Genomic DNA, 461373 nt, shown 5'->3' with positions numbered 1-461373 from the left:
AGCTTTATATGGCGGTGTACTGATTTCCTTATTTGCTGGAAGCAAGACCTTCGATTTCCTAATGGGATCGCTGGGATATACCGTATTATTTATCTGGTTAATCATAGCTATAGCTCATCTGAAATCACGTAAAAAAAATCCTGAAAAAACAAGTGCCTATTCGGTTAAATGGTTCCCTTATACAACTTGGGCTGCGATCATCGCTTTAATAACGATCCTGATTGGAATCATTTTCACTACATCCATCATCGTAACGATTATGACACTTAGCATCTACTTCTTTATTACCTTAACTTATGTATGGAAAAGACGCTTTAATAAAATCTAGAAGGAAGAGGGATGGATAACCCTTTTTCTCTTATAGGTACAGTTCCAGTTTCATATGGTCAAGAAAAGTATTATCGAACGAATGAGAGAGTTGGATTAAGCAACTTATTTAAGCCATGGTATATATTAACATACCATGGCTTTTTTTATCATGAGAAGGTCTATTATTAGAAAGAGTCAAAGATATCCATTTAATAGTTCCTGGGAATCATTAAATCTAGCATGTTATGAGTCCAATTGAGTGCTAAATGTTGTATAATAATCTTTGGAAAATAACTAATTTATTGAAAGTCGGAGCGAACTATGAAAAACAATACTCTTTTCTCTTTTCACCCATTATGTTATTTATTACTTTTGGTACTTACTAGTTCTATTTACTCGATCATCAATCAATCAACAGGTCATGCTGTCAATGTTACGACTATAATAGATGGAGAGATTCCCTTTATTAAAGAATTTGTCGTTCCTTATTTACTTTGGTATCCGTATATATATGGATTGATGATTTATTACTGTTTTGTTGACCGCAAGCATTATTTTGTTGCATTAGGTAGTTTGATTAGCGGAAAACTTCTCTGTTTTATTGTATATTGTTTTTGGCAAACGACCGTACCACGTCCAGAAGTGGTGGGGAACGATATCTTTGCCAATTTAGTTCGACTTGTTTATAGTCATGATCAACCTGTTAACTGTTTACCTAGTATTCATGTACTGACAACATTTATTATGATGATCGTTGTGTATAAACGGAAAGACCAGCATAAATGGGAGTTTGCTAGTGTCACTGCATTTGGAACACTGATTATCTTATCCACGCTATTTACGAAACAGCATGCTGTTTTAGATGTACTAGCAGGAATACTCCTTGCATGTGGGGTGTATGTTTCGATACAGTATATGTTCCAAGCACTATCAGCCTATCAGATCAATCATTATGCAGGGAGACAAATAAAAAAAGAAATAAAAAATACGGATCTATAGGTCTTTTGAGAAAATGCCTTGATCCGTTTACAAGAAAAATGCCACTGTAAGATACGTATATCTTACAGTGGCATTTTATATAGGCTTCTTAAGTAAAATCATTATACAGCCAATGAAAAAAGCACCAATCTTCAAGAAATAAGAAGATTGGTGCTTTTGCTTTTACATTTCAGCTTCTATTTTCAATGATGATTCTTCGCTGAATTTTTCCTTATCCAGGTCACCCGTTATTTTACTTGTTAGAATACCTGAAGTCATGCTTCCGCTGACATTCACAGCCGTTCTTCCCATATCGATCAATGGCTCAACGGAAATCAAAAGTCCTGCCAAGGCAATTGGCAAGTTCATTGCTGACAATACTAGAATAGCAGCAAAAGTTGCTCCTCCACCTACGCCAGCAACTCCGAAAGAGCTAATGGCTACAATGGCAATTAACATGGCAATAAAGGATGGTGTTAGAGGGTCAATACCCACTGTTGGAGCGATCATGACGGCTAACATGGCCGGATAGATGCCGGCACAGCCGTTTTGACCAATCGACAAACCGAAGGATCCAGCAAAGTTGGCAATTCCTTCAGACACTCCTAATTGTTTCTGTGTTTGGATGTTCAATGGCAGAGCACCCGCACTTGTTCTTGAAGTGAAGGCAAACGATAATACTGGGAAAGCTTTTCTCAAATATACAACTGGATTCAATCCGGCAAGCGTCAACAATAACAAATGAATCAAGAACATGACAATTAGGGCGACATAAGAGGCTCCCACGAATTTTCCTAATTTCAGGATAGCGTCCAGATCACTTGTCGCTACCGTCTTAGTCATGATAGCCAAGATTCCATAAGGCGTTAAACGTAGAATTAACGTTACCACGCGCATGATGATGCTGTGCAATGTATCTACTATTTTAGCAAAAAACTCAGCATGTTCAGGCTGCTTCCTTTTGACCCCTAAATAGGCAATCCCAAGAAATGCAGCAAAAATCACAACAGAAATAGTTGAAGTCGGACGGGCTCCCGTTAAATCCTGAAACGGATTTGACGGAATCAATTCAAGGATTTGTTGCGGCATCGTTTTATCTTGAATGGTACCGTATGTTTCCGTTATTTGATCCCCACGGCTTAACTCTGCATCTCCTTGCTCAATTTGAACGGCTTCTAAATTGAACACAGTTGCGGATGTAATCCCCACGGCTGCTGCAATCGCAGTCGTTCCAAGCAAGATCCCGATAATCAGGACACTGATCTTTCCAATATTGCTAGTTAGTTTCAACCTTGTAAAGGCTGACAAGATAGAGATGAAAACAAGCGGCATAACAATCATTTGCAGAAACTTAACATATCCAGAACCTACAATGTTAAACCAATCGACTGATTTAACAATCGCTTCTGACTGAGGTTCATAGAAATACTGCAAAAGAAGTCCGAATACAATCCCTAATCCAAGTCCAGTAAAGACCCTTTTTGTAAAAGAAACATGTTTCTTATTCATATAAAATAAAACGCCTAAAAGTACGAGCATAATAGCAAGATTTAAAAATACATAACCAATCATATATTTCCCTCCTCAATTCCGATTATCCAAATAAGATTAATTAATATCTGAAATTATAATACATCATTTTTTATTTATTTACCAGAAGAAAATTATTTATTTTTGACTTGGAGAGGAATTCATGTATTTATCCATATTCAAGAACTGAATAAGAAGGAACAATAAAAGAGAGGTATACATGAACCTTTCTCCACTCACGGATCAGGGTTTCAGTATACCTCTCATAGATACAATTATTACTTCTTCATATCAATCACGATATCATCCAATACCAACTCTTTGGGAGCACTTCCTGGTTTTGTTGGGAAGGATGACACCTTTTCTTTACCATCTTCCGTTATGGTTACTTCCCCATGATTCTCTGAAGTGAAATTACCTAAGGACAAATGAGGGGTTGCAATCAGTTTCGTAGCGTTCTGATCAATTTTTTGGAAGGTTTTACTCCAGCTCATATTATAAGAACCGAAACCTTTTCCTCCGTTGCCTTCACCAGCGTACACATTTCCTAAGTCATCTTTAATGGTCAATTCAACATAGACATCATCCCACTTGTTTTAAACCAAGTTGGAAACTTCTTGATTGTAATGAACGACAAATGACATCGGTGATATCGCGATTTTTTCAACGGACACCTTTACTCCATATTGATCTACACTTTTATTGATAACCTTTTCGTTGTTCTCAAAAAGATTTGGGAACTTGATAGGGAAGGTATTATCAGGAAGGATATGTAAATAGGTTTCTTGAATTATAGGGTATTGAAGTTATCAAACTTTGTAAAGATGAGCCAAGTGTTTTGGAAAGGGATGAGTAGTGATGGAAATATTTATTGATAGGCTAAATGAACGAGATGCGGAAGAGTTATTTACATTTGAATGCAATAATAGAAGGTTTTTTGAACAAACGGTCCCAAGTCGTGGAGATGATTATTATACCTTCGAAACGTTCAAAAATAGACATAGGGAATTATTAAAAGAACAAGAAGAAAATATCTCATATTTTTATCTCATTAAGAATGACTCAGGCTCAATTGTCGGAAGAATTAACTTGGTAGATATTGATAATACCAATGGCTCGGCACATGTGGGTTATAGAATTGGAGAGAAGTATACGCAAAGGGGAATAGCCAATAAAGCATTAAAGCTATTAGTAAACACAGCGGCAGAATTAAGTGTAAACCAGATACATGCGAAAACAACAAGTAACAATATTGCCTCTCAAAAAGTTTTAGAAAGAAACGGATTTATACGGATTTCTATTAATGAGGAAAAAAATGAACACGGTCAAAAGGAAACGTTTATCTATTATTGTAGGACAATATAAAAATTCGGACTGAAAAATAGGCGATCGAGATATTTAGGAGATGAACCAATGAAAAAAATGATAGAACATACAACATTCCCAAAATATGTTACCGGCATGAATGTTTCGCAAGAATAGTAAAAGCTTTCATTACTTAGAATGAGAACGGAGAATCTACTATGATAGAAGGTTTATATGAAGCCCATTTACCTGTTAAAGACTTAGCCATTTCAATGGAATTTTATAAGAAAATAGGCTTGAAAATGGCATGGATGGATGAAGATACTGCCTTCTTTTGGATCGAGGAAAACAAAAGTTGGGTAGGTCTGTGGGAGGGGGAAGAATATCAAACTCCATATCACCCTTCACTACGGCATATCGCTTTTCGAGTATCTTATGAAAACATGAAAAATGCTTTGACTTGGCTTCAATCCCTGAAAATTGAAGTTGTCCCTTTTGGAAAAAGAACGTCCATTGAACCTTTTGTTCGTCCTCATCAAGGAAACGCTTCCGTCTATTTTAATGATCCAGATGGTAATAGTTTGGAGCTTATGTGTTCAATAGAAGTACCTGATGCATATAAGCATATGACCAAAAAACTTTCACTTGAAGAATGGGATGAATTGCTTACTAAGTAACTCATTTATCTATTAATAAAGTCGTTTAGAAAATAATAAAGTGTTTTAAAATTAATAGTAGTTATATAAAAAGCTGATCGGCAATAACACCAATCAGCTTTTTCCTGATGCTTATTCTTCTCGAATGACAAAGATAACACCAATAAAGATTAATATAGTACCCATCCAAAAAGGCAGGCCAATTTGCTCACCTAGCAATAACCACCCTAAAAAGGTACCGACTATAGGCTGGAAGAAGAAAAATAATCCGCCACTTGAAGCATTAAGCATTTGTAATCCGCGATTCCATAGTAAAAAGGCACATGCTGTCGATATGACTCCCAAGTATAAAAGACCGCCCCAAATAGTTGGATGCATCATGGCTTGGAAGTCGAGTTTATCCAATCTATTAATTGTAAAAGGCGTAAGTAAGACAATTGAAACAAGAATAGCATAGGTTGTTACCACAATTTGTGAATATTGCCCGGGGACACGCTTAATAAGAACAGACATAAGCGACCATGTTAGTGCTGCAATAAGTAGCGATACCGCACCAAGTTGATTAGATGAATTGATATGCGCATTTCCGACTATAATACAGACACCAATTGTTGCTAAAATAATTGAAAGTGCTTTTTTAAACGTAATTTTTTCTTTTAAAATAATTCGCGCAAATAGCACCATGAATGCAGGTGTTGTTGAAGTAATAATAGCACCCATTTGTGCGGTAGAAAGCATCGTACCAATTTCTTGGGTTACAATGGAAATTGTATTTCCAATAAGCCCAATCATGAAAATTAACAACCAGTCTCGTTTTTCAATACGCCAGGATTGTTTTGTTACAACGCCAATAATTAGCAATGCAACAATAGCAATTACATAGCGGAACCATACTAATTCAAGTGGTGGAACAGAGTCTACCACAACCTTTACCACAACATACATCCCGCCCCAAATACTAGCAGCGAGTGATAAATATAAAGAACCTAATAAGGTGTTTTTCATTTTGCGCCCTCCGTTTTCTCTAGACAAATAATTCTGTCCTTAACGGAGTTGTAGTTTTCTACCGTTAAGGGAGAATAACTACAGGTACATCATTTTCAAATAGTGGTGAATACATCATCAGATTTCAGCTCACTTTCATAATGTTTTCCTAATCATACAATAATTTGGTTGAATTGAGTATATAACTGTTCAATGAATTGGGTTTTATTACGAATCAAAAATTTAATGAATCAATCATAAAAGGGACCAAAAAAACTGTAGACAAACTCGATGAAAATCGAGTTTGTCTACAGTTTTTTTGAGGGTTTTAAAAATTCGAACGTTGATTTCCATTCCAGGCACTCGCTTTCCGCGGGCGGTCCGGGAGCCTCCTCGGCGCCTTTGCGCCTGCGGGGTCTCCCTTGGACGCGCTTTTCCCGCAGGAGTCTCGCACCTTCCGTTCCAATCAACTTTGTTTTAACAATTAGATATAACCGCTTTTTCAACAAACTGAAGGGACCAAAAAAATGGTCCCTTTCCTAATGATGAAATTAACATAAGAGATCCTTTTCATTAATCCTTTAGCATGTTTACAATTTCTTTCGCTTTTTCTAATTGAACCCCTTCAATGAAACTGCTATTTTTTCTAACAGCTGTACCGAAATGATAGTAACCGGTATTTAGTTCGGAATGGATAGAAAGGATATTATCTTTATTTAAGCCGCTGCCGACTAAAATCGAGATGTCGCCGCAGGCTTTTTTCATTTGGTGAATGGTTTGCATACGGCTGGAGAAATCCCCATGTCCACCGGAGGTCAATATCGTTGTAATTTCCGGATACTGTGCTAGCATTTCAGCAGCTCGTACTGGGTCAGGCGTATCATCGATGGCTCGGTGGAATGTAATCTCCAAACCTTCACATGCTGTTAATAGTTCTTTGAGGTATATTTGATTGATTTCATTTTTTTCATTTAATACACCCAATACGACGCCGTTTGCCCCCAATGAGGAAATAATCTTTATATCATTTTTCATAATACTCAGATCATCAGGAGAATACTGAAATGATTGGCTATGAGGCCTTACCATCACGTTGACTGGAATGCTTACCGAACTGACGACAGCTTCTATCAGGGCATAACTGGGAGTTAAACCGCCCTCAGTTAAAGCACAAACGAGCTCGATACGGTCTGCACCTGATTTTTCAATTAAAAGGGCATCTTCTATGGTTGTGGCAATAAATTCAATGTACATTAGATTTTCCTTTCTTAACAAGTTCTTTGGTATCCTTCATAGGAATCACAATAATAAAAGTATATCATTTTGTTGCTGTTGTTTAATTTTTGGATAAAACAATTTAAGTGTCAGAAGAACAGTGACAATAAACTGGTTTATAAAAGAAAGTTTCATTACAAAAGAATAAGCATTTCATTTTCAAAAAAAGGGTGGTTTTTTAGAAACGAAATCAGCTTTCTTAAACCTATGTAACGTAACTACAGTCACAATCAATTTTATCATGAGGTCTGATTTTCTGTTAGATTGTTATCTCTACCTGATTTCCTTCAGGGTCACTTACTACGCTTTCATAATAACCATCCCCAGTGATACGTGGGCCGTTCAACACAGGGTATCCTGCTGCTTTTAACGTTTCTGTTAATTGATCGACATTCTCTTTACTGCCCACAGAAAAAGCGATATGAGCATATCCTGTTATTGGGGTAGTCATTTTATCTTGTATTCCTTTCTGTCGCATAACTTCTAGACGTGATCCAGTTTCGAAAGAAATAAAATAGGATTCAAATTGCTTTTCCGTATTACGGTATAAACGATTGGCTGTGCCCTTGAAGTACTGCGCGTAGAACGCACACATTGATTCCAGATCATTCACCCAAATAGCTACATGTTCAATTTTCATCATCTTCACCTTATTCGTTTGTATAATTAACGCTTTGCCTTATTATTTTTTACATAATCATTCAACATTGTCTCTTTATCAGTTTTTTTCATACTAAACAACTACTAATCTTTATTTACATTTATATAAAAATAAGCAACTTAGTTATCAATGCAGACTCTATATCACTAAAGTACTTTAGAATTCGTATTTTTCCCCTTAAAAATATCCTTCTTTTTCAATAAGACATTTAATTTTTCTGAACCCAATATCATTGCTACAACAAAAACAACAATAAAAAACGGGAAGATTCCTATTGTTGATTGAGATGCAATGAAACCAAGAAGAGGAGGCATAAACGTACTACCTGTATAGGCAACAGCCATTTGATAGCCCATAATTGTCTGAGAATGCTCCTTTCCAAAACGTGCTGGTGTTTCATGTAACATGCACGGAAATATCGGTGCTAATCCTAATCCAATCATGATAAAGCCTACAAGTGAGAAACTAGACGGCAATGGTAAGAATAGAAGTGCCGCACCAGCTAATGCTGTTATTTGGCCTACCCGAATGAGAGTACGGTTACTGACCTTTAAAGTAATAAAGCCCGTAATAAATCTGCCAATTGTTATTCCTGCGTAATATAGCGAAACCCATTGTGCAGCTACCGCTACGGGTAACTCCTTAACATTTACCAGAAAGCTACTTCCCCATAGGCCCATTGTTGCTTCAACACCACAATAAAACAAGAAAGATATCAGAGCTAGCTTAACTCCCCTAATCTTCAAAGGTTTTATATCTTTAGCATCTTCATCATAAAATACACTTTTTGAATCTTCCGGCTCTTCACTTAAAGTAACATTGCTGTTTCTTGCGACCCTATTCCATAAAGGCAAAGTGAAGAATAGGATTACAACTAATGCGAACTGAATTCCAGCAATAGCAAGATATCCTTGTCTCCAAGAATTTTGCTCTGAAATAAACTGAGACATAATGATTGGACCAAGTGTAGCCCCAACTCCCCAGAAACAATGTAGCCAACTCATGTGGTGTGCTTTGTAATGTGTAGCAACATAATTGTTTAATCCTGCATCAACAGATCCTGCACCTAATCCAAGTGGTATGGCACAAATAATTAACCAAACAAGCGATGGAGCAAAAGTGAAACCTAGCAAAGCCCCAGCAGTCATTAAGCAACTGACAAATGTAACATTCCCAGTTCCGAACCGTTTAAGTACAGTTCCGCTTGCTAAACTGGAAATAATTGTACCACCTGCTATCGTCATAAAAAGCAAGCCAGCAGTCTCAAGCCGTGCTCCATATTCCAATTGCATCACAGGCCATGCAACTCCCAACAATGAATCAGGTAAACCTAAGCTGATGAAAGCCAAATAGATGATTACTAAAAAGAATGTAGCCATGTATATAACCCGCCTTTAATTTTTTTTGCGGTGCTCCATTTTACTTCTGATTCGTTTTACCTGCTTGTTCCAGTGATCATGAGATCAAGTCCAAGATTTTGTAATCCATATAGATAGTCTTGTTTCCAATCACTCATTGTTATCTCTGGAAGATGTTCTACTGGGATATATTTTGAGCTCCCTATTACAATTTGGTCTATTATTAATTTGTTCACTTCATCATTGCAAAAAATGATCGTATGAGGGTTAATAATTGCTACAAACGTAGCTACTAAACGGCTAATTGCATCAATCTCATATTCCTCACGGATAGTTGCTTTATTAGGTCCACTTCCATTTTCTAAAGCTTGCAGAAAATTTCGGTTATCATACTGCGGGACGAATGAAACCTCTCCCGAGAAAAAAGTACTTCCTCGCACCACATCTCCATTTATCATAATTCCTGCACCTGGACCATTTTGACCGGAATACAAATATATAAGGGATTGATTGTCATTATTCCCCTTATTATTGTGATATCCAAGAACTGCAGCATTCATATCGTTCTCTACTACCACAGGGATAGAAAAACGATCCTCATAGTATCCTTTTAAATCAAAATTTTGAAAATGCTCGTAGCCTGGTATATAAAAAATCCGACCATTATCAACCGAACCAGGGACACCAATTGCCATAGAACTAATCTTTGAGTATTTAGCTATAATGTCTTCAATATACTTGGTTAATAATTTTAGATTATCATCTATTAATACACTTGACGTTTTTCCCTGTTCCTTCACTTCACCCAAACAATTAAAAATTGTATAATTTGTCTCTGTTCTCTCTAAAAATAGTGCTAAACCTAACATATGTTCAGGATTGTATGCATATCGTTTTGCTCTTCTTCCACCACTAGAATCATCGAGGCCGACTAAAATAAGTTCCCCATCCTTCTCCATCTGCGCTAGGAATTTACTTATTGTCGGGAAACTAATTCCTAATTTATCGCTGAGTTCAACTTTTGTTGCACTTCCAAGTTCTAAAAGAGTTGTACGAATACCATTAAGGATAACCTTCTTCATAGATTTTGGAGTAACGAATAACTCATTCATAATGTTCACCACCTAATATAAAAAACTTATTAAAGATCTTTAATAAGTTACGATGATACTATATCATATACAAGTTTGGGAAACAATGGAAAACCGATTTGAATATTTATTATTTATACAACTTACAAATACTAGCATTGCTCTTTCTAAGTCTGGCCCAAAACACGAGTAACAATGCCGTTATATGGCCCAATTGTGGAGGAGGATTGTACATTTGTTACCTATAAATCATCCTGTTTGGCTACTCTATTTTTCATCCCAGGTAACCTCAGTGGCTTATTGATTATGCTTTCACTATCAACTATTTTTTTATTTTCATTTATAATGAAACGAAATGTCCATTCAAACGTATAAAAAAAGAATATATTTAGAGAATGGTATATTGAAAGTAAAATGGTTGCCGGAAAAATTAAATGAGTATAATCATAACGGAGGTTATTTAATTGGATAAAGAAGGTAAGGAAGTAACGAAATCGAAGTTTTACAAAATAGGAATGGGTTTTCTAATAGTGTCTCTTCTCACTTGGATTATTCCTGTAATAGCTCCTTTTACGCCATTTCCAACTGCGGTAAAAGCGGGGGTCATAACAGGTGCAATAGTCTTTGCAGAAGTAATGTTCTGGGTAGGTGCACTTTTAGTCGGAAAAGAAGTAGCTGCTAAATTTAAAAGTTACTTAAACCCGAAAAATTGGAAAAAAGAAAAAGCAGGAAAATGAAAAATAAAAGTTTAGAAGGTAGTGTAAAAAAGAGTGAGGGTATGGAACCACATTAAATCTTGGCTCTTTTTCACCACCTATATCTAGCCTGCATCCCATATTGTCCTCTATGTCGCAGTTTCTTTTTAATGTTTGGAGACGAAAAGTAAAAAATAAAACGTAGGGAGAAGCGAAATATGGAAAATGAGATGTTGAAAGTATTTAATGCGGATCGTAAACAAATCGGCGTGGCTACGCGTGAAGAAGTACATAGAATAGGACATTGGCATGAGGTTTTCCATTGTTGGTTCGTTAGTAGAGAAGCGGGGGGAGATTATCTTTATCTTCAACATCGTTGTGCGATGAAAAAAGATTATCCGAACCTATTGGATATTACAGCTGCCGGACATTTGCTGGCTCATGAAACGATATACGACGGTGTAAGGGAGATTAAAGAAGAAATAGGCATCGATGTTTCATTCGCTGAGTTGGTCCCACTAGGTGTTATTGAATATCATGTAACAAAAGAAAATTTCATCGACAAAGAATTAGCTAACGTATTTCTATATGAAAGTACTCAGTGTTTCGATGACTTCACCTTACAAAAAGAAGAAGTTTCAGGGATGGTAAAAGTTGAATTGGATGATTTTGAAGACCTGTGGGACGGAACAAAAGAAGAAGTGAATATCCAGGGATTTGAAATCAATCAAGATGACCATAGAATGATGATAGATCAATATGTTGGCAGAGATAAATTTGTGCCGCATGAAGTTTCCTATTATAAAAGCATAATTAGGTTGATCAGAGAAAACTTATCATAGCATTCAGGTTCTGACCAAAGCTAACTAAAACTTAAGCCCCAACAAAACAATCCGAGTTTTGTTGGGGCTTAAGTTGTGTTCAAAAAGCTGAAAATCCCATTGTTATTGTGTTGTACCGTTACTTAGCATCATGAAAAATGATCCCCATCCCGTAGCGGGTGCCCGATTGCAGAGTGCTTACGCCATGACGCATCGTATTCTTGTAATATCCTTTTTTACCTTCTACTGGCCGGTGGTTCGTAGGGAAGAGGAGTGCTTCTCCTTGTTCTAGCGTGATGACATGCCCTCGGCTTTGGGCTCGGGGCCGCTGTTCCACAAGAATGGATTCGCCTCCGGTATAATCGACTCCCCGCTGATTTAGTGTAAACACAACTTGGAATGGGAAATAAACGTCTCCATATAGATCCTGATGCATACAATTATAGCCGCCTGCTTCATATTTAAGTATAAGAGGGGTTGAACGGGTTTGGTCTTTTTCATGGCACTCTTCTAAAAAAACATCTAACGAATCAGGATAAATGGCTTCTTTCCCTAACTGGTGCAACCATCGATTAGCAGCTATTGCGAGTTCAGGGTAAAATGCCGTACGTAGCTCCTGCAGTATAGCTGGCAAAGGATAATCGAAATATTTATACTCGCCTTCACCGAAGCGATAACGTCCCATGTTGATTGTGTTTCGATATAGTTCTTCTTGGTCATACAAATTGATAAAGTTTTGACATTGTTCAGGAGTAAGCAGGACAGGCAATTTTGCAAAGCCTTGGTCGTCCAATGTTTGATGAATTTGGCCCCAGTCAAGTGTGTAGATTGGTGAATTCAAATTCCTATTCATTTATCTCCCTCCATTTTGTGCTTCTAATTGAAGCAGATATTGTTTCATCTCCGTTCCTCCGCGGTACCCAGTTATGGCTCCATTTTTTCCAATTACCCGATGACAGGGCACTGTAATCAGAACTGGATTGGCACCGATAGCCGTTCCGACCGCGCGAACAGCTTTAGGTCTTTGAATGTGCTCGGCAATATCAGAATAGGAATAGGTTTTTCCATAGGGTATTTGATTCAATGCTGCCCAAATTTCTTGTTGAAATGGCGTTCCTTTAACATCTACGGGTAATGAGAAAGTTTGCCGATTTCCCTCGAAATATTCATACAGTTCTTTTAGATAGGGCTTTAAGGCTTCTTCATTTTCAACAAGGTTCGCCAAGGGGAAGCGTTTTTGTATCCAAGTTTTCAGCTCATCATACGATTGACCAGGTGAACCTACATAACAAAGTCCCTTTTCAGACTTGGCTACATAAAATTGCCACTTATCGTATTTTAAAATGGCCCAATCTATTGTTTGTTCTTTAACATTCATCATGTTGTTCACGCTCCTTTTTCAAGTCTTGATGGTAAGCTTTTCGATATCCTGATGGTGTATATCCCGTGTTCTTTTTGAATAACGTTATAAAATAGGGGGTGCTTGAAAATCCTACAGCCAATCCTATTTCGGTTACCGGCTGTTCGGAGCTTTCAAGCATTCTAATTGCTTTTTCAAGGCGAAGCTGTTGAATATATTCAGTAGGCGATAGACCTTTCACACGCTTAAACAATCTTTGTAAGTGGTAGGGACTGCCATGAGAAATATCCGCCAATGTGTTCAATGTGAGGGGCTCGCTGTAATGTTGCTCAATCCATTCAGTTATTTGCTCAATCCACTCATCTGTTGGCAGATTCAAGCCTTCGGGTTTACAGCGTTTACAAGGCCTGAAATTTTCTTCTAAAGCCATATTAGCATTTTTGAAAATCTGCACGTTTTCTTTGTTGGGCACCCTGGATTTACAAGAGGGCCGACAAAAGATGCCTGTTGTTTTTACGCCATATAAAAAATGATCATCATACGCTGCGTCACACACTACAATAGCTTTCCAGTAATCATTAGGAATGTCTGTTTTTTTCAAATTCATCACATTCACCTCTTCAATTAGTATACAAGAAAGTATTGATATACAAACATTTCGATAATATAAAAGCAAGATAACGTAATTTCTTTCAAATAGGAATAGGAAAAGACAGCCGAAGATGGCTGACCGGAAAAATAAGAAAAAAAGCCTTTCACTATATTAGTGATCGGCTTTTTTCTTGTTAAAATCTCCAAATAACCAATGGAAAAAGGTTATAAAGATTGTAAAATAAATCGAATAGCCTAAATTACCCAACCACTTTATCGGTTCACCATCGGAGTATTGTATGATAGAGGTAGCAAGGTACATCAAGATAATAGCTACTAAACAGCTAATAAAAAATCTTTTCTTTGATATTCTCATGGCTAAGATAAAACTCCCTTTACATTTTCAGTTTATCGTAATATACATAACTTCCATTATAATGAAAAAGAGATGTTCTTGATATTCAAGGGCTTAAGTCAAAAAAATAAAAAGGAAGGCCTAGCTTGAGGAGTAGGGGGAATATCTGGCTCACACTCTTTCACCATTTCACCATAATGCTAATTTAGTTGAAAGAGTTGCTCTAGTGAAAATTTGGAAGTGACTATAAATAGGTTGAATCTGTTAAAATAAGGAAGGTAGATAAAGCTCCAGGAGTATTTGCGGGAGAATAACTTAGTATAGATGTGAATCACAAAAGGGTCTATTTGTTGATGAAAGAGTTAGTTCACTTTTTTAAAATGAAATAACAAAGCAGTTCTAAATGATCTACGATTTAGACTGCTTTGTTATTAAAAGATATCCCTTAATTTAAATTAATGTGCGGTATAGCCCCCATCAACAAGAAGGGTTGTACCATTAACAAAACTAGCATCATCACTTGCTAAAAATAAGACAGCTTTTGCGATTTCTTCTGGTTTTCCAAGCCTGCCTTGTGGATGAAGAGAAACTAAATATTCTTTCGTTTGAGGATCAACACTTGCAAGTAAAGGAGTGTCAATATAACCTGGGCAAACCGCATTAATACGAATACCATCTTTTGCATAAGCAGTACATAAGTTTTGAGTTAGTAGCTTCACGCCACCTTTTGCAGAGGAATAGGCTGTTGGATTTGGTAATGAAACAAAACTATGAATAGAACCAGCGTTAACAATGACACCGCCTGTACCTTGTTTAAGAAACTGTTCAATCGAATATTTATCAGAAAGGAATACTCCTGACAAATTAATATCGATGGTTCGTTTCCATCTTTCATAGGACAATTCATGTGCTGGTGCATCATCAGCAACTCCAGCATTTGCATACATAATATCTAGCTTGCCGTATTTATTCACGGTTTCATTGATCATCTGTTTAATATCTTCTTCATTTGTTACATCTGTTTTAACAAATAACGTATTATATCCATTCGTATTCAATTCTACTGATATGTCTTTACCACGTTCTGAAAAGTCAGCAATGACCACTTTTGCTCCTTCTTCAGCAAAAAGGCGAACAGTCGCTTCACCAATTCCACTTGCGCCACCTGTTACGATTGCTACTTTGTCTTTTAATTTCATATCAATCTCTCCATTCTGCAATTAATTCAAGTCGATATCCTATTGTTAACATTGCTAAATCTTTTTATCTTGCTGTTGCTCCACCATCAATCACAAATTCTGCACCTGTCGTGTAAGCTGATTCATCAGAAGCAAGAAATAGTACTGTATTTGCTACATCTTTTACAGATCCTAGATGTCCTAAAGGAAATAAATTTGCACCTAATTGTTCTTTTGAATTTCCAGTTACCTCAGAAGCATAGTCTGCCATTCCAGTATCGATGTATCCAGGATGGATAGAGTTCACTCTAACCCCCGCAGAAGCATATTCCATCGCCGCATCTTTTGTCATAATACGTACTGCTCCTTTACTAGCACCATATAGAACATGTCCTGGAGATCCCATCAAACCTGCTATGGAGGAAGCATTAATCACTGAACCTTTATTTTGTTTGGCCATCAAAGGCATGATATGTTTCATTCCTAGGAATACGCCAGTCACATTAATAGACATTAAAAGATTCCATTCTTCTACTTCAATCTCTGCAAGAGGTTTTATTTTATAAATTCCAGCATTGTTGAAAAGAATATCAACTTTGCCAAAAGTCTTGATGGTTTCCTCTGCAACCATTTTCCAGTCTTCCTCTTTGCTGACATCATGACGGACGAAGAGTGCTTCTCCCCCGTTTGTTTGAATGTCTTTTACTGCTTGATTTCCAGATTCTTGATTTATGTCAGTGATAACAACTTTTGCTCCTTCTTTAGCAAATAATAAGGCTGTTTCTTTACCGATTCCTGTACCTCCACCGGTTATAATAGCTACTTTATTTTCAAGTCTCATTACAAACACGCATCCTTTCAAGATTAAAATCATGTGTAAAATTGTGTACAAAGAACCTTTTTACTATTCGAAATCGGATTCAAAAAGATTTACTAACTTGCTACACATTCATCTTACTACGTTCATTTTGAAATACTATCCTATAAGATGATGTATAATAATAGAGTGAATATCCTCCATTTATAGGGTTATTTTGTTTGAAGGAGAAGAATTTCTTATGACTCAGCCATTTCATCCATATGAAGAAATTACGTTTCAACAATTCGTATTGTTCATCAAAACTCATAGCAAACAGATTGAAGAAAATATAAATATCTACCTCAGTCTAGAACCTTCCATTTCCGAGTCAGATCGAAAAATAACTGATACGTTGCTGCATTCATTTTTTCAACTATTAACCCAATCGAATATTGTAGGTATCGATGAAGATTTAGCGAGCCACTTTGACAATTGGCTTCAATCTCAGCTATCGATATTAAATATGAAAAGTTTTAACCTGTTTCAATTGATTTTCCAAAAATCTTTGATTACACTCATGATCCAAATAAAACATAACCGAATCATTCCTATATTAATGTTTTCATTATCTATTTTTACTTACCTTGTCCATAGTTATAACAATTGGGTAGATGCAGATACTACAGATCTTACCAAGAAAAATCCCCATGAAAATAGGGAACTTAAAAGGCTACAATTATTAGACAAATTAAACAAACTCCTGATTCGCTCTTCAGGAGTTCATGATTTAGCCTATATATTAAAAAAATGTGAAGAGTATTTTCACTATAAACGATGTGTTTTTTACGCTTATATCCCATGGTCGAATCAATTCTATGGTGTCATTGGTGCAGAGCTTCCAAAGGTACAGAGCATGAAAGGACAGCTGAGTGAGCAGAATACAGTTTTAAGTTCCAAAAAGCCGATTTATTTAAAAAATCCAAAAAATTATGTGAAAGAGGAACATGTAAAATTATTTAATCTGTCTTCCGTTATCTTTATACCGATCACCCATCAAGATCAATTGTTTGGATGGCTTACTTTTGATCAATTAGGTGAAGAATTTGATTGTTCAAAAGGTGAACTAGATTTACTAGAACAAGTCGGGAACCGTCTTGGTTTATATTTTTCAAGAAAAGGTGAAGAAGTGGCAAAAACTTCCGATCTTCACTTAACAGAAAGAGAAACCACGATTCTTGATTTGCTTTCGGAAGGGTACGACAATAAAAAAATAGGTGAATTATTGTTCTTAAGCGAGCATACGGTGAGAGATTATGTGAGCAGTTTAATGACTAAACTAAAAGCCAAAAATAGGACGCAAGTCGTTGCCCTTGCTTTTCGATTAGGTTTATTAAATTAATTCCTCCCTTTTGCAAATCCGTCAACAATGAGAGGGTCTTAGGAAAACCTAATATATGGACGATGGACACTAAGAAGGACCAAAAATAATGGTCTTTTTTCTTTTGGTTTACTTATGATTTCTCAACTTTCAGCCTCTAGGATTCATTACTTTTTTTGTTTGTTTTCATACCCCGTCCAAATTTAGAAGGAAAGTGCAAGATAACGTAATTAATTTTTGGGAAATAGGATTAGAATAAAGAGAACGTGAAGAAGGAGGGGCAAAATGAAAGAGCCATATAAAATGAACAAAGAATTACTTGATAAAGAGAAGGATGAATTAATCATCCACCCCCCCAAAGAGTTTAGCTTTTCGGAAAACTTGAGCTACCTGTCACGATCCTCCAATGAATGTCTATTTGAAATTGTTGATCAAAAAATTTATCGTGCCTTATTCGTAGAAAACGAGACAATATTAGTGGAAATCCGAGCTGAGAACGATACGATGATTTTTGTTCGATTTTTAGGTCGTACTACTTCAATAGAAAAACATGTTCAAGAAGCCGTTTCCCAATACGTTCGACAATGGTTTGATCTGGACACAAATCTGCTTCCTTTTTATGAGTTAGCAAAAAATGATCCTATCTTGCAAAGGCCAGTAAGTCAATTTTATGGTCTGCGAAATATAGGTATCCCAGATTTATTTGAAGCTATTGCCTGGGGAATTCTTGGACAGCAAATCAACTTGACGTATGCTTATACATTGAAACGGAGACTTGTTGAGAGATTCGGTAAATCTGTTGAATATGAAGGAGAGAAATATTGGCTGTTCCCAACGCCTGAAGTGATCGCGAATTTAACCGTAGAAGATTTTGTAGAAATGAAGATGACCGTGAAGAAATGCGAATATTTAATTGGCGTGGCCCAACTGATGGTTCGAGGAGATCTCACAAAAGAAGAGTTGTTAAATGCTAAGGATGTTAAAGCGGCTGAAAAAATGCTGACCAAAATTCGTGGAATCGGTCCGTGGACAGCGAACTATGTATTGATGCGCTGTTTACGTTTTCCAGCAGCTTTTCCAATTGATGATGTCGGGTTGCATAATTCAATGAAATTGGTTATGGAAACTGAAGCAAAACCTACGAAAGAAGAAATTCTCAAATTATCAGGAGCGTGGGCCAATTGGGAGTCTTATGCGACGTTCTATTTATGGAGATTGCTATATTGAAAAGCCATGGTAAAGCTCTCTTGAATTGGGTTCAAGCGGGCTTTTGAATGTTCATTTTTCAATGTGGGAGACTAGTGGGCTCACAAGGTAATATACCAAAATTCACGGTCCGCTAAAACTAGATTATAAGGTGTTTTAATGTCAGTCCAACTAACGCTTCGATTAATTCCTATGGGCAAGTCTTCCTGGCCATTCAAACTAGTGAATACTCGATAACTCCGCTAGCGTGCAGTTCTTCCTCTATATATGAATACAATATATCTACATTGCTTTTGGATAGGTATTTTGGAGGTAAAAGGTTATGGTTAATGGCAACCTGATGTTTGAATGAAAAGTGGGAACTATATGAAAATCTTGTTTTTGATGCTCTATCGTAATTATCTTCAAAATGTAAATGTGTGAAATCCAATTTATCTTTGAAAACATTTGGTTGTTCAGGTGAGACTGGCTTAAGGCCAAACGAACCTTCAGGAAGTTTCATTGGCGAAGCGATATAGATGTATTGAGTCAAAAATGTTTTCCCCTTTCGCTTACAATAATGTTTTACAGAGCGTACTAAGTGAGAATCCCCCTAATAATTACAAAGTAGCCCAACCATCTCAAGCCTATTCACCATATCTTATTACATTCAATCATGTAGAGGTGAATGACTATGTATATGTTCCCAATGTATCATTATGAAGATCAAGATTATCTTGTACGACAGTTTCCAGGTCTACCCGGCTTTCCAAGTATACCTGGTTTACCAGGGCTTCCTAGTCAACCGGGATTTCCAGGTGCACCAGGATTTCCGGGCCAACCAGGATTTCCAGGTGCACCAGGATCTCCGGGTCAACCAGGATCACCACCAAGTTCACAAGCGCCAACGGCCCCTCCGCCATCGTTTATCCCTCTCCAACAATCGGCTTCAACATTTGCTGTAGATCCAGGAGCCATTTCATTTTGCTTATTCCGGAATACTTTTATATGGCTAAATAATGGTGCAAGTTTCTGGTATTATCCCATTTTTGTCGGTCCGCGATCTGTTGCAGGCTTCAGATGGAATGGCAGGTTCTGGACGGTTTTTGGCATTGATACAAGACAAATTAATTCATTTACATGTTTTTGAAAATAAAGTATTCAAAGGGGATGTTAGTCATAATATCCCCTTTGAACATTGGAGAAATTTGATAACCTAAGCTTTAAACTGCTTTGATTTCTTCCAATTAGAAAGGGTTTCAAAGCAAGATAGAAGCAGGACAAGCTAAAGAAAACCATTATTCACAAAATGCCTACTGTTGATTGTCCTCCTCTCTGGTTAAATTATCCCGTAGAAAAGGCTGATTCTAGTAAAACTCAACAAGTAGTTCCACAAGCTTTATAAGAAATAAATCAAGTAAAAGGAGCATTGAATAATAAAAATACCGTTTATTATTGAACAGGTTTTAGGCTTGGTTTGATAAATCTTTTTCAAAACAAGCTCTCTCTTTTTATCAGGGTTCATGTTCATTATTTATTAGAAATGGTAAAATCGTTATATTCCTATAAAATTTAAAAAGTGGAAATGAAAATAGAGGATGCTGTTGAATATGAAGAAAGTATCGCTAGAAACCAAGATTCTTGGGTTAGTCTTATCATTGAGCTTATTTTTGATTCTCCTATTAACGACCTCCTTTTCTTATATGGAAGGAAGACAAATAGCGAAGGATAAAGGTCAGTTAGCTTTGGAGTTATCAAGAACCATTAGTTTTATGCCTACCGTCACGGAGGCATTTGAATCCGAAAATCCTGCTAGGACGATCCAGCCGATTGCCGAAAAAATTCGCAAGGAAACGGGGGCTGAATTCATCGTTGTAGGAAATAAAGAGGGAATTCGTTATTCTCATCCGTTAGCCTCTGAAATAGGGAAGCGAATGAAAGGTGGGGATAACAACCGAGCTATAAAAAATGGTGAATATTACGTTTCTGAAGCGGCTGGTTCGCTTGGTCTTTCTATTCGAGGAAAGTCACCGATATTTGATAAGGATGGAAAAATAATTGGAATCGTTTCTGTCGGTTTTTTAGTGAACGATGTTCGTGCCCAAATTTTTAAGGATTTATCTAAAGAGATGATTGTGTCTTTAGTAGCCATTATGATATCAATCGTCGGGAGCTATATGCTGGCAAGAAGCATACGTAAAGATACATTAGGGTTAGAGCCATTTGAAATTGCTAATTTATATAAAGAGAAAAATGCTGTACTTCACTCGGTGAAAGAAGGTATTTTAGCCATTGATCAAAATGGTTTGATTACATCTATGAATCAGCCGGCAAAAAAGTTGCTGGATATAAAGGAACCTGTTCGCCATTTGAATGTAGATGGGTTGTTTCCTTCAACATATTTATATGAAGTGTTGAAATCAGGGGAACCGCAAGTGGATAAAGAAATTTCTTGGAAAGATAAATCTGTTATTGTGAATTGCACGCCGATCTTCGATAGTGAAGGTGTAAGCGGTGTAGTCGCTTCGTTCCGTGATCGAACAGAAATAGAGGAAATGGTTAACACATTATCGGAAGTGAAGATGCATTCAGAGGATTTAAGAGCACAAACCCATGAATTTACCAATAAATTATATGTTCTATCCGGATTGATACAGTTAGGGGAATATGATGAAGCAATAGATATGATTCAAAGCGAAACATCCGAATTGTACTCTCTGAACCGTGTTGTGTTCGAACAGATTAAAGATACAAAGGTACAAGCTCTGTTACTTGGGAAGATAGGAAAAGCATCAGAAAAGAAGATTCCCTTTGAAATAGACTCACAAAGTTACTTAGAGAAACTCCCGGACCATATAAAATTGTCCCAACTTACCTTGATTCTTGGCAATATAATCGATAATGCGCTGGAAGCGGTTTCTGGCATGGATGAGCCACTAGTGAAATTTTTCGCTACCGATATCGGAAATGATATGGTATTTGAAGTAAGTGACAATGGAAAGGGAATACCCGAGAATGATATCGCGTTTATTTTCGACCGGGGTTTCACTTCGAAAACAAGTGGAAATCCAAGTGGATATGGACTATCAAATGCTGATCATGTTGTAAAAGAGTTGGGTGGCATCATCGAAGTTCAAAGCGAGGAAGAAAACACCGTATTCACCGTGTATCTTCCTAAAGAGCAGACAGGAGGGAAAGAATGCTAAAAATAAGAGCGGTCATTGCAGAAGATGATTTTCGTGTAGCGGATATCCATGAGAAATTTTTAAAAAACTTTGAAGAAATAGAAGTGGTCGGGAAAGCAGTAAATGCAAAAAAAACTCTTCGGATCTTGGAACAAAAAAGCCCTGATCTGCTTCTGCTTGATGTCTATATGCCGGATCAGCTTGGTACAGACTTACTTCCAAGCATTCGTCAGAAATTCCCGAATGTGGATATTATCATGATTACGGCAGCCACAGAAAAAGAACAACTTGAAAAGGCCCTTCACTATGGTGTAGAGAATTATTTAATTAAACCGGTAGAAATGAAGCGCTTCAACCAAGTCATAGTGGAGTATCTTAAGAAAGCCCACCTGATGCAATCTAAACAAGATATAGACCAGGATTTTGTTGATCTTATTTTAAAAAAGGGATCGGCTACGCCGGAAATCAATGATGGACCTGCATTACCAAAAGGAGTCGACGAAATCACATTAACGAAAGTAATGGAAGTTCTTGAAATAAGCGACATTGGTTTGTCAGCTGAGCAAGTGAGCTCTCAAATCGGCGCTTCTAGAACAACAGCAAGGCGTTATCTGGAATACCTGATATCCGTAAAGAAATGTAAGGCAGAAGTAATATATGGAGTAGTGGGGAGACCAGAACGTAGATATTATAAGATTTGATTCAGAGAAAGATAACCTAGGAAATATAAAAACACCTTCGTAAATGGAGGTGTTTTTTGTATGGGAAAATCGGTGGGTAGAAAAGTGCTTTAGAGATTACCAATATTGTTAAAATCATTTAAAAACCAACCATTCAAACCCCGGGCATGGCATCCGGTATAGTCTGAAAATTGAAGATGAAAAGTACCTCCGTGAACACAATGAACACAATTAACAAAATAGTTTTAAAACACAATAAATTGAAAACGCTTACAGATTAAGCGTTTTCATATACAATTTACTTTATTAGAAGATAGGAGTGATAGATATGCTCGCTTTATTAGGATACTTGATGATTTTAGTGTTTATGATTTTAATTATGACAGGGCGACTTTCAGCCATGATAGCTTTGATTGTAGTACCTAGTGCCTTCGCACTTATTGGTGGTTTCGGTAGTCAAATGGGTGAAATGGCGCTAGAAGGAATCAAAAGTGTGGCGCCAACAGGAATCATGATTTTATTTGCAATCCTTTTCTTTGGTATTTTGATTGATGCTGGAGTTTTTGATCCAATCATTAATACGATCCTTAGACTTGTAAAAGGAGATCCTGTAAAAATTGCCATCGGTACGGCAGTTTTGGCTTTACTTATTTCGTTAGATGGAGATGGTACAACCACATATATGATCACTATTTCTGCCATGCTTCCGCTATATAAACGGATTGGAATGAAACCGCTTATATTAGCTGGTATCGCTGTTTCGTCATCTGGAGTCATGAATCTTCTTCCTTGGGGAGGCCCGACAGCAAGGGTGATGACTGCTTTGAAACTAGAAATGTCCGATGTTTTCACGCCTGTTATTCCTGCTATGATTGGCGGTGTGCTATTCGTTCTATTCATGGCATATTGTATGGGTAAAAAAGAAAGAAAAAGAATTGGGATAATAGAACTAGATTATCATGCTGTAGCTCAACATGCGGCTGCAACTGAAGATGCTTACATTAAGCGTCCTAAATTAATTGTCTTTAATTATGCGTTAACACTTACCCTGCTAGTGGCGCTGATTATGGAACTTATGCCTTCAGCGGTCCTATTTATGATAGGTTTTGCCATTGCGATTACGATTAATTACCCGAAAGTAAGTGATCAAAAAGAACGTGTAGCCAATTATGCTGACAATGCTTTATCAGTTGTTTCGATGATATTTGCAGCAGGTGTCTTTACCGGAATTCTTTCCGGAACGGAAATGGTAGATGCTATGGCAAACTCTATGATTCAGCACATTCCTGACCAAATGGGTGCACACTTTGCCGTTATCACAGCTATCATTAGCGCACCTTTTACTTTCTTCATGTCTAATGACGCCTTCTATTATGGCGTACTTCCATTACTTGCTAAGGCAGGTGCTGCTTATGGAATTGATCCTGCCATGATAGGAAGAGCTTCTCTTTTAGGGTTGCCAGTTCATCTATTAAGTCCGCTTGTTCCATCTACCTATCTATTGATTGGGATGGTAGGAGAAGATTTTGGAGCCCTGCAGCGTACTTTCTTGAAGTGGGCTTGCGGATCGACACTTGTCATGATTTTGGTATCTCTTGTATTAGGAATAATCCCACTATAAGAGATATAGCAAGTAGTTCCTCGATTTTTTAAAGTACCCTTTTATTGTAAAGAGCCCCATTCGTACTAGTACTAGTACGAATGGGGCTCTTTAATTTCGATTGAAAGGTGGCCCTATATCCTACTGCTCGCTTTCCTCACTAACACTCTTTCTATCAAAGTTCATAATGATATTTATTACTGGCTGATTGAACTACCCACCACTTATCGACTTTACGGTCTGATTGAAGTGGGGGATTCCTAAGAACATTAGCCTAACGGCCAATTTTTAATTAGGCTACTCCCGTAGTTCCTACGGTTAGAAGCCTTATGGCTTCATTCATTAGATTGAGTCCTGCGTTAATATCTCGATCGTGGTGAGTAGAACAAAAAGGACAATCCCATTCACGAAGATTCAGATGTTTAACGTCTTTATTTTGGTAACCGCAGCTAGAACACAATTGGCTAGAAGCAAACGTTTTAGATACGGTCACGATTTGTTTACCATACCATTTTGCTTTGTATTCCAACATTTTTTTGAATTGGTACCAAGATACTTCACTAATAGCTTTAGCTAGTTTGTGATTTTTCATCATATTCGACACTTGCAAGTCTTCCATTCCAATAACATCGTGGTTTTTGATGATTTCGGTAGAAACTTTATGTAAGTAATCCATTCGGGCATTTGAAATTTTTTCGTGTAGGATAGCCACTTTTCGTTTTTGTTTTTGATAGTTTTTGGCTTCAGCCAATGGTTTATTTTGATTCAAGGCTATTTCTTGTCGCCTTGAAAGAATCCGTTGTGCTTTGGCCAATTTCTTTTCGACCGTCCGGAAGAATTTTGGGTTTTGATAGACCGTACCATCTGAAAGAATAGCAAAGTTCTTCAAACCAACATCTACACCGCACGAACGATTCGTTTTAGGAAGTACTTGTACATTGGTTTCGGCTAAAACGGAAATGAAATATTTACCCGAAGGGTTCCGCCTGATTGTGGCATTGATGATTCGCCCTTCGACTTCGCGGCTTTTAGCAAAACGAACTAGACCGAGTTTTGGCAATTTGATTTTGTTTCCAACAATTCCAATATTCCCATTCGTATGTTTAGTCGTATAGGACTGGATAGGATTCTTTTTCGATTTGAAGCGTGGTGACTTGTTTTGCTTTTTATAATATCGACTATAGGAATCTGCTAAATTTTCCACCGATTTCTGTAAGGCAATACTGTCTACTTCTTTCAGGAAAGAATACTCTTTCTTTAAAGCTGGAAGTTCTTTGATTGTTGCGTATTTATTCAGAAAAGAACCTTTCCATTCATTAGAGGGTAATTGGCCGTTCTGCTTCATTTCTTCACAGATATACCAGTAGGCATCTTTCTCCTTTTGTTTGCCTAAAAAGAAGTTATAGACAAAACGGGAGCAGCCGATCGTTTTATTGATTAGAACTAGTTGTTCTTTAGTTGGATAGATTCGAAATTTATAAGCTTTGTTTACGACCATTGGTTTCACCCCCTTATAGTTATTATTAACCATCGAACGTATGTTTGTCAAAAGATTACTTTGGCTTATGCCAACCGCCATTCATCTCCCCCTTACCGTTGGGCTCTCGCCCTTCACACGCTTGAAGAGGGAGTATTCTGGCGGGAAATGATAAAACTAGAATTAAGAGAAACATTATGTTTGTCTTCTCTCTCGCGACAAAGTTAGCTTTTTCTTTTATTGAATGTGGATGTACCGTACCTTAACATTAGGTGAAACTATATTAAGAAGGGAAGAGAGCAAAATGGCTCACTTTAATATAAAGGTTGCTGTTCAAAAGTTCGGTAACTTTCTAAGTTCAATGGTCATGCCAAATATATCAGCTTTCATAGCTTGGGGGTTAATCACTGCACTATTCATTCCTTCTGGTTTCCTCCCAAATGAAAGCCTTGCCAAAATGGTTGGCCCAATGGTTACTTTCTTGCTTCCGCTTTTAATTGGGTATACAGGTGGTAAGTTAGTTCATGATCACCGAGGGGGCGTAGTTGGTGCTATTGCGACTATGGGTGTTATTGTTGGATCTGATATTCCAATGTTCCTTGGTGCAATGATCATGGGACCGTTTGGCGGTTATGTTATCAAGAAATTCGATCAATTTATTGAAGGAAAAATAAAAGCCGGTTTTGAAATGCTTGTTAACAATTTCTCAGCTGGGATTCTTGGCGGCTTGCTATCCATTCTATCTTTCTTAGCGATAGGTCCTGCTGTTAACGTGTTTACAGGATGGCTTGTAGCAGGTGTTGATTGGCTTGTAGGTACAGGTTTACTGCCATTAACAAGTATTCTAATCGAACCTGCCAAAGTATTGTTCTTAAACAATGCAATTAATCATGGCGTCCTTTCACCAATCGGTGTAGAGCAAGTTAAACAAACTGGATCTTCCATTCTGTTTCTGCTTGAAGCAAATCCTGGACCCGGTATTGGTATTCTGCTTGCTTATTGCTTCTTCGGAAAAGGTACTGCGAAGAGATCGGCGCCTGGAGCTGCCATCATTCATTTCTTCGGTGGTATCCATGAAATATATTTCCCTTATATTCTAATGAAGCCGATGTTATTTTTAGCGGTCATTCTTGGAGGCATGAGCGGAGTTTTCACTTTAGTTCTTTTAGGCGGCGGATTGTTCGCTCCCGCTTCGCCAGGCAGTATTCTTGCCATTACAGCGGTAACTCCGCATAATATGGGCGCATATATTGCTAACTTTGCAGGTGTGATCGTAGCTGCAATTGTATCATTCATCGTAGCTGCATTCGTCTTGAAAACAGGTAAACAGACGGAGGAAAATATCGAAGATGCTGCGAAAAAAATGCAAGAAATGAAAGGGAAGAAAAGCTCTGTTGCTGATGTATTTGCTTCAGATCCGGGTACTATGCCAACAAACGTCAGTAAAATTATTTTTGCTTGCGATGCTGGTATGGGTTCAAGTGCAATGGGTGCTTCCCTCCTGCGCAAAAAGGTAAAGGAAGCTGGTTTGAATATTGATGTTACAAATACAGCAATCAGCAACATTCCTTCTGACGCACAAATTGTTATTACACAGGAAGAGTTAACTCCAAGAGCACAAAATAAAGTGCCGAATGCTTTTCATGTATCTGTCGATAACTTCTTATCAAGTCCTGAATACGATTCATTGCTAGCACGGCTTCAGGATGATGGTACTGACGAGCTTCATGAGATTGTCGAAGATGCTGAAGAGGAAGTTCCAGGTGTTCGTGAGCATTCAATTGAACCTGGCATCGATGCAGGTGAAGAAGATGCACCGGATGATAATGATCTGCTTCGCGAAGAAAATGTCTTCCTTAATCAACATTTTGACAATAAGGAAGAAGCGATCCGCTTTGCGGGAAGAGCTTTGGTAAATGCAGGATACGTAAAGGAAAGCTACATTGAAGCGATGATTGCACGTGATGAAATGACTTCAACCTATATGGGAAATGATGTAGCCATTCCACACGGAACTGAGGAAGCTAAAAAAGATGTCCTTAAATCTGGATTTACCGTTTTACAGATACCAAACGGTGTCGATTTTGACGGGCAAAAGGCTCGGTTAATATTCGGAATAGCCGGCAAGGATGGCACACATCTTGAAATTCTATCTGGCATAGCGGTTACTTGCTCGGAGATGGAGAATATTGAAAAGATGGTTAAAGCCACATCAGCCAGGGAATTGATGGATATTATAAACGTTAAAAATAATTAAATACTCTTAACCAAGAATAGAAAAGCGTTTTACGCTTTTCTATTCAGTATTTTCTCGTGTTACTCCACCTGAAATGAGTTGGTAGCATGTATATTACTTCAAGGGAAAAATCAATCATAGAATTGATCATAAAAACTTCAGGAAAACATACGGCCATATCCATTGCAACACAACTGAATGTAAGTGTCCGGACGGTTCAACGTGATCTGAAGGCCATAGAAAAAATCCTGCAATCTTTTGAGTTGCATTTAACACGCAATACACATGAAGGGCTGTCCATCGATGGGAAGAATGAACAAGTCTTTAGGCTTGTACAGCACCTGATGGGTAATCATCCGATTGATCAAACACCACAAGAAAGAAAGTTGCATCTGCTTTTAGCTTTATTGCAGGAAGAATCATATAAAACTCAAGCTCTAGCGGGGGATCTCGGTATAAGCATAACCACTCTTTCAACCTATTTAGACGAACTGACTGAGTGGATAAGAAATTTTAATATCGTGATTACCAGAAAAAGGGGAGTCGGAATAGAGCTTACCGGCACTGAAGAAAATAAACGGAAAGCTCAGGCTGCCTATTTCTTGCACTTCTTTAATGAAGAGCTGATTGAAAGTTTATTTTTGTTGCAAGAAGGAAAATTCCCAGAAGGGAAAATCCTCGACTATTTCGATCCCGATTATCTTCTGGCTATTGATGGGGTGCTGAACTCGACCTTTAACAGTGTCCATTCGCGTTTGGCGGATAGCGGGTATATAGGGTTAATTGTGCATATTTATGTAACCCTGCAAAGGAATGAAAGCCAATTTTTTTTGGAGAAGGACTTCAAGAAAATAAGAGAACTTTCGGATGAGAATAATCTTATGAATAAAATAGGCAAGGAACTCAGCACCATGCTGGAAGTTTCTTTTACCATCGATGATATAAGCTACCTGGCCGCCATCCTTAAAGGTTCCAAGCTTCATGCGGCGGATGCAGTTCCATATGACAGTGTGGTGCTGGGCCAGCTGATAAGGAATTTGATAAAAGATGTTTCTGCTCAATTGCAAATCGATTTGACCAAGGATTTCCCATTGTATCAAGGGCTCCTTGCCCACATGGAACCATCGCTTTTCCGGATCAAACAGGAAATGGGATTATATAATCCCTTAACGGAAGATATTAAACGAAAGTATCCGGTTCTCTTTTTAGCAGTAAAGACCAGTCTGGAAAAGGGATTCAAAGAAATTAAAGATTTTCCTGAAGATGAAATAGCCTTCATCGTCCTTCATTTCGGATCTGCATTAGTGATGCGGGAGGAAGAAATATCAATAAGGGCACTCATCGTTTGTCCGACAGGTATAGGTACGTCGAAGATGCTTGCAAGCCGGATCAAAAAAGAAATCATAGAAATCCAGACTGTAGAAATCAAGACGATCAAAGATATCCAGCAGCAGGGCAGCCTGAAAAACTATGATGTAATCATTTCTACCGTTCGGCTTCCGTATATCGATATGGATTATATCCTCGTATCCCCTCTTTTGAGTGAAGAGAATATATTGAACATCAGGAATTATTTAAGGAAGAATATTGAAAACTTCACTAAGAATAAGCGTTATGGCAGTCATTCAGCCCAAAAGGATTCCCTGCCAAAAAAAGAGAATGGCGAATTGAAAGAAGTATTGCAGGAACTGAAAGACGTCCAACAAGCAATAGACGCTGTTATCAATAATTTCCGGTTTTATCGGCTGCCGCATCTGAAAGGACATCCGCGAATCATCGAAGAAATGGTTCGGATGGCTGAAAAGGAAGAGCTGCTAATGGATGCGGATGATGTGATTGGATCCCTTAACGAACGGGAAAAAAAAGGTGGTTTAGGTATTCCAGGCACTGGAATGGGCCTTTTTCATACCAGACATAAGAATGTGAAAGAGCTGATTTTCCAGGTGGCCCACTTAGATGAACTCTGTATGGTAAGAGGAATGGACGGAAAAGACGTGTATATGAAAAACCTATTGCTGATGCTTGCACCTGAAGAATTAAGTGCGAAGCAGCAGGAAATCGTCAGCTTAATCAGTTCAAGTTTAATTGAAAGCAATGAATCTATAATGATTTTTTCATCATCAGACGAAGAAGTAATTCGCAGTAGAATGGAAGCCATATTTTTGGATTATTTATATACTAACTTGATAAAGGGATGATAGAAATGAAACAAGTAGTACATTTCGGTGCAGGGAATATTGGAAGAGGATTTATTGGGGCACTCTTTTCACAATCTGGATATCATGTAACATTTGTAGATATAGCTGATCAAATCATCGACCAGTTAAATGATAAAAAGCAATACCAAGTCAAATTGGCGACTGATCAGCAAGAATCGGTCACAGTAGAAAATGTATCAGGTTTAAACAGCCTAAAGCAGGAAGAGGAAATCATCAAGGCAATTAAGGAAGCAACATACCTTACAACTGCAATCGGTCCGAATATTTTGCCTCACATCGCACCTTTAATTGCAAAAGGGTTAACTTCAAGAGTGAAGGAAACCGATGAAAAACTATATGTGATTGCTTGCGAAAACCAAATATCAGCAACAGATCTTTTAGAAGGATACATTCTAGAAAACTTAGATCAAGATACAAAGGCAAACTTAGCTGATAAAGTATTCTTCTTTAATTCAGCTGTTGATCGAATTGTTCCGATTCAAAATAACGAGGGTTCCCTCGATGTTTTGGTAGAACCTTATTATGAATGGGTCGTTGAAACGAATGAAAACATTCCCGCAGTTGAGGGGATGACCATTGTAAAAGAACTCGCTCCATTCATTGAAAGAAAACTTTTTACCGTTAATACAGGACATGCTGTCATTGCTTACTTGGGTTATCTTAAGGATAACAAATTGACGATTGACCAGTCATTGGAAGACGAAGGCATTGTAAAGCAAGTCAAGAAAACATTAGATGAAACTGGAGCCTATTTAATAAAGGAATACCAGTTGAACCCAGACGAGCATCAGCAATATATTAACAAGATTATTAACCGATTTAAAAATTCTTACTTAAATGACTCAGTAAATAGAGTAGGCCGTTCACCTCTGCGTAAGCTTGGACCAAACGACCGTCTTGTACGCCCTGCAGTAGAAGCGAAGAAAGCTAGACTTTCCTATACACATCTAGCGAAGGCAATAGCGGCAGCTTTACTCTTTAACTATAACGAAGATGAAGAAGCACTAAGGCTGCAAGCGATGGTGAAAGAAAACGGTGTACCTTCTGTTCTTAAAGAAGTTAGTGGTTTAGACGAAAATAGCGAAATTACCAAAGAAGTTGTCAGTTATTACAATGAGTTAAAGAAATAAATAGTTTATGACCAGAGCTCCTGAAATGAATTTTCAAGAGCTCTTTAACTTAGGGATATTGCTGAAGGGATGCAAAGTACTTACGTGATCAATTGCTTTATGCTATACAATGCTCAAAAGGATAAAACCTCAATACCAACTAAACCACTAAAGATAATTGACTACAGAACAGTAATTTTATATGATAATACTGACTGACTAATCAATCGGGAGGTGAGAAAGAATTTCTACAGAAAAGGTGGATAGAAGAGAGCAAATATTAGAGATTTCGCAACAACTTTTTGCTTCACTTGGTTATCATAAAACGAAGATCTCTGACATCGTTCGAGAAGCGGGTATTGCGCAGGGAACTTTTTATTGGCATTTTAAAAGTAAAGAAGCTATTGCTTTAGAAATTATTCAACAAGGGCGGAACGGACTTCTGGAAGTTGTAGCGCACGGACATCGAAAATCTCCTGGAACTGTTAAGGATGTTGTGAATTCCTCTGAAAAGTTATTTGAAGAGTTGTTTGATTTTTCCGCATCTAATCGATATATGATGGAAATGATATTCAAAGGAATTGACGGTGAAGAGTCACTTAAACAGGTGATTATTGAAACTCGATTGAAGGTGGAAGAAGCTTTTCAAAATAATATTAAAAGAGCGATGGAGCTAAACATTCTACCGGAAAGGGATCCTGGTTTACAAGCTGCATTATTAATGAGTTTATTTGAAGGAATCCTATCTAGGTGGTTATTCGGACCGGTCTCAGAGGGTTCGCATATACGAAACAAAACAACGGCGGAACTGGCTAAAGAAATAGTCAGATTCGAATTTTTTGGATTATTAGGAACATAAAAAGGAGACAGATTATTATGAAGAAAAAATATTCATACCTTACATTGGTTTTATTATTAGCATTTACTTTGATATTAAGTGCTTGTGGTTCGAAAGATGATAAGGCAAGCGAAAATAAAGAAAGCAGTGCAGATTTATTACAACAAATCAAAGATCGCGGAACACTTAAAGTAGGGCTTATGGGTACATATCAGCCATACAATTTCTTGAATGATAAGAAAGAGATGGATGGATTTGATGCTGATATCGCGAAAGAAATGGCCAAGCGTCTTGGAGTGGATGTTGAATTTGTTTCTCAAGAATTTTCAGGTATGGTGGCAGGATTACAAACAAAAAAATTTGATGCAGTTATTAGTCAAATGACCATTACTGATGAACGTAAAAAACAAATGGACTTTACGGAACCGTATATCACTAACCATGTGAAGGTAATCGTTCAAGAAGATAATAACTCGATTAAGTCTGTAAAAGATTTCAAAGGCAAGAACATTGGAGTGGGGCTAGGTACTAATGACGAAACATATCTTCGTACAGAGCTGCTTCCAGAGGTGGGAGATTTTACAATTAAAACATATGATGATGTTATTACATCATTAAAGGATTTGGACTCTGGCAGAATCGATGCAACCATTAATAATATGTATGCGTTGAAACCAGTTGTAGAGAGTAATGGATTTAAGATCAAAGCAGTTGGTGAACCGGTAAAATCTGATAAAGCAGGAATCGCGATTCGTAAAGGCAATGAATCATTATTGAAAGAATTGAATAAACATCTAGCTGATATGAAAGAAGACGGCACATATAATGAGATTTTTGTGAAATGGTTTGGGGAAGAGCCACAAGAATAAACCTTTAGTAGTAGAAAGGATACAAGCAAAGTTATGGATGTTATTTGGGTTAACCTACCATTTTTATTGAAGGGAGCGTATTATACGCTCCTTATCACCATTATTTCAATGTTTTTTGGATCGATTATTGCTGTGATTGTGGCGGTAGCTAGACTAAAAGGTAATAAGTTTATTAGGTGGATGGCTCGTGCATATGTTTCCATCATAAGAGGTACTCCCACTTTGGTCCAAATTATTATTGTGTATTATGGACTGGCTGATTACGGATTAAATCTTCAACCACTAACAGCGGCTTATATTGCGTTAAGTATTAGCATCGGGGCTTACTTGTCTGAAACATTACGCGGGGCGATTCAATCTATCCCTAAAGGGCAATATGAAGCGGCATATGCTTCTGGAATGTCGCCATATCAAACGATGCGCAGGATTATTTTCCCGCAAGCGATTCGGGTGGCCATCCCGCCAGCAGGCAATACATTTATTGGGATGTTAAAAGAGACATCACTTGTCTCCGTTATAACGGTTACCGAATTATTGCGTTCAGCCCAATTATTAATCGCTCAATACTATGTGTACATGCCATTTTATTTAGCAATTGCGCTAATGTATTGGATCATGAGTACAGGATTTTCCTTTGTCTTGGAAAGAATTGAAAAACGGTTATCAATATATGACTAAGTATGGTGAAGTAGAATGATAAACATCAACAACCTATCGAAGAGTTTTTCAACATTAGAAGTGTTGAAGGATATTAATTTACAAGTGAACAGCGGCGAAGTTGTTGTGATTCTTGGACCGAGTGGCTCAGGTAAAAGTACATTGCTTCGATGTATAAATGGTCTCGAAGAATTAACGAGTGGAACTATTGAAGTGAGCAACATTGTCGTTGATGCGAAAAAAAGTCATAAAGAGCGCAATAAACAAATTAAAAAAGTCCGTCTTCATACGGGAATGGTTTTTCAACAATTTAATTTATATCCGCATAAAACGGTATTGGAAAATGTTATCGAAGCACTGTTAATTGTGAAAAAATGGTCGAAAAATGATGCAGAGATAAAAGGGGAAACGCTGTTAAAAAGAGTAGGTTTGATTGATAAAAAAGATGTGTATCCTTCCCGATTATCTGGAGGTCAGCAACAAAGGGTTGCGATTGCAAGAGCACTTGCCATGGAACCGGATATCTTATTGTTCGATGAACCAACGTCTGCATTAGATCCAGAGTTGGTAGAAGAGGTGTTGGCTGTAATTAAAGAACTTGCTCAAGATGGAATGACCATGGCTATCGTTACACACGAGATGACTTTTGCTCAGGAAGTTGCTGATCGAATCGTCTTCATGTCAGATGGTGTCATTGTTGAAGAAGGTCCACCAGAGGAATTCTTTTCACAACCACAAACCGATCGAGCTAAGAAATTTTTGAAGAAAATGTAGTTAATATAAGGAGAGCTGGAGGAATTATTATGAAAGTGGTAACAAAATGGAATGGCCAGCGTGCTTTCACAGCTGTTGGAGATTCAGGTTATGAAGTAAGTATGGACGCAACTCCTGCATATGGAGGCGAAGGTAAAGGATCTACACCAACCGAAATGCTGCTGGCTTCTCTAGCTGGTTGCATTGGAATTGATGTCACGATGATACTGAAACCTTATTTGTCATCTGTGGACAAGCTTGAAATTGAAACAGATGGCACGAGAAAAGAAGAATTGCCAAAAGGATTCACATCCATTGTTGTGACTTTCATCATTGATGGGCAAGTGGACAGTAAACGAATCTGGAGGGCAATTAATCTGGGCAAAGAAAAATACTGTGCGGTATCAGATTCTTTGAAAGCCGATATCTCATTCCGGCTGATTTTAAATGGGGAAGAACAAGCAAAAATAGCTACTGATCAGAACCAAGGAGAATAAATACTTTTAACTTTTCAAAAGCACTGTGGAGAAATCTCTACGGTGCTTTTGTAGTTTTTAAGGTAAAAAGAAAAAGGATATTTCTTAGGAATATAAATTTAACACTTGTAAATAGTAATCATTACGTTTTATAATGGGAGACAGTCAAGAAAAGCGTTACATCTATAGTGATAATTCTTGAACAAAAAGGATTTTTTATAGTATAAATCGTAATTATTTTGATTTGTGTGATGAAGGGGTCTTTTTATGTTGAGAATATAGCTCTTACTTGAGTTTGGTGTAGTTACTCGTGAGTTTGGTGTAGTTACTCGTGAGTTTAGCGCTGTTACTCGTGAGTTTGGTGTAGTTACTCGTGAATTTGGTACTTTTACTCGTGAGTTTGGTGTAGTTACTCGTGAGTTTGGTGTAGTTACTCATGAATTTGGTACTTTTACTCGTGAGTTTGGTACTTTTACTCGTGAATTTGGCGCCTTTACTCGTGAGTTTGGTACTTTTACTCGTGAGTTTGGTACTTTTACTCGTGAATTTGGCGCCTTTACTCGTGAATTGAGTGCATTTACTCATGGGTTCGTTCTTTCACTCGAGTTTAGTCCTTTTACGAGTAAGTTTGGAGAAAGGAGAAGCAGGAAAGAAGGTAGAAGATTATCCAATCCATACATAGTAAGGAACCTATAAACAAGGGACAATTTGAATGATTTCTGATTGGAGAAATCTCTCACCAGTAATATCAGGAAATTATTGCCTGGCAAATCATGATAGTAAAACTGTGATTTAAATCGTAATTAATACGATTTATAACAACTGATATAAAACTAACAATATTAATGGAGGATTACCTTATGTTCAGGAAATACAAATCATTATTTATTCTATTTCTAACAGTCTTTCTTTTGGTAGCATGTTCTTCCGAGACTGCAAAAGAACAAGAGAAAAAGAAAAAAGAAGTGAATTTACTTTTTAATTTTGCCACTAGCTCGCTTGATCCTAATGTTGATACAAGTTATGTGTCACTTCGTGCAGGAATTACTGAAACTTTGGTACATCTCAATGATAAGGACTTGACTATTGAGCCTTGGCTGGCTGAAAGCTGGGATAGTAAAGATGGACAATTATGGGAGTTCAAGCTAAGGGAGGGAGTGACGTTTCAGAATGGAAAACCTATGGATGGCGAGGCGGTAAAGGCATCTTTAGAGAGGGCGATGAAAGATAGTCTGGCGATTAAGAATGCCTTGCGCATTGATTCGATAGAAGCAAAAGGAAATACCTTAATGATTAAAACAGAAGGTCCCTTTCCGGAGTTCCCATCTGAATTGGTTCATCCAAACACATCGATTATTGACGTAACGGAAAGTGACTTTATAAACAAACCAGTTGGGACAGGCCCATTTGCTGTGTCGAAATTCACACCAGGAACTGCAGTGGATCTTAAGCGGTACGATTCTTACTGGGGTGGAGCCGCGAAACTGGAGAAAGCCAGATTTTCGTTTAATGAAGATGCCAACGCGCGCTCTCTTGCACTTGAATCAGGAGATGCTGATATTGTCTTCCGTCCAGAAGTTGAAAGCCTAGCAAATTTAGAAGCTATAAATGGGGTAACTGTGGAGTCCACATCTACTTTCCGTGTACATCAAATGACGATGAACTTAGAACGGAAAGCGCTGCAAGATATACACGTTCGTAAGGCTATAGATGCTTTGATAGATCGTTCATCCATTGCGGATACGATTTTACAAGGTCATGCAGAAGTTGCCACAGGACCTTTTCCATCTACGTTCTCATTTGCTCCAGACTATCCAAAAAAAGAGAACGGAATGGAAGCGGCTAGAGAATATCTTGAAAAAGCAGGATATAAGAAAGTACATGATGTTATGCAAAAAGACGGCAAACCGCTTTCGTTTTCGCTTCTTACTTACAGTTCACGTGCCGATTTACCGTTAATCGCTCAAGTATTTCAATCGGATGCTGCTCAGTTAGGAATTGATGTGAAAATCAAACAGATTGAAATCCCGGAAGAGTATATGGCAGCCAATCGGGATTGGGATTTAACAACGTACAGTAATTTAACGGCACCGCGCGGAGATGCCGGTTACTATTTAAATGCAACGTATCATCCAAATGGCGCCTTAAACTTCAGTGGTGCGGATGACGATCACTTGACGGCACTTATTGACAAGTTAAACGTAACGGTTGGGCAGAAAAAACGTTCAGATTTAGCTGAAGAAATTGCGATGTATGTGGATGAACAAGTATATAACTCATTTATTTTACATCCCAACACACTTGTTGCATATAACTCCAATAAAGTTGAAAACTGGATCACTTCGCGAAGTGAATACTACATGCTGACGAATGAACTGGATGTGAAGTAAATGTTCCGCATTCTAGGCAGGCGATTTATCGAGGTTGTGATTTTTATCCTTGTTATTACATTTATCAGCTTTCTTTTTGTGCGGCTCGCTCCAGGTGATCCGGTACTATCAATTCTTCAAGTGGATGATGTATCGATCACAAACGAGCAAGTCTATGAGCTTCGTGAAGAATTGGGATTCAACGATCCGTTGCTTGTACAGTATGGTCATTGGTTTGCGGACTTTGTTCAATTAGATTTCGGAAATTCCTATATTACGAATCAGCCTGTGATGAAAATGATTATAAGCGGTCTGCCTGCGACACTTGAGCTGTCAATGGGTGCGTTACTTGTCATGCTTAGTATAGCCATTCCTTTAGGTTCGCTTGCTGCTCTTTATAGGGGGAGTTGGATTGACCAGATAAGTCGTGGAGTCTCACTATTAGGCGCAGCTATCCCTAGCTTTTGGCTGGGACTGCTTTTGATTGATTTATTTGCGGTGAGGTGGGGGGGATTTCCAACAATGGGGAGGGACGGATTCATTTCTTTGGTCCTGCCGTCAGTTACTTTGGGCCTTGCCATTACAAGTGTATACGTCCGCTTGCTGCGTTCGAGTTTGATTGACTCGCTTAGTCATGAATTTATCAGAGCCGCCCGGTCAAGGGGGATTTCAGAAATACGTATCTTCTTTGCCCATGCATTTCGCTATAGTTTACCGCCGGTCATTACCGTATTCGGTGTTAGCCTTGGCAGCTTGATTGGCGGGGTTGTCGTGGTTGAAGTGATTTTCGCCTATCCAGGTATTGGGAAGATGGTCGTTGACTCCATTCGGTCTCGTGATTACCCAGTCATCCAAGGATACATTTTGATCATGGCTATTATTGTATTTATGGTAAATAGCGCAGTGGATTTATCTTACAGATATTTAAACCCGGAGCTAAGACTAAAGGAAAGGAATAATAGTTGATGGAATTAGTGTTCAGAAAACAAATCAAAAGACGATGGAAAGCTGCCGCTATTTATACAACGATGGCTTTTGTGTTTGCTGTTGCAGCGTACACCTTTCTTGGCCTGAAGCATGATCCGCTACTAGTCAATCTGGCTGAAAGATTATTGCCAGCAAGCTTAGAACATCCGCTCGGCACGGACCACTTAGGGCGTGACGTATTAACGCGTCTGCTGCTTGGTACAAAGCTGACGGTTGGCTATGGGCTCTTATCCTTGTTAGTTGCTGTTATAATCGGCGTCCCGTTTGGGGTAATTTCTGGATTCAAAGGAGGTCTGATCGATCGAATTTTCATGCGTATTGCAGATGCTTTTTTATCGTTTCCAGATACGATCGTAGCTATTGTGTTGAGTGGTCTATTAGGTCCGGGAATAGAGAACCTGCTGTTGGCCATTGTTGTAGTGAAATGGGTGAACTATGCTCGGCTTGTGCGCAGTACGGTGATTACTGAGCGTCAGAAAGATTATGTGACGGTAGCTAAAATTAATGGAGTTAGTTCCTTCCGAATTATGCGAAAACATCTATTTCCGCACCTTATTGGGAATGTACTCGTACTGGCAAGTCTCGATTTAGGGAAAATCATCTTACTCATATCTTCCCTGTCTTATATTGGACTCGGTGCGCAGCCTCCAGCACCAGAATGGGGAGCAATGCTCAATGACGCCCGTCCTTACTTTCAATCCAATCTGTTTCTGATGATTTATCCCGGACTTGCTATTGGATTTGTCGTTCTTTTATCAAACTTATTCGGTGATTATTTGCGTGATAAATTTGATGTGAAAAAGGAGGTGGAATCGTGAGTATTTTAACCGTTAATCATCTATCTGTTATAGGAAAACAAAATAGGATTGTCAAAGATATTTCGTTAGACATCCATAAAGGAGAGTGGTTCGCACTTGTTGGTCAAAGTGGTAGCGGCAAAAGCATGACAGCAATGGCAATCGGACAGTTGCTAGCGCCAAATCTCCAAGCAAAGGGAGAAATATGGTACCAAGAAAAGAATTTATTAACGCTGTCTTCCTCTGAAATGCGGAAAATTCGCGGAAAGCACCTAGCTTATATTTTTCAAGATTACCAAGGGTCATTTACTCCGTTTCTTACCATTGGACAACACTTCGAGGAGTATCAGCGGACGCACCTTAAACTGTCTAAAAAAGCAAGACGGCAGCAAGCTGTGGAAGCGCTTATTTCCGTTGGCCTTTATGAAGATATCTATAGAAGATATCCGTTTCAATTAAGCGGGGGGCAGCTTCAACGTGTGTCCATTTCGATAGCCCTGCTGCTTAAACCAGATATATTGATAGCAGATGAACCGACTACTGCTTTGGATAGTGTATCTTCTTTTAAGGTTTTGCAATTGTTATCCCGGCTGCAAGTAGAAACCGGCTGTGCAATTTTGTTCATTACCCATGATTTGCGCCATGTGAAGAAATATGCGAACCGAATTGCTGTTATGAAAGAAGGAGTAATCATAGAAACCGGTGATAAAAATCAGGTGCTGAATCATCCGCAGCACGCTTATACAGATAAACTGATTCAATCATCGCCATCACTTAGAAGCAGGAGTCCATTAAAACTTGAAGGAGTGTCAGGATGAGTTTATTAGAAGTGAAAAATGTCCATAAAACGTACGATAACGGTGTGGAAGTTCTTAAGAACGTGAATTTTAGCCTGGAGAGGAAAGAGTGCCTAGGTTTAGTAGGAGAGAGTGGGTGTGGGAAGAGCACGCTTGCTCGCTGCATTTTACAGATTGAATCTATTAATAAAGGTATGATCATGTTCGAGGGGACGCCTCTGCAAAACAAAAGCGAGCGCAATTTAAAGCCGTACCGAAAAAACATCCAAGCGGTTTTACAAAACCCTGCTTCAGCGTTGAATCCAAAACTAAGGATAAAAGATTCGCTAATAGATCCTTACCTGCAATACAGCAGTCAAGCTAAGATGAAACAATTTCAGTATACAAGTGAAGAAAACTTTGTCGCACAGCTATTAGAAGCTGTAGAACTTCCAACGGGGCTTGCTGAACGATTTCCACATGAACTAAGTGGAGGACAGAAGCAGCGGGTGACCATTGCACGCGCTATTAGTATTGAACCAGCGCTTATAATTTTAGACGAACCGGCTTCAAGCCTTGATGTGCTATCACAAGCAGCCGTATTGCGTTTGTTAGATGAATTACGAGTGACGTTGGATATTTCCTATCTTTTTATTTCTCATGACCTGTCGGCTGTGCATGAGATGAGTCAAAAAATCATGGTGATGAAAGAGGGTGTCATTGTTGATTCATTCGAGAAGGAAAACCTCTTTTCTATGGACCGTCATTCATACACACAAGAATTATTAACAATGTTTGAATGATGAAGAACATCAGGAAAACCGCTCTATCTGTTTAAAATATAAATCGTAATGATGTTGATTAACGACAGATAAGGATTTGAACCATAAGGGGGGAAATGCGGTGAATCACAGATCATATCTAGCCTTAGCCATTCCTTTGACCATTTCGACGATAACGACACCTCTAATAGGTGCGGTGGACACGGCAGTAGTGGGTCAGTTACCCAATCCGGCTTATTTGGGAGGTGTAGCTGTAGGTACAATTATTTTTAATACCATGTATTGGCTGTTCGGCTTTTTGCGAGTGAGTACATCTGGATTTGCTGCACAAGCACTTGGTGCAAAGAATGAACAGCAAGGAATGTTAGCCTTTATCAGGCCGTTATTAATAGCGATTGCGGTAGGAATATTTTTTATACTGCTTCAAGGTCCGATTGAACATATTTCATTAACCTTGATAAACCCGGACACTGACGTTCACTTATATGCCTCTGAATACTTTAGCATTCGAATCTGGGGAATTCCATTTACTTTAATGAATTACGTTATCTTAGGATGGCTAATGGGAATGTCCAAAATCAAGATTTCGTTAGTGCTACAAGTGTTTATGAACCTCATGAACATTGTTCTGGATTTGTTGTTTGTCCATGTTTTCGCATGGGGTGTATCTGGAGTAGCTATAGCGACTCTTCTATCAGAGGTAACAGCCTTTTTCATTGGGCTATTTATTATTTGGAAAGCGACGCCCTATCGAATTAAAATGCCTCCCTTTAAAGAGATGATTGACCCGTTATCTTTTAAAAAAATGATGGCGGTGAATCGAGACTTATTTATCAGAACGCTCTGTTTGCTAACTGTTTTTAATATCTTTACGGCAAAGGGCGCGTCATATGGAACAGAGATATTGGCAGCCAATGCCGTCCTTATTCAAATTCACTATATAATGGCTTACTTCTTTGATGGGTTCGCAAATGCCTCTAGCATTCTTGTTGGAAAAGCCATTGGTTCGAAGGATAAGCACTTGTATAAGAAGACCCTTATGTTGTCCTGGCAGTGGGGGGGCCTATCCTCTCTAATGATTGCTGCCAGTTACTATCTATTTAGTGATTACATCATTTCACTTTTTACACGCATACCTAGTGTCATTGATTTGGCAAATGATTATGGAATCTGGCTTATTTTGTTTCCTCTTTTGGCAAGTGTAGGCATCGTATTCTACGGTGTTTTTACAGGGGCTACAGAAGCTGCGCCTATTCGGAACTCAATGATTTACTCCTTAATTGTTTTTTTAATAACCTTATATATCTTTGTGCCTTCGTTTCAAAACCATGCGTTATGGTTGGCCTTTACTGTATTTAGCTTAGGGCGTTCAGTATTTTTAGCACTGTATATACCACAGTTAAGTCATAAATTATTTCCTAAGAGGAGTGTTAGACATGAAGACAATCGAATTAGCTAGAAAACAAGAAAAAATCATTAATACATATACAGAAACATATAAAATCTTACTAGCAGAACAGGATTTATCACCAAATAATGAGATAATTAATCACGTTTTATCTGAACTAGTTTCCATTCTTTCTAAACCAATAGATCAATCCATAGCAGAAGATATTCTTAACGATAAGGAGATTAAATCAATTAGGGGAACCATGCTTGAAAAGCTGACGATTGCCGAAACCTTAATGGAGGATTACTATGCCAAATTATTTATTGGCAAGGTGAATTCCTTAGATGACTTTCGTTCATTTATTTATTGGGATAACTACAAAGAACTGATCAAAACAGAAATACATGAACTAAAAAAAGTAAAAAATGATTTTCATTCGTTCGCATTTATAGGAGCGGGTCCTTTACCTTTAAGCCCTTTACTGCTTAAACAAGAATTGGGTTCAAAAATGACCTGTCTCGATATTGATAAGCAGGCTTATACATATGGCCAGGGTTTCATACAAGATTTAGATATTGATAGGAACTCAAGCTATATTTTAAAAGATGGTGCTCTACATGATTATAGTGGATATGATCTTATCTGGATTGCCGGCCTTGTTCCTAATAAAGAGGATATTTTAAAACAAATATTTGAGACGAATCCAAAGGCTATAGTGGCCATTCGATCGGTGGATGGCATACATCAATTATTATATGAACCTGTCGATGCAACAAAGTTTCACAAAGTGGCATGTGAAGAAGTCGGCAGAACTATTGCAGATTCTTTCATCATTAATTCAACAATATTATACACATACAAACAGTAAAACCCATCAAACGAGTTGCTTCGGCAATTCGTTTTTTATATGAGTAAGTTATTAAACTAAAAGGTTTGGGTGGGAGTAGTTACCCCCAGTAGGTGTGAACAGCCAATAATATTGGAACTTTATTTGTGGATATTTGCATATAATTACAAACGGAATGGTGGCGGAGAGATGTTCTTGCTCCTCTAAGGTAGTTGTAATTGGAAAAGTTTTCTATTAATATGGAATATGAATAATGTAATAGGAGGTTGTACATTGGCTTTACAAATCAAAGAAATCACAAAGAAATTTGGAGATTTCACAGCTGTTAATAATCTAAATTTCACTATCCCCGAGAAAGAAATGTTTGGTTTTTTAGGAGGGAATGGTGCAGGGAAAACAACCACGTTTCGTATGATACTTGGCTTGCTTGACCCAACCGAAGGAGAAATATTTTGGGATGGTAAGAAAATCGATTATACGACCAGTTCATTAATTGGTTACCTTCCTGAGGAACGCGGACTATATCCAAAGCTGAAGGTGCGCGATCAGATTGTATATTTAGCTAGATTAAGAGGCATGAGAAAAGGAGATGCATTGAAAGAGTTAGAATATTGGCTTGACCGTTTTATGGTGCCAGAGTACATGGATAAGCGTGTTGAAGAGCTTTCAAAGGGAAATCAGCAAAAAATTCAGTTGATCGCTTCCATGATTCATAAACCGGAATTGCTTATTCTTGACGAACCCTTTAGCGGACTAGATCCTGTTAATGTGGAAATGCTGAAGAAGGCGGTCATCGACTTGAGGGACAGCGGCACGACGATTGTTTTCTCAAGTCATCGTATGGAGCATGTTGAAGAGATGTGTGAGCATCTTTGCATTATGCATAAAGGATCCCCCGTAGTGGCTGGGAAATTGAAAGAAATTAAGCGTTCTTTTGGCAAAAAGAATGTGTCAATTAAAGCTGATTTTGATTTATCTTTCTTGGATACTTATCCTGGTGTAACAAAAGTTAAGAACACAATGGAAGGGAAAATTCTTCAAGTCACTGGTGAAGATGTAGCTGAGAGCATGATTCGTGATCTTGTTCCAAAAGGGTTCGTTCGAAAATTCGAATTGGAAGAACCATCGCTGACGGATATTTTCATTGAAAAAGTAGGTGCAGTCTATGAATAAATTTTGGATTGTTCTTTCCCATACATATCTATCAAAATTAAAAACGAAATCCTTTATCATTTCTACAGTCATTATGATGGCATTGATTCTTGTTCTTACAAATATTTCGAAGCTTATTGATACATTCGATAGTGAGGATCAGGAAAAGGTTGCCGTTATCGATCTGACTGAAGATAGCTTATTTGATTCTTATAAGACTGCCGTAGCAGGTGTGAACGATGAGCTCTCGATAATAACCGCCCAAGATGAAAAGGAAGCGGATGAAATGGTTAGCGCAGAAGAAATCGTTGGGTATCTTTTAATCGAAAAGGATGACAGCCTAGGTTTTAAGGGAACGTATAAAGCGAATCAAATTTCAGATTCAATGGTGAGTAATGATTTGCTTCTCGCACTTACCCAATTGAAAAGCCAAATCACAGCGAATGAATTGAAATTGACAGAGCAGCAAATCACTCAATTGAATACGCCGCCAGCCTTTGAAACGATTGCACTTCAGGAAAATGCAAAAACAGAAGAAGACCTCAATCAAGCCCGTGGTCTCGTGTATGTGCTTTTATTCGTTATTTACTTCGGTGTGTTGATGTATGCAACGATGATTGCAATGGAAGTAGCCACTGAAAAAACATCAAGGGTCATGGAAATCCTGATTTCAAGTGTCCCGCCAGTCACGCAGATGTTTGCCAAAATAATGGGGGTAGCTTTGCTTAGTCTTACACAAATGATTTTATTTTTTGGATGGGGTTATTTATCAATTAAGCAAAACTTGACAGGCATGAATGAAGGGTTTTTTGCATTTTTTGGTTTCGGCAGCATCAATATCTCAACGATCATTTATGCGATCATCTTCGCATTGCTTGGTTATCTTCTGTACGCGACACTTGCGGCTTGTCTTGGGTCCGTTGTCAGCAAAATTGAAGATGTCCAGCAAATGATTTCACCGATGACCATGCTTGTTGTCATTGCCTTTATGATTGCGATGTTTGGACTAGGGAATCCTTCAGCTAGTTATATCACTATTACATCATTCATTCCATTTTTCACGCCAATGATTATGTTTTTGCGCGTAGGAATGCTTGATGTCCCTTTCTGGGAAATCGCAATAAGCATCGCTGTATTGATTTTAACAATTATTTTACTTGGTATTATCGGAGCGAAAATCTATCGTGGTGGAGTCCTGATGTATGGAAGCTCAAAATCACTAAAAAGCATCAAAAATGCATTGCAATTATCAAAGAAAAATTAACCTTAAAACCTGGATCCCTCACTTCTTTTTTGAGGTATTCAGGTTTTTTTATTTTTTTCACGATTTATGAGTTTAGCTCCTAAAAACCCTTATAGGTTTATTTACTTCTACTATTCCTTCAAATGTACTGATACTTATTATCTCCAATAAGATCCCAACTAATTCAGCTGTTCTAGACAAGATAGTCCTTCGAAATTCATTCGATATATTGAAAGATACATAGGGGGATTTGTTAAGCTTTATATAAGTCTATAAAACTTACTTGACATTATGAGCTTATGAAAATATAATTACTTACATAAAGTAACCAACAAAAAAGGAGAATAAATAACATGAATAGAAATGAAGCTGGTCAAGTTTTTTTACGGATAATTTTAGGTCTTACTTTTTTCATTCACGGAGTTTCAAAGTTTCAAGGCGGAATAGGTAACACGGCAGGCTTCTTTGATAGCCTCGGAATTCCTGGGTTCATGGCTTATGTGGTAGCATTTATCGAATTAGTCGGAGGTCTTGCATTAATAGTTGGCTTTGGAACACGAATCGTTTCTATCTTGTTTGTCGTTATTATGCTGGGTGCCATTTTCACGGCTAAATTACCTGCTGGATTTCTTGGCAATGGACAAATGGCAGGATACGAGCTGGACTTAGCACTGCTTGCTATGTCCGTTTATCTTGCATGTGCAAATCGCTCGCTTTTTTCTTTAGATAATAAACTCTTTAATAAAGAAGGGAAGTAACAATATGATGGGGGAATTTCATCAAAAGCCCGTTACGTTTGTTAGGGAAGTTAGTATTAATGTCATGCATTTGGATAATGCCATCAGGTTTTATCAAGATATCATAGGTCTCCAATTATTGAAAAAAACGGATCGTAAAGCTGTTTTAACAACAGATGGTAAAACCCCGTTGCTTACGCTTGAGCAGCCCGCTGATGTAATTCCAAAAGAAGGAAGAACAACAGGCTTATATCACTTTGCTCTTTTGCTACCAACCCGTGCTGACTTGTCGATCTTTTTACGCCATTTACTTCAAACAGAATACCGGTTTGGAGCTTCGGATCATGATGTAAGTGAAGCGCTGTACATTACTGATCCGGATGGAAATGGCATTGAAGTCTACTGGGACCGTCCATCTTCTGACTGGAAATGGTCAAATGGAGAAGTTGCGATGGGAACGGACCCGTTAGATGGAAACAGCCTTCTGGCAGAAAGTGACGCCGAGTGGAACGGACTGCCTGCTGGTACGTTAATGGGACACATTCATTTACATGTAGCGGATCTACGAAAAACAGAAGAGTTTTACATGTTGGGTCTTGGGTTTACTATTGTGAATCGATTCGGAGGGGCTCTCTTTACTTCAACCGGCGGATATCATCATCATATCGGATTAAACACATGGAATGGCGTTGGCGCTCCTGCTCCAAAGAAAAACAGTGTAGGGCTCAACTGGTATTCACTTGTTTTTGCAGATGAAGAAGCGAGAAACAAAGTGATTGAAAAACTAAACAAAATTGGGGCTGAAGCTACAAAAGAAGACGGCTTTTATGTCATCACAGATCCGTCAGGAAATGAGATTCATTTAGTTATCTAAAGCCTTTAGGGTTGGAACTATAGTATATTCAGAAAGCATTGGTGAGAAAAAATGGGATTTTTCAGTAAGTTATTTGGAAATAAAGATACAAGTGCAGAGGAGAATAAAAAAATGACAAAAGTATTATTTATCAAAGCAAACGATCGTCCAGCAGACCAGGCAATTAGCTCAAAAATGTATGATACATTTGTAAAAACTTATAAAGAAGCGAATGGTACGGATGAAGTGATCGAGTTAGATTTATTTAAAGAAGAGCTACCGTACTATGGCAATACAGCGATAACTGGGATGTATAAACGAAACCAAGGTTTTGAACTGACACCTGAAGAAGAAAAAGCAGCTAGTTTAGTTGATCAATATTTAAATCAATTCCTTGCTGTGGATAAAGTAGTATTTGCTTTTCCTTTATGGAATTCAACGGTACCTGCTCCGCTAATCACGTACCTTTCTTATTTGGCTCAAGCTGGTAAAATGTTTAATTATACAGCGGAAGGTCCTGTTGGATATGCTGGTGATAAAAAAGTCATGCTTTTAAACGCTCGTGGCTCAGATTATTCCTTAGAAGGAATGGCTTCTGCTGAAATGGCTGTAAACTTAGTAAAAACCATTATTAGCCTATGGGGCATCAAAAATCCAGAAGAAGTGGTTATTGAAGGACATAATCAGTATCCTGATCGCACACAAAAAATCATCGCGGATGGTTTGGAAAACGTTGCAAAAGCAGCTGAAACATTCTGATTGTGAAGTGAAAAGAATAGCAGGCAAAGGATGGCCCTCACTATCAATCGGGGCCTTCAGACTGTAGACAAATTCGTAGAAAGCGAGTTTGCCTGCAGTTTTTTTTATTGAAAAACGTTTCAGTTGATTTCAGAAATCCGCTCCCTTTCCGCCGACTGTCTGCCAAGCCTCCTCGCCGCAAGCGTCTGTGGGGTCTCGGCTAGCCAGTTATTCGTCAGGATTGTCGCAAATTTCTTCCATCCATTGAGGATTCCGTAAAGCAGAATTAAACCATTTTTAAAAATCACGGTTCGGGATGTGACCATTCCAAACTCCCTTTTGTCGATAAACAAAAGGCCCGCCATATTAATGGGGGCCTTCTTTGTGCGGGAATGATGTTATTTGACCTGATGCTTTTTCAAGCGGTATTGAAGACTTTGGCGACTTATATTCAAGGCTTTAGCTGCTTTAGAGATATTCATGCCATGCTCTTTTAATATCTTCTCCAAATAAATCTTTTCTGTATTAGCAATATAATCATCAAGAGATAGGGTTGTGTCTTGTAATTCTTCATTTTGAATAAGGTCATTTTTTATATCCAGTTGAGTTTCTTCCATATGAGCTTTCTTTTTAAATAAAGTTGGAAGATGCGGGATCTCAATTTTTGTATCCCCGGGTTCTAGTAAATTCATAGCCCCTTCAATAATATGCTCAAGTTCTCTTACATTTCCTGGCCATTCGTAATCATAAAAAAGAGAGTAGACCTCGTCGCTGATTCCTTCAATATCCAATTCAAACAACGCATTGAACTTTTCAATAAAGGATTGAGCCAGCAATGGTATATCTTCTTTCCGCTCACGAAGTGGAGGGATAAATAAGGATACAACGCTTAATCGATAATATAAATCCTTTCGTAAATGATCATTTGAAATCGCATCTATTGGATCTTCATTTATCGTTGCAATGACTCGAACATCAATTTTTTTGTCTTTTGTATCTCCTACTCGGCGAATCGTTCTTTCTTGAAGGGCCCGTAATAATTTTGCTTGCAAATTCGGGTTTAAAGAATTGATTTCATCAAGAAGGATGGTTCCGCCTTGTGCTTGTTCAAATAACCCAGGCCTTTCAATGGATCCTGTGAAAGCCCCTTTCTTCGTTCCAAAGAGAATTCCCTCAATTAAACTATCTGGCAGTGCAGCACAGTTTTGACTAATAAAAGGATGTGTCGAACGGTTACTTCCATTATGGATACTTTGGGCAAAGAGTTCTTTTCCGGTACCTGTTTCCCCGACAATCAAGATGGAGGATGTGGTTCTTGTGGAGCGCTTGCTCTTTTCAATGACGTCTAAGAAATTCTCACTAGTTCCAATGATACTGTCAAAGGTATATTTGGTATCGCCCTTATTTAAAATATTATCTTTTATAATTCTTTCAAGATTTGTTATATCCTTTGCTACTTCAATAGCACCGATAATATTTTGCTTCTGATCTAAAATTGGAAACGTATTATTGATTGTTGTAATTTCCTGTCCGAGATTATTAAAGTAGGTCTGTTTTGAGTTTTCAGTTGCTTTTCCGGAATGAAGAGCCCGTATTAGCGTACTCTCAGTTTCCTCTTGGAACTTAAAAATATCAGGGATCTTTTTCCCTAATACATCTTCTGAATCCATTCCTTCAATTTCAGCCATTTTCTTGTTATAAACAATGGTTAGACCTTCTGTATCTATTATATGTATCCCAATATCAATTACATCTACGAGTGAATATAGGATAGATTGAAAACCTTCTATTTTTATGATCTGATCTAAATTCATTAATGCCTCCTACTTTTATTCATTTCTTAGAGATTATTGTAGAGGATTTACAGAAAAGGCGCAATAAAAATTTGCACAGCAAGATTATTTTGCATTAAAGTGCAAATTTTCTTTGCACAAAAGATAAAAATTCCTTGTTTTTCGTGAAAAAACAAGTTGGCACAAATCTTGCATTAATAAAAACTATAGCGTTCAAGCCACAAATATAAGAATTAAAGCAAAAAATAATGGCACACTATGCTATTTTTCACCAAAAGTGCTGAATTTCTTTGCATTTCCATTAGAAAAGTCTATATTTTTCAAAAAAGTTGAAAAGTTGGCACGGAACTTGCTATTTATAAAGGGAGAAGTAAAAACATAAATCTTAGGGAGATGAGACATAATGGTCCAACCATACAAACACGAACCATTTACTGATTTTAATAATGAGGCAAACAATAAAGCATTTCAGGTAGCTTTGAATGATGTAGCTAAAGAATTAGGAATTAAATATCCGTTAGTTATTAACGGTGAAAAAATCTTTACAGATGAAGTCATTACCTCTGTAAACCCAGCAGACAAAAAAGAAGTAATCGGGATTGTGTCAAAAGCAAACAAAGACCTTGCAGAGCAAGCAATGCAAGCGGCAGATAAGACATTCCAAACTTGGAGAAAAACTAAAGCAGAAATGCGTGCAAATATATTATTCAGAGCAGCAGCCATTGTTCGCAGAAGAAAACACTATTTCTCGGCTTTATTGGTTAAAGAAGCAGGAAAGCCTTGGAATGAAGCGGATGCAGATACAGCGGAAGCGATCGACTTCATGGAATACTACGCACGTCAAATGCTGAAGCTTAAAGACGGCATGCCAGTGGAAAGCCGTCCGATTGAACACAATGCTTTCAACTATGTTCCACTTGGTGTCGGTGTCATCATCTCACCTTGGAATTTCCCGTTTGCGATCATGGCAGGCATGACGACAGCGGCTCTTGTTTCAGGAAATACCGTTTTATTGAAACCAGCAAGTACAACACCGGTCATTGCAGCTAAATTCATTGAAGTGTTGGAAGAAGCGGGCTTACCTGCAGGAGTTGTGAACTTCATTCCAGGAAGCGGTGCTGAAGTTGGCGATTATTTGGTAGATCATCCTCGTACACGTTTCATCAGCTTTACTGGATCTCGTGATGTTGGAATTCGTATTTATGAGCGTGCGTCAAAAGTTCATGAAGGCCAAATTTGGTTGAAACGTGTCATTGCTGAAATGGGCGGTAAAGATACGATCGTTGTTGATAAAGAGGCTGATTTGGAATTGGCGGCACAATCAATCGTCGCTTCTGCATTCGGATTCTCCGGTCAAAAATGTTCTGCTTGTTCACGTACCGTCGTAGTGGAAGATGTATATGACCAAGTCTTAAATCGTGTTATTGAATTAACAAAAGAAAAAACAGTTGGAGAACCAACAGATGTAAATAACTTTATGGGTCCAGTTATCGATCAAGCTGCTTACGACAAAGTCATGAGCTATGTAGAGATCGGTAAAACAGAAGGGAAGTTAGTTGCAGGAGGAGAAGGAGACAATTCAAAAGGTTTCTTTATCCAACCAACAATTATTGCAGATGTGGATGAAAATGCTCGTGTTATGAAGGAAGAAATTTTTGGACCAGTAGTAGCATTCTGTAAAGCAAAAGATTTCGATCATGCGATTGAGATTGCTAATAACACAGATTATGGATTAACAGGTGCGGTCATCTCGAACAATATTGAACATATCGAACAAGCGCGTGAAGATTTCCATGTTGGAAACTTGTATTTCAATCGTGGCTGTACAGGAGCCATCGTCGGATACCAACCATTTGGCGGATTCAATATGTCAGGTACAGATTCAAAAGCGGGCGGTCCTGATTATTTAGTTCTACATCTTCAAGGAAAAACAACATCTGAAACGCTATAAATTTTAGGGGGAATCAACATGACAACAATTACAGAAAAATTAATCGAGCAAACGGAACAATATGGTGCAAACAATTATAATCCACTTCCAATCGTCATTTCGAAGGCAGAAGGAGTTTGGGTGGAAGATCCTGAAGGCAACAAATATATGGATATGCTAAGTGCCTATTCAGCAGTGAACCAAGGCCACAGACATCCTAAAATTATTGATGAACTAAAAAAACAAGCAGATCGCGTAACATTAACGTCCCGTGCATTCCATAGTGATAAATTAGGCCCGTGGTATGAAATGGTTTCCCGCATTACGCAAAAAGACATGGCGCTGCCTATGAATACTGGTGCTGAAGCAGTTGAAACAGCTATCAAGGCTGTTAGACGCTGGGGCTACGACGTAAAAGGAATAGCAGAAAATCAAGCTGAAATCATTGCTTGTATTGGGAATTTCCATGGCCGTACAATGGCAGCCGTATCCTTGTCATCCGATGAAGAATATAGAAGGGGCTTTGGACCAATGTTACCAGGGATCAAGCTTATCCCTTATGGCGATCTTGATGCATTGAAAGAAGCGATTACTCCTCAAACAGCTGGATTTTTAATTGAACCGATCCAAGGTGAAGCGGGAATTATCATTCCTCCACAAGGATTCTTAAAAGAAGCTTACGAACTTTGTAAAGAAAATAATGTACTATTCGTTTCGGATGAAATTCAATCAGGACTTGGCCGTTCAGGAAAAATGTTTGCCTCCGATTGGGATGAAGTGATTCCTGATATGTATATTTTAGGAAAAGCACTTGGTGGTGGAGTATTTCCAATCTCATGTGTCGCAGCAAACCGTGAAATTCTTGGCGTATTTAATCCTGGTTCACATGGTTCTACATTCGGTGGTAATCCATTAGCATGTGCAGTTTCTATCGCTTCATTAGAAGTTCTTGAAGATGAAAAACTGGCAGAACGTTCATTAGAGCTAGGGAAATATTTCATGGATAGTTTAAAAGAAATCAATAATCCTATGATTAAAGATATTCGTGGAAGAGGCTTATTTATTGGATTGGAATTAACTGAAGCGGCAAGACCTTATTGTGAAAAACTAAAAGAAGAAAAATTACTGTGTAAAGAAACACATGATACAGTTATCCGCTTTGCTCCGCCGCTAGTGATCACTAAAGAAGAGCTAGATTGGGCAATTGAACGTATTAAAAGAGTTTTATCCTAATATCCCTATGAGGTGAATTCCATTGAGTACAACGATCAAAGAAAAAAAAGAAACTGCCAGCTTGCTTGAATCCACACAGGTCGTAATCAAGGAGGCGCTGGGTAAGCTTGGTTATTCGGAAGAAGTGTTTGAGCTTTTAAAGGAGCCTCTTCGTATGCTGACCGTCCGAATTCCAATTAAGATGGATGACAATTCAACAAAGATATTCACTGGATATCGTGCCCAGCACAACGATGCTGTTGGTCCTACAAAAGGTGGAATCCGTTTTCATCCTGAAGTCGATGAGGAAGAAGTAAAGGCACTTTCGATGTGGATGAGTTTAAAATGCGGGATTGTGAATCTGCCATACGGCGGAGGAAAAGGTGGCATTATCTGCGATCCACGCCAAATGTCTATGGGTGAATTAGAAAGGCTTAGCCGCGGATATGTTCGAGCGATTAGCCAAATAGTGGGGCCGACTAAAGATATTCCGGCCCCGGATGTTTATACAAATTCTCAAATCATGGCATGGATGATGGATGAATACAGTAGAATAAGAGAACACGATTCTCCTGGATTCATTACAGGTAAACCACTAGTGCTGGGCGGTTCACACGGTAGGGAAAAGGCAACTGCACAAGGTGTCACGATTTGTATCGAGGAAGCCGCAAAGCGTAAGGGCATAGAACTGAAAGGTGCACGCATTATTGTCCAAGGATTTGGGAATGCGGGAAGCTTTTTAGCAAAATTCATGCATGATGCAGGTGCGAAAGTGATTGGTATTTCTGACGCATATGGTGCCATATATAACCCAGATGGCCTCGATATCGATTACTTACTTGATAAAAGGGATAGCTTTGGAACGGTAACAACACTATTCGAAAATAAAATTACCAATCAAGAGCTTCTAGAACAAGATTGTGATATTTTAGTGCCAGCTGCTATTTCTAATCAAATCACAAAAGAAAATGCACATCTTATAAAAGCGCAAATTGTCGTAGAGGCAGCGAATGGTCCAACCACTTTGGAGGCAACTAAAATCTTAACAGAACGCAATGTGCTTCTTGTACCTGATGTATTAGCAAGTTCAGGCGGTGTAACTGTTTCTTACTTTGAATGGGTTCAAAATAATCAGGGTTACTACTGGGAAGATGAAGAAGTTCAAAGAAAATTAAAAGAGTTATTGGTCAACTCATTTAATCAAATATATGATATGGCTGAGACAAGAAAAGTGAATATGAGATTAGCTGCATATATGGTGGGTGTCAGAAAAATGGCAGAAGCCTCGATATTCCGGGGTTGGGTATAAGCTGAATATTATGATAGATAGTGGAGGGGTGATTCCTTGTTAAAACCGATTTACACAATTGAGTGTGCTCAGAATGGGACCATCGAACAAGTTTATGTTCAAAAGAATTCCTATGTTTATGAATGGGAAAGGCTCTTTTTAGTGAAAACAGAAGATGGGAAATTGATTGATGTTTCAATAGGTGCCAGTGGTCACATTACTGAAATTAATGTCACGGCAGGGGATCCTATTAATAGAAAGCTTCCTTTAGCTTTGCTCCAAGACGATTTTGTTATAACAGGCTCTGATTAATTATAGAAAAGAGAGTGTTCCAAAGGTGTCGGTAATTCGACTTTTGGGATGCTCTTTTTTGTTGTTGTTCAAACAGATATCATAGTTAAATTTGATATAGAGACTTCCTAAAGCAGTTTAAAAAGTGTCCATACAAATGATCTTTTATATCTTGGTGGTTTGAATCAGACAAGGACATTGGATGCATGAATATTGAACAGTGGATTCCTTGCATTATAAATAAAAACACTTTTGCTGCATGTACTTTTCTTCATTGTACATTCAACGAAGGTGTTTTTTATTTGAAAGGAATCATAGCACGCTTATCTGCGGAGTTCACATTATGTGAGCAATTGTTCTATTAAACACCATATGGCTTGCTGAAGTTCGAGGCTTTCATTGTGCCTTAAGTAATAGATGGAATATTGTTATATTCCCTTTCATAAACTGTATAAAATATGATGATAAAAGACAAGGCAGGAAATTTTAAAAAGAATTGTAATATACTTTTTGAGTGCAATTTGGGAGGTGATAAAGGATTATTCGAAACAGATTCTCTCTCTCTTTTTCTAGAAAAGTCGGGTTATTATCGTAGGGATATTTTTCTGAGAGAAGTTTATAGGAATTTAAGCCTATAGTTAGAAATATTATGTTAGAATACAACAGGAGATTTAAACATCAAATAAATAGTCGTTTTTCTGAATTTACCCATACTTGCTAAGTGAGTGTATTTTCAGATTTCTGCCATTTAAAAAGGGAGAGGTTAATTAACGTATGAGAATCTCAGAATTAAAAAGAGAAGCCCTACTTTCTTTGAAAGGTAAATGGGGAGTAGCCGTTTCACTTATGTTGCTCTTGTTCTTGATCCATGTCATTTTACCTTTAATTGTTGAAGTGATCGGAAGCGGTGGGTTTACACAGTGGTTTGCGCAAGAAGAAACACCGGTATGGTCGGATATCTTCGGAACCGTACTATCTATAGCTTTAATCCCGCTGACTATAGCAACAACTTGGTTTTACCTGAATATAGTCAGGAAAGGAAACCCTGATATTCCAGAGGTATTCGCTATCTACAAAGAAGGAAAAACCTCTTTCAAGCTGATTGGGGCATACTTTTTACAAGCTATTTTCCTATTTTTATGGTCATTATTATTACTCATTCCATTTTTCATCAAAAGCATCGCCTATTCGCAAACGTTTTTCTTATTGAAGGATCATCCAGAATACACCGTGCTTGAAGCCATTACAGAAAGCAGAAAAAGAATGAAGGGTTTGAAATGGAAGTATTTCCTAATGCACTTAAGCTTTATAGGATGGGGAATACTATGTATATTCACCTTAGGGATTGGACTTTTATGGTTGGTTCCTTATGCGGGAACAACAATGGCAGCATTCTATAATGAATTAATTGTACCTCAAGATGATTCTGACAACGATCAAATAGAAGCATAAACCCTTGGCCGATAGCAAAATTGCTATCGGTTTTTTTATTGTTAGTAATCATATAAGAGAACAATAATATTGTAGACTACTGCTTTGTTTTAATAAAAAATGGAACGAATCCAAGGGAGTCCTTTGGCTTTTTCTCATATCCTGCCGCAGATCTTATTTCACAGCCATTCATAACCATTCGGTTATGAAATGATGATTGAATTTCTATTATTTTCCTCACGAGAGCGGGAGTATAATGAGATTGAATCGAAAAATAATGGCTCTATGCGCTCAGGAGAGAAACGGAAAAATGAGAAAAACCATAGGAATCAAAGACAATAAAGCAAAGATCAGCACCATTTGGGTAATCAGCATTCTGTTCATAGCGGCCAATCTTCGTGCACCTATTACGTCAATAGGTCCATTAATTAGCCTGATTCGTGATGATACAGGAATCAATAATGCAGTCGCAGGGATGGTGACGACTATTCCGCTGATAGCCTTTACCTTGGTTTCCCCTGCGGCCCCATTGATTGCAAAGCGAATTGGAATGGAATGGACTTTACTATACTCATTACTGCTACTCATAGTGGGATTATTCCTTCGATCGATTTCATCAGTTACGGCTTTAATGACCGGAATGGCTTTTATGGGAATTGCCATTGCAGTTGGGAATGTTCTACTTCCAGGTATCATCAAACAGAAACATCCAGAGAAAGCAGGCATCTTGACTGGTGCCTATATAGCAAGCATGAACCTTTCATCAGCCATCGGTTTTGGAATCAGTATTCCATTAGCCAAAGAAGCAGGCTTAGGATGGCAAGGGTCTTTATTATGTTGGGCAATTCTAGCTATTGCCACATTGATTCTTTGGTTGCCCCAAGTGAAGGGAAAGCGGGGAGAAAGAAAGAATCGCGCTTCAAAATCAACAACATCGATTTTTTCTTTTGAAATGTGGAAATCGCCGACAGCTTGGAACATCACACTCTTCATGGGCTTACAATCATTACCGTTTTATATTTTGTCAGCATGGCTTCCTGATATGTTGATGGCTCAAGGCATGGATCAGGCTAAAAGCGGCTGGATGCTAAGCATTAATCAATTCACTTCGCTTCCGGCAACCATCATCACTCCGATTGTCGCGATGCGCATCTCAAACAGGAGCATTCTTGGAATCATATCAGGGATTTTAATGACCATCGGTATGGTGGGTGTGGGATTCGGTCAGCTTTCGCTGATACCAATTTGTATGGTTTTGATAGGTTTAGGGAACGGTATGGCCATCAGCTTTGCCATGATCACATTCGGATTACGTACGGAAAGTGCACAGCAAGCAGCTGATCTTTCAGGAATGGCACAATCTATTGGATACTTACTTGCCGCGATCGGACCAATCTTGATTGGCTTGATTCATGATCTTACTCATAGTTGGGCATTACCAAAACTGATCCTGATTTTCATTACTGTATTATTAATTATATCCGGTGCCTTTGTTGGTCAAAGGAAACCTGTTTTGAAGAAAATCCAAAAAAGTGATGAAAAGTCTTATAGTATATAATGGGTTTTTAAAATACGTAGAAAGAGGGCGTCCCCGATCGATCTTTTACAAATGAGATACTTTCAAATCGTTGCAAAACATCAACATTTAACAAAAGCAGCGGAAGCATTGAACATCACTCAGCCAGCCCTCAGTAAAATGATTAGTAAATTGGAAAATAGTCTTGGTTATGAATTATTTGATCGAAGAGGCAGGCAAATTCAATTAAATAAACTCGGTGAATCCTATTTGCGAACTGTCGAACAGGTCTTTTTACAATTAAAAGAAGGGGAAAAGGAATTAGCCTACCTGGCAGATAAGCAGGATAAATTAATCTCCATAGCTGTTACCATTCCGAGTATTCTGCCAGAGTTATTAGGCGGTTTTCTAAAGAAACATCCCAATGCCCGATTTAGGCAACATCAGGCTTCCTTCGAACGAATCAAAAAACAGATTGAAATAGGGGAAATAGACGTCGGTATCTCAACAGTACCTGTGATAGGGGAACATATTGAGTGGGTTCCCATCCTGGAAGAAGAAATACATCTGGCCGTGCCCCTTTCCCACCCATTGGCCAATAGAAAGAGCATCTATCTAAAAGAAGTGGAGAATGCTCCTTTCATCGTTATGCCATTAGGTTATGATTTTCGCGATATGACGGAACGATTTTGCAGAGAAGCAGGCTTCTATCCTGATTTTGCTTTTGAAGGAGACGAAACGGGAATCACTCATGAGCTCGTAGAAAAAGGCCTCGGCGTTGCCTTATTTCCATCATTGCTATCAAATGAAAGATTGCATGATTTACAAACGGCAAAATTGAAGATCATTGAGCCTCACTGCTCCAGAACAGTTGGGTTGGTATGGCATAAAAGCCGGCCATGTAATCATATTGTAAAGAGCTTCATTCAATATACGATGGAGTTTTTGGAAGATAAAAAAGATCAGGAAAGAAAAAATGGATTTTAATTCTTGATTCCCCTTTAAAGGTTAAATTGTTAATTTTAAGGTGTATAATAGAAAACTTAGAATGCTATTTAGGGGGATTACATAGTGAGTAGTTTTAATATGGCGGATATGATATACCAATTGTTTTGCCTTATATTTCTAATCCTGATCATAGTAGGTATCGTATCGCTTTTCCGTTCCGTCAAGCAACGCAAAACTAGACTGGATATCATGGAAAAGAAAATGGATGATTTATATGAACTAATTAAAAAGGACAGCGATTGACGGCTACATTCTGTGGCCGTTTTTTCTATGCAAAAGAGTCATTGGGTACAGTCCAATTACCGCTTTGATGGTTGTGAAGGTTAGTCAGGGAATCATCAATTAAAATAGCTAATGAAAAACCCCTGTCTCAGAATTTGAAAAGAAGATAGGTTTTTTTCATCTTTTGAAAGACATAACGAATCATAAAAAGAAATAGGATTTGTTAAAAATAAGCAGTTTTACATGGCGAGATGGTGGAATGCATGACATTTGTTGGGCAAATTGCATGTTAAGGAGTTGGTATAGATGATGCATGGTTTGTGATGGCTTCTTATCTTATAATGGAGTGGGTTAGATATTTAAGGGAAATAAAGAAAATACAAACAAACCATCAAAAATTTACGTACATGAATGATGACCCTATAACTAAGTGTCGGAGATGAAGAATGCTAAACATTCAATCCTTTTGTTAGGTATCTTTGAGAAGTAGGAGGAGTCGGTATCATGAAAGAAATTATTGCTATTAAAGAAGTCACTCAGTTTAAGTCCCGTGCAGAGGAATTTAGTCCATATGCCTGGTGTAAACAGATGTTAGAAAATGATCCTGTGAGCTATCACGAAGGAACAGATACGTGGAATGTCTTTAAATATGAAGATGTTAAGCGTGTTCTTAGTGATTATAAACATTTTTCGAGTGTGCGGGAACGGACTACCATATCGGTTGGAACGGATAGCAAGGAAGGTTCAGCACCTGAAAAGATCAAAATCACTGAAGCGGATCCACCTGTGCATAGAAATCGCCGTTCACTGTTGGCCGCAGCATTCACACCTAGAAGTCTCCAAAACTGGGAACCTCGCATTCAGGAAATTGCAGATGAATTAGTCGAACAGATGGGGGCAGACAAGGAAATTGATATTGTGCAATCATTGGCAAGTCCGCTTCCGATTATTGTCATGTCAGACTTAATGGGCGTTCCCTCAAAAGATCGTTTACTGTTTAAAAAATGGGTAGATATCTTATTCCTTCCCTTTGACAAAGAAAAACAAGAAAAAGTAAATGAAATGAAGCAAGTGGCAGCAAGAGAATATTATGAGTATTTATATCCAATTGTTGTACAGAAACGGTTACATCCAGCTGATGATATCATATCCGATCTATTGAAGGCCGAAGTAGATGGTGAAACCTTTACAGATGATGAAGTTGTGCGTACGACCATGTTGATTTTAGGTGCGGGAGTCGAGACAACCAGTCATTTACTTGCCAATACCTTTTATTCACTATTATATGATGACAATAAAGTCTATGAAGAGTTACGTAATAACCTGGATTTAGTTCCACAAGCCGTTGAGGAAATGCTGCGTTACCGATTCAATTTAACCAAATTAGATCGTACAGTAAAGGAAGATAACGATTTATTAGGAGTAGATTTGAAGAAAGGGGATGTCGTGGTTGCCTGGATGAGTGCAGCAAACATGGATGAGGAGATGTTTGAAGACGCATTCACTCTTAATATACACCGTCCTAATAATAAGAAACATCTAGCCTTTGGAAATGGGCCGCATTTCTGCTTAGGTGCTCCGCTAGCACGAATGGAAGCAAAAATTGCCCTTACCACATTTCTAGAGAAATACTCACATATTGAATCAGTGGATTCGTTTCAGTTGGAAGAGAATCTGACCGATTCAGCGACCGGTCAAACTCTAACTAGCTTACCACTTAAGGCATTCAGTAAACATTAAAAAGAAAAACCTTATGCCATTAACCAGCATAAGGTTTTTTTCGTTTTAAAATTACTACATTGCATACATGTTGAATGGTATGCTGAATGTTACCAAACTCTTTTACCAAATGTGAGTGGATTTCATCGAGGATTTGTACCCGCTTATCTTCGGAAAAACTTGAAAGCCAGGATAATGACCCCACTCTTCCACACCATTCTTCGTTTTTAAATGTCACATCGTAATAGAATTTATATGTATCTGTTAAATCAAATTGATGTTCCTGCCATTCTTTAAACCACTCAACCGGAAAGCCGTTAATAAATTGTTGGACATTCGCTTTAGATCCTGCAGAGGTTAGTTTGCCATCCGGCATATGACGTTTAATGATTTGAAGCGTTTCTTTTATTACGTTACTTTTAGAAACGAATCCTGAATCCATCACTATTAACGTGCCATTTTCTTTAATAATCCGCTTTATTTCATTCAAGGCTGCTTCTCGATCAAACCAGTGCCAAGCCCTTAAAACGGTTACAAAGTCAAAAGTATCACTTTCTAAAGTTGTATCCTCTGAATATCGATTAACATATTTTATTCTACTATTTTCTTGTCTATCAATATTATGCGCTTCTTCTATCAATTCCTTTGATGGTTCAACGCCAACCACCTTAGCTCTCTCCTTAAATAAAGCTCTACTCAAAACGCCAGTCCCAGAACCTAAGTCTGCAACCGGAACATTAGCAAAGTTTATTCCTCTGATTTTTAAGCTCTCTATTAATTCACCAGGTAAATCATTTCTCCATTTAGCATAATCTTTAGCTACTTTTCCGAAATTCACTTTCATTCATTTTCCACCTTCTATTTTTTTTTTGCTCAGACTCAGGTGATCTTTAGTGATAGGATTGAGCTATTAAGAAACAAGCAATTTTGTGTTTATCAAGCTTTATTAACCATACAAAAAGTCATATCAACAAATATTGCCAACCAGTAATAAGTAGAAAGCTAGAAAGAAAATCCCTCATAATAATTACCTTTCAAATACGGATGACAGAATATGTATATCTTTGATTGTATCATAATGGGTAATTATGTAAATGTAATAGGAGTATTTTAGATAGCACCAAAGCTAAAGAGGACGTTAAGTTGAAAAAAATACTTGAGATTTATTTATAATAATGGTTGTTACTGCTTGTTTATTTGGCGAGTCACTAATAGATTAGTAAATTTGATGTTATCGATATAGAAGGAAAGGTAGATGATCTCCAAATGAGCAATAACTTTTAGGAGAAAGGTATTTGTTTAAGTTAAGTGTCTCTAATTTTCACAAGACAAAAAGAGGCGTTGCTGCCTTATCGTACCTGAAATTTAGGAACCTTTTTAATTTGAAATACCTATATATAAAAATTCTTTAGCAAAATATATCCTTAACACATAAGGGTTATTTGATATAGATATTACTTTCATCATTAAGGTTAAGACCATGTTGGTGTAGAATCCAGCAAGTTGAAGTTGGATAAGGAGATATATTTACCGTAACCTTAAGTTGAGTTGGTTAAGCTGTATAGAGTAGTATTAAAAGATAGAATGATTTTAAATTATTTAGCGGGAGCAGTTTTGAATAAATTGTGGAACTAATTGAGGAAGATAACCGACCTGTTTATTTTTTTGTAGAAAGATTAGCAAATTTTAATGAAAATCTAATCAAAATCTTATTCCTTCTTCATTCAGTATGTATACTTTAATAATGGATACGTTGAAGATGCATCATATGTCCTTCCGATTCCACTGTTTATTATTAACAGAAATCTTTCTCTATTACAAAGATGGGGGGAAATCAAAAAGACGTTTTATAAAGCTTGCTACATACAATCATAAATGAGTTAACTAATGAATTATTAGTATATACACTGGATAAACAGAAAGAAATGCAAGTTCCTTTCATTCCTTGTTATGGTTTAGATCATATAGAATGAAGTTAAAACTCTATAATGAGATCTTACTTCAATCATGGAACACCGGTTTTAAAAAGTGAAAGGATGTTATTATGAAATTAAAGTTTCAATTGTCTATTGCCTTTGTAATAAGTGTAATTTTTTTAATTGGATTCAGTATAATGGCATTTACAATAAGTGCATATGAATTCTTGAATTTTGATAGAGCGGTGATTTCCTTCGTTCAAGGCTTAGAGTCTCCGTTTTTAACAACCATCATGAAGGTCTTTACGTTTATTGGTTCATCTAGTTCCATAATTATACTTTCCTTACTTGTATTATTTTACTTGTATAAGGTATTGAAACATCGTTTGGAGCTAGTCTTATTTAGTGCTGTCGTGGTTGGCTCACCTCTCCTCAATTTGATATTGAAACTTTTCTTTCAACGAGCCCGTCCTGATTTACATCGACTCATTGAGATAGGGGGATACAGTTTTCCAAGTGGACATGCGATGAATGCATTCACTTTATATGGTATTCTCACATTTCTACTATGGCGGCATATTTCGCCTATGTGGGGGAGAACTCTGTTGATTTTGTTCAGCGTGATGATGATCCTTACAATAGGAATAAGTAGAATATACTTGGGAGTCCATTATCCTAGTGATATTATTGGAGGATATTTAGCGGGTGGCTGTTGGCTTGCCATTTCTATTTGGGTTTTCCAAAAGCATAAAGAAAGCCAGAAAAACAAAGAGATTAACTAAAGTTAGGACAGGCAATTCAGTAAGAAAGCAGTTAGGGACTAAACTAGTTAGCTGCTGATTATATCAAATGATTGAAATAGTTAGGAGCTTTTAAATGGAAAACTGGATTACGGAATTTATGAATAATTTTGGGTATATTGGAATCTTTCTATTAATAGCATTGGAAAATATTTTTCCGCCTATTCCGTCAGAGGTCATTTTAACCTTTGGAGGTTTTATGACCACGGTATCAACAAATTTGACTATAGTCGGAGTCGTGATTGCATCAACTCTTGGATCAGTGGCAGGGGCTGTGGTACTTTACGGGATTGGTTTACTGATTGATGTGAAAAGGATAGAGAAGTTTGTGGGTAGATGGGGGCATATTTTTCGGTTAACAGTAACTGACGTCCATAAGGCAAATTCTTGGTTTGACAAATACGGAGCGTGGACTGTTTTTTTCTGTAGACTCGTTCCGTTGATTAGAAGCTTAATTTCCATTCCCGCAGGCATGTCTCATATGAGTTTTTGGCTTTTTTTACTATACACAACAACCGGAACATTGATTTGGAACGTGATTCTGGTGAATGTTGGAGCCGCTGTAGGATCTTCATGGGAAGACATCGTAGGGTATATGGACATCTATTCAAACATCGTTTATGCAATACTTGTATTACTGTTTATTCTTTTCGTTGTTTTAATTTTTAGAAGAAATAAGGGAAAAAGAAAGTGATTATAGTAGATTTAAAAAATGATAAAGGACCGTTCAAGTCCGAACTTTCATTACATAATCTTATATAAACATCAGAGGCTGTCATTATGACAGCCTTTTTCTTATGTCATTCGAACGGGAAAGCGGAGAGGATGAGCTTGAACGTAGAATAAAGGGAATGTGCATTGGACAAAATGAGTGAAACGAAAAAGGAATGAGGTTCGGCGCGATGGTTTCTTTTTTCAAAAATAAAGGACAAATGAAGAAACGTGAGAAGCAAAAGATAGATGATAAAGACCAATCTAAAAGTAAAGCACTTGAATATATAGATAGCTCTATTTCAGCCAATCTAGACCATATGAAAAAGAAAACGGGTAACAGCCCGGACATTATTATTCGAACGTTGAAAATCAGTCAAAATCCTGAGATGAAAACGACTATTTTGTATGTGCAGGGTTTGATTGATAATCCAAGCGTTACGGACTTTTTAATTGAATCAATCATGAAAAACCCTCATCTAAAAGAAAAACTACTTCCACAAGAAGCGCTGGACGTGATCTCTGAAGACGTGGTTTCTCTCGGTGGTGTAGAAACTGTTACGGACTGGGAAAAATTATTATTGTCATTATTATCAGGGGATAGCATCATTTTTGTTGACGGCGTAAACAAAGCCCTGGTTGCCAGTACAAGAGGGGGAGAACGGCGTTCCATTCAGGAACCAAGCACACATTTGACGGTTCGCGGTTCAAGAGAGGGGTTTACTGAATCGAATGCAACAAACATCGCCATGTTACGCCGCATTATTAACAGTCCCGATTTATGGATAGAGTCTATGAAAATAGGCACTGTGACAAAGACGGATGTTTCCATTATGTATATAAATGGGATTGCTAAAGAAGGAATCGTCGAGGAGGTCAAAGAGCGCTTAAAAGGAATAAATATAGATAGTATTCTTGAATCAGGATATATAGAACAATTGATAGAAGATCAGGTTATGACCCCATTCCCCACCCTTAATCATACAGAAAGACCTGATATGGTTGCGGGTAATCTTCTTGAAGGAAGAGTGGCGATATTTGTAAACGGAACGCCTTTTGTCTTGGTGGCCCCGGCCTTATTCGTACAGTTTTTCCAATCTGTCGAAGACTACTATAATCGCTTCGACATTGCCTCATTCACACGTTTTTTACGGATCTTGGTTTTTATAATCTCTATAGTGGGACCAGCTGTCTATGTTGCAGCCACAACTTTTCATCAGGAAATGATCCCAACGAAGTTGCTAGTCATTGTTGCAGCGCAAAGGGAAACGGTTCCTTTGCCGGGCGTTATTGAGGCACTAATCATGGAAATAACCTTTGAAATGTTAAGGGAAGCAAGCCTTAGGATGCCAAAGGCGGTTGGTTCGACCATGTCCATTGTTGGAGCATTGGTGATTGGGCAGGCAGCAGTCCAGGCTGGCATCGTATCGCCGGCAATGGTCATCATCGTCTCGATCACGGCGATTGCCAGTTTTGCAACCCCTTCTTATTCCATCGCCATTTCTGCCCGTTTAGTGCGGTTCGTATTTATCATTTGTGCTGGGGTATTAGGTTTTTATGGTATGATTTTAGCCTTTATCGTCCTCATCGTCCATTTATGCAGCCTTCGTTCATTCGGTGTTCCTTATATGTCACCGCTCGCCCCCCTGAACCCGGAAGGATTAGGTGACACATTCTTCAGAAGACCTATGTGGGCGTTCAAAGAAAGACCAAAATTATTAAGCTCCAATAATAATCTGATACGGGAAGGCGATAATCAAAGACCCCTGCCTCCTGCATCGCGGGGAATGAAAACATCTGACAAGAAAAAAGGTGAAGGCAATGAATCGTAAATGGCTAGTTCTGTTATTGATGATGATCGGTACCACGTTCACCTCTGGATGCTGGGATAAAAAAGAGTTAAACGAGATAGCCATCGTCTCGGCAATGGGAATCGATAAAGATAAAGAAGGAAAGTTAGTGGGAACGTTTCAAATCATTAACCCAGGCAATGTTGCGGGGGCTCTTCAGGGAGGAGGCGGGGAAAATCCCGCCATATCCGTTTATAGGGCCACTGGAAATAATGTGCTTGGACTAGATAGTATTGCTTCAACTAAAATTTCAAGAGATATGTATTTCGCTCATGCAAACCTGATCGTCATAGGTGAGGAAATAGCAAAAGAAGAGGGCATTAACGCTATTTTCGATGCCTTTGAGCGCTCCCCTGAATTTAGGGCAACTTCGAGGATCGTGATTGCCCGAGGTGTAAAAGCCAGGGATATAGTCGAAACATTAACGGCAATCGATAAAGTATCAGCTGAAAAAGTCATTAGGACGATTGAATCTTCGGAAAAACAGCAGGGGAGAAGTATCAGTGTCAATCTTCAAGAAGTGATTAAAAACCTTGTGAGTACCGGAAAAGAACCGATAATTAGTGGCTTTACCGTGAAGGGTAACACAGATAAAGAGGATAAAATGGAGAATACTCAGACCTCTGATATTGAGGCTAACCCAAATGCCGCTGGAATAGGTGTTTTTAAAGATGGAAAATTGATTGACTGGCTGGATGGTAATAAGGCAATAGGTTCGATGTGGGTTTTAGATAGGATTGAACATACCAATTTAAACATTGATTGGAATGATAAAAAAGACGCAATCACCTATCAAGTGCAACGCCAAAAAACCAACGTCGCGGCAAAAATGAAAAATGGCAAACCTAAAATGTTGATAAAGGTCCTTGTTGAAGGAGATATCCGCGAGGCAAATGTTCCCGTGAATCTAAACAGTCCGCACGTTCTGATAGACATTGAAAAGAAGTTAGCAAAAGACTTAAAGCAGGTGATGGAAGATGCGATCGTTCGTGCCCAAAAAAATAAATCCGATATTTTTGGCTTTGGTGAAATCATGCACGAATCCCATCCGAAAGAATGGAAAAAAATCGAAAAGGACTGGGACGATGTTTCTTTTGCTAAGCTGGAAGTAGATGTGCAGGTAGAGACTTTCATTCGCCGTACAGGATTACGTAATAAGCCGTATCTTTCAAATTTAAAAAAGAGCGATCAATAATGGAAAGGAAGTGGCATCCTCGTGGAAAAGGCAAAAATCAGCGGCTACCAGCTATTCGTCCTTATTTTCCTGTTTGAAATAGGCAGTGCACTTTTGGTTCCGCTTGCAGGTGAAGCCAAACAGGGCGCTTGGCTAGTCATTCTCATTGCGATGATAGGCGGTTTTTTGTTATTTTTCGTTTATTATGGCCTTTTTCAATACTACCCTGATCAGCTGCTAACTGAATATGTAAGACATATAATGGGGAATTTTTTAGGAAGGATAGTAGCTTTTCTATACATCCTATATTTCATGTATCTTGCAGCAAGAGTGTTGAGGGATTTCGGAGAGACACTGCTTACCTTTGCCTATCCTCATGTTCCGTTATTTTTTGCGAACGCAGCATTCATTTTGGTCGTGGTGTATACGGTTCGTAAAGGGATAGAGGTACTGGCAAGGTCAGGGGAACTATTCTTTGTTTTAGAGAATTTACTTTTCATGACATTCATTCTTCTGATTGTTGTTTCAGGTATGATTCATTTAAACAACTTAAAACCTGTTTTTGAAACCAGTGGGGTAGAGATGATGAAAATGGCCTTTACTGAAACCATATACTTTCCATTTGGCGAAATCATTGTCTTTTTAATGATTTTTCCTTATTTGAACGAACCTCAGAGACTAAAAAAAATAGGTATAGGTAGCTTGGCTGCAAGCGGTATTTTTCTCGCGTTTATTATGGCTTTGAATGTAGCTGTGCTTGGGGTGGACCTTACAACACGTTCGCAATATCCTTTTCTTACCCTCATACAGTCAATTGAGATCGCGGGCTTTTTGGAACGACTCGATGTTTATTTTTTGGTTAAACTCATGATTGGAGGGTTCATCAAGATAAGTGTGTTTACCTATGTAGCAGTAACGGGTACGGCGAATGTTTTCAACATTAAAGAACCTTCTCGGCTGGCTTATCCAGTTGGTTTTGTCATTTTACTAATATCCATTGTGATTTCAAGTAGCTATTCGGAACATATCCATGAAGGGATAGGTGCCGTGCCGATTTATATCCACCTTCCATTTCAAGTGATCATCCCATTGCTTCTCTTGATCCTTGCTTTTTTTAAGAATCGAAAAAAAAGCAAGGCTAACACCAAAATAAGTTCCTAAAAGGTGGAGTTGATGAAAAATGAAAATCTTCGGTATTACGGTTTTGATGCTGATTACTTTAGTGGCCTTTTCTTTAGGCATGGATATTCTTTTAGGGTTTGATTTGGATAATTCCATTAAACATGCCTTTAACCCTTTTCTGGTGAAGGACCCCGCTGAACTTATCCTTTTTCTCGTTCTTCTTTTCCTCCTTTTGTTTAGTTTCTTTTATCGAAAAAAAAAGAAAGGCAACAAAGCCAAAGGACAACAATAAAGATTTACATATTCCCGTTGCTGTACTATAGATGAACTCTATTTCAAATCTTGATTTGAATAAGGGGGTTTGTCTTTTTGCTTTTTTACCACCTCGGATTCCCATTTCATAGTATGATGATAAAATGAGCTTATTTTTCAAATAGAATGGAAAACCACCTTTACATAGATAACAATAGCACAGAGGTCCTCAGGAGGGAGAACGGCATTTTGAATATCAAATTAAATCAAAAAATCATTAAAGATATGTGCGGGACAGTCTCCTTCAAAAGAGGAGATGCTTTTTATCGTGCTAATAAAGTGACATTTGAAAGTTACTGTCCTGATGGTTGTGAAGCAACTGTTAAAGGAATAGAAGATTTCCATGTCTCTATTGAAGTGGATGCTGCCGGAGGCTTTCGCACGAAATGCAGCTGCCCAACGCTTGCTTCTTTTCAACGGGATTGTCAGCATATTGCGGCCGTATTACTGTCGGTATACGAACATCAGCGTCAAGGAACAATTCCTGAAGGTCTAAACGAACCTCAGTCTGACGCTTCAGCAAATATGAAGCTGACAGATGGTTTGCTTACGCTTTTCAATAATCAGCCTGTACGCTCAAGTGGCCATCAGCTCCACTTTGAAAACAGGCAGGTGCTTGATGCGGAGTTTACATGTAAGCCCATCACGATAGGCCAGAGCAGATACATGTTCGGAATTGAAGTGAAGATTGGTTCGGCAAATGTACCAAATCTCAGGGATTTTCTGAAGCAGGTAAAAGAAGGAAAACCTGCCCAAGTGTCCCTTTCATTTCTGTATGATCCTGATCTCCATTGTTTTCAGCGTGAAACAGATGCAGTGATTCAGCAGCTTATCCAAGTGACTTATGATGAACAGGTCTATCTTGACGCGCTTCCGTACAAATCTGACTATACAATGAGCAATCACCTGTTACTCATTCCGCCAACTTCTTTTGAAAGGCTTGTCCCTATCCTTACAATCGCGCCATTGGTGAAGCTTGCGTATGACGGGAATACGTTTGATAGTTTTCAGATATCCGGCGAACCGCTGCCTTTACAGTTTGAATTTGCCGAAAGTGAGGGCAAAGGATATAAACTGAATATTAAAGGGTTGAATGAAATAATTGTGATGAATGCATACAGATCTGTTTTATCTGAAGGAAAATTGGTTCCCCTCGAAAGTGAAGACTGCCAACGTCTCTCAGATTTAAAACAGATGTTGGAAGATTCAGGAATGAATCAAATTCCAATTCATCAGGAGCAATTAGAGTTATTCCTGAAAAAAGTGGTACCAGGTTTGAAAAAACTAGGTGATGTTCATTTCTCAGGGGCCATTTCTGAGCAGTTCGAGAAGACACCATTGATTGCTAAGCTATACTTAGATCGCGTGAAAAATAGGCTGCTTGCAGGGTTGGAGTTTCACTATGAAAATATTGTGATTAATCCTTTGGAAAATCAGGAACTCAAGTCAGTTTCCAAGCTTATAAGAGATATGGATAAAGAGGAAGAGATCCTGCAACTGATGGATGATAGCATGTTTGCCAAGACAGACGGTGGATATTTTTTACATAATGAAGAGTTGGAGTATGAGTTTTTGTACCATGTCGTTCCGAAACTTCAAAAGCTTGTTCAAATATATGCCACGACTGCTGTAAGAAATCGGATTTCCCGAGGGAATGCTGCTCCGCAAATTAGGGTGAAAATCAAAAAAGAACGGACTAATTGGCTGGAATTCAAATTTGAAATGGATGGCATTCCTGAAAAACAAATACGAGAAGTTCTAGAAGCTCTAGAGGAAAAAAGGAAGTATTATCGTTTGAGGAATGGATCGTTGCTTTCCCTTGAGACAAGGGAGTTTGAAGAAATCAATCGTTTTCTGAATGCACTTCCGGTCCAGAATGAAGATTTGGAAAGTCGCTTAAATGTACCAATCGTAAGAGGGCTTCAGCTTCTTGATTCTGTAAATGACAGCAATACATTTACAATAGAGGAGTCATTCCGGAAGTTCTTGGAAAACATCCGCAATCCAAGTAACCTGGAGTTCGCGGTGCCAAAGAGTTTAGAGCCAATATTACGGGACTATCAAAAAAGCGGCTACAAATGGATGAAAATACTTGCTGGCTATGGCTTTGGAGGAATTCTCGCAGATGATATGGGACTGGGTAAAACACTGCAAAGCATCGCATTCATTTTATCCGAGCTTCCAGACATCCGTAAGAAGAAGCTCCCCGCTCTTATTGTTTGTCCATCATCTTTGACATATAACTGGCTGAGTGAATTCATGAAATTTTCCCCGGATATACAAGCCATCGTCGTGGATGGCAATAAAACAGAAAGGTCAAAGATACAGAAGGAAATAACGGGCATAGATGTTGTCATTACCTCATATCCGTTATTACGTAAGGACATTATGTGGTTTGAGAAACAAGATTTTCACACGGTGTTTTTTGATGAGGCACAGGCATTTAAGAACCCAGGGACACAAACGGCACGAGCGGTGAAGAAGATACAAGCGAATCATCGCTTCGCCCTCACTGGTACCCCGGTTGAGAATTCACTAGAAGAGTTGTGGTCCCTTTTTCACGTTGTCTTTCCTGAACTATTCATGGGGTTAAAGGAATACAGTAACCTCTCAAGGAAAAAAATTGCTCGTAGGATCCGGCCATTTTTACTTCGGAGGTTGAAAGAGGATGTATTATCGGAGCTTCCAGAAAAAATCGAGTCTATGGAATCGATGGAACTGCTACCTGATCAGAAGAAACTGTATGCTGCTTATTTGGCAAAGCTGCGACAAGACACATTGAAACATCTGGATAAAAATACACTTCGGAAAAATCGTATTAGAATCCTCGCTGGCTTGACTCGGTTACGACAGATTTGTTGTCACCCCGCCTTATTTGTGGACGGTTATAAAGGAAGCTCAGCCAAATATGAGCAACTAATGCAGATTGTTGAGGAATCAAAGCTTTCTGGAAGAAGGGTACTGATTTTCTCACAGTTTACGAAAATGCTTCAGATCATGGGTAGAGATTTAGCGAATCAAGGGCAGCCCTTTTTCTACCTAGATGGACAAACACCATCAAAAGAACGCGTTGAAATCTGTAATCGATTTAATGCAGGTGAACGTGATATATTTCTCATTTCATTGAAAGCAGGCGGTACAGGTCTTAACCTGACGGGTGCCGATACTGTCATTTTATATGATCTTTGGTGGAATCCAGCAGTCGAGGAACAAGCAACAGACCGTGCTCATCGTATGGGACAGAAAAATGTTGTTCAGGTCATCAAACTTGTTGCCCGCGGCACAATCGAAGAAAAAATGAATGAACTGCAAGAGAAAAAGAGGCATCTGATTGAAGAAATCATCGACCCTGAGGAGAAATCGTCATCTGCTCTTACTGAAGAGGACATTCGGGAAATATTGATGATATAGAGAGCGAGGGCAATTACAGAATGTTTTTGTTTTTAACCAAGGAGCATCACAACCGAATTTTAGGGGCGTACTACCAGTTGTTTTAACTGCTTCTCTTTGTGATACAGTGCTTATTTTATTAGCAATATTAGGTGTTTCTGTTGTCGTATTAACCATTCCACCTTCTTTATTATAGGATCGGTATTTCTTCTATATATGGGGTGGGTTGTCTGGAAAAGTAAACCTTATAATTAGACAAAAAGGCAGAAGCATTAAGTTCTAAAAAACAGATTATGTTTGCTATGTCCGTTATTACTAAACCCCCACGCGATTATTGATACCGTTGGGGTTATTGGAATCAGTTCTCTTAGCTATACCGGGATAGAGAAAATGCGTTAACCGCTGCAACTATATTAATTTCTTGGATTTGGTTTTTCAGTCTGGCTATCGTGGGAAAAAAGGTAGGAGATATCGATACCGATGGGAGATTTATAAACGTAATCAACAAAGTATCTGCAATTATGATATGGATTGTCGCTCTATATATAGCATTCCAACTATACAAAATGTAGTAGGATTTTTAACGGCGTTCCTAGTCAATTATAGTGTTAGCCCAAGAAGGCCGCCCTCCAATTGGCGGCCTTTTATGTTTTACCTATTGAAGGGTAACATGAAATTAGAGAGGGCTCCGGGCGCCACTATGAAAGAAGAAAGCCGATTAAAAAGAAAACAATCAGATCAGGTCATACTGAGAACTGTCATAGACCATGATTCACTGAAGGAATACACTTACTGCTATAACCTTTTCTGATTTTGATCTCCGAAGAAAGGAAAGAGTATATGTGATAAATCCAAACGAACAAAAAGTAAAAAATAATAAAAACCCTATAACTATATAGGGTCAAATCGATTTCTTCATGCCGCACTCTCTGCATTTACGAATATATACATAGTTCTTAACCGAACTTTCAAATTGAGCTTTACCGCAATTGTCACAGCGACCACTAACGATGTCAGGATAATCTGCGTAGTCATAAATAATTGTGGTGTCATATTCCTTTTTTTCTTCTGGAATTTCTTCAGACAAAGTAAAATCACCTTCACTATTTTATTTAACTAATTTATCATACCAAATTTTTATAGCAGTAGGTAGGTAAGTGATAAAACCCAAATCGATTTGTTCTAAATTGATATAAGAACTTTTTATACAAAGAAGGAGTGAAAACTTCTTATGAAACTAGTTTTAAACCTATTGCTGCACCTAACACCATTGCAATAAAAACGACTCTTCTCCAGTCTTTTGATTCACCATATAAAAGCATGCCGATTATTGCTCCACCAGACGCACCAATTCCTGTCCAGATTGCATAAGCCGTCCCCATTGGTAGTGTTTTCATGGCATAAGCAAGAAATAGAAAACTTGCCCCAAATCCGAAAAACAACAGCGCCAAGGATTGCCAATTACGGTCTTTGTGCAATTTATTTATCATCGCAACACCAAACATTTCAAATAGCCCAGCTAAGATTAAAGAGACCCAAGCCATTAGGATTCATCTCCTTTTTCAACATTGTCCTTAGTCACTAGTTTCAAGCCGATTACCCCTGCTAATAACAGTAAAATCAAAAGTGTTTTACTTAATTTAAATGATTCTCCAAAGAATATGATTTCGGAAAAAACGGTTCCTGCTGTCCCCATTCCTACAAATACTGCATATACGGTTCCAACGGGAAGTTTTCGTCCAGCCATTATCATTAAATAGAAGCTGATGATGATAGAAATAACAGTTCCAGTCCAAGTCCAAAAGTCATTTGAGTGTTTTAAACCAATAACCCAAAAAACTTCAAAAAAAGCAGCAATAAATACTTTAATCCAGTTTGTACTCATTAAAAATAACACCTCCAATTTTATTCTTACCAAAAAACAAAAAAAGCCTAAGAGATAACTGTAAAACAGTTTCTCCCAGGCTTTTATCCTTCCGTGACACAGCAAAGCTGTGAGTTTTCTCTCGGACCAGACTAGCACAGACACTTGCTACGGAACCCTAGAAAACATTTAACATATACAATTAAATTATATTATACATACATTTTAAATTTACTCAAGGTTAAAGGGCTATTTACTTTTTCCAATGAATGATGAATCTATTCGAAAAAGGCATCCAAATCCTTTCCAGCCTTCTATAATTACGATAACAGGATGAGGTCAAATAAAATGCTCGAATGAAACCTCAATAAATTACCGCTAATTAAGATTGAAAATTACATACTATCTCAAGTGTTCCAATAAAAATGCACCTGATAAGTACCAACACGTTGGTCTTATCAGATGCATTTATAGTCCTGCCTTACTCTTATATTAGTCACTCACTGACTGATTTCGAGGATTGACTTCTTTTATATGAGAAACATAACTATGCAAAATCATCCCAATAATAACGATAAAGATGCCGAACCACGATAAAGGAGAAGGGGATTGTAAAGATAAAAATAGTAATTCCCCGGCAAGAGCAAAAAGGACTTCCATTGATTGTGTGGCTTCAACGGAAGCTAACTTCTGCATATTTCCCCTTACCAAATCGGTCGCTTTGAAAAAAAGGACCGTTGCAATAACTCCAGAAAATAGTGCTACCAAAAGGGATTGAAAACTCTGCATTTTCGTTGGTGCTCCTACCGTAAAAAAACCATACAACGAAAGTAAGAACCAGAATGGCATACTCGCTAAAGTCATCCCTAACACACGCTGATATGCATCTAAACGTCCTTGAGACACTTCCATCATTTTGCGGTTCCCTAAAGGGTATGCAAATGAGGCGATGACGATTGGGATTACGCCCAACCAGAGATTTGCCATAGAAATATGCTTAGTGTGTTCTAGTTGCATAAGTATGATCCCAAACAGAATGATAAGGGACATGAGAAGACCTTTCAAAGAAATCTCTCCTCTTTTCCTTACGAGTCCATCTTGTGTTTGAACATTTTCAAAAAATAACGGAGCAAGTAAAGCACCTGAGATAATCGTGATTTGCCAAGTGCCGGCGATTAGCCAGCCAGGTGAGTAGGCAGATGCAAAGCATAAGGGGGCATAGAACAATCCAAACCCTACAAAACTCCAAAGCAACCAAGGCCCTGGTCGTTCTCTCATCACCTGCAAGAGTGGTCGGAGGTTTTTTCTACTTAGGACGATACATACTAGAAAAGGAACCATAAAGATATATCGAAGCGAAGCACTCCATATCCAACTTCCACCAGATAATTCCATTGACTGATTTAACACAAACGTAAATGCAAAAAAGAAAGCAGAGCAAATACCTAATATAATTGGTCGCAATCGACTCACCTCAATCTGTTTTATGAGCCAATAATTAGCCAAGGCCTCTGAAGTATGGCAATCGTTTCGGCTTTCTTATGATTAGAAAAGAATTTAGAACATACCTTTTACGAGATTCAAACCATAAAAGTTTAGGGTTGGAGAAAGGAACCAGGTTGTCATGTTTTAACGTACTTTCCCTTCAAGAGCTAATGAGGAGCTTTGTTACGGAAAGATAAGGTGAATATTCTAAATATTAAATCTAACAATCATACTAAATTGTCCTTCAGTTATACAAAAAAATCAACTGCATTCTTTAAGACTGTGAATATGTCTTCTGCAATATTCGACATAAATTATATCTTTAAATAAGAGTATTGACGTTTGGATATGGAAAAAATTAATATGCCAATTTTATGTTTAGTATACAAAAAATGCCTTATTTAAACCTTTAAAATAGCATAATAGCGCTATTTATAGAGGATTTATTGAGATATAAGATAATAATCATATAGAGGTAGATAATATACGAAGATACGAGAATTGACGAATTTGGGAGGGAGTGGTATATTTATAGGAGTGCAAATTATGTCGAATGTTGACGAAAAGTATAGATGTAAAATTTGAAAGAAAATTAGTGAGGTAAATAAAAATGAAATCTACAGGTATTGTACGTAAAGTTGACGAATTAGGACGGGTAGTAATTCCTATCGAATTACGCCGTACTCTAGGAATTAAAGAGAAAGATGCTTTGGAAATCTACGTAGAACAAGAGCGTATAATCCTTCAAAAATACAAAGCAAACATGACTTGTCAGGTAACGGGCGATATATCTGATGACAATATGAAACTTGCAAACGGTAAATTAATACTTAGCCGTGAAGGTGCTGAACTTCTAATTAAAGAAATTCAAGCAAGCTATGAAACTGCTAAATAATTCATTTTAAATAAAAAGCATTCAAGTGTAGAGAAAATTTTATTTTCTCTACACTTTTTTCATTTTAAATGGAGAAGTAATAAAAATAATTAGATTCTCGAATAAAACCAATTTTTTCATAAAGTTTTTGTGCATGGCCGTTATCCTTATCTGTCTCAAGCGACACTCCTTTTGCACCAGTTTCTTTTGCAAAAGAAATAGCGGCTTTTAATAACTTCTCACCAAATCCCTTTTTGCGAGCATTTCCCTTCACAAATAAATCGTTTAACACCCATGAGCGCATCATGCTCACTGATGAAAATGAAGGATATAATTGAACAAAACCAATAGGGTTATCCCCATCAAAGGCCATAAAAATGACCGACTCTTCGTTCGTTAACCTTTCCTTTAAAAACTCCCTTGCACCCTCAAGATTTGACGTTTGCTCATAGAACACTCTGTATAAATCAAAAAGTTCTGTTAAGGAATCAAGCTCATTTAAAGTAGCTTTTTGAATACCCATGTAATGAACCTCCAGTGTTTATTTTATAGAATACTCTTAATTTACCATTTATTGATAAGTGGCTGTGAATAAACTTATCCGTTGAGGTCTTGTTGACCTATAAGAAAAAAGGGTCTGTGTTAATGGATATTTTGTTTTCGGTTTCTTCTTCCTATAGAAACAAGTGCGAAAATTAGAAACAACATACCTAAACTAACTCCTATTAACATGGCGTTTTCAAAAATGTTATTCAACGCCAATCCTCCAAAAATACTTGAAATGAATAACATTAAAAACATAACTGGATAATTCCTCAATGCATACAACTCCTTTCCAATATTATAATCCATATATAGGAATGAACGTTATATGTTTGAAAAAAAGCTTCTGCACCAAAGAACACGTGAAAAATCTTAAACACAACTAATAAGCTCTATTGTGATTCCTTGGTAATGTATATTTAGAAGTTTTTGTATGGTGAAGAGGGATTAAGTAAGGGGATTTAAATGTTTTTGATAGACAAATAAAATGACCAGAAGAATTTTCTGCTGGTCATTGTTGTTGGTGAAAATCATTCTAAACGATTCATCGCATAATGCTTCATAGATTGGATACTTCTTTTTTGACGTATGTTCGAAATTTCGTATCTGTTAGAAATTTAAGCTGAAACGCATTCATATTTTTGGATAGTTTTGCTTGTTCAATAGAGGTTAAATCGTTTGCAAAAAATGCAAGCTCTGTTTGGTTATTATCTTTATCCTTCGCATACATCGAAATCGTAAGAACAAAGGCAGTAGAGCCTCCCTTTTGACCTGCATGAACAAGCCACTCACGATTGCTTGGACTTTTCATTAACTGTTCTAATACCGGATCGAGATACACATAAACGTTTTTATCAAAGTGCGTCTTGCTATTTAGTTTTTTCATTATGGAGACATAGTCTTCTGTAGTTGCTCGGGGCAAACGATCAGACCAATTTTTTTGAAAATCACTACCCATCATTTTCATTGCTTGTTTCTTTTCCTTATCTGTTGGGGGGTGAGTCTGCCACTTATTGTGAATAGCAATCGCCCGATCACGGTATTCACCTTTGTCCATATTTTTCAGGGCCTTTAGGGTATCTTGTTTAGATAATTTTTTTTCTTTCATAAGTTGGTCAGGTATGAACAGCGAACTTACAATGGGATACATTGGCTCATGACTGGTAATGCCTAAGCTCTCTGGAACATGATTGATGTTTTGAAGGCTAAGCATAGTTATTAAGTAATCTGTATTCGCATTAGAACTGTAAGCAATCATTCCATCTACTACTTCACTTAAAGGAACTCTATCTATCTCTTTATCCTTTTTGACCTGAGTAATCCATGCCTCATGTGCTCCCCCGTCTGTTTTAGAAACATAAAATCTGTCTATGTCGGCTAATTTCACTTCTTGCTCTGGATTGATTTGCCCCACTGCCGCCTGTTGTGCATATTCAATGGCTACGATGATTTTGACGGTGCTTGCTAATGGAAGCAGGGTGTTGGCATTAACATTTACCCATTTCTCATCATTAAGATGGATGGATAAAGAAACGTTCTTATTCTCTGCATTCTCCTTGATAAACTGAACTATATATTCTGGATCCTCTTTGTTGATATCCTTCTTAAACATCCACATCCCAATTCCAAGAATCAAACATAGAGATAGTCCAATACCTCCGATTAAAAAGAGTAATATTTTCAAAATAACACCTGCCTTTTTACATATAAATACATATACGACTGCTCAATGATTAGGTTTCATTTTACTTATGAAGAACTTTTTAAGCATGTAAGCAGTGAGATAGAATAAATAAAATTGCCGGGTCTATGAAGTAGCTCTAAATAGTATACCTGCAATATCAAGGCTGCTGCGCCAGCCTTTTTGGTTTGGATTCGAAAAGAAAAGGTAGTCAGAGAAGATATGTAGGCATAAAGGATTTATTGGTAAGGATAAAGAATGTAATAAAGGTACTATTGTTAAGTTTTTTATGAAAACACCAGGAGGAAATAAAGATGGAAGCAAGATACCCAATAGGGAAGTTTCAGTTTGAAGGGGAGATAACGAAAAGTGTGACTGAGGGCTGGATAAAGGAGATTGAGGCTTTGCCTGGATTGTTGCGAGAGGCTGTACGAAACATGGATGAAGAACAGCTTGATACGGCTTATCGTACGGACGGATGGACTGTTCGCCAAGTCGTGCATCATCTTGCGGATAGCCATATGAATGCTTATATTCGCTTTAAATTGGCTCTTACGGAAGATAATCCTGTCATTAAGCCTTATGATGAGGGAAAATGGGCAGAGCTACCTGATAATAAATTGCCGGTTGATATTTCGCTATCCCTACTTGAAGCGTTACATATACGCTGGGCTAACCTTTTATATAGTATTAATTCAGCTGATCTAAAAAAAACATTTATCCATCCGGATTCAGGAGAAGTTTCAGTAGGTGAAAATATAGGTATTTACTCGTGGCATGGTCGACATCATCTTGCGCATATTACTTCTTTATCGAATCGTAAGGGATGGTAAATGGATCTGTTGGAAAGTAAAGAGTCATCAACTGTTTTCTGTGATAAAAACACATTGGGTAGAATCCAACCGCAAATATTGATCTGCATGCTTAAACAATTTGAATGAGGAGGAATTACATATGCTAGCAGTAATAGAAAAAGTTGAAGGTGGAAATATCGCTCGCTTTGAACGTCTACTAAAGCATTCAGTAGAACAGGTCTGGGCTGTTTTAACAGTAAATGATAAGTTGGAAAAATGGATGTCGAATCTTGAAATTGAGGAACTTCGTAAAGAAGGGACCATAAAATTTAATATGAATGATGGGACTGGCTCATTTATTGATATGAAGATAAGAGACTTCCAAGAACATTCCGTCCTAGAATTCGAATGGGGTGACGGTTGGGTTCGTTTCGAGTTATCCCCTAAAACTGAGGGTTGTTTATTAGTATTAAAAGAATCTATCCGCACAATAAGTGACCATACATCAAAAGATTTGGCAGGATGGCATGTATGCCTCGATATGCTGAGTACATTATTGAATGGTCATTATATGGACTTTCCTAAGGGTGAATGGGAAAAATGGCATGAGAAGTATATTATCGTAGTCAATCAGATTGAAGGATAAAAAGAATGTGATATCGAATTTGAAGTCATTCCTACAGTTGAAAAATATATGTAAAAGGAGAGGGTTTATGTATGTCACTTAAAGTGGAACTTACGAGATTTAAGGTTAAGCCTGGGAAAACGGCGGTTGTTGACCAATGGATGAAGCTATTAAATGATAATATGAGTAGTGTTTTATTAACACTTAATGATGAAAAAATGTATGTAGAGACTATTTTTCGAGAAGAGATTGAAGGGATTGAATATCTTTATTGGTACTCTGTCCAAGGTGATGTTGGAATCGAGGTTCAAGATTCGAATCACGAAATTGATAAGAAGCACTTAGAATACTGGGAAGAATGTATAGATAATGAATGTCGACCTGTTGATTTAAAAACCGAAGTGATAATGATACAGGAAAGTGTTCTTTCTACGATGAAGTAGACAGAGCTTTTAATAGAAACGGCTTTTTAGAAGTCGTAGTTCAGAAAAGGAAATATTCCAGGGGGGATTCTATGTGGGAGAAACAGTATGTGCAGTCCACTCAGTCCTCTAAATGCCAAATTGAAAGAGATTTTCTCCATTTTAAAGTCTTCTAACCCTACATATTATTTTATTTTTTAAACAACTTTCGGAAATATCCAATTTCATAGTGTTAAAAAAGACCGACACATATCTCAGTGTCGGTCTAATTTATGTAATTAAACGTACGCATTAATTGTTCTTATCATTTTCAGAATGCATTTCTTGTTTGATTTCATTCATCCTGTTTTTTCCCCACTCATACATCATTTCAACAATTGGCAGTAAAGTCATTCCAAGTTCAGTCATGGAATATTCAACTTTTGGAGGAACTTCAGGATAAACTTCTCGGTGAACAACACCATCTTCTATAAGTTCACGCAATTGATTCGTTAACATTTTATGAGATATTTTTGGGAAAAGTCTTTGTAAGTCACTGAATCGGTGTGTGCCTTCTACACCTAAATGCCATAGAATAACGATTTTCCATTTGCCGCTGAAAATTGATAAAGTAAGTTCTTTTTCGCAATTATAATAGCCATTTAAGATTTTTTCTTTGATTTCATCTCTTAATGTTTCTGACATGGATATTTAACTCCTTTTTTATTTTACCAGTAACTTTTAGGTAACCTCCGCACATAAAAGTGCGTTCTTCACAACGTTTATAACCAGCGCTACAATATGAGTAGTCAGACAGACAATCTATTTCAATTATTAGGAGGAAGACATATATGAGTAAAAAAGCATTACTTATTATACCACCAGAACGTTTTAATGAAGATGAATTATTTCAACCAAAAGAAGTATTAGAAAATGCAGGCGTTACAGTAACGATTGCAAGTACAAAGACAGGTGAGATTACTGGTGACTATCAAGGTAAGGCAAATGCTGAAGTGATCTTTTCTGACGTTTCAGCTAGTGATTTTGATGCTATAGCTGTAATTGGAGGATCTGGTACGAACGATCATCTATGGGGCAATCAAGAATTACAAAGCTACTTGAAACAAGCTCATGAGCAAAAGGTTCTTGTCACAGGAATTTGTGCAGGATCTATAACTGTGGCTAAAACAGGTTTACTTTCTGGACGAAAAGCAGCATGTTACCCAGTTGATGTCCAAATTGACGAATTGAAAGCTAATCATGTTGAATATGTGGAACAACATGTTGTTGCACATGATGATATTATCACAGGTGACGGCCCAGATGGAGCTAAAGAATTTGGTGAAAGCTTAGCTGCAGCATTACGCTAAATCTTTTGCTTACAACATAACTCGTATTATTCCCCATGTGAAACCCTTGGATTCTATAGAATTCAAGGGTTTTTCCATTAGGGGTAAGGATGATAGAAGAAATACTGTATCTCGGCAAACAACTGCTTCATCTGAAGAGATTGGCATCGTCGATGGAGGAACAAGCGGCTTCAGCCATTGAATTTGCTCAATATACGAATTAGCTTACACAATTAATAAATGACTTAGAGGATATGTTGGGAGAATTTTAGATGAAGAAATAGCAGATGGCCATATAGGTTTTAAAAAGGGGGAAACCACTATAGTGGTTTCTCCTTTTTCAAACCGGAATAGTGGAATCTATAGATCTTATTAGAAGATATGTGAAATGTAGTAGGTAACTAACCATGATTCAAAGGTCTAGACTTCTCTCTTTAGTGGACATTTTTACTAGAAGGACAAAGGTACAATTTAGAAGAAGTGGTCTACTATCTTGTGCTTTTTTAATAAGGGGGAATATATATATAGGAGTCGGACAAGTAGGGTTCCAATGGCTCAAGGCCCGAAAAGGGGAGAATAACATGCATATCGAAATTGGAATGACTATCTTTGTGTTCGTCATGACAATGATAGTCATATTATGGAGGCCAGGAGGTATAAATGAAGCTTGGCCAGCTTCAATCGGTGCAAGTATTATTTTACTAACTGGCATAGTATCACGTGGAGATATTTTGGATATTATCAATAAAATCGGGGGCGCATCGATCACCATCATGGCAACGATTGTCATGGCTGTCATACTAGAAAGTTTCGGTTTTTTTCATTGGGCGGCTGCAAAACTTGCTACCCTTGCTAGAGGTTCAGGATATCGCCTATATTGGTACATTCAATTATTATGTTTTTTAATGACCCTGTTATTTAATAACGATGGTAGCATCATGATTACGACACCCATATTGATATTGCTTCTGAAAAATCTTAGACTGAAACCGCATGAAGCCATTCCATATCTTTTGAGCGGAGCACTGATTGCAACTGCTTCTAGCGCTCCTATTGGGGTTAGTAACATTGTCAATTTAATCGCATTGCAAATTGTGCATATGACACTTTATATGCATACAGCCATGATGTTTGTACCTGCAACATTGGGTTTAATCTTTATGTCATGGTTGATGTTCGTAGTGGTAAAGAAAAAATTGCCCAAAAAGTTGCCAGATCTGTCTTATGACATTGAGGATAGTTTTTTCACTAAGAATTTCCATCCTTTAAAGGGAAAAATGTCGGTTAAAACAAAACGTCAACGTACTAAATTTATGTTAAAGGTATTGCTCTATGTCTTTGTGGTGCGCTGTTTGCTCTTTGTTGCTTCGTATCTTTCCATACCAATTGAATTGGTTGCTGTACTTGGGTCTTTATCTTTACTGGTGTGGAGATGGTATCATTTGCGAACAAATCCTGTTGATATCTTAAAAAAGACACCATGGCATATTCTAATATTTGCATTCTCTATGTATGTCATTATTTATGGTCTCCATAATGTAGGACTTACAGCAATACTCGTGCAAATATGTGAACCAATTGTAAACCAGGGGTTATTAAGTGCGAGTTTTGTCATGGGAGGATTAGTTTCGATTCTATCAAACATTTTTAATAATCATCCAGCCTTAATGATTGGTACCATTACCTTAACAGAAATGGGACTTGATCCAATCACGTTAAAAACGATCTATCTCGCGAATATAATTGGGAGTGACATGGGCTCATTGTTATTACCTATTGGTACGCTTGCCTCCCTTATCTGGATGCATATCTTGAAACAAAATAAAATGAAAATAAGTTGGAAAGATTATTTAAACGTATCCCTAATAGTCATACCCTTAGCTACCGTGGTGACGCTGCTTTTATTATACTTTTGGGTGCAAATGGTATTTAGCTAATAATACCCTAGGAGGAATTAGTAATTAGTGTTGAGGGCGCATTACTAGGTGAACAGATTGATGCTCAACTCTCAGGAAGTAAATCTTATAGAGGAATTCTTACTGATCTGAGTTCAGATATTCTTGTGTTATTTAATGGACAACAGTTTCTATATTTTCCGATGTTACATGTGCATAGATTTACTCAGGGTAGTGACATAGATTTAGAGAAAAGGGGGAAGCTACAAATGTGGTTCCCCCTTTTTCTTCTAATAGATTAATGGTGAAACTAACGGATTAGGGTTATTTATCAAGAAACCATCACCTTCATAATCAATTTCTGTTTGATCCGTAAATCGGGCATCAGATGGATCGATTAAAATTTTAATACCATGTAAAACTAGTTCTTCTTCTTGTTCTGTTTTAAATCTTGTCAAACTTAATGAATAGTTCATCTGGTTACAACATGCTCTACTTACACCAAATCTCAAAAATGTTTCCTCTTCCATACTTTGCTGCATGCCTTTAATTATTTCCTGGGCTTTAACTGTTATTGTTATCAAGATGTTCACTCCAATACATTAGGCTCACTTTATCATGATAAACATTACAATCGATACCATTTACTCTTTACTCAAACGATTTTTAGAACCTCTTAAAAAATTTGTATTTTTTGAGGATATAATCCATGACAATAATTCAATAAGTGGTATGCATTTTTTACTCCTTTGAAATTTTAAAATAAATGCGTTAGTAGTGATTTCTTTGGATATGGAATGTCTCTAATGTAACTTCGACCATATGATTTCACCAGTCTGTGCATCAATGTATGATATTCTCCTAGAGGATTGTTTATAGACAAGTTCATAATATTCATCGCTGTTCTCTTTGTAGTTATTATCCCAGAGTAGCTCGAGCTCGAAAGCCGAAATGAATCGTTTCCTGGCCTGTTCAGGGGAAATTGCAGGCAGCGTTTGGAGTTGCGACAGGGTAAGTGGATCAAGATCAGGTCCGAAGAAGGAATCAATGTTACCGGTTGTTTCATTAACTGATAGATAAGCGAGCCCAAAAGGTATTCCTTCATATATCAGCGTAAAGTGAAAAGCGACCTTATGATTCTCTGTATCCGATATAACCTCATTAATATAAAAGTAACGGTTAGCATCAGGATACAGCTTGTAAAGAAATTGGCTGGCGATTCTTTTACATTCTGTGATGGATAAGGAAAGGGGGCCCCTCGTGTCTTCAAAATTGGCAAACGATGATACTATGCCAGTTTCTTTGTTTGTCTTGATTTTGAAGGCCTGGTCATTCTGAGTAATGAAATAGCTGTCTACACTTAAATCTTGAACTTCTGGCGGTTCTCCTTGTCTCCAAACCGTAACAAGTTCATCACCTAAATCGACTTCCCGTACTTTCGTATAGGCATCGAGTTCAAAACCGATAGCTTTATTTATATCAGGTAATGGCATTTCCTGTTGAGGAAGCGGCAGTAATAATGAGTCCTCTTCATTTTCATCCTCTTGTTCATCCCTTTTCATTACAGATGAAGGGTCGGCAGGGTGGCTATAAAAGGGGAGAACCGGTTCATATACTAGACGAGGCAAGTCCTTGCCGTTTTCATGGACATCCGAGTTAATCATAGCAATAGAAAGCTTCATATCGAGATCTTTCAGGCATTTTTCCATCACATGCTCTTTAGCAAGAAGGTTTTCTGGCAGGGTGATTTCTTTTGCAGCTCCATAATAATGGAAGTGGATAACCTCGCCGTCTAGAGCAGTTTCCACGAAAAATCCAGTACGAGGAAGCGGTAAATTTAATTGCTGCTGAACATATGTAAATTGCATAGATTTCTTATCATTGTTCACGCTTATTTTTTCCAGGATAAAATTATCCTTTGCTTCGGGATAGTAGACCATGACATATTGTAAGGCTCTTTCATGAAGTGATTTTTCCGCTAATACCACTTTAGATACAGACTCCTTATCAAGATGAAAATCTAGCAGATTGCCGAATACATCCAGCTCTACGATTATCTCCTTATCTCCGCAAGCTGATTTCCAGGCGAACATCAATGTCCCACTTTTTTTATGAAAATCTTCAATTTCTAATGTATATCCACTATGTACCTTCCCTATTTCGATAGCCTTTTGTTTTAATGAATTTTTGTTCAACTAAATCCCTCCCCATTAAATTATATCCGTTTTTCATAAGAAGTGTTCTGATAAGGTAAGAGAAGGGGTCTCTTGAATTTCAGAAGAAGAGGCTCCTTTTTTATGTTTAATTAAAATCTTAGAATGGGAATTTTATCGACTAGATGTTGATTTATTATCATGTGATATGGGTATAAAAAACTATTAATGGTGTGGGAATTTGTTAAAAAACTAAACAAATATATATATATTTGTTGATAACAGGATAAAAGGCATAGGGTAATTACCGATATTATAAAAGTGGATGAGTATTAAGTTGTGATGTTGAAAAAGGTATTGAGATAAAAGTTATATATATACCTGATTTATTTTAAAAAAACATCTTTATAATCAAGTGTTTTGACTAGATAACTGCATGTTTTAATAAATATTTCTGGTTATAAAGGAAGGGTTAAAATGGGTAAAAGAACATTAGGCAGTATTTTGCTTGTATTACTAGTCATGTTTAGTTTTACTTTTTCCCCTGGTGTAAAAGTTGAAGCGGCTGATCGAGTTCATACTGTATCCTCTAAAGACACGGTAGAATCGATTGCATTGACTTATGATATGTCGGAAGAGCAATTAATGAAGACGAATGGTTTACCGGATGGTAAGTTATATGCGGGGCAGAAGATACGAATCATTAATACGGCTTATACTCCTACAAACTATCAATGGGCGGAGAGAGGAAAACAAATTGCAAACTACGCGAGAACTTTTACAGGATTTAAAAAAACAGCTGGAGAAGAGACGCCTAAAAAAGGATTTGACTCTAGCGGATTGATTCATTGGGTACTCTCCCAACAAAATGTGCCCATCGACCGTTTGACAGTAGAAGGTTATTATAAGCAAGGAATGGATACAGATACACCTAAGGCTGGAGATATTATATTTTTTCTTGAAAGAGGCAGTTCAAAAGTCGTGACCGCTGGAATCTATCAGGGGAAAGATCAGTTTGTCAATTCTGGATATGGAGCAGAAACAGTTCAGGTGAGATCGACCACAGAAGAATATTTTGCAAAATACCAAGCCGTTTATAAAACGTATACACCTAAGGGAGAGCATATCGTTCAAAATGGGGAAACACTTAATAGCATATCGGTTAATTACGGTATTTCGATTAAGACGATCAAAAAGCGTAACGCTTTACCAACTGATAGCTTGATGCAGGGGCAGTATCTTCAAATATACAGTAATGCCTTGTATCCATTTTATGAAAATCAAGAGGCTTCCTATGATAAAGCTTATGATGTCATTAAGTATGCATACACTCTGCGTGGATTTACCTATGTTTTCGGAGAAGATGATCCAATGATTGGAATGGATTGCAGCGGTTTCATCTATTGGGTCATGAAGGAGCAGGGCCTTTCAGTAAAACGCGGTTCCGCAGAGGACTACTTTTCCTTGTTGCCGAAAATCGAAAATCCAAAGGCAGGGGACTTAGTATTTTTTAGGGATACAGGTACAAGACTAGGCGTAACCCACGTAGGTATATATCTAGGGGATGGCCGTTTTATCCATACAACAGAGAAAGCTGGCGTTCATATCTCCAACCTTGAGTCAGATTATTTTGCCGAGAAGTTCGAAAGCTTTGGTCAAGTCGAAAACCTTATGAACTAATGATATATACGAGTGATCACAAGACTAACTTAGATGTTTCTGGGTAGTCTTTTTTTGAATTAATTTCACATAATAAAAGATGTTATGAATAAAAGTTTTGTTTATAACTTATAGTCGCCTTTTCTAATGCTCTGACAAATCGATTCAAAAGTTCCGATTGGTTTTTCCTGTTTTTTCTGGTGAAGTTATCTTCTTTGAAAAAACTTTTTCGTAGTTTAGTCGAGAGCTCTAATTGAACGCCTTCCCCAGTTTTACTTAAATTTGTGAGGTTCCTTTCACACATGCCTGAAAGGTGCCTAGGTGCGTCATCCGTTTGAAATCCGGCTTGATTTAGGGAATGTTCAATCAAGCTCTTGTAGGCTTCATCTCTCCCGCCAATATAGACTAGCGCATTATGAATGTCATAATGACCATGGATGGAGAGATTGGTCATTGCGTTAGATGCTATTCTAACACCGATTGGTTCATCGAATAAGTTGGATGTTATATGGAGGATTTGGTTATTTCTTTGTTTCAGACCTTCAAATAGATAGGTGCTAGCATTCAGTTTTTCTCCAAGAGCTACAGCAATTTCGCTTGTGCCTGGTTCGATATTTCCTCCATGTATGGCTAGGACTGCTATATCAGGATTTCTGTAATAAGCGGTGATGCTGTAATCAATTTTTTCTTGTTCTTTCTGTTGCAGTTCAGCAAAATTTGTATAGCTATTTTTCAGCATGATTTCCACTCCCAATTTGTAGATTATTACCCCTTGAAATCAAAAATAAAAAAAGCAGGGGAGAAATCCCGGCTTTTTCTATTCTTGGATATTAGTATATTGTTCTATTTTCTTTTGTTCATCCGGTGTTAATGTTTCCGACCGTTTAAACGTATTCATGGTTACAAGCAGGCCTGCTATAAGAATAACAGGGATAACCCAGCTTGTTACTTTTTTTACAATATTCATATTCTCGTCCCCTTATAGATCTTTAAAAATTTATATGTTTAAAGATGAACTGGTACGCTGGATGCTCTTTTTATTGCTGTGCTTTCCAGCTACCATTTCTTCTTTGATCTCCAGCTCCGGATAACCGGCCGTTCTTCTCGTTTTTAACTAGAACTTGAACTCCGCCATAATACATGGGGGAAACCTTTTGAACGACGTTATACCCTGAATCTTCTAATGATGAGATTATTTCATTTGAAAGCCGAGATTCCGTATAGATGGTCTTTCCATCAAAGACGAACCGATAGCGGTCAATAATATCCTGAAATGAGCCTTCATTCTGTGTATATGAATAAAGGACTTGCATCAGTACTTGAGGTATTCTGTCACCACCGGGTGAACCGATTCCAATCGTTTCTTCCCCTTGTTTTTTGAGAACCGTCGGTGCTGTAAAGGTTCTTGACCGTTTATACGCATCTTGAGAATTCAAACCGGATCGGAAATTTTTCAATTGATCGTTAAGGAAGAAACCATTCGTATAATCACCTGAACCGAAAAAGTTACTGAGCGTATTTGTTGCAGAAACGACAGTACCATATTTGTCCATAATCACAAAGTGAGTTGTACTTTCATGTTCTTCGGAATCTCCAGACTCTATATTTTTCCATTCTCCCTCTTGGATCTTATTTTTCAGATTGCTTAGGTGAATGGGGGATAGTAGTTGTTCAGCCTTAGAGGCACTGATTCCATCCCCAGTATGAGTAACTCGGTCTTGATAGGCAGTGTTTGTGATGGCCCCTAGCTCCTTCATGTAATCTGATTTGCCGGAAGAATCACCAAGGTTTGTTTTCTCAGCAAGCATTAACATTTCAAGAACTGTAATTCCAGAAAAGGGAGGAGGGGCTGACAAAATGTCATACCCGGCAAATGTTCCTTGAACCGGCTCCCGTTCTTTAACCTCATAGTGCTTTAAATCCATCAAGTCGATGTCTGTTTTTCTTTTTATATCGCGTGCGATGTCCTGTTTATAAAAACCGTCAGGGCCTTTCTGCTGTATCAGTTTCAATGTTTCAGCAAGTTTTTCTTGAGTAAGAGTTTTACCTGGTTTAATGGCATCACCATCAGGATAAAATATTTGAGTCTCTTCAGATGAAACTCTTGATTGGGATGCGATTAAGCGTGATGTTAACATTTCATTGACTGTAAATCCTTCTTCAGCCAGGTCAATCGCCGGCTGAAGAAGATCTTCCATCGGTACGCTTCCATACTTATCGTGAACAACCTGCATGCCGGCTACTAAGCCAGGGATGCCCGCATTGTGTTTTGAACTTGGGTCTTCAGGTGACGTTTCACGGTAATCGATAAAATTGGGATCTTCGGATTCGGGTACAATCAGCATACCGCCGCCGCCACCAATTCCAGATCCATAGGGTTCAGTTACACCTAATACATAAGATACGGCAATCGCGGCATCTGCAGCTGTTCCGCCGTTATCCAAAATCTCCATTCCAACATCTATTGCGATAGGGCTGGAAGAACTAACTCCATACGATTGATTGGCTGACTTACTGTCTATCGGTTTATTCGTGTCAGAAAGAGGGGATGGCTCCGAACATCCTGCTAAATATATAAGCAAACATAGGGAAAGAAGTACTTTCCTCGTCATACGATTAATCACTAATTGATCCCCTCTTTTCGGTGAGCATCTAAGTTGTGCGTCTCTAATAAGATTCTTATTCACGTGTTTGTTTATAGTTGTTTACTGTATTGGTTGGATATCTTGATGTACAGCAGTTTTCTCTGCTTGCGCTGCTTTCTTTTCTTGTTCAGCTTTTTTTTGTTGTGCAGCTTTCTTTTCTTGCGCTGCTTTTTCCTCTTGTTCACGATGTGTCTTATGGTCGATTACCTTCTTATGATTCATGGTAATCTCAATATGATTCTCTTTTTTAGACCATTGAACTTTTTCACTAGTTTCCTTCGTCAACTGACGGTAAACTCGTGATTGGTCGATCGAAGAGGTAGCTGGTCTTGGTGTTGCTTCCTCAATTTGCAGGGGAACGACATCAATGGTAGCTTGTCCGTCTTCTGCTAAATGGTATTGAACCATGGCTGAATCTTTTGTGCGTGTCCAACCTTGGTCAAATACAAAGTTTCCTAAACTATAAAAGATAATTCCGTCATTATATACATCAAACGATTGAAGGACATGGGGGTGATGGCCGATGATAACGTCCGCACCAGCATCAATGACTGCTTTAGCCAATTCTGTTTGACGTGATGTAGCAGATGTAGAGTATTCTTGTCCCCAGTGCATATTTACCACAACTAAGTCTGCATTTCCTTGCTTAGCATCTCTAGCTTTACCAATCATTTCAAATAATAAATCCGGATTAGAGTTTAATAAACCAGCTTGATTATTTTTGGATACTGCATCCTTGCCATAAACATCGGTGAAGCCAAGAGTAGCCACACGTACGCCATTAACATCTGAATAATTGATACTTGCTTTAGCATCTGTAGTATTTGATCCAACACCGACGTAATCCATATCCGCACTTTTGAATTCATCAATTGTATCAAGCAGGCCTTGTTCTTCAAAGTCCATCATATGGTTGTTGGCTAAGGTCATTACAGAGAAGCCAGCATTTTTTACAGCTTCTACACCACTTTGATGTGAGTTTAATCGAATCGCTGTGTCTGCTTCTTTGTATTTAGATACATCTTCTTTTAAAGCAGGGTGTTCATAGTTTCCGCTAACATAATCTGAAGCAGTAAAATAGGGCTTCATGTAACGGAAGAGGTAATCATACCCGTGTTTATCTGTCACTTTTTCAACATATCGTCCCATCATCACATCACCGACCATTGTCATCGTTAATGTTTGATCCGATTTTGAAGCGACTGTGTTCACTTCTTCAGCCCGTCCCATCCAAGTGGTAATGACTAATGTTATAAGTAAAATAGGGAGAATGATTCCAGCGTACTTAAGATTCTTTGTCTTCGTATGTTTAATAAAGATAAGTGTTTTTTCTTTTGCATTTAAAGTTCGTTTCATTTTATGCACCTCAGAATAGGTAGTACACGTTCATTAAGCCGAAAGTTAAACCGGATAATAGAAGCGTGCTGCCAAGAGTTAATGGCATTCCTTGTCTTTGAATGGTATTCGCTATTAAACCGGGCACGATTATACCGATTCCTCGAAACTCGAAAATTTCAAATGGCATGACAGGATAGACGAAATCTAATAGGAGCTTTAAACAAATTCCGGTTATCATCATAGCTGCGAATTTTCTTCTTCCATATAAAATCACCCATCTAGAAATCCCGTGAGTGACAATTAAATAAGTTACGACACTAATAGTTACAATAACTAGCATAATTTGCCATTGGTCAAAAACTAATGCCAAATAACCTGGCACAATAAGTCCTGCGGGCACGACACCCGTTTTTTCTGAAAAAATAAGGCTTAGTGTTACCCCTAGTACTAGGGCTACATATAAATCCGATCCAAACATTAAGGTTCCTCCTACTTAACTCGCTTTTTGCTTCGTTTTAGATTTCATAAATGCTTCAATTAATGGTTCTGCTGCACCATGAATGTTACCGACACCGTATACAATTCGGTTTTTCATTAATGGGCGGAGACGGGCTACGATTTCTTCAGTTGACCAGTTTTCTAAATCCCAATACTCTTTTGTATCTAATTTACCTTGCTCAAATACCCGGGTAATCGGTGATGTAGTTTCACCTATAGCAATGACGATTTCAGATTTTATGTAAGGTAATACATCTCTTGCAAATTGCTCTGTACGGTCCACTCGGTCAGGACGGCAGTTCATGATGACGATAGGATCTTCTGTGCTGTATCCGAACGTACTAACACGTTCCCAGATGTTTAACGTCGATGACGCGTCATTTGCGGCAAAGCCATTTACAAAGAAAGTTGGCTGGATTGGGTCTCCGAATTTAGTGATACGCATGGCACCTGGATCCGGGTGTGCATTTAACATGCCACGGAAAGCTGTTTTTTCATCAATGCCCAATGCTTCTGCAACGGCCAAAGCAAGGGATGCGTTATCCGGGAATACCATATAGTCGAATTCGCGTAAAAAGTCTTCCGAAATTCTTGAATTATCTGCAACAATTATTTTCGAATTACGTTCCTTTGCAATTTGTTTGAAAAATTCTAAATATTCACTTTCGATGGTTATTAAATGCCCGTTATAGGGAATAGTTGCTGTAAAGGCTTGTGCAACCTCATCCAATGTTGGTCCCATGACATCCATATGATCCTCTAGAACATTTACGATAACTCCGATGTTGGCTTGGATCATTTTATTTTGGAAGATTAGTTGATAGTCAGGCTGAACAGCCATACATTCACAAACTAATGCTTCTGTTCCTAAATCGGCAACTTCTTTAACTACACGGCGTTGCTCTCCAATATTCGGTCCCTCTGGACGACGTTTAATCGGTTTTTCTTTGTCCGTAAACCAATAGATCATTCTTGCTGATGTTCCGGTTGTTTTACCTACTGTTTTGTACTTAGCTTCCTGAATTACTCCTGTAATTAGACGCGTTACAGTCGATTTCCCTCGGATCCCATTCACATTTACACGTACTGGGATGGAGTCGAGACGCTTCTGATGGCGTTTTTGTTCGACTATGCCAAAGCAAAGCAAAAAGATTGCACATATAAATATTGGTGCCATTTTTTAACCTCTCTTTTTTCAAATATTTGATTTACTGAATACACACTACATGATTTTAAACTTAAGAAGCAAGGGTCAAAAATTCTATCGCAATATAGTTATTATCGTATTTTACAAATAAATGTATATATAAGTGTAATAGTATCTAAATGATTAAATGTTTTATGAGTACAAAGATATGGGTGAAAATCCAGTAAAACCTCGGTTCATTTACACTAAAATATGGAAATTGTAAATAAAAACTCATTTTGAATAGCATCAAAATAGTTTCGTGAGTATTTGAACCCAATTCTTAATGGCTATATTTGTATAATGAATTGTTTCTGAAAGTGAGGTTTATTACAGTTTAATAATTGTTTATACCCATTTGTTTGACTTCTACGTAACAATAATCATGCATTTGTCATTCAATGTAAGAGATTGCATCTATCGACTCAAATAGTTGGACTCTTTTGAATATGAACAAAGATGAGTAAAAGAACACCCCTCTTTTTTTTATGATTTTCGGTTTTTTAGATGAAAAATACCCATGGGGCTATAGCGTGACTTCTTTCTTTAAAATGAAATAAACTAAATTCAAGTCAATTTTTTTGGAAAAATGCCTAGTTTCTTCTATTAATATGGTGTTAATAGAAGAATGAAAAGAAAAAAAGCTCAGAAGGATATCTGAGCTTTCCGTTTGAATTTTTTAGAATAATAGAATGGGTAAGAAATCTCCGCTAGTTATGGAGTATTCGTAATTTGTGGGAAAGGAGCCACGACGAAAGTAGCTGATTCTGGAATAATTAAGGTTAACTGGATTTCTTTCTGTCAGAAATCTCAGGATTGGAGTCCTTTTTACCACCATCAATAACATAAAGCTTAGGAGCTAATCTCTTTTTTCCTTGTTTTTCAGAATTCATCTTCATATAATTTTCGTATTCTTTGCGAAAGAACTCGTCCGTTTCTCGTTCTAGGGCTTTCTTTTCGTTAAACTCTGCTATGAATTTGAAAAAACGTTTCATATGAATTCCTCCTTGTGGGGTTAAAAGGTCTTAGTTTAATAGTAACATAGGTTTGGTGAAACTTAACCCTTTTTTACAATAATGGAGAGAAAAGTACGTTTTATTAGTTATTTGGTTGTGTTTTATTCACTTTTGAAAGAATAATAACAAAAGACCCTTCTTGAGAAGAAGTTCCTATGCAATTGGTTAAAATGGGATGCTTGGATCATGAGCGTTTGATACTGGAACTTGCCAGCAAGTAGGTGAAGTAGAAGTAGATGATACTATTAATTTTAGTGGTAAAAAAATATTCTTGTAGTTATATGTATTATACACTAAATATTCTGAAAATAAATCAAAATGTTTGTTTGATACGTGCCTGGATCCATATGTTTTTTATTATTGTGTTTAGTAATATATTCCCTAAATTAACGAAAACGAAACACAATCTATAAAAGAGACATTAGGGAAATAGAAGGTAGAGGGGAGAAAGGAAAAGCAAAAAAAGCAATTTCCCTCGTGCAACACGCAGGAAATTGCTAGTATCATAATTGGAACTTTTTAACCTGGTCAGTTAGCTGTTCAGCAGCAGAGGCGAGCTCACGGGCATGATTAGTGATTTCATCCATCGAAGAGCTGGATTGCTGGGCGGAGGCGGAGACTTGTTCAATACCTGCCGCAGACTCTTCAGACACGGCTGCGATGTCTTCGATAGCTTGGTTGATTTTTATACTATTGGTAGTGATATAGTTTAAGTCATTTGTAATATGCTGTACTTTTGTACCCATGTTCCCGACTGAATTATTAATTGTTTCAAAGGTTTGGCCGGTGAGGGTAATCTGTCTCGTGCCTTCATCTACCTGTGTGTATCCATCTTCTAAAGAGTGGACGACGGTTTTTGAACCAGTTTGGATAGCTGTGACAATATTTGTGATATCCCCAACTGAATGTGTGACCTCTTCAGCGAGTTTTCGTACTTCTTCTGCAACGACGGCAAAGCCCTTTCCATGTTCGCCGGCGCGTGCAGCTTCTATAGCCGCATTTAAGGCCAATAAATTGGTTTGATTGGAAATATCCTTGATGACCTGTACAAGCTGTGAGATTTCCTTTGATTGTGAGTCAAGTCCTTTCACTTGTTCGACAGCATTTTTGACAATCTCATCAATCATTTTCATTTGTTGGACCGAGTTGCGCATTAATATGATTCCTTCCTTGGTCAAGGATAGAATCTCGGTGGAGCTTTGGGAAACTTCTTCCCCGCAAGAATAGGCCTGCTGGATCTTTCTGGTGAACTCTTCCATCATATGGACCATATCAGCTGCTCGGTTGGCTTGAGACTCTGAACCTTCCGATAGCTCGAACATGGTAGTCGCAATCTGTCTGCTGCCTTGTTGGACCTCATTTGCTGCTTGAGTTAAGTCTTCACTTTGGTTCGAAACAGATTCAGAGACAACTAGCATTTTTTCGATAGTATCACTAAGGTTTTTCTGCATCTGGTTGGAGGACAGCGTTAATTCTCCAATTTCATCATTTGACTTTTGCTCTAAAGGTTCATGGTTCAGCTCACCATTCGCCACTACTTTCATTCTGTCCCTAATTTTAAGGAGAGGTTTTGTAATAATATTGGCTGTTACAAGCGCAAGCAGAAGGCCTATGATGACAGCGGCAATGGATATAATGATACTAGTCGTTTTAACTGATTCTCCACTTGCGATGACGATTTCTCCGGAAGCGACAATCGATTTCTCGCGTTCGGAAGCTAGCTCCCTAAACCCATCCATCAATTCATTGCTTATTGGTGCAACTTCATCCTTTAGTATTTCTTTAGCGCGTTCTTCATTTCCTTGATCATATTGTGTAAATACGCGGTCAATAATAATCGTTCTCCAATCCACGCTTTTCTGAATCAATTCCTTCATTTTGTCAGAATCACTCAAGGCTAAAAGATTCTCCTGAATGACTTTGCTTTCTTCGGTATATTTTAAGAACCTCTCTTTATTACTTTCGTCGCCAAATAGAATATAGCCTCTTGCGAGTGCGCTTCTTTGTGCAAGATTATTGAGTAGTTGTTCTTCATCAATAAGAACCGGCAATTCATGTTTAATAATATCTTTGGAATGCACAAGTGACTTATTGCTACTATAGATATTAAATGCTCCTAAGATGATACACAAAGATATAATAAGTGAAAATGCCACCAATATCTTTCCTTTAATACTTTTCACGTTAATGGACCCCTTTTGCTATATTTTTTGTTTACCCTTTTTTATCGGAAAAATAATAGGATATTTAAGGAGGTAAGGGAAGATATGTTGTATAACAAACTTTACCATTCGGTCTAATAATCAGTTTGATATAAACTTCTTGATTTCTTTTCATATTAAAGTTACTATTAATTTGGAAAAATATAATATTCCGCTAGGCGGAAGAGGTTCTAGCTACCCTCTCAAAAAAACTAAGGAGAAACAGTACTCTATTCTTAGGGTGCTGTTTTTTTCCGTAAAAAGGAGTTTTATAGAAATGATGAAGAAGGAAAAGGCAGTGGTTGTGTTTAGCGGGGGACAGGATAGTACGACGTGTTTGTTCTGGGCAATGGAGCGATTTGAGAAAGTAGAAGCGGTTACGTTTGATTATAATCAGCGGCACAGCTTGGAAATCGAATGCGCGCAAAAGATTGCTAAGGAACTGGGCATTACCCATCATATTCTGGATATGTCGCTGTTGAACCAACTAGCGCCGAATGCGTTAACGCGAAGTGATATCGCAGTAGAGGACGGAGAAGACGGGGAACTGCCGTCAACGTTTGTACCAGGGCGGAATTTGCTGTTCCTTTCGTTTGCCGGTGTATTGGCAAGCCAAATTGGGGCTAAGCATATTGTCACTGGTGTCTGCGAGACGGATTTCAGCGGATATCCAGACTGTCGCGATGTATTCATTAAATCGTTGAACGTGACCTTGAATTTGTCGATGGACCAGTCATTTGTGATTGATACGCCGCTTATGTGGCTGAATAAAGAGGAAACATGGGAGCTTGCGGATCAGCTTGGCGCGTTTGATTTCGTCCGTGAGAAGACTCTGACTTGTTATAACGGGATTATATCCGACGGCTGTGGTGAGTGTCCGGCATGTAAGCTTCGGAAAAAAGGGTTGGATGACTATGTAAGCAGACGGCAGGTGCTTAAATAATGTACGGTTTTACTATCGTGGATAAGCTTCAAAAAATAGATAAAGATATTCAGCGGAATCAATTAAACTACTCAAGTAAGCGGGTCATGGTCAGCAAGGAATTCACCTTTGATGCCGCGCACCATCTTCATGACTATGAAGGCAAATGCAAGAACTTGCATGGCCACACGTATAGGGTCATTTTCGGATTGAGCGGATATACGGATTCACGCGGTTTGATGATAGATTTTGGTGACATCAAAGAAATTTGGAAAAATGAGATTGAAATCCACCTTGATCATCGTTATTTGAATGAAACACTGCCGCTCATGAATACAACAGCTGAAAATATGGTTGTCTGGATTTATGAAAAAATGGCCGAAGCCCTTTTAACCAAGAATTATGAGGGTGCTAGAGTCGAATTTGTTCGTCTATATGAAACGCCGACGAGTTATGCTGAAGCTAGACGGGAGTGGATGGAAAGTGAGTAAACTGCCTGTTATGGAAATCTTCGGCCCGACAATCCAAGGGGAGGGCATGGTCATCGGACAAAAGACCATGTTTGTTCGGACGGCAGGATGCGATTATTCTTGTGCCTGGTGTGATTCCGCGTTTACTTGGGACGGCACTGGTAAGGAAGATACAGTTCAAATGACTGCCGAAGATATATGGGATGAGCTGAAGCGAATTGGCGGTGAGGGCTTTTCCTTCGTTACAATATCAGGTGGAAATCCAGCACTGCTGAAAAATCTAGATGGCTTGATAGCAATTTTAAAAGATAATGGAATGAAAATCGGCGTGGAAACGCAGGGAAGCCGTTGGCAGGATTGGTTTCTCGATATTGATGAACTGACTATTTCACCTAAGCCGCCGAGTTCTAGGATGAACACGGACTTTGAGGTGCTTGATCGAATAATATCTAATCTTGCCAATCGAAATCCCGATAATCATGTCTCGTTGAAGGTTGTAGTCTTTGATGATGAAGATTATCAGTATGCCAAAAACGTACATTTCCGGTACCCGGATATTCCTTTTTATTTGCAGGTTGGCAATGATGACAGCAGGACGGCTAATGATCAGCAGCTGATTAGCGGACTTTTGAAAAAATATGAAGAGCTAATTGATAAAGTAATATCTGATGATGAACTTAGAAATGTGAAAGTGCTGCCGCAGCTGCATACGTATATATGGGGAAATAAGCGGGGAGTGTAAAGGAAGAGAGTAAGAAGCAGTGTGATGCGCAAGATCAATCACACTGCTTTTTTTATACGGAAAATAAACTAAATACCACTATTATACCTCCTGAATGTGCGTAGCCTTGAAAGCCGTTGTGTATTTAAGGCCATATCCTAAAAAACGATCCATTCCAATATGAGCCGTCCAAATTAAACCTACCATTAAAATTGTATCCTGGTTTAGAGAAACAGCTAGTAAAATGATGAGTATTGATATTGTATAAGTATGAAACAAGTTATAAACCTTGGCACCAATTTGATTATTGATTAGATAGGCTAACATAGATATGTCAGGTGTTAATAGTAATAAAAGGAAAATCCACCAGCTAAATTCATTTATTGAATAGATATAAATTATCGCTATAAGAACCATAAGCCCTTCAGAATGTATTAATTTTTTCACCATATTTAAGCCTCCTAATCTTTATTAACCATTGGTCAATTAATGTGAAAAAAATTATACAATACTCTTCATAATATTTTTAACGTGAAAATTAGCTAAGCTTTTTACATCTTGATATGAAAGTTGTGTATTAATATAAAAAGTTATAAAGCCGTGGAGCGAAAGGAAAATAGACCATATTGATGCGGGGTTTAGTTTATTTTCTGTAAGGTCAGTCAGAGAACTGATTAGTTTTTCATATGTTTTATTAGAATCAAGTTGAAGTAAATGTTGAATTTCTTTTTCTTTAGATAAAAACATGATTGCATAATGATTTTGCTGGGTTAACCCAAACTCTATAAAGCATAGTAATATCTTCTCTATTTTTTGAGAAGCATTATTTTCAGTTAGGATGATATCATCTATTTTATTATTCAATAGAGAAAAATCCGTTTTTACCAAACTATAAAATATTTCGGCTTTATTTTTAAAATGATAATAAATAGCGCCATGACTACAATCTAATGTTTTAGCTAATTGCCGCATTGAAACTTTTGAATACCCAACGGATGCAAAGAGTTTCCGGGCTTCATTCAATACCATTTCCTTAGATAATTCTTTTCCATCTGATTTCCTTGGTGACATAGTATCACCTCCATATTTATTGACCAGTGGTTAATAACATCATATAGCAGTGTTTTATAATTGTCAAATATTAGAATAAAATGATTTGACAGGAGCTACTCCAATCCACATATGTAGTAACAAAATTCGAAACATCAGCCATAAGTCTAATTATTAATAAAGTATTTACTGAATTCGTTTTATAAATAGGTAATGTGGAAACTTCTTGATTTCCATTCGTTTTCAAGCTACGATAAATTAGGAAAAAGATAATCCGCTCATGCGGAAGAGGTTCTAGCTACCCTCTCAAAAAAACTAAGAAGAGCAGTACTCTTTCTTAGGGTGCTGTTTTTTCTGTATAAGGAGAATGTAAGAAATGTTAAGAATTATATTGTATTTAGTGTCCATTGTCACCGCGAATGTGGTTACAGCAGCTTTTGAACCATTACATTTTGGTGTGTTTATTATACCGATGGGGACATTACTCATCGGGGGAACCTTTATCTTTCGGGATCTAGTTCAGAATAAATTTGGCAGAGTGAAGACGTATGTGTGCATTGTCACGGCACTAATTTTATCAGCATGCGTATCATTTTTATTAGGAGATACCCTATTAATTGTGTTTGCTTCTGCACTATCGTTCGTGGTGGCAGAAACAGCTGATACTGAGATATATACCCGGTTAAAACTTCCGATGAGTTGGAGAGTATTTTACAGCGGGATTGTCGGAGGATTTTTCGATTCGGTGATATTTGTTGTGATTGGACTTAGCCCACTGGGTGCCAACGTTCTGCCATGGGAAGCCGTACCCGCTGCGATTTTTGGCCAAATCATTGTTAAAACAGTCATTCAGTCAATCGGTGCCGCGCTGTTGGGCCGGATCAATGTAAGACTGGAGAAGCGCGTTATCTCCGGTTAAATAGTAGGAGGGAAGCACTCAATGGATGGACCCAAAAAGGAAGAAGATAGATGCTATTGCCTGGAAGCTTTTCGTGAAAAATATGGTCCGGATGTCCAAGGAGACTGTATGAAGCTCTCCTGCGCCAATTATCGGAAGCATAAGGGAATAGACAATCATGAGAAACGTAAACATTAATATAAATAGGAAACGATCTGTATAAGTCGAGAAGGAAGGACCAAATTTGGTTCTTTTTTTTGTGTGAATTATAGGTTCGCGAGTAAATCGTGAAAACTCACGAGTAAACCAGCCAAATTCACGAGTAAATCGTGATAATTCACGAGTAACACAGAAATTCACGAGTAAGTCGTGAAAACTCACGAGTAAACCGTGATAATTCACGAGTAAACCAGCCAAACTCACGAGTAAATCGTGATAATTCACGAGTAAATCGTGATAATTCACGAGTAAACCAGCCAAACTCACGAGTAAATCGTGATAATTCACGAGTAAATCAGCCAAATTCATGAGTAACCCCATAAAAAAAGCTTCCGGCACCGTCAATAATTGGTGTCGGAAGCTTTTTTATTAATTAGGTAACAAAATTTCTTCTGGGTTGTCTCCATCAATCCCCACTTTATATAGGTGATACTGTGGATCGCTTTTGCCGAATTTCTTATCTACCATAAAATAGACTGTTTTTGAATCGCTGCTGATGACTGGGCGATCTGTGTATTCTTGAAGATGGGTCAGCTGCTTTTCGGTCTTGGTTTTGAGGTCATAGCTATAAAGCTCATAAATATAGGTACTACCTGATTGCTCGTTGGAGATGGACTGGAAAATCATCGTTTTTTCATCCGGGGTAATTGTGAAATCAAAAATATCGACATCACGTTTAGAGTCTGTGACGGTTTCGATACCCGTTTGGTCAAATTTCACTTTGAAAATCCGTTGATGCGTTTCGAAAATCTCATCAGCCGTTTTAGCATCCGCATCATCATCGGTTTGATAATAAGCGGCTTTTCCATCAGTGTTGACATTTAGAGAACTAAGACCATATTTCTTAAAAGAGGTCAGTTGGGTGGACTCCTTTTTTTCTATATCAAATTCATAAATATCGAGATCGTGAGGGCGGGGACCCGTGATCGGCGAATAGTTTTTAAACGAACCGGCTCCAATATAAAAGAGAGAGCGGCCGCTTTTTGTGAAATCGAGTTCTGTGATCAGGAAGTCTGCTTTGAATAATTCACTGATTTTCTGTGATTTCATATCAAAAAGCTGAATGGAACTAGTTGAATCTTCTTCTTGGTTTTTTTTAGCTACAATAAATGCAAGCATATTTCCATCGTAGGAATAAGTCGGGTCGAGGATTTGTTCATCGTTGCTCAATTCAAGGACTTTTTTTTCAACGGATAATGTAGGATTATAGAGTTTTAATTGTGGTTTTCCCTTTAAGTGTGTGACGTATGCAATTGTACCTTGAGTGGATACGTCGTATTGATTGGTTAAGCCCTGCTGCTTTTCATTTTCTTCTTTTTTAAAGACCAAGCCGGCGATGACAAACAAGACAGTCACAATCGCAAGCGTGATCAGAATGAGATAGATGTGCTTCTTTTTCATTTGAAGGACTCCTTAACGGTAGAGTATCATCATCGTAAAAATAATTGCTAGAACAAGTAATACCTGTAGAACAGCACATATATTTGATGCCGTAGGATGCTTTTTTAACAGTTTAATCTGTAGGATATATAACGAAATCCATAAGACAGTCGGGATGAAAAATAATAGCATAAACGGCTGGACTTCACTTGAGAAGATTAAAAAAGCATATAAGAAAAATAAGGTAACTGACAAAATCAAGATGCCGAGTGTAATATTGGAAATGTGCAGAAGTTTTGCTTTTTTTAAATTCTTTCCACTATATCCTGGAAGAACCAAGGCTGTTTTGTAAATGAGGTAAAGGGATAGTAGGAGAATCGCTGCCATAATCAGGCTGAATAAAGGAAATAATGTAAAGTCAAGGGCGGACGCGATTCCCCATCCATATATATAGACAAGGGCATGGGTCACTAACACGATGTTGACCATGATTTTCCGGTTGATAGAGACTAGGAGGTTAAGTGTAAGTGAGAGTAAAGTTGCACTAGTCAGTATCGAAAAAAGAAGCCAGCCGATGTAAGCATCTCCTTCTTGGAATAGTTGCAACGCATACACCGAAAACGTAAAAAGAATTGAAACGATGGATAAAGTCAGCATAAGCTCTTTTCGGTATGGAAAAAGGGCCTGCTGAATTTGACTGCCGATTTCCCATTCGTCGCCAAAAAGGATTAATGCCATTTTCTCGGCTTCTTTTGGGGTCTTCCCCTGCTTTATTAAATCATCCCGGCTCAACTCCAGATGGAGAAGCAGTTCTTCAAACATATCTTCTTTTTCTTCCTTGGTACAATCGGTTTGGTTGACTATTTTTTTTACATACCTTTCAAATGTTGTTTTCATCAGAAATCCTCTGCGCTTTTCCGAACTAAATTTTCAAGGAAGGTAAAGCTGCTGCGTTTACGTTCAAGCTCGGTTTGGCCGCTGTCTGTGATACGATAATATTTCCTGCGCCCGGACTCGGACTCTTTCCAATACCCTTCTATAAATTCCTTTCTTTCTAAACGCTTAAGAGCCGGATATAGGGTGCCTTCACTGATTTCGTATTGCCCCTCGCTCATTTGCCTTAGAATCTTCGTCATTTCATAGCCATACAGCTCTTTTTGTGAAAGAAGTGAAAGCAGGAGGAGGTCAATACTTCCCTTCATCAATTCTTTATCCAAAAAATCACCTTCTTTTTTCATTTGCTTTAGTGTAATACGATGTACATCGTATTACAAGGTATATTTTACTTTTTTAAAAAAAAATGGTTAAATGACGATTGCTAAATAAAATCAATCATAGTAAAATGTGCTTCTGAACGGATGAGTTGTAAAGAGTGTGGTAAGGATACTATATACTTGATTTAACTGTTTTAATGAAAATACGGAATAGGATAGAAGAAATCCCACTCAAGGGGTATTAATTGATTTTTTTTTGAAAATCATTTAGATTCTATTTATCAACAAGAGCAGAAAGAAGGTCCTAGATAGATGAAAGTGAAAGCACCTGAGTCATTCACATACAGAGGTGGAAATAGAGCTGTTCTTTTACTTCACGGGTTTACCGGAAGTACAGGAGATATGAAAAAATTAGGGAAATACCTGAATGATCGCGACTATACCTGTCACGGGCCTCTTTATAGAGGGCACGGAGTATCGGCCGAGGAACTTGCTAAAACAGGTCCAAAGGAATGGTGGAAAGACGTAGTGGATGGTTATCAATTCCTTAAAGATGAAGGCTACGAGGAAATTGCTGTTGTAGGAATTTCTTTAGGAGGAGTGTTCTCATTAAAAGTAGGAATTGAACTTCCTGTGATAGGGGTGGTTTCAATGTGCGCTCCGACGCAAGGAAAAAGTATCGATCGACAAAAAAACCGCTTGCTCAATTATGCACAGGCTTATAAGAAGTTTGAAGGCAAAGATGCAGACCAAATTGCTGCCGAAGTGAAGCTGTTGGAAGAAGAGCCTATGACTTCACTGAAAGATGTGGTGAATATAATAAATGAGACTGGTGAAAATTTAGATTTAATCACATCACCAACTCTTGTTTTACAAGGGCGCTTGGATGATCCCGACTATACGAACAGTGCTACAGCGATTTTCAGTGAAGTCGATACGCAGCATAAACACTTGATATGGTACGAAAACTCTGGCCATATAATCACATTAGGCAAAGAACGTGAGCAGGTTTATGAAGATGTGTATAAGTTCTTAAATACACTACTTTGGTAGAAGCAGAGGGAAACTTTCTCTATGTATAAACAGGGGTAATCTTGTCCTAAGAAGGCCACCAATTTGGTGGCCTTTAACATATTCAGGGTATAAAACTACTCTCTCTTTAAGTAAAAGTAAATCGTATTAAATAGAGGCATAGCTAAGAGGACTTACTATATATGGTTTAGCTTCAAAATCTAGTTGTATAAAAAGATTTTCACTGTATCGTTATTATCAATGGTTGCTAATAAAATATCATATACGTCCTCACTGTATGCAGTTTTTATTCGGTTTTTAAGCCATTCTTCGTCTTTACCAATGCGGGTTAATTCACTAAAATCAATTTTTCCCTCTTTAATAATCGTTCTAGGAAAAGAAAAGGTTTTTGTTACTAGTTCTAAATCGGCAGGGGTTACGGCTTCATATTGAGGGTTTAAAAAAAATGAAATTGTACCATCTGGTTCCCATAATGCAAGAGCAACTTTTTGAATATCTTCAATTTTTTCTTTTCTTAATTCAGATAATAAAAAATCGATAGAGATTCTTGCTTTGGCTAAGCTTTTGTAAATAATTTGCCCATTTTCTATAAGGGGAAAGGGAGAGTTTTCAAAAAAACTTCGAAGTTTTCCCCACTTTAGGCTCAAAAAAACGCAAAAAATATATAAAAGTACTAATACGGCAGTCGTTATCAATGGTCCCTTTAAACCTAACTGTTCATCAGATAAAGGATGGGCAAGGATGTTTCCAATAATTAATGCTATTAAAAAATCAAGTAATCTTAACTGAGAAATAGCTCGTTGCCCCATTATTTTAGCTGCAAAAAGTAAAAAGAAGTAAGATACAATGGCCCTTAAGATCCACTGAATTATAGTAAGTGCTTCTTGGCCGTGAAAAAAGTCCATCCTAAACTCACATCCTTGTTTAATGGGGTTTAAGGTTTAGTATGGAGCTTTTGACCAATGATTATCACAAGAAAATAATATAGATGAAGTACAAATTAATTAGATTTTCAGATAAAAGATGGACTTCCATATGGAGTCCATCTTTTATTCGTTTTGAAATTATTATTCCTACAAACTAATCTTCCATTTGCGGCTGTAAATCTGTTTCGAAAGTATTATTCATTTGATGCTGTCTAATAAATTTTCTGACCTGTTCTTTTGTTATTCCGCTTTGTTTGGCTTCAATCATAAGTGCAATCCACATTCTTTCTAGCGGTTCCTGCTGCGATTGCTTTATAGAATTCATAATAATACTCCCTATCAACTATATTTTAAATTTCGCAGAGGAATAATAGTTAGAAACGTAAAAAGAATTATTAGGTCTTAACTAGCAATCCATCCAACAAAAGGTGTACAATTTCATTCGCTAATATTTCAGGTTGAATGTTTTCTTCAAAAATTTTGAGTTATGGTTAAACGTTCAATAATTCCGACCAGGCTTTCAGCTATAATCAACATGTTAGCATCTGGATGGAAATAGCCATTTTGTTGTTCATAAATCAGGTTTTCTTTTATTTGTGCCGCTAACTGCTTCTTTATTTCTTCAGCCTCTTGAGAGAGAAAAAAACCAATTCGAGTTAAACTTTGATTTTCAGCAAAGAAACGAAATATCGCGGCTAATCCTTGGGTGATTTTGAGGGGAATAGCGTTTAAATCAAGCCCAGTTTCAAGTCGGCTCTGTATAGTAAGATTAAATAATTCATATCGGAATTTCTTAACTAACTTCTTAAAAATGGCCTCTTTACTTTCAAAATACAGATAAAAAGTAGGCTGACTTAAATTTGCTCTATGAACGATTGTACTAACTTTTGTTTCAAAATAACCCTTCCGAGCAAACTCATCTGCCGCGATGAAGAGTAGTAAAGCTCGACTCTGTTCACCGTTGGCACCCTTTTTTCTACCTCTTTTAATCATAAATCGGTTACCCCAAAGTTTAATTTGTCATTATATTACTCTTAAGTATTATCTTATAGTGTTAAAGTTCCAGTCAATTAAAATAAACTGAATATTATAAAAAACAAAAAACAACTATAAAGTAAAGAAGATAACTCTAGGACAGTGTTGAGATTCTTTTAAAATCAGGAGGATAGAATCAAAAAAAGCCGTGCGGGATTTCTCCAGAAACGGCTTTTTGATATTACTTCGTTAAATAATTTTCTGTATAATACGGTTTTGCATTATCTTCAAAGGCGACGCCGACTCCGAGAGATTCAAAATCTTTTTGTAATTTATTTTCCCTGTGTCCGATGGAGTTCATTAACCCTTCATGAGCAAAGATACTGCTGTTCTGACCGGCTGCGAGGTTTTCCCCAGCCATTCGAAAAGTGATTTTGTCATCTTCCATTCGGTCAAAGGGGGATTCTCCTTCAAGGTTATTATGGTTGAAGTAATGATTCACTGCCATATCGGCACTGTGATCCTGAGCGGTCACTTTCACTTGTTTATCCCAAGAAAGGACCGAGAGATCATGGTTGACCCTTGATGCATTAGTCAGGTCAAATAGTTGATATTCAAAGCCGTTCTTTAACTCCGGACTGGCTTCTGCAAAATAGGCACTCTTTTGTTTTTCCAATTTTGCGTCGATAATTTGGATTGATGTAACTGTATTTTTCTCATGTTTGTCATAGAAGATAGTCACATAGCTTTTATCCATTTCAAACATATCGTATTCGCCATCGCTTCGAATCTGGTAATAGACGTTTCCTTTAAGGAGTTTTGTTACAGGATCTCCTAATTTTTCAGTCACTGCTTCTTTAGACGTGCCGCGTTTAATTCCTTGTTTTGAGGAGATTAAATCTTGGTTCGTATATAATCCAACAACTTTATCGTCAGTATCGTAGGCAACCATGAAGAAGTTTTGATAATTTTCGTGATAAGCGAACCAGTCTACGCCATATTCATTCCGGGTTTGCCGCTTTGCTTCACCAGCCAGTTTTTCAACAGCAGCCTTAGTGTCGCCAATTTCGATATTACGGACTGAAAAGGAGGCCTCAGCGGGTGCTTCCAATGTTGGTTTTTTCACTTGTTCCGTTTCAGGTTGTTCTTCTTTAGAAGCGTTATCCAACGTTTCTGTTAGCTCGTCTATCAGGTAGTTGACTCCGGTATTCAGCTTGTCCAGGGCAGTCGAAACCTCTGGTCCGTTTATAAGGGAGCGAACATCGGATACAAAGGATCTAACCCCGGCCTTAAACCCAGACTCCTGAATGTCTTTACCATATCCGTACCAAAATCCACCGAGTAGGAGTAAGAGAACAACAATATTAAACAGTTTCCGCAAATCGTTCACTCCTGCTCTATTTGAAATTCAGGAACTATTCTCCTGTTTATTGTTGGTTAAATAGATAAGCTTAAAAGGGGTGGTGAAACTAACAATAAGAGTGAACACAGGATCAGTACCTGTGAGACCTTTTTGGGCAGCTTTTCTCTCCCATTTCCAGTGTACCATCCACTGAACTGCAACTTGTTTCTATACCAAACAAATAATAAGATAAGTATCGCAATAGAACCTAGCCAGCCATACTGGTTCATGTTAACGCCTATGCTTGTATATATGGCGATTAGTACGGTGGAAATAATCGCTCCGCCTAATCCTAATATTAATAAAATACGTATCAACTCTAAAATGACCCTCATATTTCCTCCATAAGTTTATTTATGACTTTTAATTGATTTGGTTTTTAGACGATCATGCTATTATACCAAAAGAAAAAGAACTAATAAAAGCATGTTATGCAATCTCATGACCATGGAAAAATGGCAATCCAGTGTGTTGCAAAGTTTGTTTGATTCGATATGGGAATATGGAATAAGCTGATTCAATCTAGGGTGGCTTTATTTATTTGATTAAGAAGTGACTCATTTACTTGGCACTCATTTTTCCCTAACCAAAAACGAAATCCCCCTATAGTGGATTTCGTTTTTGGTGTTTTTAGATTCTAAATTAAGTACATTCACATTTAATTTAAGTGAATTACTTTAATCATTTAATATACTTTCCTCAAGAACGGCAAACTTATCCCCATATACTTTGGTTATATGATTTTCTCCCCACGTACATAGCGCGGTTAAAATACTTTCTAAACTCTGTCCATATTCACTAAGTTCATATTCAACTTTGGGCGGAACTTGGTTGTAAACGATCCGATTGATCACTCCGTCTTTTTCTAACTCACGTAATTGTTGGGTCAACATTTTTTGCGTAATGTTTGGCATAAGACGTTTTAATTCGCTTGTACGTTTTTTACCATGTGTTAGATGGCAAAGAATTACACATTTCCATTTTCCACCTAGTACCTCCAGTGTTGCTTCGACTGAAATATTGTACTTCTTTTTCTGCATAATTTTTTAACTCTCCTTACTTTATAGGCACTTAAAGGTGCCTATAACACTTTAAAGTACGTACTGTTTTTTATTTCTATTATAAATCATAATAACATTTGTCGACAGATTATCACTGTACATTTTATTGCTATAAGCAATTCCATGATAGAACAAATCAATTAGGAGGAGAAGATAATATGATTATAGATAAAAAAAGAAGTACGTTGGCATTGCTGGCTTTAGCAATCAGTGCCTTTGCAATTGGAACAACAGAGTTTATTAGTGTGGGACTGTTACCACTAATTTCAAAAGATCTACACATTACAGTGACAACTGCCGGATTAACAGTTTCCTTATATGCTTTAGGAGTAATGTTCGGAGCACCTATTCTGACATCTCTAACATCTAATATGTCTCGCAAATCTTTATTACTCTGGATTATGATTGTGTTTATTGCTGGAAATACGCTTGCGGCTAGTGCTACTGGCATCGGGGTATTACTGACAGCCCGTGTCATCTCTGCCTTAGCTCATGGTGTTTTCATGTCAATAGGTGCTACGATTGCAGCAGATTTAGTACCTGAAAATCGCAGAGCAAGTGCGATTGCCATTATGTTTACAGGGCTAACGGTAGCGACTGTGACAGGTGTTCCTTTTGGAACTTTTATAGGGCAACATTTTGGTTGGAGATTTGCCTTTATTATTATTGTGGCAATCGGCATAATTGCTTTCCTTGGGAACAGCATCCTTGTTCCGTCTGATTTACAAAAAGCTACTCGCACCACGTTCCGTGATCAAATCAAATTAGTAACAAATGGTCGCTTATTGCTTGTATTCATTATTACAGCATTAGGATATGGAGGTACATTCGTTGTCTTTACTTATTTATCTCCCTTACTACAGCAGGTGACAGGATTTAAAGAAGGAACAGTTGCCGTAATTTTGCTAGTATATGGAGTGGCCATTGCTATAGGGAACACAATTGGCGGAAAGCTAGCTAATCGCAATCCTATTAATGCCCTATTCTATATGTTTCTTATACAGGCTATTGTACTTGTGATTTTATCTTTCACGGCTCCGTTTAAGGTAGCTGGTTTAATTACTATTATTTTAATGGGGTTATTTGCCTTCATGAATGTGCCAGGACTTCAAGTCTATGTTGTGACGTTAGCTGAGCGTTTTGTCCCGAGTGCAGTTGACGTGGCGTCTGCTATCAATATTGCTGCCTTTAATGCAGGAATTGCTATTGGTGCCTACTTAGGTGGAATCATTACGGATTCTATCGGGCTCATCCATACAGCTTGGATAGGTGGAGTGATGGTGTTTGTAGCCGTAATATTAACAGGTTGGAGTCGCGCTCTAGAAAGTAAAGATAGAAAGTTGGAAGGAATGAAAGAAGGGAATAGTAAGAAAGGTGAAGCGTGTTAGGGTAAGAAACTTATTAATAATTTCCACGGTCAAATAATATGTCAAGGGATCATTGCATCCCTTCAGTGAATGCGGAAGATTCCTTGAAGGGATGTAATGATCCTTTAGGGCATTATATGATTTCAATTAATAGAAATTTGGAGGTAGATTGATTATGGTGAAAAATTTACAAGATACAACAACGTTGCACAACGGTGTTAAAATGCCTTGGTTCGGCTTGGGAGTATTTAAGGTAGAAGAAGGTCCTGAATTAGTAAATGCGGTCAAAGTGGCGATTAAACATGGCTATCGCAGCATTGATACGGCAGCAATTTACGAAAATGAAGAAGGAGTGGGGCAAGGAATCCGTGAGGGGCTAAAAGAAGCTGGAATCTCAAGAGAGGATTTATTTGTAACTTCAAAAGTTTGGAATGCAGATTTAGGATACGAATCCACAATCGCAGCATACGAAACAAGCTTAAAGAAACTGGGCTTAGAGTATTTAGATTTATATCTTATACATTGGCCTGTCGAAGGAAAATATAAAGAAGCTTGGAAAGCATTAGAGACTCTTTATAAAGAAGGAAAAGTAAAAGCAATCGGAGTAAGTAATTTCCAGATTCATCATCTTAAAGACGTAATAAAGGACGCAGAAGTGAAGCCTATGGTCAATCAAGTCGAATGTCATCCACGCTTGACTCAAAAAGAAGTACAAGCATTTTGTAAGGAACAAGGCATTCAACTAGAAGCTTGGTCTCCATTAATGCAAGGTGAATTACTGGATAATGAGGTATTACAAGAAATTGCGACTAAGTATGGCAAATCTGTTGCACAAGTCATTTTACGTTGGGATTTACAAAATGGGATTGTAACGATTCCAAAATCAACAAAAGAACACCGTATAGTAGAAAACTCATCAGTATTTGATTTCGAATTGACTGAAGAAGATATGAATCGAATCAGCGAATTGAATCAGAATCATCGGGTTGGTCCAGATCCTGACAATTTCGACTTTTAATTAATGTAGGGAGATAGACGAGAGTGTGCGTCTATCTCCTTTTCAATAACTGTTATCATTCTTCTCATAACCTTATTTAGGAAGTCGGACATAGGAAATAAGCCCGCATTCTGATGAATGGGGCGCAAAATTTTATGTAACCTATACAGCGTTATCAAGATGAGTCATTCATTCTCCTGAAGACTGTTCTTTACATTAATAAAGAATTTCAGTGCAGTGTCGATATCACTGGTCTTTAATGATTTTTCAAGTGTTTCATTAACCGTTGCTAGTATTTCTTGAAGTCGTAGCTCTCCCCGGTCTGTTATGGTTGCACATACACCACGGCGATCATCTTCATATCCAAGCCTTTGAATGACACCACAACTTTTATTTTCCATTCTTACAGAAAGTCTGGACATTGCACTTTGGCTTAAGCCTACTAACTGCTGCAATTCTAATAGCCTCAGTTTTTTTGCCGGTGTTTTCGATAAAAATAATAGAACATAAAACTCATTTAAAGTCGTTTGGTGTCTTGCTTGCAATATTCGATCTAGCTCATTTGAGAGCTCGGCATGAATACGTGTAAAGGATAGCCATGTATTTAAAAGGTTTTGTTCACTGGACAATTATTTTCGCCTACCTCTGCTTACTTATTTTAAATATAACATAAATAAAAATAAATGTACCAACAGAGGATAACGTTTACAACATCAGAATTAGGTGTTCAAGAGAATCTGATTAATTGACACAAAGTTATCAAGATGATATAAATGCATGTGCATGCATTAAAAAATAATCAGTAAGGGAGATATAAAAAATATGACTCATTTATTTTCACCTTATCGTATAAAAGAGCTTGAACTTAAAAATAGGGTTGTTATGCCACCAATGTGCCAATACTCTGTCGAAGCTGAGGATGGTATCCCTACAAATTGGCATCTTCATCATTATGTAAGCAGAGCAGTTGGCGGAGCTGGATTAATTATAGTGGAAATGACCGATGTAGAGCCGGACGGACGTATTTCGAATGGTGATCTTGGATTGTGGTCTGACGATCAAGTTGAAGCTTTCGCCAAAATTGTTAAAGAAGTTCATCAATACGGTGCAAAAATCGGTATCCAAATTGCTCATGCAGGGCGTAAAGCGCAGGATGCAGAAACGCCGGTAGCACCATCAGCCATCGCGTTTGACGAAACGTTTAAGACACCAAGAGCTTTGGAGACGGAAGAAGTTAGGGAAATGGTCGAAAAATTCCGTAACTCAGTTAGAAGAGCCGTTCAAGCAGGCTTTGACGTTATTGAATTGCATGGGGCACACGGATATTTAATTCACCAATTCACATCGCCACTTACGAATAAACGTGAAGATGAATACGGAAAAGACTTAACTAAATTTGGAGTAGAAGTAATTAAAGCAGTGAAAAGCGAAATGCCAGCTGATATGCCTTTAATTATGCGTATTTCTGCAAAAGAATACGTGGAAGGCGGATACGGTCTGGAAGAAAGTATTGAGTTTTCCAAAGTCTTTAAAGAAGCCGGTGTGGATATGTTCCATGTCAGCTCTGGCGGAGAAGGCCCGATTGGAGCAGACGGAAGACCGGGCACGCATGCTAGCTATCAAACGCCATTGGCTAGGGAAATTAAAAAAGCTTTGGATATTCCAGTGATTGCTGTAGGTAGATTAGATGATCCAATTCTTGCAAACTCAATCATTGGAAATGAAGAAGCAGACTTGGTGGCCGTAGGAAGAGGGATGTTGCGAAACCCTTACTGGTCTCTAGAAGCATCTAAAACTTTGAATAAACAAGTTGAGATTCCTAAACAATATGAGTTAGGTTTCAGACATTAAGAATGATTCATTAGTTCAAAATAAAACGCTAGCGAAAATGATATTCGCTGGCGTTTTATTTTTTTAATTAGCTGCCTTGTTAGGGGGCTTTTATCAGAATGGTTTATAGACATAATAAAAAGATGAGTGTTTTTTAAAATAGGGTTCAGTTCCTCACCATCTAAATGGATGGAGGACTGGACTTTTTTCATGTAGTATAAATATGGGAACATATTACAAATACGGCTGAACTTCCGAGGGTATATACCATACTATTAGACATGTACTTCGCGAAAGGACTTTAGTTAATGGAAGGAGGAGTAACATGGGGGAAAATAAAAAACAATTTCTAGGATTAGCATGTTTTTTAACATTTCTAATGATAATGTGCATGCTTTTTATTAATTCTTATTATAGTCATCGAGGTATAATGGATGCCAGTAATAAATGTTTTGATCATAATGGAATGCCTATGGTAGAAAAAAGTGAAAATGCATTTTCAATTAGCTGGTCGGTTGTATGTGAACCTTAAATGCCCATAATCCATAAAGTAATGTTTGGCTGGAATATTTGTTATAATAAATAAGAAAAATTAAACAATAATTTGAGGTGCTAAGTATGGAAGAAATCAAAATCGTTACAACAGAAGAAGTGGAAGCTAAGCTTGAGGCAGGCGAAGCTATGGAGCTTGTTGATGTACGTGAAGACGAAGAAGTGCAAGAAGGCATGATTGAAGGCGCTAAACATATTCGTATGAATGATATCCCAGCCAACCTTGACTATTTTGATAAAGAAAAAGAATATATTTTTATCTGCCGTTCAGGACGCCGCAGTGAAAATGTGTGCCATTATCTTCAGGAACAAGGCTATAAAGTGGCAAACATGGTTGGCGGAATGCTTGAATGGGACGGCGAAGTTATCGTTAAGTAATGGGTTTTTTCAAAAAAACTTGTTACTTTTGTAAGCGGAAATCTAAGAACGTAACGATTTATTACAATAAAGAAAGAAAAAAGATTACTGTTTGTTCACAATGCCGGGAATATGCGGAAAGACGCGCATATTTAAAGGCATGACGCAGGAGCCCTTTCACCATGAAAGGGCTCTTTTGTCTTTAGTCAATCCTATATCTATAGAACTTTTTATCATGGTTATAACTGGGGAATTCTTCGGCAAATCCTTAACGCAGATACTCTTAAGCCCATGCTTTTTCATAAAAATAGCGTAGTGGTTCCAGATAGATTTTTTTCTCTCACCCAACTCATGGCTGTTTCAAATAGAAGATTTGCGGCTTTATAGGTGAAGCAGCGGAAAACGGATATTTGGCTGAGTTTGAAAGAGGAAAATGGTGATTATATGTTAAAATTAGGATGTTGAAATCTGAAAATATAGATAAAGGAGCGTCCGCTGAATGAATGTTTATAAAATAGCGGTCATTGCGGGAGATGGAATTGGTCCCGAAGTGATCAATGAAGGCGTGAAAGTACTAAACAAGGTGGCTGAAATAGCTGGGGATTTTTCGTTCGAGTTTACATATTTTCCTTGGGGCTGCGAATATTATCTCGAGCATGGGAAGATGCTGCCCTACGATGGTATGGAGCAGTTGAAGAAGTTTGAAGCCGTGTATCTTGGGGCTGTCGGTTATCCTGGCGTTCCGGACCATATATCACTAAGGGAACTTCTGCTGAAAATCAGAAAGCAATTCGATCAATATGTGAATGTTCGTCCTGTTAAATTGCTTCAGGGAGCACCTTGTCCGTTAAAAGACGTGACGCGTGATCAAATCGATATGGTAGTCATCCGTGAGAACAGCGAAGGCGAATATGCAGGTGCTGGTGATTGGTTATTCAAAGGGAAGCCAGAAGAAGTCGTGCTGCAGACGGGGGTTTTTTCGCGAAAAGGAACGGAGAGGATCATCCGCTATGCGTATGAACTGGCGCGCAAAACAGGAAGAACACTAACTAGTATAAGTAAGGCTAACGCATTGAATTATTCAATGGTTTTTTGGGATCAGGTTTTTGAAGAAGTCGGACAGGAATATCCTGATGTAGAAACACACTCCTATTTGGTAGATGCGGCAAGCATGTTTTTTGTCAAACAGCCGGAACGGTTTCAAATCGTTGTCACATCCAATTTGTTTGGTGATATCATCACCGATTTAGGTGCAGCCATTGCAGGTGGGATGGGTCTGGCGGCCGGTGCTAATTTAAATCCGGAACGAGTCTATCCTTCGATGTTTGAGCCGATTCATGGTTCAGCGCCGGATATTGCTCATCAAGGCATTGCCAATCCACTTGCTGCTCTTTGGTCAGCGAGTCAGATTCTTGATTTCTTTGGGCATGAAAATTGGGGCGCAAAAGTATTAGATGTGATCGAACAGGTAATGGTTGATAAAAAGACCTTGACTCCTGATATGAGCGGGGTATCTTCTACAGAAGAAGTCGGCAATGAAGTAGTGGCTTTATTATCCGCTTTGAAAACCAGTCAGGTATAAATTTAAGGAAAAATGGGAATCCTGCTCAATAACTATCATTATAGTAAAAAGGGCAGGGGAGAGCCGATGATTCAAGTGAAATTATTTGATTATGAGCATGAACAGGACTTAGAAGATGAAATGAATGTCTTCCTTGAAGACATCCGTGATAATCAAATTGTCGATATCAAATACAATGTCGCCACTACAGGTGAAGAGGAAGAGAAACAGATTTACTGCTTTAGCGCGATGATTATTTATAAGAAAAGATAAAGGCTGAACTGCCCTATCATTTTAAGTCATATATATAAAACCATTATAGACTACCCTTTGCTTTTAACCGAGCGGACTGAGGTAGTCTAATTTTGTAGCTCTACAACCTTCAAAACCGAAAGCGATCTTGTAAGGATTCGCAAAAGACAAACTCCTAAGGTCCTAAAATAATTTTTAAGGAGTCACAGTCTTTAATCAATGAAAAATGGACATGTCGTCTAAGCTAAGGGTAAATCCTAGATTTATAGAGAGCCGTTAGGATGATGTCACTTCCCCGCCATTGACATGAAGTGTTTGTCCGGTAACAAAACGTGAATCATCGGAAGCGAGATAGACAAAGGTAGGGGCTAGTTCAAAGGGCTGGCCTTGGCGTTCCATTGGATTGTCAACTTGGGTAACTTCGTCTGCGGAGAAACTAGAGGGGATGAGGGGCGTCCATACCCGTCCAGGAGCAACAGCGTTTACCCGGATGCCTTTATCTACTAGACTGTTTGCCAGTGCACGAGTAAAACCAATGTTAGCCCCTTTAGTTGCTGTGTAATCAATCAATTGTTTATGCCCTTTAAAGGTCACAACGGAAGATGTATTAATGATAGAACTTCCTGCTTTTAAGTACGGAAGGGCTGCTCGAGTTGTGTAAAAGTGTGAATAGATGTTTACTTTAAAGGTATTATCGAACTGTTCATCCGTGATATCTAGCAAGCTTAATTGCTGAAATTGAATACCGACGTGGTTACAAAGAATATCTAGCTTTCCAAATGTTTCGATGGTTTCTTCCACGATATTGATACATTGCTGTTTTTCTCTTAAGTCACCAGGCAATAATAAGCAATGTTGTCCAAGCTCTTCAATTCTCGATTTTGTTCGATTGGCATCCTCATGTTCATCCAAATAAGCAATAGAAACATCTGCGCCTTCTTTTGCAAAAGCAATCGCTACTGCTGCACCAATCCCGCTGTCACCTCCTGTTATAAGTGCCACCTTTCCTGTTAATTTCCCGCTGCCGCAGTAATTAAGGTTTTCAATGATTGGTTGGGGCACCATTAGTTTTTCTACACCGGGTTGGCGATATTGGCGCTGTTCCGGAACCGTGATAGGAATGTCTTGGTAACGTGTGATCTTTCCATAGTTGGGATGTATGGGATAGTCTTGATCGGATGACTTCTTTTGATTGTCTTGTGACATGAGGAATCCTCCTAAAAAAGAATATAGTCGGTTTACCTTATGTCAAATAGGCTATTGCCGTGCATGATAAAATCGAATAAACCAGCTTAAGTACGTGCTCATTGCTGTGCAATTTGAATATGCTGAAGGGTAGAAAAAAAGACTTTGGAGGCCTCATTATGCAATATTATTTTAGCGAAGAAGTGAAGTTGCTCTTGGTCGGACAGTCGGATGAAAAAGTAGAGTTGTTATACGATTCTAATTCCTACACTTTTGAAATGCCCCTCATAGGACCTAGACCGCCTTATTATTGTAATCCACGTTATGTACCCTATTATCCTGTGATTTAAATTGTGATTATAGTGCACAGCCTAAATAAATTAGTAGTTTAAAGAGAGACGCTTAACATCGGAATTTGTACATTAAGCGATATATCATACTGAATTAGGCTACCTTTGCTTCGTAAACAAGCGGACAGAGGTAGTTCGCTATAATATTATATTGCAAATATTCACACTAGCTTCTACATAAATTTTGTATATTATTTAGTGAAAACAGATTATAGTATTCAATGAATTTTACAAACAAGCGAATAATAGGTAAAGTTAGACATAATACACTGTGGTGACTGATGTATTAAAAGGGGAGATCCATTTTGGATAACAATATGAAACAACTGATTAAAGATATACAGCAATCGAACGGGGCCCATATATTATACTGTTTTAATGAACTGGAAACCTACATGGAGAATGAGGCTATGTTCATTATTTCCGGTGTTGAGCAGGGGGATCATATCTTGGTCGTCGAAAATGATCGAATCTTTCCTTTCGTATATAAGAAATTGCAACTTCATTTAAATGAGGAGCAGTTGGCGAAAGTGCATCATATTAATAATTTTGATTTTTACTGTTTTCATGGCGATTTCCATCCTTCAACGATGGTTAATTATTTCTTGGAAAATATCGATACATATTCTGAAAGGAATATGTTCGTCAGAACCTGGGGCCATGTTGAATGGGGAAATGACGACCAAGCTATGGATGCAATAGGTGAATATGAAAAAGGTATTGATAAATTGATTACTGAACGAGGTTTGATTTCTGTATGTGCTTATGATGATTACAGAGTGCCTGCCGCGCTTAAATCAAACTTGATTAAATATCATAGAGTTCTCATAACCGATGAAAAAATTACGATTTTGGCTAACTGAAATTACTAATAAGGAGAGAGGGATTTGGAGAGTTTTACTGAACGAGTGATTACGATTATTCAACATATTCCCGCCGGAAAAGTGATGACATATGGGCAGATTGGACAGCTGGCTGGAAGTCCGCGCGGTGCAAGACAGGTTGTTAGGATTCTTCATTCTAGCAGCGAAAAATATAACCTTCCTTGGCATAGGGTGATTAATGCCAAAGGTGAGATTGGTATAAAAGCAGAAGGCGCCGCGTCCCACCAGAAATGGATGCTAGAAAGCGAAGGAGTCACATTCACAGATCGGGACACAATTGATTTAGAAGTATATCGCTATCATCCTGAGAGTTTTTAATGGTGGATTGAATGCTCTCATAATCCGGTTTGTGGTCGGAATAAATCAGCGAAGGTCGAATTACTCGACGTGAAGGACGAAATAAATCAGCGAAGGTCGAAATACTCGATGTGAAGGACGAAATAAATCAGCGAAGGTCGAATTACTCGATGTGAAGGACGAAATAATTCCGCGAAGGTCGAATTACTCGATGTGAAGGACGAATTAATTCCACGAAGGTCGAATTACTCGACATGAAGGACGAATTTCCTCAAAAAAGAAGAGGCTGATCCCAACGGATCGGCCTCTTCTTAAATTATGAACGAGCATATACGGCAGCATTCATGCCGGCTAGTCTTCCGGTTACTAATGCTGATGTGATGTTATAGCCGCCTGTGTATCCGTGTATATCCAAAATTTCACCGCAGAAATATAGTCCGTCCATTAGTTTGGAGGCCATTTCCTTTGGATGGATTTCTTTTACGGATACGCCGCCGCCTGTGACGAAGGCTTTTTCAAGCGGCTGGGTGCCATGTACTCCAAATTGGAAGTCCTTACATAGTTCGGCGAAGCGGCGAATTTTTTCATTGGATATCGTCGCTCCCTGTTCCTGAAGGTCGATGCCGCTCCGCTCAAGTAAGAAGTGTAGATAGCGTTCCGGAACCAGGCCTTTTAATGTATTCTTTATGGCCTTTTTCGGCTCAGCTTTGATTTCTTTCATGATGTCCTGGAAGACTTCTTCCTTGTTTCGATCCGGAAGGGCATCGAGTTTCATTGTAACTTCGGATAGATTCCATTTTTTCATCGCTTTCACGACAAATTGACTGCACCTTAGAACCGCTGGACCAGAGACACCAAAATGGGTGAATAGCATATCCATCTTGTGTGTAATCAGAGCCTTGCCTTTTGGGTTCAGCACACTCAATGAAACATCCCGAAGTGCGAGCCCTTGAAGCGTTCGATCTTTTATGAATGTTTCATGGCTAAGTACAGGTACCTCAGTCGGGAAGAGGTCGGTTATCGTATGGCCCGCCTTTTTTGCCCAAGCGTAGCCGTCGCCAGTTGAGCCGGTGTGAGGGACTGATTTTCCACCGACTGCAATCACGACCGCACTTGTGTCAAATGTCTGTCCATCTTTTAACCGAACTCCGCTTGTTTTTCCATTTTCATAGAGAACCTCAGCAACTGGAGAGTTCTTGTAAATGGTTACCTTCAAATTCGAAAGGCGTGTCAAAAGTGCATCTACGACACTTTGCGCCTTATCGTTGACCGGGAACATCCGGCCATGATCCTCTTCTTTTAGAGCCACACCTAATTTTTCAAAGAACTGAATAATGTCTTCGTTATTAAATTCTGAGAAAGCACTGTATAAAAATCGCCCGTTTCCAGGGATATGCTGAATGATTTCATCTATCGAGAGCCTGTTCGTCACGTTGCAGCGTCCGCCGCCAGAGATCGCAAGTTTCCTTCCAAGCTTCTCGCCTTTATCCACTAACAATACATGTGACCCTTTTTCTCCGGCTGCAATTGCTGCCATCAATCCGGAAGGACCGCCGCCAATTACCACTACATCATATTTCAAATTGATCACCACTTTATCATTTTCAGTCCCTTCATTATATAGCAAGAGCCCGTCAGATTGCGAATGTAGAAAAAAAGGAATTATTTGTTTGTGTATTATCTTCGAAAACGATAAACTTGAGTGTAGTTTTCTATAGAAAAAATACTTTAATATGATAAGATAAAGAGCGTGTGAAACGTAACTGACAGAGGCAGGAAGGGATTAGATGTCATCTAAGTTTTTAAAAGGGGCTTTTATATTAACGCTGGGAGCGATTATTTCCAAGATACTTGGTTTATTTTACGTCATCCCATTTGAACATATGGTTGGGAATAAAGGGGCTACCCTCTATCAATATGGGTACGTTCCATATACCATTTTCATTAGCTTTGCAACGGCAGGCATGCCGCTTGCTGTTTCTAAATTCATTTCGAAGTATAATGCGCTCGAGGAGTACGCCGTCGGTGAGAAGTTATTTAAATCGAGCCTGAAATTAATGGTTGTCACCGGTTTTCTCGCTTTTTTGATTCTCTATACGATGGCCCCGCTGTTTACTGGAGTCTTTGGGGTCAGGCAGGAAGATGTCAGGGATGTCACGGAGATCATACGGGCAGTCAGCTTCGCCTTGATTTTTGTACCGTTTATGAGCATCATCCGCGGCTTTTTTCAAGGTCATGAAGCGATGGAACCAACGGCCATATCTCAGGTTATCGAACAAATTGTCCGCATCGTGTTCCTTTTGGCTGGTGTGTATGTTGTTTTGAATGTCCTGGATGGAGAGTTAGTGAGAGCCATCCAAGTAGCTACGTTCGCGGCGACGGTAGGGGCTGTCGGCGGTTTAGTGGTGTTATTTTGGTATTGGAAAAAACAAAAACCCCATTTGGACAGCTTGATGAAGAAAGACCGGGGGACGATGGAAATTTCCCTGAAGGAGATCTATAAAGAAATATTTCTTTCGTCGATTCCTTTCATATTTGTCGGAATCGCGATGCCATTGTTTCAGTTTGCAGACTTGTTGTCTTTTAATAAAGCGATGGCATCCATCGGATTACAGCATGTCGCAGAAGATGCTCTTGGAGTTTTGAATGTATATGCCCAAAAGCTTGTCTTGATTCCGATGACGCTTGCAACCGGGTTTTCCATGGCGCTTCTTCCCTCGGTGACGAAGGCATATGTAAGTGAGGATTCGGAAGAGTTAAACCGCCAGTTGAACCAAGCCTTCCAAATTTTGTTGTTCATTACGATTCCAGCGGTCGTTGGCATGTCGGTGCTAGCCGATCCAATCTATAGTGCCTTTTACAGCCATGATCCACTTGGAATCAGTGTCCTGAAGGCATATGCGCCCGTTTCCATCTTATTTGCGCTTTTTTCCGTTTCGGCGGCCATTTTACAAGGCATCAATCAGCAAAAATATACGGTGCTCAGCCTGCTTGTTGGCTTTTTAATCAAATTGAGTTTGAATATCCCGATGATCAAGTTGTTTGAAACGGAAGGATCCGTTTATGCCACGGCATTCGGCTACTTGGCTGCTGTGTTGCTGAATTTGTATGTCATTACCTACTTTACTGGATATCGTTACGGCCTTACTATCAGAAGGACTGTGCTGATCACAGTGTTTTCAACGATAATGGGACTGGCTGCATGGGGCATGTTCAGTTTATTATCGCTGTGGCTTACAACGGAAGGGCGATTCCAGGCGATTTTGATTTGTGCGGTTAGTGCGATTTTTGGAGCCCTCATTTATGCGGCGCTTTCCTTGAAAAGCAAGCTAGCACATCGCTTATTCGGTAGTCGGATCGATAGGTTAAAGCAGAAATTGGGATTATAAGATAGAAGTTTATGGTGGAAAATAAAGGGTATTATGAATGGTGTAATCCCCTGATTAAAATATATTGGCCTTGCCTGTCATAAAAGTGGGCAAGGCTTTTTACTGAATAGGCTTTAGGAGGAAATAATGAGAATTGATAAGATATTATCCAATATTGGTTACGGAAGCAGAAAAGAAGTAAAAAAACTCTTGAAATCTGGAGCAGTTAAGGTCAATGAACGACTACTGAAGGATCCGAAGGAACAAGTGGATCCTGATACAGAAATCGTAACGGTTCATGGTGAACGGGTTGAATATAGAGAATTTATATATTTAATGATGAATAAGCCGCCAGGTGTGTTATCGGCTACTGAAGACAAACACCAGGAGACGGTCATTGACATCTTAGAGCCAGAGGATTCGGTATTCGAACCATTCCCAGTCGGGCGTTTGGATAAAGATACAGAAGGCCTATTGCTGATCACGAATGACGGAAAGCTTGCCCACCAACTACTTTCCCCGAAAAAACACGTCCCTAAAACGTATTTTGCTGTCATTGACGGCGAAGTAACGGAGCGAGACATTGCTGCATTCCGCAACGGCGTGACCCTAGATGATGGGTACGAAACAAAACCAGGTGAATTAAATATTTTAAAATCAGGGCTTACATCGGATATTGAGCTAACGATTATGGAAGGGAAGTTTCATCAAGTGAAACGGATGTTTGAGTCCGTAGGGAAACGGGTCGTGTATCTAAAGCGTCTCTCGATGGGAAGCCTGCAGCTTGATGAAGAACTTGAACTTGGCGAATACAGGGAGTTAACAGCAGAAGAGCTCGAACAACTGAAAGCTGGCCAGCCGACTGAATAATAAATAAGCAAGAAAAAATGAGGCGGACAATTATGTCCGCCTCAAACTTATTTTACATATCGATTTTCGTTCGGGTGGTCGTTCTTTTTAAGATGACATCTTTACCTTTTTACTTGTTGTCGTCCAAAGGCCACGGCTTGGGCTTTGAACAAGGTCATTGTATGCTAAGACATTTAAATCGCGCTGCACAGTTCGAGGAGTGATGCCAAATTCTTCTACAAGCTCTTGAGTAGAAACCGTACCGTTATTACTAATGAACATATAAACGGATTTAATACGGGTTAACATGCGATTTGTTGAAGGTTTCAAAAAATCACTCCTTATTCTTTTCATTGTTATTCTGAACAAATGAAAACAACCGATATGTCGGACAGCATTTCAGCTGTCACTATGTACTTGCTATACCCACCCTATAACTCCTCGGAAACATTTAGAAAAAACAAGATGTCATTAGCTATATTTTACCCCTTTACAAAACTAAATTCTATAAAAAAGTGACAATTGACTAAATATTACATTTATTATATCAAATTTTAACAAAAATATTACAGTAAATAATAATAGAGGTAATTATTTATTTCATACTCATATTTTTACATTAAACAAAACAAAATATGCATTCAGCTGATTTTTACTAAATTAATGAGCATAAAGCATGGTCAGCCAAGATATTTTTTACATACAAAGTCAAATCATTTAATCGATCTTAAAAAACCTTGCTCAGCTATAACCGTTGAGAGCCTTGACTAAGGGGAGTATACATGTTACTTTACATATAGAATTTAAATCGTAATTATTACGCTTTGTGTTTGAGGATAGGATTTGCTTGATGGGTAACGTTTACGATGTCATAATGAGGTGTTGAGCAGTATAGCTTTTTCATACATAATCTCAAGGAGTTTAAATATAATCAAATTCGAGGTAGAGTCATATGAACGAAAGATTAATGGAGTTTTTATTGCGTGACGAGGTGACCAAACTTTCTGGCGTGAAAAAACAAGTGTATGAATTCATCGTGAATGAAGAAGATTATCTCGCTTCAAAAGCGGACACGGTCGATCACTTTATGAGATTACTGGTAAAGCATTCCCCACCCCGGCTCGCTGCTCGTCATTTTAATATGCCGTATGGTGAAATCATTCGTTTCATGCATGAAATTGAAGAAGAACTGAATGAAAGATTAGAGGAAAGATGTAAAAAGGTGAAGTGGATGGACTATACGGAAAAGAGTCAACAAACGTTTGAGGAAAATCATAGGAAGTTATTTCTATTTGTTAATTAAATCTGATTGAGCGAATGCCCTTGGTAACAAGGGCATTTGCATTTTTTGGATAAAAATGAATGAATAACCCAAAAAATAGATGGCTGCCATTAGCCGGAACTTTCAAACGCAATCTATAGCTATATTCAGTAACGAAAGTTAAATCCATACGTCTAATTGAATGGAGGTGTATGATGAAGAAAAACATAGTGGTTTTCATGTTAATGGTATGCATTTTTTATTTGTCTGGTTGTTTTAATACAGAAATCAAAACCGTGACATCTAAAATTCCAGATGCAGAAGAAGTTTTAAAACTCGATAAAAATGCAGACATTCTCCAATGGGAAAAAATAATTTATAAAACGGATATTGAATGGGTGAATGAGCTTAAACTGACTAAGAACGAATCTGTTGGAGAAATTACAGAGGTATTCTCAAATGGTTTCAGTAAATCGTTAAAAGATGGTATGGCCAATCAATTACCCATAGGAGCAAAAATATACTCAACAAAAGAGCGGGATGACGTGCTAATCGTTGAATATAACGGGAAAGTAAAGTATTACTTAGCTCTTACCGAAGGTTAGCACACCGATTTAGGGATCCCCTTAGTCGTCTTCTTTAGTGGATGTGCAAACACAGATGATAAGTCCAATGCGGATCAAGAAAAAGCAATATCAGAACAAACAGATGTTAATAAAACAGAAAATTCCGATATAAGTACTACACCACATCTCCCTTATACACACAGATATTAAAGAGGGAGTAAATGCAGGAGTTTGGTCAGTTGGAGTCATTATTGGGAGCTCTGAGATGGGATTAAGTTTAGATGAGTTTACTAGTCTATCAGAATTTGATAAAGAAAATGTAATCTCTAAAACTGCAAACTCCTTTATGCAAAATGGGGCTGATTTTACGATTAAAACGATGAGTGAACTTCCCGATATTATCGAAAGAATTAATAGTCTTATTTCAGATGGTAAGAGACCTCGTACAAACTAAACATTAATTACAGTAAAAAAAGTGAAGCATATACTCTATTCTTGATGGGAATGAGATATGGCTGCACTTTTTTTGCTTTCTCTTCCTCTGGTGACAACAAAAGGTTGCTTTCTCTTAATTTTATCATAATAAGAGAAAGAGTAATTAAGCGCCAAGAAATCCTTTTCTACCACTGGATTTCCTCCAGAGAAGTTGTAGAGAACCGTAGTGCTCACCAACGTCAAAAACGGATTGGTTGGGAAGAACCGTGAGTGTAACAACAATCTCATTGATTGTTTCATATCCGCAATCACGAGAGCGTCTTTTTTATCACTTTTGGACTGAGTGTTATCTCGATTCTCTTTATTTCTTTTTACAAGGTGAGGATTGACTTACGACATCAGTCTTTTCGTTAGATAACCATTTCGATAGATTAATCCATCTGACCTGTAGGTCTCATAACGACAATAGTTGTGTCTAAGCCGTTTTACATCTTTCTTATAAACATCGTGACTTTATTTTAAATCTACACCATATTTTCTTCAATTTTCAATACTGGTGGCTGTTTTTTAAGTCCTTTTGTCAATACAAGTAAATAAATGAAGCCTATTATTAACCAACTTGCTCCAAGTACCTTTGAGTGCACATCAAGATTCACAAGTAGTAAAATATCAAGAGCAGCTCCAATAATAGGAATAAATAAATATAAGACAGTTCCTTTTACCGAACGTTCTCTATTTCTAATATAATAATGAGCAATTACGGCAATATTAACACAAGTATACGCAAGAAACGCCCCGAAATTAATAAATGATGCTACAAGATCTAAACTTAAAAATAAAGCAAGCAAAGAGACAAAACTAATGATCAGGATATTATTTACGGGTGTTCTATATCTCGGATGCAGGGTGCCAAAGAACTTTTCAGGAAACTGTCCATCTCGCCCCATCGTATAGAGGACTCGTGATGCACTTGCCTGGGACGACATAGCACTACCAAATACAGCTAAAGCGTAAAGCGCAAGATATATTGAGTACATCGCCTTTCCACCAACAAGTTTAATAATTTCGTAGGCAGCCGAATCAGGATTATTAAATGTATTATACTCTGGCCATACAAGATACGAGAAATATGAAACACTTGTAAAGATTAAACCACCACCAAGAGTAATTAATATAACAGCTCGGGGAATTGTTTTCTTAGGGTTCACTGTCTCTTCCGCAAACGCTGTAACTGATTCAAACCCAAGGAAACAAAAGCATAATAATGCTGCTCCAGCTATTGTATAAGAAAAGGGTTCTTTCGAATTATAGAATGGCTCAAGAGATAAAAGAGTTGCCGTGCTTTCTCCCATAAAAATTTCCTTAATAGAAAAACCTATAAAGATAAGGATAAAAAGAAAAGCAAAAATCGTTATGAATGCGTTTACATTTGTGGCAAACTTCAATCCTTTAATATTAATAAAAGTGACGAGCATCAGCATACCTGCAATCCATATGTAACTTGGAATTGTAGGAAAGGCTGCTGAGAAAAAAATACCAAATACTAAATAATTTACCATTGGCATAAATAAATAATCCATTAAGATCACCCATCCGACAAGAAATCCAACAGAGGGATTGATCGATTTTTGCGTATAAACATAAGCAGAACCGGAAGATGGAAACGCAATTGCCATTTTCCCATAACTGTAAGCAGTAAACATCATTACCACTAGAGCAACTATCATTGCCCCCGGAACCGTACCGTGGGAAATATTAGCCGCAATACCATACGTAGTAAAAGCTGTGGTTAACCCCATAAATGAAAAACCAAACAACACAACTGGAATGAGTGTAAGTGTTCTATCTGTTTTCCTTAAATTTGACATGTAAAATACTCTCCTCCTTTACCTGATTTAACCTTTTACAAGAAATGGGATCTATATTATTACTTCCATAGCTTTTTTAATACGTGGTTTTCTAGAAATCATAAAAAAGTCAGTAAGATGCTAGGGAGCATACTTTGAATTATCCATGAATTTGTTGTGTAGAACTTATCTCCCCATTCCTCGTAAAGAATTCCGTCTGCAGAATGGATAATTCATTGGAATGTATATTATATCTTATATAATTCCTTCAAAAATCTTCTCGCTGGCATCTTTACTGACTCCTGGAATTTCTTTAGTAGCGACTCGTTCAATAACTTGTATACTGATTTCTATTCATAGAAATGAAACGTAGAAATATGAGATGACTCTAAGGACGTTTTATTATTTGGACACTAGTAACTCTGTATTTATATCTGTATAAGGCATGTTATGATTGATCCCAACTTCGTGATGAACTATTTCACCGTTCAAAGTGCTGATACAATTTCTTACGATTACATCATTTACTATAACTTCCTTCAATCCATTATTCGCAATATTCATAATATATGGGCCGGTTGTCATCAACATCATGTTTGTCGAGGTTTGTGGACATAGAGCCGGCATATTAGGGACACAGTAATGTAGGACTTCTTGTTCATAATATACTGGTTCCTCTAAAGTCGTATAACGTGAGGTTTCAATTATACCCGTTCCTGCAATATCAATAATAATAGATTTAGGTTTCATCTTACTGACCATCTCTCGTGTTATGAGAGGTTCGGTTACCCCTGGCATCGGATAAATTGTATTAATTAAAACATCACTTTGAATAAGTTCTTCGAACATCGTATCTTTATCCCAACACAAAATGTCCACCTGTGGCAACTGATTGTTCAAATAATCAATGCGTTTCATTGATGCTTCCATGATTGTTACATTCAATCCGAGACCCACAGCAACTTGCGCAGTATTGAGTCCAGCATTGCCACCACCAAGTATGAATACTTTGCTCGAGGGCAATCCGGCCAGTTTCCGAAGAAGTATTCCTTTTCCGCCATAACCATATTGTGCATATTTGACTGCTTCAAGCATTGCTAATGTTCCTGCAATTTCACTCATTGGTTTAATCGTAGGTCTCGTCCCATCAGGTAAAACGATTAATTCCATTGATAATGAAATTGCTTTTGTATCTAGTAATGCCTGTGTCATTTCATGATTAACATCTTCCGCCAAATGAAACCATGCCATTATCATTTGATTTTCTCTAAGAAGGCCGTATTCATAGGGTTGAAGTTCCTTCACTTTAACAACAAATTCTGCCTTCTCATAAATGTCGTCAATCGTGTTTACTATTTTTGCTCCAGCCAAAACATATTCCTCGTCACAAAAACCACTAGCTTCACCTGCCATGCTTTGTATAAGTACTTCATGACCGAAAGTTGTTAATTTTTTTACCCATGTTGGATTTAATCCCACTCTAGTCTCTGCAGTTTTTAATTCTTTAGGAACTCCTACTATCATTATTCATTCTCCTTTTTAATTGCATTTAATTAATTGAACATTCTAAAATCTTACAGGAAAATGACAACCCTTACATTAGACACGAGGTTAAATTTATATTAGTTTTTTTTTAACCAAGCACGTTTATTTAAATCCCTTAGGACAGATTATCTGGACTTTCAAGAATACAGAATTGGTAAAAAGTGATAATTTTTCCATTGTTCATCTAATGTTTTGGTTGTTTTCAGTTTCAGTACTCCACTGTTATTCTATAGAATAGATTCATCCGCACCTATAATAGATGAAAAAAGGTATAAATGGATACTATTATGAAAGATTCTCAGGTTGATTAAGTTTTTTCATCAAAGCACGTAAAAGAACGCATTAATTGGGGGTAAACAGAGAAAGGGATCCATATTTTAGGGCTTAGACTTTCTAGTATAGTTATAATATGATACAGCTAACAATTATAAAATGAGGAGGTACATATGCTTACAGTACAAGATGTTCTTAAGCGCTCACTCTTTTCAAAGACGGAGGTAGTTGCAGGGGAAAACGGGTTGCACCGTCAAGTCAAATGGACACATGTCCTTGAAATTCCGTTTTTTGATGATACCATCTTTCAGGGAGGGGAACTGATACTCTCCACCGGATTTGGGTTTGAATGGAGAGACTCCTCTAATACTTCATTTTTGTTAAATCTTATCGAACGCAACGCCTCATGTTTATGTATAGAACTTGGACATTACTTCGAAAAGATTCCTAAAGAAATGATCGAGATGGCAAATGAGTATGACTTTCCGATTATTATTTTCAAAGAATTCATAAACTTCGTCGAAATAGCACAGGATCTACATTCGTTTTTCATTAATGCTCATCATGAGAAGTTGGTTACATTAGATTCGATTTCAAGAGAGTTCCATTCATTGTCACTCACTACTCATGGGTTATCAAATATTCTAAAGTTGTTGCAACAGAAGACAGAAGCACCAATAATCTATCTTCCTTTAGAAGGAACTCCTTTTTCGATTCCAGGATTGAAAAATGACTTTATGGAACAGCTACTCCAAACCATTTACGAAGATAAAGAACACTGGCACGACCGAATTACAAATGATTCGCCCGTTGAATGGAAGGCATTAAACCATACTATTCTTCTCCAACCGATCGGGGCAATGGATCAAATCTGGGCGTACCTTGTTATGGCTTTAGATCGTGAATCGGATGAATTTGATTTCCTAATCCTTGATCGCGCTTCCCTAGCGATCTCACAAGACTTATTGCGCAAACATTATTTGGATGAAAAACGATTGCGTTTAGAATCCACATGGTTAAATGATTTACTTTATAGACGCATCAATAATGAGGAACAAGCAAGGGGATTTATTTCGTTAAAATCTAAGCACTCTTCTATACGTTATCGAATTGCAATCATTGATATCGAAGATGTTTTTCATCCGTCTTCATTAAGTTTATCGGATGAAGAAAATGAATCTGCTATTTATCATTATTCTTTAAAAATTCGATCTGGGTTCGGAAAATATTCTTTTACACCCTATATCACTTCAATAAGAAATCAAATTATTGTATTAGCTATTGATCTGGGAACTGCCGATTCCTCTAAGGAACGCTTCTTGAAAGTGATCGATACCTTGCTATATGTTAGAGAAGGTGAATCTAGCCAAATCCGTATAGGTGTTGGGCGACAATACCAGTTACTTTTGGATGCTCATACTGGTTATCGAGAAGCGCAGTTAGCTTTAAATTATCGTACATTTTCAACAAGTGCCTTTTACGAAGACCTTGGCATATTTCGGCTAATTCAATTAATTCAGCATGATCAAGATACAGCACATTTTATTGAGGACTATCTCTCTCCTTTAATAAACTATGATAAGGAATATGGAACGGAATTGCTTCTGACTTTAACGAAATACTTTGAGTTTGATCGCTCAAAGAAGCTTACGGCTCAAAAATTGCATATTGTAAGACAAACACTCTATCATCGAATGGAAAAAATAAAAAAGATTCTTGATTTTGATTTTGATATGCCGGAGAACAGATTAAACGTTGAAATGGCTTTGAAAGCATTTCAACTTATACAACAAGTGGGAGTACCTACGAAGTAGTTATCAACCGCAAAGTAAATGATAGTAAATGTATAGATGGCTCTAAGAATGCTAACAAAGTGACCATCTTAAAATTGCTTGATATTGAAGATAAAACAACTTACTGTTACCGGAAAAAATATTAAAGAGGTAACGCTACATGCTCACCAAGCTAACAAGATGATTTTTATGTCTCATAGAGGGTGTAATTCTAAAACGAAGAAATCGATTTATTATGGAAGTAGAAGTTGAGGGGGGAGTTTATGATTGTCATTGTCCAACCAAGGGGCGAATAGGCAACATTGTGTTCCGCAATATCTCTTGTCTACTTTCTAAGAGTAATGATACGAATAGAGAGAGAGCTATCCTGTTAAACTGCTGTATCTATGAATATGGCAGGTTAACTTCAACATTACATCTACAGAAGTAAATCTAATACGTTATTTTGAGATAAAAGCTATATGCTTTAAAAGCATAATGATACTTACATGTAGGAGTATGTCGTAGCACCCATCACTTGCAAGTTTTATTTTCATATTATTAAAGTAAGATTTCGAACCTATTGGGAATACTATCTATAATAATATTAAGACTCCGAGGATTAAAAACAATTTAGCAATAATATTCATTGACGCCCCATACCTCCTACTCTATTGTTAACCTAATTTTTCATTTTAATGGTAATACGCCATTTATCATTCATACGTTCTTAATGAATGATGAGTTGCAGTAATTGGAAATAAACAACTCTGTTGATTTTTAAAATGAACAAAGTTATTTAACAAAGCCTTATTGTAAAAAGTAAGAAAAGAGTGTACCATTAAATGAGAATGATAATCAATTACAATTGGTTACCGAGGAGTGAGTGTAAATGGAACAGCAAGATTTATTCGATGTAACTGTTATTGGAGGAGGGCCAGCAGGCCTTTACTCCACTTTCTATAGTGGGTTAAGAGAAATGAAGACAAAGCTTATTGAATATCAACCACAATTAGGCGGGAAAATTCATGTATATCCAGAGAAAATGATTTGGGACGTGGGAGGGCTGACACCAATTACGGGAGCAAAATTAATTGAACAGCTAGTAGAGCAAGGCTTAACATTTAACCCAGAAGTAGTGTTGAATGAAAAAGTGGAGTCAATCACACGGAATGAAGAAGGTATTTTTGTATTACTTACTGCTTCAGGCCAAAAGCACTTTTCAAAAACAATAATTGTGGCTGTAGGCGGTGGAATATTGAATCCTCAAAAGCTAGAGATAGATGGGGCCGAAAGGTTTGAAGTCTCTAATTTGAACTACATAGTGAAGTCATTTAAACGATTTAAAGATAAAACAGTGATCATTTCCGGTGGTGGAAATTCTGCAATAGATTGGGCAAATGAATTAGAGCCTATCGCCAAAAAAGTTTATTTAACATACAGAAAAGATAGTTTAGCAGGTCATGAATCACAAGCAACACAATTAATGAACAGTTCCGCAGTTTGTATTTTGAATACTTCGATTACAAAACTAGTAGCCTGTGCTAATCATGAATTAATTGAACATGTTGAATTGACAAATCATGAAACTGGAGAGGTTTCGTACTTGCCCATTGATGAAGTGATTATAAATCATGGATATGAGCGTGATACTTCTCTACTTGAAAATAGTAAAGTGAGTATTGCTAAAGCAGATAATTACTTTATTGCAGGTAATGCTACTAGTGAATCTTCGATAGATGGAATTTACGCCGCTGGGGATATTCTAAAGCACGATGGGAAGTTAAATTTAATAGCAGGTACCTTCCAAGATGCAGCAAATGCTGTAAACAAGGCAAAACAATTTATCCAGCCTGACGCTAATGAAATTGGAATGGTCTCGTCACATAATGAAATCTTTAAAAAGCGCAATAGAGAATTAGTTAAACAAATGATGAAACCATCTAAAATTCTTTAACTGTTAATAAAAGCTCCAATGCCCTTTTTGGCATGGAGCTTTATTAACTTCTTTTTATAGTGATTCTTTAATAACCTTTTTGTAATGAAAAACGGATAGGATTCCGAAAATCGAATACAATGCCGTGTATAATGCCATGACGATGATCATCGGTGTCCAAACTTCGGTCCCGAATAAGAACCATCCTGATTGGACTGCGAAATAACTGTGAAGCAACCCGACGACTAAAGGAATACCGAAATTGAAAACTTGTTTTGCTTGGATTCCTCTTAGTAAGTCACCACGAGTGAATCCCAGTTTTCTTAAGATTGTATAATTGGATTTTTCGCCTTCACTTTCATCCATTTGTTTGAAATATAGGATACAACCGGATGTGACGAGGAAGGTTAATCCCAAGAAGCCGACTATGAACATGATAAGGCCCATATTCTTCTTCTGGGTGTTGAACATTTCTAATTGGGAATCATTTACATGTTCTTCTTTGAAACTCATTTTATTGAAAATATCATTCGCCTTTTCGAGTTCAGCTTCATCCTTCACATCAATCCCGATATTCACCGATGATACTTTTTGGATTTTCGGGTCGATATCCTTTTTCAAACGGTCGAATATCGTTTGGTCTACAATGGCAACGGGCAAACCGCCACTCGTAAAATAGTAGGACAAGAAGGTATCATCATTCAATCCCATATATGTTTGCGGAATGACTTCGTGTTTGCCTTTCAGTTCAATCTTTCCGGAATCCTTCAAGGACATGACCTTCTCCATCATATTACTGTATCCGCTGAAAAGGGTCTCATCTTCAGCAAGGTTGATTCCTTTAACGGATTCATCACTGATGACGGGGACAGTCATGATGTCTGGATCAAAGTTCACAGTTTCCAGGCTGGTCTCCATTATTTCCTTTACATTGACATCCACTTGAATGACATCAATCACCTTTTCGTTATAATCGATTTTACTGTCTGATAAAGCTTCTTTGAATGCATCCGCATCTTTCATATCCGTCATGGAAAAATCGGTAGGGATACTGCTTTGTGCACTCTTCTCTGCTGAGTAGTAGGAGATATAGCTTAATGATAATAATCCAATCGCCAAAGCGGAAACGGTCGTGATGATCGTCAATAATACCGCATTCGATTTCATCCGGAACATGATGGATGAAAGGGACAATACTTCATTGATGTTCAAATATCCATTTTTCTTTTTACGGACGATATTAAAAATAAAGCTTACGGATCCTTTATAAAATAGGTAGGTCCCGATGATGACGGATGCCAGAATGAAGACCATGGCCATAAAAAGCTCGGTCATCTCTGAAAAAGCTCCATCGAATAATTTGGATGAAACGACATAGCCAGCAATGATCAGGATGATCCCGAATATCCCGATGATCATTTCGAACATCGAAACCTTTTTCACTTTTCCTTCCGTCATTGAAGTCACTCTAAATAATGATAAAATGGTCTGCCTTTTAATGAAGGCATAATTCATTAACATGATGAAAAGATAGATGGCGCTAAAAACGAGCACGGTTTGAACAAGCGGCTGAAAAGAAAATTGAAGGGTCGCGATCGCCTGGACACCGGTAATTTTAAATAAAATCATGATGATTAATTTTGAAGCCGCAAACCCTACAAAGATTCCCAGGAATACGGAACAGAAATACAAGATTAGGTTTTCCACACTCAGGATACGGAATATCCTGTTCTTGGTCATGCCTATCAATTGGAATAAGCCAATTTCTTTACTGCGTCTTTTTATGAAAATGCTATTGGCATATAAAAGGAATATGGAAACAATCGCAACAAGCAGGATCGATGCAGCCTTGATGGAGGCGGCCCCTTTCACTGTACCCTCCGTTTTATCCATCGATGGGTCATATTGCAAGGTGACAAAGGCAAAATAAAGGGAAGCGCTGAAGACTAGGGCAAACACATACAGGTAATAGTTCTTCAGATTCTTTTTCAGGTTTCGAAAGATGAGTTGATTAATGCTCATTTTGAACCCCTCCCAAAACGCCTTGTGTTTTCATGATGTCCTTGAAGAAGGTTTGTCTGGATTCTTCACCTTTATTCAATTGCGTATAGATTTGTCCATCTTTAATGAAAATGACTCGGCTGCAATAACTGGCCGCCACTGGATCATGGGTTACCATGATGATCGTTGCTTTGCGCTTTTTATTCATTTCGCTCAGTTTGTTCAGTAAATCGGAAGCTGATTTGGAGTCTAGCGCCCCAGTCGGTTCATCCGCAAAAATGATGCTTGGATCATGGATGAAAGCCCGTGCTGCAGACGTACGCTGTTTTTGACCACCGGAAATTTCATTTGGGTATTTATCCTTCACTTCATATATGCCCAGTTCCTTCGCCACGGTATCAAACTTTTGTGCCGCTTCATTATTGGGTGTTTTTGTAATGGATAAGGGCAAAAGGATATTTTCTTTGACAGTCAGTGTGTCCAATAAGTTATATTCCTGGAAGATGAAGCCTAAATGGTTCTTTCGAAATTCGGCCAGTTTCTTTTCTTTCATACCGGAAATTTCTTTTCCATCGATTATAATGCTCCCGTTGCTAATCTTATCAATCGAGGAGAGAACATTGAGCAATGTCGTTTTCCCTGAACCTGATGCTCCCATGATACTCACGAATTCGCCTTCTTGGATGTTAATATCCAGTCCTTTTAATACTTCTTGTTTATTAAATTTATTACCATAGCTTTTATGGATTTTTTTCGCTTCTAATATATTCATTTGGATACACTCCTTTTTTTCTATATCCTCATTATAAAAGGCAATGTATTTCTTTTCCTTCGTTTGGACGAACAAAGAATAAAAGCATGTGACACTTTTGTCACATGCTTGTGATATTCACGAAATCATTTCTTTTTGGGAAGGTCAAGGTAACGGTCGTTCCGGTTCCAAGCTCTGATTTTACATCAATGGAGATGAATAGGGACTCAGCAGCATTCTTGGTTAAATATAACCCCATGCCTGTTGCCGCATTGTCACGATGATTTGTCGTGGATGTAAATCCTTTATCAAATATGCGGGATAAATCCTTTGGGTCGATGCCCCGTCCAGAATCCTTCACTTCAAGAATCGTTTGTTCAGCTTGTTCATGGCTATATATCGTGATATCTGAGTTTTCACTGTATTTGATGGAGTTGGTCAAGAGCTGCCTCATGATGAAGGCCAGCCATTTGGCATCACTAAGCACTTCGGTTACTTCTAAATGAATGTCAAAGCCAATCCCTTTTTGAATGCACCATGATTGCAGCGTTTTAATCTCATCAAAGATTATTGTTTCCAAATCGGTATTCTCAATATACAAATCATTTTCGATGAAAGGAATGCGCCTTTGATGGAGCTGCTGGTCAAGAAGAAGGTGAATGCGCAGCCACTCATAAGTCAAATGGGATTTCAGCAATTCATCATCCAAGCGGTCAATCATTAAATGCATCGCCGTCAATGGTGTCTTCACTTCATGAATCCAAGATAATAATTCATCCTTCTCCTGTTCTAAAGTCATTTGACCTTGCGAAGCAGACTGTTTCAAAAATTCGGTTTGATTCATGATGCTGTTTTCAATGATTCTTTCAAAAGGGCTGTCTGGATCGGCTATATTTGTTAAATCAAGATTGTCTTCCCGGTCTTCTAAACTTTTATAGAATTTCGTTTCTATTTTGTAACGGACAATTAAAAAGATACTGAACATGAGCAATGATAAAAAGACAATATACATAATTGGCTTTAACGGAATGGCCGAATCAAGATAAGCGACAAAGATAATGAATAGATGAAGAAGTATGTAGAATGTGATCCAGCTGAACCTTTCCACGAAATATTTTCTGATCATGCATTTGCCTCTTCTACTGCGATATAGCCCTGTCCGACCTTCGTTTCGATAAAATGCCCTAAACCCAGTTCATCCAACCTCTTTCGTAAACGGTTCACATTGACTGTAAGGGTGTTATCGCTTATGAAACGTTTGTCATCCCATAAGCTGTTGATTAATTCTTCCCGGCTTACGATCTTATTTTTCTGCTCAATGAGCTTTTTCAAGATGAAAATTTCATTTTTCGTCAATTCGATTGTGCCAGTCTCGGCCGATACCGTGTTCTTCTCGTAATCCACAGTTGCGCCGCACCAGGTTTTCAATTCGATCTTTTCGGTATTGTAATTATAGACACGGCGAAGGGTGGCCTGTATTTTTGCGATGAGTACATCGAAATGAAAGGGCTTTTGAATAAAGTCATCAGCTCCAAGCTGCATGGACATCACCATGTCGGTAGGATGATCACGTGAAGATAAAAAGATGATGGGAACATTGGAATGGGTCCGGATCATTCTGCACCAATGAAATCCATCAAACTTCGGTAACTGTATATCAATGATGACCAAATCAGGTTTTATGTCCGTGAATTCCTGAACCACTTTACTAAAATCGCCAATTCCATAAATATCATAAGACCATTGCGCCAATCTATCTTTAATTTCATTGAATAACGTCGTATCATCTTCTATTAATAGTAGTTTAAACAAAGGGTTCACCGCACTTTCCAGCTTTTTCTTAAAATTATATAGTAAAACCTTTAAAGGTTCTATAGGGGGGAGAAAAGGAGCTGTAATAGCCTGTTCATCGTTACCGGTTGTATGTAAACCACTATTATATTAGAATGGACCATAACGAATGGAGGAAATGAAATTATGTCTGATTTTCCAAATTGCCCAAAATGTAATTCAGAATACACGTACGAAGATGGAGGTCTTTTTGTTTGCCCGGAATGTGCTCATGAGTGGACTTTAGAATTAGAAACTGAAAATAGTGATAAAAAAATTATCAAAGATGCAAATGGAAATGTCTTAAACGATGGTGATTCTGTAACAGTAATTAAAGACCTTAAAGTAAAAGGGAGTTCATCAGTCCTGAAAATAGGTACAAAAGTAAAAAGTATACGTTTGGTTGATGGAGATCATGATATAGATTGCAAAATTGACGGATTTGGAGCTATGAAATTAAAATCTGAATTTGTTAAAAAGGTATAAAAGCAGTTTTTTTTTATGCAACTGAACCGAAAATATTTTCTATTATCAATTCTGGTAGATATTCAAATTCTACCAGGATTTTTTTAGTTTCTGAAAAGTTTCACTATTGGAGGAATAGTTGTAAAAAAATAGATGGAGAGTTTTCATGGCAGTCTATACGGCAAACGAGGCGTGATTATTTACGGAAGATTCTATCATTCTTCTCAGTTATAAGGTCTAGCGGGCAATCTTGTACTCGGCATTTTACAGAGGCTTTATCTTAACTTTTTGTATTGAAAATGCAGGATGAAAAGAGGGTCGAAGAGTTCGTGATTTCCAAAATAAAGAAAATCCAGATATATATTTAAACGTTCATTGTTTTCCTGTAAAATAACTTTATATGGCAGAAACTCTGTCAAATTTCTTGTCAAATTATTTAGGAAGCTTGAGGGAAACGTAAATTATGGCTTTTGAAAAAAATCTTGAGAAAAGTTGGAATAATCAACCAAACATAGGCTTAAAAGCTTATTTAAAGAAAATGAAGGGCGAAACTAGAGATAAAGACAGAATTGATTATATTGATTCCTTTGTTTCAGCTATAGGTGGACTCATTGCTATTATTATCATTAGTTTTGTAGCTGTCTATTTAGGATATCCTATGGCATTAGCTCCTCTAGGTGCAAGCTGTGTAATTGTATTTGGCGCCCATAAAGGTATCTTGTCTCAACCTCGTAACGTTATTGGAGGACATTTAATTTCTACCACTTCAGCACTTATTATTTGGAGCATATTTGGTAAGAGTCTATTCATTATTGGTCTAGTATTAGCTATTGTATTATTAATAATGACTCTTACAAAAACTGTTCATCCTCCCGCAGCAGCAAGTGCCCTTGTTGCTGTTAATTCTCAAGCTGGATGGGGATTCCTTATTTCGATTGCAATAGGTACTATATTATTAGTTTTTATATCAATGATCTATAATAACTTATTTCAAGCAAGACAGTATCCAAAACACTGGTTATGAGACTAATAATGTATATAAACTGAGATAACTAATATGATTAGTTATCAGATGATGTTTATTAAAAATTGCTCTTTTAGCTTAATTATCTGGATTTTACTAGTCTTGCAAGTTTAAAAAAATGATACGAATAAAAATAAAAAGCCATTTCCATATGCTAAAGGTTGGGACCTTTAGCATATGGAAATGGCTTAACCCTGTTTGTCTGATAAATTATTCATAAATCACGTTTGAGATATACAATAGGATTAAAGAGGTTACCAATTAAAAAAAGGAATTAATTAACAATATAAAGATGAGCAAGTACTTAATAAAGTATCTTGCTCACCAGGTTGTGAAATATAATAATCTTAATATACTTTGTCACCGTTAAAGATTGAATTTTTAACTACAACATAATCTACATTACGGATTGCTTCTAACTTGTTTCCTCCAGCATAAGAAATAGAGGACTGAAGATCTTGCTCCATTTCTTTCAATGTATCTTCTAAAGATCCTTTGTGCTCGACAAACATTTTTTTGCCTTCAACATTCTTCTTTTCACCTTTTTGGAATTCCGAAGCTGAACCAAAGTATTCTTTAAAGGCCTTTCCATCTTTCTCAATTGTTTCTCCTGGAGATTCTTCATGTCCAGCAAATAATGAACCAATCATAACCATAGAGGCACCGAATCTAATTGATTTAGCTATATCACCATGTGTGCGAATGCCTCCGTCAGCAATAATAGGTTTACTTGCTGCTTTTGCACACCAACGAAGTGCAGCTAATTGCCAGCCACCAGTTCCAAATCCAGTTTTAATTTTAGTGATACATACTTTCCCTGGTCCAATGCCTACTTTTGTAGCATCAGCACCAGCATGCTCTAATTCTCTTACTGCTTCTGGAGTTCCCACATTTCCTGCAATAACAAAAGTATCAGGTAAGTGTTTTTTAATATGCTGAATCATATTTATAACAGCAGTGGAATGACCATGTGCGATATCTATCGTAATGAATTCTGGTACAACATGTTCATTTGATAATTGTTGTATGAAACCATACTCTTCTTCTTTGACGCCCACACTAATAGATGCGATTAATTCACGTGAGTGCATATCTTTAATAAATGAGTGTCTCTTTTCTGGTTCGAAACGATGCATCACATAGAAGTAACCATTCTCCGCTAAGTAAATGGCAACCTTTTCGTCTATAATTGTTTGCATATTTGCAGGGACCACAGGTAACCTAAATGTATGTCTACCTAAGGTTACAGTTGTATCACACTCAGAACGGCTATTTACTATACATTTTGCAGGAATTAATTGAATATCTTCATAATCAAACACGTTTTCCATGATATGCACCTCTATATACGAATGTTATTATATTTTTATATTAAAATTGTTCGCCCACTAGGTAATGTACATCATTTTTCTCAGTAAGTCAAAATTTTTAATAGTTATATTGTGTGTCACTTCAGAAAAGTTATGACAAATTGATAGGCAGAGGGGTAACATAAACGTATATCATCGTATAATTAACATAGAGGAAACTGATATTTGGTCGTATATTGAATAGACAAAGAATCCAAAAAATTAGAATGTTAATACAGCTGATGAAGAGTCTAAGGTGACATTGCGATTGAAGGGATTACATAATATTGAATTTAATATCTTGTATCTGTTTGGTATGCCTTTGCTCATGTAAGGATAATAATTCAATCCATTGATCCAATGATAGGTCCCCGAACATGGGATGTTTGGCTTTCTTTTTATTTAAAACAATTTCTTTATCCATTTCATAAAGAACCTGCAATAATTGATCCCTTGATTCAGCCAGTAAATCTATAATTTTTGATAATTGAAAAGGTTTTTGTGAGGGTAAAACGATGTCAGGAGATTTGAATTTTTTTTTCATATCAGAAATTAAGTAAATATTTTTTTGAATGATATTTTTGTAATCCTTATCCCGAATACCTCTGGCTATAGCTTCAGTAATTGCCTGCTCAGAAAGATATAAGTGATGGCAAATTTGGGCGATGCTCCATATATCAGGAACAGGTTTGTGATTGAGTGTCTTGTCCTCCAATTCTGTAATTTCCTCTATTAGCTGGTTTCTCGATTCGAATAATAAATCATACTCTATAAAATTCATACGAACCTCCCCCTTTAATGACACCTCGTTTTTGAATGTATCACTCGAACACGTTTTTCATGATACGTATGACTGAATCCGAAAAGTATATTCTTTTTATATTAAAAATCGTTCGTCTATTAGGTGGTTTCCCTGATTTATTCTCAGGGAGTCAAAATTTCAAAAAAGTGTTCTTTATCCATTAATAATTTTAACAGATTTGAAGCATTTTTAGAAAAAAATGGATAGATTGACAGAAGCGTGATTAAACAGGATTGTCGCTTTACCAGGATACATTTATATCTTTGAATTTACAGGTAGCTATACATCAGTACTGGTTGCAATTGCTATTATGTTGACTATCAATTTACTATTGATTGTCCTAGCATTCAAAGGTAAAAAGAAACTCGAAGAAGCTGGGCTTTGGAACTAATTACCTCTAAATTATAACACCGTTAATATTCCTTAAAGCAATGATAATAGAAAAGGCGGGAGATTAATTCTCTCGTCTTTTTTTGACTCTTAAATAAATAATTTCAGTAGATAGATTTGAAAATAAAAGTATACTTTCATAATTTGAACAGGAAAAGTTGCGAATGAAATGGGGAACTTTTACACTAAAGATATACAATATTAAATTTGACGGGTGGATCTTGATGGCTAAAACAATAGTTGAAAAATTGAATTTACAAAAATATAAAAAGGTGGCAGTCTTGCATTTACCAGATGGTGCAGATTATTTAGCGGAGTTAGCGGAATATGAAACAGAGCTTTCTGAAAGTACGTATGATCTTATATTTGCTTTTGTATTAGATATGGAGTCTTTAAAAGGAATCGTAAACAAGGTAATTGAAAAAAATTATCTGAATAAAAGCGGCTATATCTTTTTGGCTTATCCCAAGAAGGGGAATAAAGTGTATCCAACGTATATTCATCGTGATGATTTATTAGCTGGGCTAGGTGCAGATGAAAATGGTTATATTGGATCGAGTAACATTAAGTTTGCACGTATGGTTGGATTAGATGATGTCTTTACGGTTGTCGGTCTTAAAGAAGATTCCCGAAACAAGAATCAACCATCTTCCAAAGCAAGTCAATGTGTAGATGATTATATCGCGATGATTCAGGATATAGAGAAAGATTTGCAGGATTCTCCGGATTTACTTGCGTACTATCAATCACTCACTCCAGGGTACCGTAAAGATTGGGCTCGTTATGTGTATAGTGCTAAACAAGAGGAGACTAAAGAAAAGCGACGCGAAGAAATGAAAGTGATTCTTGGAGAGGGTTACAAAAGTCGGGATTTATATAGAAGAGATAAATAAGTGTATTACGATGCCTTCTACTTTTCTTCTTCTGTAGTTCATCATGCATGAACTTAGCTAGAATCTGTAAACCTTACCATAAATAAAGAAAGCTCCAACCTGAAACAGAGAGACTAGTTCACTCTCTGTTTTTTGTCATGTTCACTCTATCAAACGCATATACTAGACCAAATTAAAATTTCAAATCGTAATAATTATGATTTGTAAAGGTGGTTGATAAAATGCTTTTGAAACGATACACGGGCAATCTGCTGTTATTGATTCTGCTGTTTTTGCTACTTGCATTCTTTTTTCTAGGCGATGTGTTTATTCCAAAAGCACTTGATTTCTCAGCCTACCCGATGCTTCATTCGGTGTTGGTTGTATTTTTGGGGTTGTTTTTAGAATCGATTCCTTTTCTGTTCTTGGGTGCAATTGCATCTTCGTTTATCCAGTTGTTTGTTAGTGAAGAAATCATTCAGCGGATGATTCCAAAAAGACCTCTTACGGCTATTTTTGCTGCGATTGCGGCGGCACTGATTATCCCGGTTTGCGAGTGTGCAATCATACCGGTCGTGCGAAGGTTAATTGTGAAGGGTGTCCCGGTTCATGCAGGTGTTGTTTTACTCGTTACCGCCCCAATCTTAAATGTCATCGTGTTCGGCTCAACTTATTATGCCTTTCAGAATAACCCGTCCATTCTATACGGAAGAATCATTCTCTGTGTTATTACGGCCGTTATTGTAGGTTTATTTATTTATATCTTCTGCAGTAAAGACGTGGTAAAAGAAGATAAGATAGAACTTGTTCATGAGCATGATCACGTTACTCCTGGGCCTAGTAAATGGACAAGCTTCATCGATCACACTTCACAGGAATTTTTTATGGTCGGCAGATACTTTATCATAGGCGCCTTGTTTGCCAGTGTATTTCAAGTTTTAATGGATCGGACTATTCTGGCCGATATCGGTCAGACTCCGATTCAAGGCACAGCACTGATGATGGGAATCGCATTTGTACTTTCGCTCTGTTCATCAGCAGATGCATTCGTTGCCGCTTCCTTTTCTCATAGTTTTCTACCGGGTTCTATCCTTGGTTTCCTTGTATTTGGTCCAATGCTGGATTTGAAAAATGTTCTGATTATGCTGTCCTGTTTTAAACGGAGATTTGTCGTCACATATGTACTGCTTGTTTTCGCAGTCGTCTTCAGTCTGTGTCTGCTCGCAGGTGTAATGATAAGTAAGGGGGACATCTAATGAAAAGTTTTTTTATCCAAAGACTTGAGGGACTGCTGCTACTTGGATTGGGTCTTATGATTTTTAAATTGTACGTTTCTGGTCATTTAACGAAATTAATTGCACCCAAAATGGTTCCATATGCGTTGGCTGCGCTTTTTGCTTTTTTAGTAATCAGTCTTCTGCGTATGAAAAAACAAAAACAGAGCCTGCATAATTGTGAGTGTGAATCCCATAGAGAGTCTTCTCCGGCCATGAAGGTCCTGAAATATAGTTTGTTCTTCATTCCGATTATGCTTGGCTTCATTTTGACGGACTTTACATTGAGCGGAGAAGTGCTGGCAAAAAGAGGGATGGCGCAGCAACAGACTCCCTTAGTAAGTTCATACGATGCAGGGAAACATGTGAACAGTGAAAAGATTTCTGTCACAGATGACAATTACTTTGAAGTATTGGATGATTTACTGAACAACCTCGATACAATCGAGGGGAAGGAAATAGAGCTTTCCGGGTTTATTTATCGTGAAGATTCATTTAAAGAAAAACAAATGGCAATCGCCCGCCTCTCCATGTCCTGCTGTGTGGTCGACGCGACGTTATACGGCTATATGGTCAATGGAAATGTGAAAAATATGAAGACGAATGATTGGTACACCATTACAGGCACATTAAAAAAAGGGAGTTACAAAGGTGAAGCGGTACCGGTTATTGATTTAAAAGAGTCGAAGAAAATAAAGGCACCGGAAGAAGCTTATTTGTATGAAAATGTGGAGATTATTCAATAGATTGCTATGGGATATTGTTCCTTTTTATGGAGTGTGTTAAAATACTTTGTAATTAGGAGTGGATGAAAATGGAAGAAGGAAAAACCTTTATGAATTCACAACTTCATCATCATACACAGTAGCTTTGCTATCCGATTGCTGAAAAATCGTGAATAGGAAAGCTATTTATCATGAACCGTATTTGATTAGTAAGTTAATCAGATGCGGTTTTTTATTTTTTCTAACAAAAGGAGGAGTTTTAATGAAGAAGATGGCTTATCAAAATGTAAAAGGTACACAGGATTATTTACCACAAGATGAGGCAATTCGTAATCAGGTTAAAAGGACTTTAGAGGATGTTTTCCTTCTTTATGGCTGTCAGTCAATTGAAACACCAATTTTGAATTATACAGAATTACTTGCTTCGAAATATGGAGGAGGAGCGGAAATATTAAAAGAAATGTACACACTGACTGATCAGGGCAAACGGGAATTAGCCCTTCGTTATGACTTAACCATTCCTTTTGCAAAGGTCGTCGCAATGAACCCAGGAATAAGGAAGCCGTTTAAGCGGTATGAAATCGGAAAAGTGTTTCGTGATGGACCAATTAAGGCAGGGAGGTTTCGTGAGTTCACCCAATGCGATGTTGATATAGTTGGCGTGGAATCACAGGCGGCGGAGGCAGAGCTAATGATGATGGCGATTGAGGCCTTTCAGAAGTTGGGTTTAGATGTGCGTATTCAATATAACAACCGGAAGCTATTAGCGGGTATGCTTGAAGTACTGGGTGTCCCTAAGTCTGAAATAGCTGATGTGACACTAACTTTGGATAAACTTGAAAAAATATCGATAGAGGGTGTTTCAAAAGAGTTAGAGAGAAAACAAGTGGCAGTTGAAACGATCAATGCAATTAGAAGTTGGCTAAATGAAGGGGAAACAATCGACTTGAATTTCTTCAAAGGCTTGGCGACAGATAATATTCTACTCCAAGAAGGAGTAAAGGAATTATCGGAGTTAAAAGGGTTATTGAAATACTTACAACTTGAGGATGTCTGCATCTTTAATCCGTTTTTAGCTAGAGGACTTGAGATATACACTGGAACGGTATATGAAATTTTTCTGGCAGACGGCGAATTAAAGTCGAGTATTGGAAGTGGAGGAAGATATGACAATGCAATCGGAGGGCTTGCAGGTACCAATGATAAAGTCTCGACTGTGGGCATTTCTTTTGGTCTGGATGTGATTTTAACTGCTATAAAAGGTAGAAACCAAACAAAAAATGTTTCTAATCTTGACTACTATATTATTCCAATTGGTATGGAAAAAGAAGCATTAGGTGTTGCCAAAGAATACCGCCAAAAGGGATATAAAGTGGAAGTCGAATTATCAAGCAAAAAGATAAGCAAGGCCTTGGATAGGGCAAACAAAGAAGGGATTCAGGCTGTCATAATAATCGGTGAAAATGAGGTGAATGCGAACATCATTAAAATAAAGGATTTGAAAACCGGGGAAGAGGCATCACTTCCATTTATGTTTTGACAACTTACAATGACATGTTTCTCAGTTTTTTCATAACATAATGGGAAAAGGAACAGGGAGGTTTTTATACATGTATGGGTACGAAACGTATGAAGATGATTGGAGTAGACAGCAGAATAAATTAGTCCGTCAGCTTGAAAAGGCGATAAATGGCGAGTACAGCGCCATCCAGTGTTACGAGAAATTAGCTGAATTAGCACCGGATGAGAAGCAGCGGAAGCGGATTATGGAAATTAGGGAAGATGAGGTCAAGCATTTTCAGAGATTTGCTCAGATTTATACCAGCTTGACGGGGGTGCAGCCACAGCCTAAAGTGACGGAATCGTGCCCTGAGTCCTATAGAGACGGGGTGGAATTTGCGTTCCAGGATGAGCAGGAAACCGTAGATTTTTATAGAGAAGTGGCAGATGGTGTGGCTGATCGATCCGTAAGCAAGGCATTCAATCGTGCTGCCGCCGATGAGCAAAATCATGCCGTGTGGTTTTTATATTACTTAGTCGGCTTAAAAGGATGATTAATTCGTATGAGGGTCGAATTATTTGCATGAAGGACGAATTATCCTTTTGAGGGACGAATTATTTGCGTGAAGGACGAATTATCCTGCCCAACGGACGAATTATCTTTTTGAAGGTCGAATTAATCCATTTACAGCTTATGCTGCGATCATACAAAAAAATAAGCTAGGAAAAATCCTAGCTTATTTATTGCTGCAAAATCCAACTCTGTAAAAGCGTCACTTTTTTGCAGACAACTTATGGTTCATAATAGCAGGACTCTTTGACGCTTTTGGCGAAATCGTCAGTGAAATTATCCCGCATAAGAGTAGTCCAACACCAAACCAAGACATTAGAGTCAAGCTCTCTCCGATGAGGAATACGCCTAGAAGCGCGGCTGTCAGCGGCTCAGCGAGTGACAGAGAAACGGCTGTTGATGATGGAACAGATAAAAGCCCTTTATTAAAAAGTAAGTAGGCAACTGCGGTAGCGAGAAGACCAAGATGGAGGCTGACGGCCAACCCGTTTGTGGTTCCTATCCAGCTGATATCAAATAAAAATAACATAGGTGCCAAAAGCAGGGCGCTGAAACAAAAGATGACCGCAGCGGTTGCTTCTGGAGGCTGTTTATCCAAAATCTTTTTACTTACCAGTGTGTATACTGTAAAGGAAGCCCCTGCACCAAGCGCAAGCAAGGCACCTACTGGATCAATGGTAACAGAACCTTGATTGGAAAAAAGAAGCAAACATCCGGCAATTGATAAACCTGTTGCCATCCACCATCTCGGTGACGGACGTTTTTTACCAAATAGCCATTCAAGGAAGCCGGCGATAATAGGGGCGCTGCTAAGTGTAATAATGGTTCCGATGGCGATTCCGGTCATGCTGACAGCTGTGAAAAATAGCGGTTGATAACAGGCCATACCTAGCGTCGCCAAAATGGTTTCTTTTATTGGCCAATTGTGTAGCGTTATTTTTTTTTGCCAGATTGCAATGAGCAATAAGGCAGTACCACCAACAGCCAGGCGGACGGAACCAATCGCAATTGGGTGGGCGCCATCAGGGGCGAAAGATTGAGCTGTTCCGGTTGTTCCCCAAAGCATAGCGCCAAGTATGACGAGTAAATATGGGTATTTACCATTCATGAACGTTCTCCTGTCATTAAAGATTTAAAATTCAGACTATAAAAGTATATCAATAATGCTCCCTTTATCAAATAGGAAAGAGGCTGGGGTCATTTGTTCGGAAGAACGGAACATAGTATAATGGCCTTACATATATCATGTAAAAAGTGGAGATAGGATTTGTAAGGGGGGATAAGCATGTCTTCAGGTAATCGAAATAATCAAATTGGGCCGCCGCGATTTGCTATTGCCATTCACTCACTGGTTTGGCTTGCTCAAAGCGGAAAGCTTTTGACGAGTTCAGCGATAGCTTCAAAGGTGAATTCACATGCGACGTTTTTACGCCGAGTGATGGCTCAGCTTGCTGTTGCAGGGATTGTCGAAACAAAGGAAGGGCGCGATGGTGGATATAGTTTGAAAGTGCCTGCCTCTCAGCTGACTTTAGCGGATGTGTATCAAGCCGTACGCCCAGAATGTCTTGTTTGTATGGAAACGAGTGAATGCGGCGAAGTTGGGAAGCAGTTGGATACGGCTTTGGAAGAAATCATGAATGAAGCAGAACAGGAAACATTGCGCCTATTAAAGGGGTATACGTTAGAAGAGTTTATGAAAAAAGTCGACTTTGCCAATTTTGAAAAAGAGTGTCTAGGGTAATATCCTTGCAAGAGGATACCCAAGATTATATAATGTGCTTAATGTGATTGCATTAAATGAAGGGGGTTTTTACATGAAGGTAGAAATTTGGTCGGATTATCAATGTCCGTTTTGTTATATAGGAAAGCGTCGGTTCGAGGAGGCCTTGAGCCAATTTGAAAATAAAGATCAGGTAGAGGTTTCGTTCCGCAGTTTTGAGTTGAACCCGGAGGCTGAACGTGATATTAAGATGACCTCGAATGAAATGCTTGCGAAGAAATATGGCATGTCGCAAGCGGAAGTAGAAGCGAGCAGCCAAAATCTGACCCAACAGGCTAAAGAATTGGGACTCGATTATCATTTTGACAAAGTGGTCTTAACGAATTCGTTTGATGCTCACCGCTTGATGCATTTTGCTGAATCAAAAGGTAAAGATAATGAAATGAATGAACGCCTTTTTAAAGCATACTTTACGGAAGGCAAACATATTGGTGATCATGCTACATTGGCTAGTTTGGCTGAAGAGGCCGGCCTTGAAAAGTCTGAGGCAGAAACCATGCTAGCAGGCACTGCATTCACGGCGGAGGTTAGAGGGAACGAGCAAGAAGGAAGCCTGCTTGGAATTACAGGTGTCCCATTCTTCGTCATTAATCGCAAGTATGGCATCTCAGGAGCTCAGCCAACAGAGGCGTTCCTGGATACGCTGAAAAAGGTATGGGCTGAGGAAAATCCGCTTCAAATGGTGAATGATCCAGCAACAGGTGAAGCTTGTACGGACGGTTCTTGTAACGTACCGGAAAAATAAAGCAGATATGAAGACAGAGACCCGAAATCAGGGTCTCTTTTTTACTTCTTTCAAAATGAATGTTAAGACCTTGGATTGATGGGATTGTGTATCTAATTATGGAAAGATAATGAAGAGTCTTTTGTTTTCTATAGTTTCATAGACTGAAAATTTGTATAATAGGTGAGATAGCTAAGAGGTTTCAAAATTGAATATACATATGGAGGGTTATGAATGAGTAAGCTTAATGGCAGAACCATTGCTCTATTGGGAGCGAGGAAAACGGAAGAAATAAGTAAAATTGTTCATAATCTTGGGGGCGTACCGCTAGTTCGTCCAGCACAGGGGACGGTCTTCCTTGATGATTCTCATCTAGAGGAGGATGTCACCCGTTTAATTGCAGGAGAGTTTGATTGGATCATTCTCACGACGGGAGTGGGAACGGAACTTCTATATAAAACCGCTGTGAAGATGGAAGCGGAGGCTCGTTTTATAGAAGCTTTGCAGTCTATGAAAATCGCAGCTAGGGGTTATAAAACGGCGAATATGCTGAAAAAACTAGGCCTGCAGCCATTAATCCGTGACGATGATGGAAGTACGGCAGGGCTCGTTCGCAATCTAGAGGGCCATTTGTTTGGAGATGTAAAGGTCGCATTGCAACTGCACGGGGACCCGGCACCTCTTTTAATGAATTGGTTGGATGAACAAAAGGTAGAGCATAAAGAAATTCTTCCATACGAACATATTCCGCCGGAAACAGAAACGATGCAGCAGCTGATCGAAGAAATTCTTGGAGGGAAAATAGATTCTGTCGTGTTCACGAGCGCACCGCAGCCTCGTAATTTGATGAAATTTGCCCGTGAACAAGGTGTGGAAGATAAAATAATCGACTGGTTTAAATCCGATGTGATTGCTCTTGCAGTTGGAAAAGTAACGGCGCAGGTCGTAATCGATGAAGGAATCAAACGGGTCATTTATCCAGAAGATCAAAGAATGGGTAGTGCATTAATCGAACTGGTGAAATATTATCATGCCATTTCAAGTAAGTAAGAAGATAGAGGTGAAGTGATGACCAAGGCCAAGGGGATAGTCTATTTTGTGGGGGCAGGTCCAGGCGATGAAGGTCTGATTACCGTCAAAGGGCAAAGAGCGATTGAAAAAGCGGATGTAATTTTATATGACCGGTTGCTCAATCCGAAGCTTTTGGAAGCTGCCCCTCCTCATTGTGAATTGATGTATTGTGGAAAGACGCCTTATACAAAGGGTATAAGGCAAGAGATAATCAATGAGCTGCTCGTTTCCAAAGCTCTGGCAGGACACAATGTCGTCCGTTTGAAAGGCGGCGATCCTGCCGTTTTCGGAAGAGTTGGGGAGGAAGCGGAATCGTTGAAAGAAAAAGACATTCCATTTGAAATCATTCCAGGAGTTACGTCGAGCATTGCCGCTTCCATGTATGCAGGCGTCCCCGTGACACATCGGGATTATGGACGTTCCTTTGCGATGGTGACAGGCCATGAACGTACCAAACAGGAAATAGATTGGACTGGGCTTGTACATAGTGTAGATACCGTTGCATTTTATATGGGAGTAGCCAACCTTCCGAATATCTGTGAAAACTTGATCAGTCATGGAAAATCAAAGAACACGCCGGTACTCGTCATTCAATGGGGCACCTATGGAAGACAAGAAACGGTGGAGGGGACCTTGGCCAATATAGTGGAAATGGTGAGTGAAAAGTCGCTTCAGAACCCGGCTATCACCTTGGTCGGGGATATCATTTTACTAAGAAAAAGGCTGCAATGGTTTGAAAAGAAACCACTATATGGGCAACAGTTTTTAGTAGCTCGAACGGGAACGACAAAAAGTTCCTTGGCGGAGAACCTTTATGAACTTGGGGGCGATGTCATCGAGTTTCCTAAATGGATTACGACAAAAGTAAAAGCTAAAAAAAGTCAGCTGCTATCTTTCCTTTTGTATGATCGGATGCTCTTTACCTCACCAGAGAGTGTTCATGGGTTTTTAGATTTACTCACAGAATATGCTATAGACTTCCGCCAAATTTCGGCCAAGCTTTATGTGGTATCGAGGAAATCGAAGAAAGTCTTACAGCAACGCGGGTTAATTGCAGCTCTCAAATCAGAGATGACGGAAGACGGAACTCTGTTGATTATAGGAGATCGGAAAAAGGAACACTTGGATCCAAATTATGGGGACGATGACTATTTTCAATCTATCGAAAAATATGTGGATGAAAGATTTCTTGAAATTCTTCCGAGAATGCTAGAAGAAAATGCTGTTGATACGGTTCTTTTTTCTAATCAGCATTCAGTGGATATGCTGATGGATTATGGGGACAAGGCAGGCGTTGATGTTAGCGGGATGTTAACTCAAGCTACCATCGGGGTAATCGGGAAAAGTACCGGCAGGAAACTTAAAGACTTTGGGTTTACGCCGGATATGATGCCGCATGAACCGTCTGTCGAGCATTTGGTGGCTTTGATTGTGAATAGGAATGTTTTTAGGCTCTGATACAGAGCCTTTTTTCCATTTTCCAGCCAAAAGAATGGTGATAAATGATATGCTTTTTCTTTGGAGGGGATTTGTTGCTGATAAAGGTTCAAATTTCGTTGGTGTTTAGTATAATAGCCCTATCATCTTATAGTTTGATCACTAGGAATGTAGACTACTCTTCATACACCTTATTTTTATCATTTCCCGTCAGAAGACTCCCTCTTCAAGCGTGAGAAGGGCGAGAGCCCAACGGTAAGGGGGAGATGAATGGCGGTTGGCATAAGCCAAAGTAATCTTTTGACAAACGTATGTTCGGTGATTAATAATAACTATAAGGGGGTGAAACCAATGGTCGTAAACAAAGCTTATAAATTTCGAATCTATCCAACTAAAGAACAACTAGTTCTAATCAATAAAACGATCGGCTGCTCCCGTTTTGTCTATAACTTCTTTTTAGGCAAACAAAAGGAGAAAGATGCCTACTGGTATATCTGTGAAGAAATGAAACAGAACGGCCAATTACCCTCTAATGAATGGAAGGGTTCTTTTCTGAATAAATACGCAACAATCAAAGAACTTCCAGCTTTAAAGAAAGAGTATTCTTTCCTGAAAGAAGCAGACAGTATTGCCTTACAGAAATCGGTGGAAAATTTAGCAGATTCTTATAGTCGATATTATAAAAAGCAAAACAAATCACCACGCTTCAAATCGAAAAAGAATCCTATCCAGTCCTACACGACTAAACATACGAATGGAAATATCGGAATAATTGGAAACAAAATCAAATTGCCAAAACTCGGTCTAGTTCGTTTTGCTAAAAGCCGCGAAGTCGAAGGGCGAATCATCAATGCCACAATCAGGCGGAACCCTTCGGGTAAATATTTCATTTCCGTTTTAGCCGAAACCCATGTACAAGTACTTCCTAAAACGAATCGTTCGTGCGGTGTAGATGTTGGTTTGAAGAACTTTGCTATTCTTTCAGATGGTACGGTCTATCAAAACCCAAAATTCTTCCGGACGGTCGAAAAGAAATTGGCCAAAGCACAACGGATTCTTTCAAGGCGACAAGAAATAGCCTTGAATCAAAATAAACCATTGGCTGAAGCCAAAAACTATCAAAAACAAAAACGAAAAGTGGCTATCCTACACGAAAAAATTTCAAATGCCCGAATGGATTACTTACATAAAGTTTCTACCGAAATCATCAAAAACCACGATGTTATTGGAATGGAAGACTTGCAAGTGTCGAATATGATGAAAAATCACAAACTAGCTAAAGCTATTAGTGAAGTATCTTGGTACCAATTCAAAAAAATGTTGGAATACAAAGCAAAATGGTATGGTAAACAAATCGTGACCGTATCTAAAACGTTTGCTTCTAGCCAATTGTGTTCTAGCTGCGGTTACCAAAATAAAGACGTTAAACATCTGAATCTTCGTGAATGGGATTGTCCTTTTTGTTCTACTCACCACGATCGAGATATTAACGCAGGACTCAATCTAATGAATGAAGCCATAAGGCTTCTAACCGTAGGAACTACGGGAGTAGCCTAATTAAAAATTGGCCGATAGGCTAATGTTCTTAGGAATCCCCCACTTCAATCAGACCGTAAGGTCGATAAGTGGTGGGTAGTTCAATAGGAGCTCTTGTGTTGTTTGTGGGAATAGAAAAACTTCGGAATGACCGAAAAGTTCGAGGGTATGTTTGTATCTTAGTGGCTTTATTTGTCCTTTTAGTTTCTTTACAAGGTTTTTGTAACTAAACGATTGTTAATCATTTAATTTCAGGTGGTGATATTATGTATAATATTGGTGATATATTATGGCAATTATTTTACCTCGCTCTTCTTGTACTTTTAGTCGTAATGGTTGTGAAGGTTTTCCGTTTCTTTATAAAACACATGACAAAAATGCATCATTTAGAAAATAAAGTAGATAAATTAAACAAACAGTTAAAAAAGAAGGATGATTAACGGCTCTATATCTGAGTCGTTTTTTTATTGCCTTTATGAGTCTTCTTCAATTCAATCCTGTAGCTTCGGAACTAGTCTTATGGAAGGGTGGGTGTTTTTCATTAATAGAGTATTAGTTAGTCTCGCAATAATCATATTTATATTAAATTTTTTCATATCACCTGTATTTTTTGGTGAAGAACCAAGTTCCAATGGTACGTTTATCGGATTAATTTTATTATGCATTTGTCTTATTAGCCTTATTGATGAAGTGAAGAAAAAATAATAATAGAATAGCAGAGCCGTGTTTATACTCTTAAAAAAAGCCTGAGGATGTTTAAGAAAAGTCTTTTATTCCTTCCCAGATTGGGTATTATATATAAGTAACTTTTCTAGGGAGGCGAATGAATTGAAACGGACATGGGAATTTGTATTAAGTATTATTGGCGTGAGTATCGCTGCGATTTCATTAATCGTGACGATTATAGCAGCGGTTTATATCAACAGTATCGATGTAACAGAAATAGTAGACTACTCATTAATGACAGAGTCAGAGTTTTCAACGTCTGATATGGATATGTCAATCAAGTTTTTTATTGGCTTATTATGGGCTGGGATTATATCCTTGTTTTTTGCATTGGCTGGCGGCCTGATTGCTATCTTTCTAGTAAAAAGCGGCAAAGTGAAGGCAGCCGGAATCTTATTCATCATTACAGGCATTCTGACCATCTTTCATGTATGGCCCCTTATCTTCTTCATCGTGCCGGGTATCATGTGTCTGGTGCGGAAACCGAGAGAACCGGTAGATGTGATTGTATAATAGAATAGCCACATAGCGCCGAAAAATCTAACCATAAGATAGGGGAAATTTTAACCATAATAAATACATATTCTTGTGATTGGAAAAGAAAGAAGCTGACTCGATAATGTGAGTCAGCTTCTTTTGTTCTAGGTAATAAACAAATTGTTTATCCTTTTTAGGAATTTCATTTCAAAAAACCAATTTTATTCCAGCAGTCGTTACAATTACTAGATTATCATGTTAGAATTATTATAAATTTAAATATAAATAGACTGGAGTTTGATTCATGAAGTTACCTTTAGTAAAGGCTGGAATAGTAACCTGTTTAACATTCAGTTTGTTCAATGGACAGGCTTTTGCAGCGTCTGAATTAACCAATGCATGCTCATCATTTGGTGAGATTCAACCGAATGTAAATCCTTCCTATCCACAGATTAACTGCTTACTCACTAACTCAGCATTAAAAGCTGAAATCCCCCCTGAAGTGGTAAAAGCCGTGGCTACGCAGGAAAACGGGGAATGGAGGCAATTTAATGATGCTGGCAAACCTATTAAATCCGACGATGGCGGTATCGGTCTTATGCAGCTTACCGATAAAGGTGGGTATGACCAGAAAAAGTTGGAAAATGATATAGTTTATAATATCGAAGCTGGCGTCGAGGTCCTGAGCAGTATGTATTCAAGAAAAGATTTGCCGAAAATCAAAGGTGCAGGGCGTAAAGTTATTGAAAATTGGTATTTCCCTGTCATGGCATACAATGGGACAAAACCTGTGAACAGTCCTCTTTACCAGGAAACTGGGAAAATAAATACGAATGCATATCAAGAAGAGGTTTTTGCTGAGATAGAAAAACAAAGTTATTTGAATGATACAAAACTAGCAAAATATCCATTCAGGACATCCGACTTTCAATATGATCGTGAAAGCACTGAAAATATAGTATTTAAAGAGTTGGGATACATACTGACTGATCAAACACATGACTCTGCTTATTGGTTCAAGGCAGGAGACAAAGTGGTGACGACACTAGATGTGAGAATACGGAAAGAAGCAAATACTTCGTCAGGTTCCAATACCGTGCCAAACGGTACAAACTTGGTCATCAGCGGGGATTTTGTCTATGACAGTTCTAAGATTAATAAATTTGTCTGGTACCCCGTACAAACTGAAGATCAAAAGGTGAAGGGCTATGTTTCATCAGCTTACATTGCGAAGAAACAATCAAGTCCTGGTGTGCCAATTAAGGATACGGTTAAACCTGTCATTTCAGGTGCAACCAGTAAATCCATTCCGTTCAACTCAACTTTTAACGCTAAATCGAGCGTAAAAGCTAAGGATGAATCTGATGGTGATTTAACAAGCGCCATACGTGTTGAAGGTACTGTAAATACTAAGAAAATTGGAACTTACAATTTAACATATACTGTAGCTGACAAAGCTGGAAATGTCGCAAAAGTTACTAGGAAAATAACAGTATATGATCATGTTAAGCCAGTGATTTCAGGTGCCGCGAACAAAACAATCAGACTTAATTCTTCATTTAATCCAAAAACAAACGTGAGTGCTAATGATAATGCAGACGGCAGTTTGACTAGTAAAATCAAGGTAACGGGTACGGTAAATACAAAGAAAAAAGGAACGTATACATTAAAGTATACAGTCACTGATCAATCAAAAAATGTTACGACAGTTACAAGAAAGATCACCATAGATAGCACCAAGCCAGTCATTTCCGGCGCCAAAAGTAAAACCGTTGTCTATAACTCAGCTTTTAATTCTAAATCAGGAGTAACTGCGAAAGATAATTTGGATGGCAGTTTGACTAGTAAAATCAAGGTAACGGGTACGGTAAATACAAAGAAAAAAGGAACGTATACATTAAAGTATACAGTCACTGATCAATCGAAGAATGTTACAACTGTTACGAGAAAGATCACCATAGATAGCACCAAGCCAGTCATTTCCGGAGCCAAAGATAAAACCATTAGCTATAACTCGGAATTTAACCCTAAATCAGGGGTAACGGCGAAAGATAATTTGGATGGCAGTTTAACAAGTAAGATCAAAATCACAGGGACCGTAAATACCAAGAAAAAGGGTACCTATACATTGACTTATACGGTTACGGATAAGTCCAAAAACAACGCATTAGTAAAAAGGAAAATCACAGTTAAATAGATAGAAAAAAGGGGATTCCGGAATATTGGAATTCCTTTTTGCTTGAATGCGGATGCATGCTGGAATGTTTTCGGCAGAACAATGTAATTATAATAGTAGAAAGAGCTTAATAAATGAAGTTATTGGTTGGTGTATATGAGCAAATATTGATTTAAATGTTATAATTGTAAATAGATGTAATATCAAAGTTGTCTGGGGGAGATAGTGTAATGGGCAAAGAAGAGGGTCATGTTAATTGGATGGATCAGATATTTCGGGACTATGAAAAGGACGGCGGTCTGAAGAATAATCCTGGCTTTGGAAAACCGCTTCCGAAGTCGGCATTATCGGGAAATATGTATGATAATTTCTTAACGAAGGCCAAAGACGCCGGTTTCCTTCCGCTTTGGATTAAATGGCAAAAAGAAATCCGGGGAGAGCTATCTGACGTGGTTCGATTAAAAAAAATGAATTCATCTGAATCAGAATTAACCAAACGAATTGAAGAAATTAATGAGAAAGTACGTACATATAATGGTATTTGTCCGACACAAATGCAACGTCGGGAAATCGAGTGGGGAAGCATCGAAGTTCAGTATGAAAAATGGAAGTGATAGATAAAGTGCAAAATGTGGGTATTTGTATGACGTGATTATGAATGGATTATGATATAATGGCATGAATAAAAAACAGAGAGTGGGACTTCGTTTGGAAAAAAGAAAAGAAGTTTTTTCATGGATAAAAGCGATCGGGATTGCAGTCATTCTGGCCTTTCTAATTCGAACATATATTTTTGCACCTATTGTCGTAGATGGAGAGTCAATGATGCCAACTCTACAAGACCACGAACGAATTGTACTTAATAAGTTTGGAACAAACATCGATAGTATTGACAGGTTTGATATTGTTGTTTTTCATGCAACGGTAGATAAAGATTATATAAAACGGGTTATCGGTCTGCCAGGTGACCATATAGAATATAAAGATGATACGCTTTATATTAATGGAAAAGCATATGAAGAACCCTACCTAGACAAATATAAGAATCAGATGGCAGGAGTGCCGCTGACCGATTCTTTCAAGCTCGAGGATATAACCGGCAGCATGACAGTGCCAGATGATCAGCTGTTCCTTATGGGGGACAATCGCCAAAATAGTTTGGATAGCCGTGAAATCGGCACGATTTCCGTCGACGAAATTGTCGGCAAAGCGAATCTAGTGTATTGGCCGATCAAGGAAATAAAAATTGTAAAATAAAAGGAAGCGGACTCGATTGTCGAGTCCGCTTTATTGTTGGAAAAACTTATATCGGTGAAGAGATGAACCGAATGTTCCCATTTTCATCTTGATGAATCGTTTTCCCAGGATCTACTTCGATTGTTAATGGGTGAATCTCTGCAGCCCGGTCTGAAAAGAACCAGCGCCGTCCCGGTTTGCTTAATAAAATGAACACACCATTGCTGCCCATGAAAGAAATGCCATTAGGATTCAAAGTGCCGTTATCCCGGGGGGAAATACCAAAGTCGATTAGTTGCTGGCCGATCGTATCGATTTTGGTAGTTGTTAAATTAATCTCACCAATGTTTAATAAAGAATCCATTGAGAAAGGCACTTCACATTCTGGTGCAATTGAATGCCTGGCAATAAACTCTACAATATTGCCGGTCGGATCGGTGAAATATAGCGAGTGTGCATTGAGGTGGCTGAAGTAAACTTCATCATCGCCATCTTCCGTATTTAAAGAAGTCCGTGCTTTGATCCACTGCTTCGCTTCTTGAAATTGATTGGACGGGATATTGAAGGCAAAATGATAAAAGGGTTTACTTCCGTTTTTTGTTTCTGTAAAAACCAATTCACTTGCCCCTGCTTTTATAGTAAAGCCATGATGACTCTCGTCTAGCAATTTGGCATTTAGCAATTCAACATAAAATTTCTTCATTTCAGCAATGTCACTCGCAATAAGACTCACTTTTTTAATCAGCATATTTATCACCTTTCTACATTCAGTTTCTATCATTGTAATTTAAATCTTCCTTAATAAACCAATTTGGAGTTTGTGTATTCTCTTTTTTTTTCTTTTTTCATTAAAACCAACTTATATGGGTTAAATTAGGTTATCCTATTATAAAGAAGTAATCACGTTAACCAGGCCCGTATCAGAAATTGGATTACTTTATTAAAAGGGTGTCTGAGATGGAGTACTAGAGATGGACATGGTAAAAGATTTAATATCAAACTATGGTTATTTTGCGATATATGGACTGCTGGCCCTCGGAATTATTGGTTTGCCGGTACCTGATGAGTTTATGATGACTTTTGTCGGCTATTTGTCGTCCATTGCTGTTTTAAATGTCCAAGGGGCATTCCTCGTCAGTTTTCTTGGGTCGATTTCTGGAATGCTGGTCAGTTACTTTATTGGTAAAAAGGTAGGCAAGCCTTTTTTGAGAAAGCACGGCAAGTGGATTAAGATGACTCCGACAAGGCTGGAAAAGCTGGAGAAATGGTTCAATAAATACGGTCCGTGGACCATTATTATTGCATATTTCATCCCAGGTGTCCGCCACTTCGCCAGTTATTTTTCTGGGATGAACGGGATGGGGAAACGAAAATATATTATTTTCGCAGGTGCAGGAGCTTTCAGCTGGTGTTTGGTATTTACAGCTTTTGGCTATTTTATTGGTGTCTTAACTTAAATTATTTGGGGGAGAACTGACTTCCTTAAGTGGGCCCGAGTTTTAAAATAATGAAACAAAAAAACCCCGTTTTTGAATTTCAGAAACGGGGTTGTCTATTGTTAACTTTTATTATTGAGCAGAATATCCGCCGTCGATAACTAGCTCAGCACCAGTAACGTATGAAGCTTCATCAGATGCTAGGTAAAGCACTGCATTTGCAATATCAGCTGGTTGACCTAAACGTTGTAATGGAGTCGCTTTAACCATTTGGTTCACAAGTTCTTTTGACTCTTCTAATTTTTGTGTCATTGGTGTTTCGATAATACCAGGGAATATGGCATTAACACGGACGCCCATGCGGCCATATTGTGTTGCAGCAGCCTTAGAAATAGCCCGAACAGCACCTTTAGAAGCTGAATAAGCGTTTAAACCCATACCGATTTGAGCTGTAAAGGAAGAAATATTTACAACAGCGCCTTTTCCTTCTTCAACCATGTAAGGAACAACATGTTTCATACCAAGGAAAGGTCCAAATCCGTTAACACTTAACATTAGTTGCCAATCAGCCAATGTTGTATCATTAATTTGTTTTTCTGTTGAGATTCCAGCATTGTTGACTAGGATGTCAACTCTACCAAATTTCTCAATAACAGTATCCATCATTTTTTTCCAGCTTTCGTCAGAAGATACATCAAGAAGTGTACCATAGACATTATCTAGCTCGTTCACTTTTGCAACAGCTTTTTCATTGATGTCAGCAGCAATAACTTGAGCTCCTTCTTTTGTGAATAGGTCTACCATTTCTCTACCCATACCGGATGCTCCTCCAGTAATAAGTGCCACTTTATTAGTTAATCTTCCCATCATAATCACTCCTAATAGATTTTTAAAAGCTGGACAATATGACCACGTATAGTGCAAAAGTTGTATGATCAACGAGCAATATTATTACTCCTTTATGAATCCGTCAAGCATTTTATTTTTCCGTTTACACATTGCCTTTTTCTTGCTGGGAAAAAAGATGTTGTAAATCTGGGAAAGTTGATATATTTAAATAGACTTCCCACTCCCTGGTTCAAAAACAAAACATACAGGTATAGTTGAAAGCGTTGTCAACCTTTTAAAATTCAAATTTTGATTACGTAAATTGTCAATATACAAAAATAGCTTAACCGTTCTATTTGATAATACTCACCAGCAACCTTGTAGATCCTTTCGCACGTTATCATGGTCCTCGTTTGAGAAAAGCACTATATAATTCCTAGCAACTTTTGTTGATGAGTACCATATGTTCAATTCTAGTGATTAAAATCGAATACTGCAAACTTTTTGTACTTTCAATACAAAAATTTATAACCTCATTCCATTTCTTGTTTTTCAGGCGTTTGAGAAGTCTTTTATGTAAAAAGGAGGTAATCTATTGATGAATCACAGAATGTATCTATCCTTGGCCATTCCTCTTACGATTTCGACAATGAGTACGCCTTTGCTTGGGGCGGTTGATACGGCTGTGGTTGGAAAGTTGAGTGATCCTGCTTATATCGGCGGGGTAGCTGTTGGAACCATTATTTTTAATACGATGTATTGGCTTTTTGGTTTTCTGCGAGTTAGTACATCTGCCTTCGCTGCACAAGCAGAGGGGGCTAGGGATGAGACACAAAGCCTGATGGCCTTGATTCGTCCTTTTATGATAGCGGCAATTATCGGTCTTCTTTTTATCGTAATTCAGAAGCCCATTTTAAATGTTTCCTTAGCTGCAATCACGCCGGAGTCGGATGTTGCCGCCTTTGCATCTGACTATTTCAGTATTCGGATCTGGGGTGCGCCTTTTGCGTTAATGAACTATGTCATTCTAGGCTGGTTAATTGGAAAATCCCGCATAAAAACATCTCTGTTCATTCAAGTTTTCATGAACCTGATCAATATTGTCCTGTGCTTGCTTTTTGTAAATAGGTTTTCCTGGTCTGTAACAGGAGTCGCTACGGCTTCATTGATTTCAGAGATTGCAGCTTTCTTCGTTGGTTTGTTGGTGATTAGGAAGGTAGTTTCCATACCTGAAACCTTTTCTTTACGAGCGGGATTCGATTATACTTCCTTGAAAAAAATGATGGTGGTGAACAGGGATTTATTTATCAGGACAATTTGTTTGATTACGGTTTTTAATCTTTTCACGGCCAAAGGAGCCACTTTTGGGACAGAGACTTTGGCAGCCAATGCTGTACTCATTCAAATTCACTATCTGATGGCATATTGCTTTGATGGTTTTGCAAATGCATCGAGTCTTCTGATTGGGAAAGCCATTGGTTCGAGAGATGTACACCTTTATAAAAAAACGCTAGCTCTTTCAGCGCAATGGGGCCTGTATGCCTCTCTCATACTTGCTGTTTTATACTGGTTATTTAGCGATAAAATTATTCTGCTCTTCACGAATATCTCAGGGGTCATTGAACTGACCCATGTATACGGACTTTGGATAGTCATATTCCCATTCACAGCCTTTATCGGACTCATTTTCTATGGAGTGTTTACGGGTGCTACTGAAGCTGTTCCTGTACGGAACTCCATGCTTCTTGCGCTGCTGGCCTTTCTGTTTGTCCAGTTTTTGGCCGTCCCGCAACATGGCAATCATGGATTATGGCTTGCCTTTCTTGTATTCAGTTTAGGTCGTTCCTTATTTTTAGCGTTATACATCCCGAGGTTAAACAGAAAAATAATGATTTTAATGGACGAAGAGAGTTTAGTGAAGGCACCCTCTTATAATTGAGAGAGGGTGTTTTTTAGTTGCAACGGTCATTTTGACAGTAGTTTGACGTTAGTGATAAAACGGGAATACTTAAAAAAGGTATCAACGCTTGGCGAATCAGATAATAAAAGTGATAAAATAAAAAATATATATAAAAGAGGAGTTGTCGTATTTTGAGTGAAATGAATTGGCGTGAAGAAGTTGAGAAACGGAAAATGGACATACTACTGGATACGCAAAATTTATTAAAAATAAAAAGCGTACTGGATGAAGAACATCCGACAGAAGAGGCTCCATTTGGTAAAGGGGTAAAGGAAGCGCTTGATTACATGCTTCAGTTAGCCGAAAAAGACGGTTTTACTGTGAAGAATGTCGATAATGTCGCCGGCCATATTGAAATGGGTGAAGGCGAGGAGTTGATCGGTATTTTATGTCATGTCGATGTTGTTCCTGAAGGAGATGGCTGGAGTTCGGATCCGTTTGGCGCTGAAATCCGTAATGGTCGTATTTATGCTCGTGGGGCAATCGATGATAAAGGGCCGACGATGGCTGCCTATCATGCGATGAAGCTTGTCAGGGAGATTGGTAAGCCTTTGAACAAACGTGTGCGGATGATTATCGGAACGGATGAGGAATCAAATTGGCGCTGTGTTGGCCGTTATTTTGAAGTGGAAGAAATGCCATCGATGGGCTTTGCGCCAGATGCTGACTTCCCAATCATCAGTGCGGAAAAGGGAATCTGGGATTTCTCAGTTATACATCCAGCCGATGCAGGCAATGGAACGAACTCCGAAGTGAATGTTATTGAATTTTCATCAGGCCGAAGAACGAATATGGTACCAGATTTCGCAACGGCCACAGTGGAAGCTGTAAATCCCGCTGAAGTTGTGACAAACTATCAAAATTATCTTCAAAAATATTCGTTGAAGGGGCAAGCCGTACCACAAAAAAATCAAGTGCTTCTAGAACTGAACGGCGTTTCAGCTCATGCAATGGAGCCGAAAAATGGAGTCAATGCAGGTATGCATCTAGCTGTATTTTTAGCAGACCTAACACTTGATCCGCATGCGAAATCCTACTTTACTTTCATTAAGAATTATTTGTTTGAAGATTCCCGTGGAAATAATTTAGGTGTGGCTTACACAGATGAGCAAACAGGTGAATTGACGGTTAATGCCGGAGTATTCAACTATTCCAAACAGGGTGACAGTTCCATTGGCTTCAGTATGCGCTACCCGGTAACATTTGAATGGGAACAGCAAAAAGCGGCATTAGAAGAAAGACTTGCAGCATATAATTTGCGTGTGAAGTCAAATTCGCATTCAACGCCTCACTATGTGAACAGCGAAAGTTTCCTGATTAAGACGCTGCAGCAAGTGTATGAAGCAGAGACCGGTGATAAAGCAGAGCTCCTTTCAATTGGCGGTGGCACATATGCCCGTTCATTGAAGGAAGGCGTCGCATTCGGGCCTCTATTCCCAGGCAGTGAAGATATTGCGCATCAAAAGGATGAATATATTGTTATTGAAGATATGCTTAAGGCAACGGCAATTTATGCACGTGCCATTCATGAATTAGCTAAATAAGAGGCTGAGAGGGAGAAAGAAAGACATGGGAAAAATCATTTATAACGGCGAACTTAAAACAAGGTCGGACGTAAAGGTTGATATTGAGGACCGAGGTTATCAATTTGGTGACGGGATATATGAAGTCATTCGAGTTTATAACGGCGAAGTATTTGCGAGTAATATGCATGTAAACCGTCTAATGGACAGTGCAAAAATGATTCAGCTGAAGGTCCCTTTAACTGTAGCGGAAATCGAAGCTCGAGTTAAAGAACTAATCGCTGAAGATAAACTACGGAACGGGATTGTCTACATGCAATTGACGAGGGGAGTGTGCTCGCGCACTCACGCTTTTCCAATTAATGAGGTGGAGCCGGTCTTTGTCGCCTATACGAAAGAAATGCCCTATACAGGAAAAGTGAAGCCTGGGGTCAAGGCCGTGACGACCGACGACATCCGCTGGTTGCGCTGTAATATTAAAAGCTTGAATCTACTAGGTAACATATTGGCTAAGCAACAAGCAGTGGAAGCTAGCTGTGACGAAGCAATTCAGCATCGTGATGGGACGGTAACGGAAGGAAGTTCATCTAACGTCGCTATCATGGTGAATGGGACATTGAAAACGCATCCGGCCACCAACTTGATTCTGAATGGGATTACCCGTCAGGTGATGCTAAAACTATGTGCCGATAATGATATTCCCTATGTCGAAGAAGCCTTCACAGTCGAGGAAATGATGGCAGCTGATGAGGTCCTCTACACGAGTACAAGTGTAGAAGTGACACCGATTATTAACATCGATGGACAACCGATTGCTAATGGAGAACCAGGACCGATTACCAAAAGTCTGCAAAAACTGTTTTCTGAAGAAATTGAGAGACAATGCGGTGCCGTTTAAAGAGAATTAATAAGTGCCCCCCTGCCACGCGGCAAGGGGGGTTTTACATTTCAAGCTCTTATATCCCCATTCGTTTTCCTCTTATTCGCTTTCGGAATTCAAGCATTTTAAAACGATTAAAACCTTTTGTGATTTTTTTGTATTCCAATCTGATAGTTAAAAAGCTGAGATATATAATATGTGTTAACTGAAAAAAAATGTGGTTTACAAAAATCTTTTCTACTATTATTATTTAAACAAGGCATGGAGGTCGACCGGTCTAAACCTTAATCAAATGTATGTATAAAAAAATTCAATCTATTTAGAATGTTTAGGAATTTAATATTTTTATAATGGTTACTATGCAAAATTGAAATGATTTAATTTGTATAGTGCAAATGGAGAGGGAAATTATATGACAACCAAAGAAATGGTTTATTCAGCATTGTTTGCAGCATTAATCGGAGTTTTAGGGCTAATCCCTCCAATTCCTTTAGGATTCATACCGGTACCAATTACTGCACAAACATTAGGCGTTATGCTTGCGGGATGCTTTTTAGGTAGAAAAATGGGCGGATTGAGTTTAATAGTTTTTATAGTATTGGTTGCAATTGGTGCGCCGTTATTAACAGGTGGCCGTGGTGGACTTGCTGTATTGGTGGGGCCTTCAGCAGGGTATATTTGGAGTTGGCCGCTAGCTGCTTTTATCATCGGTTACTTCACTGAAAAAGTCTGGTCCAACGTCAAAACATGGAAAGTCGTTATCGTTAACATATTTGGCGGGGTGCTTTTGATTAACTTAATTGGTGCACCTATTATGGCTCTTATTACAAATACATCGGTATGGGCAGGTTTAATGGCGAGTATTGCGTTTTTACCAGGGGATTTAATTAAAGCATTCATTGCAGCGATAATTGCTGTGCAATTAAAATCAGTGAGTCCAATTCAAGAACGACTGGCAGCAGCAGAAGAGGAATAATGACAACAAATGGTGGGACGGTTTTCTTCTTTATTTGGATTGCATAATGTGAATGAAAGGTAATAATAACATGAATATAACTGACCAAATAACGATGTACAAAGACATCTGTCCTGAAAAAGTGGCAGTGCAGCTTGGAATTCGACAACTAACATACAGTGCTTTAGTTGACTCGATGAATCAAATTGCAAATGGCTTGTCGAATGTGGAACATTCATCAAAATCGAATATAGCCATATTAATGTCTAATTGTGTTGAATTCATTCAAATCTTCGTTGGAGTAGTCAAAGCTGGTTTGATACCTGTACCACTTGATCCGAAATGGAGTGCATCTGAAATTCGATACGTATTGACAAAATGTGAGCCTGCTTTGTTGTTTATCGAAGGAAGTTTAGCGGATAAAGTGGAAGAGGAAGGTATTCCAACTATAATAGTTGAGCCAGATGGCACGGAGGACGATTTTTCAAACTGGCTTGCTTCTAATGCAGTGGAAGAACCTATAACCCCATTGATAAATGAAGTTTTATTTTTAGGTTTTACATCAGGAACAACAGGTACACCAAAAGGGTATATTCGTACACATTTATCTTGGCTAGAAAGCTTTTATTCAACGAATAAGGTATTTAATCTCAAGTTCTTTGACCATATATTAGCGCCGGGACCTCTTGTCCATTCATTGTCATTATTTGCAGCAATCCAAACATTGTTTATAGGTGCGACTTTTCATATTATTCGTAAATTTACACCAGCTGATGTACTGAAAGTTTGTCAGCAAGTAGAAGAGACAACTATTTTCCTTGTCCCGACTATGATTCAAGCAATAATGGATTACGCAGTGAGGACTCCGCATCCGTATTATGTGCCAAAAGCGGTTATTTCTTCAGGAGCAAAATGGTCAGCAGCCTCTAAAGAAGGGGTAATGGAGGTATTTCCGAATCTGGATATTTATGAATTTTATGGTTCTTCAGAGGCCAGTTATATTTCCTATTTAACGCCTCAAAATAATAGTTTAAAGCCAGATACAGTCGGTAAGCCATTTCCGCAAGTGAAAATTTCAATTAGAGATATGGATGGCAAGGAAGTGAAGACAGGGGAAGTGGGTCAGTTATTTGTTTCAAGTGAGATGATATTTTCGGGTTATTTTCAGCAAGAGGATGAAACAAATAATGTTTTGAAAGACAATTGGTTAAAGTTAGGTGATTACGCAAGGCGGGATGAAGAGGGTTATCTTTACATAGAAGGTCGGGCAAAAAACATGATTGTAAGTGGGGGTCTGAACATATTTCCGGAAGAAATTGAACGGGTATTGATGCAATTACCGGAAATTGAAGCAGTAATGGTGACAAGTTTACCTGATGCTTACTGGGGTGAAAAGGTCATCGTACTTGTACAGTGGAAACAGGGATACACACTCAACTTACAAGAAGTAAAAAGCCATTGCCGGAAGTATCTGGCATCCTACAAAACCCCGCAAGAACTAATCGAAGTCACAGCATTTCCTTATACAAGTAGCGGGAAAATTGCGCGTAACCTTGTAAAACAACAAATGATAGAGGTGTGCCGATGAGAGAAGTTGTTATTGTAGAAGCGAAAAGGACACCTATAGGAAAATTAGGTGGTGTATTCAAAAATCTAGAACCAGAGGATTTACTAACACCACTCATAAAACACCTTATCCATGAAAATAATATTCCGGCTACAGAGATTGATGATGTGATCATTGGTAATACAGTGGGACCTGGTGGAAATATTGCACGTAATGCTTTATTAACAGCAGGTTTACCCTACACGGTACCTGGTGTGACTGTCGACCGTCAATGTGGATCTGGGTTAGAAGCAGTGAACCAGGCTGCCCGTATGATTCAAAGCGGAGCAGGTCATATTTATTTAGCAGGTGGAGTTGAAAGCACTAGTCGAGCACCTTGGCGAATGAAAAAGCCAACCTCGCTTTATTCCTATCAACCGCCGGAAATTTATATGCGTGCTCGTTTTTCACCAGACAGTATAGGCGATCCAGATATGGGTATTGCGGCTGAAAATGTTGCAGAGAAATATGGGATTTCTCGCAAAGCACAAGATTTATTTGCGCTAGGCAGCCATGAAAAGGCTGTAAAATCTCAACGTGAAGGACGATTCACCGATGAAATAGTACCGATCACGGTTCAGTATGGTAAAGATTCAATCATTATTAGTGAAGATGAATGTCCACGAGCCAATACGAGCTTTGAAAAGTTACAGCAGTTATTGCCTGTATTTAAAAATGATGGTGTTGTAACAGCAGGAAATGCATGTCCTATCAACGATGGTGCAGCGCTTGTATTAATAATGTCTTTAGAAAAATGCGAGGAACTAGGACTGCAGCCACTAATGAAATTTATTGATGCGCAAGCAGTTGGTGTAGACCCAAATTATTTGGGCATAGGTCCAGTATCTGCCGTCAATCAACTCCTTGCAAGGAATGACCTAACAGCCGATGATATCGATATAGTTGAGTTTAATGAAGCATTCGCCTCTCAAGTATTAGCATCCATTCAAAGTCTAGGCATTCCGCAATTAAAGGTCAATCGTGGTGGTGGTGCCATTGCCATTGGCCATCCATATGGAGCATCAGGAGCTATTTTAATGACCAGACTCTGTGCAGAGATGAAACGGCAGCCATTTATGAGAGGACTTGCAACCCTTGGCATTGGGGGAGGACTTGGGCTAGCCACATTAGTTGAACGATTTTCGAAGGAGTGAAGCCTTCCATTTTCATTAACAGTTTCGTATATAGTGAATAAGCTATTCACTATGATTTGTGTGTTAAGAGCTCAACGCTAGTAAATGGGATACTGATGGTTTTTAGAGGAGGATCCAGGATGTTAACAGGGAAAGTGGCATTAGTGACAGGAGCTAGCCGGGGAATTGGACGAAGCGTTGCATTACGTTTAGCAAGAGAAGGAGCAGCTGTAGGTGTCAATGGAACAAATCCTGAAAAAGTAGCACAAGTCGTATCAGAAATTCACACATTGGGTGGGCAGGCTATTGGGATCTGTGAGTCTATAGCATCAGTGTCTAGCGGTGAAATAATCGTCCCTCAGCTAATGGACGCATTTGGTCAGTTGGATATATTGGTGAACAATGCTGGCATCGTGCGTGATAAAAAATGCATCAATATGTCGGCAGCTCAATGGCAGGATGTGATAGACGTTCATTTAACGGGTACTTTCGCTTGTACAAAGGCAGCGATAAATGTTATGAAGGAACGCGGTCAAGGCGGATGTATCATCAATATGACGTCAACTGCTGGTTTATTAGGCTCAGTTGGTCAAGTGAATTATAGTGCAGCAAAAGCGGGAATCCTCGGTATGACGTGGACTTTGGCAGAAGAGCTGAAAAAAGATCATATTCGGGTCAATGCGATTTCTCCTGCAGCGCTCACTGATATGACAAAGTCTGTTATTGAGTATATTCAAGCTAAATGTACTGCGAATAACGAAGTATTTCCACCCTTTTGGCAAGTAGGCACAGCAGATGAAGTGGCACATCTTATATATTTATTAACGACTATCGACGATTCGGAATTAACAGGCGAAGTATTTGGCGTGAACGGCTCGAAAATCAGTGTTTGGGAGAAGCCTAAACAAAGAATGCTCTCAAATGATCAGGGGCTAACTGCAGATATGCTCCTAGCAAAATGGCATGAACATCGTGACACAACTACTGATTAAAGAAGGTTTCCATTATGCTATGTTTTGAAGATGTATCATTTTCTTATCCTAATAAGAAGCATGTTATTCAAAAACTTTCTTTTCAAATAGAAAAGGGAGAGTTTGTGGCAATTGTCGGCCCAAACGGTTCTGGTAAATCGACCATCTCCAAATTGGCAGATGGACTGATATTACCGAAAAAAGGCAGAGTTTTGTTTCAAGGCCTTGATACAAAACAAAAGGAAAATCTAGCAATAATCCGCAAATCAATAGGCATTATTTTTCAAAACCCAGAGGAACAGCTCATTACGACCAATGTATTCGATGAAGTAATCTTCGGTCTTGAAAATATCGCCTGTCCTCCCAGTGAGATGGTAGAAAGAGCAGAGGCTGCACTTGAAAAAGTAGGGATGCTTCCTTTTCGAGAGACTGAGCCACATAAACTCTCTGGTGGTCAAAAGCAGCGTGTGGCCATTGCTGCGATATTAGCAATGGAACCAAAACTCATTATTTTTGATGAATCTACGTCCATGCTTGACCCTGATGGGAGACATCAAATTATATCCATCATGCGTCAATTGCATAATGAAGGTATTACCATTTTGCATATTACGCACCATATGGACGAAGTGTTATCAGCAACAAAAGTGATAGTAATTAATCAAGGGCAGATTGTGTCTACCGGAACCCCGCTTGAAATCTTCCATAAGCCACAGATGCTAATAGACTGTCGTTTGGAATTACCCTTTGCATTAAAATTGAAAATGCAGATGCAGCAGGAGGAAGTAGAAGTGCCAATGCATATAACGGATATAGAAGGGATGGTAGAATACTTATGGAACTCGCGCTAGAGCATATTCAATATGATTATTACAGCCCTGCAACTCGCGAAGTAAAACAAGTATTAACAGATATCTCGTGTACCATTCCATCTGGAGCATGGGTATCTATCATCGGGCAAACGGGATCAGGAAAGTCCACTTTAGCCAAAGTGATGCAAGGATTATTATGGCCGACAGTAGGCCAGAATACGATGGATGGGAAGCTAATAAAACCTAATAAAAAAGGAAAACCGACAATTTCTCCAGATGTGGGTCTTGTTTTTCAATATCCTGAACACCAATTATTTGAAACGACTGTTTTAAAAGAACTAGCTTTTGGCCCTAGAAATAGAGGATGGCATAAAGACGCTATCGTAAATAAGGCACAGCAAGTAATTGATTTAGTAGGCTTGGATGCAAGTTACCTAGAAAAATCTCCGCTTCATTTAAGTGGTGGAGAAAAAAGACGTGTTGCGATTGCGTCTGTCCTTATGTTAGAGCCCAAGATTCTTATTTTAGATGAACCGACTGCCGGATTAGATCCACTCGGTAGGCAGAGCATCTTACAAAACATAGAGGAGTGGCGACGACAAGGCAATCATACGGTTATATTGATTACACATCAAATGAATGACGTAGTGGAATATGCTGATGAAGTCATTGTGTTACACAAAGGGAAGCTGCAATTTCAAATGAACCCTATGTCATTGTTTTTGGATAAAAGGGAAGAACTACAATCCATGGGATTAGATATACCCGATACAGCGAAATTGTTACTAGCAATAGAGAAGGTGACAGGGCAAAGGATCCAGGTAGCATCTTTGAAAGAATTAGATGTGATGCCTCAAGTGCTTACACTTCTAAAGGGAAGGAGATACCAATATGATTGAAAATGTCATTATTGGTCAGTATGTCGCTAGAGATTCCATCTTACATCGTTTAGACCCGCGAACAAAACTAATGGCCATAGCTATTTTTATGTTATTGGTTTTTTTATTACATAGTTATATAAGTTATGTGCTAGTAACTTGTCTTGTTTTAGGTTGTCTAGCATGTTCAAAAATTCCACCATCCTTTTTTATAAAAGGATTATTGCCAATTCTATTTATTTTGAGCTTCACTTTTGTGTATCATTTATTTTTAACAAAAGGGGAGAATCTAATATTTCAATTTGGCTACTTGCATATTTATATGGAAGGAATTGTCGAAGGTTGCCGCGTCCTATTGAAAATTGTCCTCCTTGTTTTGATGACTTCATTATTAACTTTAACGACAAAGCCATTAGATATAGCGTACGGTCTAGAAACAATCATGAGACCTTTAAAAAAACTGCATGTACCAGTAGAACAATTTGCCTTAATGCTGTCGATTGCATTACGATTTATCCCAACTATTATTCAGGAGCTAGACCGCATCATTGATGCACAGCGCTCAAGAGGTGTGCAGTTTGATCATCAAAGCAAAGTTAAAAGAATTACGAATTATATTCCGGTCATTATTCCATTGTTATTAACTTCCATTCAAAGGGCCGAAAACTTATCGCTTGCGATTGATGCTCGTGCCTATCGTGATGGACGTGATAGAACTCGTTTTAAACTATTAAAATTTAAGAGTTTAGATTATTGGACACTAAGTATTTTATTGCTAGTTTTATTGGGCCTTTTATTTCTGAAGGTTGGAGGAGAAGTGTTATAAAACCTTGTGCTATTAGAGTTACTTCATTATTAACTTCCTTACCCTTTACTCAGCGTCGTATTCAATAAGGTCGAATTAAATATTATTAAATGCAGCTTTATAACAAAAGGCTTGGCTCTCCGACGATTTCCCCGTTTTTACATTGCTTAAGACACTTGCTTAGCTCTTGAAAGACATTTTTATTTGGGCTTGAGGAGCTGAGTCTAAACTATCCCCCTTTGCGACTGGAAACACCAATAGGTTTTCAGTTTTTTTGTTTTAGCTACCCAAAAAAGATTACATGCTATCGAGAAATGACAATGTTCACTAAGCCGGTTTTAATTTTATTATTCGCCCTCGATCAGGTTTGTTCTTCAACTTTTACCGCAAAACTGCTTCCAATATTATCAGTTTGTTCCTTTTGACATTTTCAAGATTCAGGAATATACTTGCTTATAACTTAAAAAGTTTACCTATCGCAACATTTTGAGTTGCGTGTAAAAAGGGGTTGAAATAGTTATGTCTGAATATGGTGAATTACATCAATCCTCTTCTAGGGGAATTAAAAAACTGCTTCCTTATCTAGGTCCAGCCTTTATAGCCGCTGTAGCCTATATTGATCCAGGGAATTATGCTACAAATATTACAGCAGGTTCTAAATATGGTTATACATTATTATGGGTTATCTTTGCCTCTAATTTAATGGCTGTTCTAATCCAATCATTGTCTGCTAAATTAGGAATTGCCACAGGGAAAAATCTTCCTGAGCTATGCAGGGAGAGGTTTTCAAAAAAGACATCTTTCTTATTATGGCTGCAGGCTGAAGCGGTTATCATGGCAACTGATTTGGCTGAATTTATTGGTGCGGCACTCGGAATCTATTTGCTTTTTGATCTGCCGCTTATCACATCTGCCTTTATTGCGGCGATAGGCTCTTTTGCCATATTGGAAATCCAGCGTAGAGGATATCGGACATTCGAAGCCTTGATCACGGTCATGATTTTTGTTGTAGTTATTGCATTTGGGGCTCAAGTTTTTTATGCAAAACCTGATACTTCTGCAGTTGTTCTGGGACTCTTCACTCCAAAATTCGAGGGGGTAGATAGTATTTTACTATCTGCGGGTATGCTTGGAGCGACCGTCATGCCACATGCGATTTACCTTCATTCTTCTTTAACGCAGAAAAGAATTGTCGGTAAAAACGATTTAGAACGAAAAAAGATTTTTCGTTTTGAGCTAATTGATATTATTATAGCTATGCTTATTGCAGGTGCAATCAATGCCGCCATGGTAATTGTTTCAGCAGCTTTGTTTCATAAAAGTGGAATACTTGTTGAGGATTTAGATGTTGCGTATCAACAATTTGGTGCCCTGCTTGGACCTTCTGTCGCGATGTTTTTTGGGATAGGACTATTGTTTGCAGGATTATCAAGCTCTTCCGTTGGTGTGATGACAGGTGATGTAGTCATGCAGGGTTTTATTAAAAGGCATATACCGATTTATTTGAGAAGAGTCATTACGACAGTTCCTCCTTTAGCTATTATATTGTGGGGAGTAAACCCATCTAAAGCACTTGTGATGAGTCAAGTGGTTCTCTCGTTTGGAATTGCGTTTGCTTTAATTCCGTTAATCATGTTTACGAGCAATAAACAAGTTATGGGCAATCTAGTCAATCATAAAGTCACCTCCAGCATAGCCGGGCTTATCGCTGTACTTATTATCGGGCTGAATTTGTTCCTGCTTTATGAAACAATTTTCAGCTAAAGAGGTTATGTCTGGAGAATGGAACGTGGATTTTATGGAGCAGCATGATTCGGTACAGCCTTATTCCCATAGCATTAATTAGAATGAAAGAAAAGTTGAAGGACCAGGTACTGGTCCTTTTTCCGTTGCTCTTAACAGTCAGATGGAGGCTGACATGGCTGAATGTGAACCTTTAATTGATTAATTCGACCTTCACTAGATTAATTCGGCCTTGCGATTGATTAATTCGCCCTTCACTAGATTAATTCGACCGTGCCATTGATTAATTCGGCCTTGCGATTGATTAATTCGACCTTCACTAGATTAATTCGGCCTTGCGATTAATTAATTCGACCTTCATTAGATTAATTCGACCGTGCCATTAATTAATTCGACCTACACATAGGATAATCCGTCCTTGGCTCCGATTAATCCCTGATAATACCGTGACTTGTCCCAATCAAAACTTCCTTTTCCTTTTGATTGCGGTAAACGAATTTAAGGGCAATTTTTTTGAAACCTTCCATTTGTTCTACTTCTGTCAAAATTAACTCACATGTAATGGTGTCACCTGTAAATACAGGACGAATGAATTCATTTACCATTTCACGGGCGATGTAATTCAAATCGCCTCCGATTTTAGTCCCTATACTTGCTGTTAATAATCCATGTACCATTAATCGCCCTTTTTCATCGCGTTCCATATGATGTCTGCCTTGGTCTCCTGAAAGTTCAGCGAATTGTAACGTTTCTTCTTCAGTAAAGGTCCGTTCCCACGTATATACATCCCCAGGTTTCAGCATTATGTTTCTTCCTCCCTATAATATCTAGATTTCCAATGTCTAACATATAAAATATAACACGTTTAAATAATAAATGAATAACCATTCATAATAAAATACATGCGGTTATTCGAACGTTATGTGATTAAACTTTACGTAAAATTCGGTGATAGTCAGGAATTTTAGTTAAGGTTTACAAAATTCCTTCGTAAATTTACCTATTATGTTAATGGCATTTGGGATTACCCATGATTATTGGATGGATATCGGCAAGTCAGCGAATTTTAATTCTGCCAGGTGAAGAATACTGTCACTGCTTTAGACGGCAACCAGACTGCAGGTATGTATGTAAAAAAGGCAAGTTGGTCGAGACACTGAACCTGCGATAACGAGATGGCATAAAGAATTGCTGTTAAGGAAAGACTGAGAACTTTCAGTCTTTTTTTGCTTAAAGGAATTCCCTAAATGCAAGTTAAAGGCAGGTATTCCCAATTGGGATTATGGTAAAATTAAATGGAGAACAGGAAGGAATGATAGTGACGAATGAATACTCATTTTTTCTTTGCTTTGGTATTACCTGATGATATAAAGACTTATTTAAATGATGCAACAGAACAAATTAAATCAGAGTTTCCATTTAAGAAATGGCTGCATCAAGCCGATTATCATATTACGATGGCGTTTTTAGGGAATGCTCCTGATTCTATGAAAAAGGATGCCCTAGGGCGAGTGGAAAGCGAGCTTGCCAATGAGACCATGTTTGACCTGGAACTCGGGGATATTGGGGTTTTTGGAAAAAATGAGAGCCCAAGAATTCTTTGGGCAGGTGTCAAACAGCAAGACAGACTTTTTACCATTCAAAGAAAAATCTATGAATCGTGTGTGCAGGCCGGCTTTGAACTGGATAAAAAACCGTTTAAGCCGCATATAACGCTGGCAAGAAAATTCGAGGGTGAGAGTCTCTTTTCGATAGAAAGGGTCCGGCAGATAGCAAATTTGGAGACTAAGCATTTTGAAGCAGCTCAGATTGCGCTTTATCAAACACATCTTGGAGCTTCCCCTTCATACGAACAGATTTTTACAATAAACCTTCAATAATAGAGGAAGATGGGTGGTGTTCGAATGGCACAGCTCATAAAAATGCAGGATTATATTTCTCGGTATGAGCAGGATATTTATCGATATCCAACACAATTTGCAAAATTAAAAAAACAGCAATGGGATAAATTGAAGGCTGCATATCACGCGGGCGAGCTAAATCAGCTGTATAGCCAACCTGATGTAATGGAAACCCTTGTACAGGACGATACACCTCAGGAGGAGCCACAGGGCCTGTTCAACAAGGTGAAAGGCCTATTCCACCGTTCAGATAAACAAGCGCTAGAGGTCGAAGAGCAACAAATACCGAACCCGGCTAGAAATGAAAATGTCTTTTCATTAAGATTTCCCTCTAATCCAGCTAATCTGGATGAATTAAAACAGAATTTTTTAAATCAGCTGCTCCGATTTCAAATGAAATGGGGCAGCTCGACGCTTCGTGAAAAGTCATTTGTGGACCAATCATTCTTTTTGGATGAAAGGCTCCGCTTTTTTCTGCAGCGGTTTCCGGATACGTTTCTCGTTTTATACAAACCTATCTTTCTATTGAAAAATGCGCCTGTCGAAGTCGATGTCATTTTATTAACGCCTGTGGATGCCTGGTGCATCACATTTTTGGAAGCGGAGGAAGATTCGGCTTTTATTGGATCGAGCGATCGATTCTGGGTCCGCCGGCATCATAAGTATCCTGACAAAAAAGTGCTCAATCCATTATTGGCTGTCAATCGGATGGGAAACATCGTCTCCCAGTTATTTGAACTATATGAAGTGAACTTGCCGATAAAAAAAGTGGTTCTCTCCCGAAATGGATATGTGGATTACCCGGAAACGCCGTATGATATCGATATATTGGATAAACGGACATTCCCGGAATGGTTTGAAAGGATGCGGACAATTTCTTCTCCCCTTAAGGCTCAGCAGTTAAAAGGTGCGCAGGCTTTGCTGGAATATTGCCAAACTACTTCAAGCATACGACCAGAATGGGATATCGATAATAATCAAGCAGAGGGAAAAGGGCATGCAGCGCCTTAATGAAACGATGTATTTCATTGTCAATCCAATGGCCGGAAATAAAGGAAGTATTAAAACCTGGAAAAAGGTCGAGGAAATACTGAAATCAGAAGATGTTCCCTATGAGGTCTTTTTTACGAAAGAAAAAGGGCATGCGTTAAGGTTGACGAAGGAAATTCTTTCCCAGACTAATCAGAAAACCCGAATGATTGCAGTTGGGGGAGATGGTACCTTACATGAATTGGTAAATGGTGCTGCTGAGTTTCCTCATGCAATCATTGGCTCCCTTGCAGCTGGGTCTGGCAATGATTATGTAAGGGGAGTTCAGAAAACCAAGAGTGCAGAGGAAGCCCTTTCTTTATTTCAGGATAATGTCGTCAGGGTTATTGACATCGGGCAGTTTGAGACGAATGGTCAGACCGGTTATTTTATGAACAGCCTTGGAATGGGTATTGATGCTGAAATATCTTATGAAGCGGACCGTTCTCCTCTAAAAAAATGGTTTAATCTTGTGAAAGCGGGTAAATTAATTTATCTGTTTATTTTTATAAAAAAGCTATTCACTTATCGGCCTAGTTATATGAATTTGACTGTTGATGGCAACATACATCAGTTAAAAAAGGTATGGTTCATTGTTATCGCAAACCAGCCCTACTTTGGTGGCGGGATGAAAATTTCACCGAAGTCAAAGCTAGACGATGGCATGTTGGATGTGATTGCAGTCCATGACATTTCGATTATGAAATTATTGACCGTATTCATCACCGTTTTATGGGGCGGTCATCTAAACATTAATAACGTTGATTTCTTTTCAGGTAAAATGATTCAAATTAAGAATTTTGGGTCAGTAAAAATTCAGTCAGATGGAGAAATTGTTGGGATGGATGAAGTAGCAGTAGAGGTTCTGAAAGAGAAAATCAGTGTCATGTTTAAGGGCCGTATTTCATTATAAGTTTTGAAATGATTTATTTGTTGTTGTTTTATGCGTATAATCGTTTTATAGTACTTGACGAAGAAACAGTATTTCAACTAAAATTTAATTTATGGCTATTGTTTTATTGCTCAATAGCTATTTTTTTATTTCTCTAATATGAGGATGTTTTTAATTGCGGGGTATCATCCCGATGCACGTATACACGCAGCTTCGCCAACAGGCGGGTTTTTTATTAAACATGGACTCAAAGTAGTGGTAATACATACACTAGGTGAAACGTACCCACATTTGTATAATTAAGCGAGGAAATCGAAGGTGAACCAGTTGGAACATTTATTAGGTCAGGAGTGGGATATATCCCCTGCTGGAGGAGCTACAGGAGAAGCCTTTATTGCCGAGAAAGATGGACAGAAGCTCTTCCTGAAACGAAATTCATCGCCATTTTTAGCTGTTCTTTCAGCTGAGGGCATTGTTCCAAAGTTAATGTGGACAAAACGCCTGGAAAATGGGGATGTAATTACGGCCCAGCATTGGATGGAAGGCAGGGAGCTATCTCAGCAGGAAATGAACAATATAAGAGTCGCAAAGCTGCTTCAAAAAATTCATCAATCCGATCCTTTGTTAAGCATGCTCAAAAGGCTTGGGAAATCCCCTTTACGACCTGAAAGTATACTTACAGAAATAGAAACCGGGTTATCTTCGGATGTTACGGATATTCCGATTATCAAGCAAGCCATTCATTTTTTACAGAACAATCTTCTGTTGATTGAATGCGACGAAAAAGTCGTCTGTCATTGTGATGTGAACCACAATAATTGGCTCATGACCGAAACTGACGGATTGTTTCTAATTGATTGGGACGGAGCAGTCATTGGCGATCCAGCCATTGACCTGGGCATACTCTTGTATTCCTACGTCCCAAGGGAAGAATGGAATGAGTGGCTTGCCCGTTATGGCAAGAAGCTTGACGCAGGCCTGGAGATGAGGATGAAATGGCACACGGTTTCACAACTTGTGCTTTCCATCCAATGGCATCATCGTAGAAAACGGTACGAGGAAAGAAACGATTTACTTCATAAACTTGAAACGCTATTAATGGCTGGCTGATTAGTATTGATCAATGTCATCCACCCATTGGGACAAGTCGTTCTGGTGTGTTGTTATATGTGCTTCTAAATCGGCGGCACCGATTCCTGTCTGACTGTATTCGTAAATCTCCGTCAGTACTGTTTTCACGTTACTATCAATATCCATATTGATCATCAAGGATTTGGCGAGCCTCTCAACCTGTTCGCATTCAGAAACGGAACCGCAGCAGTCTGTTTGATGGTTGGTTAATATATCTTTTAATAGTGCCATTTGATGTTCGTGGGATAGCGGCATATAATTCCACTCCTTTCTTAAATTGTAAAAGTGAGCCTGGATAAAAGGGATTCTCAGGTGATTTTCCCTGCCCTTCACTTATTTATAGTGTGTGTTGCGGAAAGTTTTATACATGAAAACTACAGAGACTGTCGCCATGATGGCCGGCAGTTTTTTTATTTAATGAATGGGCCCGCGCCGGCGGTTCCTGAAAAAATCAGCTTGCAGGAATCCATCTACTCGTGTTATGGTTTGAACGATTATATTATAAATAGGGGTGTCATCATGCGTTTAAGAAATAAACCTTGGGCTGAAGACCGTTTGAATGATTTTCCGCAATATGTGATTCAGCAGCCAGTGAGCCATAAAGGTAAATGGCATGAAGTATTCGGTAATGATAATCCGTTATATATTGAAGTGGGTACGGGAAAAGGCCGATTTATAACAGAAATGGCGAAAGCCCATCCTGATGTGAATTTCATTGGAATTGAAGTATATAGAAGCGTCATTGTAGCGGCACTCGACTTGTTAATTGAAGCAGAAGTGCCAAATTTAAAGTTGTTAAATGTTGATGCAGCGAACTTAGGAGAATATTTTGCTAAAGGTGACGTAGATCGCGTCTACTTGAATTTCTCTGATCCATGGCCGAAATCACGTCATGCCAAACGCCGGTTAACGTATAAAACTTTCCTTGAGGTCTATGAAGGCATTCTTCCAGATCAAGGGGAAATCCACTTTAAAACGGATAACCAAGGACTATTTGAGTCTTCCTTGATGAGTATTTCCGAGTACGGCATGCTTTTAAAATATGTAAGTCTTGATTTGCATAACAGCAGCTTTGAAGGAAATATCATGACTGAATATGAAGAGAAGTTCTCGAGTAAAGGCAATCGGATTTACCGGTTGGAAGCAAAGTTTCAATAATAATTGATGAAAAACCAGGTGCACAGCATCTGGTTTTTTGTTTTTGGGCAGATTTAGATAAATTAGTGATGTTAGTGATTATGACGCTTCCATTTTGAAAAAGGTTAGGCCATATTTTCGCAATCTCTTTCAATGCCTTTCACGGGAAATAAAGAGCTGGATGTTATCAATTTCAATAAATGGAAGCGGATGTTAAACTAAAGAGAGAGGAGGGGTAAAAATGGAAACTTTGCAAATAGGGGAAATTAAATTAACATGGCTAAATGGTGGTGTAACCCACTTGGATGGCGGTGCGATGTTTGGTGTTGTACCGAAACCGCTTTGGTCCAAGAAGTATCCGGTTAACGAAAATAACCAGATTGAATTGCGGACGGATCCGATTTTAGTTCAAGCAAATGGATTAAATATGCTTATAGATTCCGGAATTGGTAACGGGAAGATGAATGACAAGCAAAAACGAAATTTTGGGGTAACGGAAGAATCCCAACTAATCGAGGATTTAGGCAAGCTTGGGATTCAACCAAATGATATCGATTACATTTTAATGACTCATCTGCATTTCGACCATGCCTGCGGATTGACGAAACGTGAAGGTGAAGCTTGGGTTCCTGTTTTCGAACGCGCAGAAATTATTACGACTCAAATTGAATGGAATGAAATGCAAAACCCGAATATTCGTTCAAAAAGTACATATTGGTCAGAAAACTGGGAAGCTGTTGCTTCTCTTGTTCGCCCGTTTAATGGAGAGAAAGAAATCACTGAAGGCATCAAAATGATTCATACCGGCGGACATAGTGATGGACATGCGATTATCATCATTGAAGATGGTTTGGACAGGCTGATTCATATGGCTGATATTATGCCGACACATGCCCATGCGAATGTACTTTGGGTACTCGCTTACGATGATTACCCAATGACTTCCATCCAGGCGAAGGAAAAGTGGATGAAATCCGGACTGGAAAACGGGTCGTGGTACAGCTTTTACCATGATGCCCACTATTGTGCCATAAAATGGAATGAAACGGGTAAAGAAATAACGGCTGAACTGAAACGAAAGCGATAAGGATAACAATAAAGGAGGACCGTCATTTTGACGACCTCCTTTTTGTTTCAATCGTTTTGCGCATTAAGCTCCAAAATTGTTCCTGTAGAGGCATCCGCTACAAATTCGAATTGCTCGCGTTTTCCCTCTGTGTTTCTAGTAATGCCGCCTTTATACACTTCATAGTCTAAATTATTTTTTTTGTAGTTTTCCGGCTTCATCAAAATCCATGAGCCATATATGTTTCCGTCCTTTTTGACTGTTTCCTTCACTTGGGCTAACACTTTATCCGGAGAAGGATTACTTGATTGATCCAAAATTTGTTTCGTCGCATAGCCGGCAGCGAACCCAGCTACAGTACCTAGTAAAAACGTTTTCCAATTCATGAATTTCTCCTCCATTGCTTTTTTTCCATCACGCTTTCTAGTATACAGAAGAACTCTTTATTTGACTAATAATTTGAAATTTTAACCATTAACTGATAAATTAGAACTTTCAAGTGTAACATTATTCTAAGTTCTGTAAAATAGTAATAAATAACACATAGTTAAGGGGTAGAAAGATGAATCATGAGACTTTAGCGCTTTTTAAAACATTGACAGAATTACCAGGTGCCTCAGGAAATGAACATGCTGTTCGGAGTTTCATGAAGAGTGAGCTTGAAAAATATTCAGATGAAATTATTCAAGACCGCCTGGGTGGAATCTTTGGTGTAAAAAGAGGGAATGAAGAAGGACCAACTGTACTTGTTGCTGGGCATATGGATGAAGTGGGCTTTATGGTCACTTCGGTAACAGAAAACGGAATGCTCCGCTTTCAGACTCTAGGTGGCTGGTGGAGTCAGGTACTTTTGGCGCAAAGAGTTGAAATCATCACTGATAACGGACCGGTCATTGGCGTCATTGGTTCGATCCCGCCTCATTTGTTAGATGAATCGCAACGCTCAAAACCAATGGACATTAAAAATATGCTGATTGATATCGGAGCAGATGATAAGGAAGATGTGAAGAGAATTGGTGTCAAACCAGGTCAGCAGATTGTACCGATATGTCCGTTCACACCGATGGCTAACGAGAAAAAAATTCTTGCAAAAGCATGGGATAATCGTTATGGATGTGGACTGGCGATTGAGTTGTTAAAAGATTTAAAAGATGAAACTTTACCAAATATCTTATACTCCGGAGCAACGGTACAGGAGGAAGTAGGATTGCGTGGTGCAAAAACAGCAGCGTATATGATCAAACCTGATCTTTTCTTCGCCCTAGATGCAAGTCCAGCAAACGATATGTCAGGCAGTAAAAGTGAATTCGGCCAGCTTGGAAAAGGAGCCCTACTCCGTATTTTTGACCGGTCGATGGTCACACATCGCGGCATGAGGGAATTTATCCTTGATACTGCTGAATCTAATGATATCCCATATCAATATTTTGTTTCCCAAGGCGGCACGGATGCCGGGCAAGTCCATATTGCAAATGAAGGTATTCCAAGTGGCGTGATTGGCATTTGTTCGCGCTATATTCATACACATGCGTCCATGATTCATATTGATGATTATGCGGCAGCTCGTGAACTGATTGGGAAATTAGTTCGTGCATGTGATAAAACGACATTTGAGACATTAAAAAATAACGGCTAATAGAGGAAGCTGAAATGGAAAGGGGTGCAGTCATGTATCCTTTTCCAGCAGCTTTTTTTACATAGAAGGAAGGTAACTATTTTGAAAATAGCAGTAGGCAGTAAAAATCCGGCGAAAGTAAAGGCAGTGTTCGACGTTTACGAAGAAGCTGAAATCATTTCACTTCAAGTAGAAAGCGGGGTCTCGGAACAGCCATTTTCTGATGAGGAAACAATGAATGGAGCGGTAACGCGCGCCAAAAATTGCTTGAGCCAAAGCGATGCCGAAATCGGAATCGGTCTTGAAGGCGGTGTCGTAAAAATGAATCACGGTATATTCGTATGCAACTGGGGGGCGATGGCTACGAAGGATGGAGAGATCTACATCGCCGGTGGAGCTAGAATTCCACTCCCGGAAATTGTCGCTGAACGGTTACTAAACGGTGAAGAGTTGGGTCCGGTCATGGACGACTTCACTAAGAAAGCGAATATTAGCAAAAAAGAAGGAGCAATCGGAGTGTTTACAAATGAGCAAATCACTCGAGCTGAAATGTTCCTTCATATTATGAGAATGCTAGCAGGTCAGCACGAGTATAAGAAAAAAATGCAAAAGTGAGATTTTGTTAATGGCTTTTGATTTAACTATTTTGACCTTTTGAAAGCCATCTAAAAGTTTGTGAGACACTGGTTTTATAGGGTTCAACCATAATGCAATCGATGTGCCAAATGCAAAGGATTGCTTTGAAGGGATTGACTGAAAAGATAGGTGAAGAAAGAAGACAGTCACAACAAAGCAGAAATTGACAGGATTTAAGTTAACAGGGTTGCTAGAATAGATTACAAGGAGTGAGTGGTTTGGGATGGGTTGAATCAATCCAAAAGGCAATCAACTACATGGAGGAGCATTTACTAGATGACCTAACCATTGAAAGTATTTCCAGACAAGCGAATGCCTCAGCCTTTCATTTTCAACGGACGTTCACCATATTAACGGACATATCCGTTGGTGAATATGTCCGGCGTCGAAGACTGACTTTAGCTGCTCAGGAGATATCACGCACAAATTGCAAGATCATTGATTTAGCATACAAGTATGGCTATGACACTCCCGAGGCTTTTTCAAAGGCTTTTCGAAGGCAGCATGGAGTATCTCCAAGTGAAGCACGAAAGTATATTGGGAAGCTGACATTCTATGAACGCCTGGTAATACAGGTAATTCTGAAAGGGGAAATACCGATGAAATACAATATTATTGAAAGAGATTCCTTTCAATTAATTGGAATCAAGCGAGAGTTTTCATTAGTTAATGGAGAAAATTTAATTGGAATTCCAAAGCTTTGGGACAAAGTGAATTCGGATGGAACCGACGATCAGTTAGGAAAGTTGAACAATGGCCAAATAAAAGGGCTACTGGGAGTATGTGTTGACAAACGAATATTGGAACAAAATGAGACTATGGATTATTGGATAGCGACAGAGTATGACGGTCAAGTGCCAGAAGGGTATTCAAGCCTAACAATTCCGGCCTCCAAATGGGTTATATTTGAAGTTCACGGACCAATGCCAGATGCTATTCAAGAAGTTTGGAAACGAATTTTTTCGGAATGGTTTCCTACAAGCGGTTATGAACATGCTGGAACTCCTGAAATGGAAGTATACACAGACGATGATGCTTCAAACCCTGATTACTACTCCGAGATTTGGATTCCTGTTAAATAGATAGAAGAGTAAGGTCTACTATATTTGTTTTCGCTTGTAGAGAAAGTTTATTTTAATTTCCCTACAAGCCTTTTATTTTGAAGGAACTTTGGATTTGAAAGGCTAGATTATCCACGTCTTATTAATACTTTAAAATGCATTAATGTTCCTATTACATAATTTGGTGTATATTGTCGGAAAACTATAGTCTCAGGCAAATGGAAGATTTCACAATCCATCTTCAAATATATAAGAAAGCACCTTCAGAGCTTGGTTCACGGTTTCGACTGTGACACTCGCCTTTTCCGATATTTCTTTTAAAGCATGGTGATGGGATTCCGAACGAATCAAAATAAGCGGTTTGCCTAGAGAGATGGCAGTGCTTGCATCCATGGCAGTATTCCATTGTTTATATTTTTCACCAAAAAGTGCGACGACAAGATCGGCTTGTTTCATCAAGAGACCTGTCCGTAAATTGTTAATTTGGGAAGCGGCCGCATCCTTCAAAATCGGGGTGGGCTGTACTCCTAAAATTTCTTCTCCAATATTGTCGGAACGCTCATGGTTTTCCATCGGTCCGACAAATTCTAACGGAAGTTTCAAGGCGATTGCCTTATCTCTTAATTCACTTCTCCAATTTGAATGGATTTCCCCAGCAAGATAAACAGTTAATTTCATAATTGTTCCCCCTTGGTATATAAATTGCTTTCATTGTATCATGTTTTGAGAAAATGGATGAATTTCATAAATAAGGATAATAGTATGCATAAGAGTGTATTCTGTAATCAATCTTTAGGAAAAGAGAAGGCTGGAGGAATGACGATGGCTCTATCGATTAATAAAATTCTTATTTTCCTGTTAATGAGCAGTCTGATTGTTGTTGGTTGCTCGGGCATTGAAAGGCAAACTGATAAAGCAGTTAAGGTCGCAGAATTGGCATTTCGTGACGATAAGAAACAGCCAAATATAGAGGCGGGTCTCATTCAGGTATATCTGCCAGAGGATTTTAAGGTAGAAGAAGAACATGATAATAATTTGATCTTAAAAAGTGATAATCAGGCTTATATATTATTTGTGAATCCAAATGAAAATGAAGACAGCTCCGTATTATTTCTGGCGATTAAAGAACAGGGGGATAAATATTTGGTGCTGCATTCCTTTCAAACTGATGATAAATTTGGGTTTATCACAATAAAAGAGTTAGCGGAAGATAAGTATGAGCTTGCGGTAGGGATCGGTGGAGTCAAGCTGACAACTGAAACCGATAAAGATCAAATAAAACACGATGCAAAACAAATGATGGAAATCGTTTCATCAGTGCCTCAAAAATAAGGAGCAGCTCGGAAGTATCATTCCGGGCTTTCACTTATTAGGCTTCGTTATCATAAAGATGAAACTGGCTAGTGACCGATTGTATACCATTGGCAAAGAAACATAGTTCGGAAGGAGCTTCGTTGACTTAGGTAATGGCTAGTAACTGATTTTTGCTCGAAGTACTAACCTCTTCGGAAGCTTCTGATTATTGTTCAGATATTAGATGCGTTTCGCAGCTTAACCTTTGATATATTTGCGGTAATACCACAAGGTCTTTAGAGGCTGTTTTAGTAAAGGAGATAGATTGGCTTTGTATCGATTTACATTCTTCGAATTTCTGTGATTCAGCAATCAGTTTTTTTATTTGCTGGAGAATTATTAAGAGTTAGTAATATTTTTAATAAGTAATTCAACCCTAATCCGTATTAATGGTTGATTTATGCAGAGTCTGGTATGATGGAATTATAAAAAATTAAGATAATAATTTAGAGCTGGAGGAATATAAAAATGGAAAATTTACAGACTTTAGAACAATATGATGTATTAAAAAATGAAGGCAAACATATTTTTCTTTTTTCAGCGACATGGTGTGGAGATTGCCGTGTGATTGAACCAATAATGCCGGAGATTGAAGCGAAATTTCCTGAATTTACGTTCATTTATGTAGATCGTGATAAATACATCGATGTTTGTGTAGCCAATGATGTATTCGGAATACCAAGTTTTATCGCTTATGATAATGGCAAAGAGCTTGGCCGATTCGTGAGTAAAGATCGTAAAACACAAGAACAAATTGAAGAATTCATTCAAGCATTATAATCAAAATCCCCTTCTCGCTGGGGATTTTTCAATGAAGAGGAGGGTCAACCTTGAAAATGGATAGCACGAAGCTGAAAAACATCTTAAAAGAACGTTTAAAAGACGATAATCGCACGTTTAAATTCGATAGCAAGAAAGATACGTTACGGGTGGAAAATGTGAAAACGGGTAAAGGTATCACCGTCGAATTGCCGCCGGTGCTAGCTAATTATGAAAACGTTCAGGAAAAAGCCATCGATGAAGTTGCCTATTATGTGGAAGAGGGTCTGAATGTAATGGGGGAAGAACACAGCATGGAAGGCAAGGAGAAATTCATTTTCCCAGTCATTCGTTCGACGTCCTTTCCAATGGAATCGGAAGAAGGAAACCCTTTTTTATTCGATGAGCATACGGCCGAAACACGTGTCTTTTATGCACTGGACTTAGGAAAAACCTACCGTTTGATTGATGAAAAAATGATTCAGCGGGAAAATTGGCAGGGGGACCGAATCCGGGAGATTGCCCGTTTCAATGTCCGTTCCCTCTCAACAGAAATGAAGTCGGATATCGTCGCGGATAATACATTTTACTTTTTGAACACAAATGATGGCTACGACGCAAGCAGAATCCTTAATGAATCATGGCTTCGAGAAATGAAGGACAAAATTCAGGGAACAATGGCAGTGGCGATTCCTCATCAGGATGTCATTATCATTGCAGATGTGAAGAATAATACTGGGTATGATGTGCTCGCACAAATGGCGATGAGCTTTTTTGCCAGTGGCCACGTACCGATTACTGCTTTATCCTTCCTGTACGAAGAAGACGAGCTGGAGCCTATCTTTATTTTGGGTAAAAACAAAAAGCGTGAACAATAAGTAAAGCAGAATGCACAAAATATAAGGACCCTTGCAAGTATGGAAAAATTCCAGCTCGTCAGGGGTCCTATTTTTTTATGTGCTTTATGAAACAATGTTTTATGGCTATTTTTTTACCGCTATACCAGACGAAATAAATTGGTTCATTTTTATATTTCATAAAATTGTCTTTAGGTATCATGATTTGAAAGTAATCATAGTCTTCAAAGGTCATCAAACAGCGTCTTTTCATTTCAGCTATTTCATTTTCTCCCAATTTTCCAGCCCAAACATCAAAGAAAGAGAAGCATGAGCTACATAAACAGCAACTATTTCCCAAGATTCTTTTGATGGATTGAATAAAAATTAGTCTTATGTATCTGTACTAATCTCTTCCCATTCTTGATTCATGTAATTAACCAACCAATTAAGAGCATAATGTCTTTCGTAAACTACACCTTCGTTTAGAGCAGGGGGAATTTCCAACTGATTTAGTTGGGCTTCTCTTACAGCCCAATGTGCGCGATAAATAAAATCTAGATTATCCAAGACAACGTTAATTGGTTTTAAAGTGGCCATATTTAGCAATTCTTGTCTCGAATGATTTAAAACCGTTTCAAACACCAAATCTACATCACACATATCAGCAGGAGTATCTATCTCAGATATTAAATTTACAGACCAAAGTAGAACCCATATACATTCTAATTTCCAGGAATAAGCGATTAAATCATTCTGTTTAGGTCGCCATGTTGAGATGAATTTTTGTTCTTCTTCTGTAAATAATTCATTAGCATTATATCTATTGATGAATTTTTTGATTTCTGCCTTTGGAGCCTTCAGTGCTTTCGCTGAAACAATAGATAATGGTATTATTCTGTTTATAATTTCTTCTTTTGTTCTAAGAAAAACCTCATTTTCATTTTCTGCTAAGGGTAAATGCACATTAATGGGTACATTTAATGTTCTTAGTATATTTTCAGATTGTTCCTTTCTAATTGTTGAACTTTTCATTGTACACCTCACTAGAGTAATCTCATACTCATTCATTACAGAAATGTTGCTGCGTTAGTTTTATAAAACAGGTTCTTGCTTGTCTTCTACTTATATACATAATCCCGCTCAATTCCAAAAGCAAATAAAGTTATTTGATTCTTCTTGAACTATAGCGACCGATCATTATAAGGGACTATATCATAATTTTTATATTTTCTGCATCACAGCGTAGTTTATAAAAATATTGAATAAGCTCATGCTCTTTTAAAATTGTTTTTTCCATCTTGAGTAATGTTCTTTTTCCGATACGACGATCTAGTAGACAAAGAATGTTAATCAAAACATCCGAAGACTTTAATAATTCCTCAATTGGTGAGTTAAAGTATTCCTCTAATGCAAAGTAAAAATCATATTGACCATAAATTCCATCTGCTTTTAGTATTTTATGAGCCTGATCTTGTAAGGCCCGATTTTTGGGTACATCATCAAAGTCATACTGATTAGATTTATCTCGTATGTCACGTTCTCTATAAAATTCTTCTCTTGCAGCTGTAATTGTACACATGCTCAATATTTCCACTTTATCAACGGTAATTACAGCTCTACCTAATTGATCATGAGCTTTACGGTAATTGATAACTTGAAAATCCACTCTCGAGCGCAATGTCTCACATAGAAAATCCGATAACCGTTTCTTTGCTTTGCTCCATTTTGGACTATACAACAAATTGCCCCCCAATATTCCGTCCTTTAGTTGAATGATACTCGCTACATTGATTCTACATTAAATGGAAAAAGCCAACTCGTTATTTGTTATAGTGTCGGCTCTTTATTTTAAAGAACTAGATTATTCTAATTTCGAAAGTTTTCTTTCTTTTTTATCTTTACTAGGTATATCTGTCCTATCAACATCTATAGAGTGGATGCTCTTTAAAATATCATCAGCGTGTACAACAAGTTCATACGGTTCTTTTTCTGTAAGCTTTTCCATTGCATCCCATAACAAAACGCCTTTAACCCAAGCCAAAAGCGTATAAATATTTTTTCACAAATGCAAAACGCCAATAGAAAGAGGATTTGACATTAAAAATGTAAAGTATTAATTTAATTTCTCTTAAATTTGATACAGCAAACTTATATCAGAGATTCGCAGTATTATTTCCCAGACAATCTTCAAACAAGCTAGGAACAGAGGAAGCATCAGTTTAGAGTAATAATAGATAAAAGATGCAAAGGGACTTTAATCATTCTATTACAAAAGAAGGAAGTGCGAACAGTTAAAGCGAAACTGTAAGGTAGTTTGTTTTTATGCTGCCAGGATGTACTTATTCGGGTTTAAGATGAACTGAATAAAACAAATTGCTTAACCCAAAAATTAAAAATCATTGCTCTTATGGTTTTGGTATACACAGAGTTCTTAAACTATTATAAGTCTTCTTTAAGAAAATTCGTTAACATTCCGATGTTTGGACGAAAGGAACATTCCTTAATTAATATTTTTTTCACATAATTATCAAGCCGATATTTAAAGGGGGACAATAACTATGAAAAATCAATTAATGAACATGTTAGAAATGCGTAAAAATGAAATGATTCAAATTCGTCGTTATTTACACGAAAACCCGGAGCTTTCCTTTAAGGAAGAAAAAACAGCACAATATATCATTGATTTTTATAAGGGAAAAGATGTGGACATTCAAACGAATGTTGGAAATGGATTAGGAATCATCGTAACAATCGAAGGTGGGAAACCAGGAAAAACGATAGGTCTTCGTGCAGACTTTGATGCGCTGCCTATTTTAGAAGAAACCGAGGTTCCATTTAGGTCTAAAAATGAAGGTGTGATGCATGCTTGTGGACATGATGGACATACAGCTTATCTATTAGTCTTGGCAGATTGCCTCATTCAGCTTAAGTCTTCCCTTTCTGGTACCATTAAGATCATCCATCAACATGCTGAAGAAGTACCGCCAGGAGGTGCGAAAAGCATCGTGGAATCAGGGGTGCTAGATGATCTAGACGCTGTTTTTGGAACGCATTTGTTCCCATCACATCCAGCTGGAGAGGTGGGGTATCGCAGCGGCTATTCGATGGCTGGCAGGACATATTTCAAGTTAGGGATAAAAGGTGTAGGCGGCCATGGTTCTTCCCCACATTTGGCTAATGATGCTATTGTTGCAGGTTCCCATTTTGTAACAGCTGTTCAAACCGTAATCAGCCGGCGCTTGAACCCCTTTGATATGGGCGTTGTCACTATCGGTTCTTTCGATGGAAAAGGAAGCTTTAATGTCATAAAAGATCGGATAGAGATTGAAGGGGATGTACGCTATATGACAGAGGAGACCGAACAGCTGATAAACAATGAAATACACCGGATTGTTAAAGGGATAGAAACAGAATTTGATGTTCAGTGTGAGCTTTTATATATGCCGGATTATCCACCTTTATATAATGATCCTAAAATGACTGAATTTGTGAAAAATAGCCTTCAAAACATGAATGACCCAGATATTAAGCAGGTCTTAGAATTCCCAATGTTCTCAGGATCAGAAGATTTTTCATATTATGCGGAAAAAACGCCTGGTTGTTTCTTTTACATAGGCTGTAAACCAAAAGGGGTAGAGAAGGTGTATTTCAATCACCATCCTAAATTCGATATCGATGAAGATGCGCTTCTGATTGCGGCCAAATCAGTGGCGCAAGTTGTATGTAGTTTTTATGAATTAGATTAGTCAACTGTAGCCCTACTTTTCTAAAATAGTTATATAACCCCCAAAACACCGTTCGGTTTAATCGAACGGTGTTTTGTAGAATCTTGTCGCTACATTAATAAAACTAGAAGAATTCACCAAGAATGATATGGTTTGTATTAAAACTTAATCTCTTTGTAAACATCATTTAACAGCGGTGTTTTATTTAAATAGTAGACTAAGGGCTAACGTTATTTTATATAGAATAGGTTTATACTCTTTTCAGAAGGGGTTTAATAGGATAAGAGTTATGCGAAAATCGAAGGGTAAGTACAAATAAATAAAAAAAAGCACATACAAATTCCTATTCAGCTTAAATTCTCTCGATATTTTATAAATAACTGGTAGAATAAGTTACATAACTACAGATAGTAGAAAGAGTGATAGGTTTGAAATGGCTAAATAAGATGAAGAAATGGTTCCAAGCAGAGGAAATTATTGAGATTGAAGAAATTATTATAGATGAACCGCTAGATGAAGAAACATTAAAAAATATGGATTTTTCCAAGCATACAAACAAAAGGAAAGAAGATATAAAAGAATACAATCAAACAGTGGAGAAGATGTCCCAGGTGAATGATCCGGATACAAAAATCCTGTTTCAATATCCGAAAGGGCAATTTAAGTTTCCTCTCATTCCTGACCAAGAGCAGCATAGAAGAAAGCCTAGGGAAAGAAAGAGGGAAGAGCGTGAACGTGAGCCTAAGCCTATGCTTAAGCCTAAGCAGGAAAAAGTGACCAAAACTAGAAGTCCTGTGAGGGGACCTGAACCAAAGCATAGAAACGTCGAACGTGAATCAACAAACAAAATAGTTCCATCGAAAACTCCATTCCGTCCGACGGAAATCCCCTCACCTATATATGGGTTTCGTCGTCCAGAAAAAAAGATGGTCACTACTGAGCACATTGTCGAGTATGAATTAGAAAGCAAGCTACCTGTTCTCAAAAAAGAAGAGCCAGAAGTTCCAGCGTATATCCCTAACACCACAAAAGAAGTGGCCTATGAGGAATTAACAATTGAACCTTCTGTTCTTGTACCAGAACAAGTGGAAGAAAAAAGGGAAGAAGAGATGGAGATTCCCGCTTATTTCCGTAAAAACGCGCCTGCAGCACCCCTTGAGGAAGTAGCAAGCGAGCCTTCTGAACCTATTTCTGAACAGGTGGAAGAAATAAAAGCCTTCGAGCAGGATCAGGGTGATTTTGGGCGGGAAGTGGCTGTTTCGATTATGGAACAGGTGGAAGCGACACCGACCAAAGCTTATGTAGCTCCAAAGGAAGAAGTTATACAACCAACACCGGAATATGTCGAGAAACCTGTCGAAAGTCAAGTGATTGATTTAGAAAGCGAACCAGCGGCGACTATTACGGAAGAACAGCCTAAACGCCCAAAAAAACATATTCCTTTTAATGTGATGATGCTTAAGCAGGATCGGGAAAAAACTCATTACCTAAATAAGATTATAACGGAAAAAAAAAGCCCTGATTCAGAGAGGGGAGTAGTTTCTTTTGAAAAGAAACCTACAATAAATCCTGATGAAGCAGGGTCTGGACAAGCAGTACAATCCGGATCCGTTCATGAATTGAAAACAGAGGCAGACCGAGTCGTGTTGGAAGAGAAGCCGGTTATGCCAGAACCTATAAGCTTCCGGAAAACGCAGTATGAATCCGTAGCGGTAGCCGAATCTGAGAATGCCGGTGAATCCAATATGGAATCAAGTGGGGTCTATGTATCGCCTTTCATGCCGGAAGTGAAAACCTCTGAAAATGTTGAGCAAAAAGAACCGAATACAGAGGCTGCAACAGAAGTAGAAGGAAGAGGCATCAAGGATATCTCAGAAGCTCTGGTGTCTATAGAAGTGGACGACAACCCTTATTATGTGTTTCCGGAGATTGATTTGCTAACACCTCCTACTTACGCAGAGCATGATGATGAGTGGCTTGAGGAGCAGACATTATTACTAGATGAGACACTGAAGAACTTTAATGTCCGGGCAAAAGTTGTCAATGTCACTCAAGGCCCAGCAGTGACTCGTTTCGAGGTGCATCCGGAACCGGGTGTGAAGGTGAATAAAGTAACAAACCTGATGGATGATATCAAATTAAGTCTGGCTGCTCAGGATATGCGGATGGAAGCGCCGATTCCGGGTAAGCATACAATTGGTATCGAGATTCCAAACAGGAAAAGTAAGCCGGTATTTTTGCGAGAGGTTTTGGAAAGTACTGAATTTCAAGAGCATGAATCACCGCTTGCTGTGGCACTTGGACTCGATATATCAGGTCAGCCGATTATCACTGATTTAAGAAAAATGCCACATGGCCTGATTGCCGGACAAACCGGATCAGGGAAAAGTGTCTGTATCAACACGATGCTGGTTAGCTTGCTGTATAAAGCGACGCCTCAGGAGTTGAAATTACTATTAATCGATCCGAAAATGGTCGAGCTTGCTCCATATAACCGGATTCCGCATTTGGTCAGTCCAGTCATTACTGATGTGAAGGCCGCTACAGCTGCCCTGAAATGGGCGGTAGAGGAAATGGAACGGCGTTATGAATTGTTTGTTCATGCCGGCGTCCGTGATATTAGCCGCTTTAATGACCAAGCAGAAAAAGCCGGACAATATTCAAGCAAGCTTCCTTATATTTTGGTGATTATTGATGAGCTGGCGGATTTAATGATGATGTCCCCAGCTGATGTCGAGGAAGCGATCTGTCGCATTGCTCAAAAGGCCCGTGCCTGTGGTATTCATTTAATTGTGGCCACACAGCGACCATCAGTCGATGTCATAACAGGATTAATCAAGGCAAATATTCCGACAAGAATCGCGTTCTCTGTTTCTTCCCAAGTCGACTCACGCACGATTATCGATAGCGGAGGGGCAGAAAAGCTGTTAGGAAAAGGGGATATGTTATTTGCTGAAAACGGCTCATCAAAAACGGTGCGTTTGCAAGGGACTTTTGTTAGTGACGAAGAAATTGATCAAGTCGTCAACCACGTGAAACTAGAGCAGCAGCCGAAGTATTTATTTGAGCAAGAAGATTTGTTAAATCGGGCACAGGTTACTGAAGATGCAGATGAGCTTTTCTTTGAGGCATGTGAATTTGTTGTGAGTCAGCAGGCTGCATCAGCATCAAGTGTCCAAAGACGCTTCCGTGTCGGTTACAACCGGGCAGCGCGTCTAATAGAAATGATGGAGCAGCAGGGGGTTGTTTCGGAATCAAGAGGCAGCAGACCCCGTGATGTTTTAATCACAGAAGAAGAACTTGAATTTTTGCATGTGAATTAAGAGAACCTATTAAAAGGAAATTGTATATAATGTTAAAGGTGAAAACGCGGTGTTATCACCTTTCATGACGGAATAGCCAATGATTTGATAATTTGGTATCTGCTTGACATGGATGAATGAATAAAAAAGTGATATAATAGTTTTTTGTTGATGAGTGATTGAAAATATAAGTATAAAAAAACCTATGAAGAAATTGCATTTCTTCAAGTCTCGTAATGAAAAAACAAATAAAAGATGACGTCATATACTGTCATACAGGTAGACGATTGGTGGAGGTTCGCTTTATGACTGCTTACCATTTTGTGGGAATTAAAGGATCGGGTATGAGCGCTCTTGCTCAAATACTGCATGATATGAATATTGAAGTGCAGGGTTCCGACTATGAAAAAGAATTTTTTACACAATTAGCGTTAGAAAAAGCCGGGATAAAAATCCTTCCTTTCAATGAGGAAAATATACAACCAGGAATGACCATTATTGCAGGGAATGCGTTCCCGGACACCCATCCGGAAATCGTAAAGGCAATGGAACTGGGTTTGCCAATCATCCGTTATCACCGTTTCCTTGGTGATTTCATGAAAAACTATATTAGTGTGGCAGTTACGGGAGCGCATGGTAAAACATCGACAACCGGCTTACTGGCCCATGTTATGGGTGGCGTAAAACCAACATCCTATTTGATTGGGGATGGAACGGGTAAAGGGATTGTGGATTCTAATTACTTCGTATTTGAAGCATGTGAATATCGCCGACATTTCCTTTCTTATTATCCGGATTATGCAATCATGACAAATATTGATTTCGATCATCCTGATTATTATGCCAATGTTGAAGACGTGTTTGAGGCATTCCAAACGATGGCTCTTCAAGTCAACAAAGGCATTATTGCGTGCGGAGATGATGAGCATTTACCACATATTCAGGCGAAAGTACCAGTTATTTTTTACGGATTCGCGGAAGGAAATGATTTTCAAGCGAAAAATGTTTTCGTCACTTCTGAAGGCACTACATTCGATGTGCATGTAAGAAACAATTATTATGATACATTTACTATTCCGACTTACGGAAAGCATAATGTGTTGAATGCACTAGGTGTCATTGCTCTTTGTAAATATGAAAACTTGGATACGGAAGCTGTGAAAGCCCAATTGCGGACTTTTGGCGGAGTCAAACGCCGGTTCTCTGAAAAGGAAATCGGAAGTCAGATCATCATTGATGATTATGCGCATCATCCGACTGAAATCTCAGCAACTGTTGACTCAGCGCGTCAAAAATATCCAGAGCGTGAAGTTGTTGCGGTATTCCAGCCACATACTTTCTCAAGAACGCAAGCATTCCTGGATGAGTTTGCCGACAGCTTGAATTTAGCCGACAAAGTATACTTATGCGAAATTTTTGGATCTGCTCGTGAACACCAAGGAAAGTTGTCGATTGAAGATCTTCAAGAGAAAATTCCTGGTGCCGAGCTAATAACGGAGAACACAACATCTATATTGCAAAATCATGAAAACAGTGTCGTACTATTTATGGGTGCAGGGGACATTCAAAAGTTCCAGGCGGCCTATGAGCAGTTACTACAGGTTAAATAAAAAAAATGGCCAATCCGCTAGCGGGTCGGCCATTTTTTTTCAGTTTAGATCCATAGAAAAAAACCAGCCGCAAAATAGACTGCGGCTGGTTTTTTAAAATCCGGTACAACTTATAAATGTTATTTTAAATTTTCTGGATTTAATTTTTCCAGTTCAGGTAAGACAAAGCGTCCGTCCTTACGAATCAAGACATCATCAAAATAAATTTCTCCTCCGCCATACTCAGGGCGCTGGATATTGACTAGGTCCCAGTGAATGTTTGAATGGTTTCCGTTAAAGGCATCATCATAGCATTGTCCAGGGGTAAAATGAAAACTTCCATCAATTTTTTCATCAAAGAGGATATCTTGCATCGGGTGTAGAATATAAGGATTTACACCAATCGCAAATTCACCGACATAACGTGCGCCTTCATCTGTATCAAAAATTTTGTTGATGCGTTCAGTATCATTCGCAATTGCTTCAACAATTTTCCCATCCTTGAATGTTAACTTCACGTTTTCAAAAGTAAAACCCTGATAAGGGGACGGAGTATTATATGAAATCACACCATTGATTGAATCCTTCACAGGAGCCGTATATACTTCACCGTCAGGAATGTTGAGCTCACCTGCACATTTGATGGCTTTAATGTCTTTGATGGAGAAAGATAAGTCCGTTCCGGGACCTGTTAAACGGACTTTATCTGTTTTATCCATCAATTCAACAAGGTTGTCCATTGCTTCGCTCATTTTGCCGTAGTCGAGGTTGCAGACTTCGAAATAGAAATCTTCGAATGCTTCTGTACTCATTTTGGCTAATTGCGCCATGGAATTTGTCGGGTAGCGAAGTACGACCCATTTTGTTTTTGGTACGCGGATATTTCTATGTACTTTCCCGACTGTTTGTCCCTGAATTGCCATTTTCTCTGCAGGGACATCGGACTGCTCATTGATATTATCCCCGGCACGAAGCCCGATATAAGCATCCATCTGGCTCATTACGTTTGCTTCAAACTCACCCATCATCTTGTATTGTTCTTCTTGAGCACCCATTAACAAGGCACGATCCACCTGGTGGTCTTTTAAAAGGACGAACGGGTAACCACCTGCTGCATAGGCTTCATTCACAAGGGCGTTAACAAGTTCACGCTGCAATCCAAAGTTTTCTATTAAGACTTTTTCACCTTTTTGGAGCTTCACGGAATAATTGATTAAGTTATTTGCTAATGTTTCAATTCTAGGATCTTTCATAAAAAATACCTCCATTGTTTAAATTCGACTTATCTTTCTATCATACCCGATTTATTGCCATAAGTTCATCTATAGACTCCTATGGAGGAAATGGTTTTAGACAATAATATTTCCAGATTAGGGTTTGGTAGGGTATATTGAAAAAATAAAAACGTTTATAATAACAGGGAAGGGGTAACTAATAACTAACAGTTACTTAATAGTCGATTTTTTTCGGAGGTGTTCCAATGGAGATTATTTTATACGTAAGTGCTGCAATTGCAGCGATTGCTTTCTTAGTCCTTGTTATTTTTTTAACCAAGGTACTAACATCACTTCAAGCAACCTTGGATAGCGTGGCCCGGACGCTGACAGGACTTGAAAGCCAAATGCAGGGCATAACGCTCGAAACTACCCAGCTATTACATAAAACAAATACGTTGGCTGAAGACTTGCAACAAAAATCAGAAAATCTGAACACAGTAGTAGATGCTGTGAAGGATGTCGGCACATCCATCTCAAGCTTTAACACTTCCGTCCAAAAGGTTTCCCATAAGGTGCAGACGGAGATTGATAATAATCAAGAGCGAATCTCCCAAATTGTACAATGGAGTAATGTAGCCTTGGAAATTCGGGACAAATGGAAATCCAGAAATAAGCAGGCTGCCCCGACTCCAAATGAAAGAGCGGAGTTAGAACGGGAAGCGCTAGAAACAGATAACTTACCTAAAAAAAGGTTTTTACGCTCTAGATCTTAAAATCTAGTTAAATAAAAATAAACTGAAAATTGAGAGGGGAATGTACTATGACTCAAAAAGAATTTCCGACAAAGGACTATCAGAAATCATATGAGGACGAATGCGACTCTATCAATTCAAAGGACTTTATGATTGGCGCCTTAATCGGTGGCATGATTGGAGCAGCAACAGCGCTGTTTATGGCTCCGAAAACAGGTAAGGAATTAAGAAGTGATTTAAATGAACAAGCTAAAAATCTTTCAGAGAAAACAGAAAAACTAAGACAAACGGCTATGGAAAAAGGTACAGCTCTTGCCGATACTGCCAAAGAAAAAACAAGCTCTGTCACTGAAATTGTTTCTAATAAATCATCTGGTATTGTTAATAAAGTGAAAAGTTTAAAAGTGGGTAAAGAAGAAAACGGTGATGCTGCCGATGATACTACAAATTCGAGCAATAAGGATATTGATGTAACTGGAACTTCAGATGCTCCAATCGTATCGGTCGAAACCAATTATACGAACGATAGCAACACGGATTCAGAAAATGCTCCAGCCGATCCTACAAGCGGAAACAAGAATACGGCAAAATTAAAGCTTGATGAAGCGAAAAAAGCATTTGATGAAACAGAAAATAAATTAAAAAATTAAACTCAAATCTTCATTCATATATTACTGGTGAAGGCGCATAGTAGTTTGTCAAGAATCAGGCGATGAAGCGGTACGATAGCTTCATCGTCTTTTTGATGATAAACTATGCTAATAATGAAAGGAGACTTCAAAAAATGACAATAAATAAAATTGATTCAGAAGAACAATTAAATGAGCTTTTAAATGAGGAGACGTTCCTTCTTTTCAAGCATAGTTTAACATGCCCAGTCAGCGCTGAAGCATATGAACAATATGAAAAGTATATGGCAGCGAACGAGGAACTAAAAACGGCCTATTTAGCCGTTCAAGAAGCGCGTCCTCTATCCAATTATGTGGCAGAAACATTTGATATTAAACATCAATCGCCACAGGTTATTCTTTTTAAAAATGGAAAACCAGCCTGGAATGAATCTCATTGGAGAATTACATACGATTCACTAACTAAAGCTATCTCTGAATAAGTTGAAAAGCCGGATCCCTCTGCTTGAGGGATCCGGCTTTTTTATTCCGCCTTCATTCATACAGTAGTTGGCCAAAGGATTTTTAAATGATCCCCGGGAGAAATTACTTCATGAAAGGTCGTTTCTTGATCGTTTTTGATAAGGGTAAAGCGTTTATCTCCTTGAGTGGGCAAGTCAATTTCGACATGGCGGAATACATCCTGAAAAATAAATGGTTCTAGTTTTTGTCGGACTAAGCTGATTGAATCTCCTGTATGAATGAAATCATTCTCTTCAAGAAGTTCGTTGTTCCGACGAAACTCAGCTAGTTTCTTAGAAAGGATAACTTGATTACCCTCATAAAAAACAGGGATGGAGAAGGTGTGCTGAATATTAAGGGCGTCAGCAACATCCAGTAATGTTTGCTGGGTCCGTCTTGTGATTTCTATTTCATCTCCATCATCAAAAGAGTAGGCAAGTTTCGATTCTAAACCATTTTTAGTGATTCTTCCTGTTAAGGCCGGGAGCCGAATGGCTCTACCATTTAACTGAAAGGAAAAAGGTTCAAGACGAGTAAGGAGCTCAGGCTGTTGAACCGCCTTAATTAATTCTTGGATTGTTCCAGGCATGTCGCAGGTTATTTGATCATGGTCCTCAACAAGTTCATTGCCAGACGCCGCTTTTCCATTTCTGGTGATAGATGCCCAAATCCTATGTTCTGTTCCATTAAGGGTAACTTTTTTACTGGAGTGGTCATCAAGCACATCGCTTATCCGTAAAATAGCGGGCTCACCGTCTTCACCTTTTGTGGTTATAATGACATCTTCATTTTTAACTTCATCATCTAAGGAGGCTTCTTTCCCATTTAATGTAATAAGAGATTTCTTCCCGTGTCCTCCTGGAAGCGTAATCTGCTGCCCATTGATATGTACAATTTTAGCCATCCCAGGCTTTCCGTACAGTTTACTCATCCGGATACCGGCCGTGAGCAGGCAATCCCCCAGGCTTGTCCGTTTCATATCGAATAGACGGATGGGACGGTCGTCAACAGTTACGCTCATATACTGTATCGGGTTTTTATCGGCTGCAATGGCTATGCCAATTGGGGTAACCAATTCGGGACCTTTTTGAATCGTATCTGAAATCCCGAGGTTTTGGATGGCTTCTATACCACGAATAGCGACACGGTTCTCAGGCAAATTTAATTTTTCAGCCAAAAGGCGGGGAAGCTCTGGTGTCTGACTTCCGCCACCAACAAGCATCACTGCTTTTGGCGGTTTTGCGTTATTCAGAGATAGAATTTCCGTACTGATTGACTCGGCCAAACGATCGAGTGAGGGATGAATATTATGGATGATTTCCTCCCTGGAAACATCGTTGGCAAAACCGAGGATATCTGTAACTGTTATATGATCATGATCGATTAACTCTCTTTTTGCATTTTCGGCTAATGGGAAATCAAGAAGCAGGTAGTCACTGATTGCCTCGGTTATTTCATCACCGGCAATTGGCACCATCCCATAGGCAATGACGGTCCCTGAATCTGTCAGGGCAATATCTGATGTCCCGGCTCCAATATCTACTAAAGCGACGTTTAAGCGCCGCATGGATGACGGAATGAGTACATTGATAGCCGCTATAGGCTCAAGGGTGAGAGCCTGCATTTCCAAATCCGCTCTCTTTAAGGCTGACAGAAGTGATTCTACTACAACCTTCGGAAGAAAGGTAGCAATGATCTCAACAGATGCTTCATCACCGCTCTGGTCAATTAGACTACCTATTTCCTGTCCATCAAGCCGGTAGTATAAAACAGAATAACCAACGCAATAATACATGGAATGGGAAGTGGTTTGTTTGGCAACAACGGCCTGTGCTTCCTGGACGGCACTGAATTCAAGGTGAAGGATATCTTCACGTGTCAGCATCGGCTTGCCTCCAATATTGATCGCCATTTCCGCCCGTTCCGTTTTTAAGGCCCTTCCGGCAGCAGCCACGGAAACCTTCTTTAAGGGACCGTGTTTTTCTTCAAGTTGACTTTTGATATGAGTAATGACTTTGGATACGGCAAGGACATCATGAATTTGTCCATCGAGCATGGCTCTCTCAGAATGCTCTTCAGATAAAATATCTATTATATTATAGCTTTCCTGCTTTTTTTCCAATATAATTCCTACAACGGATCGTGTTCCAATATCTAAAGCAAACAGTTTTTCGTACATGGCAAACACCTACTTTTATGTAATAATGACTTTAATGCTTAAAAGCGTTTAATTATTAAAGAAAAATGTAGTGACATTTAAAGATACTTCATTTATAATTGATTTAATTATACATGAAATATTATAAAATTTTTCATTGGATAAAATAATCGGGGCAAATGAGTGAAAATTCAAATAGATAATTTGGGCTTTTAATCGCTGAACCGGTTTTAATTTTAAAAAACGAAGGGATGGATTTGTAATGAGCAACAAAGAGCTTGATGGACTTCGTAATCAACTGGATGATGTGAACCTTCAGTTATTACATCTTATTAATCAACGTGCTGAACTTGTACAGGAAATTGGCCGCGTAAAAGAAAAACAAGGTGTAAACCGTTACGATCCGGTCCGTGAAAGAACAATGTTGGACCTTATCGAAGCTAATCATCAAGGACCACTTGATCTTGGTTCGATTAAACATATTTTCAAAGAAATCTTCAAATTAGGCTTGGAACTTCAAAAAGATGACCAGAAGAAAACGCTTCTTGTTTCTAGAAAACAAAAATCGGAAGATACAATCATCGACATTAAAGGCGAATTGATTGGGAACGGAATTCCAAGCTTTGTTTTCGGACCATGTGCCGTTGAATCTTATGAACAAACAGCTGCAGTAGCTGAAGTCATCAAAGCAAAAGGCTTGAAATTAATGCGCGGTGGTGCATATAAACCACGTACCTCTCCATACGATTTCCAAGGACTTGGTTTGGAAGGCTTACAAATTCTTAAGCGTGTAGCTGATGAATACGGCTTAGCTGTAATCAGTGAAATCGTGAGTGCAAACGACATCGAAGCTGCGGTTGAACATATTGATGTCATCCAAATCGGAGCACGTAACATGCAAAACTTTGACTTGTTAAAAGCTGCAGGTGCCGTAAATAAACCTGTTCTCTTAAAACGTGGACTTGCTGCAACAATCGAGGAGTTCATTCATGCAGCGGAATACATCATGTCACAAGGTAATGGTAACATCATCCTTTGTGAGCGCGGTATCCGTACTTACGAAAAAGCAACAAGAAATACACTTGATATCTCTGCTGTTCCGATTTTAAAACAAGAAACTCACTTACCGGTTATGGTTGACGTAACGCATTCTACTGGACGACGCGACCTATTGCTTCCAACAGCTAAAGCAGCTCTTGCTATCGGTGCGGATGGTGTCATGGCAGAAGTTCATCCTGATCCGTCTGTTGCTTTATCAGACTCTGCACAGCAAATGGACTTCAAACAATTTGATGAATTCTACGAAGAAATTAAACGTTTGAACTGGGTAACAGTATAAGCTAGAAGGTTTTTAAAATATGCACTTACGGCCCTTACCATCTTGGCAAGGGCTATTTTTAATGGTAAAATACTTGTTTTTGCAGAAAAAGTCTATAAATAGGCACTATTGGATTGCAGGAAAGATTCTACTATCGTATGATAAATAACAAGAATGAGAACTGTTCGGAAGGTTGAGTCATACATAAAGTGATATCTATGTGAATTTTATACTTGTAGAGATTATGAATCATGGCGAGAAGAAAGAGTAGGACTGCATTTTTGTTAGTCAGATTGTTCCTAAAATAATCTTCCTTTTAGAAGAAAAACGTATAAAAGAATTTTTCTCAAATATTTCGAGTCTTTTATGGGAAAAATGAAAGAAATGGAGGAATGGATGAATGAATAATATAACCATTTATGATGTGGCACGCGAAGCGAATGTTTCTATGGCCACAGTGTCCCGCGTAGTAAACGGGAATCCAAATGTAAAGCCTGCAACAAGAAAGAAAGTTTCAGACGTGATTGATAGGTTAGGATACCGTCCTAATGCAGTGGCGAGGGGTCTTGCCAGCAAGAAAACAACAACAGTAGGGGTTATTATCCCGGATATCTCTAGTATCTTTTTTGCTGAGTTAGCACGAGGCATAGAAGATATTGCGACTATGTATAAATACAATATCATTCTAAGCAGTTCTGATGAGAATATAGATAAGGAATTTCATTTGTTAAATACGATGCTTGGAAAACAAGTAGATGGTATCGTATTCATGGGTGGCAATATTTCGGATGAACATGTGAGAGAGTTTAAAAATTCACCTGTTCCAATCGTATTGGCTGGTTCGGTAGAAGAAAGCGGACAAGTCCCATCCGTTAATATTGATTATGAAGCAGCTGCATTTGACGCAGTTACCTTCTTCGCCCAAAAGGGTCACGAGCATATTGCTTTTGTAACTGGAAACTTGTCCGCGCTAATTAATGAAAAGAAATTAGCTGGTTATAAACGAGGGTTGAAAGAAGCGGGGCTTTCATTCGATGAGAGTTATATTGTTGATGGCGATTATACATATGATTCAGGGATTGAGTCTTTTGATAAGTTTCTGGAAGCTGAAAAGAAACCGACGGCGTTCATTGTCGGCGCTGATGAAATGGCTCTAGGAATTGTCCATGCTGCTCAGGACAAAGGCTATAATGTACCGGAAGACTTTGAAGTGATCAGTTTTGATAACACCCGATTGACCTTAATGGTTCGCCCGCAAATTACGACGATTGTTCAGCCTTTATACGATATCGGAGCGGTTGCAATGAGGCTTCTGACAAAATTGATGAATAAAGAACAAGTGGAGGAGGGTCATGAAAAAGTGATCTTACCACATCGAATTGAAGAGCGGCAATCAACGAAATAAGCTGGTTAGAGAGTGTCCTTAGGGCACTCTCTTTTAGTTTTGAAAACTATATGAAGGGTCTTGACGAAAAAAAAGATCGTTTTTCAACGACCTTTTTAGTCAGCTTTTATCATTACTTGTTGATGTTTGTTTGGAAGTTCGGATGGGATAAAGAGCCTTTTCGAGCGTTTGGGCATTCTTCTCGGTAATTTCTGGTTTCCTTGGAATCGGTTCGTATATGTCCTCCATATCATCCCACTCATTTGGGAGCGTCACAGGGGACTCAGGCTGCCATGTATTAAGCCATTCTTTCGATAGGGGGCCAGATATATCATTATTCGTCATCTCAAGCCAGACCCTCGACCAGGCACGCGGAACGACACGCCAGATATCATACCCTCCGCCGCCAACTGCAATCCAGCGGCCTTCACAATACTGATGGGCCAATTCGTGAGCCAATTTTGGTATTTCCCTGTAAATCTTCATTGTGGCAGATAGGTGGGTGAGCGGATCATAATAATGAGAATCGGCACCATTTTGTGTTAAGATGACATCCGGTTTGAAGAATTCAACCACTTCTTTAAAGGAAGCTGTGTAGCATTCGAGCCAGGAGTCATCTTCCGTGAACGCATCGACGGGAATATTGAATGAATAGCCGTAGCCCTTTCCTTGCCCTCGTTCGTTAATATTGCCAGTGCCGGGAAACAAATAACGTCCTGTTTCATGAATGGATAGGGTGCAGACTTCTGGGTCATCATAAAACGACCATTGTACGCCGTCACCATGATGGGCATCCGTATCGACATATAAGACACGTGCGCTATATTTTTTTTGTAAGTATTTAATCGCGACCGAACTATCATTATAAATACAAAAGCCCGAAGCTTTGCCGCGAAAACCATGATGCAGGCCCCCACCAAGATTCAGGGCATGCAGAGACTGACCGGTCATAACGGCATCCACGGCCGTTAAGGTTCCACCTACTAGTAAGGCACTTGCTTCATGCATATTAGAAAAAATTGGAGTATCTTCTGTTCCTAATCCATAATTTACGGCTTTTTCAAGAGGAAGTTTTCCCTCGCCCGCCAATCTGACAGCGTTTACATAATGGTGGTCGTGAATCAGTTCTAATTCTTCATCGGTAGCGATTCTAGGTTTTATAATTTGATCATCACTAATGGCATGGTGTTTTTTTAACAAATCTAGCGTGAGCTTAAGCCTCTTTTGATTAAAAGGATGCTCGTCGCTGAATTTATAGGTAAGGAGTTCATCGGAATAGACAAACAGTGATTTATCAGTCATGAGAAATCCCCGGTAGACTAGGCCATAAAACCGTATAGCCTTCTTTCTTTAAATCCTCCACCACCATAAATGGATTCATTGTCTGCACACGGATTACAAGAATCTTATAATCAATTTCAGTTTTTTCTGGATAAACAAGAGTACTCAGGATATTCAAATTGCGCTTTTTGAAAATGAGGGCAATATCGTAAAGCGCCCCTGCTTTATTCGGAATTTTGATTTCAATTTGGGAACCGGGCTGATTAACCCCCGTTAATTCAACGTAAGAATGAAGCAAATCAGAACCGGTTATAATGCCTACTAACTTTTTTTCTTTCACGATTGGCAGGCAGCTGATATTGTTTTCACAAAATACAGCCCCGATTTCTTCAACAAAATCTAGCGGATGCCCTGTTATTATATCTGTTTTCATGATGCTGTTTAGTGGTTTTTGTAAATCATTTTTGTATTCTGAGGTGCGGAAAATCGAAGGAGCAGCATCCCGTATATCACGGTCACTGACTAATCCCACAAGTTGAAAGTTGTCATCGACAATGGGTATATGGCGAATTCGTTTCTCCTTAATGATTAAGACAGCGCTATGGATTGTATCTGTAGGAGTGAGAGAAATAATATCTTCATTCATAATTTTTTCAACAATCATATTTGTTCCTCCTCTTTACTCACCTTTTTAATACATAAATCGATTCATAAAACGTAGTTGGTCAAACGTCTGGATAGATTCGGGCGGCACTCTTTTACCAATACGCGCCATCAGACAGTTGGCTGGATGGGAACTGATTTCCGGGTCATCTGTTGCAAAGTAGACCAAGCCGCCGGCACTCATCATTTTTTCCATGATTTTGCGATAGTCCCAAATATTCAATCCTGTCCCTTTCAAATCCCAATGCCAATAGTATTCAGTTGTAATGATGATAAAGTCTTCTACCGAATCGTCTTCCATGGAGAGACGGATTAAGTTCTTCCCGACGGAGGCACCCCGATATTTAGGGATGACCTCGATTGCACCAAGCTCAATCAGGTCGTCCATCTTGATTTCTGACCAGCGTTCCAAGGGGTCGGGATATAAATAAGTTACATAACCAACGATGGTCTGATTTTCACGCGCTATAAAGATTCTTCCCTCAGGCAAGTCTGCGATCTCGATTAACGCTTTATGCTGCAGAGCAGGTGGGCGAAAGGCGACTAAGTCTTCGTGAAACTCATAGGATGCCATTCTTTGTCCATTAAGCGGGCCTTCAATGATGAGTGTGCCGCTTAATGTCTGCAATTCCTTAGCGTAATAGGTCTTACTATATTCCATTCTTTCACCAACCTCGTAAAATAGTTATCTTTTATACTTATATCCCAAAGTATAAGATTCATTATGCTTGAAAACTAACCAAATGGAAAGTTTACATAAATTATACATAAAAAACAAGTGACATAATTCTGAAAGTTCGAGACATATTTGAATCTTTTGTTACAACATGGCTTTATGTTCCGGATATCAATACGTAATCATTCTTTAGCAATATTCGCCTTAAGTTTTCAAAATTTATAGCGAATGAATTTACCCTAATATGGAAAAAATAAGTATTTTAAAAATTGAGAAAATTAGATTTTTATACTATAATACAAAATATAAAGCTGAAAAAAGGGGGAGTATGTCGTATGAATGTGAAAGCGCTGCCAGTAGTTGAGGGTAATTTTAATTTAAAGAATTACGATGAAAAATACAAGACGTTTGACTGGTCTGAAGCGGAAAAGGAATTCTCCTGGTCTGAAACAGGTAAAGTGAATCTCGCATATGAAGCCATTGACCGCCATGTTGAAACATACAGAAAAAACAAGGTCGCCCTTTATTACAAAGATGAAAAAAGAAATGAAAAGTATACATTTAAGGAAATGAAAGATTATTCAAACCAAGCGGCCAATGTGTTCAAGAACATTGCCAAGGTGGAAAAGGGTGATCGTGTTTTCATTTTCATGCCTCGCTCCCCGGAACTTTATTTTGCATTACTAGGTGCCATTAAAACTGGAGCAGTCGTCGGTCCGTTGTTCGAAGCTTTCATGGAGGGCGCCGTAAGAGATCGTCTGCAAGATAGCGAGGCAAGTGTGATAGTAACGACTCCTGAGCTTTTGCCTCGTGTCCCGGTGGATGAATTGCCCCATTTGAAGCATATTTTCTTAGTGGGGGAAAATATCGAAGAAGAAGGAAAATATTATCACTTTAATAAAAAACTAAAAGAGGCGGACAAAAAATTTGAGATTGAATGGGTGGACCGCGCTGATGGACTGATTCTTCACTATACATCCGGTTCGACAGGGAAGCCAAAAGGTGTGCTCCACGTACATAATGCGATGGTTCAGCATTATCAAACGGCAAAATGGGTCCTTGATTTACAGGAAGAAGATGTGTATTGGTGCACAGCGGATCCTGGATGGGTGACAGGGACGTCTTACGGTATCTTTGGTCCATGGCTGACAGGTACATCGAATGTCATCGTAGGTGGTCGATTTAAGCCTGAATCTTGGTACAAAACTCTGCAAGACTTTGGTGTTACGGTCTGGTATAGTGCACCGACTGCGTTCAGGATGCTGATGGGTGCAGGAGACGAAATCGTTAAACAATTCGATTTAAGTTCTCTCCGCCATGTCTTAAGTGTCGGTGAACCGTTGAATCCGGAAGTGGTCCGCTGGGGGATGAAAGTATTCAATCACCGCATCCATGACACATGGTGGATGACGGAAACAGGTGCTCAACTCATCTGTAATTATCCTTGTCTGGAAATCAAACCGGGTTCGATGGGGAAACCGATCCCAGGTGTGGAAGCGGCAATAGTGGATGATCAAGGTAAAGAGCTTCCTCCGCACAGAATGGGGAACCTTGCTATTAAAAAAGGCTGGCCTTCAATGATGAAGACTGTCTGGAATAATGAGTCAAAATATGAATCTTACTTTATGCCAGGCGATTGGTATGTTTCTGGGGATTCCGCTTATATGGATGAAGAAGGATATTTCTGGTTCCAAGGCCGCGTAGATGATGTCATCATGACAGCCGGGGAAAGAGTAGGTCCTTTCGAAGTGGAAAGCAAGTTGGTTGAGCATCCAGCCGTTGCTGAAGCAGGGGTTATCGGGAAGCCAGATCCAGTCCGGGGCGAAATTATTAAAGCGTTTATTGCCCTTCGTGACGGATACGAAGCCAACGATGAATTAATTGAAGAAATTCGTCAATTTGTTAAGCTAGGTCTCGCAGCACATGCCGCACCACGTGAAATTGAATTCCGAGATAAACTTCCGAAAACACGAAGTGGTAAAATCATGCGCCGGGTCTTGAAAGCTTGGGAACTTGATCTTCCAACTGGCGATTTATCATCAATGGAAGATTAAAAAGCCGAGTTATCTGGAATCAAGAATAGTAGAAAAAAAGGCATCCATGTTCATTGGTATGGATGCCTTTTTCATGTGTCTCAAGTTTAAGGGTCCTATGCTAATCAAGTTAAATAGCATAGGAAATAATAAATCTATAAAAAAACAGGCTGTCGGGTCGTTTCCCCGCAGCCTGCTAAGTTACTTCAAGAAGCGTGTTATTCTTCTTCCTCTTCTTCAGCTTTATCTGTACCTTTGTTTTGTTCTGTATTTTGGTCTGTATTTTGGTCTGTTTCTTTGTCTATATTTGTATCTTTGCCTGTATCTTCTTTATCTGTGTTGGTTGTATCTTTGTCTTTTTCTGCAGTAACGTTCTCTTCTTTTGAGTCTGGTTTTTTCTCTTCGGTATCTATTTTTTCATTTGCGATATTATCTTTATTCTTAGTGGAATCTTTTGATTTGTTGTCTTTATCTTTATCTTCCGCTTTTGCACTTGTCTTTTTAGCGCCGATTTCAACGTGTTGCGAAGGTGCTGATTCTTTGCCGACTATGTCTACAGCTGTTACGTAATAAGATCCACCCGATCCGGCAGTGTAAACAAGACTATTCCCAGAATTGATGCTCGCCACTTTTCTACCATTTTTGTAGACGCGATAGCCGACGACATCTCCTTCAGGGTGAAGCCCCCATGAAATCTTATTGTTACTTACAGTGATAGAAAGGGCATTAGGCGCTTTTCCATTATCATTAAGTGTCGCTTTCGTCCCGACGACATTGCCCCCTTTTTCTCCTCCGGGAATTAAGGATCCGGGATCATCCACATATTTCAATCCGATATCTTCAAAGGACGCAGGGTTCAGCATGAACCCGCCGCTTGTGAATTCGCTCGGTGTTTGTGGAAGAGCCGCGTATCGTTTGCTGCCGACTGATACATATTGTCCATCTATGAAACTATTATCTGCTCTAGATGGGGCATATTTGGCGATGAATAAATCAGACTTGACAAGTCCAGCCTTTTGGCATGAACTTGAAGGCAGAAGGCCTGAAACTCCACAGAAGGAACGACTGACAATTCCGCCGGGCATCTCAAACCGCTTATCAGGGTCGACGAGTTTTGAATCGACTTTGTATGCGGCATTTATCAAATCTGCCCAATAATAGATATTACGTTTATTATATTCAAGACCATTATAGGTTCCTTTTAAAGACTTCGGTGTGTCATAACCCATCCATGTACCGAACGTTACATTTGGATTAGTGGCGACAAACCAAGCATCCCAATAGTTTTGTCCAGTCCCAGTTTTACCTGCCCAGTCACTGGAGAAAGCAAGTCGGTTCCTGACCGAAGCCGCCGTACCGCTGTTTACGACATCCCGCATCATATCAAGCGTTAAATAAGCAGTTTGCGGTGAAAATACTTTTACTGGTTTTGCTTTGTGTTCATAGATGACCTCATCATCTTTTGATACGATTTTGTCAATCATATAAGCATCAACGAATTCCCCTGAATTGGCAAATGTGCCAAACGCATTGACATTTTCTTCAACGGTTACACCTTTTTGCAAGGCACCTAATGACATGGCACGATTTGAGTAATCCCCTTTTGTTAAAGATGTAAAGCCCATTTTTTCCAAATAGGAAACCGGATTTTGGTTGATGATTTTCATGTAAAATAGGGCAGCTGGAATATTATACGAATTCTTTAACGCTTCCCGAGCTGTCGTTAAGCCGGTGAGGCTTCCGCCGCCATAGTTTCCCGGCCGCCACGGCGTATTGCCTGGAATGGTAATTGGTGCGTTGGCTGTTACGCTCCCAGGTGAAATCTTTCCTAGCTCAATGCCTGGACCGTATACCAATAGCGGTTTCATCGTTGATCCATTTGACCGTAGTGATGATGTTGCATGGTTTGTTTGTTCCCGTTTAAAGTCACGTCCACCGACAAAACTGATGATTTTCCCTGTTTTATTTTCAATAAGGATAGCTCCCGCCTCAACGGGCTCTTTTACAGTTTTCATTTCTTTCGTATCCGGATCGATGACCTGTTCGGTTTTATCATATCCGAAATTTGGATAGTTTTTAGTTACTTCTTGCATTTTGTCATAGACCTTTTTATTGATTGTCGTATAAATTTTATAGCCATTTTGACGCAGTTTACGATCAGCTAGTGCTAAATATTGCTTTTTTAAATCATCGTTCTCTAAATCTTTTTCTTCATATCCATCTTCTTTTGCTAAGCTAAGTGACAAAATTTCAATGGAGCGTTTTTCTATTTCATAGGTGAGCCATGGATATTTCTCAGAGGGCAACGCCTTTTTACCGATAAAGTCTTTTGTTATGTCGTATGCGATTGCTTTATCATATTGTTCTTTTGTTATGTATTCATTGCTATACATTCGTTTTAATACGGTTTTCATCCGGTTAATTCCGGGATCTAGATTATCTTTAAGTTTCCCTTGCTGGGTATATGGAGTATACCCAAAAGGACTTTGCGGTAATCCAGCAATAAAGGCAGATTGGGGTAAAGATAGATCTTTAGCTTCCACTCCGAAAATACCTTCGGCAGCCGACTGGACACCAGCAATATTCTGTCCGGAAGAGTTTCGTCCCAAAGTGGAGACGTTTAGGTAGGTTTCTAAAATCTCTTCTTTTTCAAAGAACTTCTCGACCCGGAGCGCAAGTAAAATTTCTTTTGCTTTCCGTTCAAATGATACTTCGTTCGTTAAGACTTGGTTTTTTATGAGCTGTTGTGTTAAAGTACTTCCACCTGATTGAACGGATGCATTCGTAAATTCCTGATAAACTGCACGCAGGATAGCCTTCGGAACAACTCCGTTATGTTCATAAAAATACTCATCTTCTGTAGCGATGACTGCATTTTTAAGATGGTCGGAAACTTTATCGATGGACACTTCTTCACGATCAAGGTCACTCTTGAGCTTGCCCAAGTATACTTTATCCGCAAAGTATACCTCAGAGGTCTCTTCATAATTGTAAATGTCCTTTTTTAAATCATCCTTTGAGCGTACCGGCTCATTATTGACGAGGGCAGCGAAATAGCCGGCTCCAACGCCGCCGGCGAATGAGAATCCTAGAACCCCAACAATAATGAGGATCAACGTTAGGTTCCAAATGACTTGGTATGTAACCCTTGCATTTTTTTGTGTTTTTTCATTTTGAAAAAAACGGGTTAGCTGTTTCCATGCTGTTTGAAATCTATCTTTTTGATTATTATTCATGTATCATACCCCCTGAAATCACATATATTATAGCATATAACACGGAAGGGAAAGGCGAACTTTCATATTTTTCTAGAATCTGTAAGGGTGATGTTGACAATGAATGTTATGTATGATAAAAACTTATTAACAATAAAATTTATTAAAAAAGCGCGATGATAGGACCCAGTAGTCAAACTATCCCTGTTTTAGAGAGCCGGTGGTCAGTGGAAATCGGTACATATAGTGAGATGAATTACTTCCTTGAGCATTTGCTGTGAAATGATTTAGTAGCAGGAAACGGTTGACGACCGTTATTCGTCTCGAGCGGAGGACGCTTTATGTCCTCAAGTTGGGTGGTACCGCGAATTTATTCGTCCCTTCATATTTATATGAAGGGGCGTTTTTGTATGCTTTTTGCGGGATATTTTCGGATTTGAAGGAGGAATTATAAAATGGAATTGCTAAAGGAACTCGAGTGGAGAGGGATTATTTATCAACAAACGGATGAAGAGGGTTTTAAGGACCTTTTAGAAAAAGAAAAAATTTCTTTATACTGTGGGGTAGACCCAACAGCGGATAGTATGCACATCGGACATCTACTGCCATTCTTGACAATGCGCCGTTTTCAACAGCACGGTCATCGTCCCCTTGTACTTGTAGGCGGAGCGACTGGACTTATCGGTGATCCAAGCGGTAAAAAAGAAGAACGCCAGCTGCAAACGTTGGAAAAAGTGCTTTATAATGCCGACTGTATTAAAGGGCAGCTATCCCAAATCTTTGAATTTGAAGGTGAAAATGGCGCAGTTATGGTCAATAACTATGACTGGATCGGTAAAATCGACATGGTTACGTTCTTGCGTGATTACGGGAAATACATCGGCATTAACTACATGTTGGCAAAAGACACGGTTGCTTCCCGTTTGGAAACAGGGATTTCTTTTACGGAATTCGCGTATACAATTTTACAAGGGATCGACTTTGGTCATTTATACGATAATCATGACTGTAAGTTGCAAATTGGCGGAAGTGATCAGTGGGGCAATATTACGACCGGTCTTGAAATGATTCGTAAATCGCATGACGAGGAAGCAAAAGCGTTCGGCATGACGATTCCGCTCGTGACGAAAGCGGACGGAACGAAATTCGGTAAAACGGAAGGCGGAGCAATCTGGCTTGATCCGGAAAAAACGACTCCTTATGAATTTTACCAATTCTGGATTAACACAGCGGATGCTGATGTAGTGAAATACTTGAAATTCTTCACATTCCTATCACGTGAAGTAATTGAAGAGTTAGAGCAATCCGTGCAGACTGAACCGCATTTACGTAAAGCGCAAAAAGCTTTAGGGGAAGAAATGACACGTTTGATTCACGGGCAGGAAGCTCTTGACCAAGCAATCAAAATCTCTGCAGCTCTATTCAGCGGTGAGGTGAAAAATTTAAGTGCGGCCGAAATTAAATTGGGCTTTAAAGATGTTCCGACCTTTGAACGTGAAAGTAAGGAAGATATCAGCTTAGTTGATTTAATTGTTGAAGCGAAGATTTCTCCATCCAAGCGACAAGCTCGTGAAGATATTCAGAATGGTGCAATCTCCATCAATGGCGAGAAAGTGACTGATCTGCAATATGTCGTGGCTGAAGAGGTTAAGATTGAAGGAGAGTTCATCCTTGTTCGTCGCGGTAAGAAGAAATATACATTAGTGAAATGAGAAAACAAGGCCCGGCTGAATCTCAGTCGGGCCTTGTTTTCTCTGGAAGTTGAGTTCTGTACACAAAAAAAAACCCATCCAAGGATGAGGTTTTTTTTGAAGTTATTAACGAGAGTAGAACTCAACGATAAGAGCTTCGTTAATTTCAGCAGGCAATTCAGAACGTTCTGGTAAACGAGTGAAAGTACCTTCTAATTTCTCAGCATCAAAAGTAAGGAAGTCAGGTACGAAGTTAGTTGCTTCAACTGATTCTTTAATGATTGAGAAGTTACGTGATTTTTCACGAACTGAGATAGTTTGTCCAAGAGACACTTTGTAAGAAGGGATGTCTACGCGACTTCCGTCTACAGTGATGTGACCGTGGTTAACAAGTTGACGTGCTTGACGACGTGTACGAGCTAAACCAAGACGGTAAACTAGGTTGTCAAGACGTGATTCAAGAAGAACCATGAAGTTTTCACCATGAACACCTTTAAGTTTGCCAGCGCGGTCAAACATTGTGCGGAATTGACGTTCAGTGATTCCGTACATGTGACGAAGTTTTTGTTTCTCTTGTAGTTGAATTCCATATTCAGAAATTTTTCTACGTTGGTTAGGACCATGTTGTCCTGGAGCATAAGGGCGTTTTTCTAATTCTTTACCAGTACCTGTTAGGGAAATTCCTAAACGACGGGATAGTTTCCAGCTTGGGCCAGTATAACGAGCCATAGGATGACTCCTCCTTTAAATGTTTTTATTTTGGTAAAATAAAAACCGTGTGAATAAACGGTTATGACCATTTTGTTTTCATGTACCTTCGCCCTAGCAGCAGAGAGTTACGAGATACACCTCTGTATGGAGGAACAAAATGAGAACATAAAAGCTGTCACATAGGCTGCAATATTTTACACAAGGAGTATTGTATAATATTCTGCTCAATGAGTCAAGGACTGTTAGCTTTTCATTAAAAGGGAGTTTAAAGATAATTCAAGGGATAAAATTACAATCACATAAAAAAGTACTATTTTTTGGGGGAGTTTTTCCGATGAAAGCGTTATAATAAGTAAAAAGTATGAATTTCAATAAATAGTTTCCTGGGAACTATTACTATAAGTTTCGATTAAATCTAGTTTTTTGCTTCGTTTTAAAGTGGGAGTATTATGAAACCTTAAAAGGTTCTTTAAAAAATAGGCTGTAATATAGGGATGATAGAGATGAAGATTAAAACAGCTCGGTTGATTAATGAATTAAGAGTACTTTTCTTTAAACACATTCAGAATATGCAAGGTGAACTCCATTACGAAACATTTTTGGAGACTTTTTTATTTGAGACGAAAGACCTGCTAGGTATGGAAGAGGTAATGTTCTTTAAATTTGACGAGTGGAAACAGCAATTTTATAAAGAAATCTCTACCGAAAGTTTTCACGATTATAACATGCAGGTTCCTGTACAAGAGTATATAGAAATGATCTTTAAAGAACAGAAAGATGATAGAGATGTAACAGTAAGTATGCAGCAGGAAGTAAAGGATTTCCAGACTGTTATACCACTTTGGGATAATGGTAAGATCATTGGATTAACGGCCTTCAAAGAACGGAAAAATGGCTCTCTTACAAGCCTTACTCCGGAAGAAGGGGCTGCTTTTTCTAAAGAATTCACCACAATCTTGAAAGCTGCGTTATCAATTTCTAAGATATCAGATGAGGAAAGACGATATAAACAACTCTTCAAGGTCACAGAAAAATTTCATTCTTCAATGAACATGGACGCGGTCTTAGGGGAAATTATCTCGACGTTGCACACTGTTTACCCAACCTTTGATTATTACCTGCTGCTCTCCCATGATAATGACAGCCATGAAAACCTGCCAATCAAGGACCTCGAATATGATAGTGAGAATGTGGCTGCACTAAAGGCTTATGTAAACGGTAGCATACAATTTGAGGATCACTCATCTGAAAATCACTCTATTTTATATGCTCCTTTAAAAGGTAAACAAGGGGTCTATGGCGTTCTTCAGGTTATTGCGCCTAATACACTCGTGTTCCCTGAAAATGAAATTGAGTTTATTTCATTGTTGGCTAATACTGCTGGAAGTGCCTTGGAGAATGCCCAACTGTATCAACAATCAAAACGACTTGTTTCAGATTTACAGCTTATAAATGAGACATCACAGCATTTAAATTCCAATCTGCGCTTGAGTGAAACCATGGAATATATGAAGCAGCAAATTATAAAGTCCTTTCATGCTGATCAGACAGGATTTATTCTGCTCCATCCTGGTGACAAAGTGAGTTTATTGACAGGAAGCTCTGAGTTTTTTGATTCAGAGGAGGCGAGTATGTATATATCTTTTCTGAAAGGTAAGATTGATGTTGATAAGGAATCACTGTTTATCGGGGATTTAAATATTCATTGTCCGAATGAGAATGTGAAATATCATTCCCTAATGGCAGTTCCAATGATGGAAAGTAATGATGTTATGGGGTTCGCTGTTATTCTGCATAAGGAAGCCTATTTCTTCTCATTTGAAATGTTTAAGTTGTTACAGTCGCTTATCCACCACTCAAGTTTGGCGATGGCCAATTCCATGCTTCGTGAAGAGCTTGAAAAAATGGTCATTACCGATCATTTAACCCGACTGTATTCAAGGAGTTATCTCGATGATAAAATGTCCCAATCCATGGAAGAAGATGAAGAGGGCACTTTCATTATGATTGATCTTGACAACTTCAAGAGGGTTAATGATACATATGGTCATCAGGTTGGAGATGATATTCTGATCCAGGTCGCTGATCTCATTCAACATAATATTCGTGATACGGATATCGGGGCCAGGTGGGGCGGAGAAGAGCTAGCTATTTACCTTCCACGTGTTCCTTTAGAGTCAGGAGTTCGCATTGCCGAACGAGTAAAGGATAAGGTCTGGGAGAAATCCAATCCTAGAGTGACGATTTCCTGCGGCGTGTCCTGTTGGTCAAAAGAACATTTAGATAACATGAAAGAGGTAGTTAAAAGGGCCGATGAGGCGTTATATATTGCGAAGAATTCAGGGAAAAACAAAGTTCATGTACATGGAGTTCTGTAACAATAAAAGGGAGCGGCATGGACTGTCGCTCCCTTTTTACTCTATAAACGCTTGGTTAGGATGTCCGCGAATTTCTCGAGTCCTTGCTGATCCACTTGGTCAAATCGGTTCGTAATTGGGCTGTCGATATCAAGAACGCCAATTAGTTTGCCCTCCTTCATAAGGGGTATGACAATTTCAGAACGTGATGCAGCATCGCAGGCAATATGTCCTGGGAACTGATGGACATCATCGACGCGCAAGGTTTTTTTTGTGGCCGCTGAGGTCCCGCATACGCCTTTGCCCATTGGAATGCGGACACAGGCTGGAAGGCCTTGGAAGGGTCCTAGCACCAATTGGTCTTCTTCAAGTAAATAGAAGCCGACCCAGTTAATCTCAACGAGAAATTGATTCAGTAAGGCAGCGGCATTACTGAAATTGGCTATCTGGTTTGGTTCATCTTCTATTAAGGCAAAGAGCTGTTTTTGGACAAGTTCATAGTTTTTTTCTTTTTTTCCTTGATACATTTCGACATTAAACAAAAGGGTTCACCTGTCTTCCTCATAATTTTACAGTACTTTCTAGTCAAGCCGATTGATTGGAGAGAAATTGTCGAGAACTTACTAAAGGATTCAAGCTCTTCAATGCAGAAATAGTCCACAAGACTTGTCTCAAAGAAAGCGAGGGATTGCCTAATGAATCGCCAGACGCCAACGAAACAAGCTATTGTGGAAGCTGCTTTACATTTATTTCATTTAAAAGGCTATCATGCGACATCCATACGGGATATTGCGAATAAAGCGAAAGTGAATGCTGCTAATATTGCTTACTATTTTAAAAATAAGCAGGGGTTGCTAGAATTCTGCTTCACTTCCTATTTAGAAGAGTATATTCTCGTCCTTGAGACGAACATGACGCTGCTGGATCATAAAGGTCCAAAGCAATGCTTGATGAATTTGGTAAAGGATATTCTAACATTCCAAAGAGAAAACTTCCTGGCAGCTCGATTTATATATGGAGAATCTTCACTCGATTCAAATTTAAACCGGGAAATTCATTCGACTTATTTTACAAAGGAAAAGTCTTATTTTCAATATGTTTTGGAACAAGGCATTAAAAGCAGAAGTTTTCAGTCGGTCTCTATCCCCTTGTATATGCTGCAACTAAAGGGCCTGCTATCGGCTCCGGTCCTGCATACCCATTATGCAATGGAGGTCCTTCATGTGTTCCCACAGGAAGCCTATTACACAAATTTATATGCTGAGGAAGTCGCTCGTTTTCTGCAAGATACATTATTTATTGCCGAAGACCTCCAGCCCCTTCTTGCGGGACGGGCCTGAAGTGTTTACGTGATTTACCCGTTGAATTCTGGAATCAACGATTCAAATCCCTGGCCTAAGTCTTTAGCCTGGTGTGCATCGGAACCATAAATAAGCGGGATGCCAAGGTCTATGGCACGCTTTGCAAACCGTTCAGGAGGATAGGGCTCACGGCATAGTGGCTTTACGAACCCTGCTCCATTATAATCAAGTGCATATTGTTGTTCATTGATCATATCCAATACCCTGTAAACACGGTCGTCAAAGCTTTTTGTAGGTGGATATCGGTGCTGGAATTTATGAACAAGTGTAATATGTCCTATCCTTTTTGGCTTATAGATGCCTAGGTCAGCAGTGATTGATTTCTCTAAGGTATCGTAATATTTGGCATAAACCGCTTCGATGGAACCTAGTTTATTGGCAATCTCACCAAACGCATCATCACTGAAATCGATGCAATGCCAGTTGCTTTCCTGCTTTATGAAGTGAACGGAAAGGATGCTGTCATCAAGGAATTCGCCGACTTCATTGAGAAAATCTTTTGTTTCAGTTTCATAACCTTCTATAAAGTCAACCTCTAGACCACTTTTGATCAGGATTTTGTCTTTATAGTGTTCTTTCAGGACGCGGAGCTCTTGAAAGTAATCTAGGAGCATGGAAGCTTCCATACCGCTGTCTTTTTCAGGTGTTGGATCTTGAAAATTTCGTGGCAAAGGAGCATGTTCTGTAAATGTGATTTCCTTTAATCCTAGCTCAATTCCCCGCGTAATATATTCATCGAATTTGTCCGTAGAGCCGTGTGGGCAAAACGGAGTATGTACATGTCTGTCAGCTTTCATGGCCATTCCCTCCCAAAAACCCGGTATTTTGTAGCAATTTTCCACAAAAAAATCTTTTTCTCATCAAAAATTATTGCTAACATGGTATCATAAAAGCATTAAATTTAACATTTTTAAAATTGATATATAAAAGAGCGAGGCTGTAAGGACTAGAACAGGGGGCTTACCATGGATTACATACTTGGGATAATTGTATTAATTTTAATTTTTATTATTTGGGGTTATTTTTTCAAAAAGAGATTTTTTAAAGAGATTGATCGTCTGGAATCCTGGAAAATAAGCATCATGCACCGCCCCGTGCTAGAAGAGCTTTCTAAAGTCAAACAATTGAACATGACTGGTGAAACAGAGGAAATGTTTGAAAACTGGCGTATTGAATGGGACGCTATCATCACGGATCATATGCCGGAAGTCGAGGAGCTTTTATTCGATGCCGAGGAGTTTGTCGATAAATACCGTTTCAGCCGTTCAAAAGAGGTACAGCGGAAAATTACAGTCAAGCTGAATGAAATTGAAGAAATGATTAAAAAGATTCTGTACGAATTAAATGAACTTGTAGGAAGTGAGGAAAAGAATAGATTAGAAATTGAAGATATTAAGGAATCTTACCGTCAATTGAAGAAATCATTGCTTGCACACCGCCATAATTATGGGAAAGCTGCTGAAAAGCTAGAGGCCTCTTTGGATGAAGTATTGCAGATCCTTCAAAAGTATGAAGAAGAAACTGAAAATGGAAATTATTTGAACGCTAGGGAGCTTGTACTTTCCATAAAGGGAAAGCTTGCAGTCTTATCTGCTAAAATGGAGATGCTTCCAAAATTATTGGTTGATAGTCAATCCGAGCTGCATTCACAACTTCATGAATTAAAGGATGGATATGAGGAAATGTCCGGACAAGGGTATCAGTTAAGTCATATTCAATTCGAGCAGGAGATTTCACGGCTTGAGGAAGAACTGGATCTATATAAAACACAATTGGAAAATGCCGAAACTGAAGCTGTTGATAAAGGGATTAAAGAGATGCGCGAAAGCATTGAGGTGCTTTATGACCTTCTGGAGAAAGAAGTGCTTTCCAAACAGTATGTCTTGAAAAATGATGAAGTCCTCAGGAAAACGATAAGTGACCTTGAATATGAAAACGATAAACTCAAAGTTGAGACTATACATGTTCAACACACCTATCATCTAACTGAAAATGAGTTGGATGCACAACGGAAAATGGAAAAGCAAATTGTGCAGATTTCGAAACGCCATCAATTGCTTGTCTTGAAGATGGAGGATAATGTGATGGCAAGCTCGCTTATCAGCGAAGAGATGCGAGGGCTTGCTGCACAGTTGAACGAATTGCAGGAATACCAGAAAGAATTTACTGTTAAATTACAAGCTTTAAGAAAAGATGAAATGGATGCACGTGAATCACTGGCGGAGTTGAAACGGAAAATGGTTGATACAAGCCGATTAATTGCAAAAAGCAATATTCCTGGCCTGCCTGAAGAGTATAAAGTGGTGCTTCATGATGCAAAAGAAAGCATAGATGACGTTCAAAACAAACTTGAAGAAAAGCCGCTTGACATGGCAGTTGTTTATATCTTTTTAGAAAAAGCAGTCGAACAGGTCAATAAGGTCTACGAAAAGGCGCAAGAGCTAATCGAGCATATGTATTTAGCGGAAAAAGTGATTCAATTCGGAAATCGCTACCGCAGCAGCCACGATACCGTTGCTGATAGCTTAAGAGAGGCAGAAGCGAAATTCCGAAGCTATGAATATCAAGCTGCATTGGAAACAGCAGCCGCGGCTATTGAAAAGGTCGATCCAGGCAGCTTACGAAAAATTGGAGAGAATATAGAAGAAGTTCTTTCCTGAAAACCCGCTATGGCGGGTTTTTTCGTGTGTTTTATTAATGGTAGAAACAATAAAGTTAAGATAACTTCATACTTCCTTATCCAAAATATTGACTAAAAAAAGCGTGAAACGTGATAGATTTCTTGCAGAACGAGTTTTGAGAAGAAAATATAATTAATGTCTATTAAGACAATATCCATACAACTCTCCTTTCATGTTTTCACAGGTGTTTGACCAGCGTTTTACATTCTCTTTCAATTTCAATTATGTTAATATTAGAAGTCGCAACAACAACATTTGAAACGACATATAGAAGTGTGACCATCATAGATACAAAAACATGGAAGGTGAACCCATGATTTATTTTGATAATAGTGCAACAACAAAACCATATTCAGAAGTGATTGAATCTTTCATAAAGGTTTCAACTGACTATTTTGGCAACCCCTCTTCGCTTCACGGGCTTGGGGTTCAGTCAGAAAAATTGCTTTCTGCTGCAAGAAAACAGATAGCTGAATTATTAAAGGTGAAAAGCTCGGAAATTTATTTTACTTCCGGGGGTACAGAAGGAAACAACCTGGCGATTAAAGGAGCCGCTTTTTCACATGCTAACCGAGGGAAACATATTATCACGACAGCAATTGAACATCCTTCTGTAGAAGATGCATGCCATTCATTAACGAAACAGGGATATGAAATTACTTATCTTCCTGTAAATGAATATGGTCAGATAGCATTAGCAGATCTCAAACATGCTTTAAGAGAAGATACCATTTTAGTATCCGTTATGCATGTTAATAATGAAGTGGGCTCGATACAACCAATTGTTGAAATTGGAAAATTGTTGAGGGAATACCCACAGGTACTCTTCCATGTTGATAACGTTCAGGGTGCTGGAAAGATTTCTCTTTCACTGCGTGATGCTAATGTGGATTTATGTACCATATCCGGTCACAAAGTTCACGGCTTAAAGGGAACAGGCATCCTTTACATGCGTGATGGCGTCCGGATCGATCCACTTTTTCACGGTGGCAATCAAGAGACGAAAATCAGGAGCGGCACCGAAAATGTCGCGGGAATCGTCGCTCTTTCAAAAGCCTTCCGTATTAGTATGAACAACCAGTTGCTGTATCATGATAAGCTACAGCAAATCAATAAATATTTATATAAAGGTTTGCAAGAGATGGATGGAGTACTAGTTAACAGTCCTGAAGAGGGAGCACCTCATATTTTGAATTTTTCCGTTCCGGGACTCAAATCAGAAGTATTGCTTCATGCTCTTGAAGTGGATGGGATATATGTTTCGACGACTAGTGCCTGCTCTTCGAAAAAGAGAACGGTAAGCAAAACGGTAGATGCAATGTTCCATAATCAAGCTCGTTCCGAAAGTGTTATCCGAATCAGTACTACCTATAGCAATGAAATGGAAGAAGCAGAAAAAGTTCTGGCGGCGATACAGAAAATAGTCGCTAATTTAGAAAAAATAATGAGGGTTGCAAAATGAAATTTGATCATATAATTATTCGCTATGGCGAAATCTCTACGAAAAAAAGAAACCGTAAAGGCTTTGTGGACAAGATGAAGGCGCATATCCGCTGGAGTTTAAAGGATATCGAGGGCGTTGTGCTTACAGCCAATCGGGAACGGATGTATGTTCTCTTAAACGGGGTCGACCATAAGCCCGTTATTGAACGATTAAAAGGAATTTTTGGCATCCAGTCTTTAAGTCCTGCGATTAAAATTGAACGTGATTTAGAAGTGATGAAAACGGCTGCGTTATATTATCTTAATCATACTCTTGAAGAAGTGGGCACGTTTAAAATCACGACAAAACGAGCAGATAAAGACTTTCCATACAATACCGATGAAATTAACCGGGCACTTGGCGGCCATTTGCTTCGCAACACAGAAGATTTAAAGGTGGATGTAAAAAATCCCGATTTGAATCTGCTTGTTGAAGTAAGACGTGAAGCAGTGTATTTAACGGGTGAGATCATTCAGGGAGCTGGTGGTCTTCCATTTGGTTCAAGCGGAAAGGCAATGCTGATGCTTTCAGGAGGGATTGATAGCCCTGTTGCCGGATTCCTATCTATGAAACGTGGATTGGATGTAGAAGCCATCCATTTTTACAGCCCTCCTTTCACAAGTGAGCGTTCACGTCAAAAGGTAATTGACTTGGCCGGCAAGCTTGCTGAGATAAATGGCAGCATGAAAGTGCATATCGTTCCGTTTACGGAAATTCAGCTGTTAATTCAAAAACAGATTCCAGAGAACTATTCTATGACGACAACTCGTCGTTTAATGATGCGAGTAGCCGATCAAATCCGTGAAAAAGAAGAAGCAATGGCACTGATCACCGGTGAAAGCCTTGGACAGGTAGCGAGTCAGACGATGAGCAGCATGTATGCCATCAATGAGGTGACGAATACACCAATTCTACGTCCGTTGATTACAATGGATAAAACGGAAATCATCAAAATTGCCAGAGAGCTCGATACCTTTGAAATATCCAATCTTCCATACGAAGATTGTTGCACGGTCTTTACGCCAGCAAGCCCTAAAACAAAACCGAAACGTGAAAAAGTCAATTACTATGAAAGCTTCGTTGACTTCGAATCGTTAATTGCAAAAGCGGTGTCGGACACAGAAGTATTGACGGTTACACCGGGGCAGACATTCGATAAAGAAGAAGCAATGGAAGATTTATTTTAATATCCTAGAATTACCAATAAATAAGTACGAATGAAGCCATGTGTTTTAACACACTCTATAATCACAAGGAGGTGAAAAACACATGGCAAACAACAACAGCTCAAACGAATTATTGGTACCTGGAGTAGAACAAGCTCTAGAACAAATGAAATACGAAATCGCTTCAGAATTCGGCGTACAACTTGGTGCCGACACAACATCTCGCGCTAACGGTTCAGTTGGTGGAGAAATCACAAAACGCCTTGTTCAAATGGCTGAACAACAATTAGGCGGAGGATACAAACGATAATTTAATAAATATGGCTACAGAGAGCGGGTTCTTAACCCGCTCTCTTTATTTATTTGTAAAAATACATAGATATATTAGAGAAGTATCTTGTATAATGAGTAGGTACTAAGAGTTCATAATTGGAGGGGAAGCAAATGAAACGTGAAGATTTATTAGCTCCGGAACATTACAACTTAGTGAGTGAAATGGAACATTTTGCAAAAAATCCAGAAAAAGTTGCTGTACTTTGGGAAAGCGAATCCGGAGACAAAAAACAACTTACATATGAGAACTTAATAAAAAGTGCAAATAAAATCGGGAATGCCTTCCAGAAAAAGGGGCTTGGGAAAGGTGATACGGTCCTTATCATCATCCCGCGTTTAGTAGAAGCTTATCAAGTGTATTTAGCCGCTTTGAAAATCGGCATGATTGTCATTCCTTGTTCTGAAATGCTCCGCGCGAAGGATTTGGAGTTTCGAATCAATCACGGTGATGTAAAAGGAATTGTTAGTTATCATGAATACACTCATGAATTTGATGAAGTAAAGGGAGCGGAAAATCTTCTTAAATTCTCAATCGGAAAACAAATGGAGAATTGGCTTGATTTGAATGAGCTTGCTGACGCGGAATCTGATCAGCTGCCTATGGCAGCTACAAAGAGTGAGGATATGGCCTTCTTATCGTATACTTCCGGAACAACAGGAAATCCCAAAGGAGTCGTCCACACACATGGATGGGCGTATGCCCATCTGAAAACGTCTGCAGCAAACTGGCTGGGCATTAGTGAAGGAGATGTGGTTTGGGCAACGGCTGGACCTGGGTGGCAAAAATGGATTTGGAGTCCGTTTTTGGCGGTTCTTGGCACAGGAGCAACTGGCCTTGCTTATCACGGAAAGTTTGAAGCGAAAAAATATCTACAGTTGCTGCAGGACTACAAAGTGAATGCGCTATGCTGTACACCAACAGAATACCGTCTGATGGCCAAGGTGGATAACCTTGACGACTATAATCTATCCGATCTTCATAGTGCTGTATCAGCGGGGGAACCTTTAAACCAAAAAGTGTTTGAGGTTTTTAAAAATCATTTTCATATCGAAGTCCGCGATGGATATGGACAAACTGAAAACACACTGTTGGTAGGTGTAACAAAAGGCATGGAAATTAAACTGGGCTCAATGGGCAAACCAACTCCGGGCAACCATGTAGAAATCATTGATGATACCGGTAAGCCTTGTCCTCCTGGTGTGGTAGGGGATATTGCAGTGCATGTAAATACACCTGCTCTCTTTAAAGAATATTTTAAAGATCCAGAGCGAACAGCAAAGCAATTCCGTGGTGACTACTATATAACTGGCGATCAAGCGAAAATGGATGAAGAAGGCTATTTCTGGTTTGAAGGTCGTTCTGACGATATCATCATCAGCTCTGGATACACCATTGGACCATTTGAAGTAGAAGATGCACTCGTTAAACATCCATATGTGAAAGAATGTGCTGTTATAGCCAGTCCTGATGAAATACGCGGAAATGTGGTTAAAGCGTACATCGTGTTAATAGACGAAATAGATCCGAACAGCCCAGACTTAATCAAGACACTGCAAAAGCATGTAAAAGAATTGACAGCGCCGTATAAATACCCAAGGAAGATTGAATTTTTAGAAGAACTTCCTAAAACGACCTCCGGCAAAATCAAACGAGTAGATTTAAGGAAAAGAGAAGAGACACTTCTTAATAAATAAATCAAAATCATTACCGTCAGCCCTCCGGCTGGCGTTTTTTTAAATAACAGAGGATTTTTCAAAATCAAAAATATGGGAATTCATGAAATGAGATGTTACACTTACTGCATATTACGAAACATTTAATAAGGAGTGTAAAACGGTGATGGGAACGTTATGGTTCAATGGGTCGATTTATACGATGATAAAAGAAGAAGATCAAGTGGAGGCAGTCTTCACTGACAATGGTGTGATCGTTGATACCGGCAGGCTTGCCTATATAAAAGAAAAATATGCTGACAATATTTCCAGGGAAATCGACTTAAAAGGACAAACTATGCTACCGGGATTAGTAGATAGTCATCTTCATTTGGTCGGGCATGGTGAACGACTGCTCCGTTTAGACCTTTCTTTGATGAATAGCCGGGAGTCCATCATGAGTTCCGTAAAGAAAAAGTGCGAAATAACACCGGCTGGAAAGTGGATTGTTGCTGAGGGCTGGAATGAAAATGAATGGCCTAGTTCTGAATTGATTCTACGAGATGAACTAGATGCCATATCTACAGAGCATCCAATCGTATTAAAACGGGTATGTCGTCATGCCCTGGTCGTTAATTCTCGTGCCCTTTTAGAAGCAGGGATTACAGAAGAAATAGAAGAACCGTCAGGAGGAGTAATCTGCCGTTATCCCGATGGACGTCTAAATGGTTTGTTTAAAGAAAATCAGGCCCAGAACCTTGTGTTAGACCGTCTTCCCGGCATTGACCAGGGCTATATCGAAAACGCGCTTACAGAGGCCATACAAGACGCATATAAGCTTGGTTTGACTGGTGGGCATACAGAGGATCTTTTTTACTACAATGGCTTCATGCCGACTTATCAGGCGTTTAAATCGGTCATTGAGGGCCGAAACATGACCTTTCGTGCCAATTTGCTCGTTCATCACCAAGCATTTGAAGAGATGCTGGCATCCGGTGGGCGGTATCAAGGAGGCACCCGATATATTAAATTCGATAGTATGAAGATATTTACCGATGGCTCATTAGGAGGACGTACGGCCCTGTTGAGTGAGCCTTATGAAGATCAAAAGGATACGAATGGTGTGGCTATTTTCACTGAAAAGGAACTGCAGGAATTGGTGCAAAAAGCAAGGCAGGCTGATATGCCGATTGCTGTTCATGCCATTGGTGATCTCGCATTTGATTATGTCCTGAATGCGATTGAAGCTTTTCCACCTAAAAAGGGTCTTCGGGACCGGCTTATACATGCACAGATTGTTCGCCCAGAACTCTTGGAGCGTGCCGCAAAACTACCGGTCATCTTTGATATTCAACCAGGTTTCGTACCGTCCGATTTTCCATGGGTCGAAGAAAAGGTTTCAGCAAAATTATTGGAATCCTCTTATGCCTGGAAAACGTATTTGAAGCTGGGGATCATTTGTGCGGGAGGGTCAGATGCACCGATTGAACCATTAAATCCAATTTTGGGGATTCATGCAGCTGTTACAAGGAAAAAGATTAACAGTGATGATGAAACAGTGTACGGCATGGATGAAAGGCTTTCTGTTTATGACGCTTTCGCGCTTTATACAAAAGGCAGTGCGGCTGCGATTGGTCTTGAAAACCGGCGTGGTCAGATCATTAAGGGATACGACGCCGATTTTACCGTGTTTAACCGGGATGTCTTAGCTATAGAGCCAGATGATCTTCTGAAAGTTGAAGCGGTCATGACGGTCATTGACGACCGAATAATGTATGATAAAAAATAACAGTTGCAAAACATGAAATAGGTAAGCAAAATATTAATAGGATTTCGATAAAGGAATGTAATTAGAAAGAAGGCAGGTTATGAAAATAAATGAACAAAAAGAAGGGGCGATATATGCCGCCCTTTCTTATTTAATGTGGGGAGTCGTACCAATTTACTGGAAGTTCCTTCAGGGAGTTGGTGCAATAGAGATTTTAGCTCAGCGGGTGTTATGGTCTTTCGTCTTCATGCTTGTTTTATTGATGTTTATGAAAAAATGGGGAGCATTTCTTGATTATGTCAAAAACATAATGGGAAATCCCAAATTATTCGCGGCATTGCTTACGGCATCACTGCTTGTTACAGCTAATTGGGGAGTGTTCATCTGGGCTGTTAATTCGGGCCGGATTCTCGACACGAGCCTCGGCTATTATATCAATCCGCTAGTCAGTGTTTTGTTGGGAGTAATAGTCTTAAAGGAAAAATTGAGCGGGGCACAGATTGTGTCGTTCCTGCTCGCAGGAATCGGTGTATTGATACTTGGTATTCATTTCGGTACGATCCCCTGGGTCTCTCTAGTTTTAGCCATGACATTTGGGTTATACGGTCTGGCAAAAAAAATGATAAAGGCAGAATCAGCAATCGGACTGACACTCGAAACGATGATGGTAACCCCTCTTGCTCTAGGTTACTTGATATATTTGATGTTCCAATCCGAATCACAATTTTTAACCTCAGGGAGCACAAGCTTGCTGTTAGTTGGCGGTGGGATTGCCACGGCTCTACCGCTATTATATTTTGCAAAAGGGGCAGAAAAGATACCGTTATCGATGCTTGGCATTTTTCAGTATATTGCTCCAACCTTAACCTTGTTAATCGGGGTATTTGTCTATCATGAAAGTTTTACAAAAGCACATCTTTTAGCCTTTTTATTCATTTGGTCTGCCTTGGTGGTTTATACGCTTTCCATTACAAAATGGGGGAAGGCAGGGACACGTAGGTTTAAAGAAAAAAGAAACTTTGGTGCATAAAAAGAAAAAACGCTTGAGGAAATCCATTTCCCAAGCGTTTTTTTTATAGTGATACACGTCACCCTGAAAAAAATTGTTAGTGAGTGTCGAGTTTCACAAGCTATTAAAATAAACTAAAAGAGATTTTAAATCTATATCTTTAATAAGAGAAACTGTTAATCCTACGCTAGAAAGGTTTTCGAGCCTATTTCAGAAACAATTATATTGGATAGGCAGTCATGAAGTGACACGGGGTTATTACGGGGGATATTTGGCTTGAATTGACTATAGTGGGAACTATTTATGCTTATAATATGCTTTGTTAGGAACGCTGAAATGATGGCATTCCACTTTCTATTGCTATTTAATTCATCGATGATTCCTTGCTGATTGGTAATCCCAATCCCATGGCCATAAAAGAGGTTTTCTCCAAGGAATATCGCATTTTCCCCTTGCCATTCTGGAGTGCTCGGGTCGTAATCTGGGTTTTTGAAGTAAACACAGTCGCCTGGTACATAATCTTTCCCTTCATGAAATCGAAGAATCAAATTCTGCGGATAGTGCCAGTCATATAGAGTAAGGCCTGAAAAAAGACGGTCAAAATTCTTAGGACCAACCGTATCTAAAACAGCTTTTAAAAAAACAATGACTATCGCTGTCCCGCATTCGAAAGCGTAAAGACTTCCGTTTATGAAAATATCCTCAAGTGCCAGATGGGGGGGGACCCTTGGCTTAAGCTCAAATGCTCCATCTTTTGTAAGTCGCCAATATTGTTCATTGCATACAGAATCCTCGAGTATTGTAAATTCAGGATTACTCTTATCTAACGAAACAGCAGCTTTATTGACTTGCAGCCTCATCTCTATATCGAATTTAAGATCTTCCATTGTCTTATATACAAAAATATTCGGATATCTCCACATTAATTGGAGAATTTCTAATGCTTTTTCAGATATTATACCTGGTTGGATTTGACTGACATCTATCCATTTTTGATTAATCTTTATCATAATCATATCCACCTCTTGGTCACAAAATTAAATGATTAATTCAAGTGGTTCAAGAACTATTACAGTGTAATAATTATTATATGAGTTGCTGAACAATACTGATCAAATTTTATTCCTATTACTGAGGATGATCAGAATGGCCAATCGTTAGAAGAAGCAAATTAGTATTCCCTTTTCTGTATGAATTGATATAATGAGAGAGAAAAGTTCATATGTGCAAGAAATGTAGGGGAGCCGGTATTGCTGGCTGAGATTGCGTCCTTAAGATGCTGACTCTTTGAACCTGATCTGGATGATGCCAGCGGAGGGAACATATTATGACTGACTTTCTGTTTTGTATGTTAACGTCCGAATTCATCCTCGGGCGTTTTTGTTTTTTAATCTATTATTTGGATGGGGACTGGCACCCAATAAAGTTTCGGCATATGGACCTTATATAATGTGTAGGAGGAAAAATAGTGAATAAATTATTGCCACTGTTAACTTTGTTATTCCTTTTAGCTGGATGTGGTGCTGGCGGCACTACTGAAAAGGAAGAAGCAGGTAAAAATGAAGACAATAAAGAATTAAAAAAGGTTTCGGTTGTTCTCGATTGGACACCGAATACAAACCATACAGGATTGTATGTAGCGAAGGAAAAAGGGTATTTTAAAGAACAAGGCCTGGATGTAGAAATTATCATGCCAGGTGAGGCAGGAGCTGATAAGCTTGTGGCTTCAGGGAAATCAGAATTTGGCGTGAGCTACCAGGAGGGCATTACACAGGCTCGCGTGCAAGGCGTGCCGATTGTTTCGTTAGCGGCTGTCATCCAGCATAATACCTCAGGATTCGCTTCTCCTGTGGCTAAAAATATTAAAACGCCTAAGGATTTTGAAGGGAAAACGTATGGTGGCTGGGGGTCTCCAGTTGAAAAGGCTATCATCGAATCTCTCATGACAAAAGACAATGCGGATGTAAATAAAGTGGAAATAGTAAATACAGGCGACTCGGATTTTTTCACTTCAGTGAAAAGAGATATTGATTTCGCTTGGATTTATTATGGATGGACAGGTATTGAGGCTGAATTGCGAAATGAAAAGCTGAATATGGTTTACTTAACTGATTACTCAGATAAGCTCGATTACTATACGCCTGTTTTGACCACAAATGAAAAGATGATTAAAGAGGATCCAGATACTGTTAAAGCGTTCGTAGAGGCAACTTCGAAAGGGTACCAGTTTGCGATTAAGAATCCTGATGATGCAGCAGACATTTTAATCAAGGCTGCACCAGATCTAGATAAAAAGCTAGTGAAGAAAAGCCAGAAGTGGCTTGCATCTAAGTATCAGGATGATGCTCCTAGATGGGGTGAACAAAAGCTTGAAATTTGGAAGAATTATAGTGAGTGGATGACTGAAAATAATCTTCTTGAAGGTGATTTCGATCCTGAGAAAGCATTTACCAATGAATTTTTACCACAATAGGAGGAACTACAATGGCAAACTCATTAATTAGTATACAAATTATTCCTAAAGGGGAAAATGTCATCCCCTTAGTCGATGAAGCGATCAAAATCATCGATGAATCAGGTGTCAAGTACGAGGTGCACCCGCTTGAAACAACAATGGAAGGTGAGCTTTCTGTGCTTCTGGCCGTTATAGAAAAAATGAATGTAAGAATGATTGAAATAGGTTCGCCGAATGTCATTTCCCAAGTGAAAATATTGTACCAGCCTAGCGGAATCACGATGGATACGTTAACGGAGAAATATCGGCCATGAGCGGAAGAAAGATTTGGAAGAAGGGGGCTCCCTTCTTTCTTTTATTATTGTTGCTAATAGTGTGGGAGTTAGCAACAGGCTTATTAAAGGTTGAAAAATGGCTACTTCCTGCTCCATCAGCCATTTTTATCGAGGGAATAGAGTCGTTTCATAGCCTTTTTGGACACCTTATATCAACTACTAACCTTGCATTATCTGGTTTTTTTATTGGAAGCTGTATTGGCTTAGTAATTGCTGCTCTCTTACACCTTTTTCCTGGTGTAAAAGATGCGGTTTATCCGCTTCTCATTCTATCACAAAATATTCCTATCATCGTTTTGGCGCCGCTTCTAGTCATCTGGTTTGGCTTTGGTATGCTGCCGAAGCTGATTGTGATTTCTCTCGTATGTTTTTTCCCTCTCGCTGTTGCTTCATTGGACGGTTTTCGCCAGACTCCTTATGAACTTAAGCATTATTTCAAGATGATGGGAGCAGGGAAAATGCAACTATTTTGGAAGCTAGAACTTCCTCACTCGATTCCGTTCATTTTCTCCGGACTGAAAATTTCGGCCACTTACAGTGTAATGGGGGCGGTTATTTCGGAGTGGCTTGGGGCTAAATCGGGGATAGGTGTTTATATGACGCTCGCATCTTCTTCATTTAGGACAGATCGGGTGTTTGTTGCCATTTTTATCATTATGGGACTGAGTCTTCTCTTTTTTGGAATCATTACCATACTTGAAAAATACTTTGTTTCATGGAAGAGAAAGGAGGGTGAAAAGGATGAAGCTGCAAATTAAAGATGTCTCCTATTCTTTTGATGGTAAACAGAATATTTTAGATAATATAAATTTCTATGTGGATGATGGAGAGTTTGTAACCATCCTTGGGCCATCTGGCAGTGGTAAAAGTACATTGTTTCACCTAATCGGGGGCATTTTGAAGCCGCATCATGGCATCATTTCACTGGACAGTAAAAAAATAAATGGCTTAAAGGGTCATATAAGCTATATGCCTCAGCAGCCATCCCTTTTACCTTGGAGAACGGTATTAGAAAATGTTTTGCTAGGAAGCGAACTTTCGGGTGTTAAAGATAAAGAAATGGCAAAAGCTCTATTGATGAAAGCCGGATTAGAAGAGTACGAGAAAGCATATCCACACGAATTATCTGGCGGCATGAAGCAAAGAGCTGCGTTTATTCGAAGTATTTTAAGTCCACAGGAATTGATGTGCCTGGACGAACCCTTTTCTGCCTTGGATGAACTGACAAGATTGCAAATGCAAAAATGGCTGATGTCTGTTTGGGAAGAAAATCGGAGGTCGGTGCTTTTTGTTACGCATAGCATTGATGAAGCGGTTTTCCTTTCCGATAGAATATACGTGTTATCAGCAAAACCAGCAACTGTCATCAAAGAAGTTGTAGTTCCATTTCCAAGGCCAAGAAGTGAGGAACAGCTTCTTAGTGATGAATTTTTCAATTTGAAGAGAGAATTATATGCCGCACTAAAGCCAACTTTTACTACTTAAGTTAGGAGGCAATATAAAATGAAAATCATCGACAGCCATATCCATTTGGATAGGTATGATGAAAGTAAGCAGAAGCAGATTCTCACTGATATGGAAAAGGCACAAGTGGAATCCTTGCTATCTGTTTCCATGAATTTGACCTCGTCCATAAAAAATTATCAGCTTTCCATCAAAGATTCACGTATTAAGCCTGCCTTTGGTTTTCATCCTGAGCAGTCCATCCCAAGTGAAGAAGAAGTGAATGATTTATTGAGTTGGATGCGGGAACATAGGCACAATATGTTTGCTGTAGGTGAGGTAGGGCTGCCATATTACTTAAGGCAAGAAAATCCCAGTATAGATACGTCAGAGTACATAGAGATACTTGATAGGTTCCTTGCTTTTGCGAAAGAGTTTGAAAAACCAGTTATTCTTCATGCGGTCTATGATGATGCGCCTGTTGTTTGCGACCTATTAGAGAAAAATCAAATTACAAAGGCCCATTTTCATTGGTTTAAAGGGGATATCCAGACAGTAGAAAGAATGGTCAAAAACGGGTACCACATTTCCATCACACCTGATGTTTGTTACGAAGAAGAAATACAGGAGTTAGTTTCGGTTTATCCGCTTAAGCAGATGATGCTTGAAACGGATGGCCCATGGCCGTTTGAAGGGGTTTTCAAAGAGGAATGGACCCATCCGGGCATGATGCATGACAGTGCACGTCAAATTGCTTCAATTAAAAACTTACCAATTGAGATTGTATATCAAACCCTTTATCAAAATACCAAAGATTTTTATCATATATAAAAAGGTACCAGATATTATATCTGGTACCTTTTTAGGAAGTTTTATAAAAAAGTCCGTTTTACTTTTTCCCAAAAGGAGTTGTCTTTCAGCTTAACGGTTTTGATGACTTTACCGCTTAATCGGACCTTAACCTTTTCGACATAACTAATGCTCAAGGCTTCATTGTCCAAGCCAATGATTGGATAGCTTGGCCCGTTTTGTTCAAGGTGAACAGTCAATGTTTTATCGCCGCTTAGGATGAATGAAGAACCCAAGGTCCGATAGGTATTGTTATTGATTGAAGCGAGCTCGCTTACCTGAAAGCATGGGAGAAGCGGGTCCACAACGGCCCCATTGACCGATTTATTATAGGCTGTGCTTCCGGTCGGTGTCGCTATAATGATTCCGTCCCCACGGAAGGTTTCAAAATGGATTTGATCAATGAAAATATCCATGATGAACGTTTTGATGATAGAAGTGCGGATACTGAGTTCGTTGAGGGCATAAAAGGAAGGTTGGTCATCTAGTTGAATATCAATAGTTGGGTATTTGCGCACCTCGATTTGCTCTCTAGTCATGGCATCAATCATTTTGTTTGTATCTTCTAGGTGGAAATCACAATACATATTCAAATTTCCTGTGGTGGAAACGCCAGCATATAAACAATCTTCTCTGAATCCGGTTTTACGGACTGCCTGCAAAAAGGTGCCGTCATCACCAATACTTACGATAATGTTGGCTTTTGTGAAGTCTTGGACGATTTCATACGAATATTGCTTTGCCAACTCCGTTAGACGTTCGACCTTGTTCAGCATCTCTGCATTTGAAGCGTGGAAAAAATAAATATTCTTTCGAGTGTTCATCATGATCCCCCTAGTATGCATAGTGATGAAAGGGCTTTCTTTTTTCTGTATAAGGGAAAGCCGATATTACAAAGTGTACCTTCTCATTTCCAATTAGAGGATTATTTGCTACAATTTTATATGTCTTAGTTTATCATGGATTGAAACATTTTTGTATGCAGTTCGTATGGTAAGAAGGATATATATATTTAAGGGGGAACACAGATGAATGGAAAGCGTTGGGCAGCACTTGGAATCGCAGCCGTTTTATTTTTTGTCTCTATTGTTGTAGGGACGGCAACGACTGTATTTACAGCTGATACGGAAAATATTATTGATGAATTATTTGCTTCCGACAGCGAGTTTTACGAAGAAGTTATAGAAGGCGAAGATTTCTCAAATGTTATTGCGGTATTTGATGTAGAAGGTACAATCCAAGATACTGGAGAAGCTTCATTACTTAGTTCAGCAACATATAATCACAGAGCCTTCATGGATAAGTTGAAAATGGCTGAAGAAAATGACGATATTAAAGGAATTATCTTGCGTGTAAATTCTCCTGGCGGCGGTGTTGTGGAAAGTGCTGAGATTTATGATAAGATCCTTGATATTAAAAAGGTGAAAAAACCAGTTTATGTTTCTATGGGTTCAATGGCAGCTTCTGGCGGATATTATATTTCTGCTCCAGCTGATAAGATTTATGCTAGCCCAGAAACAATGACGGGTTCACTTGGAGTCATTATGCATGGGTATAATTACGAGAAACTAGCTAAAAAGTATGGAGTTGAGTTTGAAACAATCAAAAGCGGTCCACACAAAGATATTATGAGTCCGTCTCGGGAAATGACTGATGAAGAACGCGAAATCCTCCAAAATATGATTGATAATTCTTATGATCAATTTGTTAAAATCATTGCCGACGGGCGCGGTATGACAGAGAAGGAAGTACGTAAAATTGCTGATGGCCGGATTTATGATGGACGTCAGGCGAAAGAAAACCATTTAATTGATGATTTCGGCCATTTGGATGATGTAATTGCCGCGATGAAAACGGATATCGGTAAAAAAGACGCGCAAGTAATCCGTTATACAGATGAGGCAGGTTTCGGTTCATTATTCAGTATGGGAGCGCAAAAAATGTTGGGCAATGATGTGGAAACGGCTGTTTTGACAAAAATCCTTTCCTCTTCAAATTCTCCACGCTTAATGTATTTGTATGCGGAATAGGGGGGCTGAAGGATGACGGAACGAAATGAAAACAATGAACAAATCGATTCATCCAATCTAAATACAAAGCAAGAAGAAGAAATCGTTCAGCAAGAGCTTTTACCGGCACAGGCAATCGTGGATGATGGCGAAGTGAAGGTAGTTTACTTTGCTGGTTTTTGGTTGAGATTTTGGGCATATTTAGCGGATTTGTTGATTATCGGGAGCTTAAACCGGATTTTGATTCATCCTATTTTTAAGTTTTATAATGGTACAGACAATCTTTGGTTTTCGGCAGAGGCTTTCTTAACGGGAATTGTATTCTTTATTTACTTCGTATTGATGACCAAATACTTAAACCAGACGTTGGGTAAGATGATTTTTGGACTGAAAGTTGTGGCATTGAAAGAAGAGACAGAGTCTATTTCTTGGGGTACAGTATTGTTCAGGGAGCTGATTGGCCGCTATATTTCAAAAGTCACGTGGGTTGGCTATGTGTTGGCGGGTCTTTTACCAAAGAAACAGGCTTTGCATGATGTCTTTGCAGACACAAGTGTTGTTTTAGTTAGAAGATAATTTGTTTTAATTATGAACCTGTAAGAGCGTAATTTTCGCTTCTGCAGGTTTATTTTTTTTTGCCCAAGCCGATAATGATAGGCTGAAAGGGCGTGGATGTATGAAGTGGCTTTTGCTAATTTTGACTATCATCATTGTGGTGCTGCTTCTTCTTGTTTTTACGAAAATAAGAGTGCACTTTGTCTACAAACGTGTTCATAAAAATGACATAATTCATATAAAAGCATCAGCATGGTATGGACTTTTTCATTATACCTTCAAGGTACCTGTCATCAAGAAGGACGATGACTCGGTAGCGATAGTAGTAAAGAAAGAAAAAGGAATGAAGGAAGAAACTAAAAAAGAAGGATTAGATAAAATTACACCGGAAGATTTTCGGGATGGATTGGCTGACATGAAGACACTGCTTCAACATATAGTCAATTTCCATCGGGTCATTCGTCATTTCTTAGGCAAAGTTCAAGTTATAGAATTTGCCTGGCATAGTATGGTCGGTACTAAAAATGCCGCACACACCGGGGTCTTAACAGGGGGCTGCTGGGCGCTTAAAGGTTCCATCATTGGCATATTAACAACCTATTTAAATTTTAAAATCATGCCCTCTTATTCAATTACACCTGACTTTCAGAGGAGGCAGGCCAATACGTCAATTTCCTGCATATTACAATTTAGAATCGGGCAAGCTATGGTGACTGGAATAAAACTGCTTCGATACTGGAAAGGCGGAAGAGTGAAGTTTAAGTCTAAGAAATTAGCGAAGCTGTCAGGTGATTCCAACAAACAATCGTTTTAGAGTGGAGGAATTTAGATGTCAGATCATCCGATCCAAGGGTTGATGAAAGAGGCAATGGAAAATCTGAAAGAAATGGTTGATGTGAATACGATTATCGGAGATCCGGTGGAAACTCCAGATGGTAGTGTCATATTAACCGTATCCAAAGTTGGGTTTGGGTTTGCAGCTGGTGGCAGCGAATTTTTGATTGACGGAAATCATCAAGGCCAGCAAGGTCAGCAGGGCGCTTCCAAGCAGCCTTTTGGGGGCGGTAGCGGTGGTGGAGTATCCATTACACCAATTGCCTTTCTGATTGTCGGCTCACATGGCGTGAAAATGATTCATCTGGATGAAGGGACGCATCTTCTTGAAAAAATGATGGATTTAGCGCCACAGGTAGTCGATAAGATTCAGTCCATGCTTTCTAAAAAAGACAGTAATCAAAAGCAAGGCAGCAGTCAACAATCTACAACGAAAAATCAAGAGCCTAAACAGAATTTAGATTTCTAACTGCGACTCGGCATCCGCCGAGTTTTCTTTTTGCGTATATTTTACAAAATTATTGAAAGGCTTGGAACGTTTAAGTTTAACGCATAGGGGTTTTCACTTTTCTCAATTCAATTAATTGCAAAATTCCGGTAAAACAAATATTATTAGGCTTGTACATAAAGCAGAAAAAGGAGGAATTTTTAATGGCTTCAGTTACATTTAAAAACAACCCGGTCACTTTAGTAGGACCAGAACTAAAAGTGGGGGACAAAGCTCCTGATTTTACCGTATTGGCTAATGATTTATCACCCGTTACATTAAGCGACTCTAAAGGGTCTGTCCGCATTATCAGTGTAGTTCCATCTGTCGATACAGGTGTATGTGATGCACAAACACGTAAGTTCAATGAAGAAGCTGCAAAATTGGATAATGTGAAAGTACTGACGATCAGTAATGATCTTCCTTTCGCACAAAAGCGCTGGTGTGCTGCAAGTGGATTGGACAATGTTCAAGTACTTTCCGATCACCGCGACCTTTCATTCGGTGAAGCTTACGGTGTCGTTATGCAAGAACTTCGTCTATTGGCGCGCTCTGTATTCGTTGTGAACAGCAACGATGAAATCACATTCGTTGAATATGTTAGTGAGGGTACAACTCATCCAAATTACGAAGGTGCAATCGAAGCAGCTAAAGCAGCAAAATAAGATACGAATTCTTAGAAACCGGGCTCATTGTGCCCGGTTTTTTGTTTTAAAGTTTAAAAGGAGGAAATTGTTCAGAGGTTTTTAAATTCTAACCATCCAAGTGAAATCACAAAGATAATCCATAGAACAGTAAGTATTCCATATAGGCAAATAAAAACATAAAATCCCCACTTTAGAATCTTTTTTAGAATCATCAAAAAAATACAACCCCCAAGTCATCAACACTATTAAATTAACATATTTACCTTATATTTACTCATGGTGAAAAAAAGAATGGCTCGCGCGAGATTCCTTATATGCGGACTTTCAAATAGGAAAACAGTACGTTAAACAAGCGAAGAATGATAAGCAGGACGTACGACTTGTATCTCTTTCTTCTTACCTATAAAATAGGGACAGAAGCAAACAGGAGGAATAAATAAGTGAAGTCTACCCCAGTTGAACAATTATTTTATGAATTTGATGAAACAGCCCAAATATTGCAAAGTGAACTATCATGTACATATCTGGATGCCTTAGGAGAAACCGGAGAGAATTTCTTCCAAGGGAAAGTATTACAAGAGGAAATTAGTGAAGTATCGAAGAAAAGGTTAGCAAAGCAATATGCGGATTTTTCACCGGAGAAATATGAAAAGGAAGCCATTCGTAAAGCGTACCAGCTAGCTATATTAAAAGGTATGCAGCAGAGCGTACAGCCGAATCACCATATGACGCCGGATGCAGTAGGTATGTTTGTCAGCTATTTAGTTGGTAAATTTACGAAGAATCAAAAAGAGTTAGTAATGCTCGATCCTGCCGTCGGAACGGGTAACTTACTATTTGCGATTTTGAACCAACTAACGGACAAAGCCATCGCGTCATATGGTGTTGAGATTGATGAAACCTTGATTAGGCTTGCTTATGCAGGTGCCAATCTACAAGAACACCCGCTGCAATTTTTCAATCAGGACAGCTTAGAGCCGCTCTTCATTGATCCTTCAGATGTTGTGGTCAGTGACTTGCCGATTGGTTATTATCCGAATGATGTTCGTGCAACTGAATATGAGTTGAAGGCTGAAAACGGACATTCTTATGCGCATCATTTATTTATCGAGCAAAGTGTTAAGCATGTGAAGGATGGCGGATATTTATTCTTCATTGTTCCGAATAACTTATTTGTCTCGGAAGAAGCCCCTAAGCTCAATGATTTCTTGAAAAAACATACACATATCCAAGGGATGGTTCAGCTACCGCTTTCCATGTTTAAAAATGAAGAGGCTGCGAAAAGCATTCTTATTCTTCAAAAGAAAAAAGAGGATATCGAAGCACCGAAGAAGGCCCTTCTCGTACAACTTCCGAAGTTATCGGATTTCGAAGCGACAAGGTCTGTTATGCAACAGATGGATGATTGGTTTAAAGAGGAAAAATAGATAATAAAAGCTGGTGCCACAGGCATTGGCTTTTATTTTTAGGGAAAAGTGATTATTTTAAATTTTTAAATTTTTATTGGTTGTATCCGCTTACCATGATAAGATTATACAATATACTGCACGTTTCGTAGTGATGATCATAGGAATTGTAGACTAGCTTAGAGTAAAGGAGCAGGATGGATGTCTAAAATTATGGCTATTAATGCAGGCAGCTCTTCTTTGAAGTTTCAGCTTTTTGAGATGCCGAGTGAACAAGTAATTACAAAAGGTCTTGTAGAAAGGATCGGCTTGAAAAATTCCACGTTTACTTTAAGCGTTGAAGGCAAAAAGGTTTCTGAAACGCTGCACATACCCAATCATGAAGTAGCTGTCGGGCTTTTATTAGAAAAACTGATTCACCATCGCATCATAGGCTCATTTGAAGAGATAGATGGTGTAGGGCATCGTGTTGTGCATGGTGGTGAGGTGTTTAGTGACTCAGTCTTGATTACAGAGGATGTAATAGAGGAGATTGAGAAGCTTTCAGATTTAGCTCCCCTTCATAATCCTGCTAATAGCACTGGAATTAAGGCATTCCGGCAAATACTAAGCGAAGTTCCAGCAGTAGCTGTATTCGACACTGCTTTTCATCAAACCATGTCAGCAGGTTCATATATGTATAGCTTACCATTTGAATATTATGAAAAATATGGAATCAGGAAGTATGGGTTCCATGGTACTTCACATAAATATGTGTCCCAGCGTGCCGCAGAAATGATTGGTCGGCCGATTGAACAGCTCCGCTTAATATCCTGTCATTTAGGAAATGGTGCAAGCATTACGGCTATTAAGGGCGGAAAGTCGATTGATACATCGATGGGGTTTACTCCATTGGCCGGAGTTACAATGGGAACGCGTTCAGGCAACATTGACCCTGCATTGATTCCTTATATCATGGAAAGAACAGGGAAAACAGCTGATGAAGTACTGGATGTCTTGAATAAAAAAAGCGGCATTCTAGCTCTTTCTGGCTTTTCCAGCGATCTGCGCGACATCCAAGTGGAAGCAGATAAAGGCAATGAGCGTGCGGAACTCGCACTTGAAGTGTTTGCTGATCGGATCCACAAGTACATAGGTTCCTATACAGCGAAAATGGGAGGTGTGGACGGCATCATTTTTACAGCGGGTATCGGTGAAAACAGTCAAACCATTCGGGGAAGAATCTTGGATGGCCTCGAATTTATGGGCGTATACTGGGATGAGGATCTCAATCGTACCTTGGGTGTGGAAGCGTTTATTAACGCACCGTATTCCCCGGTGAAAGTGATGGTCATTCCGACCAATGAAGAAATCATGATTGTTAGAGATACTGTAAAAATAGCTTTGAGTGAAAGCATTGAAAACGTGACTTCTTGAATCATAGAAAATCTCCTTACCTATTAATTTTTCGGGTAAGGAGATTTTTCTATGATTGCAATCAACTTATTTGTTAAAAGGTGATTCAATAGATTTGAATCCTCACATGGACCCTTCGTATTATCTTTTTGATATCTTATCAGTTAACATATCCGCGAGTACTGAATCCTCATACCAATCATCTAAAGGTTCTTGAAAAGTCTACCTATGGTATAATTAAGGGAGAATCCACCAATTCTGTACATAGGAGGCTTGATGCATGGAATTCACGAATCGGGAAATAACAATTTGGAATGAAATTAGTGAATGGCAGGAAAACCTTTATCAATATGAGCCAACAGACCTGGCAGCATTGTATGATAAATGGCTAGAGCAGGGTTTTTCACTGCTCCCAGAAAACGTCCAACAGCAGTTTTTTGAAAAGCTTGATACCTGGCTTTTTCATTTGCATGCCATGGTTCAGAGCTCACAAGTTCAAATAGATGCAAGAGAGCAGATTTTAGCATCAGCACGGATGTTTAATGAAGATATCGAGACACTTAGTGACCTAAATCTCTTGACGATCGATCAGTTGAATTACATAGCGAATCAGCATATTGCTAAGCACCGCTTATATTCTTTTGCACAAGGCGGAATAAGCGGGTCCGGCGGGCTACTTTTACTTGGAAGTGATATCCCGGCCATGACAGTCATCAATGTTAGGACCGTACAGTTGATTGCGATGTCCTATGGTTTTGAAGTGAATACGCCCTTTGAAATGATGCTGGCTTTAAAGGTATTTAATGCAGGAGCAATGCCGAAGAGGCTTCGAGGAACAGCTTGGGAAGAATTGATTCGGGAAGTTCAGACTGCAGAAGATGACTATTTTTATTTGGGAATTGAAGAACTTACAAATCCGACCTGGATGGAACAGCCACTTAAGCAGTTGCTGAAGGCCGTATCCATTACTATTTTTAGAAAAAAACTAGTTAGGGGCATCCCATTTATCAGCATGGCCATCGGAGCTGGGTCCAATTATCAAATGACCCGCAATGTAAGTGAATTTGCCCAAAAGTTCTATCAGTATCGGTATTTACAGGAAAAGAAGGCTGATGAAGAATGAGTGTCAAGGAACACAAAAAAGCCATCACGGAAGCGATTCGCTGTAAGGTGATAACCGTTAGTGATACACGTAATAAAGAGACTGATAAAAGCGGCGCTCTAATGATTGAATTATTGAAATTAAAAGGGCATGAAGTGACGGAATATGAAATTGTCAAAGATGAACGTGGAGCGATCCAAGGGGCGGTTACTGCTGGCTGCGAAAACAGCCAGGTAGATGTCATCCTAACTAATGGAGGCACTGGCATTGCCAAAAGAGATGTAACAATCGAGGCAGTTAAAGAATTGATGACAAAAGAAATCCCTGGTTTTGGTGAATTGTTCCGGATGCTTAGTTATCAAGAGGACATTGGTTCGGCGGCCATTTTATCGAGGGCCATTGCCGGAGTAGTGAACAACAAGGCAGTTTTTTCCACCCCTGGATCTTCGGGTGCGGTTCGGCTGGCGATGAATAAATTGATTCTACCGGAATTGGGACATGTCGTTGGTGAACTTCGGAAGGATATATAAGAAAAATGTAAAAAAGCCTCAGCTCTCAAAGCTGTGGCTTTTTGCATGGAATCGGCCTTAATTATGCATCTTTTCACTCACGCCTTGATTAGCTCGATACCAAAGCCATAAGTCATTGATGATAGAAGCAAGTTCGGCAATTTCAGAATTGAGCTGGCAGGATAATACGAAATTACTTTCGTCTGAGAGCTGTAGCTGTTTCCGGTTAATGAAGGATTCTAGTTCCTTAATGCGATCTGGGATGTTGCCCCGGATATTTTCCCATTGCACGAGTATTTGCTGTTGCTCGCTTTTCGTATATTCATCCCACTCCCGGGACAGGTCAGGAATGGAGATGCCAAGCCGTTCATCATACGTAAATAGCTCTTTCATATTTCCCCCCCTTTTCGAATTTTTCATACCTCTAGTTTACTATATTTTAGCGGATGCATCCATTATGTGTAGGGCCTTAAAATATTAACAAATTATTTAGCAGAATCTTTAAAATACCCCTTGTATTCCGTTTGTAAAAATGATAAAGTACTAATCATAGATTGAATAAAAATAACAACGAATGAATTTTTATTCATACGAAAGGGACGATAAAATATGGGAAATCAAAAAGTTGTATTAGCATATTCCGGAGGACTAGATACTTCCGTTGCAATTAAATGGTTACAAGATCAAGGATACGAAGTTGTTGCATGTTGCTTGGATGTCGGTGAAGGAAAAGATTTAGATTTCATTAAAGAAAAAGCAATCACTGTTGGTGCGGTAAGTTCATATGTGATTGATGCGAAAGATGAATTCGCTGATGAATTCGCATTAACGGCTCTTCAAGCCCATACTTTATATGAAGGAAAATATCCATTAGTATCAGCTCTATCACGTCCACTAATCGCTAAGAAACTAGTAGAAGTGGCTGAAGCAGAAAATGCGGTAGCAGTTGCGCACGGTTGTACGGGAAAAGGAAATGACCAAGTGCGTTTCGAGGTATCCATCTCAGCTTTAAACCCTGATTTAAAAGTTCTTGCTCCTGTTCGTGACTGGAAATGGTCTCGTGAAGAGGAAATTGAATATGCAGCGAAAAATGGCATTCCGGTTCCAATCGGCTTAGCAAGTCCATTCTCGATTGACCAAAACCTTTGGGGAAGAAGTAACGAATGCGGGATCCTAGAAGACCCATGGGCAGCTCCGCCAGAAGAGGCTTATGATCTGACAACTAGCCTTGAAAATACGCCAGATACTGCTGACATCATTGAAATTGGTTTTGAACAAGGTGTACCGGTTACATTAAATGACAAAAATTATAAATTGGCTGACTTGATTGTTGAATTGAATCAAATCGCTGGTAAACACGGGGTCGGACGTATCGATCACGTAGAAAATAGATTAGTAGGAATCAAATCTCGTGAAGTATACGAAGCTCCAGGTGCTATGACATTAATCGCTGCACATAAAGAGCTTGAAGATATCACACTTGTAAAAGAATTGGCTCACTTCAAACCAATAATCGAGAAGAAAATGACTGAATTGATTTATGAAGGTCTTTGGTTCTCTCCACTTCAAAAAGCATTGGCTGCATTCTTGAAAGAAACGCAAGTGAATGTAACAGGTACAGTTCGTGTGAAACTTTTCAAAGGCCATGCGATTGTTGAAGGAAGAAAATCTGAGTACTCTCTATATGACGAAAAATTAGCGACCTATACAAAAGCAGACGAATTCGATCATGATGCAGCAGTTGGATTCATTAAATTATGGGGACTTCCAACGAAAGTGAACAGCATGGTCAATAACAAGAAGGTGACAGTGTGAGCAGCAAGCTTTGGGGAGGAAGATTCACAAAGTCTGCAGAAGAATGGGTAGACGAGTTTGGAGCTTCTATTTCCTTTGACCAGGAACTTGTCCTTGAAGATCTTCAAGGCAGTCTGGCTCATGTAACCATGTTAAAGCAGTGCAGCATTTTACCTGAAGAAGATGCAGATCAGATTATTTCAGGTCTGAAAAGTTTACAGGAAAAAGCAGAAAAGGGCGAATTAACTTTTAAGGTTGAGATGGAGGATATCCATCTTAACCTAGAAAGTATGCTTATTAACGAAATTGGACCAGTTGGCGGAAAGCTGCATACAGGCAGAAGCCGTAATGACCAAGTTGCAACAGATCTTCATTTATACATGCGTAACCAAACGAAAGTCATTGTGGAACTCATTAATGACTTGCAAGAAGCGATTTTGGAACAAGCTAAGAAAAATGTGGAAACACTTATTCCAGGTTATACACATTTACAACGGGCACAGCCGATTTCATTTGCACATCATTTAATGGCTTATTTTTGGATGCTTGAGCGGGATAAGCAGCGCTTTACAGAAAGCTACAAAAGAATAAATATTTCACCATTAGGTGCAGGGGCGCTTGCTGGGACAACTTTCCCTATTGACCGCGCTCTAAGTGCCGAGCTACTGGGCTTTGATGGTATCTATGAAAACAGTCTGGATGCTGTGAGTGACCGTGACTTTGCCATCGAATTCATGAGTAACAGTGCGACTATGATGATGCATTTATCTCGTTTCAGCGAAGAAATCATTCTTTGGTCAAGCCAGGAATTCCAATTTGTTGAATTAGACGATGCGTTCTCAACGGGAAGCAGTATCATGCCACAAAAGAAAAACCCTGATATGGCGGAATTGATCCGTGGTAAAACAGGACGGGTTTATGGGAATTTAACAGGATTATTGACAGTATTAAAAGGACTGCCGCTTGCTTATAACAAAGATATGCAAGAAGATAAAGAAGGCGTTTTTGATACGGTTAAAACTACTGTTGGCTCACTGAAAATTTTTGCTGGTATGATTTCGACAATGAAAGTGAAAACAGATGTCATGGAAAAAGCAACAAAAAATGACTTCTCTAATGCAACGGAATTGGCCGATTACCTTGCTTCAAAGGGTATGCCTTTCCGTAAAGCGCATGAAGTTGTCGGCAAACTTGTATTATTCTGTGTCCAAAATGGCTGCTATTTGGTAGACCTTAGCATAGAACAATTTAAGGAAGCTTCAGAGTTGTTTGAAAATGATATTTACGATGCATTAAATCCTTACGAAGCAGTTAAACGTCGTAACAGCGCTGGTGGTACAGGCTTTGCACAAGTACAGCTGGCGATTGAAAAAGCGGAAAAACTGGTTAGTAAATAACATCAAAAAAAGCTCGTTCACCAATTTCGGTGAACGAGCTTTTTTGACTATCATTTTTTATCAATATTCGTACGCACGACGATTACATCGCAGTTTGAATGGCGAACGATGCCTTCTGACACACTGCCGATCAAGAAACGTTCGACAGCATTAAGACCTGTTGCACCGCATACAATCAAATCGATTGTATGTTTTTTCGCTAAATCTCTTGGAATTTGAACTTTAGGAGAACCATATGACACTTCAGTTTTTACGTTGGCAATCCCGGATGCAATGGCTTCCGTTTTATACTTTTCCAATAATTCATTGGCAAAGGTTTCAGAGTGATCACGGATAGTCATATCATAAGCTTCAATAGTAGGGAAATTCCTTGTGTCCACGATATGTGCAAGCACAAGGGTCGCGTCACTGAGTTTTGCTAAATAGATTGCCTTTTTTAAGGCCCACTCTGCTTCTTCCGAACCGTCCACTGCTACTAGAATATTTTTATAATCTATACTATTCATAGTGAATCTCCTCCTTCTATTTCATTCCTATTATATAATGATTTACCAGGTGCACCTTGTCTCAATTGTAACAAATTAGCGAATGTTTCAATCGTACTATCTTAAGATTTGCAGACTCTTTGGATACTTCGTCAAAACTTCACAGCCTGTATCGGTGATATACAGATCATCTTCAATCCTGACCCCTGCAACATTTGGTACATATATACCTGGTTCAATCGTATAAACCATTCCTGCTTGCAGTTCGAGTGAATTTGTTTCCGTTAAGGACGGGTATTCATGGATGCTGATGCCGAGTCCGTGACCAAGGCGGTGCGGGAAGTATTCACCGTATCCTTGATTTCTGATAATATTTCTGGCTGTCAAGTCAATCTCCGAACAGGAAACACCAGGTTTACTGGCTGTAACCGCAGCCTCTTGAGCTTTTCTTACCGTTTCATAGATATCTGCTTGTTTATCATTGATGTCACCGTAAGCAACGGTTCTAGTGATGTCAGAGCAGTATCCTTCAAAGACGACGCCTAAGTCAAAGAGGACAAGGTCGCCGCGCTGAACTTTCGTAATACCTGGTGTGCCATGAGGAGAAGCGCCATTTTTACCTGTCAGGACCATGGTAGAGAATGACATTTGGCTCACTCCAGCCTTTTTCATTTCGAATTCAATAGCTGCGAGAATCTCCATTTCCGTTTTACCCTCATGGATTTCATTGACACCCACTTCAATTGCAACGTCAGCGAGACGACATGCTTCACGGATTTTGACCATTTCATCTTCTGACTTGATCATCCTCATCCTTTGAAGTTTTTCTTCAGCTGAAACGAGTTTTGGTGCAGCAAAGTAGTGCTGAACTTTTTCATAGCGTTCTACATTCATATGTTCTTTTTCAATGGCCATTTTTTTCATGGTTAGTCCACGTTTGCTAACTGCTTGCTGAACTTTTTCCCATGGATTTTCAATATCGGTGTAACCAATGATGTCTCCATTCCATCCAGCTTGTTTAGCATCCGGAACTTCCATTTGTGGACAGACCAGGAATGGTTCGGCGTTGCCAAAAATGGCAAGTGCAAGAAGTCTTTCATGCGGATTGCTTAAAAAACCGCTGCAATAGAAGATGCTATCTGGGGATGTAAGTAAGGCTGCTTCAATTTCATTGGTTTGCAGCCAATTTTGTAATTCATTCAAACGTTCATTCATGACTATACCTCCATTAATAAGATATAATTACCTTAGCAATATATGAAAAAATAGTAAATGGCAAAGCCTTAAGAATTTATTGATTAATAAAATAGTGGGTATCAGAAGGGAGCATCAGAAATGAAAGTATCTTTTCATGGACATGCAATTGTAAAAGTTGAAACGAAAGGAAAAACAATTTTATTTGACCCGTTTATTACAGGAAATGAATTAACGGATTTGAAGGTAGAAGATGTGAAACCGGATGTGATTATCTTAACACATGGTCATAATGACCACGTTGGTGACACGGTTGAATTGGCGAAGAAGCATGATGCACTTGTCATCGGCATTGCCGAAATTGCCGACTATTTAGGAGCTCAAGGCGTTCGGACCCACGGAATGAGCATCGGTGGTGCATTTGAGTTTGAATTTGGAAAAGTGAAGCTGACACCAGCGTTCCATGGAACAGGTTTCACTACAGAAGATGGCCAAATTATCTATTTAGGGATGCCAGCCGGCGTGTTACTTACTGCAGAAGGAAAAACAATCTATCATGCAGGTGATACAGCAGTGTATTCTGACATGAAACTGATAGGCAAACGACATCCAATTGACTTGGCATTTCTGCCAATCGGCGACAATTATACCATGGGACCGGAGGATGCAGCACTTGCAGCGGAATTCCTTAAGGCCAAGCTAGTAGTGCCGATTCATTACAATACGTTCCCTGTCATTAAACAGGATCCGAACAAATTCATTGACTTGCTTGAAGAGGAAAATGGACTAGTCATGAAAGTCGGAGATGAAATCGAATTATAAGAGGAACGGGAGCCTTAAGGGGCTCCCGTTTTTATATGTGTGAAAATTAGCCGAATGGATGATGGAGGAATTAGGTTTAGATACTATCGGTATCAAAAAAGGAGCTAGAGAGAATTATCTGAAATTAACTGGAAGTGGTCAGGATGATTTTTCATAATAATAATAATAATAATAATAATTATATATTTTGAGCAGAAGTCATGAACATAAGGAGAAAATAAATCTAGTTCATTCACATATGAGTAAGATTCTTTTTTTCTTTTGCAGGCATAAAATGAATAGATGGAAAAAAGGAGGGATTGGATGAAACAGAGGTTATTGTTGTGTTTGCTTTTGTGCGGGGTGATGCTGTATTATGCAGTGCCACGTCTGTCGCTAGAAAGCGGCGGATTGGAGAGCTTGTTTGCTGGATCTTGGTTGTTGTTTGCGTTATTGGCGGTAGCCGGAAACTTGACGGGGATTCTATATTCTCCTAAGAAACACAAAGTCAAACGGAAGATGGAATACAAAAGGTTGCGTCAATATTAGTAGTTGTTTGATAAACTAGGCTCTTTGACCTTATAATGGAGAATAGGAATACCGTGAAAAGGGTGAAGCGCTTGGCTACAAAGCATGAACAAATATTAAAACATATCGATGGACTGCCTGTTGGCGAGAAGATTTCCGTCCGCCAAATTGCTAAAGCATTGAATGTAAGTGAAGGTACGGCGTATCGAGCAATTAAAGAGGCAGAGAATCAAGGCTATGTAAGTTCCATTGAGCGGGTTGGTACGATTCGTATTGAGAAAAAGAAAAAAGAAAATATTGAAAAGCTCACGTTCGCTGAGGTAGTTAATATTGTAGACGGACAAGTTCTAGGTGGGAAAACGGGTCTTCATAAGACATTAAATAAATTTGTTATTGGGGCTATGAAGCTAGATGCCATGATGAGATATACAGGTGCAGGAAATCTGCTGATTGTAGGGAACCGTACCCAGGCCCATGAGCACGCGTTAAAAGCGGGTGCCGCGGTGCTAATTACCGGTGGTTTCGATACTGAAGAACCTGTTAAAAAATTAGCCGATGAATTGGAAATGCCAGTCATTTCTACGAGTTACGATACATTTACCGTAGCAACCATGATCAACAGGGCGATTTATGACCAATTGATTAAAAAGGAAATTTTGTTGGTAGAGGATATTTTGACTCCTGTTCAAGAAACGACCTTTTTAACAGTAGGTGACCGGGTTCAGACTTGGCATGAACTTAATCAGGAATCAGGGCACAGCCGTTTCCCTGTTGTGGATGAGAATATGAAGGTTCAAGGTATGGTCACATCAAAAGATATTATGGGTCAGGAAGAGTTAACGCTCATTGAAAAGGTGATGACGAAAAATCCGATGACCGTAGGCGATAAGATGAGTGTCGCGTCTTCTGCCCATATGATGGTGTGGGAAGGCATCGAGTTGATTCCAGTCGTAAACGACAGTCATATTCTAAAGGGAATAGTGAGCAGGCAGGATGTACTGAAGGCACTGCAAATGAGTCAAAGGCAGCCGCAGGTGGGCGAAACGATTGACGATACAATTACGAGTCAGCTTGTTATGACTTCGAATCGCGGGAAGGGCGAGGAAGTGTATAACTATGGCGTCACTCCGCAAATGACCAATTATCTTGGTACCATTTCAAGCGGGGTTTTCACGACTTTGGTTACCGATTCAGCAAACCGGGCACTTAGAAGCTATAAGCGTGGTGACTTAGTCGTTGAAAATATGACAATTTACTTCATCAAGCCAGTCCAGATCGACAGTACGCTTGAAATCCATCCGCGAGTGCTTGATGTGGGACGTAAATTCGGAAAAGTAGATGTCGAGGTGTTTAACCAAGGCAAACTTGTCGGTAAGGCGATGCTTACTTGCCAATTGCTCGATCGTTCGTAAAAAAATAAATCAAAAAGGATAATCGAATTCGATTATCCTTTTTGATTTGCAGCTTCTTCAATCGCATGTGGAAGGTAAAATTTATACATTTTATAGCCTCCCCAGATGCTGAATACTCCAACGAAGATGAAAACGGCAGAGATGATATAAGTTGTTGTTGTGTGGAATAGAAAAAGCTGATTGACTCCGAATAGAGAGACAAAAGCACCGAGGGCAATGGAAGACTTTCCAGAAATCCACTTTTTCTCCATCGGCATTTTTGTACGCACCGATTTAATTTTATAAAAGAAATAGACTCCTAGTGAAAGAACAATCAAGGTGACAAGAATAGGCATTGTTAATAATTCCCCCAATTTAACATATGTACCTTATTATTGTAGCGGGAAACTTAGAAGAATGCCACCGTAAACAAGATGACTCTTCCTATTTCTCCAATTTTTTGATTAAATAATATATATCATCTTTATATTAAGCACGATAATACATATATAGAAGGAGAATTATATGAAAGCTGAGATTTTAGCTGATATTAAGCGTTACGATACTATTATTATCCATCGTCATGTCCGTCCGGATCCGGATGCTTATGGTTCCCAAGGGGGACTGGCGGAAATTCTGAAAGCATCTTTCCCTGAAAAACAAATTTTCACGGTTGGGAAAGAAGAACCATCATTGAATTATTTAAGAAGGCTCGATGTGATTTCAGATGAAACGTATCAAGGTGCTTTGGTCATCGTGTGTGATACCGCAAATACAGACCGGATTTGTGATAGACGTTACAAGACGGGAGATAAATTAATTAAGATTGATCATCATCCTAACGAAGATCCATATGGTGATATGCGTTGGGTCGATACATCTTCAAGTTCTACGAGTGAAATGATTTATGAATTTTATCTGTTCGGCAAAGACCAAGGCTTGAAGATGAGTGATGAAGCAGCCCGTCTTTTGTATGCAGGCATCGTTGGCGATACAGGGCGTTTCCTATTCCAAAGCACGACTGAAAAAACATTTGCTTTTGCTAGTGAGCTTATTCACTATTCATTTTCCCGTCCGCAGTTATATCAGGAGATGTATGACGTTAATGAAAGCATCGTCCGGTTAAATGGCTATGTGCTGCAGCATTTCGAAATCCTGCCATATGGCACAGGGAAAATGATCATCACGAAAGATATCCTTGAAAAATTTCATGCGTCGACTTCTGAAGCATCTCAGCTTGTCTCCTCGCTTGGTTCGATTAAAAACGTGAAATCATGGGTCTTTTTCATTGAAGAGGAAAAAGAAATTCGGGTTCGTTTCCGCTCTAAAGGGCCAATCATCAATACGATTGCCCGGAAATATAACGGCGGAGGCCATCCGCTTGCAGCAGGGGCTTCCATCTATTCTTGGGATGAAGTGGACAATATCCTTGCTGATTTAGAAGAGTTGAATAAAGCAGAATAACTAACAGTAAATAGTTTTGTTTTACTGAGCAATAATTGAATAACATTTAAAGACCAAATCACATATGGATTTGGTCTTTATTTTGGTGGATATTTAAAATTGGATTCATCATTCACCTACCAAACAGACGTACAGAATCATTTTCGTCTTCCTATTAAGAAGTAGTCCTCTTTAGTTTGATTTCAATATTCATTTTCGTATAAAACATGATTTCAACGACTTCAAGAGTATAACGCTTTTTATTGATATTCACGATTTTATTTTCAATTGATTTTTTTAGCAGCATTTTTCCGTTATAAACGCTTACGACATCCTTGGCGAGAAGAGATGAGAGGTCATCTTCTATCACATCCTCTGCTTCAGCGACACTAAGTTGATCGAGACTGTATATTTTTCCATTCGTAATGGTTACTTCCACTTCTTGAATCGTTAAAATCTCTTCGTTTTGCTGGTTTAATTTTTTATACTCCTGCTCCCAGATCCCAATTTTTTCGTTCAAATCCTTGATCTCTTCTCTTTGGTCGTGAATGATTCTAATCTGTGTTTCTTGCTGGACCCCATACATATAAAAGAAAATCACCCAGCTGATCAATCCGCCAAGTGCAGCCCCGGCAAAAAAACGCTGCCAGGTGGGGGACCGGTGAAATGGAGGAATCCTCATGAGGATATATGCTCCTGGGTGAACCAGTTGATGATCAGCGCTCCTGTCTGTGCTCCGCCAAGAGCAGAAATAATTAGTAGAACCTGTTTGACAATATCTTTCGTTTCCCCGTGGAAAATACCGCGTTCAAAATTATAGACCATATCAAAAGTACCTCCGATGGCAGCAACAATCGCCCAAATACGCAGGCTGTCTGATAATCGAAACACAGTCGTCATCGGGGCTTGTCCCGTGAAAAAAGCAGCCAGCCCTCCGATTATCGACCCGCCAAGCAAAACTCCAAGCGATATGAAAAAGCTGTTGATAAATGCCGGAACAAAGGCTTCATTCATGTATCATCATCCTTTTGGCTTTATATTCTTCTACTCTATTTATATGGGAAGTACAGAGGTAATATGATAGTGGGGCAAAATCAAGGGATAAAAAGATACTGGCAATGAGAACATATTTTCTTTTTTTGAAATAAACACTATAATGAAAAGAAACATGCCTTACAAAGGTGGGAGAAAAAACGTGTATACTCATCTCCATATTCAGAGCGGATACAGCCTGCTGACAAGTACGGTGAAAATCAGTGAACTAGTGGCCAAAGCGAAAGCGGATGGCTGTACAAGTCTTGCTTTAACCGATCGAAATGTTATGTATGGTTCGGTCTATTTTTATAAAGAATGTAAGAGACAGGGGATAAAGCCGATTATCGGTATTCTTGCAGATGTTCTTGATGAACAGGAAGCAGCACATCGCCTTCTTTTATTAGCAAAAAATCTTCAAGGATATCAAAATCTGCTTAAAATAAGCAGTGCCATAAAAACAAAATCTCCGTCAGGACTTCCAATGAACTGGCTTAAAGCCTATTCACGGGGATTGATAGCCATCTCGCCAGGAGCGGAGGGGCAAGTAGAAACGCTTCTGAGGGAAGAAAAGCCGGAAGAGGCTCAAAAGGTAGCTGAACAATATCTGCAGATTTTTGGACATGATAACTTTTATTTTTCCCTTCAAAGACTTTCAATTGCAGAAGAAGAGAAACAAAAAGAAGCCATCAGTCTGTTGGCGAAAGAATTAGAGATAAATATTGTAGCGACGAATCCAGTCTATTATTTGAATGAAAGTGATGCCCTCGCTCAAGAAGTGCTGCTGGCCATCGGAAATGGTGACAAGCTCGCAGATGAGACACGGACGGTACTTGCATCCAATCAGTATTATTTAAAAAGTCGAGCTGAGATGGCAGAATTATTCCATGACAGGCCGGATGCACTCGAAAATACGCTCCATATTGCCACGCAATGCAATCTCGATATTCCGTTTCATCGTTCCCTGCTGCCTAAGTACCCTACTGAAGCTGGAGTTACGGCTGAAGAAATGCTTGAAGCTGTCTGTTTCCAAGGATTAAAGAAAAGACTGTCTGAGCCATCCGCCCATTACGAAGAGCGCCTTCGGTATGAACTGGATATTATTAATAAGATGAAATTCAGCGATTACTTTTTAATCGTATGGGACTTCATGAAATTCGCCAAGGACAATCAGATTTTGACCGGCCCTGGAAGGGGATCTGCCGCAGGTTCGATGGTTGCTTACGTATTATCAATAACGGATGTCGATCCGATTGAACATTCCCTGCTGTTCGAGCGTTTTCTGAATCCGGAGCGAGTGTCGATGCCGGATATCGATATTGATTTTCCTGATAATCGCCGTGAAGAAGTGATTGCCTATGTCGCGAAAAAATATGGGGAATTTCATGTAGCACAAATCATTACATTCGGAACATTAGCTGCCAAAGCTGCGCTGCGTGACACTGGACGTGTGTTCGGCTTGAATCCGAAGGAACAGGAAGCTGTATCGAAAATGATTCCGGGTCGGCTTGGCATCACGCTTCCTGAAGCTTTCAAAGAATCCAAGCGTCTTCAGGAATTCGTAAATGAAAGTGACCTAAATCAGAAGCTATTTCAAACAGCATTATTGCTTGAAGGGCTGCCACGTCATACTTCGACCCATGCGGCCGGCGTGGTCATCAGTGACCAGGCTTTGACCGAGCATATCCCGATTCAAGGAGGGCATGAGGGCATCCACCTGACCCAATATCCGATGGACATCCTCGAGGAACTAGGTCTTCTTAAAATGGATTTTCTAGGACTTCGCAATTTAACGCTCATTGATAATATTTTAAAAAACATCAAAAAAGGAACTGGGAAAAAGCTGGATTTGGCCAACATACCGATGGATGATTCTGAGACGTTATCTCTGTTAGGCCGAGGCGAAACAACGGGTGTATTTCAATTTGAATCTGATGGTATCCGGAAGGTTTTAATCAAGCTGAAACCGAACCGTTTTGAGGATATTGTCGCGGTCAATGCTTTGTACCGTCCAGGTCCAATGGAAAACATTCCGCTGTTTATCGAGCGGAAACATGGATTAACGCCAATTGACTACCTGCACCCGGATTTGCAGGATATCCTTGAACCTACATACGGAGTCATCGTTTATCAAGAACAAATTATGCAAATTGCATCTCGCCTTGCCGGATTCTCACTTGGGGAAGCTGACCTATTACGCCGGGCTGTCTCGAAGAAGAAGAAGGAAGTTCTAGACCAGGAGCGGCAGCATTTTGTAAGTGGTGCTTTGGACCAAGGATATTCTGAGAAAACGGCTGAAGAAATTTATACGTTAATTGTTCGCTTTGCTAACTATGGATTCAACCGGAGTCATGCAGTGGCTTATAGTGTCATAGCCTATCAACTAGGTTACTTAAAAACCTATTATCCAGAATATTTTATGGCAGCCCTTATGACATCGGTCGTCGGGAATGATGAAAAGATTTCCCAATATGCCCGTGAGGCCAAAAAGAAAGGGATTAAGGTTCTGCCTCCTTCTATTAATCAAAGCGGCTTCCCGTTTTTGCCAGAAAAGGAAGGGATCCGTTTTAGCCTTGGAGCCATCAAAGGAATAGGCGGTACAGTTTTAAAAGAAATATTTGCGGCCAGGCGCCAAAAGAAATTCGCTGATTTATTCGATTTCTGTTTGCGAGTTTCCGGGAAAATTGTCAATCGAAAAGTGTTGGAGGCGCTTGTCCATTCAGGTTCATTTGATGAATTCGGTGAAGACCGCGCTACATTATTAGCGAGTTTGGACGTAGCAATCAGCCATACCGAATTGGTTAATCCAGATGATGATTTATTTGATATGTTTTCGGATGGGGAGTTTTCACTCAAACCAAAATATAACCATGTCGACCCTATTCCCGTTGAAGACAAACTTTCCTTGGAAAAAAGTGTCCTGGGGCTATATCTTTCAAATCATCCAGTGACAAGCTACAGAGATCTTTTTCAGTATTTCGGTTGCTTAACCATTGACGAAGCAATTAATAAAAAAGAGTCAAAAGTCCTACTCGGAGTATATATAACGGCGGTTAAAACCATTAGAACAAAAAAAGGCGATGTTATGGCCTTTTTAACCGTTAGTGATGAAGAAGGGGACATTGAAGCAGTCGTATTCCCAAATGTGTATAAAAATCATTCTGCGGTCTTGAATCACGGGCAGCTTGTTATGCTTAAAGGGACATTGGAAGAGCGGGATGGGAAAACCCAGGTCATTATCCAGCATGTATACCCGCTTGAACAAGTGAAAAAGATGAAACAGGGGATAAATGGAACACTATTCTTGAAAATTGAAGCTGAAAAGCAAACGAAGGATACTCTTCAAAAAATAAAAAAAATTTTAATGCAACATAGTGGTGAAACGAAGGTGATGCTTTTTTATCAGCGGGAAAATCGCTATGTACAGCTATCTTATTGGGATTGGGTCAATCCTACAGACAGTCTAATTAAGGCATTAATTGACATGGTCGGAAAAGGGAATGTAGTCTATAAGAGAGAATAACTGTTTTACAACTTTAATAGTTATGTTATATTGAAAATAGGCCGCTGTGGTCTGACCACTAGATTTCAGCATATATATTCGGTTTGACCAATTCGTTCTAGGAGTGAAATTATGACGTTAAGAGAAGAAGCATTACATATGCATCGCTTGAATCAAGGAAAGTTAGAAACAGTTTCAAAGGTACCGGTTAGGAATGCCGAAGATTTAAGCTTGGCTTATTCTCCTGGTGTCGCGGAACCGTGTAAAGAAATTTACGAGAAACCTGAGACTGTTTATGACTATACGATGAAAGGGAATACTGTGGCTGTCATTTCTGATGGAACGGCTGTGTTGGGACTAGGAAACATTGGACCAGAAGCTGCTTTGCCAGTTATGGAAGGTAAAGCCGTTTTATTTAAGAGTTTTGCAGGAGTCGACGCTTTTCCAATTTGTTTAAAAACGACAGAAGTGGATAAAATTGTAGAGACTGTTAAATTACTTGAGCCTACATTCGGCGGAGTGAACTTAGAGGACATTGCTGCACCGAATTGTTTTGAAATTGAAGAACGGCTTAAGAAAGAAATGAATATCCCTGTTTTTCATGATGATCAGCACGGGACAGCAATTGTAACTGTTGCCGGTCTTGTAAATGCTTTACGCCTTGTAAATAAATCAATATCAGAAATTAAAGTGGTAGCAAATGGAGCCGGTGCTGCTGGCATTGCAATCATTAAATTGCTTTATAGCTATGGAGTACGTGACATTATTATGTGTGACACGAAAGGTGCCATTTATGAGGGTCGTCCGACAGGCATGAATGAGATAAAAGCACAAGTGGCCAAAGTAACCAATAGAAATAGGGTTGAAGGACCTCTAGAAGTAGTTATTCAAGATGCGGATGTCTTTATCGGTGTTTCTGCAGCTGGCGCGTTAACCAAAGAAATGGTTTCCACCATGAACCGGGATGCAATCATTTTCGCTATGGCTAATCCTGATCCGGAAATCATGCCGGAGGAAGCGAAAGCAGCTGGTGCCAAGGTAGTTGGGACAGGACGTTCCGATTTTCCAAACCAGGTCAATAACGTTCTTGCCTTCCCTGGAATCTTCCGTGGGGCTTTAGATGTACGTGCGACCCATATCAATGAAAAAATGAAGGTAGCTGCTGTTCAGGCAATTGCCGGTTTAATACAAGAACATGAGATTCACGAAGACTACGTTATTCCTGCTCCTTTTGATGAAAGAGTAGCACCTGCCGTTGCGGCGGCTGTGGCCAAGGCAGCGATGGAAACAGGAGTGGCGAGAATTAAAGTGGATCCAGAAGAAATTAAAGAAAAAACAAGAAAATTAGCGATCATTGGAAAAAGTGAGGAATAATTATTTTGGCGGATCGTACTTCTTCATCCAAAATTTATCTCGATGTTGTTGAGAGCCTACGTAGCATGATTGAAGCGGACAGCCTTATACCAGGAGATAAAATCCCTTCTGAACGGGAGTTATCGGATCGACTGAATGTGGGACGTTCCTCTGTCCGTGAAGCATTGCGTGCCTTAGAGCTATTAGGATTGATAGAAACAAGACGTGGTGAAGGGACGTTTATCAGGGATTTCCAGGAGCATAAGTTAGTAGAGCTTCTGGGAACCTTTTTTTTGCAAGACAAAAAGGTACAAGAAGATTTAGCTGAGACGAAAAGATTGATTGAAATTGACTGTTTACGGATTGTAGCCTTTTTCGCTACAGCTGAAGAAATCAAACAATTAATCGTTTGGGTCAAAGCTGACGAGTTTCTTGATGATGATTTCTTCTTAAGAATTGCCATATTAAATCGCAATCGATTGCTTGAAAGAATTTGGCGCATTGTCAACAGTTATGCTAGAACATCAGAGTTGGTACTGGGTAATACAAAAAAGGAAGATTATCTTGCATTACTTACATATTTGCTCGAACGAGATGAAGAAAAAGCCATTGAAACGTATCTAATTAGAATTAGAAATATGTCGAAGGACGAGTGACACCTTTTTACACGATACTAATTTTATTTTTGATATAGTTTGGGCCAAGTATCATAATATAGATAATTGGTGGTAAAGGGAGGATTAAGCTTGCTTAAAGAGCTATTTGCGAAGTCTAAGAAGAAATATGCAACGGTTCCTTTAGATCGTGAGAAACAAGATGTACCAGAAGGAATTATGACTAAATGCCCCGGCTGTAAAAAAATCATGTATACAAAAGAATTAGTGAAAAACCAGAAAGTCTGTCTGCATTGCGGATTCCATCATTCAATGTCCTCTCATGAGCGGATTGAATATTTATTTGATGCCGGTAGTTTTAATGAATTTGATAAAGAAATGATTTCAGTTAACCCACTTCAGTTCCCGGATTATCTGGAGAAGCTGGAAAAGGATAAAAAGAAAGCCAAGATTAATGAGGCAGTGGTCACAGGGGTAGGAAGCATTAATGGCTACCAAGTTTCCACGGCTATCATGGATTCCAATTTTAGGATGGGAAGCATGGGCTCAGTCGTTGGGGAAAAAATCACCCGGGCGATTGAACGGGCTGGAGAATTGAAGATTCCGTTTATCATATTTACAGCATCAGGCGGCGCGCGGATGCAGGAAGGTGTTCTTAGCTTGATGCAGATGGCTAAGACCAGTGCTGCTCTAAAGATGTTCAGTAATGAAGGCGGTCTGATTATTTCGATGATGACACATCCTACTACAGGCGGAGTTTCAGCAAGTTTTGCGTCCCTTGGGGATATTAACCTTGCTGAACCTGGAGCCCTAATTGGCTTTGCGGGACGTCGAATCATTGAACAGACGATCCACGAAGATCTTCCAGAAGATTTCCAAACGTCTGAATTTTTGATGAAGCACGGGCAATTAGATGCGGTAGTTAAACGTACGGAATTAAAAGAAACCTTGACAACAATCCTTAAAATCCATGCCCCGGGTGGTGAATGGTTATGATTTACGAATTAGAATTTGAACGTCCTGTTACAGAGCTTCGAAGTAAGATTAAAGAGCTGAAGGAAATAACGAAGGATGCGGATGTAGACCTGACGGTTGAAATCGAAACTTTGGAAAAACGTCTCGAGAAGTTAGAAGTCGATATTTATAATCATTTAAAACCATGGGATCGTGTACAGATTGCTCGACATCCGGCTCGTCCAACAACGCTTGATTACATTCCGCTTTTATTTAATGACTTCATCGAGTTTCATGGTGATCGTTATTATGGAGATGATGAGGCAATTGTGGCTGGTATCGCCGAATTTGAAGGACGGGCTGTGACTGTCATTGGTCATCAGCGTGGGAAGGATACGAAGGAAAATATCCGTCGTAACTTTGGTATGCCCCATCCAGAAGGCTATCGAAAAGCTTTGCGTCTAATGAAACAGGCTGAAAAATTTAATCGTCCGATTATTTGTTTCATAGATACGAAGGGGGCTTTCCCTGGTAAAGCGGCAGAAGAGCGCGGACAAAGTGAAGCCATCGCGAAAAACCTTTTTGAAATGGCAGGACTGAAGGTGCCGGTTATCAGTATTGTCATCGGTGAAGGGGGCAGTGGTGGTGCTTTGGCTCTAGGAGTTGGAGATCGAATTTTCATGTTAGAGAATTCAACGTACTCAGTAATCTCTCCTGAAGGTGCTGCTGCTTTGCTTTGGAAGGATGCTTCCCAGGCTAAACGGGCTGCGGAATCAATGCAAATCACGGCTCCTGACTTAAATCGCTTAGGGGTCATTGATGAGATTATTCCTGAAGTGAAAGGCGGCGCCCATCGAGATGCTAATGTACAGGCTGAAGCCATTAAGGATATTCTGAAACGTTCATTTAATGAATTGCTTCCTATGGATAGCGATGAACTGATCAATCAACGTTATATGAAATTTAAGAAAATTGGTGAATATGAATTTGAAAAACAACCAGAGGGGAAACCTAAGGAAGTTGAACAGCATTCATAAGCATTTAGCAACTGGAAAAAACGTGCTGCCAAGGGCAACACGTTTTTTTCAGCCTTACTAGGGAAGCATACATACATATATATATCTGTTTGAGTGAAGAATCCAAACTTTTACGCCCTTTTACTTCAATTTCTGAAGAGAATCGGTTAGGCTTAGAACATCAAGTAAGCAAAAGTGAAAAAGTGATTGCTTATTGAAGGTAGAAAAAGGGTACAATGTAATAACGAAAGTTAATGTGAGCTTAATTTTGATTAGTGCTGTAGAGAGGTGACAATAATGAAAAGAATAGGTGTATTAACCAGTGGAGGAGATTCTCCAGGTATGAACCCGGCAGTCCGAGCTGTTGTCCGGAAAGCGATTTTTCATGAGATGGAGGTCTTCGGAATTTATCATGGCTATCAAGGTCTGATAAATGGAGATATAAGGAAACTTGAACTTGGATCGGTCGGTGATATCATTCATCGCGGCGGTACAATGCTACATACGGCTCGCTGTCCGGAATTTAAGACTGAGGAAGGTCAGCTAAAAGCTATTGAACAATTGAATAAGTTTGGTATTGAGGGCATTGTTATTATAGGTGGAGATGGTTCCTACCGGGGAGCGAAGGCATTAACTGAAAGAGGCTTTCCATGTATCGGGGTTCCTGGAACGATCGATAATGATATTCCAGGTACAGATTTTACAATTGGTTTTGATACGGCTCTAAACACGGTAATCGATGCTATCGATAAAATTCGGGATACAGCAACTTCTCATGAAAGAACTTATGTGGTTGAAGTAATGGGAAGAAATGCGGGCGATATTGCTCTTTGGGCAGGTCTTGCTGGCGGAGCAGAAACGATTCTATGTCCTGAATATAAATACGATATGGAAGAGTTGATTGGTAAGTTGAACCGCGGACATGACCGGGGGAAAAAGCATAGTATCATTATTGTTGCTGAAGGTGTTGGAAGCGCCGTTGATATTTCCAGACAAATTGAAGCAAAAGCAGGTTTTGAAACGCGTGTTACAGTGCTTGGCCATGTTCAGCGCGGCGGATCTCCCTCAGCAATTGATCGAGTGTTGGCAAGCCGACTCGGAGCACGTGCTGTAGAATTGCTTCTTGAAGGCAAAGGCGGCAAGGCTGTCGGGATAGAACAAAATATACTAGTTGATTATGATATCATCGAAGCACTTGCGAAACAGCATACAATTGACAAGAAAATGTATGATCTATCCGCAGAGTTATCAATTTAATTGGTACTGGTTTAGGTTTAATGAAAGAAATCAGTACTGAGAAAGTATTCAAATATTAGAAAAAGTAAGCTTATAAATACTACGCCATGTCTGCCAAAAGGTGGACAGTCGGCGAGTTTTTCTTAGAGGAGGTTGACACCATGCGAAAAACCAAGATTGTTTGTACAATTGGCCCCGCAAGTGAAAGTATAGAAAAGTTGGTTCAATTAATAGAAGCAGGAATGAATGTAGCTCGGCTGAATTTTTCTCATGGCAATCATGAGGAGCATGCCGCTAGAATCCGTAACATTAGGGAAGCGGGAGAGAAAGCAGGGAAACAGGTTGCTATCCTTTTAGATACAAAAGGTCCGGAAATAAGGACGAATAATATGGAGAACGATGCTATAGAGTTGACTGCTGGTGATGAAGTCAGTATTTCTATGAACGAAGTCCTTGGAACGCCTGAAAAATTTTCTATTACGTATGAGGGACTTCTCTATGATGTCCATCCGGGATCCAGAATTTTGTTAGATGATGGTTTAATTGGTCTTGAAGTGTTAAAGGTGGATGAAGTCAAAAAAGAAATCCATACGAAAATTTTAAACAGTGGAACACTTAAAAACAAAAAAGGTGTAAATGTGCCAGGTGTTTCAGTTAACCTACCAGGCATCACGGAAAAAGACGAACAGGACATCCTATTTGGAATTGAACAGGGAATTGACTTTGTTGCTGCCTCTTTTGTTCGTAGGGCATCTGACGTCCTAGAAGTGCGTGAACTTCTGCAACAGAATGGAGCGGAACATATTCAAATCATCCCTAAAATTGAAAATCAAGAAGGCGTCGACCGTCTTGATGAAATCCTGGAAGTGTCAGATGGTTTGATGGTAGCTCGCGGTGACCTAGGAGTGGAAATTCCTGCAGAAGAAGTGCCACTAGTCCAAAAACAAATGATCAAAAAATGTAACAATGCCGGGAAACCAGTTATTACAGCTACCCAAATGCTCGATTCGATGCAGCGTAACCCACGGCCGACCCGTGCAGAAGCAAGTGACGTGGCCAATGCCATTTTTGATGGAACTGATGCCATCATGCTTTCCGGTGAAACAGCAGCTGGGACCTACCCTGTTGAGGCCGTTCAAACGATGCATAACATTGCTTCTCGTGCAGAAACAGCCCTTGATTATCGGGAAATATTATCAGTAAGAAGCAAAGTGAATCGTCATAATGTCACTGATGCTATTGGCCAGTCTGTTGCCCATACGGCGCTTAATCTAAATGTCGGCGCAATCATTACACCTACCGAGAGCGGTCATACGGCACGGATGATTTCTAAATATCGTCCTAAGGCACCGATTATCGCTGTTACATCTAATGATCATGTTTCAAGAAGACTTGCATTGGCCTGGGGAGTTTACCCGCAGATTGGACCAAAAGCGACGACCACGGATGAAATGCTCCAAACGGCAATCGATGAAAGTCTGCATTCCGGATTGGTATCCCATGGAGATTTAGTTGTCATTACAGCTGGTGTGCCTGTAGGTGAAACAGGAACGACTAACTTGATGAAAATTCATGTATTAGGAGAGGTTCTTTTGAAGGCTCAAGGAATCGGCAGGAAATCTGCGAAAGGTGAAGTGGTTATAGCTAGGAATTCCAAGGAAGCTTTGGAAAAAGTAACTGAAGGATCTGTATTAGTTACAATTGGTTCTGATCGGGATATGATGCCGGCAATTCAAAAGTGTGCTGCATTGATTACTGAAGAAGGCGGTTTGACAAGCCACGCAGCTGTTGTGGGAGTCACTTTAGGCATTCCGGTTATCGTTGGAGCAGAAGATGCGACCAAAATCTTTAAGGATAAACAAAGAATTACGGTCGATGCTAGTCGCGGAATCATTTATGATGGACATGCTAACGTTTTATAGAACGAAATTTTGGATGATTTCGGTCCAATGAGGTAAGATGAGTGTACCGCACCATACGTGGGCTGTGCAGGAGGAATGTAGATGAAATATTTTTTATTGTTTATCATTGCGATGCCGGTCATTGAGATTATTGTCTTATTGTTGTCAGGTAATGTGATTGGTTTTTGGCCAACACTGTTCCTGATTGTAGCTACCGGTTTAATCGGTGCCTATTTGGCCAAGCGGCAAGGAATGGAAACATGGAAAAAGGCACAGGAACAGATTCGATACGGAATGATGCCAGGAAATGAAATCATTGATGGAATCTGTATCTTTCTTGGAGCTGCATTGTTGCTGTCACCGGGACTTATCTCGGATATCATAGGATTAATCCTAGTATTTCCGCCAACCCGGAATCTCCTCAAACCGATCGTTATCCGGTTTATTATGAACAGGATGAATAAAGGAAAAGTAACGATTATTCGCCATAAATAGTAAGAGGCTGTCTAAAAGCTAAACTTTTTAGACAGCCTCTTTTGGTTAGAGAAATGAATTTATCATTAGCATCCCAGGTATTTCTAAGGATGTTTTTTTGCGTTTTTACTGAAAAGGCTCTTGAATTGTTTAAGTTTTTAATTATAGAGGCCAATCATGAGAGAAATTTATGGGGGTGAGATTTTTCCTGTTTCACTGATCAAGAATGGATTTTTGGAAGTTAAACTAGTATAAAATATCAGAATATTTTAATTATTTTTTAAGAGAAATGTTGTTATACCAGGCTTTTCCAAGTTAAATATTCTCTTTTTTAATTTTTTTTAGAAAAAACTGGTGACAAATTTACATATCGTGTTATATAATACAATCAAGAAAAGAAACAACTGTATTATAACATATAAGAGCTTGAAAGGATGTGGAGAAGCAACATGATTACTGAAGCAAAAGGCTTACAAATTACAGGTACGATTAAGCCTGGATATGAACAAATACTTACAACAGAAGCTCTTCAATTTATCGAAAGAATTGAACGGCATTTCGGTGAAAGAAGAAAAGAACTTTTAGAACAACGTAAAATCGTTCAAGAGGACCTAAATCAAGGCAAGCTACCTAATTTTCTTGAAGAAACGAAGCATATTCGTGAAAGTGATTGGACAATTGCGCCCCTCCCGAATGACTTGCAAGACCGCAGGGTTGAAATCACTGGACCGGTTGACCGTAAGATGATCATTAATGCTTTGAACTCAGGTGCCAATGTTTTCATGGCTGACTTTGAAGATGCCAATTCACCCACTTGGGAAAATTGTATAGATGGTCAATTGAATCTACGCGATGCAATTCGCGGTACCATTTCATTTGAAAATCCAAATGGAAAAGTATACGCATTAAATGAAAAAACAGCTGTTTTAAAAGTAAGGCCTCGCGGCTGGCACTTAGAAGAAAAGCATGTTCTTTTAAATGGACAGCCAATATCAGCTAGCTTTTTCGACTTTGGACTATACTTTTATCACAACGCAAAAGCATTAATCGAAAAAGAAAGCGGTCCATACTTCTACTTACCGAAGATGGAAAGCCATATCGAAGCAAGATTATGGAATGATGTCTTTGTTTATGCACAAAACGATTTAAGAGTCCCGCAAGGAACTATAAAAGCAACTGTCTTGATTGAAACGATTCTTGCAGCATTCGAAATGGACGAAATTCTGTACGAGTTGAAAGATCATTCCGCAGGCCTGAACTGTGGCCGCTGGGATTATATCTTCAGCTTCCTGAAAAAATTCCGTCACTCGGATGATGTTATCTTCCCTGATAGGTTACAGGTTACGATGACTGTCCCGAACATGAGAGCGTATTCCTTATTAGCAATCAAAACATGCCACACTCGTAATGCTCCGGCAATAGGCGGGATGGCAGCACAAATTCCAGTCAAAAATGACCCGGTCAAAAATGACGAGGCGTTTGCTAAGGTACGCGCTGATAAAGAACGCGAAGCGAGAGACGGTCATGATGGGACATGGGTCGCCCACCCAGGCATGGTAAGTACAGCAAAAGAGGTGTTTGACCTCCTTGTTCCAAAACCGAATCAAATCTATCGGAAACGTGAAGATGTTCAAGTATCAGCAGAAGAATTGCTAGAAGTACCAGAAGGAACGATAACGGAAGCTGGATTACGGACGAACATTAACGTAGGCATCCAGTATATTGCATCTTGGCTAAGTGGAAGAGGCGCTGCTCCTATTCATAACCTAATGGAAGATGCAGCAACAGCTGAAATCTCACGTGCTCAAGTTTGGCAGTGGATCCGTCATCCAAAAGGTATTTTAGAAGATGGTAGAAAAATCACCGAAGAATTATTCCATCAGATTAAAGAAGAAGAATTAGCAGTCATTAAATCAGAGGTAGGAGAAGAAGCTTTCAAATCAGGGAAATTTGAAGAGTCTACTAAACTATTTGAAGAATTGATTGCAGCAGATGACTTTGCGGATTTCTTAACAAATCCGGCATATGAACAATTATCTTAATGTTTAGTTAATTAATATTTTTATATAAATTAGGAGGAAATTATAATGACTAATGAAAGAGCGCAACAACTACAACAAAGCTGGGAAAATGACGCACGCTGGACTGGAATTAAACGGCCTTATTCTGCTGAAGAAGTTATCAAATTAAGAGGTTCTATCGATATCGAACAAACATTAGCTCGCCGTGGTTCTGAAAAACTATGGAACCTTTTAAATACAGAGGATTTCATTAACGCACTAGGAGCATTAACTGGTAACCAAGCAATGCAACAAGTAAAAGCTGGTTTAAAAGCAATCTACTTAAGTGGTTGGCAAGTAGCTGCTGATGCTAATATCGCTGGACAAATGTACCCTGACCAAAGCTTATACCCAGCTAACTCTGTACCACAGGTTGTTAAACGCATTAATCAAACACTGCAACGTGCTGACCAAATTAGCTTTGCTGAAGGAAAAGATGATATTGATTGGTTTGCACCAATCGTAGCAGATGCTGAAGCAGGCTTCGGGGGTGCTCTTAACGTATTCGAACTAATGAAAGGTATGATTGAAGCTGGAGCTGCTGGCGTTCACTTTGAAGACCAACTATCTTCCGAGAAAAAATGTGGTCATTTAGGCGGTAAAGTTCTTCTTCCAACGCAAACGGCAGTACGTAACTTAGTATCAGCCCGTTTAGCAGCAGACGTAATGGGAACACCAACTATCTTAATTGCTCGTACTGATGCAGATGCTGCAGACTTGATCACGGATGATATCGATCCGGTTGATGCACCTTTCATCACAGGTGAACGAACTCTAGAAGGATTCTACCGTACAAACGCAGGTCTTGACCAAGCGATTGCACGTGGTCTAGCATATGCACCATATGCTGATCTTATCTGGTGCGAGACTTCTGAACCAAACCTAGCAGATGCTCGCCGATTTGCTGAAGCGATTCATGCAGAGTTCCCTGGTAAACTACTTGCTTACAACTGTTCACCATCATTTAACTGGAAAGCAAAATTAAGTGATGAAGAAATTGCTAGTTACCAGGTTGAATTGGGGAAATTGGGTTATAAATTCCAGTTCGTAACACTTGCAGGTTTCCACTCATTGAATCACAGCATGTTCAACCTTGCTCTTGGTTATAAAGACCGTGGAATGGCTGCATACTCAGAACTTCAACAAGCAGAATTCGCTAGTGAAATTGACGGCTATACTGCAACTCGTCACCAACGTGAAGTTGGAACTGGTTACTTTGATGAAGTAGCACAAGTAGTTTCTGGTGGAACATCATCTACAACAGCACTTGCTGGCTCTACTGAAGCAGAACAATTTGAGACTTCAAAATAATAGATAGACTATAAAAAAATCCGCCTCAAACTCGAGGCGGACTTTTTTATAGGAACGAGAGATTTCTGAATAAAAGTTAATTCTAAAGCTTTAGGTGGTTTTATTTGTATCCGCTCCGATAATAAATGCCCAAATGGCCTTAAAGACATGGGCGCGCTGGAGTGTATTAAATATGACAAGGACCACAGGCCCTGCAATAAGTCCCAGAAAACCGATTAATTTGAAACCGATGAATAAAGCAACGAGAGTAGCAAGTGGATCCAATCCGATACTAGAAGAAAGAACTTTAGGCTCAATTAATTGACGCTGGACAACTACGATAATGTAAAGCACAGACAAACCAATTGCAAGGCTGGTATTCCCTGTAATGAATTCAAAAATAATCCATGGAATAAATATGGTCCCGGTACCCAAATAGGGAATGATATCAACCAATCCGCAAATTAATGCAATTGTAATTGAATAGTTCACTCCTAAAATGAGTAAACCAATCAAGATCGTAACCGTTGTCAATGAAACAAGTGTGAATTGTGCCCGGATAAACCCGAATAAAGCTCGTTTTAAATCCCGGAATAAACGCTTGGCACCTGCAAAAATCTTATCAGGTAAAAACTTTCCCGTTATGCGGCCGAAGTGATCCCAATCTTTACTAATGAAGAAAGTGCCCAGTAGGGTAAAGAGGAGTGCTGTTGCTGTAGTTGGAAACCAGCCGATGATTGCGGGAATATTTTTTAAGAACGCTTGAATAAAACTACTGACACCGGTAGTGATGGATTCGCCAATATTTTGGATATTCTTGAGGACGGTGTCTTGCTGCTCGATATCTAAATTATTGAACATAGCGGTTGTTTGATTATATAAAGGGATGATAGTGGTCGCGATGTATGTTTCGATATAATCTACTATAGTTTCAATATGTTGAGGTATGACACCAGCAAGGTAATTGGTACCTGAAATAATTTCAGTAACCAGCAGGGTAATGAGTCCTGCAAATAAAAGAAAAATGAGTAAAAGGGAAACGAACACAGCCAATCCTCTTGGTAACCGGCCTTTCTTTTCAAAAAAAGTAACCAGAGGGTTCATCAAGAAAGCAATAATCATGGCAATAATGAATGGATATGTATATTTAGATAAATAGAACAAGGCAATTCCACCTAAAATTATGCCTCCGATGACCAGTAAAGAACGAATGAAACGATAAATATAAACAGGATTCAAGACATACCCTCCTTCTAACATAAACTTTGTATTATAATTGTAACGACGTTGGAAAAGAAAGGAAAGATTCTTTCGTCTTTCTGCTTAATTTTTTTCCGTTTTAGTATCGTTTTATAAATCAATCTCCTATTGAGAAAGAGTGGAGGTTGTTATGTTAAAATAACAAAAAGAAAGAAGGTGAAGGGAGAATGATAAACGGTCCTGTCGTATTTTTAATTTTACTTGCAGTTATCGGTTGGGTTGGAAAAAACACATCACTGATTGCGGCTGCGGGTTTTCTTTTACTCATGAAACTCATCGGCCTTGATACAAAAGTGTTTCCATATTTAGAAGCGAAAGGGATCAACTTAGGCGTCACCATCATTACGATTTCAGTGCTAATCCCCATTGCAAATGGAGCGATTGGTTTCAAGGAACTCGGTGACGCCATAAAGTCACCTTATGCCTGGATTGCGCTCGCATCTGGAATAGCTGTTGCACTTATAGCGAAAAATGGAATTACCCTCCTTTCACATGATCCGCATATTACAACGGCTCTTGTTTTTGGGACGATTCTTGCGGTCGCATTATTCAAAGGTGTCGCTGTTGGACCGTTAATTGGGGCAGGAATTGCTTATCTATGCATGCAAATCTTTGATTTTTTTAAATGAGCAAAATGGTAAATGATAGAATGGATTGTAAGAGCGGAAATGAAAAAATTCTATTTAATGTTTCGATTATTCTGCTTTGTAACAAATTTTCAAAAAAACGTTTTGGATCCCATTAAAAAAAGCAAGAGAATATGTAGCTAATTTTTCTAATAAAATAATAATTTTTTCACATTTTAGGTGCTTTTGATTCCCAAAAAAGTGTTTATTGTTTATAATAATCATGTAACTGCTCTGATTTATTAAAAATAGGATTCAGAATATCATTGATATTTTTGAGGAATCTTAAAAAGAGATGTAGTTATTGAGCAAGCGCTCACTAGGAATAGCTACAAGCATTATTTTTAGAATTTCGTATAAAGGATTATCGTACATTTTACTATTGTTGGGGTCATATTCTGTGAACGCTTCCAATACAAGATGTATGTCTTCTGCTAAAAAATAGATGGTTGTATTCAATAGCTAATTTCTTGGAAGCGCTATATTTATACGCAATAAGCAAGGGCATAGGGGAATACTTAGGAAAAGGAGAGATTTAGTATGACAGCAACAAAAGGTCTTGAAGGTGTGGTAGCAACAACTTCATCAGTAAGCTCTATTATCGATGATACGTTAACGTATGTAGGTTATGATATCGATGATTTAGCTGTAAACGCAACATTCGAGGAAGTAATCTATCTTTTATGGCATGGAGCTCTTCCAAACAAAAGCCAATTAGAAGAATTAACTAAACAACTTGCTGAAAATGCTGCAATTCCAGCTGAAGTGGTTAATCATTTCAAAACATACCCAATTGATAAAGTACATCCAATGGGAGCTCTTCGTACAGCAGTATCTCTTCTTGGTCTTTATGATGAAGAAGCAGATGTAATGAGTGAAGACGCTAACTATCGTAAAGCAATCCGCATCCAAGCAAAAATCCCTACATTGGTAACAACTTTCGCTCGTATCCGTCAAGGAAAAGAAGCGGTTGCACCACGTACTGATCTAAGCTTTGCTGCTAACTTCTTATATATGTTAAGCGGTAATGAACCAACAGCAATCGAAGAAGAAGCATTCAACAAAGCATTAGTTCTACATGCTGACCATGAATTAAACGCTTCTACATTCACTGCACGTGTTTGTGTGGCTACATTATCTGATATCTATTCTGGCGTGACTTCTGCTATCGGCGCATTAAAAGGCCCTCTTCACGGCGGAGCTAACGAACAAGTTATGAAAATGCTTACAGAAATTGGTTCTGTAGAAAACGTTGAGCCTTATATCAACGAAAAATTAGCTAATAAAGAAAAAATCATGGGCTTTGGCCACCGTGTATACCGTAAAGGTGATCCACGTGCTAAACACCTTAAAGAAATGTCTCAAAAATTGACTGAACTTACTGGTCAACCACAATACTACGATATGTCTATCAAAATTCATGAAATTGTAACTGGTCAAAAAAATCTTCCACCAAACGTTGATTTCTACTCTGCTTCTGTATACCACAGTTTAGGTATCGAGCATGACCTATTTACACCAATCTTTGCTGTAAGCCGTGCTTCAGGCTGGATTGCTCATATCCTAGAGCAATATTCAAACAACCGTCTGATCCGTCCACGTGCAGAGTATGTTGGACCAGGTATGCAAAAATACGTACCGATTGAAAACCGATAATTTTTGAATAGATAAAAGTTTTTTCGAAATTTTATTTTTTATTTCATCGATTTTGTAGTAAATTAATAGATGTGAGTAAAAAAGGTTAGTGGTTCTGCTTAAATTAAGCGGCCAGCTAACCTTTGAATTTGAATCGGAGGTAAAGAGACATGACACAAAGCCAAAAAATCACAGTTACTAACGGTGCTCTTAACGTACCAAACAACCCAATCGTTCCTTACATTGAGGGAGACGGAATCGGTCCTGATATCTGGGCAGCAGCTTCACGCGTTTTAGACGCAGCTGTTGAAAAAGCATACAATGGCGAAAAGAAAATCGAATGGAAAGAAGTTTTAGCTGGACAAAAAGCATTTGACCAAACAGGCGAATGGCTTCCACAAGAAACTCTTGATGTCATTAATGAATATCTAATCGCTATTAAAGGACCTCTTACAACACCAATCGGTGGCGGAATCCGCTCATTGAACGTTGCATTGCGTCAAGTATTAGACTTATTCGTATGTCTACGTCCAGTACGTTACTTTGACGGTGTACCTTCACCAGTTAAACGTCCTGAAGACACTGACATGGTTATCTTCCGTGAAAACACTGAAGACATCTATGCTGGTATCGAATATGCAAAAGGTTCTGACGAAGCGAAAAAATTAATCGATTTCCTACAAAATGAATTCGGTGTTAAAAATATTCGTTTCCCTGAAACTTCTGGTATTGGTATTAAACCAATTTCTGAAGAAGGAACAAAACGTCTTGTTCGCTCTGCACTTAACTATGCGATCAAAGAAGGCCGTAAATCATTAACTCTTGTTCATAAAGGTAACATCATGAAATTTACAGAAGGCGCATTCAAAACTTGGGGTTATGAAGTTGCAGAACAAGAATTCGCTGAGAAAGTGTTCACTTGGAACCAATATGATCAAATTAAAGAAGCTGAAGGCACTGAAGCTGCTAACAAAGCACAATCTGCTGCTGAAGCTGAAGGCAAAATCATCGTTAAAGATTCTATTGCTGATATCTTCTTACAACAAATCCTAACTCGTCCTAAAGAGTTTGATGTTGTTGCAACAATGAACTTAAACGGAGATTACATTTCTGATGCACTTGCTGCACAAGTTGGCGGAATTGGTATTGCTCCAGGAGCAAACATCAACTACGAAACTGGACATGCTATCTTCGAAGCAACTCATGGAACAGCTCCTAAATACGCTGGTCTTGATAAAGTTAACCCATCTTCAGTTCTTCTTTCAGGCGTTCTTTTACTTGAACACCTTGGTTGGAACGAAGCTGCAGACAGCATCACAAAATCAGTAGAACAAACAATTGCTTCTAAAGTTGTAACATATGACTTTGCCCGCCTAATGGAAGGTGCAACAGAAGTTAAATGTTCTGAGTTCGCTGACGAACTTATCAAAAACCTTAAATAATTACTTATGATGCTTTCTGGAAAAGAGCCGATACGGTCTTCTTTTTCAGGGAGCTTTATATATATGTGTGGATAAAGACGTTAAAAGTTTCCAAAAATATTTACATATTTTAAGGAGGAAATGACATGTCTAAACGCAAAAAAATTACAGTAGTTGGTGCTGGTTTCACTGGTGCTACAGCAGCGTTCCTAGCAGCTCAAAAAGAACTTGGTGATATCGTTTTAGTTGATATTCCACAAGCTGAAAACCCAACAAAAGGTAAAGCACTTGATATGGCGGAAGCAGCTCCAGTTCAAGGTTTTGACGCTAACATCATCGGTACTTCTAACTATGCAGATACAGCTGATTCTGACGTAGTCATCATCACTGCTGGTATCGCTCGTAAACCGGGTATGAGCCGTGACGACTTAGTTCAAACTAACCAAAAAGTTATGAAATCTGTAACTAAAGAAGTGGTTAAATATTCTCCAAATACAACCATCATCGTTTTAACAAACCCAGTAGACGCAATGACATACACTGTTTATAAAGAATCAGGTTTCCCTAAAGAACGCGTAATTGGACAATCTGGTGTACTTGATACAGCTCGTTTCCGTACTTTCGTAGCTCAAGAATTAAACCTGTCTGTTAAAGATGTAACTGGTTTCGTTCTTGGTGGACACGGTGACGATATGGTTCCTCTAGTACGTTACTCATACGCTGGCGGAATTCCTTTGGAAACATTGATTCCTCAAGATCGTTTAGAAGCAATCGTTGCTCGTACACGTACTGGTGGCGGAGAAATCGTTAACCTTCTTGGAAACGGAAGTGCATATTATGCACCGGCTGCAGCTCTAGTAGAAATGGCTGAAGCTATCCTTAAAGACCAACGTCGCGTTCTACCTTCTATTGCTTACCTTGAAGGCGAATACGGATTCAAAGGAATCTACCTTGGCGTGCCAACTGTACTAGGTGCAAATGGTATCGAACAAATTATCGAACTTGAATTAACTGAAGACGAAAAAGCTTCACTTTCTAAATCAGTTGAATCAGTTAAAGCAGTAATGCAAGTTTTACAATAAGAGACATTGAAAGCATCTTAATAAGACTGCCCGGAAGAATGGAAGGGAAGGCTAAGCTAAGGCCATATCCTCCCATCCAACCGGGCAGTTTTTTTTCTGGCCGTTTCTAACCGGGACTTAATTAATCCATGTTTAATAACCATAAAGGAGACGATGATCCCTGCTAATGGTAGGATTACTTTTCAATGATGTTTTTTTTATGTGTAAATTTCATATAATATTCTTTATAATAGAGTTGGATGAGTAGACTGAAAAAAGTCTCAGGGGTAATACATAATTCAGGAGGATCTAATGTCAAAGAAAATTCTCGTAGTGGATGATGAACAATCAATAGTTACCTTACTTCAGTATAATTTAGAACAGGCAGGCTATTCAGTAGTTACAGCTTTAGATGGGGAAGAAGGTCTGCAGGCTGCTGTGGATATACGACCGGATTTAGTCGTATTGGATCTGATGTTGCCTAAAATGGATGGGCTTGAAGTGTGTAAACAGCTTCGTCAGCAAAAAATCAATATACCAATTTTGATGCTGACAGCTAAGGACGATGAATTTGACAAAGTGCTTGGTCTTGAACTAGGGGCGGATGATTACTTAACCAAACCTTTTAGTCCGCGTGAGGTAGTTGCCCGAATTAAGGCAATACTAAGAAGATCCCAGCTTCAATCGAATGGCAGTGAAACAAATCTTGATCAGGAAGATGGGTTCCTAAAATTAGGCGGCTTGAAAGTCTATCCTGAACGTTACGAAGCATTCTTTGATGAACAACAATTAGAATTAACTCCAAAGGAATTTGAATTACTTTTATACCTTGCAAAGAATAAAGGAAGAGTTTTAACGAGAGATCAGCTCTTAAGTGCGGTTTGGAATTATGATTTTGCAGGAGATTCGCGAATCGTGGATGTCCATATTAGCCACCTTCGTGAAAAAATAGAGCAAGATACAAGAAAACCTCTTTATATCAAAACGATCAGGGGCTTGGGTTATAAGCTTGAGGAGCCAAAAAAGAATGACCACCTATCGTAAAAAGCTTCTTTATACTCTCATCATGTTGGTGATGGTCGTCATGATGGCCGTGGGCTTTTTATTGGGACATTTGTTCAAAAGTTATTATATTAAAACATTTAATGAGCGTATACAGAACGAAACATTTTTCATTTCTACATATATTCAGGAGCATGGGGGGATCACCTCCTTTTTGGAAGAAGGGAAAACGGCAAAATTAACACCCCTGTTAGATTCCAACTTAACCATCCTCTCAGCGAGTGGAGAGATTTTATACGATTCAACATCGTCAAATGAGCTACATAAAAACCATGCAAATATCCTTCGAAAGATCATCTTGGAAAAAGGTCTTAAGCAAGAAGAAGGATATGAAGTTATCGAGGGAGAATCGGATCTCCATTATTATTGGAAAACGGTTGAAAAGGATGGAGAAATTGAAGGATTTGTCGTTCATAGCAACGAAATAGAGGCCATCCACCAAGTTAATAAGCAAATGTGGCAAATATTGATCATTTGTTTAGGGGTAGCCTTGATCATTATCCTCATGCTTGCGAGTAAAATCACTTCTTATTATACCCGGCCGATTGAGGAAGCAACGATGGCAGCCATTGAATTGGCAAAGGGGAATTATAGAACTCGGACATTCGAGCAACACTCTGATGAAACAGGGATGCTCACCACTTCGCTAAACATATTAGCGAGGAATTTACAGGAAACAGAAACGGCGAGGGAAATGAATCAGGATCGTTTGGAAACACTGGTTGAAAATATCGGTAGTGGTGTCCTATTAATTGACAGTAAAGGCTATACGACCCTAATTAACCGGGAATTCAAAAAAAGCTTCGGTGTAAACTCGGCTACGTTTTTGTTTCAAGTATTTTACTCGGTCATTAAAGATCAAGAAGTCATTTCTATAATAGAAGAAATTTTCCGGACGGAAAAGACAATAAAACGCCAAGTGAAAATACCACTTGCCATTGAACGTAAGCATTTTGAGATATACGGGGCTCCGATTATCGGTACTCATGACGAATGGAAGGGGATTCTCCTCATTTTCCATGATATTACCGAATTGAAAAGGCTCGAGCAAATGCGGAAGGATTTTGTGGCCAATGTATCCCATGAACTGAGAACACCGATTACTTCTATCAAAGGCTTTTCAGAAACGTTGCTCGATGGGGCTTTAAAAGACGAAAAAACATTGAAGCACTTTTTATCCATTATTTTGAAAGAAAGTGATCGGCTGCAAGAACTCATTCAGGAACTTCTTAATTTATCAAAAATGGAGCAACAGGAATTTGTTTTAAAAACGGGCGACGTGGATATTACAAATGTCCTTGGTGATATACAAGAGATGCTTATTGGTAAATTGAAGGAAAAAGAAGTTTCTCTTGAGATAAAAGCTTCTTCGGAACCTGTTTTTATTGAAGGGGAATCAGACAGGATCAAACAGGTTTTCATAAATTTGATTACTAACGCGTTGACATATACACCAAATGGAGGGTGGGTCACCGTGAACGTCACTGAAAATGAACAAACGGTGGATATTATAGTCCAAGATAGCGGTATCGGTATTGAAGAAAAAGAACTTCCAAGAATCTTTGAACGGTTTTATCGCATTGATAAGGCAAGGAGTCGTGATTCAGGAGGAACAGGCATCGGACTCGCTATCGTCAAGCATATTATAGAAGTCCATAAAGGTAAAATCAAAGTAGAAAGTACGCCGGGGTCGGGTACGACTTTTACGGTAACGTTAAATAAAAGCTTAAAAGGAAAAGTGTAGGAATTGTGTGAATTTACATGTCCTTTACAATTTCTTTAAACTGACTTCATAATGGAGGGTTAAAATGGTTGTACAACCCCTCATCCAAGGAGTTAGGCGAAGACAGAGACACTAAGTCTCTGTCTTTTCTTTTGTCTATATTCCTCTTTACCTACCTTCTATACTATTTTCATTAGGAAAATATTTGATTTTTATGAAACTTTAGACCCTTCCTTGCGTAAATAAGATATAACGGCAAATAAGGGGTGATACATATCGTCAGTTTAAAAAGGATATATACAATCACAGGACTAGTATTTCTTATTTTAATTTTTGGTGTAGTTGCGATATCGACCTGGTACACGGTAGATGAATCCGATCAGGCTGTCATTATGACGTTTGGTAAGGTAGAGCAGACGATTACAGAACCAGGCCTTCACTTTAAGCTGCCTTGGCCGATTCAGTCGGTTGAAAAACTATCGAAAGAAACATTCAGTCTTAAATTTGGATACAAGGAGGAGAATGGAGAGGTAACAGATTATCCGAGAGAGACCAAGATGATTACGGGGGATGAAAATATTGTTCTTGCTGACCTAGTGGTTCAATGGAAAATCACAGACCCACCAAAATACCTGTACAATGCAGATGATCCAGAGAAAATTTTATATGACACCACTTCCGCTGCTTTAAGAAGTATTATCGGAAGCACGAAAATTGATGATGCACTTACTTCCGGTAAAGCACAAATTGAAGCAGATGTCCGGGAACTGCTAACACAGTTAATGGAGAAATATGATGTAGGCATATCAATATCTGCGGTTAAGCTCCAGGATGTGGAGTTACCGAATGAAGAAGTGCGGAAAGCCTTTACGAATGTCACAGATGCTAGAGAAACGGCGAATACGAAAAAAAATGAAGCGGATAAATATGAAAACAAACGTATTAATGAAGCTGAAGGGGAAAAAGATGCCATTATCTCACAAGCAAATGGTGATAAAGCCGCTCGTACGGAGGCTGCTCGTGGGGATGTAGCGGTCTTTGAAAAATTATATAGTGAATATAAAGGCAATAAGGGTATTACAAAAGACCGTCTTATTATTGAAACGCTTGAAGAAGTATTGCCGAATGCAGAGATTTATATCATGAATGATGATGGAAATACAATGAAGTACTTACCACTTCGCTCACTAGAAAAAGAGGAAACGAAAAAAACGCCTATTCCTGAAGAAGAAACGAAGAAGGAGTCTGTACCTGAAGAAAAAGCGACAGGGGAAGGAGGCACCAAACAATGAGCGGAAAAGTAATTGATTTTAATGAGATGAGGAAAGGTAATTTTCACTGGGGAGGCTATGTTAAAATAGGGATTTTCTTCATTATATTTATCGTGTTGCTGCTGATTATCTTCACCAATGTGTATATCGTCAAGGAGGGTGAATATAAAGTCGTCCGCCAATTTGGTGAGGTGGTTAGAATCGATAAAACCCCAGGATTAAAGGCGAAGGTACCATTCATTCAAAGTGTGGTTACCCTGCCAAAATATCAAATGAGTTCTGATGTGTCAGAGGCGGAAATCAATACAAAAGATAAAAAGCGGATGCTCATCGATAACTATGCGGTCTGGAGGATAGAGGACCCAAAAAAATTGATCACCAATGCAAGGACACTCGAGAATGCGGAAACGAGAATGGAAGAGTTCATCTATTCGGCAGTACGTTCAGAGTTGGGTCAGTTGAATTATGATGAAATTATTAATGATGAGAAGTCATCGAGGGGAAGTTTGAACGACCGTATTACGGAGAAAGTTAACGAACTGCTACAAAAGGACAGTTACGGGATCAGCCTAACTGATGTCCGGATAAAACGGACGGATCTGCCTGCGGAAAATGAAGAATCCGTCTTTAAAAGGATGATTTCCGAGCGCGAATCGAAAGCGCAAGAGTACCTATCCAAAGGAGATGCGAAGAAAAACCGAATTATTGCGGATACTGATCGAAAGGTAAAAGAATTGCTTTCGACTGCAGAGGCAGATGCAGAAGTGATTCGGGCTGAGGGAGAAGGGGAAGCAGCGAAAATTTATAATAAGTCGTTTTCCAAAGATCCTGATTTCTATAAACTATACCGGACGCTTGAATCTTATAAAAAAACGATTGGTGATCAAACGGTCATCGTTCTGCCATCAGATTCACCGTACGCTAGCTTGTTAATGGGAAATACAAAATAGCATAGTCGCCGTCATTTTTCTTTCCACTTCTACTCATGGTAGAATAGAGAAAGAAAATGCACGGCTTTTTGCGTTTATAAATAGAAGCTGAACTACATAACCCTGTGTGACTGGAGGAAGACGAATTTGGATAAAAAGTTAGTACTCATAGATGGAAATAGTATTGCTTACCGCGCATTTTTTGCGCTTCCGCTCTTGAATAATGATAAGGGTGTACATACGAATTCGGTGTACGGATTTACCATGATGCTTAACCGCATTCTTGAAGAAGAAAAGCCAACGCATATTCTTGTGGCCTTTGATGCCGGTAAAACGACATTCAGACATGAGACATTTAAAGAATACAAGGGTGGACGCCAGAAAACACCGCCTGAATTATCCGAGCAATTCCCCTTTATCCGCGAGTTGCTCGACTGTTTCCAAATAAAAAGGTATGAATTGGAAAATTACGAAGCCGATGATATTATCGGTACACTGTCTCTACAGGCGGAAAGAGATGGTTTTGAGGTAAAAGTCATTTCCGGTGATAAAGATTTAACCCAATTATCTTCCCCGAGTACGACGGTTTCAATCACGAAAAAGGGAATCACTGAAATTGAGGAATATACACCAAAGCATATACATGAAAAATACGGCCTTTCACCCCTGCAAATCATTGATTTAAAAGGGTTGATGGGTGATGCTTCCGATAATATTCCTGGCATACCGGGAGTTGGTGAAAAAACGGCACTTAAATTATTACACCAATTTGAAACGGTTGAGAACCTGCTGCGTTCGATTGATGAGGTAAGCGGTCAAAAATTGAAGGAAAAAATTGAAGAACATAAAGACCTTGCTTTGTTAAGCAAAGAGCTTGCGACGATTACAAGGGAAGCGCCAATTCAAGTTATGGTCAATGAGACCGAGTACAACGGAATGGACCAGGAAAGGGTTATTTCATTTTATAAAGAGCTTGGTTTTTCCACGCTGCTCGATAAATTGGATGTTTCAGAAAGTGTACCGATTGAACAAGAAAAAATTGAGGTTCACACTTCGGAAATGACTGCAGAGTTGTTTGCTGATGGAAGTGCTTTATATGTTGAAATCTTAGAAGATAATTATCATCATGCAGACATTCTTGGAATAGCCGTCAGCAATGAAAATGGCCATTTTTACTTCCATGGTGAGACGGCACTGACTTCAGATATATTTAAATCTTGGGCAGAAGATGAGACAAAAAAGAAAACGGTTTTTGACGCAAAGCGCACGGTTGTAGCACTGCGCCATCGAGGAGTCGAAATAAAAGGCATTGATTTTGATGTGTTTTTAGCATCATATATCCTAGATCCTGCAGAGTCAGTGGATGAAGTGGCCGAAATCACGAAAACTCAAGGAACCATACGTCTTGAAACCGATGATATTTTTTATGGAAAAGGTGCAAAACGCAAGGTACCCGAAGAATCTGAATTGAGAGATCATATCGCCAGAAAAGCGAAGGCTATCTTTTCTTTAAAAGAACCTATGGTTGAAAAGCTGCAGGAGTTTGAGCAATACCATTTGTTAACGGAACTTGAGCTGCCTTTGTCCATTATCTTGGCTAATATGGAGTGGCAGGGTGTTAAGGTAGATATTGGACGACTAAAAAACATGGGGCAGGAATTAGCTATTCGATTAAAAACCATCGAAGGGCGAGTTTTTGATCTGGCTGGAGAGGCTTTCAATATCAATTCACCGAAACAACTTGGGGTAATTCTTTTTGAAAAGTTGGAGCTTCCAGTATTGAAGAAAACTAAAACAGGCTATTCTACGTCAGCTGATGTGCTGGAAAAATTGGAGAGCCAGCATAATGTTGTGAAAGAAATTTTACTTTACCGTCAGCTTGGTAAGTTGCAATCCACCTATATTGAAGGCTTGCTCAAAGTAGTCAATCGGAAAACAGATAAGGTACACACTCGTTTCAACCAAGCATTGACTCAGACCGGCCGATTAAGCTCGACAGATCCTAACCTTCAAAACATCCCAATCAGGCTAGAGGAAGGCCGGAAAATCAGGCAGGCGTTTATCCCTTCTGAAAAGGATTGGATTATTTTTGCTGCTGACTATTCTCAGATTGAGTTACGAGTACTTGCACATATCGCCAATGATAGCGGCCTAGTTGAAGCGTTTCAGGCAGGGATGGATATCCATACAAAAACAGCGATGGATGTTTTCCATGTATCAGCAGAGGAAGTCAATTCGAACATGAGACGCCAAGCAAAAGCGGTTAACTTTGGGATTGTCTATGGTATAAGTGACTACGGACTTTCACAAAGCCTTGGCATTACTAGAAAAGAAGCGGGAGAGTTCATTGAGAAGTATTTAAGAAGCTTTCCTGGTGTACAGGAATATATGGAAGAAAGCATACATGAAGCTCGTCAAAAAGGATATAGTACGACTTTGCTGCAAAGAAGGCGTTATATTCCTGAGATTACAAGCCGTAATTTCAACATTAGAAGTTTTGCCGAACGGACAGCCATGAACACGCCAATTCAAGGCAGTGCAGCAGATATCATCAAGCTTGCCATGATTAATATGAATAAGCGTCTGAAAAAAGAGGGGCTAAAAACGAGAATGCTTCTGCAGGTGCATGATGAATTAATTTTTGAAACACCTCCGGAAGAACTCGAAATCCTTAAGAAAATCGTACCAGAGGAAATGGAGAATGCTATTGAATTAAATGTGCCTCTCAAAGTGGATTATGCTTACGGGCCAACATGGTTTGATGCCAAATAATAAAAGATAGGTGATTAGTAATGCCAGAACTTCCTGAAGTAGAAACAGTCAGAAGAACATTAGAGCAGCTCGTACTTGGAAAAGAAATCAAGGAAGTGTCCGTCTTCTGGCCTAAGATTATTAAAGCACCTGAACCTGTCGAACAGTTTCAGGATGCTTTAAGAGGGCAGACAATTCAGCGAATAGGCCGTCGAGGCAAGTTCCTCATTTTCACACTGGATGATTATGCAATGGTTTCGCATTTAAGGATGGAAGGGAAATACGGAGTGCATCCAAAAGAAGAGCCGTATGATAAGCACACTCATGTTATTTTTACTTTTACGGATGACAGTGAACTTAGGTACCGGGATGTCCGGAAGTTCGGGACGATGCATTTATTTACAAAAGGGGAAGAACTTGAGCAGTTGCCATTATCGCATTTAGGTCCTGAACCGCTATCAGAAGAGTTTACAGTCGAGGGGCTTAGTGCGAAGCTGGCAAGAACCAGTAGGAAGATTAAACCAGTTCTTCTAGATCAAACTGTTGTCGTTGGAATTGGAAATATATATGTGGACGAGTCTTTATTCCGTTCCGGGATTCATCCAGAGAGAATAGCTTCTTCACTTACGGTAGAGGAAATTAAAAAGCTGCATTCCGAAATCATTGCAACATTAGGTGAAGCGGTGGAAAAAGGGGGAAGTACGATTCGTTCGTACATTAACTCTCAAGGGCAAATCGGCATGTTTCAGTTAGAACTTAATGTTTACGGACGTAAAGGAGAGAACTGCAAAACGTGCGGTACACCACTTGAAAAGCTAGTTGTAGCCGGACGCGGCACACATATATGCCCGTTGTGTCAGCGACTTAAGTAGTCAATGTTTTTTCAAACACATCGGATGGGCTCCTTCCATATACTAGGGTAGCAACGAGAAGGGAAGGAGTAATAATTCCGATGTGGCTACAAATTATTTTTCTTGCTTTTGCAGTAAGTATTGACGGTTTTGGCGTAGGTTTGACATTTGGTATGCGAAAGATGAAAATCCCCTTAAAGTCAATAGCGGTCATCTCATTTTGTTCGGCACTGAGTTTAGGCATTGCGATGGTCATCGGGCAGTTCATCAGTCAGCTTATTTCTGTCGGAGCGGCTGAAAAAACTGGGGGCATCATTCTCATTTTTCTTGGTGCCTGGATGGTATACCAGTATTTTAAGCCTGATAAGGAATTGAACGACGAGAGATATCATGAAAAAATCATCTTTAACTTTGAAATTAAATCACTTGGAGTAGTCATAAATATTTTACAAAAACCATTGAATGCTGATTTTGACAAATCAGGAACAATTACTGGTATTGAAGCACTTGTTCTCGGGTTTGCACTTTCGCTTGATGCGTTCGGAGCTGGAGTTGGAGCAGCTATGATCGGGATTTCTCCGATTATTCTCGCAATATGCATCGCTGTAATGAGTTCAATCTTCATTTGGAGCGGACTTCAAAGCGGGAAATTGCTTTCAAATAATAAAATTGTGCAGCAGTTAACCTTTCTTCCGGGCGTGCTATTGATTTTAATTGGTGTATTCAAGTTATAATAATGGATTTAAAAGGGGGAGCTTATGGGACAAATCATTGGAATCACCGGGGGGATTGCAAGCGGGAAAAGCAGCGTCAGCCTCTATATACAGGAACTCGGTTTCACGATTGTAGATGCAGATGTGGCTTCCCGTGCAGTCGTAGAGCCAGGTGAAGAAGCCTACCATCAAGTAGTAAAAGCTTTTGGTGAAGATATTTTATTGGTGGATGGCAATATTGATCGGGTGAAATTAGGGTCTATTATATTTCATGATCAAGAAAAGAGATTGCTTTTAAATAGTATCGTGCACCCTGCTGTTAGGAAGTGGATGCGTCTAAAAACGGAAAAGGCACTCGCTGCTGGGGAAGAAACGGTATTTATGGATATTCCGCTCCTATTCGAAAGTAAGTTAACATTCATGGTTGAAAAGACTCTATTGGTATATGTAGATGAGCGCGTTCAATTGGAACGCTTAATGAACCGGAATGGATTATCAGAGACAGATGCACTTGCAAGAATTCATTCACAGATGCCGTTAGCTGATAAAAAAGTTTTAGCGGATGCGGTCATTGATAATAATGGGAATCTTGAGGAAACAAAGAAGCAGGTTAAAACCGTACTTTGCAATTGGAATGTCTTATAAATGAGAAAAAAGGGAGAAGCCTTATGGTTTCTTCCTTTTATTTTGAAAAAATAACAACAATCCGCATTTTTATTAGCACAATTGCACTCAATTATGTTATACTAATTACATATGAGAGGTAATAAGTATAACATTAATATTTTCAGGAGGGTCCGAACAATGAATTCAAGAATAGCGATTAACGGATTTGGGAGAATTGGAAGAATGGTTTTCCGAAAGGCCATATTAGATGAGGGTTTGGACATTGTTGCCATTAATGCAAGCTATCCTGCTGAAACTTTAGCCCACTTACTAAAATATGATACGATCCATGGTAAATTCGACGGTATAATTGTAGCGGAAGATGATTCACTTGTAGTGAATGGCCGCCGTGTACAACTAATCAATAACCGCGATCCAAAGCAATTGCCTTGGAAAGAGATGAACATAGATATTGTAATCGAAGCTACGGGCAAATTCAATGATCGTTCTAAAGCGGCTCTTCATTTAGATGCAGGGGCAAAAAGAGTTATTTTATCCGCTCCGGGTAAAAATGAAGACGTTACCATTGTAATGGGCGTGAATCAGGAAGCGCTAGAAATTGACAAGCATTTTGTTATATCCAATGCATCTTGTACAACTAACTGCCTTGGACCAGTTGCGAAAGTGCTCGATGAAAAATTCGGCATTGACAACGGTTTAATGACAACGATTCATTCTTATACAAATGACCAAAATAATATCGATAACCCGCACAAAGACTTAAGACGTGCTCGTGCAGCTGCAGAAAGTATCATTCCTACGACAACAGGAGCGGCTAAAGCCATCTCTCTAGTTTTGCCTCAATTAAAAGGCAAGCTTCACGGTATGGCGATACGTGTACCAACACCTAACGTTTCTTTAGTCGATCTTGTTGTGGACTTAAATCATGATGTAACGATTGATGAAGTGAACCAAGCATTCATTGACGCATCAGAAAATGAACTTAAAGGCATTATGGAATTCACGACAGAACCTCTTGTTTCGAGTGACTTCAAAACTAATCCGCACTCTGCAATCATCGATGGTCTATCAACGATGATGATTGGGAATAGAAAAGTGAAAGTCCTTGCTTGGTATGATAACGAGTGGGGTTACTCAAACCGTGTAGTGGATCTTGTAAATTTAGTAGCTTCCGAGTTGAAAAAAACTTCAGAAGTTCAATTATCTGCTAATTAGTTGAATAAACCCGAGTCTGCTGAGTCTTTTAGCGGGCTCGGGTTTATTTTTAGCGAATTTTTAATTCTATTTTTAGCGGTTTATGTGAAATTTTTTTTGCGAAGTGATAAACTGCTATGAAATGATTCAAAGGGCAAGGACTCCATTAAGAAAGCCCTTACATTTTTTTCGTATAAACATTATCTTGCCAAAAATTCAAAATGGCAGTTGCAAAAAAAAATCAAACAATATATACTATGAATCGTGAACTTCTTCAAAAGAGAGTTTGCATGATGGCTACTTAAAGGGTTAGGACCTCTTTGGACTAACTTTCCCCCGTGGTAGTTGTTAGAAGTTATGTAATTTTTAATCATGGTAAGGGGGAAGCATAAAATGGAAACAGCTTACACTATGGAAACAATGGGTAGACATGTCATTTCTGAACTTTGGGGTTGTGACTTTGAAAAACTGAACAATATTGATTTGATTGAAAAGATTTTTGTTGATGCTGCCTTGAAGTCAGGTGCAGAGGTTCGCGAAGTAGCATTCCACAAGTTTGCTCCACAAGGAGTAAGTGGGGTTGTCATCATTTCTGAATCACATTTAACGATTCACAGTTTTCCAGAACACGGCTATGCAAGCATTGATGTCTATACATGTGGTAATTTGGATCCGAATATTGCGGCAAACTATATTGCTGAAGCTTTGAATGCGCAAACACGTGAAAACATTGAACTTCCACGTGGATTAGGTCCGGTACAAATGAAAAAAGCCAATATAAGTGCCCTATAAAAACGTATACACAGAGATGCCATGGGTGCATCTCTTTTTTAATGCAATAAATTAGCAAGCCCGCTTTAAACTAAAGATTGTGACTAGTAAAAAGCATAAAGACTCTGATAACGCTCCTTCAAAAAAGTGCCTACTGTTGGAAGTTACACTTTTTACTTGTACTGGTTGTTCCTTTTAATATAAGATTGAGATAGAAAAGTAAATCCTTGGGGAACATTTAGATAGGGGAGTCCTACATAAAATACGGAGCTGATAATGATGAAATGCCCATCATGTCAATATAATGGAACAAGAGTGCTCGATTCCAGGCCAGTCGATGAAAGTAAATCGATTCGACGACGCCGTGAATGTGAGGCATGTGGTTTTCGATTCACGACATTTGAAAAGGTAGAGGAAACGCCGCTGATTGTAGTGAAAAAAGGCGGGACACGGGAAGAGTTCAGTCGTGATAAAATCCTACGTGGCTTAATCAGGGCCTGCGAAAAACGTCCAGTTCCACTAAAGGAATTGGAGCAAATTACCAGTTATGTAGAAAAGGAATTACGCAACCAGGGCATCGCAGAAGTGAAAAGTGACAATGTCGGCGAAATGGTGATGGACAAACTGGCAGAAGTCGATGAGGTTGCCTATGTTAGATTCGCTTCCGTATATCGACAATTTAAAGATATTAACGTCTTTATTGATGAATTGAAAGATTTAATAAATAAAGAAAGAAAGTAGAGCTGAAGATTTACTTTGGCTCTTTTTTCACTACATCTTTTGAAAGGTTTGAATGGAGATGTCAATGCATTGGCAAGAATTGCTCCCAGCGGATTCATACTTGGTTTCATCTGCGGGGCTGCTTCATGATTATGATCGGAAAATACTAACCCGACTATATCAACCTCTTATTGGACCGATCTGTATTAGCCTATACATGACGTTATGGAGTGAGTTAGAGGAAAATCGGCTCTGGTCGGAAGCTTCCTCACATTATCAATTAATGAATACAATTGGCCTTAAATTAGGCGATATCTACGAAGCACGCCTTTTGCTTGAGGGAATCGGACTGCTGAATGTGTATAAGAAATCGAAAGAAGATACGAAGGAATTTATTTACGAATTAAATTCGCCGCTGTCCCCTCAACAGTTTTTCACTGATGGTATGCTGAATATATACTTATACAAAAAAATTGGCAAAGTACAATTTAACCGGTTAAAGAGATTCTTTTGCGATGATCACATTTTAACGGATCAGTATGAAAGTGTGACAAAATCTTTTGCAGAGGTGTTTTCATCAGATCATTTGGACTCCTTGTATGTAACAGATGAAGCGAAAAACGAATGGAAACCTTTGCCCGAACAGCAATATATCAATCGAGCGGATGGAGTCGAGCCATCGGGATTTGACGGCTTATTTGATTTTGACCTTTTGTTAGCCGGAATAAAATCATCAATCGTGCCGAAAAAGGCCTTTACTCCGAAAATAAAAAGTACGATTGCCAAACTTGCCTTTTTATATGGCATTGATCCGCTTGAAATGCAAAAACTAGTTATGGATGCCGTTTCATTGGATGATGAGATCGATGAGGAAATATTAAGAAAGGCGGCAAGGGACTGGTACCAAATCGAGCGACAGGCCGATATGCCTTCCCTTGTCAATCGCGTGCAGCCGATACGTGAACGAACACAAAAAGAAGAACCGAAAACGCAGGAGCAAGAGCTAATCCGTCATTTGGAGACGATTTCCCCGCGCGACCGGCTGATGCAGTTGTCAGGCGGTGCAGAGCCATCCAGCGGTGATTTGAAAGTGGTAGAAGGTGTGATGATCAACCAAAAGCTAAATCCGGGGGTCGTCAATGTCTTAATTGAATATGTTATGCTCAAAACAGATATGAAATTCACAAAGGGCTATGTGGAAAAACTGGCGGGCCATTGGGCACGTCTGAAGGTGTCTAATGTCATCGAAGCGATGGAACTAGCTAAAAAAGAGCACCGGAAATATCAGGATTGGGCTCAGGGAAGCAGAAACGTTGCAAAAGGCAGTCGGAAAAAGACGATTCGGGAAGAAGTGGTTCCCGAATGGCTTGAGAAAAAAGAAGAAACACAGCAGGAGCAGAAAGTGGATCAGCCTGAATTGAATGAACAGAAACGCGAGCTTCAGGAGAAATGGAAGCAGTGGAAAGCTGGAGGTGAAATGAACGATGGAAAAGATTAATAGTTCCCTTAATAAATTGGCTAATACAAACCAATTTCAGGAGCGTTATGAAAAGTTAAAACAGGAAATTTTTGAAGACGAACAGGTGCGGCTATTTTTGAATGCCAATAGTTCGACTGTTACGAAGGAAATGATTGATAAAAACTTAGGGAAGCTTTATGAATTTACTTCGCAAAGTAATAAGTGTGATAAATGTCCAAGTTTGGATGGCTGTATCAATATGATGCATGGCTATTATCCCAAACTGGTTGTTCAAGGGAAGGCCCTTAATTTGAATTATGAAATCTGTCCGCGGAAATTGGCAGAGGATGAAAAGCGAAAACGCGAAAAATTGATTCGCAGTCTTTATGTGCCAAAGGATATTTTAAAGGCTACGATTGAAGACTTTTCACAAACGGATGATGAAAACAAACGTTTAGGCGTTTTAGGTAAAGCGATGTCATTCATTATGGAGTATGAGCCGGGTAAAAGACAAAAAGGATTATATATTTATGGGAAGTTCGGCGTTGGCAAGACTTATTTATTGGGGGCAATTGCCAATGAACTCGCTGAAAGGCAAATATCCTCACTAATCGTCTATGTACCGGACTACTTAAGAGAACTAAAGGGCTCGATTGGCGATAATACCGTCAATGAGAAAATTGAAATGGTCAAAACGGCACCTGTTCTTATGCTGGATGATATCGGAGCCGAGTCTATGACAAGCTGGGGACGCGATGAAGTCTTTGGGCCAATTTTGCAATTTAGGATGCTGGAAAACCTGCCTACGTTTTTCACTTCGAATTTTGACATGAATGGCCTTGAAAATCACTTAACCTTTTCACAGCGCGGTGAGAAGGAAGAAGTGAAAGCGGCCAGAGTATTGGAAAGAATTCAATATTTAGCAGAACCGGTCAAGCTTGATGGAATAAACCGGAGAAGATAGTGGAAAGTGGTCTCTTATTAGAGGTCACTTTTTTCTATTACAAGCCTTATCCTACTTCTAAACAAGTCCCTATCCCCATATACATGAAAAAAGAAGCAAGGGGGAAGGGGGGATGTCGTAGTGCAAATTTCGTTTCAAAATGATTCAGAGGCATTAAAATTACTGAATTTAGTTTCTGTCCATCCGTTAGGGGCAGAATTTCAACCATACATTCGATTTCTTCCACAACAAGGTATGTATGTGGATATGACAGAGTCAGTAGGTGATAAATGGCTAATCCTGCTCAGTGAAGTATTTCATTCTTTTTTGTTGGAAGAAAAGATGCTTCCTGTGATTGAACAAATCATAATTAGTAAATTTTTCTATAGAGAACGAGAAGAAATTGAAGCGATTACCGAAATTGCATCATCGATTATTGAAGGAGAAAGAGCTAGGTGTCAAGGGATGTTATTCAGTACGGAAAAAAAATTGATTGAGGAAGGGCTTCAAAGCATTTTGGCGGGGAAAGTGTCTTTTTCTTTCGATTCTTTTACGACTTTCCGTTTAAAATCATTTCAGCACACGTTGGAAAAGTATGTGGTCAAGGCGATTGATGAATATAAGTTGGAACAGGACTATCAAAATTTTATTGCTACGCTCCGTGATTGCCTGCATGGGCAGGAGTCGAAATTACCAAAGCTTCATCTTGTCAATCGAGACGGTTTTCAATTCTATGATCAGGAATTCAGCAAGCTTGACCGTCCAAAAATCAATAGTATGATTGACAGGCGGCTCCTTGCCAAAAGTTCACTTTTTCTCGATACGGTGATACTTGCCCCGCTGTTATCGATTGCTCCGGAAAACTTGTACATCTATACCGATGACAAGGAAGAAGGCCTAATTCAAACAATGGCGCGGATTTTCGAGGAGCGGGCGACTGTCCTGCCGCTTTCAGCATTTTCGAAGGCGTTTGAATAATCTTTTTTGGGGATAATGAACAAAACAGAAAATTAACCTTGATTTTCACCGTATAACAAATTATAATTTCCTACATACTATTAAAAACAAAAGTTATGATGAGGACACGGGTATTCTAGTCGCCGATTTTCAGAGAGGGGAGCCAAAAGGCTGTAAGCTTCCTATTCGCATAGATCACTTACCACCTTTAAACTTCGGCTCGGAAAGCAATTAGATTGCGACTATGAGTTGACGGGAAGCTGCCGTTACCAAGTTACAAGTGTCATTTTGCCGTGAAAAGCAAGGTGAAACGAGGGTGGAACCGCGGGTTAATGATTATGATTATTAAGCTCGTCCCTGTTTTATACAGGGGCGGGCTTTTTGTGTTGTAATTAGATTTCTCGCTCGGATACCTATAACTGAAAACAGATTGTTCTAAAAATAAGAAGGAGTGAAACTGAATGTCTGAATTACTGAAAATATCATTTCCTGACGGAGCGGTGAAGGAGTTTGCTAAAGGTACAACTACTGAAGACATTGCTGCATCCATCAGCCCTGGTTTAAGAAAAAAATCCATTGCTGGAAAGTTCAATGGTGAATTATATGATTTGAAACGTCCAATTGAAGAAGACGGTACAATTGAAATCGTCACACAAGATGCAGCAGATGCGCTTGAAGTGCTTCGCCACAGTACAGCTCATTTGATGGCACAAGCGATCAAACGTCTTTACAAAAATGCTAAATTCGGTGTCGGCCCTGTCATCGAAGGCGGTTTTTACTACGATATGGATCTAGAGGAATCATTAACACCTGAAGATCTTCCTTTGATTGAAAAAGAAATGAAGAAAATCGTTAATGAAAACTTGGAAATTGCTCGCATCGAAGTAAGTCGTGACGAAGCCATATCTCGTTTCAAAGAAATTGGTGACGAGTATAAATTGGAATTGATCGATGCTATTCCTGCTGATCAGCAAGTAACGATCTATGAGCAAGGTGAATTCTTTGACCTTTGTCGCGGAATCCACGTTCCATCTACTGGGAAAATTAAAGAATTCAAGCTATTAAGCGTCGCCGGTGCATACTGGAGAGGCGATAGCAAAAACAAAATGCTTCAACGTATATACGGAACTGCTTTCTTTAAGAAAGAAGAACTATCCGAACACCTACGTTTCCTAGAAGAAGCTAAAGAACGTGACCACCGTAAAATCGGAAAAGAATTGAACCTGTTCATGAGCTCACAGAAAGTTGGACAAGGTCTCCCAATGTGGTTACCAAAGGGTGCGACAATTCGCCGCACAATTGAACGATATATCGTTGACAAGGAAGAACGTTTGGGCTATGACCACGTATACACACCTGTAATGGGAAGCGTTGACCTTTATAAAACATCTGGACACTGGGATCATTACCAGGATGATATGTTCCCAGTCATGGAGATGGAAAACGAACAGATGGTCCTGCGTCCGATGAACTGTCCGCATCACATGATGGTATATAAAAACGGCATCCACAGCTACCGCGAGCTACCAATCCGGATTGCTGAGCTTGGCTTGATGCACCGCTATGAAATGTCAGGCGCTCTTTCTGGTCTGCAGCGTGTACGTGGGATGACATTGAATGATGCTCACATTTTCGTCCGTCCAGATCAAATTAAAGAAGAGTTCAAACGTGTTGTGAACTTGGTTCTGGAAGTATATAAAGATTTCGATATTAAGGATTATTCATTCCGTCTGTCTTACCGTGATCCGCAGGATAAAGAGAAGTATTTTGATGATGACGCCATGTGGGAAAAAGCACAAAGCATGCTGAAAAGCGCGATGGATGAACTTGGATTAGATTATTTTGAAGCAGAAGGTGAAGCAGCATTCTACGGTCCGAAGCTTGACGTTCAAGTACGTACAGCTTTAGGAAAAGATGAAACTCTTTCAACTGTTCAACTTGATTTCTTGCTTCCTGAACGTTTTGATCTTAACTATGTCGGTGAAGACGGCAAGCAGCACCGTCCGGTCGTTATCCATCGCGGAGTTGTTTCCACAATGGAACGTTTCGTTGCTTACTTAATCGAAGAATACAAGGGGGCATTCCCAACTTGGCTGGCACCTATCCAAGCACAAGTGATTCCGGTCTCACCAGAAGTTCATTTGGATTATGCCAAAGAAGTGCAAGAAAAGCTTAAAGCAGAAGGCATCCGTGTTGATTTGGATACACGTGACGAGAAAATTGGTTATAAAATCCGTGAAGCGCAAATGCAGAAAATCCCGTACATGCTGGTTGTTGGTGACAATGAAGCCCAAGAAGGCAGTGTGAACGTACGTAAATACGGTGAACAAAAATCAGAAACAGTCGCGTTTGAAGACTTTGTTTCAGCGATTAAAGCAGAAGTAAGTCGTTAACATCAAAAGAGAGACACATATTGTTGTGTCTCTCTTTTGCATAATGCATGATTAATAACAACAGCATGTGAAAGTATAGTCAACAATGAAAAGGAGTGGTCAGCATGAATAAGAAATTTTCCTATCTATTCGGGCCAACATTTCTTGTCGTCATCATCTTATTGTTACTGGATGGTTATCGACAATATGCTATTGTCCCGGTCCTGCTGTTTTGGATAGTTCTATTTGCGTGGGATGCTATTGAGAAAAAGAAAAAGGCAAAAGAAAACCCGTAACATTTGAAGACTCTAGTTAATAGATCCAAGATGTAAATTCAGCTAATTACCCAAAAAAATATTTATATGAGGGAGTGGGGAGAAATGGAGATACGGAAGGCTACAAGGCAAGATGCCGGAAAATTGGCAGCTCTGTTCAATCATGTTGAAGATTCCGGGTTCATGTTGTACAATCCGGGTGAAAGAAAAGCAACGGAGAACAAATTGGAGAGGCAAATCGAGCAAATTGAAAATAACCCCCGCTCCATTTTCCTCGTTGCAGCAAGCGGCCACGACTTGATAGGATATCTCATATTATTGGGCAATGAACTTAGCAGAACAAAGCATTCTGCCAAAATTGTCATTGGCATATCCGAACAAGAGAGAGGAAAAGGAGTCGGAACGAAGCTGTTTCAAAAAATGGAGGAGCAGGCACTGGCATATGAAATCCGGCGCCTTGAATTGACCGTTATTGCTAACAACGAACCAGCACTTTCCCTTTATAAAAAGATGGGTTTTGTACTAGAAGGAACGAAGCGGGACTCATTATTTTTCGATGAAATGTATCATGACGAATACTATTTGTCTAAATTACTTTAAAAAAACGTATTGTCAAATAACAAAATGTCTGATAAGATTAATTCTGTTGTGAAAAACGAATAAATTAGCATTTGACAAGTCATCAGTGTTTATGATATATTTCTAAAGTGAATTGAATACGTGTTTGAGGAAAAGAAGAAGCACCCGCTTCTCACCTGGTTGACGCAAACGATGCAGTTAACAGGTCATGATTTGATTATTTGGATCTTTCTGAATTAGTCTATCAGTGTGGGTGCAGCATGCATCCACACTTTTTTATTATGATTATATCCTGTAAGCGAGTTGTGAGCGTGACCGAATTGATTCAAATATTCGTATTCGCCAATATCTTTGGAGGTGGCTAACTATTAGTAAAGACGCGATGGTAAACGAGGGCATCCGAGCCCGTGAAGTTCGTCTTATTGACCAAAACGGAGAACAACTTGGAATTAAAACGAAACTCGAAGCATTGGAAATTGCCGCTCGTGTAAATCTTGATCTAGTTTTAGTTGCTGCAAATGCAAAGCCTCCGGTAGCCCGGATTATGGACTACGGAAAACACCGCTTCGAGCAGCAAAAGAAAGACAAGGAAGCACGTAAAAATCAAAAGGTTATCAGTCTTAAAGAGGTTCGTTTGAGCCCGACGATTGAAGAACATGATTTCAATACTAAGCTTCGCAACGGTATTAAATTCCTTGAAAAAGGCGATAAAGTAAAAGCTTCTATCCGTTTCAAAGGACGTGCTATTACACATAAGGAAATTGGTCAACGTGTACTCGTTCGTTTTTCTGAAGCATGTAAAGAAGTGGCTACAATCGAGCAACATCCAAAAATGGACGGACGCAGCATGTTCATTATCTTAGCACCAAAAGCCGAAAAGTAATTGTAAAGTAATTTGTAATGAGGAGGAATACCTTATGCCTAAAATGAAAACTCACCGCGGATCTGCTAAACGTTTCAAAAAGACTGGATCCGGCAAACTTAAGCGTTCTAACGCTTACACAAGCCATTTATTTGCTAACAAATCTACTAAGCAAAAGCGTAAGCTTCGCAAAGCTAGCCTTGTAAGCAAAGGTGACTTCAAACGTATTCGTCATATGCTAGACAATATTAAATAAGTTCGATTTATCGAGTTAAATAGGAGGGAAATAACATGCCACGTGTAAAAGGCGGTACTGTTACTCGCAAACGTCGTAAAAAGGTAATAAAATTAGCTAAAGGTTACTATGGCGCGAAACATATTCTTTTCAAAGTAGCTAACCAACAAGTAATGAAGTCAGGAAACTATGCTTTCCGTGACCGTCGTCAGAAAAAACGTGATTTCCGCAAACTTTGGATTACTCGTATCAACGCTGCAGCTCGCATCAACGGTCTTTCTTATAGCCGTTTAATGCATGGCTTAAAGCTTGCTGGTATCGAAGTAAACCGCAAAATGCTTGCTGATCTTGCTGTTGCTGACGAACAAGCTTTTGCTCAATTAGCAACTGCTGCTAAACAACAATTAGACAAATAAGTCTGACTGATATCAGCCACTCTCTTTTTCAAGAGGGTGGCTTTTTACATATTTAAAGGGGGAGAGAGGAATGCAAGGAGTTTGGATCATTCTTGCCTTTATGTTTATCATTAACATCGTAGGCTTTGTCATAATGGGAGTCGACAAAAAGAAAGCACGCAATGGGAAGTATCGTATCAGCGAAAAGACACTCTGGTTTTGGGCAGTCATAGGTGGGGGAACTGGGACCTTTCTTGGAATGAAACATTTCCATCATAAAACGAAGCATACCTCCTTTAAGTGGGGACTGCCGGTTTTGATGGTCATCCAAATAGGGTTACTTATCAAGATCTTAATTCGATAGTCATATGTAGCTCGTTTAGTGTATATGCTTGTAGAAGCAGCAAAGAGTAGCTGGGGGGAAAACATGAATGATAAACTGACACTTGTGATGAGCTACGTTCAATCCGGCAGCGTGTTTGCGCCATTAATCTTTATTACCTTTCATTTATTACGGCAATTTTTATTCATTCCTGTTATCGTGGTTTGCATGGCAGGCGGTGTTTTATTCGGTGCAGCATTTGGAACTATCTATTCCATAATCGGTTTGACGTTGTCCAGTATGGCCTTTTATTTTGTAATAGGTAAATTTCCGAAAACGAAGGATAAGCTTCTACGACTTAAAAATAAGCTGTTTGGAAACCGAAAGCTTAACAGCCGACAAATTGCGGTGCTGAGGCTTATTCCGTTTATACACTTTTTTTTATTGTCGCTTTGCTTGTTGGAATCCAATAAAGGGTTGAAAAACTATTTTTATTTATCCTTCATGACGAATATCCCTGTAGCCTTCGTATATACAGTGTTTGGCCATTATATCGCAGATTTCAGCCCGACATTAATCGTCATTATTTTATTATCATTAACCTTATTGCTTTATTTATTAAGAGAAAAGCAGACGGTCGTTCCCTGGAAAGAATTTTTCCGCTCACATGATAAATAAAGGGCCTTGAGTGCAATTTCCTCAAGGCTCTTAAGTACGCAGTTGTAACACCACTCGATATGTTTTAGTTATCCAAAAATTCCTTTACAGGGCTTTTCCAATCAATCATGGCATCCGGATATTGTTTTTTTATGGATGCTTCGATTTTTAAAAAGTCATTGCGCTTCAAACCTTTCAAATCGGCTATTTTCTTAGGCCAAATGAAGATGGAGATAACCTCGAAGGAGCGTTCAGTCGTTCCTAAATACTTTTCCCCTTCAAACATGACCCCATTGTACGTCAATAAAAAATTCTTGTGTATATTCTTTGTATCATCGAGCAGAAAGAACTTTTTCTGTTCATGTGCCAGCTCTAATTTTCGTTTTGGATTAAATAGGTATTTGATAGCCGTATATATTAAGAAGATGATGAGAGCCAAAATAAAGAACCGCAATATTAACACCATGTAGCTACCTCCCTAAACAGAGTGATTCATTTCATTTACGTATGGGTTTTTAATAAGTTTCATTTATTTGTTATAATTTAAGGGATTAAGATAGAAAGTAGTGATAAAAGTGAACATAGCAAAATTGATGGACATGCAGGCGGCCTTAGATAAGCATATAGAGACAAAGCACGATCTGGGTGCAGAAAACTTGGTCGAGAGGAAGACTCTTGCACTTTTAGTGGAGCTTGGGGAGCTGGCTAACGAAACGAGATGTTTTAAATTCTGGAGTCTTAAAGGTCCTTCGGATAAAGAAACGATTTTGGCTGAATACGTGGATGGCATTCACTTTATTTTGTCACTTGGGATTGAAAAGAGTTTTGTACCAAAAGTTCCATCAGCTTTCAAAATGGGTCATGTTGATTTAACGGCTCAATTCACTTTGATATACGGGTACATCAACGAGTTTCGTGTGCAATTAACAGAGTCCGCGTTTCAAAAGGTTTTTGCTGAATATCTACATTTAGGGGAGTTGCTAGGATTTTCCGCAGAGGATGTGGAAAACGCATACGTCACCAAAAATGAAGTGAATTACGAAAGACAAAAACAAGGCTATTAATTGTTTGTGCAACCGATATTTTGTATAATTATTCTTGTAGTGTAAAAAAGAGGGAGGTTAATGCATGGCTCAATTGGATGAAACATTAAGGATGCTGAAAGATTTAACGGATGCTAAAGGCATTGCTGGAAATGAAAGTGAAGTAAGGAAAGTAATGGCTGAATACATAACCCCTTTCGCGGATGAAATATCGACTGATGGTTTGGGAAGTTTGATAGCTATGAAAACAGGTGATGAAAACGGTCCGAAAATCGTCGTTACTGGACATTTGGATGAAGTTGGTTTCATGATAACTCAAATTGATGATAAAGGATTTTTGCGTTTTCAGCCGGTAGGTGGCTGGTGGTCACAGGTGATGCTCGCTCAACGCGTGACGATCGTCACAAATAAAGGCGATGTAACTGGGGTTATCGGTTCAAAGCCGCCACATATTTTATCAGCAGAAGCGAGGAAAAAGCCGGTTGAGATTAAAGAAATGTTTATTGACATTGGTGCAACTAGCAAGGAAGAAGTAAAGGAATGGGGCGTTAAGCCGGGCGATATGGTAGTACCGTATTTTGAATTCACAGTCATGAATAATGAAAAAATGTTGCTTGCTAAAGCTTGGGACAACCGAATTGGCTGTGCAATCGCTATTGACGTCCTTAAACAGTTGAAAGATAGCGACCATCCGAATGTTGTATACGGGATTGGTGCAGTACAAGAAGAGGTTGGTCTGCGTGGCTCTAAAACGTCAACGTTCAAAATTCAGCCGGATATTGGTTTTGCCGTTGATGTCGGTATAGCTGGTGATACACCAGGTGTAACCGATAAAGAAGCGATGAGTAAAATGGGTGAAGGTCCGCAAATCGTTATATATGATGCATCGATGGTAGCTCATAAAGGACTGCGGGATTTCGTTACCAACACGGCTGACGAAATGAACATTCCTTATCAATATGAATCGATTCCAGGCGGTGGAACGGATGCAGGTTCCATTCACTTAACAGCAAATGGAGTTCCTGCACTGGCAATTACGATTGCAACACGCTACATTCATTCACATGCGGCAATGCTTCATCGTGATGATTATGAAAATGCAGTTAAACTAATTGTCGAAGTGATCAAACGCCTCGACCGTGAAGCAGTGGACCGTATTATTTACGAATAACATAGAGAAATTTAGAAAAGGAGAGGCTCCTTTAAAGGGCCTCTCCTTTTTCATTGATAGTTACTTATCCTCGACAATTATATAGACGGCTTTAATTGGACCATGAACGCCAACGACAAGGTCCATTTCGATATCAGCGGAATTGCTCGGTCCGGTTATGAAATTAATGCAGGAAGGAACGACTTCACCGCGATTAACTTTAGAGCGAATGGCCGCTGCAGCTTGTGTCATTCGCGGAACGATGGTGCTCTTTGGGATAATGGAGACATGACAAGCGGGCAGGAAGCTGATGGAACGGCCATGGTTCTTACTGCTAAATAAGACGACGGTCGCTGATTCCGCAAGTGTTATTTCACTGAATGTGATTCCGATATTAGCACTTTCTGCCAGTTCGATATTTTTTTTCCCTGCTTGATGGTCCCAAACGTGGACACCTTTTTCATTCAGCACATCAACTAACTGATAGTCAGAGAATCGATCATCTTTTGGAATGATTAATTGTCCATTTCCAAGTTCCTCAATCACCTGTTTTAAAAGGTGTGCAACTTGCTTTGAGTCGGTAAGGTGAAACTGCGTATGGACCCGTTTGCACTGCTCCTGTAATTCGTTGACAAGATCATCTGGTGTCGCATGTTTCAGAACCTCGAATTGGGGAGCGTGCTTCCAAACAGGACGGGTTATGCCTTCGGTTATAGGAGCTCTTCCTAGGTTTTTGGCAATTTTATTTAAAAACGTGCCTTCATTTTGGATAGTTCCAGTCATGATGGTTTCCCTCCTGTCTCGCGATTTTTAAACCAGTCCCGAAAGCTTTCTTTACTAGGAGCTGGGAATTCACGGCTTTCTGTCCAAGTTTTAAGTGGTCCGGGTCCTTTTGAGATGATATCTCCCGTTTTAAAAGGGGACATAGCTGAAGGGGCCATTTTTGAACCAAACTTATAAAGCATTGGAGAAGCGGCGCCGATTCCGAATGCCTTCATAGCCATCTTTTCAGAGAAGGGAGCCATTTTTTCTTTTTCTACGATGACTTCACGATGCTTTCTTAGCAGATCATGCAGAGGGATTTTTACCGGACAGGCATCGGTACAAGCTGCACAAAGAGTTGATGCATAAGGTAGTTCTTTAAAATCATCATAGCCACCGAGTAATGGTGAAAGCACAGCACCAATTGGACCCGGATAAATGGAACCATAGGAATGGCCGCCAACCTGGCGATAGACCGGGCAGACATTGATACAGGCTGCACAGCGAATGCATTGGAGAACAGATTGAAACTCAGTTCCTAAAATGGAAGAGCGTCCATTATCGACGATGACAAGGTGGAATTCCTCAGGTCCGTCGACATCCCCTTCATCACGTGGACCGGTAAGTGCGGTAATGTAGCTGGTCAATCTTTGACCGACCGCGCTTCTTGTCAATAAACTGACAAGAACTTCAAATTCATCGAATGTAGGTACAAGCCTTTCCATCCCCATCACGGTAATTTGCGTTTTTGGCAGGGCCGTGACTAAATCAGCGTTGCCCTCATTCGTTACCAAACCAATCGAGCCAGTTTCTGCAATCGCAAAATTACAGCCGGTAATGCCAACATCCGCACTTAAGAAATCTTTCCGAAGAATACCCCGGACATGAGCGGTAAGCTCCTCCGGATTTTCGGTTTTCGTATAGGCAAGCTTCTCTTTAAAAACATCCCTTATTTGTTCTTTGTTTTTATGGAGAGCAGGCGCGACGATATGGGAAGGCGGATCATGATCATCAACTTGTAAAATGTACTCACCGAGGTCTGTTTCAACGACATCAAGTCCAACAGCTTCAAGAGTGGCATTTAAATTAATTTCTTCCGTGACCATCGATTTGGATTTCACGACTTTTTTGGCCTTCTTTTTTACGATAACGTCCTTAATGTATCCGCTTGCTTCTTCAGCTGTTTCAGCAAAAAAGACATGACCTCCTCGTTTCGAAACATTTTCTGCAAGCTGGTGCAAATAGAAATCAAGGTTGCTAAGCACATGCTGCCGGATTTCTTCCCCAAGGGACCGCCAATCCTCCCAGCTTCCCAACTCATCAACGGCAGTCAGCCGGCGTCCGTGTAATCGTTCTTGGGCACTCGATACCGCCAGTCGCATAAAATCATTATGTATTCCTTCATCTACTCGGTCTTTAAACTTGGCAGAGCTGGTTTTCATAGCCATGGTTTATCCCTCCTCGCTTTCTTTAAATACTATTCAATACTTCGGCAATATGTAGAACTTTAATAGGTTGACCCTTACGTTGGATACGTCCGCCGATATTCATTAAACAGCCTGCATCGCCGCCAATTAAAAAGTCGGCTCCGGTATCTTCAATATTGCAGACTTTTTCCTCGACCATTTGTCCGGATATATCACCCATCTTAACTGAAAAGGTTCCCCCGAATCCGCAACAATTTTGAGCGTCCGGAAGAGGTGTCATTTCCAGTCCTTTAACATGGCTTAACAAAATGGCTGGGGCTTCTTTCACTTTAAGCAGCCGAGTCATATGACAGGAAGTATGATAAGTCGCTTTTCCTTCAAATGTTGCGCCAACATCAGTTACCTTTAGAACGTTCACGATGAATTGGGTCAATTCATATGTTTTTGCCGCCAATGCAGCAGCCTTCGTTTCCCATTCAGCATCGCCTTTAAAAAGGACTGGATATTCTTTGAACATAGCGGCACAGGAACCTGAGGGGGTTACTATATATTCAGCATCCTCGAACGTTTGGATCATCTTTTTCATAGCTTCCTTTGATTCCTTTGTATACCCGCTATTGTATGCCGGCTGTCCACAGCAAATCTGCGATTCTGGAAAATCAATCTCACAGCCTAATCTCTCGAGTAGTTCTACTGTTGCTTTTCCGACATTGGATTGAAACAAATCAACTAAACAAGTTGCAAAGAGAGTTACTTTCAATTTGGTCTCCTCCTTTTTCAAAATAGGTTAACAGGTCATCTGATGACTAGATAATAGAAAAAGGAAATGGTTTAGAGAAAATACCAATTCCAGGATTATAAATGAAGAAATCGTTTTCAAAATAATATACCAATTTTCTCCTTGGTTGTATAGAGTATTTTTGAAATTTAATGAATAATCAAATATTTGTTTGCTGATTAGTGAGGATGACTTTATCTAATGATTCCTCAACGTTTTGAAGGTGAAAAAGCATAGCGTTGCGGGCTCCTGCTTCGTCTTGAGCCACAATCGCGTCATAAATCTTCGCATGCTGTTGGTAAAGTCGTTTAAGTGTCATTTCTTCGGAATATAGAGCAATTCGCCGAATATCACGCATCTTTTCCGTCATTAATTCTGAAACGTGATGCATCAGCGTAATGAGCAATTCATTTTGGGAAGCGTTTGCGACTGCGACATGGAAGGCTATATCAGCTTTATCACTCAGTTCTTCATCTTCAGTCACCTTTTCCATTTCAGAAAGCCTGAACTCAAGCTCAGCAAGATTTTCATTTGTTCGTTTCTTCGCAGCCACTTCAGCCGCCCCTGACTCAAGGATTTTCCGAACCTCTAGCAAATGCTTGATATTGTCCTTATCCATCAAAAGAGCAGCAGTTAATGGGAGGTTCATGATGCTAGGGTCAAATGTTTTAACAAATGTTCCTTCTCCTTGTTTGATTTCAATGAGTCCCATTGAACTTAATGCACTTAATGCTTCACGGATTGCCGGTCGTCCGACTTGGAAATTTTCCGCAAGCTGTTGAATGGAGTCTAATTGTTCACCTGGTTTCAGGGTGCCTGACCGAATCATTTCATAAAGTTCTTCGCTGACTTCTTCATAAATTTTTTTCGGTTTAATTTTTTTATATACCAAGTAGTAAACACCTCTATTTTCTATGAGTTTCTCTGGTTAATATTATATAACACAAACGATCTTTCTCACTTGTCGAAGATTAAAAATCTAAAAAAAATCTTGATTTTATATTTTTTATCATTTAATTTAAATAAATACTCATCAAGTCATCTGATGACTTTGAATATTTAGATATGTAAGGGTTTTCACCTGATGCATAATTTCTGAAATTTTAAAAAAATAAGCAAAAGGAGTCGAAATGAATGACATGGACACAAAACTTTACGCCGATTATCGATAATTTAGTCGTATCTTCCCTTGTAGCACTTATCCCAATTATTTACTTTTTCTGGGCTCTCACGATCAAGCGAATGAAAGGGTACATTGCTGGTCTTACGACTTTGCTAGTGGCCCTTGCAGTTGCCGTTTTTGTGTATGGAATGCCAGCAGGAAAGGCCGTAATGTCTGCTTCGCAAGGGGCGGTGTACGGGCTACTGCCAATTGGATGGATTATTATCACTTCAGTATTTTTGTACAAAATGACAATTAAAAGCGGACAATTCAATATTATTCGAGCTTCGGTTCTTTCGCTTACCGAAGACCGCCGCCTTCAGGCTTTATTGGTTGCGTTTTCTTTCGGGGCCTTTTTAGAAGGGGCTGCTGGATTTGGAGCACCGGTTGCGATTTCCGCAGCACTTTTAGTAGGTCTTGGGTTTAACCCGCTATATGCAGCTGGCATTTGTTTAATTGCCAACACAGCTCCGGTCGCATTTGGGGCCGTTGGAATACCGATTATTGCTATGGAAGGGCCTACGGGGATTGCTGCCATGGAGATTTCAAAAATGGTCGGTCGCCAACTGCCATTCCTTTCAGCGTTCATTCCTCTGTACCTCATTTTGATTATGACTGGGTGGAAACGATCACTTGAGGTTATGCCAGCTATCTTGGTTTCTGGTCTATCCTTTGCAATTACCCAATACTTTAGCTCGAATTTTCTTGGACCTGAGTTACCGGATATCCTTTCTGCTCTAGTGTCACTTTTTGCTTTAGCAATCTTCCTGAAATTTTGGAAGCCAAAAAAAATTTTCCGGTTTGCGTCTGAAGAAACTGCAGCAGCTGTTGAACCATTGGATGATTCAGTAGAAGTGGAAAAAAGGTATACGAAATGGCAAATATTCCATGCATGGTCACCATTCCTTTTGTTAACGCTTTTCATAACGATATGGGGGATGAATCCAATAAAACCTGCGCTCTCTGGACATTATGAAGGTGACAATATGTTACTGAGCGGCATCAATGAAATTGGAAAACTATTAACCTTCCAAATTGAAGTACCAAGTCTGCATAACGAGATTATCGGGAGCAATGGATTACCGATTGCCGCTTTCTTCAAAATAGAATTGCTCGGGGCAGCGGGTACAGCTATATTACTGGCTGCAATCGTTACGAAGTTTATTGCACACATCTCTACAAAAGTTTTCTTTAACACTTTTGCCGAAGCAATGAAAGAGTTGGCAAAACCAATCTTGATGATTTCTTCTGTTGTGGCTTTTGCGTACGTAACGAATGCTTCTGGCATGTCGACAACATTAGGAATGACACTTGCAAAATCAGGGGATTTGTTTCCGTTCTTTGCACCGGTTCTCGGTTGGCTAGGGGTGTTTATTACTGGATCCGATACATCTGCTAATCTCTTATTTGGCAGTCTTCAGAAAGTTACAGCACTTAAGGTAGGGATGGAACCGGTTCTGGCACTTGCGGCGAACTCATCCGGAGGGGTTACCGGTAAAATGATCTCGCCTCAATCGATTGCCATTGCTTGTGCTGCTGTAGGATTGGCAGGCAGGGAATCAGAATTATTGAGATTCACGATTAAACATAGCTTGTTCTTATTGCTGCTTGTTTGTATAATTACCTTCTTGCAAAATGGCGTCTTATCCTGGATGATTCCATAATTTGAATGAGGCTCTCCCTTTTGAAAAGGGAGAGTCCTCTATGCTTTTATGATCTTATACGAAGGGAGGCAACTTATGCATTTAGCAGCTGTGGCAGAAAAATTAGTTCATGAGGTTCGAAAGTTGATAGATGAGGAAATCATCATTATTAATCATGCTGGCACGATTATCGCCAGCACGGATAAAAGTCGTATTGGTTCCTACCATGAAGGAGCCATCCATGCTTTTAAAAACCGTGAGAAACTGATTATCAATAAACAAGATGAACAACATTGGAAAGGGGTAAAGGCGGGAATCAACCTGCCCATTTTTTTTAATCAGGAAGCCGTTTGTGTAATTGGTATTACCGGTGATCCCAAACAGGTTTCTCCATATGCAGAACTTTTAAAAAAGATGACGGAGATGTTTATTCAGGAAAGCTACCATATCGAACAAGAAGAATCGCAGTCCCGCCTGATGGAATTCTTTGTGTTTGAATGGCATCAGCTTCAAAGGTTCAATGAGTCTTTCCTTCAGAAGGCAAAGCTGCTGGGAATCGATGTTATGGTTGACCGAATTATCATCCTTGGTGAATTTCAGACAGAAAAAATCATTGAACAGCATGTGTGGAGGACGCTGCAGATTTACATAAGGCAGCAGCACCCAAAGGACATCGTAGTTCGTTGGGGAAGGAACCAGTTCGTCATTCTTTCATTAGCTGATTTTATCGGTTCAAAAACCCATCAATTAACGAAATTAAGCCAATTGCAAAAAAAACTTGAGGAAAGTTCCGGATATAAAGTGAGCGTAGGGGTTAGTTCACGTTCACCAGGTTCCGCATTTAGACAAGCCTTTTTTAGAGCAGAACGGTCCTTGAAAATTGCGCTTTCTTCATCGAATATTGTATTTGATGAGGACTTGAAGCTCGAAGTCCTGCTCGATGAAGTTACCCCTGAAACAAGACAGGAATATTTAACCCGGACGATTGAGAACCTACTTCTTAACGAGGAGTTACTTAAAACGCTGTCCATGTATTTTTCCTGTGATCTTTCTTTGAAGAAAACCGCTGCAGCCCTGCATATACACATTAATACTCTCCATTACAGGCTCAAACGTATTGAAGAGTTGACCCAATTAAATCCTAGGAAGCTGTCAGATTTAGTCACTATGTATATAGCTGTACAAATATTAGATAAACATACAAATTAATAATATTAAAAGCCGGAAAGTCTATATGTTCATACATAGAAGATGGACTGGCTTTTTTCTATACTTAAACTACATAAAAAATTCGTGAACTATTTTTATTACATAAGGGGGATGTATATGTTAACAAAACAGGTTAAGCAACAACTACTGAGCATTGTTGGTCCGGAAAATTACGATGATTCTAAAGTGGAATGCCTTGTTTATTCATACGATGCGACGCCGGGATATCAATCGATGCCGGATGCCGTTATTAAACCAGGGTGCACGAATGAAGTGGCCGCAATCGTCAAAGTTTGTAACGAACACAAAGTTCCTATCATTCCACGCGGCTCGGGAACGAATTTGAGCGGAGGCACATGCCCGACAGAAGGGGGCCTTGTCCTATTATTCAATAGGATGAATTCATTGCTTGAAATAGACGAGGAAAACTTAACGGCTACGGTCCAGCCTGGGCTTATCACATTGGATTTGATTTCTGCAGTTGAAAAGAAGGGCTTATTTTATCCGCCCGATCCAAGTTCGATGAAGATTTCCACAATTGGCGGCAATATAAATGAGAACTCTGGTGGATTACGAGGTTTAAAATACGGGGTCACTCGTGATTATGTTATCGGGCTTGAAGTAGTTCTTCCGAATGGGGACATCATTCGAACAGGAGGAAAGCTTGCCAAGGATGTAGCCGGTTATGATTTAACAAAGCTGTTTGTTGGCTCAGAAGGCACACTTGGTATCGTAACGGAAGCGATCTTAAAACTGATTCCCATTCCGGAAACGACAAAGACCATGCTTGCTTTATATCAAGACCTGGATGCTGCGGCCCAATCTGTGGCTAAAATCATTTCAAATAAAATCATTCCAGTCACCCTTGAATTTCTTGATCGGCCAACCTTGATAGTGGTTGAGGATTTCGCGAAAATCGGTTTGCCTACCAATGTGGAAGCAGTTCTCCTAATCGAACAGGATGGACCGCCAGAAGTTGTAGAACGTGATATGAAAAGAATGGCGGATATCTGTCTAGAGGAAAAAGCTGTCTCTGTTGAAATTGCTGAAACGGAACTCGACGCAGTGGCCTTGAAAACGGCGAGACGGACAGCTCTTTCTGCACTTGCACGTTTGAAACCTACGACAATTTTAGAGGATGCTACAGTACCACGTTCGGAAATTGCCAAAATGGTTAGAGCCATTAATGAAATCGCTACTAAACATAATGTGAACATTTGTACATTTGGTCATGCTGGGGATGGAAATCTTCACCCAACGTGTATTACTGATGCCCGTGATCATGACGAAATGGAGAGAGTAGAGCTTGCCTTTGCCGACATTTTTGCTGTGGCTATTGACCTTGGAGGCACGATTACCGGTGAACATGGAGTTGGAGCCATGAAGGCCCCTTACCTTGAATGGAAGCTGAAAAAAGAGGGCATTGCCGCGATGAAGGGAATTAAACAGGCATTCGATCCGAATAACATCATGAATCCAGGCAAGGTATTCGCCAAAGAAAGTAGGAAAAGGGTGGTGGTGTCATCGTGACGACAGTCCAAGAGAGGGAAATCATTGCCGACCAATTTGCGGAGAAAATGAATGAGGATGAATTGCTTAATTGTATGCGTTGTGGCTTTTGCTTACCCCATTGCCCGACATATATTGAATCAGGATTAAAGGAATCCCATTCACCAAGGGGCCGTATTGCACTTATGAAAGCGGTAACGGATGGCTTGATTGAACCGGATGAAGATGTAGAGCGCTCTTTAAGCCTTTGCCTCGGCTGTAGGGCATGTGAGCCAGTCTGTCCTTCCGGTGTTAAATATGGACATCTACTAGAAGAAGCGAGGGATATCATCCATCAGAATAAAAAACACAGTCTTCCAGTAAAAGCGATGCGTAAAGCGGCTTTTAACGGATTATTTCCTCATCAAGAGCGGATGCAGAACATGACAAGTTTACTTGGCTTTTACCAGCGTTCTGGTCTTCAGTACATTGCTCGTAAAACTGGTGTCCTAAGCATCCTTCCGGATAATCTTGCGACCATGGAAAAAGTGCTGCCGAAAGTTCCCAAAAAATCCGAAATGAAAAATCGGCCAACAGAGCTGCCTGCGATAGGAAATCCGGTCAAAAAGGTAGCCTTCTTTTCCGGCTGTTTAATGGATACCATGTTTTTGGATACAAACAAGGCTACACTAAAACTTCTGCAGCTGGCCGGATGTGAAATCGTAATCCCGAAAGCCCAGGCTTGTTGCGGAGCCCTGCATGGTCATAGTGGTGAAAAAGAAGGCGCAAAAAAACTAGCCAAGCGTAATATTGAAGCGTTTGAAGCGGACGAAGTCGATTATATTATTACAAATGCCGGGGGTTGTGGAGCATTCCTTATTGATTATGATCATTTGCTTCAAGATGAGCCGGAGTGGTACGAAAGGGCCATTGCTTTTAAAAACAAAATGAAAGATATCAGCGAAATTCTTGTGGATTTACGCTTTCAGGAAAAAGTTCGCTTGAAACTGCCCTCACAGTCAGTGACATATCAAGATTCCTGCCACTTACGGAATGTGATGAAAACTTCAAAGGCGCCGAGAATTCTCCTTCAATCGATAGAAGGAATTGATTTTAGGGAAATGAAAGATGCCGATCGTTGCTGCGGCTCAGCTGGGATTTATAATATTGTAGAATCAGAGATGTCTATGAAAATTCTCGATTCAAAAATGGAACACACTAAATCGACACAGGCAGATATTGTTGTTACAGCTAATCCTGGTTGTTTGCTACAAATGCAATTGGGAATCGAAAGAGAAAACTTGAGCGAGTGTACGAAAGCGGTTCATATTGTGGATCTGCTTTTAGAGGCTGTTGTTTTATAGTAGAAGAAAGCGTATGTATTGATTGACTTAAGTAGTTAATGAAAGTATGGGAATGGTAGTATTTGGGTAAACATTAAATTTTAATATATGCGTAAGCCTTTGTTGTGACTTGGTTTCAAGTGAAATATCGTTCTGTTTTGAGAACGAATTGTAATGTTATATCCAAAAATGAAATATTACATCCTCGTTTACTTAGGGACTCAGCGGGTAGAGTTTATATATAACATCCACTTAACAAAACCTAAGGAGGAATGTAACATGAATAAAACAGTATATGGTGTATATGAATCGAATGCAGAAGTAATCCAAGCAATTAATGCACTTAAGGCTAAGGGCTTTGAGGGAGACGATATTTTGGTTGTTGCAGACAAAGAAGAAACATTAGATTTTACGAATCATCAACGAGAAACTGATGTTCGTACGATGACAAATGTCCCAAACGACGAGTCCTTTATGGACAAGGTAGCACGTTTTTTCATGCCGAATGATACGGCTGATATTTCAACCAGGTTAGCGGATGCAGGGCTTTCAAACAGTGAAGCGGCAGAACATGTCTATGATGTAGAACACGGGAAAGTTCTAGTTCTTGTAGAAGAGGGAGAAGGACATCTGAGGACGTCACGAAACAAATTCACTACCGGAGCAAGGGGTGTTGGAACGTCAGGAACAACGCTGGATACGAACTCAGCTACCCCCCTTTATAACGGTACCGAAAAAACGGATGCATTAAATAAAGACGACGTTTATGGAGTAAATGGACGAGGCCGTGAAGATAGTCTGGAAACAGGCAGTATTAATGAAGGGGAAACATTGCGTATCCCGGTTGTGGATGAAAAGTGGGAAGGATCGAAAATACCAGTTGTTACAGATGAAATTGTTATCAAGAAGCATGCTGTACAAGAAACTGAACAAGTCCAGGATACCTTCAAAAAAGAAGATATCCAGCTTGATAGTACTGATGATACAATCGTACATGAAAAAAAGGCAACTGAACGAAGAAAAGAGCGCTTCTAAAAGTGTAATAAAAAGAGCCTGCAGTTTTTTAAAACTGCAGGCTCTCAGACTGTAGACAAACTCGATGGAAATCGAGTTTGTCTACAGTTTTTTTAAGGGTTTTAAAAATTCGAACGTTGATTTCCACTCCAGGCACTCGCTTTCCGCGGGCGGTCCGGGAGCCTCCTCGGCGCCTTTGCGCCTGTGGGGTCTCCCTTGGACACGCTTTTCCCGCAGGAGTCTCGCACCTTCCGTTCCAATCAACTTTGTTTTAACAATTAGATATAACCGCTTTTGCCTACAGTCTTTTTTGTTTTAAAATAGGAGTATTAAAACTTGAGGTGAAGACGATGCTTTCGAAACATAATTCTATTCAGCGAGATCAACTTGAAATGATTACTTTGGATTTTAGAAAACCGCATTTGGAGTAAGTCATCATTTGTTTAATTTTGGGCCATCCGGGTATAAATACACTTAAGATTCAAATCGGAATTATCAAAGGAGGAAGAAGCATGGGAATAACATTATATGGTGTTTTTGATTCTAATCCGGAAGTTATTAAGGAAATACAAACTCTCAAAGTAAAGGGAGTTCGTGATGAAGAAATAACCGTAATAGCAGATAAAAAAGAAGATTTGAATTTTGGGAATGAAAAGCAGGAATCGGATGTAGACGTCATTACGAATTCATATAAGGATTCTTTTATTGAAAAGGTCAAACACTTTTTCTTAAACGAAGGATCGGGAGACATGAGGAGCCGGCTAGGAGATATGGGACTTGCCGATAGTGAAACCACTGCTTATATAAACGAAGTTCAAGCTGGGAAATCCCTGATTCTCCTGGATGAATCAGAAACCATATCACCGGAGGAAGAAGTAACTACCGACACCTTGCAAAAAGCGGACAGGCTTACTGCAGAGAACCCACTTAAAACAGGCATGGTGAATAATCCGGACCCTAACCTTTTCCCGGAAACAACAGCTAATGCTTATCAAACAAGGGAAGTAGAAGCCCAGCCAGGAAAAAGCGAAGAGCTTCATGTGAATTCTGCCAACTTATTTGAAAATCAATACCTGAACACGAATCGAGCTGAAGAAAGAGAAATAAAGGCGAACTCCACCGAAAAATATAAGGTGAAAAAGCCTGGGGATTATGAAGGAACACTAGCGAGCGACCCCAATGTAGACCCATTTTCTGCTGATACTAAAAAAGCACTGGATACAGCAGGGGCACTGGATCGGACTATGAACCCGAATGTTGAAAGTGTGCAGCAAGAAGAAAAGGATATCATGCAGGATGAATACATCAAAAATCGAATTAACACCGATAATTTATAAGACGCAAAATAACAGCCTGCGCAAGGCTGTTATTTTTTTAAGGAATGGGTGGAAATCCTTTTATGCAAAGGATTCCTTTAATGATTGGTTAGGATTTCTCATTAGACAATTTGCTTGTTTATTGATCAAGCCGCAAGGTATAATTACAAAGGAATTTATTCTAAGTAGAGTAACAAGGAGGGGGAGAAACATGGAAAAAAACGTATATGGTGTTTTTGACTCTAATCCGGAACTACTTGCTGCAATTCAAGAATTACAAGCTAAAGGCGTTACTGGCCCCCAAATGACAGTAGCAGCTAATATAAAAAATGATGTGCAGCTTGGAAATGAACATACGGATATCCTGATCATCGCCAATCAGGATAAGGAGGACACTCTTTTTTTAAGAATCTTCCACTACTTCACAGATGAAGGATCTGGAGATTTACGCAGCTTTTTCACGAAATACGGCTATTCTTATGATGAGACAAAAGCAATGCTTGAAGAAGTGAGCGCAAAAAAATTCATCTTACTGCTCGATGAAGAAGTCTCTATCGATGAACTAAAGTCAGGCTTTGATAAAGTAGTGCCGAAGTAAGCGAATACAAAAAAATAACAGCCTGCGAGGGCTGTTATTTTTTTAATCCTGATTCGAGAACAGTAATCATTTCATGTTTTTCCTGCTCAGATGAATTTTGCCAAATGACCTCGAATAATACGCCCAATCCAGGAAGCATTTTTTCCTCGCCATTCTGAATTGCATCGACAATCGTGTCTTCTAGCTGCTCTTGAGTATTCCCGGTTACGTTTTGAATGATCGCATTCCTTAGGTTTAAATTCACATTTATTCCTCCTCTTACACATAATGACTCACATTAATAGCATTTCACAAACTGGCATGCAATATGTATGTAAATTGCGTTATAATAGGACAATCAGTGTAAAGTTAAAGGAGCGTTTAACCTTGAAATATATTGAATCCGTAAAAAACCCGCAAGTGAAGCAATGGAAAAAGCTATTGACGAAGAAAGAGCGCGACAAAACAGGGAAATATTTAGTCGAAGGCTTTCACCTCGTTGAAGAAGCGTTAAAGGAAGAAATCGTCATTGAAGTGATTGTTAATGATGAAACAGAAATGCCTGCCCATTTTACACTAGAAGGCACAGAAGTCATTTATGTTAAAAATGATATTATGAAAGCGATTTGTGATACAGAGACCCCTCAGGGAATTGCAGCTGTATGTGAGCAGAAATCAATTAGTATGGCGTCCATTAATCCGGATAAACTATTGTTGATAGATGCGGTACAGGATCCAGGGAATCTCGGAACGATGATTCGGACGGCAGATGCGGCTGGAATTGATGCTGTCATTCTCGGAGAAGGTTGTGCAGATCTGTATAATCCGAAAGTGGTCCGTTCGACGCAAGGAAGCCTGTTTCATATGCCTGTCATCAAAGGAAACCTTTCTGAAATCATCGATGAATTAAAGCAAAAAGGCACACCGGTTTACGGCACAGCCCTTGAAGGAGCCTCGCCATTTGAAGAAGTGGAAAAGTCCTCTCGATTTGCTTTGCTTGTCGGTAATGAAGGACAGGGAGTAGCAAAGGGATTGCTAGAGAAAACTACGAAAAACCTCTATATTCCTATCTACGGGAAAAGCGAATCTCTTAATGTAGGGATTGCAGCTGGGATTTTAATGTACCATTTACGAAAATCAATTTGAAACGGCTGACGAATTATAATATAATAAAACAGAATTTTATAATGAAAACAACGATGACAAAGAGTAGTAACTTAAGATATCCATAACCAGGGAAAAAATGCCGTGACTGAAAGCATTTTTATGGCGCTGCTTAAGGGAATTCACCTTTCGAGTTGGCATTGGGAAGACATAGGGTCCGAAAAATGTTCCGGTGAAGAGCCGTTATTTTTATGAAGTGAGTGCGAAGTTTTTTTGCTTGTGCACTAATAAGGGTGGTACCGCGATACATAAACCTCGTCCCTTTCTGGGATTGGGGTTTTTTTGTGTTTATTTTTACAAAAGGAAAATAAAGGAGGAAGACATGATGCAGGAACGTTTACTAGAACTGCAGGAAGAAGCGTTGCAAAAAGTTGCCGCAGCTTCCGAACTAAAGGAACTGAATGAAGTCCGTGTTTCTTATTTAGGGAAAAAAGGGCCTATCACTGAGGTATTGCGTGGCATGGGTAAATTGTCAGCGGAGGAACGGCCGAAAATCGGTGCTCTTGCTAATGATGTTCGTGAAGCAATCGCTTCAAAAATTGAGGAGAAACAAAAAGCTCTTGAAACAGCTGCTGTCAATGCAAAGCTAGCAACAGAAACCATTGATGTTACACTTCCAGGACGACCGGTTAACAAGGGGAATCTTCACCCATTAACACGTGTTGTAGAAGAAATTGAAGATTTATTCATCGGTATGGGTTACACAGTTGCAGAAGGTCCAGAAGTCGAAAGCGACTACTACAATTTTGAGGCATTGAACCTGCCGAAAAGCCATCCAGCACGTGATATGCAGGACTCTTTCTACATCACAGATGAAATCCTAATGCGTACACACACTTCACCGGTACAAGCTAGAACGATGGAAAAACATAAAGGCCAAGGCCCTGTTAAAATTATTTGCCCTGGTAAAGTATATCGCCGTGATAACGATGACGCGACACACTCCCATCAATTCCAACAAATTGAAGGCCTGGTCATCGATGAAAACATCAGCATGAGCGACCTGAAAGGTACGCTTGACGTGTTTGCGAAAAAAGTATTTGGTCAAGACCGTGAAATCCGTCTTCGTCCAAGTTTCTTCCCATTTACAGAACCATCTGTTGAAGTTGATATTTCTTGTAAAATCTGCGGTGGAAAAGGCTGCAGCGTCTGTAAACAAACAGGCTGGATTGAAGTGCTGGGCGGCGGGATTGTTCACCCGAACGTACTTGAAATGGCTGGATTCGATTCGAAAAAATACTCAGGATTCGCTTTTGGAATCGGTGTGGAACGAATCGCAATGTTGAAATACGGTGTGGATGATATCCGTCACTTCTATACAAATGATGTTCGTTTCTTAAAACAATTCCATCATCACGAAGCATAAATTTTATTTTAAAAAGGAGGACCTACCATGTTTGTGTCATATAAATGGTTGCAAGATTATGTAGACCTTTCCGGCATCAATGCAACAGAGCTTGCTGACAAAATCACAAAAAGCGGTATTGAGGTTGAAGGGGTAGAAAAGAAAAGTGAAGGGCTTAAAGGAGTTGTCATCGGACATGTACTTGAACGTGAACAGCATCCAAATGCCGATAAATTGAATAAATGTCTAGTCGATATCGGGTCAGAAAATCCCGTTCAAATCGTCTGTGGTGCACCGAATGTCGATAAAGGTCAAAAAGTCGCGGTGGCTACTGTCGGCGCTGTGCTTCCGGGCAACTTCAAAATTAAGAAAGCAAAACTTCGCGGAGAAGAATCGCACGGTATGATTTGTTCGCTTCAAGAATTGGGTTTTGAATCCAAGCTTGTGTCTAAAGACTATGCAACAGGCATCTTCGTGTTTCCAAATGATGCGGAAGTAGGTAAAGATGCATTAGAAGAGCTTGGCTTAAGCGATGAAGTGCTGGAACTTGGCTTAACCCCAAACCGCTCTGACGCTTTGAGCATGCTTGGTGTTGCCTACGAAGTAGGAGCTATTCTTGGTCGGGAAGTAAAATGGCCGGTTATCGAGAATGAAGAAGCAGCTGAAAAAGCATCAGATTATATTAGTGTCAAAGTGGAAGCGAAAGCAGATAATCCATTATACATCGCTAAAATCATCAAAGATGTAAAAGTCGGTCCGTCACCGCTTTGGATGCAGACTCGCCTTATGTCTGCAGGTATTCGTCCGCATAATAACGTAGTCGATATTACGAACTACATTTTGCTTGAATATGGTCAACCGCTACATGCATTTGATTATGATCGTTTTGGTTCAAAAGAAATTGTCATTCGCAGAGCGAAAGATGCAGAAAAAGTGGTCACATTGGATGAAACGGAACGTACTTTGACACCTGAACATTTAGTAATCACCAATGGCAACGAGCCGGTTGCGATTGCTGGTGTGATGGGCGGAGCTAATTCCGAAGTGAAAAATGATACAACGAATATAATTATTGAAAGTGCTTATTTTGCCGGTACGGTTGTTCGTAAAGCTTCAAAAGACCACGGTTTACGCAGTGAAGCCAGTGCTCGTTTTGAAAAAGGAGTCGATCCAGCCCGGGTACGTGAAGCTGGAGAGCGTGCGGCTCAATTAATTGCACAGTATGCAGGCGGAACAATTCTACAAGGAACAGCAGAAGTTGACGAATTAACAATGGAACCTGCTGTAATAAGCATCACACTTGAAAAAATCAATACACTTCTTGGTACTGGCATGACGGTATCTGAAGTAGAGTCGATCTTCAAACGCCTGCAATTTGGAGTAGAGCTTGACAATGAAACGTTCACAATCACAGTTCCGACCCGCCGCGGTGACATTACGATTGAAGCGGATTTAGTTGAAGAAGCGGCACGTTTATATGGGTATGACAACATTCCCACAACTTTGCCAATCGGTTCAGCAACTCCAGGTCAATTGACGGACTATCAAATCAAACGTCGGAAAGCTCGCCGTACCCTTGAAGGAGCAGGCCTTTACCAAGCAGTGACCTATTCACTGACGAGCCAGGAAAAAGCGGCCCAATTCGCATTGGAAACTCGCGAATCCATTCGTTTGGCAATGCCAATGAGTGAAGAACGAAGCCAATTGCGTTTGAGCATCGTGCCACAATTATTAGAAGTCGTGAAATACAATAATGCTCGCCAACTTGATTCACTTGCCTTATATGAAATCGGTTCAGTATTCTTTAAGCAGGACGGACAAGAGCTTCCTGAAGAGAAAGAACATATTGCTGGGGCTATCACTGGCCTATGGGAATCCCACCTATGGCAAGGCGAAAAGAAACCCGTGGATTTCTATGTAGCTAAAGGCGTGATTGAAGCGTTATTCGATACACTAGGTTTAGCTGATCAAATCAGTTATCGCCAAGCGGAAATCAATGATATGCATCCAGGACGGACAGCTGAGGTACTGTTGAATAGTGAAGTGATTGGCTTCATCGGACAGGTGCACCCAACGGTTCAAAAAGACTTGGATATTAAAGAAACATACATTTTTGAACTTTCCTTAAAAGCATTAGCTGAAGCGGAAGTGGCGCCAATTGCCTATGAAACCATTCCGCGCTACCCATCGACCACACGCGATATTGCGCTTGTTGTTGATAAAGCAACAAAAGCTGGGGACATTCAAAGCATTATTATAGAAGCCGGTGGAAAGCTGCTGAAAGAAGTAGGCATCTTCGATTTATACGAAGGTGAAAGAATGGAGCAAGGTAAGAAATCCATCGCTTACTCACTGAAATACTTCGATCCGGAACGCACACTAACGGACGAGGATATTACAAAAGCACATGATAATGTACTTGCGGCTGTTAAAGAAAAAGCTGGCGCAGAACTACGAGGATAATTTCAAAAAGACAGCCTCCTGAATTTTGGGAAGCTGTCTTTTTATAATCAGAACTCACGAGTAAACAGAGCGAATTCACGAGTAAACAGGATGAACTCACGAGTAAACGGAGCGAACTCACGAGTAAAGCAATGAAAAATACGAGTGTAGACTCAGAATAGTTCCTTATTTATGATATTTCTGTTGATATAGTCGCTTCGCTTTTTCCGTATTGGCAAAGTGGGTTTTCGTAAATTCATTTAAAGAGTCGATTCCTTTTTCGTGAATCAATCGTGCTGCTGCTTCATCGACAGCAAAGCCGGCACCTTTAGGGATTTTGAAACCGGCTTTTTCACTCAGTAAATCAAAGCGTTTTACGAATGCATAGCGTGCCAGGATGGAAGCGGCAGCTACCCCAAGGTGAATGCCTTCCGCTTTGGTGCACAAATAGGTGGCGTTTGCCTGAAATAGTTCTTGGCCTTTCAAGTAGTTGAAAAATACATCAGGTTGAGCGAATTGGTCGATTAGGACGGCTTCTGCTTGTTCTGGCTGGATTTTTTGCATAAGATTCTTTATGGCCTGGTTATGAAGGAGGGCCTTCATTTTCCCTTGTGACATCCCCTTTGCCTGAAGTGTATTATATTTCGGATTATCACAAGTAAGCAGACTGAATGGCACTACATCTTTAATCTGTTTGGCAATTTCGATAATCTGTGGGTCTTTCAGATTTTTAGAATCCTGGACACCCAGTTCTTTTAATAGAGGCAGCTGCTCTTTTTTTGCATAGACAGCAACGACGGTCATGGGTCCGAAATAGTCTCCTGTCCCGACTTCATCCGAACCAATAACAGACATGGTGCCAATATGGGCAGGCGGTGAATAACGATGGACATTGACTGATGCGGTAGATGCTGCTTTTTTCTTTGGAGCAGCAGCACCTTTCTGCCACTTTTCTGCTTCTGCTTCAGCATTCTTTCCTTGAAAAAGGACCTTTCCGGATTTATAAGCGGTCACCGTACATAGGGGTGGCTTAGCTGAAAAGATACTTCCTGGTGGCAGTTTTGCGGCTAAGGAAGAGGAATAATGAGATTTCATTTCCGTTATTTGTGAAGGACTGATAAGTAAAACAACATGAGACATAATTAGTAAACTCCTAACTCAATTTTATTTTTTTAGGGAGTCCTCAACCTAAGGTCGATTTCGTTTGACAAATTATTGCAATTTTATGCAAGAAATGACGTTGTACTCTCTTTCATGACGAAAAACTTCATGATATGATAGAATTAGGATTGTTTAGATTGGGGGCATCATTTTGTCAGACGATAAACGAAATAAAACAACAGTTGATATATACGGACAACCATATACAATCGTCGGTACAGAAAGCGCGAGTCATATGCGCCAGGTTGCTTCGCTGGTTGACGAGAAAATGAGAGAAATCAGTATGAAAAATCCATATTTGGATACGAGTAAGCTTGCGGTATTAACGGCCGTGAATACCGTCCACGAATATATTAAATTAAAAGATGAACTAGACCAGCTTCAACTGGAATTAAAGAGAGAGAAGGACTGAGTACATGCTTGATTTAGCAATTTTGGCCATTCTTTTAATCGGTTTATTAATCGGTTTAAAGCGTGGCTTTATTTTACAAACTGTTCATATGACTGGATTTATAGTAGCTTTCATTGTCGCCTATGTGTTCTACGGCGATCTTGCTCCCAATTTGAAATTGTGGATCCCATTCCCGACGATAGGTGATTCTTCGACCATTAATATGTTTTTCGAGACAGTAGGGCTTGAAACGGCGTATTACAACGCTATTGCCTTTGCAATCATTTTCTTCGCTACCAAAATTCTCTGGCAAATGCTTGGATCGATGCTCAATTTCATTACCTATCTGCCGATTTTAAAACAGCTAAATCGCTGGGGTGGCGGGATATTAGGATTTGTCGAAGTCTATCTTATCATGTTTATTATATTATACATAGCTGCCTTGCTGCCAATGGATTCCATTCAGGAACCATTAACCGGCTCTTTTCTGGCAGAATCTATAGTGAAACATACGCCATTCCTTTCCGAACAAGTTAAAGATCTTTGGTTTGTGAAATAATCTTAATGACAGTAAACGAGGGCCTATCTACCTTTCTCAAAGTCCTAGATTCCTATACTTTGAAAGGGTGAGGCCCCTTTGTATGGAGAACGATGAAACTTCTTTCTTGTTGATTCGTATAGTAAGAATCGGACTGCTTGTACTTTACCTCCAAGAAAGGTATCTTTAAGAAAGTAAATAAGGGACACCCTACTAATTTTTTCGGCGGTGAAAAAAATGACAGTAAATAAAAAAGATATCATTAAATTACTAGAAAAAATTGCAATATATATGGAGTTAAAAGGAGAGAATCCGTTTAAGGTTTCAGCTTTCCGCAAGGCGGCAGGTGCCTTAGAAACGGATGATCGGAGTTTGACGGCAATCGAAGATTTTACCACTTTAAGTGGAATCGGGAAAGGAACAGCAGCCGTCATTGAAGAGTATATCAATGAAGGAAAGTCGACTGTTCTTGAAGAGCTTCAGGAGCAGGTGCCAAAAGGTTTGATTCCGCTCTTACAACTTCAAGGGTTGGGAGGGAAGAAAATTGCCAAGCTGCATAAAGAGCTTCATATCAATGATGTGAATGACCTGAAACTCGCTTGTGAAGAAGGCAAGGTCGCGGCACTTTCCGGTTTCGGTAAAAAAACGGAAGAGAAGATTTTGTCTGCGATTGCTGAGGCTGGTTCAAGGCCTGATCGGCTTCCGCTTGCCTTCATGAGACCGATTGCGGATGATATTGAATTGGCTATTACCAACATGGAATATATCATCCGTTCATCAAGAGCCGGCAGTATTCGTCGTATGAGGGAAACGATTAAAGATCTCGATTTTATTATTTCGACTGATCATCCCGAAGCGGTGAAGGATCAGCTTCTTTCATTATCGGGCATAAAACAGGTGATTGCAGCCGGCGATACAAAGGTGTCAGTTGTACTTGATTATGAATATGATATATCTGTTGATTTCCGAATCGTGAAGGATAAGGAATTTATCACGACCCTCCATCATTTTACCGGTTCAAAAGATCACAATGTCCGGATGCGCCAACTGGCTAAAGATCGCGGTGAGAAAATCAGTGAGTATGGAGTAGAAGTGGCTGAGACGGGTGAAGTATTGACTTTTGAAACAGAAGAACTCTTTTATAATCATTTTGGACTGCCGTTTATTCCTCCAGAATTACGTGAAGATGGAACGGAAGTGGAGCAATATGATGCAGATGAACCACTTATTTCGGTAGAAGATATTCAAGGTGATCTGCATATGCATACCACATGGAGTGATGGGGCTTATTCGATTGAAGAAATGATTGAAGCGTGCCGGGCCAAAGGTTATAAATATATGGCCATCACTGACCATTCACAATATTTGAAAGTGGCTAACGGTCTGACCGTGGAACGCTTACGTGAGCAAAAACAAATCATTCATGACCTGAATGAAAAATATGATGATTTTACCGTGCTTTCAGGGATTGAAATGGATATACTTCCTGATGGAACACTTGATTATGACGATGAGTTGTTGGCAGAGATGGATTTGGTTATCGCCTCAATCCACTCAAGTTTTTCCCAGCCTCGTGATACGATCATGGAGCGCTTAAAAACTGCGTTAAATAACCCGCATGTTGATATCATCGCCCATCCAACTGGAAGAATTATCGGCAAACGAACTGGTTATGATGTTGATATTGATATGCTGATTGAACTAGCGCTTGAAACGAATACAGCACTGGAATTGAATGCTAACCCGAATCGATTAGATTTGGCTCCGCCTCATTTACGGAAGGCACAGGAAGCAGGCGTTCCGATTGTGATCAATACCGATGCTCATAGCCTTGACATGCTTGAACATATGCCGGTCGGGGTTTCTTCGGCTAAAAAAGGCTGGATTAAAAAATCCACTGTCCTTAATGCAAAGAATACTGATGGATTATTAACGTTTTTAAAGAGAAATGACTAACTATTTGCCCACAAAAGAGGAGGAGCTTTAACTCCATGCATAATAAAGCTTTAAAGACATTGGAATTTCATAAAATTAAAGAACAATTAGTCTCACATGCATCCTCTTCCATAGGAAAGGAGAAGGCACAGCAATTGATGCCTTCCACTGACTTTGAGGAAGTATCGAGGTGGCAGGAAGAAACAGATGAGTCAGCCAAAATTGTCCGTTTAAAAGGAAATTTGCCATTGGGTGGAATTTTTGATATCCGTCCACATGCAAAACGGGCTCAGATTGGCGGTATGCTTTCACCGATGGAATTGATGGAGCTTGCGAGTACGCTTCGTGCCGGCAGGATTCTGAGTCGTTTCTTTGATGAAATCGCGGAGCAGGAAATCGAAGTTCCACTTTTAGCAGAATATATTGATTCACTTCATCCGTTGATTGAATTGCAGCAGGAAATTACTTTTGCTATTAGTGAGCACGGCGAAGTGATGGATTCTGCGAGTGATAAGTTGCGTACCCTTCGAAACCAGATTCGTACGAACGAAAGCCGTGTCAGGGAAAAACTCGAAAGTATGATTCGTTCCTCCAATGCGTCGAAAATGTTGTCAGACGCCATTATCACAATCCGCAATGACCGTTTTGTTATCCCAGTAAAACAGGAATATCGAAGTGTGTATGGCGGGATCATTCATGATCAATCTTCATCCGGACAAACGTTGTTTATTGAACCACAGGCAATCGTTCAATTGAATAATGTACTTCAGGAAACACGAGTGAAGGAAACACAGGAAATAGAACGGATTTTAGTCGAGTTATCGGAAAAAGTCGGTGAGTTCACCCCGGAATTGCTTCACAATGTTAAGGTGCTCGCACAAGTCGATTTCCTTGTCGCCAAGGCAAAGTACGCAAAAGCGATAAAAGGGTCTAAACCGATTCTAAATAATGAGGGACGCGTGAAATTATTCAAAGCGAAGCATCCGCTCATTCCGAGTGATGTTGTCGTGGCCAATGACATTTTCCTTGGTGATGAATTTACGACAATCGTCATCACTGGTCCCAATACAGGGGGTAAAACCGTTACCCTTAAAACGATTGGCCTTTGTACGTTAATGGCCCAGTCCGGTCTGCAAATCCCTGCGCTGGATGGTTCTGAAACGGCTGTGTTTTCCTCTGTTTATGCCGATATTGGCGATGAACAGTCGATTGAACAAAGCTTAAGTACATTCTCTTCCCATATGGTCAATATTGTCGATATCCTAAAGAATGTCGGTTATGATAGCCTTGTTTTATTCGATGAGCTTGGAGCGGGAACTGACCCTCAGGAAGGTGCCGCATTAGCCATTTCGATTTTGGATGAAGTTTATAAGCGCGGTGCACGTGTGATTGCAACGACCCATTATCCAGAATTGAAAGCGTATGGATATGACAGGGAAGGCGTCATTAATGCAAGCGTTGAATTTAATGTAGAAACCTTGAGTCCAACGTATAAACTGTTGATTGGTGTACCGGGGCGGAGTAATGCGTTTGAAATTTCCAAGCGTCTTGGCTTGGAAGAGAGCGTTATTAGCCACGCCCGCAGCCATATCGGTGAAGATACAAATAAAGTTGAGAATATGATAGCGTCCCTTGAAGATAGCCGCAAGAAGGCCGAAGAAGAGGAACTAGAAGCCGCGGATCACCTGAAACAGGCTGAAATTCTTCATAAAGACCTTCAAAAGCAAATTGGTGAATACCATGAAGAACGGGATGCGATGGTCGAAAAGGCAGCAAAAGAAGCAGCTGCCATTGTGGAAAATGCAAAAAAAGAAGCGGAAGCAATTATTGCTGATTTACGTAAACTGCGTCTTGAAAAGCATGCTGACGTCAAAGAGCATGAATTAATCGACGCGAAAAAGCGACTTGAAGATGCAGCACCTAAAATAAAAAAATCAACAAATAAAGTGGCTAAACCGTTGGATAAAAGCTTAAAACCTGGAGATGAAGTTAAGGTTGTTAGCTTTGGACAAAAAGGTCATCTAATTGAGAAAGCTTCAAGTAATGAATGGCAGGTTCAAATCGGAATCATGAAAATGAAGGTAAAGGAATCTGACTTAGAATTCATTAAGACTACAAAAGTAAAAGAAACGAAACCTCTTACCACGATAAAGGGAAGAGATTATCACGTTAGCCTTGAGCTTGACCTTCGTGGGGAACGTTTCGAAAATGCACTGTCCAGAGTGGAGAAATATGTTGATGATGCTCTGCTGGCCGGATATTCGAGTGTCTCTATCATACACGGTAAAGGAACGGGAGCTCTCCGGTCAGGTGTTCAGGAATACTTGAAACATCACCGCTCTGTCAAACGAATTCGGTTCGGCGAGGCTGCAGAAGGTGGAACAGGTGTGACGGTGGTAGAATTTAAATAAAGGAAAGTGGTCATTCCGGCTATTCTGCCAGGCCGGATGGTCAGTTACCATTCGGGAGTTGTACCATGGAGAACATGTGGGAAAATGAATATGTATATATAGCTGCTCGTTACAGTGTTGTTATTTTGTGCATTATTGTTTTTTTAGCCATTTTTGAACTTGTCACAAAGTACAAAAATTGGGAGGAAATCAAACAGGGAAATCTTTCTGTCGCGATGGCCACAGGCGGCAAGATTTTTGGGATTGCCTATGTATTTCAACAATCTATTCTCCTTCAGAACTCGATAATTACAATGATTGGCTGGGGCGTATACGGATTTGTCCTGCTGCTGATCGGTTATTTTATTTTTGAATTTATGACGCCTGGATTTAAAATAGATGAAGAGATACAAAAAGATAATCGGGCAGTTGGATTCCTATCGATGATCATTTCAATCGCTTTATCTTTTGTCATCGGCGCTGGAATTTCTTAATGCTCTGCATGAGAGGGAGAAAACTGTGGAGAAACTTGCAAAAATCTTAATCGTTTGTTGCGGAATTTTTTTTCTGTTTGGAATCATTTATATGATATTCTTCACCTGATAGAAGCGGCCTTTGTGTCGCTTCTTTTATTTGAGCTCCTATTAAAAAATGATGTTTTGAGTGTATAAATATTAATTAATATCAATGGTTATATTGACAGTTTGGAAGAGGAGGACGAAAAGTGGATCAGTCTAAACTGATACAAAAGATTGAAGAAACATCAATGAACGCTTTACCGGCACTGCAAACGCAAATTTATCATTTCCCGCCAGAAGACTCCCTCTTCAAGCGTGTGAAGGGCGAGAGCCCAACGGTGAGGGGGAGATGAATGGCGGTTGGCATAAGCTAAAGTAATCTTTTTACAAACATACGTTCGATGCTTAATAATAACTATAAGGGGGTGAAACCAATGGTCATAAACAAAGCTTATAAATTTCGAATCTATCCAACTAAAGAACAACTAGTTCTAATCAATAAAACGATCGGCTGCTCCCGTTTTGTCTATAACTTCTTTTTAGGCAAACAAAAGAAGAAAGATGCCTACTGGTATATCTGTAAAGAAATGAAGCAGAACGGCCAATTACCCTCTAATGAATGGAAAGGTTCTTTTCTGAATAAATACGCAACAATCAAAGAACTTCCAGCTTTAAAGAAAGAGTATTCTTTCCTGAAAGAAGTAGACAGTATTGCCTTACAGAAATCGGTGGAAAATTTAGCAGATTCCTATAGTCGATATTATAAAAAGCAAAACAAGTCACCACGCTTCAAATCGAAAAAGAATCCTATCCAGTCCTATACGACTAAACATACGAATGGGAATATTGGAATTGTTGGAAACAAAATCAAATTGCCAAAACTCGGTCTAGTTCGTTTTGCTAAAAGCCGCGAAGTCGAAGGGCGAATCATCAATGCCACAATCAGGCGGAACCCTTCGGGTAAATATTTCATTTCCGTTTTAGCGGAAACCAATGTAAAAGTACTTCCTAAAACGAATCGTTCGTGCGGTGTAGATGTTGGTTTGAAGAATTTTGCTATTCTTTCAGATGGTACGGTCTATCAAAACCCAAAATTCTTCCGGACGGTCGAAAAGAAATTGGCCAAAGCACAACGGATTCTTTCAAGGCGACAAGAAATAGCCTTGAATCAAAATAAACCATTGGCTGAAGCCAAAAACTATCAAAAACAAAAACGAAAAGTGGCTATCCTACACGAAAAAATTTCAAATGCCCGAATGGATTACTTACATAAAGTTTCTACCGAAATCATCAAAAACCACGATGTTATTGGAATGGAAGACTTGCAAGTGTCGAATATGATGAAAAATCACAAACTAGCTAAAGCTATTAGTGAAGTATCTTGGTACCAATTCAAAAAAATGTTGGAATACAAAGCAAAATGGTATGGTAAACAAATCGTGACCGTATCTAAAACGTTTGCTTCTAGCCAATTGTGTTCTAGCTGCGGTTACCAAAATAAAGACGTTAAACATCTGAATCTTCGTGAATGGGATTGTCCTTTTTGTTCTACTCACCACGATCGAGATATTAACGCAGGACTCAATCTAATGAATGAAGCCATAAGGCTTCTAACCGTAGGAACTACGGGAGTAGCCTAATTAAAAATTGGCCGATAGGCTAATGTTCTTAGGAATCCCCCACTTCAATCAGACCGTAAGGTCGATAAGTGGTGGGTAGTTCAATTATAATCAATTACATGAAAACTGGTTTCGTAATTGTGGACTGGGCGTTTTAGAAGGCGAATACTTAGGGTTGTTCAATATTGTTACGCAAGAAAAATTTCGAAACCAAGGGTATGGAGCAAAACTCATTAAAAATCTCTTGCATTGGGGAAAAGAAAATGGGGCGAAATATGCTTACCTACAGGTTATATTATCGAATGCCCCTGCATTAAACCTGTACGCTAAATTAGGGTTTGAAGAAAAATATAAATATTGGTATAGAATTAAAAACTAAAGAGTAAAAGCTGCTCCTTTTATTGTTCATACTTTAAAAAACTTTTTATCAACAAAAGTAAAAAAACTATTGTACTTGCCGTCATTCGACTTATGTGTTCAGGTAATATTCACTGCTCTACTACTGATTATCAGCCTTTATGCTTACTTTTTCTAAATTTCAGTAATTGTAAGAAAATCCCGGTTGTATTATAATGAAAAAGAGTATTGAGAATATTCAGAAGGAGGGGGCAAATGAGCAATAAGCCGTGGCAAGCTATTTATCCGGAACAAATACCAGCTGTTTTGTCGTATGAAGATAAGCCTCTTTATTCATTTTTGAAAGAGTCTGCTGATGAATTTCCTGATAAGGTGTCGATTCATTTCCAGGGAAAGGAATTAACCTTCAAAGAAGTGTACGTATCAGCTTTAAAGTTCGCAGCCTATTTAAAAGATATCGGTCTTCAAAAGGGAGAACGAGTTGCCGTCATGCTTCCTAACTGTCCGCAAGGTGTCATTAGCTTTTTTGGGATACTAATGGCTGGGGGAGTCATAGTTCAAACTAATCCAACCTATACGGAACGCGAACTCGAGTATCAAATGAAAGACTCCGGAGCGAAAATAATCGTAGCGATGGATATTTTATTTCCCCGTGTCACTGCGGTTGCCCCAAGAACAGAAATAGAACACATCATTATAACCGCCATCAAGGAATACTTGCCTTTCCCGAAAAATCTTATCTATCCCTTTATTCAAAAAAAGCAATACGGTATTGTCATCAATGTGGAGCATGCGGGTAATCACCATCTATTTACTGAAATCATGAAACGAAAAATACCAGAGGAAGTCGCTGAGCCGATTGATGTGCAGAATGACCTGGCCCTTTTACAATATACAGGAGGAACAACCGGTTTTCCTAAAGGGGTTATGCTCACCCATAAGAACTTGCTTGCAAATACGAAAATGTGTAATGCTTGGCTTTATAAAAATAAACGTGGTGAAGAACGGATTCTAGCGATTCTTCCATTTTTCCATGTGTACGGTATGACGACTGTATTGGTTCTTTCCGTTATGGAAGGGAACACGATGATCATTATGCCAAGGTTCGATGTTGAAGCAACGCTGAAAACAATTCAAAAGCAGAAACCAACAATGTTTCCAGGCGCACCAACGATGTATATCGGTCTCTTGAACCATCCGGATATTGCAAAATATGATCTTTCTTCTATCAATGCTTGTATAAGCGGTTCAGCACCACTTCCATTAGAGATTCAAGAGCAGTTTGAGAAAATTACGGGCGGGAAGCTGGTGGAAGGCTTTGGTCTTACGGAAACATCTCCGGTTACCCATGCCAACTTTATTTGGGATCAGCCTAGGGTTAAAGGAAGCATTGGAATGCCTTGGCCGGATACGGACTCAGTAATTCTGTCACTAGAAAGTGGCGAAGAGCTTCCGCCGAATGAAATTGGTGAGATTGCAATAAAAGGGCCGCAAGTAATGCAGGGATACTGGAATCGTCCGGAAGAAACGGAAAACACATTTAAAAACGGCTGGCTGCTTACAGGCGATTTAGGTTACATGGATGAGCAAGGTTTCTTTTATGTAGTTGAAAGGAAAAAAGATACAATCATTGCAGGCGGCTTCAATATTTACCCTCGTGAGGTCGAAGAAGTACTATATGAGCATGAGGCCATTCAAGAGGTAGTCGTGGCAGGAATCCCAGATCCATATCGTGGTGAGACGGTCAAAGCCTATGTCGTTCTGAAAAAAGGTGCAAGTGTGACAGAAGAAGAATTGAATAAGTTTGCGAGAAAGAGTCTAGCTTCCTATAAAGTACCGCGCAGCTATGAATTTAGAGAGGAACTTCCTAAAACGACGATTGGAAAGATATTACGCAGAGTTCTTATTGATGAAGAAAAGAAAAAAATATCAGAGGAAAGAAAAGAAGCGTAAAGAAGCTTAACCTTCTTACGGAGCAGTTGTTCATTTAGCTCCGTGTTTTTACAGAACAACTGGACAACCTAAAGACCTGAGCTGTACAATAAACATATTGGAATGTGTAGGACTATTAAGAAGTTTTTGCTTGACAGTAAAGGGTCGCCATTTTATGATAGAAATATGAATGATGATTCATTCATTTTCTGAAAGGGGACATCCAGTGAAAAGCAACAGACCGAAGTATAATCAAATTATTGATGCAGCCGTTATCATCATCGCCCAAAATGGCTATTATCAAGCACAAGTATCCAAAATCGCCAAGCAAGCAGGCGTAGCGGATGGCACCATTTATCTTTATTTTAAAAATAAAGAAGATATTTTAATATCATTATTTCATGAAAAGATGGGCTATTTTGTAGAACAGATTGAAGAAGAACTTAAGGGAAAGAGCTCAGCTTCAGAAAAGCTGTATGTGCTCATTCAAAAACATTTTCAAATCCTTTCAGAAGACGTGAATTTAGCAATCGTCACACAGTTGGAATTAAGACAGTCGAATAAAGAATTACGCCTAAGAATTAATGATGTGTTAAGAGGATATTTAAATTTAATTGATCAGATCATTATAGAAGGAAAAGAGAACGGCGAATTTCTGCCGGATTTAAATCATTTACTTGCTAGGCAGATGATTTTTGGAACGATTGACGAAACAGTGACAACTTGGGTGATGAATGAGCAAAAGTATTCACTCTCAGACCTTGCAAAAGATGTTCACCGCCTTCTACTGGGTGGATGCAGCTTGAAAAGTTAACGATTTTAATAGAGGGTGGCTTAGTCATCCTCAAAAAAATCGATTAATCAGCTTTCCAGTTTTATGGGGAAGTGATACATATTGAATTTTCAAAAAAGTTTGACTAGCATGCCGGGAGGGATAGATATGGAATACCTTAAGCTTTCAATCGAGAATCATGTTGCTTTTATAACGATTAATCATGCACCTGCAAACGCATTGTCTTCGGTAATCATTAGAGAGCTGTCACAAGCCTTCGATCAAATTGGGGAGAACGAGAACGTACGGGTTGTCCTTCTTCATGGAGAAGGTAGGTTTTTCTCTGCTGGAGCAGACATTAAAGAGTTTACAGAAGTAGAAAACGGTAAAGCTTTCGAGAAACTGACCAAAAATGGTCAATCTGTATTTGAAAAAATTGAATCTTTTCCAAAACCGGTTATTGCAGCTATTCATGGAGCAGCGCTTGGCGGGGGATTGGAACTGGCTATGGCCTGTCACATCCGTTTAGTAACAGAAAGAGCAAAACTAGGTTTGCCTGAGCTACAGCTTGGATTAATTCCTGGATTTGCTGGCACACAACGGTTACCTCGTTATGTCGGTACGGCAAAGGCAGCTGAAATGCTATTTACAAGTGAGCCAATTACAGGAGTACAAGCTGTGCAATGTGGATTAGCTAATCATGCCTTCACAGATGAAGAACTTATTCCGAAAGCGAAGGAATTAGCCTTTAAAATCGCTAAGAAAAGCCCTCTTGCATTAAAGTCGACTATTGAACTATTAAATTATACTAAGCATGATTCCTACTATAAAGGTGTAGAAAGAGAAGCTGTCCTATTCTGCCAAGCCTTCGATACTGCTGATGCAAAAGAAGGAATTGGTGCTTTTATCGAAAAAAGAGAAGCAATATTTAAAGGGAAATAGTAGTGTTTCATGTCAAAACTAGTGAATTAATAACTTATTTTTATACATTATGCAGGATTTTGATGAAATCTGAAGAATACAAAGTAGTATGTTTAAAAAATTCATAATCTTCAAAACTCAAATTATTCGGGAGGTATTATCGTGAACATTTATGTGCTGCTGAAAAGAACATTTGATACAGAAGAAAAAATTACACTTTCTAACGGGAAAATTAATGAGGATGGAGCAGAATTCATCATTAACCCATACGATGAGTATGCTGTAGAAGAAGCAATCCAAGTTCGTGATGCACAAGGTGGAGAAGTAACGGTTATTTCCGTTGGAACTGAAGAAGCTGAAAAGCAATTGCGCACTGCGCTTGCTATGGGTGCTGACAAAGCCGTATTAATAAATATTGAAGACGACATAGAAAATGGCGATCAATTCACGACTGCCAAAATTATTGGTGAATACTTAAAAGGTAAAAATGCTGATTTAATCATTGCTGGAAACGTAGCAATCGACGGCGGTTCCGGCCAAGTAGGTCCGCGCGTTGCTGAGATTTTGGAAATTCCATATATTACAACAATCACTAAATTGGACATCGCTGCTGGAAATGTAAGCGTTATCCGTGACGTTGAAGGAGATTCTGAAACAATCGAAGCTTCTCTTCCATTGCTAGTAACAGCTCAACAAGGATTAAACGAACCGCGTTATCCTTCTTTGCCAGGAATCATGAAAGCGAAGAAAAAACCACTTGAAGAATTAGAATTGGACGACTTGGATTTGGAAGTAGAAGATGTTGAAGCAAAAACAAAAACAATTGAAATCTACCTTCCTGCTAAAAAAGAGGCTGGAAAAGTGCTGAACGGCGAGATTAGCGATCAAGTTAGCGAACTTGTTCAATTATTACGCAGTGAAGCAAAAGTAATTTAATAGAAGCGGTTCTTTTCAAAATATACTACACACAACAAAAAGATAAAATAGAGCACAGGAGGTTTTTATAAATGGCTAGAAAGTTTCTTGTATTGGGCGAAGTTCGCGACGGTTCACTAAGAAATGTATCATTTGAAGCAATCGGTGCGGCTAAACTTGCAGCAGATGGCGGAGAAATCGTAGGTGTTTTAGTTGGTGACAGTGTTCAAAATTTTGGGAATGAATTGATCCAGTATGGTGCAGACCGAGTTGTTGCAGTTGAAAATGATCAATTAAAACAATATACATCAGATGGTTATGCGCAAAGCTTGCTTGCTGTCATAGAGCAGGAAAAACCAGAAGGCATTTTCTTCGGTCATACTGCACTAGGAAAAGATCTAGCGCCAAAACTAGCTGGCAAGCTTGAATTAGGTTTGATCTCCGATGTTACTTCTATTGAAGAAGAAGGCGGAAATATCGTTTTCACCCGCCCGATTTATTCTGGTAAGGCATTTGAAAAGAAAATTGTCACAGCTGGAATTGTGTTTGCAACTGTTCGTCCAAACAATATTGAACCATTAGCGAAAGATGAGTCCCGTTCTGGTGATGTTTCTACATTAAGTGTAGATATTAAAGACTTGCGTACAATTATTAAAGATGTTGTGAGAAAAGCAAGTGAAGGGGTCGACCTTTCAGAAGCAAAAGTAGTCATTGCCGGCGGACGTGGCGTAAAAAGTGAAGACGGTTTTGAACCATTAAAGGAACTTGCTCAAGTTCTTGGCGGTGCAGTCGGTGCTTCTCGTGGTGCATGTGATGCAGACTATTGCGATTACTCTTTGCAAATCGGCCAAACGGGTAAAGTTGTTACTCCGGACCTATATATTGCCTGCGGAATTTCTGGAGCTATTCAGCATTTAGCTGGTATGTCCAACTCTAAAGTTATCGTTGCCATCAATAAAGATCCAGAAGCTAACATTTTTAACGTAGCTGATTATGGAATTGTCGGAGATCTTTTTGAAGTCATTCCATTACTAACAGAAGAATTCAAAAAGTTAAAAGTGAACGCGTAATAGAAAGCATTTAAAGTATAAACAATATAGGTAAGGAACAAGGCATTTGACAGTTAGCTGATAAATGCCTTGTTTTTTTTTGTGTTGTAATTTTAATTAATTATTAAGCTATCAGGAAGAGCTAAGAAACCTGTATATTTACTCTGTTTTTGGACATCCTACCACTGAAGCAAAATATTAGCATCGATTCTAGTAACAATGGTATACTGTCTTTAGTTATTTGAGTAAATTTGAGGAGGATATATATATGGCTATTGTAAATGCAACTGACCAAACTTTCACAACTGATACTAGCGAAGGTGTCGTTCTTGTAGACTTCTGGGCTCCATGGTGTGGACCTTGTAAAATGATTGCTCCTGTTCTTCAAGAGCTTGATACTGAAATTGGCGACACAGCTAAAATCGTAAAAGTGGATGTAGACGAAAACCAAGAAACAGCTGGAAAATTCGGCGTAATGAGCATTCCGACATTAATCGTTCTAAAAGACGGTGAAGTAGTAGATAAAGTTGTTGGTTTCCAACCTAAAGAAGCTCTTGCTGAACTTATTGCAAAACACGCTTAATATTAAGTTAGCTAAAAAAAGCTTCAAGTCTGCGGACTTGAAGCTTTTTTCGCTATCTTGATATATAATTAATTGTAAAAAGGGAGAACAGGAGGCTGAATGTATGAACCAACAAATAAAGAATAAACTTGCCCTTCTTCCCGATCAACCAGGTTGTTATTTAATGAAGGATCGTCAGGGAACGATCATTTATGTAGGAAAAGCGAAAGTATTAAAAAACCGTGTGCGCTCTTATTTCACCGGTTCCCATGATGGGAAAACGTTACGACTCGTTAATGAGATAGACGATTTTGAATACATCGTTACCTCGTCAAATATTGAGGCTCTCATTTTAGAGTTAAACTTAATCAAAAAACATGATCCAAAATATAATATCATGCTGAAGGATGACAAGACGTATCCATTCATCAAGTTGACTGCTGAACGGCATCCGCGTCTAATCATTACGAGAAAAGTCAAAAAAGATAAAGGTAAATATTTCGGTCCGTATCCGAATGCCTTTGCGGCCAATGAAACGAAAAAATTACTCGACCGCATCTATCCTCTTAGAAAATGTAATACCCTACCGGATCGCGTTTGTCTCTATTACCACCTCGGGCAGTGCCTGGCTCCATGTGTGTATGATGTAGAGGAACAGGAATATAAAAAAATGGTGGATGATATCAACCGATTTTTAAACGGCGGCCATACTGAGATAAAAAAAGAACTGACAGAAAAAATGTTAGAGGCATCAGAAGAGCTTGATTTCGAAAGGGCAAAGGAGTTCCGTGACAAAATTGCCCACATTGATATCACGATGGAGAAGCAAAAAATGATGACGACTGATTTTATCGACCGTGATGTATTTGGCTATGCCTATGATAAAGGCTGGATGTGTGTTCAGGTATTTTTTGTGCGACAAGGGAAATTGATAGAAAGGGATGTTTCCCTGTTTCCAGTGTATGATGAACCGGATCAGGAACTTCTTACATTCCTAGGTCAGTTTTACGAGATTACCAATCACTTTAAACCAAAGGAAATTTTGCTGCCAGAGTCAGTAGATGCGGAAATGGCTGAAGGGCTGCTTGGCGTGAAGACGATTCATCCAAAACGGGGATCGAAAAAGGATATGCTTAAATTGGCGAATAAAAATGCCGCCATAGCCCTTCAGGAAAAGTTTTCTTTGATTGAACGAGATGAAGAAAGAACGATCAATGCGGTGGAAAATCTTGGGGTGCAATTAGGCATCTATACCCCGCATCGGATTGAGGCTTTTGATAACTCGAACATTCAGGGCAGTGATCCGGTTTCCGCTTTAGTTGTGTTTATTGACGGTAAGCCGGAAAAAAGAGAGTATCGCAAATATAAAATCAAAACTGTCCAGGGACCCGATGACTATGAATCGATGCGTGAAGTTGTACGCAGAAGATATTCACGAGTTTTAAAAGAAGGGCTGCCACTTCCGGATTTAATCATTATTGATGGTGGAAAGGGACATGTGGAGGCTGTTCGAGATATTTTAGAAAATGAACTGGGTCTTGATATTCCGCTTTCTGGTCTCATTAAGGATGAAAAGCACAGAACATCGCAATTGATGATTGGCAATCCGCTGGAACTGGTACCGCTTGATTCGCGTAGCCAGGAATTTTATCTGTTGCAAAGAATTCAGGACGAAGTGCATAGGTTTGCGATTACGTTTCATCGCCAGCTACGCGGGAAAAATGCGGTTCACTCGCAGCTTGATGATATACCTGGAGTCGGAGAAAAACGAAGAAAGCAATTGTTAAGGCATTTTGGTTCATTGAAAAAAATTAAAGAGGCATCGGTAGAACAAATTATAGAGGCAGGCATGCCAAAAGGGGTAGCTGAAGGAATCGTTAGAAAATTGCAAGAATAATCTTGCTACCTACATTTCTCTATGCTATGATAAGAAGGAATTTTCAACTAGACAACTTAAAAGTGCTGATAGAGGTGCGGAATTCAATAGTAAAAACCTGAAGAAGTATGAGCTTCGATGAAAGGTTTTGAAAGGGGATAACGCCGAAGGAAGACAAGACTCATTACTTGTTTTTCTGGTCTGACATTTAATAAATGGCGGATTGTCAGGGGGTATACCCTGGAGAGCTATCTCACTGTGTTTACTGTATTAAATACGTGATCACAGCAATGAGATATTTCTCATTGCTTTTTTTATTGCCTAAAAAAGATAAAGAGGGTGCATTAGGATGGCATTAATCGTTCAAAAATTTGGCGGGACATCCGTCGGTAGTGTCGAGAAAATCAAAAATGTTGCAAATCGAGTAATCGAGGAAGCAGAGAATGGGAATGAGGTAGTCGTCGTTGTTTCAGCTATGGGGAAAACAACAGATGAATTAGTTTACATGGCTCAAGATATTTCCAAAAATCCAAGCAAGAGAGAAATGGATATGTTATTGACGACTGGAGAGCAGGTCACGATTTCCCTGTTAACGATGGCTTTAATTGAAGCGGGGCGTGAAGCTATTTCTTTCACCGGCTGGCAGGCTGGCATGCAAACAGAAGCCGTTCATGGGAATGCTCGGATTTTAAACATTGATGCTTCGAGAATTCAAGCTCAGCTTCAGGCAAAGAAAATTGTGGTCGTTGCAGGTTTCCAAGGGAATGATGCAAATGGAGAAATCACGACACTAGGGCGGGGCGGTTCCGATACGACTGCAGTGGCTATTGCTGCAGCATTAAATGCGGACCGATGCGATATTTATACCGATGTAACGGGTGTATTTACAACAGACCCACGTTACATAAAAGACGCTCGAAAACTGCAATCTATTTCTTACGATGAAATGCTAGAACTTGCCAATCTAGGGGCGGGTGTCCTTCATCCAAGAGCTGTTGAGTATGCGAAAAACCACCAGATTCCGCTTGAAGTCCGTTCGAGTATGGAGAAAGAAGCAGGAACTACCATTGAGGAGGAAGCAACTATGGAAGAAAATTTAATTGTACGCGGTATTGCTTTTGAAGACAGTATTACAAGGGTCACAGTGAATGGTTTGCCCCGATCACTAGGATCATTATCCACAATTTTCATGACACTTGCAAAAAACCGGATAAACGTTGACATTATTATCCAAAGTATGACAGCAGAGGATACAACAAACCTTTCTTTCTCCATAAAAAGTGAAGATACGGAAGCTGTTTTAAACGTGCTAGAAAAAAATAAAGACCAATTGGGATTCGATAGAGTAGAAACGGAGGGCGGATTGGCCAAAGTGTCTATCGTCGGTTCGGGAATGGTATCTAATCCGGGAGTGGCTGCCGAAATGTTTGAAGTGATGGCTAACACAGGTATCCAAGTGAAAATGGTCAGCACATCTGAAATTAAAGTCTCAACTGTCGTCAATGAAAAGGAAATGGTGAAGGCAGTCGAAGCACTTCATGAAGCGTTTAAATTAGGGCAGCATGCAAAAGTGCTTGTTTGATTGCTTGGAGTCTAATGAAAAACAGACTTCCGACAAAAAAGGTAAGTCTGTTTTTGGGCTCATTAGATTGGGTCTCTAGGATCCCATTGAATGGTAAATGTCACTTTTTTTGCGCGACGTTTGATTTCTTCTGTCGATTCACTTAAGAATTTTTTCTGCAGTGTAAACTGCTCGGCAAGGAAACCGGCTTCAAGTTGGAAGTGACAGTCAGGATGAAGATCTAAGCGACGGCTGATTATTTCTCCTGTTAAGGATAATTCCATCTCGGTTTTCGAAAACTTTATGATTTCAAGATGGCCCCAGCCTGCATTTTGGAAAAATGCAACAACTTCCTGTTCGCCATTCAGTGGGAATTTTCTCGCTAACTGTTTACCTGCCCAATAGAGAATTTGATTAGAATCTTTTCCGAGAATATCGTTCAATAAAACTTCTCTGATTAATTCGTAGCCAAAAGCTGGAACTTGAGATTCTTCTGTTTGAATTTCTTCTTCTTCTATCGCAGCAGCAATATTTTTTTTCATAGTTTATCGCCTCTTTCTGTAAATCTATTATAAACGTTTTTCTTTTGCAAATTATACTGTTTTTTTATTATTTCAATCGCAATTGGGAAAAAATGAGAAATTATTCCGGGATATTAATAGATTAATTAGTAATTTCACCAAGTTTTAATCTTGACAATTAAAAATTATACAATTATATCCAATAAAATCTATTCTGAAAAAAAGAATACTTGTATCCGTTTTCTTGACGCACATAGAAGTCAGGAGTAAAATGGACATGTCACATAATTGTAAGAAAGTATAGGGATGTTTCAAACTCTATACTTTATTTTCACGCGGAGATAAAAGGTAGCCACCAGTTTATCTTTGCATGATTTTTCACAAATTAAGGGGGGGCACTTAGTGGCAAAAAATCGTGAGTTTGGGAATCGCAGGCTTCATTCACTTCTAGGAGTAATTCCAATTGGTCTATTCCTAATTTTTCATTTATCGGTAAACTTTATGGCAACAAAAGGAGAAGAGACTTTTAATGGGGCAGTTCATTTAATTGAGTTTACGCCCGTAAAGATTTTGGTGGAATGGGTTGTCATCTATCTACCAATCCTTTTCCATGCTGTGTACGGACTTTATATTGCCTTTACAGCAAAAAACAATTTGGGTAGATTTGGATTTTTCCGAAATTGGATGTTCTTTTTACAACGTCTAAGCGGAATCATTACGTTGATTTTCCTAGTTTGGCATGTTTGGTCAACTAGAATTCAAGCAGCATTAGGTGCAGAGGTTGACTTTGACATGATGGCAGAGATTTTCTCTAATCCATTTATGATTGCATTTTATTTAGTTGGGCTCATTTCGACAATTTTCCACTTCTGTAATGGATTATGGTCATTTGCAGTGAGCTGGGGTCTAACAGTTTCACCTAAATCGCAAAAAATCATGACTTACTTTACTTTGATCGTTTTCGTTCTTCTTTCTTATATCGGAGTTAGCGCAATTTTCGCTTTCGTATAAGAAGATAGAGTTTATTTATAAGTATTAGGAAAAACATAGCTTGGCTAATGGAAATAAGGGAGTGACAGAATTGGGTAAAGGTAAAATTATTATCGTTGGTGGAGGTCTAGCTGGTTTAATGGCTACGATCAAAGCAGCAGAGCTGGGACAACAGGTTGATTTATTTTCTTTAGTACCTGTTAAACGCTCTCACTCAGTTTGTGCCCAAGGCGGAATCAATGGGGCAGTAAATACAAAAGGTGAAGGGGATTCTCCATTTATCCACTTTGATGATACAGTTTATGGCGGAGATTTCTTAGCTAACCAACCACCGGTTAAAGCGATGTGCGATGCAGCACCATCGATTATCCATATGTTTGACCGTATGGGCGTAATGTTCAACCGTACTCCGGAAGGTCTTCTTGATTTCCGTCGTTTCGGTGGTACTCAACATAGCCGTACAGCATTTGCTGGTGCAACAACTGGTCAGCAATTACTTTATGCATTGGACGAGCAGGTTCGTCGTTATGAAGTAGAAGGCCTTGTAACCAAATATGAAGGCTGGGAATTCCTTGGAGCTGTTATCGATGACGATCAAACAGCACGCGGTATCGTAGCACAGAACTTGACTTCAATGGAAATCAAATCATTCCCTGGCGACGCTGTCATCATGGCGAGCGGTGGTCCTGGAATCATTTTCGGTAAATCAACTAACTCAATGATTAATACAGGTTCAGCAGCATCCATTGTTTATCAACAAGGTGTAAATTATGCAAATGGTGAGTTCATTCAAATTCATCCAACTGCAATCCCTGGAGATGATAAGCTTCGTCTAATGAGTGAATCTGCTCGTGGTGAAGGTGGACGTATCTGGACATATAAAGACGGAAAACCTTGGTATTTCCTTGAAGAAAAATACCCTGCTTATGGTAACCTTGTACCTCGTGATATCGCGACTCGTGAAATCTTCGACGTATGTATGAACATGAAGCTTGGTATTAATGGAGAAAACATGGTTTACCTGGATCTTTCTCATAAAGACCCTAAAGAACTTGATATCAAACTTGGCGGAATCATTGAAATCTACGAGAAATTCATGGGTGAAGATCCTCGTAAAGTTCCAATGAAAATCTTCCCTGCAGTTCACTATTCTATGGGCGGACTTTGGGTAGATTATGACCAAATGACAAACATTAAAGGTTTATTTGCTGCAGGTGAGTGTGATTACTCTCAACATGGTGGTAACCGTTTAGGTGCGAATTCACTTCTTTCTGCAATCTATGGTGGTTCAGTTGCTGGACCGAATGCAGTTAAATATATTGAAGGCCTTGATAAAACTTCAGAGTCTATTCCTTCTTCATTGTTTGATGGTTACGAAAAACAACAACAAGAAAAATGGAATGCAGTAATGTCTCTTGATGGTAATGAAAACGCGTATGTTCTACACAAAGAACTTGGTGAGTGGATGACACAGCATGTTACTGTAGTTCGTTACAATGACAAGTTGAAAGAAACTGATAACAAGATTCTTGAGTTGATGGAACGTTACAAGAAAATTAACATCAATGACACTGCTAAATGGAGCAACCAAGGAGCTGCCTTCACTAGACAGCTTCAAAACATGATGCAATTAGCACGTGTTATCACAATTGGTGCTTTAAACCGTGACGAAAGCCGCGGAGCACATTACAAACCTGATTTCCCACAACGTAATGATGAGGAATTCATGAAAACGACAATGGCAACATTCAAAGGCTTGGATCAAGCTCCTGAATTCCATTATGAAGATATTGATGTATCACTGATCGCACCGCGTAAACGTGATTACACTACGAAACATTAAAGAGGGGGAGCAAAAAAATGGTTGAAACTAAATCTGAGACTAAAACAGTCCGTTTTATAATCACTCGTCAAGATACACCGGATTCAGCTCCTTATGATGAGGAATTTGAATTAGCGTACCGTCCGAATATGAATGTAATTTCCGCTCTAATGGAAATTCGTCGTAATCCAGTAACAGTACAAGGCAAACACACTACAGCAATCGCTTGGGACATGAACTGTCTTGAAGAAGTATGTGGTGCTTGTTCAATGGTTATCAATGGTAAACCTAGACAATCTTGTACAGCTCTTATTGACCAATTAGAACAGCCGGTTCGTCTTGCTCCAATGCGTACTTTCCCTGTTGTTCGTGACCTTCAAGTCGACCGTAGCCGTATGTTCGACTCATTGAAAAAGGTAAAAGCTTGGATCCCAATCGATGGTACGTACAATCTTGGACCAGGACCACGTATGCCAGAAAAGAAACGTCAATGGGCTTACGAATTATCTAAATGTATGACTTGTGGTGTATGTTTAGAAGCTTGTCCGAACGTAAACAGCAATTCAGACTTCATGGGACCACAACCATTATCACAAGTTCGTTTATTCAACGCACATCCAACTGGTGCAATGAACAAAGCTGAACGTTTAAATACAATTATGTCTGATGGGGGCCTTGCAAACTGCGGTAACTCACAAAACTGTGTGCAGTCTTGCCCTAAAGGAATTCCTTTGACTACATCGATTGCAGCATTAAACCGTGATACTACTATTCAACAATTCCGTAACTTCTTCGGAAGCGACGAAGTTTAATAATGAGAAAAGAACCTGTATCTTAGGATATAGGTTCTTTTTTTGTCTAAAAAAATGTGAACAGCTTCACATCTAAAATCTAAGGTGAGAAATAACGGATTTTAATGGTGGGGATATTATCTTTATATTGTTTTTTCTGGGGTTCTTTTTATTAAAGATTTATTAATTGTGTCATTTATTCGTTTATTAAAATACGGAAAAACAAACTTCTAGTATAGAAAACAAGCCTAACGAAATGCTGGAAGCTCGTCAGTCTGAAAAAAACGAGAACGAATGTGTAACAGAGGTGTATGGAATCATTCATGTAACAATTCCTCAGGATATCTCCAACAATATCTACACGAATACATTGCTACTACATCCATCCCCAGAATATTCAATGAGTGTTTTAGATATTCAATACAAGGACCAAAATGGAGAATGTCGCCGTATTGAAACGTACCCGACTAAGCAGGTTGATAATAAAGAAGTTCCGGTGGAAATCACGGAAGCAGGGAAGTTAGTATTCACTTTCCCAAAGAGAAAGATCACAGAACTGCAAATCAAGGTGAAACAGCCTTACTGGTTCCGGCATGACAATAAAAGAGTCTTTCTGTATGGATTCCAAGATATTGTGGAGTAAAGAGTTTCACAAGATACGGCAGAGTTTGTTACGAAGTTTTCATTAGAGGGGACAGATCGTCGCGTCACTAATGTAGGTTCACCAAACATAACAACACCAGTAGGATGCCCGCCATTTAACGATTACACAGCAAAACACGAATTATATTTTGATGAAGGCCTATCTGAGAAGTTCAATTTTTCAACAGATATATTCCAACCGTTGCAAGCTGTATATGTAAAAACAATACTAAAGACAGCCGGGGATCAAGTACCTATCCTACGAGAACTTGAACTACCTTACCGCCATGAAGAAATAATCGAATAAGAAAAAAATAAGAGCATCCTCAACAGGATTGCTCTTTTCTTCGGTTATAAGAACCTTTGCCTTTTTTGTTTTTAATGACGCGAGTCGAAGGGTCAAACGCCCATCGCATCCGGCTATTTGTCATTTCACCAATTGTTTTCTTTTTTGTTTTACTCATAAGATACCCGCTTTCATATATTAGTAGAAATGAAAAAGACAGCCGGGGGTGGCTGCCTTCTTCGATGTGTGAGGGAGGAAAATAAAATGTCGAACTAAGGTAAAGGTAGGTTTAATCAAGTTGGATTCACGGGAGGTGTGAAGGTAAAACTTGTGAGGTAACTTACTTTATTAATAAAACCTTTTAGTCTTCAGAACGTCAATTCTATACTTTACCTTTTATTTATAAGAATTTTTTCTAAAACATTATACGAAATTAAACAAATTCCTGCATAAAAACTCACTTTTTGTTTGGTATATTTTAGCGAAATAAAAGGGAATTAGTTACATTTTTTAGAATATATACAAAGTTAGAAAATATTTACAAAAAGGAGTATGATTAAGTTGAAGAAGTTCACCGGAGTTTTGTTATCATTTGTTTTTGTTTTAAGCATGTTCTTTCCATTTATAGGTGGAGATAGTGCTAGTGCTGCCACTACAAGTAATGAAGGGTTTATTGTATCTGACCCTAAAGTAGTTAAGAAGAAAGAGTATGAAGACCTTGCAGTAGATAAGAAAGGTGCAACGAGAAGCTTAAGCGCTAAAGAATCTCGTGAATTTCAAAAATTAGTAGAGAAAGAGTATTTTAAAAATCAGAAGAAAAATACCATATATAACAAAAAGGGACAGTCTAATTCAAATAGTAAAGGAATGACAGCTAAAGCTAAAGCACCTGTTAATTTCTTGAGAATAGAACACTTAACAGTATTTGACTCTACAAAAGAAAAAGGAACTATTACCATTTCGTCTAAAATTGTAGCGATGACCGGGAAAAAACCAAGTACCATATGGACAGGTTCAAAACTTTATGCTGGTACAGGCTTATATGGTAAATATACTCAAGTAATCAAATATGATACGAAGTGGCAAGGTACAGATATAAAAATTGGTAAAAAAACATCCAAGACTTACAATAATAAAACTACGCATTTTTACCAAACCCGTTCAAGAACTACGGCGGGATGGACAGGTAGTGGCACAAAAACTAGTGATAACGTAACAGAAGAGGTGTTAGTTAATACAAAGACAGTTGCTTATCCTGAAATATACAATTCACACAATAAAACGACTATGTGGACTCCGACAAAAGCTAATATAAAGGTAGTACCAAAAGATAAACGAACTAAGAGGGATCCTAATCTTAAGAGAAAATTTAGGACATGGTATAAAAAACAATATGGAGATCCAGGCTGGGGTGCAACTTGGCCAGGGCTTGAAGCACATCATGAATTACCATTAGAATATGGCGGAACGAATTCGATGTCTAATGTATTTCCGTTGACAGAAGATCTCCATTGGAACAGAGTATCTCCTTGGTGGAAAGCATATTAATTTAATTTTGGAGGGATAAATAAATGAGTCATTTCGTGCATAACACCCTATCTGGACTTAAAAAATTGTTGAATAACAAAGATCAAATGAAGACAATATCACACGAAGGGGAAGTTGGTAACGTTTCTTGTTCTTTTAACGCTCCAATACAGACAACTGAAATTGAAATGTTTGAAAGGGAAAATAACATCAAGCTTCCTGAAGACTACAAGGCATTCTTAACACTCCATAATGGGGCAAGAATATATGAATTGATCGAAGAAGACGATATTAACATAGGGGGCGGGCTTCATTTATTTAGTTTAGATGAAGTAAAGGAAGCTCAAGAACTTGAGTTAATGGAGGGACTGGGGATTCCGATTGGACATTTATTGGAAGATTGTTTTCTCATATTAGATACAGAAAAACTAAAGAGTTCGGATCCAAATTACCTTAACATTTTGGAGTTTACAGAACTCGCAACTCCAAATCTTAATTTCGAAATTTTCTTAGACCGCTACATTATTTCACAAGGCGTAGTGTTTTGGGACTGGCCTATTTACACAGCTGAAAACTACTATACCACCAGGTAAAATAAATAATAAGAGCGATTGCTAATTAAATGCAGTCGCTCTTTTTGAATATTATTTCGATTCGATTTCAAGTATCACTGTTTGTTTGTGTTTAGGATTTTTAGTTTTGTCTGTTTCGTAAATAACGTCTGCGGGATCGTTTATTTCAGATACTTCTTTAGAAGTCTTTTCTTTAGATGCCTTTACATTCGATTGAGAAGAACAACCAATTAACATTAGGCCAGCAAGTAAAATGACAGCATGTTTTTTAATCATGTTACAGCTCCTTATTTGTTTGTTAAAAGCATAACATGGAAAGACATCACTTTTGTGTCACATTTTGAAAAAGAGGGGACAAATATTAAAATCCACTCTTTCAACATAATGTTAATTTAGTAGAAAGAGTGAGGTAAAGAAATAAACGGCCCATAAAAATGACACAAATGTGTTGTCTATGAACCGGATACGTATTATTTTTCTAATTGAAATTTTGTAAATGGAATCATATCATCGATATCCCAAATTTCACTCAGTACGCTGAATTGATTGGATTCATCTGGACGACTGTGATACCAAACTATCTCATTTGCAGATCTAGGTTCTATCTGATATAGATGTTCATCGTGGTTGTAATAGATGTTAACGATAGTCTTATTAGCAAAATCAGCTGTGCATTCTTCTACGATATCGTGATCGTTCAATCCGGGATCTAATACAATAAAGCTATTATTTGGGTGTATGTATGCTTCAACAATTGCGGGCTTTTCATTTTCAAATTCTTTTAATGCTTCTCTGATGCTTGATTCAGCAGCTGCAGGAAGTTCCTTAATAGCTCTCAAGCTAGTAAATTCCTCGTCCTCTGTAATTGAAAAATAGTGTAGTGTAAAATTATAAAGTGGTCGAAATCATTAAATTTACATGATAAGAATATTAAATCCTTTCCATTATCTATTTTTTCTTATAAAATGAGTGAATAGTCATTCATTTTATAAGGGGGAGGGCACAGATTGAACAGAATATCATATATCGATAATATAAAAGAGTGGGGCAGCGACTTTTCTTTTAAACATGAAATTAAGGTCCGTTTTTCGGAAACGGATATGTTCGGTCATTTGAATAATACGGTTCCATTTACCTATTTTGAGGAAGCACGAATTGAGTATTTTAATAGCATGGGTTTTATGAAGGATTGGACTTCGGATGGAAGCAATGAGATACCGGTTGTTGCCGATTTACAGTGTGATTATATCCAGCAGGTTTTTTTTAACGATCAATTGATGATCCATGTAAAAGCGGCCCGTGTCGGGAATTCTTCTGTGGACATTCATTACATGGGAACCAAACAAGATGGTTCGGTTTGCTTGACGGGTAGAGGAACTATTGTCCAAGTCTCTAAAACCACTGGGAATCCGATTCCTTGGCCGGAAGAGATGAAGGAATGTATGGCGCGAACAAAGGTCAAACATTCTTAAATAAAGTTTCAATTAGACAGTAAAAGAGTCACTCCCTTGCCCCAGCTGACATACTATATCTTGACTAAATAGACACCCACTCCGGGTTTTATGCTGGTGAAGGCAAGGAGGGTAACATTACTTGAAGGAGAACGAATTCACTCATAAGCCACTACTCACCAAAAGAGAAAAAGAAGTATTTGAGTTACTAGTACAAGATAAAACAACAAAAGAAATCGCAGGTGAATTGTTTATTAGCGAAAAAACAGTTCGAAACCATATTTCAAATGCGATGCAGAAGCTTGGAGTCAAAGGACGTTCGCAGGCAGTTATAGAACTCCTTCGTATGGGAGAACTTAAGCTTTAATGTGTTGACTCATTAATACGTAAGCCTTATATATTTTTTCTCTCCCATTCATTGGCAGCATATAAGGAAGTCTGAGATAATTTCTCATGGTGTTGACTTCTTTAGATGCTGCTTATTTTAATGGAGGGGGTTTCATTATATCCTTTAGATAATCTATCTTGAAATTTATTTCACTTTCCCCCAAAATGGTAGTATGATAAGTTTCATGAAGTGGGGAGCTGGGTGTATGGGTGAAGAGAATCAGGCTGCACATGTGGTCGAGATCGAAAGGGAATTGCGCTATGTTTCGTCATGGCTTAAGCAAAGGGGACGGGAAATTCTTAGTGAATATAAAATTACTATTCCTCAGTTTCTGGCTTTGCAATGGCTTTTTGAAGCGGGCGACATGACGATTGGCGAATTGTCTACGAAGATGTTTCTTGCCTTTAGCACAACGACGGAACTGATTGACCGCATGGAGAAACATCAGCTTGTTCAGCGCGTCAAGGATGAGAAAGACCGGCGTGTGGTTCGCATTCACCTTCTTGAAGAAGGCGAACGGATTATCGAAGAAGTGATCAAAAAACGGCAGCAGTACTTGAGTGGCGTTTTAGTCAATTTCAGCGAATCCGATATCGTTTCCCTAAGTGGGACTTTAGCAAAACTACATCAAGAAATGAAAGAAAAATGAGGCGAGTTTTTTGAAACAACCAATAGGAATAATTGATTCGGGGGTAGGTGGTTTGACAGTGGCTAAAGAAGTCATGCGCCAGCTACCAAATGAAAATATAATTTACTTGGGCGATACCGCAAGATGCCCTTATGGACCAAGGTCGAAAAAAGATGTCCAAACCTTCACTTGGCAAATGACAAGGTTCTTATTGAAGAAGGATATTAAAATGTTAATCATTGCCTGCAATACTGCGACTGCAGCGGTGCTCGATGAAATTAGAGCGATACTTCCGATTCCTGTATTGGGTGTTATTCATCCAGGGGCAAGGGCGGCATTGAAAGTTTCTAATTCTCTACATATTGGAGTAATTGGCACAGAAGGTACAGTGAAAAGCAAGGCCTATGACGACGCTCTTGCCTCCATCAATTCGGATGTGAAAGTGGATAGTTTAGCTTGTCCAAAGTTTGTCCCCATCGTAGAAAGCGGAGAGTTTCAAGGGAAAATCGTGAATAGGGTTGTGGCTCAAACTTTAAACCCGTTAAAGAAAACGAACATCGATACATTAATCCTTGGCTGTACCCATTATCCGCTGTTAGGGCCTGTAATCTCAGAGTATATGGGAGATAAAGTACAAGTCATTTCCTCTGGGGAAGAGACAGCCCGTGAGGCAAGTGTTATTTTGGATTACTATCGATTAATCAATAAAAGCAAGCAGCGTCCGGTTCATCGTTTTTACACAACTGGTTCAAGAGATATGTTTGGGTCAATCGCATCGAGTTGGCTCGGTATTCATATCAATGCAATAGAAACAATTAAAATTGACCACCTATAAGACTTCCATTTGGAGGTCTTTTTTTTGTAGAAAGGAGCAAAAAAAATGGTATCACAAAAGCATATCGTTATGTATATAGCTACAAGCATGGATGGATATATAGCAAGAGAGGATGGAAGTATAGATTGGCTTGAAGAGACAGAAGGTGCAGGGGATAATGGATACGGCGATTTCTTTGAAAATATTGATACGGTGATCATGGGAAACAAAACGTATCAACAGATTCATACACTAGCAGAAGAATTTCCTTATCAAGATAAAACCTGCTACGTCTTTTCTAGAAGTGCGAAAGGTAAAGACGAGCATGTGGAATTTGTAAATGAAGATGTGGGAGATTTCATCGAAAATCTAAAGGGTGACTCAAGGATTTGGCTAGTCGGTGGTGCGGAGTTAGTTAGTGAATTCATGAGAAAACAGCTGGTGGATGAAATGATTCTTTCTATTATTCCTACAGTATTAGGTAAAGGGATTTCTTTGTTTCAAGCAGGAAATCCTGAAGTCAAATTAAAGCTGACAAACATACAACAGTACGGCCAGATTGCTCAGCTGCATTATCAGAGAGAAAAATAATTGGTCTATTTTCCCTTAGGGCTCGTATAAATAGGAGTACAAACTGTCCTAGGAGTGATTTTATGTCCAATAAATCAAAAGTAACAATGGCTGTGACCATTCTGGCATCTTCTTTTTTTCTTTCCGGATGTGGATTATTTGGGGGTGAAGAGAAAAAGGAGATTGACCCGCCTAAGGATGTTTCATTAGTCGAGGATGAATCTTCATTAAAAGAGACCAACGGGGATCAAAAGCCGGCAACAGATGGGGAAGAGACTGCTGGTGAAACAGCAACAGTGAAGACCGAGTTGTATTTAATTGATAAAAGTGGTTATGTGGTTCCACAGACAATGGAACTTCCTAAATCGGAAGCCGTCGCAAAACAGGCCCTTGACTACCTCGTGGATAATGGACCAGTTACAGATAAGCTTCCCAATGGGTTTAGAGCGGTTATTCCTGCCGATACTCAAATAAGTGTAAACATAAAAGAAGGAGTGGCTGTGGCTGACTTTTCACCGGAGTTCAAAAATTATCAAAAAGAAGATGAACTCAAAATTCTTCAAGCTATTACATGGACACTAACTCAATTCGACTCGGTTGATAAAATCCAAATGAGAATCAATGGGGAAGATATTACGGAAATGCCAGTCAATGGCACGCCGATAGATGAAAATATCTCACGGTCTTCCGGAATCAATATTGATACCAGTGACGTGGTAGATATTTCGAATACGAAAGCGTTGACTGTCTATTACATTGGCGGGGACGAGGAGTACACCTATTATGTACCGGTAACACGCCGTATTAGCGAGACGGTGTCCGATAATGTAACAGCAGTTATTAAGGAATTAACGAAGAGTCCTTCTGGAACAAACCTGCAAACGGGCTTCATGAGTGATGTGGCCTTACTTGATCAGCCGAAAATGGCAGAAGGAAAGGTTACCCTCAATTTTAACGAAAACATTCTTGGTAGTTTTAAAGAGAAAAAGGTTTCTCGAGATGTTCTTGATGCATTAGTTTTATCTTTGACGGAGCAAAAGGGAATTGAAAGTGTTGAAGTACAGGTGCAAGGCAGTGCAGATATTCTTAACGAAGAAGGAAAGAAATTATCAGAGCCTGTGGTCCGTCCGGAAAAAGTGAACACAGGTAGTTTTTAAAGAAACGATTTTGTATACTATAGATATAACACAATGAGGCAGCCTTTCGCTGCCTCTTATTCTTTTTTTGAAATTAGGGGGATACAAAATGCGCGTTGACGGCAGGCTGAATACTGAATTAAGGACGATACAGATCCAAAAAGATTATTTGAAGCATCCTGAAGGTTCGGTATTAATTACCGTCGGTGACACAAAGGTCATCTGTACCGCAAGCGTTGATGAGCGGGTTCCGCCGTTCATGCGCGGTAAAAAGAAAGGCTGGATTAATGCGGAGTATTCGATGCTTCCGCGAGCAACCAATCAACGGACAATCAGGGAATCGGCAAAAGGGAAAATAACAGGGCGCACGATGGAAATTCAGAGGCTAATTGGACGGTCACTGCGGGCAGTGGTCGATTTAGAGGCGCTAGGTGAGAAAACGATCTGGATTGATTGCGATGTTATTCAGGCAGATGGCGGCACTCGGACAGCTTCAATTACGGGCGCATTCGTCGCGTTGGCTCTTGCTTTAAATAGGCTGGATGAAGAGGGGAAACTGGCGGTATTTCCGTTGAAAAATTATCTAGCAGCAACAAGTGTCGGGATTATTGAAGAAGCAGGAGTTGTGTTAGACTTAAATTATCAGGAAGATTCAGCAGCCCTTGTGGATATGAATATCATCATGACAGGCAGTGGTGAATTTGTCGAATTGCAGGGCACAGGGGAAGAGGCAACTTTTACATATAACGAGTTACAGCAATTACTTTCAATAGCTCAAGAAGGACTTCAAACCTTATTCGAGGTGCAAAAAGAAGCGCTTGGAGTTATTGCCGATAAAATACAAAAGGGTGAGACAAAGTATGAAGACAGTAATTATTGCAACGAAAAATAAAGGAAAAGCCAAGGAATTTGAAAGTCTATTCTCAACAAAAGGATATGAAGTCAAAACACTTCTTGACGTACCGGACGCACCGGATGTGGAGGAAACAGGAACGACTTTTGAAGAAAATGCAATTCTAAAAGCAGAAGCCATTGCCCATCAACTAGGTCACTTCGTGATAGCTGATGACTCCGGTTTGATTGTCGATGCATTAGATGGGCGTCCTGGTGTATACTCTGCGCGCTATGCTGGCGAGTCAAAGAGTGATGAAGCGAACACGAAAAAAGTTCTGCAGGAACTAGAGGGTGTACCAGAAGCGGAAAGAACAGCAAGGTTTTATTGCGCCTTAGCGTTAGCGTCACCAAATCAGGAAACAATCACCGTTTCTGGGACGATGGAAGGCTTGATTACCGAACAGCCTTCAGGAACGAATGGATTTGGATATGACCCAGTCTTTTTTGTTAAAGAGCAGGGGAAAACAAATGCTGAGCTGACAAAAGAGGAAAAAAACCAAATCAGCCACCGTGCCCATGCATTGAAGGCTTTGGATGAAAAACTGGGTCAATTTCTAAAAAGGGAAGAAGGAATGTGACGATGAAAGTGCTAATAATGAGTGACAGTCATGGCCTAACTCATGAAATCAGCATGATAACCAACCGTCATAAAGAAGAAGTTGCTACCATGATTCATTGCGGTGATTCAGAGCTAGAAAGCAAAGACCCTCTCATGAAGGGCTTTTTAGCAGTACGGGGGAACTGTGATTATGATGCTACCTATCCAGATGACGCTGTTGAAGACATTGGCGGCAAGCGCTTTTTCTTAACCCACGGACATCTGTATAACATTAAGATGACTTTAATGAATTTGTCTTATAAAAGTGAAGAAATCGGTGCCGATATTATTTGCTTCGGTCACTCCCACGCCGCTGGTTCCGAGTTGATTGACGGCAAGCTCTTCATCAATCCAGGAAGCATACGTCAGCCACGCGGACGAAAAGAGAAAACATATGCCATTTTGGATATTGGAAGCGACCAACTTGAAATCATCTATTATGATCTTGAAGGAAAAATCGTTGAGGAGCTATGTAGGGTTTATCGAATCGACTAACTTAATGTATAATGAACAGGAAGCGTTTTTCCCCGCTTCCTGGCTTATAAAAAAGAAAAAAACTTTTTTATGAAAAACCGTTGACTTTCTTTTGATATCCTACTATAATAAGAAGTGTCCTAAGGGAACAGTTAAGGTAATACATACATAAGTTTTACCGCAACTTATATCATAAATGTCTCAGTAGCTCAGCTGGATAGAGCAACGCCCTTCTAAGGCGTCGGTCGGGAGTTCGAATCTCTCCTGGGACACTAACAAAGTGGCTTTAAAGCCCGATACGAAAACCTTCTATATCGTTTAGTGAAACGGTCAGTATAACGGTCATGTAAGAAATTACACCGTATATCGACTTATCCTACTAACGATATAGGAGGTTTTTTCGTATGACCAAAAGAAAAGGATTATTAGATGTTGAAGTAGACGTAAGAGGACTATTAGAGGAAATACCTGTTTCTAGTTCTATCGCTTCTAAACCAAGGGCGTTCCAATATATTTTTTACATATATCGGCACCGAAAAAGGTGTAAATGATCGAAAATGTTACTTTGTTTTTGGGAATGAGTTTTGATTCTATGAATAGACATAAATAAGTTGTTTTTTTTATTAAAGGGATTAATAGCCCCATAAACGACCGTTTATGGGGCTGGTTTTTTTGAAGTAACGTGTAGTATAGATGAAGATATTTCCTTTGTTTTTGTTCCGAATCGGGCCATATCCTAGAATAAGGAAGGAAATTAAAAGGTGCTTCTTGAATTGTAAGATAAGCCAGAAAAAGGAAGGATTATTAAGAAAGATAACATATTTTTAATTATTAAATCGTAATGGGTGGAGGGATTTCAATGGATTTGTATTACGAAGTTAATGGAAATGGTCATCCTGTGGTTCTCCTCACTGGTGGTGCTGATGTACGGAACTGGACATTTGTCGCATCTCTTTTAGCGAAACACTACAAGGTCGTTGCTTTTGACGGACGTGGGACCGGGAAATCACCGTCCCCTTTAGAAGATGTCAACCAGGTTGAAGATTTGTTGTCGCTGCTTGATCATCTAGAAATCAATCAGGCGACACTCATCGGTCACTCAATGGGTGGCCAAATTGCCACTGAATTCGCTCTGAATTATCCTGAAAGGGTTTCAAAACTTGTTTTGCTTGCGCCTGGATTATCTGGGTTTAGCTATTCAAAGGAATTTGAAGAGAGAATGAAGACGATTCATGAAGCTGCCCCTGATATCGATAAGATGATTGAGCTTTTGCTCAGTGATCCATCGTATCGTGTTGTAACAATGAGTCCTCACCGGGATTTGATGGTTCAAATGCTCCGGCACCATATGAACCGAATGTTTGAATGGCCGGCTGTTAAATTGATTTGGCCGCAATCACCGGCCATCGAAAGATTAGGAGAATTGACGGCCAAAACATTATTGATAATCGGTAAGGAGGATTCACCCGATAACCTTCGTGCTGCCAATTACTTTCGAAAGCACTCAGACGCTCGAATCATAGAAATTCCAGGTGCTGACCATATGGTCAATTTCACCCATCCCGAGAAGCTGTATCGTCAAATTACTGGTTTTATGAAGGAATGAAAAGTTTACTATGCCAAAGACTCCGGAAATTCATTCTTCAGTTTTGTAACTTATCTAACTAAAATAAACAGGATGACATTGCTTTCTCTAGCTGCCTTTTATAACATGGGTAGGTCATCATGAATTAATAAGTTATAAATGATAAAAGAAGAGAACGCTTATAACGAAGTGTTCTCCTTTTGTTGATTATTATGATCACTTCGAATTGTTCGATAGAGTGTCTTCTGAATTTTTTTACTGCAAGCTTCATTCAAATACCATGATAAATTTGAATTAATGGTAGGGGTGTTCTATAACTCTTCAAAATTTATTATTACTAGTATTGCAATGAGTATTATACTAAGTTATAATAAAGAGCACGATTACGGTCTGAGGTCGAAAAGTGACCGTTATTCTGAACTGAAGAAAAATAGCGATATGTCTCAGTAGCTCAGCTGGATAGAGCAACGCCCTTCTAAGGCGTCGGTCGGGAGTTCGAATCTCTCCTGGGACACTAACAAAAACAGCCAAAACCTTTTTAAGGTTTTGGCTGTTTTTCTTTTATCGGGATAAAGTTAAAATGATTGATTGGGGGGATTCCTTATTTTCGGTATTAGTATTATTATTATGTATGTTCATAGTCCTTTACATTGTCGTAGGTTTTTTTCGTTTTAGGTCAAGTGAGCAAGGGTTAATATCTAGTGATTGTATGAACTCCATTTTTACCTTGGGAAAAATCAGAGGGAGAATAATTAGGTTTCTAATTACAAGAATGAATGTCTATTGATTTGTGATTCTAGAACTATTCATGTTCGTATTCCTTCAAGGAAGTTTTTTATTTCTATTTATCGCAGGTAGATTATCTTTTGTGTCGAATTTGTAATAAATAAGGAGTTGTTTAGATGAATAAAGATAGATTATTTAAGTTCATTCAAACTTCCACTCGGGGGAATTTCTTTTCAGTAGAGATAGCCGAAGATGGAACTAAGGTAGTCCAATTAGCAAAGGAATTAGAAGAGGAGGGAAGAATTAAGTTAAGAGCGTGTACGAAAAAAGAACAAGGTGTTTATCTGGAAGGAATACTTAAGTTTGTGCCTAACTAATACTTATTCTTCTTTATCGGATCAAAGGATTTATACTAAATTCAACCAATTTCATATTATTATTTGAAAAAAAGCATCCAACTAGTTGGATGCTTTTTGACTTGGTACATCAATTCCTATTTAATGTTTAAGGGTAATAAGTTATTAATAATTTCGCAATTTTTAATAATTACCGTCTTTCGTCGCAACGCCATTCGAAAGTCAACATTCAACGTATATTCGTCGACAAGAGATGATTCTTTTGTAAGAAAATCTGCTGTCGGTAGCCTCCGCTTATCAAAGAGCGTCCAATACACTCCGTAAATAATCAGACAATCAGTAATAAACTCCCATTAACCCATGTACTCAAAAACTTCTTAAAAGCTCTCTCTTTACCCTAAACTATATGTTCCCAAAGTCTAACCCCTTTTGTGAAAATGCAACGAAACTAATGTGGAAAATGAATAAATACGATATAAAAATGTCTAATTCACAAAAAATGTTGACATAATATAAACAAATTAATATTATGTTCATTATATTGTAAACTTTATAAGGAAGTGTTTGTTTTATGCAGGATGCAGAAATGTTTTGGAGTGCATCGCATGATGAGCTAAAACAGGGGTATATCGAAGAAGAGAATCAGTTTATTTGTTTGCTGTGCGGAAATACAGTTCAAAAAGGGATAGTGTATCCAATAGATGGGACTCTTTATGAAGCAGAAAGGTATATGCGTATTCATATCGAAAATGCACATCAATCGGTGTTCGAATACTTGATTGATCTCGATAAGAAACTAACAGGTCTCACAGATCATCAAAATCGCCTTCTTCGTCTTTTTTATCATGGGAAAAACGATGCTGAGGTGCAAGAGGAAATGGGAATTGGAAGTTCTTCTACTATTCGGAACCATCGCTTTGTATTAAAAGAGAAAGAGCGTCAAGCTAAGTTATTTTTGGCCATGATGGAACTTTTAAAAGATAAAGATAAACATGCGCCTGCATTTGTCCCTCTTCATCAAAAAGCAAGGATGGTGGATGATCGTTATAATGTTACGCAGGATGAAAAAGAGGTCATATTGAAAAAATTCTTTCCACAAGGTAGTCAGGCTGCTTTGAGTACTTTTCCACCAAAGGAAAAACAAAGGTTTATTGTTCTTCAAGAAATTTCGAAACGTTTTAAAAATGACCAGAAATATAGTGAAAAAGAAATCAATCAAATATTGGAAGCGGCCTATCATGACTATGTTCTTTTGAGAAGGTATTTAATAGAATATGGATTCTTGGATAGAAAGCCTGATGGAAGCCAATATTGGCTGAAGAAATGACGAATGGAGGCAATGAAGATGGATCGAAAAAAAGAATTGAAGCAATTATATAAGGAAACAAAAGTTGAAGCGGGAGTTTACCAAATAAAAAACACGAGAAATAATAAAGTATTTATAGGAAGCACCAGGAATCTAAAGACATTAAAGGGTAAACAATTTGAATTGGAAATGGGAACAAGTACTAATAAAATGCTGCAAGATGAGTGGAATCAATATGGGAAAGAAGTCTTTTCCTTTGAGGTGCTAGAGGTTCTAAAACCGAAAGAAACAGGATACTTTGATGCCAAACGCGAATTGAAAAAACTTGAGGAAGCATGGTTGGAAAAAATACAGCCATATGAAGAAAGAGGATACAATAGGGTAAAATCCAGCTGACTTTTTAGAAGTGTATCTAAGTTTACAAAGATAGCAGTTAAACAATCTTCGATTATTAACCGAATTCCCGGCATTCCATCATAGGATGCACATCGTCTCCTTTTGGTAATGAAAATTGGGTAAATAAGGTATTATTGATGTGGAGAATAATATATTTAAGTGTTTACGATAAGGGGGCGAGGGAATGGAAAATGAAGATAAATATTTAAGAGCGAAAAAGAGGGTGGAAAACCTTAAGGCATTCTACATTCATCTAACGGTGTATTTCTTGGTTAATGCTATGCTTTTTGTTATGAACCTAATAACGGATACTAGTTATTGGTGGTTCCTCTATCCACTTGGAGGATGGGGAATTGGAGTTCTGGTACACGGTATAACAACTTTTGCAGATGGTAACTTCGGATCAGAATGGGAAGAAAGAAAGATAAAGGAATTCATGGAAAAGGATAAAAAGGATGTCTGACAAAATATGAATACGTTCAATTGAAGGAACCAGTTATGGTTCCTTCAGTTTGTAGACAAAAGGGGTCCAAAGTAACATTTCAAGTTGATCTCGCTGAATAGAATTATGTTTCGAAAGCATTGTCATCACTTCAAGTTTTAATACTCCTATATTAAAACAAAAAAGACTGTAGGCAAAAGTGTTTATTTCTAATTGTTAAAACAAAGTTGATTGGAACGGAAGGTGCGAGACTCCTGCGGGAAAAACGTGTCCAAGGGAGACACCACAGGCGCAAAGGCGCCGAGGAGGCTCCCTGACCGCCCGCGGAAAGCGAGTGCCTGGAGTGGAAATCAACGTTTGAATTTTTACAACCCCTCAAAAAAACTGTAGACAAACTCGATTTTCATAGAGTTTGTCTACAGTCTGAAGGAACCAGTTATGGTTCCTTTTTTAGTATAGAGAGATTCTTAGTTCTAGTTTATTTTAAATAAACCCTTTAGAAAGATAATTATAAGCTCGTACTTGTTGTAAATTTTTAAATGGTTTAAGCTATTATTATGGGAATAAGACAGAGTAGTTTTTGCAATAGATGGTGAGACCCTTAGAGGAGCTTCACTAAATAATTAATTTTTAGGAGTTGCGCATGAAAAAATTGGGATGGATTATAACAGGAATAGGGGCTTTTTTCGCACTGGGTGCCTTGCTTTATCCTTTGAATGTTATTGATAAAACACTATGTATTTATTTATTACTTGGTGGTGCGGGGCTTATGTTTGTCGGATCTATGTTTAGAGCCTTTTCGCTCCTTAAGAGATAAAACAATAAATAAAAAGGTTGGTATACCAAGGGGGATTTAGGAATAATCGAGGTCTCTGGTGTATCAGTCTGTTTAAAGTAAAAGGGTATATGATTTTCTTTATTAGCTCCAGTGTCAATGTGAAAAAGCTATCACTGTGATATGATTTAATCATAAAACATTCAAGCTAAGGTGATGATATGGAAAAAAATCAATTAAAGTATGCACAGCAGCATTTGGCCAATGAACGCACCTTTTTGGCATGGATCAGAACGGTGATTGCGATTGTAGGGGTTGGTTTTTTAACCACGAGTTTGCATTTTACGATCGGCAAGTATCGGGACGACCGGATTGATTTGATTAGTATTGTGTTGGGGATGTTTACTTGTACTTTGGGCTTAGTGATTACTGTATTGGCAACTTTCGGTTATTTGCAGAAGAAGCGACAAATTAACGAGGAGACGTTCACACCCTCTAGTGTGCAGGTAATTCTCATTGCGGTCTTTATGGTGATTATGTTATTGATGATTATTTTATATTTTCTTTTTATAAAATTTTAACATTCTGTCCTATCCAGTATAGGGCAGTTTTTTTTGTTTCTTCCTATTATATACTTATCCTTACATAAATATGGAAAGAATCCTTCCATTGATTATAAAGGGTAAATTAAGAAAACTTTAACCTGTTGACAATCGTCTATAAATTAGAAAGAAAGGAAGAGGGTTATGGAGGAGTTATTTACAGAATATCTGGAGGCTGGTGAAGAAGATATATGGTTGGATGAGATTACGACTGTATACGGTCAGGATATTCTTCAGCTTGTGTACTCATATGTGAAAAATCTCACTGTTGCCGAAGATTTAACGCAGGAGATTTTTGTGAAGTGTTATAAAGCATTGCCTACATATAAGAAGCAATCAAAGTTGAGAACATGGCTATGGAAGATTGCCATAAATCACTGTAAGGATTATTTGAAAAGCTGGTACCATCGGAACATCGAATATACCGTGGATGAGCGGGTGGAGCCACAGGCAACAGTGAGTGTGGAAGAAACTATTCTTAAGCTTGATGAGGATCAAATGCTTTCCCATACCGTGATGAATCTGCCGATAAAATACAGGGAAGTGATTTATTTATTTTATTTTCAAGAGTTATCGATAAAAGAAATTTCTGAAATGACGGGAATCAGCCAAGGTACAATAAAAACCCGGATGCGGAGGGCGAAAGCGATGCTAAAAGAGAAGCTGGAGGGGTAAAACGATGGAAGATAAATTGAATCAGCTCAAACGTGCAATGAAAAGAACTGTTTTTGCTGATGTAAAGTTTACTGACAAACAAAAGACGGCTATTAAACAGCGACTTGTTCAGGCAAAGGAAAGTGATGAGGAAGTAATGATCGCCATTTTTCGAATTCTCCAGGAGGAACAAAGCGGTTATCAGATTATGTCATCCTTAATAAGGCGGGGCATTGAAAAATTCACCGAGCAGGAGGGAATTTTGTATATGCTGCATGACTTGGAACAGAGGGGTTTCATTGAGGTCAAATGGGAACAGACGGAGAAGAAATCATACCGCCTTAGTAATAAAGGGCGCCGAATGCTAGCAAAGTAAGAATCTAAACAAAATGCAGGCTCTTACATCTTACAAACGGTTTTAGAGGGGTGAAAATGGTGAAAAAAGAACAATTTCTTTATGAAGTAAAACAGTTCATCCGTTCCAAAGAGGCGAAGCGATTCGTAACAGCGGAATTAGAATTCCATCTGAAGCAGTCAACTGAGGCTCTAAAGAAACAAGGATACACAGAAGAAGAGGCCGAAGTGAAGGCCGTTCAACAGATGGGAAGCCCGATTACAATCGGCCAAAAGTAGACTGGCGTTTGACAGCTTTATTTTTATCATTTCCCGCCAGAAGACTCCCTCTTCAAGTGTGTGAAGGGCGAGATGAATGGCTGTTGGCATAAGCTAAAGTGATCTTTTGACAAACGTATGTTCTCTGGTTAATAATAACTATAAGGGGGTGAAATCAATGGTCGTAAACAAAGCTTATAAATTTCGAATCTATCCAACTAAAGAACAACTAGTTCTAATCAATAAAACGATCGGCTGCTCCCGTTTTGTCTATAACTTCTTTTTAGGCAAACAAAAGGAGAAAGATGCCTACTGGTATATCTGTGAAGAAATGAAGCAGAACGGCCAATTACCCTCTAATGAATGGAAAGGTTCTTTTCTGAATAAATACGCAACAATCAAAGAACTTCCAGCTTTAAAGAAAGAGTATTCTTTCCTGAAAGAAGTAGACAGTATTGCCTTACAGAAATCGGTGGAAAATTTAGCAGATTCCTATAGTCGATATTATAAAAAGCAAAACAAGTCACCACGCTTCAAATCGAAAAAGAATCCTATCCAGTCCTATACGACTAAACATACGAATGGGAATATTGGAATTGTTGGAAACAAAATCAAATTGCCAAAACTCGGTCTAGTTCGTTTTGCTAAAAGCCGCGAAGTCGAAGGGCGAATCATCAATGCCACAATCAGGCGGAACCCTTCGGGTAAATATTTCATTTCCGTTTTAGCCGAAACCAATGTACAAGTACTTCCTAAAACGAATCGTTCGTGCGGTGTAGATGTTGGTTTGAAGAACTTTGCTATTCTTTCAGATGGTACGGTCTATCAAAACCCAAAATTCTTCCGGACGGTCGAAAAGAAATTGACCAAAGCACAACGGATTCTTTCAAGGCGACAAGAAATAGCCTTGAATCAAAATAAACCATTGGCTGAAGCCAAAAACTATCAAAAACAAAAACGAAAAGTGGCTATCCTACACGAAAAAATTTCAAATGCCCGAATGGATTACTTACATAAAGTTTCTACCGAAATCATCAAAAACCACGATGTTATTGGAATGGAAGACTTGCAAGTGTCGAATATGATGAAAAATCACAAACTAGCTAAAGCTATTAGTGAAGTATCTTGGTACCAATTCAAAAAAATGTTGGAATACAAAGCAAAATGGTATGGTAAACAAATCGTGACCGTATCTAAAACGTTTGCTTCTAGCCAATTGTGTTCTAGCTGCGGTTACCAAAATAAAGACGTTAAACATCTGAATCTTCGTGAATGGGATTGTCCTTTTTGTTCTACTCACCACGATCGAGATATTAACGCAGGACTCAATCTAATGAATGAAGCCATAAGGCTTCTAACCGTAGGAACTACGGGAGTAGCCTAATTAAAAATTGGCCGATAGGCTAATATTCTTAGGAATCCCCCACTTCAATCAGACCGTAAGGTCGATAAGTGGTGGGTAGTTCAATTTCGGTATTGTGTTAAGTGTTTATCGAAAAAAAGATGTAATTTGCACGGTTCAATCTTAATTTAGTTTTAAATATTTGTTTAATTTTCATTTTGTGAGATATGATAAAGGGATATAAAAGGAGGTCATCAAAATGGTGGATATCCAAAAAGGTGAAGGTTCTTTTTTTGTCGCGGAATCTGGCGAGAAATTGGCGGAAATTACGTTCTATAAATCAGGTGATAATGAAATCACGGTGGACCATACTGTTGTGTCTGACAAGCTTCGCGGGCAGAAGGTAGGTAATTCTCTTGTTGAAAAGGTGATTGAGTTTGCACGTGAAGAAAAACTAAAAGTCGTTCCGGTATGTACATTCGTTCAAAAACAATTTGAAAAAAATGCCGATTACGAGGATGTTTTAGCCAAATAATTAAAGGGCTGATACGAGGAGGATGAACATGATTATTCATCCATTATCCTATGTATTCAGCCTTTTTCTATGTATTTATACTAATAAATTAAAAACAGATGTTATGATGTGAAATTTGATTTTATGCTGTCTTCCGTATGAGATGTAAGTATTTATATATCAGATTTTTTAGTTCGTTCATTTTGGGTAAAACAAAAAAAGCAGTAATCGCCTTTCGGAAAAAACATAATTTACAGGAAGAAGGGATATTGGGTAAAACTTGCGGAATAAGTTATTTGCTTTTATGAAGGTCCTTGAGAAAAATCTTTAAATTGATTTGTAATTTGAAAATATAGAATATTTAACATTTTTTAAAATAAATAAATACAATTTATTTATTTAGAGAATGGGATAATAGTAGGTATGTAAGCGTATACAGTAAAACTTGCAATTTAGAATTATCAAAAAATTCTTTAAAAACCTGTTGACTAGTACCCGAAATACGCGTAAGATAATCACAAATACAAGACATCAAACATAAGCGTTTCTAAAAATATGAATTATGCGAAAAGCATTGAAGAGGATAAGTAGTCTTTTTACAAGGCATTCACAGAGAGCCGGGTTGCTGAGAACCGGTATTGTCCCGAAAGATGAACTCACCTTGGAGTTTCGGCTTGAACGTCAGACTAGTAGAGCTGAACGGGTGCGTACCAGTACCCGTTACCAAAACAGAGAATAGTGTAGACTATTCAAAGTGCGCATGGAAGTTCGTGCGAAAAAGGGTGGTACCGTGGAGTGGCTTATCAAGCCTTTTCACCCCTTTAACTTGCAGAGTGCAAGTACATTTGGGGTGGGAAGGCTTTTTTGTATGCTAAAAAAGCAGAAAATTCCGAATTTTAAGAAAAAATATCGAGTGAGAAAGTGGAGGAGGTCTTTACGTATGACACAAAAAGCAGTAGTGGCTGATCGGAAAGGTGGAAAGACACAATATAGCGGTGCTGAATTCCTGATGGATGCATTGAAAAAGGAAAATGTTGAAGTCATTTTTGGTTATCCGGGTGGTTCTGTATTGCCGATTTATGACAAGCTATACAGTTCAGAGCTTTTTCATATTTTGACAAGACATGAGCAAGGCGCAATCCATGCAGCAGAAGGATACGCCAGGATTACCGGCAAGCCGGGAGTGGTCATAGTCACATCCGGTCCAGGAGCAACAAACATTGTTACCGGTTTAGCGGATGCAATGATTGACTCTTTACCACTTGTTGTTATTTCAGGTCAGGTTGCTACTAGTGTAATTGGTACAGATGCTTTCCAAGAAGCTGATGTACTAGGGATTACAACCCCAATTACAAAACACAACTATCAAGTAAGAAAGCCGGAAGACCTCCCACGTATTATAAAAGAAGCTTTTTATATCGCTTCAAGCGGCCGACCGGGTCCCGTTTTGATCGATATTCCGAAAGATATGGCCATTTTAGAAGGAGTATCAACGGATGATGAGCCTGTAATGGATCTCCCTGGTTATCAGCCGACGACGAAGCCAAATTATTTGCAAATTAGAAAGCTCGTTGAAGCGGTAAGTGGAGCGAAAAGACCGGTCATTCTTGCTGGGGCAGGTGTCCTGCATGCAAAGGCATCCCATCTATTAAAGGAATACGTCGAGCAGCAAGGGATTCCAGTTGTTCACACTCTACTTGGTCTTGGCGGCTTTCCGGCTGACCATCCGCTTTTTATCGGAATGGGCGGTATGCATGGCTGTTTTGCAGCAAATATGGCGTTATCAAAATGTGATCTATTAATCAATATCGGTGCCAGATTCGATGACCGATTGACTGGGAATTTAGCAAAATTCGCACAGAATGCAACGGTTGCCCATATCGATATTGATCCAGCAGAAATCGGTAAAAATGTACCAACAAAGATTCCGGTAGTCGGCAGTGCGAAAGAAGCCCTAACCGAGTTGATTGGGCAAAGTGGTAAAATGCCGGATATTAAAGAATGGACCACACAGCTGACTAAATGGAATGAAGAATTCCCATTGCGTTATACACAGGAAGAAGGCGTGCTGAAACCTCAGCGAGTCATCCAAATGCTTCATGAAAAAACGAGTGGAGAAGCCATTGTTACAACGGATGTTGGACAGCATCAAATGTGGGCAGCGCAATACTATCCGTTTAACAAACCAAATTCTTGGGTCACTTCCGGGGGACTTGGCACGATGGGCTTTGGATTACCTTCCGCACTCGGAGCGCAAATAGCAGATCCGAAAGCGACAGTACTTTCAATATCCGGAGATGGTGGCTTCCAGATGTGCCTTCAGGAACTTTCGGTTATTGCTGAAATGAATCTACCAATCAAAATTATCATCGTCAATAATGGAGCACTTGGAATGGTAAGACAATGGCAGGAACTCTTTCATGATAACCGTTTTTCACACAGCATTTTCCAATCTCACCCTGATTTCGTGAAATTGGCTGATGCATATGGAATTCCGGGATTCAAAGTAACTACGGAAGAAGAAGCAAGCAACTGCCTCGATGAAGCGCTAGCAATTGATGGACCGGTATTAATTGATTTCCGTGTTAAACAAAAAGAAAATGTCTTTCCGATGGTAGCGCAAGGAAAAGGGCTTGATGAAATGGAAGGAGTTTAATCAATGAAGGGAATTCTTAGCCTCACCGTGAACAACAGGCCAGGCGTCCTTAATAGGATTACGAATCTGTTCACAAAAAGAAACTATAACATTGAAAGCATGACTGTCGGACCATCCGAACAGGAAGGTATATCAAGGATGACCTTCGTGGTCGATGTTGATGACGAAAACGTCATTGAACAAATCACAAAGCAATTAAACAAGCAGATTGATGTTTTAAAAGTATATGATATTACGAATCAATCGATTGTGGCCAGGGAGCTGGCACTCATTAAAATATTAGTGAGTACCCAGACCCGTGCTGAAATTTATTCAGTCATTGAACCTTTCCGAGCATCTGTAATAGATGTGAGTAAAGATAGTCTGACGGTTCAAATCACTGGGGAGTCAGACAAAATTGAAGCTTTTATTGAACTAATCAAACCTTATGGAATCAAGGAATTGGCAAGAACAGGGACAGCTGCATTCCCACGTGGAATGCAATTAGCACATGCAAAAAGTGCAACAATCGTTTAAAGACTAAAGACTAAAGACTAAAGACTAAAGACTAAAGACTAAAGACTAAAGACTAAAAACTAAAAACAAAAACAAAAAACTAATGGATAAGAAAAGGGAGATGTAATTATTATGGCAAAAGTATATTATAACGCAGAAGCAAACGAGAATTTCTTCAACAATAAAAAGGTAGCAGTTATCGGATACGGTTCACAAGGACACGCACACGCACAAAACCTACGTGACAGCGGCGTTGAAGTAATCATCGGAATCAGAAAAGGTAAATCCTTCGATAAAGCTGTAGAAGACGGATTCAATGTATACACAGTTAAAGAAGCAGCTGAACAAGCGGATGTTATCATGAATCTATTACCGGATGAAACTCAACCAAAAGTATACCAAGAAGAAATTAAACCAGTATTGCGTGCAGGCCAAGCGTTAATGTTCGCACACGGATTCAACGTTCATTTCAATCAAATCGTTCCGCCAGCAGACGTAGATGTGTTATTGGTAGCTCCAAAAGGTCCTGGACATCTTGTTCGCCGCACATATGAACAAGGAGCAGGTGTACCAGCATTGTTTGCCATCTATCAAGACGTTACAGGGGAAGCAAGAGAATTAGCACTTGCTTACGCTAGAGGAATCGGTTCATTAAGAGCTGGTGGCTTGGAAACAACATTCCAAGAAGAAACAGAAACAGATCTATTCGGAGAGCAAGCAGTTCTTTGCGGCGGCTTAACTGCCCTTGTAAAAGCCGGTTTCGAAACCTTGACAGAAGCTGGATACCAACCGGAAGTTGCATACTTTGAGTGTTTACATGAACTTAAATTAATCATCGACCTTATGTATGAAGGCGGAATGGAAAACATGCGCTATTCCATTTCTGATACAGCACAATGGGGAGATTTCGTTTCTGGACCACGCGTTGTAACAGAAACTACTAAAGAAGCAATGAAAGCTATTTTGAAAGACATCCAAGACGGTGAGTTCGCTAAAGGATGGATTTTGGAAAACCAAGCAAATCGTCCAGTCTTCAATGCTATCAATAATCGTGAAAACCAACATCAAATCGAAGTAGTTGGTCGTGAGTTAAGAAAAATGATGCCATTTGTAAAACCTCAACAAAAAGAGAAAGAAGTGGTAGCCGTTGCGAAAAATTAATATATTTGAAACTACACTTCGAGATGGGGAGCAATCCGCTGGTGTAAATTTAAACTTTACAGAAAAGCTTGAAATTGCTTATCAGTTAGAAAGATTGGGTGTAGATATTATCGAAGCCGGTTTTCCGGCAGCATCCAAAGGAGATTTCAACTCGGTTCAGGAAATCGCGCGCAAAATCAGAAACAGCTCTGTTACAGGGCTGGCGCGCGCTGTAAAAGGAGATATTGATGCAGCTTGGGAATCATTAAGAGTCGGGGCAGAACCAAGATTGCATACGTTCATCGCAACTTCTCCCATTCACCGTGAATATAAGCTGAAAATGTCAAAAGAACAAGTGATTGAACAATCGATTGCGATGGTTAAGTACGGGGCAGAACGTTTTCCTATCGTACAATGGTCTGCAGAAGATGCGAGCCGTACAGAACTTGACTATTTGGCTGAAATCGTCGAAGCGGTCATTCAAGCGGGTGCAAAGGTTATTAATATTCCGGATACAGTAGGCTATGCTGCTCCAATCGAATACGGCAACATTTTCCGTTACCTACGTGAAAACGTTCCTTCTATTGATAAGGTGAGTTTATCTGCACACTGCCATGACGACCTTGGAATGGCAACAGCTAACTCCTTGGCTGCCATCGAAGGCGGAGCAACACAAGTTGAAGGTACAATCAACGGCATTGGAGAGCGTGCTGGTAACGTGGCACTCGAAGAAGTAGCAATGGCTCTCTACATTCGTAAAGATTTCTATCAAGCAGAAACGGGCCTTGTCTTAAATGAAATTAAAAGATCCAGTGATTTGGTCAGCCGTCTAACGGGGATGCAGGTTCCAGCTAATAAAGCCATAATTGGTGCCAATGCTTACGCGCATGAATCGGGTATTCACCAAGATGGTATGTTAAAAGAAAAAACAACGTATGAAATCATTTCACCGGAACTTGTCGGCGTTGCATCAAATTCACTCGTTTTAGGTAAACATTCCGGACGACATGCTTTCAAAGAAAGATTGCAAGAGTTGAATTTTTCGGTAACTGATGAAGAAATGAACTCTTTATTCGTTCAGTTCAAGGAATTGGCTGATAACAAAAAGACAATGACGGATGAAGATATCGTGGCACTAGTGCTTGAAGAAAAAGCGACAGATATCAGTTTTTACGACCTGGTTTCTTTCCAGATTTCTCACGGTACACATCAGGTTGCGACAGCAACTGTTACGCTGAAAAAAGGCGATAACGAAGAAATTCAGGAAGCGGCAACTGGTGCAGGAAGTGTTGAAGCGCTTTATAACACGCTTGAAAGATGTTTGGGTAGCGAGATTAACTTGAAAGACTATCGGATTCAATCTGTAGGTGGCGGAATGGATGCCCTTGCACAGGTTTTTGTGAAAATCGATTTTAACGGTGTGGAAACGAGCGGACGTGGTCTCGATCAAGACGTTTTGGAAGCATCTGCTAAAGCATATTTGAACGCGGTGAACCGTGTGATCATCATGAAGGAATTAGAAGAAAAAGCAGTATTACAATAGAAAGGGGAGATTTCGATGAAAAGGAATATTGTGGTGCTTCAAGGAGATGGCATCGGGAAAGAAGTAACAAGAGGCGCTGTAGAAATTCTCGAAGCCGTTGCCCAAAGATATGGTCACGATTTTGAATTTCAATATGGTGAAATTGGTGGCGGGGCAATCGACAACACTGGATCGCCCCTGCCGGATGAAACAGTAGAGATTTGTAAAAACAGCGATGCGGTATTATTAGGTGCCGTTGGGGGACCGAAGTGGGATAATCAACCTGCGCACCTAAGACCGGAACGAGGATTATTAAAAATTCGAAAAGATTTGAATCTCTATGCTAACATTCGACCAATCAGCTATTATTCCAGCTTATCGGAATCTTCACCTCTTAAAAAGGAATTCATTGAAGATGTGGATTTTGTTATTGTCCGAGAACTAACGGGCGGCCTTTATTTCGGAAAGCCGAGTGAACGGGTAGAAAGAGAAGGAAAAGAAGCGGTTGTCGATACTCTTTTCTATCAAAAAATCGAAATGCAGCGCATCATTGAACTTGCGTTTAAATTAGCATCTGATCGAAAGAAAAAAGTAACATCTGTTGATAAAGCCAATGTGCTTGAATCCAGCCGGATGTGGCGTGAAACGGCTGAAGAAATTGCAAAGGATTATCCGGATGTAGAGCTTGAACATATGCTTGTGGATAATGCAGCCATGCAACTTATTAAAAATCCAAAACAATTTGATATTGTCGTAACAGAGAATATGTTTGGCGATATTTTAAGCGATGAAGCGTCCGTATTAACTGGTTCGCTTGGAATGCTTCCTTCCGCCTCAATATCTACTCAAGGGCCGAATTTATATGAACCAATTCATGGCTCTGCACCTGATATTGCAGGCAAAAATTTAGCTAATCCTATCGGAACTATTTTATCGGCGGCATCGATGCTGCGCTTATCCTTTGGCTTGGAAAATGAGGCAAATGCTGTTGAGCAAGCTGTGGAAACCGTACTCGATTATGGGTTAAGAACAGGTGATATTGCAAATGGGCAATCAAACATTACTTCTACTTCAGAAATGATTGCCGAAATAAAAGCGAATCTTTTAGACCAGGAAGCTATTTCCAACATCATGGGAGCTTATGCATAAACTTCTTTCACGGCCTAACATTAGGCCGTGTTTTTTAAAAAAATATAAAATTAATCGAGGTGGATACAGATGGGCAAGTCGATAATAGAAAAAATATGGGATCGGCATATTGTAAATGAAGAGGAAAATAAACCGGATTTATTGTATATAGACCTTCAATATATTCATGAAGTAACCTCTCCTCAAGCGTTTGAAGGATTGAGATTAAAAGGGCGTAAAGTTAGAAGACCGGATCGTACATTCGCCACAATGGATCATAATGTGCCAACTGTTAATCGCTATTTCATCGAGGATGATATTGCAAGAAAACAGTTAGAAGCACTTGACCAAAACTGTAAGGAGTTTGGCATCCGCCTTGCTGATTTAGACAGTCCGGAACAAGGAATCGTTCACGTTATTGGTCCTGAATTAGGTCTTACACAGCCGGGGATGACGATTGTTTGTGGTGACAGTCATACCTCTACACATGGCGCATTCGGATCGATTGCGTTTGGCATAGGAACAAGTGAGGTCGAACACGTTTTGGCTACACAAACTCTATGGCAAACAAAACCAAAAACATTAAAGCTTGAGGTTAATGGAAAGCTTGGTCAAGGTGTTATGGCGAAAGATGTCATTTTATATGTGATTTCTAAATTCGGTGTCGATTTTGGTACTGGACATATCATTGAATACTGTGGCGAAGTATTCAGAGATATGTCAATGGAAGAAAGAATGACGGTATGTAATATGTCGATTGAAGGCGGAGCAAGAGCGGGGCTTGTGGCTCCTGATGAAACAACATTCTCTTATTTAAAAGGTCGTAAATATGTGCCAAAAGGAGTGGAATTTGAACAATATGTTCAGGATTGGAAGTCGCTTGCCAGTGATGAAGATGCGGTCTATGACCAGGAAATAAATCTTGAGGGCAGCCTAATTTCGCCGATGGTCAGCTGGGGAACAAACCCAGGAATGGCGAGTGGAGTTGACGGTAATGTGCCGACCTTTGCTGAAGATATAATCGATTCAAAAGAACTGAATCGTGCTCTGGAGTATATGGGTCTTGAAGAAGGTATGCCAATAACGAATATTCCTGTTCAGCATGTATTCATTGGATCTTGTACAAATTCCCGCATTGAGGACTTGCGACAAGCAGCAGAAATGATAGATGGTCAGACTGTTCAAAAAGGTGTTCGAGCGATGGTCGTACCAGGTTCACAAAGTGTTAAAAGACAAGCGGAAGATGAAGGTTTGGATGAAATTTTCAAATCCGCAGGCTTTGAGTGGCGTGAATCAGGATGCAGCATGTGCTTAAGTATGAATCCGGATGCCGTTCCATCTGGTGAGCACTGTGCATCCACTAGTAATCGGAACTTTGAAGGACGTCAAGGTGCTGGAGCAAGGACTCACTTAGTTAGCCCGGCAATGGCTGCAGCAGCGGCCATTTATGGGAAATTTGTCGATATTAGAAACTTGAAAAAAGCTGAACAAGTTCATTAAGAATACGAATTAGCTGGAGGTGCAGAGAATGGAACCCATTACTATATATAAAGGAAGAGCCGCGGCACTTGACCGTAAAAACGTGGATACAGATCAAATCATTCCAAAGCAATTTCTAAAACGAATCGAGCGAAGCGGATTTGGTGAATTTTTATTCTATAACTGGCGTTTTGATGAGGATGGAAAGGAACGGCCCGATTTTGAATTAAATCAGCCTCATAATCAAAACACGTCCATTTTAATTGCAGGTGAAAATTTCGGTTGTGGTTCTTCACGTGAGCATGCTCCATGGTCGTTGAAAGATTACGGATTTGATATTGTCATCGCACCGTCTTTTGCTGATATTTTTAAAAGTAACTGCATGAAAAATGGGATGGTTCCTATTGCTTTAATGCAGGATGAAGTTAAGTATTTAATGGAGAGAGTGTCAGCGCCTGACTATGAGTTGACGATTGATCTGCCTAATCAAACATTGATAGATGGTCAAGGGTTTGAAGCAAGCTTTGAGATTCATCCATATTGGAAGGAAATGCTAGTCAAAGGCTGGGATGAAATTTCTATTACACTTCAATATGATGAAGAGATTTCTGCTTATGAACAACAAAAAAAGGTTGTTTCTAGTATTTAATTGTAGAACAAATCTCCCGTTCTTTCTTTCTTATTTGAAAGGGGCCGGGATTTTTTTTGTAAAGAAAAAAAGGTGGAAAGTGTTCATTCACCCTTATAATTTTTGTATTTCATACTATTACATGCTAAACTGTTTTTCAAAAAGCGACGGTGAGGCGGAAAATAGGATGGATAATAAGAACAACCAAAAGAAAGCTGAAGAGGCCAAGATTATCTCCTTTCCAAATCTCGGTGAAAGGTTGATAGTAAAAGGGTTAGATGAGCTCGGGAACAGAAACTTTAGAGATGCTGCACTGCTCTTTAGCCAAGCTCGGGAGTTTGAGCCCGAAAATGATGAAGTTTGTATGGGACTTGTGGTCTCACTTGTTGAACTTGAGTATTATGAGGAGTCAAAAGAGTTGTGCCAAGAGATGCTGAACAAAGGCATCGGTGATTATTTTCAACTCATCAATATCTATTTAATGGTGCTTTTACAATTAAGCGAGCATCAGGAAATGGTTACGACTATTGAAATGCTATTTGAAGAAAATCAAATACCATTTGATAAAGAGGAACATTTTGAAAAGATGCTTCAGTTCAGTAAAAGGGCTCTTGAAGATAAAAAAGAGGAAGCGGACAGGCAAAAACAGCAGCTTGCAGAGGAATTAAAAGAGGATGAGCTGTTTGAAGGGAAAACGGATAATGAAATGTTCTTAGTTATTTCAAAACTGACGAATATAAATATTCGACCATTTATCCCTCAAATCGAACAATTTCTACAAGAAGAACAAGGCCATCCGTTTTTTAAAACGATGCTCCTTAACATCCTTGCCGACCAGGAATATAACGAAGAAGTAACACTTAAGAAATTCTCTAAAGCAAAGTCCGTAATTCCAAATGAATTAGCAGGCTTGAAGGAGACGGAGTTTTATAAGAAGGTTACCAGTCTTACAGAAGCGGAAATCAGTCAGAAAAACCCAAGCTTATTTGAAATGGTGCATAGTTTAATCGAGCGGCATTCCTTTTTATTATATCCGTTTGAACCGGAACCAGAAAGCCTGCCAGTATGGGCGGCTGCCTATCATGCATTAGCAGAAGAATACATGGCAGGAGAAAATATCAGCGGGAAGATAGCGGACATTTACTTGGCCGATGAGGAAGCAGTTGAGGATATTCTATCCTATATTAAAGAAATCGAGGAAATTTCTTATCCCATTATTTAACCTATAGCTGTTGTAACCGATTAATCCTGTGGTATAATGTAGTGGTTGTAATGTATAATCGTCTAATTTTGACGATTTCCCAATAATTTTTTTGGGTATTTTTGAAGGATGACTTGTTAACACTTGCAAAGCATATTCATCCAATGCTTATTATTGAAGTATATAGATTTTTTGGAGGGAAACACATGTCTGTAAAATGGGAAAAACAAGAAGGTAATCAAGGCGTATTAACAATCGAAGTTGACGCTGCAAAAGTAAACGAAGGTTTAGACGCAGCTTTCAAAAAAGTAGTAAAACAAGTAAACGTACCTGGCTTCCGTAAAGGTAAAATGCCACGTCAAATGTTCGAAAAAAAATTCGGCGTAGAATCTCTTTACCAAGATGCGCTTGATATTATTCTTCCAGATGCTTATGCAAATGCTGTCGAAGAAGCTGGAATTCAGCCTGTAGATCGTCCAGAAATCGACATCGAGAAAATGGAAAAAGGCGAAAACTTAATTTTCACTGCAACTGTAACAGTTAAGCCTGAAGTTAAATTAGGAGATTACAAAGGTGTTGAAGTTGAAAAATTCAATACTGAAGTAACTGACGAAGATGTTGAAAATGAATTAAAAACTTTGCAAGAGCGTCAAGCTGAGCTTGTTGTTAAAGAAGAAGGACAAGCTGCTGAAGGCGATACAGTTGTTCTTGACTTCGAAGGATTCGTTGATGGTGAAGCATTTGAAGGTGGAGCTTCTGAAAACCATTCATTAGAAATCGGTTCTAACTCTTTCATTCCTGGTTTTGAAGAACAACTAGTTGGTCTTGAAACTGGCGCTGAAAAAGATATCGAAGTAACATTCCCAGAAGAATACCATGCTGCTGAACTTGCAGGTAAACCAGCTGTATTCAAAGTGAAAATTCACGAAATCAAAACAAAACAACTTCCTGAGTTGGATGATGAGTTCGCGAAAGATGTTGACGACGAAGTTGAAACATTAGCTGAACTTAAAGAGAAAACAAAACATAAATTAGAGCATGACAAAAAACACGAAGAAGAAAACTTCGTACAAAACACTGTAATTGGTAAAGCTGTTGAAGGTGCAGAAATGGACGTTCCTGAAGCAATGATTTCAAACGAAGTAGACCGCATGATGAATGAGTTTTCTCAACGCATTCAATCACAAGGACTAAACTTGGATCTTTACTACCAATTCTCAGGTCAAGACGAAGAAGCTTTAAAAGCACAAATGAAAGAAGAAGCTGAAGGACAAGTTCGTACAAGCCTAACTCTTGAAGCAATTGCTGAAGCTGAAAAACTTGAAGCAACTGACGAAGATGTAGAAGCTGAACTTGGTCAAATGGCTGAAATGTACAAAATGGAAGTAGAAGCAATCAAACAAGCTCTTGGAAACTTAGATGGAATTAAAGGCGATCTTAAAATTAAGAAAGCAATTGACTTCTTGGTTGAAAACAGCAAAACAGTTGAAGCAAAATAATTTTAATAAGTAAGTAGATTTTAATATTTTCTTCAAAAAAACAAGGCGCGAGTAATCGTGCCTTGTTTTATACATATTGAGAATTTGTGGAAATTTGAAATTATCAGTTATTTCCTGATTGATTTTTTTTGGATTTCAGTGTAGATTAGTTCTAATACCGCATATACATATTTATACAACAAATCCTTATTTTAAAAATCAAAAGTTTTGGGCATACTGGTAAAGGGCAAATACATATTGATTGAATTTATTGTACTTAATGAACAACTCGCAAGCGTGAGCATTATTGTTACTAAACTTCCAAGAAACATGATAAAATGCAAAACATACTAGGAGTTTTGGAATGCTTTAGTAGATGTGTGTCTTTTTTTATTAGGAATTAGATACCGCTACTGTAATAGAGTTGGAAGAGTATTTAAAGGGGTGAATGTTTATGTTTAAATTTAATGATGAAAAAGGACAGTTAAAATGTTCTTTTTGCGGTAAAACACAAGAACAAGTCCGTAAACTGGTTGCTGGTCCAGGTGTATATATTTGTGACGAGTGTATCGAGCTTTGTACGGAAATCGTTGAAGAAGAGCTTGGTACTGATGAAGAAGTTGAATTCAGGGATGTACCTAAGCCAATGGAAATTCGTGAAATTCTTGACGAATATGTGATTGGACAAGAACAGGCGAAGAAATCTTTAGCTGTTGCTGTTTACAATCATTACAAACGTATCAATTCCAATAGCAAAGTCGACGATGTAGAGCTTTCTAAAAGTAACATCGCTTTAATCGGACCGACGGGAAGCGGGAAAACGCTTCTTGCGCAAACATTAGCACGTCTTCTGAATGTTCCTTTTGCTATTGCTGATGCAACTTCATTAACGGAAGCTGGATATGTAGGGGAAGATGTGGAAAACATCCTTCTTAAATTGATCCAAGCTGCTGATTATGATGTGGAAAAAGCGGAAAAAGGCATCATTTATATCGATGAAATTGATAAAGTTGCCCGTAAATCTGAAAACCCTTCTATTACACGAGATGTGTCTGGTGAAGGTGTGCAACAAGCGTTGCTAAAAATTCTTGAAGGAACGGTTGCTAGCGTACCGCCACAAGGGGGACGTAAACATCCTCATCAAGAGTTCATTCAAATCGACACTACCAATATTTTATTCATCTGCGGCGGTGCCTTTGATGGCATCGAACCAATCATCAAACGCCGTCTTGGTCAAAAAGTTATCGGTTTTGGCTCTGATGTGAAAAAGGATGATGTTGCAGAAAAAGAATTGCTTTCTAAAGTTCTTCCTGAAGACTTACTTCGTTTCGGATTGATTCCGGAATTCATCGGCCGTCTTCCAGTAATTGCTACTCTTGAGCAATTAGACGAAGCTGCATTGATTGAAATCCTGACAAAACCGAAAAATGCTCTTGTAAAACAATACCAAAAATTACTTGAGCTGGACGATGTTGAATTGGAATTCGAACCGGAAGCGCTAAGTGAAATTGCTAAAAAGGCAATAGAACGTAAAACAGGTGCACGTGGTCTGCGTTCTATTATTGAAGGCATCATTCTTGAAGTGATGTTTGATCTTCCTTCCCGTGACGATGTTGCAAAATGCGTAATCACAGGTAGCACGATTTCGAAAAATGAATCTCCAAAGCTAGTCCTTAAAGACGGTACAACCATCAAAGGACAAGAAAAGAAAACATCTGCTTAACTTAATAAAAACGTAAAGACTGTCAGTTCATGCTGGCAGTCTTTTTTTTGCTTTTTAGGATGTCATGATGGAAATTTGCTGATGTTTACGATTAAAACTCCAAAATTTACAACCTGAATTTCTTGGATTATTTCGACCTGCCCTAGGAGATACTAACAGAAATGACAAACTAGGCGAGTGCAGGAGGGAATACGATGAATTGGACAGGAATAGCGTTGTTTATCCAGCTGTTTTTTGGGATTGTAATTGGATTGTATTTTTTGAATTTATTGAAAGGTCAGCGGACGCAAAAGGTTTCTATTGACCGTGATTCACGAAAAGAAATGGATCAATTACGAAAGATGAGGTCGATTTCGTTAACAGAGCCATTGGCCGAAAAGGTTAGGCCATGTACGTTTAACGAAATTGTCGGACAGGAAGATGGCATTAAATCCTTAAAGGCGGCCTTATGTGGGCCGAATCCTCAGCATGTGATTATTTACGGTCCCCCAGGGGTAGGGAAAACAGCAGCTGCTAGGCTTGTATTAGAAGAGGCGAAAAAAAATGGGAAATCTCCTTTTAAAAATTCGGCTGTGTTTGTTGAATTGGATGCGACTACAGCTAGATTCGATGAGCGGGGAATTGCCGACCCATTAATTGGGTCTGTGCATGATCCAATTTATCAGGGAGCTGGAGCAATGGGCCAGGCTGGTATTCCACAGCCAAAGCAGGGTGCTGTTAGCAATGCTCATGGAGGCGTATTGTTTATAGATGAAATAGGAGAGCTTCATCCAATACAGATGAATAAGCTGTTAAAGGTGTTGGAAGATCGTAAGGTTTTTCTCGAAAGTGCCTATTATCAAGAAGAAAATCAAAATATTCCTACTCACATTCATGATATTTTTAAAAATGGACTCCCGGCTGACTTTCGCTTGATTGGAGCCACAACCAGGACGCCAAATGAAATTGCACCTGCGATTCGCTCGAGATGTATTGAAGTGTTTTTCCGTGAACTTGACAGGGAAGAAATCATTACAGTTGCTAAAAATGCCTCCGATAAAGTAGGAATCACGATTAGTGAAAAAGGATTACAATCGATTTCGGATTATGCCCGAAATGGTAGAGAAGCTGTTAATATGATTCAGACTCTCGCGGGTATTTCGATTAATGAAAACCGATCATTTATTAGGGAAGAAGATATTGATTGGATGGCTCATAGCAGCCAACTGACACCGCGAATGGATCGGAAAATTGAATCTAATTCAAAAATTGGCCTCGTTAACGGTCTTGCCGTCTATGGGCCCAACAGCGGGGCATTGCTAGAAATTGAGGTAACGGTTATGGCGGCCTCCAATGAAACCGGTTCGATAAATATAACCGGTATTGTTGAAGAAGAAAGCATCGGCGGGGGGAATGGGAAATCAATTCGCCGCAAGAGCATGGCAAAAGGTTCAATTGAAAATGTAATCACGGTTTTACGTTCGATGGGAGTGCCGGCTGACCAATTTGATATCCATGTAAACTTTCCTGGTGGAAGTCCTGTAGATGGCCCTTCAGCGGGAATTGCAATGGCTACAGGTATTTACTCGGCAATCTATAAAATCCCTGTTGATCACACACTAGCGATGACTGGAGAAATCAGCATTCATGGCGGCGTTAAACCGATTGGAGGAGTCATTCCGAAAATCAAGGCTGCAAAACTGGCTGGAGCAAAGACAGTAATCATTCCAGCAGAAAACATGCAGCCATTGCTCCAAGAAATCAAGGATATTGAGATCATTCCCGTTTCGAATGTGAAAGAAGTATTTGACCGGGCACTGAAAAAAGAGTTGATGTCGGAACAAATTCTCACATCCTTGGACCTATCGAAAAAAGAAAGTGTATAAAAGAATTGCCCCGGTTTGATCAGACCGGGGCATTTTAAGGACCATAACAATTTCTAGAAATAAACCTAACAGAAAAATAATAGCTTGTTCATACGTGCTTTTTTATCTAATATTGGAGATAATAAAAGCAGTAGAAACGTGTTAAGGTAAACAAATAGACACTTCTATATAAATAGGATAGAATTGTTAAAAGGTTGAGAACATGGGTAAATAGTTTACAACGACGATACTAATTAGATGGAGGTGTCAGGAAATGACTGATAAAGAAATCATCGTCCCCCTCCTGCCGCTTAGAGGACTGCTTGTATATCCAACAATGGTACTTCATTTAGATGTAGGCCGAGATAAATCGGTACAAGCCCTTGAGAAAGCAATGGTGGAAGACCATCTTATATTTTTGACGACACAGCAAGATGTTTCGTTGGACGAACCAGGTGAAGAAGATTTATTTACAATGGGGACTTTAACAAAGGTAAAACAGATGTTGAAGCTTCCAAACGGTACAATCCGAGTGTTGGTGGAAGGATTAAACCGAGCAGAGGTCATCGAATTTTACGATTATGAGACACATTATGGTGCCAAGATTAAAATATATGAAGACAGCGATGAAAAAGATGCTGAACATCAAGCATTAATGCGTACTTTGCTGGATTATTTTGAACAATACATAAAGATGTCCAAGAAGATAACCGGTGAAACCTTTTCAGCTACTTCCGATATTGAAGAGCCGGGAAGACTAGCTGATATAATTGCTTCGCATTTGCCTTTGAAATTGAAGGAAAAGCAAGAAGTACTTGAGACTATTGATATGAAAAAACGTTTAAGCCGTGTTATTGAGATCATTAATAACGAGAAAGAAGTTCTTTTTCTTGAGAAAAAGATCGGTCAGCGTGTTAAACGTTCCATGGAGCGGACGCAAAAAGAATATTATTTGCGTGAACAGATGAAAGCGATTCAAAAGGAATTGGGAGATAAAGAAGGTAAAACAGGTGAAATTACCGTTCTTACTGAAAAGATAGAAGAAGCGGATATGCCGGAGCATATTAAAGAAACAGCATTAAAGGAATTGGACCGTTATGAAAAGGTTCCGTCAAGCTCAGCTGAAAGTTCCGTCATCCGCAACTATATTGATTGGTTAATCTCGCTCCCTTGGTCTAAAGCTTCGAAAGACGACTTGAATATTCATAAAGCTGAAAAAATTCTAAACCGTGACCATTATGGGTTGGAAAAGGTAAAAGAGCGGGTGCTTGAGTATTTAGCTGTTCAGCAATTGACCAATTCGTTGAAGGGACCAATCCTTTGCTTAGTGGGCCCTCCTGGGGTTGGGAAAACAAGCTTGGCTAAATCAATCGCTGCATCCCTGAACCGGAATTTCGTTCGGGTTTCCTTAGGTGGAGTGCGTGATGAATCAGAAATCCGTGGACACCGCCGTACCTATGTAGGGGCAATGCCAGGCCGGATCATCCAGGGTATGAAAAAAGCTGGAACGATTAATCCTGTCTTTTTACTGGATGAAGTGGATAAGATGTCAAATGACTTTAGGGGAGATCCATCTGCAGCGATGCTTGAAGTGCTCGATCCGGAGCAAAATCATAATTTCAGTGACCATTATATAGAGGAAACCTATAACCTTTCCAAAGTTATGTTCATTGCAACTGCGAATAGTTTGGGCACAATTCCGGGGCCGCTTCGTGATCGTATGGAAATCATTTCGATTGCGGGTTATACTGAAATAGAGAAACTTCATATTGCCAAGGATCATTTACTGCCTAGACAGTTAGAAAACCATGGTTTATTGAAGACCCAACTGCAAATTCGTGAGGAAGCCCTTACTAAAATCATCCGTTATTATACCCGGGAGGCTGGTGTCCGGAGTCTGGAACGACAGCTTGCAAGCATCTGTCGGAAGACTGCGAAAATCATCGTATCCGGAGATAAAAAACGGGTCGTCATTTCTGAAAAGAATGTCGAGGAGTTTTTAGGGAAAACAATGTTCCATTATGGACAAGCGGAAGTCGAGAACCAAGTCGGTGTCGCTAATGGGTTAGCTTACACGTCGGTAGGTGGCGATACGCTACAAATCGAGGTTTCTTTATCACCAGGTAAAGGCAAGCTTATTTTGACAGGAAAACTTGGCGATGTAATGAAAGAATCGGCTCAGGCTGCTTTTAGTTACGTCCGTTCGAAAACCGAGAAACTTCATATTGATACGAACTTCCATGAAAAATATGATATTCATATTCATGTTCCTGAAGGTGCTGTCCCTAAGGATGGTCCTTCTGCAGGCATCACGATTGCAACAGCGTTAATATCGGCCCTTACTAATAGGCCGATCAGAAAAGAGGTAGGCATGACAGGCGAAATTACATTACGCGGACGAGTTCTTCCAATCGGCGGCCTTAAAGAAAAATCTTTAGCGGCTCACCGGGCAGGACTTACGAAAATCATCATCCCGCAAAATAACGAAAAGGATATTGATGATATCCCGGAAAGTGTCCGTAAAGAATTAACATTTGTTCCAGTTTCACACGTTGATGAAGTCCTTGAGCATGCATTGGTAGGTGTGAACGAATGAAAGTAACAAGTTCAGATATTGTCATAAGTGCTGTAAAGCCTGAACAATATCCAAACACTCCAATCCCGGAGTTTGCCTTAGCGGGTCGTTCCAATGTAGGGAAATCGAGTTTTATTAACAAAATGATTAATCGAAAAAATTTGGCGCGTACTTCCTCTAAACCAGGTAAGACGCAGACGTTGAATTTTTACATCATAAATGAAGCACTTCATTTTGTGGATGTACCGGGTTATGGCTATGCAAAGGTTTCTAAAACTGAGCGTGATGCATGGGGGAGAATGATCGAAACGTATTTCACCTCCCGTGACCAGCTTCGTGCTGCGCTCTTAATCGTCGATTTGCGTCATCCACCGACTAAGGATGATATCGCAATGTACGAATTCCTAAAGCATTATGACCTGCCACGGATTGTTATCGCCACAAAAGCGGATAAAATTCCAAAAGGCAAATGGCAGAAGCACTTAAAAGTCACACGCCAAACGCTTAATATGGAAAGGGAAGATGAATTGCTTCTTTTCTCAGGAGAAACAGGCGAAGGAAAAGAACAGGCCTGGGGCGTTCTTAAGAAATATATGTAACAAAAAGAAAAGGGTATTCCGTATATGGAAATACCCTTTTCTGCATAAATTCGCCTTAATTTTTTAAAGCTTTATTTTTTTCGGATTAATATGTAAACCCCAATTCCCATCAACACAAACGGCCAAAACTTTTCAATGTTTGCCGTACTTGTTTCGAGGATGCCGAAAGAAGTAGAGATTTTATCATAAAATAAAATAAGGATTGAGATGATAAATAATATCATTCCATGTAACATTCCAGAATTTGTTTTGCGGGCCCGGAGAATAAATCCTAGAGATATGATTAAAATAAAGATACCTATATTATCCGGCCAAATATCTAGGTTCTCAACGATATGGAAATGAGCGCCGAACCCGAGTAAGATGACGCCGGGAAGGATTGAATCAAATTCATTACCGCTATAAGCCTGTATTAAGAAGGCGATACCAACGATACATAATAAGGTGGGCCAGCTAAAAAAGCCTGGAAAGATTTCTATTTGTGAATGTTCAAGAAAAAAGTAGAGTCCGAAACCGATTAAAACGATTCCAGGGAAAATACGTTGCGTTTTCATTTTGTCCTCCTATCCAATTCGATTACTTGAAGTTTTTGGGCATTTTTGATATGGTACTTTTGTACACAATGTCGAAGTATGTATATAAATTACAAACCACCGCTCTAATACCTTTTGTAGCTATTCAGGTGTTTTGGCAGTCTTTTTAATGGTAGCATACGTTTTCATAAACTGTTCATATTATTTGCGTGAATCAATTTTAGTACATGGTATAATAAATTTACATGAAAAATTTTGGGGGTGCAAAATAAAAGGATGCATATTCTAGCGGTTGGTATTAATTACAAAACTGCCCCTGTAGAAATTCGGGAAAAACTGTCGTTTAACGAAGCCGAACTTGCCGAGGCAATGAAAGCTCTTAAAAATAAAAAAAGCATCTTGGAAAATGTTATTATTTCAACATGTAATAGAACGGAAATATTTGCGGTCGGTGACCAACTTCATACAACCCGATATTATATCAAGGAATTTCTTTCAGAATGGTTTAACATCGATAAGGAAGAATTCTCTAAATATCTGTTTATCTATGAAGGCGATGGAGCAGTCGAGCATTTATTTTCAGTTACTTGCGGCTTGAATTCCATGATTCTTGGAGAAACACAGATTTTGGGACAGGTTCGCTCAAGCTATATGTTAGGACAGAAAGAAGATACGCTTGGTACGGTTTTTAACCATCTCTTCAAGCAATCCCTTACATTAGCAAAAAAGGCTCATTCAGAAACGGAAATTAATACGAATGCAGTTTCTGTTAGCTATGCGGCAGTCGAGCTTGCAAAAAAAATCTTCGGTGGACTAAACGGCAAGAATGTCTTGATTCTTGGTGCAGGAAAAATGGGAGAACTAGCTATTCAAAATCTGCACAGTAACGGTGCAGATAGTATTACGGTTATTAACCGTACGTATCAGAAAGCAGTCGACTTGGCTGAAAGATTTAATGGTAAAGCAAAACAGCTTCAAGAGTTGCAATGTGCCTTAGTGGAAGCGGATATTTTAATTACCTCCACTGGTTCAAAAAATCTTCTCGTAACAAAAGAAATGATGACGTTCGTGAACAAGCTTCGCAAAGGTCGTCCTATTTTCATGGTCGACATCGCGGTACCGCGTGACCTTGATCCAAAATTAGCTGAGCTTGAGAATGTCTTCTTGTATGACATTGATGATCTTGAGGGAATAGTGCAAGCAAATATTGAGGAGCGTAAAAAAGCAGCTGAGAAAATCGAATTAATGATTGAATCAGAAATTGTTGATTTTAATCAGTGGATTAATTTGCTTGGCGTAGTTCCTGTTATTTCCTCTTTACGGGAAAAATCACTGTCGATTCAAAAGGAAACGATGGAAAGCATTGAGAGAAAGCTTCCACACTTAAGCGAACGCGACAAAAAAGTTCTGAACAAGCATACGAAGAGCATCATCAACCAAATGCTGAAAGATCCGATTTTATATGCCAAAGAACTTGCAGATGAGCCGAATGCAAAAGAGCAATTAAATAATTTCGTGAAGATCTTTCATTTAGAGGAATTGATTGAAGAACAATTGGTAGTGGATGATGAAAATGAACGGAACAGCGCCAAGACATCCCTATTAAATCCAGTTCCTGTCCAGTAATGAGGTAGATATGGAATTACTAATGACAAGATTACATGAAGCCACTGTATTGTTGTATGCCATCAGTATGCTTTTATATTTTATTGACTTCCTTAATAATAACCAGAAGGCGAATAAAGTTGCCTTCTGGTTGCTTTCTATTGTTTGGGTGCTGCAAACAATTTTTTTGTTTCTATATGTAATGAAAACGGGAAGGTTTCCGGTATTGACGATTTTTGAAGGCTTATATTTTTATGCATGGGTCCTCATTTCGTTATCACTAATTATTAATCGATTGCTTAGAGTCGATTTTACGGTCTTCTTTACAAATGTATTAGGCTTTATGGTTATGGCTATTCATACCTTTGCACCAGTTCAGATAGAATCAGAAGTGCTCGCACAGCAGCTCGTTTCAGAGCTTTTGCTCATACATATTACGTTTGCCATTCTATCTTATGGGGCTTTTACGCTTTCTTTCGTATTTTCCCTACTCTACTTAATTCAATATGATTTATTGAAACGAAAAAAATGGGGGAAACGGCTGCTTCGTCTCGGAGATTTAACAAAGCTTGAGCATATGTCATATGTCCTTGCAGTAATCGGAGTCCCATTATTAGTGGTCTCCCTTATCTTGGGTATTCAATGGGCCTATATAAAAGTACCTGGAGTATCCTGGCTGGATATGAAAATTATCGGCTCATTTATTTTGCTCATCGGTTACAGCGTGTTTTTATACTTGAAAATTCGGAAACAAATGTATGGAAGGACACTAGCCTTTCTGAATATTGGATCTTTCATGATTGTGTTAATTAACTTTTTCCTTTTTGGAAGCCTTTCAACATTCCACTTTTGGAATACATAGGAGGAAATTATGAGAAAAATTATTGTCGGTTCTAGACGTAGTAAATTAGCGATTACCCAAACGAACTGGGTTATTAATCAACTCAAAGAGCTTGGTGTTCCATACGAGTTCGAGGTGAAGGAAATTGTCACAAAAGGGGATCAAATCCTCGATGTAACGCTTTCTAAAGTAGGAGGCAAAGGCTTATTTGTAAAAGAAATCGAACAAGCTATGCTTGATAAAGAAATCGATATGGCTGTACATAGTATGAAAGATATGCCGGCGGTACTTCCAGAAGGCTTGACGATTGGCTGCATTCCACCGAGAGAAGACCACCGAGATGCCTTGATTTCAAAAAACCATGAAACTCTTTCTGAACTGAAGCCAGGTTCTATCATTGGGACAAGCAGTTTACGCCGTGGTGCTCAAATCCTAGCAAGAAGACCAGACCTTGAAATTAAGTGGATTCGCGGTAATATCGATACCCGCCTGAATAAGCTGAAAACTGAAGATTACGATGCTATTATTTTAGCTGCTGCCGGACTTTCAAGAATGGGATGGAAGCAGGACGTCGTAACAGAATTTTTAGATGAAGATATTTGTATACCAGCAGTTGGCCAAGGAGCACTTTCTATTGAATGCCGTGCTGACGATCAAGATTTACTGGCTGAGCTTGCGAAATTCACCTGTGAAAAAACGAAAAGAACAGTTGAAGCAGAACGTGCATTTTTAGATAAAATGGAAGGCGGCTGTCAGGTGCCGATTGCCGGCTTCGCGGTAGCAAAAGACAATGGAGATATTTCATTAACTGCATTGGTCGCTTCTCCGGATGGTAAATTGATTTATAAAGAAATGGTTGAAGGGTCCGACCCAGAAGCAGTTGGACATAATGCTGCTAAACTTATTAGTGAATTTGGCGGTAAAGAGTTAATCGATCGTGTAAAAGAGGAGCTTGATCAGTAATGAAGCCCTTTCAACCTCTAAAAGATTATCAGGTGTTAATCACCAGAGGGAAAAGACAGGCTGATGGATTAAAAGCTTCGGTTGAAAAAAATGGTGGAACTCCGCTTCTTGTTCCTTTGCTTGAGTTCACTCTTCCTGATCGTCGGGAAGAAGTGCAGCAGCGGTTAGAAGAATTAGATAGCTACGACTGGATTATTTTAACTAGTCAAAATGGGGTTGAATTCCTCTTTGCACTTCTCGGAAAAAAGCCTGTTAGGCTTCCAAAAATAGCTGTTATCGGTTCAAAAACAGAAGAAGCACTGAAGCGCCATGGATATGTGGCGGATTTTATTCCATCTCAGTTTGTTGCTGAAGGTTTTGTTTCGGAGTTCATTTCACTACTTCAACCAGGATCCCGTGTTTTGCTGGCAAAAGGAAATCTGGCGCGCGCGGTCATTGCGGATGAGATTAATAAAACTGGTACATCCTGTGATGAAGTGATTGTTTATCATACCGTACTTCCTGATGAGAGTGAAAGAAAACTTGTTCAACTGATAGTGAGTCGAAAAATTGATATCATAACCTTTACTAGCTCTTCAACGGTAGAGCACTTCTTACAGATTATAGACCGCAATAAATTGGGTACATACATAGAAAGCATTATCATTGCTTGCATCGGACCAATTGCTGCTAAAACGGCTTCTAAACATGGTTTAACTGTCGATGTGTGTCCAGATGTTTATACAACAGAAGCAATGGTTGAGGAATTAATACAATTCATTGTAAAAAAGAATAATAGGGGAGGAACTTTAAAATGAAAGACATTCCATTCAATCGCCACCGTCGCCTGCGTGCAAGTGCTGGCATGCGAGCTCTAGTCCGTGAAACACAATTGCATAAAGAGGATTTAATCTATCCGATTTTCGTCATTGACGGAGAAAACGTAAAAAATGAAATTAGCTCGATGCCCGGTATTTATCAGCTTTCTATGGATAATCTGGGAGCAGAAATGGATGAAGTCGTGAGTCTAGGCATTAAATCAGTCATTTTATTTGGTGTCCCTTTTGATCATGATAAAGACGAACATGGAACAGGTGCTTTTCATCATAACGGTCTTGTACAAGAGGCGACCCGTTTTATCAAAAAACAATACCCGGAAATCATCGTCATTGCTGATACATGTCTTTGTGAGTATACAAGCCATGGCCATTGTGGAGTCGTTGAGGGAGACAAGATTTTAAACGACGCTTCTCTTAACCTTCTTGCTAAAACGGCTATTAGCCAGGCCGAAGCGGGCGCTGATATCATTGCACCTTCTAACATGATGGACGGATTTGTTGCGGCCATTCGTGCAGGTTTGGATGAAGCGGGTTATGAAGATATCCCAATTATGTCCTATGCTGTAAAATACGCTTCAGCCTTTTACGGCCCATTCCGTGAAGCAGCGAATGGCGCGCCACAATTTGGTGACAGGAAGACGTACCAAATGGATCCTGCGAATCGTCTTGAAGCGTTCCGTGAAGCGGAATCAGATGTTGCTGAAGGTGCGGATTTCTTGATCGTGAAACCAGCCCTTTCTTATATGGACATCATCAGAGATGTAAAAAATAACTTTAATCTTCCTGTTGTTTCATACAATGTGAGCGGAGAATATTCCATGGTAAAGGCTGCGGCCAATAATGGCTGGATTGATGAAAAAGCAATTGTAATGGAAATGCTGACAGGCTTAAAACGTGCAGGATCGGACCTAATCATTACGTATTTTTCAAAAGAGGTAGCACGCTGGATTGACGAAGATAATAAAAGATAAAAAAATAACCTGTTAGAGAAAAGGGGACTGAATCATGCGGTCATATGAAAAATCGAAAAAAGCGTTTGCTGAAGCAAAAAATTTGATGCCGGGCGGCGTGAACAGCCCGGTCCGTGCCTTTAAATCTGTGGACATGGACCCCATTTTCATGGAGCGTGGCAAAGGCTCGAAAATGTATGATATCGATGGCAATGAATATATAGACTACGTTCTTTCCTGGGGACCGCTTATCCTGGGACACACGAATGATCGTGTCGTTGAATCACTGAAAAAGGTAGCGGAATCAGGTACAAGCTTCGGAACCTCTACCGTGGTTGAAAATGAATTGGCTAAGCTCGTCATTGAACGGGTTCCTTCGATTGAGATGATTCGTATGGTCTCTTCAGGAACAGAAGCGACTATGAGTGCTTTAAGATTAGCGCGAGGATATACTGGCCGTGATAAAATCCTGAAGTTTGAAGGTTCTTATCATGGACATGGTGATTCCTTATTAATTAAGGCCGGATCTGGCGTTGCAACGTTAGGTCTACCAGATAGCCCGGGTGTACCAGAAGGCATTGCAAAAAATACAATTACAGTGCCATATAATGATCTTGCAGCAACAAAATATGCGTTTGAGCAATTTGGCGAAGACATCGCCTGTATCATCGTGGAGCCTGTTGCGGGGAACATGGGTGTCGTGCCACCACAACCTGGTTTCTTGGAAGGCCTGCGCGACTTGACGACCCAATACGGGGCTCTATTGATTTTTGATGAAGTTATGACAGGTTTCCGAGTCGGTTATAATTGTGCACAAGGCTATTTTGGCATTGAGCCGGACCTGACTTGTCTTGGTAAAGTTATTGGCGGAGGTTTACCGGTCGGAGCTTTCGGAGGTAAACGTAAAATCATGGAACAAATTGCACCGAGTGGAACAATCTATCAAGCAGGAACATTATCCGGAAACCCGCTTGCCATGACTGCCGGACTTGAAACGCTGAGCCAATTGACTCCAGAGTCTTATGAAGAGTTTACCCGTAAAGGTGACATGCTCGAAAAAGGCATTGGAGAAGCTGCTAAAAAATATGGTGTTCCTTATACATTTAACCGTGCTGGTTCAATGATCGGACTTTTCTTTACGAATGAAGATGTAGTTAATTATGATACAGCAAAAACTTCTGATTTAGAGTTCTTTGCTTCCTACTATAGGGAAATGGCGAACCAAGGTATCTACTTGCCGCCTTCCCAGTTCGAAGGTTTATTCCTATCTACTGCACATAGTGATGAAGATATCGAAAAGACCATTGCAGCAACTGAACAGGCTTTTGCGAAATTAAAAAAATAGTCTAAAAAGGACTTCCTGAACTACCTAGCTAATTGAAACACTAATAAATCTCTTAAAACAGGCTACCATTATCCAAAAACTTTTGGAGAAAGGTAGCCTGTTTTTTTATTGAATTTCAATCAATAGGTAGGCCGAAAAAAGTTTGTAGGCCGAAAGTGGATGAAGGACGAATTAATGTGGTTGAAGGACGAATAAAAGTGGATGAAGGCCGAATTAAATGGTAGAAGGACGAAATAAATGGTTGAAGGCCGAATTAAAGTAGTTGAAGGCCGAAATAAATGGTTGAAGGCCGAATTAAAGTAGTTGAAGGCCGAATTAAATGGTTGAAGGACGAAATAAATGGTTGAAGGACGAATTAAATGGTTGAAGGACGAATAAAAGTGGTAGAAGGCCGAATAAATGGTTGAAGGCCGAAATAAATGGTTGAAGGCCGAATTAAATGGTTGAAGGCCGAAATAAATGGTTGAAGGCCGAAATAAATGGTTGAAGGACGAATTAAATGGTTGAAGGACGAATAAAAGTGGTTGAAGGCCGAAATAAATGGTTGAAGGCCGAATTAAATGGTTGAAGGCGAAATAAATGATTGAAGGAAGAATTAAATGGTTGAAGGAAGAAATAAATGGTTGAAGGCCGAATTAAAGTAGTTGAAGGCCGAATTAAATGGTAGAAGGCCGAATAAAAGTGGATGAAGGACGAATTAAATGGTAGAAGGCCGAAATAAATGGTTGAAGGCCGAATTAAATGGCGGAAAAGCCGAATAAAAGTGGTTGAAGGGCTTAAGGGCAAGATGGTTTCCGATGAAATTAAGGAATAATCAATAGCATTTCTTCATAGATTGTTATTGGTATAGGTACCGTTTACTGAAGCTGAAAGGAGGAGTTGTCTTGTCGCAAGAAAATGAATCGTATTTACGATTTTCTTTAGAGGAATCCGTTTGGTTCCAGAAGGGACAGGAAGTGGCTGAGCTATATTCCATTTCCCTCGATCCAAATGTGACGATTCAAGAAAGTGATCAATATGTTTTTATACGAGGCTCGTTAGATTTATGCGGTGAATACAAGGACTCGCAAAATGGTGAACAAGAGGAGTTTTCACAGACCTTTTTGCCAAGATCCGTTCAAAAGGTTGAGAGGAATCTCGATGGACTTAATGAGTTCACACACCGTTTTCCGGTTGATATAACGATTCCGAATAATCGGATTGCCTCATTAGATGAAATTGATGTCTCGATTCAAAGTTTTGATTATGCTCTACCTGAGCATAACTGTTTAAAATTGCAGGCGGATTTGTTGATAACCGGAATCTATAATGATTCATATGTGGAAGAACGTACCGATACGGAACTGGAGGTCGTGGAAACAGAAACCGAGGAACAAGAAGAAACAGACGAAGAAAATGAGTCGTACATTCCATATGCGGCTGGGGTCCCGCCAATCCCAGATTTTCAACCGGTGTTTCGTGATGAGCAGGAAGAAGAGTTATACACGCCATTTTCTGCCGAGGCAAAACGAGTGTCTGAAACTGAGGAAGAAGATGATGAGGAGCCTATCTATTTAAGTGAACAGCATAATGCTCCAGTTTTTGAAATTCCTGTTTCACCGTATCCAGAAGAGGAGCAGTGGGAAGAAGTAAACAGGGAAGAAGCCGAAGAGGAAGAAGAAGAAGAAGTGATTTACCTAATTGATCGCCATAGTCATCCAGTTGATAAGATTCCGGAGTCACCCATTCAAGATGAGAATCTAGAGGCAGAAGTTAGCAGACTGGTAAAAGCCGTAGAGAACTCGGAGATTAAGAAAGAAGAAGAATCGGTTTATGTAAGTAATCAACAAAGTGTCCCAGTTAGTAAGAATCCTGTATCGCCATTTGGATCCGAGGAAGTCGACCGGCAGGAAAAAGCTGTTAATGAAGCAGGACCTATCCTCAATGAGCATGTGAAAGTAGCAAACGAAGAGGAACACCAATCGTCTATAAGGGATTTGTTTAAAAGAAAAGAAAATCCAGAGCAACCAGCCAAAGAAGTTAAAAATTATAAAGGCAGAAAACAAGCCTCGGAACGTGATGATAAAGAGACGACAGAGCACGCGAATAAGCATTTATCCATTATGGATTTATTCGGACGAAAACAAGAGGAAGAACTGGTCAGGATGAAGGTTTGCATTGTTCAGCAAGGGGAAACGTTGGATGATTTGGCACAGCGCTATGATGTAACTGTTCAATCTATACTCTTCAGCAATGAATTGGAGTCGAATCAGAACGTTCATGAAGGGCAAGTCATTTATATACCGAAGGCGATTGCTTATAAAAATTAAGTACGGCAGAGAGCAGAGCAGATGGCACTGCTCCTGTTTTTTACTATAGTAATTGAGTTGTAATTTAATAAACATTGGTAGATATGAAAGACAATCTAAGAAATTAAGATTGAATGTGACTACGCCTTTGGTGGCTATAGGAATCCAATTGGCGAGTTTTTTTAGAGAAAGTGAGTGAGTCTCGTGAGGGAAAACGAGAATCAGCAGACTAATAATTGGGATAGGGACACAGGAGAAGTTTTGAAAGAATATGCCCTATATGTACAATATATAGAGGATTTCGGACGAGTGAAAAAAGTCTATAGTGATCGCGGTACATTTGCCTTGAAGTCCATTTTACCGCACAACGGCATTGATTTTATCAAAAATGTTCAAAAACTGTATCATCGCGGGTATAACCGAATTGTTCCCATTTATCAAACGATGGATCAACGTTATGCGGTTCTTCATAATGGTCGTTTGTATTACCTGATGCCCTGGTTGAATAACGAGAGAAACGGAGAGCGCGATGAAAGCCATAAGCAAATGTTCAGGGAGCTTGCCCGGATGCATACGTTGTCTGTAAAAGAAATAGAAGTGGATATTGAGGAACGAGAATCTCATTATGAGCGAACATTGGATTCCTGGAATAACGAGAAGGATTTTATGGATGAGTATATTGATAGCTGTGAAAAGAAGTGGTATATGTCTCCATTTGAAATGATGGTTTGTTCCTTTTTCACAGATATATCACAGGCACTGAGGTACTCGATTAAGAAGTTTGAAACGTGGTATGAAAAAACAAAGGAAAGTGAAAAAATCCGGACTGTTGTCACGCATGGAAAGGTCTCATTAAAGCATTTTGTTTATGATGAACGTGGATATGGTTACTTTATTAATTTCGAGAATTCGAATACGGCACCGCCTCATTTCGATTTACTCCCATTCCTAGTCAAATCGGCGAGGACCTATCCTGTCCAATGTGATGACTGTGTCGATTGGCTATATAACTATCTCCGTTATTTCCCGTTAAAAGAAGAAGAATTGCTGCTGATGCAAAGCTATCTTGCTTTTCCGGGATCGGCTCTAGATATAGTGAAGAATTATTCGGACGGCAGAGGCCATAGAACAGAACTAGATAATGTAACCCAACTGCAGCGGCAATTTTGGCTCCTGAAGAATATTGAATATATGGTGATGAAAATCGAAGAGATTGAACAGAAGAAAAAGGCGGCTACTGAAGCTGTTAAAGAAGAGCAATCACCCCCAAGCTAAATATACATGATTGGATTACCTCCAGTCATGTATATTTTTTTTCTGTAGGGGAATAATTAAATCCATTCGAAATATAAAGACATAGCTAAGAAAATAAATGCGATTAGCAGAAGCATATCGAAGAAAGTAGGGAAAATCAGCGTCCGCAACCCTTGGAATACTATAAAAGGGATAATGAACTGCTGGCAAACACCGCGGAATTTTTTCATCCAAGGCGGTAAAGTATAAGGGGAATATTTTCGTTTCATATTATTACCTTCCTTTGTAGGACTTCTTATATTCTATGGGTATGAGGTGGAAAAGGTGAGAAAGCCGTCACAGGAACTTATCTTAGAGGTTAGAATAAAGAAAAAGACTGAATGGCAAGATTTAATAGCCTAAAGTGGAATACTTTAAGAAAGTATTCGAAAGATGATTGACTGGAGCCCTATTTTTTTTGTACTATATACTATATGCGTTTAGTGATTTTACATATGAATATAAATGAATGCAAAGACCGGAAATAGTAAGATGAAATGCGCTTTTCAGAGAGGGAACCGTTGGTGAGAGGTTTCTAAGTTGGCAGCATCAGAAGTCGTCCGCGAGCAGTTTTCGTGAAAGTTATTTAGTAGCGATGGCCGGTGAAGAGCCGTTATCCCATTTGAGAGCCGAAGAAGATTCTTTTCTTTTTCGGAAAAAAGGTGGCACCGCGAACAACTTCCTTCGTCCTTTTGTGATGATGGAAGTTTTTTTTATGCCCTTAAAAGGAGGAAATGATTATGGAAGAGAACCAAATTTCGATGCCGACTAAATATGATCCGCAGACGATAGAGAAAGGCCGCTATAAGTGGTGGCTTGATGGAAAGTTTTTTGAAACAAAAGGTGATGACAAAAAAGAGCCATATACGATTGTCATTCCGCCGCCGAACGTAACAGGTAAGCTGCACCTAGGCCATGCTTGGGATACAACACTTCAAGATATATTAACTCGTATGAAACGGATGCAAGGCTATGACGTTTTATGGTTGCCAGGTATGGATCATGCTGGTATCGCTACGCAAGCAAAAGTTGAACAAAAGCTTCGTGCAGAAGGCGTAAGCCGTTACGACTTAGGCCGTGAGAAGTTTGTAGAAGAAACATGGAAATGGAAAGAGGAGTATGCGAGTCATATCCGTGAACAATGGTCAAAGCTTGGTCTTGGTCTTGATTACACACGTGAGCGCTTCACGCTTGATGATGGGCTTTCTAAAGCAGTACGCGAAGTATTCGTGTCCCTTTATAACAAAGGCTTGATATACCGCGGCGAATACATTATCAACTGGGATCCATCAACGAAAACAGCGTTATCTGACATCGAGGTTATTTACAAAGATGTTCAGGGCGCATTTTACCATATGAAATATCCATTAGTTGACGGATCAGGTGAAATTGAAATAGCTACGACTCGCCCAGAAACTATGCTTGGCGATACTGCTGTTGCCGTACACCCTGAAGATGACCGTTATAAGCATTTAATCGGTAAAATGGTTCGCTTGCCAATTACAGGTCGAGAAATTCCGATTGTCGGTGATGATTATGTGGATATGGAATTCGGTTCTGGTGCGGTTAAAATTACACCTGCCCATGATCCGAATGACTTTGAAATTGGGAACCGTCACAATTTGGAGCGCATCCTTGTCATGCATGAAGACGGTTCGATGAATGAAAAGGCCGGTAAATACGAAGGTATGGACCGCTTCGAGTGCCGTAAGCAAATCGTCAAAGACCTTCAGGAAGAAGGAGTACTCTTTAAAATAGAAGATCACCTTCACTCAGTTGGTCACTCAGAGCGAAGCGGTGCTGTTGTTGAACCATATCTTTCGACTCAATGGTTCGTCAAAATGCAACCTCTTGCGGATGCATCAGTTGAGCTTCAAAAAGGGTCTGATGATGAAAAAGTTCATTTCGTTCCAGATCGATTCGAAAAAACGTATCTGCACTGGATGGAAAATATTCGCGACTGGTGTATTTCCCGTCAGCTTTGGTGGGGCCACCGCATTCCGGCTTGGTATCATAAAGAAACAGGCGAAGTGTATGTAGGACATGAAGAGCCTGCGGATGCTGAGAACTGGGAACAAGATACAGACGTTTTGGACACGTGGTTCAGCTCTGCTTTATGGCCGTTCTCAACTATGGGTTGGCCAGACAAAGATAGCGTTGATTTCAAACGATACTATCCAACCGGAGCACTTGTGACAGGCTATGATATCATTTTCTTCTGGGTTTCACGGATGATTTTCCAAGCACTTGAGTTCACGGGCGAACGTCCATTTGAAGATGTACTGATTCACGGTCTTGTTCGTGACGAACAGGGACGCAAGATGAGCAAATCGCTTGGTAATGGAGTCGATCCGATGGATGTTATCGATCAATACGGTGCTGATTCCCTGCGTTACTTCTTATCAACGGGCAGCTCACCAGGTCAGGACCTTCGTTACAGCACCGAAAAAGTGGAAGCGGTTTGGAACTTCTCCAACAAAATCTGGAACGCATCCCGTTTTGCTTTAATGAACATGAATGGCATGACGTATGACGAAATCGATCTAAGCGGTGAAAAATCTGTAGCCGATAAATGGATTTTAACGCGTTTGAACGAAACGATTTCAAACGTAACAAGACTCGCTGACCGTTATGAGTTCGGTGAAGTCGGCCGTGTGCTTTACAACTTCATTTGGGATGATTTCTGTGACTGGTATATTGAAATGGCGAAACTTCCGTTATATGGCGAAGACGAAGCAGCTAAGAAAACGACTCGTTCAATCTTAGCTTACGTGCTAGATAACACGATGAGATTGTTGCATCCCTTCATGCCATTCATTACCGAAGAAATCTGGCAAAACCTTCCTCATGAAGGTGAGTCGATCACTGTTGCTGCTTGGCCGGAAGTGAACGAAGAATTGACAGATTCAGCTGCAGCCGAGGAAATGAAGCTGCTTGTTGAAATCATCCGCTCCGTTCGTAACATTCGTGCTGAGGTGAACACACCTTTAAGCAAAAAAATCAATTTGATTTTAAAAGCGAAAGACGAGTCCATCTTAGCAACATTACAGAAAAACAGCAGCTATATCGAGCGTTTCTGTAATCCTGAACACTTGACGATCGGCATCGAAGTCGAAGAACCAGCTCAAGCAATGACGGCAGTTGTAACTGGTGTTGAACTAATCCTTCCGCTTACAGGACTGATCAATATCGACGAAGAAGTGAAACGTCTTGAAAAAGAACTCGACAAACTTAATAAAGAAGTCGAACGCGTACAGAAAAAATTAGGCAACGAAGGCTTTGTTAAAAAGGCGCCAGCAAGCGTTATTGATGAAGAACGTGCCAAAGAAAAAGACTACAGCGAAAAACGTGACTCTGTGATCCACAGAATCAACGAATTGAAACAGCTGTAAAATGCAAAAGGATGAACCGGCCTATTATGCTGGTTCATCCTTTTTTTGTTTAATAAATATTAATCTTCAATCAGTCGTGATTAAATGTCCGGTTGAGAGGAAATTCTATCTTTAATAAAAATAAGATACTCTCTTACAATATTAATGTCACTTAGTGCACTAAGTGTCCTGCTACCCACTACATCCTCGATTTCATTGAGCATTAGGCTGTCATCTTCGGCAAAAATAAAATCGATTCCGACCATGCCAAACTCAAAAGCTGCGATTACTCTTTCAACAAGCGCTTTTTCACCTGCAGACAGCTCATATAATGAAGCTGATCCACCTAACGTATAATTTGCCTTGAAGCTGGAGGAGGACTCTCGAAGTACAGCGGCCACCACTTTTTTACCAATCACAAAAACGCGGATATCCTTGCCGAATACGCAGGGCTTTTGGACAATCCAATTTCCTTCCGACAATTCGGCTAAATCATGTGCGTGTTCAATCAAATATACTTGTTTCCCGCCGCGTCCATGGGCTTCTTTGGCGATGAACGGGAAGTCCATATCATCAGCACTCGGCTTTCCTTGGCAATACACGGTATCGGCCATCGGAATTCCGATTGAGGTCAAATATTGATGCGTTTTTGCTTTGTCATTCGCCATTTCGGATACGAAAGAGGAGTTAAAGCAGGCAATACCCACTTGCTCCAACTGTTTTGTGAGAAAAGGATCGATGGTCCGAACAATCGCAAAGTCTGGCAATTCAATAGGATGTTGCTTATGTTCCACGAACAACTCATTGAAACGATGACCAATTTTGATGTCTTCTCGGAAGTAAAAATGTAAATCAAGGTCAAGCCCTTTAGCTTCGTCGAGCATCCAGTCTATGTATCCTCTGTTTTTTTCGGCATCATCACGATTATAGATCAACCAACCTGTTTGTTTGTTCATCTGATATACTTCCTTTTTCTAATTTGTCCAACACATAATCAAACATGCTATCAGCGATGTTGATCCCAGTACAGTCGTAAATATTTAGTAAATGCGAGTTCGAATTCACTTCGCATAGAAGCGGGCCATCTTCACCGAACAATAAATCGACGCCAGCAAAGTCTGCACCGAGAATCGACGCACATCGGATGGCCAGATCCGCCTCTTTCTTGGTGGGGCTGTATGGTAATGCATGGCCTCCAACTGTCATGTTAGCTCGGAAGTCATGCTCGGATTTGCGGTGCATTGCAGCTATGACTTGATCTCCGACGACATTCACGCGAATATCACGGCCCTTACTGTGCTCGATGAATTCTTGAATAATAAATGGTTTGTGTCCAAGCTTTTGGACTGTCTTCAAAAATTCAGCCTCTGATTGAATTAAATACACTTGTTCACCAAATGAGCCGTATGCTTCCTTTACGATAAGCGGGTATCCAAGTTCAAGGCCGATATCTTTAAAAGCATCCACATTTATTCTTTCAATTCCTTCATACGTAAACGGAGGAAATAAGGTTTTCGGCATCGGAATGCCATGCCCTGCTAACGCTTGATGTGTTTTTGCTTTGCTATCGCAAATATCAATCGCTGTGCTGCTGTTATATACGGGAATGTCGAGCAATTCTAAATGGCGAGCCAAATGAATGTCTTTATCCATGAACAGGACAAAATCAGGCAACTTTTCAAAATTTCCTTTTAGCATAGGCAATCCTTTTTCAATAACAGGAATAAGTTCGGAATTACGGACAAGGGTTGCCGAAATCTCTTTTCTTTCAGCTGCTTCTTTAATAAATAAAGCTAAACTAGAAAACTTATCATGCTGTAAATAGCCGTTGACGACAATCCAACAGTGGAGTGCAGAAGGTTTCACGGTAAATCACTACCTTTCATCTAGGTAAATCGTTAATATATTGATAAAATAATTTTAACGCATAAGAGCGGTGTAAAGAAAGAGGAGGCTTATTGATAAATGGTAAAGACCATGAAAGAAATCAATCATTTTTTCGAACAACGACAGGTTCAATTAGGTATGAATTTTGGCCTATCACGAATGGAAACATTATTAACTAAATTAGGTAATCCCCAAGAAGGTCTAAAGTATATTCATATTGCAGGCTCAAACGGGAAAGGATCTACCTTGCATTATATAAAAGAAATCCTGCTGGCAGAAGGAATTCGGGTAGCTTCCTTCACATCGCCGTATTTAATACGCATGAATGAACAACTGAAGATAAATACAGATGAAATCAGTGACAATGACTTTGTCGCTGCCTTCCAGGAAATGTGGCCAATTGTACAAGAGATGGATAGTGCGGGGAACGGACCCACTCAATTTGAAATCTTAACAGCGATGGCATTCTCTTATTTTAGCAAAAAAGAAGTCGATCTAGTTCTAATGGAAACGGGACTTGGAGGCAGGCTCGATACAACGAATGTCATCCAGCCGCTTCTTTCGATCATTACCTCTATTTCTTTGGAACATACGAATATTCTAGGAAACACCCTTGCGGAAATTGCATCAGAGAAAGCTGGCATCATTAAAAGTGGTGCACCGATTATCAGTGGAGTCACGGCCGAGGAGCCAGCAAAAGTAATCGAAGAAAAAGCAGCTTCAGCAGACGTACCCTATTATCAATTAGGAAGGGACTTTTATGTGAATGATGTGAAGCAAAGTAAACATGGGCAAAGCTTCTCAATCTCACTTGATAATAGGTCTATCCGGAATATTGACCTTCAGATGTTAGGTCGTCATCAAATAGATAATGCAGCACTGGCCGTCGCTGCTGTCATGTTAGTTATAGAAGGCATAGATGAAAAAAGCATTCGAAAGGGAATAGGGGAGGCGAAATGGAAAGGCCGTTTTGAAAAAATATCGGACGAGCCGTTGGTAATCATTGATGGGGCACATAACCCTGCTGGCATCGAAGTACTGATAGAAACACTTAAGACACATTATCCAGATTACACTTACCGATTTATCTTCAGTTCATTTCGGGATAAAGATTATTCACAGATGCTGCATATGCTGGAAAAGGAAGCGATTGAAATCATCATTACCGAATTCAACCATGAACGAGCGGCTGATGCGGAAAAACTTTATAAACAATGCAGTCATGAAAATAAAAGCATAGATAAGGATTGGCAGGCGGCGATAAGGAAAGGGAGACAGAAAACAGGGGAAAAAGAGATTCTTGTCATTACAGGTTCCCTTTATTTCCTTTCACTTGTGAGGGAATTTATATCTGAATTTTGATAGATCTATAATCAATAACGGGTTTCATGACAAAATGAGTTATTTTCACAAAAAGGACCTGTTCAGGGTCCTTTTTATTTTTGATAACTATCAACATTATCGTTTAACAGAGCCTTAAAAGAAGAAAACTACTTTTAATAAAAGCCTATATATTAATTACCTATTATCCTGTATTTTTGTTAAAATATGTTTAAGTATTGATTCTATAGGACTAAAGAATAGTTCGGCAATCTAAAGAGAAATACACTAGTTACTAGGAGGGAGATCTACTGAAGGCAGAAGTAGAGATGGCAAATTAAAGAACGAGAGGAATGTTTAATTATGAAGAACCCTGGTGATTATGACAAAGTAGAATGTTCTGTAAAAGGAATTAGAATTTCTGATATAGGCACTTTTACAATTGATGCTAAGGATTCAATCGAAGTAAATAGATTCCGAGTGCAAGTAAAATAAATGATGCCATTCTATCTCTTTCTCTTCGCCCTAGGTCTAATTTTAGGCTCATTCTATAACGTTGTCGGCTTAAGTGTTCCTATAGGAAATTCATTTACCAATCGGCGCTCTGCTTGTCAATCTTGTGGACGAACCTTGACGTCGTTCGAGTTACTACCAGTTGTTTCTTATGTGATGCAAGGCGGTAAATGCCGTGGCTGTAAGGCCAGGATTTCCCTCCTTTATCCTGTTGTAGAAATGCTAACAGGTGTTTTGTTTGCTTCAGCTCCTTTATTCCTTGGTAGGGTGGACGAACTCTGGATTGCCTGGGCATTGATTTCTTTGTTTATGATCATCTTTGTTTCTGACGTGGCCTATATGCTTATTCCTGATAAGGTACTACTTTTCTTTGCAGTGATTTTTTTATTTCTACGCGTTCTCTTTCCACTATCTCCTTGGTGGGATTCAATTGTAGGGGCCACGGTTGGCTTTAGTTTGCTTCTATTAATCGCTGTGGTGAGCAAGGGAGGTATGGGTGGCGGTGATATCAAGCTGTTTGCAGTGATTGGCTTTGCACTCGGATTGAAGTTGGTGCTGTTATCGTTTCTGTTTGCGAGCTTTTATGGGGCATTTTTTGGCATCATCGGTATGCTAACAGGCGTGATTAAAAAGAAAACACTGATTCCTTTTGGACCGTATATCGTTTTTGGGACATTGACTGCTTATTTTTGGGGCGAGTCCATTTTACAGTGGTATGTGCACTTTTTAAGATGATAATAATTAGGGGAATCTATTTCATAAAGGGACGATCCTTGTTTTGATGAAATTTGTCAAAAACTTTCTGGACAGCTTGCGTTTTTGAACTTAAAGGACAGGGTTACTATTTTAACTGAAAATAGTTTACTAGGAATTTATTTAAGGTGAGAAACGCAAATTATGCGACGGCAAAGGATCAGAAATAACGGAACCCATACCTTTTGAAGAATGTCCTTAGTTTAGGGAAATATGAATAGAGAAATTTGACGAAACCTATTAATGACAAGCCGACAAAAGTCTTGTTATTTTTTTTTGCCTCTATGATAGGATGGAAAAAATGATCAGGAGAGGAGGAAAAAAAGTGGACAAGTCCGAAAAAAGCAAAGGTATTAAGATAAAAATAAATGGGGAAGAAAAAGTATTTGCCGATAAAAATAAGAATGTAGATCAAGAGGCAGCGGGTGAGGAGCAGGAACAAACTGATGATAGTTTTGAATGGATTCTACCGGATGATTCAATCGAGAACAAGGTTGTATTGGTCCCTGCCCCGAAAAAGAAGAAAATGCCGAAGCTTATCGGTTTTGGTACTGGCACGTTAAATAGTCCGGACAAAAGACCAATAAAACCATTCTTGATTGCAGTCATTTGTGCGGTGTTTTTCGGGTCGATTCTTGGCTTAATTGCCGTTAAAACCATTACTAAGGAAAAGGCAGCTGATACTTCAGTTGAGACCTCTATCACAACGGCATCTCCTGCTGAGGATACAAAACCAGAAACTATGGAACAAGGAGCTCAGCTGAAAACATTCCTTGTACAAGGCGGTGTATTCAGCAGCGAGGATGCCGCGAAACAAATTCAAAAAAAAATCATTGAAAAGCAGGTTCCTGCTGAAATTTTCAAATTAGAAGACAGCTATTATTTATTTTTAGGATCAGCGGAGAGCCTAACTGCAAGTAAGGAGCTGGCATTGTTTTTAAAGTCATATGATGTAGACGTTTATTGGAAGGAAATCAATTTTGAAGCGGCGAGTAAAAGCCAAAAAGATGAGGAAACACTCGACACTATGAAGGCTGTATATTCTTCATTAGCAGAAACATCCGCAACCAAGCTTCGGGGTAAGGAAACAACAGTAAACGAGGAAACTCTGAAAAAAAATATGGAAAAGCTAAAGGGGGAGAACTTATCATCAGAACTTTCCCAAATGAATAATAATCTATCAGCTGCGGCAAAGTTGATAACCGAATATGAAACATCAAAAAAGGAAGAATATCTTTTACAGGCTCAAGGAAGTCTGCTTGACTTTTTATTGGATTACCAAAAAATAACAGGGTGAGAGTTGATGATCTAGGGGAGTGATTTAACAGGACAAGCTCCCCTTTATGACAACTTTTTTTATTTTCCGGGAAATAAGATACGGCCATTTGTCGATTTCTAGTAAACAATAATTGTGGATTTCTCCATAATTTGATAGGATAGAAATGTATCTCCCTATGTAAAGAAAGGTGACTTTTTATTATGCAACCATTGATTTTAGCTTCATCATCACCGCGTCGTAAAGAACTTCTACAATTCCTTCAAATACCCTTCGAAAGTATGAATTCCAATGTCGATGAAAGTATTGATGAAAACATGCGTGCGGAAGAGGCGGTACAAGAATTAGCTTCTAGAAAAGCGGCAGCCATTGCGGCTGATCATCAGGAAAGCTGGGTAATTGGCTCAGATACAGTTGTTGTCCTTGATGGTGAGATATTGGGCAAGCCAATCAACCGTGCCGATGGAAAAAGAATGCTCGAGATGTTATCAGGAAGAACACATGAAGTGTACACAGGTGTCGCTATTATATTCGGTAAGCACAGCAAAGTATTTGTAGAAAAAACGGAAGTGACTTTTTGGGAGCTGTCAGAAGCTGAAATCGAACGTTATCTGGACAGCGGCGAACCTTTTGACAAGGCAGGCGGCTATGGTATTCAAGGATACGGTTCACTTCTTGTCAAACAAATTAATGGGGACTATTTCACTGTTGTCGGACTTCCGGTTTCAAGACTAGCTCGCGAACTTAAGGTGATGCAATCAGACTTGACGTAATAGATTTCTCCTCTGGCCCTCTCCCTTTATAAGGAAGGGTGGATGCTTTGAGTGAAAAAATGCAAATGCGGGATTACCCGAAAGAAGAGATGCCTCGCGAAAGATTCCTGCAAGACGGGCCGCAAAGCCTCTCCAATCAAGAATTGCTTGCTCTGCTGTTGAGGACTGGAACAAAGGAAGAATCTGTCCTTCAGCTTTCTAGTCGTCTCATCAAATCTTTCGAGGGTCTGCGTCTGTTAAAAGAAGCCTCTGTCGAAGAAATGACCGGGATTAAAGGGATTGGTGAAGCGAAAGCGATTCAAATTTTAGCCTCGGTCGAACTTGGCAGGAGAATTCAAAAATTAAATGATCCAGACCGCTATGTGATCCGCTCTCCTGAAGATGGTGCCAATTATTGCATGGAAGAAATGCGTTTTTTGACACAAGAACATTTCGTCTGTCTCTATTTAAATACGAAAAATCAAGTTCTTCATAAAACGACAGTCTTCATCGGCAGTCTCAATGCTTCGATTGTGCATCCGCGTGAGGTCTTCAAAGAAGCTTTCAGAAGGTCTGCTGCCTCTATCATCTGTCTTCATAACCACCCCTCCGGAGACCCGTCTCCCAGCAGAGAAGATATTGAAGTAACGAAAAGATTAGTCGAATGTGGTAAAATAATTGGGATTGAAGTATTGGATCATATCATTATTGGGGAGCACAAATATGTTAGTTTGAAGGAAAAAGGTTATTTATGACACTATCAAAATTTTTGATGATACGATATAATATTGTTTATGATTTTTAAAAGAGGAAACTTTTTCAAAACTCTTATTGTCAAAAAACGACAAATTATTATTTGAACTTATAAAAAGGCATTTTTGTTTACGAAAGGGAGATACCATAATGTTTGGAATTGGCGCTAGAGATATAGGAATTGATTTAGGAACAGCTAATACGCTTGTTTATGTAAAAGGAAAAGGAATTGCCGTACGTGAACCATCTGTTGTTGCTGTGCAAACAGATACAAAACAGATTGTCGCAGTCGGAAATGATGCGAAAAACATGATCGGTCGTACACCTGGAAACGTGGTTGCCCTTCGCCCGATGAAGGACGGAGTTATTGCCGATTATGAAACAACGGCTACTATGATGAAGTATTATATGAAAGAAGCTCAAAAAAAGGGCGTATTCGGTAACAAACCGTATGTCATGATTTGTGTGCCTTCTGGAATTACAGCAGTTGAACAGCGTGCAGTTATCGATGCAGCTAGACAAGCTGGAGCTCGTGATGCCTATCCAATTGAAGAACCGTTTGCAGCAGCAATCGGAGCTGATCTTCCTGTTTGGGAACCTACAGGCAGCATGGTCGTTGATATTGGCGGGGGAACAACGGAAGTAGCGATTATTTCCCTTGGTGGAATTGTAACAAGCCAATCAATTCGCATTGCTGGTGACGAGATGGATGATGCCATTATCGTTTACATTCGTAAGAACTACAATCTAATGATCGGTGAACGTACTTCTGAAGCGATTAAGATGGAAATTGGTTCTGCAGGTGACACGGAAGGTATTGAAAATATGGAAATTCGCGGCCGTGACCTATTGACTGGATTACCAAAAACGATCGAAATTACAGCTGAGGAAATCTCTAAAGCATTAAGTGATACAGTTTCTGCGATTGTAGATTCAGTGAAAAACACTTTAGAAAAAACACCACCTGAACTTGCAGCTGACATTATGGACAGAGGTATTGTACTAACAGGCGGCGGTGCTTTGCTGCGCAATTTGGATAAAGTCATCAGTGAAGAAACGCAAATGCCAGTAATCATTGCTGAAAATCCGCTTGATTGTGTTGCAATCGGAACTGGTAAAGCATTGGACCACATTCATTTGTTCAAGACTAAATCAAGAGATTCAAGATAAGCATTACAAGCATTACTTCTCAAATAGGGCCGGCTCAACAAAAGGTTGCAATTTTGAGCCGGCTTTGCTTTTTCTTTAAGCTGTCTAAAAACATTTGATGGCTAGCTGTTATTAATGTGTTAATCATTACAATTGAGTAAATTAAAAATAGAGGTGCAATCATCATGCCACAGTTTTTTAATAAAAAACTCCTTCTCTTGCTCGTTAGCATTATCGTTCTCGTGGCATTGATCGGTTTTTCATTAAGAGAGAGAGAAGAGTTAACTTGGCCCGAGAAATTCTTAAAGGATACAACAGGCTGGGTCGGAAATGTGTTTAATAAGCCTGTATCGGGTATAACGGGGTTTGTAGGGGACTTAAAAGACCTTCAACATACATACGATGAAAACAAAAAGTTGAAAGCCCGTTTGGATGAATATGTTTTATTGAAAACCCAGGTGCAAGATTTAAAAGAGGAAAATGAAGAACTTCGTGATAACCTCGGTAAGGAAGACGATCTGCGGAAGTATTCGCCAATTCAGGCGACGGTTATAGGGCGTAATCCTGAACGCTGGCATGAAATGCTTACGATTAATAAAGGAAAGCGTAATGGAGTAGAAAAAAATATGGCTGTCATTACATCCACTGGTTTAGTTGGTAAGGTAAAAGTAGCCACTGATTTCACTGCTTCTGTTCAACTTTTAAGCTCAATCGACAAAGCTAACCGAGTCTCTGCAATCATTCAAGGCAAAGATAAAGCATTTGGTTTGATTGAAGGGTTCGATGATGAAAAGAATCTTTTATTAATGAAACGGATTCCTTATGATAAAAAAATCAAGAAAAATTCATTGGTCATCACTTCTGGTTATGGAGGGATCTTCCCGAAAGGTCTGACAATCGGAAAAGTGGTCGATGTTAAAGTGGATCAATATGGATTAAACCAAACCGCGTATATTGAACCTTCGACGGATTTTTATGATATTAATAATGTAATGGTCGTCAAACGTGAAGTTGGCGGCGTAGAAGATGAGATGGATGGGGAGGATGAAGTTAAGTGAAACATTTCATCCTTTCTTTTATAGCCTTGCTTTTTTTTGTTTTTGAAAGCATCTTTGCCCAGTTATTTGCAAGTGATGTATTTGGCGCTGATAAAATCCTAGTTCCTCGGTTTATTATGATTTTTGTTTTTTTCCTGACTATGTTCGGATCTAGAAAAATAGGGATGCTTTATGGAGCAATTCTTGGGTTAACATATGATGCCGTATATACAGAAATTTTAGGGGTTTACATGTTCCTTATCCCTTTTCTTGCGTATTTGATTTCAAAATGCATGAAAATCTTGCAAAATAATATACTTATTTCCTGCCTTGTGGCTCTCTTGTTTACGGCAGTTTTAGAGGTCGTTATTTTTCAAATGAATATCATCCTATCTTTTGCAGATATGGGATTTGCGGAATATATGGACCGGAGATTCGTCCCGACATTATTATTGAACCTCGTATTTATTATTATTAGTTGCTATCCATTAAAGAGAATTATCGAAAAGCTTGATTTGCAAGGAGAATTAGAATAACGTTTCTGTGTTCTAATAGTAGGTTAAAAATGTATTTTCACTTTTCCATGTAAGTAGAAAAAGGAAATTTGTTTTCCTATGTCGAATTATATTTCATTGAGGTGAAACAAACGTCATGAATAAAAGAATTCAGCAAAATGTTATGATTAAGGGAACAAAAGACGGGTTTATGCTTCATCTCGATGATTCTTGCTCATTTTCCGAATTATTGAAAGAGTTAGAAGCGAAGCTTTCTGCAAACTATCAGTTTCAAGAAAATGACCCGTCTATTTCCGTAAAAGTACATACAGGGAACCGCTATCTAAATGATGAACAAGTGGAAAAGATTAAACAGGTTATCCATAAAAAGAAAAAACTTTTCGTTGACGAGATGCTTTCGAATGTCCTGACAAAGGATGAAGCGAAACGCTGGAAAGATGAAAACCAAGTGACAACTGTGACCAAGGTGATAAGATCGGGACAGGTGTTTGAAGTTCCCGGCGATCTACTGCTAATTGGAGATGTTAATCCGGACGGAACGGTACGTGCGGGTGGTAACATATATATTATGGGACAGTTAAAAGGGATAGCCCATGCCGGATATAAGGGGAATAATGAGGCTATTATTGCAGCCTCTGTTATGAAACCCGCTCAGTTGCGTATAGCTGGACAAGTGAATTTATCTCCTGACCAATATACGAAATGGGGGCATGACTTGGAATGTGCCTACATGGACGAAGAAGAAAATATAATAATAGAAAAGCTGCAAGTTTTAAAGAAATATAGACCTAATTTAAATAGATTAGAAGGGGGTCTCTAATCGTGGGAGAGGCAATAGTTATAACATCTGGTAAAGGTGGTGTCGGAAAAACAACCACCTCCGCCAACTTAGGAACATCGTTAGCTCTTCTAGGTAAAAAGGTTTGTTTGATTGATACGGATATTGGTCTTCGGAACTTAGATGTGATTATGGGATTGGAAAATCGAATCATCTACGATTTGGTCGATGTGGTCGAAGGGCGCTGCAAAATACATCAAGCGCTTATTAAAGATAAGCATTTCGAGGATCTGCTTTATTTGCTTCCGGCTCCACAAAATAGTGATAAATCAGCGGTAAACGAAGAGCAGATGAGGAAACTCATTAGTGATATGAAACCCGACTATGATTATATCCTCATTGACTGTCCTGCAGGTATTGAGCAGGGCTTTAGGAATGCCATAGCTGGTGCTGACAAAGCAATTATCGTGACGACTGCCGAAAGACCGGCTGTCAGGGATGCGGACCGTATTATTGGTCTGCTCGAAAAAGAAGAGCAGATTGAACCGCCTCAATTGATTATCAACCGGATACGCGGCCATTTACTTCATGAAGATGAGGAAATGGATATCGATGGAGTAACCGATTTTCTTAAAATTGATTTGATCGGCGTCATTCCTGATGATGACCAGGTCATTGTAGCAGCTAATAAAAAGGAACCCATTGCCTATAATCCGGACAATAGAGTCTCGCTTGCCTATAGGAACATTGCCCGACGGATTCTTGGTGAATCTGTGCCCTTGACTCCGATTGGCGTCGAACCAAAAGGTTTTATGTCAAAATTGAAAAAATTCTTTAGCGTGCGGTAAATTTGAATCAAAAATTATGAAGTGAGTGCATTCAATGCCCTCGCTTTTTTTCTTTTATCCTATCGCAGCTATAAGGATGGAGAGTTAGATTTATATAAAAAAAGGCAAGCCATCTATCTTGGCTTGCCTTTTTATGTGTTGATTAAGTATTAATAAATGCGACAGGTTATCCGCGTCTTCCGCCTCTACCGCCACGTTTTGATTCGGTGCTACGTTTAAGAGTAGATAAATTTTCTTCACTAGTCTTTAAAAAGCGAACCATTTTATCTTCGAAATTTTCCTTTGGTTGGAAATTACCTTTTGAACGAAAGTCTTTAGAACGGCTATCCCCTTGGCGTGGTGGGCGTTTGGTATAAGAAGAGGTTTGCCCTTCGGGTTTATCTATAGCCTTTTTGATGGACAAGGCAGTTTTTCCGTCTTTCTCACTAATCACTTTTACTTCAATTTGGTCGCCTACTTTAAGATGGTCATTAACGTCTTTTACATAGCTATCCGCTACCTCACTGATATGCACAAGACCTGTTGAGCCTCCTGGTAATTCTACGAATGCTCCAAAATTAGTGATACCTGTTACTTTACCTTGTACTTTGCTGCCTATTTCGATTGACATAAAAAAATGTTCCCCCTCAATAATGTTAAAACAACTTCATTATAACAAATTAAGAAGAACAATATCAATTGGATTTTTTTTCTCAATGATTTCATTTTCTAAATCAAAGCATAAAATACATCAAAACTCATAGTTTTCAATTAAATTGTTGTTCCAAAATTTATTTTAGAAAGAAAAATTCAGAGGTGTTTAGAAAGAAAATCTTTTCTCCGTCATAGTCTGGACAAGTTGCTCATACGTTGTAATATAGCGCTTTGACATGAGCAGGGGGTGGACTTGGAATGGATGATCGCAGGAAAGATATCCGCAATCGTATCGCCAAGAGACGGAAGTTTAATGATAAACCAGCAGGAAATGGTAGTTGGACGGAGATCAATAATGAGGAACCGTATGGTTTTGATTCATTTAACGGGTATTCCGAGAAAGATCATCCGCTCTTTAAGAAAGAATATTTCTTTTTTAAAATCTTGGCCAGTGTATGTCTATTTCTTATTATTGCGGTGATGTTTAAGCATCCCTCAACGCGGCTGGATTCTGCAAGGAGTTTTGTCACGGAAAACATGAACCAGGAGTTTCAGTTTGCTTCAATTTCCAATTGGTATGAAAGTGAGTTTGGCAAGCCTATCGCTTTTTTACCGAATAAATCTGGGACAGAAACAGTCGATTCGGGTGAAGGCTATGCGAGGCCTGCCTCTGCGAAAATTACCCAAACCTTTGAGACAAACGGCGAGGGAATCATATTGGAAACAAGCAAAGGATCTAAGGTTGAATCGATCAATGAAGGAGTGGTCATTTTTGCCGGTGAAAAGGAGGGGATTGGAAAGACGGTTGTTATTCAGCATGCTAACAAAAGTGAATCCTGGTATGGGCAACTAGAAAAGATTAATGTGAAACTTTATGAGTTTGTTAATAAAGGGAACGAAGTCGGACAGGTTACAGTAAGTGAAGACGGTTCCAAGGGCAGGTTTTATTTAGCAATAAAAGAAAATGACGCCTTCATCGATCCAAAAAAGGTGATATCCTTTGAGTGAGTATGGAAAATTACTATTTAAAATCAGAGTACATCCGACACTGTGGTTCGTCATTGGAATCGCCATCCTTACGGCCCATTTCGTTGAAGTGATGATGTTGTTACTCATCGTTTTTATTCATGAGATGGGGCATGCAACCTGTGCTCAGCACTTTAAATGGCGAATTAAGTCAATCCATCTGCTTCCTTTTGGAGGGGCGGTCGAGACTGAGGAGTATGGAAATAAAAGTTTGAAGGAGGATTTGGCCGTCGTGCTTGCCGGTCCACTACAACATGTTTGGCTCATCGGAGCGGCTTTTTTGCTCTATTCCCTTTCCTTTATTTCCTATGAGCTGTATCAGCCTTTCTTATATATGAATCTTATGTTGTTGGTTTTTAATTTGCTGCCAATTTGGCCTTTGGACGGAGGGAGGCTTTTATTCATTGGTGTATCTCTTTACTGCACCTTCCTTGAAGCACAGAAATATACGCTCTATTTTTCTGCCGCTTTCGCTCTCCTGGCTTTTTTAACTTGGCTCATTCTTGAACCACTTAACTTGAATATCTGGCTGATTATCTTTTTTATTAGTCTTTCACTCGTTATGGAATGGCGGCAGCGGTATTACGCTTTTATCCGCTTTCTTTTACAGCGTCATTATGGTCATACAAACGATTTGGCTAAACTAAAACCGATTATGGTGGATTCCCAAGAACCGATCTATAAGGTGCTGGAAATGTTTCAACGCGGCTGTAAGCACCCCGTTATCATTATGAAAAACGGCAAAGAGAGTGGTTCGTTGGATGAAACGGAAATCCTCCATGCCTATTTTTCAGAGAAAATGACCAATGGGAAAATAGGTGACCTATTATATTCTTATTAAATATGATATCCTTTCTTCAAATTGAGGAGAGGATTTTTTTTAATGAAAAAGATGATCGCTAACCTATCTTCGCGCGAAAAAAGAGTGGCTGTGCTGGAGAATGATGTGCTACGTAAAATTGAAATCATGCCGCCTCACCAATGCAGTACGGTCGGTAATATTTATCTTGGGAAAGTAACAAAGGTATTGCCGGGTATGGATGCAGTCTTTATTGATTATGGAGTAGACAAGAATGGCTTTTTGCATCGTGACGAAATTCCTTCTTTCCAACTGACAAAACGAGACGGAAAAGCGGCAATTGGTCAATACGTCCGCCAAGGAGAAAAGCTGCTAGTTCAGGTGACTAGGGATGAAACCGGTACAAAAGGAGCAAAATTGACAGGGTTGATCGAGTTTTCAACAGATTCCCTCGTTTACATACATGGAATAGATTATGTTGGCGTTTCTAAGAAATTCAAAAACGAGCACTTGCAAAAACAGTGGCGGGAAACGGCTGTACAGTTTAAACAGCCTAATGAGGGGTTGATTGTCCGCACATCGATGGAGAATGAAAGCGAAACGGTTTTTTTGAACAGGTTATCTTCATTGCGTCAGCTCTATAAAAATCTTGAACTGAAGGCAGCCTCCCTAAAGGCTCCAGCTCTCCTCTATGAGAGAGATAATTTCTTAGAGATGATTATCTCTGAAATGTCGAGAACGGGTTCAGGGGAACTTGCTATCGATGATTTCGAGGCATATCAAGAGGTGAAAAAATGGATACGGGAAAACGGTAAGGAATGGATATTATCCTATGAAACGGGTCCAAAAAACATTTTTTCTGAACGGAATGCGGATGGGCAAGTTGAGAAAGTGATGAAGAAAATAGTCTGGCTCGATAACGGAGGCTATTTAATCTTTGAAGAAACGGAAGCATTCACTGTAATCGACGTCAATTCGGGTAAGTTCACTGGTAAAGTGGAAAAGGAAGCAACGCTGTTTGCAGTGAATCAGGCGGCAGCGAAAGAAGTTGCCCGTCAACTGAGATTGAGAAATATTAGCGGGATTATCCTAATAGATTTCATCAATATGGAGAAGCCACAGCATAAGCTTGAAATTATCGACATTGTCAAAAAGGAAGTAGCGAGGGATGAGATGCGCGTCCAGGTTATTGGCTTTACAGAACTAGGCATCTTACAGGTGACGAGAAAGAGAACCTCACCGTCACTAAGCGAAATATTGACGATACCTTGTCCTGTATGCAGCGGAAGCGGGAAAGTTGAGAGTGCTGAAACAGTGGCCTTCCGGTTGGAGCGTGAATTGCTGGAACATCGTAAAGCGGATGATGAAGCGGTCTGGGTGGAAGTAAGCAAAGCCGTGGCAGACGTGTTGCTAGGTGAAAATGAATCATATAGGCCGACATTGGAAGAATTGATTTCTAAAAAGTTATTTCTTTCATTTGTCTCCGGTTCTATAAATACGTATTCTATTAAGCGCTTCGGGAGCATTCAGGAAATCGAACGAGCTTTCAAGTGATGGACGAGAATTCTTACAAATATATTGACAGCTCTTCCGGTTTCATGATAGGATTTTAATGTTATGTTTGTAGCACCCGTGCTACAACCGCTCAACAACAGGTCTTAAGCTTTTGTCTTTTTGACAAGACGCCTGTGATTGGCGAGTCTGAGACATTTAAGGAGGTGCAAGTATGTACGCAATTATCGAAACTGGCGGTAAACAAATTAAAGTAGCAGCTGGCGAAGCGGTTTACATTGAAAAATTAAACGCAGAAGCAGGCGAAACTGTTACATTTGACAAAGTTTTATTCGTAGGTGGCGAAGACGTGAAAGTCGGTGCTCCACTAGTGGAAGGCGCTACTGTAACAGGTACTGTCGAGAAACAAGGTAAGCAAAAGAAAATCACTGTTTTCAAATACAAAGCGAAGAAAAACAATCGTAAAAAACAAGGTCATCGTCAACCATACACAAAAGTTGTTATCGAAGCAATCAACGCGTAAGGGCTGATTCTAGATGATTAAAGTTGTCTTTGATGCTCCGCAGGAACGGATTACTTCGTTCACCTTAAGCGGACATGCTAATTTTGCTAAAAAAGGTTCTGATATCGTTTGTGCAGGTGTATCGGCTGTTTCCTTCGGGTCAGTCAATGCGATTATGTCCTTAACGGATGTAGAGCCTGAGATTGAGCAAGGGAGAGAGGGCGGCTATCTTCGCTGCGTTATTCCGGCGAATCTTTCACCGGAATCCGAAGAAAAGGTGCAGCTGCTCTTGAACAGTATGCTCATATCACTGCAAACTATCGAACGTGATTATGGTAAATACATGAAAATTATCCTCAGCCAATAGGAGGTGGAACAAATGTTAAGATTAAATCTTCAGTTCTTCGCTTCGAAAAAAGGAGTAGGTTCTACAAAGAACGGACGTGACTCTCAATCTAAGCGTCTTGGCGCTAAACGTGCAGATGGTCAATTCGTTTCTGGTGGTTCTATCCTTTACCGTCAACGCGGAACAAAAATCTATCCAGGTGAGAACGTAGGCCGTGGTGGAGACGATACTCTATACGCTAAAGTAGACGGTGTTGTTAAATTCGAACGTTTCGGACGTGACCGTAAAAAAGTAAGCGTATATCCAGTTGCACAAGAAGCATAATTGGCATCTTTGAACAGAGGCTGACTCAAAAGGGTCTGATTCCTTCTACAAGACACTATATATCGCGTCATTTTTAATAATGGTATGCTATATAGTGAAGAAGGGGTCCGGCCCTTTATTTATACTATAGGAACGATAAATAACCAGCGTTTTGCAGGAGACTTTAGTCATTAGTATAAGAAAAACAACCTCTGACTTACAAAAGGCTCGCCAATAGGCGGGCTTTCTTACCTTTTAGGGGAAAATCTAAGATTACTTTATCCATCACATTTGGTTAGGCCAAATAGACAGTCCAATTCAACTATAATATCTCCAATTGGTGCATAAATAAGGCCCATTCTCTTTATAAGTTCAAATGGCTCTACCATCGTCCAAAGAACTCAGGGTGTGTGGCTGTATTTTTTGGACGGGGGCTTTCATGTGAAGGCATGTGAATCGAGCTTCATTTCCTGTTTGTTGTTTTTTTGATATACTGTACAAATGGAAGTATTCAACATGATAGAGCTGAAAAAAGTTTCTTTATCATAATTGAAGGTGTTAATAATGGATAAAAATTGGACGACTATTGAAACTCTTCGTCAAACCAGGCATGATTGGCTGAATAGAATTCAAATAATAAAAGGGAATCTGGAGTTAAACAAAATTGATCGTGTCAAAGGCATTATTGATGAAATCATTATTGAAACCCAGAATGAAGCACGCCTTACCAATTTGAATTTGCCAAAGTTCAGCGAGATGTTGTTGACGTCGAATTGGAATAACGGATCATTTTATTGCGAATATGAAATTATTGATGTTTTTGAAGGCTCTACTGAGCTGGACGAGCTGATGTATCGTTGGACGAATGATTACTTTAAAGTTTTGGAAAAGAATCTAGACCCATTTTTTGAAAATATTCTAGCTGTTTCTATGTGTAAGAAAGAGATAAGCGATATGCGTTGTTCATTTCATATGCATGGCAGATTTATCGACCAAGCCGCTGTGATGGGATTTTTAGAAAAGTCGTTAACTGCGGAGCAATCAATTGATATTCTCGAATGTAATGAAGATGAATTATTTTTTAAGATGGACATTAAGTTTTAGAGAAGTATACAGCAAGAAATGACTTGCAGAAAACAAGGAAGTGATAGCATGTTTGTCGATCAAACGAAAGTCTATATAAAAGGCGGAGACGGTGGTAACGGGATAGTTGCTTATCGTCGTGAAAAATTCATACCAAAAGGCGGACCTGCCGGCGGAGACGGTGGTAATGGAGCGAACGTCGTATTTGAAGTAGAAGAAGGCCTGCGTACGTTAATGGATTTCCGTTATCAGCGCCACTTTAAGGCACCGCGCGGAGAACATGGCATGTCCAAAAACATGCATGGTGCTGCTGCTAAAGATATGATTATTAAAGTTCCACCAGGTACAGTTGTAATTGATGAAAAAACCAAGGAAGTTATTGCTGATTTAGTAGAACACGGACAACGCGCCGTTATCGCTAAGGGTGGACGCGGCGGTCGTGGAAACTCTCGTTTTGCGACTCCAGCTAATCCTGCTCCAGAAATTGCGGAAAACGGTGAACCTGGACAAGAGCGCGATATAATTATGGAATTGAAATTATTGGCTGATGTAGGTTTGGTTGGTTTTCCTAGTGTCGGAAAATCCACTTTACTTTCTGTCGTATCTGCAGCAAGACCTAAAATTGCCGAATACCATTTTACAACGATTGTACCAAACCTTGGAATGGTAGAAACGGAAGATCACCGTAGCTTTGTAATGGCCGATTTGCCTGGCCTGATTGAAGGTGCTTCTGAAGGAGTAGGTCTTGGTCATCAATTCTTACGCCATATTGAAAGAACAAGGGTAATTGTTCATGTAATTGATATGTCAGGCCTTGAAGGTAGAGATCCTTATGAAGACTACCTGACAATCAACAAAGAGCTTGAAGAGTATAACCTGCGCTTGACTGAACGTCCGCAAATCATTGTAGCAAGTAAAATGGATATGCCGGATTCAGCAGAGAATTTAGCCGCATTCAAAGAAAAGCTTGAAGAAGACTTCCCAGTCTTCCCGATTTCTGCCGTAACACGTGTAGGAATCCGAGAGCTACTTTATGCGATTGCTGATAAAATCGAAGAAACACCTGAGTTCCCTCTTGATCATGAAGAAGAGAATACTGGAATCCACCGTGTTCTTTATAAACATACATCACAGTCAGATGAATTTGACATTGAACGCGAATCGGATGGAAGTTTTGCCGTCTCTGGATTCAAGATCGAGCGTCTATTCAAAATGACTGACTTCACTCGTGAAGAGTCCATCCGTCGTTTCGCTAGACAACTTCGTTCATTCGGAGTCGACGAAGGCCTTCGCCAAAAAGGTGCGACAAATGGTGATATCGTCCGTATCCTTGAATATGAATTTGAATTCGTTGATTGATTAGATACCATGATGGCAGGCAAAAGGAGGCGTGCTGAGTTTGAATAAGGCCGATCAGAAATTTTTCCTCGTTCGAGAGGATGTCCTTCCCGAAGCGATGAAAAAAACGCTGGATGCAAAAGAAATGATTGAACGGGGAAAAGCAGAATCAGTTTGGGAAGCAGTACAGCGAGTGGACTTAAGTAGAAGTGCCTTTTACAAATACCGTGACACGGTTTTTCCATTTCATACAGTTGTTAAAGAAAAGCTGATTACCCTGTTCTTCTATCTCGAAGATCGTTCTGGTACTCTATCGGAGCTCTTACGGCTCGTCGCCTCATCAGGTTGCAACATCATGACCATTCACCAAACGATTCCCTTGCAGGGACGAGCCAATGTTACCCTATCTCTAAACACGGGTGGGATGACGATGGATATTAATGATCTGCTTACTAAACTGCGTAAAATGGAGTTCGTCGAAAAAGTCGAAATTATTGGGAACGGCGCATAAAAAACAGCCTGTACATTCACATGTACAGGCTGTTTTTTTATCAGGGGACGATTTATCGATTAACTATTGTAAAAAATCAGAAAATGGCATAACATAAATAGTAGATTTTCCGTGAAAAGGGGATTATAATATGACATCAAAAATAGCATTTCTTGGACCGAAAGCAACGTTCACGGATTTAGCTGTATCGAGACTATTTCCTAATGATATAAAAATACCAATGAACACGATTCCAGACTGCCTTGATGCTGTTCGTGACGGGGAAGTGAATCACGCACTCGTCCCAATCGAGAATGCTTTGGAGGGTTCGGTAAATATTACGATGGATTACTTAGTCCATGAAGTGACATTACCGATTAAAGGGGAAGTAACGATTCCAATCCAACAACATTATATGGTGCATCCGGATCATGCATATCCTGGTTTTAAACCGGATATGGTTTATTCGCACTCACATGCTATCGCACAATGCCGCAAATTTCTACATAAAGAACTAAGGGGCATACCGTATGAATATGTCACGTCCACTGCGGCAGCTGCGAAAATGGTGATGGAGAATTCCGATATCAATATTGCTGCGATTGCAAATGACATGGCTGCGGCGGAGTATGGTTTGACGATTGTAAAACAAAATATTCATGATTATGAACATAATCATACAAAATTTATCGTCGTATCTAATAGCGATGTAGATTTTGAAGGGCATTTGACTACTGAGGGTGACAAGAAAACGACGCTTATGGTTCAGCTTCCTGCCGATCATTCAGGGCAGCTGCACCAAGTCCTTTCCGCTTTCTCTTGGAGGAAACTTAACCTTTCTAAGATTGAATCACGACCAATGAAAACAGGATTAGGCAATTACTTTTTCATTATCGACGTCGGAATGGCTCTAGACGATGTTCTCATCCCAGGTGCGATTTCTGAGCTTGAGGCTCTTGGATGTACCGTTTCAATTATGGGCAGCTATCCATGCTTTAAAGTCCAAAATGGTGTACCGCAAAGTTGATTTCTTTAAGGTTGAGAGTAAAGGTTCCTTTCCTCAAAGTTTGACCCAGATGCGGAATTGAACCGTTTAAGCTTACAAGGTTGCAACCTGTTTTCACAGAGAGATAAATGGTACAACCCTCTTAGTGCATTGATGAGGGAAAATACTTAATAAGAAAAGTGCCCCAGAAGTCTATTCCGGGGCATTTTTTTGTGCAAATTTATACAATGGCAACAATCAAATTTAAGCAAGTTTTTTCATAAAAACATCCTCAAAAGGTATAACTTTTGAGGATGCTTTCGTTTATTCAATCAACTAAAATGCCGGCATTTTTCAAGGCGTTCTCGGCTTCGTCAAGTAGTTCTTCAGAAGACGCGCTAAGTGTATGGAGATGAATGCCGCTTGTTAGTTCTGATAAAAAAGAAGCATTTGTTGCAGTTACTTTAGTGAGGAATTGCTGAACTTCTTTACGACTGCTGACCATAATGGAAGCAGTTAGGTCACCGTAAACGGGGTGCTCGATTTTGACATCTTTCACCGTAATGCCGATATCGACGAGTAAAAATAACTCTTCTTGGGCACGAGAAGGATCGTGCTGGCAGGCAATGGTCCGCTCCGGCTTTTGAGTGTTCCCTGTTTGTAAATACATATAGCCTTGGCTAGTAGCGATGATAGGTTCATTTCGTGCTTTCAAGAGTGTGATGTCACCGACGATAACCTGCCGGCTTACATTCGTTATTTGTGAAAGCTCGCTACCGGTTACTGGTTGCTCGCTTGTTTGCAATATATGTAAGAGTTTCGTCCGTCTTTCTTCACCAAGTAATTTCTTTTTTTCCATAATAATTCACCTCGTTATTTACAAACAGTTTACCACAGAATAGAGAATCTTATCGAATCACAGCTATTCCTGCAAGACAGTCTGCTAAGATACGAATATCGTCCACCGTCGTGTTTTTTCCAAAAGAAAGCCGGACAAATTGATGGGCTTCTTCTTCGCTTTTTCCAATAGCTATCATTGTTTTTGACGGATTTTGTTTGCCGATTTGGCAAGCGCTACCCGTGGATACCGCAAAGCCCTGCTGATTTAATTCTAGCATGATGTATTGTCCTTGTAATCCGGAAAATGTCAACGCCAGAATGTGAGGCAATTGCTGGTTTGACGCTTCGATAACTTGAAAATCAATCTTCTTTTCCTTGAGTAGCCGAATCAATTGCTGCCGAATCTGAAAAATCCGGTTTCGTTCATCTTCCATAGTTTTCGCTAATTTTTTTGCAGCCGTAACGAAGGAAGCTATACCGGGAACATTGACAGTCCCTGCACGAAAACCATGTTCATGAGTGATATTGGGTATTGAAGACTTTAGATGATGGATGCCCGGGAAAATGACGGCCCCAATGCCTTTTGGGCCATATACTTTATGGCTCGAAATAGCAAGACCATCACATACGGCAGATATCTCCTCAAGCGGTAATTTAGCAAATGATTGAACACAATCTACATGCAAAAAGGCATCATGTTCGCGAACGATTTTGCTTATTTGTTCGATAGGTTGAATGACTCCGATTTCTGAATTTACATGTTGGACAATGACTAAGCAAGTCCGCCCCGAAATACAATCTTGTAGATGTTCGATGTCAACACGGCCGTCTTTCAAATGACGTAAATACGTAACATCGAAGCCGTTGTTAGCAAGTTTGCTGACATAATTGGCTATGGATGCATGTTCAGTTTGGCTTACAATTAAGTGATTCTGCCAGGCAGGCTTTGAGGCGATGAATGTATCTATTGCGATCATGTTGCTTTCTGAACCGCCGCTCGTAAAGACGATCCCTTCCTTTTTTATGTCTAGCATTTCCGCTAATTGCTGCCGTGACATATCCAATAAACGTGCTGCATCTGATCCGATATCATGCAAACTGCTCGCATTGCCAAAAAACTTCCGAGATGCTTCAACAAAGACATCTAGTGCTTCATTATCCATCGGTGTCGAAGCCGCATAATCTAAATAAATCAAGAAATCACTTCCATCCTCTAAACTTAAAAAACTCTTGATAATAGTTTAATAATATGTAAATATAGTTGTCAAGACACCTGTCATAAACAGGAGGAATGAAATAATGGAAAGAACGGAAGTCGTAGTGATAGGAAGCGGCATTGCTGCATTGAAAACTGCGTTAGAAGTAAGCAAACATAAGCATGTGATACTCATCACAAAATCAAAGATTCGTCACAGTAATTCCTATTTAGCGCAAGGCGGCATTGCTGCAGCAATATCTGAACAGGACGAAGTATCTTATCATAAAAAAGATACGTTGGCAGCCGGTCAGAAATATAACGAGGTACATGCTGTCGTCAAATTGGTAGAAGAGGCTCCCTTGGTGATATCTGAACTCATCCAATCCGGTATGCAATTCGACCGCGATCAAGATGGCGGACTTATGCTTGGCATGGAGGGTGCGCACAGCCAAAGAAGAATCCTTCATAGTCATGGAGATGCTACAGGTAAGTACATTATGGAGCATCTAATAGATGGCTTGAAAAAATCAACGATACAGGTGCTCGAGGATACTGCAGCGGTGGAATTGATTATAGGAAAAGATGGTTCTTGTATTGGTGTCAAAACGCTGCAAAAGGAAGGCGGATTTGTATCTTACTATGCAGAACAAACTGTCTTGGCAACAGGTGGCTGCGGTTCTCTATACAGAATTACTTCGAATTCACAGACTGTTTCAGGAGATGGAATCGCACTTGCTTTCAAAGCTGGGGCACGAGTGCGTGATATGGAATTTATCCAGTTTCATCCGACTCTTCTTTTTATTAATGGTAAAGCAGAGGGGCTCGTTTCAGAGGCGGTCCGCGGTGATGGTGCACAATTAGTGAATGAAATGGGCAAGCCCATCATGGAAGATGTCCACAGAATGAAAGACCTTGCACCAAGACATATTGTGGCACAGACGATTTTTTCTTATTTGCAGCGCGGTGAAAAGGTATTTTTGGATATTTCGATGATTAAGGATTTTAAAAAACGTTTTCCAACTGTGACTTCATTATGTGAAAAAAGCGGTATCGACCTTAAATTCGGAAAAATCCCGGTTGCACCTGGAAACCATTTTTTGATGGGTGGAGTTGAAGTGGATCAATGGGGACAAACTTCCGTCGCCTCCTTATATGCAGTTGGTGAAGTAGCTTGTACTGGCGTTCATGGAGCAAACCGTTTGGCAAGCAATTCACTTCTAGAAGGGCTTGTTTTTGGAAATACGCTTGGTCATTTCCTTGCTCATATGCCCTCAAGAACCATACCGTTAGAAACAGAGCATTCCAAATGTTACACCCTTTTATCCGCAATACCTGATTTGGCTACATTGCAGGAAATGTTAATGAGCGAAGCAGGAATTGTTCGAGATGAAGCGGGTTTAACTCGTTTAAAGGACTATCTTGAATCTTTTGATATAGAAAAATTTCTGCATATGGAAGTTACTGCATTATCAATAAACGAAATAACAAAAATCAATGCCATACTCGTAGCGTGGCTGATTGCTGAATCCGCTTTGACTAGAACGGAAAGCAGGGGCGGTCATTTTCGCAGTGACTATCCAAGGGAAGATGACTCCTTATGGCTGAAAAACTCTGTTATCCTTGCTTGCACGGATGTGAAAAACCGAGTGAAAGGGAGAAGACTATATGAACACATTGAAGCTTAAGCAGATGCTGCAACAATTTTTGATAGAAGATATAGGTGAATGCGATGTAACGAGTGATACGATTTTTAATCAAGATGAACAGGGGACTTTGACGTTCATCGCAAAAGAAGATGGCGTCTTTAGTGGGAGTGCTGTCATCAACACGGGATTTGCGCTACTGGATCACCAAATACTGGTTGAACTGTTTGTTCAAGATGGAGGAGTGTTTGAAACAGGACAGCAGCTTGCAAGAATAACCGGCAATATGGCTTCGCTTCTAAAAGGGGAAAGAGTAGTTTTGAATTTAGTGCAACGCATGTCCGCTATTGCAACACAGGCGCATAAAGCAACCATGATTTTAGCTGGTACAAAAACAAGGGCTTGTGATACTAGGAAAACTACACCAGGTCTGAGGATGCTTGAAAAATATGCGGTCCGATCTGGTGGGGCCTTCAATCACCGATATGGATTGTATGATGCCGTCATGATTAAGGACAACCATATTTCTTTTGCCGGTACTATCACGAAGGCAGTACAAACAGTCAAAGCTAAGCTGGGACATACCACGAAAGTCGAAGTGGAAACGGAATCAGCAGATCAAGTGCAAGAAGCAGTTGAAGCAGGTGCCGATATTATCATGTTCGATAACCGGAGTCCTGAAGAAATTAAACAACTGATCAAATTGGTGCCTGAACATATTATCACTGAAGCTTCAGGTGGGATTAACTTGACTAATTTAGCTTTATATCGGGAAACAGGGGTTGATTATATATCATTGGGCAGTTTAACGCACAGTGTTAGGGCACTTGATATTAGTGCAAAGGTTGCAGAACGTGAGGGGGTAATTAAATGAACATACTGGAGATGGCCAAAACAGCAGGGAATGTATTACCTGAAACATATAAAGCGATGACAAAGGAGGAAATGGAGAGGCGGGTCCGTAAGATTAAACAGCAACTTGGGAGCCGATTGTATATTCCAGGTCATCATTATCAACGTGAGGAAGTCATTCAATTTTCGGATGTAACTGGTGATTCACTTCAGCTAGCTCAACTTTCTGCGCAAAATCGTGAAGCGGAGTACATCGTGTTTTGTGGCGTGCATTTTATGGCTGAAACAGCCGATATTTTGACAACAGAAGGACAGACAGTTATCCTGCCGGACATGCGTGCGGGCTGTTCGATGGCAGATATGGCGGATATTGACCAAACAGAACGTGCTTGGACAAAGCTGCAGTCCATGTTTGGTGATACGATTCTTCCGCTAACATATGTCAATTCAACAGCGGCAATCAAGGCTTTTGTCGGAAAAAACGGCGGAGCGACTGTAACTTCTTCAAATGCACAGGGAATGGTCTCTTGGGCCCTCTCGCAAAAAGAACGAATTCTCTTCCTTCCGGATCAGCATCTTGGGAGGAATACAGCCTATGACCTTGGAATCCCGTTGAAGCAGATGGCTGTTTGGGACCCTCATAATGATGAATTAATCTATGAAGGGGAGCTAGAAGACTTGAAGGTGCTTCTTTGGAAAGGGCATTGCTCTGTTCATGAAAACTTTACAACAGCGAATATTGAAACGCTTAGGGCTGAGCAACCGGAAATGAATATAATTGTTCATCCAGAATGCCGCCGTGAAGTAGTCGCCTTATCAGACTATAATGGTTCGACATCCTATATCATTAACATGATTGAAAAAGCAAAATCAGGAAGTTCCTGGGCAATTGGCACGGAAATGAACCTTGTCAAGCGGCTTATCGCAAATAATCCTGACAAAAATATTATCTCTTTGAACCCGAATATGTGTCCATGTCTCACGATGAACCGAATTGATCTGCCGCATCTGCTTTGGGCTCTCGAATCAATTGCAGAAGGTACAGTAATTAATCCGATAAAAGTAGAAAAGAAGATTGCGGATAACGCCATTCTAGCTTTGAACCGAATGCTTGAACGTGTTTGAATAGATAAAGAACGTAAAAAATACGGTTTTAAAGGCGTTCGTCGTGCACCTCAGTTCTCAAAACGAAACGTTAATATCCTTTATATATCAACGTTTGCAGCCCTTTCTCGGATTATCGAGGAGGGTTTTTTGTGGTTTAGGAAACTATAAAAGATGATACAAACTCTGTCACTCTATATCTTAGTTAATAAATTTTCATTCAATAAAAACAGAATAATGAGAATGATCATGATTAGATGATAACTATTTGTTTAACATTCTTATTGAGAATAGAGAATACTCAAGTGAGGCACAAGAGATGATGGGGATATTGGTGTTCTCGAAGTTAAGAATGGTAAAACCTATCTAATTAGTGAAAACATTGCAAAAGGATTGGGCATGTTTTTCGTTCGTTTGCCCACTTAATAGTCACAATTGTAAGAAGAATTAAAAAAATCATTGACTAAATAAAAGTTGATTTGATAAAATCAACTTGTACACATAAGTGGATAACTGTATAACGATAAGGGGGTCATCTGTTGCTGGATAAAAATAATTTTGTTCCTCTCTATGTTCAATTGTATCGACAGCTACGAGAGCAGATATTAAACGGGGAATATAAGCAAGGAGAATTCATACCTTCTGAGACAGAACTTATGAAAGCGTTTGCGACGACAAGGGGAACAGTAAGAAATGCTATTTCAGTACTGGTTAATGATGGTTTGGTCCAACAAGTGCGTGGGAAAGGCACTCTCGTTTTGTTGAGGCCATTAAAGTACAATATTACAAATTTCGGTGGATTTACGGATTATTTAAATATCCGGAATGAAGTTGGTGTTTCAAAAGTATTAGATCAAAGCATCGTGTCATTGGAAGGGAAAAGTTTCTATAAATTGATTCGAGCACGAGGAGTCAAAAAAGGAGACACCACTACTTATCTAATGATAGATACTTCAATACTCCCCGTCGACTTATTTCCTGGGCTGGATCAATATGACTTTGAAAAAGAGTCTCTCTATCAAGTACTTAGAGAAAAATATCTAATTTATCCGAAACGCACAGAAATTGCCCTTTCACCTGTATCCATTGATAAGCAGACGAGGGAAATATTGCAGGTCCATGAAAATGAACATGCTCTACTGAAGGCGGAAGGTAGTATTTTTGACCAAAATAACATAGAAATCGAGAAAGTAAAGATCATTTATGCGCCAAATATTGAATTTAATATTATGACCGAACTGAATTAATCATTAATTTCTATCCCTTTAAATTTTGAGAAAAAGTTACCTAAACAGTTTTTTCCGTGATGAAAAGGTAGCATCATAGAAATAGTAATCAACGTTTGGAGCTCGGAATAATTCTGAGATTAATAGACAAGGAGGAAGATTTAATGAAAAATTCGTTTAAATTGACCGTTTTTTTAATTCCTATCGGTATTGCAGTCAACTTTATCGGAGGTCAGATTGTTTTATTGTTAAAGCTCCCATTGTATCTCGATTCAATCGGTACAATTGTTGTTGGTGCCCTATGTGGCGGAATTCCAGGTGTGGTTGTGGGTGCCATTACGAATTTAACGATTTCAATAACTAATCCAACCACACTCGCCTATATTTGGCTCAGTATCCTATACGGGCTACTTGCAGGTTTCTTAGCAAAACGGGGAATTTTTAAAAGTTTATGGAAAACAATTGTGGCTTCCTTAGGGTTTGCCGTTATCGGAGGCGGATTAGGTGCTACTATTACGATCCTAATGTTTGGTGGACTAGGTGCTGGTACAACAGGAATGATTACTGGCATGTTGATGACAATGGGTTTTTCAGTCGAGGTCGGTGCGTTTATGTCCGAGCTGTTTGCTGATCTGTTAGACAAAATACCAACGCTTCTTATTGTTTATTTCATCCTTAAGAGTATTCCAATGAGAACTTTAGTGAAGCTTCCGCAAGGTGAACTTTTTATTAACAAATAATAATGGGATCATGGATTCCATCATACCGGGCAGTTATCCCCGCTTTATAGATTAGATGAAGCCTAGAGGGATAACTTCCCGTCAAAGTCTAATTTGTGAACTAATAGTTGGGGGAATGAAGAAAACTCCTAACTGAAGCTAGACTCACTTTTTTCTTTTGGAAGGAGAGATACATGTGGATTATGAATTTATCCATTCGTTTAAAAAACCACAGCTAACAGGCAATTGGTTTTTGGATCTTAATCCATTAACCAAATTAAATATCGTTATTGCCCTTGCCATTGTTTCAATAATTTCGAAAAATTGGCAAGTGAGCGTTAGTATCATTGCTTTTTATTTTCTTTTAGCTGCCCTTGCTGGTCGTATTAAACCTTTTGCAAAGCTGTATATAAAATTAGGTTTGTTAATTGGTTCTTTGCTGTTCATTATGAGAGCTTTGTTTATCCCTGGAGAGACTTCATTATATAAGTTTTGGCTATTTACGATTACGCAAGAAGGGATCAATCAAGGTATTTGGTTTTCAACATTAGTCCTTTCGATATGTGGTTCGATCGTATTATATAGTCTTGTTACAAGGACTAAGGATTTAATGTATGCTATCGAAAAATTAGGTGCACCACAATCTACGTCATATATTATTCTAGCTTCCTTCCAGTCGATTATTGATCTTGGGGATCGGGCAAAGCTTATTATGGATTCACAGAGAGCAAGAGGGATCGAAACCGAAGGATCAATCTTTAAGCGGGTTAAAGCTTTTATGCCGATTATGGGGCCACTTGTTTTAGGAGCCATTACTAGTACGGAAGAAAAAGCGATTGCAATGGATGCAAGAGCATTTTTCGCACCTGCAAAAAATACGCATATGAGTGAGCTTCGAAATGTTCCTGTTTGGGAGAAAACTCTTGTTGTATTAATAAATCTTGCGCTTATTCTGTTTATCATTTGGAGGATATTCTAATGAATGATATCGAATTAAAAAATGTTTCGTATAAATATCCACTTAGTGAAGCCTTTGCTCTCAAAGATTTTCATTTTACATTTAAAAAAGGAAAGTTTTATGGAATTATCGGTTCAAACAGTGGAGGGAAAACCACACTTTGTAATCTTGTCCGAGGACTTATTCCACACTTTTACCAAGGTGATCTTTCAGGAGAGGTTCTTATTGAGGGAACGGATGTCCGTGAGTGGGACAGCCAATTATTATCCACAAAGATCGGCTATATTTTTCAAAATCCTTTTACCCAAATAAGTGGTGTGAGGGAGACTGTTTTAGAAGAAATCGCCTTAGGACTTGAAAACCTCGGTGTAGAAAAAGATGAGATGATTGACAGAGTAATCGACGTAGTAAAACTTTTAAAGATTGAGGATTTAATCAAGAAAAATCCCAATAATCTATCAGGTGGCCAACGTCAAAGAGTCGCTTTTGCCTCTATTATTGCAATGAATAATGACATTCTTGTTATTGATGAACCTACTTCACAGCTTGATCCGGAGACGACCTCTGATGTATTCGAGATTATCAATATGTTGAAAGCTCAGGGGAAAACGATTTTATTAGTGGAACATAAAGTGGACTTAATTGCTGAGTATTCTGATGAGGTTATCGTCATGGAAAAAGGACAAATGGTCTATAATGGGTCACCTTCAGAGGTTTTTTCAAATAAGGATTTATTGTCAAGGGGGGCGGCCTTTCCCCAAGTAGCACTGTTGAGTCATGAAATGAAGATGCTAGATAAGCCTTTTGATTATATAACGATTACCAAATCACAGACGAAAGAACAAATTATGAAGAGGATGGGATTGTAAATGGGAGCCATAGAATTAAAAGACGTAACCTTTGCATACCCAAACGGACATATTGCCAACGAAAATCTTCATCTCACCATAGAAAGTGGAGAAAGAGTAGCCATTGTCGGTCAAAACGGAGCAGGAAAGACAACTGCAGTAAAGCTTATGAATGGTTTGAATAAACCGACAAAAGGCGATGTTCTCGTTAACGGAATCAATACAAAAGAAAATACAACTGCTCGCATATCCGCTCAAGTGGGGTATGTGTTTCAAAATCCCGATGATCAAATATTTAATAGTAATGTAAAGAAAGAAATTGAATACATGCTGCACTATCTAAAGCTTGACAAAAAAGAGATTGATCGTCGTGTCAATCGAGCTGTTGAATTAACAGGCATTAGAGATTATTTAGAAATGAATCCATATGACGTTCCGTATTCAACGAGGAAGTTTATATCAGTTGCGGCTATTCTAGCTATTGAAACACCTTATATTATTTTGGATGAGCCGACTGCGGGGCAGGATTTGAATGGAATTAAAACGCTTACAACTCTTATGGATGTTCTAAGGGATGAAGGAAAGAGCGTGATTACGATCACTCATGATATGGAGTTTGTTGCTGATAATTTTTCAAGAGTAGTGGCCATGGCTAATAAGCGGATCATTGCAGATGGTACTGCTCGAGAAATATTTTGGAATCAGGAAGTTGTAAAGCAAGCAAAGATAAAGAAGACTCAAATCGCTGAGCTAGCTAATGAACTAGGAGTAGGCAGCGATGTCCTATTTAGAAATGAGCTTGTGGAATTATTAACGAACAAAGTTTTGTCAGTGGAAAGAGTTCATGAATGAGTTTCATTATAAAAATTATTTTTGAGGTGAAAGAATATGTGTTCTGAAAAAAGTAGATTTCTAGAATTGTTCAAAACAGAAAAGCCTGTATTAGCAATGATTCATTTAAAAGGTGATAGCAGGGAGGAAAAGCTGGAAATTGCTAAAACAGAAATAGATCAATTAATAGAAAATGGGATCGATGCTGTAATCATAGAAAACTATTTTGGCAGCCCAGAAGATGTCGAGGAAGTGCTGAAGTATATTAGTAAAGAACGAAATCATATGATTTACGGCATAAATATTCTTGACAACGACAAAAGAGCTTTTGAGCTCGCCATGAAATATGATGCTAAGTTTATTCAGTTAGATTCTGTTGCAGGACACTTAAATGTGGAAGATGATGTCGAATTTCATGACTTTATTCAAAAAATGCGCCAACAAACAAATGCTTTTGTCCTTGGAGGAGTCAGATTCAAATATCAGCCATATCTATCAGGAAAATCTTTAGAAGAAGACTTGAAAATCGGCATGAGCAGATGTGATGGGATCGTGGTGACGGGCACAGGGACAGGCATGGAAACGGATTTGGATAAAATTAAAGAGTTTCGCGCAATTATAGGTGATGATTTTCCATTGGTCGTTGGTGCTGGATTGACTGCTGAAAATTGTGACACACAACTTGCCATTGCTGATGCAGCAATTATAGGCAGCTATCTGAAAGATAATTATAAAGATTATGGGAACGTAAGTGTTGTGCATGTGAAACATTTTATGGGCGAGTTAGAAAAATGCCGCGAAAAGGAAAAATGCAAGTAATTAAGGTTGATATTCATGTGTTGGGAATGGAGGAGACGGAAGGAGAAATCTTGTTTTACTTTTTTCTATAACGGCAAAAGCTTATCCTTAAGCTTGACATCCCTCATTTTTCAAATGTGCACAAAAGATCACGGAGGTTTATTTATGAATAAAGACTATTCATTTTTCGTTGGAGATGTTGCGCTTGACGAATACTATAGAGCACCATACTGGCCAAATATCAGAGAAAAGGTACTAGTCGAGGCATTGCCACCTCAAATGGGTGGAAGCATAGCCAATGCAGCTAGTGTATATACTGCCTATAACGAATCTGTCTATTTTCTTTCATTGCTCAATAGTGGAAATATTTCACAAATGCTATGTGAGGATTTACGAAAGCAAGGAATTGATACTAGCTATGTTTTATTTGATGATACCCTTCCGGATGCAAAAAATATTATTATTCTAGCTGAGGATGATCATACTTTATTTATACCCACTTTAGGTATTCAGCAAATAGAGATTACTCCAGAGATACTCGACGCCATGTGTCGAGCAAAATATGTATACACAACGATAGTAGAAATTAGACCATTGCGCTGTGGTAAGATGAATGCAATTGAGATTATAAAAAAGATTAGAGAATCAGGTACAAAGATCGTTTGTGATCTTGATGTGGTTAACATCAAGGAAGGAGACGAAATTTTCTTTGAAGAAATTGATATTGCATTTTTCAATAAGGTTGGATTTGATGTGTATCGAAACGGAGCAACCTATGAGCAAGCAGTGTCAGGCTTACTGAGCTATGGAACGGAAATAGTAGTTGTTACATTAGCCGAAGAAGGCTGTTTGGTTTACACGAAAGATCAGAATATTCAAGTACAAGGAATATCGGTTGATGTGGTCGATGTTACTGGCGCTGGTGATACCTTTTGCAGTTCCTTTATGTATGCCATGAATAAATGTGATGATTTAAGAATGGTAGCCAATTTTGCCAATGCTGCCGCAGCTAGAGCTGTTACCATTATGGGAGCTCGTGGAGGCGTTGCTTCAAGCCAAACCATCCTTGAATTTATGAAGGAAAAAGGAATAGAAACGGGAACTGAAATATAATTGTTTCTAGGCTGAGACCCACTCAACTAAAGTTTAAAGCAGTAAAGTGCGAAAACGCTTGAAAAGAAATAGCCTTGCAGAACTTTTTTGCAAGGCTTTTGCGCCGGATTCCTCCAATGGGATTGTAAAATCCAATTTTAAATACCTGGGTTCGGGTGATACGGTGAATCATATGTATTAGGATATAATGGTAGCGGACAAACGTGTGCAAGTTATCAAAGAAACTGAGGTCTGCGGGTAAAGGAAAACTTCAATTTGGTATAGTAATAGAAAAAATTAGGAATCTATAAAGCGTACCTAGAGATTACTTGCTTTAAAGGTATCGCCTTCATTCATGTTTCCGGATTTAAATCCTTTATTAAACCACCGCTTTCTCTGTTCGGAGATACCATGCGTGAAGCTATCCGGAACAACATAGCCTTGTGCTTTTTTTTGAATACGGTCATCACCAACTCCGCTGGCTGCATTCAATGCTTTCTCGAGATCACCTTCCTCAAGTAAATTCTCTCCCTGGGCATGATGGGCCCAAACTCCGGCCAAATAGTCGGACTGTAATTCAAGACTAATCCAACTCCGCCTCCAATTCCAGCTACACCTTTGCCGCTCATTCCTCTTTTGTCCTCAACGTTTGAGCTACTCTGTCTTCCCTTCCATTTCATTATTTTTTTTCCTCCTAGAATGCAATTTATGTACCTGAAATACAGCCTTAGGTTATTTACTTTCTTATACCCGAATTTCCTTCAGTTTAGACAGAGGGAAGCCTTTGCAGGAAGAATTTCAATTCATGAAGGATCCAATGATAAAAAACCACTGCGATCCCTTTTCTAGGAATTCATGCAGTGGTTTCACTTCTAGTTATATTTTTTCTACATCAATCAAAGATAATGTTTCCTGAAAAAAGGATGACTCCAAAGTGAATGATATTTCTTTTTTCAGTATGTGAACCGTAACTTTTTCTTCTCTTAAAAGTTCCATCCTTGTTCCTGATTCAGTGATCCAATCATAAAAGTCAATTTTCATGCATAAGTTTTCATGATAAAAATAATAGCAATTTACCCACTACATCATAGTATATATGGACATATGCACAGGAGGGGTTAACAGCGTGAAAATTCATATAGTCCAAAAAGGCGATACGCTTTGGAAGCTCGCCAAAAAATACGGCGTCAGTTTTGAAGAACTGAAAAAAGTAAACGCGCAATTAAGCAACCCGGATATGATGATGCCGGGAATGAAAATTAAAATACCTGGAACATCTGGAGCTGTAAAAAAAGAAACCATTATACCCAGCACAAACATTCCATCAGGAATGAAAGAAACTCAAATTCAGCCTGCACATAAGAAAGAACAGCAAATTATGCCGAAACCGCCTATGAAAGAACAGCAGATCATTCCTAAAAAAGAACAGCAAATTGTTCAGCCAAAGCCTATTATTAAAGAAAAACAAATAGTTGTTCCGAAAGAAGTACCGGTACCCATTCCGGTAGTCCCGGAAATCGATATTAATAATTATTATATGGTCAATATGACTAATATGAGTGTGCAAAAGCCCCCAGCGCCACCTCCTTTACCAAAGAAAAAAGAAAAGGCGGTGGCACCAAAAAAGAAAAAGCCAGCAGTTCAGGAGGTTTACGAAGAGCAGCCAGTTGTTCAGGAAATTTGTGAGCCTGTCGATGATTGTATTCCCGTAACACCAATCATGCCTGGAAGTGGTTTTTGTATTCAGCCGCCCCCTTGGGCGTGTATGCCTATGCAAGGAGTCCCTTATCAAGGTGTTCCTGGGTTTCAGCCTGCTCCAGCTATGCATGGCTATCAAATGATGGAAGAAAGTTCAGACGTATGGGGAGAATCTCCTGACATGCATACAATGGGTCAAGGATATGTCCAAGGGGCCCAGCAAAATTATCCATACCAAGCATCAGCACCGGTTCCACACCATTTTTATGGAGGAATGGCGCAACAGTCTCCAGTAGCAGGTTCTCATATGCAAGAAGCTTATGAGTCATCTGCTGAATCGCCATCTTTCCACGATTATCAAAATTACCCTCAGCAACATTTTACACAGCATGCGGGTAAAAAAGAGGAAGATTGCGGCTGTAATAAAGGAATACTTGGATCATACGGACCGGAAGTGAAGGGTCAGTACCATGCCAATCAGGCGGGAAATCCTTATGCACATCACCATCCTGATTATCATCAATATCAAGCAGCTCAACCACAACAGATGCAACATCAATATGAAGAAGAGTCATCAGAATCCGGTTTTATGGGAATGGGAGGCCAGCAAGGAGGTCAACCGGGAATGATGGGAGGCCAACAAGGAGGTCAACCATGGATGATGGGTGGCCAGCAAGGAGGTCAACCGGGAATGATGGGAGGCCAACAAGGAGGTCAACCATGGATGATGGGTGGCCAGCAAGGAGGTCAACCGGGAATGATGGGAGGCCAGCAAGGAGGTCAACCGGGAATGATGGGAGGCCAGCAAGGAGGTCAACCGGGAATGATGGGTGGCCAGCAAGGAGGTCAACCGGGAATGATGGGAGGCCAACAAGGAGGTCAACCGGGAATGATTGGAGGCCAACAAGGAGGTCAACCATGGATGATGGGAGGCCAACAAGGAGGTCAACCGGGAATGATGGGAGGCCAACAAGGAGGTCAACCGGGAATGATGGGAGGCCAACAAGGAGGTCAACCGGGAATGATGGGAGGCCAACAAGGAGGTCAACCGGGAATGATGGGAGGCCAACAAGGAGGTCAACCATGGATGATGGGAGGCCAACAAGGAGGTCAACCAGGAATGATGGGAGGCCAACAAGGAGGTCAACCGGGAATGATGGGAGGCCAACAAGGAGGTCAACCATGGATGATGGGAGGCCAACAAGGAGGTCAACCGGGAATGATGGGAGGCCAACAAGGAGGTCAACCGGGAATGATGGGAGGCCAACAAGGAGGTCAACCGGGAATGATGGGAGGCCAGCAAGGAGGTCAGCCGGGAATGATGGGAGGCCAGTATAGAGGTCAACCAGGAATGATGCCAGGTCAATTTGGAGGTCAACCAGGAATGATGCCAGGTCAATTTGGTGGTCGGCCGGAAGCAATGTTACCTGGACAAATGGGGGGGCAACCAGGTCAATTCGGGGGCGTTCGTGCGCCTGAAACGTTTGGAATGCCAACTTATGTAGATGAAAGCGATGACTACTAATTATCAGCAAGGCAGTGTATTTTACACTCGTCTCCTCTCTTATTTAAATCGTAGGCCAAAGAATATCCACCATCTTCAAAGTAGTGTCTATTTAATTACCTTTGAAAAGGATCCTCCACTGATTCTTAAAGGATTTGACAGTTTTGAAAAGTGGGATCGACAAAGAGAATTGACTTCTTTGTTAAAACAAAAGGGATTCACTCAAACGTATTATATTCATCAGAATTTAATGCCTTTCCAATTTGAAGGGAAATGGTATGGCAGTATAGACTATTTGCCACCTAGTAAGAAAAAATTCCGATATTCCAATCAAAAGGATCGCCTTGAGGGAATTCAGTTACTTGAAAGCTTCCATGATGTTTCGGAACATCTGTATATTAAAGCGCCAGTTTTTGATCAATCAAAAAAATGGAAAGAACGGTTATCGCTATTTAAAAAGAACTTTTCTTATATTCGCCAATATGTTTCCGGAGAGATTATTAAGGAATGGATTGGCTGGGGTGAGTGGGCCCTTGATGGTTTTGAAAAAAATCAGTCTTTGTGGAATAAGGAAAAAAAAGTAATCATTCACGGTGATTGTGCTCATCATAATTTTTTGCGGAAAGCAGATGGCACCTTAACCTTAATCGATTTTGACTTAATGGCCAGCGCTCCAAGGTGCATTGATTATTTACAGTATGCAAATCGAATATCTAATCATTTAGAAGACGCTGCTACGATGTTATGGCAAATACCTCAACTGAAAAAATATCAATCAGACCCAGCCTTTTTATATGCTTTAACTTATCCAACGGATATTTTCCGTGAATGGAACCGCCAAAATAAAAGTTCTTCTCAACTTCATTCTGTTTGGAAAATGACGGTGGAAGATTTTTCAGAGCGGATGGAGATGAATGAAAAACTGAAAGAAAAGATTTCCTCCCTAAATAGGAAATAAAACGTGCTTTTGGCCGTAACTAACAGAGTAAAATCCCCTTTAGACAACCATGATAATTATGAGCGAAATATAGGCTCTATTGTAATGGGGAGGGTTGTTGGTGCGGAAAATAAAATGGGCATTGCCGCTTTGCACGGTATTAGCTGCCACAGGCTTGGTTGGGTGCGCTAATAATAATGCAGCGGAAAACGAGAATATTACGAATGAGACAGGATATCATTCCACTGAAAAAGATGCGTTAGTTCGCAACATTAATTATCAGAATGTGGTTCAAGGCCTTTACAACAAGGATGATGAGTATAGTAAGCGGGATCGTAATTACCATGGTCATGAAAGTAAACCACTTCGGGCTCGATCATCATATTATAATGCGTATGAAGGTGAATTAGCCGACCAAGTTAATGGGGTGGCCAATTCAGAGGATGCAGTTATTGACTCCCGGGCCATTATTATGGAAGATGAAATGCTTGTAGCTCTGTTGCTCGATGACTACAACCAGGCGAAAGCTGTTAAAGAATCAGTAATGAAAAAAGTCGAACCACTCACTGAAGGCCGGACCCTTAACGTAACGACTGATAAAGGCGTGTATTTCCGGACAATGACACTCGATAACAACCTTCGTGATGGCGATACGAGAGACTCAATCATTCTGGATGCCAATGACATGTTCGATAACCTAAACATTCATGAGAATCACTTAAAATGATTATGTGAAGCTGACTAAATTTTGGAGTCAGCTTTTTTTGTTTTATCGACCCGGCCGGATTTTTTCTGGTTAATAATCCTTATTTCGGGTCAAACTACTTAAAAAGTAAACTCCCTTAAGAGGTGAGAATATTGACTAATCAACTTAAAATTCAGTTTTTCTTGACACTTTTTATACTGCCATTTTGCTTTACCGTTTTTGCAGAAGAGTTGGTTCAACAGGAAAATAATCCAATTGAAAGAAAGGTAATTCTTCAGCGTATGTATCTTGATGGTGAGTTAAGTGAGGAAAAATTGACAGAAACAATTAGGACGATGGAAGACTTTTGGTTAAAATATCAAGGCTGGAAAGTAGTCGATCAGAATGAAGACCAGATTGTACTTAAGAAAATAGAAAATGATATATCTCCGCTTTTAAAGGCAAATGGATATCTAGGCATGAAAAAAGATGGTACGTTATCCATTTTTATTGGTCGACCGGAGCACGCTAAAATCATTCATACTTTCTACCAAATAGACGTTGGTAAACTCGAAGTATACAAGCAAGAAGAATTGCAAAAAGGCATACCAATCGTGAATAAAGACCAATATAAACAGCTCATTAAAGAATATGAGCCATATTCGGTAAATTAGGATGGGAATAACACCCGTCCTTTTTGTATGGGAACAGGTTTTTTTTAAAAGTGAATTTCATTCAAGTGGAAAAATTATATCACCGTTTTTCAGCAGAAACATAAAACTCCAATTAAATAAACAAGGTGTTAAAAGGAAGCAAGCTCTAGGGAAATAGCCCTAATCAATTGCTAAATAACTTTTAATAAACTTCCACCCTTTTTTATGATAAAATGAGAGGTACAGCAAAATCAGGGAGAGAAATAATTTGTATGATTATATAAAAGGCAAGGTCGATTATATCGGACCTGAATACATAGTTGTGGAAAATGGGGGGATCGGATATCAAGTGATGACGCCGAATCCTTTTATTTTTTCCGCTCAATATCAAAAAGAGATTCAAGTTTTTCTGTATCATTATGTGCGTGAGGATATGGCCGCATTTTACGGATTTCAGACTCGTCAAGAAAAGGCATTGTTCACCAAGTTGTTGAATGTAACTGGAATTGGGCCTAAGGGGGCGCTCGCCATTTTAGCGTCAGGCCAGGTCGATCAAGTGGTGCAAGCGATTGAAAATGAGGATGAAACGTTTCTTGTTAAATTCCCAGGAGTCGGAAAGAAGACGGCACGCCAAATGATTCTTGATTTAAAAGGAAAACTTGAGAACATAATTCCGGATGCGTTTCCAAACTTGTTTAACGAAGGCATTACAGCGGCAATCAGCCAAAACGGTTATACCGAGGAGCTGGATGAAGCAATTCTCGCCTTAAAGGCTCTTGGTTATTCTGAAAAAGAAATTCAAAAGGTCGCAAAGAAATTACAAACGGAAGAAATGACGACCGAGCAATATATTAAGAAAGCATTGCAAATGATGTTAAGATAAGGAGTGGCGCAATGGAGGAGAGAGTATTCAATCAGGAAGCCGATTTGAACGAACTATCCTTTGAACAAAGTCTGCGACCGCAAAACTTAAAGCAATATATTGGACAGGATAAAGTGAAGGCGAATTTGAGCGTGTATATCGAAGCGGCAAGGATGCGTGAAGAAACGCTCGATCATGTTCTTTTATATGGGCCCCCAGGACTTGGGAAGACGACACTAGCTGTCATCATCGCCAACGAAATGGGTGTCAATATCCGCACGACTTCCGGGCCAGCCATTGAGCGGCCGGGAGATCTGGCGGCAATTTTGAGTGCGCTCGAACCCGGTGATGTGTTATTCATTGATGAAATTCACCGTTTGCCTCGTGTTGTCGAAGAAGTTCTATATCCCGCTATGGAGGATTTCTGTCTTGATATCGTAGTCGGCAAGGGACCAGAGGCACGTTCGATCAGGATTGACCTGCCTCCGTTTACCCTCGTTGGGGCCACGACAAGGGCAGGTTCGCTGTCGGCACCGCTCAGGGACCGTTTTGGCGTTTTGAGTCGTCTTGAATATTACACGGAAAATCACTTGACTGATATCATCATCCGTACGGCAAGAATCATGGACACGGAAATGGATGATCAGGCCGCAGGCGAGCTTGCTAGAAGATCACGGGGAACCCCAAGAATTGCAAACCGTCTTTTGCGTCGGGTCAGGGATTTCGCCCAGGTCCGTGGAGATGGGACGATAACGGCGGAACTCGCCGATTATGCACTTGAATTAATGCAGGTCGACCGTTTAGGACTCGATCATATTGACCATAAATTACTTAAAGGGATTATTGAGAAATTTCGTGGTGGTCCCGTTGGGTTGGAGACGATTGCAGCAACAATTGGTGAGGAAGCGCATACGATTGAAGATGTGTATGAGCCATATCTGTTACAGGTCGGTTTTCTACAACGGACCCCAAGAGGACGAATGGCAACGCCGCTTGTTTATGAGCATTTCGAAATGGAGATGCCTGAATGATGAATGTACCAAAAATGGTTATGATACTTGGCGTGATTATATTTGTGATTGGTTTTGCGATGAAATATATACATCTTGGTAGGCTGCCGGGAGATATTTTATTCAAAAAGGGGAACACAACTTTTTACTTTCCAATCGTAACATCAATCATTGTCAGTGTTGTGTTGTCAGCTATTTTTTATCTAATCAGCCGTTTTAAATAACAAATTACTGCTTTGATAGACAGGTTAGGAAGTGGAACAGATGAAATTGGATATGTTTGATTTTCATTTACCAGAGGAACTAATTGCCCAAGTTCCTTTGGAAGATAGGGAAGCAAGTAGATTGATGGTGCTAGACAAAGTAACTGGTGAGCTAAAGCATGATGTATTCAGTCATATCACGGAGTATATTAAACCTGGTGACTGTCTTGTGTTAAACGATACGAAAGTACTGCCGGCACGGCTATACGGCAGTAAAGAAGAAACAGGTGGAAAAGTAGAAGTTTTGCTGTTGAAACAAGAACATGATGATGTATGGGAGACACTTGTAAAACCAGCGAAACGAATTAAAGAAGGCACGACAATCATCTTTGGCGATGGTAAGCTGAGTGCCGTCTGCACAGGTGTACTTGAACATGGCGGTCGAATCCTTAAGTTTCAATATGAAGGTATCTTTTATGAGATATTAGAGGAACTTGGCGAAATGCCGCTGCCTCCATATATTAAGGAACAGCTCGACGACCAAGACCGTTATCAAACGGTATATGCACGTGAACGCGGGTCGGCTGCAGCCCCAACGGCAGGGCTGCACTTTACGGAGCATTTGCTTGAGAAACTTAAAGGCATGGGCGTTCATATCGCTTTTATCACGCTTCATGTTGGACTAGGTACGTTCCGTCCAGTCAGCGTGGACGATATTGACAGTCACGAAATGCATTCTGAGTTCTACCAAATGACCGAAGGAACAGCCCGATTACTGAATAAAGTTAAAGAAGACGGTGGGAAAATCATCACGGTCGGTACTACGTCGACGAGAACGCTGGAAACGATTGCGTCCCGTAATGATGGAGTTTTTAAGGAAGAGAGTGGCTGGACGAGCATTTTCATTTATCCTGGTTATGAATTCAAAGGGATTAATGCGATGATTACGAATTTCCATTTACCAAAATCAACTTTAATCATGCTTATTTCTGCCCTCGCAGGCAGGGAGCATGTTCTTCATGCCTATGAAACGGCTGTGGAAGAAAAATACAGGTTCTTTAGTTTTGGAGATGCAATGTTAATTAAGTAATATAAGAGTGAGATGCTCTTGAAGGGAGTTATTGCGTTGACTGCAATACGATATGAGTTAATCAAAACATGTAAACAGACAGGGGCACGGCTAGGTCGTGTTCATACGCCGCATGGTTCTTTTGAAACACCAGCATTTATGCCGGTTGGAACAATGGCTACTGTCAAAACGATGTCACCAGAAGATTTGAAACAAATGGGGGCAGGCATCATCCTAAGCAATACGTATCACTTATGGCTGCGTCCAGGACATGAAATTATCAAGGAAGCTGGCGGATTGCACAAATTCATGAACTGGGATAGGGCGATATTAACCGACTCTGGCGGTTTTCAAGTGTTCAGTTTGAGTGAATTCCGTAAAATTGAAGAAGAGGGCGTACATTTCAGAAACCATATCAATGGTGATAAATTATTTTTATCTCCGGAAAAAGCGATGGAAATACAAAATGCACTTGGCTCTGATATCATGATGGCATTCGATGAATGTCCGCCATTCCCGGCAACTGAAGAGTATATGAAGAAATCAGTTGAACGGACATCACGCTGGGCAGAACGCTGCTTGAATGCGCATGAGCGTCCAAAAGATCAAGGGTTGTTCGGTATCGTTCAGGGTGGAGAGTTTGAAAATCTTCGTAAACAAAGTGCGAAAGACCTTGTCTCCCTTGATTTCCCGGGTTATGCTATTGGAGGATTATCTGTTGGGGAACCGAAGGATATCATGAACCGCGTCCTTGAATTTACAAGTCCATTACTGCCAACTAACAAACCGCGTTACCTAATGGGAGTCGGTTCACCGGACTCATTGATTGATGGTGCGCTCCGCGGCGTCGATATGTTTGATTGCGTACTCCCTACACGTATTGCACGTAATGGTACGTTGATGACAAGCAATGGCCGACTGGTTGTGAAAAATGCGAAGTATGCTCGTGATTTTGGTCCAATAGATGAAAATTGCGATTGTCATGTTTGTAAAAATTATAGCCGGGCTTATATCCGCCATTTGATTAAATGTGAAGAAACCTTTGGTATTCGTCTTACGACTTATCATAATCTTCATTTTCTGTTAAACTTGATGGAACAGGTCAGACAAGCAATTCGAGAAGATCGCCTTGGAGACTTTAGGGAAGAGTTTTTTGAACAATATGGTTTCAATAAGCCAAATGCAAAAAACTTCTAATTCCATAAATATTTTAAAGAATGAAAGGAGTGAAGAAAAATGGGTAATTTAACACAAATACTTCCGTTAATTTTAATGTTCGTATTGTTCTATTTCTTATTAATCCGTCCGCAACAAAAACGCCAGAAAACTACGCGAAACATGCAAAGCAGTTTGAAAAAAGGTGATAAAGTTGCAACTATCGGCGGCATGCACGGAACAATCGATGCAATCGATGAATTGCAAATTGTCATTAAATCACCAGACGGTTCAAAGCTTACATTTGACCGTGCTGCCATCCGTGAAATTACGGAAAGCGCACCAAATAAAGAAGTAACTGTATAAGACAAACTAAAACCGGGCCTATTGTGCCCGGTTTTTTGCTGTGGTTTTTTAATTGGTTCGCGATTCTGAACTCATATTTACTCCAAGCACGCCACCCATCATGGCTGTGATCACAAAACAGCCGTAATAAATCCATTGTTTGATGGTGAAAAGTGCATCATTACCTAAATATTGAAAAAGAAACACAACTAAAAGGTAAAGCAAACCAGTACTTCCACCTAAGAAAAGTCCTTGCTTTTTCCCTTTACCTCCTGAAATAAATCCACCAATGAACAGCGATAAAAAGGACACAATCATGATCACGTATGTCAGGGATGATTCCGTCAGTGAAGTAAAACGAAGAAGGATAGAAAAGAGTAAGCTTGCAATCATCGCTATGGCAAAGATGGAGCCGACGCCATAGATTACGGCGACACTCATTTTTTTAGTTTCGATGGTTATTCCCCCTTTTTAAAAGGCTGATACATTTAGCCTGTTGATGTGTTTGTACAAGCATATTCTTCTATTGGAACCTTTAGACCTGGTTTAAGAAGTTCTATGAAATTTGAAAAAGAAAATAGAGTAATTTTTCATTTTCAAAGCCATGCTATGGATGAAGGAAGTGTTATTGAAGTGGATATCTATCTAGGTATTATTTTTCGAACGACGGTAATCTATTTAGTCATCTGGTTCCTTTTTCGATTGATGGGCAAGCGGGAAGTAGGGGAACTGAGCGTTCTTGATTTAGTGGTATCTATCATGATAGGGGACATTGCTGTGCTATCCTTTGAAGATTTGGAAAAACCGTTTATCCGACAGACTATCCCAATGTTTGTCCTCGCGACCCTCCAAATTACATTAGCATTCATCTCATTGAAAAGTGTCAAGTTTCGCTATTTCATGGATGGTAAGCCACAGATCATCATCAATCAGGGAAAAATAGATGAAAAAGCGATGCGCAGACAACGATATAATTTTGATGACTTATTGACCCAGCTTCGTGAACAAGGAATTATTGATTTAAACGAAGTTCGATTTGCCATCCTTGAAACTTCAGGAAAGCTCTCGGTGATTAAAAATAGCGAAGAAGAAAGGTCGGAAAGTGAATCAATACCCTATCCGCTAATAGTCGACGGAGTGGTACAGGAAGAAAATCTTAATAAAATTGGAAAAAATCATTTTTGGCTTCTGCATCAGTTAAAAGAACATGGGGATACAAAGGTTAAAGAGATATCGATTTGCGGATACATAGATGGCCAATTTTACATTGATACAAATGAAACGAAGAAATAACCGAAGCTGCTGAATACTTCGGTTATTTCTATTTCCATGCAAACCTTGATAAAAACACGCCGATTACAGGGATTCGAATTAAGTCTGCTTTTTTTATGAAGCCAGTCAAGAGCATGAAAAATGTGAACAGCAGGAACACAACGGTAACTGAAAGCAACAGTCGGGTTCCTAGAGGCTGAGAGGAGAGTGGATCTTGATAAATATAATAACCACCCCAACCGGAAATTAATGCAATAACTAAAGCCAACATATAACTCCGAAAATGAAGTGTAAAAGGAACAACTTTTAACACAGTTGAAAAATGCAGAAAGGTAACGAGCATCGAACCGACCGCTATTCCGATTGCGGCCCCCATAATACCGAAACTTTCCTTGGATGCCATCAGCCAGATTACACCAATTTTAAGAATGTTCCCTGCGAGGCTGTTAAACATTGCGGCTTTTGCAAGGTCCAGTGCCTGAAGCATCGACTGCAACGGATATTGAAAATAATAGAGTATGAAAAAAGGTGAAAGAAATTTAATGAAAACAGCAGCGTGGGAAGAGCCATACATTACTTGTAAAATCGGTTCAGCAAAGATGAACAGAGTGACGACAGCTAAACAACCTGTAATAAAGGTGATTTTCAGGGCCTGCTGAAGCCTGTGTTCAACGAGTGAAAAGTTTCCTGTTGTCCTTGCTTCACTAACTGCAGGAACAAGAGCTGTAGCTAAAGAAGCTGTAACAAAAGAAGGAAGCATGAGCAAAGGCAGTGCGTATCCTGTTAACTCTCCGTATTGACTGGTAGCTGCGGCCGCGGTCACACCGGCAAGTTGCAAACTCTGAGCGACCACAATTGGTTCAAAAAACCAAGAAATTGACCCAATCATCCTGCTTCCAGTTGAAGGCAGTGCAATCCCCATCAATTCAGTAAATGTTCCTTTCCCGGATTTGACATTTTTGAAGAAGCCTTTCCGGAATTTAAAATGTTTCTTTAATTTAAAGCTTGTCAATAGGTAGACAAGTGATACAAGCTCACCAATTATTGAGGCAAACATTGCGCCAGCTGCGGCATATTCGATTCCGTATGGCAAAAAGGCCTTTGTCAGGACGGCAATGAAAGTGATACGGGCTACCTGTTCAATAACTTGTGAGAAAGCGAAGGGCTTCATATTTTGCTTGCCTTGGAAATATCCGCGCAAGACAGATGAAATAGCGATAATTGGAACAATAGGGGCAATCGCCATAAGCGGCCATACCGTTCTTTCATCTGTGAATAAATATTCGGATAGAACCGGCGCAAAAAATAGCATCGCAGGAGTAAAGATCATCGATAAAGTAAATGTACAGGCCAAAGAGACGACAAGGATTTTCTTGATTTTCCTTTCATCACCTCGGGCATTGGCTTCGGCCACATATTTGGATATGGCGATTGGCAGGCCTAATTGGGTAATGTTGACGACAAGAAATAGGGTCGGTAAAGCCATCATATATAAACCAACGCCTTCTTCGCCGATAAAACGGGCGATGACAATGCGGTTAATGAACCCAAGAACCCTTGTTATCAGGCTTGCGATTAATAAAATCAGCGTCCCTTTTAAAAACTTAGACATTGAACTCCCTCCCTGCCTTCTCAAAAAAGCGGTTATGCTATACAATTATCTATATGCTTGTACTTGGACAAAGCATGACAAAAGTGTTTGCGTTCTTACAAATGATCGAATTTCCTTCTTAGAAAATGCGCATTCAATTGAGAATCATTTTTACTGGAGGCAAAGTGATGACGAAAAAGAATCACCCATATCAACGTTATTATGTAAAGGTACGTCCATTCTTGAAGAGCAAACGTGAGGAATTCCAAATGGTTGGATTGAATGCTGTTTCAGAGGAAGATATATGGGCAACCTTAACCAAGAACAAATGGAAGCGGCCTCAGGAAAACATTCACCTTCACGAACTCGTAGCCGACATTGTGACATTTTCGAGCAACCAGTTCATGACCTTTCAAATGGTCGAAGCTTATAAATCACCAAATCTTTTTGAACCGCTTTCTGAAGAAGAGCTTAAAGAACTTTTGAAAGAATAAAACTGCGAAATACTTAAATTGACAGCCGTTTGTAAATGAATCATAATAGATATGGTTATGCTTTTTTTTGGAAAAAGAGTATGGAGAGCGGTGTCTTTTTTCTAACGATTTGAAGAGAATGCAACCTTATAAAACGAAAAAAAAATGACAGTTTTTGAAACTCCATGAACAGGCGTATTATAGAAAGGGGCCTACTACATAATGGTAAAAAGAAGCAGGATCGTTGCGTTTTTTCTAATCGTACTTTTGATTTTCGCAGCGATGGGAACGACTTCAAAAGGAATCCTAAAGGATATCAAGCTGGGTCTTGATCTTCAAGGCGGTTTTGAAGTGTTATATGAAGTAAAACCGCTATCTGGAGAAAAGATCACTCCGGAAGTTTTGAGGGCTACAGTAAGCTCACTTGAGCGGCGTGTCAATGTATTAGGTGTAAGTGAACCTAATATTCAAATCGAAGGGAAAGACAGGATCCGCGTTCAATTAGCCGGTGTTAAAGACCAAAACAACGCTCGGGAAATCCTTTCGACTCAAGCAAAATTATCGTTCCGTGATTATAACGATAAGGAAATGATGACCGGTGCTGACCTGAAAGAAGGCGGCGCGAAACAAACGTTCCAAGATAATAAACCAGTTGTTGAAGTCACGCTGAAAGACGTGAATAAGTTTAAAGAAATCACTCAAAAAATTTCCTCAATGGAAAGCCCGACGAATGTACTTGCAATCTGGTTGGATTTCGAGGAAGGAAAAGATTCCATTAAAGATACAGCTTCACAAGACAATATGATTTCAGCTCCAGCTGTCAGTGAAGTTTTTAATACGAAGAAGGTGTATATTACCGGTCAATTTACGGTGGAAGAAGCGAAAGAGCTTGCAGACCTTCTGGATGCAGGTGCCCTGCCTGTAGATTTAAAAGAAAAGTACTCCACTTCTGTAGGTGCCCAATTTGGTGCAGGTGCACTAAATGATACTATTTTTGCAGGAATCATCGGAATTGCACTTGTTTTTATCTTTATGCTAGTGTATTACCGCTTCCCAGGATTCATTGCAGTCGTCACTTTAAGCATATACATTTTCTTGACGCTATTAGTGTTTGATTGGATGAATGCAGTCCTTACTCTTCCTGGTATTGCAGCACTGATACTCGGGGTTGGTATGGCTGTCGATGCCAATATCATAACCTATGAGCGAATCAGGGATGAGCTGAAACTTGGCCGTTCTGTAAAAGCAGCTTATAAGGAAGGTACGAAAAACTCACTTGCTACGATCACGGATGCGAACTTAACGACATTGCTGGCTGCGGCCGTTCTGTTTTATTATGGAACAAGCTCAGTTAAAGGGTTTGCTACTACTTTGATCATTTCGATTTTAATGAGTTTCATAACAGCCGTCTATGGTACACGTCTTTTCATGAGCCTGTGGGTGAATAGTGGGTTCTTGGACAAACGTACAACATGGTTTGGCGTGAAGAAGAAATACATTCACAATTTATCTGAGAAAATTAATTTAATGTCATTGCCAACTCGCTTTGATAAAATCGATTTCGTCAAACATAGGAAAGTCTTTTATAGTATTTCAATCGGTGTTACCCTTATCGGGATTATTTTCTTATTCGTATTTAGATTAAATCTTGGTATTGATTTTACTAGTGGTACCCGAATTGAGATTGCGTCCAAAGATGTTTTAACGAAGCAGCAAGTCGAAACCGAAATGGACAAGGTCGGTATTGACGCGGAGGATATCAAGGATGTTAGGCTCGCTGGAAAAGAAAATAAAAATGCTGTCGTTCGTACAGTCGGTGTGCTTAATAAACAAGAAATCGCTGAATTGAAGGACCACTTTAAGAAAGATTATGGAGCAGAACCGAATGTCAGCACCGTTTCGCCGACAGTCGGAAAAGAACTTGCGAAAAATGCTATGATTGCGTTAGCGATTGCATCACTCGGCATTATCTTGTATGTATCCGTACGATTTGAATGGCGGATGGCTGTACCTGCCGTCGTAGCGCTAATACATGACGCGTTCTTTATTATTACGATATTTAGTGTACTTCGACTTGAAGTGGATATCACCTTCATTGCTGCGGTTCTGACGATTGTCGGTTATTCGATCAATGATACGATCGTAACCTTTGACCGTATTCGTGAAAACTTACGCTTCAGTCGTAAAGTCAAAACAGTTGAAGAGCTTGAGAATATTGTAAATATCAGTATCAGGCAAACATTAACGAGATCTATTAACACCGTACTAACCGTTCTCATTACGGTTATCGCGTTGGCGATCTTCGGTAGTGAAGCCATCCGAAACTTCTCAATTGCCCTGTTTATCGGTTTAATATGTGGCGTGTATTCATCTCTATTAATCGCTTCCCAATTCTGGCTTGATTTGAAAATTAGAGAATTGAAGAAAAAAGGACCACTGAATACGGCAAAAGAAAAGAAACAAAGTCTTGAAGGACAAGTTTAATATGTGAGAAGGGGCTGGCATGATGCCAGCCTTCTTTTTGTGAGACTAGCTTTTTGAATAGGGAAATACAGCCATTTTTGAGTTTAAAATAAAATTGAAACCATTATTGTCGTTTTGTATAATAAGTAAGTTGAGGGGTGAATTTATGTTAAAGCCAAAAACACGGTGGAACTTACGAACTGCCGATGAAAACAAAGTTGCTGAACTAGCGGAAGAGCTTCATATCACACCCTTAGTTGCGGCCTTACTTGTGAATCGTGGCCTGGATACAATTGAAAGTGCCCGATCATTTTTATTTGTAAAAAATCAAACTTTTCATGATCCATTTTTACTGAAAGATATGGATAAAGCAGTATATAGAATAAAAGAAGCCATTCAAAACGGAGAGAAAATCAGGATTTTTGGTGATTATGATGCGGACGGCGTGACATCGACTACGGTGATGATGACGACGCTAACTAGACTAGGAGCCGATGTGGATTTTTATATCCCAAATCGATTTACAGAAGGCTACGGTCCGAATCCAATGGCATTCCGCTTGGCAGCTGAGCAAGGGGTAAAGGTATTAATAACCGTGGACACGGGAATTTCCGCAGTTGATGAAGCGAAACTTGCTAGCGAGCTTGGCATGGATTATATTTTGACGGATCACCATGAACCTGGTCCGGAACTTCCCGAAGCACTAGCGATTATTCATCCAAAACTTGAGAACAGTTCATATCCATTTGAAGATCTTGCTGGCGTAGGGGTTGCTTTTAAACTGGCACATGCCTTGCTTGGCGAACTGCCAGAGGATTTGCTGGAGATTGCGGCAATCGGTACCATTGCGGATTTGGTACCTTTAAAAGGAGAAAACCGCCTCATTGCAGCGAAAGGGATTGAGCAGTTACGCTTAACTAGACGTCCGGGGCTTGTTGCCCTAATGAAAGTGGCGAATATTCAGCAGGAAGCATTGAATGAGGAATCAATCGGCTTTGCAATGGCACCACGAATCAATGCAGTTGGCCGCCTTGGTGATGCGGACCCGGCTGTTGATTTATTGATGTCTGAAAACTTGGCTGAAGCGACGGAACTGGCTAATGAAATCGATGATATTAATAAAGAGCGTCAGGCGATGGTTGCTGCAATGGCGGAAGAAGCGATTCAAGAGGTTGAGGAAAACTTCCCACCGGAGTCAAATGGTGTGCTTATTATCGGGAGAGAAGGTTGGAACGCAGGGGTAGTGGGTATTGTAGCCTCCAAACTGGTTGAACGCTTTTACCGTCCGACCATTGTGTTGAGCTATGACCGAGAAAAGGGGCACGCGAAAGGTTCAGCCCGGAGTATTGCTGGATTCGACCTTTTTGAGAGTCTCTCTACCTGTCGCGAATTGCTGCCTCATTTTGGTGGACATCCGATGGCTGCGGGAATGACCCTGAAAATAGAAGACGTACAGGAGCTTAGGGATCGCATGAACATTATTGCGAAAGAACAGCTCAGCGAAGAAGATTTCACACCTATTACCAACTTGGATGGAGCCACAACATTAGCGGAAGTTTCCATTCAAACGATTCAGGAAATGAGCCTGCTAGCGCCATTTGGAGTGACCAATCCAAAGCCGAAAATCTTGATAGATTCCGTCCAGCTTTCAAGTGTCCGTAAAATTGGCGCCAATCAGAATCACTTGAAGGTGCAGCTTGAAGATAGTGAGAATCATAAACTCGACGGCGTTGGGTTTGGTCTAGGTCATTATGTGGATGAAATAGCTCCGCATGCAGAAGTCTCCGTGATCGGAGAGCTTTCCATTAATGAGTGGAATAATATCAAAAAGCCGCAAATCTTTGTTCAGGATGTCTCGGTCAATCATTGGCAGCTTTTCGATTATCGCGGCAAGGGACAGGCAGAGAAGTGGCTAGCTGAGATACCGGTTCATAATCGGAAAATTGTTATTTTCTCAGAAGATATTTATAGAAGATATCCTTTTTTACAAAACCATCCCGATCTTGTTTTAATCAAGAATGAACAGGAAGCAGATCAGCTCGACTGCATGCAAGGACATGTGGTTCTTATGGATATGCCCCCGTTAAGAGAGTTGTTAAAACGGGTGATTGAAAATAAGAAGCCGTCGCGGATATACGCACATTTTTCTCATGAACAGGATCATTTTTTAAGTACGGTGCCAACACGGGACGATTTTAAATGGTTCTATGCCTTTCTTGCTAAAAAGGGTCCGCTTGATGTGAAAAGGTATGGTGATGATCTTGCCAAATACCGAGGCTGGTCAAGAGATACAGTGGATTTTATTTCAAAGGTGTTTTTTGAGCTTGATTTTGTTACAATAGAGAATGGGTTAATTATGCTCACAGCCAATGCGAAAAAACGCGATCTCAGTGAGTCTGAATCGTTTATAAGAAAGAAAGAGCAATTTGAGCTTGAACAAGAGCTTGTCTATTCTTCCTATCAGCAATTATTCGATTGGTTCAATCATTTTTTAGTTCATGAGGCAACAGACCTTGAGGAGGAAACAAAGCAATGGATTTAAAGCAATATGTAACAATTGTGCAAGACTGGCCAAAACCGGGTATTGTCTTCAAAGATATTACAACATTAATGGATAACGGCGCAGCTTATAAATACGCAACAGACCAAATCGTCGAGTACGCTCGCGATAAAAATATCGATTTAGTGGTCGGACCGGAAGCACGCGGATTCATTATCGGATGTCCAGTCGCATACTCATTGGAAGTGGGCTTTGCGCCAGTGAGAAAAGAAGGAAAGCTTCCACGTGAAACGATAAAAGTCGAATATGGCTTAGAATATGGTAAGGATGTATTGACTATCCATAAAGATGCCATTAAACCAGGACAACGTATCCTGATTACGGACGATTTACTTGCTACTGGCGGTACAATCGAAGCAACGATCAAATTAGTGGAAGAGCTTGGCGGAATTGTAGCCGGGATTGCATTCCTTATTGAATTAACAGACCTAGATGGTAAAGATAAATTAGAAGGCTATGATGTTTTAACACTAATGAACTTTTAATAAAGAAGAGCACTCTGACCAGGGTGCTCTTTCTGTTATACCCGTTTTTCATAGATTTTGTCGAATTTCCAGTGAAAAAAAGAACTATTCTTTATAAAATACATGTTTAGCCCTTTACATCCATGCCATTTTTTTCGATAATAGTAATAATAAAGAGTTTTTCTGCTATTAAGTTTATTTGCACTTGTATCCGTTTCGGCGGATTTATTTTTTTCGCAAAAATTGTCACGTTTTGCTGAACAAAGGGAAGTGCTACCAATCATACTCAATCCGGTTAATATCCGGTGGCAGTTAAAGTGGGGTTAAGGTGATTAAATGGCTAACGATCAAATATTGACTGCCGAGCAGGTTGTAGAAATGGCCAGCTTATATCTTCAGCCGGAAGAAGCTGAATTTATTCATAGAGCGTTTAAGTATGCAGAGTATGCTCACCGAGAACAATTTCGTAAATCGGGAGAACCATATATTATTCATCCGATTCAAGTAGCGGGTATTCTGGCTGATCTTGAAATGGATCCTGCAACTATTGCGGCAGGCTTTTTACATGATGTTGTTGAAGACACGGAGGTCACTCTGAAGGATATTGAAGAGAATTTCAGTCCTGAAGTCGCCATGCTCGTTGATGGTGTGACCAAATTAGGGAAAATTAAGTATAAATCACAGCAAGAACAACAGGCGGAAAACCATAGGAAAATGTTCGTTGCGATGGCCCAGGATATTCGGGTCATATTGATTAAGCTTGCCGACAGACTGCACAATATGCGGACATTGAAGCATCTGCCGCAGGAAAAGCAGAGAAGAATTTCGAACGAAACATTAGAAATCTTTGCGCCGCTTGCTCATCGTCTTGGGATCAGTACGATTAAATGGGAACTTGAAGATACGGCACTAAGGTATTTGAACCCGCAGCAGTATTACCGAATCGTCAACCTTATGAAGAAAAAGCGTGCAGAACGTGAACAGTATTTAGAAGAAGTCATTGATGAAGTGCGTAAAAACGTGCAAGAAGTCAATATTAAAGCAGACCTCTCTGGCAGACCGAAACATATATACAGTATTTATCGCAAAATGGCGTTGCAGAATAAGCAGTTCAGTGAAATTTATGACCTGCTTGCGGTTCGGATTGTCGTCAATAGCATAAAAGACTGTTATGCCGTTTTAGGGATCATTCATACATGCTGGAAGCCGATGCCTGGCCGATTTAAAGACTATATCGCGATGCCGAAGCCGAATATGTATCAATCCTTACATACGACGGTAATCGGGCCAAAAGGCGATCCGCTTGAAGTGCAAATCCGTACCTCCGATATGCATCGCATTGCCGAGTTCGGGGTTGCCGCACACTGGGCTTATAAAGAAGGAAAAGATGTTGGTGAACAGCCTTCATTAGAGGAAAAATTGACTTGGTTCAGGGAAATTCTTGAATTCCAGGATGACGCAACAAACGCCGAGGAATTCATGGAATCCCTTAAAATCGATCTTTTTTCTGATATGGTGTTCATTTTTACGCCAAAAGGCGATGTTATTGAACTTCCGTCAGGGTCCAATCCGATTGACTTTGCTTACCGGATTCACTCGGAAATCGGTAACAAAACGATAGGGGCCAAAGTGAACGGGAAAATGGTACCGCTGGATTATAAACTAAAAACAGGCGATATTATTGAAATTTTAACATCCAAGCATTCATATGGTCCAAGTCAAGATTGGCTTAAACTCACGCAAACATCTCAGGCGAAAAATAAAATCCGTCAATTTTTCAAAAAGCAGCGCCGAGAAGAAAATATCGAAAAAGGCAAAGAACTTGTTGAAAAAGAAATCAAGATCATGGAGTTTGATCTGAAGGAAATCCTGACATCTGAAAACATTAAGCGCGTTTCGGATAAATTCAATTTCCTGAATGAAGAAGATATGTATGCAGCGGTTGGTTATAACGGAATAACAGCCCTTCAGGTAGCGAACCGCCTTACTGAAAAATGGCGTAAGCAGAAGATGGTCGAGCAAGAAGCAGATATTTCGGAAGCAGTTGCTGATCTGAAAACTTTCCCTAATTCCTCCAAAAAACGTGACTCAGGTGTACGTGTACCGGGAATTGAGAACCTCCTTATCCGTTTATCACGCTGTTGTAATCCGGTTCCTGGGGATGAAATCGTTGGTTATATTACAAAAGGCCGTGGAGTCTCTGTCCATAGACAAGACTGTCCGAACCTAGAAAGCGGTGATTCCGATCATCGTCTTGTGCCTGTTGAATGGGAAAGCAGGATTAACGAACGTAAGGAATATATCGTTGAAATTGAGATCAGCGGGTATGATCGCCGCGGCTTATTAAACGAAGTGTTGCAAGCTGTCAACGAAACAAAGACAAATATTTCAGCAGTATCAGGTAAATCGGACCGGAATAAAGTGGCGACCATTCACATGTCGATTTATATCCATAACATTGCACATCTACAAAAGGTCGTCGACCGTATAAAACAAATTTCAGATGTCTATTCCGTTAGAAGGATTATGAACTAAGGAGTTTTATTACTATGCGTGTTGTTTTACAACGTTCCAAAGCTGCCAAAGTTGTTGTGGCAGGCCAAACAATCGGGCAAATTGACAGCGGACTAGTCCTGCTAGTTGGTGTCACCCATGGCGATACAATTGATGACACCGTCTATTTGGCCGATAAGATTGTTAATCTTAGAATTTTTGAAGATGAAAATGAAAAGATGAACCACTCACTACTAGACGTTGGTGGTTCGATTCTATCAGTTTCACAATTTACGCTATATGGCGACTGCCGTAAAGGCCGTCGTCCGAACTTCATGGACGCCGCCCGTCCTGAAGAGGCGAACAAAATTTATGAATCATTCAATGAAGAACTACGCAAAAAAGGCGTCCATACTGAAACCGGTCAATTTGGCGCAATGATGGACGTTCAGCTTACTAATGACGGACCTGTAACATTAATAATGGAAAGTAAAAAGTAACCTGCTGCGGCAGGTTTTTTTGTTGCGAAAAAGTGATTGTAAACAAATTGAAAGCCAGCTTCCATGGGAAGCTGGCTTGTCATTATTTGAAATACCGCGCCAATCCATTATAGATAGCGGTTGTAATGGTTTCTTGATATTCATTCGTTGTAATCCTCAATTCTTCAACAGGATTACTTAAATAGCCTAGTTCAATAAGTGTAGCTACACGATTGTTTTCACGGATAACATGGTAATCTCCGTATCGGGAACCTCGATTAGGCACCTGCATCGTGGATCCTAGTGAATTGGCAAGTGTTGAGGCAAAATTCTGTTGATAGTCATGATAGTAGAATGTAGTTATTCCACTCGCAATCTGATCTTTGGTGCTATCATAATGGAGGCTGATGAATGCATCCGCGTTATTGATATGTGAAGTGCTAACCCTTGAAGGCAGTGGAACATATGTATTACTGCTTCTTGTCAGAATCACTTTTGCACCTGCCGCATGAAGCTTGTCCCGCAGCAACTCAGCGGTACGGATTGTTAAGTTTTTTTCAAGAGTACCACCGACTCCAACTGTACCGCTGTCCCTGCCGCCATGGCCGGGATCGATTACGATGACTTTATCCGCTAAATATTTTTCAACGCCTGGACGCTGGATCTGCTCAGCATTACCTTCAATCGTCACAATCCAACCAGCAACATAAGCGGTTTGGCCATTCTTGAGTTTAATGGAGTACCAATCGCCCTCCATACCGAGAACGGAGAACGTTTCACCTTCTTTCACCTGCGCTACAATCTGCGAGTTGCCATCTGGCTTACTTCTAAGGATTGTCCCATCATGAATGGTGGTAATCTTACTGCCTTTTACGTCAATCTTCTTTTTCTTTGATGTTTGTTCGGCATTCTCTATTTCTAAATACCAGTTCACCACCCAGCCTTTTTTTGAATCAGAAAGCTGAAGCTGTGTCATTTGGCCTGTTGTTTGCAAAACTTGGTAGGTTTCATCCTTGTTTACCGAACCAATGATTTTACTGTTAGGAGAGGCCTTTTTCCGCACATTTAAACCAGAAACGGTTACTCTTGCAGTGGCACCTGCCTTATTGACTTTCTTCTCACTCTTATTCTTGCCCAATTCTATGTAAGATTCGGCGACCCAGCCATGGCTTCCTTGAAAATCAATTTCAACCCATTCGTTTTCAATTCGATAAACAGTAACCATCGTATTTTTATTCAGCTTACCGAGCGAGGCACTGCTTTTTGAAGGCTCAGAACGAACATTGAGACGGTCGACCAAAGTGACTCCCGTTTGCACGGATTGTTCCGATTCTTCTTTCTTCTGCTTCGTCTCTCTCTCTACTGCATTCTCGGAAGCCTTAGTGAGCTTGAGATAGTCAGAAGAGACCCAACCTTCGATTTCTGCATGTTTGATTTGAATCCAATTTTCATTTTTTTCAATAATGTCAACAGCCGTTCCTTTCGTTATCGAACCAACTGTTTGAAATGTAGTACCGGGGCCTGTACGGACGCGGACAGAGCTACCGGTAATTATTCCCTGACCTGATTCCTGCTTAACCTGATTTGAATCTGATTTTTTTCCCACAAGCCAATTGGCAACCCATCCCGTTTTACCGGCGCCAATCCGAATTTCAATCCAATCGCCATCTTCATTCACAATCGGATACGTTTCCCCTTTTGTAAGTTTTTTCACAATAGGAAAACTGAGGCCTGCGCCTTCACGGACATTGACCACCTTGGTCGTCACGACAATTTCCCCTTCGTTTTCTCCAAATGCTTGATTGACGGGGAAAATCGCTGCTATTATCAGCAATAGGATCAGGCCAAATAATCCTGATTTCTTCTTCATAAGTTGTCTCTCCCTTTTATATCTATTTGTATGTATTCTCGTTCAATAAAAAATTTCCCTCCTTAATTGTGCAAAAAACATTCTTTTTAGGAAAGAATAAGTCTTATTAACTAATGGAGGGAAGCCATATGAAATTCAGCGAAAAAGACCAAACGAGTTTAAGTGGGGGCAATCAAGTACTAGGAGTCGATTTTCACGATTTTATTCAAAAGGAACAAAGCGCAAATCTAATTGAATTAGCATCCGAATTCGGAGTCAATGTCCGAACAATCAAGAATATGAAAAAACATTTGAACCAATAAAATACGACAAAATTCTTAGCCTATCTTGACATTTGATGTTAACGTCCGTATGATTATAAAGTATCAGACCTATTACTGCAATAACCAATGATGGAGAAGAGTAATTAAGAAACACATGAAAAGAGAGGAAATGCCGAGGCTGAAAGCATTCCACATGATGACTTAATGAAAGAACCCTCCGTAGGCTTCACTCTGAACGAATTTTTTTAGTAGGAGATGGACGTAAAGCAGGCGTTAACTGTTTTTGAGCGGAGGCACTTATTTAATTGTGCTTCAACTAGGGTGGCACCACGGGATATTCAACTCTCGTCCCTTGTAACGACTATGTTACAAGGGGCGGGAGTTTTTTGTTTGGAAAAAATTCAGTACAGCGTCGTATAAGAAATGACGCATTGCTTTAAAGGAGGAAACAAATATGTCTATTCAGATTCCTAGAGGTACGCAGGATTTATTGCCAGGTCAAACGGAAATTTGGCAGTATATCGAAAAGACAGCGCGTGAGATTTGTCACCGTTATCAATATAAAGAAATCCGTACACCGATTTTTGAGCACACAGAGCTTTTCTTACGTGGTGTGGGAGACACAACCGATATCGTGCAAAAAGAGATGTACTCATTTCAGGACCGTGGTGAACGGAATTTGACCCTTCGTCCTGAAGGCACTGCTTCTGTTGTTAGATCATACATTGAGAACAAAATGTTTGGTTGGGCAAATCAACCGGTCAAACTTTATTATATCGGGCCGATGTTCCGTTACGAACGTCCGCAAGCAGGTCGCTTCCGTCAATTCGTTCAATTTGGTATCGAGGCATTAGGAAGTAAAGATCCAGGAATTGATGCAGAGGTTTTATCGCTGGCAATGAATCTTTATAAAGAGCTTGGGTTGACAAAACTGAAGCTCGTGATAAATAGCCTTGGTGATAATGAAAGCCGGACAGCGCATCGCAATGCGTTAATCAAGCATTTCGAACCCCGTATTGGCGAGTTTTGTAGCGATTGTCAAAACCGTCTTGAAAAAAATCCATTGCGTATTCTGGATTGTAAAAAAGATCACGATCACGAATTGATGAAAACGGCACCTTCCATCATTGAATATTTAAATGATGAATCGCGTACCTATTTCGAAAAAGTGAAACAACACTTAACGGATTTGGAAATTGAATTCGTTGAAGATCCGACGCTTGTGCGCGGCCTGGATTACTATAATCATACGGCCTTTGAAATTATGAGTGATGCGGAAGGTTTTGGTGCGATTACGACACTTTGTGGAGGCGGCCGTTATAACGGGCTTGCTGAAGAACTTGGTGGTCCGGAAACACCTGGGATTGGCTTTGCGCTCAGCATTGAACGTCTGATTGCAGCACTTCAAGCAGAAAACATCGAACTTCCGATCAAAAAGGGCATTGACTGCTACCTTGTTTCACTAGGTGAGTCCGCTAAGGATTATAATGTCAAACTTGCCTACCAATTGCGTAATGCCGGTTTTACAGTCGAAAAAGACTACCAAGACCGTAAAGTAAAAGCTCAATTTAAATCAGCCGATCGCCTTGAAGCAAGATACGTGGCGACACTCGGAGATGATGAATTGAAAAATAATACAATTAATCTAAAGTTCATGGAAACCGGTGAACAAGTCCATATGGATCTTGCTACATTCGTTGAACAATTTAAAAAGCTACAGGCTTAAGGGGGAAATACCATGTTTGGCAGAACATACTTCAATGGAGAAGTTACAGAAGCAGCTATTGGTGAAAAAGTTACATTAAAAGGATGGGTACAAAAACGTCGTGATTTGGGCGGAGTAATCTTTATCGACCTTCGTGACAGAAGCGGAGTTGTACAAGTTGTTTTCAATCCGGACATCTCGGCAGAAGCATTGGCTACAGCTGAAAAAATTCGTAATGAATACGTTCTTGATATCCAAGGTTCAGTCATCAAACGTGATGAAGCTAACTTCAACCCGAATGTATCAACAGGTACAATTGAAGTTCAAGCAGAAAGCGTAACAATTTTAAATGAAGCCAAAACACCTCCTTTCATCATTGATGAAAGAACAGATGTTTCTGAAGATATTCGCTTAAAATACCGCTATTTGGACTTACGTCGTCCGGCAATGTTTGAAACGTTGAAAATGCGTAACCAAACAACTAAGGCGATTCGTGATTACTTGGACGGCGAAGGCTTCCTTGATATCGAAACACCTATTTTAACGAAAAGTACACCAGAAGGCGCACGTGATTATTTAGTACCTAGCCGTGTACACGAAGGTGAGTTTTATGCACTGCCACAGTCACCGCAAATCTTTAAGCAACTATTGATGGTATCTGGTTTCGAACGTTATTATCAAATTGCCCGCTGTTTCCGTGATGAAGATTTACGTGCTGACAGACAGCCTGAATTCACACAAATCGATATTGAAACTAGCTTCATGAGCCAGGAAGATATCATTAAAACGGCTGAAAATATGATGGCTAAAGTTATGAAGGATGTAAAAGGGCTGGACGTAACACTGCCATTCCCAAGAATGACATATAACGAAGCGATGAGCCGTTATGGTTCCGACAAACCTGATACACGTTTCGAAATGGAACTTAAAGATGTTTCAGAAATCGTGAAAGACAGTGATTTTAAAGTGTTCACAGGTGCTGTTGCAAATGGTGGACAAGTTAAAGCGATCGTAGTTAAAGGCGGAAATGCAGATTATTCCCGTAAAGACATTGATGCATTGGCTGAATTTGCAGCTATTTATGGTGCAAAGGGCCTTGCTTGGTTAAAAGTAGAAGAAGATGGCGTAAAAGGACCAATTGCTAAATTCTTCGCTGAAGACCAACAGCAATTAGTTGCAGTATTAGAAGCAGAAGTAGGCGACCTGATCTTATTCGTTGCTGATAAGAAAAGCATTGTTGCGGATGCACTTGGTGCGCTTCGTATCAAGCTAGGTAAAGAAAGAGGCTTGATCGACCAAAGCAAATTCAACTTCCTATGGGTAACGGACTGGCCATTACTTGAATACGATGAAGAAGAAGGACGCTATTATGCAGCTCACCATCCATTCACAATGCCATTCCGTGAAGACCTGGAAAAACTGGAATCAGACCCAGCCAGTGTCCGTGCACAAGCGTATGACCTTGTCTTGAACGGCTACGAACTTGGCGGTGGATCACTGCGTATTTTCGAACGCGACGTTCAAGAAAAAATGTTCAAAGTGCTTGGATTCACAGAAGAAGAAGCAAACGCACAATTCGGCTTCTTAATGGATGCTTTCGAATATGGAACACCTCCACACGGCGGAATCGCACTTGGATTGGACCGTATGGTAATGTTGCTTGCGGGTCGTACAAACCTTCGCGACACCATCGCGTTCCCGAAAACAGCAAGCGCAAGCGACTTGCTAGTTGACGCTCCAAGTACTGTAAGTGATAAGCAATTAGCAGAACTTAGCTTAAGACTTGCTGCATTAAAGAAATAATTTTATTGGGAAAAAATATGAAAATTTACCTAGATGCTTTCTCTTGAAACGGAGTAAAGCATTATGATATGATATTTTCAACAAGTAAGAGTCCTGATGTGTTCGTTCTTTAACCTATAAGTTTTGACCGAACACTTATAGTTACCGGGAGCACTAGTTTCCTGGCCGCGTACATGCCTCCCTCGTAGAGGACTTACAAACGCGAGGAACCGAGCACCCACCTGCGGAGAGCGGGTTCAAAACAAAGGCGTAAACGGCACAATTGGGACTCTTATAACTTACAAAGCAACTCATGTTGAGTAAACATGGGTTTTTTTGTGCTGAAAAATCTGTACTCACGAGTAAAAGGGTGAAACTCACGAGTAAAAAGCAGAAACTCACGAGTAAAAAGCAGAAAGTCACGAGTAAAAAGCTGAAACTCACGAGTAAAAAGCTGAAACTCACGAGTAAAAGCTGAAACTCCCGAGTAAAAGGGTGAAAGTCACGAGTAAAGGCTGAAAGTCACGAGTAAATGCCCAAACTCACGAGTAAAAAGCTGAAACTCACGAGTAAAAGGCTGAAACTCACGAGTAAAAGGTGAAAGTCACGAGTAAAAAGCCCAAACTCACGAGTAAAAGGCTGAAACTCACGAGTAAAAGGTGAAAGTCACGAGTAAAAAGCCCAAACTCACGAGTAAAAAGCTGAAACTCACGAGTAACCACTATTTTTCAGATGCCCAGGCAGGAATCAAAAGCATGATCACAGAAAATATAGAAGAAGGAGTGATGAATTAATGAAAAAACCATGTGAAAAGCCAATGAAAATGCTTAAACTGGAGGCATTAAGCAGAAGGCTCTCACCAAACCATCCTAAACAGAAAAAAATAACGAATGATTACCGGAAAATCCGTACTGGTTTTAATGGAGAATCAAGTATTGGAAAAGAGTTAAAGGATCTTTCAAAAAAATATCAAGTATTTCATGACCTCAGACTGAGCCGCGATGAGAGCAGCTTTTTCCAAATGGACTTTCTTATCGTATCTACGAATTGCTGCATTATCATCGAGGTGAAAAACTTTGCCGGATTGCTCTATTTTGACCGCACCTATCCTCAATTGATTCGGACAAAAGATGGACAGGAACAAGCCTATCTTGATCCGCTTATCCAGGTTGATGTGCAAAAATCACGCTTAATCAATTGGCTTAACCTTCATAAACTCCCGCTGCTTCCGATTGAAACGCTCATTGCAAATGCAAACTCGAACACCATCATTAAGACTACTCCTGGTCATGCCTCCATCTTCAAGCAAATCACCGGAAAAGAAACACTCATCTCAAAAATTCAAACTCTTGAAAAAAAGTATCCATCTGCGCAATTAACCCAAAGGCAACGCAATAAACTATCAAACACATTCCTTCAAAAAAATACTCCACATAATCCAGATATACTCAAATGGTATCAAATCTCTGAAACAGATCTTCTCAAAAGTGTTCACTGCCCAGAATGTTCAATTCTCCAAATGCAACGTCACTGGGGAAAATGGACATGCGCGCAATGTTCTTACACTTCCAAAGATGCCCACATTCAAACTCTTCGTGATTATGCCCTCCTCATAAGGCCCAAGATTACAAATAAACAAGCGCGGTTATTTTTACAAATTGAATCGATAGATATCATGCAAAGAATACTCTCTACCATGGAATTGCCTTATACAGGGCAATATAAAAATCGAGAATATAACCTTGATGGCTTATTTCACGAGTAAATGGCAGAAACTCGCGAGTAAAAAGCTGAAACTCACGAGTAAACGTCCGAAACTCACGAGTAAACGTCTGAAACTCACGAGTAAACGTCCTAAACTCACGAGTAACCGGCAGAAACTCACGAGTAAATGTCTGAAACTCACGAGTAAACGTCTGAAACTCACGAGTAACCAGCTGAAACTCACGAGTTAACATCAAAAACCCCCATTTAAGGAACACTCTACAATATACATTCGTAAAGTATGTAGTAAGGTTGAAATAATTAGAGCAAGGAAAAAGAAAGTAGTGAGGGCTTTGAAAGACTTATTGGATGCTAAGAGGAGAGAAATGCTTCAATTAGTGGAGCAGCTTGTGAATATTGATAGTGGTTCTTATACAAAACAGGGAATTGATAAAATTGGTACGATTTTAAAAACGAAATTTGAGAGTCTTGATTTTATTGTGAATATTGTGGAACAAAAGAATTATGGCAATCAACTAGTTATTCAGCATCGTGATGCGCTTCAACCACATATTCTCGTTGTCGCACATATGGATACAGTTTTTCCAGAAGGGACGGTACAAAAACGTCCTTTTAAAGTGATAGGAGATCGCGCATACGGACCTGGTGTTGCTGATATGAAGGCAAGCTTAGTCGAACTTTTTTATGCGATTCTTTGTATGAAACAGGCAGGGAAGACCGGGTATAAACATATTCAAATCATTCTCAATAGTGATGAAGAAATAGGGTCTCCTTCTTCTGCTTCACTCATTTCAGCGAATGCGGCAAATAAGAAATTTGCGTTAATTCTAGAGCCGGCGAGGTCGGATGGTTCACTTGTTACGGCGAGAAGAGGCTGCGGGCAATTTAAAGTGGACATAGTAGGAGTGTCTGCTCACTCGGGGATAGAACCGGAAAAAGGACGAAGTGCAATTGAAGAATTGGCTCATAAGATTATCGCACTGCACAGGTTAAATGATCTTAAGCAGGGGATTAGTGTAAATGTCGGGATAATTGAAGGCGGTTCAGCTGTCAATACCATTGCCTCCCACGCCGCTGCCTTTGTGGATGTGCGTATCTCAGAAAAAAAACAGGAAGTTATTATCCTAAAACAAATGAAAAAAATCTGTGCTCACACTTATATTGCGGGAACGAAAACGACGCTTAGCGGCAAAATGGACCGGCCACCCATGGAAAAGAACGAACAAACGACCATTCTATTAGAGGCTATCAATCAGGCGGGGCAGGAAATCGGCATCAATATCACCGATACGGCTACGGGGGGAGGTTCAGATGCTTCTTTTACATCTGAATTAGGAATTGCAACCGTAGACGGGCTAGGTCCAATTGGCGGGAATGCACATAGTGAAGACGAGTATTTAGAAATTCCTAGCCTAACAGAACGAACGCTACTTCTAGCAACAGTTCTTCAAAAATTGTCTACAATGAACTAGTATACTAATTCCGATAACTCTGCTCATATTTCACTTGTCATAAATGATGTTTATGATATATTGTTAATTGGGAATCTAAATAAGAACAGAATTTATTGGAGTTGAATATATATGCTGCATCAGTTTTCTCGAAATGAATTAGCGATTGGTAAGGAAGGCATAGATATACTGAAAAACACGACCGTTGCTGTTCTAGGTGTAGGTGGCGTCGGTTCCTTTTCAGCTGAGGCATTGGCACGTACAGGAGTAGGTCGAATTATCCTTGTTGATAAAGATGATGTCGACATTACTAATGTGAACAGACAGATTCATGCTCTTCTCTCAACTGTAGGTCAGCCGAAAGCGGAATTGATGAAGACCCGCATTCAAGATATTAATCCGGACTGCGAAGTAATCGCGCTAAAAATGTTCTATACAGAAGAAACGTTTGAAGAGTTCTTCAGTTATAATCTTGACTATGTCATTGATGCATCAGATACGGTCATTTATAAGATACATGTGATGAAGGAATGCCTGAAACGAAATATTAAGGTGATTTCAAGCATGGGCGCTGCCAATAAAATGGACCCGACCCGTTTCCAAATTGCTGATATTTCTAAAACGCATACAGATCCGCTTGCCAAGGTCATTCGTACAAGATTGAGAAAAGAGGGCATCACAAAGGGAATTCCTGTCGTCTTTTCCGATGAAAGCCCGATTGTCATTCGTGAGGATGTTCGAAAAGAAGTCGGCAATGACAATGCAAAAATCCGTAAAGCTCAAATGCCGCCATCTTCCAATGCATTCGTACCATCTGTAGCTGGCTTAATTGCGGCCAGTTGGGTAATCAATGATATTGTAAAAGACATTGAAGTTCGCCGTGTTAATGACTGATAGACATTTAACTGACTCTAAACGGAGTCAGTTTTTTTTGTTCATATTATCATGAAAATATTTTTTATTAACATTTTTTTCTATGACATATAGACGGAGTCGATAGAATGAGATACACTAATTTCAGAATATTATTTTTATTTAAATATTCTGTCAATGAGAATAATATACTAAATTAGGGGGTTTCAAATGAAGAAGAAAAAGCTAGCAGGAGTGTTTCTATCACTTTCACTAGTAGCTGGGGCGCTGGCAGGTTGTAATAGCGACTCGAAAACTAGCAGTTCAAGTGGAGGCTCATCCACCTCGGGTGACACAATTAAAATTGGTGCCAATCTTGAATTGTCAGGCGGAACTGCATCATTCGGTCAGTCGGCTGCGGATGGTTTGAAACTGGCCATCGAAGAAATTAATAAAGAAGGCATTGACGGAAAAAAGCTAGAAATCATTAAAGTTGATAATAAATCTGATGCAGCAGAAGCTACCAGTGGTTCAATTAAATTAGTCAGTCAGGACAAAGTTGTGGCTGTAGTTGGATCAGCTACAAGCACAAACACTTTGGCACAGGTTCAAGTCGCTCAAGATAATAAAGTTCCTCTACTCACACCAACGGCAACAAATCCCGACATAACAAACAAAGCTGGAAAATTAAACGATTATGTGTTCAGAACTTGCTTTATCGATCCATTCCAAGGGACGGTTGCAGCTAATTTCGCATCTGACGATATTGGGGCGAAGACTGCAGCAATCTATGTAGATAGCGCAAGTGATTATTCAAAAGGATTAGCCGCTGCATTTAAAGAAGCATTTACTGCAAACGGCGGTAAAATTGTAGCGGAAGAAGCCTATGTAACGAAAGATACTGATTTCCGCGCAACATTAACACGTATCAAATCTGCAAAACCGGAATTCGTTTTCCTTCCTGGTTATTATGAAGAAGTTGGACTTATCTTAAAGCAAGCTCGTGAAGACGGCATCGACCTTCCATTCATGGGCGGAGATGGCTGGGATTCTCCGAAAGTCGTTGAAATTGCTGGGGCAGAGGCATTGAAAAATACCTTTATCACTAATCACTATTCTCCAGAAGATGAAGATGCAAAAATCCAAGATTTCGTTGCAGCTTACAAAAAGAAATACAATAAAACACCAGATGCTTTTGCTGCCCTTGGCTATGACACTGGGTACTACCTGGCTGACGCTATCAAAAGATCTGGAGATGCTTCTCCCGAAAAAATCAGACAAGCATTGGAAGATGTCAAAGATCTTCAATTAGTATCAGGGACTCTTAACCTCGATAAAAATCATGATCCAATCAAATCAGCTACTATTTTAGAATATGTAGATGGTAAACAAACATTTAAAACAAAAATCAATCCATAATAGTTAAGCGGATAGGGGGCAAGTCCCCCTATTCTATCTTCACTAAAAAAACACCTTTTCGGGGAGAGTGCAATATGGAACTGATTCAGCAATTGGTAAATGGCATTTCACTCGGCAGCATTTATGCATTGATTGCTCTTGGCTATACGATGGTATACGGGATCGTCAAGCTGATAAACTTTGCTCATGGTGATGTATTTATGGTTGGTTCATTTGTTGGTTTTTACTCAATTACGGTATTGGACTTATCCTTCATCCCAGCTTTATTGATTTCGATGGTCACTTGTGCCATCTTTGGCGTTTTAATTGAACGGATTGCATATAAACCCCTTCGTAATGCAACACGGATTGCGGCCTTGATAACGGCCATCGGTGTTTCCCTTCTGATAGAAAATGGGCTGATTTACATCCGGGGCGCTCAGCCGGAAGCCTATCCAAATAATGTCCTTCCGATGGATAAACTCGATATATTGGGAGTTTCCATCAGCAGTCAATCGATATTGATCTTATCTGTATCCATCATTTTAATGATCATCCTACAATTTGTTGTACATAAAACAAAAATCGGCAAAGCCATGCGTGCCGTTTCATTTGATTCCGAAGCGGCTACGCTTATGGGCATCAATGTCAATAATACGATTTCCGCTACCTTCGCAATAGGTTCGGCTCTTGCAGGGGCGGCAGGTGTTATTTTTGGAATCTACTATATTAAGATTGAGCCGTTAATGGGTGTCCTTCCTGGCCTTAAAGCCTTTGTTGCAGCAGTTTTAGGCGGCATTGGCATTATTCCTGGAGCAATGGTCGGCGGTCTACTGCTTGGAGTCATTGAGGCGTTGGTAAGTGCCGCCGGTTACTCTTTATGGCGTGATGGTGTGGCTTTTATCGTACTCATCTTGATATTAATTTTCTTGCCACAGGGCTTATTCGGTAAAAATAAAAGAGAAAAAGTATAGGGGAGACATAGCGATGACTACTTTAAAGAATTCAAAGGGTTTTTGGCTCTCGATTGTGTTGGCACTTATTTTTTTCTCGGTCATGCAGTTTACCATTTCAAACGGCATGCTCAATCCATTTTATATCAATACGCTCATGTTTATCGGCATCAATATTATGCTGGCAACGAGTCTTCATTTAATCATCGGAATCACCGGACAGTTCTCTATCGGACATGCCGGGTTTTTAGCAGTAGGGGCCTATGCTTCCGCTGTGATGACAATGAAGCTTGAACTACCATTCATTATTGCCTTATTGGCAGGGGGGATTTTAGCCGCTGTAGCAGGTATGGTAATTGGAATTCCGAGCTTACGTCTGAAGGGGGATTACTTGGCGATTGCCACACTTGGATTTGGGGAAATTGTCCGGATAGTCCTCTTGAATATTGATTATGTAGGCGGAGCAAGCGGGATGCAGGTATCCCATTTGACAACGTGGCCATGGGTATTTGCCTGTGTAATGATTACTATTATTGTGATTCGTAATTTCACGAATTCAACCCATGGGCGTGCATGTATTTCCGTAAGAGAAGATGAAACGGCAGCTGACGCGATGGGAATCAATACGACTTATTACAAAGTGGCAGCTTTCGTCATTGGAGCCTTCTTTGCCGGGGTTGCTGGCTCGCTTTACGCTCATAACTTCTATATTATCCAGCCGTCAAATTTCGGTTTCCTAAAATCATTCGATATTCTGATCTTCGTGGTTCTCGGTGGTCTTGGAAGTCTATCAGGTTCAGTTTTGGCCGCGATTTTATTAACAATCGTGACCACATTCCTCCAGGATTACCCGGAAACAAGGATGATTATTTACAGCCTTGTACTGATTTTGATGATGATATTCCGCCCGCAAGGTTTAATGGGGACAAGAGAAATTACGACATTGTTCACTGGTAAAAAAACTAAAGGGGGACCTAAGGATGGAAGCCACAATACCGTTGCTTAAAGTAGATTCAGTGGGAATCCGCTTCGGTGGATTGAAAGCTGTTTCAGATGTTAACGTGGAATTATTTCCGGGGGAACTTGTTGGCCTGATTGGTCCGAATGGTGCCGGGAAAACGACCTTCTTTAATTTGTTGACGGGTGTGTATGTTCCTACAGAAGGAACGATTGCTTTAAATGGGGAAAACTTAAAAAAACAGCCGCCTTATAAAATTACGAGAAAAGGAATTTCCAGGACCTTTCAAAATATCCGCCTCTTTAGTGAGTTATCCGTGATCGATAACGTCAAGGTTGCTTACCACTCACTCGCCAAGCATATGATTGCAAGCTCTGTATTCAGATTGCCGGGACACTTTTCTGGTGAAAAGGAAATGGATGAAAAGGCGATTGAGTTCTTGAAGATTTTCAACCTGGACCAATATAAGGATGAAAAAGCGAAGAATCTGCCATATGGACAGCAGAGACGACTGGAAATTGCTCGGGCTCTTGCAGCAAATCCGAAACTTCTTTTACTTGACGAACCAGCAGCTGGGATGAACCCGCATGAAACGAAAGAATTGATGAACCTAATTGCGTTTATCCGGAAGGAATTCAATCTTACGGTATTGCTCATCGAACATGATATGTCACTTGTCATGGGTGTATGCGAACGTATTTACGTACTCGATCATGGTCAGCTTATCGCCCACGGAAAGCCTGAAGAAATCCGCAATGATCCAAAGGTTATCGAAGCGTATCTTGGCGAGGAGGTTTCATAATGCTGAAAATCGAGGACATCAATGTCTATTATGGGAACATCCAAGCGTTAAAGGGAGTTACGATGGAAATTAACGAAGGGGAAATCGTCACCTTAATCGGAGCAAATGGAGCCGGAAAAAGCACATTGCTCAAAACGATTTCGGGGTTGTTAAAACCGAAACAAGGAAAGGTACTTTTCGAAGAGGGTTCGATTGGAGGAAAAGCAGCCCAATCTATCGTGAAAATGGGCATCTCCCATGTCCCCGAAGGCCGTCGTGTCTTTGCCAACATGACGGTTGCCGAAAACCTGGAGCTTGGAGCCTATTTACGAAAAGACAAAGAAGGCATCAAAAAAGATATGGAGAAAGTCTATGAACTATTTCCGAGGTTACTAGAAAGGATCAAACAACAGGCTGGCACACTATCAGGTGGTGAACAGCAGATGCTTGCAATGGGGCGAGCTTTAATGGCGAAACCACGTTTATTACTGCTCGATGAACCTTCCATGGGACTTGCTCCGTTGCTGGTGAAACAAATCTTCAACATCATACAAGAGATCAGCGAGGCTGGCACAACGATTCTTTTAGTTGAGCAAAACGCCAACCTTGCTCTATCCATTGCAGATCGGGCCTACGTCGTTGAAACAGGACGGATTGTCCTTTCTGGCAACGCCGATGAACTCACTTCGAGTGAAGAAATTAAAATGGCCTATTTAGGAGGACATTAAACCGCCGTTTGGCGGTTTTTTGTTGTCGAGAGAAAGAACATTGTTTCTGATCATTATTCATTATGCAATCAAGAAAGCACCATTCCAGATATGAAATAGAATAGAATTATATACAGCATTTTATACATTTAAGAGAATCTAGTTCAATTATAAACTAGGAACAAAGACTAAAATATAGTAAATAAATGGGTTTAATTTCCTATCGTTATACTTGTTTTTTGGAAAAAATGTATTAAATAGGATGAAAATAATGGAAAGTAGAATAAAATTTTTTTAGTATTAATTTAGAACTTCATAATATCAATATAATAAATTTAATCTGATTTTTCTGATAATACAGGCTATTATCGCAATAATTAAAATATATAAAAATAGAAACAGTGAGTAGCCTCTGTGAAAAATATCCCATTTAACATAATATTCATTCAATTATTGTATAGACGGAATGAAAATTATGCGGTAAACTAATTTTCGAAATATTTATTTAATTATAAACATTTCATCTAATCAATTTTTTCTGGGGCGCTTTGAATAAATATTCATGCATCAGAGCTATGATTACAAATGGAGGGGTTAATTATGAAAAAGAAAAAACTAGCAGGTGCATTCCTTTCTCTAACACTTGCTGCAGGCGTTCTAGCAGGTTGTTCCGGTGGCTCTGGTTCATCAGAGAAATCAAGTGGGGATGGAGAAACAATCAAGATCGGGGTCAACCTTGAATTATCAGGTGGTGTAGCTTCATATGGTCAATCGATTGCGGAAGGTCTAGAGCTTGCGACTGCAGAGATTAACAAAGAAGGAATTGACGGTAAAAAAATCAAACTTATAAAAGTTGATAATAAATCTGAAGCTTCTGAAGCAACAAGCGGTGCTATCAAGCTGACTTCACAAGATCAGGTTACAGCAATTGTTGGTGCTGCTACAAGTACGAACACGATTGCACAAGTACAGATCGCACAAGATAATAAAGTTCCAGTTATCAGCCCTTCTGGGACAAGCCCAGAAATCACATATAAAGATGATAAATTGAACGATTATATTTTCAGAACAAGCTTCATCGATCCGTTCCAAGGTACAGTTGCTGCGAATTTTGCAACTAGTGAAGTCAAAGCAAAAAGTGCTGCCATCTATATTGATAGCGCAAGTGATTATTCTAAAGGATTAGCGGCAGCCTTTAAAGAACAATTCATTGCAAATGGCGGGAAAATCGTTGCGGAAGAAGCTTACATTGCGAAGGATACTGATTTCCGTTCTACATTGACTCGTTTGAAATCAGCAAAACCGGATTTTATTTTCCTACCTGGTTATTATGAAGAAGCTGGTCTGATTGTAAAACAGGCACGTGAAACAGGACTTGAAGTACCATTTATGGGCGGCGACGGTTGGGATTCTCCTAAGCTAATAGAAATTGCCGGTGCTAAAGCGCTAAATAACACATTCATCACGAATCATTATTCTTCAGGTGATCCTGATAAGAAAATTCAGAATTTTGTGTCAGCATTTAAAGCGAAATACAAAGATAAATCTCCTGATGCCTTTAATGCTTTAGGATACGACACAGGATATTACCTTGCAGATGCTATTAAACGGGCAGGCTCGACAGATTCAGAAAAAATTAAGGATGCCCTTGAGAAAACAAAAGACCTAGAACTTGTAACTGGGACATTTACATTGGATGAAAAACACAATCCAATCAAATCTGCTACCATTCTTGAGTTTAAAGATGGGAAACAAGTATTTAACACAAAAATCAATCCTTAATGATTGAGTAAAAGTTTTAATCCTTTCGCCGGCCTTTCTTACAATAGAAGGTGCTGGCGAATTCTCATTATTCTAGTATATAAAGGCTTATTAAACTTCCATTTTGAGTGGAAACGAGAGTCTGAACATGCCATATTATAAAATTAGATTTTTCAAGGAGAGTCGAACATGGAATTGATACAACAGCTAATTAACGGGGTTTCACTAGGAAGTATTTATGCCCTTATCGCTCTCGGTTATACGATGGTTTACGGGATTGTTAAATTAATTAACTTTGCCCATGGTGATGTTTTCATGGTTGGGTCATTCGTTGGTTTTTACTCAATAACGGTTCTGGATCTATCATTCGTACCTGCTCTATTAATCTCGATGACAGTTTGCGCTCTCTTTGGGGTATTAATCGAGCGGATTGCGTACAAGCCGTTGAGGAACGCAACGCGTATTGCCGCACTAATCACAGCCATAGGGGTTTCGCTTTTAATCGAATATGGATTCATCTACGTTCGTGGTGCACAGCCAGAGGCTTATCCAAGTGATGTATTGCCAACAGACAAATTTAATATTTTTGGAGTTTCTATTAACAGTCAATCGGTTTTAATTTTCGGTGTAGCTGTAGTTTTAATGATCATTTTACAAATCATCGTTCATAAAACAAAAATAGGAAAAGCCATGCGTGCCGTTTCTTTTGACGCGGATGCGGCTAAGTTGATGGGGATAAATGTTAATAATACAATTTCGGCTACATTTGCAATCGGTTCCGCTTTAGCTGGAGCAGCAGGTGTCATTTTCGGTATTTATTATATTAAAATTGAGCCGCTTATGGGTGTACTGCCAGGTTTGAAGGCATTTGTTGCTGCCGTACTTGGAGGAATCGGGATTATACCGGGCGCGATGGTTGGAGGTTTACTGCTTGGTGTCATCGAGGCATTGGTCAGTGCCGCCGGTTACTCATTATGGCGTGATGCTGTAGCCTTTATCGTACTGATTCTTATCTTGATTTTCATGCCACAAGGCTTATTCGGTAAAAACAAAAAAGAAAAAGTATAGGGGAGACAAAGCAATGACTACATTTAAGCGAGCAAAAGGTTTTTGGCTCTCGATTTCGCTATCACTGATCTTTTTCGCCGTGATTCAAGTTTTAATCGGCGGCGGATCGCTAAATCCTTTTTATCAAAATACGCTCATGTTCATCGGGATTAATATTATCCTAGCAGCAAGCTTACACTTAATCATCGGGGTGACCGGACAGTTTTCCATCGGACATGCTGGATTCCTGGCAGTTGGTGCCTATGCTTCAGCAATAATGACCATGAAGTTAGAAATGCCGTTTGTTGTGGCATTGATAGTTGGCGGTTTGGTGGCAGCGTTGGCCGGTTTGATCATCGGAATCCCAAGTTTACGTCTTAAAGGAGACTACCTGGCGATTGCGACCCTCGGTTTTGGGGAAATCGTCCGGATTATTCTTTTGAATATTGATTATGTTGGAGGGGCGAGTGGCATGCAGGTTTCCCATTTCACTACTTGGCCATGGGTGTTTGCTGCCGTTCTCGTTACGATCATCGTTATCCGAAACTTTACAAGCTCAACCCACGGAAGAGCCTGCATTTCGATCCGCGAGGACGAAACGGCTGCAGATTCGATGGGAATTAATACGACGTATTACAAAGTTGTCGCGTTTGCGATTGGTGCTTTTTTTGCAGGTATTGCTGGAGGGTTATACGCACATAACTTCTATATTATCCAGCCATCGAACTTCGGATTCTTGAAATCATTTGATATTTTGATTTTAGTAGTACTTGGTGGTCTTGGAAGTCTTTCCGGTGCCGTATTGGCCGCAATATTACTAACGGTTGTTACGACTTTCCTGCAAGATTACCCGGAAACACGAATGATCATCTACAGCCTTGTGCTTATCGTGATGATGATCTATCGTCCACAAGGTTTAATGGGTACAAAAGAAATAACATCCATGTTCAAACGTAAAGGAGGCAGCAGACATGAAAACAAAAACACCGCTGCTTAAAGTCGATTCGGTCGGCATCCAGTTCGGCGGGCTTAAAGCCGTTTCTGATGTTAACGTCGAGTTATATCCAGGAGAACTAATTGGCTTGATTGGGCCGAACGGCGCTGGGAAGACAACTTTCTTTAACTTGCTGACAGGAGTTTACGTCCCTACAGAGGGCACGATTTCTTTAGAAGGTGAGAACTTAAGAAAACTGCCCCCATATAAAATCACGCAAAAAGGGATCAGTCGGACATTCCAAAACATTCGTTTGTTCAGTGAACTTTCAGTGATTGATAATGTAAAAGTTGCCTATCATTCTCTTTCGAAACATAGCATTTTGAGTTCGATCTTCCGTTTGCCTATCCATTTTAAAGGGGAAAAGGAGATGGATGATAAGGCCATTGAGTTCTTGAAAATTTTTAACCTGGATCAATACAAGGATGAAAAGGCAAAAAACCTGCCATATGGTAAGCAGCGACGCTTGGAAATAGCCCGTGCGCTTGCAGCAAATCCGAAACTGCTTTTACTAGATGAACCGGCAGCCGGGATGAACCCACAGGAAACGCATGAACTAATGAACTTGATTGCCCTCATTCGTGAAAAATTTGATCTGACCGTTTTATTGATTGAACATGATATGCCTCTTGTCATGGGTGTTTGCGAACGCATATACGTACTCGATCACGGTCAGCTAATCGCTCAAGGAAAGCCAGAAGAAATTCGTAACAATCCAAAAGTCATCGAGGCCTATCTTGGCGAGGAGGTTTCATAATGTTAAAAATCGAGGACATTAACGTATATTACGGAAACATTCAAGCGCTGAAAGGTATCTCACTTTCTATTAACGAAGGGGAAATCGTAACCTTAATCGGGGCTAACGGTGCAGGGAAAAGTACGATGCTGAAAACAATTTCCGGCCTATTAAAACCGAAACAAGGAAAAATAATGTACGAAGGGCAATCTATTGGCGGAAAAGCCGCACAGTCTATTGTGAAAATGGGAATCTCTCATGTTCCAGAAGGACGCCGCGTCTTCGCGAATATGACGGTGGAAGAAAACCTTCAGCTCGGTGCCTATTTACGAAAAGATAAAGCAGGCATCAAGCAAGATATGGAGAAAGTCTATGAATTATTTCCGCGTTTGCTTGAACGACTGAAGCAGCAATCCGGAACTCTTTCCGGAGGGGAACAACAAATGCTTGCGATGGGCCGAGCCCTTATGGCAAAGCCACGCCTCCTGTTATTGGACGAGCCATCTATGGGACTTGCACCATTACTAGTAAAACAAATCTTTAATATTATAGAAGAAATCAATAAAACCGGTACAACCATCTTGCTTGTCGAACAAAATGCCAACTTGGCCCTATCTATCGCGGACAGAGCCTATGTCGTCGAAACAGGCCGTATCGTTCTATCCGGTAAATCCGAGGAACTAACCGCAAGTGAAGAAATCAAGAATGCATATTTAGGAGGACATTAAACCGCATATAGCGGTTTTTTGTTTTGCCAGAAATGAGCTATTTTAACTAGATGAAAAGGTTAGTAAATCTAAATCACTAGGTATACAATCTAATTAGGAATAATAGTAGAGTTGGTTCAAGTATCAAACCTCATCCATATCTATTCTTAATCATACTTTTGGAGTGATTTTATGCACAAATTCATTCAGTTGAGCCTTTCAGTTATATTAATACTTATGATTCTACCGAGCTATCAGCCAGAAGCTGCTGAGAGTCCACAAACTGACGGTGTTCTTGTCAAATATAAAGAGACGAACAATGAGCCAATCAGAAATTTAATAGAGACGGTCGACGTTCCTAAAGGGGAAACAACCGACAATCTTATCGAGGAACTTGAAGATCAGAAGAATGTAGAATATGCAGAGCCTAACTATCTTTTTAAGAAGATGGAAAGCCCGAACGATCCAGCCTACATAGACCAGTGGCATCACAAAACACTTGGTACACAAGCTGCATGGACAAAATCCATGGGTTCAAAAGAAATGGTCGTGGCCATCATTGATGATGGAATTGATCGTAATCACGAAGATTTAAAAGGGAAAATCGACCATCCCTATGATGCGGTACGCAATCGGAAGAATATTGTACCAGTAGGGGAACATGGAACACATATTGCAGGAATCATCGCAGGTTCTGCCAACAATGACTTAGGTGGAACAGGTGTTGCGCCAAACATTAAAATTATGCCGATTAACGTTTTTAATGGCAAATATGCCGATACGGCTGATATCATTGAGGCCATTCATTATGCCGTTCAGCAGGGGGCAGACATTATTAATATGAGTCTAGGCGAGACCAGTTATTCGGAAGCGTTAAACAAGGCTGTCCAAGAGGCTTATAATAAAGGCTTATTGATTGTCGCAGCTGCCGGAAATGAAGGAGATATGGGGAAAAGTGTACAGCGCGTGTATCCAGCTGCATTCAGTCATGTCATTTCTGTGGCCGCTACAGATTCAAAAGATAAGCGTACTAGTTATTCCAACTATCATTCAACAGTCGATATTGCCGCCCCTGGCGACTATATTCTTTCAACATTACCAAATAATAGATATGGTTGGATGAGTGGAACATCAATGGCTACGCCTATGGTGGCCGGTGTAGCAGCACTGATTTGGTCTAATGAGCCAAAACTAACTAAATATGAGGTGGAATACCGTCTCTATGATTCAGCTCTTGACCTAGGTACAAAAGGGAAAGACATATACTATGGAAATGGCCGGGTGAATGCCAAAAAAGCGCTTGAAATGAAGACGCTGACTAGGCCAACTGTGACGGCGATTTCTGATAAGGATACGTTGATCAAAGGGAAAATTCCAAGTGATTTCAAAACAGGCACCCTTT

At 39.4% G+C, this 461373-nt stretch carries 443 protein-coding genes, 2 tRNA genes, 1 other RNA gene, 5 pseudogenes, 5 riboswitches and 7 other annotated features (2 of these 463 only partly in view); of the genes and pseudogenes, 340 read left to right on the top strand and 111 right to left on the bottom strand.

From position 1 onward, the window contains the following. On the top strand, positions 1–328 hold the 3' end of the coding sequence (locus NST21_RS22200; protein ID WP_340891302.1) for an amino acid permease. The gene continues 1022 nt to the left of window position 1, outside the view; the window shows 328 of its 1350 coding nt (coding positions 1023–1350); its start codon lies off the left edge, out of view; the stop codon is at positions 326–328. A gap of 302 nt (positions 329–630) precedes the next feature. Beyond that, on the top strand, positions 631–1308 hold the full coding sequence (locus tag NST21_RS22195; RefSeq protein ID WP_056527158.1) for a phosphatase PAP2 family protein: 678 nt from the start codon (positions 631–633) through the stop codon (positions 1306–1308). Positions 1309–1470: 162 nt separating this feature from the next. On the opposite strand, the gene NST21_RS22190 is transcribed toward NST21_RS22195, so the two are convergent. Continuing rightward, complete coding sequence (locus tag NST21_RS22190; RefSeq protein WP_053347509.1) at positions 1471–2859, bottom strand: L-cystine transporter; 1389 nt, start codon at positions 2857–2859, stop codon at positions 1471–1473. A gap of 236 nt (positions 2860–3095) precedes the next feature. Next, positions 3096–3386 (bottom strand): DUF5643 domain-containing protein, encoded by a 291-nt coding sequence (locus NST21_RS22185; protein ID WP_340891299.1) that lies wholly within the window; start codon positions 3384–3386, stop codon positions 3096–3098. Positions 3387–3675: 289 nt separating this feature from the next. Here NST21_RS22185 and NST21_RS22180 point away from each other — a divergent pair, with 289 nt between their 5' ends. Both NST21_RS22180 and NST21_RS22175 read left to right on the top strand, forming a co-directional pair. Then, a complete protein-coding gene (locus NST21_RS22180) occupies positions 3676–4182 on the top strand; it encodes a GNAT family N-acetyltransferase (RefSeq protein WP_201186424.1) in 507 nt (168 codons plus the stop codon). A gap of 158 nt (positions 4183–4340) precedes the next feature. Beyond that, the gene (locus NST21_RS22175; RefSeq protein ID WP_340891296.1) at positions 4341–4799 is read left to right on the top strand and encodes a VOC family protein; all 459 of its coding nucleotides are present in this window, start codon (positions 4341–4343) and stop codon (positions 4797–4799) included. A 111-nt stretch (positions 4800–4910) separates the two neighbouring features. Here the strand turns inward: NST21_RS22175 and NST21_RS22170 are convergent, their stop codons facing one another. From NST21_RS22170 to NST21_RS22150, 5 genes are all read right to left on the bottom strand, one after another. Then, entirely contained in the window at positions 4911–5783 is an 873-nt protein-coding gene (locus tag NST21_RS22170) for a DMT family transporter (protein ID WP_340891294.1), read from the bottom strand. Between the two features lie 552 nt (positions 5784–6335). After that, the gene (locus tag NST21_RS22165) at positions 6336–7016 is read right to left on the bottom strand and encodes a copper homeostasis protein CutC (protein WP_340891291.1); all 681 of its coding nucleotides are present in this window, start codon (positions 7014–7016) and stop codon (positions 6336–6338) included. A 280-nt stretch (positions 7017–7296) separates the two neighbouring features. Beyond that, positions 7297–7677 (bottom strand): VOC family protein, encoded by a 381-nt coding sequence (locus NST21_RS22160; protein ID WP_340891290.1) that lies wholly within the window; start codon positions 7675–7677, stop codon positions 7297–7299. A gap of 167 nt (positions 7678–7844) precedes the next feature. Then, a complete protein-coding gene (locus tag NST21_RS22155; RefSeq protein ID WP_340891287.1) occupies positions 7845–9077 on the bottom strand; it encodes an MFS transporter in 1233 nt (410 codons plus the stop codon). Between the two features lie 56 nt (positions 9078–9133). Beyond that, a complete protein-coding gene (locus NST21_RS22150) occupies positions 9134–10168 on the bottom strand; it encodes an ROK family transcriptional regulator (protein ID WP_340891286.1) in 1035 nt (344 codons plus the stop codon). Between the two features lie 443 nt (positions 10169–10611). Between NST21_RS22150 and NST21_RS22145 the strand changes: the two genes are divergently transcribed. Beyond that, positions 10612–10884, top strand: coding sequence for a transporter suffix domain-containing protein (locus NST21_RS22145; RefSeq protein ID WP_242485385.1), 273 nt, complete (start codon positions 10612–10614; stop codon positions 10882–10884). A 176-nt stretch (positions 10885–11060) separates the two neighbouring features. Further along, on the top strand, positions 11061–11684 hold the full coding sequence (locus tag NST21_RS22140; RefSeq protein ID WP_340891285.1) for an NUDIX hydrolase: 624 nt from the start codon (positions 11061–11063) through the stop codon (positions 11682–11684). A gap of 118 nt (positions 11685–11802) precedes the next feature. Here NST21_RS22140 and NST21_RS22135 read toward each other — a convergent pair whose 3' ends face one another. From NST21_RS22135 to NST21_RS22115, 5 genes are all read right to left on the bottom strand, one after another. Beyond that, positions 11803–12516: a 2OG-Fe(II) oxygenase gene (locus tag NST21_RS22135; RefSeq protein WP_340891284.1), complete on the bottom strand. Its 714-nt coding sequence runs from the start codon at positions 12514–12516 to the stop codon at positions 11803–11805. After that, positions 12517–13044: a methylated-DNA--[protein]-cysteine S-methyltransferase gene (locus tag NST21_RS22130; protein WP_340891282.1), complete on the bottom strand. Its 528-nt coding sequence runs from the start codon at positions 13042–13044 to the stop codon at positions 12517–12519. It abuts the gene before it with no gap. Continuing rightward, entirely contained in the window at positions 13031–13630 is a 600-nt protein-coding gene (locus NST21_RS22125) for a bifunctional transcriptional activator/DNA repair enzyme AdaA (protein WP_340891280.1), read from the bottom strand. Before NST21_RS22125 ends, NST21_RS22130 begins: the two co-directional genes overlap by 14 nt. Positions 13631–14424: 794 nt before the next feature. Further along, a complete protein-coding gene (locus tag NST21_RS22120) occupies positions 14425–15168 on the bottom strand; it encodes an SDR family NAD(P)-dependent oxidoreductase (protein ID WP_340891278.1) in 744 nt (247 codons plus the stop codon). A gap of 64 nt (positions 15169–15232) precedes the next feature. Next, complete coding sequence (locus NST21_RS22115; protein WP_340891277.1) at positions 15233–15988, bottom strand: SDR family NAD(P)-dependent oxidoreductase; 756 nt, start codon at positions 15986–15988, stop codon at positions 15233–15235. 217 nt (positions 15989–16205) lie between these two features. Here NST21_RS22115 and NST21_RS22110 point away from each other — a divergent pair, with 217 nt between their 5' ends. After that, positions 16206–17345: a LuxR C-terminal-related transcriptional regulator gene (locus tag NST21_RS22110; protein WP_340891276.1), complete on the top strand. Its 1140-nt coding sequence runs from the start codon at positions 16206–16208 to the stop codon at positions 17343–17345. A 282-nt stretch (positions 17346–17627) separates the two neighbouring features. Next, on the top strand, positions 17628–18551 hold the full coding sequence (locus NST21_RS22105) for a DNA-3-methyladenine glycosylase family protein (protein WP_340892604.1): 924 nt from the start codon (positions 17628–17630) through the stop codon (positions 18549–18551). Positions 18552–18744: 193 nt separating this feature from the next. Here the strand turns inward: NST21_RS22105 and NST21_RS22100 are convergent, their stop codons facing one another. Then, positions 18745–19062: a hypothetical protein gene (locus NST21_RS22100; RefSeq protein WP_340891275.1), complete on the bottom strand. Its 318-nt coding sequence runs from the start codon at positions 19060–19062 to the stop codon at positions 18745–18747. 141 nt (positions 19063–19203) lie between these two features. On the opposite strand from NST21_RS22100, the gene NST21_RS22095 reads away from it, so the two are divergent. The 4 genes from NST21_RS22095 to NST21_RS22080 all read left to right on the top strand — a co-directional run bounded on the left by NST21_RS22095 (position 19204) and on the right by NST21_RS22080 (position 23995). Further along, positions 19204–19659 (top strand): collagen-like triple helix repeat-containing protein, encoded by a 456-nt coding sequence (locus NST21_RS22095; protein WP_056527128.1) that lies wholly within the window; start codon positions 19204–19206, stop codon positions 19657–19659. 460 nt (positions 19660–20119) lie between these two features. Further along, a complete protein-coding gene (locus NST21_RS22090; RefSeq protein WP_201250504.1) occupies positions 20120–21715 on the top strand; it encodes an ATP-binding protein in 1596 nt (531 codons plus the stop codon). Next, positions 21709–22395 carry a response regulator gene (locus NST21_RS22085; RefSeq protein ID WP_340891272.1) on the top strand — a complete coding sequence of 229 codons (687 nt, stop codon included), beginning with the start codon at positions 21709–21711 and terminating at the stop codon, positions 22393–22395. The genes NST21_RS22090 and NST21_RS22085 overlap by 7 nt, the downstream gene beginning before the upstream one ends. 307 nt (positions 22396–22702) lie before the next feature. Continuing rightward, positions 22703–23995: a CitMHS family transporter gene (locus NST21_RS22080; RefSeq protein WP_056529768.1), complete on the top strand. Its 1293-nt coding sequence runs from the start codon at positions 22703–22705 to the stop codon at positions 23993–23995. 271 nt (positions 23996–24266) lie between these two features. Here the strand turns inward: NST21_RS22080 and tnpB (NST21_RS22075) are convergent, their stop codons facing one another. After that, on the bottom strand, positions 24267–25472 hold the full coding sequence (gene tnpB, locus NST21_RS22075; protein WP_340887812.1) for an IS200/IS605 family element RNA-guided endonuclease TnpB: 1206 nt from the start codon (positions 25470–25472) through the stop codon (positions 24267–24269). A gap of 283 nt (positions 25473–25755) precedes the next feature. Between tnpB (NST21_RS22075) and NST21_RS22070 the strand changes: the two genes are divergently transcribed. The 20 genes from NST21_RS22070 to NST21_RS21975 all read left to right on the top strand — a co-directional run bounded on the left by NST21_RS22070 (position 25756) and on the right by NST21_RS21975 (position 47300). After that, positions 25756–27708: a PTS mannitol transporter subunit IICBA gene (locus tag NST21_RS22070; protein WP_340891269.1), complete on the top strand. Its 1953-nt coding sequence runs from the start codon at positions 25756–25758 to the stop codon at positions 27706–27708. Positions 27709–27794: 86 nt separating this feature from the next. Then, entirely contained in the window at positions 27795–29885 is a 2091-nt protein-coding gene (locus NST21_RS22065) for a BglG family transcription antiterminator (protein ID WP_340891267.1), read from the top strand. A gap of 5 nt (positions 29886–29890) precedes the next feature. After that, a complete protein-coding gene (locus tag NST21_RS22060; protein WP_340891265.1) occupies positions 29891–31036 on the top strand; it encodes a mannitol-1-phosphate 5-dehydrogenase in 1146 nt (381 codons plus the stop codon). A gap of 238 nt (positions 31037–31274) precedes the next feature. Beyond that, complete coding sequence (locus NST21_RS22055; RefSeq protein WP_340891262.1) at positions 31275–31874, top strand: TetR/AcrR family transcriptional regulator; 600 nt, start codon at positions 31275–31277, stop codon at positions 31872–31874. A 17-nt stretch (positions 31875–31891) separates the two neighbouring features. Further along, on the top strand, positions 31892–32722 hold the full coding sequence (locus tag NST21_RS22050) for a transporter substrate-binding domain-containing protein (protein WP_056521568.1): 831 nt from the start codon (positions 31892–31894) through the stop codon (positions 32720–32722). Between the two features lie 33 nt (positions 32723–32755). Continuing rightward, positions 32756–33400 (top strand): amino acid ABC transporter permease, encoded by a 645-nt coding sequence (locus tag NST21_RS22045; protein ID WP_053347482.1) that lies wholly within the window; start codon positions 32756–32758, stop codon positions 33398–33400. A 15-nt stretch (positions 33401–33415) separates the two neighbouring features. Then, the gene (locus NST21_RS22040) at positions 33416–34153 is read left to right on the top strand and encodes an amino acid ABC transporter ATP-binding protein (protein WP_340891258.1); all 738 of its coding nucleotides are present in this window, start codon (positions 33416–33418) and stop codon (positions 34151–34153) included. A gap of 29 nt (positions 34154–34182) precedes the next feature. Then, a complete protein-coding gene (locus NST21_RS22035) occupies positions 34183–34629 on the top strand; it encodes an OsmC family protein (RefSeq protein ID WP_340891256.1) in 447 nt (148 codons plus the stop codon). A gap of 839 nt (positions 34630–35468) precedes the next feature. After that, positions 35469–36998 carry a nickel ABC transporter substrate-binding protein gene (gene nikA / locus NST21_RS22030; RefSeq protein ID WP_340891255.1) on the top strand — a complete coding sequence of 510 codons (1530 nt, stop codon included), beginning with the start codon at positions 35469–35471 and terminating at the stop codon, positions 36996–36998. Next, complete coding sequence (nikB, locus tag NST21_RS22025; protein ID WP_340891254.1) at positions 36999–37943, top strand: nickel ABC transporter permease; 945 nt, start codon at positions 36999–37001, stop codon at positions 37941–37943. A 62-nt stretch (positions 37944–38005) separates the two neighbouring features. After that, a complete protein-coding gene (gene nikC, locus NST21_RS22020) occupies positions 38006–38782 on the top strand; it encodes a nickel transporter permease (RefSeq protein WP_236695023.1) in 777 nt (258 codons plus the stop codon). Continuing rightward, complete coding sequence (locus NST21_RS22015) at positions 38779–39579, top strand: ABC transporter ATP-binding protein (protein ID WP_340891253.1); 801 nt, start codon at positions 38779–38781, stop codon at positions 39577–39579. Before nikC ends, NST21_RS22015 begins: the two co-directional genes overlap by 4 nt. Then, positions 39576–40340 carry an ABC transporter ATP-binding protein gene (locus NST21_RS22010; RefSeq protein WP_340891251.1) on the top strand — a complete coding sequence of 255 codons (765 nt, stop codon included), beginning with the start codon at positions 39576–39578 and terminating at the stop codon, positions 40338–40340. Before NST21_RS22015 ends, NST21_RS22010 begins: the two co-directional genes overlap by 4 nt. Positions 40341–40440: 100 nt before the next feature. Continuing rightward, positions 40441–41778 (top strand): MATE family efflux transporter, encoded by a 1338-nt coding sequence (locus tag NST21_RS22005; protein ID WP_340891248.1) that lies wholly within the window; start codon positions 40441–40443, stop codon positions 41776–41778. After that, positions 41756–42577 (top strand): nicotianamine synthase family protein, encoded by an 822-nt coding sequence (locus tag NST21_RS22000; protein WP_340891246.1) that lies wholly within the window; start codon positions 41756–41758, stop codon positions 42575–42577. The genes NST21_RS22005 and NST21_RS22000 overlap by 23 nt, the downstream gene beginning before the upstream one ends. A 252-nt stretch (positions 42578–42829) precedes the next feature. Next, positions 42830–43729: an ABC transporter ATP-binding protein gene (locus NST21_RS21995; RefSeq protein WP_340891243.1), complete on the top strand. Its 900-nt coding sequence runs from the start codon at positions 42830–42832 to the stop codon at positions 43727–43729. Continuing rightward, positions 43722–44972: an ABC transporter permease gene (locus tag NST21_RS21990; protein WP_340891241.1), complete on the top strand. Its 1251-nt coding sequence runs from the start codon at positions 43722–43724 to the stop codon at positions 44970–44972. The genes NST21_RS21995 and NST21_RS21990 overlap by 8 nt, the downstream gene beginning before the upstream one ends. 332 nt (positions 44973–45304) lie before the next feature. Beyond that, positions 45305–45709: a DoxX family protein gene (locus tag NST21_RS21985; protein ID WP_098175671.1), complete on the top strand. Its 405-nt coding sequence runs from the start codon at positions 45305–45307 to the stop codon at positions 45707–45709. Between the two features lie 7 nt (positions 45710–45716). Further along, positions 45717–46562, top strand: a complete 846-nt coding sequence (locus NST21_RS21980) for a VOC family protein (protein ID WP_116822248.1) — start codon at positions 45717–45719, stop codon at positions 46560–46562. Positions 46563–46613: 51 nt separating this feature from the next. Beyond that, complete coding sequence (locus tag NST21_RS21975; protein WP_057214588.1) at positions 46614–47300, top strand: FMN-dependent NADH-azoreductase; 687 nt, start codon at positions 46614–46616, stop codon at positions 47298–47300. A 377-nt stretch (positions 47301–47677) separates the two neighbouring features. Here the strand turns inward: NST21_RS21975 and NST21_RS21970 are convergent, their stop codons facing one another. Continuing rightward, positions 47678–49093, bottom strand: coding sequence for a sigma-54 interaction domain-containing protein (locus tag NST21_RS21970; RefSeq protein WP_053347469.1), 1416 nt, complete (start codon positions 49091–49093; stop codon positions 47678–47680). Between the two features lie 382 nt (positions 49094–49475). Between NST21_RS21970 and pruA the strand changes: the two genes are divergently transcribed. From pruA to NST21_RS21925, 9 genes are all read left to right on the top strand, one after another. Continuing rightward, a complete protein-coding gene (pruA, locus tag NST21_RS21965; protein ID WP_340891236.1) occupies positions 49476–51023 on the top strand; it encodes an L-glutamate gamma-semialdehyde dehydrogenase in 1548 nt (515 codons plus the stop codon). Between the two features lie 18 nt (positions 51024–51041). After that, positions 51042–52235 carry an ornithine--oxo-acid transaminase gene (locus NST21_RS21960; protein WP_340891233.1) on the top strand — a complete coding sequence of 398 codons (1194 nt, stop codon included), beginning with the start codon at positions 51042–51044 and terminating at the stop codon, positions 52233–52235. Between the two features lie 22 nt (positions 52236–52257). Next, positions 52258–53523 carry a Glu/Leu/Phe/Val family dehydrogenase gene (locus tag NST21_RS21955; protein ID WP_377378357.1) on the top strand — a complete coding sequence of 422 codons (1266 nt, stop codon included), beginning with the start codon at positions 52258–52260 and terminating at the stop codon, positions 53521–53523. A gap of 36 nt (positions 53524–53559) precedes the next feature. Further along, the gene (locus NST21_RS21950; protein ID WP_056521602.1) at positions 53560–53814 is read left to right on the top strand and encodes a hypothetical protein; all 255 of its coding nucleotides are present in this window, start codon (positions 53560–53562) and stop codon (positions 53812–53814) included. Positions 53815–54567: 753 nt separating this feature from the next. Further along, a complete protein-coding gene (locus NST21_RS21945; protein ID WP_340891230.1) occupies positions 54568–55245 on the top strand; it encodes a DUF975 family protein in 678 nt (225 codons plus the stop codon). Positions 55246–55534: 289 nt separating this feature from the next. Continuing rightward, positions 55535–56782 (top strand): CynX/NimT family MFS transporter, encoded by a 1248-nt coding sequence (locus NST21_RS21940; RefSeq protein ID WP_340891228.1) that lies wholly within the window; start codon positions 55535–55537, stop codon positions 56780–56782. A gap of 36 nt (positions 56783–56818) precedes the next feature. Then, entirely contained in the window at positions 56819–57727 is a 909-nt protein-coding gene (locus NST21_RS21935) for a LysR family transcriptional regulator (RefSeq protein ID WP_340892599.1), read from the top strand. 84 nt (positions 57728–57811) lie between these two features. After that, positions 57812–57991: a DUF4083 family protein gene (locus NST21_RS21930; protein WP_056521610.1), complete on the top strand. Its 180-nt coding sequence runs from the start codon at positions 57812–57814 to the stop codon at positions 57989–57991. Between the two features lie 480 nt (positions 57992–58471). Next, a complete protein-coding gene (locus NST21_RS21925) occupies positions 58472–59710 on the top strand; it encodes a cytochrome P450 (RefSeq protein ID WP_340892598.1) in 1239 nt (412 codons plus the stop codon). Between the two features lie 19 nt (positions 59711–59729). On the opposite strand, the gene NST21_RS21920 is transcribed toward NST21_RS21925, so the two are convergent. Next, positions 59730–60533: a class I SAM-dependent methyltransferase gene (locus NST21_RS21920; protein ID WP_340891224.1), complete on the bottom strand. Its 804-nt coding sequence runs from the start codon at positions 60531–60533 to the stop codon at positions 59730–59732. 1200 nt (positions 60534–61733) lie between these two features. On the opposite strand from NST21_RS21920, the gene NST21_RS21915 reads away from it, so the two are divergent. The 8 genes and pseudogenes from NST21_RS21915 to NST21_RS21880 all read left to right on the top strand — a co-directional run. Then, positions 61734–62387, top strand: coding sequence for a phosphatase PAP2 family protein (locus NST21_RS21915; RefSeq protein ID WP_340891223.1), 654 nt, complete (start codon positions 61734–61736; stop codon positions 62385–62387). A 94-nt stretch (positions 62388–62481) separates the two neighbouring features. Then, complete coding sequence (locus NST21_RS21910) at positions 62482–63099, top strand: DedA family protein (protein ID WP_056521618.1); 618 nt, start codon at positions 62482–62484, stop codon at positions 63097–63099. A gap of 208 nt (positions 63100–63307) precedes the next feature. Continuing rightward, positions 63308–64948, top strand: a complete 1641-nt coding sequence (locus tag NST21_RS21905) for a spore germination protein (RefSeq protein WP_340891220.1) — start codon at positions 63308–63310, stop codon at positions 64946–64948. Continuing rightward, positions 64938–66161 (top strand): Ger(x)C family spore germination protein, encoded by a 1224-nt coding sequence (locus NST21_RS21900; RefSeq protein ID WP_340891218.1) that lies wholly within the window; start codon positions 64938–64940, stop codon positions 66159–66161. The genes NST21_RS21905 and NST21_RS21900 overlap by 11 nt, the downstream gene beginning before the upstream one ends. A 21-nt stretch (positions 66162–66182) precedes the next feature. Beyond that, positions 66183–67301 carry a GerAB/ArcD/ProY family transporter gene (locus NST21_RS21895; RefSeq protein ID WP_340891216.1) on the top strand — a complete coding sequence of 373 codons (1119 nt, stop codon included), beginning with the start codon at positions 66183–66185 and terminating at the stop codon, positions 67299–67301. A gap of 19 nt (positions 67302–67320) precedes the next feature. Next, positions 67321–67554 carry a hypothetical protein gene (locus NST21_RS21890; protein WP_340891215.1) on the top strand — a complete coding sequence of 78 codons (234 nt, stop codon included), beginning with the start codon at positions 67321–67323 and terminating at the stop codon, positions 67552–67554. A gap of 209 nt (positions 67555–67763) precedes the next feature. Next, positions 67764–70985, top strand: coding sequence for a DEAD/DEAH box helicase (locus NST21_RS21885; RefSeq protein ID WP_340891213.1), 3222 nt, complete (start codon positions 67764–67766; stop codon positions 70983–70985). 13 nt (positions 70986–70998) lie between these two features. Further along, positions 70999–71536 (top strand): annotated as a pseudogene (locus tag NST21_RS21880) (LysE/ArgO family amino acid transporter); the annotation flags it as partial. 329 nt (positions 71537–71865) lie between these two features. Here NST21_RS21880 and NST21_RS21875 read toward each other — a convergent pair. The 4 genes from NST21_RS21875 to NST21_RS21860 all read right to left on the bottom strand — a co-directional run bounded on the left by NST21_RS21875 (position 71866) and on the right by NST21_RS21860 (position 74292). Further along, positions 71866–72051, bottom strand: coding sequence for a hypothetical protein (locus NST21_RS21875; protein ID WP_053347445.1), 186 nt, complete (start codon positions 72049–72051; stop codon positions 71866–71868). A gap of 142 nt (positions 72052–72193) precedes the next feature. After that, on the bottom strand, positions 72194–72508 hold the full coding sequence (locus NST21_RS21870; protein ID WP_053347444.1) for a DMT family transporter: 315 nt from the start codon (positions 72506–72508) through the stop codon (positions 72194–72196). After that, positions 72508–72849, bottom strand: coding sequence for a DMT family transporter (locus tag NST21_RS21865; protein WP_057214620.1), 342 nt, complete (start codon positions 72847–72849; stop codon positions 72508–72510). Before NST21_RS21865 ends, NST21_RS21870 begins: the two co-directional genes overlap by 1 nt. A 70-nt stretch (positions 72850–72919) precedes the next feature. After that, a riboswitch (guanidine-I (ykkC/yxkD leader) is annotated at positions 72920–73021 on the bottom strand. A gap of 299 nt (positions 73022–73320) precedes the next feature. Then, positions 73321–74292, bottom strand: coding sequence for a DMT family transporter (locus NST21_RS21860; RefSeq protein WP_340891209.1), 972 nt, complete (start codon positions 74290–74292; stop codon positions 73321–73323). A gap of 631 nt (positions 74293–74923) precedes the next feature. On the opposite strand from NST21_RS21860, the gene NST21_RS21855 reads away from it, so the two are divergent. Beyond that, a complete protein-coding gene (locus NST21_RS21855) occupies positions 74924–75208 on the top strand; it encodes an AbrB/MazE/SpoVT family DNA-binding domain-containing protein (protein ID WP_053347441.1) in 285 nt (94 codons plus the stop codon). 64 nt (positions 75209–75272) lie between these two features. Here NST21_RS21855 and NST21_RS21850 read toward each other — a convergent pair whose 3' ends face one another. The 3 genes from NST21_RS21850 to NST21_RS21840 form a co-directional block, all read right to left on the bottom strand. Then, positions 75273–75710 carry a GNAT family N-acetyltransferase gene (locus NST21_RS21850; RefSeq protein ID WP_340891203.1) on the bottom strand — a complete coding sequence of 146 codons (438 nt, stop codon included), beginning with the start codon at positions 75708–75710 and terminating at the stop codon, positions 75273–75275. Positions 75711–75829: 119 nt separating this feature from the next. After that, positions 75830–76006, bottom strand: a complete 177-nt coding sequence (locus NST21_RS21845) for a hypothetical protein (protein WP_340891201.1) — start codon at positions 76004–76006, stop codon at positions 75830–75832. Between the two features lie 283 nt (positions 76007–76289). Then, positions 76290–77414, bottom strand: a complete 1125-nt coding sequence (locus NST21_RS21840; protein ID WP_340891199.1) for a serine hydrolase — start codon at positions 77412–77414, stop codon at positions 76290–76292. Positions 77415–77725: 311 nt separating this feature from the next. Between NST21_RS21840 and NST21_RS21835 the strand changes: the two genes are divergently transcribed. The 3 genes from NST21_RS21835 to NST21_RS21825 all read left to right on the top strand — a co-directional run bounded on the left by NST21_RS21835 (position 77726) and on the right by NST21_RS21825 (position 79273). Next, on the top strand, positions 77726–78244 hold the full coding sequence (locus tag NST21_RS21835; protein WP_340891197.1) for a YfiT family bacillithiol transferase: 519 nt from the start codon (positions 77726–77728) through the stop codon (positions 78242–78244). A 121-nt stretch (positions 78245–78365) separates the two neighbouring features. Then, positions 78366–78851, top strand: a complete 486-nt coding sequence (locus tag NST21_RS21830; protein ID WP_340891195.1) for an SRPBCC family protein — start codon at positions 78366–78368, stop codon at positions 78849–78851. Positions 78852–78922: 71 nt separating this feature from the next. Continuing rightward, complete coding sequence (locus NST21_RS21825) at positions 78923–79273, top strand: DUF6176 family protein (protein WP_340891194.1); 351 nt, start codon at positions 78923–78925, stop codon at positions 79271–79273. A 270-nt stretch (positions 79274–79543) separates the two neighbouring features. On the opposite strand, the gene NST21_RS21820 is transcribed toward NST21_RS21825, so the two are convergent. After that, a complete protein-coding gene (locus NST21_RS21820) occupies positions 79544–79936 on the bottom strand; it encodes a winged helix-turn-helix transcriptional regulator (RefSeq protein WP_340891192.1) in 393 nt (130 codons plus the stop codon). Between the two features lie 146 nt (positions 79937–80082). Here NST21_RS21820 and NST21_RS21815 point away from each other — a divergent pair, with 146 nt between their 5' ends. Both NST21_RS21815 and NST21_RS21810 read left to right on the top strand, forming a co-directional pair. Beyond that, a complete protein-coding gene (locus NST21_RS21815) occupies positions 80083–80601 on the top strand; it encodes a DJ-1/PfpI family protein (protein ID WP_252432012.1) in 519 nt (172 codons plus the stop codon). A gap of 560 nt (positions 80602–81161) precedes the next feature. Then, positions 81162–82517 (top strand): arsenic transporter, encoded by a 1356-nt coding sequence (locus NST21_RS21810; RefSeq protein WP_252432011.1) that lies wholly within the window; start codon positions 81162–81164, stop codon positions 82515–82517. Positions 82518–82765: 248 nt separating this feature from the next. Here the strand turns inward: NST21_RS21810 and NST21_RS21805 are convergent, their stop codons facing one another. Both NST21_RS21805 and NST21_RS21800 read right to left on the bottom strand, forming a co-directional pair. Then, a complete protein-coding gene (locus tag NST21_RS21805; protein WP_201223313.1) occupies positions 82766–83059 on the bottom strand; it encodes a HesB/IscA family protein in 294 nt (97 codons plus the stop codon). 219 nt (positions 83060–83278) lie between these two features. Then, positions 83279–84670 (bottom strand): YcdB/YcdC domain-containing protein, encoded by a 1392-nt coding sequence (locus tag NST21_RS21800; RefSeq protein WP_340891186.1) that lies wholly within the window; start codon positions 84668–84670, stop codon positions 83279–83281. Positions 84671–85105: 435 nt separating this feature from the next. Here NST21_RS21800 and NST21_RS21795 point away from each other — a divergent pair, with 435 nt between their 5' ends. Further along, the gene (locus NST21_RS21795) at positions 85106–86308 is read left to right on the top strand and encodes a C40 family peptidase (protein ID WP_340891183.1); all 1203 of its coding nucleotides are present in this window, start codon (positions 85106–85108) and stop codon (positions 86306–86308) included. An 82-nt stretch (positions 86309–86390) separates the two neighbouring features. On the opposite strand, the gene NST21_RS21790 is transcribed toward NST21_RS21795, so the two are convergent. The 8 genes from NST21_RS21790 to NST21_RS21755 form a co-directional block, all read right to left on the bottom strand. After that, entirely contained in the window at positions 86391–87026 is a 636-nt protein-coding gene (locus tag NST21_RS21790) for a poly-gamma-glutamate hydrolase family protein (protein ID WP_340891180.1), read from the bottom strand. Positions 87027–87104: 78 nt separating this feature from the next. Then, positions 87105–87254, bottom strand: a complete 150-nt coding sequence (locus tag NST21_RS21785; protein ID WP_340891178.1) for a CapE family protein — start codon at positions 87252–87254, stop codon at positions 87105–87107. Between the two features lie 70 nt (positions 87255–87324). After that, complete coding sequence (locus NST21_RS21780) at positions 87325–88911, bottom strand: gamma-glutamyltransferase family protein (RefSeq protein ID WP_340891176.1); 1587 nt, start codon at positions 88909–88911, stop codon at positions 87325–87327. A gap of 81 nt (positions 88912–88992) precedes the next feature. Continuing rightward, on the bottom strand, positions 88993–90288 hold the full coding sequence (locus NST21_RS21775) for a CapA family protein (RefSeq protein ID WP_340891174.1): 1296 nt from the start codon (positions 90286–90288) through the stop codon (positions 88993–88995). 10 nt (positions 90289–90298) lie between these two features. Then, positions 90299–90748 (bottom strand): poly-gamma-glutamate biosynthesis protein PgsC, encoded by a 450-nt coding sequence (pgsC, locus tag NST21_RS21770; RefSeq protein WP_340891172.1) that lies wholly within the window; start codon positions 90746–90748, stop codon positions 90299–90301. Between the two features lie 15 nt (positions 90749–90763). Next, positions 90764–91945 carry a poly-gamma-glutamate synthase PgsB gene (gene pgsB / locus NST21_RS21765; RefSeq protein WP_340891169.1) on the bottom strand — a complete coding sequence of 394 codons (1182 nt, stop codon included), beginning with the start codon at positions 91943–91945 and terminating at the stop codon, positions 90764–90766. A gap of 791 nt (positions 91946–92736) precedes the next feature. Further along, positions 92737–92949, bottom strand: a complete 213-nt coding sequence (locus NST21_RS21760; protein WP_340891167.1) for a hypothetical protein — start codon at positions 92947–92949, stop codon at positions 92737–92739. Between the two features lie 524 nt (positions 92950–93473). Then, on the bottom strand, positions 93474–95153 hold the full coding sequence (locus tag NST21_RS21755; RefSeq protein WP_340891165.1) for a methyl-accepting chemotaxis protein: 1680 nt from the start codon (positions 95151–95153) through the stop codon (positions 93474–93476). A 197-nt stretch (positions 95154–95350) separates the two neighbouring features. Next, positions 95351–95393, top strand: a riboswitch (PreQ1 riboswitch). A gap of 58 nt (positions 95394–95451) precedes the next feature. Here NST21_RS21755 and queC point away from each other — a divergent pair. The 3 genes from queC to queE are packed head-to-tail and all read left to right on the top strand — an operon-like array spanning position 95452 to position 97305. Further along, positions 95452–96114 (top strand): 7-cyano-7-deazaguanine synthase QueC, encoded by a 663-nt coding sequence (queC, locus tag NST21_RS21750; RefSeq protein ID WP_056521783.1) that lies wholly within the window; start codon positions 95452–95454, stop codon positions 96112–96114. Continuing rightward, the gene (queD, locus tag NST21_RS21745; protein WP_053347411.1) at positions 96114–96584 is read left to right on the top strand and encodes a 6-carboxytetrahydropterin synthase QueD; all 471 of its coding nucleotides are present in this window, start codon (positions 96114–96116) and stop codon (positions 96582–96584) included. The genes queC and queD overlap by 1 nt, the downstream gene beginning before the upstream one ends. After that, the gene (queE, locus tag NST21_RS21740) at positions 96577–97305 is read left to right on the top strand and encodes a 7-carboxy-7-deazaguanine synthase QueE (RefSeq protein ID WP_340891163.1); all 729 of its coding nucleotides are present in this window, start codon (positions 96577–96579) and stop codon (positions 97303–97305) included. Before queD ends, queE begins: the two co-directional genes overlap by 8 nt. A gap of 81 nt (positions 97306–97386) precedes the next feature. Here the strand turns inward: queE and NST21_RS21735 are convergent, their stop codons facing one another. Then, positions 97387–97734, bottom strand: a complete 348-nt coding sequence (locus NST21_RS21735) for a DUF4260 domain-containing protein (protein WP_340891160.1) — start codon at positions 97732–97734, stop codon at positions 97387–97389. Positions 97735–97785: 51 nt separating this feature from the next. Then, the gene (locus NST21_RS21730; protein ID WP_340891158.1) at positions 97786–98355 is read right to left on the bottom strand and encodes a TetR/AcrR family transcriptional regulator; all 570 of its coding nucleotides are present in this window, start codon (positions 98353–98355) and stop codon (positions 97786–97788) included. A 261-nt stretch (positions 98356–98616) separates the two neighbouring features. Then, positions 98617–98659: riboswitch (PreQ1 riboswitch) on the top strand. A 51-nt stretch (positions 98660–98710) separates the two neighbouring features. Here NST21_RS21730 and NST21_RS21725 point away from each other — a divergent pair. Further along, a complete protein-coding gene (locus tag NST21_RS21725) occupies positions 98711–99253 on the top strand; it encodes a VUT family protein (protein WP_056521694.1) in 543 nt (180 codons plus the stop codon). Positions 99254–99271: 18 nt separating this feature from the next. Here NST21_RS21725 and NST21_RS21720 read toward each other — a convergent pair whose 3' ends face one another. Genes NST21_RS21720 through NST21_RS21705 form a run of 4 tightly spaced genes read right to left on the bottom strand, consistent with a single transcriptional unit; the run spans position 99272 to position 102048 of the window. Beyond that, on the bottom strand, positions 99272–99760 hold the full coding sequence (locus tag NST21_RS21720) for a hypothetical protein (RefSeq protein WP_340891156.1): 489 nt from the start codon (positions 99758–99760) through the stop codon (positions 99272–99274). A gap of 60 nt (positions 99761–99820) precedes the next feature. Continuing rightward, positions 99821–100852 (bottom strand): TolB family protein, encoded by a 1032-nt coding sequence (locus NST21_RS21715; RefSeq protein ID WP_340891154.1) that lies wholly within the window; start codon positions 100850–100852, stop codon positions 99821–99823. A gap of 12 nt (positions 100853–100864) precedes the next feature. Next, positions 100865–101728 carry a permease prefix domain 1-containing protein gene (locus NST21_RS21710; protein WP_340891152.1) on the bottom strand — a complete coding sequence of 288 codons (864 nt, stop codon included), beginning with the start codon at positions 101726–101728 and terminating at the stop codon, positions 100865–100867. Next, on the bottom strand, positions 101728–102048 hold the full coding sequence (locus tag NST21_RS21705; protein ID WP_053347404.1) for a PadR family transcriptional regulator: 321 nt from the start codon (positions 102046–102048) through the stop codon (positions 101728–101730). Before NST21_RS21705 ends, NST21_RS21710 begins: the two co-directional genes overlap by 1 nt. A 309-nt stretch (positions 102049–102357) precedes the next feature. Here NST21_RS21705 and NST21_RS21700 point away from each other — a divergent pair, with 309 nt between their 5' ends. Next, complete coding sequence (locus NST21_RS21700) at positions 102358–103098, top strand: alpha/beta hydrolase (protein ID WP_340450576.1); 741 nt, start codon at positions 102358–102360, stop codon at positions 103096–103098. Between the two features lie 179 nt (positions 103099–103277). On the opposite strand, the gene NST21_RS21695 is transcribed toward NST21_RS21700, so the two are convergent. From NST21_RS21695 to NST21_RS21670, 6 genes are all read right to left on the bottom strand, one after another. Then, positions 103278–103982 (bottom strand): DUF421 domain-containing protein, encoded by a 705-nt coding sequence (locus tag NST21_RS21695; protein ID WP_340891150.1) that lies wholly within the window; start codon positions 103980–103982, stop codon positions 103278–103280. A gap of 175 nt (positions 103983–104157) precedes the next feature. Next, positions 104158–104328: an anti-repressor SinI family protein gene (locus tag NST21_RS21690; protein WP_340891148.1), complete on the bottom strand. Its 171-nt coding sequence runs from the start codon at positions 104326–104328 to the stop codon at positions 104158–104160. A gap of 146 nt (positions 104329–104474) precedes the next feature. Then, complete coding sequence (locus NST21_RS21685) at positions 104475–104996, bottom strand: TetR/AcrR family transcriptional regulator (protein WP_340891147.1); 522 nt, start codon at positions 104994–104996, stop codon at positions 104475–104477. A gap of 223 nt (positions 104997–105219) precedes the next feature. Then, the gene (locus NST21_RS21680) at positions 105220–106368 is read right to left on the bottom strand and encodes a CAP domain-containing protein (RefSeq protein ID WP_340891146.1); all 1149 of its coding nucleotides are present in this window, start codon (positions 106366–106368) and stop codon (positions 105220–105222) included. A 47-nt stretch (positions 106369–106415) separates the two neighbouring features. Continuing rightward, complete coding sequence (locus NST21_RS21675) at positions 106416–106715, bottom strand: hypothetical protein (protein WP_340891143.1); 300 nt, start codon at positions 106713–106715, stop codon at positions 106416–106418. A 342-nt stretch (positions 106716–107057) separates the two neighbouring features. After that, positions 107058–107420, bottom strand: a complete 363-nt coding sequence (locus NST21_RS21670) for a winged helix-turn-helix transcriptional regulator (protein ID WP_053347398.1) — start codon at positions 107418–107420, stop codon at positions 107058–107060. 179 nt (positions 107421–107599) lie between these two features. Between NST21_RS21670 and NST21_RS21665 the strand changes: the two genes are divergently transcribed. Both NST21_RS21665 and NST21_RS21660 read left to right on the top strand, forming a co-directional pair. Further along, positions 107600–108829, top strand: coding sequence for an MFS transporter (locus NST21_RS21665; protein ID WP_056521712.1), 1230 nt, complete (start codon positions 107600–107602; stop codon positions 108827–108829). Between the two features lie 154 nt (positions 108830–108983). Further along, positions 108984–109826, top strand: a complete 843-nt coding sequence (locus NST21_RS21660) for an aldo/keto reductase (RefSeq protein ID WP_053347396.1) — start codon at positions 108984–108986, stop codon at positions 109824–109826. 164 nt (positions 109827–109990) lie between these two features. Here the strand turns inward: NST21_RS21660 and NST21_RS21655 are convergent, their stop codons facing one another. Further along, positions 109991–110434: a hypothetical protein gene (locus tag NST21_RS21655; RefSeq protein WP_082527442.1), complete on the bottom strand. Its 444-nt coding sequence runs from the start codon at positions 110432–110434 to the stop codon at positions 109991–109993. A gap of 193 nt (positions 110435–110627) precedes the next feature. On the opposite strand from NST21_RS21655, the gene NST21_RS21650 reads away from it, so the two are divergent. The 5 genes from NST21_RS21650 to NST21_RS21630 all read left to right on the top strand — a co-directional run bounded on the left by NST21_RS21650 (position 110628) and on the right by NST21_RS21630 (position 114378). Then, positions 110628–111656: an NADH:flavin oxidoreductase/NADH oxidase gene (locus NST21_RS21650; RefSeq protein WP_340891139.1), complete on the top strand. Its 1029-nt coding sequence runs from the start codon at positions 110628–110630 to the stop codon at positions 111654–111656. A gap of 304 nt (positions 111657–111960) precedes the next feature. Beyond that, entirely contained in the window at positions 111961–112167 is a 207-nt protein-coding gene (locus NST21_RS21645; protein WP_056521723.1) for a hypothetical protein, read from the top strand. 86 nt (positions 112168–112253) lie between these two features. Next, positions 112254–112565, top strand: a complete 312-nt coding sequence (locus NST21_RS21640; protein ID WP_056521725.1) for a rhodanese-like domain-containing protein — start codon at positions 112254–112256, stop codon at positions 112563–112565. 478 nt (positions 112566–113043) lie between these two features. Beyond that, positions 113044–114126 (top strand): tartrate dehydrogenase, encoded by a 1083-nt coding sequence (locus NST21_RS21635; protein WP_340891137.1) that lies wholly within the window; start codon positions 113044–113046, stop codon positions 114124–114126. Between the two features lie 66 nt (positions 114127–114192). After that, positions 114193–114378 carry a sporulation protein Cse60 gene (locus tag NST21_RS21630; RefSeq protein ID WP_053347393.1) on the top strand — a complete coding sequence of 62 codons (186 nt, stop codon included), beginning with the start codon at positions 114193–114195 and terminating at the stop codon, positions 114376–114378. A 255-nt stretch (positions 114379–114633) separates the two neighbouring features. On the opposite strand, the gene NST21_RS21625 is transcribed toward NST21_RS21630, so the two are convergent. Beyond that, complete coding sequence (locus NST21_RS21625) at positions 114634–115563, bottom strand: SDR family oxidoreductase (protein ID WP_340891133.1); 930 nt, start codon at positions 115561–115563, stop codon at positions 114634–114636. 634 nt (positions 115564–116197) lie between these two features. Between NST21_RS21625 and NST21_RS21620 the strand changes: the two genes are divergently transcribed. Together NST21_RS21620 and NST21_RS21615 are read left to right on the top strand one after the other, a co-directional pair. Further along, positions 116198–116755 carry an MEDS domain-containing protein gene (locus NST21_RS21620; protein ID WP_057214732.1) on the top strand — a complete coding sequence of 186 codons (558 nt, stop codon included), beginning with the start codon at positions 116198–116200 and terminating at the stop codon, positions 116753–116755. 24 nt (positions 116756–116779) lie between these two features. After that, positions 116780–117094 (top strand): MGMT family protein, encoded by a 315-nt coding sequence (locus tag NST21_RS21615; RefSeq protein ID WP_082612644.1) that lies wholly within the window; start codon positions 116780–116782, stop codon positions 117092–117094. A 295-nt stretch (positions 117095–117389) separates the two neighbouring features. Here NST21_RS21615 and NST21_RS21610 read toward each other — a convergent pair whose 3' ends face one another. Then, positions 117390–118655 carry a BaiN/RdsA family NAD(P)/FAD-dependent oxidoreductase gene (locus NST21_RS21610; protein WP_340891129.1) on the bottom strand — a complete coding sequence of 422 codons (1266 nt, stop codon included), beginning with the start codon at positions 118653–118655 and terminating at the stop codon, positions 117390–117392. A 205-nt stretch (positions 118656–118860) separates the two neighbouring features. Between NST21_RS21610 and NST21_RS21605 the strand changes: the two genes are divergently transcribed. Continuing rightward, the gene (locus NST21_RS21605) at positions 118861–120462 is read left to right on the top strand and encodes a putative polysaccharide biosynthesis protein (protein ID WP_057214738.1); all 1602 of its coding nucleotides are present in this window, start codon (positions 118861–118863) and stop codon (positions 120460–120462) included. 126 nt (positions 120463–120588) lie between these two features. Beyond that, positions 120589–121311 carry a pseudouridine synthase gene (locus NST21_RS21600; protein ID WP_057214741.1) on the top strand — a complete coding sequence of 241 codons (723 nt, stop codon included), beginning with the start codon at positions 120589–120591 and terminating at the stop codon, positions 121309–121311. Positions 121312–121398: 87 nt separating this feature from the next. On the opposite strand, the gene NST21_RS21595 is transcribed toward NST21_RS21600, so the two are convergent. Continuing rightward, positions 121399–121620, bottom strand: coding sequence for a DeoR family transcriptional regulator (locus tag NST21_RS21595; RefSeq protein WP_034309346.1), 222 nt, complete (start codon positions 121618–121620; stop codon positions 121399–121401). Positions 121621–122242: 622 nt separating this feature from the next. On the opposite strand from NST21_RS21595, the gene NST21_RS21590 reads away from it, so the two are divergent. From NST21_RS21590 to NST21_RS21580, 3 genes are all read left to right on the top strand, one after another. Further along, complete coding sequence (locus NST21_RS21590; RefSeq protein WP_056521741.1) at positions 122243–122593, top strand: hypothetical protein; 351 nt, start codon at positions 122243–122245, stop codon at positions 122591–122593. Between the two features lie 173 nt (positions 122594–122766). Next, positions 122767–123156 (top strand): hypothetical protein, encoded by a 390-nt coding sequence (locus NST21_RS21585; RefSeq protein WP_340891121.1) that lies wholly within the window; start codon positions 122767–122769, stop codon positions 123154–123156. A gap of 226 nt (positions 123157–123382) precedes the next feature. After that, positions 123383–123571 (top strand): hypothetical protein, encoded by a 189-nt coding sequence (locus NST21_RS21580; RefSeq protein WP_053347386.1) that lies wholly within the window; start codon positions 123383–123385, stop codon positions 123569–123571. Positions 123572–123606: 35 nt separating this feature from the next. Here the strand turns inward: NST21_RS21580 and NST21_RS21575 are convergent, their stop codons facing one another. The 4 genes and pseudogenes from NST21_RS21575 to NST21_RS21565 form a co-directional block, all read right to left on the bottom strand. After that, a complete protein-coding gene (locus tag NST21_RS21575) occupies positions 123607–123744 on the bottom strand; it encodes a hypothetical protein (RefSeq protein WP_340891119.1) in 138 nt (45 codons plus the stop codon). Between the two features lie 105 nt (positions 123745–123849). Beyond that, a pseudogene (locus NST21_RS28950) lies at positions 123850–124031 on the bottom strand (IS110 family transposase); the annotation flags it as partial. A gap of 45 nt (positions 124032–124076) precedes the next feature. After that, complete coding sequence (locus NST21_RS21570) at positions 124077–125420, bottom strand: APC family permease (protein WP_340891117.1); 1344 nt, start codon at positions 125418–125420, stop codon at positions 124077–124079. A gap of 381 nt (positions 125421–125801) precedes the next feature. Continuing rightward, positions 125802–126923, bottom strand: coding sequence for an alanine dehydrogenase (locus NST21_RS21565; RefSeq protein WP_340891116.1), 1122 nt, complete (start codon positions 126921–126923; stop codon positions 125802–125804). A gap of 467 nt (positions 126924–127390) precedes the next feature. Between NST21_RS21565 and NST21_RS21560 the strand changes: the two genes are divergently transcribed. From NST21_RS21560 to NST21_RS21555, 3 genes are all read left to right on the top strand, one after another. After that, a complete protein-coding gene (locus NST21_RS21560; protein ID WP_340891114.1) occupies positions 127391–129031 on the top strand; it encodes a PucR family transcriptional regulator in 1641 nt (546 codons plus the stop codon). Positions 129032–129206: 175 nt separating this feature from the next. Then, positions 129207–129440, top strand: a complete 234-nt coding sequence (locus NST21_RS28945) for a hypothetical protein (protein WP_445670605.1) — start codon at positions 129207–129209, stop codon at positions 129438–129440. Positions 129441–129881: 441 nt separating this feature from the next. Then, positions 129882–130946, top strand: a complete 1065-nt coding sequence (locus NST21_RS21555) for an NAD(P)/FAD-dependent oxidoreductase (protein WP_340891113.1) — start codon at positions 129882–129884, stop codon at positions 130944–130946. Positions 130947–131000: 54 nt separating this feature from the next. Here the strand turns inward: NST21_RS21555 and NST21_RS21550 are convergent, their stop codons facing one another. The 4 genes from NST21_RS21550 to NST21_RS21535 all read right to left on the bottom strand — a co-directional run bounded on the left by NST21_RS21550 (position 131001) and on the right by NST21_RS21535 (position 135489). Next, on the bottom strand, positions 131001–132947 hold the full coding sequence (locus NST21_RS21550; protein ID WP_340891112.1) for an ABC transporter permease: 1947 nt from the start codon (positions 132945–132947) through the stop codon (positions 131001–131003). Then, the gene (locus tag NST21_RS21545; RefSeq protein WP_201186282.1) at positions 132937–133698 is read right to left on the bottom strand and encodes an ABC transporter ATP-binding protein; all 762 of its coding nucleotides are present in this window, start codon (positions 133696–133698) and stop codon (positions 132937–132939) included. The genes NST21_RS21550 and NST21_RS21545 overlap by 11 nt, the downstream gene beginning before the upstream one ends. 100 nt (positions 133699–133798) lie before the next feature. Next, entirely contained in the window at positions 133799–134803 is a 1005-nt protein-coding gene (locus NST21_RS21540) for a sensor histidine kinase (RefSeq protein ID WP_340891111.1), read from the bottom strand. Beyond that, positions 134800–135489 carry a response regulator transcription factor gene (locus NST21_RS21535; protein ID WP_056529595.1) on the bottom strand — a complete coding sequence of 230 codons (690 nt, stop codon included), beginning with the start codon at positions 135487–135489 and terminating at the stop codon, positions 134800–134802. Before NST21_RS21535 ends, NST21_RS21540 begins: the two co-directional genes overlap by 4 nt. A gap of 165 nt (positions 135490–135654) precedes the next feature. Here NST21_RS21535 and NST21_RS21530 point away from each other — a divergent pair, with 165 nt between their 5' ends. Next, complete coding sequence (locus NST21_RS21530) at positions 135655–135993, top strand: zinc ribbon domain-containing protein YjdM (protein WP_056529574.1); 339 nt, start codon at positions 135655–135657, stop codon at positions 135991–135993. 442 nt (positions 135994–136435) lie between these two features. After that, positions 136436–136996, top strand: a complete 561-nt coding sequence (locus NST21_RS21525) for an HPP family protein (protein WP_340891110.1) — start codon at positions 136436–136438, stop codon at positions 136994–136996. Between the two features lie 347 nt (positions 136997–137343). Here the strand turns inward: NST21_RS21525 and guaC are convergent, their stop codons facing one another. Next, positions 137344–138327, bottom strand: a complete 984-nt coding sequence (guaC, locus tag NST21_RS21520; RefSeq protein WP_340891108.1) for a GMP reductase — start codon at positions 138325–138327, stop codon at positions 137344–137346. A gap of 295 nt (positions 138328–138622) precedes the next feature. Continuing rightward, positions 138623–139126, bottom strand: a complete 504-nt coding sequence (locus NST21_RS21515) for a DinB family protein (RefSeq protein ID WP_056529569.1) — start codon at positions 139124–139126, stop codon at positions 138623–138625. A gap of 635 nt (positions 139127–139761) precedes the next feature. On the opposite strand from NST21_RS21515, the gene NST21_RS21510 reads away from it, so the two are divergent. The 5 genes from NST21_RS21510 (at position 139762) to NST21_RS21490 (ending at position 144462) form a co-directional block, all read left to right on the top strand. Then, positions 139762–140430, top strand: coding sequence for a YdeI/OmpD-associated family protein (locus NST21_RS21510; RefSeq protein ID WP_445670560.1), 669 nt, complete (start codon positions 139762–139764; stop codon positions 140428–140430). 221 nt (positions 140431–140651) lie between these two features. Next, positions 140652–141665 carry a permease gene (locus NST21_RS21505; RefSeq protein ID WP_340891106.1) on the top strand — a complete coding sequence of 338 codons (1014 nt, stop codon included), beginning with the start codon at positions 140652–140654 and terminating at the stop codon, positions 141663–141665. Then, complete coding sequence (locus NST21_RS21500) at positions 141665–142429, top strand: TIGR03943 family putative permease subunit (RefSeq protein WP_056529556.1); 765 nt, start codon at positions 141665–141667, stop codon at positions 142427–142429. The genes NST21_RS21505 and NST21_RS21500 overlap by 1 nt, the downstream gene beginning before the upstream one ends. 241 nt (positions 142430–142670) lie before the next feature. After that, the gene (locus NST21_RS21495) at positions 142671–143948 is read left to right on the top strand and encodes a histidine--tRNA ligase (RefSeq protein ID WP_340891105.1); all 1278 of its coding nucleotides are present in this window, start codon (positions 142671–142673) and stop codon (positions 143946–143948) included. A 70-nt stretch (positions 143949–144018) separates the two neighbouring features. Further along, complete coding sequence (locus NST21_RS21490; protein ID WP_340891104.1) at positions 144019–144462, top strand: ferritin-like domain-containing protein; 444 nt, start codon at positions 144019–144021, stop codon at positions 144460–144462. 219 nt (positions 144463–144681) lie between these two features. Here NST21_RS21490 and NST21_RS21485 read toward each other — a convergent pair whose 3' ends face one another. Next, positions 144682–145587: an EamA family transporter gene (locus NST21_RS21485; protein ID WP_340891102.1), complete on the bottom strand. Its 906-nt coding sequence runs from the start codon at positions 145585–145587 to the stop codon at positions 144682–144684. Between the two features lie 177 nt (positions 145588–145764). Here NST21_RS21485 and NST21_RS21480 point away from each other — a divergent pair, with 177 nt between their 5' ends. The 11 genes from NST21_RS21480 to lepB all read left to right on the top strand — a co-directional run bounded on the left by NST21_RS21480 (position 145765) and on the right by lepB (position 155663). Then, complete coding sequence (locus tag NST21_RS21480; protein WP_201186266.1) at positions 145765–146220, top strand: RrF2 family transcriptional regulator; 456 nt, start codon at positions 145765–145767, stop codon at positions 146218–146220. Positions 146221–146293: 73 nt separating this feature from the next. After that, complete coding sequence (locus NST21_RS21475; protein ID WP_056529537.1) at positions 146294–147004, top strand: DsbA family oxidoreductase; 711 nt, start codon at positions 146294–146296, stop codon at positions 147002–147004. Between the two features lie 213 nt (positions 147005–147217). After that, entirely contained in the window at positions 147218–148033 is an 816-nt protein-coding gene (locus NST21_RS21470) for a uroporphyrinogen-III synthase (RefSeq protein ID WP_340891100.1), read from the top strand. Positions 148034–148051: 18 nt separating this feature from the next. Beyond that, positions 148052–149512, top strand: a complete 1461-nt coding sequence (gene cobA, locus NST21_RS21465; protein ID WP_340891099.1) for a uroporphyrinogen-III C-methyltransferase — start codon at positions 148052–148054, stop codon at positions 149510–149512. 330 nt (positions 149513–149842) lie between these two features. Next, positions 149843–151048 carry an IS200/IS605 family element RNA-guided endonuclease TnpB gene (gene tnpB, locus NST21_RS21460; protein WP_340891098.1) on the top strand — a complete coding sequence of 402 codons (1206 nt, stop codon included), beginning with the start codon at positions 149843–149845 and terminating at the stop codon, positions 151046–151048. Between the two features lie 68 nt (positions 151049–151116). Continuing rightward, positions 151117–151257, top strand: a complete 141-nt coding sequence (locus tag NST21_RS28940) for a DUF3953 domain-containing protein (protein ID WP_445670558.1) — start codon at positions 151117–151119, stop codon at positions 151255–151257. Positions 151258–151293: 36 nt separating this feature from the next. Next, on the top strand, positions 151294–151467 hold the full coding sequence (locus NST21_RS21455; protein WP_340891097.1) for a hypothetical protein: 174 nt from the start codon (positions 151294–151296) through the stop codon (positions 151465–151467). A 388-nt stretch (positions 151468–151855) separates the two neighbouring features. Next, on the top strand, positions 151856–152266 hold the full coding sequence (locus NST21_RS21450; RefSeq protein WP_340891094.1) for a DUF4064 domain-containing protein: 411 nt from the start codon (positions 151856–151858) through the stop codon (positions 152264–152266). Positions 152267–152534: 268 nt separating this feature from the next. Next, complete coding sequence (locus NST21_RS21445; protein ID WP_340891093.1) at positions 152535–154427, top strand: immunoglobulin-like domain-containing protein; 1893 nt, start codon at positions 152535–152537, stop codon at positions 154425–154427. 209 nt (positions 154428–154636) lie between these two features. Further along, entirely contained in the window at positions 154637–155020 is a 384-nt protein-coding gene (locus NST21_RS21440) for a DnaJ family domain-containing protein (RefSeq protein ID WP_053347359.1), read from the top strand. Positions 155021–155084: 64 nt separating this feature from the next. Further along, positions 155085–155663, top strand: coding sequence for a signal peptidase I (gene lepB, locus NST21_RS21435; RefSeq protein WP_445670557.1), 579 nt, complete (start codon positions 155085–155087; stop codon positions 155661–155663). Between the two features lie 46 nt (positions 155664–155709). Here the strand turns inward: lepB and NST21_RS21430 are convergent, their stop codons facing one another. Beyond that, a complete protein-coding gene (locus tag NST21_RS21430; protein ID WP_340891092.1) occupies positions 155710–156390 on the bottom strand; it encodes a VOC family protein in 681 nt (226 codons plus the stop codon). Between the two features lie 223 nt (positions 156391–156613). Here NST21_RS21430 and NST21_RS21425 point away from each other — a divergent pair, with 223 nt between their 5' ends. After that, positions 156614–157099 carry a DedA family protein gene (locus NST21_RS21425; RefSeq protein ID WP_340891089.1) on the top strand — a complete coding sequence of 162 codons (486 nt, stop codon included), beginning with the start codon at positions 156614–156616 and terminating at the stop codon, positions 157097–157099. A gap of 111 nt (positions 157100–157210) precedes the next feature. On the opposite strand, the gene NST21_RS21420 is transcribed toward NST21_RS21425, so the two are convergent. Next, the gene (locus NST21_RS21420; RefSeq protein ID WP_053347355.1) at positions 157211–157945 is read right to left on the bottom strand and encodes an SDR family NAD(P)-dependent oxidoreductase; all 735 of its coding nucleotides are present in this window, start codon (positions 157943–157945) and stop codon (positions 157211–157213) included. 559 nt (positions 157946–158504) lie between these two features. Here NST21_RS21420 and NST21_RS21415 point away from each other — a divergent pair. The 11 genes from NST21_RS21415 to NST21_RS21365 all read left to right on the top strand — a co-directional run bounded on the left by NST21_RS21415 (position 158505) and on the right by NST21_RS21365 (position 171193). Then, on the top strand, positions 158505–159845 hold the full coding sequence (locus NST21_RS21415) for an MATE family efflux transporter (RefSeq protein ID WP_340892596.1): 1341 nt from the start codon (positions 158505–158507) through the stop codon (positions 159843–159845). A gap of 152 nt (positions 159846–159997) precedes the next feature. Next, positions 159998–161410 (top strand): dipeptidase PepV, encoded by a 1413-nt coding sequence (gene pepV, locus NST21_RS21410; RefSeq protein WP_340891086.1) that lies wholly within the window; start codon positions 159998–160000, stop codon positions 161408–161410. Positions 161411–161435: 25 nt separating this feature from the next. Then, positions 161436–162287, top strand: coding sequence for a D-amino-acid transaminase (gene dat / locus NST21_RS21405; RefSeq protein ID WP_340891084.1), 852 nt, complete (start codon positions 161436–161438; stop codon positions 162285–162287). Positions 162288–162681: 394 nt separating this feature from the next. Continuing rightward, positions 162682–163245: a biotin transporter BioY gene (locus NST21_RS21400; protein WP_056529505.1), complete on the top strand. Its 564-nt coding sequence runs from the start codon at positions 162682–162684 to the stop codon at positions 163243–163245. Positions 163246–163315: 70 nt separating this feature from the next. Further along, the gene (locus NST21_RS21395; RefSeq protein ID WP_340891082.1) at positions 163316–164812 is read left to right on the top strand and encodes an AMP-binding protein; all 1497 of its coding nucleotides are present in this window, start codon (positions 163316–163318) and stop codon (positions 164810–164812) included. After that, complete coding sequence (locus NST21_RS21390) at positions 164809–165984, top strand: thiolase family protein (protein WP_340891079.1); 1176 nt, start codon at positions 164809–164811, stop codon at positions 165982–165984. The genes NST21_RS21395 and NST21_RS21390 overlap by 4 nt, the downstream gene beginning before the upstream one ends. A gap of 119 nt (positions 165985–166103) precedes the next feature. Continuing rightward, positions 166104–166955 carry an SDR family NAD(P)-dependent oxidoreductase gene (locus NST21_RS21385; RefSeq protein ID WP_157444032.1) on the top strand — a complete coding sequence of 284 codons (852 nt, stop codon included), beginning with the start codon at positions 166104–166106 and terminating at the stop codon, positions 166953–166955. 14 nt (positions 166956–166969) lie between these two features. Then, positions 166970–167785 (top strand): energy-coupling factor transporter ATPase, encoded by an 816-nt coding sequence (locus NST21_RS21380; protein ID WP_098175744.1) that lies wholly within the window; start codon positions 166970–166972, stop codon positions 167783–167785. Beyond that, positions 167770–168645 (top strand): ATP-binding cassette domain-containing protein, encoded by an 876-nt coding sequence (locus tag NST21_RS21375; RefSeq protein ID WP_201223362.1) that lies wholly within the window; start codon positions 167770–167772, stop codon positions 168643–168645. The genes NST21_RS21380 and NST21_RS21375 overlap by 16 nt, the downstream gene beginning before the upstream one ends. Continuing rightward, positions 168638–169450 (top strand): energy-coupling factor transporter transmembrane component T family protein, encoded by an 813-nt coding sequence (locus NST21_RS21370; protein ID WP_340891077.1) that lies wholly within the window; start codon positions 168638–168640, stop codon positions 169448–169450. The genes NST21_RS21375 and NST21_RS21370 overlap by 8 nt, the downstream gene beginning before the upstream one ends. 498 nt (positions 169451–169948) lie before the next feature. Continuing rightward, positions 169949–171193, top strand: a complete 1245-nt coding sequence (locus tag NST21_RS21365) for an Nramp family divalent metal transporter (RefSeq protein WP_340891076.1) — start codon at positions 169949–169951, stop codon at positions 171191–171193. Positions 171194–171600: 407 nt separating this feature from the next. On the opposite strand, the gene NST21_RS21360 is transcribed toward NST21_RS21365, so the two are convergent. After that, entirely contained in the window at positions 171601–171978 is a 378-nt protein-coding gene (locus NST21_RS21360; protein ID WP_152952308.1) for a MaoC/PaaZ C-terminal domain-containing protein, read from the bottom strand. Between the two features lie 519 nt (positions 171979–172497). Between NST21_RS21360 and thpR the strand changes: the two genes are divergently transcribed. The 4 genes from thpR to NST21_RS21340 all read left to right on the top strand — a co-directional run bounded on the left by thpR (position 172498) and on the right by NST21_RS21340 (position 176104). After that, positions 172498–173052, top strand: a complete 555-nt coding sequence (thpR, locus tag NST21_RS21355) for an RNA 2',3'-cyclic phosphodiesterase (protein WP_053347343.1) — start codon at positions 172498–172500, stop codon at positions 173050–173052. A gap of 24 nt (positions 173053–173076) precedes the next feature. Next, positions 173077–174084 carry an NERD domain-containing protein gene (locus NST21_RS21350; RefSeq protein ID WP_340891073.1) on the top strand — a complete coding sequence of 336 codons (1008 nt, stop codon included), beginning with the start codon at positions 173077–173079 and terminating at the stop codon, positions 174082–174084. Then, the gene (locus tag NST21_RS21345; protein WP_340891072.1) at positions 174071–175015 is read left to right on the top strand and encodes a diacylglycerol/lipid kinase family protein; all 945 of its coding nucleotides are present in this window, start codon (positions 174071–174073) and stop codon (positions 175013–175015) included. The genes NST21_RS21350 and NST21_RS21345 overlap by 14 nt, the downstream gene beginning before the upstream one ends. Positions 175016–175321: 306 nt before the next feature. After that, entirely contained in the window at positions 175322–176104 is a 783-nt protein-coding gene (locus tag NST21_RS21340; protein WP_053347340.1) for a phosphotransferase family protein, read from the top strand. Here NST21_RS21340 and NST21_RS21335 read toward each other — a convergent pair whose 3' ends face one another. After that, positions 176105–176380, bottom strand: coding sequence for a YtzH-like family protein (locus tag NST21_RS21335; RefSeq protein ID WP_056529472.1), 276 nt, complete (start codon positions 176378–176380; stop codon positions 176105–176107). 264 nt (positions 176381–176644) lie between these two features. Here NST21_RS21335 and trmB point away from each other — a divergent pair, with 264 nt between their 5' ends. Next, a complete protein-coding gene (gene trmB / locus NST21_RS21330) occupies positions 176645–177283 on the top strand; it encodes a tRNA (guanosine(46)-N7)-methyltransferase TrmB (RefSeq protein ID WP_053348155.1) in 639 nt (212 codons plus the stop codon). 220 nt (positions 177284–177503) lie between these two features. Then, positions 177504–178349 carry a YtnP family quorum-quenching lactonase gene (locus tag NST21_RS21325; RefSeq protein ID WP_328113097.1) on the top strand — a complete coding sequence of 282 codons (846 nt, stop codon included), beginning with the start codon at positions 177504–177506 and terminating at the stop codon, positions 178347–178349. A gap of 47 nt (positions 178350–178396) precedes the next feature. Here the strand turns inward: NST21_RS21325 and NST21_RS21320 are convergent, their stop codons facing one another. After that, positions 178397–178714, bottom strand: a complete 318-nt coding sequence (locus NST21_RS21320) for a PepSY domain-containing protein (protein ID WP_053347337.1) — start codon at positions 178712–178714, stop codon at positions 178397–178399. 176 nt (positions 178715–178890) lie between these two features. On the opposite strand from NST21_RS21320, the gene NST21_RS21315 reads away from it, so the two are divergent. The 3 genes from NST21_RS21315 (at position 178891) to NST21_RS21305 (ending at position 181661) form a co-directional block, all read left to right on the top strand. Continuing rightward, positions 178891–179964, top strand: a complete 1074-nt coding sequence (locus NST21_RS21315; RefSeq protein WP_053347336.1) for a M42 family metallopeptidase — start codon at positions 178891–178893, stop codon at positions 179962–179964. 81 nt (positions 179965–180045) lie between these two features. Then, positions 180046–180558 carry a DUF84 family protein gene (locus NST21_RS21310; RefSeq protein WP_340891067.1) on the top strand — a complete coding sequence of 171 codons (513 nt, stop codon included), beginning with the start codon at positions 180046–180048 and terminating at the stop codon, positions 180556–180558. A gap of 239 nt (positions 180559–180797) precedes the next feature. Beyond that, the gene (locus NST21_RS21305) at positions 180798–181661 is read left to right on the top strand and encodes an AraC family transcriptional regulator (RefSeq protein ID WP_340450666.1); all 864 of its coding nucleotides are present in this window, start codon (positions 180798–180800) and stop codon (positions 181659–181661) included. 207 nt (positions 181662–181868) lie between these two features. Here the strand turns inward: NST21_RS21305 and NST21_RS21300 are convergent, their stop codons facing one another. Further along, positions 181869–182318 (bottom strand): YtoQ family protein, encoded by a 450-nt coding sequence (locus NST21_RS21300; RefSeq protein WP_056529456.1) that lies wholly within the window; start codon positions 182316–182318, stop codon positions 181869–181871. Positions 182319–182462: 144 nt separating this feature from the next. Between NST21_RS21300 and NST21_RS21295 the strand changes: the two genes are divergently transcribed. From NST21_RS21295 to NST21_RS21285, 3 genes are all read left to right on the top strand, one after another. Then, positions 182463–182972 carry a hypothetical protein gene (locus tag NST21_RS21295; RefSeq protein WP_056529454.1) on the top strand — a complete coding sequence of 170 codons (510 nt, stop codon included), beginning with the start codon at positions 182463–182465 and terminating at the stop codon, positions 182970–182972. Between the two features lie 489 nt (positions 182973–183461). Next, positions 183462–183773, top strand: coding sequence for a thioredoxin family protein (locus tag NST21_RS21290; protein ID WP_053347331.1), 312 nt, complete (start codon positions 183462–183464; stop codon positions 183771–183773). Between the two features lie 50 nt (positions 183774–183823). Further along, positions 183824–184630: a DUF1444 domain-containing protein gene (locus NST21_RS21285; RefSeq protein ID WP_082527712.1), complete on the top strand. Its 807-nt coding sequence runs from the start codon at positions 183824–183826 to the stop codon at positions 184628–184630. Between the two features lie 351 nt (positions 184631–184981). On the opposite strand, the gene NST21_RS21280 is transcribed toward NST21_RS21285, so the two are convergent. From NST21_RS21280 to NST21_RS21270, 3 genes are all read right to left on the bottom strand, one after another. Further along, positions 184982–185623, bottom strand: coding sequence for a DUF4272 domain-containing protein (locus NST21_RS21280; RefSeq protein WP_340891059.1), 642 nt, complete (start codon positions 185621–185623; stop codon positions 184982–184984). Between the two features lie 175 nt (positions 185624–185798). Next, positions 185799–186332 (bottom strand): SF0329 family protein, encoded by a 534-nt coding sequence (locus tag NST21_RS21275; protein ID WP_340891057.1) that lies wholly within the window; start codon positions 186330–186332, stop codon positions 185799–185801. 120 nt (positions 186333–186452) lie between these two features. Further along, positions 186453–186596, bottom strand: coding sequence for a hypothetical protein (locus NST21_RS21270; protein WP_340891056.1), 144 nt, complete (start codon positions 186594–186596; stop codon positions 186453–186455). Between the two features lie 553 nt (positions 186597–187149). Here NST21_RS21270 and NST21_RS21265 point away from each other — a divergent pair. From NST21_RS21265 to murC, 3 genes are all read left to right on the top strand, one after another. Next, positions 187150–188337, top strand: coding sequence for an amidohydrolase (locus NST21_RS21265; protein WP_201253829.1), 1188 nt, complete (start codon positions 187150–187152; stop codon positions 188335–188337). A 407-nt stretch (positions 188338–188744) separates the two neighbouring features. Next, a complete protein-coding gene (locus NST21_RS21260; protein WP_340891052.1) occupies positions 188745–191639 on the top strand; it encodes a DNA translocase FtsK in 2895 nt (964 codons plus the stop codon). 284 nt (positions 191640–191923) lie between these two features. Beyond that, the gene (gene murC, locus NST21_RS21255) at positions 191924–193228 is read left to right on the top strand and encodes a UDP-N-acetylmuramate--L-alanine ligase (RefSeq protein ID WP_340891050.1); all 1305 of its coding nucleotides are present in this window, start codon (positions 191924–191926) and stop codon (positions 193226–193228) included. Positions 193229–193347: 119 nt separating this feature from the next. On the opposite strand, the gene NST21_RS21250 is transcribed toward murC, so the two are convergent. Next, positions 193348–194460: an aminopeptidase gene (locus NST21_RS21250; protein ID WP_056529438.1), complete on the bottom strand. Its 1113-nt coding sequence runs from the start codon at positions 194458–194460 to the stop codon at positions 193348–193350. Between the two features lie 227 nt (positions 194461–194687). Here NST21_RS21250 and NST21_RS21245 point away from each other — a divergent pair, with 227 nt between their 5' ends. The 3 genes from NST21_RS21245 (at position 194688) to ytxJ (ending at position 196287) form a co-directional block, all read left to right on the top strand. Further along, a complete protein-coding gene (locus NST21_RS21245; protein ID WP_053347327.1) occupies positions 194688–195197 on the top strand; it encodes a DUF948 domain-containing protein in 510 nt (169 codons plus the stop codon). Positions 195198–195244: 47 nt separating this feature from the next. Further along, positions 195245–195826 carry a YtxH domain-containing protein gene (locus NST21_RS21240; protein WP_340891048.1) on the top strand — a complete coding sequence of 194 codons (582 nt, stop codon included), beginning with the start codon at positions 195245–195247 and terminating at the stop codon, positions 195824–195826. Positions 195827–195960: 134 nt separating this feature from the next. Then, positions 195961–196287 (top strand): bacillithiol system redox-active protein YtxJ, encoded by a 327-nt coding sequence (ytxJ, locus tag NST21_RS21235; protein ID WP_340891047.1) that lies wholly within the window; start codon positions 195961–195963, stop codon positions 196285–196287. Positions 196288–196343: 56 nt separating this feature from the next. Here the strand turns inward: ytxJ and NST21_RS21230 are convergent, their stop codons facing one another. Next, complete coding sequence (locus NST21_RS21230; RefSeq protein WP_340891046.1) at positions 196344–198485, bottom strand: cell division protein FtsA; 2142 nt, start codon at positions 198483–198485, stop codon at positions 196344–196346. A gap of 241 nt (positions 198486–198726) precedes the next feature. Here NST21_RS21230 and NST21_RS21225 point away from each other — a divergent pair, with 241 nt between their 5' ends. Beyond that, complete coding sequence (locus NST21_RS21225; RefSeq protein ID WP_053347323.1) at positions 198727–199803, top strand: bifunctional 3-deoxy-7-phosphoheptulonate synthase/chorismate mutase; 1077 nt, start codon at positions 198727–198729, stop codon at positions 199801–199803. A 379-nt stretch (positions 199804–200182) separates the two neighbouring features. Continuing rightward, positions 200183–201187, top strand: a complete 1005-nt coding sequence (ccpA, locus tag NST21_RS21220; RefSeq protein WP_056529426.1) for a catabolite control protein A — start codon at positions 200183–200185, stop codon at positions 201185–201187. A 99-nt stretch (positions 201188–201286) separates the two neighbouring features. On the opposite strand, the gene NST21_RS21215 is transcribed toward ccpA, so the two are convergent. The 3 genes from NST21_RS21215 to NST21_RS21205 are packed head-to-tail and all read right to left on the bottom strand — an operon-like array spanning position 201287 to position 203771. Continuing rightward, on the bottom strand, positions 201287–202468 hold the full coding sequence (locus tag NST21_RS21215; protein ID WP_340891045.1) for an acetoin utilization protein AcuC: 1182 nt from the start codon (positions 202466–202468) through the stop codon (positions 201287–201289). Continuing rightward, positions 202461–203111 (bottom strand): acetoin utilization AcuB family protein, encoded by a 651-nt coding sequence (locus NST21_RS21210; RefSeq protein ID WP_340891043.1) that lies wholly within the window; start codon positions 203109–203111, stop codon positions 202461–202463. Before NST21_RS21210 ends, NST21_RS21215 begins: the two co-directional genes overlap by 8 nt. A 27-nt stretch (positions 203112–203138) precedes the next feature. Continuing rightward, positions 203139–203771 carry a GNAT family N-acetyltransferase gene (locus NST21_RS21205; RefSeq protein WP_340891040.1) on the bottom strand — a complete coding sequence of 211 codons (633 nt, stop codon included), beginning with the start codon at positions 203769–203771 and terminating at the stop codon, positions 203139–203141. A 350-nt stretch (positions 203772–204121) separates the two neighbouring features. On the opposite strand from NST21_RS21205, the gene acsA reads away from it, so the two are divergent. Next, positions 204122–205840, top strand: a complete 1719-nt coding sequence (gene acsA, locus NST21_RS21200; RefSeq protein WP_340891039.1) for an acetate--CoA ligase — start codon at positions 204122–204124, stop codon at positions 205838–205840. Between the two features lie 197 nt (positions 205841–206037). On the opposite strand, the gene NST21_RS21195 is transcribed toward acsA, so the two are convergent. After that, positions 206038–209055, bottom strand: coding sequence for a transglycosylase domain-containing protein (locus tag NST21_RS21195; protein WP_340891036.1), 3018 nt, complete (start codon positions 209053–209055; stop codon positions 206038–206040). Between the two features lie 146 nt (positions 209056–209201). Further along, positions 209202–209419 (top strand) — a binding site (T-box leader). Between the two features lie 70 nt (positions 209420–209489). On the opposite strand from NST21_RS21195, the gene tyrS reads away from it, so the two are divergent. Further along, entirely contained in the window at positions 209490–210746 is a 1257-nt protein-coding gene (tyrS, locus tag NST21_RS21190; protein ID WP_057219341.1) for a tyrosine--tRNA ligase, read from the top strand. Between the two features lie 105 nt (positions 210747–210851). Here the strand turns inward: tyrS and rpsD are convergent, their stop codons facing one another. Next, positions 210852–211454: a 30S ribosomal protein S4 gene (gene rpsD, locus NST21_RS21185; protein ID WP_053347316.1), complete on the bottom strand. Its 603-nt coding sequence runs from the start codon at positions 211452–211454 to the stop codon at positions 210852–210854. A 485-nt stretch (positions 211455–211939) separates the two neighbouring features. On the opposite strand from rpsD, the gene NST21_RS21180 reads away from it, so the two are divergent. After that, complete coding sequence (locus NST21_RS21180; protein WP_340891035.1) at positions 211940–213814, top strand: sensor domain-containing diguanylate cyclase; 1875 nt, start codon at positions 211940–211942, stop codon at positions 213812–213814. Between the two features lie 41 nt (positions 213815–213855). Here NST21_RS21180 and NST21_RS21175 read toward each other — a convergent pair whose 3' ends face one another. Further along, positions 213856–214335, bottom strand: a complete 480-nt coding sequence (locus tag NST21_RS21175; protein ID WP_340891034.1) for a GAF domain-containing protein — start codon at positions 214333–214335, stop codon at positions 213856–213858. Between the two features lie 153 nt (positions 214336–214488). Here NST21_RS21175 and refZ point away from each other — a divergent pair, with 153 nt between their 5' ends. Continuing rightward, a complete protein-coding gene (gene refZ, locus NST21_RS21170; protein WP_056529403.1) occupies positions 214489–215133 on the top strand; it encodes a forespore capture DNA-binding protein RefZ in 645 nt (214 codons plus the stop codon). A gap of 14 nt (positions 215134–215147) precedes the next feature. Here refZ and hisJ read toward each other — a convergent pair whose 3' ends face one another. Continuing rightward, positions 215148–215951: a histidinol-phosphatase HisJ gene (hisJ, locus tag NST21_RS21165; RefSeq protein WP_340891033.1), complete on the bottom strand. Its 804-nt coding sequence runs from the start codon at positions 215949–215951 to the stop codon at positions 215148–215150. Positions 215952–216119: 168 nt separating this feature from the next. On the opposite strand from hisJ, the gene ezrA reads away from it, so the two are divergent. The 7 genes from ezrA (at position 216120) to rarD (ending at position 225268) form a co-directional block, all read left to right on the top strand. Then, a complete protein-coding gene (gene ezrA / locus NST21_RS21160; protein WP_340891032.1) occupies positions 216120–217814 on the top strand; it encodes a septation ring formation regulator EzrA in 1695 nt (564 codons plus the stop codon). Between the two features lie 334 nt (positions 217815–218148). Further along, on the top strand, positions 218149–219297 hold the full coding sequence (locus tag NST21_RS21155) for a cysteine desulfurase family protein (protein ID WP_340891031.1): 1149 nt from the start codon (positions 218149–218151) through the stop codon (positions 219295–219297). Next, positions 219294–220505: a tRNA uracil 4-sulfurtransferase ThiI gene (gene thiI, locus NST21_RS21150; protein WP_056529393.1), complete on the top strand. Its 1212-nt coding sequence runs from the start codon at positions 219294–219296 to the stop codon at positions 220503–220505. The genes NST21_RS21155 and thiI overlap by 4 nt, the downstream gene beginning before the upstream one ends. Before the next feature lie 82 nt (positions 220506–220587). Then, a complete protein-coding gene (locus NST21_RS21145) occupies positions 220588–220794 on the top strand; it encodes an alpha/beta-type small acid-soluble spore protein (RefSeq protein WP_056529390.1) in 207 nt (68 codons plus the stop codon). Between the two features lie 134 nt (positions 220795–220928). Further along, positions 220929–222512 carry an acyl-CoA synthetase MbcS gene (mbcS, locus tag NST21_RS21140; RefSeq protein ID WP_056529388.1) on the top strand — a complete coding sequence of 528 codons (1584 nt, stop codon included), beginning with the start codon at positions 220929–220931 and terminating at the stop codon, positions 222510–222512. 145 nt (positions 222513–222657) lie between these two features. Beyond that, positions 222658–224259, top strand: a complete 1602-nt coding sequence (locus NST21_RS21135) for an amidohydrolase (RefSeq protein ID WP_340892595.1) — start codon at positions 222658–222660, stop codon at positions 224257–224259. 79 nt (positions 224260–224338) lie between these two features. Next, on the top strand, positions 224339–225268 hold the full coding sequence (gene rarD / locus NST21_RS21130) for an EamA family transporter RarD (protein WP_056529382.1): 930 nt from the start codon (positions 224339–224341) through the stop codon (positions 225266–225268). Between the two features lie 161 nt (positions 225269–225429). Here the strand turns inward: rarD and NST21_RS21125 are convergent, their stop codons facing one another. After that, positions 225430–226257, bottom strand: a complete 828-nt coding sequence (locus tag NST21_RS21125; RefSeq protein WP_340891030.1) for a protein-glutamine gamma-glutamyltransferase — start codon at positions 226255–226257, stop codon at positions 225430–225432. 217 nt (positions 226258–226474) lie between these two features. Continuing rightward, a riboswitch (TPP riboswitch) is annotated at positions 226475–226584 on the top strand. A 131-nt stretch (positions 226585–226715) separates the two neighbouring features. Here NST21_RS21125 and NST21_RS21120 point away from each other — a divergent pair. The 5 genes from NST21_RS21120 to NST21_RS21100 are packed head-to-tail and all read left to right on the top strand — an operon-like array spanning position 226716 to position 230311. Beyond that, entirely contained in the window at positions 226716–227720 is a 1005-nt protein-coding gene (locus tag NST21_RS21120) for an ABC transporter substrate-binding protein (protein WP_056529379.1), read from the top strand. An 11-nt stretch (positions 227721–227731) separates the two neighbouring features. Then, entirely contained in the window at positions 227732–228016 is a 285-nt protein-coding gene (locus NST21_RS21115; protein ID WP_340891029.1) for a thiamine-binding protein, read from the top strand. Continuing rightward, on the top strand, positions 228013–228795 hold the full coding sequence (locus NST21_RS21110) for an ABC transporter permease (protein WP_056529374.1): 783 nt from the start codon (positions 228013–228015) through the stop codon (positions 228793–228795). The genes NST21_RS21115 and NST21_RS21110 overlap by 4 nt, the downstream gene beginning before the upstream one ends. Next, complete coding sequence (locus tag NST21_RS21105; protein ID WP_340891028.1) at positions 228779–229522, top strand: ABC transporter ATP-binding protein; 744 nt, start codon at positions 228779–228781, stop codon at positions 229520–229522. Before NST21_RS21110 ends, NST21_RS21105 begins: the two co-directional genes overlap by 17 nt. Before the next feature lie 18 nt (positions 229523–229540). Beyond that, on the top strand, positions 229541–230311 hold the full coding sequence (locus NST21_RS21100; RefSeq protein ID WP_340891027.1) for a TatD family hydrolase: 771 nt from the start codon (positions 229541–229543) through the stop codon (positions 230309–230311). 41 nt (positions 230312–230352) lie between these two features. Here NST21_RS21100 and NST21_RS21095 read toward each other — a convergent pair whose 3' ends face one another. Continuing rightward, positions 230353–231153 carry an NAD kinase gene (locus NST21_RS21095; RefSeq protein ID WP_340891026.1) on the bottom strand — a complete coding sequence of 267 codons (801 nt, stop codon included), beginning with the start codon at positions 231151–231153 and terminating at the stop codon, positions 230353–230355. 204 nt (positions 231154–231357) lie between these two features. Between NST21_RS21095 and sppA the strand changes: the two genes are divergently transcribed. From sppA to NST21_RS21050, 9 genes are all read left to right on the top strand, one after another. Beyond that, positions 231358–232359: a signal peptide peptidase SppA gene (gene sppA / locus NST21_RS21090; RefSeq protein WP_056529363.1), complete on the top strand. Its 1002-nt coding sequence runs from the start codon at positions 231358–231360 to the stop codon at positions 232357–232359. Between the two features lie 12 nt (positions 232360–232371). After that, complete coding sequence (locus tag NST21_RS21085; protein WP_056529359.1) at positions 232372–232914, top strand: RDD family protein; 543 nt, start codon at positions 232372–232374, stop codon at positions 232912–232914. 100 nt (positions 232915–233014) lie between these two features. Continuing rightward, positions 233015–233707, top strand: a complete 693-nt coding sequence (locus NST21_RS21080) for a DUF2953 domain-containing protein (protein ID WP_340891025.1) — start codon at positions 233015–233017, stop codon at positions 233705–233707. A gap of 15 nt (positions 233708–233722) precedes the next feature. Further along, complete coding sequence (gene ytfJ / locus NST21_RS21075; protein ID WP_056529354.1) at positions 233723–234196, top strand: GerW family sporulation protein; 474 nt, start codon at positions 233723–233725, stop codon at positions 234194–234196. A 182-nt stretch (positions 234197–234378) separates the two neighbouring features. Beyond that, positions 234379–234879, top strand: coding sequence for a thiol peroxidase (gene tpx / locus NST21_RS21070; RefSeq protein WP_053347295.1), 501 nt, complete (start codon positions 234379–234381; stop codon positions 234877–234879). A 422-nt stretch (positions 234880–235301) separates the two neighbouring features. Further along, positions 235302–236288 carry a class I SAM-dependent methyltransferase gene (locus NST21_RS21065; protein ID WP_053347294.1) on the top strand — a complete coding sequence of 329 codons (987 nt, stop codon included), beginning with the start codon at positions 235302–235304 and terminating at the stop codon, positions 236286–236288. A gap of 180 nt (positions 236289–236468) precedes the next feature. Then, positions 236469–237683 carry an acetate kinase gene (locus NST21_RS21060; RefSeq protein WP_340891023.1) on the top strand — a complete coding sequence of 405 codons (1215 nt, stop codon included), beginning with the start codon at positions 236469–236471 and terminating at the stop codon, positions 237681–237683. Between the two features lie 259 nt (positions 237684–237942). Then, positions 237943–238785 (top strand): EcsC family protein, encoded by an 843-nt coding sequence (locus tag NST21_RS21055; RefSeq protein WP_053347292.1) that lies wholly within the window; start codon positions 237943–237945, stop codon positions 238783–238785. Then, a complete protein-coding gene (locus NST21_RS21050) occupies positions 238782–239294 on the top strand; it encodes a MogA/MoaB family molybdenum cofactor biosynthesis protein (protein ID WP_057219331.1) in 513 nt (170 codons plus the stop codon). The genes NST21_RS21055 and NST21_RS21050 overlap by 4 nt, the downstream gene beginning before the upstream one ends. Before the next feature lie 57 nt (positions 239295–239351). Here NST21_RS21050 and NST21_RS21045 read toward each other — a convergent pair whose 3' ends face one another. Beyond that, on the bottom strand, positions 239352–239666 hold the full coding sequence (locus tag NST21_RS21045; RefSeq protein ID WP_201186183.1) for a hypothetical protein: 315 nt from the start codon (positions 239664–239666) through the stop codon (positions 239352–239354). Positions 239667–239882: 216 nt separating this feature from the next. On the opposite strand from NST21_RS21045, the gene NST21_RS21040 reads away from it, so the two are divergent. Both NST21_RS21040 and argH read left to right on the top strand, forming a co-directional pair. Continuing rightward, positions 239883–241088: an argininosuccinate synthase gene (locus NST21_RS21040; RefSeq protein ID WP_340891021.1), complete on the top strand. Its 1206-nt coding sequence runs from the start codon at positions 239883–239885 to the stop codon at positions 241086–241088. Then, on the top strand, positions 241085–242464 hold the full coding sequence (gene argH, locus NST21_RS21035; protein ID WP_056529342.1) for an argininosuccinate lyase: 1380 nt from the start codon (positions 241085–241087) through the stop codon (positions 242462–242464). Before NST21_RS21040 ends, argH begins: the two co-directional genes overlap by 4 nt. Positions 242465–242514: 50 nt before the next feature. Here argH and NST21_RS21030 read toward each other — a convergent pair whose 3' ends face one another. Further along, on the bottom strand, positions 242515–242970 hold the full coding sequence (locus tag NST21_RS21030; protein WP_340891020.1) for a universal stress protein: 456 nt from the start codon (positions 242968–242970) through the stop codon (positions 242515–242517). Positions 242971–243066: 96 nt separating this feature from the next. Then, positions 243067–244164, bottom strand: coding sequence for a M24 family metallopeptidase (locus tag NST21_RS21025; RefSeq protein WP_056529335.1), 1098 nt, complete (start codon positions 244162–244164; stop codon positions 243067–243069). Between the two features lie 120 nt (positions 244165–244284). Between NST21_RS21025 and NST21_RS21020 the strand changes: the two genes are divergently transcribed. The 3 genes from NST21_RS21020 (at position 244285) to NST21_RS21010 (ending at position 246884) form a co-directional block, all read left to right on the top strand. Next, positions 244285–244965 carry a metal-dependent hydrolase gene (locus tag NST21_RS21020; RefSeq protein ID WP_340891018.1) on the top strand — a complete coding sequence of 227 codons (681 nt, stop codon included), beginning with the start codon at positions 244285–244287 and terminating at the stop codon, positions 244963–244965. 303 nt (positions 244966–245268) lie between these two features. After that, complete coding sequence (locus NST21_RS21015; RefSeq protein ID WP_082527709.1) at positions 245269–245493, top strand: hypothetical protein; 225 nt, start codon at positions 245269–245271, stop codon at positions 245491–245493. A 71-nt stretch (positions 245494–245564) separates the two neighbouring features. Then, a complete protein-coding gene (locus NST21_RS21010; RefSeq protein WP_053348150.1) occupies positions 245565–246884 on the top strand; it encodes a DRTGG domain-containing protein in 1320 nt (439 codons plus the stop codon). Positions 246885–246916: 32 nt separating this feature from the next. On the opposite strand, the gene NST21_RS21005 is transcribed toward NST21_RS21010, so the two are convergent. Beyond that, the gene (locus NST21_RS21005; RefSeq protein ID WP_201186172.1) at positions 246917–247219 is read right to left on the bottom strand and encodes a YtpI family protein; all 303 of its coding nucleotides are present in this window, start codon (positions 247217–247219) and stop codon (positions 246917–246919) included. Between the two features lie 169 nt (positions 247220–247388). On the opposite strand from NST21_RS21005, the gene NST21_RS21000 reads away from it, so the two are divergent. Further along, the gene (locus NST21_RS21000) at positions 247389–248327 is read left to right on the top strand and encodes a DHH family phosphoesterase (RefSeq protein ID WP_340891016.1); all 939 of its coding nucleotides are present in this window, start codon (positions 247389–247391) and stop codon (positions 248325–248327) included. Between the two features lie 154 nt (positions 248328–248481). On the opposite strand, the gene ytrI is transcribed toward NST21_RS21000, so the two are convergent. Together ytrI and NST21_RS20990 are read right to left on the bottom strand one after the other, a co-directional pair. Further along, positions 248482–248988 (bottom strand): sporulation membrane protein YtrI, encoded by a 507-nt coding sequence (gene ytrI / locus NST21_RS20995; protein ID WP_340891015.1) that lies wholly within the window; start codon positions 248986–248988, stop codon positions 248482–248484. Beyond that, positions 248985–249320, bottom strand: a complete 336-nt coding sequence (locus NST21_RS20990) for a YtrH family sporulation protein (RefSeq protein ID WP_053347281.1) — start codon at positions 249318–249320, stop codon at positions 248985–248987. The genes ytrI and NST21_RS20990 overlap by 4 nt, the downstream gene beginning before the upstream one ends. A gap of 181 nt (positions 249321–249501) precedes the next feature. Between NST21_RS20990 and dnaE the strand changes: the two genes are divergently transcribed. The 10 genes from dnaE to aceA all read left to right on the top strand — a co-directional run bounded on the left by dnaE (position 249502) and on the right by aceA (position 263759). Continuing rightward, the gene (dnaE, locus tag NST21_RS20985; RefSeq protein ID WP_445670553.1) at positions 249502–252861 is read left to right on the top strand and encodes a DNA polymerase III subunit alpha; all 3360 of its coding nucleotides are present in this window, start codon (positions 249502–249504) and stop codon (positions 252859–252861) included. 111 nt (positions 252862–252972) lie between these two features. Next, entirely contained in the window at positions 252973–254214 is a 1242-nt protein-coding gene (locus NST21_RS20980; protein ID WP_053347279.1) for an NAD(P)-dependent malic enzyme, read from the top strand. Between the two features lie 5 nt (positions 254215–254219). Beyond that, positions 254220–254849 (top strand): GntR family transcriptional regulator, encoded by a 630-nt coding sequence (locus NST21_RS20975; RefSeq protein ID WP_082527708.1) that lies wholly within the window; start codon positions 254220–254222, stop codon positions 254847–254849. A 90-nt stretch (positions 254850–254939) separates the two neighbouring features. Next, on the top strand, positions 254940–255803 hold the full coding sequence (accD, locus tag NST21_RS20970; protein WP_056529319.1) for an acetyl-CoA carboxylase, carboxyltransferase subunit beta: 864 nt from the start codon (positions 254940–254942) through the stop codon (positions 255801–255803). Next, positions 255800–256798, top strand: coding sequence for an acetyl-CoA carboxylase carboxyl transferase subunit alpha (gene accA, locus NST21_RS20965; protein ID WP_340891008.1), 999 nt, complete (start codon positions 255800–255802; stop codon positions 256796–256798). The genes accD and accA overlap by 4 nt, the downstream gene beginning before the upstream one ends. 276 nt (positions 256799–257074) lie before the next feature. Beyond that, positions 257075–258034 (top strand): 6-phosphofructokinase, encoded by a 960-nt coding sequence (pfkA, locus tag NST21_RS20960; protein ID WP_340891007.1) that lies wholly within the window; start codon positions 257075–257077, stop codon positions 258032–258034. A 140-nt stretch (positions 258035–258174) separates the two neighbouring features. Next, positions 258175–259935 (top strand): pyruvate kinase, encoded by a 1761-nt coding sequence (pyk, locus tag NST21_RS20955; RefSeq protein WP_056529314.1) that lies wholly within the window; start codon positions 258175–258177, stop codon positions 259933–259935. Positions 259936–260016: 81 nt separating this feature from the next. Continuing rightward, a complete protein-coding gene (locus tag NST21_RS20950; protein WP_056529312.1) occupies positions 260017–260409 on the top strand; it encodes an FxsA family protein in 393 nt (130 codons plus the stop codon). 428 nt (positions 260410–260837) lie between these two features. Then, positions 260838–262430: a malate synthase A gene (aceB, locus tag NST21_RS20945; RefSeq protein ID WP_340891005.1), complete on the top strand. Its 1593-nt coding sequence runs from the start codon at positions 260838–260840 to the stop codon at positions 262428–262430. Between the two features lie 45 nt (positions 262431–262475). Next, a complete protein-coding gene (gene aceA / locus NST21_RS20940) occupies positions 262476–263759 on the top strand; it encodes an isocitrate lyase (protein WP_340891003.1) in 1284 nt (427 codons plus the stop codon). Between the two features lie 90 nt (positions 263760–263849). On the opposite strand, the gene ytvI is transcribed toward aceA, so the two are convergent. After that, positions 263850–264977, bottom strand: coding sequence for a sporulation integral membrane protein YtvI (ytvI, locus tag NST21_RS20935; RefSeq protein WP_201186159.1), 1128 nt, complete (start codon positions 264975–264977; stop codon positions 263850–263852). A 188-nt stretch (positions 264978–265165) separates the two neighbouring features. Between ytvI and NST21_RS20930 the strand changes: the two genes are divergently transcribed. The 26 genes from NST21_RS20930 (at position 265166) to NST21_RS20805 (ending at position 291430) form a co-directional block, all read left to right on the top strand. Continuing rightward, entirely contained in the window at positions 265166–265627 is a 462-nt protein-coding gene (locus NST21_RS20930) for a DUF441 domain-containing protein (protein ID WP_053347270.1), read from the top strand. A gap of 537 nt (positions 265628–266164) precedes the next feature. Beyond that, positions 266165–267280, top strand: a complete 1116-nt coding sequence (gene citZ / locus NST21_RS20925) for a citrate synthase (RefSeq protein WP_053347269.1) — start codon at positions 266165–266167, stop codon at positions 267278–267280. 149 nt (positions 267281–267429) lie between these two features. Next, the gene (icd, locus tag NST21_RS20920; RefSeq protein WP_053347268.1) at positions 267430–268701 is read left to right on the top strand and encodes an NADP-dependent isocitrate dehydrogenase; all 1272 of its coding nucleotides are present in this window, start codon (positions 267430–267432) and stop codon (positions 268699–268701) included. A gap of 125 nt (positions 268702–268826) precedes the next feature. After that, positions 268827–269762: a malate dehydrogenase gene (gene mdh / locus NST21_RS20915; protein ID WP_056529302.1), complete on the top strand. Its 936-nt coding sequence runs from the start codon at positions 268827–268829 to the stop codon at positions 269760–269762. 291 nt (positions 269763–270053) lie between these two features. Continuing rightward, entirely contained in the window at positions 270054–270785 is a 732-nt protein-coding gene (locus tag NST21_RS20910; RefSeq protein WP_201186155.1) for a response regulator transcription factor, read from the top strand. After that, positions 270769–272547, top strand: a complete 1779-nt coding sequence (pnpS, locus tag NST21_RS20905) for a two-component system histidine kinase PnpS (protein ID WP_340891001.1) — start codon at positions 270769–270771, stop codon at positions 272545–272547. Before NST21_RS20910 ends, pnpS begins: the two co-directional genes overlap by 17 nt. 254 nt (positions 272548–272801) lie before the next feature. Next, positions 272802–273818, top strand: a complete 1017-nt coding sequence (hflK, locus tag NST21_RS20900; RefSeq protein WP_340892594.1) for an FtsH protease activity modulator HflK — start codon at positions 272802–272804, stop codon at positions 273816–273818. Continuing rightward, positions 273815–274747, top strand: a complete 933-nt coding sequence (hflC, locus tag NST21_RS20895; protein WP_053347264.1) for a protease modulator HflC — start codon at positions 273815–273817, stop codon at positions 274745–274747. The genes hflK and hflC overlap by 4 nt, the downstream gene beginning before the upstream one ends. A 126-nt stretch (positions 274748–274873) precedes the next feature. After that, the gene (polA, locus tag NST21_RS20890; RefSeq protein ID WP_340891000.1) at positions 274874–277498 is read left to right on the top strand and encodes a DNA polymerase I; all 2625 of its coding nucleotides are present in this window, start codon (positions 274874–274876) and stop codon (positions 277496–277498) included. Positions 277499–277518: 20 nt separating this feature from the next. Then, positions 277519–278349 (top strand): DNA-formamidopyrimidine glycosylase, encoded by an 831-nt coding sequence (mutM, locus tag NST21_RS20885; RefSeq protein WP_340890999.1) that lies wholly within the window; start codon positions 277519–277521, stop codon positions 278347–278349. Positions 278350–278429: 80 nt separating this feature from the next. Next, positions 278430–279062, top strand: a complete 633-nt coding sequence (ytaF, locus tag NST21_RS20880; protein WP_056529288.1) for a sporulation membrane protein YtaF — start codon at positions 278430–278432, stop codon at positions 279060–279062. A gap of 24 nt (positions 279063–279086) precedes the next feature. Further along, positions 279087–279686 (top strand): dephospho-CoA kinase, encoded by a 600-nt coding sequence (gene coaE / locus NST21_RS20875; RefSeq protein WP_340890998.1) that lies wholly within the window; start codon positions 279087–279089, stop codon positions 279684–279686. Positions 279687–279845: 159 nt separating this feature from the next. Then, positions 279846–280883: a glyceraldehyde-3-phosphate dehydrogenase gene (locus tag NST21_RS20870; RefSeq protein ID WP_340890996.1), complete on the top strand. Its 1038-nt coding sequence runs from the start codon at positions 279846–279848 to the stop codon at positions 280881–280883. A 390-nt stretch (positions 280884–281273) separates the two neighbouring features. Beyond that, positions 281274–281654: an adenosylmethionine decarboxylase gene (gene speD, locus NST21_RS20865; RefSeq protein WP_053348147.1), complete on the top strand. Its 381-nt coding sequence runs from the start codon at positions 281274–281276 to the stop codon at positions 281652–281654. A gap of 258 nt (positions 281655–281912) precedes the next feature. After that, entirely contained in the window at positions 281913–282374 is a 462-nt protein-coding gene (gene nrdR, locus NST21_RS20860; protein ID WP_053347258.1) for a transcriptional regulator NrdR, read from the top strand. A 64-nt stretch (positions 282375–282438) separates the two neighbouring features. Continuing rightward, positions 282439–283851, top strand: coding sequence for a replication initiation and membrane attachment family protein (locus tag NST21_RS20855; RefSeq protein ID WP_340890994.1), 1413 nt, complete (start codon positions 282439–282441; stop codon positions 283849–283851). Beyond that, on the top strand, positions 283838–284776 hold the full coding sequence (dnaI, locus tag NST21_RS20850; protein ID WP_053347256.1) for a primosomal protein DnaI: 939 nt from the start codon (positions 283838–283840) through the stop codon (positions 284774–284776). The genes NST21_RS20855 and dnaI overlap by 14 nt, the downstream gene beginning before the upstream one ends. A 120-nt stretch (positions 284777–284896) precedes the next feature. After that, positions 284897–285733 (top strand): sporulation protein YtxC, encoded by an 837-nt coding sequence (gene ytxC / locus NST21_RS20845; RefSeq protein WP_053347255.1) that lies wholly within the window; start codon positions 284897–284899, stop codon positions 285731–285733. A 440-nt stretch (positions 285734–286173) separates the two neighbouring features. Continuing rightward, positions 286174–288105: a threonine--tRNA ligase gene (gene thrS, locus NST21_RS20840; RefSeq protein ID WP_056529270.1), complete on the top strand. Its 1932-nt coding sequence runs from the start codon at positions 286174–286176 to the stop codon at positions 288103–288105. A gap of 104 nt (positions 288106–288209) precedes the next feature. After that, entirely contained in the window at positions 288210–288380 is a 171-nt protein-coding gene (locus NST21_RS20835) for a hypothetical protein (protein WP_157444028.1), read from the top strand. Between the two features lie 84 nt (positions 288381–288464). Then, positions 288465–288959 carry a GNAT family N-acetyltransferase gene (locus tag NST21_RS20830; RefSeq protein ID WP_340890993.1) on the top strand — a complete coding sequence of 165 codons (495 nt, stop codon included), beginning with the start codon at positions 288465–288467 and terminating at the stop codon, positions 288957–288959. A gap of 126 nt (positions 288960–289085) precedes the next feature. Further along, positions 289086–289222, top strand: a sequence feature (ribosomal protein L20 leader region). 98 nt (positions 289223–289320) lie between these two features. Further along, positions 289321–289821, top strand: a complete 501-nt coding sequence (infC, locus tag NST21_RS20825; protein WP_053347252.1) for a translation initiation factor IF-3 — start codon at positions 289321–289323, stop codon at positions 289819–289821. A 34-nt stretch (positions 289822–289855) separates the two neighbouring features. Continuing rightward, positions 289856–290056 (top strand): 50S ribosomal protein L35, encoded by a 201-nt coding sequence (gene rpmI, locus NST21_RS20820; RefSeq protein ID WP_034309070.1) that lies wholly within the window; start codon positions 289856–289858, stop codon positions 290054–290056. A gap of 35 nt (positions 290057–290091) precedes the next feature. Continuing rightward, entirely contained in the window at positions 290092–290451 is a 360-nt protein-coding gene (gene rplT, locus NST21_RS20815) for a 50S ribosomal protein L20 (RefSeq protein WP_034309067.1), read from the top strand. Positions 290452–290521: 70 nt separating this feature from the next. After that, positions 290522–290794 (top strand): DUF1294 domain-containing protein, encoded by a 273-nt coding sequence (locus NST21_RS20810; protein ID WP_340890991.1) that lies wholly within the window; start codon positions 290522–290524, stop codon positions 290792–290794. Positions 290795–290857: 63 nt separating this feature from the next. Next, positions 290858–291430: a TVP38/TMEM64 family protein gene (locus NST21_RS20805; protein ID WP_340890990.1), complete on the top strand. Its 573-nt coding sequence runs from the start codon at positions 290858–290860 to the stop codon at positions 291428–291430. A gap of 64 nt (positions 291431–291494) precedes the next feature. Here NST21_RS20805 and NST21_RS20800 read toward each other — a convergent pair whose 3' ends face one another. After that, positions 291495–291875 carry a hypothetical protein gene (locus tag NST21_RS20800; RefSeq protein WP_056529262.1) on the bottom strand — a complete coding sequence of 127 codons (381 nt, stop codon included), beginning with the start codon at positions 291873–291875 and terminating at the stop codon, positions 291495–291497. A 109-nt stretch (positions 291876–291984) separates the two neighbouring features. Between NST21_RS20800 and NST21_RS20795 the strand changes: the two genes are divergently transcribed. Next, positions 291985–292473 (top strand): dUTP diphosphatase, encoded by a 489-nt coding sequence (locus NST21_RS20795; RefSeq protein ID WP_180320467.1) that lies wholly within the window; start codon positions 291985–291987, stop codon positions 292471–292473. A 64-nt stretch (positions 292474–292537) separates the two neighbouring features. Then, on the top strand, positions 292538–293623 hold the full coding sequence (locus NST21_RS20790; RefSeq protein WP_340890988.1) for a M42 family metallopeptidase: 1086 nt from the start codon (positions 292538–292540) through the stop codon (positions 293621–293623). 60 nt (positions 293624–293683) lie between these two features. On the opposite strand, the gene NST21_RS20785 is transcribed toward NST21_RS20790, so the two are convergent. The 4 genes from NST21_RS20785 to NST21_RS20770 form a co-directional block, all read right to left on the bottom strand. Continuing rightward, positions 293684–294385 (bottom strand): LutC/YkgG family protein, encoded by a 702-nt coding sequence (locus NST21_RS20785; RefSeq protein WP_056529256.1) that lies wholly within the window; start codon positions 294383–294385, stop codon positions 293684–293686. After that, the gene (locus tag NST21_RS20780; RefSeq protein ID WP_056529253.1) at positions 294382–295812 is read right to left on the bottom strand and encodes a LutB/LldF family L-lactate oxidation iron-sulfur protein; all 1431 of its coding nucleotides are present in this window, start codon (positions 295810–295812) and stop codon (positions 294382–294384) included. Before NST21_RS20780 ends, NST21_RS20785 begins: the two co-directional genes overlap by 4 nt. Before the next feature lie 22 nt (positions 295813–295834). Next, positions 295835–296551 (bottom strand): (Fe-S)-binding protein, encoded by a 717-nt coding sequence (locus NST21_RS20775; protein ID WP_053347245.1) that lies wholly within the window; start codon positions 296549–296551, stop codon positions 295835–295837. A 178-nt stretch (positions 296552–296729) separates the two neighbouring features. Beyond that, on the bottom strand, positions 296730–297461 hold the full coding sequence (locus NST21_RS20770) for a FadR/GntR family transcriptional regulator (protein ID WP_053347244.1): 732 nt from the start codon (positions 297459–297461) through the stop codon (positions 296730–296732). A 242-nt stretch (positions 297462–297703) separates the two neighbouring features. On the opposite strand from NST21_RS20770, the gene NST21_RS20765 reads away from it, so the two are divergent. The 7 genes from NST21_RS20765 to NST21_RS20735 all read left to right on the top strand — a co-directional run bounded on the left by NST21_RS20765 (position 297704) and on the right by NST21_RS20735 (position 306342). Beyond that, the gene (locus tag NST21_RS20765; protein ID WP_340890986.1) at positions 297704–299395 is read left to right on the top strand and encodes an L-lactate permease; all 1692 of its coding nucleotides are present in this window, start codon (positions 297704–297706) and stop codon (positions 299393–299395) included. Positions 299396–299470: 75 nt separating this feature from the next. Then, positions 299471–300583: a CdaR family transcriptional regulator gene (locus tag NST21_RS20760; RefSeq protein ID WP_340890985.1), complete on the top strand. Its 1113-nt coding sequence runs from the start codon at positions 299471–299473 to the stop codon at positions 300581–300583. 117 nt (positions 300584–300700) lie between these two features. Continuing rightward, the gene (gene glcD / locus NST21_RS20755) at positions 300701–302113 is read left to right on the top strand and encodes a glycolate oxidase subunit GlcD (protein WP_340450782.1); all 1413 of its coding nucleotides are present in this window, start codon (positions 300701–300703) and stop codon (positions 302111–302113) included. Next, complete coding sequence (locus tag NST21_RS20750) at positions 302110–303435, top strand: (Fe-S)-binding protein (protein WP_340890984.1); 1326 nt, start codon at positions 302110–302112, stop codon at positions 303433–303435. The genes glcD and NST21_RS20750 overlap by 4 nt, the downstream gene beginning before the upstream one ends. A 258-nt stretch (positions 303436–303693) precedes the next feature. Next, a complete protein-coding gene (locus tag NST21_RS20745) occupies positions 303694–304449 on the top strand; it encodes a YsnF/AvaK domain-containing protein (RefSeq protein ID WP_340890983.1) in 756 nt (251 codons plus the stop codon). A 491-nt stretch (positions 304450–304940) separates the two neighbouring features. Continuing rightward, the gene (locus NST21_RS20740; protein WP_340890981.1) at positions 304941–305765 is read left to right on the top strand and encodes a general stress protein; all 825 of its coding nucleotides are present in this window, start codon (positions 304941–304943) and stop codon (positions 305763–305765) included. A 190-nt stretch (positions 305766–305955) separates the two neighbouring features. Then, complete coding sequence (locus NST21_RS20735; protein WP_053347238.1) at positions 305956–306342, top strand: general stress protein; 387 nt, start codon at positions 305956–305958, stop codon at positions 306340–306342. Between the two features lie 34 nt (positions 306343–306376). Here NST21_RS20735 and sspI read toward each other — a convergent pair whose 3' ends face one another. Beyond that, a complete protein-coding gene (gene sspI, locus NST21_RS20730) occupies positions 306377–306586 on the bottom strand; it encodes a small acid-soluble spore protein SspI (RefSeq protein ID WP_053347237.1) in 210 nt (69 codons plus the stop codon). 122 nt (positions 306587–306708) lie between these two features. On the opposite strand from sspI, the gene NST21_RS20725 reads away from it, so the two are divergent. From NST21_RS20725 to pheT, 3 genes are all read left to right on the top strand, one after another. Next, on the top strand, positions 306709–307467 hold the full coding sequence (locus NST21_RS20725; RefSeq protein WP_340890980.1) for a TrmH family RNA methyltransferase: 759 nt from the start codon (positions 306709–306711) through the stop codon (positions 307465–307467). Positions 307468–307511: 44 nt separating this feature from the next. Further along, positions 307512–307751: a binding site (T-box leader), on the top strand. Positions 307752–307810: 59 nt separating this feature from the next. Then, positions 307811–308851, top strand: a complete 1041-nt coding sequence (gene pheS, locus NST21_RS20720; RefSeq protein WP_053347235.1) for a phenylalanine--tRNA ligase subunit alpha — start codon at positions 307811–307813, stop codon at positions 308849–308851. Between the two features lie 27 nt (positions 308852–308878). Further along, entirely contained in the window at positions 308879–311293 is a 2415-nt protein-coding gene (gene pheT, locus NST21_RS20715; RefSeq protein WP_340890979.1) for a phenylalanine--tRNA ligase subunit beta, read from the top strand. A 165-nt stretch (positions 311294–311458) separates the two neighbouring features. Here the strand turns inward: pheT and rnhC are convergent, their stop codons facing one another. After that, complete coding sequence (rnhC, locus tag NST21_RS20710) at positions 311459–312412, bottom strand: ribonuclease HIII (protein WP_328113170.1); 954 nt, start codon at positions 312410–312412, stop codon at positions 311459–311461. A 172-nt stretch (positions 312413–312584) separates the two neighbouring features. On the opposite strand from rnhC, the gene zapA reads away from it, so the two are divergent. From zapA to NST21_RS20630, 16 genes and pseudogenes are all read left to right on the top strand, one after another. After that, positions 312585–312845 (top strand): cell division protein ZapA, encoded by a 261-nt coding sequence (gene zapA, locus NST21_RS20705; protein WP_053347231.1) that lies wholly within the window; start codon positions 312585–312587, stop codon positions 312843–312845. A 4-nt stretch (positions 312846–312849) separates the two neighbouring features. Next, complete coding sequence (locus NST21_RS20700) at positions 312850–313383, top strand: CvpA family protein (RefSeq protein ID WP_098175815.1); 534 nt, start codon at positions 312850–312852, stop codon at positions 313381–313383. A gap of 216 nt (positions 313384–313599) precedes the next feature. Next, a complete protein-coding gene (gene polX / locus NST21_RS20695; RefSeq protein ID WP_340890978.1) occupies positions 313600–315318 on the top strand; it encodes a DNA polymerase/3'-5' exonuclease PolX in 1719 nt (572 codons plus the stop codon). 35 nt (positions 315319–315353) lie between these two features. Continuing rightward, entirely contained in the window at positions 315354–317708 is a 2355-nt protein-coding gene (locus NST21_RS20690) for an endonuclease MutS2 (RefSeq protein WP_340890977.1), read from the top strand. 65 nt (positions 317709–317773) lie between these two features. Continuing rightward, a complete protein-coding gene (locus NST21_RS20685; RefSeq protein ID WP_053347227.1) occupies positions 317774–318181 on the top strand; it encodes a DUF350 domain-containing protein in 408 nt (135 codons plus the stop codon). A 230-nt stretch (positions 318182–318411) separates the two neighbouring features. Next, the gene (locus tag NST21_RS20680; RefSeq protein WP_340890976.1) at positions 318412–318558 is read left to right on the top strand and encodes a hypothetical protein; all 147 of its coding nucleotides are present in this window, start codon (positions 318412–318414) and stop codon (positions 318556–318558) included. An 81-nt stretch (positions 318559–318639) separates the two neighbouring features. Beyond that, positions 318640–319845 carry an IS200/IS605 family element RNA-guided endonuclease TnpB gene (gene tnpB / locus NST21_RS20675; protein ID WP_340890975.1) on the top strand — a complete coding sequence of 402 codons (1206 nt, stop codon included), beginning with the start codon at positions 318640–318642 and terminating at the stop codon, positions 319843–319845. 121 nt (positions 319846–319966) lie between these two features. Continuing rightward, positions 319967–320203, top strand: a pseudogene (locus tag NST21_RS20670) (GNAT family N-acetyltransferase); the annotation flags it as partial. 233 nt (positions 320204–320436) lie between these two features. Further along, positions 320437–322134, top strand: coding sequence for a long-chain-fatty-acid--CoA ligase (locus tag NST21_RS20665; RefSeq protein ID WP_340890974.1), 1698 nt, complete (start codon positions 320437–320439; stop codon positions 322132–322134). Between the two features lie 205 nt (positions 322135–322339). Then, positions 322340–322927 (top strand): TetR/AcrR family transcriptional regulator, encoded by a 588-nt coding sequence (locus NST21_RS20660; RefSeq protein WP_056529211.1) that lies wholly within the window; start codon positions 322340–322342, stop codon positions 322925–322927. A gap of 126 nt (positions 322928–323053) precedes the next feature. Continuing rightward, positions 323054–323827, top strand: coding sequence for an enoyl-CoA hydratase (locus NST21_RS20655; RefSeq protein WP_340890973.1), 774 nt, complete (start codon positions 323054–323056; stop codon positions 323825–323827). 141 nt (positions 323828–323968) lie between these two features. After that, positions 323969–324742, top strand: a complete 774-nt coding sequence (locus NST21_RS20650) for an electron transfer flavoprotein subunit beta/FixA family protein (protein ID WP_056529205.1) — start codon at positions 323969–323971, stop codon at positions 324740–324742. A gap of 71 nt (positions 324743–324813) precedes the next feature. After that, on the top strand, positions 324814–325791 hold the full coding sequence (locus tag NST21_RS20645; RefSeq protein ID WP_056529202.1) for an electron transfer flavoprotein subunit alpha/FixB family protein: 978 nt from the start codon (positions 324814–324816) through the stop codon (positions 325789–325791). 241 nt (positions 325792–326032) lie between these two features. Further along, the gene (gene trxA / locus NST21_RS20640) at positions 326033–326353 is read left to right on the top strand and encodes a thioredoxin (RefSeq protein ID WP_328113193.1); all 321 of its coding nucleotides are present in this window, start codon (positions 326033–326035) and stop codon (positions 326351–326353) included. A gap of 103 nt (positions 326354–326456) precedes the next feature. Then, positions 326457–328229 carry an excinuclease ABC subunit UvrC gene (gene uvrC / locus NST21_RS20635; protein ID WP_056529199.1) on the top strand — a complete coding sequence of 591 codons (1773 nt, stop codon included), beginning with the start codon at positions 326457–326459 and terminating at the stop codon, positions 328227–328229. A gap of 61 nt (positions 328230–328290) precedes the next feature. Then, positions 328291–328467: riboswitch (Lysine riboswitch) on the top strand. Positions 328468–328557: 90 nt separating this feature from the next. Then, on the top strand, positions 328558–329790 hold the full coding sequence (locus NST21_RS20630; RefSeq protein WP_340890972.1) for an aspartate kinase: 1233 nt from the start codon (positions 328558–328560) through the stop codon (positions 329788–329790). Positions 329791–329852: 62 nt separating this feature from the next. Here the strand turns inward: NST21_RS20630 and NST21_RS20625 are convergent, their stop codons facing one another. Then, positions 329853–330311, bottom strand: coding sequence for a YslB family protein (locus NST21_RS20625; protein WP_053347218.1), 459 nt, complete (start codon positions 330309–330311; stop codon positions 329853–329855). 381 nt (positions 330312–330692) lie between these two features. On the opposite strand from NST21_RS20625, the gene NST21_RS20620 reads away from it, so the two are divergent. The 4 genes from NST21_RS20620 to NST21_RS20605 all read left to right on the top strand — a co-directional run bounded on the left by NST21_RS20620 (position 330693) and on the right by NST21_RS20605 (position 334536). Next, a complete protein-coding gene (locus NST21_RS20620) occupies positions 330693–331301 on the top strand; it encodes a succinate dehydrogenase cytochrome b558 subunit (protein ID WP_340890971.1) in 609 nt (202 codons plus the stop codon). 70 nt (positions 331302–331371) lie between these two features. Next, a complete protein-coding gene (gene sdhA, locus NST21_RS20615) occupies positions 331372–333123 on the top strand; it encodes a succinate dehydrogenase flavoprotein subunit (protein ID WP_098175856.1) in 1752 nt (583 codons plus the stop codon). 17 nt (positions 333124–333140) lie between these two features. Beyond that, positions 333141–333914 carry a succinate dehydrogenase iron-sulfur subunit gene (sdhB, locus tag NST21_RS20610; protein WP_053347215.1) on the top strand — a complete coding sequence of 258 codons (774 nt, stop codon included), beginning with the start codon at positions 333141–333143 and terminating at the stop codon, positions 333912–333914. Between the two features lie 235 nt (positions 333915–334149). Beyond that, positions 334150–334536 (top strand): hypothetical protein, encoded by a 387-nt coding sequence (locus tag NST21_RS20605; protein WP_340890970.1) that lies wholly within the window; start codon positions 334150–334152, stop codon positions 334534–334536. A 325-nt stretch (positions 334537–334861) separates the two neighbouring features. On the opposite strand, the gene arfA is transcribed toward NST21_RS20605, so the two are convergent. Continuing rightward, a complete protein-coding gene (arfA, locus tag NST21_RS20600) occupies positions 334862–334999 on the bottom strand; it encodes an alternative ribosome rescue factor ArfA (protein ID WP_340890968.1) in 138 nt (45 codons plus the stop codon). A gap of 383 nt (positions 335000–335382) precedes the next feature. Between arfA and NST21_RS20595 the strand changes: the two genes are divergently transcribed. Both NST21_RS20595 and NST21_RS20590 read left to right on the top strand, forming a co-directional pair. Beyond that, entirely contained in the window at positions 335383–336369 is a 987-nt protein-coding gene (locus NST21_RS20595; RefSeq protein WP_340890967.1) for a hypothetical protein, read from the top strand. Positions 336370–336392: 23 nt separating this feature from the next. Next, a complete protein-coding gene (locus NST21_RS20590) occupies positions 336393–336941 on the top strand; it encodes an SMI1/KNR4 family protein (protein ID WP_340890966.1) in 549 nt (182 codons plus the stop codon). A gap of 51 nt (positions 336942–336992) precedes the next feature. On the opposite strand, the gene NST21_RS20585 is transcribed toward NST21_RS20590, so the two are convergent. After that, positions 336993–337196 carry a hypothetical protein gene (locus NST21_RS20585; protein ID WP_340890964.1) on the bottom strand — a complete coding sequence of 68 codons (204 nt, stop codon included), beginning with the start codon at positions 337194–337196 and terminating at the stop codon, positions 336993–336995. Positions 337197–337390: 194 nt separating this feature from the next. Next, positions 337391–337759, bottom strand: a complete 369-nt coding sequence (locus NST21_RS20580; RefSeq protein WP_340890962.1) for a hypothetical protein — start codon at positions 337757–337759, stop codon at positions 337391–337393. 168 nt (positions 337760–337927) lie between these two features. On the opposite strand from NST21_RS20580, the gene NST21_RS20575 reads away from it, so the two are divergent. The 14 genes from NST21_RS20575 (at position 337928) to NST21_RS20510 (ending at position 346561) form a co-directional block, all read left to right on the top strand. Then, positions 337928–338392: an acyl-CoA thioesterase gene (locus NST21_RS20575; RefSeq protein ID WP_340890961.1), complete on the top strand. Its 465-nt coding sequence runs from the start codon at positions 337928–337930 to the stop codon at positions 338390–338392. Between the two features lie 121 nt (positions 338393–338513). Beyond that, on the top strand, positions 338514–338738 hold the full coding sequence (locus tag NST21_RS20570) for a helix-turn-helix domain-containing protein (RefSeq protein WP_028392149.1): 225 nt from the start codon (positions 338514–338516) through the stop codon (positions 338736–338738). Between the two features lie 226 nt (positions 338739–338964). Then, entirely contained in the window at positions 338965–339408 is a 444-nt protein-coding gene (locus tag NST21_RS20565; RefSeq protein WP_340890960.1) for a MarR family winged helix-turn-helix transcriptional regulator, read from the top strand. A 10-nt stretch (positions 339409–339418) separates the two neighbouring features. Then, positions 339419–340222, top strand: a complete 804-nt coding sequence (gene racE, locus NST21_RS20560) for a glutamate racemase (RefSeq protein ID WP_340450826.1) — start codon at positions 339419–339421, stop codon at positions 340220–340222. 45 nt (positions 340223–340267) lie between these two features. Beyond that, positions 340268–340792 (top strand): dihydrofolate reductase family protein, encoded by a 525-nt coding sequence (locus tag NST21_RS20555; RefSeq protein WP_340890959.1) that lies wholly within the window; start codon positions 340268–340270, stop codon positions 340790–340792. Between the two features lie 62 nt (positions 340793–340854). Beyond that, the gene (locus tag NST21_RS20550; RefSeq protein WP_340890956.1) at positions 340855–341928 is read left to right on the top strand and encodes a GerMN domain-containing protein; all 1074 of its coding nucleotides are present in this window, start codon (positions 340855–340857) and stop codon (positions 341926–341928) included. 88 nt (positions 341929–342016) lie between these two features. Beyond that, complete coding sequence (gene rph / locus NST21_RS20545) at positions 342017–342799, top strand: ribonuclease PH (RefSeq protein WP_057218534.1); 783 nt, start codon at positions 342017–342019, stop codon at positions 342797–342799. Continuing rightward, positions 342768–343379, top strand: a complete 612-nt coding sequence (locus NST21_RS20540; RefSeq protein WP_340890954.1) for an XTP/dITP diphosphatase — start codon at positions 342768–342770, stop codon at positions 343377–343379. Before rph ends, NST21_RS20540 begins: the two co-directional genes overlap by 32 nt. A 2-nt stretch (positions 343380–343381) precedes the next feature. After that, positions 343382–343894, top strand: a complete 513-nt coding sequence (locus tag NST21_RS20535) for a metallophosphoesterase family protein (protein ID WP_340890952.1) — start codon at positions 343382–343384, stop codon at positions 343892–343894. 177 nt (positions 343895–344071) lie between these two features. Then, a tRNA-Arg gene (locus NST21_RS20530) sits at positions 344072–344145 on the top strand. Positions 344146–344277: 132 nt separating this feature from the next. Further along, a complete protein-coding gene (locus NST21_RS20525) occupies positions 344278–344424 on the top strand; it encodes a hypothetical protein (protein WP_340890951.1) in 147 nt (48 codons plus the stop codon). A gap of 308 nt (positions 344425–344732) precedes the next feature. Beyond that, a complete protein-coding gene (locus NST21_RS20520; protein ID WP_340890950.1) occupies positions 344733–345479 on the top strand; it encodes an alpha/beta fold hydrolase in 747 nt (248 codons plus the stop codon). Between the two features lie 419 nt (positions 345480–345898). Then, a tRNA-Arg gene (locus tag NST21_RS20515) sits at positions 345899–345972 on the top strand. A gap of 388 nt (positions 345973–346360) precedes the next feature. Continuing rightward, on the top strand, positions 346361–346561 hold the full coding sequence (locus NST21_RS20510; RefSeq protein ID WP_056529156.1) for a hypothetical protein: 201 nt from the start codon (positions 346361–346363) through the stop codon (positions 346559–346561). Between the two features lie 116 nt (positions 346562–346677). Here the strand turns inward: NST21_RS20510 and NST21_RS28935 are convergent, their stop codons facing one another. Beyond that, positions 346678–346866 (bottom strand): hypothetical protein, encoded by a 189-nt coding sequence (locus NST21_RS28935; protein ID WP_445670604.1) that lies wholly within the window; start codon positions 346864–346866, stop codon positions 346678–346680. A gap of 245 nt (positions 346867–347111) precedes the next feature. Between NST21_RS28935 and NST21_RS20505 the strand changes: the two genes are divergently transcribed. The 23 genes from NST21_RS20505 to yihA all read left to right on the top strand — a co-directional run bounded on the left by NST21_RS20505 (position 347112) and on the right by yihA (position 371651). Beyond that, positions 347112–347867, top strand: coding sequence for a DUF2087 domain-containing protein (locus NST21_RS20505; protein ID WP_340890949.1), 756 nt, complete (start codon positions 347112–347114; stop codon positions 347865–347867). Between the two features lie 18 nt (positions 347868–347885). After that, entirely contained in the window at positions 347886–348242 is a 357-nt protein-coding gene (locus NST21_RS20500) for a GIY-YIG nuclease family protein (protein WP_340890948.1), read from the top strand. Between the two features lie 184 nt (positions 348243–348426). Next, entirely contained in the window at positions 348427–348705 is a 279-nt protein-coding gene (locus NST21_RS20495) for a 2TM domain-containing protein (RefSeq protein ID WP_056529148.1), read from the top strand. Positions 348706–349327: 622 nt separating this feature from the next. Next, positions 349328–349501: a hypothetical protein gene (locus tag NST21_RS20490; RefSeq protein ID WP_162878664.1), complete on the top strand. Its 174-nt coding sequence runs from the start codon at positions 349328–349330 to the stop codon at positions 349499–349501. 179 nt (positions 349502–349680) lie between these two features. Beyond that, positions 349681–350040, top strand: a complete 360-nt coding sequence (locus NST21_RS20485; protein WP_053347196.1) for a YidH family protein — start codon at positions 349681–349683, stop codon at positions 350038–350040. 165 nt (positions 350041–350205) lie between these two features. After that, positions 350206–350736 (top strand): sigma-70 family RNA polymerase sigma factor, encoded by a 531-nt coding sequence (locus tag NST21_RS20480; protein ID WP_340890947.1) that lies wholly within the window; start codon positions 350206–350208, stop codon positions 350734–350736. A 4-nt stretch (positions 350737–350740) separates the two neighbouring features. After that, positions 350741–351091, top strand: a complete 351-nt coding sequence (locus NST21_RS20475; protein WP_340890945.1) for a PadR family transcriptional regulator — start codon at positions 350741–350743, stop codon at positions 351089–351091. Between the two features lie 59 nt (positions 351092–351150). Next, complete coding sequence (locus NST21_RS20470; protein ID WP_340890943.1) at positions 351151–351348, top strand: permease prefix domain 1-containing protein; 198 nt, start codon at positions 351151–351153, stop codon at positions 351346–351348. A 157-nt stretch (positions 351349–351505) separates the two neighbouring features. Beyond that, a complete protein-coding gene (gene tnpB / locus NST21_RS20465; protein WP_340890941.1) occupies positions 351506–352711 on the top strand; it encodes an IS200/IS605 family element RNA-guided endonuclease TnpB in 1206 nt (401 codons plus the stop codon). A 217-nt stretch (positions 352712–352928) separates the two neighbouring features. Next, on the top strand, positions 352929–353204 hold the full coding sequence (locus tag NST21_RS20460) for a GNAT family N-acetyltransferase (protein ID WP_053347192.1): 276 nt from the start codon (positions 352929–352931) through the stop codon (positions 353202–353204). A gap of 544 nt (positions 353205–353748) precedes the next feature. Next, positions 353749–354007: a binding site (T-box leader), on the top strand. Between the two features lie 116 nt (positions 354008–354123). Next, the gene (ilvB, locus tag NST21_RS20455; protein ID WP_340890940.1) at positions 354124–355839 is read left to right on the top strand and encodes an acetolactate synthase large subunit; all 1716 of its coding nucleotides are present in this window, start codon (positions 354124–354126) and stop codon (positions 355837–355839) included. Positions 355840–355842: 3 nt separating this feature from the next. Then, on the top strand, positions 355843–356355 hold the full coding sequence (ilvN, locus tag NST21_RS20450; protein WP_053347190.1) for an acetolactate synthase small subunit: 513 nt from the start codon (positions 355843–355845) through the stop codon (positions 356353–356355). A 111-nt stretch (positions 356356–356466) separates the two neighbouring features. Continuing rightward, positions 356467–357495, top strand: coding sequence for a ketol-acid reductoisomerase (gene ilvC / locus NST21_RS20445; protein WP_053347189.1), 1029 nt, complete (start codon positions 356467–356469; stop codon positions 357493–357495). Then, positions 357482–359017: a 2-isopropylmalate synthase gene (locus NST21_RS20440; RefSeq protein WP_053347188.1), complete on the top strand. Its 1536-nt coding sequence runs from the start codon at positions 357482–357484 to the stop codon at positions 359015–359017. Before ilvC ends, NST21_RS20440 begins: the two co-directional genes overlap by 14 nt. 15 nt (positions 359018–359032) lie before the next feature. After that, entirely contained in the window at positions 359033–360145 is a 1113-nt protein-coding gene (leuB, locus tag NST21_RS20435) for a 3-isopropylmalate dehydrogenase (protein ID WP_340890939.1), read from the top strand. Positions 360146–360214: 69 nt separating this feature from the next. Next, positions 360215–361624 (top strand): 3-isopropylmalate dehydratase large subunit, encoded by a 1410-nt coding sequence (gene leuC / locus NST21_RS20430; protein ID WP_340890938.1) that lies wholly within the window; start codon positions 360215–360217, stop codon positions 361622–361624. A 28-nt stretch (positions 361625–361652) separates the two neighbouring features. Beyond that, positions 361653–362252, top strand: coding sequence for a 3-isopropylmalate dehydratase small subunit (gene leuD, locus NST21_RS20425; RefSeq protein ID WP_340890937.1), 600 nt, complete (start codon positions 361653–361655; stop codon positions 362250–362252). Positions 362253–362418: 166 nt separating this feature from the next. Continuing rightward, complete coding sequence (locus NST21_RS20420) at positions 362419–363453, top strand: tetratricopeptide repeat protein (RefSeq protein WP_340890936.1); 1035 nt, start codon at positions 362419–362421, stop codon at positions 363451–363453. 185 nt (positions 363454–363638) lie between these two features. Beyond that, positions 363639–364931: a trigger factor gene (gene tig, locus NST21_RS20415; protein ID WP_201186062.1), complete on the top strand. Its 1293-nt coding sequence runs from the start codon at positions 363639–363641 to the stop codon at positions 364929–364931. A gap of 433 nt (positions 364932–365364) precedes the next feature. After that, positions 365365–366633, top strand: coding sequence for an ATP-dependent protease ATP-binding subunit ClpX (clpX, locus tag NST21_RS20410; RefSeq protein WP_053347182.1), 1269 nt, complete (start codon positions 365365–365367; stop codon positions 366631–366633). Positions 366634–366827: 194 nt separating this feature from the next. Further along, complete coding sequence (gene lonB, locus NST21_RS20405) at positions 366828–368498, top strand: ATP-dependent protease LonB (RefSeq protein ID WP_053347181.1); 1671 nt, start codon at positions 366828–366830, stop codon at positions 368496–368498. A 253-nt stretch (positions 368499–368751) separates the two neighbouring features. Continuing rightward, positions 368752–371073, top strand: a complete 2322-nt coding sequence (gene lon / locus NST21_RS20400) for an endopeptidase La (protein ID WP_057218408.1) — start codon at positions 368752–368754, stop codon at positions 371071–371073. Continuing rightward, on the top strand, positions 371070–371651 hold the full coding sequence (gene yihA, locus NST21_RS20395; RefSeq protein ID WP_053347179.1) for a ribosome biogenesis GTP-binding protein YihA/YsxC: 582 nt from the start codon (positions 371070–371072) through the stop codon (positions 371649–371651). The genes lon and yihA overlap by 4 nt, the downstream gene beginning before the upstream one ends. 71 nt (positions 371652–371722) lie before the next feature. On the opposite strand, the gene NST21_RS20390 is transcribed toward yihA, so the two are convergent. Beyond that, positions 371723–372205, bottom strand: a complete 483-nt coding sequence (locus NST21_RS20390; RefSeq protein WP_201223473.1) for a LiaF transmembrane domain-containing protein — start codon at positions 372203–372205, stop codon at positions 371723–371725. Positions 372206–372460: 255 nt separating this feature from the next. On the opposite strand from NST21_RS20390, the gene hemA reads away from it, so the two are divergent. The 8 genes from hemA to ysxE all read left to right on the top strand — a co-directional run bounded on the left by hemA (position 372461) and on the right by ysxE (position 382269). After that, positions 372461–373810: a glutamyl-tRNA reductase gene (gene hemA, locus NST21_RS20385; protein ID WP_201186056.1), complete on the top strand. Its 1350-nt coding sequence runs from the start codon at positions 372461–372463 to the stop codon at positions 373808–373810. A gap of 10 nt (positions 373811–373820) precedes the next feature. Next, positions 373821–374651, top strand: a complete 831-nt coding sequence (locus NST21_RS20380) for a cytochrome C assembly family protein (RefSeq protein ID WP_053347176.1) — start codon at positions 373821–373823, stop codon at positions 374649–374651. Positions 374652–374660: 9 nt separating this feature from the next. Continuing rightward, entirely contained in the window at positions 374661–375593 is a 933-nt protein-coding gene (hemC, locus tag NST21_RS20375) for a hydroxymethylbilane synthase (protein ID WP_053347175.1), read from the top strand. Further along, positions 375593–376390: a uroporphyrinogen-III synthase gene (locus NST21_RS20370; protein WP_340890933.1), complete on the top strand. Its 798-nt coding sequence runs from the start codon at positions 375593–375595 to the stop codon at positions 376388–376390. Before hemC ends, NST21_RS20370 begins: the two co-directional genes overlap by 1 nt. After that, a complete protein-coding gene (gene hemB, locus NST21_RS20365) occupies positions 376387–377382 on the top strand; it encodes a porphobilinogen synthase (protein WP_201186054.1) in 996 nt (331 codons plus the stop codon). Before NST21_RS20370 ends, hemB begins: the two co-directional genes overlap by 4 nt. A 34-nt stretch (positions 377383–377416) precedes the next feature. Beyond that, a complete protein-coding gene (gene hemL / locus NST21_RS20360) occupies positions 377417–378706 on the top strand; it encodes a glutamate-1-semialdehyde 2,1-aminomutase (RefSeq protein WP_340890931.1) in 1290 nt (429 codons plus the stop codon). A gap of 884 nt (positions 378707–379590) precedes the next feature. Beyond that, the gene (locus tag NST21_RS20355) at positions 379591–381015 is read left to right on the top strand and encodes a LysM peptidoglycan-binding domain-containing protein (protein WP_340890930.1); all 1425 of its coding nucleotides are present in this window, start codon (positions 379591–379593) and stop codon (positions 381013–381015) included. A 174-nt stretch (positions 381016–381189) separates the two neighbouring features. Beyond that, positions 381190–382269: a spore coat protein YsxE gene (ysxE, locus tag NST21_RS20350; protein WP_340890928.1), complete on the top strand. Its 1080-nt coding sequence runs from the start codon at positions 381190–381192 to the stop codon at positions 382267–382269. A 56-nt stretch (positions 382270–382325) separates the two neighbouring features. On the opposite strand, the gene NST21_RS20345 is transcribed toward ysxE, so the two are convergent. Next, the gene (locus tag NST21_RS20345) at positions 382326–382517 is read right to left on the bottom strand and encodes a hypothetical protein (protein ID WP_056525571.1); all 192 of its coding nucleotides are present in this window, start codon (positions 382515–382517) and stop codon (positions 382326–382328) included. Positions 382518–382752: 235 nt separating this feature from the next. Next, positions 382753–382982: a binding site (T-box leader), on the top strand. Between the two features lie 45 nt (positions 382983–383027). On the opposite strand from NST21_RS20345, the gene NST21_RS20340 reads away from it, so the two are divergent. Further along, on the top strand, positions 383028–385679 hold the full coding sequence (locus NST21_RS20340) for a valine--tRNA ligase (protein ID WP_053347168.1): 2652 nt from the start codon (positions 383028–383030) through the stop codon (positions 385677–385679). A gap of 80 nt (positions 385680–385759) precedes the next feature. Here the strand turns inward: NST21_RS20340 and NST21_RS20335 are convergent, their stop codons facing one another. Together NST21_RS20335 and NST21_RS20330 are read right to left on the bottom strand one after the other, a co-directional pair. After that, positions 385760–386614: an ATP-grasp domain-containing protein gene (locus tag NST21_RS20335; protein ID WP_340890926.1), complete on the bottom strand. Its 855-nt coding sequence runs from the start codon at positions 386612–386614 to the stop codon at positions 385760–385762. Next, complete coding sequence (locus NST21_RS20330; protein WP_340890925.1) at positions 386583–387524, bottom strand: ATP-grasp domain-containing protein; 942 nt, start codon at positions 387522–387524, stop codon at positions 386583–386585. The genes NST21_RS20335 and NST21_RS20330 overlap by 32 nt, the downstream gene beginning before the upstream one ends. Before the next feature lie 99 nt (positions 387525–387623). Here NST21_RS20330 and NST21_RS20325 point away from each other — a divergent pair, with 99 nt between their 5' ends. The 10 genes from NST21_RS20325 to minD all read left to right on the top strand — a co-directional run bounded on the left by NST21_RS20325 (position 387624) and on the right by minD (position 397239). Continuing rightward, entirely contained in the window at positions 387624–388907 is a 1284-nt protein-coding gene (locus NST21_RS20325; RefSeq protein ID WP_340890923.1) for a bifunctional folylpolyglutamate synthase/dihydrofolate synthase, read from the top strand. Between the two features lie 453 nt (positions 388908–389360). Then, complete coding sequence (locus NST21_RS20320) at positions 389361–390113, top strand: prepilin peptidase (RefSeq protein ID WP_445670539.1); 753 nt, start codon at positions 389361–389363, stop codon at positions 390111–390113. A 343-nt stretch (positions 390114–390456) separates the two neighbouring features. Next, on the top strand, positions 390457–391428 hold the full coding sequence (locus NST21_RS20315) for a hypothetical protein (protein WP_340890920.1): 972 nt from the start codon (positions 390457–390459) through the stop codon (positions 391426–391428). Between the two features lie 182 nt (positions 391429–391610). Next, positions 391611–392180 (top strand): Maf family protein, encoded by a 570-nt coding sequence (locus tag NST21_RS20310; RefSeq protein WP_340890919.1) that lies wholly within the window; start codon positions 391611–391613, stop codon positions 392178–392180. Positions 392181–392239: 59 nt separating this feature from the next. Beyond that, the gene (gene radC, locus NST21_RS20305; protein WP_053348145.1) at positions 392240–392914 is read left to right on the top strand and encodes a RadC family protein; all 675 of its coding nucleotides are present in this window, start codon (positions 392240–392242) and stop codon (positions 392912–392914) included. A 148-nt stretch (positions 392915–393062) separates the two neighbouring features. Further along, entirely contained in the window at positions 393063–394082 is a 1020-nt protein-coding gene (locus NST21_RS20300; RefSeq protein WP_053347162.1) for a rod shape-determining protein, read from the top strand. Positions 394083–394246: 164 nt separating this feature from the next. Continuing rightward, positions 394247–395119, top strand: a complete 873-nt coding sequence (gene mreC / locus NST21_RS20295; RefSeq protein ID WP_056525553.1) for a rod shape-determining protein MreC — start codon at positions 394247–394249, stop codon at positions 395117–395119. Continuing rightward, positions 395116–395634, top strand: coding sequence for a rod shape-determining protein MreD (mreD, locus tag NST21_RS20290; protein ID WP_057218889.1), 519 nt, complete (start codon positions 395116–395118; stop codon positions 395632–395634). Before mreC ends, mreD begins: the two co-directional genes overlap by 4 nt. A 115-nt stretch (positions 395635–395749) precedes the next feature. Beyond that, a complete protein-coding gene (gene minC / locus NST21_RS20285) occupies positions 395750–396433 on the top strand; it encodes a septum site-determining protein MinC (protein WP_340890917.1) in 684 nt (227 codons plus the stop codon). Positions 396434–396435: 2 nt separating this feature from the next. After that, complete coding sequence (gene minD / locus NST21_RS20280) at positions 396436–397239, top strand: septum site-determining protein MinD (protein ID WP_053347158.1); 804 nt, start codon at positions 396436–396438, stop codon at positions 397237–397239. A gap of 166 nt (positions 397240–397405) precedes the next feature. Here minD and NST21_RS20275 read toward each other — a convergent pair whose 3' ends face one another. Next, positions 397406–397849, bottom strand: a complete 444-nt coding sequence (locus NST21_RS20275) for a S1 domain-containing RNA-binding protein (protein WP_053347157.1) — start codon at positions 397847–397849, stop codon at positions 397406–397408. Between the two features lie 281 nt (positions 397850–398130). On the opposite strand from NST21_RS20275, the gene NST21_RS20270 reads away from it, so the two are divergent. From NST21_RS20270 to pheA, 10 genes are all read left to right on the top strand, one after another. Continuing rightward, positions 398131–398880, top strand: a complete 750-nt coding sequence (locus NST21_RS20270) for a M23 family metallopeptidase (protein WP_056525544.1) — start codon at positions 398131–398133, stop codon at positions 398878–398880. Continuing rightward, positions 398873–399739, top strand: coding sequence for a M50 family metallopeptidase (locus tag NST21_RS20265; protein ID WP_056525542.1), 867 nt, complete (start codon positions 398873–398875; stop codon positions 399737–399739). Before NST21_RS20270 ends, NST21_RS20265 begins: the two co-directional genes overlap by 8 nt. Positions 399740–399781: 42 nt before the next feature. Further along, positions 399782–401251 (top strand): Rne/Rng family ribonuclease, encoded by a 1470-nt coding sequence (locus tag NST21_RS20260; protein ID WP_340890915.1) that lies wholly within the window; start codon positions 399782–399784, stop codon positions 401249–401251. 75 nt (positions 401252–401326) lie between these two features. Beyond that, positions 401327–401410, top strand: a sequence feature (ribosomal protein L21 leader region). Between the two features lie 13 nt (positions 401411–401423). Further along, positions 401424–401732: a 50S ribosomal protein L21 gene (gene rplU, locus NST21_RS20255; RefSeq protein ID WP_034308849.1), complete on the top strand. Its 309-nt coding sequence runs from the start codon at positions 401424–401426 to the stop codon at positions 401730–401732. A gap of 13 nt (positions 401733–401745) precedes the next feature. Continuing rightward, positions 401746–402078: a ribosomal-processing cysteine protease Prp gene (locus NST21_RS20250; RefSeq protein WP_340890914.1), complete on the top strand. Its 333-nt coding sequence runs from the start codon at positions 401746–401748 to the stop codon at positions 402076–402078. Between the two features lie 12 nt (positions 402079–402090). Further along, positions 402091–402381, top strand: coding sequence for a 50S ribosomal protein L27 (rpmA, locus tag NST21_RS20245; RefSeq protein WP_034308845.1), 291 nt, complete (start codon positions 402091–402093; stop codon positions 402379–402381). A gap of 543 nt (positions 402382–402924) precedes the next feature. Beyond that, a complete protein-coding gene (locus NST21_RS20240; RefSeq protein ID WP_340890912.1) occupies positions 402925–403464 on the top strand; it encodes a Spo0B domain-containing protein in 540 nt (179 codons plus the stop codon). Positions 403465–403512: 48 nt separating this feature from the next. After that, positions 403513–404802 (top strand): GTPase ObgE, encoded by a 1290-nt coding sequence (obgE, locus tag NST21_RS20235; protein ID WP_056525531.1) that lies wholly within the window; start codon positions 403513–403515, stop codon positions 404800–404802. Between the two features lie 40 nt (positions 404803–404842). Beyond that, positions 404843–405292, top strand: a complete 450-nt coding sequence (locus NST21_RS20230; protein ID WP_053347150.1) for an ACT domain-containing protein — start codon at positions 404843–404845, stop codon at positions 405290–405292. A 130-nt stretch (positions 405293–405422) separates the two neighbouring features. Continuing rightward, positions 405423–406298, top strand: a complete 876-nt coding sequence (gene pheA / locus NST21_RS20225) for a prephenate dehydratase (RefSeq protein WP_057218884.1) — start codon at positions 405423–405425, stop codon at positions 406296–406298. Positions 406299–406584: 286 nt separating this feature from the next. Here the strand turns inward: pheA and NST21_RS20220 are convergent, their stop codons facing one another. Both NST21_RS20220 and NST21_RS20215 read right to left on the bottom strand, forming a co-directional pair. After that, complete coding sequence (locus NST21_RS20220) at positions 406585–407118, bottom strand: transcription repressor NadR (RefSeq protein ID WP_053347147.1); 534 nt, start codon at positions 407116–407118, stop codon at positions 406585–406587. 46 nt (positions 407119–407164) lie between these two features. Continuing rightward, entirely contained in the window at positions 407165–408292 is a 1128-nt protein-coding gene (locus tag NST21_RS20215; protein ID WP_340890910.1) for an IscS subfamily cysteine desulfurase, read from the bottom strand. A 103-nt stretch (positions 408293–408395) separates the two neighbouring features. On the opposite strand from NST21_RS20215, the gene nadB reads away from it, so the two are divergent. The 10 genes from nadB to NST21_RS20165 all read left to right on the top strand — a co-directional run bounded on the left by nadB (position 408396) and on the right by NST21_RS20165 (position 418386). Further along, the gene (gene nadB, locus NST21_RS20210; RefSeq protein WP_340890909.1) at positions 408396–409979 is read left to right on the top strand and encodes an L-aspartate oxidase; all 1584 of its coding nucleotides are present in this window, start codon (positions 408396–408398) and stop codon (positions 409977–409979) included. Then, positions 409960–410811, top strand: a complete 852-nt coding sequence (gene nadC, locus NST21_RS20205) for a carboxylating nicotinate-nucleotide diphosphorylase (RefSeq protein WP_340890908.1) — start codon at positions 409960–409962, stop codon at positions 410809–410811. Before nadB ends, nadC begins: the two co-directional genes overlap by 20 nt. Beyond that, the gene (gene nadA, locus NST21_RS20200) at positions 410808–411914 is read left to right on the top strand and encodes a quinolinate synthase NadA (RefSeq protein ID WP_057218878.1); all 1107 of its coding nucleotides are present in this window, start codon (positions 410808–410810) and stop codon (positions 411912–411914) included. Before nadC ends, nadA begins: the two co-directional genes overlap by 4 nt. A gap of 518 nt (positions 411915–412432) precedes the next feature. Then, positions 412433–413140, top strand: coding sequence for a GntR family transcriptional regulator (locus tag NST21_RS20195; RefSeq protein WP_340890904.1), 708 nt, complete (start codon positions 412433–412435; stop codon positions 413138–413140). Between the two features lie 143 nt (positions 413141–413283). Beyond that, positions 413284–413859, top strand: coding sequence for a hypothetical protein (locus tag NST21_RS20190; RefSeq protein WP_340890901.1), 576 nt, complete (start codon positions 413284–413286; stop codon positions 413857–413859). 175 nt (positions 413860–414034) lie between these two features. Further along, positions 414035–414817 carry an energy-coupling factor transporter transmembrane component T gene (locus NST21_RS20185; RefSeq protein ID WP_340890898.1) on the top strand — a complete coding sequence of 261 codons (783 nt, stop codon included), beginning with the start codon at positions 414035–414037 and terminating at the stop codon, positions 414815–414817. Continuing rightward, a complete protein-coding gene (locus tag NST21_RS20180) occupies positions 414817–415665 on the top strand; it encodes an energy-coupling factor ABC transporter ATP-binding protein (RefSeq protein WP_340890897.1) in 849 nt (282 codons plus the stop codon). Before NST21_RS20185 ends, NST21_RS20180 begins: the two co-directional genes overlap by 1 nt. Next, on the top strand, positions 415666–416496 hold the full coding sequence (locus NST21_RS20175) for an energy-coupling factor ABC transporter ATP-binding protein (protein ID WP_340890895.1): 831 nt from the start codon (positions 415666–415668) through the stop codon (positions 416494–416496). A 36-nt stretch (positions 416497–416532) separates the two neighbouring features. After that, on the top strand, positions 416533–417294 hold the full coding sequence (locus NST21_RS20170; protein ID WP_340890894.1) for a BtpA/SgcQ family protein: 762 nt from the start codon (positions 416533–416535) through the stop codon (positions 417292–417294). Between the two features lie 144 nt (positions 417295–417438). Continuing rightward, a complete protein-coding gene (locus NST21_RS20165) occupies positions 417439–418386 on the top strand; it encodes a carbohydrate kinase family protein (protein WP_340890893.1) in 948 nt (315 codons plus the stop codon). A 297-nt stretch (positions 418387–418683) separates the two neighbouring features. Here NST21_RS20165 and NST21_RS20160 read toward each other — a convergent pair. Then, a pseudogene (locus tag NST21_RS20160) lies at positions 418684–418953 on the bottom strand (neutral zinc metallopeptidase); the annotation flags it as partial. Between the two features lie 538 nt (positions 418954–419491). Here NST21_RS20160 and safA point away from each other — a divergent pair. The 10 genes and pseudogenes from safA to yajC form a co-directional block, all read left to right on the top strand. After that, positions 419492–419636: pseudogene (gene safA, locus NST21_RS20155) on the top strand (SafA/ExsA family spore coat assembly protein); the annotation flags it as partial. A gap of 1941 nt (positions 419637–421577) precedes the next feature. Then, on the top strand, positions 421578–422525 hold the full coding sequence (locus NST21_RS20150; RefSeq protein WP_053347140.1) for a phosphotransferase: 948 nt from the start codon (positions 421578–421580) through the stop codon (positions 422523–422525). Between the two features lie 100 nt (positions 422526–422625). Then, complete coding sequence (locus NST21_RS20145) at positions 422626–423231, top strand: YhcN/YlaJ family sporulation lipoprotein (protein ID WP_340890892.1); 606 nt, start codon at positions 422626–422628, stop codon at positions 423229–423231. 131 nt (positions 423232–423362) lie between these two features. Beyond that, complete coding sequence (locus tag NST21_RS20140; protein ID WP_340890889.1) at positions 423363–423863, top strand: intercompartmental signaling factor BofC; 501 nt, start codon at positions 423363–423365, stop codon at positions 423861–423863. A 247-nt stretch (positions 423864–424110) separates the two neighbouring features. Further along, on the top strand, positions 424111–424725 hold the full coding sequence (gene ruvA / locus NST21_RS20135) for a Holliday junction branch migration protein RuvA (protein WP_056528317.1): 615 nt from the start codon (positions 424111–424113) through the stop codon (positions 424723–424725). Positions 424726–424736: 11 nt separating this feature from the next. Then, the gene (gene ruvB / locus NST21_RS20130) at positions 424737–425735 is read left to right on the top strand and encodes a Holliday junction branch migration DNA helicase RuvB (RefSeq protein ID WP_056528318.1); all 999 of its coding nucleotides are present in this window, start codon (positions 424737–424739) and stop codon (positions 425733–425735) included. Beyond that, the gene (locus NST21_RS20125; protein WP_053347135.1) at positions 425732–425938 is read left to right on the top strand and encodes a DUF2905 domain-containing protein; all 207 of its coding nucleotides are present in this window, start codon (positions 425732–425734) and stop codon (positions 425936–425938) included. The genes ruvB and NST21_RS20125 overlap by 4 nt, the downstream gene beginning before the upstream one ends. Positions 425939–425978: 40 nt before the next feature. Beyond that, on the top strand, positions 425979–427007 hold the full coding sequence (queA, locus tag NST21_RS20120) for a tRNA preQ1(34) S-adenosylmethionine ribosyltransferase-isomerase QueA (protein WP_053347134.1): 1029 nt from the start codon (positions 425979–425981) through the stop codon (positions 427005–427007). Positions 427008–427043: 36 nt separating this feature from the next. Continuing rightward, a complete protein-coding gene (gene tgt, locus NST21_RS20115; protein ID WP_056528321.1) occupies positions 427044–428183 on the top strand; it encodes a tRNA guanosine(34) transglycosylase Tgt in 1140 nt (379 codons plus the stop codon). 39 nt (positions 428184–428222) lie between these two features. Continuing rightward, the gene (gene yajC, locus NST21_RS20110) at positions 428223–428507 is read left to right on the top strand and encodes a preprotein translocase subunit YajC (protein ID WP_328114438.1); all 285 of its coding nucleotides are present in this window, start codon (positions 428223–428225) and stop codon (positions 428505–428507) included. 48 nt (positions 428508–428555) lie between these two features. On the opposite strand, the gene NST21_RS20105 is transcribed toward yajC, so the two are convergent. After that, on the bottom strand, positions 428556–428927 hold the full coding sequence (locus NST21_RS20105; RefSeq protein ID WP_056528324.1) for a TIGR04086 family membrane protein: 372 nt from the start codon (positions 428925–428927) through the stop codon (positions 428556–428558). Between the two features lie 168 nt (positions 428928–429095). Between NST21_RS20105 and NST21_RS20100 the strand changes: the two genes are divergently transcribed. Continuing rightward, a complete protein-coding gene (locus NST21_RS20100; protein ID WP_057219086.1) occupies positions 429096–429779 on the top strand; it encodes a DUF421 domain-containing protein in 684 nt (227 codons plus the stop codon). A gap of 28 nt (positions 429780–429807) precedes the next feature. On the opposite strand, the gene spoVB is transcribed toward NST21_RS20100, so the two are convergent. Further along, complete coding sequence (spoVB, locus tag NST21_RS20095) at positions 429808–431370, bottom strand: stage V sporulation protein B (protein ID WP_340890884.1); 1563 nt, start codon at positions 431368–431370, stop codon at positions 429808–429810. Between the two features lie 167 nt (positions 431371–431537). On the opposite strand from spoVB, the gene NST21_RS20090 reads away from it, so the two are divergent. The 6 genes from NST21_RS20090 (at position 431538) to dtd (ending at position 440302) form a co-directional block, all read left to right on the top strand. After that, the gene (locus tag NST21_RS20090; protein ID WP_057218863.1) at positions 431538–431843 is read left to right on the top strand and encodes a post-transcriptional regulator; all 306 of its coding nucleotides are present in this window, start codon (positions 431538–431540) and stop codon (positions 431841–431843) included. 201 nt (positions 431844–432044) lie between these two features. Further along, on the top strand, positions 432045–434306 hold the full coding sequence (gene secDF / locus NST21_RS20085) for a protein translocase subunit SecDF (RefSeq protein WP_340890882.1): 2262 nt from the start codon (positions 432045–432047) through the stop codon (positions 434304–434306). Between the two features lie 145 nt (positions 434307–434451). Beyond that, positions 434452–436827, top strand: a complete 2376-nt coding sequence (gene recJ / locus NST21_RS20080; protein ID WP_340890881.1) for a single-stranded-DNA-specific exonuclease RecJ — start codon at positions 434452–434454, stop codon at positions 436825–436827. Continuing rightward, entirely contained in the window at positions 436818–437330 is a 513-nt protein-coding gene (locus NST21_RS20075; RefSeq protein ID WP_053347125.1) for an adenine phosphoribosyltransferase, read from the top strand. The genes recJ and NST21_RS20075 overlap by 10 nt, the downstream gene beginning before the upstream one ends. A 315-nt stretch (positions 437331–437645) precedes the next feature. After that, complete coding sequence (locus NST21_RS20070; RefSeq protein WP_057218857.1) at positions 437646–439844, top strand: RelA/SpoT family protein; 2199 nt, start codon at positions 437646–437648, stop codon at positions 439842–439844. Positions 439845–439858: 14 nt separating this feature from the next. Continuing rightward, positions 439859–440302 carry a D-aminoacyl-tRNA deacylase gene (gene dtd, locus NST21_RS20065; RefSeq protein ID WP_340890878.1) on the top strand — a complete coding sequence of 148 codons (444 nt, stop codon included), beginning with the start codon at positions 439859–439861 and terminating at the stop codon, positions 440300–440302. A gap of 82 nt (positions 440303–440384) precedes the next feature. Here the strand turns inward: dtd and NST21_RS20060 are convergent, their stop codons facing one another. Beyond that, positions 440385–442151 carry an SH3 domain-containing protein gene (locus NST21_RS20060; protein WP_340890877.1) on the bottom strand — a complete coding sequence of 589 codons (1767 nt, stop codon included), beginning with the start codon at positions 442149–442151 and terminating at the stop codon, positions 440385–440387. Positions 442152–442279: 128 nt separating this feature from the next. Between NST21_RS20060 and NST21_RS20055 the strand changes: the two genes are divergently transcribed. The 18 genes from NST21_RS20055 to NST21_RS19970 all read left to right on the top strand — a co-directional run. After that, entirely contained in the window at positions 442280–442453 is a 174-nt protein-coding gene (locus tag NST21_RS20055) for a hypothetical protein (protein ID WP_053347121.1), read from the top strand. Between the two features lie 78 nt (positions 442454–442531). Further along, positions 442532–442770 (top strand) — a binding site (T-box leader). Positions 442771–442868: 98 nt separating this feature from the next. Then, positions 442869–444140, top strand: a complete 1272-nt coding sequence (gene hisS / locus NST21_RS20050; RefSeq protein WP_056528351.1) for a histidine--tRNA ligase — start codon at positions 442869–442871, stop codon at positions 444138–444140. Positions 444141–444152: 12 nt separating this feature from the next. Continuing rightward, positions 444153–445922: an aspartate--tRNA ligase gene (aspS, locus tag NST21_RS20045; protein ID WP_340890876.1), complete on the top strand. Its 1770-nt coding sequence runs from the start codon at positions 444153–444155 to the stop codon at positions 445920–445922. 87 nt (positions 445923–446009) lie between these two features. Next, a non-coding RNA gene (gene ssrS, locus NST21_RS20040) (6S RNA) lies at positions 446010–446195 on the top strand. 499 nt (positions 446196–446694) lie between these two features. Continuing rightward, positions 446695–447666, top strand: a complete 972-nt coding sequence (locus NST21_RS20035) for a nuclease-related domain-containing protein (protein ID WP_340890875.1) — start codon at positions 446695–446697, stop codon at positions 447664–447666. Between the two features lie 325 nt (positions 447667–447991). After that, entirely contained in the window at positions 447992–449098 is a 1107-nt protein-coding gene (locus tag NST21_RS20030) for a M20 family metallopeptidase (protein ID WP_340890874.1), read from the top strand. 111 nt (positions 449099–449209) lie between these two features. Next, positions 449210–449971 carry a tRNA threonylcarbamoyladenosine dehydratase gene (locus NST21_RS20025; RefSeq protein ID WP_340890873.1) on the top strand — a complete coding sequence of 254 codons (762 nt, stop codon included), beginning with the start codon at positions 449210–449212 and terminating at the stop codon, positions 449969–449971. A 189-nt stretch (positions 449972–450160) separates the two neighbouring features. Then, on the top strand, positions 450161–451348 hold the full coding sequence (locus tag NST21_RS20020) for an ABC transporter substrate-binding protein (RefSeq protein WP_340890872.1): 1188 nt from the start codon (positions 450161–450163) through the stop codon (positions 451346–451348). 74 nt (positions 451349–451422) lie between these two features. Then, complete coding sequence (locus tag NST21_RS20015; protein WP_340890871.1) at positions 451423–452301, top strand: branched-chain amino acid ABC transporter permease; 879 nt, start codon at positions 451423–451425, stop codon at positions 452299–452301. Positions 452302–452314: 13 nt separating this feature from the next. Continuing rightward, positions 452315–453286: a branched-chain amino acid ABC transporter permease gene (locus NST21_RS20010; RefSeq protein WP_053347114.1), complete on the top strand. Its 972-nt coding sequence runs from the start codon at positions 452315–452317 to the stop codon at positions 453284–453286. Beyond that, positions 453261–454040, top strand: coding sequence for an ABC transporter ATP-binding protein (locus tag NST21_RS20005; RefSeq protein ID WP_056528369.1), 780 nt, complete (start codon positions 453261–453263; stop codon positions 454038–454040). The genes NST21_RS20010 and NST21_RS20005 overlap by 26 nt, the downstream gene beginning before the upstream one ends. Further along, a complete protein-coding gene (locus NST21_RS20000; RefSeq protein WP_053347112.1) occupies positions 454040–454747 on the top strand; it encodes an ABC transporter ATP-binding protein in 708 nt (235 codons plus the stop codon). The genes NST21_RS20005 and NST21_RS20000 overlap by 1 nt, the downstream gene beginning before the upstream one ends. A 579-nt stretch (positions 454748–455326) precedes the next feature. Beyond that, a complete protein-coding gene (locus NST21_RS19995) occupies positions 455327–456508 on the top strand; it encodes an ABC transporter substrate-binding protein (protein WP_340890870.1) in 1182 nt (393 codons plus the stop codon). Between the two features lie 168 nt (positions 456509–456676). After that, a complete protein-coding gene (locus tag NST21_RS19990) occupies positions 456677–457555 on the top strand; it encodes a branched-chain amino acid ABC transporter permease (protein WP_053347110.1) in 879 nt (292 codons plus the stop codon). Positions 457556–457568: 13 nt separating this feature from the next. Then, complete coding sequence (locus NST21_RS19985; protein WP_340890867.1) at positions 457569–458531, top strand: branched-chain amino acid ABC transporter permease; 963 nt, start codon at positions 457569–457571, stop codon at positions 458529–458531. Beyond that, positions 458506–459285: an ABC transporter ATP-binding protein gene (locus tag NST21_RS19980; protein ID WP_053347108.1), complete on the top strand. Its 780-nt coding sequence runs from the start codon at positions 458506–458508 to the stop codon at positions 459283–459285. Before NST21_RS19985 ends, NST21_RS19980 begins: the two co-directional genes overlap by 26 nt. Then, positions 459285–459992 (top strand): ABC transporter ATP-binding protein, encoded by a 708-nt coding sequence (locus NST21_RS19975; protein ID WP_053347107.1) that lies wholly within the window; start codon positions 459285–459287, stop codon positions 459990–459992. Before NST21_RS19980 ends, NST21_RS19975 begins: the two co-directional genes overlap by 1 nt. A gap of 171 nt (positions 459993–460163) precedes the next feature. After that, on the top strand, positions 460164–461373 hold the 5' portion of the coding sequence (locus tag NST21_RS19970) for a S8 family serine peptidase (protein WP_340890864.1). The gene runs 665 nt beyond the window's last position; the window shows 1210 of its 1875 coding nt (coding positions 1–1210); it begins with the start codon at positions 460164–460166; its stop codon lies beyond the right edge, outside the window.

It is taken from the genome of Peribacillus sp. FSL K6-1552 (genome assembly GCF_038005205.1).
GTDB classification, from domain to species: Bacteria; Bacillota; Bacilli; order Bacillales; family DSM-1321; genus Peribacillus; species Peribacillus butanolivorans.
This window is presented reverse-complemented; position numbering and strand designations above follow the sequence as displayed.

Bases quoted from the DNA above. Each gene is read 5' to 3' on its own strand.
- NST21_RS22195 (WP_056527158.1), top strand. From the start codon at position 631: ATGAAAAACAATACTCTTTTCTCTTTTCACCCATTATGTTATTTATTA.
- NST21_RS22190 (WP_053347509.1), bottom strand. From the start codon at position 2,859: ATGATTGGTTATGTATTTTTAAATCTTGCTATTATGCTCGTACTTTTA.
- NST21_RS22180 (WP_201186424.1), top strand. From the start codon at position 3,676: ATGGAAATATTTATTGATAGGCTAAATGAACGAGATGCGGAAGAGTTA.
- NST21_RS22175 (WP_340891296.1), top strand. From the start codon at position 4,341: ATGATAGAAGGTTTATATGAAGCCCATTTACCTGTTAAAGACTTAGCC.
- NST21_RS22170 (WP_340891294.1), bottom strand. From the start codon at position 5,783: ATGAAAAACACCTTATTAGGTTCTTTATATTTATCACTCGCTGCTAGT.
- NST21_RS22165 (WP_340891291.1), bottom strand. From the start codon at position 7,016: ATGTACATTGAATTTATTGCCACAACCATAGAAGATGCCCTTTTAATT.
- NST21_RS22160 (WP_340891290.1), bottom strand. From the start codon at position 7,677: ATGAAAATTGAACATGTAGCTATTTGGGTGAATGATCTGGAATCAATG.
- NST21_RS22155 (WP_340891287.1), bottom strand. From the start codon at position 9,077: ATGGCTACATTCTTTTTAGTAATCATCTATTTGGCTTTCATCAGCTTA.
- NST21_RS22150 (WP_340891286.1), bottom strand. From the start codon at position 10,168: ATGAATGAGTTATTCGTTACTCCAAAATCTATGAAGAAGGTTATCCTT.
- NST21_RS22140 (WP_340891285.1), top strand. From the start codon at position 11,061: ATGGAAAATGAGATGTTGAAAGTATTTAATGCGGATCGTAAACAAATC.
- NST21_RS22135 (WP_340891284.1), bottom strand. From the start codon at position 12,516: ATGAATAGGAATTTGAATTCACCAATCTACACACTTGACTGGGGCCAA.
- NST21_RS22130 (WP_340891282.1), bottom strand. From the start codon at position 13,044: ATGATGAATGTTAAAGAACAAACAATAGATTGGGCCATTTTAAAATAC.
- NST21_RS22125 (WP_340891280.1), bottom strand. From the start codon at position 13,630: ATGAATTTGAAAAAAACAGACATTCCTAATGATTACTGGAAAGCTATT.
- NST21_RS22120 (WP_340891278.1), bottom strand. From the start codon at position 15,168: ATGAAATTAAAAGACAAAGTAGCAATCGTAACAGGTGGCGCAAGTGGA.
- NST21_RS22115 (WP_340891277.1), bottom strand. From the start codon at position 15,988: ATGAGACTTGAAAATAAAGTAGCTATTATAACCGGTGGAGGTACAGGA.
- NST21_RS22110 (WP_340891276.1), top strand. From the start codon at position 16,206: ATGACTCAGCCATTTCATCCATATGAAGAAATTACGTTTCAACAATTC.
- NST21_RS22105 (WP_340892604.1), top strand. From the start codon at position 17,628: ATGAACAAAGAATTACTTGATAAAGAGAAGGATGAATTAATCATCCAC.
- NST21_RS22095 (WP_056527128.1), top strand. From the start codon at position 19,204: ATGTATATGTTCCCAATGTATCATTATGAAGATCAAGATTATCTTGTA.
- NST21_RS22090 (WP_201250504.1), top strand. From the start codon at position 20,120: ATGAAGAAAGTATCGCTAGAAACCAAGATTCTTGGGTTAGTCTTATCA.
- NST21_RS22085 (WP_340891272.1), top strand. From the start codon at position 21,709: ATGCTAAAAATAAGAGCGGTCATTGCAGAAGATGATTTTCGTGTAGCG.
- NST21_RS22080 (WP_056529768.1), top strand. From the start codon at position 22,703: ATGCTCGCTTTATTAGGATACTTGATGATTTTAGTGTTTATGATTTTA.
- tnpB (WP_340887812.1), bottom strand. From the start codon at position 25,472: ATGGTCGTAAACAAAGCTTATAAATTTCGAATCTATCCAACTAAAGAA.
- NST21_RS22070 (WP_340891269.1), top strand. From the start codon at position 25,756: ATGGCTCACTTTAATATAAAGGTTGCTGTTCAAAAGTTCGGTAACTTT.
- NST21_RS22065 (WP_340891267.1), top strand. From the start codon at position 27,795: ATGTATATTACTTCAAGGGAAAAATCAATCATAGAATTGATCATAAAA.
- NST21_RS22060 (WP_340891265.1), top strand. From the start codon at position 29,891: ATGAAACAAGTAGTACATTTCGGTGCAGGGAATATTGGAAGAGGATTT.
- NST21_RS22050 (WP_056521568.1), top strand. From the start codon at position 31,892: ATGAAGAAAAAATATTCATACCTTACATTGGTTTTATTATTAGCATTT.
- NST21_RS22045 (WP_053347482.1), top strand. From the start codon at position 32,756: ATGGATGTTATTTGGGTTAACCTACCATTTTTATTGAAGGGAGCGTAT.
- NST21_RS22040 (WP_340891258.1), top strand. From the start codon at position 33,416: ATGATAAACATCAACAACCTATCGAAGAGTTTTTCAACATTAGAAGTG.
- NST21_RS22035 (WP_340891256.1), top strand. From the start codon at position 34,183: ATGAAAGTGGTAACAAAATGGAATGGCCAGCGTGCTTTCACAGCTGTT.
- nikA (WP_340891255.1), top strand. From the start codon at position 35,469: ATGTTCAGGAAATACAAATCATTATTTATTCTATTTCTAACAGTCTTT.
- nikB (WP_340891254.1), top strand. From the start codon at position 36,999: ATGTTCCGCATTCTAGGCAGGCGATTTATCGAGGTTGTGATTTTTATC.
- nikC (WP_236695023.1), top strand. From the start codon at position 38,006: ATGGCTTTTGTGTTTGCTGTTGCAGCGTACACCTTTCTTGGCCTGAAG.
- NST21_RS22010 (WP_340891251.1), top strand. From the start codon at position 39,576: ATGAGTTTATTAGAAGTGAAAAATGTCCATAAAACGTACGATAACGGT.
- NST21_RS22000 (WP_340891246.1), top strand. From the start codon at position 41,756: ATGAAGACAATCGAATTAGCTAGAAAACAAGAAAAAATCATTAATACA.
- NST21_RS21990 (WP_340891241.1), top strand. From the start codon at position 43,722: ATGAATAAATTTTGGATTGTTCTTTCCCATACATATCTATCAAAATTA.
- NST21_RS21985 (WP_098175671.1), top strand. From the start codon at position 45,305: ATGAATAGAAATGAAGCTGGTCAAGTTTTTTTACGGATAATTTTAGGT.
- NST21_RS21980 (WP_116822248.1), top strand. From the start codon at position 45,717: ATGGGGGAATTTCATCAAAAGCCCGTTACGTTTGTTAGGGAAGTTAGT.
- NST21_RS21975 (WP_057214588.1), top strand. From the start codon at position 46,614: ATGGGATTTTTCAGTAAGTTATTTGGAAATAAAGATACAAGTGCAGAG.
- NST21_RS21970 (WP_053347469.1), bottom strand. From the start codon at position 49,093: ATGAATTTAGATCAGATCATAAAAATAGAAGGTTTTCAATCTATCCTA.
- pruA (WP_340891236.1), top strand. From the start codon at position 49,476: ATGGTCCAACCATACAAACACGAACCATTTACTGATTTTAATAATGAG.
- NST21_RS21960 (WP_340891233.1), top strand. From the start codon at position 51,042: ATGACAACAATTACAGAAAAATTAATCGAGCAAACGGAACAATATGGT.
- NST21_RS21945 (WP_340891230.1), top strand. From the start codon at position 54,568: ATGAGAATCTCAGAATTAAAAAGAGAAGCCCTACTTTCTTTGAAAGGT.
- NST21_RS21940 (WP_340891228.1), top strand. From the start codon at position 55,535: ATGAGAAAAACCATAGGAATCAAAGACAATAAAGCAAAGATCAGCACC.
- NST21_RS21920 (WP_340891224.1), bottom strand. From the start codon at position 60,533: ATGAAAGTGAATTTCGGAAAAGTAGCTAAAGATTATGCTAAATGGAGA.
- NST21_RS21915 (WP_340891223.1), top strand. From the start codon at position 61,734: ATGAAATTAAAGTTTCAATTGTCTATTGCCTTTGTAATAAGTGTAATT.
- NST21_RS21910 (WP_056521618.1), top strand. From the start codon at position 62,482: ATGGAAAACTGGATTACGGAATTTATGAATAATTTTGGGTATATTGGA.
- NST21_RS21905 (WP_340891220.1), top strand. From the start codon at position 63,308: ATGGTTTCTTTTTTCAAAAATAAAGGACAAATGAAGAAACGTGAGAAG.
- NST21_RS21900 (WP_340891218.1), top strand. From the start codon at position 64,938: ATGAATCGTAAATGGCTAGTTCTGTTATTGATGATGATCGGTACCACG.
- NST21_RS21890 (WP_340891215.1), top strand. From the start codon at position 67,321: ATGAAAATCTTCGGTATTACGGTTTTGATGCTGATTACTTTAGTGGCC.
- NST21_RS21870 (WP_053347444.1), bottom strand. From the start codon at position 72,508: ATGGCTTGGGTCTCTTTAATCTTAGCTGGGCTATTTGAAATGTTTGGT.
- NST21_RS21865 (WP_057214620.1), bottom strand. From the start codon at position 72,849: ATGAGTACAAACTGGATTAAAGTATTTATTGCTGCTTTTTTTGAAGTT.
- NST21_RS21855 (WP_053347441.1), top strand. From the start codon at position 74,924: ATGAAATCTACAGGTATTGTACGTAAAGTTGACGAATTAGGACGGGTA.
- NST21_RS21850 (WP_340891203.1), bottom strand. From the start codon at position 75,710: ATGGGTATTCAAAAAGCTACTTTAAATGAGCTTGATTCCTTAACAGAA.
- NST21_RS21835 (WP_340891197.1), top strand. From the start codon at position 77,726: ATGGAAGCAAGATACCCAATAGGGAAGTTTCAGTTTGAAGGGGAGATA.
- NST21_RS21830 (WP_340891195.1), top strand. From the start codon at position 78,366: ATGCTAGCAGTAATAGAAAAAGTTGAAGGTGGAAATATCGCTCGCTTT.
- NST21_RS21825 (WP_340891194.1), top strand. From the start codon at position 78,923: ATGTCACTTAAAGTGGAACTTACGAGATTTAAGGTTAAGCCTGGGAAA.
- NST21_RS21820 (WP_340891192.1), bottom strand. From the start codon at position 79,936: ATGTCAGAAACATTAAGAGATGAAATCAAAGAAAAAATCTTAAATGGC.
- NST21_RS21815 (WP_252432012.1), top strand. From the start codon at position 80,083: ATGAGTAAAAAAGCATTACTTATTATACCACCAGAACGTTTTAATGAA.
- NST21_RS21810 (WP_252432011.1), top strand. From the start codon at position 81,162: ATGCATATCGAAATTGGAATGACTATCTTTGTGTTCGTCATGACAATG.
- NST21_RS21795 (WP_340891183.1), top strand. From the start codon at position 85,106: ATGGGTAAAAGAACATTAGGCAGTATTTTGCTTGTATTACTAGTCATG.
- NST21_RS21790 (WP_340891180.1), bottom strand. From the start codon at position 87,026: ATGCTGAAAAATAGCTATACAAATTTTGCTGAACTGCAACAGAAAGAA.
- NST21_RS21785 (WP_340891178.1), bottom strand. From the start codon at position 87,254: ATGAATATTGTAAAAAAAGTAACAAGCTGGGTTATCCCTGTTATTCTT.
- NST21_RS21775 (WP_340891174.1), bottom strand. From the start codon at position 90,288: ATGAAACGAACTTTAAATGCAAAAGAAAAAACACTTATCTTTATTAAA.
- pgsC (WP_340891172.1), bottom strand. From the start codon at position 90,748: ATGTTTGGATCGGATTTATATGTAGCCCTAGTACTAGGGGTAACACTA.
- pgsB (WP_340891169.1), bottom strand. From the start codon at position 91,945: ATGGCACCAATATTTATATGTGCAATCTTTTTGCTTTGCTTTGGCATA.
- NST21_RS21760 (WP_340891167.1), bottom strand. From the start codon at position 92,949: ATGAAACGTTTTTTCAAATTCATAGCAGAGTTTAACGAAAAGAAAGCC.
- queC (WP_056521783.1), top strand. From the start codon at position 95,452: ATGAAGAAGGAAAAGGCAGTGGTTGTGTTTAGCGGGGGACAGGATAGT.
- queD (WP_053347411.1), top strand. From the start codon at position 96,114: ATGTACGGTTTTACTATCGTGGATAAGCTTCAAAAAATAGATAAAGAT.
- NST21_RS21735 (WP_340891160.1), bottom strand. From the start codon at position 97,734: ATGGTGAAAAAATTAATACATTCTGAAGGGCTTATGGTTCTTATAGCG.
- NST21_RS21730 (WP_340891158.1), bottom strand. From the start codon at position 98,355: ATGTCACCAAGGAAATCAGATGGAAAAGAATTATCTAAGGAAATGGTA.
- NST21_RS21725 (WP_056521694.1), top strand. From the start codon at position 98,711: ATGTTAAGAATTATATTGTATTTAGTGTCCATTGTCACCGCGAATGTG.
- NST21_RS21720 (WP_340891156.1), bottom strand. From the start codon at position 99,760: ATGAATTTGGCTGATTTACTCGTGAATTATCACGATTTACTCGTGAGT.
- NST21_RS21715 (WP_340891154.1), bottom strand. From the start codon at position 100,852: ATGAAAAAGAAGCACATCTATCTCATTCTGATCACGCTTGCGATTGTG.
- NST21_RS21710 (WP_340891152.1), bottom strand. From the start codon at position 101,728: ATGAAAACAACATTTGAAAGGTATGTAAAAAAAATAGTCAACCAAACC.
- NST21_RS21700 (WP_340450576.1), top strand. From the start codon at position 102,358: ATGAAAGTGAAAGCACCTGAGTCATTCACATACAGAGGTGGAAATAGA.
- NST21_RS21695 (WP_340891150.1), bottom strand. From the start codon at position 103,982: ATGGACTTTTTTCACGGCCAAGAAGCACTTACTATAATTCAGTGGATC.
- NST21_RS21690 (WP_340891148.1), bottom strand. From the start codon at position 104,328: ATGAATTCTATAAAGCAATCGCAGCAGGAACCGCTAGAAAGAATGTGG.
- NST21_RS21685 (WP_340891147.1), bottom strand. From the start codon at position 104,996: ATGATTAAAAGAGGTAGAAAAAAGGGTGCCAACGGTGAACAGAGTCGA.
- NST21_RS21675 (WP_340891143.1), bottom strand. From the start codon at position 106,715: ATGAGGGTCATTTTAGAGTTGATACGTATTTTATTAATATTAGGATTA.
- NST21_RS21670 (WP_053347398.1), bottom strand. From the start codon at position 107,420: ATGCAGAAAAAGAAGTACAATATTTCAGTCGAAGCAACACTGGAGGTA.
- NST21_RS21665 (WP_056521712.1), top strand. From the start codon at position 107,600: ATGATTATAGATAAAAAAAGAAGTACGTTGGCATTGCTGGCTTTAGCA.
- NST21_RS21660 (WP_053347396.1), top strand. From the start codon at position 108,984: ATGGTGAAAAATTTACAAGATACAACAACGTTGCACAACGGTGTTAAA.
- NST21_RS21650 (WP_340891139.1), top strand. From the start codon at position 110,628: ATGACTCATTTATTTTCACCTTATCGTATAAAAGAGCTTGAACTTAAA.
- NST21_RS21645 (WP_056521723.1), top strand. From the start codon at position 111,961: ATGGGGGAAAATAAAAAACAATTTCTAGGATTAGCATGTTTTTTAACA.
- NST21_RS21640 (WP_056521725.1), top strand. From the start codon at position 112,254: ATGGAAGAAATCAAAATCGTTACAACAGAAGAAGTGGAAGCTAAGCTT.
- NST21_RS21635 (WP_340891137.1), top strand. From the start codon at position 113,044: ATGAATGTTTATAAAATAGCGGTCATTGCGGGAGATGGAATTGGTCCC.
- NST21_RS21630 (WP_053347393.1), top strand. From the start codon at position 114,193: ATGATTCAAGTGAAATTATTTGATTATGAGCATGAACAGGACTTAGAA.
- NST21_RS21625 (WP_340891133.1), bottom strand. From the start codon at position 115,563: ATGTCACAAGACAATCAAAAGAAGTCATCCGATCAAGACTATCCCATA.
- NST21_RS21605 (WP_057214738.1), top strand. From the start codon at position 118,861: ATGTCATCTAAGTTTTTAAAAGGGGCTTTTATATTAACGCTGGGAGCG.
- NST21_RS21600 (WP_057214741.1), top strand. From the start codon at position 120,589: ATGAGAATTGATAAGATATTATCCAATATTGGTTACGGAAGCAGAAAA.
- NST21_RS21590 (WP_056521741.1), top strand. From the start codon at position 122,243: ATGAACGAAAGATTAATGGAGTTTTTATTGCGTGACGAGGTGACCAAA.
- NST21_RS21585 (WP_340891121.1), top strand. From the start codon at position 122,767: ATGAAGAAAAACATAGTGGTTTTCATGTTAATGGTATGCATTTTTTAT.
- NST21_RS21580 (WP_053347386.1), top strand. From the start codon at position 123,383: ATGGGATTAAGTTTAGATGAGTTTACTAGTCTATCAGAATTTGATAAA.
- NST21_RS21570 (WP_340891117.1), bottom strand. From the start codon at position 125,420: ATGTCAAATTTAAGGAAAACAGATAGAACACTTACACTCATTCCAGTT.
- NST21_RS21565 (WP_340891116.1), bottom strand. From the start codon at position 126,923: ATGATAGTAGGAGTTCCTAAAGAATTAAAAACTGCAGAGACTAGAGTG.
- NST21_RS21560 (WP_340891114.1), top strand. From the start codon at position 127,391: ATGCTTACAGTACAAGATGTTCTTAAGCGCTCACTCTTTTCAAAGACG.
- NST21_RS21555 (WP_340891113.1), top strand. From the start codon at position 129,882: ATGGAACAGCAAGATTTATTCGATGTAACTGTTATTGGAGGAGGGCCA.
- NST21_RS21550 (WP_340891112.1), bottom strand. From the start codon at position 132,947: ATGAGCATTAATCAACTCATCTTTCGAAACCTGAAAAAGAATCTGAAG.
- NST21_RS21545 (WP_201186282.1), bottom strand. From the start codon at position 133,698: ATGAATATATTAGAAGCGAAAAAAATCCATAAAAGCTATGGTAATAAA.
- NST21_RS21540 (WP_340891111.1), bottom strand. From the start codon at position 134,803: ATGATCAGAAAATATTTCGTGGAAAGGTTCAGCTGGATCACATTCTAC.
- NST21_RS21530 (WP_056529574.1), top strand. From the start codon at position 135,655: ATGTCTGATTTTCCAAATTGCCCAAAATGTAATTCAGAATACACGTAC.
- NST21_RS21525 (WP_340891110.1), top strand. From the start codon at position 136,436: ATGGCTTTTGAAAAAAATCTTGAGAAAAGTTGGAATAATCAACCAAAC.
- guaC (WP_340891108.1), bottom strand. From the start codon at position 138,327: ATGGAAAACGTGTTTGATTATGAAGATATTCAATTAATTCCTGCAAAA.
- NST21_RS21515 (WP_056529569.1), bottom strand. From the start codon at position 139,126: ATGAATTTTATAGAGTATGATTTATTATTCGAATCGAGAAACCAGCTA.
- NST21_RS21510 (WP_445670560.1), top strand. From the start codon at position 139,762: ATGGCTAAAACAATAGTTGAAAAATTGAATTTACAAAAATATAAAAAG.
- NST21_RS21505 (WP_340891106.1), top strand. From the start codon at position 140,652: ATGCTTTTGAAACGATACACGGGCAATCTGCTGTTATTGATTCTGCTG.
- NST21_RS21500 (WP_056529556.1), top strand. From the start codon at position 141,665: ATGAAAAGTTTTTTTATCCAAAGACTTGAGGGACTGCTGCTACTTGGA.
- NST21_RS21495 (WP_340891105.1), top strand. From the start codon at position 142,671: ATGAAGAAGATGGCTTATCAAAATGTAAAAGGTACACAGGATTATTTA.
- NST21_RS21490 (WP_340891104.1), top strand. From the start codon at position 144,019: ATGTATGGGTACGAAACGTATGAAGATGATTGGAGTAGACAGCAGAAT.
- NST21_RS21485 (WP_340891102.1), bottom strand. From the start codon at position 145,587: ATGAATGGTAAATACCCATATTTACTCGTCATACTTGGCGCTATGCTT.
- NST21_RS21480 (WP_201186266.1), top strand. From the start codon at position 145,765: ATGTCTTCAGGTAATCGAAATAATCAAATTGGGCCGCCGCGATTTGCT.
- NST21_RS21475 (WP_056529537.1), top strand. From the start codon at position 146,294: ATGAAGGTAGAAATTTGGTCGGATTATCAATGTCCGTTTTGTTATATA.
- NST21_RS21470 (WP_340891100.1), top strand. From the start codon at position 147,218: ATGAGTAAGCTTAATGGCAGAACCATTGCTCTATTGGGAGCGAGGAAA.
- cobA (WP_340891099.1), top strand. From the start codon at position 148,052: ATGACCAAGGCCAAGGGGATAGTCTATTTTGTGGGGGCAGGTCCAGGC.
- tnpB (WP_340891098.1), top strand. From the start codon at position 149,843: ATGGTCGTAAACAAAGCTTATAAATTTCGAATCTATCCAACTAAAGAA.
- NST21_RS21455 (WP_340891097.1), top strand. From the start codon at position 151,294: ATGTATAATATTGGTGATATATTATGGCAATTATTTTACCTCGCTCTT.
- NST21_RS21445 (WP_340891093.1), top strand. From the start codon at position 152,535: ATGAAGTTACCTTTAGTAAAGGCTGGAATAGTAACCTGTTTAACATTC.
- NST21_RS21440 (WP_053347359.1), top strand. From the start codon at position 154,637: ATGGGCAAAGAAGAGGGTCATGTTAATTGGATGGATCAGATATTTCGG.
- lepB (WP_445670557.1), top strand. From the start codon at position 155,085: ATGAATAAAAAACAGAGAGTGGGACTTCGTTTGGAAAAAAGAAAAGAA.
- NST21_RS21430 (WP_340891092.1), bottom strand. From the start codon at position 156,390: ATGCTGATTAAAAAAGTGAGTCTTATTGCGAGTGACATTGCTGAAATG.
- NST21_RS21425 (WP_340891089.1), top strand. From the start codon at position 156,614: ATGGACATGGTAAAAGATTTAATATCAAACTATGGTTATTTTGCGATA.
- NST21_RS21420 (WP_053347355.1), bottom strand. From the start codon at position 157,945: ATGGGAAGATTAACTAATAAAGTGGCACTTATTACTGGAGGAGCATCC.
- NST21_RS21415 (WP_340892596.1), top strand. From the start codon at position 158,505: ATGAATCACAGAATGTATCTATCCTTGGCCATTCCTCTTACGATTTCG.
- dat (WP_340891084.1), top strand. From the start codon at position 161,436: ATGGGAAAAATCATTTATAACGGCGAACTTAAAACAAGGTCGGACGTA.
- NST21_RS21400 (WP_056529505.1), top strand. From the start codon at position 162,682: ATGACAACCAAAGAAATGGTTTATTCAGCATTGTTTGCAGCATTAATC.
- NST21_RS21395 (WP_340891082.1), top strand. From the start codon at position 163,316: ATGAATATAACTGACCAAATAACGATGTACAAAGACATCTGTCCTGAA.
- NST21_RS21390 (WP_340891079.1), top strand. From the start codon at position 164,809: ATGAGAGAAGTTGTTATTGTAGAAGCGAAAAGGACACCTATAGGAAAA.
- NST21_RS21385 (WP_157444032.1), top strand. From the start codon at position 166,104: ATGTTAACAGGGAAAGTGGCATTAGTGACAGGAGCTAGCCGGGGAATT.
- NST21_RS21380 (WP_098175744.1), top strand. From the start codon at position 166,970: ATGCTATGTTTTGAAGATGTATCATTTTCTTATCCTAATAAGAAGCAT.
- NST21_RS21375 (WP_201223362.1), top strand. From the start codon at position 167,770: ATGGAACTCGCGCTAGAGCATATTCAATATGATTATTACAGCCCTGCA.
- NST21_RS21370 (WP_340891077.1), top strand. From the start codon at position 168,638: ATGATTGAAAATGTCATTATTGGTCAGTATGTCGCTAGAGATTCCATC.
- NST21_RS21365 (WP_340891076.1), top strand. From the start codon at position 169,949: ATGTCTGAATATGGTGAATTACATCAATCCTCTTCTAGGGGAATTAAA.
- thpR (WP_053347343.1), top strand. From the start codon at position 172,498: ATGAATACTCATTTTTTCTTTGCTTTGGTATTACCTGATGATATAAAG.
- NST21_RS21350 (WP_340891073.1), top strand. From the start codon at position 173,077: ATGGCACAGCTCATAAAAATGCAGGATTATATTTCTCGGTATGAGCAG.
- NST21_RS21345 (WP_340891072.1), top strand. From the start codon at position 174,071: ATGCAGCGCCTTAATGAAACGATGTATTTCATTGTCAATCCAATGGCC.
- NST21_RS21335 (WP_056529472.1), bottom strand. From the start codon at position 176,380: ATGCCGCTATCCCACGAACATCAAATGGCACTATTAAAAGATATATTA.
- trmB (WP_053348155.1), top strand. From the start codon at position 176,645: ATGCGTTTAAGAAATAAACCTTGGGCTGAAGACCGTTTGAATGATTTT.
- NST21_RS21325 (WP_328113097.1), top strand. From the start codon at position 177,504: ATGGAAACTTTGCAAATAGGGGAAATTAAATTAACATGGCTAAATGGT.
- NST21_RS21320 (WP_053347337.1), bottom strand. From the start codon at position 178,714: ATGAATTGGAAAACGTTTTTACTAGGTACTGTAGCTGGGTTCGCTGCC.
- NST21_RS21315 (WP_053347336.1), top strand. From the start codon at position 178,891: ATGAATCATGAGACTTTAGCGCTTTTTAAAACATTGACAGAATTACCA.
- NST21_RS21300 (WP_056529456.1), bottom strand. From the start codon at position 182,318: ATGAAATTAACTGTTTATCTTGCTGGGGAAATCCATTCAAATTGGAGA.
- NST21_RS21295 (WP_056529454.1), top strand. From the start codon at position 182,463: ATGGCTCTATCGATTAATAAAATTCTTATTTTCCTGTTAATGAGCAGT.
- NST21_RS21290 (WP_053347331.1), top strand. From the start codon at position 183,462: ATGGAAAATTTACAGACTTTAGAACAATATGATGTATTAAAAAATGAA.
- NST21_RS21280 (WP_340891059.1), bottom strand. From the start codon at position 185,623: ATGAAAAGTTCAACAATTAGAAAGGAACAATCTGAAAATATACTAAGA.
- NST21_RS21270 (WP_340891056.1), bottom strand. From the start codon at position 186,596: ATGGAAAAGCTTACAGAAAAAGAACCGTATGAACTTGTTGTACACGCT.
- NST21_RS21265 (WP_201253829.1), top strand. From the start codon at position 187,150: ATGAAAAATCAATTAATGAACATGTTAGAAATGCGTAAAAATGAAATG.
- murC (WP_340891050.1), top strand. From the start codon at position 191,924: ATGACTGCTTACCATTTTGTGGGAATTAAAGGATCGGGTATGAGCGCT.
- NST21_RS21250 (WP_056529438.1), bottom strand. From the start codon at position 194,460: ATGAAAGATCCTAGAATTGAAACATTAGCAAATAACTTAATCAATTAT.
- NST21_RS21245 (WP_053347327.1), top strand. From the start codon at position 194,688: ATGGAGATTATTTTATACGTAAGTGCTGCAATTGCAGCGATTGCTTTC.
- NST21_RS21240 (WP_340891048.1), top strand. From the start codon at position 195,245: ATGACTCAAAAAGAATTTCCGACAAAGGACTATCAGAAATCATATGAG.
- ytxJ (WP_340891047.1), top strand. From the start codon at position 195,961: ATGACAATAAATAAAATTGATTCAGAAGAACAATTAAATGAGCTTTTA.
- NST21_RS21230 (WP_340891046.1), bottom strand. From the start codon at position 198,485: ATGTACGAAAAACTGTTTGCTTTAGATATTGGAACACGATCCGTTGTA.
- NST21_RS21225 (WP_053347323.1), top strand. From the start codon at position 198,727: ATGAGCAACAAAGAGCTTGATGGACTTCGTAATCAACTGGATGATGTG.
- ccpA (WP_056529426.1), top strand. From the start codon at position 200,183: ATGAATAATATAACCATTTATGATGTGGCACGCGAAGCGAATGTTTCT.
- NST21_RS21215 (WP_340891045.1), bottom strand. From the start codon at position 202,468: ATGACTGATAAATCACTGTTTGTCTATTCCGATGAACTCCTTACCTAT.
- NST21_RS21210 (WP_340891043.1), bottom strand. From the start codon at position 203,111: ATGATTGTTGAAAAAATTATGAATGAAGATATTATTTCTCTCACTCCT.
- NST21_RS21205 (WP_340891040.1), bottom strand. From the start codon at position 203,771: ATGGAATATAGTAAGACCTATTACGCTAAGGAATTGCAGACATTAAGC.
- acsA (WP_340891039.1), top strand. From the start codon at position 204,122: ATGAATGTGAAAGCGCTGCCAGTAGTTGAGGGTAATTTTAATTTAAAG.
- NST21_RS21195 (WP_340891036.1), bottom strand. From the start codon at position 209,055: ATGAATAATAATCAAAAAGATAGATTTCAAACAGCATGGAAACAGCTA.
- tyrS (WP_057219341.1), top strand. From the start codon at position 209,490: ATGGAATTGCTAAAGGAACTCGAGTGGAGAGGGATTATTTATCAACAA.
- rpsD (WP_053347316.1), bottom strand. From the start codon at position 211,454: ATGGCTCGTTATACTGGCCCAAGCTGGAAACTATCCCGTCGTTTAGGA.
- NST21_RS21180 (WP_340891035.1), top strand. From the start codon at position 211,940: ATGAAGATTAAAACAGCTCGGTTGATTAATGAATTAAGAGTACTTTTC.
- refZ (WP_056529403.1), top strand. From the start codon at position 214,489: ATGAATCGCCAGACGCCAACGAAACAAGCTATTGTGGAAGCTGCTTTA.
- hisJ (WP_340891033.1), bottom strand. From the start codon at position 215,951: ATGAAAGCTGACAGACATGTACATACTCCGTTTTGCCCACACGGCTCT.
- ezrA (WP_340891032.1), top strand. From the start codon at position 216,120: ATGGATTACATACTTGGGATAATTGTATTAATTTTAATTTTTATTATT.
- NST21_RS21155 (WP_340891031.1), top strand. From the start codon at position 218,149: ATGATTTATTTTGATAATAGTGCAACAACAAAACCATATTCAGAAGTG.
- thiI (WP_056529393.1), top strand. From the start codon at position 219,294: ATGAAATTTGATCATATAATTATTCGCTATGGCGAAATCTCTACGAAA.
- NST21_RS21145 (WP_056529390.1), top strand. From the start codon at position 220,588: ATGGCAAACAACAACAGCTCAAACGAATTATTGGTACCTGGAGTAGAA.
- mbcS (WP_056529388.1), top strand. From the start codon at position 220,929: ATGAAACGTGAAGATTTATTAGCTCCGGAACATTACAACTTAGTGAGT.
- NST21_RS21135 (WP_340892595.1), top strand. From the start codon at position 222,658: ATGGGAACGTTATGGTTCAATGGGTCGATTTATACGATGATAAAAGAA.
- rarD (WP_056529382.1), top strand. From the start codon at position 224,339: ATGAAAATAAATGAACAAAAAGAAGGGGCGATATATGCCGCCCTTTCT.
- NST21_RS21125 (WP_340891030.1), bottom strand. From the start codon at position 226,257: ATGATAAAGATTAATCAAAAATGGATAGATGTCAGTCAAATCCAACCA.
- NST21_RS21115 (WP_340891029.1), top strand. From the start codon at position 227,732: ATGGCAAACTCATTAATTAGTATACAAATTATTCCTAAAGGGGAAAAT.
- NST21_RS21110 (WP_056529374.1), top strand. From the start codon at position 228,013: ATGAGCGGAAGAAAGATTTGGAAGAAGGGGGCTCCCTTCTTTCTTTTA.
- NST21_RS21105 (WP_340891028.1), top strand. From the start codon at position 228,779: ATGAAGCTGCAAATTAAAGATGTCTCCTATTCTTTTGATGGTAAACAG.
- NST21_RS21100 (WP_340891027.1), top strand. From the start codon at position 229,541: ATGAAAATCATCGACAGCCATATCCATTTGGATAGGTATGATGAAAGT.
- NST21_RS21095 (WP_340891026.1), bottom strand. From the start codon at position 231,153: ATGAACACTCGAAAGAATATTTATTTTTTCCACGCTTCAAATGCAGAG.
- sppA (WP_056529363.1), top strand. From the start codon at position 231,358: ATGAATGGAAAGCGTTGGGCAGCACTTGGAATCGCAGCCGTTTTATTT.
- NST21_RS21085 (WP_056529359.1), top strand. From the start codon at position 232,372: ATGACGGAACGAAATGAAAACAATGAACAAATCGATTCATCCAATCTA.
- NST21_RS21080 (WP_340891025.1), top strand. From the start codon at position 233,015: ATGAAGTGGCTTTTGCTAATTTTGACTATCATCATTGTGGTGCTGCTT.
- ytfJ (WP_056529354.1), top strand. From the start codon at position 233,723: ATGTCAGATCATCCGATCCAAGGGTTGATGAAAGAGGCAATGGAAAAT.
- tpx (WP_053347295.1), top strand. From the start codon at position 234,379: ATGGCTTCAGTTACATTTAAAAACAACCCGGTCACTTTAGTAGGACCA.
- NST21_RS21060 (WP_340891023.1), top strand. From the start codon at position 236,469: ATGTCTAAAATTATGGCTATTAATGCAGGCAGCTCTTCTTTGAAGTTT.
- NST21_RS21055 (WP_053347292.1), top strand. From the start codon at position 237,943: ATGGAATTCACGAATCGGGAAATAACAATTTGGAATGAAATTAGTGAA.
- NST21_RS21050 (WP_057219331.1), top strand. From the start codon at position 238,782: ATGAGTGTCAAGGAACACAAAAAAGCCATCACGGAAGCGATTCGCTGT.
- NST21_RS21045 (WP_201186183.1), bottom strand. From the start codon at position 239,666: ATGAAAGAGCTATTTACGTATGATGAACGGCTTGGCATCTCCATTCCT.
- NST21_RS21040 (WP_340891021.1), top strand. From the start codon at position 239,883: ATGGGAAATCAAAAAGTTGTATTAGCATATTCCGGAGGACTAGATACT.
- NST21_RS21030 (WP_340891020.1), bottom strand. From the start codon at position 242,970: ATGAATAGTATAGATTATAAAAATATTCTAGTAGCAGTGGACGGTTCG.
- NST21_RS21025 (WP_056529335.1), bottom strand. From the start codon at position 244,164: ATGAATGAACGTTTGAATGAATTACAAAATTGGCTGCAAACCAATGAA.
- NST21_RS21020 (WP_340891018.1), top strand. From the start codon at position 244,285: ATGAAAGTATCTTTTCATGGACATGCAATTGTAAAAGTTGAAACGAAA.
- NST21_RS21015 (WP_082527709.1), top strand. From the start codon at position 245,269: ATGAAACAGAGGTTATTGTTGTGTTTGCTTTTGTGCGGGGTGATGCTG.
- NST21_RS21005 (WP_201186172.1), bottom strand. From the start codon at position 247,219: ATGCCTATTCTTGTCACCTTGATTGTTCTTTCACTAGGAGTCTATTTC.
- NST21_RS21000 (WP_340891016.1), top strand. From the start codon at position 247,389: ATGAAAGCTGAGATTTTAGCTGATATTAAGCGTTACGATACTATTATT.
- ytrI (WP_340891015.1), bottom strand. From the start codon at position 248,988: ATGAGGATTCCTCCATTTCACCGGTCCCCCACCTGGCAGCGTTTTTTT.
- NST21_RS20990 (WP_053347281.1), bottom strand. From the start codon at position 249,320: ATGAATGAAGCCTTTGTTCCGGCATTTATCAACAGCTTTTTCATATCG.
- NST21_RS20980 (WP_053347279.1), top strand. From the start codon at position 252,973: ATGACGTTAAGAGAAGAAGCATTACATATGCATCGCTTGAATCAAGGA.
- accA (WP_340891008.1), top strand. From the start codon at position 255,800: ATGATTTACGAATTAGAATTTGAACGTCCTGTTACAGAGCTTCGAAGT.
- pfkA (WP_340891007.1), top strand. From the start codon at position 257,075: ATGAAAAGAATAGGTGTATTAACCAGTGGAGGAGATTCTCCAGGTATG.
- pyk (WP_056529314.1), top strand. From the start codon at position 258,175: ATGCGAAAAACCAAGATTGTTTGTACAATTGGCCCCGCAAGTGAAAGT.
- NST21_RS20950 (WP_056529312.1), top strand. From the start codon at position 260,017: ATGAAATATTTTTTATTGTTTATCATTGCGATGCCGGTCATTGAGATT.
- aceB (WP_340891005.1), top strand. From the start codon at position 260,838: ATGATTACTGAAGCAAAAGGCTTACAAATTACAGGTACGATTAAGCCT.
- aceA (WP_340891003.1), top strand. From the start codon at position 262,476: ATGACTAATGAAAGAGCGCAACAACTACAACAAAGCTGGGAAAATGAC.
- NST21_RS20930 (WP_053347270.1), top strand. From the start codon at position 265,166: ATGATAAACGGTCCTGTCGTATTTTTAATTTTACTTGCAGTTATCGGT.
- citZ (WP_053347269.1), top strand. From the start codon at position 266,165: ATGACAGCAACAAAAGGTCTTGAAGGTGTGGTAGCAACAACTTCATCA.
- icd (WP_053347268.1), top strand. From the start codon at position 267,430: ATGACACAAAGCCAAAAAATCACAGTTACTAACGGTGCTCTTAACGTA.
- mdh (WP_056529302.1), top strand. From the start codon at position 268,827: ATGTCTAAACGCAAAAAAATTACAGTAGTTGGTGCTGGTTTCACTGGT.
- NST21_RS20910 (WP_201186155.1), top strand. From the start codon at position 270,054: ATGTCAAAGAAAATTCTCGTAGTGGATGATGAACAATCAATAGTTACC.
- pnpS (WP_340891001.1), top strand. From the start codon at position 270,769: ATGACCACCTATCGTAAAAAGCTTCTTTATACTCTCATCATGTTGGTG.
- hflC (WP_053347264.1), top strand. From the start codon at position 273,815: ATGAGCGGAAAAGTAATTGATTTTAATGAGATGAGGAAAGGTAATTTT.
- mutM (WP_340890999.1), top strand. From the start codon at position 277,519: ATGCCAGAACTTCCTGAAGTAGAAACAGTCAGAAGAACATTAGAGCAG.
- ytaF (WP_056529288.1), top strand. From the start codon at position 278,430: ATGTGGCTACAAATTATTTTTCTTGCTTTTGCAGTAAGTATTGACGGT.
- coaE (WP_340890998.1), top strand. From the start codon at position 279,087: ATGGGACAAATCATTGGAATCACCGGGGGGATTGCAAGCGGGAAAAGC.
- NST21_RS20870 (WP_340890996.1), top strand. From the start codon at position 279,846: ATGAATTCAAGAATAGCGATTAACGGATTTGGGAGAATTGGAAGAATG.
- speD (WP_053348147.1), top strand. From the start codon at position 281,274: ATGGAAACAATGGGTAGACATGTCATTTCTGAACTTTGGGGTTGTGAC.
- nrdR (WP_053347258.1), top strand. From the start codon at position 281,913: ATGAAATGCCCATCATGTCAATATAATGGAACAAGAGTGCTCGATTCC.
- NST21_RS20855 (WP_340890994.1), top strand. From the start codon at position 282,439: ATGCATTGGCAAGAATTGCTCCCAGCGGATTCATACTTGGTTTCATCT.
- dnaI (WP_053347256.1), top strand. From the start codon at position 283,838: ATGGAAAAGATTAATAGTTCCCTTAATAAATTGGCTAATACAAACCAA.
- thrS (WP_056529270.1), top strand. From the start codon at position 286,174: ATGTCTGAATTACTGAAAATATCATTTCCTGACGGAGCGGTGAAGGAG.
- NST21_RS20835 (WP_157444028.1), top strand. From the start codon at position 288,210: ATGAATAAGAAATTTTCCTATCTATTCGGGCCAACATTTCTTGTCGTC.
- NST21_RS20830 (WP_340890993.1), top strand. From the start codon at position 288,465: ATGGAGATACGGAAGGCTACAAGGCAAGATGCCGGAAAATTGGCAGCT.
- infC (WP_053347252.1), top strand. From the start codon at position 289,321: ATGGTAAACGAGGGCATCCGAGCCCGTGAAGTTCGTCTTATTGACCAA.
- rpmI (WP_034309070.1), top strand. From the start codon at position 289,856: ATGCCTAAAATGAAAACTCACCGCGGATCTGCTAAACGTTTCAAAAAG.
- rplT (WP_034309067.1), top strand. From the start codon at position 290,092: ATGCCACGTGTAAAAGGCGGTACTGTTACTCGCAAACGTCGTAAAAAG.
- NST21_RS20810 (WP_340890991.1), top strand. From the start codon at position 290,522: ATGCAAGGAGTTTGGATCATTCTTGCCTTTATGTTTATCATTAACATC.
- NST21_RS20805 (WP_340890990.1), top strand. From the start codon at position 290,858: ATGAATGATAAACTGACACTTGTGATGAGCTACGTTCAATCCGGCAGC.
- NST21_RS20800 (WP_056529262.1), bottom strand. From the start codon at position 291,875: ATGGTGTTAATATTGCGGTTCTTTATTTTGGCTCTCATCATCTTCTTA.
- NST21_RS20790 (WP_340890988.1), top strand. From the start codon at position 292,538: ATGGCTCAATTGGATGAAACATTAAGGATGCTGAAAGATTTAACGGAT.
- NST21_RS20785 (WP_056529256.1), bottom strand. From the start codon at position 294,385: ATGACTGGAACTATCCAAAATGAAGGCACGTTTTTAAATAAAATTGCC.
- NST21_RS20780 (WP_056529253.1), bottom strand. From the start codon at position 295,812: ATGGCTATGAAAACCAGCTCTGCCAAGTTTAAAGACCGAGTAGATGAA.
- NST21_RS20765 (WP_340890986.1), top strand. From the start codon at position 297,704: ATGACATGGACACAAAACTTTACGCCGATTATCGATAATTTAGTCGTA.
- NST21_RS20760 (WP_340890985.1), top strand. From the start codon at position 299,471: ATGCATTTAGCAGCTGTGGCAGAAAAATTAGTTCATGAGGTTCGAAAG.
- glcD (WP_340450782.1), top strand. From the start codon at position 300,701: ATGTTAACAAAACAGGTTAAGCAACAACTACTGAGCATTGTTGGTCCG.
- NST21_RS20745 (WP_340890983.1), top strand. From the start codon at position 303,694: ATGAATAAAACAGTATATGGTGTATATGAATCGAATGCAGAAGTAATC.
- NST21_RS20740 (WP_340890981.1), top strand. From the start codon at position 304,941: ATGGGAATAACATTATATGGTGTTTTTGATTCTAATCCGGAAGTTATT.
- NST21_RS20735 (WP_053347238.1), top strand. From the start codon at position 305,956: ATGGAAAAAAACGTATATGGTGTTTTTGACTCTAATCCGGAACTACTT.
- pheS (WP_053347235.1), top strand. From the start codon at position 307,811: ATGCAGGAACGTTTACTAGAACTGCAGGAAGAAGCGTTGCAAAAAGTT.
- pheT (WP_340890979.1), top strand. From the start codon at position 308,879: ATGTTTGTGTCATATAAATGGTTGCAAGATTATGTAGACCTTTCCGGC.
- rnhC (WP_328113170.1), bottom strand. From the start codon at position 312,412: ATGTCTCATGTTGTTTTACTTATCAGTCCTTCACAAATAACGGAAATG.
- NST21_RS20700 (WP_098175815.1), top strand. From the start codon at position 312,850: ATGCTTGATTTAGCAATTTTGGCCATTCTTTTAATCGGTTTATTAATC.
- polX (WP_340890978.1), top strand. From the start codon at position 313,600: ATGACAGTAAATAAAAAAGATATCATTAAATTACTAGAAAAAATTGCA.
- NST21_RS20690 (WP_340890977.1), top strand. From the start codon at position 315,354: ATGCATAATAAAGCTTTAAAGACATTGGAATTTCATAAAATTAAAGAA.
- NST21_RS20685 (WP_053347227.1), top strand. From the start codon at position 317,774: ATGGAGAACATGTGGGAAAATGAATATGTATATATAGCTGCTCGTTAC.
- tnpB (WP_340890975.1), top strand. From the start codon at position 318,640: ATGGTCATAAACAAAGCTTATAAATTTCGAATCTATCCAACTAAAGAA.
- NST21_RS20665 (WP_340890974.1), top strand. From the start codon at position 320,437: ATGAGCAATAAGCCGTGGCAAGCTATTTATCCGGAACAAATACCAGCT.
- NST21_RS20655 (WP_340890973.1), top strand. From the start codon at position 323,054: ATGGAATACCTTAAGCTTTCAATCGAGAATCATGTTGCTTTTATAACG.
- NST21_RS20645 (WP_056529202.1), top strand. From the start codon at position 324,814: ATGGCTAGAAAGTTTCTTGTATTGGGCGAAGTTCGCGACGGTTCACTA.
- uvrC (WP_056529199.1), top strand. From the start codon at position 326,457: ATGAACCAACAAATAAAGAATAAACTTGCCCTTCTTCCCGATCAACCA.
- NST21_RS20630 (WP_340890972.1), top strand. From the start codon at position 328,558: ATGGCATTAATCGTTCAAAAATTTGGCGGGACATCCGTCGGTAGTGTC.
- NST21_RS20625 (WP_053347218.1), bottom strand. From the start codon at position 330,311: ATGAAAAAAAATATTGCTGCTGCGATAGAAGAAGAAGAAATTCAAACA.
- sdhB (WP_053347215.1), top strand. From the start codon at position 333,141: ATGGTTGAAACTAAATCTGAGACTAAAACAGTCCGTTTTATAATCACT.
- NST21_RS20605 (WP_340890970.1), top strand. From the start codon at position 334,150: ATGCTGGAAGCTCGTCAGTCTGAAAAAAACGAGAACGAATGTGTAACA.
- arfA (WP_340890968.1), bottom strand. From the start codon at position 334,999: ATGAGTAAAACAAAAAAGAAAACAATTGGTGAAATGACAAATAGCCGG.
- NST21_RS20590 (WP_340890966.1), top strand. From the start codon at position 336,393: ATGAGTCATTTCGTGCATAACACCCTATCTGGACTTAAAAAATTGTTG.
- NST21_RS20585 (WP_340890964.1), bottom strand. From the start codon at position 337,196: ATGATTAAAAAACATGCTGTCATTTTACTTGCTGGCCTAATGTTAATT.
- NST21_RS20565 (WP_340890960.1), top strand. From the start codon at position 338,965: ATGGGTGAAGAGAATCAGGCTGCACATGTGGTCGAGATCGAAAGGGAA.
- NST21_RS20555 (WP_340890959.1), top strand. From the start codon at position 340,268: ATGGTATCACAAAAGCATATCGTTATGTATATAGCTACAAGCATGGAT.
- NST21_RS20550 (WP_340890956.1), top strand. From the start codon at position 340,855: ATGTCCAATAAATCAAAAGTAACAATGGCTGTGACCATTCTGGCATCT.
- rph (WP_057218534.1), top strand. From the start codon at position 342,017: ATGCGCGTTGACGGCAGGCTGAATACTGAATTAAGGACGATACAGATC.
- NST21_RS20540 (WP_340890954.1), top strand. From the start codon at position 342,768: ATGAAGACAGTAATTATTGCAACGAAAAATAAAGGAAAAGCCAAGGAA.
- NST21_RS20535 (WP_340890952.1), top strand. From the start codon at position 343,382: ATGAAAGTGCTAATAATGAGTGACAGTCATGGCCTAACTCATGAAATC.
- NST21_RS20525 (WP_340890951.1), top strand. From the start codon at position 344,278: ATGACCAAAAGAAAAGGATTATTAGATGTTGAAGTAGACGTAAGAGGA.
- NST21_RS20520 (WP_340890950.1), top strand. From the start codon at position 344,733: ATGGATTTGTATTACGAAGTTAATGGAAATGGTCATCCTGTGGTTCTC.
- NST21_RS20510 (WP_056529156.1), top strand. From the start codon at position 346,361: ATGAATAAAGATAGATTATTTAAGTTCATTCAAACTTCCACTCGGGGG.
- NST21_RS20505 (WP_340890949.1), top strand. From the start codon at position 347,112: ATGCAGGATGCAGAAATGTTTTGGAGTGCATCGCATGATGAGCTAAAA.
- NST21_RS20500 (WP_340890948.1), top strand. From the start codon at position 347,886: ATGGATCGAAAAAAAGAATTGAAGCAATTATATAAGGAAACAAAAGTT.
- NST21_RS20495 (WP_056529148.1), top strand. From the start codon at position 348,427: ATGGAAAATGAAGATAAATATTTAAGAGCGAAAAAGAGGGTGGAAAAC.
- NST21_RS20490 (WP_162878664.1), top strand. From the start codon at position 349,328: ATGAAAAAATTGGGATGGATTATAACAGGAATAGGGGCTTTTTTCGCA.
- NST21_RS20485 (WP_053347196.1), top strand. From the start codon at position 349,681: ATGGAAAAAAATCAATTAAAGTATGCACAGCAGCATTTGGCCAATGAA.
- NST21_RS20480 (WP_340890947.1), top strand. From the start codon at position 350,206: ATGGAGGAGTTATTTACAGAATATCTGGAGGCTGGTGAAGAAGATATA.
- NST21_RS20475 (WP_340890945.1), top strand. From the start codon at position 350,741: ATGGAAGATAAATTGAATCAGCTCAAACGTGCAATGAAAAGAACTGTT.
- tnpB (WP_340890941.1), top strand. From the start codon at position 351,506: ATGGTCGTAAACAAAGCTTATAAATTTCGAATCTATCCAACTAAAGAA.
- NST21_RS20460 (WP_053347192.1), top strand. From the start codon at position 352,929: ATGGTGGATATCCAAAAAGGTGAAGGTTCTTTTTTTGTCGCGGAATCT.
- ilvB (WP_340890940.1), top strand. From the start codon at position 354,124: ATGACACAAAAAGCAGTAGTGGCTGATCGGAAAGGTGGAAAGACACAA.
- ilvN (WP_053347190.1), top strand. From the start codon at position 355,843: ATGAAGGGAATTCTTAGCCTCACCGTGAACAACAGGCCAGGCGTCCTT.
- ilvC (WP_053347189.1), top strand. From the start codon at position 356,467: ATGGCAAAAGTATATTATAACGCAGAAGCAAACGAGAATTTCTTCAAC.
- leuB (WP_340890939.1), top strand. From the start codon at position 359,033: ATGAAAAGGAATATTGTGGTGCTTCAAGGAGATGGCATCGGGAAAGAA.
- leuC (WP_340890938.1), top strand. From the start codon at position 360,215: ATGGGCAAGTCGATAATAGAAAAAATATGGGATCGGCATATTGTAAAT.
- leuD (WP_340890937.1), top strand. From the start codon at position 361,653: ATGGAACCCATTACTATATATAAAGGAAGAGCCGCGGCACTTGACCGT.
- NST21_RS20420 (WP_340890936.1), top strand. From the start codon at position 362,419: ATGGATAATAAGAACAACCAAAAGAAAGCTGAAGAGGCCAAGATTATC.
- tig (WP_201186062.1), top strand. From the start codon at position 363,639: ATGTCTGTAAAATGGGAAAAACAAGAAGGTAATCAAGGCGTATTAACA.
- clpX (WP_053347182.1), top strand. From the start codon at position 365,365: ATGTTTAAATTTAATGATGAAAAAGGACAGTTAAAATGTTCTTTTTGC.
- lonB (WP_053347181.1), top strand. From the start codon at position 366,828: ATGAATTGGACAGGAATAGCGTTGTTTATCCAGCTGTTTTTTGGGATT.
- lon (WP_057218408.1), top strand. From the start codon at position 368,752: ATGACTGATAAAGAAATCATCGTCCCCCTCCTGCCGCTTAGAGGACTG.
- yihA (WP_053347179.1), top strand. From the start codon at position 371,070: ATGAAAGTAACAAGTTCAGATATTGTCATAAGTGCTGTAAAGCCTGAA.
- NST21_RS20390 (WP_201223473.1), bottom strand. From the start codon at position 372,205: ATGAAAACGCAACGTATTTTCCCTGGAATCGTTTTAATCGGTTTCGGA.
- hemA (WP_201186056.1), top strand. From the start codon at position 372,461: ATGCATATTCTAGCGGTTGGTATTAATTACAAAACTGCCCCTGTAGAA.
- NST21_RS20380 (WP_053347176.1), top strand. From the start codon at position 373,821: ATGGAATTACTAATGACAAGATTACATGAAGCCACTGTATTGTTGTAT.
- hemC (WP_053347175.1), top strand. From the start codon at position 374,661: ATGAGAAAAATTATTGTCGGTTCTAGACGTAGTAAATTAGCGATTACC.
- NST21_RS20370 (WP_340890933.1), top strand. From the start codon at position 375,593: ATGAAGCCCTTTCAACCTCTAAAAGATTATCAGGTGTTAATCACCAGA.
- hemB (WP_201186054.1), top strand. From the start codon at position 376,387: ATGAAAGACATTCCATTCAATCGCCACCGTCGCCTGCGTGCAAGTGCT.
- hemL (WP_340890931.1), top strand. From the start codon at position 377,417: ATGCGGTCATATGAAAAATCGAAAAAAGCGTTTGCTGAAGCAAAAAAT.
- NST21_RS20345 (WP_056525571.1), bottom strand. From the start codon at position 382,517: ATGAAACGAAAATATTCCCCTTATACTTTACCGCCTTGGATGAAAAAA.
- NST21_RS20340 (WP_053347168.1), top strand. From the start codon at position 383,028: ATGGAAGAGAACCAAATTTCGATGCCGACTAAATATGATCCGCAGACG.
- NST21_RS20335 (WP_340890926.1), bottom strand. From the start codon at position 386,614: ATGAACAAACAAACAGGTTGGTTGATCTATAATCGTGATGATGCCGAA.
- NST21_RS20325 (WP_340890923.1), top strand. From the start codon at position 387,624: ATGGTAAAGACCATGAAAGAAATCAATCATTTTTTCGAACAACGACAG.
- NST21_RS20320 (WP_445670539.1), top strand. From the start codon at position 389,361: ATGATGCCATTCTATCTCTTTCTCTTCGCCCTAGGTCTAATTTTAGGC.
- NST21_RS20310 (WP_340890919.1), top strand. From the start codon at position 391,611: ATGCAACCATTGATTTTAGCTTCATCATCACCGCGTCGTAAAGAACTT.
- radC (WP_053348145.1), top strand. From the start codon at position 392,240: ATGCAAATGCGGGATTACCCGAAAGAAGAGATGCCTCGCGAAAGATTC.
- NST21_RS20300 (WP_053347162.1), top strand. From the start codon at position 393,063: ATGTTTGGAATTGGCGCTAGAGATATAGGAATTGATTTAGGAACAGCT.
- mreC (WP_056525553.1), top strand. From the start codon at position 394,247: ATGCCACAGTTTTTTAATAAAAAACTCCTTCTCTTGCTCGTTAGCATT.
- minC (WP_340890917.1), top strand. From the start codon at position 395,750: ATGAATAAAAGAATTCAGCAAAATGTTATGATTAAGGGAACAAAAGAC.
- NST21_RS20275 (WP_053347157.1), bottom strand. From the start codon at position 397,849: ATGTCAATCGAAATAGGCAGCAAAGTACAAGGTAAAGTAACAGGTATC.
- NST21_RS20270 (WP_056525544.1), top strand. From the start codon at position 398,131: ATGGATGATCGCAGGAAAGATATCCGCAATCGTATCGCCAAGAGACGG.
- NST21_RS20260 (WP_340890915.1), top strand. From the start codon at position 399,782: ATGAAAAAGATGATCGCTAACCTATCTTCGCGCGAAAAAAGAGTGGCT.
- rplU (WP_034308849.1), top strand. From the start codon at position 401,424: ATGTACGCAATTATCGAAACTGGCGGTAAACAAATTAAAGTAGCAGCT.
- NST21_RS20250 (WP_340890914.1), top strand. From the start codon at position 401,746: ATGATTAAAGTTGTCTTTGATGCTCCGCAGGAACGGATTACTTCGTTC.
- rpmA (WP_034308845.1), top strand. From the start codon at position 402,091: ATGTTAAGATTAAATCTTCAGTTCTTCGCTTCGAAAAAAGGAGTAGGT.
- NST21_RS20240 (WP_340890912.1), top strand. From the start codon at position 402,925: ATGGATAAAAATTGGACGACTATTGAAACTCTTCGTCAAACCAGGCAT.
- obgE (WP_056525531.1), top strand. From the start codon at position 403,513: ATGTTTGTCGATCAAACGAAAGTCTATATAAAAGGCGGAGACGGTGGT.
- pheA (WP_057218884.1), top strand. From the start codon at position 405,423: ATGACATCAAAAATAGCATTTCTTGGACCGAAAGCAACGTTCACGGAT.
- nadB (WP_340890909.1), top strand. From the start codon at position 408,396: ATGGAAAGAACGGAAGTCGTAGTGATAGGAAGCGGCATTGCTGCATTG.
- nadC (WP_340890908.1), top strand. From the start codon at position 409,960: ATGAACACATTGAAGCTTAAGCAGATGCTGCAACAATTTTTGATAGAA.
- nadA (WP_057218878.1), top strand. From the start codon at position 410,808: ATGAACATACTGGAGATGGCCAAAACAGCAGGGAATGTATTACCTGAA.
- NST21_RS20190 (WP_340890901.1), top strand. From the start codon at position 413,284: ATGAAAAATTCGTTTAAATTGACCGTTTTTTTAATTCCTATCGGTATT.
- NST21_RS20180 (WP_340890897.1), top strand. From the start codon at position 414,817: ATGAATGATATCGAATTAAAAAATGTTTCGTATAAATATCCACTTAGT.
- NST21_RS20175 (WP_340890895.1), top strand. From the start codon at position 415,666: ATGGGAGCCATAGAATTAAAAGACGTAACCTTTGCATACCCAAACGGA.
- NST21_RS20170 (WP_340890894.1), top strand. From the start codon at position 416,533: ATGTGTTCTGAAAAAAGTAGATTTCTAGAATTGTTCAAAACAGAAAAG.
- NST21_RS20165 (WP_340890893.1), top strand. From the start codon at position 417,439: ATGAATAAAGACTATTCATTTTTCGTTGGAGATGTTGCGCTTGACGAA.
- NST21_RS20150 (WP_053347140.1), top strand. From the start codon at position 421,578: ATGACTACTAATTATCAGCAAGGCAGTGTATTTTACACTCGTCTCCTC.
- ruvB (WP_056528318.1), top strand. From the start codon at position 424,737: ATGGAGGAGAGAGTATTCAATCAGGAAGCCGATTTGAACGAACTATCC.
- NST21_RS20125 (WP_053347135.1), top strand. From the start codon at position 425,732: ATGATGAATGTACCAAAAATGGTTATGATACTTGGCGTGATTATATTT.
- queA (WP_053347134.1), top strand. From the start codon at position 425,979: ATGAAATTGGATATGTTTGATTTTCATTTACCAGAGGAACTAATTGCC.
- yajC (WP_328114438.1), top strand. From the start codon at position 428,223: ATGGGTAATTTAACACAAATACTTCCGTTAATTTTAATGTTCGTATTG.
- NST21_RS20105 (WP_056528324.1), bottom strand. From the start codon at position 428,927: ATGAGTGTCGCCGTAATCTATGGCGTCGGCTCCATCTTTGCCATAGCG.
- NST21_RS20100 (WP_057219086.1), top strand. From the start codon at position 429,096: ATGGATGAAGGAAGTGTTATTGAAGTGGATATCTATCTAGGTATTATT.
- spoVB (WP_340890884.1), bottom strand. From the start codon at position 431,370: ATGTCTAAGTTTTTAAAAGGGACGCTGATTTTATTAATCGCAAGCCTG.
- NST21_RS20090 (WP_057218863.1), top strand. From the start codon at position 431,538: ATGACGAAAAAGAATCACCCATATCAACGTTATTATGTAAAGGTACGT.
- secDF (WP_340890882.1), top strand. From the start codon at position 432,045: ATGGTAAAAAGAAGCAGGATCGTTGCGTTTTTTCTAATCGTACTTTTG.
- recJ (WP_340890881.1), top strand. From the start codon at position 434,452: ATGTTAAAGCCAAAAACACGGTGGAACTTACGAACTGCCGATGAAAAC.
- NST21_RS20075 (WP_053347125.1), top strand. From the start codon at position 436,818: ATGGATTTAAAGCAATATGTAACAATTGTGCAAGACTGGCCAAAACCG.
- NST21_RS20070 (WP_057218857.1), top strand. From the start codon at position 437,646: ATGGCTAACGATCAAATATTGACTGCCGAGCAGGTTGTAGAAATGGCC.
- dtd (WP_340890878.1), top strand. From the start codon at position 439,859: ATGCGTGTTGTTTTACAACGTTCCAAAGCTGCCAAAGTTGTTGTGGCA.
- NST21_RS20060 (WP_340890877.1), bottom strand. From the start codon at position 442,151: ATGAAGAAGAAATCAGGATTATTTGGCCTGATCCTATTGCTGATAATA.
- NST21_RS20055 (WP_053347121.1), top strand. From the start codon at position 442,280: ATGAAATTCAGCGAAAAAGACCAAACGAGTTTAAGTGGGGGCAATCAA.
- hisS (WP_056528351.1), top strand. From the start codon at position 442,869: ATGTCTATTCAGATTCCTAGAGGTACGCAGGATTTATTGCCAGGTCAA.
- aspS (WP_340890876.1), top strand. From the start codon at position 444,153: ATGTTTGGCAGAACATACTTCAATGGAGAAGTTACAGAAGCAGCTATT.
- NST21_RS20035 (WP_340890875.1), top strand. From the start codon at position 446,695: ATGAAAAAACCATGTGAAAAGCCAATGAAAATGCTTAAACTGGAGGCA.
- NST21_RS20030 (WP_340890874.1), top strand. From the start codon at position 447,992: ATGCTTCAATTAGTGGAGCAGCTTGTGAATATTGATAGTGGTTCTTAT.
- NST21_RS20025 (WP_340890873.1), top strand. From the start codon at position 449,210: ATGCTGCATCAGTTTTCTCGAAATGAATTAGCGATTGGTAAGGAAGGC.
- NST21_RS20020 (WP_340890872.1), top strand. From the start codon at position 450,161: ATGAAGAAGAAAAAGCTAGCAGGAGTGTTTCTATCACTTTCACTAGTA.
- NST21_RS20015 (WP_340890871.1), top strand. From the start codon at position 451,423: ATGGAACTGATTCAGCAATTGGTAAATGGCATTTCACTCGGCAGCATT.
- NST21_RS20010 (WP_053347114.1), top strand. From the start codon at position 452,315: ATGACTACTTTAAAGAATTCAAAGGGTTTTTGGCTCTCGATTGTGTTG.
- NST21_RS20005 (WP_056528369.1), top strand. From the start codon at position 453,261: ATGGAAGCCACAATACCGTTGCTTAAAGTAGATTCAGTGGGAATCCGC.
- NST21_RS20000 (WP_053347112.1), top strand. From the start codon at position 454,040: ATGCTGAAAATCGAGGACATCAATGTCTATTATGGGAACATCCAAGCG.
- NST21_RS19995 (WP_340890870.1), top strand. From the start codon at position 455,327: ATGAAAAAGAAAAAACTAGCAGGTGCATTCCTTTCTCTAACACTTGCT.
- NST21_RS19990 (WP_053347110.1), top strand. From the start codon at position 456,677: ATGGAATTGATACAACAGCTAATTAACGGGGTTTCACTAGGAAGTATT.
- NST21_RS19985 (WP_340890867.1), top strand. From the start codon at position 457,569: ATGACTACATTTAAGCGAGCAAAAGGTTTTTGGCTCTCGATTTCGCTA.
- NST21_RS19980 (WP_053347108.1), top strand. From the start codon at position 458,506: ATGAAAACAAAAACACCGCTGCTTAAAGTCGATTCGGTCGGCATCCAG.
- NST21_RS19975 (WP_053347107.1), top strand. From the start codon at position 459,285: ATGTTAAAAATCGAGGACATTAACGTATATTACGGAAACATTCAAGCG.